Origin of the sequence: Streptomyces sp. LX-29 (genome assembly GCF_029541745.1) — a bacterium.
In the GTDB taxonomy this organism is placed as follows: domain Bacteria; phylum Actinomycetota; class Actinomycetes; order Streptomycetales; family Streptomycetaceae; genus Streptomyces.
Map to the genome: position 1 here is coordinate 6,658,689 of NZ_CP089746.1, position 461,373 is coordinate 7,120,061.

Consider the following 461,373-nt stretch of genomic DNA (forward strand, 5'->3'; position numbering starts at 1 on the left):
GCTCGGCCGCAACGACAGCCAGCTGAAGCTCCGCGGCCACCGCATCGAACTGGGCGACATCGAGGCGACGCTGACCGCCCACGACGACATCGCCCGCGCGGTCGTCGTCGGCCGCGACGAGCAACTGGTCGCCTACTGCGTCCGCGAGGCTCCCGCGCCCACCGCGTCCGCCCACGACGAGGAGGTACAGCGTGCCGCGCTGGCCGAGTGGGCCGGCGCCTGGGACCGCGCCTACGAGTCCGACGCCGATGACGCCACCTTCAACCTGGCCGGCTGGCGCAACAGCTATGACGGTCTGCCGTTCTCCGTGGCCGAGATGCGTGACTGGCAGCGCGGTTCGGTCGACCGCATCCTGTCCTACGCGCCCCAGCGCGTGTTCGAGGTCGGCTTCGGCACCGGCCTGATGATGTTCGCCGTCGCGCCGCACTGCACCGCGTACCACGCGGTGGACGCCTCGGCCCAGGCCGTCGAGGTCACCCGGAACCACCTGCGGTCGCTGCCGAACGTCACCTGCGAGCACCGCCCGGCACACGACCTGCCGGCCGTGGCCGCCGGCTCCTTCGACACCGTGATCGTCAACTCGGTGGCCCAGTACTTCCCGGGCGTCGACTACCTGACCTCGGTGCTGGAGTGGGCGACCACCGCGGTGACGGAGGGGCGGGTGTTCCTCGGGGACATACGCGACCTGTCGCTGCTGAGCATGTTCCACGCCGACGTGATCCGGTTCCGCCACGACGACCTCACGCCCGAGGAGGTGGCCCGCCGCGTCGAACGCGAGGTGCGGGCCGAGCGCGAACTGGTCGTCGCGCCGGACTACTTCGCCGACCTCCCCGCCCTCTTCCCGCAGATCACCCGCGTCGACGTCATGCTGCGCGACGGCCGGTACGTCAACGAGATGACCCGCTACCGCTACGACGTGACGCTCCACATCGGCGGCGGCCCCGAGGCGCACACCGCCACCACCGAACACGACTGGCGGACCGAGTCGCTGGAGACCGCCGCCGTGCCCGCGCTGCTCGCCGGCCTCGACGGCGGACCGCTGCGCCTGACCGACGTACCCAACGGCCGGCTCGCCGGGGTGCCCGATCACACCGGGGCGCTCGACGAGGTGACGGAACGATACGCCCTCCCGGTGGACCCCCGTGACCTCACCGAGATCGCCCAGGAGGCCGGGCTCGAATGCGCGCTGCTGCCCAGCCGCTCCGGTGACAAGCGGACGTTCGACGCGGTGTTCTGGCGCCCGGGCCTGACCCCGGACCTCAGCCTGCGCCCGGCCGCCGCCACCGACCGCGCCACGCTCGCCCGGTATGCGAACGTGCCCGCGGCGGGCGAGCCGGCCAAGGCGCCGATCGGCCGCCTCCTTCGCCCCTGGCTGGCCGAGCGGCTGCCCGCGTACATGGTGCCGGCGTTCTTCGTCGAGCTGGACGAGTTCCCGCTCACCCCCAACGGCAAGATCGACCGCAACGCCCTGCCGAGCCCGGTCGCCGACGCCGGAGCCATCGCCAAGCCCGCCAACGAGCTGGAGCGGGACATCCTCGCGATCTGGTCGGACGTCCTGGGCCACGACCGCATCGGCGTCAACCAGAACTTCTTCGAGATCGGCGGGGACTCCCTGCGCGTGGTCCGCGTCCAGATCCGGCTGGAGAAGGTGCTGGGCCGGCCCATCTCCTCGGCCAGGCTCTTCGAGCACTTCACCGTCAAGACCCTGGCGGCGCACCTCGCCGGCGCCCGGACCGGCCCGACGCGGATCCCGTCGAGCCGCCGGGCCGAGGACGAGCCCATCGCCATCATCGGCATGGCCTGCCGGCTTCCCGGCGACGTGAGCAGCCCGGACGAGCTGTGGGACCTGCTGGAGCGCGGGGCCGACGGCATCAGCGAGGTGCCCGCCGACCGCTGGGACGCCGACGCGATCTACGACCCCGACCCGGATGCGCGCGGCAAGTCGGTGACCCGCCGCGGAGGCTTCCTCGCGACGCCGATCGACATGTTCGACACGTCGTTCTTCGGTATCGCGCCACGGGAGGCGCACGCGATGGATCCGCTCCAGCGGCTGATGCTGGAGACGACATGGGAGGCGTTCGAACGCGCGGGCTACACGCTCGACCAGCTGCGCGGCAGCCAGACCGCCACGTACATAGGCGTCGGCAAGAACTCCTCGTACCACGAGTACGGCATCACCACCGGCGGTTCCATAGCCGACCTGGACGGCTACGTGGGCACGGGTTCCGCGCTCGCGACCGCGTCCGGCCGGATCTCCCATGTGTTCGGCCTCGAAGGCCCGACGATCACGATCGACACAGCCTGTTCCTCGTCCCTGGTGACCACTCACCTCGCCGCCAACGCACTGCGTGACGGCGAGTGCGACCTGGCCGTTTCCGGCGGCGCGACCATCCTCCTCACCTCCAACATGAACGTCGAGTTCAGCCGGCTGCGCGGGATGTCGCCCGACGGGCTGTGCCGGTCGTTCTCCGCCGACAACGACGGGACCGGATGGAGCGAGGGCGTCGCCGTCGTCATCCTGAAGCGGCTCTCCGACGCGCAGCGCGACGGCGACACCATCCACGCCGTCCTGCGCGGCACCGCCGTCAACCACGACGGCCACGCGGCGAGCCTGACCACGCCCAGCGGACCCGCCCAGCAGAAGGTCATCCGCGCGGCCCTCGGCGCGTCCGGGCTGCAGCCGAAGGACATCGACTACCTGGAGGCCCACGGCACCGGCACCCGCCTCGGCGACCCCATCGAGGGCACCGCCCTCGGCGAGGTCTTCGGCGGCAGCCACCCCGACGAACCGCTGTGGGTCGGCTCGGTCAAGTCGAACCTCAGCCACACCCAGGCCGCCGCAGGCCTCGCGGGTGTGATGAAGGTCGTCCAGTCCATGCGGCACAACGTGATCCCGCGCACCCTGCACGTCTCCGAAGCCACCCCGGACGTGGACTGGGCCGGTGCGAACATGGCCCTGGCCGTGGAGCCGCAGCCCTGGCTGCCGAAGGACCGGCCGCGCCGCGCCGGCGTCAGCTCGTTCGGCATCGGCGGCACCAACGCCCACGTCATCGTGGAGGAACCGCCGGCGCCCCTCCCGTCGGACCGGACCGCGGCGCAGCCGCCGTCGACGCTGCCGTTCGTGGTGTCCGGGTGCACCGACGCCGCCCTGCGCGCACAGGCCGAGGCGCTGCACCAGTACGTGGGCATGAACATCCAGGACCGCCTTCTCGACCTGGCGCACTCGCTGGCCACCACCCGCAGCCACTTCCGCAAGCGGCTCGTGGTCATGGCGAAGGACAGGTCCGAACTGCTGGACAAGCTCGGTTCCTTCGCCCGCAGCGGGGAGACCCCGCCCGGCGCCGCCCGGACCGGAGACAGCGCCGAGGAGCAGCGCCTGGCCCTGCTGTTCACCGGGCAGGGCAGCCAACGGTTCGGCATGGGCAGGGATCTGTACGAGACCCATCCGGCGTTCCGCGACGCGCTCGACGAGATCGCCGCCCACTTCACCGAACTGGACCGGCCGCTGCTCGACGTCATGTGGGCCGAGGAGGGGACCGCCGACGCCGCGCTGCTCGACCGGACCGACTTCACCCAGCCGGCCCTCTTCGCGCTGGAGGTGGCGCTGTGGCGGCTGTGGGAGAGCTGGGGCGTACGGCCACAGCTGCTCCTGGGCCACAGCATCGGTGAACTCGCCGCCGCGCATGTCGCCGGCGTCTTCGACCTGGCCGACGCGGCCCGTCTGGTGGCGGCCCGGGGCCGTCTGATGCAGGCGCTGCCCAGCCGCGGCGCGATGGCTTCGGTCGAGGCCGGCGCCGCCGAGGCCGAGGCCGCGGTACGGGAGCTGGACCTGACCGGCAAGGTCGATCTGGCCGGCCTCAACACCCCGACCCAGACCGTCGTCTCCGGCGACGCCGACGCCGTGCGGGCCCTGGTGGCGCACTTCGCCGGCCAGGACCGCCGGGTCAAGGAACTGACGGTGTCGCACGCGTTCCACTCCCACCACATGGACGCCATGCTGGCCGGCTTCCAGGCGGTCGCCGAGACCGTCACGTACCGTACCCCGACGATCCCGCTGGTCAGCAGTCTCACCGGGAATCCGGCCGGCCCGGGCGAGCTGGAGCAGGCCGCCTACTGGGTGCGCCAGGTGCGCCACGCGGTGCGCTTCAGCGACGGCATCGCGAGCCTGCACCGCGAGGGCGTCACCACCTTCCTGGAGCTGGGTCCGCAGCCGGTGCTCTCCGGCATGGGCGTGGACTGCCTGGCCGACGAGACCGACCTCGCGTGGCTGCCGTCGCTGGCGGCGGGCAAGGACGGCTCCGACGTCGTCCTGCGCAGCCTCGCCGACCTGCACGTGAGGGGCGTACCGGTCGACTGGCAGGGCTGGTTCGAACCCTTCGGCGGTGAACGGGTCGCCCTGCCCACCTACGCCTTCCAGCGTGAGCGCTTCTGGTTCGAGCCGTCGACGCCACGCTCGGTCGGCGCCGGTCTGGACGACACCGACCATCCGCTGCTGGGCGGCGCCGTGCGGATCGCCGGCACCGAGACCGCGGTGTTCACCACCGTGGTGGCGCCCGAGGAACCGGCGTGGGTGCAGGACCACCAGATCATGGGCACCGTGCTGATGCCGGGCACCGCCTACATCGAGGCGATGCGCTCGGCCGCCGACGCCACCGCACCCGGCGAATGGGACGTCGCCGACGTCGACTTCCTGTACCCGATGGTGTTCGCCGGCGGAGCGCCCGCCCGCCTCCAGGTCGTCGTGGGGGAGGAGTCCGAGGGCGCCCGGCCGGTCCAGGTGTACAGCGCACCCGACCGCAGGGACGGCGAGTGGCTGCTGCACGCCGAGGGCCGGATCGTGCCCGCGAAGCCCGTCACGGCGGGCGCCGTGGTGCTGCCGCCGCCCGGTGCCGAGCGTCTTGACATCTCCGCGCTCTACGCCGAACTGGACACCGTCGGCTACGAGTTCGGCCCGGTGTTCCGGGGCATCCAGGAGGCGTGGCAGGCCGACGGGGTGGTGTGGGCCCGTGCGGCCCTGCCCGAGGACGCCGCGCACACCGCCCGCGGCTATGTCCTGCACCCGGCTCTGCTGGACTCGGCGATGCAGTCGCAGCTCTTCAGCATGCGGATGCACAACACGAACCCCGAGGACGTGCTCGTGCCGTTCGAGGCGGAACGCCTGTCGATACGGGAGAAGGGCCTGGCCGAAGTGTGGGTCCGGGTCGCCGAGTTCGAGATGGGCGACGGGGAGTTCCACGCGTCCCTGGACCTCTTCGACTCCGCCGGCAAGAACATCGGCCGGCTGGAGCGTATGCACGCCCGGCGGGTCGACCGCGCGGTGCTGCGCAGGCTGGCCGCGGAGGGCGTGGACCGGCTCCGGTTCGAGGTGAACTGGCGGCCGGCCGACACCGAGAAGGTGGAGATCGGCGGTTCCTGGGGCCTGCTGTCGCCGGGTGGTGAGGTGCCGTGGGCGGCAGAGGTGAAGCGGGCGCTGAGCCGGGCCGGTGTCCAGGCGTTCAAGGTGCGCGACCTGGAGGAAGCCGAGGAGCTCGACGGCGTCATCTGCCTGTGGGACGCCGGCGAGGACACCCTGGCCGGGGCCCACAAGCTGTCCGCCGCGGCACTCGGCCAGCTCCACACCGCGGCCGAGACCGGGTTCGCGCCGCCGTTGGTGTGGCTGACCCGCCGCGCGGTGGGCGTCAACGCCGACGACATGGCCTCCGGGCTCGGTGCGGGACCGCTGTGGGGCCTGATGCGCACCGCCCGCAGCGAGCACCCCGACCTCGCGCTGCGCCTGCTCGACCTCGGCGACGAGGACGCCGATCTGGCCGCTCTCGCCCCGGCGCTGATGATCTCCGACGAACCGGAGTGCGTGCTGCGGCACGGCGAGGTACTCGTCCCGCATCTCGAGCGGGTCGGCGCCTCGGGCGAGCTGACCCTGCCCCCGGAGGGTCGCTGGCAGCTGGAGATCGCCGCGAAGGGCCGTCTGGACCAGCCGCTGTCGGTGCGCCGGGTGACCCCGAAGCCGCTGGCGGCGGGCATGATCAGGGCCGATGTGAAGGCCGCCGGGGTGAACTTCCTGGACGTGCTCAACGCGCTCGGCATGGTCGAACTCCCGGTGTTCGGCATGGAGTTCTCCGGCGTGGTCACCGAGGTCGGGGCCGGGGTCAAGGACGTCCAGGTGGGCGACCGGGTACTGGGCCTCGGCCAGGGCTCGTTCGCCGCGGAGGTCGTCACCGACGCGCGCTGGGTGGTCCGCGTCCCGGAGAACCTCACGTTCGAGGAGGCCGCGACCATCCCGATGACGTTCCTGTCGGCGTGGTTCGGCCTGCACGACCTGGGCGCGCTGAAGCCGGGCGAGCGGGTGCTGGTCCACTCCGCGGCGGGTGGCGTCGGCATGGCAGCCGTCCAGCTGGCACGACTGCACGGCGCCGAGGTGTACGGCACCGCCAGCGAGCCGAAGTGGGCGGCGCTGCGCGAGATGGGGCTGGACGACGACCACATCGCGTCCTCCCGCGATCTGGGCTTCGTCGAGTCGTTCGGCCGCACCGCGCCCGGACGCGGCTTCGACGTCGTACTGAACTCGCTCGCCGACGAGTTCATCGACGCGAGCCTCGGCATGCTGCGCGAGGGCGGACGCTTCCTGGAACTCGGCAAGATCGACCTGCGGGAGCAGTCGTGGGTGGACGAGAACCACCCCGGCGTGCAGTACCGGGTCTACCACCTGCTCGAGGCCAGTCCGGACCAGATGCACGCGATGCTGGTGTCGCTGGCCGAACTGCTCGCGGCGGGCAAGCTCACGCCACTGCCGGTGCGCACCTTCCCGATGACGGCCACGTCCGACGCGCTGCGCTTCATGGCCCAGGCACGGCACGTGGGCAAGGTGGTGCTGACACCCACCGAGCAGAAGGAATTCATCCAGCCGGGCGGATCGGTGCTGATCACCGGTGGCGTCGGGGGCCTGGGCCGGCAGGTCGCCACCTGGCTGGCGGACGCCCATGGGGTGCGCGACTTCGTGCTCACCTCGCGGCGCGGCCCGGACACCCCTGGCGCGGACGCGCTGGTGGCCGGCCTGGAAGAGCTCGGCGCCACCACCACGGTGGTGGCCGCCGACTCCGCCGACGCGGACAGCATGGCCTCGGTGCTGGCTCTGTTCAACGCCGACCGTCCGCTGCGCGGTGTGGTCCACGCGGCCGGTGTGCTCGACGACGGTGCTCTGTCGGCGCTGACGCCCGAACGGCTGGACACCGTCTTCTCGCCGAAGGTGGACGGGGCCTGGCACCTGCACCGGCTGACGCGCGATCTCGACCTGGACTTCTTCCTGCTCTTCTCCTCGATCTCCGACATCCTGGGGGCGCCGGGCCAGGGCAACTACGCGGCGGCCAACGCCTTCCTGGACTCGCTCGCGTACCTGCGCCGGGCCCAGGGCCTGCCGGCCACCTCGGTGGCCTGGGGACCGTGGGACGGCGAGGGCATGGCCGCGACGCTCAGCGAACGGGACCGGGCCCGGATCAGCCGCACCGGTATGGACGCGCTCTCTCCACAGGACGGCCTGGAACTGCTGGAGGAGACGGTGCGCAGCGGCCGCCCGCTGACTGTGGCGGCCGCACTGGACCTCACCGGGATCCAGAGCTACTACGAGGACCAGGGCGGAGTACCCCCGCTGCTGCGCTCGCTCCTGAGCACCCACGGTGGCGGCGGCACCCGCGCCAAGGGCGACGGCGGTGCGGGTCTGCGCAAGCTGCTCGGCCAGACCGCTCCGGCGGAGCAGGAGTCGGTCGTGCTGGACATGGTCCGCGAGGGCGTGGCCAGGACGCTGGGCTTCGCCTCGATGAACGACGTGGACCCCGGCCTGCCGCTGCAGGACCTCGGCATCGACTCGCTGACCGCCGTCCTGATGCGCAACCAGCTCGCGGACATGACCGGCCTCGCGTTGCCGGCGAAGATCGCGCTCGATCGTCCGAACCTGAAGTCGCTGGCTCAGTTCCTGCTGGAGAAACTCCTGGAGCGTGGCCTGGACGAGCCGTCGGAGGCGGCCGTCTCCACCGGTGAGGACACTGCCGGGCCGGCCGGTGCGGCGGACACGGACAACGCGGCCGGTCTCGACATGGCGCCGGTACGCAAGGGTTACCTGGACCCGACGCTGCGGTTCGACAACTGCCGAGGCGACCTGGGGCGTCCGGAATCCGTGTTCCTCACCGGCGCCACGGGCTTCGTCGGCGCCTTCCTCCTGCGCGAACTGCTGGCCGCCGGCGTCGCCACGCACTGCCTGGTGCGGGCCGACGACCAGGAGACCGCCACGCGGCGGCTGACCGGTGTGCTGTCGAGCTACGGCATGTGGCAGGACGACTTCGCGTCGCTGCTGCATCCGGTGGTGGGCGACCTGTCCCAGCCTCTGTTCGGGCTGACGGGCGAGGCGTTCGGCCGGCTTGCCGACGAGGTCGACGCGGTGTGCCACTCCGGCGCCCTCGTGGACTGGGTGCGGCCCCTGAGCGAGTACATCGGCCCGAACGTGGTCGGTGTGCACGAGACCCTGCGGCTGGCGTCGACGGGCCGCGGCAAGTCGGTGCACGTCATGTCGACCTTCGGGACCCTGCCGCGCTACCTCGGGTACGAGGTCACGCCGGACGAGTTGGAGTACGGCTACGTCACCTCCAAGTGGATGGCGGAGCAGATGGTGACCGCGGCACGCTGGCGCGGTGCCAAGGCCTCGGTGTACCGGCTGCCGTTCGTGGGGCCGTCCGCCACGACGGGCCACTTCCGGCTCGACCGCGGCGACTTCCTGCACAACCTGGTCGCCGGCAGCATGGCCCTGGGGTGCTTCCCGAGCACGGGCGCCAGTCTCGCGGCTGTCCTGCCGGTGGACCACCTGTCCCGGACCATCACCGCGATCATGCTCGACGAGCGGGACCGCATCGGCCGGGACTACGACTTCGTCAACGCCGGGGCGCCGAGCTTCGACCGCTTCTTCGAGATGGTCGGCGCGGCGGCGGGCTCCGGTGAGCTGGTGCCGTTCGACGAGTGGAAGCAGCGGGCCCTGGCCTTCGCGGCCGCGGACACCACGAGTGCGCTGGCCCGGATCGCCGCACTCGTGGACGGACTGACGCCGGACAACCTGACGCTCACGTTCGGGGCCGGCCTCGCCGGCGAGTATGTGCTGGGCGGCGACGACCATCCCGCCGCGCCGCTCGACGAACAGTTCGTCGAGAGGTATGTCCACCGCATCATCGCCTCCGACGAGGCGGCCGCCAGGACGCACGGCCCCGTCGGGGCGTGACGACACCAGGCACGGGTGGAGCCGCCCCGGCGCGGGCGGCTCCACCGGCCCCGGACCGACACCCGGATCGACAGGAGAGTGGAACGGCATGAGTGCAGAATCAGAGCGGGAACCCGTCGTGACGGGCACCTACCAGCCCAGCGGGACGTTCCTGCACACGTCCGCCGGCGCGCACGCCCAGAAGTTGATGCCGGTTCTGGACAAGTACCCGGTCGACGCCGGGGAGGTGGAGTCGCGGCTGCCGCCGAAGCGCGTCCTCAACCCCAGCTGCTTCTATCCGGACACGACCCCCACCGTCGTCGAGCAGATGAACCTCGACGACGGCCTCGCCGACAACCTGGCCCGGCAGCTGCGGTGCCAGGCCGTCATCCAGGAGAGCTTCGCCGAGGCGTCGATCGGCAACTACTTCCCGCTGTCGACGATGTTCGAGAACTGCGTGCTGTTCATACCGTCGGCCAAACGCTTCTACGACCTGAACCAGGAGATCGTCCACAAGCACTTCCCCGAGGTCGAGACCGCGGTGGTCAATGCCTTCGTGGTCACCGCGAACAAGCGCTCCTACGGTACCCACTCGGCCAGCGGCATCGCGCTGCAGATCCCGTCGCTGGTGAAGAAGCGGCTCGGTTTCCCGACCGAGTACCGCAGTTTCCACACCGCGGTGACGCCGACCCCGCTCGACCGGCAGCCCTTCGTGATCTTCGAAGAGGCCGAGGTCGAGGCGCCGAACCTGCAGTTCGCGTACGAGAAGATCATGGAATACGGCGTGGACAAGGAGGAGAAGGCCGCCGTCGACAAGGCCCTCTACCTGTTCCTGGAGGGCAAGCTCTCCGAGATCGACCTGCCGACCGTGCGCGACTTCCTGATGGCCAAGTACTGGGAGAAGCGGTACGCCGACACGCCGTCTCCCGGCTACTACTGCGACTCGCGGGTCGGTGACGCGCTGGTCTTCGACAACTACCGGGCCCACGGCGACGGCACGCTGCCCGGTTCGCCGAAGGACCGGCTGACGATCGACTTCCGCTGCTTCAACAAGGTGCACTACCCGCCGGGCATGTCCAGCGGCCTCGACTTCATCGTCGACCCGGACGAACGCGACTACCAGATCACCCGCAAACGGGACTCCATCGACTTCCTGCTGACCACACTGGGTTACGAGGACATCGACGAGTTCCTGTACCTCGTGTTCGGCACCCGGCACACCGAACACATCAACCCTTTCGGGCTGATGACCGACCTTCAGTTCGGTGTGTACAACAAGTCCGAGTACCACCTGCTGGACCAGAACCTCGACGCCCACTACGAGCGCGTCGAGCAGCTGTACGACAAGATCGAACGAGACGGCGAGTACGTCCTTCCCGAACGCGCGAAGCAGCGCCTCCAGGCGCTCGCGCAGTAGGGGGACGCAGCATGTCTGACAACACGGTGGTCGCGCGCGCCGAGACGTCGTCGCGCGGCCTCCTCGCAGTTCTGCTGACCGGGGTGTTCATCGCGATCCTCGACGTCGCCATCGCCAACGTGGCGGCGCCGAACATCGGCACCGACCTGCACGCCAGCGGCGCCGAGCTGCAGCTCGTCGTCGCCGGCTACATCGTCAGCTACGCCGTCCTGCTGATCACCGGAGCGCGGCTCGGCGACCTCGCCGGCCGCAGGAGGATGTTCCTCGCCGGGGCCGCCGTCTTCACGGCGGCGTCGCTCGCCTGCGGCGTGGCATGGACGGCTGTGGCACTGATCGTCTTCCGGTTCGTGCAGGGAGCCGGGGCCGCGTTGATGGTGCCGCAGGTGCTCAGCCTCATCCAGCTGAACTTCGCGGGCGCAGCTCGGGCCAAGGCGCTCAGCGCCTACGCCACGGTGATCGCCGGCGGCGCGATCGTCGGCCAGATCGCCGGTGGCGTGCTGGTCAGTGCCGACATCTTCGGCAGCGATTGGCGGCCGGTGTTCCTGGTCAACGTGCCCGTCGGTCTGGTGCTGCTGATCGCCGGAGCGCGCACGCTGCCGAAGGACGCCGGCAATCCGTCCCGCAAGCTCGACCTGCCGGGCCTGGCCACGCTGTCCCTCGCCGTGGTCGCGCTGGTGCTGCCGCTGGTCCTCGGGCACGAGCTGGGCTGGCCCGCGTGGACGTGGGTGAGCCTGGTGCTGAGCGTGGTCTTCACGCTGACCTTCGCAGTGGTCGAAAGCCGGTCGAGCCGGACCGGCGGTTCACCGCTGGTCCATGGTGAGCTGCTGCGCGCGCCCGGCATGGCGGCGGGCGCGCTGGCCCTGCTCGCCGCGACCGCGAACTACGGCGCCATCCTCTTCCTGATCGCGTTCTTCGTGCAGACCGGCCTGGGCCACGGCGCGCTGGCCGCAGGGCTGGTGTTCCTGCCCAGTGCGTGCGCCTTCGGCTTCGCCAGCCTGAACTGGCGCAAGCTGCCCGCCAGATGGCATCGTCTGCTGCCCTCGGCAGGTCTGTTGCTCACCATGGCGGCGCTGATCGGTCTCGCTCTCGCCATGGACTCCGGTCACATCTCCGTCTGGATGGAGATCTGCATCCTGCTCTTCGGGCTCGGCATGGGCTCGGCGTTCAGCCCGCTGTTCACCATCGCCCTCTGGAAGGTGCCACCGGCCAACGCGGCGGACGCCAGCGGCGTGCTGACCACGGTGATGCAGCTCGGCCAGGTCATCGGCGTCGCGGTCTTCGGCTCGGTGCTCCTGAACCTCATGCACGCTCCGTCCGACGCGCCGCACGCCGGCTTCGTCACCGCGATCCTGATGGCCGCCACAGGGGTGCTCGGAGCCCTGATCGCGCTGCGCCTGCCTCACGCGAACAGCACCCATGCGGGGTCGACCAGCTGACCGCCGGGTCCGATAATTCAGAAGACATCAGTCGTCGTTGCATGGGAGAAACATGTCAGGCTCTGTCATCGTCGGTGGAGTGCGCACGCCGATGGGCCGGCTGCTGGGCTCGCTGAAGGACTTATCCGGGGTCGACCTCGGCGGCCTGGCGATCAGGGCGGTGCTCGAGCGCGCGGGCCTCGCGCCGGAGGCCGTGCAGTACGTGATCATGGGTCAGGCGCTGCAGGCCGGTCAGGGGCAGATCCCGTCGCGCCAGGCCGCGGTCCGGGCCGGCATCCCGATGAGCGTGCCGTCCCTGACCGTCAACAAGGTGTGCCTGTCGGGTATGGACGCGATCGCCCTGGCCGACCAGCAGATCCGCCTGGGCGAGTTCGACATCGTGGTCGCGGGCGGCATGGAGTCGATGACCAATGCCCCGCACGTACTGCCCGGCTCCCGCTCCGGCACCAAGTACGGGCCGGTCGAGATGCTGGACGTCACGGCGCACGACGGCCTCACCGATCCCTTCGACCAGATCCTCATGGGTGAGCTGACCGACCGGGACAGCGCGAAGGCCGGCATCTCCCGCGAGGACCAGGACGCGTTCTCCGCGCGCTCGCACCGGCGCGCCGCCGCCGCGATCAGCAGCGGCCGCTTCGCCGAGGAGATCGTGCCGGTCGAGGTCCCGCAGCGCAAGGGCGATCCGGTCGTGGTCGACACCGACGAGGGCGTGCGGCCGGACACCACGGTCGAGGGACTGGCGAAGCTCCGCCCCGCGTTCGGCGCGGACGGCACCATCACCGCCGGTTCGGCCTCGCAGATCTCCGACGGCGCATGCGCCGTCGTCGTGATGAGCAAGGCCAAGGCCGAGGAGCTCGGCCTCGAGTGGCTGGCCGAGATCGGCGCCCACGGCAACGTGGCCGGTCCGGGCAACTCCCTGCTGTCGCAGCCGTCCAACGCGATCAGGCATGCGCTGGGCAAGGAGAACCTGTCGGTCGACGATCTGGACCTCATCGAGATCAACGAGGCGTTCGCGGCGGTCGGCCTGCACTCCGCGCGCGAACTCGGGCTCGGTGACGAGGACATCGAGGCGAAGGTCAACGTCAACGGCGGCGCGCTCGCCCTGGGGCACCCGCTCGGTATGTCCGGTACCCGCCTCGTGCTCACGCTCGCGCTCGAGCTCAGGCGCCGCGGTGGCGGCGTCGGTGCCGCGGCGCTGTGCGGTGGCGGCGGCCAGGGTTCCGCGCTGATCCTCCGCGTCCCGGAAGCGGTGACCGCGTGAGCACGCACCCGGCACGGCGGCTCTGGCACAGCCTGGAGGCGCTCTACCAGCCGGCGCTGTCGGTGGAGCACACCCGGGCCGTCGGGAAGGAACTCGGCCTCCGGGGATTCTGGATGACCTTGATCGCCTTCCGCTCGGCTCCGCTCGGCGCGGTGGACGCCGCGACGGTGGTCGCCACGTTCGGCGGCTTCGCGCCAGAGATGGTGGGCAAGGCCGTCCCCGCCGCGTGGACGCTGGTGCCTCCGGCGACGTGCGTCGAGCGCCGGAACGTTCTTGCGGGCGAGCTGCTCCGGGAGGCCGGCATCACCGACGTGATCGCCGGGCCACTGGTCGCGCGGCTGGCCGCACTGCCGTCCGCGCTCGAGACGACCGGACGCCCGCTCGGTGCCGCCAATGCCGCTCTCCCGCTCCCGGACGACCCGGTCGCGGCACTGTGGCAGCTCGCCAGCACGGTACGGGAACATCGCGGCGACGGGCATCTGGCCGCCTGGGTCGCCGCCGGCGTCACCGGGCTCCAGTCCCATCACATGCTCGTCGCCGACCTCGGTCAGCACGAGATGATGCGCGAGCTGCGGGGCTGGACACCGGAGGAGTGGTCCGAGGCGGCCGAGGCGCTGGTCGCCCGCGGCCTGCTGGACGCCGATTCCGGTGCCCTCACCGCCGCGGGCCGGGAACTGCGCGACAAGGTGGAGCAACAGACGGACGAGCTGTCCTGGTCAGGGGGCCTGTCCGTACTGGGAGAGGAGGGCGTGGACAGGATCTGCGCGGAACTCGCCCCTCTGGCGAGTTCGGTCCGCGGCTCCGGCCTGGCGCCACTGTTCACCTTGCTCGCGGGCAGCGAGGTCTGACGGGCTGTTGCTCTTTCGGCTGTGGCGCGTGCGCTTCGAACGTCCTTCCCGAGATCGGGTGATCGTCGGGCTGAAACGGCATGCAGGCAGGGCCTCTTGGTAGCTCAAAGGTTGCGAAACCGGACGAGTACCAGGAGGCCCTGTTGTCGCGGTTCTACGCCCCCGAGACCGGCCAGTCCACTTCCGCCATCAGATCGTGTGACTGCCTGGCTCACCGGTTTGGTAACGCTGCCGACCACGGGGAGCGGGCCCGCCGGCATCCGAGCGATATGACCGATGAGCGGTGGGCGGTGGGCGGTGGTGCGTGAGGCGATGCCGGTGCCGGCCTGGCTGGAGAGCGGCCGGGGCCGACCGGAGTCGCCGACCTTTAGCTGCGGCGGCACAAGGCACTACGTTGCGGCTGTGATCAACGACGTGGTTCCGCAGAAGGAAGCTCGGTGGGTCGTCCTCGTGGAGGCCGAGACCTGCCCCGGGTACGAGGAGGACCACCGCTGGCAGCTCGTCGCAACGCATGCTGTCCCGGACGGAGGTCGTGCGGCGGCTGACGGACTGGCACGCAAGCTCGCCATGGAGTACGTCCCCAGAGAGGTCAGCGTTGGGCTCGGGAGACACGCCCGCACGCAAGGTGTTCCGAGTCGCCGACGGCTCGTGGCTCGTCGAGGTCCGGGGAATAGACCACAAGGGAATTCTGTGCCGGATAACCACCGCCGAGCTGGTGCGTGAGTGGAAGTACGTGCGTGCCGGGGAGACCTCGGCGGAGCGCAGACGCCGACTGCTGGGCCAGACCTGACAGGCGGACGCAACCGACCGGCCGGGAACGTTTGCCGGGTTGGGTGGTCAGGCCGCTGCCGGTAGCGGTCTGCCGCCCCAGCGGACGCCTTTCCCGCTGCGGATGCGAGCGCGTTCGCGCCGCTGTGCGGCCGGGACCTCTGGGTGTCGGGTGTGCTTGTTGCGCCAGCGCAGGTGGGCGTGCACCATGCTCGGTCTGACGAGCTGCCTCACCGGATCAGCCTTTCAGGCTGTAGAAGTGGATTCGTGTGTTCGGCCTGAATCCGATGCGCGGGTACACGGGGGCTCCGGCGGCGGTGGCGTGCAGCGTGGCGCGGGTCAGCCCGGTGGCCCACGCACCTTCGTAGAGCGCCTTGCGCGTGACCGCTTCGCCGTAGCCCTTGCGCTGCCACCGCGGGTCCGTGGCGACGAAGCAGACGAACAGGCGGCCTTGTGCTTCGACCGTGGCGGCGCACGCCACCGGTTCGTCGCCTCGCATGGCCAGGTAGGCGTGGACCTCGTTCTTCCAGAGCGCGGATCCGACCAGGACGTCGCGGGCTTCCTCCAAGGGGAGTCCGTACGCGCGTGATTGGAGGTCGGCGTAGGCCCGCAACTGCTCGTCGGTGCCGACGCGGGCGAACGTCAGGTCGGGGTGGACCGGCTCGGGGATGGGGAGCAGGTCGCCGGCCATGCCCGTACCGGGGAAGGCGTATTGGAGGCCGGCGTGCTCGGCTGTCGTCTCCAGCGCGGAGCGGGCCTCGTCGTCGAGAAGGTCTTCGAAGAGCCACACGAGGCCCTGGTGCTTCTTCGTCCGCATGATGTCCGCGGCTTGACTCAGACGGTGCTGGAGGAGCTCTGCTCCCGCTTCCGTCTCGGTCAAGGTGATGCAGTTCAAGAACCCGAACCGGCTGTCGGCCCAGCGGACCGCGATGCCCGGAAGGTCACGCACGTCCGCGTCCGTGTCGCGGTCGAGCACCAGGGTCCTCCAGACCGTGGTGAGTTGCTGTACCGATTCGATGGACTCCGCGGATACGGTCACGGTGCCTCCATGACGTGGTGTGCTGGGCAAGGATCCTGAGCGGGTGGTGGATGGCTTGGGTGCCTCTGCGGCAGCGGGGGCTCTGCTTGCGGTATGCGGTTCTGATGTCATCGGATGATGTTCTCGGCCTCTTCGATCTGGTCGTGGGCGTTCGCCGTGCCGGAGCGGGGCACACCGTAGGAACGGCGTCCGAACCGCCACCACGCAGCGGCCATGACGAGGGCCACCAGCAAGGCGACGGGCGTGTAGTTGAAGCTCGTGGCGGTGACCGGGCTGGACTGCGGCAGCAGGAACAGCACTGTTACCCCGGCCGCCCAGAGCACTGCCACCCAGCCGATCGGCCGGCTCCAGCGGCCCAGGTGCCAGGGCCCGGGGGTGAACCGGTCCCGGTGGCGCAGTCGCAGCAGCACCGGGATGGCGTAGGCCGGGGTGAAACCCACGACGGAGATCGCGGTCACCGCCGAGAACGCCGTGGCGGAACACAGGGACGGCAGGGCCAGCACGAAGGCGACACCGACCGCGAGCCAGACAGCGTTGGCCGGGACGGCCGTACGTCGGCTGACCTTCTGCCAACGCGCCGCGCCGGGCAGGGCGCCGTCCCGGGCGAAGGCGTAGATCATGCGACTGGCGGAGGCGGTGACGGTGTAGCCGCACAGGAACTGCGCCACGATGATCACCAGCAGCAACGCCTTCGCCGTCGCCACGCCCAGAGCGTCCAGGAGGATCTGCGCCACCGGCACCCCGGTCTGGCTGCCCAGCGTCCCGGCGTAGTCCTGGATGGCGAACAGCAAGGCGATCAGCAGGATGCCGCCGGCGATCCAGGACACCGCCACCGAGCGGATGATCCCGCGCGCCGCGGCCACGGAAGCCCCACTGGTCTCCTCGCTCAGATGGGCCGAGGTGTCGTAGCCGGCCAGGGCGAAGCACGGCAGCAGCATGCCCAGCAGGATCACGTACACGGGGCTCGACCAGCCGGTGTTGTTGGTGAACTCGGAGAACACGAAGCCGGTCGACTGGTGGTGAGAGGGGATGAGAGTCAGGGCGCCGATGATGACGACGGCCCCGGCCAGGTGCCACCACGCGCTCAGGGACGTCAGGACGTTCATCAGCCGGCTGCCGAAGAGATTCAGGACCGCGTGCAGCGCGAGGATGACCGCGTACATGACCAGCAGGGACCCCGGCGTCGGCACATAGCCGAACTGCAGGTTCGCCCAGGCGGCGGTGAAGGTCGCGATGCCGTAGTCCTGGGCCGCGATCCCGCCGAGCAGCCCCAGAAGGTTGAGCCAGCCGGTGTACCAGCTCCACCGCTCACCGCCGAGCTGGCGGGCCATGTAGTACAGGCCGCCGCTGGTGGGGTAGCGGGAGGTGATCTCGGCCAGTGCCGCGGCCAGGCACAGCACCAGCGGCCCCACGGCGAGCCACCCCCACACCACCACCGCGGGCCCACCGCTGTTCAGGCCGTAGCCGAAAAGCAGCAGCGCCCCGGACATGATGGAGATGACCGACAAGGAAGCGGAGAAGTTACCGAAGGCGCCCATGCGCCGGTGCAGCTGCTGGGTATAGCCGAGCTCCTTGAGTATGCGCTCGTCGTCCTCCAGCGGCTCAGACCGCTGCCGTCGTGCGTGTGCTGATGTACGCATCGAGAATCTCCGCGCAGGGAAGAGCAGAAAGGAAAGGAAAGGGGTGCAGGGTGGCTGCTGGGGCGTCAGTGCGGCACGGCGGCGCCCGCCCGCGGAGCCAACAGGTATTCACGGCCGTCTTCCCGCGTTGGGCGGCGGCTTGATCCGCCGCAGGCAGGCGCTGCGGGGCGCCTCGAACTCCTCCCACCAACGGTCCGGGTCGTGCGTGATGTACTGCCACGGGGCCGGGGTGGTGAAGTCGCCGATGACTTGGGATACGGCAGCCACCTCCTTCGGGAAACCGCCCGCCGCCAGCGCATGGGCCAGATGATTCAGGTCGGTTGCGGAACCGGCCGCCGGATCGCATTGCCGTGCTGCGGCGCCACAACGTGCACGCTGACCGACGCCCTGGAATGGGTTCAGCCACCGGATCATGCCCCCTTGCTCCACTCCTTCAATCCTGCTGGCCGAAGGCAACCCGCCCCCGCTGGGTGCCTTCCGCACCTTCCAGGCGCCCGTCCGGGACATTGCCACGCCCGCTGACACCACACCGCGCACCCCTCGGCGACGGGCATCCCGACCGGGAGGATGTAGCCATGCTGACGTGGGCCCGCATCTACTACCCGGACGAGGACGTCTGGATGTATTTCGAGATCGACACCACCGACGACTGGGCGCCACGCCAGATCGAGATCCGCAGATCCGACGGTCAACCGACCACAGCGGCCTGTCTGGCCGAGGTCATGCACGCACGCGACCACGGCGGCTTCTCGGCGGTGGACCGGTACGAGGGGCGCTATGGAGTCGTCGCCGAAGGCCCGGTGGGCGGATGGGAAGACCAGCCGGAAGCCACCGAGATCACCCAGGCCGAGTTCGAGCAGCTGTGGGAGCGGGCGCGACGAGCCATGGACGACGCCCACGCGGCCGCCCGCCCGCCCGCACCTGCGTAGGCGGAGGAGGAGTCCGAAGATCCCGAGCGCTGGGAGGACAACGGCATGATCGGCGTGCTGTAGCGGCGGGCCGGCGAGCGCCAGCGCACAAGCTCCAGACCCTGCGGAAACGGGCGCGGGCCCAGGAACCGGTAACGTTCCTGGGCCCGCGCTGTTGAGGGGAGATCGCCGTGCTACTGGCCGAGCCATATGGATCCGCCGAGCGTGCCCACCACCTCGACGACGAGTGCGACCAATCCGTAGGAGATCCGCTGAATCGTCAGGCGCAAGCCCCCGCCGCGTACGTCGACAACGGGCGGACCGCGGCTCAGACGACCAGGACCCGGCGCCCCCGGGTGTGGCCGGCGCGGCTGTCAGTGTGCGCCGCCGCTGCCTCGGTACGACTTCTCGACCGGGATGTGGAGCCTGCCCCGGGAGATGAGGTCGACGGCCTCGGCGAGCGCGTCCGGCATGCTCCCGGCCACGTCGGAGAACCGGACGCCGAGCTGCGGTGCACTGAGGTCGGCGATGGAGACGACCTTGCGCGGGTCCCCGGTGAGCTCGACGAGTTCGCGGATCACACCCGAGCCGGCCAGGTCGAGGGCCGCGTCGACCCGGCCCAGGTGCCGCACCCGTTCGACCCAGCCCTCGTTGTAGGTCGTGGCGATGGCGCCCAGGCCGCGCAGGTAGTCCTGGTTCGCAGCCCCGGCCGTGCCGATCACCGTGATGCCGCGCTCGCGGGCGATCTGCAGGACTGCCGACCCGACGCCGCCGGAGGCGCCGCTGACCAGCAGCGTCTGCCCGGGCCGCACGCCGACCTCGCGGATGATGCGCAGCGCGGTCTCCACCACCGACGGGTACCCGGCCGCCTCCTCGAAGGGCGGGGTGCCGCAAGACCCCGCGGGAAGCCAGGTCCCCGCCGCGCTTATCAGTGGTGGGTGGCCTGGCAAGCGGCAACGCTGGGCGGGTCAGTCGTTGAACGCCGTGGCCACGGCATCTCCGAGCTGATTCAAGACGTCCCGTGAGAGCTGCACCGACCCGGTGAACGAGAAGAAAGCGTGGGTGGCACCCTTGATCGGGAGGTGCTTGACCGGCACGTCGGCGTCGGCGAGCTTCTGCGCGTACCGGTCACCCTGGTCCCGCAGCGGATCGTGTTCGGCGGTGACGATGACGGCGGGAGGAAGCCCGGCCAGCTCGTCGGAACGCGCCGGCGAGACGCGCAGGTCGGCGCCTTCGTCGGGCGTGTTGAGGTAAAGGCCCCAGAACCACTCGAGCCAGCTGCGGCTCAGCAGCGGGCCGGCCATGTTCTCGTACATGGAGGGGCTGTCGTCGAACCGGTCGACCGCCGGGTACGCCAGTACCTGCAGTGCGATCCGAGGTCCCCCGCGCCGCTGCGCTTCCTGCACGAGGGCCGCGGCGAGGTTGCCGCCGGCGCTCTCGCCGAACACCGCGATGTTCTGCCCGTCGCCGCCGAAACTTCCGGCGTTGGCCGCGACCCATGTCAGGGCGGCGTAGGCGTCTTCGATCCCCGCCGGGAAGCGGTGTTCGGGCGCGAGCCGGTAGTCGACGGAGACCACGATCGTGCCGGAGCGGTTGGCCATGATGCGGGCGATGTGGTCCTGGCTGTCCAGGTCTCCGAGGACCCATCCGCCGCCGTGGAAGAAGACCGTCACGGGCAGCGGCCCGGAGCGCGGGACGATGGCGGGGGCGTAGACGCGGATGGGGACCTCGAGGCCCTCGGCGGCGGCCACTGCGTCGTGCACGCTGCCGACCGGCTCGGCGTCGCCCGCGAGGAAGGAGAGGCTGCTCACGAGGTCGCGGTTCTCCTTGACCGTTCGACTCTCCGGTGCCGGTTCGCCTCCTTCGGCCAACTTCTCGAGAAGGGCATCGATCTGGGGGTCGAGGGACATGATGAAGACCTTCCTGGAGCTTCCGGAACGACACGGATTGGAATGACTGCTCCAAGTTCTACAAGTCACAGGATTGGAATGGCAATTCCAATCCCGGTACGGTGCGCGTATGAACTCGCCAGTAGACGCCAAAGGGCCGGAGGGGCGCCGACTCACCAAGCCCGGCCGGAAAACCCGTGAACGCATCATCGAGGCCGCCGCGGAACTGATGTTCCACCGCGGTGTCGGGGGTACGAGCATCCCGGACGTCCAGTCGGCCGCCGGGGTCAGCGCGTCGCAGATCTACCACTACTTCGGCGACAAACAGGGCTTGGTCCTGGCCGTCGTTGATTTTCAGACGGACACCAAGCTCGACCAGCAGCGTCCCCTGCTGGACAACCTGGACAGCATCGACGCGCTGCGGGCCTGGTGCGACAGGGCAGCGGACCGACAGGACGCCATGGGGTGGGTAGGCGGCTGCGAGATCGGCTCGCTCGCCAGCGAACTCGCCGAGACCGACCCCTTGGCCCGCACCGACCTTGCCGCGTCCTTCGAGCGGTGGGAAGCACCCATCAGGTCGGGGCTCGCCCGCATGCAGGCTCGCGGCGAGCTGAGCGAGTGCGCCGACGTCACCGCACTGGCCACCGCCCTGCTGGCCGCCATCCAAGGGGGCATGCTGCTGTCCCAGGTCCGCCGGTCGAGCACCGCATACCGACATGCCGTATCGGCGGCGATCGACCACATCGAGAGCTACGTCCCTCAGTAACCGCTCAGGCGCCGCCGCTGGCCCGCCGGGGCGCGGTGCACTGTGTGCGGATCAGCGGGCGATCGAGATCGCGAAGGGCGCGAATCCGCTGGACCGAATCACGTGCGGTACGAAAAGTATCGCGGCCTCCGTGGCGCGGGCGGTCTGGATCCCGCCGAGATCGGTGATCCACTCCTTGCGCCAGCCGAGGTTGATGAGCAGTTCACGGACGGTCTGCTTGGCCTGCGGGTCCTCGCCGGAGAGGAACGCGGTCGGCGCCTGGGTGAGCGTGGCCGGTGCGGTCATCACCGGGAAGAGCATGGTGTTGAGTGTCTTGACGACGTGCGTTTCGGGGAGCGCTTCCTGGAGTTGCTCGGCGAGGCTTGAGCCGGGGTAGATCAGGTCGGCGGGCAGTCCGTCCGGTCCGTCGACGGTGGCGTTGGAGACGTCGACGAGGATCTTGTCGCGCAGTTCGTCGCGCAGGGCGACGAGCCGGTCCAGCGAGCCGGCCCCCGGGGTGGCGTTGATGACGATCTGGGCTGTCCGGGCAGCGTCGGCGGCGGCGCCCGGCGCGCGGTCCGCCACGGTCACCTCATGCCCTGCCCGGGTGAGGGCTGTGGCCAGGTTGCCGCCGACGCGGCCGTTTCCGAGAACTGCGATCGTGGTCATGATGATCTGGTCCTTCCCTGCGGGCAGGTTGTGGTGCGCGGTCAGCGTGAGAGCGTGGCGACGGCCTCGGCGTGGACGCCGGGCGCGGCAGCCAGGAAGCTCTCGCTCTGTGGGGTCCAGGGGCGGCCCCCGGCGTCGGAGATCTGTCCGCCGGCCTCGGTGACGAGCAGCGCCCCGGGCAGCAGGTCCGCGCGGGCGCCGGCGAACTGCCAGAAGGCGTCGATCCGGCCGGCGGCCACGTTCAGCAGGTGCAGGGTCGCGGGCACGGCGGTGCGGACGACGAGCGCGTCGAACAGCATCGCGGTGATCGAGGAGCCGAAGCGCCGCACGACCTTCTCGTCCTCGTCCGGCCGGGCCTGGCTGGTGGCCACGATGCTCAGGCCGAGGTCCGTGGTCTGGGAGACGTGCAGCGGCCGGCCGTCGAGGTAGGCGCCCGCGCCGGTGAGCGCGGTATAGGTCTCGCCGGTCAACGGCAGGTGGACCGCGGTGAGCACCGGCTGGTTCTCACGCACGAGGGTGGCGGTCACCGCCCACTCCGGCAGGGCATGCAGGTGGTTGACGTTGCCTTCGGCCGGATCCACGACCCACCATTCGCCGGGCGGCAACGCACCGCCGTCCAGCTCGTCCTCCACCCAGCCGGCGTCCGGGCGCAGGCGCGTGAGGCGGGGGCGCAGGATGTCGAGGGCCGTGTCGTCGTTGGCGCCGAGCGCGCGCATCAGCTCTTCGCGGGTCTGGTAGCGGACCACCTCGCCGACGCGATGAGCCGGAGTCTGGGCCGAATCCGGCGCACGACCGGAGATCAGATCCTGGTGCGCACCGGCCGCACGATGACCCCGACGCCGTATGCGATCGCCGTCCGGGAACAGGTGCATGAGCTGCTGCACCAGGTCCAGGGGGTGCTGGCACCGAGCCGTGAACTCGATCTGGCAACGTTGGAGCGCACTTTCACACTCCGCTGGCACGATTCCCTCATCGCCTTGAGCGGCCCCGCACTGCTCGCGGCCGTGCGCGGACAGGCGCCGGGCGTGCGATTGCGCTTCGTCGCGGAATCGAGCATCGACACCCCCGAGTTGCGGCGCGGCGAGGTCGACCTGGAGGCGAACGCCAACCGTCCGAGCGCACCGGACATCCGTGCCGAGAACGTGGGCGAGACCCGCCTCGTCATCGTCGTGAGGCAGGAGCACCCCCTCACCCGCGTCAGGACCGTCACCGCAGAGCAGTACGCCGCCGCTGAGCACGTCACCGTCTCGCGACGTGGAAACCTCGGCAATGCCCTCGACGACGCCCTCGCGCGGCTCGGCCTCACCCGCCGCGTGGTGGCGACCGCGCCCACGGAAGCGGCCGCGCTGGAGTTCGCGCGCGGCTCCGATCTCCTGATCAGCGTCCCCGAAGCCACCACGCGCTCAGCGGTCGCCGACCTCGGCCTGGTCGTGCTCCCCCTCCCGCTCGAACTGCCGTCGGCACCGATATACCTGTCGTGGCATCAGCGCTACGACACCGACCACGCCCACGCCTGGCTGCGCGGACTGGCGCGAACCGCGCTAGCCATGTGAGGAGCGTCGCGCTGCCACAGCACGAATACGACGATCAGGATGACGCCGGCGGCGAGGAAGCCCCATGCCATGGGCGAGCCCCAAGAACGGGACTCGGCATGGGAGAACCCGTAGACCAGGGCAAGCAGCCCGGCCGAGATCGTCGCGGCTCCCGGCAGGCCCAGCCTCGTACCGGCCTTGTCCCGGGTGTGAGTCACCAGGGCGCGAGCGGTGACCAGGACCGTGAAGGACGGGGCGAGACCCCCCAGGGCGGAGGCGGCGGCGAAGCCGGCCGCGCGCCCGCGACGCGGTGGCGCGACTCCGTCCTCAGTGACCGCAACGGGTGCGGTGCTCATGACATGGGCCGGGGATCGGGAGCGTGCATCAGAAGAGCACGGAGATCTTTCCAGCCAGGCCGCCTTGGAGAAAGCGAGCGTGTGCAGCTTGGATCTCTTGGAGGCTGAAGGTGGAGTGAACGCGCAGCTGCAGGGAGCCGTCGTCGACGAGCTTGGTCAGGTCGTTCAGCCCCGCACCGTCCTCGCGCACCTGGTTGACGGTAGTACGCACACCACGGGACGACAGATCGGGCACCGGACCGGCTTGGGTGGCAATCGACGCGTACCGGCCGCCGTTGGCCACTGCGTTGGTCACGAATGCTCCGAAGGTGTCGAAGACTGCGTCATAGTGACGATCTTGCAGAGCATGGCGGTCGGTGGTGACGAGGTCGGCACCGTGGTCGCGGGCGAAGGCGGCCTGCGCATCCCGGGAGATCAGAGCGTCGACTTTGGCGCCGCGTGCACGGGCGATTTGCAACGCCAATCCGCCAACTGCCCCCGCGGCACCAGCGATCAGCAGCCGCTCACCGGCCTTGACCTCCAGCCAGTCCAGCGTCTGCAAGGCTGTCAGTCCGGGAAGCGGCAACGTGGCTGCCTCGGCCAGACTGACTGACTGCGGCGCGGCCGCGACTGCCTGGGCGGGAAGCGCGACCAGGTCGGCCCAGGTCCCTTGGCCAGCGCTGAGTTGGTGGGACATGGCGATGACACGTTCGCCGGCGCGCAGTCCGGTGTTGCCGCCGGCGACCACGATGCCAGCCAGATCCCAGCCGAGCGTCATCGGCAGTGGCGGTGTTCCGTCTCCGATGGCTCCCTCTCGCGTCTTGTCGTCGACGGGATTGATGCTGGTCGCTACGGTCCGGATCAGTACCTCTCCGGGGCCGGGCTCGGGCTCGGGGGCATCGATTATGTCGAGGACGTCAGGGGTGCCGAAGCGATCAATCTGTATGGCGCGCACGAAAAGCCCTTCACATGACGGGTCTGACAGCAGGGCCTAACACCAGTGATGATCAAGGGATTCCCCATTCAGCGCCGACTCGCTCGCCGGACAGCAAGCGACTACCTTCGGTTGCCCGCAGCAGCCACATGGGGCCCAAGAGCACCTTGGCCGTTTTCAAGGATGTTCATCAGGGTGGCGGTGTCGTTCCTGGGTGCCAGACGTAAGGCGTCCAGCGGGGCGGTCCACGAGCTACGGCCGGGCTTCAGCGCGCAGACGATCGAGTACGGCCACCCGGAACGGCGATGTGCTGGTCCTTGCCCCGACCGTAGGTGTGACACAGGATCAGGTGTGGGTGTCGGCCGCAGCCGGCACGTGACAGGCGCACGCCGCCGGCTCGGACCGCCCGATGTGCATGGTGACCAGCTTCGTGAGCCAAGGTGGCGTGTCGATGCCGCGGTAGGAATCGTCCTTCGGAGGGCAGCGATGCAGCTCGCCCGAGTCCAACTCGTACAGCTGGTGCTCGATCCGTATGGAGGCGGGCCGCACGTACTTCGGCTCCAGGTCGACGATTTCAGCCCAGCGCATCCCCGTGTACGACTTCAGCGTGCACGCCACGAACTCGTCATCCGCGTTCCCCGCGCACAAGGCGGTCGCCCTCGCACCCGGCCCGACCACCTCGGCGGTGACACAGCCATGTCGTGGGCACAGGTGTCTGCGAGGTCGGTCAGGGACCCGCTTGTCGTGGTGCCCGCGTGTTGAGCGAATCCGACCACGGCCACGTCATGCGCCCCGCCCATCCGAGTGAGCGGGGGAAACCACGCCGAACCGGATAGCCGACAAGCTCAGGCCACTTGGGCGGTGGCCGCGAGGACCAACTCGCGCAGGGTGACTCGCTGCGGCTGCTGGTACGCAAAGCCGATCGCCGTAGCCACGTCTTCCGGGGCGAGCACCTCGATGGAGTCTTTGAAAGCTTGGTAGTCGGCTTTCACCACCTCGTCGGTGGTGTGCGAGAGCAGCTCCGTCTCCACGGCTCCCGGGGCGATGGTGACGACGCGGACCCCGTGGCCCGCGACCTCCTCGCGCAGGCTCTCGGACATGCCGTGCACGGCGAACTTGCTGCCGCTGTAGACCGTGTGGTGGGCGTAGGTCCTGCGGCCCGCGACCGAGCTGACGTTGATCACCGTGCCGCGGCCGCGCTCGATCATGCCGGGCAGGACCGCACGTACCCCATGGAGCAGACCCCGCACATTGACGTCGAACATCCGATCCCACTCGTCGGCCGGCTGCCTGGCCACCTCGCCCAGCAGCATCACGCCCGCGTTGTTGACGATCAGGTCGGTGGGGCCGTAGAGCCCCTCGGCCTCCCGGACGGCCCCGGCCACCGCCTCCGCGTCGGTGACATCGACGGACCTGGCCACAGTGTCGGGGAGGCCGAGCGCCTCGATCCGCTCCACCCTACGGGCCAGCAGCAGGAGGGGGTGGCCCAGTGCGGAGAGAGTACGGGCGGTGGCGGCGCCGATGCCCGAGCTGGCTCCGGTGATGACGGCGAGGGGCTTGCCGGCGGTGTTCATGTCGGTGTTCATGTCGGTGTTCATGTCCTCAACCTTGATCGCCCGGCGGACGCCGAACAACGGCCGGTCGCGCAATGATCGATAACCTGACGGTTATGGAACGTCGAGACGTCGAGATTTTCCTGGCCCTCACCGAGGAGCTGCACTTCGGCCGCACCGCGCGGCGCCTGCACGTGTCGCAGGCCCGGGTCAGCCAGAGCATCAGGCAACTGGAGCGGCGCATAGGCGCGGCGCTCTTCGAACGGACCAGCAGACGCGTGGAGTTGACGTCGATCGGGCGCCGCCTCGCGGACGACATACGTCCCGGTTACGAGCTGATCAGGGACGGCTTCGAGCGGGCGGTCGCCGCGGGACGTGGTCTGGCAGAGCCGCTGCGCGTCGGGTTCAGCAGTCCGCTCGCCGGTGAGCTCGTGCTGTTCACCGCCTCCGCGTACCGCGAGCGGCACCCGGCAGCCGGTGAGGTCCTCCTGCACGAGACCCCGCTCTCCGACCCCTTCGGCCTGCTGCGCTCGGGCGAGCTCGACCTGCTGCTCGCCCAGTTCCCCGTCGTCGAACCCGATCTGACCACCGGCCCCGTACTGATCTCCGACACCCGCGTGCTGGCCGTCTCCACTCGGCACCCCTTCGCGAAGCGGCCCTCCGTCCGGGTCGACGACCTCGCCGCGGACAAGGTGCTCAGCCTCTCGGGGCCCGTACCGGACTACTGGCTCGACCATCTCCTGCCGCCCACGACTCCGGCGGGCCGCCCCGTCGAGCGCGGTGAGCGGGCGGCGACCCGGCAGGAGCTCCTCGCCTTGGTCGGGGCGGGGCGCGGGGTGCATCCGGCCGCCGCACACGAGGTCAGGTACTACGCCCGGCCGAATATCGCGTACGTCCCATTCGATGACGCTCCCCCGCTGGAGTACGGCCTGGTCTGGCAGGCTGCGGCGGACACGGGCCGCATCCGCGCCTTCGCCGAGGCGGCCGTGGAGACGGTACAGCGGCAGGGCGGCCCGGGGGATGTCTGCGCAGAGTGCCGCTGATCCGGCCCAGGTGAGCGACCCAGTTCGAGGCACGTTTCGACCCCGTCAGATAGACGACGAGCTTAAGCGATGCGGCGCTCCAGCCGTCGGGGCTCAAGGAAGTACGCGAGTGCGTTGAGCAGCAGCATGGTCGCGTCGAGGCCGGCTGGATGGGCGGGCGTGCCGGGGCCGGAAGCCCTGCTGACGATGCTGCGGCGCTTGAGGTCTTCGAGAACCTGTACGACAGATTCATGGGAGGCGAGGGCCAGTCGCCGACCTCACGTATCAGGCAGTACGGCGTTCCCCACCACACGACTATGATCGGCGATCAGGAACTCGACGCCTCACCGCCAACCGTGCACGAGCTCGTAAGGCGAAACGGGCACCGGCCGGAACCGGCCGGTGCCCGTCATCCGTCAGTGTGTTTCGCCGGGCTTGTCGACGGCCGCCTCGGCCAACGCCGCCACCTCCCAGTCGAACTGCGGATCGGGCCCGAGCCGCGTGGCATCCCAGCCGATCCCTCGGAAGGCATAGGTCTTGGGGTCCAGGAAGAGGTAATCGGCTGTTTCCTTACCCTGGACCCGGTGGACGTACCTGACGGCCAGGCTGCTCCGGCCGGCGCCGTCGTCGACCCGCTGTTCCAGCACCTCGACTCCGGGGACGAGGGCGAGTGCCCGGTACAGGGCCGCGTTCAGCTCGGGCGGCAGGGCGACCCCATAGGAGAGGATGTTGGAGATCCTTCGGAAATCGAGGGCCTTCGGTGGCCCGTTCTTTCCGTCGACGAAGGTGTCGAGGAGGGTGTCGAAGGACGCGTCAGAGTGGACCCGCGCCAGCAACTTCCGCGGGTCGGTGGGCAGTTTGACGATGTTGTCATACCACTGTTCGTAGGATTTGGGTCCCTCGACCCCGTCGCCGGCGGGCAGGGTCTCGTCCACGACAACGATCTTGCCGTGGCGGCGGAAGGCGTACTGCTTCCCGTCGAACCGGCTCCAACCCTCGTCCTCGAAGTAGTGCGGTGCCCGGACCGCCGACTTGCTGTAGATCCACTGGTCGGAACGCGGCCGGGTGACCTTGTGGTCCTGCACCGAGTCGGCGGCCCGCTCCATCACCTGGGCCACATTCACGGTCCCCGCCTGGGGTTCCCGGGTCGCTCCCTGGTCCCCTGACGTGACGACGAGCAGGCCGGCGACCACGCTCGCCGCCACCGCCGCCGGGATCGCCAGCCGCCAGGGCCGCCCTGACCCGGTCAGCCATCGCGGGGACCGGCCGTGGTCCGGCCCGTCCGCGGCGGCCGCCGCGGCGAGGAGGTCGCGGCGGCCCTGGGCCAACCGTGCGACGCCGGGCTCCGGCGCCGATGGGCGCATGTCACGTACTGCCTGCAGTTCATCCATGGGTTGCTACCTCCTGGACAAGAGTGGGGTCGATTCCGCCGAGCGCCTGACGCATCTTTCTGCGGGCCCGGTTCAGCCGGGACCGCACGGTGCCTACCGGGATCCCGAGCGCCTGGCCGACCTCGTCATAGGTCAGCTCGGCCCAGGCGATGAGCAGCAGCACATGGCGGTCTCCCGCCGACAGCGCGGCGAGTGCCGCGGCGAGCTGCTTGCCGGACGCCTGCGCGCTGACCCGTCCGTCGATCCGGTCGGTGTACGACTCGGCCACCGGGTCCACACCCGTACGGGAGAGAGCCCGGTAGGCGCGCACCTCGGCCCTGCGGTGCTTGCCGATCAGGTTGGCGGTGATGCCGTACAGCCACGGCAGGGCGTCGGGGCGGCTCAGGTCGTAACCGCCGCGCCGGCGGAAGGCGATGAGAAAGGTGTCGGCGACGATGTCGTCGGCGAGGTTCTGGCCGAGACGCCGCGTCACATAGCGGTGGATGGTGGCCGCGTGGCGGTCGTAGAGGGTCGCGAAGACCTCCGGGTCCGCCGCGGACTCTTCGATCAGTGCGGCGTCGTCGGTACGTGCCCGGTCTGGCGCGAGCCGGGAATGGGCGGTCACTGATGCTCCGTTCGTTCCGTCGTCCCGGGACTGAACCCCGCCGAGACGTTCACCCCCTTTTCCCCGAACCCCGGATCCGGGTTCACGGGGGGCGTCGGGCCGCTGGAGCGGGCGGCCGCCCGGGTCACGGCGCCAGGTTGAACCCGCCGTGGCTGCGGGCGAAGCGGAGCGAGTCGTAGAAGCGGTGGGCCTCGGTGCGGCGCTTGTTGCTGGTGAGCTGGACCAGGGTGCAGCCGCGGGCGCGGGCCCGCTCGATGGCCCAGCGCAGCAGCTCGCAGCCCAGCCCGCCGCCGCGGCGGTCGGCGCGGATGCGGACCGCCTCGATCAGGGCGCGCTCCTCGCCGCGGCGGCCCAGGCCCGGGATGTAGGTGAGCTGGAGGCAGCCGATGACCGTGCCGTCGCCCTCTCCAGCACGACCATCTCGTTCCGTGGGTCGCTGTCCACCGCCTCGAAGGAGCGCGCGTACGCCTCGTCCACCTCGATGGTGGCGGGGTCGATCACCTTCTCCTCGTCCTTGAGCCGGGCGGGGATCGCGGGCAGGTCGGTGCGGGTGGCGGGGCGGAAATCCATGGCCGGAGCATGGCATGCGCGCGACGAGAGAGGCGTGCGGGGAGGCGCCCCACGACACAGACTTTGAAGCCGACGCGATGCAGGTCGCGGCGCGTTGCGGTCGTCGCGGCCGAGTTCTGCGGGCCCTGCCCGTTCCGGCGGCTGCCGCACGTGCTGTCACCGTACGCGGTGTTCCTCGAAGGGGGCGGCACGCAGTTCTCCGCGCACTGGAGGCAGGTGTGGTGTGTGGTTGACGAGGCGGGCGGAGTTCCCGACCACGGCGATGCTGCTGGTGTTGTGGAGCAGGGCGGCGAGGACGGGGTTGATGGTGCCGCCCGCGCCGGCGAGGAGGCCGGTGAGGTTGACGCCGATGGCCAGGCCGTAGTTCTGCCGTACGACGCGCAGGGTGTGGCGGCTGAGTTCGACGACGGCGGCGACCTGGCGCAGGTCGTTGCCGGCCAGGGCGATGTCGGCGGTTTCCAGGGCGACGTGGGAGGAGTGCTCGCCCATGGCGATGCCGACGTCGGCGAGGGCGAGGGCGGGGGCGTCGTTGGTGCCGTCGCCCACCATCGCCACCGTGTGGCCCTCGGCCTGTAGGTCCCGGATGAGCTGGAGCTTTCCCTCCGGCAGGGCGTGGGCGTGCACTTCGGTGATGCCGAGGGCGTCGGCGACGACCTGCGCGGTCTCCGGGGCGTCACCGGTGAGCAGGATCAGCCTGCGGACCCCGAGGTCACGCAGCTGGCCGATGACGGTTTCGGCGCCGTCGCGCACGGCGTCGGAGACACCGAGCAGGCCGATGAGGTCGTCGTCGTGGGCCAGGCAGATCACGGTCTCACCGCCGTGGCGTAGCCGGTCGGTCCAGCCCTGCGCGTTCTCCGTCAGCTCCACACCGTGTCGGCGCAGCAGGGCGGGGCTGCCCACCAGGAGACGTGTTCCGTCGAGTTCGGCGCGCATGCCCATCCCGAGGACGACTTCGCATGCCTGGTGGATGGGGATGTGGAGGCGTTCCTCTTCGGTGCGCGCCACGATGGCCTGGGCGAGGGGGTGCAGGGCGTGCAGTTCTCCGGAGGCGGCCAGGCTCAGGACTTCGTCGGCGGTGAACCTCTCACTGAGCGTCACCACGCTGGTGACCAGGGGCCGTCCGAAGGTGAGGGTGCCGGTCTTGTCGAAGACGACGACGGTGACCCGTCCGATGCCCTCCAGGTGGGTGCCGCCCTTGATGAGGGTGCCGCGACGGGCGCCGTTGCCGATGGCGGCGCTGATGGCGGTCGGGGTGGCCAGGCCCGCGGCGCAGGGGCAGGCGATGAGGAGCATCGTCATCGCGCGCCGGGCGTCGCGGGTGACACCGTAGGTGAGGGCGGCCAGGGCGAAGGAGACGGGGACGAAGCGCCGGGTGAAGCGGGTGGCGACCGTCTGGATGGGGGCTCGGTCGGTCTGCGCCTCCTCGACGCGGCTGATGATCCGGCCCACGGTGGTGTCGCGCCCCACGGAGTCGGCACGGACGACGAGTGAGCCGGACGTGAGGATGGTGCCGGCGTAGACGTGGGAGCCGGTGCGGGCGTAGACGGGCAGCGCCTCGCCCGTGACGGCCGCCTGGTCCACCAGGGCCTCCCCGGAGAGGACGTGCCCGTCCACGGGGATGCGGTGGTGCTCGTACACGGCGACGTCGTCCCCCGGTTCGACGTCCGCGAGCGCCACCTCGACCTCGACGCCGCCCCGCATGAGCCAGACGCGTTCCTCGCCTATGGTCAGCAGTTCCTCGATGGCGCGGCGGGTGCGGCGCAGGGTGAGGGTCTGGAGGAACTCCCCGATGTTGAGGAGCCACAGCACGGTCAGGGCGACCACGTTCTCCCGCAGCACCAGAGAGATGACCGTCGCCGCCGAGACCAGCATGTCCGTGCCGGGCGAGCTACGGCCACGGATCGAGCGCAGGGCGCCCCGGAAGAACGGCAGGCCGGTGAAGACGGTGACCGCGGCGGCGAACCCGGACGAGCCGACGGACAGCCGGGGCCTGCGCAGCAGGCGGCGCAGCGCGAGGAGCGCGAGAACCGCGCCGCCGACGACCAGTCGGGCGACCTCGCCGGTGGAGGAGTCCGGCAGGGAGCGAGAGGTCCTGACCGGCGCCGAAGCCGGCGGGGCCTCCTCAAGGGCGGTCACCAGACGGTCGACGTCGAGCTGGTCCGGAGCAACCCAGATGATGACGCTCCCGGTTCGGGGGAAGACCCGCAGCGCGCGGAATCCCCCGAGGCCGGTCAGTCGTTCGTCGACCTGGCCGGCGCTGCCGGGGCGGGTCCGCAGCCAGGGCACGGTCAGCCTGGCCCGTCCTCCGGCCACGGAGCGTACGACCACGCCGGGCATGATCAGTGCTCGTGTCCGTGATCGTGGTCCTCGCCGCCGACCGCGGAGGGCGGCGGTACCTCCTCACCCAGGTTCGTGCGGGCCTCGGCGAGCATGTCCCCGGCCTTGAGCCGTGCCTCCTCGGCGGCGGAGGCGAGCCACCGGCTGGCGACGATCCCGCCGGCGAGGCCCCCCACCAGCGCCTTTCTAGCGGCCGGCTTGGCCTCCGGGAGTCGTTGGATGATCAGGCCGCCGACCACACCGGAGACGGCGTAATGGGCGAGGCGGCCGGCTACGGTGCCGGCGAGTGCGACAGGGTGCATGAGAGCTCTCCTTCCGTACGTGCCGGATGGGCCCGACGGATCCCCCTCTCAAGTGTGCGTCCGACCGGCGTGAGGCTGCGAGCCGGCACCGCGGCGGCCCTGGCGCGAGCCCACAAGACGGCAGGCAAGGTAGATCACGAAGGAGATCGTGGTGACGTAGGGGCTGACGGGTACGGTGGCGCCGAGAGCCAGCAGCAGCCCGCCCTCCATCGACACCAGCGCGAAGACGACGCTGAGCAGCGGGAGCAGCACCGGCGACGCCGTGACTCGCGCCGCCGCGGCCGCAGGGGTGACCAGGAGCGAGAGCACCAGCAGTGCGCCGACGGTCTGCACACACAGTGCCACCGCCAGGCCGAGGGCCAGCATGAACGCGGTCGACAGGGCGCGCACGGGCACGCCCCGGGCCGCGGCCACCTCCGGATCGGCGCTGGCGAAGGCAAGCGGCCGCCACATGACCGCCAGCGCGGCGAGCACCACCGCGGACGTGCCGGCGAGCCATGCGGTCTGCGGGGTGGAGACTGCGACGATCTGGCCGGTGAGGAGGCCGAACTTGTTCGCCGTGCGGCCCTTGTAGAGGGACAGGAAGAGCACGCCCAGGCCCAGGCCGAAGGGCATGATGATGCCGATCACCGAGTTGCGGTCGCGGGCCCGGACGCCCAGCACGCCGATGGCCACCGCTGCCAGCAGGGAGCCCGCGATCGACCCGGCGACGATGTTCAGTCCCAGGAACAGCGCCACCGACGCCCCGGCGAAGGACAGCTCGCTGATGCCGTGCACGGCGAACGGCAGATCCCGCATGATCACGAAAACCCCGGCCAGGCCGCCGACCAGGCCGACCAGCACCCCGGCCAGCAAGGAGCCCTGCGCGAGCGCGAGCAGCTCGCCGTAGTGGTCGAAGCCGAAGAGCTGCCGCAGCACATCGCCGTCCTGGTCCCCCTCGGCGACCACCGGGCCGAGCGCGAGAGTTCCGGCGGTGCACCCGGTCATGACACCGTGTTGCCGTTCGAACATTCCCCGTGCCCGGCGGCGCGGTCGTGCACGGTGCTCTCGTCCGGGGCCCCGACGACGATGATCCGGTCCCTCACCCGCACCACGTCGACCCGGGTGCCGTACAGCCGCGAGAGGGCGGCCGAGGTCATCACCTCGTCCGGCGGGCCGACCCGGAATCCGCCGTGCGCCAGGTACAGGACCCGGTCCGCCATGCCCAGCACGGGGTTGATCTCGTGGGTGACGAAGACGACCGCTGTGCCGGCGCAGCGGCGCCACCGGTCCACCAGCGCGGTGACCGACCGCTGGTGGTTCAGATCCAGGGAGAGCAGCGGCTCGTCGCAGAGCAGGATCCGCGGGTCGGCGGCCAGGGCCTGGGCGATGCGGACGCACTGCAGCTCTCCGCCGGAGAGACGGGCGACGGGCGCGTCCGCGTACGGCGTGGCCCCGACCAGCGCCAGCAGCTCCTCGACCCGGCGCCGCGCCGCGGCGGGGGCGCGCGGCGGGCCCCAGCGGTGTCCGTCCAGCCCGAGCCGCACCAAGTCGCGCGCCCGCAGCGCGGTGTGAGCGGGCAGCGACGTGTGCTGCGGTACGTACCCGATGCGTCTGCCGCTCCGGCACGGGCTTCCTCCGAGCACCGACGCGGAGCCCTCGGTGAGCTGCTGTCGGCCCAGGAGGACCCGTAGGAGGCTGGTCTTGCCCGAGCCGTTCGGGCCGAGCACCGCGAGGAATTCCCCGGCCCGGACGTCGAGGTCCAGGCCGCGCCACACCACGCGGTCGCCGTAGGCGAGTGCCGCGCCCCGGAGACTGAACACGGGCGCCGCGGGGGCGGCCGCCTCCACTACGCCCGGCCGACGGGGGAGCGGCTCGGCGGGTCCGGCACGGCTTCTCATGGGCCCAGTGCCTTCCTGAGCGCGTCGACGTTCGCCTTCATCCAGCTGACGTAGTCCTGGCCCTCGGGCAGCGTCTCGGTCACGGACACCACCGGTATCCCGTTGTCTGCTGCGGCCTTCTTGACCCTCTCCGTCTGGGGCCCGGACGTCTGTCGGTTGTAGATCAGCGCCTTCACCCGCTTGTCGTCGAGCAGGTCGAGCATCTGCCGCATGCTGTTCGCGGGGACCTCGGTGCCGTCTTCGACGGCCGCGCCGAATTCCGCGGGTGTGTCGTCGCGCAGCCCGCTCGCCTCGATCAGGTACAGCGGCACCGGCTCGGTGACGGCCACGGCGGTATCCGAGTGGTCCGCCTTGATCCGCGCTTCCTCGGCCAGGAGGGGCGCCAGCCGGTCGTCGAACTCCTCGGCGTTGCGGTGGAAGAAGGCGCCGTGAGCCGGATCTGCCCTGGCCAGCGCGTCGGCGATACGGTCCGCCAGCCGGCTGGCCGTGGGGAGGTCGTACCAGACGTGCTCGTTGAGCTCCCCGCCCTCCGGAGCGGTCTTCCCGGAGACCTGTACGGCGTCGATGACCTCGGTCGACGACGCGTTGTTCGCGGTGCGCAGCATCTTTCCGATGAAGTCGTCGTAGCCGCCGCCGTTCTCGATGACGACCCGCGCCTTGGACAGCGCGAGCTGGTTGCGCGTGCTGGCCTCGTAGGAATGCGGATCCTGGGCGGGATCACTGATGATCGAGTCCACGCTGACCCTGTCGCCCCCGACCTGCCGGACGATGTCTCCGTACACGTTCGTCGACGCCACCACACGGACGGCCGACGCGGTGGGGGTGCTCTGGCGCTCTCCACCCGTGCCCGAGTCCGACGTACCGCCGCAGCCCTGGAGCAATGCCGCGCAGAGCGCCGCGAAGAGAACGGGGGCACGGGTCGAGGACACCCGCATACGCGTCCTCCCGGAGAGAGGAAACCGAAACGGTTTTCACCTCATTGTCGCTCCGGGTGTCCGTCCCTTCCACCGCAGCGGCTCTGCCGCCGGCTGCCCGCTCGGAGCTGCGGCAGGGGAAGGTCCCGCCGGAAATCCGAGCGGGGCCCGTGGCGGTCGGGCGTTCAGCCGCCGCAGTTGCAGGGACCACCGGACTGGCATCCACAGCTACAGCCCGGGCCGCAGCTGCAGTCCGTGCCGCAGTGAGGAGCGGGACGGCAGTCGGCAGTCGGCGTGACGGGCAGACACTTGCGCGCCGGTCGGGTAGCCGGGCCCGACCCGGTCCTTCACCACCGGCTGGGGCCTCCCCGACCTGTCATTCAGTCGTCGCCGGGGCCGTCCGCGCGAAGTGGCGGGTGGTGGGCACCAGCGCCGCGCCCGCTGGTACGAGGAAGCAGGCGGCGGAGCAGGCGGCGAGTACGGCCGTGACCCCGAACAGGTCGATGGCCGGGGCTATCAGGGCGAGGCCGACCGGCGCCAGGCCGTAGGACACCAGGAAGTCCAGTGAGGAGACGCGGGCCAGCTTGTCCGGGGCGACCTCGCGCTGAGTGGCCGTGAACCAGGGCACGTTGAACAGCTCGATGCCGATCCCCGCGACGGCGTACGCGGCGACGACCACGACCGGGGGCACGGGCAGCATCAGGCTCAGCGGCGCGACGCCGTACGCGGCCAGCCCGGCGAAGGCGGCCCAGCCCGGGGAGCGCGGCCGCCGGCGGGCGATGACCAGGGCACCGCCGAGCGCGCCCATGGTGTACGCGGTCATGGCCGCGGCCAGCACCCACCCGGTGTCGTAGCGGTCCCGGCTGATCAGGGGCAGCGCGACGCTGGTGGCGGAGTACCCGAGGGTGATGACGGCGACGAGGGCGGCGAGTCCGGCAAGGAACCAGGGGTGGCGGCGTGCCTCGCGTATCCCCTCCAGGAACTCGTCACGGAAGCCGGCGCGCGGCGCGGGCTCCGCGGGCGGGTTCGGGGCGGCACCCTTCCCCGGGACGAGCGCGGCGACCAGCCAGAGCAGGCCGATGCCGAGCAGGAGCGTCCAGACGTCGAGCAAGGCCGCGAGCAGCGCGGTCAGGGCGGGGCCGGCGAGTGTGGAGCCGCGTACCGCCATGGTCATGGCGGCGTTGGCCTGCTGGCGGCGCTCGGGGTCGACGATCTCGGCGGTGAGCGCCTGGAACGCCGGGCGGCAGGCGCCCTGTCCGGCGCCCGCGAGGGTGGCGGCGGCCGTCATCAGCACGAGTGAGCGGCCGAGTCCGGCGGCGAGGAGGGGCGCGGCGATCGCCGCCGCGAGGGCGGACCAGAGGACGACCACGCGGCGGGAATGTCGGTCGGCCAGGACTCCGCCGACGGCGACGGCGGCGAGGAAGCCGGCGGTGCGGGCGGCGAGGACCAATCCGAGACCGGCTGCGCTGAGGTCGCGGTGCAGGACGGCGAGGCCGAGGACGAAGGGCAGCGCCCAGGTGGCGAGCCCGGAGGCGGTGGTGCCCGCCCACAGACGCAGAAACGCGGTGTCGCGGAGGACCGAACGCCGGGGCGGGGGGTCGGCCTTGGCCGCTGCCGGCGCGGGTGTGGTCGTCACGGTGTGGTTGCTCCTTGGCAGCGGGGGAGCGGCTCGGCGAACCACACCCCGACGCGTCTAATGAAAATGATTACCATTACACTACCTCCTCGAACGCCACACCCGCCCTGAGCACGACAAACACCCACGCCTCCCCCCAGACCGGAGAACCCATGCGCCACCCCGCCCGCCTCGGCATCGCCCTGGCCATCGCCCTCGCCACCGCGGGCTGCTCCACGGCAGCCGGCGACGGCTCCAGGTCCGACACCAAGCCCGCCGCCAAGGCGGCCTCCATCACCAGCTGCGGCCGCCAGTTGTCCTTCGCCGAACCTCCGAAGCGGGCCGTCGCCCTGGACCAGACCTCGACCGAGACCCTGCTCGAACTCGGGCTCCAGGACCGGATGGCGGGAACGGCCAACCTCAAGACGAAGATCCCCGCCAAGTACCAGGCCGCGTACGCAGAGATCCCGGTCATCGCTCCGAAGATCGCCACCGGTGAGCAGCTGCGCGCCGCGACCCCCGACTTCGTCGTCGGCGGTTCCGCGGACCTGTTCACCAAGGACCGGGCCGGCACCCGCGAGGAGCTGGACGACCTCAAGGTCCCCACCTTCGTCAGCGCGGTGGACTGCCCGCAGGAGAACCCGGCCGGCAAGTCCCCCTTCGAGCTCCTCTTCTCCGACTACGAGAACCTGGGCAAGATCTTCGGCGCCGAGGACCGGGCCGCCAAGCTCGCAGCCGGCCAGCGCGCCACGGTCGCCAAGGCCCAGAAGACCGCCGCCGAGGTTCCCCAGGGCAAAGACCAGCCGACGGTCGTCTATCTCTACTCCGTCTTCAACGGCATGCCGTACGTGGCGGGCAAGACCGGCCTACCCAGCGAGATGAGCAGGATCATCGGCGCGAAGAACGCCTTCGACGACGTGAACGAGGACTGGCCGGAGGTCTCCTGGGAGGAAGTCGCCAAGCGCGACCCCGACTTCATCGTGATCGGCGACCTGTCCGAGCGCGGCCGACCCGGCGACAGCGCCGCCGAGAAGCGCGAGACGATGACCGAGCACCCGGTGATCTCCAAGCTGGCCGCGGTCCGCGACAACAAGATCCTTGAGGTGCCCGGCATCGAACTCGACCCCTCGGTGCGCTCCGTCCACGCCCTGGAGCTGCTGGCCAAGGGCATGAAGGACCTCGGGTATGTCCGCTGACCCGGACACCCGAAGTGGGCCGGTGGATCTCCTGCTCCCGGCGGCCCGCGGACAGGTGGTGACGGAGGGCTCCGTCACCACCCGGCCCGCGCCGGCCGGACCGCACCGCACGCGCGGTCCGGCCGCGCGGTCCGGCCGTTCCCCGGCGGCCCAGGCGGCACTCCTCCTCCTCGCGGCGGGCGCCCTGGCCGGCTCGGTGGCCGCGGCCGTACGCATCGGGGTCGCCGATGTGGGCTGGACCGACCTCGCCCGCGTCCTCGGCACCCATCTCGGCCTGGACGTCGAGCCGTTGCCACCACTGGTGGACTCCCTCGTGTGGGACCTGCGGCTGCCGCGGGTGCTGATGGCCGCCCTCGTCGGGGCCTCGCTCGCCGTGTGCGGTGCGGTTCTCCAGGCGGTCACCCGCAACGCGCTCGCCGACCCCTACCTGCTCGGCGTCTCCTCGGGCGCGTCGACCGGTGCCGTCACCGTGGTCGTTCTCGGGGTGGGCGCGGGCACGCTCGGAGTCACCGGCGGCGCGCTCACCGGCGCCCTGCTCTCCTTCGCCCTGCTCCTGCTCCTGCTGCGGCGCACCGGGCTGGACTCGGTCCGCATCGTCCTCACCGGCGTCGTCGTCGGTCAGCTCTTCACCGCGCTGACCTCGCTCGTCCTGATGGCCTCGGCGGACGCGGACACCACCCGGGCGGTCACCCACTGGCTGCTGGGCTCGATGGCGCCGGCCCGCTGGAACACCGTCGTGGTCTGCGCGATCGTCACCCCGCTGGGCCTGGCGGCCGCGTGGCTCTGCTCGAACGCGCTCGACGGGCTCGCGTTCGGCACCGACACCGCCGCGTCCCTCGGGGTCGGCGTACGGCGCACGCGGATGGCGCTACTCGTGGTCACGGCCGTGCTGACCGCGGTAGCGGTGGCCACCGTCGGCGCCATCGGCTTCGTCGGGCTGATCGTCCCCCACGGGGTGCGATTCCTCGTCGGGCCGCTGCACCGCGTGCTGTTGCCCTACGCGGCGCTCGCGGGCGCGATGTTCCTGGTGTGGGCGGACGCGCTGGCGCGGATCGCCTTCGCCCCCCGCGAGGTTCCCGTGGGCGTGATCACCGCCCTGCTCGGCGTGCCGCTGTTCCTTCTCGTCCTGCGCAAGCGAGGTGAGCTGTGAGGATCACCGCGGAAGAGCTGAGCTGGTCGGTCGCGGGCACCCCGGTCGTACGCGGCGTCAGCGTGGACATCGCCCACGGCGAGACGGTCGGCCTGCTCGGACCCAACGGCTCGGGCAAATCCTCCCTGCTGCGCTGCCTGGCCGGCCTGCGCACCCCCGACGCGGGCGCGGTCCGCTACGACGGCGAATCCGTGGCGGGCTGGAGCGCGCGCCGGATCGCCCGCCATGTCGCCTTCGTCGAACAGGACTCCGGCGCGGACAGCGACCTGCGGGTCGCCGACGTCGTGGGCCTGGGGCGAACCCCCTTCCGGGACCGCTGGCGCGGACCGGACGCCACCGACCGGGCCGTGGTCGCCGCCGCGCTGGAACGCGTCGGACTCACCGCGCTGGCAGGCCGCTCCTGGAAGGCGCTCTCGGGCGGCGAGCGGCAGCGCGCCCACATCGCCCGTGCCCTGGCCCAACAGCCGTACGGGCTCCTGCTCGACGAGCCCACCAACCACCTCGACGTCAAACACCAGCTGGAACTGATGGAGCTGCTGACCGACACCGACCAGACGGTCCTGGTCGCGCTGCACGACCTGTCACTCGCCGCCCGGTACTGCGACCGGCTGCTGCTCCTGCACCACGGCCGGCTGATCGCCTCCGGCGCCCCGGCCTCCGTCCTGACCGTCGAGCGGCTCGCCGAGGTCTTCGAGGTGGACGCCGAACTCACCACCGGCACGCTGGGACACCCCCAGGTCACCTACCGCAGGCCGCTCCGTGCCCCGGCCCCGGCTCCCCGACCCGCCCTGAGAAAACGAACCTCATGACTCGGACGACCCCCGCACCCTCCACCGCGCCGCCCGTCGACGGACTCATCACGTCCTCCCTGGCCGGCGGACACGGCCCGCGAGGGTGATCGCGGGTGCCGAACAGACGACGTAGCCGAAGACGAACAGCATGGCGATGCCCAACCATCGGACGGCGTGCTGCAGGTGCGGGTCCTATGTCGCCTGGGCGCTCGCCGACTGATCGTTTCAGAAGGTGTCGTCGTCGCAGGCCGCGGTCCGCGAACAGCCGCCGCGGCGTGCGACGGGGCAGCCCGCGTGGTTGTCGGGAGCCCGGCGCGGCTGCTCGCCACCACCGCCGTCGAGCGGCTCATCGGCCGATCCGCACGACCTGCTGCTCCCTGGGCCGGGGCGCACGGTTGCCCTGGCGGCCCGGTCCCTTCCACACTGCTCTGGTGTTCCTCCCGGTGAAGATCGGCCCGTCCATCCCGAGACAGGAGTCACCCTCGTGGTCCAGTGCCCCGAAGACCCGGCGTTAGCCGTCCCCCCGTCCGACCACGCCGTCGGCCCGGCCCCCATCCCGTTGGACCCGACCGGACGGGACCTCATCGGCGAAGTGGCCCGGTTGCGCGCCCGTGGCCCCGCGGTCCTGGTCGAACTGCCCGGCGGCATACACGCCTGGTCGATCACCGGCCACGCCCTGCTGAAGGAACTGCTCGCCGATCCCCGGGTCTCCAGGGACCCGCGCCGGCACTGGCCCGCATGGATCGGCGGCGAGCACCACGAGACCTGGCTGCTCAATGTGATCGGTCGCACCAGCATGCTCACCTCCTACGGGCCCGACCACCGGCGCCTGCGCAAGCTCGTGGCCCCCGCCTTCACCGCCCGGCGTACGAACGCCATGATTCCCAAGGTGGAGCGCATCACCACCCAACTGCTCGACGCGATGGCCGCGATGCCGCCCGGTCAACCCGTCGACCTGCGCGCCGCCTTCACACACCCGCTGCCCATGGGCGTCATCTGCGAGCTCTTCGGCGTCCCGGAGAGCATGCGCGCGGATTGGGCGCGGCTCACGGACAACGCTGTGGAGACCACGATCAGCCCTGAGAAGGCCGTCGCCACCGCACAGCAGATCGAGGCCATCGTCACCGAACTGGTGGCCCTCAAACGGGAGCGGCCCGACGAGGACCTGACCAGTGTGCTGGTCGCCGCACTGGACGACGACGGCAGCGGGCTGACCGAGACCGAACTCGTCGACACCTTGCGGCTGATGATCGGCGCCGGGCACGAGACCACCGTCGACCTCATCGGCAACGCCGTCCACGCCTTGCTCACCCACCCCGACCAGCACCGACTGGTGCGCGACGGGAAGGTCGGCTGGAGCGATGTGGTCGAGGAGACGCTACGGTGGGCACCCAGCGTGGCCAGCCTCCCACTCCGCTTCGCGGTGGAGGACATCGACCTTCCCGGCGGGCCGCGCATCGCCCGCGGCGACCCCATCCTCGCGGTGTTCGCCGGGGCGAACCACGATCAGGCCCAGCACGGCGGGGACGCCAACGTCTTCGACCTGACCCGACCGGCCCGCGATCACCTGTCCTTCGGCCACGGCGTCCACCACTGCCTGGGCGCGCCGCTCGCCCGTATCGAGGCGGGCGTCGCACTGCCGGCGCTCTTCGCCCGCTTCCCCGACCTGCGGTTGGCCGTCCCCGCCGATGAGGTGCTGCACGTCGAATCGTTCATGGCCCACGGCTACCGGTCACTGCCCGTACACCTCGGCATGCCCGCGACGCCGTAACGCCTCGCGCCGTCCGTGCCGCGCGGGACGGGCTCAGGAGACCTCACGGGGTGTCGCGCACTTCGTCCCGCGCCACCGGGTCCAGGGCATCCGAGGTGCTGACGGGGCGCCTCACACCAGGGGGGCTTGGCGTCATGACGTCCCCCACCCGGAAAACCTGCCGGCTTCGTGCTGCTGTATACCGACAGGTCCACCGAAGGCCCGTCGGGCGAGGAATCTCATCCCGACGGGCCCTGAGCCGCGAGCCGTCGATCGCGGCGTCGCCCATGTGCGGCAGGCCCGCCGTGCGCGGCTCGGTCAGCGGGCCACGGCCGGCAGTAGTCCTCGTCGGTCGCGATGGGGTTCCGACGGGTGTCCTCGGCAACGGCTCCAGGCGATCCCACAGCTCATCCGACACGATCCACGGCGACATCCCCATATCGAACCGAACGCTCAACTACCGCACCGAACACGGCAACCAGGACCGATCCGCCCCATTGCGTTAGGTGTTGTAAGGGCACAGAAGGCGCTGGAGCACGAGACGCTTCGCCGTGCCTGTTCACGGGTGGGTGGCTCTGGCTGAAAGTGTCGGGGACCTGCCTCGATGATCCGCTACTGGATGACCTCGTAGATCTCCTTGTAGCCGTATGTCGCGTAGCTGTTCAACGTGTTGATCAGCGACTGTGCGTTCTCATCCGGATTCACGAAGAACCCTCGCTCCATGGTGAAGTACTGGTCGAGGCTGTCGAATTCCCATTGGCAGACGACCGTGTCCATGGGGCCAGCGTAGTCGACGTAGATGCGCCGGTTCGTATATCCGGCTTCTTCAAACACCGCGGTGAGGGTCTTGAACGCCGACACGATCTCCGGCGCTTTCCCTCGTTCGGCTCTGTACACCTCGCGCATCATGTACACGACGCGATCGCCTTTCCGTTCCGGGAGACGAATGAATTCCATGGAAGGTGGCTGCCACCGTACCGGAGGAGGGCCGATACGGCTGCCGTCGCCATGGTGGCAGTCACACTGCTGAGTGGCGTGACAGAGGGCGGGGGACACCTGAGTAGGGGTGTACGCGTCTTCATCCTCTGGCGCCTTGGCCAGTGACCTCTGACGTGCACGGAACATGATGGTGCTCGCGCGGCAGCGCTGCGATGGCCTGGGCAGTCCTCAGCTCCATTGGGCCCCGAGCGGTTGAAGCACCCGTAGCGGGTCGTCCCCGCCCGCGCGGGGTAGCCCGTCACCGGCCACACTCCCGACGGCCTTCCGTCTCTCTGCGCGTCCGATTTCCTGTGCTGCGTACTGATTACGCCGGACGGCCCAGGCTCGACTGGGCGTCGGAGCACGCATCTACTGAAGGATCGCAAGCCTGATCGGCGCTTGTGCCAGAGCCTGGGCATCGCTCTTTCCGCCGTGCAGCTCGACACGCTGGCCGCCGCCTAGTGAGAGCTGTTTGCCGACCAGGTCGAACAGGCCGAAGTTCACGGGGGTGACGCCGTGAGTGTCGGTGGCGTGCTAGGCAGTTTCGTTTGGATCAGCCGGTCGTTGGTCTGGGTGTGCCGTTGACTGACGCGCAGTGGGCGCGGATCGAGCCGTTGCTCCCGGACCGGACGCCGAGGCGCGGTGGTCGGTGGCGGGACCATCGGGAGGTGATCGACGCGATCGCCTTCAAGTTCCAGACCGGAACCCAGTGGGTGCACCTTCCGGAGAAGTACGGCAACTGGCGAGGCGTCTACAACCGGCTGCGTATGTGGGCCGTCGACGGCACCTGGGAGCGAGTGTTCACCGCTCTCATAGCCCAGGCCGACGCGGACGAGGACCTGAACTGGGCCGTCTCTGTGGACTCCACGATCGTGCGAGCACACCAGCACGCTGCCGGGGCCCGCAAAAGGGGGCCCCGGCTGGAGAACCGGCCGACCACGCCATCGGCCGGTCCCGCGGCGGGCTGACCACGAAGATCCACCTCGCGGCCGACGGCGACTGCCGGCCCCTGGCCTTCGTCCTCACGGCCGGCCAGGCCGGCGATGCACCCGCCTTCGGCGAGGTCATGGCCCGTCTGCGCGTTCCCCGCCGACGTGGACGACCTCGCACCAGGCCGGACGTCGTCCTGGCCGACAAGGCGTACTCCTCACGTGCGATCCGCGAGCATCTACGCCAGCGCGGCATCCGGGCAGTGATCCCCACCCGGGCGGATCAGCGCGGCCACCGGCTGCGTCGCGGCAGACACGGTGGGAGGCCACCCGCTTTCGACCGTGACGCGTACAAGCAGCGCAATACCGTCGAGCGGTGCATCAACCGCCTGAAGCAGTGGCGAGGGATCGCCACCCGCTACGAGAAGACAGCGGTCATCTACCTGGCCGGACTCCACATCGCGGGCATCTTCCTCTGGTCCGCTCGGTGATCCAAACGAAACCGCCTAGGGCCTGTCCGATGAGTCAGGCCCTAGCATGATCACCATGGCATCCGAGACGGGCACGGCAGTGGTGACAAAGCGTGGGCTGATATTCGGCCCGAGCGGCAAGCGGCTCGATCTCTACCGCCCGGAGGGGGTGGCGCGTCCGGTGCCGACGGTGCTGCTCTGGCACGGCATCGGACCCGACGAGCGGGACGTGCTCGAACCGCTGGCGCGCACCGTGGCGGCGCAGGGGCTGCTGGTCCTCGTACCGGACTGGCGTTCGGACCCCGCGGACGGCGGCCGGTCGCAGCTGCTGGACTCGCTGACCTTTGTCCGCAAGGAGGTGGGCGGGCTGGGCGGCAACGGAGAGTCGTTCGTGCTGGCCGGCTGGTCGGCCGGCGCCGGGGCCGCGCTGGGCACCGCACTACGACCCGAGGTGGCCGGTGGATGGCGGCCGAGCGCGGTGGTGGGTATGGCGGGCCGCTACGACCTGCCGGCGCGCACCACCGGCACCGCCCCACTGGACGATCTCGCCGCGGGCCTGGACCCGGTGGTGCCGGTCCACCTCGTCCACGGCGGCCGGGACACCGTCGTGCCCGCCTCGTTCTCCCGCGACCTGGCGGGGGCCCTGCGCACCGCGGGCCGGACGGTGACGCTCCGGGAGCCGGATACCGACCACGCGGGCGTGGTCATGACCGAGTACGACCCGGCGGCGGACCGCTGCGTCCCGACCACCGCCGAACACGCCGTATCAGCGGGCCGGTTGGTGGCCGGGGTGGTGGCCGCCGCCGGGGACAGGCATTAAGGATTGTCCGGGTGGATCGCTAACGGATCCATAGCCGGATCGCGGCGACGGTGACCGTTCCGTGAAAGACGAACGCTCTCTTGGCATGCCGGGTCGCCACGGCCCGGAAGCCCTTGAGTGCGTTGATGGTCCGCTCGACCTCGTTTCTGCGGGCATACCGCGCCTGGTTGAAACCAGTGGGGCGGCCGCCTTGGCTGCCGCGCCGCTTGCGGTTGGCCCGCTGGTCCCGGCGCTCGGGGATCGTGTGTCGGATCTGCCGACGCCGCAGGTAATTCCGGTTCCGGCGTGAGCTGTACCCCTTGTCGCCACACAGGTAGTCCGGGCGCGCCCGCGGATGCCCGCCGGCGGAACGCGGAACACGGATACGGTCCAGGACCGGGATCAGCTGCGGGGCGTCACCCCACTGACCGGGCGTGACCAGAACGGCAAGTGGGCGGCAACTACCGTCACTCGCCAGATGAATCTTCGCCGTGAGCCCGCCTCGCGAGCGGCCGATCGCCTCGTCGAGACGATGCCAGGCAGGACGAGTACGTCGTCCCGGTACCCGGGCCGGCCGGTGGCGGGCACCGGCACGGTTGGCTCGGGCGTCCCCGGCCGGCGGCATCGGGTGGAGGTCGTCAGCTCCGCCGCGGCGGCGCTGGTTCGCCAGCCACTCCGGCAGCGGCGTCAGTGCATCACTGAAGTGGAGCAGCCGCGCGCGGGCCGGTCCGGGGCTGTTCGTGCTTTCCTCGCCACGGATGCGGGAGAAGTGGCCACCGAACTCGCCGCACTGGGGCGCGATCCACGTTCCCCCTCCTCGTCGCGGCGGCGGCGGTCGGCGCAATGTCCCGCTCGGTGCCGCGGACCTGTCGTCGCGCTGCTGCGGTGCGTCCTGGGCGATCGGACGCCTTGTCCACCGCCTGGCGGAGCAGCTCCATGGCGGAGGCGATCGCTGCCTTCTTCGCCTCGTCGTCGGCCGCGCGGGAGGCGTCTTCCGGGAACACGACGGCGGGCTTGTCACGAGACGGTTGCGCAGGTCACCGGTTCCCCTGCCAGGTCGTTCGGGCAGTGGGTCGCGGAGAACGCCGCCGCGTTCCGCTGAGAAAGGACAAAGGCAAGGAGGTTGCCCGCTCCTTGCCACTCTCAACTTATAGCGCACCAGGGGGCTTGCGGCAAGGCCCCGGTCATGCCGCAGAATCACCGCCTCAGCAAGATCCTTTGGAAATGGTGGTTTGATGATCGACGTGATCGTTGCCGGCGGTGGACCGACCGGGTTGATGCTCGCCTGCGAGCTGCGGCTGGCCGGGGCGCGAACGGTCGTGCTGGAGAAGCTGGCGGAGCCGACCGAGCAGTCCCGCGGGCAGGGCCTGCACGTGCGCAGCGCCGAGATCATGGACCAGCGCGGCCTGCTCGACCGGTTCCTCGCGGTCAGCGAGAAGTTCCAGGTCGGCGGCCTCTTCGGCGGCATCATGAAGCCGTGGCCGGACCGGCTGGACACGGCTCACCCCTACGGCGTCGCCACCCCGCAGCCGGTCACCGAGCGGCTGCTCAACGAGCGTGCGCTCGAACTCGGTACGGAGATCCGGCGCGGCTGCGAAGTGGTCGGGCTGAGCCAGGACGAGGCCGGCGTGACCGTCGAGCTGGCGGACGGCACGCACCTGCGCTCGCGCTACCTCGTCGGATGCGACGGCGGCCGCAGTACGGTGCGCAAGCTGCTCGGTGTCGGCTTCCCCGGCGAGCCCGCCAAGGTCGAGACGATGCTGGGTGACATGGAGGTGACCGAGGATCCGGCGACGATCGCCGCCGTCGTCGAAGAGGTCCGCAAGACCCAACTGCGGTTCGGTGCCACGCCCCTTGAGGGCGGACGGTACCGGCTGGTCGTGCCCGCCGACGGCGTGGCCGAGGACCGTGCGACCGCGCCGACCCTTGAGGAGTTCAAGCAGCAGTTGCGGGCGTTCGCGGGCACCGACTTCGGTGTGCACTCGCCGCGCTGGCTGTCCCGGTTCGGCGACGCCACCCGGCAGGCCGAGCGCTACCGGGTCGGCCGGGTGCTGCTGGCCGGCGACGCGGCGCACATCCACCCGCCGACCGGCGGGCAGGGGCTCAACCTCGGCGTGCAGGACGCGTTCAACCTCGGCTGGAAGCTGGCCGCCGCGGTCAACGGCTGGGCACCGGAGGGTCTCCTCGACAGCTACCACGCCGAACGGCACCCGGTGGCCGCCCGCGTGCTGGACAACACCCGCGCGCAGATCACCCTGCTGGGAACCGATCCGGGTGCGACCGCCCTGCGGGAGCTGTTCTCGAAGCTGATGGACTTCGAGGAGGTGAACCGGTACGTGACCGGGATGATCACCGCGGTCGACATCCGCTACGACTTCGGTGAGGGCCACGAACTGCTCGGCCGGCGGATGCGGGACGTGGAGCTGAAGCAAGGTCGCCTCTACGAGCTGATGCACGGCGGCCGCGGTCTGCTGCTCGACCAGACCGGCCGCCTCTCGGTGGCGGGCTGGGCGGATCGGGTCGACCACGTCGTCGACGTCAGCGAGGGCCTGGAAGCGCCCGCGGTCCTGCTGCGCCCGGACGGCCACGTGGCGTGGGTCGGTGAAGACCAGCAGGATCTGCTCGGCACGCTGCCGCAGTGGTTCGGCGCCGCCGCCGGCTGAGCGCGCAGTCGCGGCCCGGCCGATCCGGTACGTGACCTCGGCGTTCCTCCCCACGTGCCGAAAGGGCCGCCGGATGGACTGACGGGCCGTCGCCGGGCTGGTGCCGATCATGATTGACCGTCCTCGCCCGCGACGTGTGCGCCCGGCTCCCCGGTCCGGTTCGCCCAGGCGTTGCGCAGCGTCTGGGCGACAGCGGCGACCGCCGGGGTCCGCTGCGCCTCACGGTGGTGAGCCAGGTACAGGTGCCGCTGGATCGGCCGGGGGAGGTCGACCGTGACGACTCGGTGGTCGTGGAAGGCGTCGAGCGCGAGCTGCGGCAAGAGCGCGATGCCCAGGCCGCCGGCGACCAGTGCCTGGGTGACGACGTAGTCGTCGGTCTCGTGTCGGATGTCCGGGGTGAAGCCGCTGACCTGGCAGATGCGTGTGAGGTACTCGGTGCACCGGGGGCAGCCGGCGATCCACCGTTCCATGGCCAGCTGCTCCAACGCCACGCTCTGGGCACCGGCGAGGTGATGGGCGGCAGGCAGCACGATCCGGAGCGGGTCGGTCCGCAGGCGGGACAGCACGATGTCGCCCTCGGCATCGGCCACCTCCTCGTACGCGAAGATCACGGCCAGGTCGACCTCGCCGCACGACACCATGGTCAGCGCCTCGGGTGGTTCGGCCTCGCGCAGGCGCACATCCAGGTGGGGATGGCGGCGAGCCAGCACGGTCAGGGACCGCGGGACCACCGTGGCGCTGGCCGACGGGAAGGCCGCCACGCGTACGACGCCGGCGCGCAGGTCGGCGAGGGCGTTGATGTCCTCGTCGGCCGCGCGCAGCCGAGCGGCCAGGGCCTCGGCGTGCCGCATCAGCACCCGCCCGGCCTCGGTCAGCCGCACCCCGCGCGCCTGGCGCACCACCAGAGCCACTCCGGCCTGCCGTTCCAGCATGCGCAGGTGCTGGCTGACCGCGGGCTGAGTCCAGCCGAGCTCGCGGGCGGCGCCCGCGATCGACCCGGTGCGCGCGATCTCGCGGAAGATCAGTATTCGTCGGGCGTCCATGGATCAAAGTTTTGCTTGGGTCTGTGCCAACAAGTCAAGGGCTGGTTAAGAGGACGTCGCGCTGTGAGGCTGGATGGCATGCGAACCATCGGCCTGATCGGCGGCATGAGCTGGGAATCGTCCGCCGAGTACTACCGCATCCTCAACGAGGTGACCCGCTCCCGGCTCGGCGGGCACCACTGCGCCCCAAGCCTGCTCCTCACCGTGGACTTCGCCGAGATCGAGGCGATGCAGCGGGCAGGTGCCTGGGACCGGGCCGGCACCCATCTGGCCGCCAAAGCCGCCACGTTGGAAAGGGCAGGGGCTGAACTGGTCCTGCTGTGCACCAACACGATGCACCGGGTCGCCGATGCGATCACCGGCGTCCTCGACGTCCCGTTCGTCCACATCGTCGACGCCACTGCCGAGCGCGTCCTGCGTCACGGACACCGCCGCGTCGGATTGCTCGCCACCCGTTACACCATGGAGGAGGACTTCTACCGGGACCGGATGCTCAGCCACGGCATCGACGTCATCGTCCCCGACGAGCCGGACCGCACCCTCGTCCACGACGTCATCTACCGGGAACTGACCCGCGGCCGCGTGGAGGAGACATCCAGGCAGGCATACCGACGCGTCATCGACCGGCTGGCCGCACGCGGCGCCGAGGCGGTCATCCTGGGCTGCACCGAGATCACCTTGCTGATCGGCCGGCGTGACAGTCCGCTGCCCGTCTTCGACTCGACCCGCATACACGTCGAACGCGCCGTCGACCTCGCCCTGGCATGAAGCACGCATCCCGGCCCGCCCACAGGCCAGGCGCCGAGCAGGGACGCGGAGCAGCGGTCCTCCAGCCACTGGGTGGCCCGGATGCCGAAGGCCACATCGGCGGCCAGCCGCGGCTCCCGGCGCCGCAGAGCCCAGACATGCGGGTCGGCTTCCTTGAACTCGTCGAGCGACCGGGGCATGGCGTACTCGCGCAGGTGCCACGCTCGCCCTCGTCGCGGAGGAAGGAGGACACACCCGCACCGCCGGCTGGCTCGTGCAGCACTTCCCGGAGGGCGGCCGTCACGTCGTCATCGCCGGCTCACCTGCTGGGCTCGACGTCCGAACTCAATCGGTCGAGGCACCACCGAGAATGACGAGGGCGCAGGCGAGCGGCACGCTGCGCGAAGCCGAGCCGGTCTGGCCATGACGTGACCTCCGGTCGGTTCAGCGTATGAAGTCGACCTCCGGGTAATGGCGCGAGGGCCCGTCGAGTAGGTGGCCGCTCCGGTGGCGCAGGTGCTTGTCGAAGAAGGCCGCGAGGTAGGTGCGTTGGATCGCGATGGAGCGGTTGGGGTCGATCGTGCCGAGTATCTGGTCCAGTTGGGGCAGGGTCAGCCCGAATGCGCCCGGCGCCTGGCGAAACAGAACTTGGTGGTCGACAAAGGAATTATGCCCGGAGCCGCGCAGCTTCAGGTCGAGTCGCTCTCCGTGCAGGTGTCTCCAGAACCGTGCCCAGCTCCGATCGGTGTCGCGGTTGTGACGCTCGGAACTGAACAGCAGGAAGGGGCGGTCGAGCGATTTGTTGATCGACGTTCCGAAGAACTGGCCGTCCAGGTTCGCTCCGGCGTCGATCCGGGAGTCGGCTTGCATGGCCGCGGGTACCGCGCCTCCGCCGAGGGACGAGCCGAACATCCCGATACGTTTCGTGTTCACGGCTTCGGACAGCCCTTGAGGAAGCTGTTTGTTCTCCGCATCCGGGTTGTCGCCGCGGGCGAGCGCGACCAACTGGTCGATGACGAAGCGGGTGTCCGCCGCCCGGACGTCGATCGTGTGGCGCGATTTGGAACCGGGCGGCATGAGGTTGACCTCATGCCGCCCGTCGGGGAACAGCACGTCGCTGGAATCGTGGGTGTGGTCCATGGTGACGACCAAGTAGCCGCGGCTGGCCAGGTCCTGAACCAGCGTCGTCGCCTGGCCCCGGTGGCCGTGCAGCCCGGGCGAGTACAGCAGCACCGGCAGCTTGCCGGCCCTGGCGTCGACCGGGGCGCCGATGTGGCCGGCGGTGGTGGGCAGGGTCACCCCGCCCGGCAGTACCTGCTGGCTGACCGGGAGCTTCGCAGCGGGAAAGTTGCCGGTGTGCGTGGCCGGATACCACAGCGAGACCATCAGCTCCCGCTGCTGTCCGGGCACCCACGGATCCATGCGTGACGAGTCGCGCAGGTGGAGGTCGACCGTTCCGACACCATAGCGCCCGGTCGGGGCCGGGAGGGTCAACTGGCCCGGGGCTTCCGCTGCGTCCAGGGGAGCCGTCGTGGCCATGGGCACCACCCCGCTGGCGTTCTCCTCAGCGGCAGCGGACCCGACCCCGGCGCCCAGGATGACGGCCAGTGCCCCCGTGGTGCTGGCGACCCGGGCGCCCAACCGGCTCCTGTGCCTTCGTGCGTGCTTCGCGTGCTTCATGGGCAGCCCCGCCTCCATGATGGTGATCGCCACGTGCCCGGCGATCGGCTGGCGGCCCATCGTATAGGCAGTTTGCCATAGCCAATTCAATTGCCTGCTTTTACTGGGGAGTTATCACCTCTGCACGATTGATGATGGGTTGCCATCGGACCGTCCTGAAGTGCACACAATGTCGGCTTCGCGCCCGATGGCGTCGCGGTCGCACGGCCGGCGTTGCCGCGACCGTATGCGAGTGGAAACACCTCTGAGCGCAGGATGCGGCACCAACAGGCTTGTGATTATCGTGTGAACGCAGTATCGATACTGCATCGAGTTGCCGCACGGCCTTCCCCCCACGAAAAGCCGAGAGGACGCTGCCCTGCACCCGATTTCCCATGCGCCCCGTCGACATCGCGCTCGACGCCGCGCAGACATGCCTCTGCTCGGAGGTGTTCGCCCGCCGATCGCCGCATTGCTGTGCGTCCTGTTGGCAGTTGCCGTGTTCCCCACACTCGGCTTGGGCGCCATTCACGAACAAGCTGTACCCCAGGCGGTACGCGACGCCGAACGCCGGATCGCCGAGGACGCCGCCGACTCGTTCGGAACCTCCATCGGCGTCAGGGCGAGGGCGGTTCGTCGTTCCGCCGAGTCCGTCGGCGCCCCCGCCAAGGGTGCTCCGAAGGCGATACTGAGGTCCCTCCTCGCAGCCGGTCCCCCTGTGCGGGGAGGTGTGCTGCTCGACCCGCGCACCGGCAGGCCGCTGGCGGCCAGCGGTGAAGCGGTGCCGCTGACCGGGGTGGACGTACCGACCCTGGCGCGCTCCGGTACGGCCGACATAGCGCCCCGGCTGGCCACTCCGGTTGGCGCGGGCGCGCGACTGTTGTTCTTCGCCCGGGTGGCTGTCCCTGCTGTCTCTGCCGCGGACCGTAACCAGGACCACGCGCGTGGCCCGGTGAGGGAACAGGGCGAAGGTGCGGGCGAATTCCTGCTCGTCGTCTCGGAAGAGGTCGCGGCCCTCACGGTGCACGGAGGTGGGCGCACCGGTCAGATAGTGGACCGGGACGGAAAGGTGCTCGCCTCCTCCGCCGCCACCGGTGCGGCCCTGCCGCCCGACACCAAGGACCGTGCCCTGTCCTCCGCTGCCGCGGACGCCGGTCACACCGGCGACGCCTCCGGCAGCATGCTCGGCGACGGTGATGACGGACACGACGGGCTGCGCAGGGTCGCCGGTTGGGCATCGGTCGCCGGGGTGGACGGCGAGGACGACACCTCCGACCTGGGGCTGACGGTTCTCACGTTCAGGGATGTGCCCCCGACGAAGGGCGGAGCCGACCACACGAGGTTCGCCATGACGGCCGCGGGCGCGTTGGCGGTGATCGCCATGCTGGTCACCCTGGTGCTGTGGAGCACCGTGCAGCGTCCGCTGCTGCGGCTGTACCTCTCCGCCGCCCGGCTGGCCAGAGGCGCCGACGGCAGGCCCGAGGCGCGGGAGGAGTTGGCGCGGCCGGTGCCTGCCGGAGCGTTCGGCGAGCCCGGCAGGGCCGGCCGGGCGCTGGAGTCGATACGCCGCCAACTGCTCGGCGAGGCGGGACCGGAGCCTGTGCGGCCGACGCGCCGTCGCCCGGGTCTCCGCTCTCTGGTCCTCGTCTGCGCACTGGTGATCGCCGCGTGGGGGGTGCCGCTGCTCTTCCTCCTCAACCGCGTACCGGCCGCGCAGGCCGCACCGCAAGCCGTCGTCGCCGACCAGCAGGCACGCACCGAATCCGCCGCCGACCGGGTGCGGCAGTCCCTCGGCCAGAGCTACACCGACCTCACGGCGATGGCATCGGCCATCGCCGGTGTGCCACGGGAGCGGGCGACGGAGCTTCTGCGTCGTGAGCGCGCCGACCATCCCACGTACCGATCGCTGTACGTGCTGGACCACACCGGCGCCATCGTGCTGCGGGTGGGCAAGGAGCCGCTGCGCGCCTCCGGCCCTGCGCCGTCCGACAACGGAATCACCCAGGTCAACACCTCGGGCAAGACCCCCGCGGTCGCCGCCTACGCTCAGATCAAGACCGCCAAGAACGACAAGGCCAAGAACGACAAGGCCAAGAACGGCAAGGCCGAGAACGGTAAGGCCGAGAACGACGCGAACGTCGAAGACACCGCCCCGGCCGTAGTCGTCGCGGAGATCGGCGTGGACACGCTGAACGACCTGGTCGCCCGGTCCGGGCTCGGCAGGGTGTGGCTGACCGACGAGCGCCACAGGGTGCTCGCGGCGAGCGTCCGCTTCCAGGCCTTCCAGGCTCTTCCCAGCCGGGGCCTCACCCGTCTGGCGGCCAGGACCGACACGGCACCCGGCGGCGCGGGCAGCCCGGCATCGGCCGTACTCCACGGGGGAAGGGCGCCGGGCCAGGGCCCGTCGGTCGCGGCCGCCGCGCCAATGGCGCAGACGGGGCCCGCCGCCGCACTCGGCTGGCGAGTGGTCTCCGCGAAGCCTGCCGCCGCGCTCAAACTGGCGGCATACGAGCTCCAGGCACACACCATGCTGGCCGGGCTGCTCGCCCTGGCCATGGGGGCCGCCTGCCTGAGCTGGCTGCACATCGTGGTGGTCAGACCGCTGCGCACCCTCACCGGATGCGCGGAACGGCTGGCCGAAGGCGATCGCCGCACTGTGCTGTACCCGGTCCACCACGACGAGTGCGGCTCGGTCACTCGCAGTCTGGAACTGCTCCGGCAGGCGCTGGTGGAGCGGGACCGCGGCGCGGAAGCCGGCGCGGCCGCTGCCCCTGTCCCACCGCTCCATTCCGGCAGCGCGCCGTCACGGTAAAGGACCAACTCACGTGCTGTTCCTCTATGTTGTACTCCTGCTGAGCTGCGCCGTGCTGCTGGTCGCCGGCGTGCTGGAGCAGCGGCGCCACTACGCCGCGCTGGCACAGATACCCACTCGGGTGCTCGTCAACGGCATCCGGGGCAAAAGCTCGATCACCCGGCTGTGCGCGGGGGCGCTCCGCGGCGGTGGCCTGGTCACCGTGGCCAAGACCACCGGTTCCGCCGCGCGTTTCATCCACCCGGATGCCACAGAGGAGCCGGTGTACCGGAAGTTCGGCATCGCGAACGTCGTCGAGCAGATCGGTATCGTTCGGCGCGCGGCGGCATACCGGCCTGACGCCCTGGTGATCGAGTGCATGGCAGTGATGCCCGCGCTTCAGGAGGTCAACCAGGAGAAGCTGATCCGTTCCACCATCGGCGTGCTGTGCAACGTCCGCGAGGACCACCTCGCCGAGATGGGGCCGACGCTGGACGATGTGGCCCGCTCGCTGTCCCGGTCGATGCCGGTCGGCGGGGTCTGCGTCACCGCTGAGCAGGAGCGGCTGCACATCCTCAAGGAGGAGGCCGACAAGCGGAGGTGCCGCCTGATCGCGGTCGATCCGGAGTCGGTGACCGACGAGGAGCTGCGCGGGTTCAGTTGGTTCACGTTCAAGGAGAACGTCGCCATCGCGCTGGCAGTGGCGGGGCTGCTCGGTGTGGACCGGGCCACCGCACTGCGCGGCATGTGGGCCGCACCGCCGGATCCCGGAGTGCTCACCGTCGAGCGCTACCGCACGCCGCAAGGCAAGCGGCTGCGCTTCGCCAATGTCTTCGCCGCCAACGACCCCGAGTCGACGTTGATGAACGTCCGTCAGCTGGAGCAGCTCGGTGCCATCCGTCGCCCGCTGAACGTCGTCATCAACTGTCGCCCGGACCGGGTGGAACGCAATGGGCAGATGGGAGCGATCGTCCCCGACCTGGCCCCGGAGACGGTCTTCCTCATCGGGCATCCGACCAAGAGCGCCCGCGACGGCATCCCACCGGGCTGGTCGTCGGGCCGGGTGGTGGAGCTGGGCGGCGACCGGCGCGACGCGCAGGAGCTGACCCGGGCCATTCTCACCGAACTGGCCCCGAATTCGTCACTGGTGGCCATCGGCAACATCCACGGCCAGGGCGAGCTGCTCCTGGAACATCTCGGCATGCTGCCCCCGGACGACGCCGACGAGCCGCTTCCGATCGCGCACCCGCCCGAGCCGGAGCCGTACAGCTGGGTGGCGCCACTGAACGACCCGACGCCCGGCCCGTACGTCCCAGGCTTCTCCGCCGCCCATGCCGACGCCCGGTACGAGACCGCAAGGAACCCGCTGTGATCCCCGTCGTCATCACTCCGCAGATCGCCGCGCTGGGGATCGCCCTCGGACTGGTCTTCTCCCTGGTCTGCTATCTGACCACCAACCTCTCTCCCGGCGGCATGGTCACCCCCGGCTGGCTGGCGCTGACCCTCGTCACCGATGTGGTCCAGGCCGCGTTGATGATCGGCGTCATGGCGCTCACCTTCCTCACGACCAAGGTCCTCCAGCGCCATGTGATCCTTTACGGGAAGCGGCTGTTCGCCGCCGTGGTGCTGTCCGCGGTACTGCTCCAGACCACGGTGATACTCGCCCTCCAGCGCGAGTTCCCGCTGCTTCACACCGCCCAGACGCTGGGCTTCATCGTGCCCGGCCTGATCGCCTATCAGTTGGTGCGCCAGCCGGTGGCGCCCACCGTGATCTCCACGACCGCGGTGACCCTCGGCACGTATGTGGTGCTGGTCGCCGGGCTGCTGATGGGGGCACTGCCCGTCGGCTGACCGAGCCCGTACGCGCCCGTCGAGCCCACACGCGCCCGTCGAGCCGACACCCGCCCATCAGCCCACACGCGCCCGTCGAACCACACGCACCGAGATCCGTACGTAGAGGAGGTCACCATGGGCACCAGCCCCACCCCGACGGGCAGGCCCAGCCGCCGTCAGATCCTGGCGTCCGCCACCGCTCTGGCCGTCGCCGGAGCGGCCGGCGGATGCGCGGGGGACCACTCCCGAAGTGGCGCGGCGGACGGTGACGACTCGGTGCCGACCGGCGATTACCGCTTCGAGCGCCGCGCCGCGCCCGCCCGTACGGTGGTTCGCGCCGCCGACGGCCGCGTGCTGGCCACCTTCACCGACGGAGCCCGCACCGTGCTGCTGGCCGGCCCGACCCGTACCTGGAGCGAGCCACGCACCACCGACGCGGTGGTGCGCAGCGACGCCTGGGTACGGCTGATGGACGGCGTATGGAATCAGGGCAAGGAGCGGACCCGCTGGTTCCGGGGGTGGTTCCCCAAGGCCCTGGCCGACCGCGGTCCGGACGTCTTCGCCGTGGCGTTCCAGTACGGCGACGGGGCGCGCGATCGGCACACCGCATCGGGCCTGCGCTACGCCGGCGAGGCCCACTTCGGGCCACTCCTCCCCGGGCAGTCGCCGACGTCGTCCTTTTCCCGCGATGAGAAGTCCGACTTCTACGACTACCTCGGCGTTCCCTGGAGCTTCCCGGACGGCATCCGCAAGCACCCGGAGAAGAAGCGCTACGGGGACGTGGACTGCTCCGGCTTCATGCGCCTGGTCTGGGGCTACCGCATGGGCTACCCCATGCACGCCACCAACAGGCCGGGGGTCGGTCTGCCCCGCCGGGCCCACGCCATCGCCTCCCGGGCCCCCGGCGTGCTGCTGATCCCGAACACCGGCCGACGACCTGACGACATCAGCCCGCTTCTCCCCGGCGACCTCGTCTTCTTCGCCATCGAGAGTGGCCGGCCTCGCAGCATCGACCACGTCGGCATGTACATGGGGCCGGACACCGACGGGCACCCGCGCTTCTACTCCAGCCGCTCGCGGGCCAACGGGCCCACCATGGGCGACCTGGCCGGCCGCGCGACGCTCGACGGCCATGGCTTCTACGCCCAGGGGTTCCGCACGGCCCGCCGCCTGTGAAGCCGACGCCCCCAACCCGCAGCCCTAGGAGAGACCCCCCATGGACACCCCCCTCCTCACCCGGGACCCCACCGACCGCCGCCGCCCCTCGCACATCAGCAGACGCCGCGGCCGCGCCAAGCGCCGTCGACGGACCACCATCAGCCGGGAGTCATACGCCCTGCTGCTGATCCTGGCGGCTGCCGCGGTGCTCTACGCCTGGGCCATCGGCCGTTCCCCTGTGCACCCCTACTACAGCGCGGCCGTGCGGTCGATGGCGGCGGACTGGCACGCCTTCGTCTTCGGCGGGCTCGACCCGAGCGGCTCGATCACCCTGGACAAGATCCCCGGTGCGCTGTGGCCGCAGGCCCTCTCCGTCAGGCTCTTCGGACCGCACACCTGGGCGGTGGTCCTGCCGCAGGTGCTGGAGGGCGTACTCGCCGTCTGGGCGCTGCACCGGATCGTCCGTGCCTGGGCCGGCCCCCTCGCAGGGCTGCTCGCCGCGCTGGCCCTCACCCTCACCCCGGTCACCGTCGCGCTCAACCGGCACAACATCCCCGACACTCTGCTCGTCCTGCTGCTGGTGCTCGCGGCGGGATCGCTGCAGAAGGCCATCGGCACCGGGAGGCTGCTGCCGCTGCTCGTCTGCGGGGCATGGGTGGGGCTGGCTTTCCAGGCCAAGATGCTCCAAGCCTGGCTCGTCCTGCCGGTCTTCGCCGCGGTGTACCAACTGGCGGCTCCCGGCTCCCGGCTGGACCGGGTCCGGCGGCTGCTGCTCGGCGGGATCTCCGCTCTCGTCGTCTCCTGCTCGTGGCCTCTGCTGGTATGGGTCGTCCCCGCCGCCCACCGCCCCTACATCGACGCAACCACCGACAACAACCCCTTCACCCTGGTCTTCGGCTACAACGGGCTGAGCCGCTTCGGCGACGACCCGGAGGCACTGGGCGCCGTCGCCGGAACAGCCGCCAGCCGCACCACCGGGAACACAGGTTGGAGCATGGTGGTCAACCAGACCGTCGGCCCGCAGATCGCGTGGCTCCTGCCGCTCGCCGTGCTGGCCCTGGCGCTGGGCGTGTGGTGGCGCACCGGACAACCGCGCACCGACGGGCCGCGGGCGGGGTTCCTGCTCTGGGGCGGCTGGCTGGCGGTGCACATCGTGGTCTTCAGCAACTCCAACGGCAACCACGGCTACTACACGACCGTACTGGCCCCGGCCCTCGCCGCGCTGACCGGCGGCGGAGTCGCCCTCTTCTGGGCCGAGCACCGCGCCGGTGGCCGACGTCGAGCGGCGCTTCCGGTCGCCGTCGGGCTCACCGCCCTATGGGCCGCGGCAGTTCACGGCCCGCACAGCGAGTTCGCACCCTGGCTACTGCCGGTGGTGCTGATGCTCGGCCTGTGCGGGACCGTCGGCCTGTGGACCAGCGGGCCGCACACCACGCGACGGGCGGTGCACAGCGCCCTCGCGGCGTCCCTGACGGCCGTACTGCTCGCCCCGGCCGTCTGGGCGGCATCCTGCCTGCACCCGCGGTACCCCGGCTCATCGATGGAGCCACTGGCCGGACCGGTCGGACCCGGCTACGACGACAGGCGCCACCGCCCGGCCAAGATCCCACGATTCCCCCTGAACCAACCGTCCGCGCGGGACACCGCACTGCTGAACTACCTCTCCGCGCACCGTTCCGGGGAGAAGTACCTGCTGGCCACCCAAGCCGCCTACGGCGCCGAGCCCCTGCTGCGCGCCACCCCCCAACCCATACTGGTCATGGGCGGCTTCACCGGCCTGACCCCCTATCCGACCGCACCACAGCTCGGAGACCTGGTCTCCACCCACCAACTGCGCTACGCCCTTCTCACCACACGTCGCCCGTCCACACCGGCATCGGCCTGGGTGAAGAAGAGCTGCACCCCCGTCCCTCCGAGCGCCTACGGTCGGGGCACGGGCGGAAGCCTCACCCTGTACGACTGCGCCGGGAGCAAATGACCTCGTGAATTCGGAGCGTGAAAGGTTCCTCTGTGGGGTCGCGGGGGCCTCCCTTATCCGTCCCTTAAGCCGCGGATAAGGCGCCCTTGAGGTTCTGCCTCTGCGTGTTCACATGTGCGAGCTCATCTGTTTCCGGTGGCACAAATGAGTGGAGGGTCACGCGGCATGCACGCTCGGTGATTCGGCTCTTTGGTGAGGCGTCCAACGACGGTCGAGGAATGTCAAATTAAAGTAAAGCCTACGCTTCGCCGAGCGGTCGAGACGGGCCGGACCGGCCACCCGGCTTTCGTCCAAGTCGCGTGGGGATCGGGCTAGTTGACGCCCCATCAGAGCAACTTCTCCTGGTGGTTGAATGAGTGTCAACTTTGCGCGTAAGGCAACCTTGTTCAAATCGCACTTTCCGTCTGGCAGGATTCCCGGCACCCCATCCAACTGGGGAAAGCAGTCCGATATGCCCGGTCGCGGAAGTAAAGGCCGGGCAGCTGCATGACAGCCGTGAAGCGCCGAATGCAGCAGCCTGCACAGCCGGACGGACCACAGGTCCGTCCCGCGGGTTACCCCCCACTCGGATTCAAGGAGCACGATGCACAGACGTCGCATGTCCCGCCGTAGAAAGGCCCTGATAGCCGCCATCGGCACGGCTCTCTCCGGAGGTCTGCTGTTCGGCCTGGGTGCCCTCGCCCAGGCCGATGTGGACCGCGGCACCGTCTACGGCGGGCAGGGAAACTTCCGGACGGTCAACCAACGGGCCCAGCCGTCCCTCTCGGCTCAGATCAAGGGCTCTTCGAGAGTCGGCGACCGGATCCAGATGTCCTGCCGCACCACCGGGGACACCGTGGAGAACAACGCGCGGTGGATCTACACCGGTTCCTACTACATCGCTGACGCGTTCATCCGCGAGAGCACCACCGGCCTGCCCGTCTGCGGCTCGACCCCCAACCCGAAGCCCACCCAGCCCGACTCCGGCCCCACGACCTCGAAGTCCCTGAACATCGCCATGCAGAAGCAGGTCAGGACCCAGTGGTGCTGGGACGCCTCGGGCGTGACGATCGCCAACTACTGGGGCCGCAGCGTCACCCAGGAGCGGTTCTGCCAACTCGCCGCCCAGGGAACGTGGGTGGACTGCAACAACCAGCCGGCGACACTGGAGGACATGGCCAACGGCCTGGCCAAGCTGGGACTGAGCAACAGCGGCCGCAGCCTGTACCGCAACGCGTCGTTCCGCGAGTCGAGTGCCGAGATCGCCGCAGGCCGGCCATTCGCCGTCCGGTTCGGCTGGCTCAGCGGGGGCGGCCACATGAATGTCATCTACGGCTACGACAGCGCCACCAACATGATCGCGGTCGGCGACCCCTGGCAGACCACCCAGACGTACACCTGGTGGAACTACTCCACCTACGTGAACAACAACTCGTTCCAGTGGACCCACTCCCGGGTCGGCATCCAGGGCTGAGGAGAGGACCCCGACCATGCACACCATGCACACCATGCACACCATGCACACCATGTGGCGCATCAAGCGCACAGCGGTCCGGGCTGCCGTCCTGGCCACCACCGCGGTCGCCGCCACCCTGTGCGCGAGCGTTTCCGCGCAGGGCGCGGAAGGCGACGGGATCGCGGGCTACCAGTCCGCGCAGCAGACCCTACGCAGCGACCAGGTTCGGGACACCGTCTCCCGCTTCCTTGTGCAGACCGGCCAGGCTGGTGGCCCCGCCGCCGCGGACGGCGGCGCCCAGGGTGGCCCCGACAGCGCAGCAGTCGCTCCCGCCGCGCGGCCCCGGTTCAAGCTCAAGGATCCGGTGCCGATGTTCGAGATCAGCCCCGAGTTCGTGGCCGGCAAGGCCCGGACCACCCCGCAGACCGCGCTGCGCCTCTCCTATCTGGCCTCCCGGGTGAACGCCTCCGACGGCCGTTCGGCCTCCGTACTGCTCGCGCCCCGGGGGAACCCCTCCTCGACGGGCAGCGCCCTGCGGAAACCCGGCGCCGAGGGCTGGCAGCTGGCCGGCATCCGGGACGGGGACAAGGACCTCACCCTGGCCGAACGCGGCACCGCGCGGGCCCGTGTCTTCACCGAGCCGCAGATCCACGCCTGGTACCGGCTCACCGCCGAAGGCATGGTCGAGCCGCTCAACGAAGAGGCGAAGACCGGTCTCCGCGGCAAGCGCGCCATCACCCTCGCCGCCTACCGGAAGCTGGTGTCCGCCCGGTACGGCGACAAGCTGCCCGGCTCCGCGTACGACCGCAAGGGCAAGGCCGGTGGGTACACCGACCTCACGCAGGACCAGCCGACCCAGGCGGCCGCCACCTCCGGGCGACCGGCGGCGGACGAGGCGTCCTGGCAGCCGGTCGCCGTCACCGGGGCTGCCGCCCTGGCGGCGGTCGGCGGTTCGGCGGTGTACGTACACCGCCGGCGGACGGCCTCCGCGCGCTGATCCTTCCGCGTCGGACCGGCGCCCGCCCACCGGGAGTGGGCGGGCGCCCGAGTTCGTCGAGGGAGGAGCGCGACGCGCGCACGGCTCCCCGCGACGCCGTGGTCCAGGCAAGCTGCTGCCCCGCGTTCGCGGACATCAAGTGGGAGACGCGTCAGCCTGGTCAGCTGAAACCTGCCTGTGCGAGTTCGCTGCTGGAGGCTTCCACCATTTTCCGTACCATCTCGTCAGGGGGATCTCCGGCAGCCGCCTGCAGTGAGTTAAGGCTGTATCCGTCCGGCGTCAGCCGCAACAGTGTGTCTGCGATGCGGAACCGAGCGTCAGGGAACGCCGTTCCTTTGCTCTGCTCGGGGCCCGGCTTCAGGCTGGACACCAATTCCTGGATTTCCGTTGGTGCATCAATCGATGCCAGTACAGCCTGAACCGTGCTCACTTCGGACACCAGAAGGTCTCCCAGGCGATCTGCCATGCCTGCGCCCGACCTCTTCTGAACTTTGCGCGCCTCCCTGGTGTATCGGTCGAGAAGTAGATGAAGCGAGGCTCCTGGAGGGGGTGGGAAAGGGTTCATGGCGTCGAGGATGGACGTCAGCCACTCGGTCATCCACTGGCCCGCTAGCCCCAGTTCTTCCCAACAGAGTCCATGAAGGTTCTCTGCCAGGTAATGAGCCCTTTCAAATGCCTTGCGGGAGGGGGTCATAGGGGATGGGACGTCTGGCGTGCCGTAAATGTCCTGCAGTTCCGCTGATCGCCGTTCGGCCAGTGTGCAGAAGAGCGACAGATGGACATAGACGTGAAACGCCGCTAGGGCGCGGTGCGTGTCCCAGCGGTTCAACTCCTCAACCCCTGGTGAATTCCACAGCGACACCATTTTGCGACCTTCGACCGAATGGTGCTCGGTGTGTTTCTCAGGGGTCTCTTGGAGATCCTGAGCCAGCAGGGAATGGCCGTGACGGAAGTCGTAGAGTTTCTGGTGCAGCGACTCGTGGAGCAGGTGTTCGGCGACCCACCAAGGGTTCTTGAGGAGCTTCCTGTTCAGGAAGATCGCGCCTGTCACCCTGAATTGGGAACTTGACGACCTCCTCTCCCACCCTCCGACTCCCGGAGTGATTCCGATGAGATGAGTGTGCTCCAGGGCACTCCGTGACGTCTGGGGCAGGATTTCCGAAAGGAGTTCCGCGGATGTTTGCAGCGTGGCGATCTCGCCGGGAGTAGGGTCGCAAAGCGGCCCGCCGAACTCATGCTCAATGATTTTACGGAATGCGTAACCAGTGAGATCGTCGAGTTTTTCAGAGCTCCAGATCCACGCTGAGCGGGACTCTTGACCAAGCCAGCATGCATCAGTGGTGGCTCCGTGAAGAGGGATGCTCACGACATCATTCACAAGGCATCGAGCCGCCGTATCGAGCACCTCCACGCAAAGGTCGAAGGGCAGGACCACCGGCCTTCCAGTCCTTTGCTGCGCCAAAATCTCCTGGATTACCCGACGCACGAGTGGGTCGCCCAATGCCCTGTACTGTTGCTCCGCTCCGGCCTCTTCCAGGCGAGTAAGGAGCCGACGGGCAGCGGAGACGGATCCGCCGATCTTCGCGAGTCGGCGCTTGAAGGCGGCATGCATCTGCTCATGAATGTAGGCACTGTCGCCAAATGGCCTACCCCGTGCCAGTACTCCATCAAAACTTGCCATTTCCAGGATGGAGGATGCGCTCCCAGTTGTCTGCTCGACCATCGTCCTGCCTGTCCTCGGAGTTCATGTTCGGCGGGGTCCAGGATCCTGTCACGCTCTGTTTGAGCGCGGCAGGATCCCGGACGCACTGGGGAATTACTCCGGCAAGAGGTCGTCGTGATCGTGGTGGTGGCCGACCGCCTGAGGTTCCAGTAGAGCGCTGGTCGCATCGTGCTGGGCCTGGATTGCTTCCAGCTCTTCTTCGGTCACCTCGCGGTTGAACACGAGAACGACACGGGTGCGCCCCTTGGGTGATTTGGTCATGACCGTGCTCGATTCTTTGGAGTCGCTGGATTGTGTGCAACGTATCCCTGCGTGCGTTCGCCCGTCAATGTTCACCGAAAAAATATGACTGATGGGTTTCGGTCGTGAAACCAAAGGGGTCGAGGTGGTCGAGAGATTCGCCTGTAGTGCTGTGTTTTCACGCTTATTGAGGAGGGGTTTGGGGAGGATCGAAACTGGAGGGGATAATTGTTTGATGACGTCGGGGCCTCCTTGCTTGAACGGCTGATTCTGGAATAGGGTGCGAATGGGTGCTGCATGGAGGTGGAAATGTCTCAGCGGGATCATTCCTGCGGTTCTCCTGGGCTGGAGTCGTATGTAAGCCTGGCCTTTGATCGTGAACTAGGGATCAACGAAGTGGAGCAGGTGCGGCGGAGCCTCGGCGCACAGGCGGCCGTCTCGATTCCCTCTGCCGTGGCGGACGCATATGGTCGTGCGCGAGAGCTGGGGTTTTCCAAATCGTCACGCCCTGAGGTCGGTGCGCTTATTTCAGTGCTGGCGTCTGCGGTTCCTGGATATGGTCGTGTGCTGGAACTGGGCACGGGGGCTGGTCTCGGGCTCGCCTGGGTCGTGTATGGCCTAGGGGAGCGTAACGATGTCGAAGTGGTAAGCATCGAGATCGACCCTGTTCAAGCCGCGTTCGTGGCGAATTCCGGATGGCCGGAATGGGTGTCCATCGTTGCTGGTGACGCGCTAGAGATCGTCCCAACCATGGGGGCCTTCGATTTAATCTTCCTTGATGTCCCAGACGCCAAGAACAGAAGGCTCTGCGATGCTGTGGCCGCACTGAGGCCAGGTGGAAAACTGCTCATCGATGATATGGGGTTACCTGGCGCCTCGAATTCCCCAAGCGGTGCTGGTCTCGCGACTATCCGTGATCAACTATTCAGTGATCGCCGGCTCGTCTGCGCTGAGCTCGCATATTCAAGCGGGATGATTCTCGCGGTCCGTAGAAGGGACTAACCTCGCCGTGCGCGCACCGCGCATTGGCCGTCGGCCGCTTCCTGGTCGCCGCGGTGCGGGGAAGGCCACCCGTCCACCTGACGTGCGCCATGTCCTGGGTGAGTGGGGGATCCTATACTGCCCAGCGTGTCATCGAGCGGGAAGTTATCAGCGGGTGGCAGCCGGCTCCGGTTCGCAGTGCTCGGTCCGCTCCGGGCCTGGCGCGGCGGCGTGCAGCTGGAGCTCGGCCCGGTTCGCCAGCAGGCTCTGCTGACGGCGCTGCTGCTGCGGCCGGGCACGACCGTCAGCCGACAGCAGCTGCTTGACGGGGTATGGGGTTCGGAGCCGCCGGGCACGGGTGCCAAGGTGATCCCGGTCTACGTGCACCAGCTGCGCAAACGTCTGGGCCGTGAGGGAGACGGCCCCTCCGACTCCGTGATCGTCACCGACCGCGGTGGCTACCGCTTCGTCCCACAGAACGTCTGGATGGACGTGGCTCGGCTGAAGGAGATCGTCGCCGAGGCGCACGCCGCGCGGGACTCCGGTGACCTGGACGCCGCGGCGGGGGCGTGGTCCACCGCCCTGGAGCTGTTCCGGGGCGATCCCCTGGCCGGGATTCCTGGGCCCTTCGCCCAGGGAGAGCGCCTGCGGCTGACGGAGCACAGGCTCGCGTTGGTGCAGGACAAGGTGGCGTGCCAGCTGCGGCTGGGCCGCCAAGCCGAGGTCGTGGGAGAGCTGTACGCCCTGGCCGAGACGCATCCGCACAACGAGTCGCTGGCCGCCCTGTTGATGCGTGCTCTCTACGCCGGCAACCGGCAGGCTGATGCGCTGGCTGTCTTCGCCAAGGTGCGCCGCCGTCTGGTGAGGGACCAGGGCGCGGAGCCAGGCGGTGAGCTGCGGCGGGTGCACGAGGCGGTGCTGCGCGCTGATGAAGCCTTCCTTCTCGGCGCGTCGCCACGGCCGCACCGGACGACGGACGGCGCGTCGCCACGACCGCGCCAGTCGACGGACCGGCGGCCCGCACCTGCTCACCCGCTCCGACGCGTGCGCAATGAACTACCAGTCGGCGTAGGCGGGTTCACCGGCCGAGGCCGCGAGCTCGACATGCTCCTTGCGCCGGCCGATGAGCAGACGGTGACGGTCCGCGCGGTGGACGGCATGGCCGGGGTCGGCAAGACCGCGCTGGTGGTGTGCGCCGCGCGTGCGATGCGGGAGTGCTATCCGGACGGCTGCCTGTTCGTGGACCTCCACGGTCATCGCGAGGGGCGGCAGCCAACGGTCCCGCACCGCGCGCTGGGCCGGTTGCTGCGGGCAGTCGGCGATACCGGCGAAGGCGACGACGAGACATCGGAGGACCTCGACGGGCTGGCCGCGTCATGGAGGGCCGCGACCGCCGACCTCCGGCTGATCCTGGTGGTCGATGACGCATCCGCTGCCGAGCAGGTGCGCCCGCTGCTGCCCGCCGGGCCCGGCAGCCTCGTGCTGGTGACCAGCCGTCAGCGACTGACCGGACTGGACGCCGACCGCAGGATCTCGCTGGCGCCGCTGGACACCGACGAGGCGGTGGCCCTGCTGACCCGCATCGTCGGCGATCCGGGCTCCGATCCCGAGCGTGCGGCGGTGCGCGAGCTGGCCCGCCTCTGCGGCCGGCTGCCGCTGGCCCTGCGTGTCGTCGGGGCGCGGATACAGAGCCGCCCCTCATGGGCGCTGGAGCGCATGGCGGCCCGGCTGGCTGACGACGAGCACCGGCTCGGCGAGCTCGCCGTGGAGGACCGCAGCGTCGAGGCGGCCTTCCGGGTCTCCTACGACCACCTCCCGGACATCGAACGGCGCGCGTTCCGCGCGCTGGGCCTGTCGCCGACCGTGGAGCTCGACCGGCTGACGCTGGCCGCCATGCTCGACCTCATGCCACCCGACGCCGAGCGCGCCCTGGAGAGCCTGGTCGAGGCAAGCCTTGTCCAGCAGGTGTCCGCGGACCGCTACCGCCTGCACGACCTGGTCGCGGTCTACGCCCGGCGCCTCGCCGCCGCATACCCCGCGGACGTCGCTGCGACCCGGGCCGGGGTGTTACGGCTCTACGTGGCCGCCGCCCGCCGCGCGAGCGACTGGGGCCCCTCTGCCTTCCCTGCCGGCCCGCGGCCGGACACCGCGCCCTTCGCGGACTGGGAGGAGGCCTCGGCCTGGCTGGACGCGGTGGGCTACGAGCTGGTCGACGTGGTCGGCCATGCGGCGGCCGTGGGGCACGTGGACGACGCCTGCTGGCTCGCCGAGGGGCTGTGCGACTACCTCACCCGACAGGGCCGGTACCACGAGTGCCGGGCCGCCATCGAGATCGCGCTGCCGCTGGCGGAGCAGGCCACCGACCAGCGGATGGTCTCCGAACTGCGCACCTGTATGGGCATAGCGCTCGGCCTGCAGGGCCAGTACGAGCAGGCGCGCCGCTGGCTGAGGGATGCCCTGGAGATCAGCCGCCGTACCGGAGACCTGATGGAGCAGGCCCGGGCCCTGGGTTCCCTCGGGATCTTCGCCAATGCGGCAGGGGAACCGGCCGAGGCCGCCGCGCTCCTGGCTGAATCCGCGGGCCTTGCCCAGGTGGACGACGACTGGCCCACTGTCATGTACTTGGCCAACATCGGCGCCATCCACCATCAGGTGGGGCAGCACGAAGAGGCCCACGACTGCTACGCCGCATCGGTCGTCCTCGCCGAGAAGATCGGCAGCCCCAGGATCCTGAGCAAGACGCTGTTCCGCATGGGGACCCTCCAGCTCGACCGCGGGAGGCACGCGGAGGCTGCCGACTCGCTCCGCAGGGCCGCCGGACTCGCCGAACGCGTCAGGGACATCCCGCTGTACGCCGCGGTCCTCGGCAGACTGGCCACCGCCGAGGAGTGCCTGGGCAACCCGGCCGGGGCGAAGGAACTCCACCGCCGGGCACTCGCGGCGGTCGGCGAACGGTCCGGCACCAGGCTGGAGGCCGAGATCCGCAACCGGCTCGGCTGGCGCCACGCCGCGACGGAAGACCTCACCCAGGCGCGCGACCGGTATGAGCGGGCCATCGCCCGCTCCTGCACCGACCCCGGGGAACTCGCCCGCACCATCGACGGCCTGCACCGCAGCGGACAACCAGGCCCCGGCGGCTCCAGCCCCCCGAGGACGCCGGCATGACGCCGCCGCGATGGAGCCCCGGCTCGGCGCACGCGCACCGCTGCGGCGGGGCGGCGGGGCGGCGCGCTGAGGGCTGAGGGGGCGATCTGAAGGGCTGACGGAAGCGGTGATCGACGGCGTAGAAGAGCGGACCACCGAAACCCTCGCGTCAGCGGAGAGCTCCGGTGGGCCACTTGGAGTGACGTCAGTTACCGGCCCGCGATGGAGTATGCGGGTCCGCCGACCTTGTGCCACACCGTCCCGCTACCGGTCCACCGGAACACCGCGTCGCTGTTGGGCGACAGGCCGTACAGCGCGTCTCCGGCGACGGCGAACTGGTGGCCTGCGCCACCGACTTTGCTCCAGTTGTTGGGCCCGTTCATCTTGTAGAGGTCGCCGTTGCTGGGGTTGGTGGCGAACAGGCCGGCTCCACCGCCGTAGAGGGTTCCGGCAGCGCCGCCGACTTTGTTCCACGCGGTACCGTTACCGGTCCACTGGAAGACGGCGCTCTTGTCGGGGCTGAGTCCGAACAGGCTGTTACCGGTGACGGCGAACTGTGCCCCAGCGCCACCGACTTTGCTCCAGTTGTTGGGCCCGTTCATCTTGTAGAGGTCGCCGTTGCTGGGGTTGGTGGCGAACAGGCCGGCTCCACCGCCGTAGAGGGTTCCGGCGGCCCCGCCGACCTTGTTCCAGGTGGTGCCGTTGCCGGTCCACTGGAAGACGGCGCTGCCGTCGGGTGAGAGTCCGAACAGGCTGTTGCCGGTGACGGCGAAGGTCTTGCCGGGTCCGCCGACCTTGCTCCAGTTGTTGGGCCCGTTCATCTTGTACAGGTCCCCGTTGTCGGGGTTGGTGGCAAATACACCGGCGCCGCCCGCGTACAGCCTGCCCGCCGGTCCACCGACCTTGATCCAGCTGCTGCCGTTGCCGGTCCATTGGAAGACGCCGGAACGGTCCGGGGACTGGGCGAACAGGCTACTGCCGGTTGACACGCCACAGTTGCCGCTGGTCTCGTAGTGCTGGTTGTACTCCCATGTGACGGGAACGAGGCGCCCGCCAATGGTGGCCTGTACGACGGAGCCGTTCAGTTTCTGCTCGTAGTGCAAGTGCGCCCCGGTGGTCCAGCTGCCGGTGTTGCCGACGGTTCCGATCTGTCGGCCCTGCTCCACGTCGTTGCCGACGGCGACGTCGCGCCGGTCCAGGTGCAGGTACCGGGTCTGCCAGCCGCCGCCGTGGTCGATCACGATGAAGTTTCCGGCTTGACTGTCGAACTGTGAGGTGACGACGCGTCCGCCTGCCGAGGCCAGGGCGGGTGTGCCCTGAGTGGCTCCACCGGCGGAGACCATGTCGACCATGTACTGGCTGGCGTGTCCATCGTGCGTGGACGTCGTCCACCGTTGCCCGCAGGGAATGGGCAGCTGGAAGGGGGGAGCGGTGGCGACCTTGGTGTTCGCCGCCGGGGGTGTTGCGGTGGTCGCGGCCGCCGCCGGGGCGGCGGGCAGGAGGGCTGTGATCGGTGCGAGCAGCAGTGCTGCCGCCGCCAGGAAGCCGGCCCATGTGATCCTCATGCGTCTCCTTGGGACGGGGGTGCGATAGGGGAGAGGGAAGTGGGGCGATCGCTATTCGGTGGCGATGCTCGCGGCGGGTCCGCCGATCTTGGTCCATGGGAAGGTCGCTGACCCGGACCATTGGAAGATGCCGCTCTTGTCGGGGCTCAACCCGTAGAGCCGGTCACCGGTGACCGCGAAGGTCTTCCCGGGACCACCGGCCTTGGACCAGTTGTCCGGTACGCCGCTGAACTTGTAGATGTCGCCGTTGCCGGGGTTGGTGGCGAACAACCCGGCGCCACCGCCGTAGAGGGTTCCGGCCGGTCCACCGACCCTGCTCCAGGTCGTGCCCGACCCGGCCCATTTGAAGATCGCACCACCGTTGGGCGACAGGCCGTACAGTGCCTCGTTGGTGACCGCGAAGGTCTTTCCTGGTCCGCCGACCTTGGTCCAGTTGTCCGGGGTGCCGTTGTACTTGTAGATGTCGCCGTTGCTGGGGTTGGTGGCGAACAGGCCGGCGCCGCCTGCGTACAGCGTGGCGGCCGGTCCGCCGATCCTCGTCCAGGTGGTCCCTGATCCGGTCCACCGGAAGACGGCTTTCTTGTCCGGGCTGAGCCCGTACAGTGTGCCGCCGGTGACGACGAACTGGGCTCCGGGTCCGCCGACCTTGGTCCAGTTGTCCGGGGTGCCGTTGTACTTGTAGATGTCGCCAGTGGTCGGGTTGGTGGCGAACAGGCCACCGTCGCCGCCGATCAGTGTGCCTGCCGGTCCGCCGATCCTCGTCCAGGAGTTTCCGGCCGTCCGCTGGTGGACGGCGCTCTTGTCGGGGCTCAGTGCGTACAGATGATGCGGGGTGTAGGGCCGCGCCCGCCAGGTGAGCGGTGCCAGGTCCACTCCGCCTGTGCCCCAGCCCGCGCTGCTGAGCCATTGGCTCCCGTCGCGGTCGGTGACGACTTCGGCGGCGTGGGACGGCAAGCGGCCCACCTGGCCGGTGGCCGTGAAGTGCAGCGGATCGGAGCTGGCGTACACCTCGGCCCCGACATAGTCGGCCGGTGCGGAACCGCCGATGAACAGGTACCAGAGGCCGTTGCGCTGTGTCACGTACGGGGATTCGGTCCAGCCGTCGCCGGGGGCGGTGAACGCGGTCTTGCGGGGGCTCCAGGTGATCAGGTCCGGACTCGTCCGGTACGCGACGATGTTGCGTCCCCCGGTGGCCGTCTCGGTGGCGGTGTAGTACATGACCCACTGGGAGCCGACCCGGACGACCATCGGGTCGCGTGCTTCGTGTCCGTCACGGAACAGTGGCCCTCCGGGCCTCCGTTCCCAGTGGATCAAGTCGGTGGAGGTGGCCAGGTTGATCTGACTCCTGGACGGGTCGCCGATGGTCTGCCCGCCCGCGTAGAACATGTAGTACGTGGAGCCGGAGCGGACGACGTGCGGTGCCCACAGGTGCGACTCTCCGTAGGAGGGGTCGACCGTCAGGGCCATGGGTTGCTTGGTCCATGGCCCGCGCAGGCTGGGTGCCGTGGCGTGCGCGAACGAGTCCTCGTTCTCCGGGTCGGCCGGTTCGGCGTGGGTGATGCCGAACAGGTGCCAGGTCCCGGTGGCCTCGTCACGGATGAAGGCGTGGTCGTTGATGTACCAGGGCTGTGATTCCCCGGTGCCGGGGTTGTAGACCCGGACGAAGTCTCCGGTGGTCACCGAGTCGGTGTTCGCGGAGGCGGTGGCGAGGTGTCGGGCAGGTGCCGGGGCGGCGTCGGCGGGGAACATCCCGAGTGAGACCGCGACGAAGGCAGCAGCCAGGGTGATGCGTGAGAACACGTGGCTCCAGAGGAAAGAGCGGACGGGCCCAGCCCAGGCGGCCTGGGCCCGTCAGCTGGTGACATCGCCGGCTACCGGCCCGCGATGAAGGAGGCGGGACCACCGACCTTGTGCCAGGTCGTGCCGTTGCCGCTCCACTTGAAGACCGCGTCGCTGTTGGGCGACAAGCCGTACAGCGCGTCTCCGGCGACGGCGAACTGGTGGCCTGCGCCACCGACTTTGCTCCAGTTGTTGGGCCCGTTCATCTTGTACAGGTCCCCGTTGCTGGGGTTGGTGGCGAACAGGCCGGCTCCACCGCCGTAGAGGGTTCCGGCAGCGCCGCCGACCTTGTTCCACGCGGTACCGTTACCGGTCCACTGGAAGACGGCGCTCTTGTCGGGGCTGAGTCCGAACAGGCTGTTACCGGTGACGGCGAACTGTGCCCCAGCGCCACCAACTTTGCTCCAGTTGTTGGGCCCGTTGAACTTGTACAGGTCCCCGTTGCTGGGGTTGGTGGCGAACAGGCCGGCTCCACCGCCGTAGAGGGCTCCGGCGGCCCCGCCGACCTTGTTCCAGGTGGTGCCGTTGCCGGTCCACTGGAAGACGGCGCTGCCGTCGGGTGAGAGTCCGAACAGGCTGTTGCCGGTGACGGCGAAGGTCTTGCCGGGTCCGCCGACCTTGCTCCAGTTGTTGGGCCCGTTCATCTTGTACAGGTCCCCGCTGCTGGGGTTGGTGGCGAACAGGCCCGCTCCGCCCGCGTACAGTGTCCCCGCCGCCCCGCCGACCTTGTTCCACGCGGTGCCGTTGCCGGACCACTGGAACACACCGGAACGGTCTGGAGACTGGGCGAACAGGCTGCTGCCAGTGGACACACCACAGTTCGTGCTGGTCATGGTGATCGGGTTGTCGGGGTCCATAACCAACGGCCCCCGCCCCTGAAGGACGGGGTTGACGATGTGCTGGTTGTCGGCGTCCTGGTCGCTGGCGGGGTTGTAGAGCTGCTCGTAGTGCAGGTGCGGCCTGCCTTCCGATCCGACATCCCCCATGTAGCCGACCACGTCGCCGCGCTTGACCCACGTGCCGGCCTTCGCGACGCCGGTCATGTGCATGTACGTGGTGAACCATCCGCCGCCGTGCCTGATCTCCAGCCCGCCCGGCGAGAAGTTCTCGTGCACGTAGCCGTCGGCTGAGGCCAGGACGGGGCTTCCCTCCCGCATGCCCTGCCGGTACATGTCGATCTTTTTGTCGTCTGGGTTATGACCCCGGTAGGTCTTCAGCTCGATCACGCTGTTACAGGGGAAGGGAAGCAGGAAGTCCGGCCGGTCGGCCGCCGCCTTCGCTGGTGGAGCCGGGGCGGAGGCCGAGGCGGGCGTGGGCGTGATCGGTGCGAGCAGCAGCGCCGCCGCCGCTGCCAGGAGGCCGACCCGTGTGATTCTCATGCATCTCCTTGGAATGAGATGGATCCTAAAAGGCCGTGACGAACCGACATGAAAAGGGTGAAGGTGTGGCTTGGTTCGCAGAACGGCGCCAGTCGTGTGGTGATTTCTGGCGTCTGCGTTCCGGGTGAACTCGTCGGCTGATGTGGGTTGTCTCTGGCGCGTGCAGTTCGGAGCGGTTCACGATGGTGGTCATGAGCGTCGTTCCCGATGCCACCGGCGACCCCGTATCGCCGCCCTGGTGCCGACCTTCACTCTGGCAGCGCGGACTGAAATTCCAGTGAAGTCGTGGTCCAGCCAGCCGGCCCCGGCGTTGATGGGGCGGGGACGGGCGGGCCAGTGCTGCGCGGATGTGCTGTACGGGCACGGTGGCGGTCCTCCACGTCCACACCGTGTGCGGCGCGCCCGAGCTTTCGGACGGGCGGTGTGGTTCGGTGATCGGAGGAGGCGGTCGGCCCGAAAGCGCACCACAGCCGCGCGAAGCGTGATTGCGCCGTCTTCGGCCTCCCGAGCACAGAGCGGGCTTCGGATGTTCGGGGGCCTAGAATCTCGACGCCGTCCGGGAGGACGGTACGGGGAGGTGCGGCGCTCAGGCCGTTCTGCCCCGAGTCACCTACATCGGTCAGAGGGAAGAACCTGTGCATCGCCGCTTTAGCATCCGCTTCGGCCTCATGGCCGCCGTGCTGGGAATCTCGCTCACCGCCTGCGGCGGCGACGGCGACGGCGGGACGCGAGAGCCCTTGGGGGCCGAGGACGGTCGAGCGACGACCGCGGCCGGTGGGGAGAGCCCAGCTGTGAAGTACACGCCGCAGTGGGAACCGGCCTTGGCGATGGGCGAGTCGGCGCCGGGGCTGTACGAGTCCGACAGCGGGAAGTTCCAGATAGCCGCCCAGAAGGTCGTCAAGGCACGTCCCGATGTGCTGGAGAACTATGTGGCCCACGACCGGACCTTGGAGGGCGGGACCGGCTACTTCGTCTACGTGACGTACACCCTCAAGGAAGGGAGTTCGACGGGCAACCCCGACCTCAACCTGGGCATCGGGATCTACGACGAGACCGGCCACACGGTGGCGGAGCGACCCACTGTCCACTCCGGCTACGAGGAGGGCGGATGCCCCGTCGCATCGATCTACCTCGGCTGGGACATCGGCGAGACGCGCACACTGTGCTCGATGTACATCGCGAAGGCCGGGAAGCCGACGCCCACACGACTGGCCTGGGCCTCGGAGACCTACGGCATCGGTATCTACAAGTCGGGGCCGTCGTGGAAGTGGGCCACTCGCTGACCGTCGGCGAGTTCGTCCGCGAACTCCGCGGCCCGTTCCGCGTACCGGGCGGCGACCGGATCGTCGGCGCGCCACACCAGGCCGCGCCGGATCGGGCGCGGGTGCGCCGCGTACCGCCTCGCGGGCGGTACGCGGCCTCGATCGGTGTTTGTACCGCGCCGGGTGCGCCCGCGGCGACGACGCGGGCGCCGAGTCGTCAGGCGGGCTGGACGGTGATGGTGCAGAGGCGCTTGGTGGCCCGGGTCAGGGCTACGTACAGGTCTCTTTCCCCACCGGGGCGGGCCGTGATGATCTCCTCGGGGTTCACGACGACGACCCCGTCGAATTCCAGGCCGCGTCCTTCGGACGCCGGCACGATGCGTGCGTGGTGAGCGATGCCCTGGGCCGTCAGCTCGCTCACCCTGGTGTCCGCGCAGATCACTCCCAGAAGCTCGCCCGGGTGCGCGGTGCTCTGGGCGCGGAGTTCCTGAACGACGGCGGTGACCAATCCGTCCGGAGGTGTGGTCACGGTGCGAGGGCTCTCACCGCTTCGCAGTGACCGTGTGGGCTTCTGGTCCGGAGCGATCCGCGTGAGCAGGTCCCGGACGCTCTCCAGGATCTCCTGCGTGGTGCGGTAGCTGACGGTCAGGTCGTGCAGTGTGAACCGCGGTCCGACGTGGGGGCTCAGTGCTTCCTTCCAGTCGCGTGCTGTCGCGACCGGGCCTGCCTGGGCGAAGTCACCCACCAGCGTCATCGCCCTCGCCGGGCAGCGGCGGACGATCATCCGCCACTGCATGGCGGTCAGTTCCTGCGCCTCGTCGACGACGACGTGCCCGTACGTCCGCTCAGGGGGGCCGTCGACCAGGCTCGCCGCCTCGTCCAGCAACGGCACATCGGCATCGGTCCACGGGTCGTCCGGACCGCGCAGCAGAAGGGACCGCTCCTGCGCGGTCAGGCGAGGCAGGTGCTCGGCGAGAGCGCCGGCGTCCGTCAGGAGCGCCTTCACGAGGTCACCGGGTACCAGCCGCGGCCACAACACCTCGACCGCTCGGTCGACGCCGGCGTCGTCGAGGAGATCGGCTCGGATGGCGTCCAGGTCCAGCTCGTGGACCGGACCCGAGTCGGCCGCACCTTCGACACGACGCTGGGCGGCTCCCGTGAACCGGTCGAGGTCCATGCCCGTCATCCTTTCGGCATCGGCGTCGATCTGCTCCAGGAGGTCGCCCATGTCTCGTCGCGTCGCGTCGGTGACGGCGTCGACCAAGAGCTCTTTGAACACCTGACGGGCGGGGTTGTGCCCCGGTACGGCCGCCACGGCGGCGTCGCGTGCCGTGGCGACCTCCTCGCCGGACAGGTGAACCAGTGTCTGTCCGACCCGCACGGTGAATCCACCGGCGGGGGCCTGGTGGACGCGCAGCAGTCCGGCCAAGGCGTCGGCGAGGTCGGAGCCGCCCTTGAGACGCGCCGTATCGAACGAGTCCACCGTGTCCGTGGACACTCCGGCCAGTTCCCGGCAGGTCGCCAGAACGACGTCGTTCTCTCCGAGCGAGGGAAGGACCTGGGAGATGTAGTCGAGGAACCGGGCGTTCGGGCCCACCACCAGGACACCCTCCTCCGCGGCGCGCGGGAACGCGTACAGGACATAGGCCGCCCGGTGCAGGGCGACCACCGTCTTGCCGGTGCCGGGCCCGCCCTGCACCACGGTCACCCCGCGGTGGGCGGAGCGGACGATCTCGTCCTGCTCGGCCTGCAGCGTCGCGACGGCCGCGTGCATCCTGCCCGTACGCCGTGCCGACAGAGCCTCGGTCAACGGGCCGTCCCCCACGACGTCCTCGTCGGTCGGGGCGGTCCCGTCCAGCAGTTCGTCGCTCACCGAGATGACCGTGCGCTCCTCGAGGCGCAGGTGCCGGCGCCGCCGCAGGTCCATCGGGTGGACCGGTGTCGCCTCGTAGAAGGGCCGCGCCGCGTTCGCGCGCCAGTCCACGAGCAGAGGCAGGTCATCCTCCTCCGTATGCAGTCCGATCCGCCCGATGCGCAGGGCCGTGCCATCCGTCCAGTCGATGCGCCCGAAGACCAGCCCCTTTTCGGCGCCCTCCAGCCGGCCGATTTCCTTGGCCAGACGCTCGGCGGCGATTTCTCTCTCGTATGCCTCACCGGCGCTGTCCGCCGGGGCCTTCAGCACACTCGCTCGGTGTACTCGCGCCTCGGAAAGCCGCTCGTTGAGCAACTCATACAAGGAGGACACATAATCCTGCTCCGAGTCAACCGCACGCGCAGCGGGATCATTCGTTTTCGACAACAGGGGGCTCCTTCGATTCGAGCCACACCATACGGTCAAAGTTCCCTGAAGGTAAGTCTTGACTTACTTGTTGAAGCTATGTCCTTGCGACTGAATCCATGACGGCTGACCGTATGGCGTCTCATGCATTCCGCCGTTCCGTATATCGCTGATTGCGCTCCCGATGCCCGCCTGCCTTATGGGCGATCCCACCCTTGGATGCCGGCGATGTTTTGCCGCGCTCGGGAAATGGGGGGAAGATCCGGCGAGGCGACCGGCGCCGTTCGCCGCCGCGACGCCCGGCGGCGGGCCCGTCCGTGCCCGGACCCTCCGACCCGGCCCCACCCAACCTGGATCCGCCGATATTCGGCCTCCGCGTCGTTGATTTCGTCAAAGGAACGAATGACGACAGGCACGGCGGCGTCCAATGAGCCCGGGCTTTCCGGGGCCGGCGGCGGCGCCGATCCCATCAGATCCGATGACGGCTGATAACAGGGTTTGCTGACAGCTGGGGTCGAATGCGACCACCACAACGGGGAGCGGCATGGCCAACCTGCTCTACCAGCGGGTGACGACCGACGAGCGGTCGACCGACCGCCAGAATCTGGTGCTGGACGAGGCCGGGATGGTCCGTATATCCGTCGTCACCGGCCCGCCAGGTGCCGCTTGAGCTCGTCGGTCACCGCCCGTACTCCGGGTGAGGCCCAGCGTCGGCGGTGCCGTGCCAGCTGGACGGGGACCTCGGGGATGGGCGGGCCCGGCACGACGTCCAGTCGGCCGGCGCGCAGCGCGTCCTCGACGGTGGCGCGGGGCAGCAGCGTGAGGCCGAGTCCGGCCGCCACGCATGAACGAGCGGCCTCGATGCTGCCGAAGCGCGTGAGCCGCGTCCGGGCGCCCGGGACCGTCAGTAGGCGGTCGGCGAGCCGGTCGCTGTAGGAGCAGCCCTGTTCGTGGAGGAAGAAGGCCTCGCCCGCGAGTTCCTCCCAGGTGACCGGCTGTGTCCGCCGCACGAAAGGGTGCTGGGGAGCGCAGACGAGGACCAACGGTTCGTCCGTGAGGTGTTCGACGTCGATGTCGGGAGCGTCGACGTCGTCTTCCAGCAGCAGCGCGACGTCCAGTCGGCCGGCGCGGAGGCCGTCGAGAGCCTCGGCGGTTCCCGAGGGCGACAAGTCGACTTCGAGACCGGGGTGGAGACGCCGCAGGGCGGCGATGACACCGGGCAGCCGGGCCGAGCAGAGTGTCTCGCCCGCTCCGACGACGACCCGGCCGGCGGGCGGCCCGTCGGCGGCGGCTGCCGCGCGCAGCCGTGACTCCGCGTCCAGCACGCCCTCCGCCTCGCCCAGCAGACGACTGCCGGCCTCGGTGACCGCAACGCCCCGGGGCAGCCGGTCGAAGAGCCGGGTGCCCAGCTCCTTCTCCAGGGCCTGGACCTGGGCGGTGACCGTCGACTGGGCGAGGTGCAGCTCGGCGGCCGTCGCGGTGAAGCTCCGGGTTCTGGCGACAGTGGTGAAGGTGCGCAGGAGTCGGGTGTCCACGGGGTGCAGCATAGAAGATGCCATCGGATATACAGATGCCTCACATCGGAATCCATCGCTTGTGCCGATTCCTTTCGGTGAGGGAGAGTCAGGGCATGACCACTGATGCCCTCACCCGTGATTCCGCCCCCGAGGTTCTGCGCTACGCCGCCTTCACCGCCGACCCCGCGGGTGGGAACCCCGCGGGCGTCGTCCTCGACGCCACCCGACTCGACGAAGCCGCGATGCTCAAGGTCGCCGCCCGCGTGGGTTACTCCGAAACCGCCTTCGTCACCGAGGCCGACGCGGCGGCGCGGCGCTTTCGGCTACGGTTCTTCAGCCCCCTGGCCGAGGTCGCCTTCTGCGGTCACGCCACCGTCGCCACCGCGGTGGCCCTCGCCGAACGACTCGGTCCCGGCGAGCTGACGTTCGACACGGAGGTGGGCGAGATCCCGGTGACGACGTCCATCGACGGGCAGGGCGCGGTCCGGGCCACGCTCACCAGCGCGCCCACGCGCTCCCTCCCGGCCGGGGACGCCGAACTGGACGCGGCACTCGCCGCCCTGGGCTGGACCCGTGCGGACCTCGACCCGGCACTGCCACCGCACGTCGCCTACGGCGGCAACGAGCACCTCGTCGTGGCCGTGGCCTCCCGCGCGCGACTGGCCGATCTCTCCTACGACTTCGACGCCCTGGCCGACATCATGCGATCCCGGGGGTGGACCACCGTGCAACTGGTCCACCGGGAGAACGAGCAGCTCTTCCATGCCCGCGACCCCTTCCCCGTGGGGGGCGTCGTGGAGGATCCGGCCACCGGAGCGGCCGCCGCCGCGCTGGGCGGCTACCTGCGGGCGATCGGCCAGATCCACCGACCCACGACGATCCGGGTCCGCCAGGGCGAGGACATGGGTCGCCCCAGTGACCTCGTCGTCGACGTCGACCCCGCCGACGCCCGTGTACGGGTCACCGGCCAGGCGGTCCCCATACCCCGGTAGCGGGCGACGGCCGCCGACCCGCCCTCCGATGCCGACCCGAAGCCGGTCCGGCCGTGGTGCTCCACGCTCGGCATGTCCTGGAGCGCCCCCACCCTGTTCGCCGCCGCCTCGCCGCCTCGCCGCCTCGCCGCCTCGCCGCCTCGCCGCCTCGCCGCCTCGCCGGCTTGCCGGCTTGCGACACGTCGGTGCAGATCGAGTCGCATGCCTGTCCCACGCGTGCCGTCGTGGGACGTACGGCTGCGGTCAGGTGTAGGTGTACGGGATGGGGGAGGTGGCCGTGGCGCCGCTGGCTGTCCTGACGACGACGGCCGCGGGTCCGGGCGTGCCCGGCGGTGTGATGGCCTGGATTTTGATGTCGGACACGACCTTGAAGGTGATGGCGGGGTTGCCCCCGAAGGTCACGCTGGTGACCTGGGCCAGCGAGGTGCCGTGGATGTTGATGGAACGAGAGCCGGTCCGTGAACCCGACGTCGGGCTGATGCTGGTGACGACCGGGCCGCCGAGGTAGGTGTAGGAGGTGCTGTTGGAGATGCCGCCCCGGTTGGCCGTGTGGATGGGGACTGCGCGCGCCAGGGCCGAGGGCGGGACGACGACGGTCATCTGGGTGTCCGACAGGACGGTGGGGACGACTGCGACGTTCTTGAACCACACCTGCTTGACGCCGATGAACCTGCGGCCGGTGATGGTGAGGATGCCGCCTCCGCCCATCGGCCCGGAGGGCACCGAGATGGTGTCGATAGCCGGCAGAAGCCGGTAGTAGAAGCGGCCGATGACCGCTGTTCCTCCGGCGGCGGTCACTCTGACCGTGGCGCTTCCCGTGCCCGCTGGGGTGACGGCGGTGATGGTGGTGTCGTTGACGACCACGACGTCGGTTGCCTTGTGGTTGCCGAAGAGCACGGAGCTGGTGTTGGTGAAGCCCCGGCCGATGATGGTCACCGCCGTCCCGCCACCAAGGGAGCCCTGGTTGGGGGAGATGGCCGCCGGCCTCCTCAGGACGCGAAGGGCGCTGGTGGCGTTGTTGACGACGTACAGGTGACGGCCGTCCGGGGTGGGGGAGATCCCTTGTGGCCCACTGAATCCGAGGATGGTGGCGGTGATGGTGTCGGTGCTCGGGTTGATCACCGTGACCGTGCCCGCGGCGGTCATCGTGGCATAGACGAGGCTCCCGTCGGGGGAGGCGGTCAGGAACGCCGGGCTGGTCGCGGTGGTGATGCGGGTGGCGGTGTTGGTGGCGGTGTCGATGACGCTGATGGTGGTGGTGCCGGAGTTGGCCACGTAGGCCCGGGTTCCGTCGGGGGTGACGGCTACTCCGCGTGGGCTGGTGCCGACGGGGATGGTGGCGATGACGGTGTTGGTGGCGGTGTTGATGACGCTGACGGTCCCGGCGGTGGAGTTGGTGACGTAGGCGCGGGTCCCGTCGGGGCGGACCGCCACGCCCCAGGGTTCGGCGCCCACGGTGACGGTGCCGGTGGCGGTGTTGGTGGCGGTGTCGATGACGCTGACGGTGGTGGTGCCGGAGTTGGCCACGTAGGCCCGGGTTCCGTCGGGGGTGACGGCTACTCCGCGTGGGCTGGTGCCGACGGGGATGGTGGCGATGACGGTGTTGGTGGCGGTGTTGATGACGCTGACGGTCCCGGCGGTGGAGTTGGTGACGTAGGCGCGGGTCCCGTCGGGGCGGACCGCCACGCCCCAGGGTTCGGCGCCCACGGTGACGGTGCCGGTGGCGGTGTTGGTGGCGGTGTCGATGACGCTGACGGTGGTGGTGCCGGAGTTGGCCACGTAGGCCCGGGTTCCGTCGGGGGTGAAGGCGATGGAGACGGGGCTGGGGCCGACGGGAATGGGGCCGGGATCCGCCAGGAGTGCCGGACCGTACGCCGCAGCGGTCGTAGCCCGCATCGGAAGTGGGCGGGCCGAGGCGGTTTCGGTTGTGGACATGGGACTCCTCTCACCCCGGCTCCGAAAAGTCTCCTTCCAGAACGACATGAGAAGTACCGCTGAATTTCTCGACCGGCCTGGCGGTTTCGGATCGGGTGGTGTTCTGCCCGTGTTCCTCGAATGATCCCAAGTTGGTGGGAGTGAGACGAGACGGCATGTGAAGCGTTCCAGTGGGATAGGCCGCTACGGACAACGCATTCCATATCGTCGGACTTGCGCCCGGGCGATGGTGGCTACCCCCTGTCTTCGTTTCTCATCGCCGGACTGCGCACCGTCCAGCCACATCGGCGTCCAGGCCGCCGTCGTCCGCCAGCCGCCGCCGGGGATGTTGCCGAGTTTCCTGATGTCGACGTGGCCGAGTCCGCCCGGCAGCCACTCGGCGGCGTCTTCCGTGGTGGTGCGGGCGGCGACGTGTTCCGGCCGCCCCGGACAGCTCACACCACGGGTTCGGAACCGCCCGGGGAGGGGCCGTGGCGGCGCAGGTCGGCCCAGGCGCGGCCGAGCCGGGCCACGGCTTCGGTCAGGACGTCGACCGGATAGGTGAAGGGCAGGCGGATGTAGGTGTCGTGGCGGCCGCTGGGGTCGGTGGCGCGCCCCGGCACCACCTCCACCCCGTGACGCAGGGCGACCTGTGCGAACACGCGGGCGTCGACGCCCGGCAGCTCGATCCACAGCGCCGACCCGCCGTCGGGCGGATCCCATCTCCAGTCCGGGAGCGACCTCGCGAGCAGCCCGGTCAGATGACGCAGCCGGCGGGCGGCGGACTGCGCGCGGGTGTGTTCCAGTTCCGCCAGCCGAGGCAGCAGCCGGGCCGCGATCGCCTGGTCCAGGGCGGGGGTGCCGAGGTCGGCCAGCGCCTTGTGACGAGCCAGCCGGGCGGCGATGGGCGCGTCCGCGCGGACCCAGCCCACCCGAAGTCCTCCCCAGACCGATTTGGACAACGAGCCGATCGTCAACACCTCGTCGTCCGGGGCGGCGAACGCGGACATCGGGGGCGGGAGTTCGACGGCTGGCCCGAGCCGCCCCGAATAGGCCAGATCCTCGATGACGACCACACCGTGCCGCCCGGCCAGTTCGACGATCCGGCGGCGGCGTGCCGCGCTCATCAGACGGCCGGTGGGGTTGTGGTAGCAGGGCATGACGAACAGCAGATCCGGCCGGCACTCGTCGAGCGTGGCGGTGAGCAGGTCCGGCCGCATCCCCTCCTCGTCGAGCGGTACGCCGACGACGCGGGCGCCGAGCCCGGAGAACAGGTCGAAGCAGCCGGGCCAGCTGGGGGACTCGACCACGACCGTGCTGCCTGCCCGCAGGTACATCCGGGCGGCCAGCGCGATCGCCTGGTGCGCGCCGGTGGTCACCACCACCGCCTCCGGCGCGGTGGGCAGGCCCAGGCCCGTGAGGTGGGTGGCGATCCGCTCACGCAACGCGGGGAGTCCGCGTGGGTGGTAGCCGGCGCCCTCCAGCAGGTGGTGGAGATCCTGTGCCATCACCTCCTGGAGTGCGTCGACGAGTTCGGGTGCCCCCGCGTCCGCGGCGTACGCCAGGGAGATGACGCTTCCGGGACCCTGGGACAGCCGCGCGAAGACGGAGTCCGCTTCTCCCCGAAGGAGTCGGTGATCGGGTCGGGAACGGCCTCTGCCCGCCTGCCGCACGACCCGGGTCCCACTGCCCCGGCGGCTGACGAGGACCCCGGCTGCGCGCAGCTCGTCGTAGGCGGCGACGACGGTCGAGCGGCTCACCGACAGCGCCGCCGCGAGCCCGCGCTCCGACGGCAACCGGGCGTCGGGCACCAGGTCGCCCTCGTCGATCAGACGGGCCAGCGCGTCCGCGAGACCCCGGTACAGGGCTGCGCGGTGCGCCCACTCGTCGGGCAGCAGCTCGACCAGCCGTGCCGGCTCCCGCGAAAGGTCCACTTCGGCTCCTATTGGCCCGGGTGGTCCGCGCCCACCTCGGATTGGCTTGGTCACAGACCTACCACATGGCCATCCAACAGCAGGGAGAACTCCCCATGCCTCTCGCCGCCCCGGCCCGTCTGCGTGCCGTCCTGGACGCGTCCGTACCGGCCGCCCGGCACGAAGCCGGACGACATGAGTACGACGGCTCTCCACAGGACCTCTCCGAGGCGGGCGTCGGACGCGCGCTGCGGAACATCGACGCCGGCCGCCTGGCGTCGACGGAGCCCGACCCGCTCGACGAGGGGACGCTCGCGGCGTTCGAACGGGCGGTGCGCGTCCGTTTCGGCGAGCTGGCGATGCACCGCCGCGACGCGTCTCTGCACATCGACAACCTGGACCTGAGCGGCTACGACCATCCGTACGCCCCCGCCGACGTGCGGGCCCGGGCCCGGCGGGCCCATCTGGACGCCTGGCCCGACCTGGTGGCCAACGCCGTGGCCACGCTCGACCGGGTGCCCGCGGAGCAGGCTCGCGCGGCCCTGCCCGCGGTCGAGGGCCTGCGCCACCTTCTGCATCCCGCCGGAGAGGACCCCGCACCGGAGCGGCCGGCCGCCCGGGCGCTCGAGCGGCTGCGGCACCATCTGCGGCGGGCGGCAGAGGCGGAGAGCGAGTCACCGGTCCTGGGAGAGGAGGGGCTGACCCGGATGCTGATGGCCACCGAAGGCACCGAGGTGGACCTCCAGCGGCTGGCCGAGCGCGCCGACACCGAACGTCTCCGCCTCCGGGAGCTGTTGGAGGAGAGCTGCCGCCGCATCCGCGCCGACGCCACCGTGGCCGACACGCTGAACACATTGGACGAGGACCACCCCACCGCCGACGGCCTGCTCGCCGCCACCCGCGAGGCGGTGCGAACGGTGCGGGCCTGGGCGGCCGGTGCCGGCCTGGTGCCGGGCGGGGTGGGCGAGTGCACGGTCGGCCTGCTCCCGGAGTCGCAGGGGCACCAGGTCGCCACCATGACGGCTGCGGCGCCCGAGGAGCCGGACCGGCCCGGCCGGTTCCTGGTCCGGCGCCCGCCCGCCACGTGGCCGGCCGCCGACCGCGACCGCTGGCTGCGCACCTACAGCCGCTTCCAGCTGCTGAACATCGCCGTTCACGAGGTCGCCCCCGGTCACCTGACGCACGGCCGTATCCTGCGGCGCAATCCCAGCGTGGTGCGCCGCAGCCTGCAGTCGTACGCGACGAGCGAGGGATGGGCGCACTATTGCGAGGAGATGGCGCTGGAAGCCGGATTCGGTGACGGCGATCCCCGGTACGCGGCGGCCGTCGCCCGCGACGCACTGCTCCGGCTCACACGTCTGAGATGCGTCATCGGGCTGCACACCGGGGAGCTCACCCGGACGGAGGCGGCCGCGCGCTTCCGGACCGACGCGTTCTCCCCACCCGGGCTCGCCGCCCAGCAGGCCCTTCGCTGCCTGCTCGATCCGCAGGCGGGCGACTACGCACGCGGGAAGTTCGCGATCCTCGACCTACGGGACGAGGCCCGCCGGCGCTGGGGATCCGGCTTCTCCCCGAAGCGCTTCCACACCGCTCTGCTCGGCCTCGGAGCACCGCCGCTCGGCCTGCTCCCGGCGCTGCTCGGGGAGGCGGGGCGTTGAAGGTGCTCACCGACCCCGGGCACCTGCTGCTCTTCGTCGCCGCATCCGTCGCGATCGTCGGACTGCCCGGACCGAACATCCTCTACATCTGCACCCGCAGCATGACCCAGGGAACCGCCGCCGGGCTGGTCTCCGCGCTCGGCGTGGAGACCGGCACGCTGGTGCACGCCCTGGCCACCGCCTTCGGGGTCGCGGCGCTGGTCTCCGCCCAACCATGGGCGCTGGAGGCCCTCACCCTCCTCGGTGCCGGCTACCTCGCCCACCTGGGCGCCCGGTCACTGGCCGAGGCACGCTCCACCGACCGCGCGGACGGCACAGCCGCCTCGACCCACCGGCTGCCGCGCGTCTACGGCCAGGGAGTCCTCGTCAACCTGCTCAACCCGAAGGTCATGCTGTTCTTCCTCGCCTTCCTCCCCCAGTGGGTGAGCGACGGGGCCACCGGCGCCCAAGCCCGAACGGAGATGCTCGTCCTGGGCACCATCACCTTCCTCCTCGGTCTGGTCATGGACCTGGCGTACGCGTCAGCCGCCGGTGCGCTGGGACATCGGCTGCCCACCCGGGCCCTCACCGGTCGCTCCGCCAAGTACACCGTGGCCGCCGTGTACTTCGGCCTCGCGATCGCCACCGTACTCACCTGACATCGCCCACGCGCGTGCCGCGGCGCGGCCGGCCGCTCTCCGCGGGCGAAGTACGCTGCGGCCACACCAACGCAGCCTCACACGCCGGGTGCGGGCCGCACGGTGACCCCGTTCCGCTCAAGCAGCGCCGCCGTCACCCCGTCACCCGGCACCAGCTCCCCGGCGAACGACCCGTCGTACACCACACCCCGTCCGCACGACGGACTGCGCGGCATCAGCAGGGCCTCCGTGCAGCCCGCGTGCCGCGCCGCCGCGAGTGCGCGCCGCGCTCCGTCCACGAACTCCGCTGTCACGTCACGCCCCGTGTCCTCGACGACCCGCGCCGTCCCGTCGAGCACGTCGTGCCCGTCGCCGCCCACCAACTCCGCCGGCCGCCGCGGTGTCGCGAGCCCGCCCGCGACCTCAGGGCAGAAGGAGACGACTTCGCGACCGGCCACCGCCTCCTCGATCTCCGACGACGCCTTGTGACGCCCGTCGAACCGGCACGGCACCCCGCGCAGACACGCGCTGACCAGGATTGCTTCCATACCGCCAGGCTAGCCATAGGGGGATCGGCTGGTGCGGTCGTCGGTCTACGGGGCGGACACCCCTCGCAACTCCAGGCAGGCCATCTCTGGGTCAGCCTGCACCTCGCCGTCATCAACCCCGGAGGTGTGACTGAGCGCTTCGGTCGGACAGTTGAGAAGTGGCGCGCCCACACCGTCCGCCCAGCCGGCCTCACCGTCAGCACTCTGTGTCATTATGCGGACGCGCCCCAGAGGAGTGGGCCGCGGACTACTGATTGCCAGGGGTTGAGGATGGGCGCGGGTACGGAGCCGGACGGCTCGTCGAGGTCCGACGAGGAGTGGGAGCGGTTTCTGCGCGAGTCGGTGGCGGGTGCCGCCGACGCGCCGAAGGAGCCGTCGGCGCGGGCCCGCGAAGTGGCAAGGCGGCTGCGCGCGGAGCCCGGTCACGGCCCGGAGGGCTGGCGCAGCTACACGCCCGCGCGGCCCAAGCGGCGCACGGGCTGGTACGTGGTCGGGCTGCTGGCCTCGCTGGTGCTGCTGGTAGTGGCGCTCGTGCCGGAGCGGATAGTGAACCTGTTCGCCGGCGCCGACTCCCCGACGCTGGCGGACCGCCCGACCCAGGCAGCCCCGGCGGAGGCGGCCCAACGCCCCACCATGGACGAGCCGTTCCGCGGATCGCCGGCGGCGAGCTGGGCGAGCGGAGCGGCGGGGATCACCGTGCCGAAGGCCGGGGCCGTCGGCTGGATGAGCGCGGCCGAGGTCGAGCGGGCCCTCGCCAGCAGCCGGGACTTCCTCGTCGCGTCCGGTCTGGACCGCGGGGTGCTGCGGGGTGAGCGCCCCGAAAAGGCGATGGCACTGATCAACCCGCACCAGAAGGACGTCCAGGACCTTCTGAAAACCGCTTTCCGAACCCCGAGCGAGAAGAACGACCCCCTCCTCCTCTTCAGCCGCTTCGAGCCCTCCCGCACCCACCTGGTCGGCGACGTCGTGAAGACCCGGGGCGAGCTCACCTACCAGAAGGGCGAGCGCGGCGCGCTCCAGGTGACCGCCGACGTCACCTTCGTCTACCCGGTCACCCGCGCGGAGGCGAGCGGCGACGAGATCGTGCGCACGATCGTCCGGCGCGAGCTGGTCCTGAGCTGGGACGACCCTGACAAGGTGATCACCGAACCGGGCACGTTCTCGATCGTCTCGTACAAGTACCACATGACCAACGGCGGCTGCGGAGCCCCCACGGGCTACTTCACCCCGCCCTTCGGCACGGACCGCCGGGCGGACGGAGCCGGCACGGAGATCGACCCGTACGACCGCAGCGCGCCGGTCGGGCGGGGCGAGTCCTCCGGGGACGAGTGCGAGAGGGCGACGCGGTCCTAGGCAGTTTCGTTTGGATCAGCCGGTCGTTGGTCTGGGTGTGCCGTTGACTGACGCGCAGTGGGCGCGGATCGAGCCGTTGCTCCCGGACCGGACGCCGAGGCGCGGTGGTCGGTGGCGGGACCATCGGGAGGTGATCGACGCGATCGCCTTCAAGTTCCAGACCGGAACCCAGTGGGTGCACCTTCCGGAGAAGTACGGCAACTGGCGAGGCGTCTACAACCGGCTGCGTATGTGGGCCGTCGACGGCACCTGGGAGCGAGTGTTCACCGCTCTCATAGCCCAGGCCGACGCGGACGAGGACCTGAACTGGGCCGTCTCTGTGGACTCCACGATCGTGCGAGCACACCAGCACGCTGCCGGGGCCCGCAAAAGGGGGCCCCGGCTGGAGAACCGGCCGACCACGCCATCGGCCGGTCCCGCGGCGGGCTGACCACGAAGATCCACCTCGCGGCCGACGGCGACTGCCGGCCCCTGGCCTTCGTCCTCACGGCCGGCCAGGCCGGCGATGCACCCGCCTTCGGCGAGGTCATGGCCCGTCTGCGCGTTCCCCGCCGACGTGGACGACCTCGCACCAGGCCGGACGTCGTCCTGGCCGACAAGGCGTACTCCTCACGTGCGATCCGCGAGCATCTACGCCAGCGCGGCATCCGGGCAGTGATCCCCACCCGGGCGGATCAGCGCGGCCACCGGCTGCGTCGCGGCAGACACGGTGGGAGGCCACCCGCTTTCGACCGTGACGCGTACAAGCAGCGCAATACCGTCGAGCGGTGCATCAACCGCCTGAAGCAGTGGCGAGGGATCGCCACCCGCTACGAGAAGACAGCGGTCATCTACCTGGCCGGACTCCACATCGCGGGCATCTTCCTCTGGTCCGCTCGGTGATCCAAACGAAACCGCCTAGCGGGCGTTACCCGGTGGCGGCCACCCCGACAAGTAGGCGGGGCAGGCGGAGTCGGACGGAGCAACGGACGGCGCGCGTGTCCGGCTTGGCACCGGGACCGTCGGTGTCGGCGCGGGGTCGTACACGGCCCCCGAGGAGCACCTCTTCTGCTACGCCCGGTGCCCCGGGGACGGACCGGTCGATGGGGACGGCGGCAACCGGCGGGGCACTGGGGTCTGATGTAATCGTCCCCGGACGATCCCCGGAGTTGGGATCACCGGAGGCGGGATCACGGCTGGGGGGACGTTGGAAGAGCTGGGTGCCGCAGACCCGCGGCAGGTGGGGCGCTACCGGATCCTCGCGCGCCTCGGCGCGGGCGGCATGGGCCGGGTGTATCTGGGTCGTTCCACCAGCGGCCGCATGGTCGCCGTGAAGGTGGTGCGCGCCGAACTCGCGGAGGACCCCGACTTCCGGCGCCGGTTCGCCCGGGAGGTCGAGGCGGCCCGACGGGTGACCGGGTTCTTCACCGCGGCGGTCGTCGACGCCGACCCCGAGGGCTCCCCCGCCTGGCTCGCCACCGCTTACGTCCCCGGCCTGCCGCTCGACGCGGCGATCCGTGCTCACGGGGCGTGGCCCCGACGGTCGTTACTCGTCCTGGGGGCCGGCCTGGTCGAGGCGCTGGAAGCCATTCACGCCACGGGGCTGATCCACCGGGACCTGAAGCCGTCGAACGTGCTGATCGCCGTCGACGGTCCGCGTGTCATCGACTTCGGCATCTCCATCGCCACGGAGGCGAGCGTCCTCACCCGGTCGGGCGTGGTGATCGGCACGCCCGGCTTCATGTCGCCCGAGCAGGTGACGGGACGTCAGATAGGCCCCGCCAGCGATGTGTTCTCGCTCGGCGCGGTCCTCGCCTTCGCTGGAACGGGTACGCCGCCGTTCGGCATCGGATCGCCGCACTCGGTGAACTTCCGTGCCGTGTACGAGGCCCCCGACCTCCAAGGGCTGCCCGCCGACACCGACTTGGTCGCCCGGTGTCTGGAGAAGGACCCCCGTGGTCGGCCCACGGTGCCGGAACTTCTGGCGGAGTACGCCCGGTTGCTCGGCGAGACGGATGGACCGACCGACGGGGGCGGGCTGCCCAAGGAGACCGCCTGGCTACCGGAGGCGGTGGCCTTGGCGGTCACCCGCCCGGCCGGTTCCGGTCCCGCGCCTGCGGACGCGTCGGCGGACACCCCGGGCGGTGCGGACGGTGCCGAGGATGCCGGCGCGGAGGGCGGTGCCGGGTCGGCCCCCACGCCGCCCGACCCCCGGGACGCCCTGGCCAAGAAGCGCACGCCGGCCCCGGCCACGCCCGCCACGCCGGCCCCGGCCACGCCCGCCACGCCGCCCACGCCGGTCCTGGCCACGCCCGCCGTGACGCCGGCCGCGCCGCTGCCGCCTCCGCCGCTGCCATCGAACTCACCGCCCGTACCGACGCGGGCACCGGACCGGACGCCGGGCCAGGAGCCGGAGGGGAGTCCGGCCCCGGTCTTCGGCCCGGCGGCCGCCGCGATGACCCCGCAGCACCTCGGTGGTGAGCCGGCCCTCGCCTCCAGGTGGACGCCCGCCTCTCCCGCCACCACCCCCGGCCGTCCCGCCGCCCGCCCGGGCGGCCGGGCCCGGGCTCGCCGCATCGTCGCGATCGCCATCGCGGCGGCGCTGGTCGGTGGCGGCATCACCGCCCTCGTCGAAAACCTGGGCAAGGACAAGAACAAGAGCAACAACACCGGTACCGGGAAAAGCAGAGGTTCGAGCTCGCCCTCCGGCGACACCACTTCCGCCGCCGGCTTCGACGCCGCCGTCGACAAGGTGGTCAACCCCTCCTCGAAGAAGGGCGGCACGCTCCGCCTTGCCACCGCCATGGACGCCGACTCCTGGGACCCGGCCCGCGCCTACTACGGCTGGGTCTGGAACGTGCAGCGGCTCTACAGCCGCACGCTGCTCACCTACGACGCCAAGCCCGGCGCAAAGGGCCTCGAACTCGTCCCGGACCTGGCCGAGGCGCAGCCCGAAGTGTCGCCCGACGGAAAGACGTACACCGTCAGGATCAAGTCCGGGCTGAAGTTCGAGGACGGCACGCCCATCACCTCCCAGGACGTCAAGTACGCGATCGAACGGACCTTCGCGGCGGACGTCATCGACGGCGGACCTACCTATCTCACGGAGCTTCTGGACCAGGGCCAGAACTACCGGGGCCCGTACAAGGACAGCGGCGGCACCGGTCTGAAGTCGGTCGAGGCGCCGGACGAGCGGACACTCGTCTTCCGTCTCGACGAGCCCGACTCGCGGTTCCCGCACCTGCTGGCCATGGGGGCGACCGCCCCCGTGCCCAAGTCGAAGGACACCGGCGCCCGTTACGGCTCGAAGCCGGTCGCGTCGGGGCCGTACCGGTTCGACTCGTACAGCCCGGGCAAGTCGCTCGTCCTGGTGCGCAACAGTCACTGGAACCCAGCGACCGACCCGATGCGCAAGGCGCTGCCCGACCGCATCGAGCTGACCGTCTCCGCCGCACCGGAGCAGGTGGCCGCGCACCTCATGGCAGGCACCGCCGACTTGGACGCGTCTCAGGTCGGCCTGCCCCCGGCCGCCTCCGCCAAGCTCATGGCCGACCCGAAACTGAAGGCCAACGCGGACGCCCCCTTCTCGGGCGTTATCCGAACCGTCGCGATGGTGTCCAACACGGCGCCCTTCGACAACAAGCACTGCCGTAAGGCCGTCCTGTACGCGGCCGACACCACCGCCCTCCAGACCGCGCAGGGCGGTCCGACCACGGGCTCCCGCTACGGCAACATGCTGCCCCCGACCGTTCCGGGCAGCGATGCCTACGACCCCTTCGACCTCACCACGGGCAAGCCCCGGCTCGCGAAGGCCAAGGAGGAACTCGTCGCCTGCGGACGCCCGAACGGCTTCGCCACCAAGCTCGTCGTACGCAACAACAGGCCCAAGGACGTGGCCTCCGCCGAGGTGCTCAAGCAGGCTCTGAAGGCCGCGGGCATCCAGGTCGAGATCGAACAGCTGGAGTTCACGCGGTACCTCGACACGGTCGGCAACCCCAGCGAGGTCGAGAACAAGGGCTACGGCCTCATCATGACCAACTGGGGCTCCGACTACCCCCACGGATCCGGCTTCCTGCCGCCGCTGGCCGACGGCCGCCTGATCCTCCCGAACAGCAACACCAACTACGCCCAGGTCGACGATCCGGCGATCAACACCCTGTTCGACCAGGCGACGGCGGAGACCGACCCCGACAAGGTGACCGAGCTCTACCGCGCCCTCAACCACAGACTCACCGACGGCGCCCATTACCTCCCGGTCGTCGCCGTGAGATCCCTCAACTACCGCAACCCCCGCCTCACCAATGTGTACGTCAGCCGGGCCTACGGCATGGTCGACCTCCAGGCGGTCGGCGTCGACGGGGACGACGCGGGCTGAGCCCTGTGGGGCGGAAGGTCAGCACACCCGAAGGCGTACAGCGTCGTACGGGCGTCCGCGGGGACGCTCTTGTACGGCGTGCCGAGTGCGCCGTCCTCGTACCAGGTCAGGGTGACGGCGTCGGCCACCTGCGGCGGTCCGGGACGGCGCCTGGGTGACCTGCGGGGGAGCCGACCGGACACCGTGGGCGGCGTCACGCACGAGGCGCACTGCACACACGTATGCCGAACGGCCAACAAGGTGAACCTGGCCAACCCGCAGGCAGGGAAAGCACCGGACGACGCAGAGGGGAGGTCTGATGGTGTGCGATCCACCCTGACGGCCGGTTCGGCACGGATCTGCACTGGTGCCGCCGAAAGGCCACCCCGCCTCCGCACCGGCAAGACATCCGAGGAGCAGGAACGACGATGGCACCCGATCCGACTACCGCCCAGGTGACCGTGACCCTGGCTGCCCTCGCAGCCACCGGGGCCACCCCACGTCCGTCCGGGGAAACCCTGCAACAACAGACCGAACGAATCATCACCGGCATCAACGCGCAACTGAGCGATCCCAGCCTTGCGACGCAGGGTGCGTGGAAGCTGGTGTGGCTCGCCCTGAGCGAGGCCAACGCGAACATGGCCTACATCGCACGGAGCACCAACGGCTCGAACGAGTTCGCCGTAATCGCTCGCGGAACGGACGCCGATCTGATCGACATCCTCGAGGACCTCGATGTCGGCACAGTCGTCCCGTTCCCCGAAAGCGGATCGCCGAAGCCCATCGCCGTTTCCAAGGGGGCGATGGACGCGTTCACACGGGTTGTCAACGCCCGCTCGATCGCCTCACCCTCCCCGAACGCCACGCTCGCTCAGGCGCTCACCGCCGCGCTCAACTCGGCGCCCGCCTCGCCGCAGCCGACCGTCTACCTGACCGGTCACAGCCTGGGCGGTTGCATCGCCACCATGCTCGCGCTGTACCTGCAGGCACAGACCTGGCCGAAACAGCCGAAGTTCGCGGTGATCACCTATGCCGCTCCCACCGCCGGCGTACAGAGCTTCGCCGACTACTTCGACTCCGTGCCGTGGGTCATCGACGAGCGCCACAACAACGCCTACGACCTGGTACCGCACGCGTGGGCCGATCTCGACACCACCGCCGGCTGGTACCCGAGCCCGGGACCGCAGGCGACCGACGAAGTGAAGCTGCTCATCGGGGCGATCTCCCAGCGCACCAAGGGCAACGTCTACGTCCAGCCGGGCACGCTCTGTCCGATGAACACCAGCTACACGAGCCTTGCCAAGAACCTGGTCAACAAGACCACCCAGGACTTCCTCGGCCAGGTCGCCTTCCAGCACGCCAACTCCACCTACCTGGACCTGGTGGGGGCGCCTGCCGTCCCTTCCGCGCCGGTGGTGACCAGCGTGACCCCCACCTTCGGCGAACCAGGCGCCACGGTGACCATCAACGGCACCGGTTTCAGCAAGGACAGCATGGTCGACTTCGGCCACTTCGCCTGCCCCACGCGCAACGTCGACTCCGACAGCAGGATCACCGCCAAGGTCCCCAACGGAACCGGCGTCGTCCACGTCCGCGTCACCAACACCCTCGGCACCTCCCCGGCCGTCGCGATGGGGCAGTTCGCCTATGGCGGACCCGCACCTGTGGTGGTCAGTGCGGTCAGCCCGACCAGCGGAAAGGTCGACACCCTGGTCACCATCAGCGGCTCGGGCTTCGCCCATGGCGCCACCGTGCACTTCAAGGACAAGCCATCCGATGCGGTCACGTTCCTCTCCACCGGCCAGATCACCGCAACCGCGCCCGGTCAGCTCGACGACCACCAGACGGTGAACGTCACCGTGACGGTCGGCAAGGCCACCTCTCCCACCAGCCCGGCCGACGAGTTCACCTACACCGGACGGTAGCGTCCGCAGGCCCCGTTCCCGGGGTGGCCCTTCGAGCGGCCCCGGGCCCTTGCCGCCGACCGGTCGAATGTATACGTGCCGGACAGCCGGGCCAGGGCCCGGCTGTCACATCGGCGCGTGTTCGCCGGTCAATCGGTATGGCAGGGACGGGAGTCAGGACGGCGTGGGGGCGAGCGACGCGGCAGCCTGCCAGGCGAACCCGTCCGGGTCGGTGAAGGCGTCGGCGGTGCCGCCGAGGACGATGCGGTGCGAGCCGGTGCCGTCGGCGGGGACGCCGAGGTCCTTGGCAAGGGCACGACGCTTGTACAGCGCCAGCTTGACGGGGCTGGACTGACCGGGGGCGAACTCGGCGTACTTGCCACCGAAGCTCTTGGCCACGGTCAGGCCCCGGCCGACGTAGAACTGTTTGGTGGCCTTCACGCCCTCGACGCCGAGCAGCAGGACGACCTCGTCGATCTCGCGGGTGGCGGGGCCGGTGTCCTTCTTCGCCGAGGTCGCGATCTTCCAGATCGTCCCGTCCGGGGCCTGGACGACGCCGCTGTAGCCCCACAGCGACTTCGCGGCGGGCTTCAGCACCGTGGCGCCGGCGTCCACGGCGGCGCCGACGAAGCCGTCGACGGTGGCCGGCCCGGACACCGTGAGGGCCAGGGTGAAGCCGCGGAATCCGGTGGAGTGCGCCTCGGACGCCCGCAGGCGTATGTACGTGTCCACGCCGAAGGCGCTGTAGAAGCGGCGAGCGGCCTCAAGGTCGGCTACCTCAAGGGTGACGGACGCGAGGGACGTGTTGGCGGCGGTGGAAGTGGTGGTTGCCATGACCATCACGCTAGGGGCTGCGCGGCGGCCGGGGCTTCTCGATTCCTGACCGGTCTTGAGACTTGCTTCGCCACGCACGCCGGCATCCCCTCCACCGTGAGCGCCGACCCCGCGTCGCGGGCCGTACCCGCAGCATCGACATGGTCGGCCGCCGCATCCGCCGCATCCGCCGCCTGGCGCCGGAAGGCTCCGGGCGGCATGCCGACCAGTTCGGTGAAGCGGGTGGTGAACGTTCCCAGCGACGCGCAGCCGACCGTGAAGCAGACCTCGGTGACGCTGAGGTCGCCCCGCCGCAGCAGCGCCGTCGCCCGCTCGATGCGACGCGTCATCAGGTACGCGTACGGCGACTCACCGTAGGCGGCCCGGAACTGCCGACTCAGGTGCCCGGCGGACATGTTCACATCACGGGCGAGCGCCTCCACGTTCAGCGGCTGCGCGTACTCCCTGTCGATCCGGTCGCGGACGCGGCGCAGCCGCGCGAGATCAGCCAGACGCTGCGCCTGCACGCGCGCACGCTGCCATTCAGGCTTACACATGAGAACCCTCCCCTTCGTCTTTCGTCTTCTCTTTACATCGGCGTCTTCGAGCGTCCGGGGTGCCCGCCTCGGCCGGCACCCTGGACGCTCGGTGGTGTGGACCGGCCCGCCGGACTCGACCAGCCGCCGTCGAGCAACTTACGGACAGCAGCGGGATGGAGTCCGGCCTCATGACCGGTTCAACGAGGACCCGGACGCGGCCCGTGCGGGCGACCGGGACGGCAGGCACTTCCGCTCTGGTGCGCCGCCGAGTCCCTTACCGGGGGTCGCGACGTAGGCCCGCACGGCCGCACCGATACCCGCACAGCTCAGCGCAGCTCCTGGATGCGGACCAGGTTGCCCGCGGGATCGCGGAACGCGCAGTCGCGAACGCCGTACGGCTGCTCGGTCGGCTCCTGGACGACCTCGGTATCACCGGCCTGCACCTTCTCGAACGTGGCGTCGAGGTCCGGGGTGGCCAGCAGGATCCAGCCGTAGGTCCCCTTGGCCATCATCTCGGCGATCATGCGGCGCTCGTCCTCGGTGACGCCGGGATCGGCGGCAGGCGGCGCCAGAAGGATCGACGTGCCCGGCTGACCGGCCGGGCCGACCGTGATCCAGCGCATCCTGCCCTGCCCGACATCGCTGCGGACCTCGAAGCCGAGGACGTCGCGGTAGAAGGCGAGCGACGCGTCCGGGTCGTCGTGCGGAAGAGAAGTCGTGTGAATGGTGATGTCCATGGCGAGCAGGCTAGAGGCGGCTCCGTGAACGGCGCTTCTCGATTCCTGATCGATCCGGACACGCCCGGACATTCGGATACGTCGGGCCGCAACGAATTTCGCTGCGGTCCCGGATCGTGCGGATGCTCGAGAGAGCTCAGCGACCTGGTGCCAGCCATGGATCGAGTTCGAAGAGCTGTCGCTCCGTGCGGTACGGGGCAGCTCCTCCGAAGTCCTCGATCGCCCGTCTCAGGAGTTCCGGATCCGCGCGCACTGTGCCGAGATCCGTCAGGAGAACGTAGGACGAGTGCTGGAACAAGCGGCCACGAAAGTAGTACGTACGGCCCTTGAGCAGGTCGGTAGGCTCCGGTACGGCGACCTCGGCTCGAGGCCGTACCACGAGGACATTCGTGCGCACTGCCCACCACGGTTCCCATGGGGGTTGTCGCAGTACGCCCAGGTAGGAGATGTCACTCCAGGGTATGCATATGGATGTGAGCGGCTCCTGATTGACCATGAGATCGAGCGCCAGGCCCTCGGCGCTGATCACGAGTCGTTCGGACTCGCTGTCGTCTGCCGCGCGGTACCACGACAAGAGCGCCGGGAGCAGCAGAACAATGGCGACGATGAACCAGCCGTGCCCCAGCACGACCCTCGGGTACAGGACGGCCATGAGCAACGTGAGGAAAGCCGGCACTACGCACCCGATGCCCCTGGCGCGCCGCCGGGCACTCGTCAGAGCCGGGGGACTGGCGAAGCAGACGGGTGTCTTGTGCGGAGGGCGGTGGGGTGCGACGCCGATCGGCACGGGTCCGCGCACCAGGGCGAGGCCACCTGCGGTGTTGACCGCCTGGCGCCGGGGACGGGGGAGACCCCGGCTGGCCAGCGCAGTGTCCACGTGTGCGTAGATCCCGTCGAGCGTCAGTGGCTCGGCGGAGCCCAGGGCGTCCAGCAGAGCGCCGGTGAACGCGGTGTACCGCTCGCCGGGTGGCGCGTGCGAGGGGGAGGTTGCCGTGGTCGACGTGAGGATGTACGTGCCGGACAGCTCCGACTGGCCGAACACCAGATTGCGCGGATTCGCCATGGCCGTGACAGCCCGCCCCGAGAAGCAGCAGTCGAGTAGCAGGACCCGGGCCTTTGCCCTCGCCCGGCTCAGGTCCCTCTTGAGCAGGTCGAGCGGGATGCCCGTCCACCCTGGGCGGGCCGACTGCGTGTCGGGCAGTGCCAGATGCAGCATGCCGTCGTCGTCCAGCAACCCATGGCCGCCGTAGTAGACCAGCAGCAGGTCACTCGCCTGTTCGGCAGCCCGGGAGAGGGCGGTGCCGACCTCGACGGTCGAGGCGGGATTGCGGAGGACGTGGCAGTTCGCTCCCGCGATCACACCGTGCTCGCTCCTGCGGAACCTGGATCGTGAGCTTGGGCTCACCTGCCTCAGACATGTCCCCATGGTGCCAGGATCGTCCGGAGGTCGCCGTGGTATCGCCGATCAACTTACCGAGCACAAAGGGGCGTTGCGTGGGTGCTGTCAGCGCCGGCACCGATCAGGTTAAGGCGGGGTGGCGTCGGCAGACAGCGAAACGAGCGATGCTCTCCGGTGGGTTGAGTGAGATGTCCAACGTCTCGACTCGATGGTCGGAGTCGACACCGAGCCGACGGCACAGCCCCAGGCCGCGGCGGTCACGTGCTCTGGTCGAAGTTCCGTGCAGCTGATCCGCCCCGCCCTGGCCTGGCGTATGCCCTGTTTGGATCTCCGATGCGCCTATTCGAGTACCTTCCGGACGTCCCTGAGTGAGGGACGCGCGGTGGGGGGTATGTCGTTTCGGGTGAGGTGACCTTGGGATCCATGAGGAGATGAGCCATGTACGCCGTGGTCCGCCGGTATGAAGGGGTGACTGATCCTGCCGAGGCGGGACGGCGGGTGGACGAGGGATTCGTGCCTCTCCTCCGCCAGGTCCCGGGCTTCGTGGCCTACTACTGGATCGACGCGGGGGGTGGGGTGATGGTCTCGATGAGCGTCTTCGAAGACCAAGCCGGAGCCGAAGAGTCGATCAAGAGGGCGGCGGACTTCGTACGGGACAACCTCGCGTCACTGCTCCCCAACCCTCCCCAGGTCACGGCCGGCCAGGTTGCGGCTGCTGGGTGACGGCCTCCGGAGGGGTACCGGATCCCGTGGATGTGGACCAGTCCGAGGAGCCGACGAATCCTGCGGCTCAGAGCGCGGGGCCCTCGGCGACGGCCAGCATGTTCTCGATGAGGTCAGCAGCGCGCGGGGTGCCACCCTCGGCCCAGGCGGCGGCCTGCAACCGCTGGGACCGTTCGACGCGTTCCGGATCCGTGACCAGGTCGTTCAGCGCCGCGCGAAGGGTCTCGGCATTGGCGTCAGCGGTGTCCACACGGCGGGCGACGCCGAGTTCCACGAGCCGGTCGGCGTTCATGAACTGCTCGGCTCCCTGCGGCACGGCGATCATGGGAACCCCGGCGAGGAGCCCTTCGCCGCAGCCGCCCATGCCGGCGTGGGTCACGAAGGCGTCGGCCTGTTCCAGGATCGCCCGCTGCGGGACCCAGGAGTGCACTTCGACGTTGGGCGGGATGGTGCCGAGTTCCTCGGGGTCGGTGTACTTGCCGATCTGGAGGACGACGTGCCAGCCAGGCAGGTCACCGAAGGCCGCGACGCACTGGCGGTAGAACGCGGGCTGGCGCGTGTACGCCGAGCCGAGCGAGATCAGCAGCACCTTGTCCGCGGCCGCCGGGCGGGTCCAGCCATCCGTGTCCGCTCGGGTGTCGAAGCAGGGGCCGACGAAGGTCACCGTGTCGGTGTCGACTCGATCGGCGTGCGGCTGCATCGCTCGCGGGATCAGGGCGAGGGCCCTGGCGGGCGGGCCGGAGAACGTGTCCACGTCCGTGGTGGTCGCACCGCAGTCGGCGAGCCACCGCGCGAACCTGTCCCGGTACGCGTCGGCGCCCGGCAGCTTCCGCAGATGCGCCGCGACGTCCTCCTGGTAGCCGTCCCAGCCGACGAACGTCGGAGACAGCTGCACGAGGGGACGGCCCTGCGCTTCGGCGAGGGCACGCGCGGCATAGGCGCCGATGTCGTAGAGGTACAGGTCGGCCGGATCGTCGTCGTAGGCGGCGCGCAGTCGCGGGAGCGCCTGGACGGCGTCGTCGAGGAAGAGGCTCGCCGCGGCGATGGGGTCGGCAGGCCAGTCGTTGTCCGCGACGGGCAACGTGGAGGTGCAGGGCACCAGCTCCGCGCCGGCGGACTCGATCCAGTCGGCCACGAACGGGTCGTTGGCGTAGGTGACCCGGTGCCCGCGGGCCACCAACTCACGGATGAGCGCGAGGCTGGGCAGGACATGGCTGACGACGGGGACGCCGACCATCGCGATGTGGGCGCGGCGACGGGGCATGGGCGATCACTCGTTTCTGGCGCGGGACGGGTGCGGGCGGTGTGGCGAGGACGCGATGTCAGGGCCGCTCGATCTGCGCGGCGGCCTCCTCCAGGTCGGCGACGGTCCCCGACATGATCGTCCGTACATGCCTGGTGATGTGCTGCACGGGCCAGTCCCACCACGCCACGGCCAGGAGCCGAGCGATGTCCGCAGCGTCGTAGCGGGTGCGGATGAGCTGGGCGGGGTTGCCGCCGACGATGCCGTAGTCGGGGACGTCGCCGGTGACCACGGCGCCGGCGGCGATGATCGCGCCGTGACCGATGCGTACACCGGGCATGACCATCGCGCCGTGGCCGAACCACACGTCGTTGCCGACGACCGTGTCGCCCCGGCCGGGCAGGTCGGTGATCAGGTCGAAGTGCTCCGCCCAGGAGCCCCCCATGGTGGGGAACGGGAAGGTGGAAGGACCGTCCATGCGGTGGTTGGCGCCGTTCATGATGAACCGGGTGCCCGTCCCCAACGCGCAGTACTTGCCGATGACAAGCCGCTCGGGACCGTAGTGGTACAGGACGTTGCGCGTCTCGAACGCGGTCGGGGCGTCCGGATCGTCGTAGTAGGAGAAGTCACCGACCTCGATCAGCGGCGACTTCACCAACGGCTTGAGCAGAACCACGCGCGGGTGCTCGGGCATCGGGTGGAGCACGGTGGGGTCGGCGGGAAAGGGCGGCATCGCGGAGGCGGTTCCTCTCTGGTGGACCTAGGGCGACAACTGTCGCGTTAAGATGCTGGCACAGCCCTGCCGTCTTGATCAACCGGATACTGATTGCCGATGACAGACCCACTGGACACGACGTCGGACCGCCGTCCGGGCGGTCGCACCGCCCGCATCCGCGCCCAGGTTCTCGATGCGGTGCGCGCCGAACTCGCCGAACGCGGTCACGAAGGACTCACGATGGAGGGTGTCGCGACGCGGGCCGGAGTGCACCGCGCCACGGTCTACCGGCGTTGGCGCGATGTCGGCGGTCTCCTCGTCGACGTCATCGCCGCCGCCGGCGAGATCGACTGGCTGCCGCCGGACACCGGCTCGCTGCGCGGCGATCTGACGGCCCTCAACCAGGAGATCCAGGAGTCTCTGGTCGTACAGCCGTCGTTCGCCGTCGCCTTGATGGCCGCCTCGTTCCACTTCGAACAGGCCGCGCGGGCCCAGACGCAGCTGTGGACAGACCGGTACGCCCAGTGCGAGATCCTCGTCGAGCGCGCCATCGAGCGCGGTGAACTCCCCGCACAGCACACGGACGCGCGGAGCCTGCTGATCGCCGCCACGGCACCGCTCTACCACCAGCTGGTACTCCTGCGTGCCGATCCGGACCCGCGACTCCCGGAACGGGCCGCGGAGACGGCAGTCCTGGCGGCTTCCGCGGGTGCCTTCTCCGTCCGTCGGGAAGGGAGCGTGTGACCGGCCGGCGGCGACCTTCGCATGCCGGACGCGCCCCGCAGCGTATGACCATGCTGGTCGAGCAGGGCCCTGCCGTCGGGCGAGAGGTGAGCCTGCCACTGATCATCGGTCGGCGCCCCTGCCCGAGGTCCCACACCTGCTACTCGGACCGGCCCAGCGCCCCGAAGGCGAGCCGCCCCGAGCAACTACTCGCCGTCTCAGGCCGCAGGGGCAGCACGTACGACGTGGCCCGCGCTACGAAAGGCTGGGTTATGTCGCGTACGACCGTCAGCCGGATTCCTGGGACGAGCAAGCCCCTGATGGATCGTTGCGCCGCTACGAAACGATGTGCACGTTGATGCGGAAGGAACTCGCGTAGGCTCAGTCACCTTCGCTGGATCTGTCAGCGGACGCGTCGTCCCAGGTCATGTCGTCATCAGATCCGGGCGCCGTCCTCCAGGGCTGTCGGCCACGGCGGAGGCTTCCACCTCAGAGCCAGCCGAGCTGTGGTCGCGGAGCGGTCTCACCGCACCCAGTTCGCTCCGCGGCTCGGACGCCGTGATCACACCAGCCACAGCGAGATCGTCTCAGCGACAGCATGGAACGATGACCACCGTGTCAGGTCAGGTCTGGGTGACACTCATATCGCTGGGCGGCGTTGTCCTCGGAGGCGTGTTGTCCTACCTCGTTCAGCACAGTCCGGGTCTCCCGGGACGGCCGGATGTGGGACGAGCGGCCAAGGGACGAGTACCGGCCCGGCCCCGACCTGCTGCCGCTGATGTCGCACGCGTACCCGCCTTGCGCCTGCCCACGGTGCCACCGTGAGGGCTGAACCGATGTGCTCGGCCGGTCAGGCGCCGGCGACGGCGCGGGTGTGGGACGCGGTTCCGGGACCACGCGGGGCCGCTCACTGGTCGATCGCGGCAAACAGGACCGGTACAACCAGGCGGCACGACCTGGCTGGTAACTTGCCCCCATGACGGTGGCATTGATCGACTCAGGGTTTGGACTCCTTTCCACTACGGGCTGGCTTCGGCACCTCGCCCCGGAACTCGATCTGCTTCTGCTGCTGGACCCCGACGGCGCTCCCTGGGGATCGAGAACAGCCTCCTTCGTTACGGACCGCATGTTCACCGCCGCTCAATTGGCCGTCCAGCGGGGCGCGGAGGCCATCGTGGTCCCGTGCAACACCGCCACCGTCACCGCGATCGACGCTCTGCGCGAGAGGTTCGAACCGCGCGTGCCCGTGATCGGAACCGTGCCCGCCGTGAAATCGGCCGCAGCAACCGGCCAAGCCATCGCCGTGTGGGCAACCGTCCGGACCACGTCGAGTGACTACCAGGATCGCCTGATCGCGGACTACGCGAACGGCATGCCTGTCGCGCGTGTCGCATGCCCCGGTCTGGCCGAGGCGATCGACCAGGGCGACATGGCCGCGGTAGCGGAAGCGATTGCCGACGCAGCCGAGCGAACCCCCGAGAATTGCGACTCCGTGGTGCTGGGATGCACGCACTACCCCCTGGTGGCGCCGGAGATTCTGCAGAGCCTGCCCGCCGGGACCACCCTGTACGACAGCGCGGAGGCAGTCGCTCGCCAAACACTGCGGCGATTGGACCGAACCGGGGCCCCGCACAGCACCATGGGCTCCATCGACGTGGTACTCAGCGGTCGCCGCGGAAGCCTCCCGGTAGGCGCCCACGCCTACCCGGTGGGCCGTGCCCTTGCCGCAGCAGGGCCAGTCCCCCGCGACGTTCTCATCTCCGCCGTAACTCGTTCCCCGATGGCTGCACCGGCGATCTGAGCAAGCCCCAGATCCTCTGTAGCTGTGCAACTCGGGCCAACAAGCTGAAGAGCCCCGACGGCTCGGTGGAGCTCACCGCCGACAACCTCACCGGCAAGGGCAAGGGGGACGACGAGTCGGTCCTCATCGACCGCTCCGAAGTGCTCGTCACCTGCGACGAGATCGTCTTCCCGGTCTCGATCCACGACGCCGACAACCAGGTGCAGACTTTCGACCAGGTCAGCAACGCGTTCATGCGCGTGGGGAACCAGCCGACGGCCAGGAGCTCGCCCGCTATGACGTCAGCGAAGACGCGTCCACGGAGACGGCGATGCTCTTCGGCGAGGTCCACCGGCACGGCGGCGGGCGGAAGTTCCGCGCCGTTGGCTCCGGGGTATGTGTCAGGGCTGCGAGGCATCGCTCTAGACTTCAGGGTCAATATTTCGTAAAGCCAGGTACGGCGCGGGGGAGCCCCGTACAAAACGATTGGGTAGCCAGTGCTTTTGAAAACGTTCGGCTGGTCGTTCGCGGTCACCGCGCTCGGCCTGATCGCGGCGGTGTTCTACGGGGGGTGGACCGGCTTCGGGATCGTGGCGATCCTGTCCATCCTCGAGATCTCGGTGTCCTTCGACAACGCCGTGGTCAACGCCGGGATCCTGAAGAAGATGAATGCCTTCTGGCAGAAGATCTTCCTCACCATCGGTGTCCTGATCGCGGTCTTCGGCATGCGTCTGGTCTTCCCGGTCGTGATCGTCGCCATCAGTGCCAAGATCGGTCCGATCGAAGCGGTACGGCTCGCGGTCGACGACAAGGACACGTACGAGCAGCTGGTGACCGACGCCCACCCGTCGATCGCAGCCTTCGGTGGCATGTTCCTGTTGATGATCTTCCTCGACTTCATCTTCGAGGACCGGGAGATCAAGTGGCTCGGCTGGCTGGAGCGTCCGCTCGCCAAGCTCGGCAAGGTCGACATGCTCTCCGTCTGCATCGCGCTCATCGTGCTGCTCGTCTCCGCGATGACCTTCGCCACCAACGCCCACCAGCACGGCGGCATTCATGCGGACAAGACGGAGACGGTCCTGATCGCCGGCATCGCGGGCTTGATCACCTATCTGATCGTCGGCGGCCTCTCCAGCTACTTCGAGAACAAGCTCGAGGAAGAGGAGGAGCGCGAGCACGAGGCCGAGGAAGAGGCCAAGACGAGCGGCAAGAAGGTCCCGGCCGTCGTGATGGCCGGCAAAGCCGCGTTCTTCATGTTCCTCTACCTGGAGGTCCTGGACGCGTCCTTCTCCTTCGATGGCGTCATCGCCGCCTTCGCGATCACCAACGACATCGTCCTGATGTCGCTCGGCCTCGGCATCGGCGCGATGTACGTCCGCTCGCTCACGGTCTACCTGGTCCGCCAGGGCACCCTCGACGACTACGTCTACCTGGAGCACGGCGCGCACTACGCGATCGGCGCCCTCGCCGTGATCCTGCTCGTCACCATCCAGTACGAGATCCACGAGGTCATCACGGGGCTCGTCGGCGTCGTCCTGATCGCCTGGTCCTTCTTCTCCTCGATCCAGCGCAACCGCAGGCTGGCGGCGGCCCAGGAAATGGATACGGGGTCCAACGCGAAGGCTGAGGTCTCCTCCGGCGTCTGAGCCGGGCCGCCAGCACGGGCCGCGGGGCCGCCGCCAGGCGGACGGTGTCCTCTCCGAAATCCCACCGGTGGCCGACCACCGTCCTGGAAGGGGCGTTCAGGAATGGGAGAGATACGTCCTGCGGCCCTCCGCGGCCCGTGCAAAGCATCACCGACCCGGAGTTTCGTCGGGGCGGTGGGCCTCGAACCGGCCGAACGTGGTCGGCACCTTGGCCAGTAGGTGTCGGCCGGCGGTGCTGTCCTGGACGTGAGGATCCTCGCCCGCGCCGCCGCCGGGGGGCCGATGTCATGCGAGGGGCCTGTAGGGCCGCGCCTCCTGCGGCGGCCCTACATGACGCGGTTCGCGGCGCGATCACCGGCCATGTCCACCCGGCTGCGGCCCGTGAGCTGCCCAAGTCGAGGCTTCGCCCCACCCAGGGTCAGCTTCAGCATGCAGAACTCGTGCCCCTGGTCGAAGCGCGAGCGGGATAGCGCTGTGTGGCCTCGACCGTCAGGTCACCACCCTCGGTGTCGACCTTGATCCTGTTGGGTGAGCCGTCGGTGCCCCGGCCGATGGCCGCCGTTGCCGCCCGGCAGCCGGGGGAGATGCCGGGCGGCGGGAGGTCACAGCAGGTGGACGACGGAGTCGCCGCCGCACAGATCGGCGCCGAGGATCTGTTGGCCGAGTGCGGGCAGGATCATCCCGTGGCGGGTTCCGACCTCGCAGTCCCGCCAGAGCCGCTGGACGGGGTTGGTCTCGGCGAAGGCGGCGGCGCCCTGGGCGTCCAGGAGCAGCTCGATGGCCTCGCGGCTGTGGCGCAGGGCCCAGCCGCAGTCCATCCGGATCCGCGCCCGCTCGTGCGTGGGCAGCAGCCGGTGGTGTCGGGCGTGGTCGTCGGCGACGCCGGCTGATCGCATCAGGTGGAGCTCGGCTGTGTCGACCTTGGCCTGTGCCTCGGCGACCTGGAGCTGGACGACGGGGGAGTCACGTAAGTGTTCCACCGTGGTGAAGGTCATGCGCTTCCCGGACCTGATCTGGTCAAGCGTCAGTTCGAGGGCCCCTTTGGCCATGCCGATGAAGGCGCCGGCGACGTAGAGGATCAACGCCGCGGCGAAGCCTGTGCGGTAGAGGGCGCCGTCGACGTCCGGGAGAGCACGGCCCGCGTCGACCTCGGCCACGTTGAGGATCCTGTGCCGGGGGATGAAGAGGTCCCGCCCGACGAGCGTGTTGCTGCCGCTGGCGCGCATCCCCGCCATATGCCAGGTGTCCTTGATCTCCAGTTCGTCGATCGGGACCAGCCCCAGACCCGGAGTCGTCGGCGCTCCGTCCTCGAAGACGGGAACGCCCACCAGGGCCCAGTCGGCATGCAGGGAGCCGGTGGCGTAGGGCCATTCTCCGGAGACCCGGAGACCGCCGTGGTCGGGCCGCGCCTGGGAGGGCAGGGAGACCACGCAGCAGAAGCGCGGCTCCCGGCCGGCGGCCCAGATCTCGTCCATCGCCTGCTTCGGCAGGAGACCGGCCATCCACTGGCAGGCGGCCATGATGCCGACCGTCCAGCCCGTGCTCCCGCAGCCGCGGCCGATCTCGGCGGCCGCCCTGGCGAACACCGACAGACTGCGCTGCTCACCGCCGTAGACGCTGGGGCGGCTGGCGGAGAAGAGGCCCTTGTCCGCCAGTGCGGCGAGGACCGCGTCCGGAATCCTGCGCTCGCGTTCGGCTTCCGCGGCGTTGGCGCGCAGCAGGGGGACCAGGGACGCGGCCCCTTGGACGAACGCCTGGTCGCTCGGGGTCAGGTGGACGGTCATGCGGGTCGGCCTCCTTGATCGGCGCCCGGTCCGGTGGCCGGCTGGCCGGCTTGTCCTCCCGGGCACGTGGGCGGTCGGTCTCCGGTGGCCTGTCGTTCCGCGTGGACGGCCAGTTCCCGGACGAACTCGTTGAGGAACTCCTGCATGTAGCGGTGCCAGTAGCGGCCGCGCCCGGGCACTTTGACGTGGAAGGAGAGGTCCCAGCGAATCCGGCCCGGGTGCACGGTCGCCAGGCCCTCGTAGCCGAAGAAGGGCAGGCCGGACAGGAGTCGGTAGCGCAGCAGCCGGTGGGCCCGCACCTCGAGGATCTCGGCGCGGGTGGTACGGCCTCTGAAGGCGAAGCGACGGACGGCTCCCGGGCCCTCCCGGCCGTCGACGCCTTCCCGTTCCAGGCTGGAGGCGTCGACGGAGGAGCACCAGTCGGGCCAGGTGGCGCCGTGACGATGACGTGAGCGTTGGTCCCGCTGAAACCGAAGCTCGACACCCCCGCGAGCCGGGTGCCCGAGTCGACCGGCCAGGGCATGCACTCGACCGGTACGAACAGCCGGGAGCCGGTCGCGTCGATCCGCGGGTTCCATCCTGTGAAGTGCAGCGTCGGGACCACGGTCGCGCGCTGTACGCGCAGCACCGCCTTGATGAGCCCGGCGATCCCCGCCGCGGCTTCGAGGTGGCCCCTCGGCCAACAGATTCCACAACTCAGCGCCCTCGGTCACCCCACCCGGCGTACGGAGGCCCATGCCGATGAAGGCGATCGGCTCAACGGGAGCGCATGAGTCTCGGGTACGGCGATCTCGGGGCAACGGCAACGTCACTCCTCATCAATGATCACGCTCACGCAGATGCGTCGAAGCCCCGGCGGTCGGTGGTCGGGTCCACGACGGGTGGCATTCCGGACCGGACGTTCACAGCGCGCTGGACGGCGAGGTGAATCCGCGACAACCCGACGGGGAAGGAATCTCCCCTGTGGTCTGTGAGTCCGTGCCTCCGTCCGTAGCGGATGTATCCGTCTGCCTTTCCCTCGCAACAGGGGCGAGTCCCTGTTCGAGGTGCGCGCCGCCGCTGATCACCTTAGGGAGGCGTCCAACGTGGGGAACAGAACGCGAACCGGCCATTCCCGCATTCCCTCGCCGAGAGGATGAGCGTCCCCCGTTCAATCGTTGAGTTCCGCACGGCCGGATCTACTGTCGGCGACGGCTGAAAAGTGGACCAGTAGCGACGCTTGAAAGTTGACCCCCTCCAGGGGTCTGGCTCGTTGAGCCAGGCCGGGAGGAGTGGTGATCAGCGTGGAGGACTGGGCGGAGATCCGTCGGCTTCACCGGGCCGAGCAGATGCCGGTGCGGGCGATCGCAAGGAAGCTGGGGATCTCGAGGAACACCGTCCGCAGGGCGATCGCGGACGACGCGCCGCCGAAGTACCAGCGGGCGCCGAAGGGCTCCATCGTGGACGCGGTCGAGCCGCAGATCCGCGAACTGCTCGAGCAGTGGCCGGAGATGCCCGCGACGGTGATCGCCGAGCGGATCGGCTGGGACCGCGGGCTGACGGTGCTCAAGGACCGGGTCCGAGACCTGCGGCCGGCCTATCGGCCCGCGGATCCAGCCTCGCGGACGGTCTATGAGCCGGGCGAGATCGGCCAGTGCGACCTGTGGTTCCCGCCCGCCGACATCCCGCTCGGCTTCGGGCAGGTCGGGCGGCCGCCGGTGCTGGTCATGGTCGCGGGCTACTCGCGGTGGATCACCGCCCGGATGCTGCCCTCCAGGTCGGCGGCCGACTTGATCGCCGGGCACTGGCGGCTGCTGACCGAGCTGGGCGCCGTCCCACGGGTGCTGGTCTGGGACAACGAGGGTGCTGTGGGCTCCTGGCGGTCCGGGGGACCTCAACTGACCGACGAGTTTGCCGCGTTCGCCGGGCTGCTGGGCATCAAGTTCCTGCTCTGCAAGCCCCGGGATCCGGAGGCCAAGGGGCTGGTCGAACGGGCCAACGGCTATCTGGAGACGTCGTTCCTGCCCGGGCGGGTGTTCACCTCGCCGGCCGATTTCAACATTCAGCTCGCCGACTGGCTGACCAAGGCCAACCGGCGCATTCACCGCAGCCTGCAGGCTCGTCCGGCGGACCGGCTGGAAGCGGACCGCTCCCGGATGCTGGCCCTGCCGCCGGTCGCCCCGCCGGGCTGGTGGAAGGCATCGCTGCGGCTGCCCCGGGACCACTACGTCCGCCTGGACACCTGCGACTACTCGGTGCATCCACTGGCCGTCGGCCGCCGCATCGAAGTCACCGCGGACCTGGACCAGGTCCTGGTGACCTGCGACGGCGTCGAGGTCGCCCGGCATGCCCGCAGCTGGGCTCGCCACCAGACCATCACCGACCCGGACCACGCGGCCGCTGCCGCAGCCGCACGGAAGAAGGCTGCCAGCACGAAGGCGGCGCCAGTGGACGTGACGGAGGTCGAGGAACGGTCGCTGGAGACCTACGACCGGATCTTCGGTGTCATCGACGGCGGGCTGAGCACGGGCGAAGGGGCAGCGTGATGAGCACGAAGAACGGCACGAACCAGGCCCGGACCAGCCGCGACGTCGGCTCCGAACTGATTTATCTGACCAAGGCGTTGAAAGCCCCGGCCCTGCGGGATGCGGCAGCACGGCTCGCCGAACGGGCCCGCGACGAGAGCTGGAGCCACGAGGAGTATCTGGCCGCATGCCTGCAGCGGGAGGTCGCCGCCCGCGACTCCCACGGCGCCGAGGGACGCATCCGCGCGGCCCGTTTCCCCTCTCGCAAGTCGCTGGAGGACTTCGACTTCGACCATCAGCGGTCGGTGAAACGCGAGGTCATCGCCCATCTGGGGACGCTGGACTTTGTCGTCGGGAAGGAGAACGTGATCTTCCTGGGGCCGCCTGGCACCGGCAAGACCCACCTCGCCACCGGCCTCGGCATCCGGGCCTGCCAGGCCGGCCACCGGGTCGCCTTCGCCACCGCCGCCCAGTGGGTCACCCGCCTCGCCGAAGCCCACCAAGCAGGCCGGCTCAGCGACGAGCTGACCCGCCTGGGCCGGATCCCGCTGATCGTGGTCGACGAAGTGGGCTACATCCCCTTCGAACCCGAGGCAGCGAACTTGTTCTTCCAGTTCATCTCGGGCCGCTACGAACGCGCCTCGGTGATCGTGACCAGCAACAAGCCCTTCGGACGCTGGGGCGAGGTCTTCGGTGACGACACCGTCGCCGCCGCGATGATCGACCGCCTCGTCCACCACGCTGAAGTGATCTCGCTGAAGGGCGACAGCTACCGCATGCGCGGCCGAGACCTCGGACGGGTTCCCGCGGCCAACAGCGGGGAATGACCAACATCAACTGAGCAGTGGGGGGTCACTTTTCACCCGTCGGATGTGGGTCACGATTCACGCGTCGCCGACAATCTACCGCATCGCCGCGTTCAGGAGGTGGAAACCTGTTTCGGCGACTGCTTGGTTCGACCTCCTCCGACCTCGAAGCCGTCCTCAAGGAACGTTGACGAAATGATTCTCGTGAGGTGACTCGGCCCAGGGGATCCCGCGAGCCGTGATGAGTCTGCGGCGTCCGGCGGTCGTACTGTCGAAACCCGTTACCGAGGAGGACTTTGATGCGCAGCGTGACCTATTCGATGGGCGTCTCACTTGACGGCTACATCGTCGGGCCGGATGGCGATTTCAACTGGACGGAGCCCGACGAGGAGGTCTTTCGCTTCTGGATCGACGAGATTCGAGAGGTCGGCGTCCATCTGCTGGGACGACGGCTGTACGAGACGATGTTGTACTGGGAGACCGCCGACCAGGATCCCTCGCTCGACGACTCGATGCTCGAGTGGGCCGCGATCTGGAATCCGCTCCCCAAGGTGGTGTTCTCCACCACGCTGTCGGCGGTGCAGGGCAATGCCCGCCTGGCCTCCGGCGGCCTGGCGGAGGAGATCGAGCGGTTGCGAGCCGAGCCGGGGGAGGGCGACATCGCGATCGGCGGCGCGACTCTCGCCGCCGACGCGGCCGCGTTGGGTCTGATCGACGAGTACCGGGTCGTGGTCCACCCGGTGCTGGTTGGTGGTGGCATTCCGTTCTTTCCCCAACGCGAGCGCCGGGTGGATCTCGAACTCGTCGAGACCCGCACCTTCAGCTCAAGAGTCGTCTATCTCCGCTACCGCGTGGCGCGTTAAGGCCTGTCTGACAAACGATCACCTGGCTGGTTCGCGGAGCCAGAGGATGAGGGAGGCCAGGACGACTCCGGCGCGGTGGCGGTCGGAGAGTTTGTCGAAGCGGGTGGCGATCGCGCGGAACTGCTTGAGGCGGGCGAAGCATCGTTCGACCACGTTGCGGTCGCGGTAGATGACCTTGTCGAAGGTGGGTGGTCTACCGCCGAGGGCTCCGCGCCGGCGGCGGTTGGCCGTCTGGTCGTGGCGTTCGGGGATCGTGGTGGCGATGCCCCGACGCCGCAGCAGGTGACGGATCGCCCGGCTCGAGTAGGCCTTGTCGCCCAGGACCCGGTCCGGTGTCGTGCGCGGGCGGCCCGTGGCAGCACGTGGGACGCGGATCTCCCCCCGCGTCAAGGTCCGTCCCGAACTGGAGAAGGCGTTCAAGCTCGCGTACGACATCCGCGAGGCCGCCCCGGACCAGCCGGTCATCCTCACCGTCCGGGTCACACCCCAACGTCTGGGGTCCCATGGTGCAGCCGGTGGGCCCAGGCGAGCCGGCCGGCGGTCCTGGCGTCGATGGCGGCATCTTGACCATCTACTAGTTAGCTGCCATATTACTTTTCATGAAGGACGAGGACGCCATGCTCGGTGCCGCACCCACGCTCGATCAGGCACGGAAGCAGATCGAGCGGTACGGGCTTGACGCCGACCCGCAGGCGGTGCTCGTCGCGGTGCGGCTGATGGCGGCCGGGGCGCGCCTGGACCGGGCTTCGGAAGTGCACTTCTCGCGTTCCGGGCTGTCGACCGGGCGCTACCGCCTGCTGGTGGACCTCGAGGACGGCGGCGGAGAGAAGTCGCCGTCGGGGCTCGCGAGGAGCCTTGGCGTCTCGCGTGCAACCGTGACCGGCCTGGTCGGCGGGCTTGAGCGGGAGGGCCTGGTGGCTCGCCGTGCCTCCGCGGAGGATGGTCGGGGTGCGGTGGTGGTGCTCACCGCACGCGGCGCCCAGCGGCTGCGCGACATGGCGGCGGACCACTTCTCGCGACTCGAGGCGCTGGTCGACGGACTGAGTGTCGACGAGCGAGGGCTGTTCCTGGACCTCCTGGGGCGGATCACTCGGCGGATCGGCGCGCTGACCGCCGAGTAGTTCCATCGCGTCGCGCGAACGGTCGCCCGGCCTTGGCCAGGCGGCGGTCCCTTCATGCCCCAATAGTTAGCTCCCTAATTAATATTCAAGTAGTTAGCTACCTAATCATCAGAGGAGTCTCGTGAGCCCTCCCCATGGAACCTCCGCACCCGGACCCGCCACGCGCTCGTTCACCCTGTGGAAGGAAGTCGCGGTCGCCTACGTGTCCCCGGCGATCACCGCAGGGCTCGGTGGCGCCCTCAGCGGGCAGCCCGAACTGACCAGGGCCGCTCCCACCTCCATCGGGGCCACGTCCGCCCTGGTTGCCTGCGTCGTCGGCGCGTGGCTGCACCGCCATGGCCGGCCGCCCCGCCAGTGGACGACCTCGGCGCCGCGACTGGCACTCACCCTCGGGCTCGCCGGTGCGGCGGCCGCAGTCGCGGCCGTGGGCGGGTGGTGCGCATCCGACTGGCTGCCGTCCCACACACCGGTGCCCGACGCCGGATGGCTGGAGCGCTTGCGGATCGATCTGCCGTTGTCAGCCGCTCTGGCCGCAGCCATCGTCACCTGGCGGTGGCGCGGCGCGGCATCACGGCAGCGGACGTGACCTCGACCCTCCTCAGCCCTGTTTCCAGCCCCACAACCGTGAAAGGAACACCGTGATCACCATCATGGGCGCAACCGGTGCCACCGGCGGCGCGCTGCTCCGGCGGCTCACCGGGCTCGGCATCCCCTGCCGCGCCGTCACCCGCACCCCCGAGGCCCTGCGCGCCACCACCGGCGCGGGAACGCCGGTCGAGATCGCCGGCGCGGACGCCGCGGACCCCCGCACACTCCGCGACGTCCTGGAAGGATCCACACAGTTGTTCCTCGCCATGGCCAACAGCCCTCGTCAAGTCGAGCTCGAGACCAACGTCATGGACGCCGCGGTCGCGTGCGGGGTACGGCACGTGGTCAAACTCTCCGCCCCGGCAGCCGAGCCGGCCTCACCGGTAGCCGTCTCGCGTGGGCACTGGCGGGTCGAGGAACACCTGGCGGCAACCGGCATGACGGCTACGCTGCTCCGACCGTACGCCTTCATGCAGAAGCTGCTCCTGAACGCGCCGGCGGTCGCCGACGGCGTGCTCATGGGGGCGATGCGCGACGCCCCCTGCAACTACGTCGACGTCCGGGACATCGCCGACGTCGCCGCCGAAACCCTCCTCCGCCCCGGCCTTGCCGGCGCCACATACACCCTGACGGGCCCGCAGGCATTCAGCCACCCCGAACTCGCCCGTCTGCTCGGGGAGCTGGTGGGCCGTCCGGTCCGCTACATCGACCTGCCGCCGAACGAGTTCCACCGCCATCTGGTGTCGACCGCAGGCATGCCACCCTGGCTCGCCGACCACGTGGTGGAGATCCAGCAACTGGCCCTGGCCCGCCCGGAAGCACCCAACGACACCCTCGAGACCGTCCTCGGGCGCCCCGCCAGGACGCTCCACGACTTCATTCGCGAGCATCTGCACGCGTTCACCACGACCACTTGACCGGCGGCTCGACCACCTTGGCGCCAACCGGGGGCGGGCCCGTTCCCGGTCCGGGCCGAACGCCTCCGCCGGCCGCGCGCCGCCGTGCAGCGGGCCCGGATCCCGGTGCACTTCCCGCCAGCCCGTGCCGGCTCGGCCGGTTCCCGGTGGACGCGCAGCCGCCCTAATTCAGCCGGCTCGTCCGCCGAGCCCTGAGCGCATGTCTGACAATTGATCTTGTGCTGCTGACCGGCGCCGGCCAGACGGTCCTGGTCGCGCCGCACGACCTGTCGCTCGCCGCCTGGTACTGGCGACCCGCTGCCCGGTCGCCCGTGCGCCGCGGCAGCCGGCCACATCAAGGCCATCTCATCCACGACCAGCTGTCACAGGGCGCTATTAGGCTGAGCGCATGTTCGAACGCAAGACGAGGAGGACGCGGACGGTGCTGCCTGCTTACGCGGTCGAGGTGGGAACCGAACCGCTGGTCCGTCCGGCGCGGAACTCGGTGGGGGGCTGGCCCTTCCTCGACCAGGCTCAGGACTGGCCCGAGTGCTTCTGTGGTGAGCGGATGGCTCTGTTCTTCCAGCTCGACATCCCCTGGGACGTGGAGCCTTTCGGCGGAGACCACCTCCTTGTCTTTCACTGCCGTGCGCACAACGACGCGTCCGACCCCCAGCTTGCTGATGGCCGGCTCGTACCGAAGTACTGGGACGCTCCGCAGCCGCCCTACCCGGCTCCGTTCTGGCGTGTACTGATCCAGAGCCGCGCGGCGCTGCCGACCCCGGAAGCCGAACCGTCCGTGTGCGCGCTGCCGCTGACTCTGCGGCCTTTCGTGGATTCCCCCAGGATCCCGAGTTTCAAGGTGGGCGGTACCCCGTCCTGGGCGCAGGATGCCGAGTACTACAGGTGCGCGTGCGGCGCGGACCTGGTGTATGTCTGCCAGGTTCCCGAGGGGGTAGACTTCGCTGTCCACCCCGGCCAGCCAGAACAGCCCTACAGCGTCCAGGCCGACACGTACTGGCTGTTCCTGGGCAACGAGGTCTACCTGCTGGCGTGCCCGGCCCGCTGCGATCCGGCGGCCGTCTGGCCGGTCAACCAGCACTGACGCCTCAGCATCACCGCCCCTGCCTCCCCCAGCGGTGCCCGTGCTCGTTCGGCCGTCGTGGAGGGCTCCCGGACGGCCCGATCACGCCGGATGTCCGGGGTACGTCCGGATGCGCGGGGATCACTCGGCTGTGGAGCCCAACGCGATGTCCGTGCCGTCACCATCCCAACCGGCCGGGCCGCGCCAGATGACGTTGACACGAAAGATGTCGCGGATCATGTCCGCAGACCAGTCCTCGGAGGGCGGCTCGGAGAGAACGAGATAGAGGCCGTCGGCAGGCGTGGGCAGCGTGTGGTTGATCTCGAGCAGCCGGGTCGCACCCGAGCGGAGGTCCGCGTAGGTCGAGCGGCCGGCGCCCAGGGCCTCGTAGAGGAAGAGACCGCGCTCGGTGACGCAGCTGACGTCGACGACCGGTGAGTCGGCCGGCTCGAGGTCCGCCCAGAGGAGCGACGCCTTCAGCGCGTGGCGGACCGCCTCGTGCTTCTTGCACATGCGGTCGGCCCCGGCAGCCGCCTCCAGTGCGCGAAGGAAGCCTTCCCTCGTGGTCGGGGCCGGTGTGGCGGAGATGGTGTCCGCAGTGGTCATCTGCGCTTCTTCCTTCTGGTCGGGTTGCTGCGGGGCGGGGGGCGCCGCGTCGACAGGGGCCGCGTCGTCGGGGGTGGCTTCGTCAGGCGCCGCGTCAGCGGAGTTCGGCTCCGTCGCGGTGGCGAAGCGTGCCCGAAGCTCTCGTCGCGCCTCGGCGAGGGGCCCTGCCCAGCCGGAAGCCGCCAGCTCCTCCGCGAGCCGGCCCCTGTCCAGGGTTCCGTCCTTGAGCGCGCGGTTGGTCGTCGCGGCGAGGTCGCGCAGAACCCCCAGCCTCTCTCTGCCGGGGTCGCCGAACAGGTGGAGTACGTCGACCCAGTCGGCCTGGTCCCGCCGGAGGATGCGATTGGCCATGCCCTGGAGCTCGGAGAGACGGCTGCGGGCGTCGGGAACGTCGCCGTCGCTCTCGGCCAGTTCTCCGAGCACGTCCAGCGCCGCGAGGTAGCGTCCCGCCATCCGCTCCGAGACGGGCGATCGGCCGCGCTGGTCGGCGGTGAGCACGATCTGGCTCGTCTCGTTGGAGAACACCCAGCAGTTCAGCTTCTCACCCCGCCGTGGGGGAACCGATCCGTGGCGAACGGTGAGGACGAGCGGTCGGTCCATCCCGGGGGACAGCGGCCTGACCTTGTAGCGACCGCCCGGGGCCCGGTCCACGACCTCGACCCTGACATCGGTGCCGACCCGGGGAAGCCGTCCCGCCGTGCCCTCCGCCCGGGCGTCGGAGACCGCCGGTGCCTCGTCGCCCCGGGAACCGGTGAGCGCCTCCGGCAGCGGGGCGGTGTGCAGGACGGTCAGGCTCTGGGTGCTGCGGGTGAGGGCCACGTACAGCTGGCGCAGTCCGGCGGGGCCACGGTCGGCGATCGTGGTGGGTTCGACGACCAGGACGTGGTCGTACTCCATGCCCTTGGCCTGTTCGGCGGCCAGCACGGACACGGCTTCGCGGTTCGACTCGTCGATGTCGCCGCCCTCGTCGATCCTGCGGCTGATCGCGTCCAACCAGTCCGAGTCGTCGGGGACGACGACGGCCACGGATCGGGGGGTCCTCCCGTCGCTGGTGTGCACGAGCCGGGCCACATGGGCGACGGTGTCGTCGAGGAGTTTCCACGGCTCGGTCGCCACGGTCCGCACGGCGTCCGCTCCCGCCTCGCGGACGGCCTGCGGGTACGGCAGGGACGGCGCGACCGCCCGTGCGAGAGGCGCGACGAACTCCATGATCTCGGCGGGGACGCGATAGCTGGTGTTGAGCTGGGCCACGCTCCAGTCGCCCTGGTCGGAGAGGAGCGCGCCGAGCAGGTCCCAGCTCGTCGGGATGTGGGCCCCCGTCGCCTGCGCGAGGTCGCCCAGGACGGTCATGGAACCGCCCACGGCACAGCGCCGTCGCAGGGCGCGCGCCTGCATGGGCGTGAGGTCCTGGGCCTCGTCGACGACGATGTGCCCGTACCGCCTCGGGGTGTCACCGCTGATCAGCACCCGGAGCTCTTCGAGACAGACGTGGTCGTCGAGAGTCCACGGATCGGCGTCGGCGCTGGCGGCGCGGGCCCGCGACAGGGCCGCCCGCTCGTCCTCGTCGAGGATGCCGTCGGCGCAGACGCGCAGCAGCTCGGCCGAGTCGTAGAGGCTGCGCAGGGCCTCCCGCGGGCCCGGTGACGGCCAGACGCGTTCGACGAGCCGCTCGACCCGGCGGTTGCGTTCCAGGTCGCGGCGGATCGTGCCGGCCTGCCCCCGGCGCGACGCGATGTCGGACAGCTCCTGGAGGAGCCGGTCGACGAACAGGCCGCGGAAGCGGTCGCGCCGCTCCCGGAAGGACCCGCCGCCACCGTGGGCCCGGGCGAGGAGGGCGAGAACCTCGGACTTCGGCACGCGCAGGGTCGTACTGCCCGCGGTGATGACGACCGCGGGCTCGTCGCCTTCGAAGGACGGCTCGACGGTGAGTCCGTCGAGGGCCTCGGGGCGGTAGTCGCTCTCGACGCGCCGTCTCAGCACGGCCGCCATGCGTTCGTCCGACTTCACGAGGCGCGCCCGCGGGGAGTCGGTGCCGAGGACTTCGCCCTCCCACAGGCGGTCCAGCTGGACGGCGTTGACGTCCCGGGTGCCGAGGGTGGGGAGGACCTGGCCGACGTAGTCGAGGAACCGCTGGTGGGGGCCGATGACGAGGATGTCCTGGGCCTTGAAGTGCTCGTTGTTGACGAGCCAGGTCACGCGGTGGAGACCGACCGCCGACTTGCCGGTACCGGGGCCGCCCTGCACGACGAGGATGTCCGACGGCGAGCCGGTGACCAGCTCCATCTGGTCACGGCGGATGGTCTCGACGATGTCCCGCATCCGGCCGCCGCGCGACCGCTGGAGCTCCCGCAGGAGGAAGTCGTCCGGCTGGAGCGCCTTCCGGCGCTGGCGTCGTACGACGTCGCCGGGGGACGGCGAGCGTTCCGCCCCCGGCGTGGCGGGGGAGGTGTCCGGCTTCTCCGCCCTGCTGTCGTCCTTGCTGTCGTCGGCGGCCTGCCGGGGCTCAGGTACGGCGGCGGGCTCGGGTTCGAGGCCGGCCGGAGGCACGGAGGTGGGTGTCACCGAAGAGATCTCGTCGAAGTAGCCCTCGACGACCTGCCGCGCGCAACGCAACCGCCGACGCAGGACCACCTCGCCCGGGTTCTCGGGCCTGGCCTCGATCCACTCCTTCGCCAGCGGGCTGGTCCAGAGCAGGACCACCGGCTCGTGCGAGGCGTCCTGCACGCCGCGGCGCCCGATGTACCAGGGACGAGGGTCTCCTCCCGGGTCCTCCGGCGCGTCGACGCGGGCGAAGACCAGGGCTTCGTCGCCGAGCCCTCCGTAAGCCTCCGCACGGGCCTCCGCCTCGACCCGGTTGGCGATCCCGTCCTTGCCGCTCGCCGACGCGGTGGCCGCCGAACCGCCGCTCAGCTCGGCCAGTTTCGTGGTGTAGCAGTCGTACGCGTGGTCCACCGCCCGCTGCTCGCCGGCGAGGATCTCGTCCCGAGTGGTGGTGCTCATGTGCGTCCTCCCTGCGGTGCCGGGGGACACCGCCACGGGCGTGTACCCGTACCCCGCTCAAACAACTATCAGAAACCAGACGGTGACGAACAGTCAGTGGATCACTGCCCGGACGAGCCGTCGATCTCGATCCGCCAGACGCGCACCTGGTCGGGGGTGGGCCCGAGCTCGTACAGGTGGAGGTGCTCGTGCCCGAGCTGGTTTCCCGGCGTATTTCCCTCCGTTCGGGGCGTGTTGGTCGTCGGTGCGCGTTACGGTCGCCCCGTCGGTACCGGGCGAAGGGGGATGCTGATGGGGCCGGATGAGGTGGTGGCGCTCACCGCGGTGGCGGGGGCGGCGCTGGTGCAGGCGGCGGGGACCGATGCCTGGGCCGGGATGCGGACGTGGGCGAGTCGGTGGTGGGGGCGCCTGGACGAACAGCGGCAACGCGCGGAGCTGGAGCGCCTCGACGCGGCCCGGACGGCCTTGTCCGCCGCCGACGAACCCGAAGCGGCGCACCAGGCGGGGTACTGGAGCGGCCGCTTCGAGATGCTTCTGGAGCTGCTGCCCCCGGAGGCGCGCGCAGAGGCGGTGGCCGAGCTGCGGGCGCTGGTCGGTCAGCGTCCGCCGGCCCACGGTGCCACGATCGTGAACGTGTCGGGCGACGGCCCGGTCTCGGTCCAGAGCGGTGACCACAACCACATGGTGAACCACTTCGGGTCGGGCGCATGACCGAGGGCGTCCCCCTCTCCGTGCAGATCGGGAACGACAACACCATCGTCAACCACCTGCCGCCGGAACACCGCGCGGCGGTGTTACGGCGAAAGCTGCTGGAGTGGGACGACCTCGTCACCAAGACCCGGTCGGCGCCGACAAGCCCGGCGGCCCTGCTGGACGCGCACCGCGCGGTGGTGCCCTTCCGGGGGCGTGCCGAGGAACTGGCGGAGCTGCGGGCGTGGTGCGAGGCTCCGGGGCTGGGGATCCAGCTGGTGTACGGGCCGGGCGGGCAGGGCAAGACCCGCCTCGCGCGCCGCCTCGTCGACCGGCTCGGTGAGACGCCGGGCGACGAGCCCTGGAGCGTCCTGTGGCTGAGCCGCGACGCCCCGGCCGGTGAGCTGCCGGTCCTCCAGTACACGCAGTCGCCGCTGCTGGTGGTGGTCGACAACGCCGAGACCCGCACGGACCAACTGCCCACGCTGCTCAGGGCGGCAGCCGCCGCGCCCAGGACCGTGCGCGTCAAGGTCCTGCTGCTGGCCCGCACCGACGGCGACTGGTGGTACGACCTGCCCGCGGCCACCGAACGGGAAGAGCTGTACGACGCTCCTGTCACGCCCCTGCGCCCGCTGGAGCCCGACCCGGACCGTCACGCCGAGGCGTACCGTGACGCCGTGGAGAGCCTGGCCCGCGCCCTGCCCCGGGTGCCCGGGCAGCGGCTCGTCAAGTGGGGGCACCACGTCGGGCGCCTCACGCGCCCCGCCGCGTACCGCATCCCGGCGCCGGACATGGATGTGGCGCTCACGCTGCACATGACCGCGCTCGTCGACCTGCTGGACGCGGCCCACAAGCGCGGGGAAGGCGCGAGCCGCTCCCGGCCCATGGAGGAACGGCTGCTGGACTACGAGCGTCGCTACTGGATCGCCGTCGAGGCCGACCTGGGCCTGAGGAGACGCAGGGGCATCGACGCCGTCCTCGCCGCCGCGCTCCTGTGCGGTGCCGCCGACCGCGAGGAGGCCGACGCGCTCCTGGGCCGGGTGCCGGTGCTCCACGGCCAGACCACTGACGTCCGCTGGGCCGTGTGCGACTGGATCAGCGCCCTCTACCCCCCGCCCGCCCCGTCGCAGTTCTGGGGGACCCTGCGCCCGGACCGCCTCGCCGAATACTTCCTGGGCAGCCACCTCCGTGCCGATCCGGGTCTGGCCGATCGCCTCCTCGCCGGGGCGTCCGAGGCCCAGGCCGCCCGGCTGCTGGTCCTCCACACCAGGGCGGCAGCGCATCCGGCGCACCGCGAGCACCTCGACGCGCAGCTCACCGATCTGTGCTGCCGGCACCCCGAGGTGCTCGGCGCCCTCGCCGTCGACGTCGCCACGCAGGTGGAGCGACCGGAGCCGCTGGTGTCGGCCCTGTACCGGCTCACCGACGACCCCGGAACGGATCTCGCGGATCTCATGCGACTGCTGGACCGCCTGCCCTCCTCCTCCCACAACCTGGCCCCCTGGGCGTTGCACCTCACCGAGCGGCTGACCGACATCCACCGCGAGCGCGCCGAGACGGACTCCGCGTACCTGCCGGCCCTGGCCAGGCTCCTGCGCACGCTCTGCCGGCGGCACCTCGACATGGGGCACCGGCAGCGCGCGTACGAGGTGACGGAGGAAGCCGTCGGCCGGCTGAGACCGCTGGTGGAGACGGACGCCCCGACGTTCCGGCCGCACCTCGCCGCGTCCCTGCACAACCTGTCGATCGGCCTCGGCGTCGTGGGACGACGAGCCGACGCCGTGGCACCCGCCTACGAGGCCGTCGGTCTCTACCGCGAACTCATCGCCGAGTCCGCCTCACCCTCCGACACCCGGGTGTACCGCTCGGAACTGGCACACGCCCTCAACGCCGTCGCCAACTGCGAGGGTGAGCTCGGCCGCCCCGACAAAGCGCTCACGGCGATCGAGGAGACCGTCGGGATCCGGCGCGCGCTGGTCGGGGAGCGGCGCGAGCGGGCGGAGATGGCCGACGGTCTGAACAACCTGTCCATCTGGCAGAAGGAGTGCGGCCGGCACAAGGAGGCGCTGGTTTCGAGCCGCGAATCCGTGGAGCACTACCGGTCCCTGGCCGAGGAGCACCCCGACGCCTTCCGGAAGGGCTTCGCCATGAGCCTCGGCACGTACTCCAACTGCCTGCGGGACGCGGGCCGGTACGCGGAAGCCGTACGCGTGGCCGAGGAGGCGCTCGACATCCGTCGCCACCTGGCCCGGGCGCGGCCCGACGCATACCTTCCCGACCTGGCGCGCGCCCTGAACTCCTTCGCCATCGACGCGGGCGAGACGGGACGGCGGCGGGAATCCGTCGCGGCGAGCGCCGAGTCCGTGAACCTCTACCGGCGGCTGTACGAACGGGAACCGGCCGCGTTCGCGGAACGGCTGGCCATGAGCCTCAACACGCACGCCAACCAACTGAACGACGTCGGCGCCCAGGAGGAGGCGCTGAACGCCGCCCGCGAGTCCGTCGCCCTCTACCGCTCCCTGGAGCAGGCGAGCCCCGGGGTGTTCCCAGGGGATCTCGCGATGGGCCTGACCACGTACGCCGGCCAACTGGAGGCCGCCGGACAGGTTCAGGAAGCGCTGGGCGCCGCCCGTGAGGCCGTCGCCCTCCACCGGCTCGCGGCCGAGGAGCGGCCCGAGGTCTTCCTCCAGGCACTCGTCACGGGGCTCAACAACCTCGCCCATCAGCTGAGCAGTGCGGGCGCGTACGAGGAAGCCCTCGCGACGGCTGAGGAGGGTGTCGTCGTCGCCCGCCGTCTCAGCGCGGCGGACGGGACGCCACCGGCGCTGTCCGCCGTCGCGACGATGCTCGCTACCCGAGCGTCCCGGCGGTACACGGCCGGCCGGCCGACCGAGGCCGTAGCGGACGCGCGGGAGGCAAGGGCCCTGTTCTACGAGCTCGTACGGGGGGACCGGGCGGAGGACGCGGCGCCGCACGTGCCGCAGCTGGGACAGACGCTGTTGCTGCTGGGCGTCGTCCTTCCCGAGGTGGGCCTTCAGGACGAGGCCCTTGAGGCGCTGGCCGAGTCCGCCGGCCTCTTCCGCCGTTTGGTCGAGGACAGTCAGGAGGTCACGGCGCTCCACACCCCGCAGCTGTCCGCCGCCCTCACGCAGCTCGGGAAGCGGCTGTCCGCGGCGCGCCGCTACGAAGAGGCGGCCGACGCGTTGCTGGAAGCCGTGCCGCTCCGTCGGAAGACGGCGGGGAAGGACCCCGCGAGCCACCCCGCCGAGTTCGTCGTCCTGCTGGCCACCACTGTTCAGCTCCTGGTGACGGTCGGCCGCCGCAGTCAGGCCCTGCCGCTCGCGGTCGAGGCTGTCGGCCTGCTGGACGGTCCCCTGCGGGACGCTCCCACCCGACAGGGGATGCTCGGGCCGCTGCTGCCCCTTCTCGGCCTTCTCCAGCACGGCGCCGGGTCGGAGGAGGCGGATCGCACGCTACGGCGGGGTGTGGAGGTGGCCGAGGATCTGGCCCGTACCGAGCCGGCGTACGAACCGGTGCTCCAGATGGCGGTCCACGGCCTGGGCACGTACCTCGTCGACCGCCGGCGATACGAGGAGGGGCGAGCCCTCCTCGTGCGCGCCACGGACATGGCCCGCCGACTGGCCGCGGCGGACGCCGCGTACGACTCCGCCCTCGCCTGGACGCTGGCGTCTCTCGGCCACTATCCGGCCGAGGACGAGGCGCCGCTTCCGGACGCTCTGGACACCACCGAGGAGGCGGTCACCCTCGCCCGCCGCCTCGCCCGGGCCGATCCGGCCGTCCATGAACCCCTGCTGGCGTGGGCGCTGGCCGTTCACGGCCTGCGCCTCGCCGAGGCCACGCGGTACGACGAGGCGGTACGAACCGCCGTGGAGGCCGTCACCGTCGCCCGCCGCGCGGCGCACCAGGCGCACCTGCTGGGCTTCGCCCTTTACGCGTCCGCCACCATACGGCTCCTGGAGAACGCCGAGCCGGAACGGGCGGCCCAGGAGGACATCACCGAAGCCCTCGCCATCTACCGCGGCCTGGCCCGAGAGGAACCCGGTCTCGTCGCCGTCCACCTCAAGGCCGCGGAGAAGACGCGTCGGGGCCTCTTCCGTGCGCCGAGGCCGTGAAGGGCCGATCCGGGTGGCATGGCAGACCACCGTCGTCGTGGGTGCGCGACGCGGTGCGCCTCCTGCTCTCATTTCAGGTAGTCGTGCACGGCATCGAGGAACGCCCGTCGGTTGGGACGGATGTACTCCCAGACCTTCTCGTCCTGCGGTTCCCCGGGGTCACCCGGACCGTCTCGAATCACGTCCTGAACGTCGAACGCGAGACGACGTGCCGCCTCGTTGACCTCGGACGAGCACAACATGTGAATCGTCTTCTGGGTCACCCACACCTTGTCGACGACCTGTTTGGCCCGCGCTTGCCACTGTTCATCGGCCACGTTGTGGTGGTAGCGGTCCACCGCGACCCGTTCAGCCTCCTGCACCGCGGACAGGAAATCGATGAGGTGGGTGAGGCGCTCGGTACGGCGTGCCCCCCGCTCCGACACGCGTCCTTGCCAGAACTGGGCCACGACCGAGATGAGCCCGCCGAGTACGACGCCGATGATTGTCCACACACACCCACTCTGGCAACGACGAGACCCATCGCACCGTGGTTTCGATACTTGCCACGGCGTTCTCGTCTCGTGGTGTATAGGGGAAACACGATCCGTCCTCCGGTGCGGCCTGCCGGACAGCCCCGGTCGCCCGGGAGCGACGGAAGGGGGATGGGCCTCCACCGGCCCATCCCCCTCTCGCGCGCGGCTACCGGCGCGCGGTCAGCACCGTGCCGGGACCCACCCACTGCGAGCCCTTGGCCGGGTGATTGCCGGGGATGTCGATGGTCCGGCCCGAGGCCGTGATGTCGTCCCCGCCGAACCGCTCGGCACCGCCCGGCAGGTTCATGGGCACCCACTTTCCGCCGGTGCGGCGGAGCACGGTGCTGCCGGCGTGCTTCGTCTTTGCCACCAGGACGACGGGGTCACCCTGACTGATCGTGACCGATGCAAGTCCCCTGGTCCCCTTCGGTAGCGGGACGTTGGTCCACTTCTTGCCGTCGTAGCGCAGCGCCAGCGCCCGCGAGGAGCCGTCAGGAGCCTGGGACTTACCCACGGCCCACACCTGCCCGTCCGGTCCGGCGGCGACCGTTTTCAGCCCTGCGCGCGCGGCACCGATGTTGGGAACGGCGACCTTGCTCCAGCTCTTGCCGTCGTAGTGCAGCAGCACCGGCTTCTCGGGCTCAAGGAAGCCCGTGCTGCCCACGGCCCACACATCGTCGTCGTCAAGCACGGCGACGCCGTCCAGACCCCAGACACCCTTGTCCCCCTCACCGATGTTCGGCAGCTTCTGTGCCTTCCAGCGGGTGCCGTCCCAGTGCCAGATCATCCCGTTTTGACGGGGGCCGACCTGCGCCCAGCCCACTCCCCAGGTGTCGCCGGGAGCGCGGGTGCCGACGGAGAGGATCCCGCCGTTGATGGTCCCCCGGGGCACCGGAGCGACAGCGGACTTCCACGCCTTGCCGTTCCAGAGCTGGGTCACCACACCGCCGGCTTGGTCGGTGTAGTCGCCGCCCAGCACGGCGTTGCGCGGCGAGGAGGCGTCGACGTCGTTGAACCGGATGTCATAGGACAGGGGCACCGGCGCAATCCGCACCTGCTTCCAGCCGGGGCCCTTCCGTTCGTCACGCTCCCACAAAGTGGGCGCGAACATGAAGTTGTTCTCCCCCTTGGGGACGAACCGCATGCCCGCCACCCACGTCGTGTGCGCGTCAGGCCGAGTGGTGGCGCTGAGCGTGGCGTTGCCCGGCGTCACCTTCGACTCGCTCCACCCGGAGGCGTGTGGCGAGGCCCCGGACGAAGTGGACGGAGCCGACGGGGCGGTGGTCGCGAACGCCGGCATGGTGCTCGCGGCCAGCGTGAGTGCGGCACACGCCACCATCGCCCCGCGGAGACCGCGGGTACTGATCAACTTCTGCACGTTGGTGCCTTTCGCATAGACGTCAGCGGACGCGGACCGTACGCCTCTTCTCCCACGAGGGCGCGGCGCGACCGCTCCGCCATTCCAGCGGCTGTACGGTTGTTCGGCAGCCCCCGTCCGAAGGACTGAACAATGACAAACGCGCTGGTGGTGGGGGGTGCGACGGGGAGCGGAACAACACAATGGGGACCAGGGGAGGGAGAACGGGTGGGCCGCCGTGAGAGGCCGGTGGACCCGAGCGCGGGTCCGGTTCAGCGCTTCGCCTACGAGCTGCGCAAGCTGCGTCAGGAGGCCGGAGGGCCGACCTACCGGGTGATGGCGCAGCGGGCGCGGTACTCGGTCACGGCCCTGTCCCAGGCGGCGGCGGGTGAGCAACTGCCCTCGCTGTCGGTGGCGCTGGCGTACGTCGAGGTCTGCGGAGGGGACCGGGCGGAGTGGGAGGAACGCTGGCGGGAGGCGGCCGCGGAGGCGGCGGAGGCGGCGGTCGTGGAGCGGGCCGAGGACGATGCCGCCGCCGAGCCGCCCTATCGCGGCCTGGCCCGCTTCGAACCGGGCGACCACGAGCGGTTCTTCGGCCGGGACCGGCTCGTCGCCGATGTCGTGGAGCTGGCGCGGAGCAACCGCTTCACCGCCGTCTTCGGCCCCTCCGGAAGCGGCAAGTCCTCGCTGCTGCGAGCGGGCCTGATCCCCGCGCTCAGGAACCCCGGGAACGGCGGTGGCGCCCCGTCGGTTCCACCGCCGCCCGCCGTCATCCGGGTCCTGACGCCGGGTGAGCACCCGGCCCGCACCCACCGCGCGGCGCTGACCCCGAAGGCGGGGGAGGGCGACACCTGGCTGATCGTCGATCAGTTCGAGGAGGTGTTCACGCTCTGCCGGGATGCGGCGGAGCGGAGGGAGTTCCTCGACGCGCTGCTCGCCGCGCGCGAACCGGAGAGCCGGCTGCGCGTCGTCGTCGCCGTTCGGGCCGACTTCTTCGGCCGGTGCGCCGAACACCGTGGGCTGACGGCCGCGCTGCGCGGCGCCACGCTGCTCGTCGGCCCGATGGGACCGGCCGAGCTGCGCGAGGCGATCGTGAAGCCGGCCGCCGCGGCGGGCCTGATCGTGGAGCGGTCGCTGACCGCCCGGATCGTGGCCGAGGTCGCCGACGAACCGGGCGGTCTGCCCCTGATGTCCCACGCCCTGCTGGAGACCTGGCGCCGGCGCCGCGGACGCACGCTGACGGAAGAGGCGTACGAGTCCGTGGGCGGGGTCCACGGCGCGATCGCCGCGACGGCGGAGCGGGTCCACGGCGAACTGTCCCCGCACCAGGCGGAGCTGGCCCGCCGGATCCTGCTGCGGCTGATCACCCCGGGCGAGGGCGCACAGGACACCAGGCGTCCGACGGACCGGGCGGAGCTGGCGGCGGACGGAACACCGGGGGCCGCGTCGGACGACACGTCGGTGGTGCTGGAGCGGCTGGTCCGGGCCCGCCTGGTGACGGTGGACGACGGGGTGGTCGACCTCGCCCACGAGGCGCTGATCACCGCGTGGCCGCGGCTGAGGGGCTGGATCGAGGAGGACCGCGGACGGCTGCGCGTCCACCGGAAACTGACGGAGGCCGCGCGGGCGTGGCAGGAGCTGCACCGGGATCCGGGCGCGCTGTACCGCGGGGCGCGCCTGGCAGCAGCGGAGGAGGCGTTCGGCGCGGACCGGGAGCGGGCCGCCCTCACCTCCCTGGAGCGGGCGTTCCTCACCGCGAGCAGCGGCGGGCGGCGGCGCGAGCGCCGCCGGGTCCGGGCCGCGGTCGGCACGCTGTCCCTGCTGCTCGTCCTGGCGATGGTGGCGGGCACGGTGGCCTGGCAGCAGAACCGCGAGGGCGACCAGCGCCGCGCGGAGGCCACCTCCCGCCGCGTCGCGTCGATCGCGGAGAACATGCGCTCCGCCGATCCGGTGACGGCGCTGCGGCTGAGTGCCGCCGCGTGGCGGATCAGCCACACGGACGAGGCGCGAGCGGCGCTGCTGGGGGCGGTGACGCAGCAGGAGCAGGACTCCTTCACCGCGCCCGGCGCGGGCGCCGGCGGGGACGACTACTTCAGCGTGGACGGGCGGACGATGGCGCGGGTCGCGGCCGGCCGGGTGCAGCGCTGGGATGTGGCCGGCCACCGCCGGACGGGCGGCTTCCGCCTGGCCGGCGAGGAGCGCGCGGTGGACCTCTCCCCGGACGGCCGGCTGCTGCTGGTCGCGACGGGCGCCCAGTTGACGACCCGTGACCTCGACACCGGGAAGCCGGTCGGCCGACGCCTGGTCCCCGCCCCCATGGGCCCCCGGGACGCCGAGTACGCCCCGAGCGGGCGCACGGTGGTCCTTTCCGACAACCACTCGGTCAGGCTGTGGGATGTGCGGCGCGGGCGCCTGGTGTTCCAGCGCGAGGGCGAGGACATCTACCAACCGGTCGTCAGTCCGGACGACCGGCTCGTGACGCTGTGCAGGGGAGACTCCCTGGAGCTCTGGGACATCGCCGCGCGGCGTCAGATGCGCCCGCCCCGCGCGGCGGCGCTGTCGCGCGCCGCCTGCAGCGCCGCTCCGACCCCCGACGGCGGCAGGTCGTGGGAGTTCGATCCGCGGGGCCGCAGGCTGGTGGTCGGCAGAGAGGAGCCGGCCATCTGGGACCTGGGGTCCGGGAAGACGGTGCGGATCCCCCACGGCGCCGACCCGCTGGACGACGTCCGTTTCAGCCGTGACGGGCGGTTCGTCTCCACGATGGGCAACCAGAGGATCACGCTGTGGCGGATCTCCGCGGACTCCGCCGAGGCGGTCTACTCGCACCGGCTGACCAGCGAGTACGCCCTGGGCCACTGGCTCGATCTGGACCGGGGCGTGATCCGGTACCACGAGGGGATCGGCGACGGCACCGGCGCCGTGCGGACGCTGTTCCTGGGCGATGCCACCGCCTTCCCCCGGCGCCGGGAGCCGGCCCGGAAGGCCGCGTTCAGTCCCGACGGGCGGCTGGTCGTCACGGCCCGCCTCCACGGGCAGCGGATGCGATTCGAGGCGCGGCCCACCGGCGGCGGCCGGGCGACCCCGCTGCCGCCGGTCGACTGCGGAACGGCCGACCGGCCGCTGCGGAAGAGCGAGGAGTGCTGGGCGCACCTGGCGTTCAGCGGCGACGGGCGGACTCTGGCCTACGGGGTCGGCGCGCAGCAGGTGCGCGACGCCCCGGAGGACCGGGTAGCGGCCGGGGCGCACCCCGAGCGGATCACGGTGTGGGATCTGCGCGAGAACCGCAAGCGGGCGGATCTCGTGCTCGCGACGGGCGTCGACGACGCGGAGAGCGCCGATGCCATCGCGCTGAGCCCGGACGGCTCCTCCCTCTTCGCCCTCCGCCAGGGTTCCGGAGTCGCGCTGGAGCAGTGGGACGCACGCCACCGCACACAAGCGCCGCGCCATACCGAGCCGGTCCAAGGAAGAACCGGCACCTGGTCGGTCCCTCCGGCCGGCGCCATGGCGGTGCGCCCCGACGGGCGACGACTGGCCACCACACACGGGATCGGCTTCACCCTGCCCTCGGCCCGCCAGTCCTCGGACGCCACCGGGCAGCTGGACGCCCAGGCGCTCGCCTTCAGCCCCGACGGCGAACGGCTCGCCCTGGGCGGCCACTCCGGCCGGGTGACCGTGTACGACGGCGACGGGAGGCGACCCCTGGGCCTGCTCTCCGGAACGGACTCGGGCCAGGTCCTGAAGGGGGAGTCGGTGGCCGCCCTCGCCTACGCGCACGACGGCACGACGTTGGCCGTGGCGGGCGCGAAGGGCACGGTCCAGCTGTGGGACGCCGCCTCGGGGCGCCCGCTGGGGACCACGCTGACCACCGCGGCCGATCCCGTCCGGGCGATCGCGTTCAGCCCCGACGACCGGATCCTGCTCGTGGCCGGGGCCCGCACCCCCCTCAGGGCGTACCCGGTCGACCCCGCCCGCGCCACCGCCGCCGTCTGCGAACGCGCGGGCGGCGGCCTGTCGCGCGCCGACTGGTCCACGTACATCCCGGAGGTCCCGTACCGCGACATCTGCTGACCCGGCCGCGGGGCGGTTTCGGAGAAGCCTTCGCGCCCCTCTCCCTCGTGTGGACGAGAAGACCCGGATCCGTCCGTTCGCCTGGACGAAGGACGCCGACGAAATCCTCGACGAAACCGCCGGCTACTGCCGAAGGATCTCCGACTCAGGGCACTAGCGTGTGGCGAGCCGCTCCAGCAGGGCTGCGCTCCGTGCCAACAACGCCCTCTCCTCATCCGTGAGTTCGGCCTCGATGGCCTGCGCGAGCCAACCGACCCTGCGGCCGCGCTCCGCTTCGAGCGCGGCCCGGCCCGCGTCCGACAGCTCGACCAGCGACTTGCGGCCGTCCGTGGGGTGCGCCCGGCGCGTGATCAGGTTCTGTTCCATGAGCAGCCCCACCGCCCGGGCCATCGACTGGGGGCGTACGCGCTGATCGGCGGCGAGGTCGCTGGTGGTCATGGCGCCGTTGCGGTCGAGTGCGCCGAGCACGGCGACCTGGCCCAGCGGGATGCGGTCCTCATGGGTGACGCGTCGGGTGAGCTTGCCCATCGCGGTGCGCAGTTCGGCGGCGATGGCGGCGGCTTCCGGGGTGGGCATAAGGCACTTTACCCCGTTGGCCGGCAAAGTCGTGCCCCTGACCTGTACAGCAATGCTGTACAGCAAAACTGAGCAGCATTGCTGTAGAGTTTGGGTTGTCGGGCTCAGCGCCAGCGCTGTCGCAGCCGGGGCCACGGCACACGACAACGGGAAGGACCTCCCATGTCCACAAAGGCAGTCGAACCCGCCGAGAACACCGACGCCGCCATCGAAACCGTCACCGCCCGCCGGATCATCGACAGCCGGGGCAACCCCACGGTGGAGGTCGACGTCGTCCTGGAGGACGGGTCCCTGGGGCGCGCGGCTGTCCCCTCCGGCGCCTCCACCGGTGAGCGGGAGGCCGTGGAACTGCGCGACGGAGACTCCGCGCGCTGGCACGGCAAGGGCGTCGACCGCGCGGTGGCCCACGTCAACGGGGAGATCGCGGCGGCCGTGCGCGGCCGGGACGCGTCGGACCAGGCGGCTCTCGACGCGGCGCTGGTCGCCCTCGACGGCACCGCCACGAAGTCCCGGCTCGGCGCCAACGCGATCCTGGGCGTCTCCCTCGCCGCCGCCAAGGCCGCCGCGGCGGCCCACCGTCAACCCCTCTACCGGTACCTCGGCGGCGCCGACGCCCACCTCCTGCCGCTGCCGATGATGAACATCGTCAACGGCGGCGCCCACGCCGACAACCCGCTGGACTTCCAGGAGTTCATGATCGCGCCCGTGGGCGCGGACACCTTCGCCGAGGCCGTCCGCATGGGCAGCGAGGTCTTCCACACCCTGCGCCGCGATCTGCTGGCCGCCGGGCACTCCACGGGCGTCGGCGACGAGGGTGGCTTCGCGCCCGCGCTGCGTACCGCTGAAGAGGCGCTCGACTTCGTGATGGCCGCCATCGAGCGCACCGGCTACCGCCCTGGCAGGGACATCGGCCTGGTCATGGACCCGGCGTCGTCGGAGTTCTTCCGCGACGGGGTGTACGACTACGTGGGCGAGGGAGTGCGCCGCACCCCCTCCGAGAACGCCGACTACCTGGCCAAGCTCATCGACGCCTACCCGGTCGTCTCCATCGAGGACCCGATGGCGGAGAACGACCTGGACGGCTGGCGCGAGCTGACCGCCCGCGTCGGCGACCGCTGTCAGCTCACCGGCGACGACGTGTTCTGCACCAACGAGACGCTGCTGCGCGAGGGCATCCGCACCGGCGTCGGCAACTCGGTCCTGGTCAAGGTCAACCAGATCGGGACCTTGACCGAGGCGCTGGCCGCGGTGGCCACGGCCCACCAGGCGGGCTGGACGGCCGTCATGTCCCACCGCTCGGGCGAGACGGAGGACACCACCATCGCGGATCTGGCGGTGGCGACCGGCTGCGGTCAGATCAAGACCGGCTCGCTCTCCCGCTCCGACCGCACGGCGAAGTACAACCAACTGATCCGGATCGAAGAGGAGCTGGGCGACTCGGCGCGCTTCGCGGGCCGCTCCGCACTCCGTCGGGCGTGAACAGCAGGCTGAGGTAGAGACCACGCGGGCCCCCGGATCGCTCGGGGGCCCGCTCGCGTGCCGGGACGACACGGTGATCCCCTGGTCCACCGGTACCACGGGCCCCACTCATCTACTGCCGTCGTTTAGGGTCCAGGCTGTTGTATCCGGCGGTAACAGGGCCTCATTCTGCTGTCAGGCGGCCTCGTGATGCGGGCGTGTGATGCGGGCGTGTGCTGCGGAGGCTGGTGAGTGGGGTGCCATGACGCCGTCATCGGCCGGCCACTCGCCGGCATGAGGTTCCTGGACCTCCGCACACCCGGTCGCGCCTGGTCGAATCCCTGGCCGCGCACAACTGAATCCGTATCGGGGAGGCATGTATGAGGCGGCTTCTGCCCCGCCGCGCGCTCACCCTGGCCGCGCTCTCGGCTGTGCTCACCGGCTTCCCGCCGGCAGTGCCGGGCGGCGTGCCCGCTTCGGCCACGGCGGCGACAGCCTCGGTCACGGCCGAGGTCAGCGGGCGCGGGCCGTCCGCGGCCCCTCCGTCCGCGACGTCCGGGTCCGTGCCGTCCGCGACCACGCCGTCGGCGACCGTGCCGTCCGGGCCGTCCGCGACCGCGCCGTCCGCGTCGTGGACGGGGCCGCTGTCGGCCCGTGGCCGTTACATCGTCGACGCGGCCGGCAACCGCTTCAAGCTCAAGTCGGCCAACTGGGGCGGAGCCCAGGGCAGCTGGACCGGGTCGGGCGACAGCGCCGACGCCGCGAACCACCACGCGGGCGAGAACTCGCACCAGCTGCCTCTCGGCCTGGACCGGACCCCGCTGTCCACACTGCTGGCCGACTTCCACCGCCTCGGCCTCAACAGCGTACGGCTGCCGTTCTCCAACGAGATGATCCACACCACGGCACCGGTCCCGGACTCGGCGGTCGCCGCCAATCCGCAGCTGCGTGGCAAGACCCCCCTCGAGGTGTACGACGCGGTCGTCGCGGCCCTCACCGGCGACGGCTTCGCGGTGATCCTCAACAACCACACCATCACCGCACGCTGGTGCTGCGGCCTGGACGGCAACGAACGCTGGAACACCTCCCAGACGACCGCGCGGTGGGTGGACGACTGGGCCTTCATGGCGGCCCGCTACCGGAACGACAAACGGGTGGTCGCCGCCGACCTGTACAACGAGGTGCGTCGCACCATCCTGGACGACCCCAACTGGGGAGGCGGTGACAACCACGACTGGTTCGCCGCCGCGCAGCAGGCCGCGGACCGCATCCTCACCCGGGCCAACCCGGACCTGCTGATCGTCGTCGAAGGCATCAACTGGACCGGCGTACCGGCCGACGGGCTGCCCCACGACCGGCCGACCCTGACCCCGGCGCGGACCCTCTCGCACACCCTGCTGCGGTCCGGAAAGCTGGTGTACTCCGCGCACTTCTACGGCTTCACCGGGCCGAGGCACTCCGGCGCGACCGGCACCGGGGAGACCCATGACCCGCGCTACCAGGACCTGTCTCGGGACGAGCTGTACCGGGTACTGCGTGAGCAGGCGTTCTTCGTCACGGACGGCGGGACGCATCACACCGCGCCGCTGTGGGTGAGCGAGTTCGGCACCGGAGCCGGAGAGACCGGCACCAAGGCGCGGGCCTGGTTCACCCACTTCACCGACCATCTCGCCGCCGAGGACGCGGACTTCGCCTACTGGCCGCTGGTCGGCTGGAGCGGCGACAGGAAGGGCGACGACTTCGCGCTGCTGCGCTACGACACCACCGGGCGCCGGTCCGGGATCCTCGATGCGGGTGACTGGCGGACGAAGGACTGGCGGAAGCTGGTCGACGCCCCCGCCCGCAGCGGACCGGTCGCCGCCGGGGCCCGCTGGAACATGCTGACCCTGGACCACGCGGACGCCGTGCGCTCGCTGCGCACCCTGGCCCAGGGCGACTGGGACCCGGGTGCCCGCAAGGGCGTCTGCCCCGACGGCCAGCGGCTCATCGGCCTGGCCCACACCGGGGGCCGCGGGCTGTGCACCGACACCGCTACCGGTGATCTGCGGGCGGCGGGAGACACGCACACCGTGGTACGCGACGAGCGGTATGTCACGGGCGGGGACTGGGCGACCGGCTACACCAAGCTGGAATGCCCGGGCGGGCGGTTCCTCATCGGCTACAGCCTGCGCGGCGCCGCGGTCTCCGCCGCCCTGTGCGTCCCGGCCCGCGAACGGCTCACCAACGCCGGCCACACCGTCTGGTTCGACCGCGGCGACGACCGGCCGCACGGCAACCCCGGCGGCGAATTCGCCCACGGCCGCTACAAGGGGCAGTGTGGGAGCGGTGAGTACGCGGCCGGAATCGCCTACACCCGCCGGATCGGCTCCATCGCCTCACCGGATGCGCTGCTCTGCCGCCCGCTGTAGCGGCCCGGCCAGACGTGTGAGCCTGGCTCGGGTCCCTTCGGTGTTCTTCGGCGGCAGGTCGCGGTCGACGGCTTCGCGGCAACGCGCTTCGGCCGCCCGGCCTACACCTGGATCGCTGCCTTCCCGAGGTCGTCATAGGTTCGGTGAGGATGTCGTCATTTGATCGCTTTTCGCCGAAAGGTCGCCACATGACTCGTCGATGGTTCACATCCGCTCTGTGTGCGCTCGCACTCCTGGTACCGGGGTCACTCGGCGCGGCCTCCGCCGCCGAGGATGGTCGAACTTCTTTGCGAGTCATGACCCGCAACCTTTACCTGGGCGCCGACCTGGCGCCGGTCCTCGCGGCCAACAGCCCACAGGCGCTCGTCGCCGCGGTGACCGCGGCGTACGCGAACGTCCAGGCGACGAACTTCCCCGAGCGCGCCGAGGCGCTGGCCGACGAGATCGCCGACAGCGACCCCCACCTCGTGGGCGTCCAGGAAGCCGTACTCTGGCGCAGCCAGACCCCCGCCGGACCGGGCAGCGCCACCCACGTCGAATACGACTTCCTACAGATCCTTCTCGACAAGCTCTCCGCCCGCGGCAAGCACTACGCGGCCGTGGCCACCGTCACCGTGGGCAGCGACTTCGAGGCCCCGCGCTCCACGCCCGCCGGCCTGCAGGACATCCGCCTCACCGACCGTGACGTACTCCTGGCGCGCACCGACCTGCCCGCACGTAAGTTCTCCGTGGTCAACGCGCAGGCCGCCCAATTCCAGAACTTCGTGCCCATCTGCCGCCCAGCGCTCGGCTGCCCGCCCAACCCTCCGCTCCAGCTCCGACGCGGCTGGGTCGCCGCCGACGCCATCCTGCGCGGCCGCACCGTCCGGGTGGTCACCACCCATCTCGAACCCCTCGTCCCCGCCGTCCAGGAAGCACAGGCCGGCGAACTGCTCGCGGGCCCGCTGAACACCACGCTCCCGACCGTGCTTCTGGGCGACCTCAACTCGGCCGCCGGCGGGGTCGGCGCGACACCGGGAACCAACACCCAGAGCTACAACCACCTCCTGGCCGCCGGCTTCAGCGACGCCTGGACCGCCACCCACCCCCGCAACCCCGGCTTCACCTGCTGCCAGGCCGCCGACCTGCGCAACCCCGTCTCCAACCTCACTCAACGCATCGACTACGTGCTCTTCCGCGGCAAGATCAAGGCCCTGGCCGGCTACCGGGTGGGCGAGGAACAGGCCGACCGCACTCCCTCAGGGCTGTGGCCCTCCGACCATGCCGGTGTCGGCAGCGTGCTCCAGCTGCGTTGGAGTGACACCCACACAGGAGGGGGACACCTGTGAGAGGGCGGTTCACGGGCCCTTGAGTGAGGTGTCCATCGGCTGGGCCTCGTGGGGATGGCGGATGCGCCAGCGGGCGTACGCGGGTCGCTCGGCGCAGAGCTCCAGATAGCCGGTGCCGACCTCGCGCAGAATCGCCGCCCCGTGCGCGGTGAGTGGGCCGTCGCGGTGCCAGGCCAGGACATGGCGGTACCACAGAGGGTTTCCGGCCAGCGGGCGGACGGTGGTGCCGGGGACCTCGATGAAGGTGGCCTGGCAGAGGCTGACGGCCAGTCCCGCCCGGACGAGTTCGATCAGCTGCCGCCCTTCGGCCTCATACGGGGTGCGGGGGCGGCGGTCTGCCAGCGCGGCGGCCGAGGCCCAGTATTCGCCGGTCCGATCGGGGTCGGGGCGAGGCACGGCCCAGTCCTCGTCCGCGAGTTGCGCCAGGGTCACCTCCTCCTGCGCCGCGAGCGGGTGCCGCGCCGGGAGCAGTGCGAAGACCGGCTCGGTGACCAGCGGAGCGAGGATCACCCCGGCGCGCGGCGGCAGCCGCTGATCGGGGTGGTCGCCGAGGATCGCCGCCTCCAGACGCCCCGCGGCCACGTCGTCCAGGAGCGGCGCGGGCGAGTACTGGCAGCGTGCGGTCACCTCGGCGCCGGGCAGGGCCTGGCGGACGGCCAACACGAGTCGGCCCAGCAGCGGGGCGCCCACCGAGCCGAGCCGGATCCGCTCCACGGTCGCGGCGCGGCGGGTGGCGCGCGCGGCGTCGTCCAGGAGCGCGTCGATCCCGGGGAGGATGGCTCGGGCCCGCTGGATCACCAGGTCGCCGAAGGGCGTGGGCGCCGCCCCCGCCTTCCCGCGGTCGAAGAGCGCCCCGCCCAGCATCGCCTCGATGCGCCGCAGTTGGGCGCTGAGCCCGGGCTGGGTCATCCCCAGGCAGGCGGCGGCGCGGGTGAGACTCCCGGCATCGGCGACCGCGCACACCACGCGCAGATGCCGTACCTCCAGATCCATGGTCACCTCCCGATCCGCCATGGCGTCGTCCGGCCATGGCGCGGATGTTATGGACCGGTGACAGCTTTCGGACAGGGCCAGGACACCCGAAGAATTATGTGAAATGTCACACACCACAAGGCATGGAGGTCCCTGAGGCCATGAGGCAGTCCCCTTCCCCGGCGACGGCGCACCGGGTTGCCCTCGCCGCCCTGCTCGCCGCCCTGCTCCTGCCGCTCCACGGCACCTCGCCCGCCCACGCGGCGACGGCGCCGGAAGCCTCGCCCGAACCCGCGTCGAAGTCCGCGTCCGCCCCCGCTTCGGCCTGCGCCCTCCCCGGCACCACCGGCTGGACCGACGAGGGCCACGGCACCGACTACTCCGTATTCCAGCGCCCCAAGGGGACGAAGAAGGTCGGCATGATCTTCGTGGACTTCCCCGACGCGCCCGCCACCGAGCTCCCCGCTTCCGGCGCGGCGCAGATCACGCCCGGCGCCGACTGGCTGCGGCACGCCTCGTACGGAAAGACCGGGCTGGACATCACCCCACACCGGCGCTGGGTGCGGATGCCGCACAAGTCGACGGACTACGGCTTCGAGCGCGGCCTCACCCACGAGACGCACGAGGCGTATATCAAGGACGCCGTGGCCGCGGCCGACCGTGGTGTGGACTTCTCCGGCTACGACATGGTGTACGTCGTGGCGACGAAGAACGCGCCGGCCATCTCCTTCACGCCCACCTACCTCTACGAGCCCGGCACGGCGGGCGTGGTCGCCGACGGCAAGCGGATCACGTGGGCGGTGACCTTCGGTCAGGACATGTGGCACTGGGGACCGAAGCTGGTGGCTCACGAGACCGCCCACACCTTCGGCCTGCCGGACCTGTACGCGTTCGACGGCACCGACGCCCACCGTCACGTCGGCGGCTGGGACGTGATGGGCCTGATAGGGGGCGCGGGACCGCAGTACTTCGGCTGGCACTCGTGGAAGCTCGGCTGGACCGCCGACAGGCAGGTGCGCTGCCGGGCCTCGGCGGGCAGCGACACGGTGCGCCTGACCTCGGTCGCGTACCGCGGCGGCACCAAGATGGCGGTGGTCCGCACCGGTCCCACCACGGCGTACGTCGTCGAGTCGAGGCGAGCGGTCCGGGCGGACTCGGAGGTCTGCGCGACCGGCGCGCTGGTCTACCGGGTCGACTCCTCCGTCCAGACCGGCGACGGCCCGATCCGGGTGATGGACGCCCAGCCCACCGCCACCCCCGCCGAGGGCTGCCGCCCGCTGGACGACGCGCCGTACCAGGCCGGTCAGTCCTTCAGCGACCCCGCCGCGGGGGTGAGGATCGAGGTCCTGAGCGCGGACGGCTTCGGCGACACGGTCCGTATCACCAAGTCGTAAAGCGGTTCCGCGCACAGGGGTGCCCTGGATCCCGTGGGATCCAGGGCACCGCGTCGTTCAGGCCCCCTCGGGGAAGTGGCAGGCGACCTCCCTGGCCTCTCCCGGGCGCGCGATCCGCAGCAACGGGGCCTCGGACCGGCAGATGTCCTGGGCCTTGGGACACCGCGGGTGGAAGGTGCAGCCCGGTGGGGGAGCGGCCGGGCTGGGAGGGTCGCCGAGCAGGGTGATCCGCTCGCGTTTCCGCTCGACCTCCGGGTCCGGCAGCGGCACGGCGGACAGCAGGGCACGGGTGTAGGGGTGGGCCGGGGCCGCGTACACCCGCGCCTTGTCGCCGATCTCCACGATGCGGCCCAGATACATCACGGCCACCCGGTCGCAGACCCGCTTGACCACCGACAGGTCGTGAGCGATGAAGAGGTAGGCGAGGCCGAGCTCGCGCTGGAGCCGCTCCATGAGGTTGACGATCTGGGCCTGTACGGAGACGTCGAGGGCGGAGACCGGCTCGTCGGCCACCACCAGGCGGGGGCTGGTGGCCAGTGAGCGGGCGATGCCGATGCGCTGGGCCTGCCCGCCGGAGAACTCGTGCGGATAGCGGTCGATGTGCTCGGGGATGAGCCCGACCAGCTCCATCAGCTCCACCGAGCGCTTGCGGGCCTGCGCCGCCGAACTGCCCTGCACCATGAGGGGGTCGGAGATGATCCGGGCCACCGTCTGGCGCGGGTTGAGGGACGAGTGCGGGTCCTGGAAGACCATCTGCAGGTCCCTGCGCAGCGGTTTGAGCGTGCGCTGCGTCAGATGGCTGATGTCGCGTCCGTCGTACGTGATGGAGCCGGAGGTGGGTTCCAGGAGCCGGACGATGAGGCGGCCCGTGGTGGACTTACCGCAACCGGACTCGCCGACCAGGCCCAGTGTCTCACCGGCCGCGACGTCGAAGCTGACGCCGTCGACGGCCCGGACCGGGGCCGTGCGGGCCCGTCTTCCGGGGAACTCCATCGTCACGTCGCGTACGGAGAGCAGGGGTTGGATGGCGGTAGCCGTGGCGGTGGCGGTGGCGGTGGCGGCGGTGGTCATGAGGCGACGCCTTCGTGAGCGGGGAGATGGCAGGCGACGGGGTGACCGGCGGGCTCGCCGAACAGCGGTCGCTCGCTCTCGCAGCGGGACCGCTCCTCACCGGAGGCCGTCGCGAGGCGGGGGCACCGAGGTGCGAACGCGCAGCCGGGGGCCGGGATGAGCAGGGAGGGCGGGCTGCCGGGGATGGCCCGCAGCGGCTCGTCGTCCTGGTCGTCCAGGCGGGGCAGCGAGTCGAGGAGACCCCGGGTGTAGGGATGGGAGGGGGCGGCGAACAGCATGTTCACCGGCGCCCGTTCGGCGGCCCGGCCGCCGTACATCACCAGCACGTCGTGGGCGATGCGGGCGACCACCCCCAGATCGTGCGTGATCATGATGACGGCCAGGCCGCGGTCCTGTTGGAGCTTGGCGATCAGCTCCAGGATCTGCGCCTGGACGGTGACGTCGAGCGCCGTGGTCGGCTCGTCGGCGATGAGCAGCTCCGGCTCGCAGGCGAGTGCCATGGCGATCATCACGCGCTGGCGCATGCCGCCGGAGAACTGGTGCGGGTACTCGCCCGCCCGGCGGCGCGGCTCGGGGATGCCGACCTCGGCCAGGGCCTCGACCGCCCGCGCGCGGGCGGCCTTGCGGCCGGAGCGGAAGTGCACCCGGTGGTGCTCGGCGATCTGCTCGCCCACCGTGTAGTACGGATGCAGGCTGGAGAGCGGGTCCTGGAAGATCATGGCCATCTTCCGGCCGCGCAGCCGGTTCAGCTCGCGCTCCGGCAGGTCGACCAGCTCCTGCCCGCCGAGCCGTACGGAGCCGGTGACCTCGGCCCCGGTGTGCAGGCCCATCACCGCCATCGAGGTGACGGACTTGCCGGAGCCGGACTCGCCGACGATGCCGAGGGTCCGCCCCCGGCGCACCTCGAAGCCGAGAGAGTCCACGGCCCGGACGGGACCGTGCCGGGTCGGGAAGGTCACGCTCAGGTCCGTCACGGACAGCAGCGGCGCGGAGTCGTCCCCGGGAAGGCCAGTCGTCACGGGAACCGCCTTCAGTCGAGCGGCCATCAGTACCTCACTCGCGGATCGATGACGGCGTACAGCAGGTCGACCGCCAGGTTGGCGACGACGATGAAGGTGGCGGCGAGGAGCGTCACGCCGAGGATCACCGGCTGGTCGCCGCTGGACAGCGCGCCGTAGAAGAGCCGTCCGATGCCGGGGAGTCCGAAGATGGACTCGGTGATCACCGCGCCGGCGAGAAGGCCGCCCAGGTCCATGCCGAAGATGGTCAGGATGGGGGTCATCCCGGCGCGCAGCCCGTGCTTGACGACGACGGTGTGGCGCGGCAGGCCCTTGGCGCGGGCGGTGCGAATGTACGGCTCCGCCATCGTCTCGATCATCGAACTGCGGCTCTGCCGCGCGTACATGGCCGCGTACAGGACGGCCAGCGCCAGCCAGGGCAGCAGCAGGTTCGACGCCCAGTCCACGGGATCCTCGCCGAAGGGCACATAGCTCGGGTAGGGCAGCAGACCGGCCGTCCGGATCACCCCGTAGATCAGCATCATCGAGGTGAAGTAGACGGGTAGGGAGGCGGCGGCGACAGCGCCGACCATCAGCGCCCTGTCGATGAGGGTGTCCTTGCGCAGGGCTGCGACGACGCCCGCGGACAGACCGAGGGTCAGCCACAGCACGGCGGCGCCCAGGGCCAGCGAGGCGGAGACCGGGAGACGGTCCATCAGCAGGTCCCAGACGGACTCGCTGTTCTCGTAGGAGTAGCCCAGGCACGGGAAGTCGCAGTGCAGCTCGTACTGGCCCGTTCCCATGGTGCGGCCGGTGAAGATCCCGGTGACGAAGTCCATGAACTGCCGCCACAACGGCTGGTCGAGCCCCATGTGCTCGCGGATCGCCGCCAGCCGCTCCGAGCTGCACGACTTGCCGCAGGCCGCGGCGGCCGGGTCGGACGGCAGGACGTAGAAGATGGTGAAGGTGACGGCGGCGATGGCGAGGAGCACGCCGGTCACCCCGAGCAGTCGGCGCCCGATGTAGACGGTCATGTACGGCTTCCTCTCGGGTCCAGGACGTCCCGCAGCGCGTCGCCGAGCAGCGTGAACGCGAGCACGGTGAGGAAGAGGCAGGTGCTCGGGATGACGAAGTACATGGGGTCGGTGTCGTAGAAGTTGACGCTCTCGGCGATCATCTGGCCCCAGGAGGGAGTGGGCGGGCGGACGCCGACGCCCAGGTAGCTCAGCGCCGCCTCGGTGGAGATCATCCCCGGGATGATCAGGGTGGTGTACGCGATGACGGGCCCGGCGACGCCCGGGAGGATGTCGCGGGTCAGGATCCGCCAGGGGCCGGAGCCGCCGACGCGGGCGGCGTCGACGTACTCGCGGTGTTTGAGCGAGAGGGTCTGGCCGCGCACCACGCGGGCGATGCCGGGCCAGCCGAACAGGCCGATGACCGCGATCATCAACACGATCCGGTTGACGTCCCGCGCCACCGACATCATCGCGATCATGAAGATGAGCGACGGGAAGGACATGGTGAGGTCCATCAGCCGGGACAGGACCGTGTCGGTGCGACCGCCGAAGTAGCCCGCGGCGATCCCGGCGGCGGTGCCGGTGACGACGACGATCGCGGTGGCGGCGACGGCGATGAGCAGCGAGACCTGGGCGCCGTGCACGACCCGGGCGAACAGGTCGCGGCCGGTGACGGGTTCGACGCCGAGCCAGTGGTCGGCGGAGACCCCGCCGAGCGGGCCGATCGGCTGCCCGCCCAGGTAGGGGTCGACCGCGGTCTTGTCGAACTCCTCGGGTGACCAGCCGCCCAGCTTGCTGAGCAGCGGGGCGGCCACCGCCATGACCGCGAAGAGCGCGATCACGACGAGGGAGATCTTCACGGAGGTGCGCCGGCGCAGCTCCCGGCGGGCGAGCTGCCAGGGGCCGCTGCCCGCCGCGGCGGCCGCGGCGGTCGGGGCGTCGGGTGTCGTGGTGGCCATGGCGGGGGTCAGCCCTCGCTCTTGGAGGGGTCCTTGAGGCCGACCGAGGCGTAGTCGAGCTGGCCGCCGAAGGAGGTCTGCCCGTACGCGCCCGCGATGTTGGTGCCCACCACCAGCGGCCAGCGCCGCACCAGGACCGGGACGGCGGGGGCCTTGGCGAGGATCTCGCCGTCCAGCTCCCGCCAGGCTTCAGCGGCCTTCCTGGCATCGGTCATCGCGGCGATCTCGTCCATCCGCCGCATGGTCGCCTTGTCACGGAAGAGCGAGTGGTTGCCGGTGTTGCCCTTCTCCTTGATGTGGCGGCCGTCGAAGACGAACGGCAGGAAGGTGGAGCCGGACGGGTAGTCGGGGCACCAGCCGGTGTACACCATGTCGGTGCGGTTGGTCGTGTCGCCGATGGTGGTGTAGAACGCGGCCGGGTCGACCGTCTCGATGGTCACCTCGATACCGGCCTTGCCCAGGGCCTGCTGGATGGCCTCGGCGCGCCCCTTGTCGCTGTTGGACACGGTCATCTTCGTGGTGAAGCCGCCCGGCTTTCCGGCCTGCTTCAACAGCTCCTTGGCCTTGTCGACGTCGCCGGTGACGGGGATCCTGAGCGTGTCGGGCTGCTTGCCGTCGAAGAGGGTGGCGGGCATGTAGGCGGTGGAGGCGTTGTTGAAGGCGGGGCCGCCGGAGGAGTTGACCACGACCTCCTTGTCGAGAGCGTACTGCACGGCCTGACGGACCTTCATGTCGTCGAAGGGGGCGCGGCCGGTGTGCATCTGCACCATGTCGGTGCAGTTGGTCGACTCGGCGAGCAGCCGCTTGCGCGCCGCGGCGTTGGGCAGCACCTTGACCCCGCTCTCCGGCCGCAGCGCGTACCACGGGACGGCGGAGGCGTCCGCGCCCTGGCTGGCGATCATCCGGTCGTCGATCTGGTTGTGCTTGAGCCCCATGACCATGACCAGCTTGTCCGGGTACGCCTTGCGTATACCGTCCGTCTTGGGGTCCCAGTGGGGGTTGCGGACCAGGACGAGCTTCTTGTTGCGCTGGTACGTCTGGATCTTGTACGGGCCCGAGGAGAACGGGCGGCTGTCGTACCTGGGCCCGGTGTCCCTCTTCTTGGGCACCGGCGCGAAGGTGGGCATCACCGTGGCGCTGGCGAACTCGGCGAAGGGCTTGCGCAGTTCGAAGACGATCGTGCGGTCGTCCGGCGTCCTGATGGAGTCGAGGTGTTCGCCGTCGGCCGGTCCCTTGTAGCCCTTGGCGCCCTCGAGGTAGCGGGCCGCGTAGTCGGCGCCGCCGTACAGGTCAGGGGAGAACGACCGCTCCACGTTGTACTTGACGTCCTGGGCGGTGACCGGGGTGCCGTCCTCGTACCTGATCCCCTTCTTGAGGCGGAAGGTCCAGGTCTTGGCGCCGTTGGACGGGGTGCCGAGGTCGGTCGCGAGGTCGGGGACCAGCTCGCCGCCCTCGGTCCCCGGAGCCGCCTTGTAGGTCACCAGGGTGCGGTAGAGCAGCCGGGTGCCGAACTCCATGTCGCTCATGGCCCAGTTGCGGGCCGGGTCGAGGTGGGTGAAGTCCTGGTGGGACAGGACCGTGAGGGTGCCGCCCTTCTTCGGAGTGCCTCCGATCACCGCGCCGAGGTTGGCGGTGGCCGGGTTCTTTCCCTTCCGGCCGTCGCTGGAGCGCTTGCCGCTGGAGCAGCCGGTCGTGCCGAGGGTGAGGGCCACCGCCACGGCGGTGGCGAGGACGGTACAGGTGCGCGTGTTCATCAGGGGTCACTCCGTGAACAGTCGGACAGCACAGTGGCTGGAATGTGACCGGTAACATAGTAATGTGAAATTGCACTGGCAAGGTCTTCCCCGGCTTGGTTTGTGTCGGCCGTGCCTGGCGCGCCGGGTCGCGGGGCGGCGCCGGCCCCCTGTTCGCCGTAACTCCGGGCGTCCGCCCGGGGTGTGAATCCCGGTCAACCTCTTGGTATCGCTGGTGCAATGTGAAATATTACTGCCGTGCTCACGAGAGATTCCGCGGATGTCATCGTCGTCGGGGCCGGCATGGTCGGCGCTGCCTGCGCCTACTACGCCGCCCGGTCCGGCCTGCGCGTCACCGTGGTCGACCGCGGCCCCGTGGCGGGTGGCAGCACGGGCGCCGGGGAGGGGAACCTGCTGGTCTCCGACAAGGAACCGGGGCCCGAACTCGATCTCGCGCTGCTCTCCACCCGGCTGTGGCGGGACCTTGCCCGGGAACTTCCGCTCGGGATCGAGTACGAGGCGAAGGGCGGCCTGGTCATCGCCTCCCGTGAGAACGGGATGGCCACGCTGCGGGACTTCGCCGCCGCCCAACGCAAGGCGGGCGTCACGGCGGAGGAGGTCGCGGCGGACCGCCTGCACGACCTGGAGCCGCACCTGGCGCCCGGGCTGGCAGGCGGCTTCCACTACCCCCAGGACGCCCAGGTCATGCCGGCGCTGGCCGCCGCGCACCTGCTGCGTGCGGCCGGCGCCCGGGTGCGGCTGCGGCTCGGCGAGGAGGTCACCGGCCTGCTCATCGGCGGGTCGGGCGAGATCCAGGGGGTGCGGACGGCCGCCGGGCCGGTCCACGCGCCCTATGTGGTGAACGCCGCGGGCACCTGGGGTGGTGAGTTCGCCCGCCTCGCCGGCGTGGAGCTGCCGGTGCTGCCCCGCCGGGGCTTCGTCCTGGTCACCGAGCCGCTGCCGCGCGTGGTGCGCCACAAGGTGTACGCGGCGGACTACGTCGCCGACGTGGCCAGCGGCTCCGCCGCGCTGCAGACCTCGGCGGTGGTCGAGGGCACCGCCGCAGGCCCGGTCCTCATCGGCGCCAGCCGGGAGCGGGTCGGTTTCGACCGCACGCTGTCGGTGGAGGTCCTGCGTCGCCTCGCGGCCCAGGCCACGGCCCTCTTCCCGGTCCTGGCCGGGGTGCGGGTCATGCGGACCTACCCCGGGTTCCGCCCGTACCTGCCCGACCACCTGCCCGCCATCGGGCCCGACCCGCGCGTGCCCGGGCTGCTGCACGCCTGCGGCCACGAGGGCGCCGGCATCGGCCTCGCCCCCGCCACCGGCCTGGCCGTCGCCCGCGCCCTGATCGGCGGCGAACCCCCGCTCGACCTCGCCCCGTTCCGGCCGGAGCGTTTTCCCTCAGCTGCCTGAGTCCGTCCGCCACCTCCGTCCCGAGAGGAGGGCCACCGTGGCCCGTACCCCCGCCGAACTCGTCGGCGCACAGCCCGATCCGCCGTTCGAGATCACCATGGACGGCCGCACCGTGACCGCCCTGCCCGGGCAGTCCGTCGCCGCCGCCCTGTGGGGTGCCGGCATCGTCGCCTGGCGCACCACCCGGAACGGCGGGCGCCCGCGGGGCGCGTTCTGCGGCATCGGCCAGTGCTACGACTGCCTCGCCACGGTCAACGGCGAGCCCAACCGCCGGGCCTGCCTGGTTCCCGCCCGGCCCGGCGACGCCATCACCACCCAGGAAGGACACGGCCGTGCCGCTCTCGGCGTCTGAAGCGCATGGAGCGTCCGATGCGCGTGAACCGTACGACCTCGCGGTGATCGGCGCGGGCGCCGCCGGCCTCGCGGGCGCCGTCACCGCCGCCGAACTCGGCCTGTCCGTCGCCCTGCTGGACGCCTCGGGCCAGGTCGGCGGCCAGTTCTACCGCACCCCGGAACCGGGCCTCGGGGCCGCCCGGCCCGAAGCCCTGCACCACGACTGGGCCGCCTTCGCCGACCTGCGCGAGCGCCAGCGCGCCACAGACGGCATCGACCACCTCGCCGGCCACCACGTGTGGACGGTGGCCCGGCAGAGCGACGAGCTGTGGGCGGTGCACGCCGTGACCGGTCCCGACGGGGCGGGGGAACGGCCGGTGCGCGTACGGGCCCGGGCGATCCTCATCGCGACCGGGGCCTACGAGCGCCAACTGCCCTTCCCCGGCTGGACCCTGCCCGGCGTCGTGAGCGCCGGAGGAGCCCAGGCGATGCTCAAGTCGGCTCTCACCCTGCCCGGCAGACGCATCGTCGTCGCAGGCAGCGGACCGCTGCTGCTCGCCGTCGCCTCCTCGCTCGCCGCCGCCGGGGCGCGGGTCCCTGCCGTGGTGGAGGCGGCCGGCTACCTGCGCTACGCCCGCCATGTCCGCGCCCTCGCCACCAACCCGCAGAAGCTGACCGAGGCGGTGGTCCACGGCTCGGCGCTGCTGCGGCACCGGGTGCGGCTGCGCACCCGCAGCGCGATCACCGAGGTGCACGGGGATCAGCGGGTCGAGGCGGTGACGATCTGCCGGCTCGACGGCGACTGGCGGCCCGTGCGGGGGACGGGCCGCCAGGTCGAGTGCGACACGCTGGCGGTGGGGCACGGCCTGGCGCCCCAGATCGACCTCGCCGTGGGACTCGGGTGCGCCACCCGCACCACCGCCGACGGCGCCCGCGCCCTGGTCCTCGACGGACTCCAGGAGACCACGGTGCCCGGCGTCTGGGCGGCGGGCGAGACCGGCGGGGTCGGCGGCGCCCAACTGGCCCGGGCCGAGGGTGAACTGGCGGCCCTCGCGGTCGCCACCCGGCTGGGCGGGCCATCGGCGAGGGCGCAGTCCGCGCGCGTGGCGCGGCTGCGCCGCACCCGGGACCGCATGCGCTGCTTCGCGGACGCCATGGCCAAAGCGCACGCCCCCGGCCCCGGCTGGCCCGAGTGGCTGGCCGAGGACACCGACGTATGCCGCTGCGAGGAGGTGACCGCCGGGCACATCCGCGAGGCGGTCACCGACCTCGGGGCCCGCGACGCGCGGACCGTCAAGCTCCTCACCCGTGCGGGGATGGGGTGGTGTCAGGGCCGGATGTGCGGGACGGCCGTGGCCTGCCTCGCTGCCGGGGCGGACGGCCCCCCGGCGCCCCCGGCCGAGCGCCGCCCCCTCGCCGCTCCGGTTCCGCTCGGCGCGCTCGCCTCGCTCGAGTCGGCCGAATCGCCCGAGAAGTCCGTCAGGACCGACCGCTGACGACTCGTCTCTTCGCCTTACTCTCCCAGGTGCCCCACGGGGCACCCACGCTCCACTGTAAAATGTCACATGCCATAGAAGGGTTCATTCAATGACCGCCACCTGGAACTCCTCCCGTCCCTGGCGCGGCATCATGGTCGCCACCGCGCTCCCCCTCCGCGACGACCTCTCCGTCGACTACGACGCCTACGCCGAGCACGTCCGCTGGCTCGTCGACAACGGCTGCGACGGCGTCGTCCCCAACGGTTCGCTCGGCGAGTACCAGACCCTCACCGACGAGGAGCGCGCCCGCGTGGTCCGTACCGCGGTCGAGGCGGCGGGCGACCCGGCGCGGGTGATGCCCGGTGTCGCCGCGTACGGCAGTGGCGAGGCACGTCGCTGGGCCGAGCAGGCGGCCGAGGTCGGCTGCGGCTCGGTCCTCCTGCTGCCCCCGAACGCCTACCGCGCCGACGAGGCGTCCGTGCGGGCCCACTACGCCGAGGTGGCCGGGGCCGGCGTGCCCGTCGTCGCGTACAACAACCCCATCGACACCAAGGTCGACCTGACCCCGGCCCTGCTCGCCGGGCTCCACGCCGACGGGCACATCGTGGCCGTCAAGGAGTTCACCGGCGACGTCCGGCGCGCCTACGAGCTCGCCGAGCTCGCCCCGGAGCTCGACCTGCTGATCGGCGCCGACGACGTGCTCCTCGAACTCGCCGTGGCCGGGGCCGTCGGCTGGATCGCCGGCTACCCGAACGCCTTCCCCGCCACCTGCGCGCGGCTGTACCGCGCCGCCGTCTCCGGCGACCTCCGGACGGCGCTGCCCCTGTACCGGTCGCTGCACTCGCTCCTGCGCTGGGACTCCAAGACCGAGTTCGTCCAGTCGATCAAGCTCTCCATGGACATCGTCGGGCGTCACGGCGGTCCGGTCCGCCCGCCCCGCACTCCGCTCACCGGTGCGGTCGAGGTCGCGGTGCGCACCGCGACCGAGAAGGCCGTCGCCGAGGGCCACCGCTGACCGCCGGACCGCCCTGCGGCCGGATCTCCGGCCCACCCGACCCCTGACCTTCCGACAGTCGAAAGGAGCCCTGTGCGCACACGCCATGTCTTCCACGCGGTGGACTCGCACACCGAGGGCATGCCCACCCGCGTGGTCACCGGCGGCGTCGGGGTGATCCCCGGCGCCACCATGGCCGAACGACGCCTGCACTTCGCCGAGCACCTGGACCACATCCGTACGCTCCTCATGTACGAGCCGCGCGGCCACTCCGCCATGAGCGGCGCGATCCTCCAGCCGCCCACCCGGCCCGACGCGGACTACGGCGTCCTCTACATCGAGGTCTCCGGGCTGCTGCCGATGTGCGGCCACGGCACCATCGGGGTGGCCACCGTCCTGGTCGAGACCGGGATGGTGCCGGTCGTCGAACCCGTCACCACGGTCCGCCTCGACACCCCGGCGGGCCTGGTCAGCGTCGACGTACACGTCGAGGACGGCGCGGCGAAGGCGGTCACGCTCACCAACGTCCCCGCGTTCTGCGTCGGCCTGCACCGCAGAGTCGACGTACCCGGCTTCGGCACGGTGACCTATGACCTCGCCTTCGGCGGCAACTTCTACGCCTTCGTCGAACTCGACGCCCTGGGCCTGCCGTTCGACCGCGCCCGCAAGGACGACCTGCTGGCCGCCGGGCTCGCCGTCATGGACGCCATCAACGCCACCGACCGGCCCGTGCACCCCGAGAGTCCGGAGATCGGCGGCGTGAAGCACGTCTATCTGGCGGCCCCCGGCTCCGACGCCGCGCACTCCCGCCATGCCATGGCCATCCACCCCGGCTGGTTCGACCGCTCGCCGTGCGGCACCGGCACATCCGCCCGGATGGCCCAACTGCACGCCCGCGGCCACCTGCCGCTGCACCGGGACTTCGTCAACGAGTCCCTCATCGGCACCCGCTTCACCGGCCGCCTCGTCGGCGAGACGGAGGTCGGCGGCGTGCCGGCCGTCGTCCCCACCATCACCGGACGCGCCTGGATCACCGGGACCGCCCAGTACTTCCTCGACCCGGACGATCCCTTCCCCGGAGGTTTCCTCCTGTGACCACCACCCTGTCCCCGGTTGTCTCCCGCAACCCGGCCGACCCCGCCGACGTCGTCGCGCATGTGCCCGCCGCCGGAGCGTTCGGTGCCGCCGAGGCCGTGGAGGGGGCCCGTGCCGCGCAGCCCGGCTGGCTGCGCGGCGGCGCGGCCGCCCGCTCGGCCGCCCTCGCCTCGATCGCCACCGCCCTCGAGACCGCCATGGACGAGCTCGCCGCGCTCGCCGTGCGGGAGGTCGGCAAGCCGCTCGCCGAGGCCCGTGCCGAGGTGGCTCGGGCCGTCGCGATCTGGCGGTACCACGCCCAGGCCCCGTACGAGCCGTCCGGCGCCGTCCACGAGACGGCCGCCGGGGCCGGGCTGCTGCTGACCCGCCGCCGCCCGCACGGGGTCGCGGGGCTGATCACGCCCTGGAACTTCCCCTTCGCCATCCCGAGCTGGAAGGCCGCCCCGGCGCTCGCGGCGGGCAACACGGTCGTCCTCAAGCCCGCGCCCGAGGCCACTGCCTGCGCCCAGCGGCTCGCCGAGATCGTCCAGGGGGTACTGCCGGAGCGGGTGTTCACGGCGGTGCCCGGTGGCGCCGCCGAGGGTGCCGCCGTCGTCTCCGCCGCCGACGTCGTCTCTTTCACCGGCTCGACCGAGGCGGGCCGGGCGGTCGCCCGTGCGGCCACCGACCGCGGCGTTCCGTTCCAGGCGGAGATGGGCGGCCTCAACGCGGCGATCGTCCTCCCGGACGCCGACATCGCGCGGGCCGCCGCGCACCTGGCCGCCGCCATCGCCGGATACGCGGGGCAGAAGTGCACCGCCACCAGCCGGGTGATCGCCGTCGGCGCCGCCGCCGACCCCCTGCGGGAAGCCCTCACGGAAGCGTTGCGGAGCATCCCGGCGGGGGATCCGGCCGACCCCGCCACGGTGTGTGGACCGCTCATCTCCGAGCAGGCCCGCGAGCAGGTCAGCGGCGCCTGGGCCGGTCTGTCGGCGCTCACCGGCGGCACCGTCCCGGACGGCCCCGGGTGGTACGCGGCCCCGACCCTGGTCGAGAAGGTGCCCGCGGGCCACCGCCTGCTCCGCGAGGAGGTCTTCGGGCCCGTCGCGGCCCTGCTGACGGCCGACGATCTGGCCGACGCGGTCCGCATCACCAACTCCGTGCCGTACGGCCTGGTCACCTCGGTGCACACGACCGACCTCGACGCGGCGCTGTACGGCCTCGACGAGCTGGACACCGGCATGATCCGCGTCAACGCCCCGTCCACCGGCGTCGACTTCCACCTGCCGTTCGGCGGCACGAAGTCCTCCAGCCACGGCCCGCGCGAACAGGGCCGCGCCGCGCTGGAGTTCTACACCGCCAGCCGCACGTACACCCTCTCACCGGGCAAAACAATGTGACATTGTACGCTGGCCCGGTCCAGCTGAGGCGCGAAGGGAAGACCGTGGGCCACCTGAAGCAGCACCCCCTCATCACCACCAGGGAGCGCCTGCGCGACCAGGTCGCCCACGCCCTGCGTGCCGCCATGATCTCGGGCGAGCTGCGGCCGGGCCAGGTCTACTCCGCCCCGGGCCTCGCCGAGGACTTCGGCGTCTCCGCCACCCCGGTGCGCGAGGCGATGCTCGACCTGGCCCGCGAGGGCCTGGTCGAGCCCGTCCGCAACAAGGGCTTCCGGGTCACCGAGGTCACCGAGAGCGACCTCGACCAGTACACCGAGATCCGCGCCCTGATCGAGATCCCCACGGTGGGGCGCGTCACCCGGACCGCGACCCGCGACGAGCTGGAGGCGCTGCGGCCGGTGGCCGAGGAGATCGTGCGCGCCGCACGCGCACACGACCTGATCGGCTATCTCGAAGCCGACCGGCGGTTCCACCTCGCGCTCCTCACGCTCTGCGGGAACGACCGGCTGGTCGAGACCGTCGGTGGCCTGCGCAAGCGCACCCGCCTGTACGGTCTGAGCGCACTGGACGAGCGGGACCGGCTGATCCCGTCCGCCGAGGAGCACCTGGAGCTCCTCTCCCTGATGCTGGCGGGCGACGCCGAGGGCGCCGAGCGGTGCATGCGCCGACACCTGGGGCACGTGCGCTCGCTGTGGGCGAAGTCCGACTGAGCGCCCGCGCGGGCCATGCATAGCGGCACGTTATGCGGACCCGAGGGCTCCTGTGGACCGGCTCACCGCGCCAGGCTCTCTTCGTACGACGCCATTCCCGTACCAGCTCACCGCCTGCGCCCGCCGCCCGCCACATCCTTGAGGAGCCGAACCCTTGAACCCCGCGTACGCCACCGCCGACCACGTCTTCACCGTCCCCCTGGACCACGCGCGCCCCGACGGCCCGGCCATCGAGGTGTTCGCCAGGGAGGTCGTCGACCGGTCCCGGGCCGCCGACAAGCTGCCCTGGCTGCTCTATCTGCAAGGCGGGCCAGGCGGCAAGTCCCCCCGGCCGTACGGCGGATCGCCCGGCTGGCTGCCCCACGCGCTGAAGACCCACCGGGTGCTCCTGCTCGACCAGCGCGGCACCGGCCGCTCCACCCCTGTCACGGCCCGCGCAGCCGCACGGATCGCCGACCCGGCTCGGCTCGCCGCCTACCTCACCCACTTCCGCGCCGACGCCATCGTCGACGACGCCGAGCTGATACGACGTCAACTCTGCGGCGACGCGCCCTGGGAGAGCCTCGGCCAGAGCTACGGCGGCTTCGTCACCCTCACGTACCTCTCCCGCGCGCCCCAGGGCCTCAAGGCGGCCTACGTCGCGGGCGGCCTGCCGGGCCTCGACGCGACCGCCGACGACGTGTACGCCCGCACCTACCCCCGCGTCCGCGACCGCGGGCGGGAGTTCCGCGCCCGCTACCCCGCCGACGCGGACCGGCTGCGCCGCATCGCCGACCTGCTCACCGCCACCGAGGTCCGCCTGCCCGACGGCGACCGCCTCACCGCCCGCCGCCTGCGCACCCTCGGCCTCGCCTTCGGCATGGGCGACGGCTTCGAGCGTGTGCACTGGCTCCTCGACGAGGCCCTCGACGCCCACGGCGAGCTGAGCGACACCTTCCTCCAACAGGTCATGAGTCTCACCGGCTTCACGGACAACCCGCTCTTCGCCGTCCTCCAGGAGTCGATCTTCGCCCAGGGGGCCGCCACCTGCTGGGCGGCGGACCGAGCCCTGTCCGCCTTCCCGGAGTTCACCGCCGAAGCGGACCCCCTGCTGCTCACCGGCGAGATGATCTACCCCTGGATGTTCCGGGAGATCACGGGCCTGCGCCCCTTCGCCGACGCCGCCGACATCCTGGCCGACAAGGCCGACTGGCAGCCCCTGTACGACCGCGCCGCCCTCGCCGCCAACCAGGTCCCCCTCACGGCCGTGGTCTATCACGACGACATGTACGTCGACGCCGGCCTCTCCCTCGCCACCGCCCGCGAGGTGGGCACCACCCGCGTCTGGGTCACCAACGAGTGGGAACACGACGGCATCACGGCCTCGGGCGGCCGAGTCCTCTCCCGCCTGATGGACATGGCACGCGAGATCGACTGAGCGTCACGCGTGCGGGACAGTTCGAGGGCAGGGGGAAGCAACACGGGCACGAGGCACTCCTGGCGAGGGTGAAGGGAAGAGACCGTGCCTGCACGAGCCCACAGGAGATCACTGCCTCAGGAAGGAACGGGCAGTGTCGGGAACGTGGTTCGCGCGGCAGGCACACCAAGGAGGGCGACGCCGTCCGACGCCCTCAACGCCTTCCGATCACAGGAAGCAGTAGTGCGGGGTGCTCATGAATGCCACACCATGAGTCTACGATCCTCGACGAGCCCTTCCTGCCGCCGAAGTTCGGCAGTCGCACTGCACCACTCCCACGAACGGCACCACACCCCGAAGGGAGCGATCAGCACATGCCCAGGCCTGAGAGCGTGAGACACGACTACGACGTCGTCATCAGCGGCGCCAGCCTCGCCGGCAGCGCCGCGGCGATCTTGCTCGCTCGACGCGGTGTTCGCGTCGCACTGCTGGAACGCCGCTCGGACCCCGGAGCGTACAAGGCGCTCTGCACCCACTCCCTCCAGGCCAGTGCCTACCCGGTGCTGGACGAACTCGGCCTCGTCCCCGCCCTGGAGAAGGCGGGAGCCGTCCGCAACGAGGCCCGCTGGTACACCCGCTGGGGATGGATCGAGCCGAGGGCCGCGCCGGCGGGCCCCGAGCTGCCGTACGCGTACAACGTTCGGCGCAGCACCCTTGATCCGTTGATCAGGTCTCATGCGGCGGAGACCCCCGGCGTCGATCTGCTCCTCGGTCACCAGGTGACCGGGCTGGTCCGGGAAGCCGGGCGAACCTCGGGGGTGCGCGCGTCGACACCACAGGGCGAGTGTGAGATCCGGGCCCGGCTGGTGGTCGGCGCCGATGGCAAGGACTCGGCCGTGGCGAAGTTCGCCGGGGTGCCTGCTCGGCAGTACGAGAACGCGCGGTTCGGCTATCTCGCGCACTTCCGCGAACTTCCGCTGCACGGCGGGCTCAGTCACACCTGGTTTCTCGAGCCCGACATGGCGTACGCGTTTCCCAACGACGACGGGGTGACGGTCGTCGCGGTGCTCCCGGACAGAAAACGGCTGCCGGCCTTCCGGGAAGACCTGGAGGGCAGCTTCCTCGCATTCGTCCGCGCCCTACCCGAGGGACCGCTCATCGACTCCGCCGAGCGCATCACGAAGATCACCGGTACGGTCAGGTACCCGCTGCACAGCCGCAAGCCGACCGCGCCGGGCGTCGCGCTCATCGGCGACGCCGCCCTGACCGGCGACCCCCTGTGGGGAGTGGGATGCGGGTGGGCCCTGCAGTCCGCGCAATGGCTGGCAGAGTCGGTCGCCCCGGCCGCGACCGGTCAAGGTGACCTCGACAGCTCGCTCCGGGTGTACGCACGCAGACACCGGCGCCGGCTGCGCGGTCATCAGTACCTGGCCGCCGACTTCGCCAAGTCCCGTCCGTTCAATCCCATGGAGCGGCTGATGTTCTCGGCGGCCGCGCGTGATGAGTCGGTGGCGCGCCACATGCATCTGTTCGCGTCCCGCCTGATCGGTCCGCTGCGTTTCTTGAACCCCGTGGCAGTGGCCAAGGCCTCGGCCGTCAACATCAGGCATCGCGGGGCGGCTGTGTCACCCGCGCACCTGCCACCCACAGGGTCATGACCGGCCGCTCCGCTCCCCCTCGGCAGCTTCCACGGAAGGGAATGACGCACCGCTCCGGGGAGTCTGTGGAGGCCTGACTCCATCAGTTCATGGCCGGTCGTCGATTCCGCACTCGGGACGGGCGCACCTTCGACCCCGGAGTTCGGCCGGACGTCTCCTCCCGGTCTTCACCGAGGAGGAGTCCGCCCATGACCGCGACTCGGCCTTCGTCAAGGCCGTGTCGCACGTTGCTTAGCCGCCGGGTCCAGGCGGCGCGGATCAGGCCCTGTAGCCCGTGTTGCAGAAGACCCAGTCGCCCTTCTGGGATTCGGGCACCCAACAGGTGGCCGTCCGGGTCTCGTCGTAGCGGTTCGTGTGCTCGACGCTGTAGACGTAGACCTCGCCCTTCCACCAGTAGCCCCGGAAGTCGGTCCAGCCGTCGCGCCGTGTGTTCACGGCCGGCGTGCAGGCCCAGTCCCCATTCTGGTTGTCGCCGCACAGCCGGACGTTGTCGGCGTAGTGCGTCTTCACCGAAAGCTGCTGCCCGTTCGTCCCGGCCGCGGCCGGCCCCGCGCTGACGAAGACGCCCGCGCCGGCCAGCGCCACCGCCACGACGGCGGCACCACCGAACCTGCGCGTGAAACCGCCGGTCGAGCCACTCTTCTGGAACATGTCCTTCTCCCCGTTGTGGTCTGTCGGGTGGACCCGGCCCTGGCGGCCGAGTTCATGATCCAAAACGTATAACCCCAGGCCACGGGGCAAGTTGAGGAAGCGTCACTACCACGTCATAGGACGGTGACCGCGCCGCGGGCCCCGTGTTCTGCCGGGGGACTTCCGGGATCGAGGCCAAGAGACGGGCCTTGGTACCCAACCGCTCTCGTGGCCGGTGGAGTCGAGTGGTAGGGCCCTGTCATGCGCCCGCGTCCGTGCGGTGCGGACACGCTCCGGCGTCGATGGTGAACATCAATGGCCGATTTTGATAAAGGATTTCGGCATCTGATTCAGGTGTGGGATCTTCGATGAGCGCTTCTGGTTGGAGTGCGACAGTTTGAAGGAGGGTCATGACCGAGATGGCTACGCCTGCCGCGGAGTGGACGCTCAAGCCTGGCGACAAGATCGAGCGCAAGGAACTGCACAGCGCCTTCGGGGGAAGGACCCAGGGCGGCATTGGGCCCTCGGCGAAGACCCCGAACGTGTTCGTCTTCACGGACCCCGTGGCCGGCGAGAAGCACGGCTACTACGACGACTGGATGCCGGACGGCTGCTTCCACTACAGCGGAGAAGGCCAGTACGGAGATCAGCGCATGATCTCCGGCAACGCCAGCATCCTCAACCACCAGGCCGAAGGCCGCGCACTGCGCGTGTTCCAGGGCGCTCGCGGCACGGTCACCTACCGCGGCGAGTTCGTCATTGACCAGGCCAACCCCTGGTACGAAGCCGACGCCCCAGAGACCAACGACGGACCGCTACGCAAGGTGATCGTCTTCCGCCTCAAGCCGGTCGACACAGCGCCGAAGAAGCCGGCGACCAAGCTCGGGCGTCTCCTCGACAGCGCCCCGAGCCCGCTAGAAGAGCTGCCTCTTGAACGCAACGAGACCGAGAAGTCGTTCGTGAACCCCAACCGCGAACCCTACGAGGCCGAGCGTAAGGAAGGACGCCTCGTCCTTGCCTTCGCCGAGTACCTCACGAGCAAGGGGAACGAGTCCTGCCGCCATCGGATACTGCCGGACGACGAGTCCCGCCCCCTGTTTACGGACCTGTACTGCGAGCAGCTCGGGCTGCTTGTAGAGGCCAAAGGTAGCGTCACTCGGGAAAACGTCCGCATGGCCATCGGGCAGCTCGCCGACTACAGCCGGTTCATAGACCACGCTACCCGTGCCATCCTGCTGCCCTCCCAACCCCGTAAGGACCTGCTCAAGCTCGCGGAGAGTCAGGGGTGTGTGGTCATCTGGCCGGAGGGCAAGAGCTACGCCAGCACCAACCCGACCACCCTCCCGTAGCCGAGGGCGCTGTCGGCACTCGCTCAGCGCGGCGTTGTCGTGTCCTCCTCCAGGTGTCCACGGCCTCGTCCGCCCCCAAGGCCGTCGAGGGCTTCCAGGTCCAGCTCGCGGGCGCCGACTTCGGCTCCGCCGGTGTCGTCCAGCCGGACCCTGTAGGGGAAGGGTGTGGCGTACGGCCGCACCCAGGTGACGGTGCCGGTGGCTCCGGGATACACACGATGGCGGACGGTGCCCCTCTCGCCCGGGTCCTGAAGCAGGCCGTCTTCGAGGTGTGGGTACGCGCCGACCAGGGCGGCCGTGAAGCGGACACGGTCGCCCCTGGCGAAACGCCGGGATGCGGGGTGCCGGTCCCCTTGTCGGACCAGGCCCACCAGGCGTTCTTCGATAGGGGCGGACACATCCCGCGGCGCATCTGTCATGGACACACGGTATGAAAGGCGCGACCAGGTAGGGAACGCGAAACTATGTGATCTTGGCCGCTGCATTCCGGCCATGAGGCCGAATCCCGCTCACGCCGGCAACCGGCCCTGGTCACGCGAGGTTGTTGTCCGGCTCGTCCGGCCCACGCGGCTGTTCCTCTGTCAGCCGTCCACGGAGCTCGGCGCGCACGGCCTAGGAGCGCCAGGTAGCCGTGCAGGCCGCGGTGGCGAATCCCGGGCCGAAGGCGAAGAGCACGCCGCGGGCGCCGTCTGCGGGCGGGTCGTCGTAGGTCCGGGCGAGGACGTCGAGGATGGCGACTCCGCCGAGATTCCCGCGCTGGCGGAGGCTGGCCCAGGAGTGTCGGGTCAACTTGGCGTCGTCGTCCACGCCGGGTTCCTGGTCGATGCCGAGGCCGCGTTCGGCGTCGGCGATGATGCGCGGGCCGCCGGGGTGGACGGCGACGAACTCGGGGGTGTCGATGCCGGCCCGGTCGAGGAACGCGTGGAGGGCGGGCATCACGTCGGTGGTGGACTCCGTTGCCGCCTTCGTACTGAGGAAGTGCAGGCCCGTCGCGTCGAGGCGCCCGCGGTACCGGTCGTGGCTGACGGGGAGCACGTACTCCCACACGCTGTCGACCTCCAGGCCGGGCCCGAGCGGGGTGTCGGTCACGACGAAGGCGCCGGCCGAGTCGCCGAACAGGGCCTTGTAGATCATCGACTCGGTGGTGGTGTCGGCGTGGTTGTAGACGGTGCTCAGCGCTTCGGCGACGACCACCAGAACCCGGCTTCCGGGGTACGCGGCGACGTGGTCGACGGCCTTGACGAGGGCTTGTGCTCCTCCGACGCAGCCGAGGGTGCTCATGGGGATGCGGCGGACGTCGCGCCGTATCCCGAGTTCGTCGAGCAGGTGGACGTCGAGGCCGGGGACGGTCCAGCTTGTGGTGTGGCTGGTGATGACGCAGTCGATGTCCGTCGGGTCGAGGCCCGTCTGGGCGAGCGCCTGGGCGGCCGCGGTGGTGCCGAGCCGCGCGGCGTCGTGGTAGGCCGCGGTGTTCCGCTCGGTGATGGGCGCCTCACCGGATATGGTCCGGTCGCCCAGGGGTCTGGTGAAGCTGCGGGTGACGACCTTGGTGGCGCGGGCGATACGCAGGAGCGCGGCCAGGCGAGGGTGGTCGTGGTGGGCGCGCGCGATGTCGGCGCAGATCTCGTCAGTGGTGATCTCATGCTGGGGGTGCGCCAGGCTGGGGCGAGAGACGTAGGCGGGGGGCACGACGGGCTCCATGAACAGGCAGTGAGGTGGGGAACAGGCTCGCGAATCGGCATAACGTCTCATATCGCTGATGCCGGGTCACAGGCCGGCCTCAGTTCTTGATGTCGGCGCGGAGTACGGCGGGCGGCGAGGGGCGTTGCTCTCCCCTCCGGAAGGGCAGGACCATGAGCCGTGCGTCGGGGCTGTTGAACGGGCTGGCGGCGCACACGGTGACCCAGCCGCGGCCGTGAGTGGGGTGGTCCAGCGGTCGCTCGTCGCCGTCCGGGTGGACGCGGACATCGGGGCCGTCACGGTAGATCGGGCCGGCGATCTCGTCGGCCAGGACGTCCCGCTCGATGGCCGCCAGGGTGGCGTTGGCTGGTCGTGCCGCGCGCATGGCGCGAAGCTGCGGAGCGATGAACGGGGCCCAGCTGGTGGCCCAGTCCACCATGATGCCGCGGGCCTCCTGGGCCAGGAGCATCCACCTCATGGTGTTCTTCGGGACCCTGCGGTCGGGGAAGAGCTCGGCGAAGGCCGCGTTGTAGTGGAGGACGTTCCACGCGGCGTCGTTGAGATAGGACATCTCGGTTTGGGCGTCGACGACTCGCGCCCATGAGCCGTGGACCTCAAGGCCGGCGTCCCGGGCGAGGGGCCGGGGCGGGTTCTCTCCGCGGGCGTAGCGCCACAGGATGCTCCACTCCTGCTCGGTGAGGCGGAAGAGTCGGCCGACGGCCAGGAGCAGTTCGAGCGGCGGCGCGGTCAGCGCGGCGCGTTCCAGCCGTGCGTACTTGCCGTGGGTGCCGAGGAGTTCCTCGACCTGGGTCTGGCTCAGACCGGGGGCCCGCCGGCCTGACCCCTCGGTGCGAGTGGTGAGCCCGACGTCCTCGGGGTGGATGGCGGCGCGACGCTCTATCAGAAATTTCTGCAGTAGGCCGGGGTTGCCAAGCACGCTTCTTCTGCCCTCCTTTAAATTGACAGCACGCTGTCACTTTTTGCTTAAAAATATGCCCCTGGAAAATGCCAAGCGACTCCGCAAGGCTATCTGCTGGGGACCGAGAGTGATCTCCGTCCTTGTTCCAGGAACATGTCTAGGGGGAGTGAGCTGTGCGAACTCGTACGCGAAGAGGCGCCGGGCGCTCCGTGCTCGTCACAGGTGGTAACCACGGCCTCGGGCTCGTCATCGCGCGGACCCTGGCAGCGGATGGCGACACCGTGGCGGTGACGTATCTGTCCGGGCGACTGCCGAGGGGGGTCCTCGGTGTGCCCGCGTACCTGGGGGACCCCGGGTGCGTGGACAAGGTCTTCGAGACGGTCGAGGAGGAGCAGGGGCCGGTGGAGGTCCTGGTCGCCAACGCCTGCACGATCCACGACACCGTCATGCGCACCATGCCGACGTGGTTCTTCGAGCGCACGTTGACGGAGAATCTGAACAGGACCCGTTGGATGATGGGGCGGGTCATCCCCGGCATGGTTCACAGAGGTGGCGGCCGCATCATCATGGTCGCCTCCGCGGCGACCCTGGATGGCGAAGCCGAGTGGGAGGCGGGCACCGGGCACCTCGAGTTGATGCGCACCGTCGCCGCGGAGGTCGCGCCCTACGGCATCACCTGCAACCTCGTCCGTCCCGATCTGCCGCCTTCCGGCCGGGGCAGGGTGGAGCGGACGGGGGAGCGGTTCGGGTGGATGGCGGACGAAGTGCCGGCCAGCGCCGGCGAGGCGGCGGTGGCAGCGACCGTCGCGTTGCTGGCCTCGCCCTCCAGTGGCGGCATCACGGGAACCGCTGTGCCCGTCGTCGGGGTGTCGGGCATCGAGGCGACCGGGGTCGTCGCGTCTTCCGCCGGGCGTGCGGGGACACGAGCGTGAGCACCGAGCGGGAGTAGCCAGCCGCGCACGTGTGGCTGTCCGACGCCCCCGTCCCGTGCGCCACCGGCCCGGGGGGCCGCGCCGACAGCGCGTCGACGTCATGGACGAGGTGGCGGTCGGGGCGGCGGTCCTACCGTCAGGATTCCCTGGGGAGTTGCTGGGTGGCGCAGTGGATGCCGCCTCCGCCCTCCCCGAGGGTGTCGACGGGCACCTGTACGACCTCGCGGCCCGGGTAGAGGTCGCGCACGATGGCCGCGGCGTCCTTGTCGGATCGCCTGTCGCCGAAGCGGGGCATGACGACCCCGCCGTTGACGACGTAGTAGTTCACATAGCTGGCCAGGAACCCGGAACCGCGCCGGCCGATGTCGGTCGGCTCGGGCAGCTCGACGATCTCAAGGCGCTTGCCACGGGCGTCGACGGCCTGGTCCAGGACCTCGCGGGCCTGGTCGTAGGCGGTGGTCCACACATCCTGGGGGGCCTGCTCGTCCGGGGTGCTCATGACCACGACCCCGGGTTCGGAGAACCGCGCCAGCGCGTCGATGTGGTAGTCGGTGATGTCGTGGCCCCTGACGCCGTCCACCCAGATCACCGTGGTGACGCCGAAGAGGTCCTTCAGCGCCCGCTCGATCTCGTCACGGGACATGCCGGGATTGCGGTTGGGGTTGACCAGCGAACTCTCGGTCGCCATGAGAGTCCCGCCGCCGTCGACCTCGATCGAGCCGCCCTCACCGGTGATCCGAGCCCGCATCCTCCTGATGCGCTCGTCGTCGAGGATCTCGCGCGCGACCCGACGGTCACGGCTGTGGGCCTGCTTGTCGCCCCAGCCGTTGAAGTTGAGGTCGACGCCGGCGATGCCCTGAGGGCCGAGGACGAAGGTCGGGCCGATGTCGCGCATCCACAGGTCGTCCACGGGGATCGGCACGACCTCCACCCCGGAGCCGCATGCCTGCCGGGCGGCCTTCACGTCCTGCTCGTTGGCCAGCAGGGCCACCGGCTCGAACTCGGCGATCGCCCGCGCGATCCCCGCGATGTCCTGCCGCACGCCGGAGACGTCCGACTCCCAGATCTGCCGGGTGGGCCAGGACATGTAGGTCAGCTCGTGCGGGTGTGACTCGTCCGGCATCCGCCATCCGTCGGCCGGAGCCGAGCCCGCCGAGGCGTGTCGGCTCTCGGCTGGACGGTCACTCTTCGGGGTGTCGCAGGCGCCGAGCGCTGCTCCGAGGGCGGCGGCGAGGGCCGCTTGCAGGGTCTGGCGCCTGGGCATGGGCGGCATCATCGACCTCCTGACTGAAAATTTAGTCAGGACGAGCATAGGGCATCATCGTCACCCAGTGACTGTTGGTCTTTGAGGAGTCGTCGATGCCGGACAGGGGTACCCAGATCCTCCAGGCCGCCGCCCGGCTGATCGCCCGCCGCGGCGTGCGCGGGCTGCGTGTCGAGGAGGTCGCCGCCGAGGCGGGCGTCTCCACGGCGCTGATCTACTACCACTTCAAGGACCGGTCCGGGCTGCTGCGGCGCACGTTGGAGTTCATCAACAAGCGCGCCGTCCGCTACACCGATGCCGCGCTGGACCCCTCCGCCGACCCCCGCACCCAGCTCACCGACATGCTGCTGCTGGAACTGCAGGACACCCCCGAGGTGCGGGAGAACAGCGCGGCCTGGGGCGAGCTGCGGGCCACCGCCGTCTTCGACCCGGACCTGAGGGAAGACCTGGCCGCCGCGACCGGAGCATGGGTGGACGACCTCTCGCACCTGATCCGCCAGGCCCAGAAGGTCGGGCTCGCCACCCCGGAGGCCGGTCCGGAGGCCGCTGCCGAACGCCTCACCGCTCTGGTCGAGGGGCTGAGCGAGCGATGGCTGACCGGCCTCGTCCCACTCGAGCGCGCCCGCGAACTGCTCCGCGACGCCATCGCCCTGGAGCTCGGACAGCCGCCCCACTCCCACGCCTGACCACTCTCACGCACTATGTCGCCGGTCTGGTCAAGGTGCCGCCGGCCGAAGCCGCGAAGTACGACCTGGCGGGCGCCAAGCGGCACCGGCAGCAGAGCCGCGAAGCGTTGGGGTCCCGGCCGTCGACACTTGCGGACGAGGAACGGCTGACGGAGTGGTTGGCGACCGAGGTCTGCCCGGTCGAGCTGGTTGAGGACCGGCAGCGGGAGGCCCTGCTGGTGAAGTGGTGCTCACCGTGCCTCACCCCCGGCCTGCGTCGGCCGGAGCAGGCGCCATGAGCTTCCCAAGCTAGCGGGTTCGACTTCCGTCATCCGCTCCATGGCAAAGCCCCAGGTCGGCGACCCGGGGCTTCTGTGTTGCCTAGGCCTCTCAGTGCCGGTTTCGGCATCCAGCGCTCGCCCGTGGAAGCGCGCACAACACGCTCACCTCTGGACTTCGCCGACCCAGGCCGTGAGCCCTGTCAGGAATCCCGCCTTCTCGTCGGGCGACAGTCCCTCCAGCGCGCGTAGCAGCGGCTCGGTCCGCCGAACGATGAAGGCTTCGAGCGGCAGGCGGTGTTCCTCGGCCAGGGACACCAGGACGCGGCGGCGGTTCGTCGGATCCTCCGCCCGATCCACGATGCCGGCCCGGCTCAGGGCTCCGACCAGTTCGCTGGCGGTGGGCAGTGACACCTGAAGCCGTCGGGCGATCTCGCTGACGGTCAGCGGCTGTCCGGCGAGCAGCTGGGGCAGTACGGCGCCGTGGCGTGGCGTCAGGCCATGCGCTTCCATGACGCCTCGCAAGGGCTCCGGCATCAGCTCCCGTACGGCCGAACCTCGGAAGAACGGCTCCAGCAGGGGTACGAGACCGGCGACTTCAAGCTCATCCGGGGTCGGCTTCCGTGACGCCTTCCCGGCGTTCTCGCTCTGCGGCATGCTACAAGTGTATATGGTTCTGATGTCCAAACTGTTTGGCTCTCCGAAGGATCTCTTATGCCGTCGATCAGCTACAGCGATGCGCTCAATGACGCCCTGGAACGCATGGACGACCTGGGATACGAACGAGGACAGGGGGTGGATCTCGCCAACCACGGCCCGATGGGCGCCGAGGCGCTCGCCCTGCTCGGGCAAGTGGACGAAGTCGCCCGGTGGGTAGGGCGCTACCGGAAGGCGATGGAACACCACGAGCCTCCCGCCGCCCGCTTCGCCCTGGACCCTGCGGACGAGTCCTCGTGGCGTTCCGCCCTCGGCACCTTCCAGCGGGCCGGGGACTGGGAGCGGCTCTTCGTCCGCGAACTGGCCGAGGCGCACTGGCGCGAGGTGCTCGTGCGCTGGTGGCCCCGCCTGCTTCCAGGGCTGTTCGCAGGCCTGACGCACGGGGTCATCCGCACCGCGCACGCCGTACGCGGCCTGTACGCGACCGGCGACGGAACCACAGCGCTCCAGCTGAAGGAACTGGCCCGCGGCCTGGCCTACTGGGCGGCCCGCTACAGCGAACTCCCCGGCCGCCCTCGACTGCACGGCCCCCACGAGCTGCCCGACGCGGTCGCCACGCTGCCCCGCGTACCGCTCGACGGCCCGATGGGGCCGGGTACCGCCCGCCACCGCCTGGACACGCTCGCCGAACTCCCCGGCTACGGCGAGTCCTTGGAAACACTGGCACCGCAGCAGGCACCTCGGCTGCTGAGCGAGATGACGGCCCAGTTCGCCGATGTCTATCTCGGCCACCCCGAGGTGTACCCCGTTCCGCTGATCCACGGCGTCACGGCTCCCGCCGCCGTCCGCCTCGTACTCCCGCATCTACCGCCCGAGCTGTACGAGCCGACGCTGGCCCGGCTCTGGCAGGTGCAGTCGGCGTTCCTGTTCGCCTTCACCTCGGACCGGCGCGGCGAGGGCACGGTGGCCTGGCAGTCGGAGATACCGGATCTGCCCCCACTGGACGAGCTGGGCGCCCGCGCCGCCGAGCACGGCGACGAGCACGTCATCAAGTTCACCGAAGCGTGCCTGCGCGAATACGCCCTGCGGCCCGACCCGCGCTATCCGGCCGCTGCCTTCGCCGCGCAGCGGCGCATCACCCGCCTCGACGCCGGCGGCGGAGTCCGGGGAGCCGCGTCATGATGCACGGACTGCCCTGCCTGTCGACCGGCGAAGGACCACCGTTGATCGTCCTGCTCTTCACGCCGGAGGCGGCTGTCCCCACGGGAGCGAGCCGCCGGCTCACCCTGCGGATGCTGCGACATTCTGCGAGCGGTTCACCACGCACCTCCTCATACGCCCGCCCGGCCTGCCACCGGTCGCGCAAACGCAGCTGTTGCCCTGCGGGCACGCAGGCTGTCCGTGTGGGTCCGCGTCCGATCGGCCGAGCCTGCTTGGTGGGGCGCCACGATCCCCGAGACCTGGTGCACGAGCTAGGACTACAGGGCCGAGACCGAGCCGCGTCAACTCCCTTCGAATGGGCGTGTGTTGATGGAACGTCAGTGTTGACCTTGCGTGGCCATGCCACCTAGCATCACGTGAACGCTGTTGTCTGAGAGGAGTCATGATGGCACTGAGTCACACACCAGCAATCGACACCACTACCGCATCAGCCACCTATGAATCGCTGGTCGAGGACGCGCTGCGCGAACTCTCCGCCGCCGAGTCGGACGCGGTTCTCGAGCCGGTGGGGAGTGGCGACGAGGGTCCCCTGATGGCCTGGTTCGTAGCCACCTGATCATTCCTGCAGGGCTATGGGGAGTTCCAGCCGCAGGGGATTCCCGCGGCTGGAACTCCCATCGCAACGACCACAGGCCATGGGGAGCAAGTCTTGAGCGTTGTGCAGCCCAGCCGCGAACTGCGGGCTGGAGTCGATTCACTCCTCGACCGGTACGTCGGCATCTCCCATCGCGATCACTGCGTCGTCGCCTTCTCTCCGGACAGCCGGGAGGCGGCCGCCTGGCTGGTGGCCGGCCTGAAGCAACGCAACCTCAGCACACAGCTGATCGGCATGCGGCCGCTCGTGGACTACGAGTTCGCCCAGCGTCTGAACTCCGCCGTAGCGGCGGCCGACCCCCTGACTGGTCGGCTCGTCATCTTCACGCTCGAGCGAGACACGATGTCTCACTTCTCACCCCTCCTTGACGTGCTGCAACGGTTCGGCGGTGACCGATGCATGGTGGTGCGCGTCATCAGCGCCTCGCGGGAGTTCTTCGAGAAGGCCGTCAACCTCGGACCAGACGAACTCAGCGCCCGGAACGCCGCACTGCTGACGCGACTGACCAAGGCGCGCAGTGTCAGGGTCCGCACTCGAGGCGGCACCGACCTGCGCATCCGACTCGACTCCGATCGATTCGACTGGATCAGCAACCGCGGCGTATGGCGGCCCGGCGGGTTCACCATTCTCCCGGCGGGGGAGATCGCCACCTATCCCGCCGGAATCGACGGCCGCCTGGTGGCGGACGGCGCGCTCAACTGCAACGTCATCACTCGGATCGACACCAGGCTGGCGGCTCACCCGTTGACGGTCGACATCGCCGACGGGCGCGCCACGGGCTTCGCGTGTGCCGACGACGACATCCGCGAGCTGGTGGAGCTCTGCTTCAGACAGCCACACGGCACCCGCGTGGGCGAGCTCGGTTTCGGAACCAATTCGGGGATCGACCAGTTCATCTCCGCCAACTCTCACATCAACGAACGACGAGTGGGAGTGCACATCGGCTTCGGCCAGCACAACCAGGACCGTTCGGTGGTCGGTTACGAGGAGAAGGTGCATCTCGACCTCATCACGGATGGTGCGGAGATCTATGTCGACGATGAGCCATCGCCTGTCGATCTGGCCGACATTCCGTTGACCGGGGACGCGCACCCTGAGTTGGTGAGGGACGAGGACATCACGGGCGACTGCTGCGGGTTCGGTTACGGCCAGTTGACCGACCCTGCCTCGGCGGCTTCGATCGGCTGAGCATGCCCAAGCTGAGCAAGATGCTTACCGGACGCATGGCCGGCAGCGCCATGGAACTGCGCGACTTCCGCTTTCTCTGGGCCGGTCAAGCCGTCAGCGCCGTGGGAGACCAGCTCTTCACCGTGGCCGTGTCTCTCCGGGTGATCGAGGTCGGCGGTGACGCCAGCGACGTCGGGCTGGTGATCGGCGGTCGAATCCTGGCCATGGTCCTGTTCGCGCTCCTCGGCGGAGTCTGGGCGGATCGTGTGCCCCGGCGAAGGGCGATGATCTTCGCTGATGGATTCCGGCTGGCGGCCATCACGGTGGTCGTGCTGGGAGCGTTCGACACGGCCACACTTCCGCTCGCCGTCATGACCTTCCTGGTGGGCAGCGGTGAGGCGTTCTTCCGACCCGCGTACGGCGGGCTGGTGCCTTCGCTCGTCCCCGAGGAGCGGTTGCTCAGCGCGAACGCCTGGCGAGGCGCCATGGAGAGCGCCGCAGCCGTGATGGGGCCGGCGCTCGGCGGGCTGTTGGTGGCCACCGCCGGGACCCGGTGGGCGTTCACCGTCAACGCCGTCACGTTCGTCGTCAGTCTGGTGTGCGTCCTCGCGGTCAACGAACCGCCGATGCAACGGCCGGCGACCCGCTCCTCCATCATCCACGAGACGCGAGAAGGTCTGTCGGCGGTGCGCCGCGTTCGCTGGACGTCGGTCGTTCTCGCCATGACCGCGGTGCAGACCATGTTCGTCGTCGCGCCTCACATGGTGCTGCTGCCGGTCATCACCCAGGAGGAGTTCGCGGGGCCTTCGGCCTACGGTCTGGTGATCGCCATGTTCAGCCTCAGCGGCCTCATCGGCACGATCGCCGTCGGGCGCGTACCACTGAGGCGCCCTGGAACGAGTGCGATCATCTTCAACGCGCTCTTCGCCGCCGTTCCCCTGGTACTGCTCACCCCATTCTCCATCTGGTGGGTGATGGGCGGATACGTCATCGCGGGACTCGCGATGATGCCTTTCAACGTCCTCTTGCAAACCGCACTGCAGCGCCAGTTCCCCCCGTCGCTTCTCGGCCGGGTGACCTCGGTCGACTGGCTGTGCAGCCTCGCCTTGCTGCCGATCGGCCTCGCGTGCGCCGGGCCTCTGGCGGACGCCGTGGGGCGTACGACCGTGCTGGTCGTCGCCGCGGTGGTGCAGCTCGGTGCCTCGGCGGCGGTACTGGCCGTGCCCGGGGTGCGCGATTTCCATCAGGACGAACCGTCAGCTGTCGAGAATTCGGAGGTAGCCGGAGATGGCAGTCGAACAAGTTCTTGATGATCCGTCCATGCTGGCATCTGTTCGGGACAAGCAGCCGCATGTCAGCCGAAACCTGGGTGATCTCGGCCATGTGTTCTCCACGGAGATCGCGCAGCAGCTCCTTTTCGAACGAGGGCTGCGCACCCCCTATGTCAGGCTGTGGCGCCACGGCGAGGACATAGGAGTCCGGGACGACGCCAAGACCAAAGGCGGAGCCGATGAGCGCCGAGTGCTGGCAGGGCTCGCGGACCCGCGGTACGTCGTGTCGGAGATGCGAGCGGGGGCGACGCTCGTCTTTCAGGCGATGTCCACGTACTGCCCCGAGGTGGCGGCCTTCTGCGCGGATCTGTCGGAAGACGTCGGATGCCCCGTCGCGGCCAACGCCTTCCTGACGCCGCCCCATGCGCAGGGTGCCCCGGTGCACTACGACATGGCCAGCGTCTTCATACGACAGCTGGCCGGCTCCAAGACATGGCGGCTCCATGAACCGCCCAAGCAATGGCCGATCAGGCGCTCCAAGCCGGGCGACAAGCCGGAGACTCCGCTGTCTCAGGAAGTCACCCTCCACCCCGGTGACTGCCTCTACCTGCCGCGTGGTTACTACCATGAGGGGATCACGGGAGACCACGGGTCCGTCCACATCACGTTCTCCGACGGAGTGGAGGACCATTGGCTTGAGGTCCTGCACGACGTGCTGGATCTGGTGGCCGAGCGGACCGAATCGTTGCGGGGCCGTCTGCCCGGCAGGTCCGAGGCGTTGAGCGGCCAGTCGAAGGTGATCTGGCAGACCGTCCGGGAGGATGTGTCGCGTGCGCTGGAGGACCTGGGCGACGAGATGATATCCGCCCTGATCCTGCGACGACTCCAGGCGCGCGAGCAGGAACTCGCGAGAACCGAAGCGACCTCGCTCGCTGACATCCTGGTGGTGGAGTCGAAACCCGGTGACGAGTGATGGGGGTCGGCCGCGACGAGCTGATCCGGGTCGGAATGACGTCGACCGGGACCGCGAGCTTGGTCCGAAGCTACCAACGGGCGGTCCTCCGGCGCCTCGAACCCCGTCTCCCGGAAGGCCATGAACCCTCCGGCCTGCACCCCGCCCTGGTGTGGGAGGCGACCCGGACATCCGCCGGGAGCAGCGCGGCCCACGCTTCCGGGACCACGGCGGATCGCGAGCGCATCGCCGACCTGATCCGCGGTCTGGCCACCGCGGGCCCCATGCCGGCGCTTGAGCATGTCGCGCTCGGCGCGTCGTCATGCCCCGACTGGTGCCTCCAGGGCGCCGAGGAACTTCTGTCCGACATTCAGCGGACAACCGGCGCGAGTGATGCCGCTTTCAGCGCGCCGAACATGACAGAGGCGACCGCGCACGTGGAAGCTGCCCGGGAGACCCTGCGACGGGTATGGCCGGAGGCCGCCCTGGAAACGGATCTCCTGATCCGTGTCATCGTGTACGTGCAGGCCGGCGCCTTCCGTTCGGCCACGCTTCGACAGACCTTCGGAGCCGTCTACCTCGGGACCGCCAGCGTCGAAAGCACTCCCGCCGCTTTCGAGGCGCTCCTGCACGAAACGGGCCACCATGCCCTCTACCTGCGAAACCACTTCGAGACGTTCGTGACGAACGGCGACGACATGGTGACCCACTCACTGCGCGCCGATCCGCGGCCGGTCGCCGGTGCCGTACACGCCGCGCATGTCCTCGCGCGCATGACGTACGGACTCGCCCGCTGGGCACGGGAGCGGTCGGCGCCGCCGGAGGTCTCCGAGAGGCGTGACAGCGCCTTGCGACGTCTCCAGGGAACCATCGCGGCACTGAAGCCGGTCGCCGAGTGGACGGACAGGGGTCGGTCGTACTTCGACGACCTCCTCAGATGGGAGCAGGAACTGACGGACGCGCACCCCGGCTGAACGACGGGTTCGGGAAGCTCTTGCGAAGGCCGACGCGGCGCGAGCCCGCCCTCCTGCGACAGTCCGCGGACCGTCCCGCCGCGTGAGCCGGTTCGCGCCGCCCCCGGTCACCGCCCGCCTGCGACGACCGCGCCGGACTCGTACGCGAACGCGACGACCTGGGCGCGGTCGCGGAGGTCGGGTTTTCCCATGGGAACGAACGACGTGGAACGCCGGGGGAGCGCCCGCAGTCCTCGCGCCCGCAGTCCTCGCGTCCACGACCCTCACGCCTGCGGCCCTCGCGCCCACAGTCCTCGTGCCCGCGGCCCTCGCGCCCGCTGGCCTCGTCTCCCCTCGCCAGACCGTCGGCCGCCACGGTCAACCCTCATGACCGGCGGGGGATTTCGCGCCCGCGCGACCCTCTGGGAGAGCGACGCACGCCTGTGTGATGGGGTGTTCCCCTCGGGCAACCGTGCGAAGACGACCGGCCACAGACGCAAGGGACGCGATCGGTGAGAACAGGCTCAGTGACCCGCTACGACCGGAGCGGTGCGCAACTGCTCGCCCTGCTGCTGGCCGGGGCCGCCCCCGGCGATGCCGGGCGGATACGTCGCCGACTGGACGAAGCGGAGCCCCGCTACCTCGCCTGGGTGCCCCTCACCGCGGAGGCCCGGGCGAAGGCGGCCGGCGACCCCGACGCGCAGGTACGGCGAACCCTGGCCCGAGCCGAGGGGCTCACGGTCGATGACCTGGCCGCGCTGCTCGAACGCCCCGACCCCGTTGTCGATCAGCGCGTGTACGAGCACGCCGAAGCCCGCCCCTGGATGCGTCGTCTCATCCTCTCTCCCGGACGGCACCCCGAGCCCACCGCCCTCGCCCCTCTGCTGGCCCGGATCCGCGCGACCAACCGGGAAGCGCCGGCGCTTCCCCGTTTCGTCGGTGCGGCGGTGGTGAGCGACGCGCCCGAGTTGGCCGAGCACGCCCTGCGCACCTGCGGCCGCGCGCTGACCACCGCCGAGCAGCTGCGCGCCGTACTCGGGCTGTTCGCGCACCCCGACCGGTTGCGCGCGCTGCTCGACCCGGCAACCGGCCCGGTCCCCCTGCACCCCGACGTCGCCGACCTCGCGCGCAGCGCGCTCGACGGCGACAGCGACAGTGACAGTGACGACGACGACGGCGACGGTGACAGCGACTTCGGCGGTGACCGGCTGCGCGCCGCGGTGGCGGCCGCCGAGGAGCCGGAAGGCATGGTGGCCGGACTCCGCGCGGGCGAAGCCGAACCGGCCTGGCGCCGTACCGTCGACTGGGACGTCATCCTGACGGCTCATCGGTCCGCGCCGCTGCCGGAGTCGGCCGTACGCGTTCTCGCCGCCCACCCCGACTGTCCCGAGCGGCTGCTCGCCGACCTGTACCGCACCCATTCCGCGGTGGTCGCCGAGGTCGCACCCCCCTGCCCGGCCCTGCTGCGCGCCGCCGCCCGCACACCCGGCCACCCCGAGCTCCTCCGGATCGCCACCGGCCTGGGCCCGTCCGACGACCACGCGGACCTCAGCGCGCTCGTCCTCGACACCGTCACCCCCGCCCGCACAGCGGCCCTGGCTCTGCTCGAACTCGGCCCCGGCACACCCCTGCGCGCGCTCCTCCACCGACGGCTCGGCGACGATCCGCGGCACTGGGCCACCCTGCGCACCTCCCTCTCCCGGTACAAGGGCACCCTCGCCGACCTCTTGGCGGGCATCGCCGACGGCGCGGTCCCCGAGCCCGCACCCTCGGTCACACCCCCCGCCCTGACCAAGCCGTACCGGTTCCTGCTGTACGCCGCCGACCCCGACGACCTGCGCGAGCTGCTCCCGCACCTGCCCGACGAACTGCTGCACGCCCTGCTCGGCAAGGGCTCGCTGCCTGCGCACGCCCTGGAGACCGCGCTCGGGGCCTCCGACCCTCGCGTGTGGGCCGCCCTCGGCGGCAACATCACTCTCGGCATCCGCGATCTGCGTCGGCTGACCGAGCGCGACGAGCCGGCGGTCAACGCCGCCGTGTACCGCAACCAGAAGGCCACGCTGTCCCTGCGCCGCGCGATCGCCTCCGGCGTCCCCCGCACTCCCGGCCGCACCGAGCCCGTCCCCTTCGACGCCGGGCTGCGCACCGAACTCCTCGCCATCGCAGACCGGTTCCGTCGCAGCCCGCTGATCACGAGCGGCGACCCGGAACTCGTCCTGCACTCCTGGGGCCCCAAGGGATGGTGGGCGAGCGACGGCGCGCGCCGCTTCTCCGTGGTCCGGGTGTGGGAACGCGGCGGCCCGGACGCCGTACGCCGGCTCCTCGACCTGGTCCCCACCGACCCGCCCGCGATCCTGACCGAGGCGGCCGCCGCACTGGAGCACCCCGACGGCCTGGACCGGTTGCGGGAGGGTCTGGAGCCCTATGAGGACCCCGAGGTGCTGCCTCGGATCTTCGCCGCCCCGCGCGGACGCAATGCCACCCGCCGGCTGATGCGGGAGATCGTGCACGAGCCCTATGTGTACGACTTCCCGCGCCTGATCGCCGCCCACCATGAGCACACCTTCCAGCCCGAGCCCCTCGAAGAGCTCCTCCGCCACGAGGACGTCGACGAGGCGGTCCGCCAGGCACTCACCACCCACGCCGGCAAGCTCGACGCCGAGCCGATCGATCACCTGCGCTCCAGGGCATACGACGCCAGACTGCACGGCTGGTTCGTCGACGCCGTCGAGCGGGACCTGCTCGAACCCGAGCGGCTCGTCGACACCGCCCGGCCGGCCGCGGCGGCCCTCGCCCACCTCCGCCCCGGCGCCTTCGGCACCCGAGCCCACCGGCACGCCGTCGACCTCGTGCACCGGCATCTGGCCGGCCACCCGGAAGCGTGGGTCATCGCGCTCGACCTGGTCGGGACCTTCGCCGGCTCGCTCGCCGAACTGATCACCACGGCCGCGCAGGCGGCCGGCCCCCGACCCGACGCGGAAGAGCTGGCCCGCCTCGACGTGAAGGCCGGGAACACCGAGCCTCCCACGGCGGCCGAGGCACCCGCACCCGCCGCTCCCACACTCACCTACGCCGAACAGCGGGAGCGGAAGAAGGTCCTGGACCCGGAGGCGGCCCTCGCCTCCGCACATCTGCTCCGCGCGCTCGTCGAGGGTGCCCCGCTGCCCACCGACCCCGGTGTGCTCGACGTCCTCACCCGTACGCACCCGGTCGACTTCCCCGGGCCCGTCCATCCCGACTGGCTCGTGGAGGCGTGTGCCCGGCATGCCTCGCCCGACACGCGCCGGCGCCTCGCCGAGTGGATGAGCGACCAAGCCGAGAAGGACGAGCTTTTGGCCTGTCGGCAGGGGATCGTCGCGCCCGGCGACATGGTCGCCCGGACGCCGGCACGCGAGATGTCCCCGCTGCCGAGACGCTGGTTCACCCGCAACGTGCCGGCCGCCGCCGCCGTGCGTGCCGCGCGCCGGCTGGTCGCCGACCGGCTCGGCACCGACCCCGAGCGGTGGCTGCGCGCGCTCGCGGCGATGGACGGCGACGGCGCCGAGCGGCCGTTCGTCGAGCTGCTCGAGCACGGCAGCGCGAGCACCGTCCCCACGGTGCTCACCCCCGCAGGCGCCGGACTCCTGCTCCACGCGGGCACCGAGGCTCTCGCGGCCGTACTGCCGCGGCTGGACGCGGGGGCCACGGTCACCCTCACCGAGCGCGCCTGCGAGACCGACCACATGCCCGACGCCCTCCTCGACCATCTGTTCGCCCACGACGACCGCGCCGCGCTGCTCGTCCTCGCGCGAAGCTCACGCCGCCGGGACCTGCATCTCAGGCTGCTGGCGGTCGACGACCCCACGATCAACGCGACGCTGTACGGGGTCGTCCACAGCGGCAGCTCGACCGTCGAGATCCGCCGCATCATCCTGTCCCGCCAGCCCCAGGGCCGCGCCGCCGAAGGGCCGGACGACCTCCTCCCGCTCGCCCCGGAGCTCCGCGAACGGCTGCTCGCACGGCATTACTTCGACAAGCGGTCGGCGAAGTACCACCGCGTTCTGGTCGAAGCGGCCGACCCCGAACTCGTGGAGCACGCGCTCGCCTCGTGGGGCAGGCGCGTTCCGTTGCCTGACCACCTCCTGGCCGCGCGCAACGCCCTTCGTCACGGTGGCTCCGACCGTCTGCGCTCGCTGATCGACCGCGGACTGCTCAGCGCGGGTGCCGCCAAGGTCGCCACGAAGGCGCTGGCCGCGCCCGACCCGGATGCCGTCCTCACCGCCCGGCTCGACAAGGAACTGAGCACGGAACGCCTTGTCGCCAAGCTCCGCACCTGTGGGGAGTACGAACACGAGGAGATCCTGGACCTCCCCTACACCCGCGACTGGGACGTCCTGATCAAGGCTCACGAAGAGGAGCCGTTCCGCTCGCGGGTATGGGGTGCCATCGCCCGGCTGCCGGACGCTCCGGACGAGCTCGCGCCGGCGGCCTTCACGCACTGGTCCTGCTTCATCGCCCGCACCCTGACCGACCGCGGTCCCCGCTGGGCCCGTGCGGCCATCGGGAACATCCCGAACCTGTCGATCCCGCGCAAGGAGTGGGCCGCCGTACTCGACCGCCTTCTGGAACGGGGCCTGCTCTCCGGCAAGGAGATCATCCACGGTGGCGTCATGGCCAACCGCATGCTCCACTACCTCGCCGAGGCCGCCGTCCGCCAGGAACTCCCCACCGCCCTCCGGGCCGCCGTTCAGGACGCCACCGACGAACTCGCCGCCCTGGCCGGCAGGCTCCTGGGCACGGACGACGAAGCCTGGCAGCGCCTCTTCGCCGCCCTGACCGGCGAGGACCCCCACTGGCCCCTGACCGGCTCCCACACCACCACCGCCGCCCTCCTCCACCACGCATCCCGCACGCCCTTCGTCCCTCCCCGCCCCTGACGTCCCCCTACGAGGAAGAAGCGCGGGCCGCGGGCGGCCAGGTCGACGTACCGGAGGTACCCGACCTGGCCGCCCGCGGCCCCATGGCGCGGTGGCGGTCGGCGTGGCGCAGCGCCGTCGTGTCCCGGGGGATGGTGAGGATACGAAGGCGCTGCGCCGGCGGGGGCCGGGACTCCAGGACGGCCCGCTCACCGGACAGCACACACCATGCGCTCCGCGCCACCGCCCGATTGCCCCGATCATCGGCGTGGCGCCACCACCGGCGACGCCCCGGGTCGCCGCCCCCGGCGCCGTCGCCGCCGGTGTCACCCCTCGGGCCCTTCGACGCCCGCCGGTCCACCTCGGGTTAACGGGCGGGCGGGATTCCGGATGGCTGCCTCCTCTTGCTGCGGGGGCACGACGGGCACACGCTGAGTACAAACCCGTAGAAAACCAGAGAAAGTCGAAGTGTCATGCCCAGAGGTTCCAGCCCCAAGCGTGAGCGGCAGTACGAGCACATCAAGGAGAGCGCCAAGGATCGGGGCGAGAGCGAGAAGCGGGCCGAGGAGATCGCCGCCCGCACGGTCAACAAGGAACGGGCCCGCTCCGGCGAGTCCAAGACCGCCAGCCGCAGCTCCACCCAGGACATGTCCTCCGGGAAGCGCGGTGGGCAGCGCTCCGGCAAGGGCTCACAGGGCCAGACCTACGACCAGCTCTACGCCGAAGCCCAGCGCCGCAACATCGAAGGTCGATCCACCATGAACAAGGACCAACTCAAGCGGGCCCTCGGCGGCGGCTGACACCACAGCCCGAACGAGGCGACGGCGCCGACGAGCCGAGCGGGCGAGAACGCGTACGGCGAGAGTCTGGGGCATCGACGCCATCAGCGGCCCCGCCGGGCACACGGTCGTCCTCGCTGCCCGCGACCTTCGACCCGTTCGCCCTTCGCTTCTCGGTACGGCGCTCACCGTCGCCGGACAGCCGCTGACCCACTACGCGGGAGCCGGCGCGGTCCCGAATCGAACATGCCTCTATGTCGCCCCGACCACGCGTGTCGCCCACCGGGCGGAGACGGTCGGGAGGCGACAATGGGGGCCGTCTTGACACCAGTAGGGAACAGGAGCAGCCGTGGCGCAGGGCACCGTCAAGTGGTTCGACGCTGAGAAGGGCTTCGGCTTCATCCAGCAGGACTCCGGCCCGGACCTCTTCGTCCATTACTCCGAGATCCAGAGCGCCGGCTACCGCGCGCTGGAGGAGAACCAGCGCGTCGAATTCGAGGTCACCCAAGGCCCGAAGGGGCCCCAGGCGACAGCCGTGATCATCATCTGACGCGTCGAGCCCTTCCCCGGAAGCACCGCGGGAACGCCGGCTGGGCAGGCGGGCAGGCTGGCGGGGGGCCGGCACCCGCCGCCGTCACGGCCTGTCCGACGGGGGCCGTAGCTCCCCACGTCGGACAGGCCGTATGCGCCCTTGAGGCCAGCCGGCTGGACCCGGTGCCTGATACCGCGCGAAGCGCCCACCGCCAGATGCGACATGGCTCAGACCAGTTCGGGTCGCGGTTCCGGTTGCGGTGCCGGCGCGGCCTTCGGTTCCCACCGCTGGGTGGTCCGTATGTAGCCGTAGATCACCGAGGCCATCGCCAGAATGAGGAGCGGCCCGAACAGCCACGGATTCTCGGCCATTTCCATCGGCAGATAGCGATAGGACACCAGGAGCGCGGCGAAGACCGTGGTGCCGTAGGCGACCAGCTGCATTCCCGACCGGTCCCAGCCACGGTCGTAGGAGCGCAGAGCCGCCTCGACCGTGAGCGCGAACACCACGCCGGCAATGAGATCCACGCCGTAGTGGTAGCCGAAGCCCAGCGTGGCGCCGAGCGTGGCGACCAGCCAGAACGTGCCTGCGAACCGCAGGATCCGGGAGCTTCCGCGGGAATGGATGAAGATCGCGAGAGCCCACGCCGTGTGCAGGCTGGGCATGCAGTTGCGCGGGGTGAGCCCGTCGTACGGCACCGGGTGCGGGGTGGTGATCGACGGCGGCGTGTCCGGCCACAGGTTGGCCACCGCCCACTCCACGCCGCCGGTACCGGAGGTGCCCGGGCCGTAGGCGAAGATCGGTCCGACCACCGGGAAGATCATGTAGACGGCCGGCCCGAGCAGGCCGATCACCAGGAAGGTGCGCACCAGATGATGGCGTGGGAAGCGGCGCTCGACCGCCACGTGACGCAGCTGGTACACCGCGACGACGATCGCGGCCACCGCGAGCTCGGCGTAGACCCAGTCGAGAAGATGGGTGCCGATCGGGGCGGTTGCCTCGAGGATCCGGCCTGCCAGCCACGACGGGTTGCCCAGCGCGTGATCGGCGGTCGCCACGTACGGGTCGAGCACCTCCGTGCGGGTCTTCGAGGTGATGAGCAGCCAGGTATCGCCGGTCTTGCGGCCGGCCACCAGTAGCAGGCCCAGCCCGACGCCCTTCAGCAGCAGGGCACGTTCCCGGCCGGTGCGGCGTGTGACGGCGATGACCGCACAGCCCAACATCACCCACAACGCGCCGTTGCCGAAGAAATGGCCTTCGGGTACCTCGGCGTCGACCGCCCACCGCACCAGCACGAAGACGATGTCGATGCCGATCGCCGCACCAGCCGCGATGAACCGTTGCCGCCAGGTGAGCACCACCATCATCAACGCCATACCGCCGTACAGCGGCCCCGGTTTGGGGGCGAATATCACCTCTCGCGCCTGGTTGGTGATCGGCCCCGGTTGGCCGGTGTAATGGCGCGCGGCCATCTCCAGCGCGATGAGGAATCCGAGGGCGATCACACCCGTCGCGGCCCACAGTATCGCCCGTGGTTGACGCCACGCGGAGAACTTTATTCTGTTTATTCGCGAAAACACCCGCGATGCTATAGGTATCAATTCTTTGACCGATTTATTAGATGTTTAGTTAAAGGGGTGGCTTCGTGCCGGACAGCGTGGTTTTCCGGTGAAGGACGGGCGAGGGCGCTCGTCGAGGGTCCGATCATGCCATCGGTGCGGTGCGGGTGGCTTCGCCGGTGGTCGGGAGAGAAAAACGCCTGCGCGAGCGTGACGAGGGCCGCACCCACCGGGTGCGGCCCTTTCGCGTTCCAGGAAGCGTTCAAACGGGCATTCCCCGATCACTGGTCGGCCGGGCTGAGGGTCGCCGTCACGAGCCGACGCGCGTACGCGAGGTCGAGCCCTTGAGGGCGGAAGAGGATGCGGTACATCAGGGGGGCCACGACGTGGTCGATGACCGTTTCGACGTCGGGTGCCCTCTCCCCGCGTTCGGTCGCGCGGCTGAGGATGACGTCGATCTGTTCGGCGGCATAGGCGGAGCACTGGCCGGCGTTGCTGCCGTCCGGGTCGCCGAGCAGGGCGTCGCGGATGTAGGCGCGGCCGGTGGGGGAGGACATCTCGTCGAGGAACTGCTCGGTCCAGGCCGTCAGGTCGACCGAGAGGGCACCGTGGTCCTGGGGCGCGGTGTCGGGCCTCAGCCGCTCGACCGCCACGTCCGACAGCAGCTCCCGCAGATCCCCCCAACGACGGTAGATCGTCGACGGGGTCACGCCAGCGCGCTCGGCGATCAGCGGGATCGTCAGGGCGTCCCGGCCCATCTCCGCGTCGAGTTCGCGTACCGCGGTGTGCACCGATGCCTGGACCCGGGCGCTGCGCCCACCGGGACGCACCATCTGCCTGCTCACGCGACCCACCTTAACGCGAAATCGTTGCTTCTACTGATCTTTTCGTAAGTTCAGTGGGTGTGGTGGCGGTGTGGGTGGGAGGCTGTCGGGGTGGCTTATCAACCTTCACCTTCGGCTGCCGGTGCCTCCCTTCCTCCTTTGTCGCGGCCTCAGTTGGCGGAGGCACGTCGTGTTCGGGCGGTCGAGTTGTTCGAGGACGGTGTCTCGAATGCGGAGATCGCGCGGGCGGTGGGGGTGTGTGCGGAGAGCGTGCGGCGATGGCGGCGGGCGTGGGAGGAAGGTGGTGCTTCGGCCTTGCGTCGGCGTGCGGCCACCGGTCGTCCGCCCAAGCTGGACGACGCCCAGGTCGAGACCGTCCGGGCCGCGTTGGAGCGGGGTGCCCAGGCTCATGGTTTCGAGGCCGACCTGTGGACCCTGGAGCGAGTCGGTGACGTCGTGGAGCGGGTGACGGGGGTGGTGCTGTCGAGGGCGTCGGTGTGGCGGTTGCTGACCGGCCGGCTCGGATGGAGTCTGCAGCGGCCCGAGCGGCGGGCGGTGGAGAGGGACGAGTCGGAGATCGCCCGTTGGATCGCGCACGAGTGGCCGCGGATCAAAAAGGGGCCGTGAACACACGTGCCTGGATCGTGTTCCTCGACGAATCGGGCGTCTCCCTGCTGCCTCAGATCCGCCGCACCTACGCACCCCGAGGTCGCACCCCGCTGCTGCGGCACCGGTTGAACTGGAAGCGGGCGTCGATGGCCGGGGCCCTGGGATACCACTCCACCGACCCCGATCGAGGGGCCCGCCTGTGCTTCCATCTCAAGCCCGGCAGCTACGACACCACCGCCCTCATCGAGGTCCTGGAGCAGATGAAGGTGTTCTACCGCGGCGAGCGGGTGGTCCTGGTCTGGGACGGCCTGTCCGCCCACTGGAGCCGGGCGATGCGCGCCTGGGTCGCCGACCAGGACTGGCTCACGCTGGAGCGATTACCCGCCTACGCTCCCGAGCTGAACCCGGTGGAGCTGCTGTGGTCCTCACTCAAGAAACGTGAACTCGCCAACCTCGCCGGCGACCACCTCGCCGATGTCGCCGACGCCACCGAACAAGGCATCCACCGCATCAACCACAACCCACAACTGCCATGGTCCTTCCTCGCCCACACCGGCCTGACCATCCACCCACCACACCCACCGAACTTACGAGAAGATCAGTACTGATCTTTTCGTAAGTTCAGTGGGTGTGGTGGCGGTGTGGGTGGGAGGCTGTCGGGGTGGCTTATCAACCTTCACCTTCGGCTGCCGGTGCCTCCCTTCCTCCTTTGTCGCGGCCTCAGTTGGCGGAGGCACGTCGTGTTCGGGCGGTCGAGTTGTTCGAGGACGGTGTCTCGAATGCGGAGATCGCGCGGGCGGTGGGGGTGTGTGCGGAGAGCGTGCGGCGATGGCGGCGGGCGTGGGAGGAAGGTGGTGCTTCGGCCTTGCGTCGGCGTGCGGCCACCGGTCGTCCGCCCAAGCTGGACGACGCCCAGGTCGAGACCGTCCGGGCCGCGTTGGAGCGGGGTGCCCAGGCTCATGGTTTCGAGGCCGACCTGTGGACCCTGGAGCGAGTCGGTGACGTCGTGGAGCGGGTGACGGGGGTGGTGCTGTCGAGGGCGTCGGTGTGGCGGTTGCTGACCGGCCGGCTCGGATGGAGTCTGCAGCGGCCCGAGCGGCGGGCGGTGGAGAGGGACGAGTCGGAGATCGCCCGTTGGATCGCGCACGAGTGGCCGCGGATCAAAAAGGGGCCGTGAACACACGTGCCTGGATCGTGTTCCTCGACGAATCGGGCGTCTCCCTGCTGCCTCAGATCCGCCGCACCTACGCACCCCGAGGTCGCACCCCGCTGCTGCGGCACCGGTTGAACTGGAAGCGGGCGTCGATGGCCGGGGCCCTGGGATACCACTCCACCGACCCCGATCGAGGGGCCCGCCTGTGCTTCCATCTCAAGCCCGGCAGCTACGACACCACCGCCCTCATCGAGGTCCTGGAGCAGATGAAGGTGTTCTACCGCGGCGAGCGGGTGGTCCTGGTCTGGGACGGCCTGTCCGCCCACTGGAGCCGGGCGATGCGCGCCTGGGTCGCCGACCAGGACTGGCTCACGCTGGAGCGATTACCCGCCTACGCTCCCGAGCTGAACCCGGTGGAGCTGCTGTGGTCCTCACTCAAGAAACGTGAACTCGCCAACCTCGCCGGCGACCACCTCGCCGATGTCGCCGACGCCACCGAACAAGGCATCCACCGCATCAACCACAACCCACAACTGCCATGGTCCTTCCTCGCCCACACCGGCCTGACCATCCACCCACCACACCCACCGAACTTACGAGAAGATCAGTAGTGGGCTTCCGCCCGGGTGCGTCTACGGCCCACCCGCTCCGTGCGTAGGGGAGATCGGTAGACGCGCTCGGTCCCGCTGGACGACGATCCAGTCGAGATCGAGCACGCGCTCACGCGGCATGGGCGAGCTCGCGGGCGGGCTGGGTCTGCTCATAGGCGTGGCCGACGCGGAGCAGGACGCTCTCGCCGAGAGGTCGCCCCAGGAGTTGCATGCCGATCGGCAGACCCGCCGCGTCGTGGCCGACTGGCACGGACAGGGACGGAACTCCGGTGATGTTGGCGGGGGACGAGAGGCGCACATAGGCGTCGGAGACACCCTCGACGGTGCCGTCGGACCAGGTGATCACCTCCTGGCCGGCCTTCACGGCGGTCGCCGGGACGGTGGGTGCGGCGATCAGGTCGACCTCCCGCAGCATGCGCGCCCATTCCTGCCGCATGAGGGTGCGGGAGCGCTGGGCGCGCAGGTAGTCCCCGGTGGGCATCAGCGCGCCCGCCTCCAGGAGGACGCGGACGTCGTCCCCGTAGAGCTCGGGGACCGTGCGCAGCGTGGCTTCGTGGGAGGCGGTGGCCTCGGGCACCATCAGCCCCCACTGGGTGGCCTGGACGTAACGGGCCATGGGGATCTCGACGTCGACGAGGCGCGCGCCGAGGGCCTGGAGATGGTCGATGGCGCGCCGGACGGCGGCTTCGACCTCGGGGTCGACGCGGTCGAAGTAATAGGTGCGCGGCACGCCGATCCGCAGCCCCGAAAGGCTCGCGCCCGTGGTCGGCCGATAGTCGACGGCGGGCGTGGCGAGTGAGGCGGGATCGCGCGGGTCGTGCCCGACCAGCGCGTTCAGGACCAGGGCCGCGTCCTGGACGGTACGGGTGATCGGGCCGACGTGGTCCAGCGACCAGGACAGGGGCGTGACGCCGTGGCGGGGAACGAGCCCATAGGTCGGCTTGAGGCCGACCACCCCGTTGAGCGCGGCGGGCACCCGGATCGACCCGCCGGTGTCGGTGCCCAGGGCGAAGGCCGCGGCGCCCGACGCCACGGCGACGGCGGATCCGCCGCTCGACCCGCCGGCGACCCGGTCGCGGTCCCAGGCGTTGCGCGTCTGCGGGGTGGTCAGGCCGTACGCGAACTCGTGGGTGTGCGTCTTGCCGAGCAGGACCGCGCCGGCCGCCGTCAGGCGCGCGGCGACCGTGCTGTCGGTCTCCGCGCGGTGGCCGGCGCGGACCCGGGAGCTGGCCGACGTCGCCATGCCGGCCACGTCGATCAGGTCCTTCAGGCCCATCGGAACGCCGTGCAGCGGACCGCGGTAGCGGCCCATCGCGATGTCGCGCTCGGCTTCACGCGCGGCCTTCCGGGCGTGCTCGGCGGTGACGGTGACGTATGCCTGAAGGCGTGGTTCCACCTTTTCGACGCGCTCCAGGACGGAGTCCGCCAGCTCGACGGGGGACAGCCGTCGAGCGCGGATCGCGTCGGCGGCCGCGGCCAGGGGCAGTTCATACGGCTGCATCGTGCTTCTCCTGTTCCACGCGGTAGGCGGGGGCGGGCGGGGTGTCCCCGAAGTCCAGCTCGCGCAGGACCGCGACGACGGAGTGGATGTGATGGGCGACGGCGGCGACCGCGGCGTGGCGGTCGGCGGGCAGCGGGAGGCCGGCGCGGGCGGCCCACCGGGCCGCGTCCGGCGGGGCGAGGTCAGAGCTGGACATGGACTTCTCCCCTCGGGGCTGGAGTGGAGGGGCACTCCAGGGATCTAAAGCTAAACGTTTGCGTTAGTTGACTGTAGGGCTCTACGGTGGCCTAAAGCAAACTAATTGCGTTTAGCGGTGTCGGTGCCTCGTCCACGCCCACCGTCAGGCCCCGAGCACCCACGCCCCGCCCCTGCGGCCCGGCAGGGCGGTGGGCGGGAGCGGCGGTGTAGAAGCCATCCCCGCCCGCACCAGCCGTCGCGCACGAGACCAGGGAGACGAACCGTCATGAGCACTCCGCCGGCCACCCACCCGACCGCCATCCCCACCTGGACCGTGGGCGACGTCACCGTCCATCGCATCGACGAGACACTCCTGCCGCCCGCCACCGGATCATGGCTGCTGCCGGACGCCACCCCCGCCGTCGTCGCCGGGCAGGACTGGCTGCGCCCCCACTTCGCCGACGACAAGGGCATCCTGTACCTCGACAGCCACAGCTTCGCGGTCACCGTCGGGGGACTGCGCGTCCTGGTGGACACCGGCATCGGCAACGGCAAGGAGCGGGCCAACCCCGCCTGGCACCACCTGAACACCGACTACCTTCAGCGCCTCGCCGCCGCCGGATTCCCCCCGGAATCGGTCGACCTGGTGATCCTCACCCACCTGCACGCCGACCACGTCGGCTGGAACACGCGCGAGGCGAACGGGGAGTGGGTCCCGACCTTCCCTCACGCCCGCTATGTCACCTCCCGCGCGGAGAGGGAGTTCTGGGCCGGGTACGACATGGAGGGGGCGCGCAAGCAGATGTTCCAGGACTCCGTGGTTCCGGTGGAGGAAGCGGGTCTGCTCGACCTCGTCGACGTCCCCACCGAGGGCGCCGACATCGCCCCGCACCTCCGCCTGCTCCCCACGCCCGGCCACACCCCCGGCCACGTCGCCGTCGAGCTGACCAGCCGCGGCCAGACCGCTCTGATCACCGGCGACTGCGTCCACCACCCCGTCCAGCTGGCCCATCCCGCCATCGGCGCCTGTGTCGACATCGACCCCGAACAGGCCGAGACCTCGCGCCGCACGCTGCTCGGCTCACTCGCCGACACGGACGCCCTCGTTCTGGGCACTCACTTCGCCCCGCCCACCGCCGGCCGCGTCGTCTCCCACGAGGGTGCCTACCGACTCTCGCCCGTCCCCGCCGACGTCATGCCCAGGGCAACCCTGGCCTAGAGGTCGGGCCTGAGACCGCTGCGGCGCCGCACGGGGTCGGTGATCTCCCGGCGCGCTGTCAGTGCCAGCGGTTACGGTACTGACCATGCGCCGGCTTGGGGAGGGAGCGCAGGTTGAACTTGTCTTTCGACCAGATCGATGAACCCACGGCGCGAGCCGCGGCAGTCGGTGCCGAGTTGCCGATGTTCGACCCGACGTTCCCGGCGCGCGTCGCCGTTCTCATGAGGTCCCGCCCGATCGCCGACGCCGCCGCCGGCGGCGCGCGGCAGGACTGGCCGGACGCCACCTACGACGTCGCGACGTTGGCGCTCGCCGCCATCGACATGATCATCGCCCGGCAGGGCTTCGAGGACGAGGCCACCTACCGGGACGTGACCGCCGGGCTTGCCGACCTCGCCCGCCGCGCGGCTCCAGGCCGGTCGGTCGACGAGCACGAGAAGGTCGCCGCCTACACCCTGGACGCGCTGCTCAACCGTGCTCAACGCGAAGCGCCGTTCACCTACCGGATCAGCGACTACAGCCGCGAGGGCAGCGCCCATCAGCAGCGGCAGGTGCAGTTCCGGTTATTGATCGAACGAGAGGACCCTGTTCGGGGCGAGGTCGTTCTCAACGCGACCAGGGACGCGGTCAACGCGCTGGTCGGCGGACTGGAATTCGATGTCGAGGACGAGCAGGTCGCCAACGAGCTCATGCTGGAGCGCCAGCTGGCCAAGGGCGCGTTCGCCGCGGCGGAGAAGGCCGCCGTCCGTGCCCGGCTGCTGTCCGTCTCCCTCGCCGACGACCTCAACAGGTTGATCAAGGACACTCGCCGAGACCTCCGGTCGGTACTCGAGCAGTGGGCCCACGACGTTCCCGAGCGCCTCGACGCGGCACGCGACCACATCTCCGCCCGCCTGGAGTCCGAGCACCGCCTCCTGGTGAAGGTCCGCGAATCACTCGACGCCGAGGACGAGCAGGTGACCGCCGCTGCGGCCCGTATCGCCGGCATCCTCACGGAGTGCGCACGTCGGCACGAGGCACTGCACCGCCAGGTGATCACCGCGCGCGGCGTCTTCCTCGAGGAACAGAACCGCCAGGCGTTCCGGCCCCCGGCAGTGGGCTACCTGCCCGACCTCGGCCAGGAGGTGCTCCAGCCGCTGCTCGGCCTGGACACGGATACGGCCCGCACGGTGGTCGACCGATGGCTGTCCGACATCACCGGCCCTCGGCCGGCCAGGCTCCCGAGGCTGTACCGGCTGCTCGATGATCTATGGGCCGTACGCGGTCCCCTGGACGAGACGCGCGATCTCGTCGAAGCCGAAGAGGAAATCGGCGACCCCGACCCGCCGACCATCCCGCCCGAGGTCATCACCGCGGCCCAGCACGTCATCGCCCGCATCGGCTTGCCCGCTCGCCTGTCGACGCTCATAGCAGGTGCTCTCACCGGCGAGGACCTGGCGCACTCCGGTCAACGGCAGCACACCGCGGAGATCCTCGCCCTCACCGCGCTCTGGAGCTATGCCCCCGAGGAGCTGGAGCCCGGCCAGCCGGTCTCCGCCGACCTCGCCGCCCAGATCCTCGGCCCGCGCGCGGCAGCCGACACCGACGGGCTGCCGCTGCGCCTTCCCGGATGGGACGGCGACGATCTCATCATCGCCGCGCACCCGGACGCCCTGGAGACCGCCGACCCCGTACCGGTCACCACCCTCCCTCTCTCTGCCGAGGAGAGCGCATGACGCTGACACAGACGGACCACACCGACCTGGGCACGCTCATCGGGTACGCGCTCCAGCCGACGCAACGGCCCGGACGCAGCCCCGAATACCGGCGCCTGCTCGGCCGCTACCGCAGCGAACCGGACTTCCGCACCGCCACGGACTCCGTCCTGCACGGTCTCGGCACGCGGGTCCTGTCCGACGGAGACTTCGGTCTCGTCCTCGGCGTCGAACCGGAGTCTCCGTTCGCCTTCCGCGTCACCGACATGCCGAACGCCGGAACCCGCACCGGTCGGCTCCTCGCCGGCCTCCTCCTCGTCGGGGTCGCCGCCTACGCCTACCCGAGCCCGGCCGAGCTCGACGACGACCGCGTCCGCAGAGTCCCTGACGCGGAGTTCGAGCAATGGATGCGATCGTTGTGCGAGCGCCTCCAGGCGACCGACCCGGCCGGCGAGACCATCCCGGAGGAGGGGCTCGACGAAGCCTGGCGCGTCTACCACGAAATGCCGTCCACCCTCGTCGGTGACCGCGGACGCGGATCGGGACGCCTGTCGCCCAAGTGCACCCTGTACTGGGTCCGCAACATCCTCGGCTGGCTTGTCGAACAGGGCATGGCCCGCACCGACAGCACCGACGGCACATGGATTCTCACCGAACGCTTCCGGATCCAGGTCAAGGACATGGCGAGCGAACCCGCGTACACCTACCTCGCCGCGCTTGCGCGGGGTGAACACACCCCGCAGCCCCTGACAGACGTCTCCCGAAGCGACGAGCACACAACGGGGGAGCAGTGACCTACCACCTCGCCGCGCTGCGACTGCACTCCATCGGCGAACGTTCCGCCCGCTTCACCGACGTCACTCTCGACCTCACCGCCCCGCACGGCGTCCTCGCCGTTCCGTCGGACTCGATCGTGTGGTTGCGCAACGGAGGCGGCAAGTCCTCGCTGCTCTCCCTCTTCTACACACTCATGCTGCCCAGAGCGACCGACTTCATGGGCCGCGTCGTCAAACGCAGCCTGACGGACTACGTCGACTCCGGCGACACCTCCCATACCGTCGCCGTCTGGTACCCCGCGACCTCACAGACGCTCGACGGTCAGCCCGACCACGTCCTTGTCACCGGCGCCGTCTACGAGTGGGTCGACCTCCGTCGCCCCGCCGACGCCGACCGGGCGCGGGACAAACTCGAGACCACGTTCTACGCCTTCTACGCCGTCCCCGGTGTCATCGACCTGGAACGGCTGCCGATCAGTGACGAGACCGGTGCACCCCGCCGACGTGCGACCTTCATCGCCAAACTCAAAGAGGTCGCCGCTCTTCACCCCCAGGCGATGGACCTGGTCACCACGGAGCGGCAGCACGAGTGGACGACGCAGTTGGCCAACCGGGGCCTGGACCCCTCGCTGTTCCGAACCCAGAAGCAGATGAACCACGTCGAGGGTGGGGTGGATGAGCTTTTCAAGTTCGCCTCCGCGCGCGAGTTCATCGACCTCCTCATCGACCTCACCGTTTCCCCGGACGACGCGGCCAACGTCGCCGAACGGCTCTCCTCCATCGCATCCCTGCTGGCCACCAAGCCGGCCAAGGAAGCCGAGCGAGAGTTCTGCCTGGATGTCGCCACCGGGCTGGAACGCGTGACCATCGCCCAACGGGAGATGGACGACTCCCAGCAGAGCCTCGAGTACCTCGTTCGCGAAGGGGAGGCCCTCGCCGCCGCGTTCCGCGCCACCATCGCCGAGTCCCAGCGCCATCAGGAAACGCTCGTCGAGCACAAGGCGCGAGCGGAAGCCCGCAAGTCGGCCGCGGATACCGAGCGTGGCGTCGCCTACGACCTCGTCTACCTCTACGAGAAACGCGCGGCGGAGCTACGGATCACCCACGCGGAGGAACGACGCCGTCAGGCCGACCAAGCGGCCGCCGATGCGGCCGACCATGTGGCCGCTTGGGAAGCCGGCGAACATCTGGCAGCGAAGATCGAAGCCGCATACGCCCTCGACCTCACCCAGAAGGAGGCCGCGGCGGAACGGGCGCACAGCGCACCGCAGCGCCGCGAGCACGACGAGCACACCGCGCGCCTGCGCCGCCGGCTCAGCCATCTCGCCGAGGAGCACCACACGCGAGCCACGACGGCCACCGAGGCCCGCACGGCGGCGGTCACAGAACGCGAGGGTCTCGTCGAACAAGCCACGACCGTACGAAGCGCCGCCGCGGCCGCCGACAGCGACATCGCCAAGGCACGCGCCCATCTGGAAGGACTCGCCGCGGACCTGCGGTCGGCGGCCCGCGACGGGGCACTTCCCACCGAGACAACCGATCCAGCCGCACACGATGCCGAGCTCGAGCAGCGGCTGGACGCCCTCGGCCGCGATGCGAAGGACATCCGAGAACGGCGCGCCCGGCGACCCGAGGCGCGCACCGAGCTGACCAAGAAACTGGCGGCGCTCACCGCGGAGCGCACCCGTCTCGACAGCGACCGGACCGCACTGACCGCCGAGCACGCGGCCCTCTCCCAGCGCGCCACCGAGCTCGCAGCCATCCGTCGCATCCGAGACCTCATCGAGGCCACCGACGACTCTCCAGCGGACCTGTGGGCGGAGACGGAAACGCTGACGAGGCGGCTCACGAACGCCATCCTCGAGACGGACCTCGAACTGGTACGGCTGGAAGCGGAACACCTCGACGACAAGCGCGTCCTCGACGTCCACACCCGGACCGGTCTGCTGCCCACCACCCGTGACGCGGAACGAGTCCAGACGACTCTCGCCGAACACGGCATCACCGCCGAAACCGGCTGGCAGCACCTGAGGACCCTGCTCCCGGACTTCCGGCTTGCCGACGCTCTCACCGACCGGCATCTGTCCCGGATCGGCGTCGGCCTCGTCATAGCGAGCGACCAGGAAGAGGCAGCCACCAGCGTGCTCGCCTCCGTCGACGCCGCCACCACCGCGCTCGTCGGCGTCTACACCTCACACGCCGCGTCCGCCGTCGCTGCCCGAGGACCCCACCCCTCGGCCTGTGGAGTTCCCGGCCCGGCCTGGTCCGGACTCCACCCTGGACTGATCGATCCCACATCCACCGACACCACGATCCGCCAGGTCACCTCCCGGACCGAGACCCACGCCGCCAGGCAGGCCGCGCTGACCGAGGCCCGTACCGGTGACCGCGGCCTCCTCGATGCCGTCACCTCGTTGGTCGCCGACTGTCCGGCCGGCCATCTGACGGCCCTCCAGAGCCGCATCGACGAACTCGACCAGGCGATCAGCGCACACGACACCGCACTCGGCAACGCTCAGAGGTCGCTGGAAGCACTCGATCGGGCCGAGGCCGAAGACGCGGCCCGGCAGGAAACCACCCAGGACGAAATAACCCGTGTGGTAAAAATACGGGCGAAACTCGGCGGCCTGATCAAACGAGCCGAAGCCGCGTCCACCTGGCGACAAGACCTCTCGGACGCCGAGGCCCGGTCCATCGCGGCACACGACCACGAGCGGAAACTCGTCGAGCAGGCCAACGCCGCCTTCGAGGCCGGAATCCAGTCCAAGGCGCTCGCCGAGAAGGAACAGGCCATCGGCGACAGCCTGCGCAGGGAGGCCGGCGCGCTGACCTACCTCGACACCGAGCCGGCGGTCGACGACGACCCGCGGATCTCCCTCGAAGCGCTGCGCAAGCGACACCAGGACGCCCAACGCGCTTGGCACGTACGCGCAGCCCAGTCGGTTCTGGCGGAACGCGAGAGAACGCTCACCGACGTGCTGGCCAAGGAGAACGCCACCCTTGCCACCATCCCCCAGAACATCCAACAGCAGGCGGCGGAACTGCTTCGCACCGCGAACGGTCAGACCGCTCAGCAGCGCGCAGCCGCCCTCACTGACGCCCGTACCGCCGAGCGGGAGGCGCTCGACCGCCGAGGACGAGCTGCCGCCGCGGTCGAACGCCACACCGGCGCGCTCAAGACCATCGAAGAACGGCGTGCCGAGGCACCACGCCGAACGCTGCCCACTGAGCCGACCAGCGCCGAGCACGCGGACTCTCTCGCCGCCGAACAGGAGCAGGCCGGCCAAAGCGCCATCGAGCGCAGGGCCACGGCAGAGCGCGAGATCTCCGACCTCGACAAGAAGAACACCGAGCTCGAAGGCGTCATCAGCCTCTTCGGTCTCCTCACCGACGGCCTTCCGGAACCACACCAGACCCCGGCCGCACCCTTCACAGGCAACGGCACCCAGGCGCAGCAGCGTAAGCGGGACATCACCGAACGGATCCGCGCCGCCGAACACGGCAGCGCGGAGGCTGCGGCCCATCGAACCAAGGCGGTAGCCGCCCTGCGAACCCTCGGAGCCAGGTACCCGACCGTCGCGACTCCTGCCAAGGACCGCATTCTGCACGACGGCGAGGAGATCCTGGCCCGCAACGCGAGCCATCTGGCCAACCAGCTCACCCTGCGCGGAGACATGATCGACGGGGAACTGGCCGGCATCGCCAAGGACCAGGAGATCGTCACGGACTCACTTGCGCGCCTGGTCTCCCACACTCTCGACACCCTGCGTAAAGCGGAGCGCTACTCGCGCGTCAACACCCAGAACGGCGGCTGGGCCGGCAAGCGGATGCTTCGCATCTCCTTCGACGCACCCGCCAGCGACGCGGATCTGCGTACCTATGTGAACCGCGTCATCGAAAGGCGGGTCGCGCAAGGCGTCAAACCCGAAGGACTCCCCCTCCTGAAGGAGGCCGTCCACGAAGCAGTCGGTCCCCGCGGTTTCACCGTCAAGGTGCTCAAACCCAGCCGCGACACGGTTGCCACCACCGAGGACATCACACGCCTCGGCAAGTGGTCTGGCGGGGAAAAGCTCACGGTCTGTGTGGCTCTCTACTGCACCATCGCCGCCCTGCGCGCCGCCAACGCCGGCCGCAAGGACCGCTCCGGCGGCATTCTCCTCCTGGACAATCCGATCGGCCGTGCATCCCACGGCGACCTGGTGCGCCTCCAGCGCGCCGTGGCCGCCGCCCACAAGGTCCAGCTCGTCTACACCACGGGGGTCAAGGACCCCAACGCCATCTCCCTCTTCCCCAACGTCGTCCGTCTCGACAACCGGCCCGGCCGCACACACAACCGTCGCTACGTCGTCCCCGACTCCTCCGCAGTCTCCGAAGAGGCCGTACGGGGCTTCATCACCGGCGCCCGAGTCGCCCACGACGAAGCGGTCGGCACCGATGGTGAGACACGATGACGCGCCCACTCCTCGACATCCTGTCGGCCCACATCGCCGACCAGCCGGCCCAGCGCATCCAGGTCGACGCGCTCCTTCGTCAGGCAGCAGTGACCGACCCCACCCTGTTGGGGGATCCCAGCGCCCGGAACAGGGTCGCCGAGGCGATCACCAAGCTCGCCGCCGACGGTGTCATCCAGCTTCCCAAGGCCCGGACAGGCTGGGACGACCGTACCCAGCCACCCCTGCCCCGCTGGCTTGGCAAAACCACGCCCCGCCCCCGAAGGCACAGGCCCCCCGTCAGGGTCTGGCCCCAGGTGCTCGAGCGAGCGGCGGGCATCGCCACGCGGTCCGACGAGCACGACCTCCTCGACCGCGTGGCCATCTGGCTGCGCGACAACCCCGACCCCGAACCCGTCCCCATGGAAGAACGCTCGCTGGACCTCCTCGACGACGAAAAGGCCCTCGCCGCCCACACCACGAAGCGGCTCTTCACCAGCGGCGCTCTCACCCTCGACCTCCTGGCCTGCTACCCGACCCCCGTGCCGTTCCCCTCTCAGTACGTCCCCGGCATGGGCGAGCCGTGTCTTCTCGTCGTCGAGAACAACGCCACCTTCCACTCCCTCCTGACCCTCGCCCGCAGCCTCGAACCCGCCGCGCGCCCGGATCTTCACATCGCCTGGGGCAGCGGAAACCAGTTGCCGGTCTCCATCACCTCGCTCACACTCCTCGCCCCCCTGCCCACAGCCACCTTCTACTTCGGCGACCTGGACGCGGCGGGCCTGCGCATCGCGGCGAACACGGCGATGACCTCAGAGCGGAACCATCTGCCACCGTTCCGACCGGCCGCAGCCCTCTACCGCTGGCTGCTCACACACGGCAGCCCAGGCCCGGACAAGTCGAACCCGGGGCTCAGCGACCCCGCATCGCTCCTCACATGGCTCTCCGCGGACCTGCGCGCGGCGACCATGGACCTGCTCGTCGCACGCCAACGGATCCCGCAGGAACGGCTCGGCCTCCGAGCCCTGCGTGCGGACCCGTCCCTGCTCACGGAGGCAGTGAGGGGACGCACTGCCTGAGAGCCCGCCCTCGGCTAGCACTCACGCCGGGCGTCTAGTAGTGTTCTCCGAGTTGTCCGGACGTGAGCGCCGCCCTTTGAGGCGGACCCCGGTCAGCCATCCCGCACGAACCATTCGAACGAACGACGTGTTTTGTCGTCTCGTTTTCATGCGTATGCGCGGGTGAGGGATCCAGGTCCGAAAGCGTGGCGCCGATTAGCCACGAGGGCACGGGTTCCGCTAATGTCTCACTCCCCGGAGGGGCCCGAAAGCCCTGAAGGAAAACCCGCTGACTGGGAGTCAGGAGCCGAAAGGACCTGATAGAGTCGGAAGCGCCGAAGGGGAAACGCGAAAGCGAAGAACCAGAAAGCGAATCCCGCTTCGACCGGGAATCGGACACGAAAGAGTCTGATAGAGTCGGAAACGCAAGACCGAAGGGAAGCGCCCGGAGGGCCCGGTGAAACGGGACCGAAGGAAGCGTCCGTTCCTTGAGAACTCAACAGCGTGCCAAAAGTCAACGCCAGATATGTTGATACCCCGTCGAAGGGCCATCACGGCCCGATGACGAGGTTCCTTTGAAGAAAAAACACAGCGAGGACGCTGTGAACGGGTGGGACTATTCCTCCTACCTGTTCCGCTCAACGCGAGTGTGCACCCGATTAACGGGAAAACATTCACGGAGAGTTTGATCCTGGCTCAGGACGAACGCTGGCGGCGTGCTTAACACATGCAAGTCGAACGATGAACCCGCTTCGGTGGGGGATTAGTGGCGAACGGGTGAGTAACACGTGGGCAATCTGCCCTGCACTCTGGGACAAGCCCTGGAAACGGGGTCTAATACCGGATACGACCACTGACCGCATGGTTGGTGGTGGAAAGCTCCGGCGGTGCAGGATGAGCCCGCGGCCTATCAGCTTGTTGGTGGGGTGATGGCCTACCAAGGCGACGACGGGTAGCCGGCCTGAGAGGGCGACCGGCCACACTGGGACTGAGACACGGCCCAGACTCCTACGGGAGGCAGCAGTGGGGAATATTGCACAATGGGCGAAAGCCTGATGCAGCGACGCCGCGTGAGGGATGACGGCCTTCGGGTTGTAAACCTCTTTCAGCAGGGAAGAAGCGAAAGTGACGGTACCTGCAGAAGAAGCGCCGGCTAACTACGTGCCAGCAGCCGCGGTAATACGTAGGGCGCGAGCGTTGTCCGGAATTATTGGGCGTAAAGAGCTCGTAGGCGGCTTGTCACGTCGGATGTGAAAGCCCGGGGCTTAACCCCGGGTCTGCATTCGATACGGGCAGGCTAGAGTTCGGTAGGGGAGATCGGAATTCCTGGTGTAGCGGTGAAATGCGCAGATATCAGGAGGAACACCGGTGGCGAAGGCGGATCTCTGGGCCGATACTGACGCTGAGGAGCGAAAGCGTGGGGAGCGAACAGGATTAGATACCCTGGTAGTCCACGCCGTAAACGTTGGGAACTAGGTGTGGGCGACATTCCACGTTGTCCGTGCCGCAGCTAACGCATTAAGTTCCCCGCCTGGGGAGTACGGCCGCAAGGCTAAAACTCAAAGGAATTGACGGGGGCCCGCACAAGCGGCGGAGCATGTGGCTTAATTCGACGCAACGCGAAGAACCTTACCAAGGCTTGACATACACCGGAAAGCTGCAGAGATGTAGCCCCCCTTGTGGTCGGTGTACAGGTGGTGCATGGCTGTCGTCAGCTCGTGTCGTGAGATGTTGGGTTAAGTCCCGCAACGAGCGCAACCCTTGTTCTGTGTTGCCAGCATGCCCTTCGGGGTGATGGGGACTCACAGGAGACTGCCGGGGTCAACTCGGAGGAAGGTGGGGACGACGTCAAGTCATCATGCCCCTTATGTCTTGGGCTGCACACGTGCTACAATGGCCGGTACAATGAGCTGCGATACCGCGAGGTGGAGCGAATCTCAAAAAGCCGGTCTCAGTTCGGATTGGGGTCTGCAACTCGACCCCATGAAGTCGGAGTCGCTAGTAATCGCAGATCAGCATTGCTGCGGTGAATACGTTCCCGGGCCTTGTACACACCGCCCGTCACGTCACGAAAGTCGGTAACACCCGAAGCCGGTGGCCCAACCCCTTGTGGGAGGGAATCGTCGAAGGTGGGACTGGCGATTGGGACGAAGTCGTAACAAGGTAGCCGTACCGGAAGGTGCGGCTGGATCACCTCCTTTCTAAGGAGCACATGGCCGACTGCGAGCGAATGTCTCGCACGGTTAGCTCATGGGTGGAACGTTGACTACTCGGCACACTTGGTCTGCTGTGACTGTTAGTACTGCTTCGGCGTGGAACACGGTGCATGGTGGCTGGGAGTGTCGGGCACGCTGTTGGGTGTCTGAGGGTGCGAGCGTAGAGCTTGTTCCTTCGGGTGCCGGCCCCGGTGAAGCATCATCTTTGAGTGGTGTGTGACGGGTGGCTGGTTGTTGCTTGAGAACTGCACAGTGGACGCGAGCATCTGTGGCCAAGTTTTTAAGGGCGCACGGTGGATGCCTTGGCACCAGGAACCGATGAAGGACGTGGGAGGCCACGATAGGCCCCGGGGAGCTGTCAACCGAGCTTTGATCCGGGGGTGTCCGAATGGGGAAACCCGGCAGTCGTCATGGGCTGTCACCCATACCTGAACACATAGGGTATGTGGAGGGAACGCGGGGAAGTGAAACATCTCAGTACCCGCAGGAAGAGAAAACAACCGTGATTCCGGGAGTAGTGGCGAGCGAAACCGGATGAGGCTAAACCGTATGTGTGTGATACCCGGCAGGGGTTGCGCATGCGGGGTTGTGGGAGTGAGCTTCAGCAGTCTGCCGGCTGTTGGGCGAGTCAGAAACCGCATGGATAGGCGAAGGGCATGCGAAAGGCCCGGCGTAGAGGGTAAGACCCCCGTAGCTGAAATCTTTGCGGCTTGCTTGCTCATTTCCCAAGTAGCACGGGGCCCGAGAAATCCCGTGTGAATCTGGCGGGACCACCCGCTAAGCCTAAATATTCCCTGGTGACCGATAGCGGATAGTACCGTGAGGGAATGGTGAAAAGTACCGCGGGAGCGGAGTGAAATAGTACCTGAAACCGTGTGCCTACAAGCCGTGGGAGCGTCGCCGTGTTCTTCGGAGCACGGTCGTGACTGCGTGCCTTTTGAAGAATGAGCCTGCGAGTTTGCGGTGTGTTGCGAGGTTAACCCGTGTGGGGAAGCCGTAGCGAAAGCGAGTCCGAATAGGGCGATTGAGTAGCGCGCCCAAGACCCGAAGCGGAGTGATCTAGCCATGGGCAGGTTGAAGCGGAGGTAAGACTTCGTGGAGGACCGAACCCACCAGGGTTGAAAACCTGGGGGATGACCTGTGGTTAGGGGTGAAAGGCCAATCAAACTCCGTGATAGCTGGTTCTCCCCGAAATGCATTTAGGTGCAGCGTCGTGTGTTTCTTGCCGGAGGTAGAGCACTGGATAGGCGATGGGCCCTACCGGGTTACTGACCTTAGCCAAACTCCGAATGCCGGTAAGTGAGAGCGCGGCAGTGAGACTGTGGGGGATAAGCTCCATGGTCGAGAGGGAAACAGCCCAGAACATCGACTAAGGCCCCTAAGCGTGCGCTAAGTGGGAAAGGATGTGGAGTCGCAGAGACAACCAGGAGGTTGGCTTAGAAGCAGCCACCCTTGAAAGAGTGCGTAATAGCTCACTGGTCAAGTGATTCCGCGCCGACAATGTAGCGGGGCTCAAGCGTACCGCCGAAGTCATGTCATTCCAGCGTGAGGACCAACGTCTGCTGGGATGGGTAGGGGAGCGTCGTGTGCCGGGTGAAGCAGCCGTGGAAACGAGTTGTGGACGGTTCACGAGTGAGAATGCAGGCATGAGTAGCGATTCACACGTGGGAAACGTGTGCGCCGATTGACTAAGGGTTCCTGGGTCAAGCTGATCTGCCCAGGGTAAGTCGGGACCTAAGGCGAGGCCGACAGGCGTAGTCGATGGACAACCGGTTGATATTCCGGTACCCGCTTTGAAGCGCCAAACATCGAATCAGGCGATGCTAAGTCCGTGAAGCCGTCCTGGATCCTTCGGGTGAAGGGGAGTGGTGGAGCCGACGAACCAGACTTGTAGTAGGTGAGTGATGGGGTGACGCAGGAAGGTAGTCCAGCCCGGGCGGTGGTTGTCCCGGGGTAAGGGTGTAGGCCGTGCGGTAGGTAAATCCGTCGCACATGTAAGGCTGAGACCTGATGCCGAGCCGATTGTGGTGAAGTGGATGATCCTATGCTGTCGAGAAAAGCCTCTAGCGAGTTTCATGGCGGCCCGTACCCTAAACCGACTCAGGTGGTCAGGTAGAGAATACCGAGGCGTTCGGGTGAACTATGGTTAAGGAACTCGGCAAAATGCCCCCGTAACTTCGGGAGAAGGGGGGCCATTGCTGGTGAGGGAACTTGCTTCCTGAGCTGGTGGTGGCCGCAGAGACCAGCGAGAAGCGACTGTTTACTAAAAACACAGGTCCGTGCGAAGCCGTAAGGCGATGTATACGGACTGACGCCTGCCCGGTGCTGGAACGTTAAGGGGACCGGTTAGCTCTGTTTCGACGGGGCGAAGCTGAGAACTTAAGCGCCAGTAAACGGCGGTGGTAACTATAACCATCCTAAGGTAGCGAAATTCCTTGTCGGGTAAGTTCCGACCTGCACGAATGGCGTAACGACTTCTCGACTGTCTCAACCATAGGCCCGGTGAAATTGCATTACGAGTAAAGATGCTCGTTTCGCGCAGCAGGACGGAAAGACCCCGGGACCTTTACTATAGCTTGATATTGGTGTTCGGTTCGGCTTGTGTAGGATAGGTGGGAGACTGTGAAGCGGGCACGCCAGTGTTCGTGGAGTCATCGTTGAAATACCACTCTGGTCGTGCTGGATGTCTAACCTCGGTCCGTGATCCGGATCAGGGACAGTGTCTGGTGGGTAGTTTAACTGGGGCGGTTGCCTCCTAAAGAGTAACGGAGGCGCCCAAAGGTTCCCTCAGCCTGGTTGGCAATCAGGTGTTGAGTGTAAGTGCACAAGGGAGCTTGACTGTGAGACCGACGGGTCGAGCAGGGACGAAAGTCGGGACTAGTGATCCGGCGGTGGCTTGTGGAAGCGCCGTCGCTCAACGGATAAAAGGTACCCCGGGGATAACAGGCTGATCTTCCCCAAGAGTCCATATCGACGGGATGGTTTGGCACCTCGATGTCGGCTCGTCGCATCCTGGGGCTGGAGTCGGTCCCAAGGGTTGGGCTGTTCGCCCATTAAAGCGGTACGCGAGCTGGGTTTAGAACGTCGTGAGACAGTTCGGTCCCTATCCGCTGTGCGCGTAGGAGTCTTGAGAAGGGCTGTCCCTAGTACGAGAGGACCGGGACGGACGAACCTCTGGTGTGCCAGTTGTTCTGCCAAGGGCATGGCTGGTTGGCTACGTTCGGGAGGGATAACCGCTGAAAGCATCTAAGCGGGAAGCCTGCTTCGAGATGAGGACTCCCACCCACTTGATGGGGTAAGGCTCCCAGTAGACGACTGGGTTGATAGGCCGGATATGGAAGCCAGGTAACTGGTGGAGTTGACCGGTACTAATAGGCCGAGGGCTTGTCCTCAGTTGCTCGCGTCCACTGTGTTGGTTCTGAAGCCATAACCAGGTATATCCGGTTGATGTGTTTCATAGTGTTTCGGTGGTTATAGCGTTAGGGAAACGCCCGGTTACATACCGAACCCGGAAGCTAAGCCTTTCAGCGCCGATGGTACTGCAGGGGGGACCCTGTGGGAGAGTAGGACGCCGCCGAACAATCATTGGGAAAAGCCCCGCACCGTAAGGTGCGGGGCTTTTTCGCGTTCAGAGCGATCAGCGGTACGAACCCCTCACCGAAGCCCCCCTTGCGGCTGGCGTCCTCAACCGCGATCCCAGACGGTCGCCTCCACGTTCAGCTGCGAAGGGCCTGGCATGCTCGTCACCGTGACGTAGCCCAGACGGCCGTTCTGGGTTCTGAGGCAGGCCATCGAACCCACCTGGACGGTCAGCGCGCGGCGCGCCAACTGGCCGCTCATCTCGGAACACTGCTGGTATCTCGGCTGCTGTGGACCCTCCCATGCCGCGATGGCGGTGGCGACGATTTCACCGGGATGGCAGTCGCACTCGAGGCCGAGATCGCCGATCAGTGCCCGGGTGGGCGGCGTCTCGTCCAACCACCAGCCCATGGGCGCGCCGTTGCTGGAGAGGGACAGCGTGCCCTGCCAGCGCACCTGCACGGTCGGTGCGGTGGGCCTGGGCCGGGGCCGGGGCGGATCTGCGGGCGGGGGCGGGGACGGACTTGGCGTGGATGACGAGAGGGAGGGAGAGGGCGTCGGCGCGTCCTGAGAGGTCGACGTGTCCGGGGCCGGGCTGGGTGGGGGCGACGTGGTGGGGGATGGTCGTCGTGGTTCATCGGTGTCACCGGACTGAGACGGGGCCGTCGAGTAGTCTCCGGGTGTGTCGGTGGCTTGGCCCTGGTCACCGCCCGAGGCTCCGGCGTTCGGGAGATATCCCGCGTAGTGCGCCGACCCCAGCAGCAGGGCGAAGACGCCGACACCGGCCGCGGCGCCCCGGACCTTCGGCGAGGCGAGGAACCTGGTCAGCCACGACGCCCGTCCCCGTGGCGGTCGGCGCGTCGACGGCCCTGGTGTGCCGGATGGCGGCGGTGCCGGGGGGCGGTGGTGGTGGCGGAGGATGGCGACGGCGGCAGCGGCGGCGTGCGCCGCGGCACGCGGCTGACGCTCGGCGTCGTCATCGGCGCACTTGGTGCCATCGGCCCGGTCGCTGATCCCGCGGATGGTCAGGGCTTCCATCCCACCGATCTGCGCGGCGTGGGCCATGCCGGCGCTTTCCATCTCGATCGCCACGACGTCGTTGAAGTGCTTGTGTAACTGCTCGCGCAGGAGGGAACGGGGCGAGTTGAGCACCACGTCTCCGGCGGCGATCGGCTTGAAGAACACCCGCAGCCGAGCATCCGGCCGCTCGTGCCAGACCTCGTCACGCAGGGCATGCCGGGCTGTCTGCAGCAGAGCGTGGGGGCCGGACCACACCTCAGGCCGTGGCAGAAAATCGCCCGCGGCTATCTTGCCGCCGTGGAACGCGACGACCCGGGTGGCCACGACGACATCGCCCAGCGCCACGTCGTCCTTCAACGCGCCGGCGACTCCGACGAACAGGAGGGCGTCGGGAGAGAAGAGTTGGCGCGCCTGCTCGGTGACGACGGCGGCAGAGCGGTTGCCCTCACCCGCCTCCACCAAGGCGACCCGCCACGATGTCCCGGCGAGTGTTCCCACTTCGAAGACCGTCCCCGTCTCATGACGAGCTTCTTCCACCTCGACCAGGTACTCCCGCACCGCCCGGTACTCCAGGCCCAGCGCGGTCAAGATCACAGCTGTACGGTTCGAGCCCACCGAGCCCGGCGCCCCCTCCATGCACACCCCGGAGGGCGCCACCTCACCATGCCTCGCCTACCTGAGCACATGGCCTGCACCCGGAGCAAGAGGCCGTACAGGCGAGCGCGGCATGGCCCTCGCAGGGCTGCGTGACTGCTGAGCGGCGCTCTTCCTTTAGAGTGCCTCCGTCCGCTACCCGCGCCCGCGGCCCCGGCCCGGCGGCGCGTGTGCCGCCCCTGCCCAGAGGCCCGACCGAGGAGCAACCGTGACCGACCTGGCGTCCATACCCCTCCAGCAGGAGATCGCCCGTGATCTCCAGGTGAGCGCGTCCTTCGACGCACAGCAGGAGATCGAGCGCCGGGTGGGCTTCCTCGCCGACCAGCTGATCTCCACGGGGCTGCGCTCGCTGGTGCTGGGCATCAGCGGCGGGGTGGACTCCACGACCGCGGGCCGGCTGTGCCAGCTCGCGGTCGAGCGGGTCCGCGCCACCGGGCGGGAGGCGACGTTCTTCGCGATGCGGCTGCCGTACGGCACCCAGGCCGACGAGAAGGACGCGCAGCTGGCGCTGGAGTTCATCCGGGCCGACCGGGTGCTGACCGTCGACGTGAAGCCCGCCAGCGACGCCGCGCTGGAGGCGGCCCTGGCCGGCGGCACGGCCTTCCGCGACGCGCACCACCAGGACTTCGTGCACGGCAACATCAAGGCCCGGCAGCGCATGATCGCGCAGTACGCGGTCGCGGGCGCGCACGAGGGCCTCGTGGTGGGCACCGACCACGCCGCCGAGGCGGTCTCCGGCTTCTTCACCAAGTTCGGCGACGGCGCGGCCGACGTGGTTCCGCTCACCGGCCTCACCAAGCGGCGGGTACGCGCCGTGTCGCGGGTCCTGGGGGCGCCGGTCACGCTGATCGAGAAGACCCCGACCGCGGACCTGGAGACGCTGGACCCGGGCAAGCCCGACGAGGACGCGCTCGGCGTCAGCTACGACGACATCGACGACTTCCTGGAGGGCAAGCCGGTCGACGAGGCCGCCTTCGCCGCCATCGTCCGCCGATACCGGCTCACCGAGCACAAGCGACAGCTGCCGATCGCCCCCTGAGCCGCCCCGTCGAAAGGCGGCCGCCGGCCCCGCCGGGCCGGCGGCCGCCTCAGCTCTGCCGGGCCGGCGGCCGCCCTTTCCTACGGCAGGTGCGCGAGGAGGGCGATCAGCCGGGGCGGCAGGTAGGCCGGGCGGTGAGCATGCGCCACCTGGTAGGCGACGTAGCCGAGGGAGCCGGCCGTGCGCACCTCCTCGGCGTTCTCCCCCTGGAACACCACGCGGCAGTCGCCCGCCGCCTCCCTGGCCCGCTCCCACAGGACGGGCGCGGGCTTGCGCTCCGCCTCGGTCCGCGGGGTGAGGATCCGGCCGTCGAAGTCCGACCAGGCGAACGGGGTGGAGTCGGTCCACTCCTCGTCGACGACCTTCCGCAGCGCGGCGGCGCGCTCCGCGTCGGTGGCGCCCCAGGAGGACGGGACGTTGGTGATGAGGCCGACGGGGATGTGCCGGGCGCGCAGCGCGCGCAGGTGCTCGGCGGCCCCCGGCGCGTACCGCATGCTCCCGTCCGCGGCCGAGTGCACCAGCGTCTCGCCGAGGTCGAAGTAGGCCACCACACACCCGCCGCCGCGGGCCTGCCGCGCCCCCTCGTCCGGCCCGCTCTCGACGGCCCCCGCGGCCGCGGCCGGCACGGTCATGGCCGTCAGCGCGCCGAGGGTGAGCAGCAGCCGGATGAGCCTCCGGGCGGATGTCTTCTTCGTGAGCACGTTCATGAGTACGCCCTTCCCTGGGAGAGAAACAAGTCGCATACGCCTGCGGCGAGTTGACAGGGCAGCATCATGGGCAACACATAGGGACGAGGCAAAGGGGGACGCATGAGCACGGGGGCGGGCACCGCGGACGGGTTCACGTCGGCGGCGGACGAGGCGGCGCGCAAGGCGACCGTGGGCACGGGGTCGGGGTTCTGCCACGCGCTGGGCATGGCGATCCTGATGGTCGCCGAGTGGGTGCGGGCCGATCTCGACGGGGCGAGCGCGGCGTCGCTGGCGTCGAGGAGCTATCTGAAGGACATGGCGGACCGGGCCCGGTCGCTGGCGGAGACGGGCTGGCACCGGGACGTCTCCGAGCTGTTCGAGGCCATCTCCTTCGACCAGCCGCGGGCCGCCCTGTGGGCGGCCGTCTTCATGGCCCTGGTCGTGCGGCTCAACCGGAACGGTCCGCATCAGGCGCAGAGGGTGATCTCCCTCGCCGCCGCCGTGTACTGCGTGGTGGGTGCCGTGGCCCTGCTCCCGTACACCGCCGCGCCCGGCGAGTTCGCGTTCCTGCTGCTGGTCGCGTTCTGCGGGGGGATCGTCCGCGCGGCGACGCGCTGAGCGGGCGGGCGGTCCATCGGCCGCGCTTCCGCCCTCGGCCGCCCGGCCGAGGGTGGCAGCCGCGGTCAGCCGCGGTCAGCCGCAGACAGCCGCGGTCAGCCCCGGTAGACCATCGTGCACAGCAGGGTTCTGCCGCCGTTCACCATCCAGTACCAGTAGTACGTCTGATCGCCCTGGGCGCGGGCGCAACTGGTGGAGGACGGCTGGGACGGGGCCCGGTAGACGCCGGTGATGTGCAGGATCTGGTTGTACTTCGACGGGACCTTGTCGGCGTCGCAGTCCACCGCGGTCATCAGCCCCGCGTTCATCCGCGCGGCGGATCCGCTGCCCGACTGCTCCGCCAGCAGGCAGTAGCCCACCTGGAACTGACGGTTGAGGCAGAGCGCGGTGGTGCTCCCGCCGGACGTGTACGACCAGTAGCTCTGCCCCGCTCCGCCGGGGCAGGACGCGGCGCTGGAGCGTACGGCGGTGACGAAGACCGTGGCGTTGCCCGAGCCGCACCCCACCCGGTAGGGGCTGCGGGTACTCCACTCGCCGTGCCCGGTGTCGTACACGGCGAGGCAGTCGCCGGGCCGCACCGCCCGGAACGCCTCGGCGGTCGGGTCCGGGGCGCGGGTGGGCGCGGACGGCTCCCGGGTACGGACCGCACCGCCGCCGGTCGCTCCGCCCGAGCCGCCCCCCGTGGGGTCCGTCCACCCGCCGGAGGAGGAGCCGGAGCCGCCGGTGGTGGCCCCCGGAGTCGGAAGACCGGGCAGGCTCGGCGGCTGGGGCAGGTTCGGCAGGTTCGGCAGACCGGGCATGGCGGTGGGCGTCCTGCCCGACCCCGTGAGGCCCGTCCTGCCGTCCTCGTCCTCCACCACCTGCGGCAGGATCAGAACGGCGAAGACCGCTATCGCGGCCACCAGGGCCAGGATGCCGCGCTGTCGCGCCTGCGATGTGCTGTTGTCCACGATTCCCCCGTGTGAACTTCCGTACGCCTGTACGTACTTGGCCTGTCCACGATCCCATGGACCTGCCGCGGTGTGACGCTCGTGGCGTTCACTTTCTCCCCGGCGCGGGGACCCGGGCGGCAGGCCCCCGGGCGCGAGGATCCGGGGCACGCGGCTCCCCGGCCCGAAAGCCCCGGACACGACGAACCCGGACACGACGAACCCGGACACGACGAACCCGGACACGACGAACCCGGACTCGCGGACCCCGGGATCGCAGCTCCCCGGCCCCTCGACTCCCCGGCCCCTCGACTCCCCGGCCCCCCGGCTCCCCAGCTCGTGGCTCCCGCGTGCGCGGCCGGAAAGCGTCCACCGCGCCGCCCCCGGTGGTCGGACGCTCTCCGTCACCGACCGCGTGCGGAGGGGTGAGGACGGGTGACGGCGACGAGCCCCGTAGCGAACGCGACCGCGATAATGGTTAACGACCCGCGAGGGGGGACCGGAAGCCGTGGGGGAGCGGGGGGGTGAAAGGGGGCGCGTCTCGTGCCGTCGGATCGGCCGGGGGGCGAGAGGCTGCACGGCCCCTTCTGGTCTGAGCCGGGCACGCTGCTCCAGCACGTACCGGTGGCCGTCTTCGGCTTCGACGACGCGGATCGGGTCTGCTTCTGGGGCCCGGGCGCGCGGGAGCTCTTCGGTTACGACCCCGCCGAGGTCCTGTCCCAGCCGGGGGCCGTGCTCTTCGCCGACGCGTCCGGGGGCGTCTCCCCGTCGTGCGCCTGGATGCTGGAGCAGGGCCGCGCCGACGGGTACTGGCGGGGTCGGCTGAGGGCGCGGGACCGGGCGGGCGCCACCTTCGACTGCGGCTTCCGGGTCTTCCCCGTGACCGGCGTCGAGGGGCACTCGGCGGTGATGGGTCTGGCGAGCCGCAGCGACGAGCTCGATCGGGTCAAGACCAATCTGGCCTTCCTCGACGCCCTCTTCGAGACCTGTCCCATCGGGCTGGTCATGCTCGACCCGGAACTCCGGTACATCCACCTCAACCAGGCCCTGGCGGACATGGACGGGCTGCCCGTGGAGGCGCATCTCGGGCGGCGCATGGACGAGATCATGGTGATGTCCGACGGCGGCGAGTACCAGCGCATGCTCCGCGCCGTCGCCGCCGGCGGTGAGCCCGTCGTGGGGGCGCTGGTGGGGCTGCGCACCCGGGGGTATCCGGACCGTGACCAGGTGCGGTCGGTCAGCTTCTTCCCACTCAGCCAGGCGCTCGACTCGCGGCCCGGAGTGGGTGGGCTGATGGTGGACGTCACCGACCGGGAGCGGGCCATTCTGGAGGCCACCGCCAGCCGCGAGCGGCTGGCTCTGCTGGACCGTGCCGCCGCCCGGATCGGCACCACGTTGAATGTGAACCTCACGGCCAGGGAGCTGGTCGAGACGGCGATGCCGGACTTCTGCGACGGCTCGGTGGTGGAGCTCGTGGAGTGGGCGGACGAGTCCGAGCTGTTCGACCCGACCCTGCCGCTGGTCACCCGCCGGATCGCCTCCGGGACCATCCTCCCGCCTCCCGCCATCGAACTCGTCAGCGGAAGGGAGACGGTGACCTACCCGCCGGGCTCGGTCGTCCACGACGTGCTCAGAACCGGCCGCCCGATCGCCGCCGAGGTGGACGCGGAGCTGGTGCGCCGGACCGTCCTGATCGAGTCGCGCGCACGACTGCTGGCCGAGAGCCAAGTGGCCTGGATCCTCTTCGCGCCGCTCATCGCCAGGGGCACGGTGCAGGGGCTCGCCATGTTCGGACGGTCCGCGGCCCGCCAGCCGTTCACCCGGGACGATCTCAGCCTCGCCGGCGAGCTCGCCTCCCGCGCCGCGATCTGCCTGGACAACGCACGCCTGTACAGCCGCGTGCAGAACATCGCGCTGACCCTTCAACGCGCCCTGCTGCCCAGCGCGCTGGACACCGGTCCGTATGTGGACATGGCCCACCGGTACATCCCCGGCGGCCGGATCACCGAGGTCGGCGGCGACTGGTACGACGCGATCGTCCTGCCCGGCGAACGGGTCGCCCTGGTGGTGGGCGACGTCATGGGACACGGGGTGCCGGCCGCCGCCGCCATGGGGCGGCTCAGGATCACCGCCAAGACCCTGGCCAGGCGCGACCTCGCCCCCACGGAGCTGCTGACGGAGCTCGACGCGTGCGCCCTGGAGGCCGGCATCGAGCTCGCCACCTGCCTCTACATCGTGTACGACCCGACGACCGGCCACGCCCGCATCGCCAGTGCCGGACATCCGCCACCCCTGGTGCTGCGTCCGGACGGCGGAATCGAGACCGTCGACGACGTCCTGGGCGTCCCCCTCGGCGTCGGCGGCTGCCCCTTCGGGACCACGGAGATCGAACTGCCCGAGAACGCGACCCTGGCCCTCTACACCGACGGCCTCATCGAGGCGCGGGGCCGGGACGTCGAGGCCGGCCTGAGCGCGTTGCGCGCCGAACTGGGGCGGGCGTCGGGCACGTTGGAGGCGATGGCGGACCACATCATCACGCGTCTGCTGCCCGACAAGCCCGCCGACGACACCGTTCTGGTCCTCGCGCGGGTCGGGCGGCGACAGCGGAGGTCGTCCGTGCCCCGCTGAGCGTGCCGCGTGCCTACGGGGCCTCGACGGCCTTGAAGTAGGCGAACTCCCTGCCGGCGGGAAGGTCGACGCCGTGTCCCTCCAACCACGCCCTTCCCTTCGCGGGGTAGGTCGGGTACTTCCCGTCCGCTTCGAGCAGGAAGCCGGGGTACCAGTTGGACAGACGCCAGACGGTGGCGCACTCGCTCTTCCTGGCCAGCCTGATCCCGTTGTCGACGGCGCACCATGTGTCGTATCCGCTCCGGCGGGAGCGTGTCGACGTGACGGTGTAGCCGTCGCCCTTCTTGGTGAAGACCACGGCGGTTCCCCGCCTGTCGCCCGAGTCGGCGAGCAGGGTGTAGTCCTCGTCAGCCCGGGCCGCGAAGTCGACTCCCCGGCCGGTTCGGGTCTCGACCAGGTGGTACGGGACGCCGGGGACGATGGCGTCCGTGTGGGTCCGGCCGGTCGGGGGGACGGCCGGCGTGGCCTGTTCGACGGCCCGCGTGTGCTGGCTCGCGGACGTGGGTTGGGCGATCGCTGCCGGTGCGGAAAGGGCGGCCAACGCGGCGCAGCCGGCGGCGGTGAGCAACCCATGGCGGATCGAGCGCATCCCTTGGCCTCTCTCGTCGGATTCCGAAGGTCGTCGCGGCCGCGAGGTGGTTCGGTGCCGTGTCATGGGCGGAGCCGCCCCACCCCGGTCGGTGCCCGTGCACCGACCGGTCGACCGCTAGCGCGAGACTAGGAACCGTCAGCGCGCGCTACAAGCACCGCCTTTCGGACACCTGCGTTCGCTGTGCGGTGCGAGCCGAAGAGAGGGGAAGCCATGGGTCTGTCGTTCGAGCCGCCACCGGCGTACGACCTGGGGCCGGGTGCGGACCTCGGCATGTGGCTGACGGAGTGGGGCGCGTACGCGGACCGGATCGTCCACCTCGGACCGGCCGACGGCCGCGGCCACGGGCAGCTGTGCTGGGACGTCCTGGCACCCACCGGGTTGCTCGCGCCGCACTGCGGCCACTGCCGCCATGGACACCGTGCCCCGCGCGGCCCCGAGCAGATGGAGTCCGCCCTGGACAGCCGGATCCCCCCACACGAGGTGGCACCCTGGACGGCCGCCACGCTCATCCGGAACCTCGTCCATACGAACGGAGGCGACGGACCGATGCGCCCCGTGGCCGACGCCATCGGCGACGGGCTGGCGGCCATGCTCGGGACGCACGCCGACTGGCGCGCCAACGGCTACGCCGCATACCGCGAGGGCCGACACGGCAACGTCTCCTGGAAGCCGGTCACCGAGGCGACGTTCGACGCGGCCGTGGTCGGCATCGGCAACGGCCATGCCGTCGTCATCGTCGCCACCGGAGAGGACTGAGCGCGACCTCCGCCGTCCCGACCGACGGGGGCGCGGCACGAGGCGTCCGTACACTGGCCGGTAACGGAATCGAACGTGTGGGGGGGGCTGCTCGATGGTCAGGTACGAGGGTGCGGGCGGCTGGATCGAGCTCGGTCCGGCGTCGCTCACGGTCTGTCGGACGGACCGCAGGCCGGCCCCCCTCCCGTCGCGCGTGCTGCCGCTCCAGGCGTTATCCGACGTCGAGTTCAAGGACGCGACCCGGCTGCGGCGTGGACACCTTCAGCTGTGCTTCGGCGGACGCGCCCTGGTCCCGGCGGGCTCCGACGAGGACCCCAACACGATCGGCTTCGGCCACGGGCAGCGGGAGGCGTTCCGCGGCCTCGCCGAGCACCTCCGTCATGTCGTGGCCACGAACGAGGCCCAGGGCGTCGACGTGGCGGCCGCCTACGCGGCCGCGGCCGATCCCCTGCTGGCCTGGCTGACCCAGCAGGGTGTCGCCCGGGCACGGGCCGAGGAGGATCGAGCCGCACGCGCGCACGCCGCGGAACAGCAGCACATCGCCCGACTCGCGCAGAAGCTCGGCCCGGAGGCGGCCGCCCGTGAGGACATCATGGCCTCCGCCCTCGCCTCGGCCACGGGCGACCGCTGCTGGTACGTCCTCAAGCGGCTGCCCGGCCTCCTCCTCGGCGGCGAGCAGGTCTTCGTCGTGGCGGAGTGCTTCGTCGGCAGCGACCTGGGCACGGTCGTCCTCACCAACCAGCGGCTCCTGTTCGTCAGGACCAGGTTCTCCGGAGAGGAGCTGTTCGTCCTCCACCTGGCGGAGATCAGGATGGCGGCGGGCAGCCAGAAGGTCACCCACGGCGTGCTGCGGGTGGAGACCATGAGGGGTCTCGTCCTGGAATTCGAGCGCCTCAAGGGGGAGGACCTGGCGCGGCTCGACGAGGCGCTGCGGCCGGCCGTGGGCTCACTCGGACGGACCGCGACGGCCCCGCCGACCGCGCCCCCGTCTCCGGCCCCCGCCCCGCCCCCCGCCCCGGTCGAGGGCGTCCTCGACCAGATAGCCAGGCTCGGCGAGCTGCACGCGGCCGGGGTCCTCACCACCGCCGAGTTCGAGCAGAAGAAACGACAGTTGCTCGACCGACTGTGACAGGCACCCGGCGCCCGAGCCGGGGCCCGGGGCCGGCCCGAGGCCCGGGGCCAGGCCCGGGAATCCGGTGTCCGGAGCCCGGTGTCCGGAGCCCGGTGTCCGGAGCCCGGTGTCCGGTGCCCGGTGTCCGGAGCCTTGAGCATTCCGGGGGTGTCGCCGCGGCCGTGGCCGACCCTGCCGGGGACGACGGCCGCGGTCCGCGAGGCCGTGGCGCGGCCGGGGCGCCCCGTGGGCCGGACGGCTCCCCGCCGGTCGGGGCAGACGCCACGCTCCGGGCGTATCGTCCTGGTATGAGGGCCTGCGCCGCCCGGCCAGGGTCACGGTCCCGCGCTCCTCGGCCGCGGTCGGTCGCCATGCCGCGGTCGGTGTCCCGCGATGCCCGGCCGCGGCTGCGGCACGGGCCCGGCGGGGCGCGTCCGCGGTCGGAGAGCCGCGATGTCCGACCGTGGTGAGAGCCCCGAAGGCGTCGGGTCGCTGGACGAGGTCCTGGCCGACACCGTGCGGCGCACCGGTGCCTCCGCGGGGCGCGTCTACCTCCTGGACGAGGCGAGGCGGACGCTGGGCCTCGCGGTGATCTGCGGGGTGCCGCTGGAGTTGGGGTGGCCGTGGCGCCGGATGCCGCTGACCGCGCCGACCCCGGTCACCGACGCGGTCCGCGAGGGCCGCCTGGTGTGGGTGGCCTCCCAGGAGGAGCTGGCCCGGACCTACCCACGCGCCGCCGCGAGCCTGCCGTACCGCTTCGCGCTCGCCGCCGCGCCCCTGCTCGGCCGGTCCCGTAGCTGGGGCACCATGCTCCTGCTGTGGCCCGCCAGCCACCCGGAAAGCGCCACGCGTCGCGAGCTGGGCCACATCACCGCCGCCGCCCGACGCATCGCCCGCGCCCTGGACGAGGCCGCCGCTCCGCCCGTCGTGCCCGACGAGCCCCGCTTCATCCCGGTCGCCGGGTCCGACGCGCGGGGCGGCCAGCCCCCGCAGGCCGCCGCGGACTACGCCGAGCGCCTGCCGGAAGGGGGACTGGCCCTGGACCTGGAGGGCCGGATCACCTTCCTGACCGCCACGGCCGCGGCGCTGCTCGACCGCGATGCGGGCCAGCTGTTGGGCACCCGGCCCTGGCAGTCCCTGCCCTGGCTGGACGACCCGGTCGTGGAGGACCACTACCGCACCGCCGTGATCAGCCGCGATCCGGTGGCCTTCGTCGTCCTGCGCCCACCGGACAACTGGTTGCACTTCGAGCTCTACCCGGACGCCAGCGGCATCAGCGCCCGTATCAGCCGCGCCCCGGCGCCCGGCCGCGAACGGTCCCGGCCGGCCGAGGGGCGGGAACTCGGCGACCCCACCCCCACCCCCGCCCGCGCCGCCCAGGCCGGACGGCTCTTCCAACTGGTGCACCTGGCGGCCGCGCTGACCGAGACCGTCGCCGTCCGCGACGTCGTGGACCTGGTCGCCGACCAGGTCCTGCCCGCGTTCGGCGCCGACGGCCTGGTGCTGTCCGCCGCCGACGCCGGCCGGCTGAAGATCACCGGTCACCACGGCTACGACCAGCAGGTCATCGACCGCCTCGACGGCCTCCCCCTGGACACCGCTCTCACCCCCGCCGGGCAGGTGCTGGCCAGCGGTATCCCGTCCTTCTTCGCCAGCCCCGAGGAGATGGCCCGCCGCTATCCGCTGGCCCCGCAGGTCAGCGGCAAGCAGGCGTGGGCCTTCCTGCCGCTGCTCATCCACGGCCGCCCCGTCGGCTGCTGCATCCTCTCCTACGACCGTCCGCGCACCTTCACCGCCGACGAACGCGCCGTCCTCACCTCCCTGGCCGGCCTGGTCGCCCAGGCCCTGGACCGCGCCCGCCTCTACGACGCCGCTCACGACCTCGCCCACGGCCTCCAGCAGGCTCTCCTCCCGCACAGCCTGCCGACCGTGCCGGGCCTGCGGATCGCCGCCCGGTACCTGCCGGCCAGTCACGGCATGGACATCGGTGGCGACTTCTACGACGTCATCCACCTCGACGCCACCACCGTCGAGGCCGTCATCGGCGACGTCCAGGGGCACAACGTCGCCGCCGCCGCGCTCATGGGACAGGTCCGCACCGCCATCCACGCCACCGCCGGCGCCTCGCCCGACCAGGTCCTCGCCCGCACCAACCGCGTCCTGGCCGACCTGGAGACCGACCTGCTCGTCTCCTGCCTCTACGTACACCTCGACCTCACCCGCCAGCAGGCCACCCTGGCCAGCGCGGGCCACCCCCCACCGCTCCTGCACCGCCCCGGCCGGCCGGCCGAGCTGCTGGCGCTCGACCCCGGGCCCCTGCTCGGCGTCGACGTCGACATCTCCTATCCCGTCACCGGTCTGACCCTCACGGGCGGAACGACCCTCGCTCTCTACACCGACGGGCTGATCGAGGTACCCGGGGCCGACTCCGGCCAGATCGCCACCGGCCTCGCCCACCAACTCGGCGACAACAGCGATCAGGACCTCGACGGTCTCATCGACCGCCTCATCCACCGCACCTGGCCCGGCGGTCGGTACACCGACGACATCGCCATGCTGCTGCTGCGGACCGCGCCAGCCTCGACCGTCGCCGCCTCGCGGTGCCCTGAGCCTGACAACCCGTCAATCGTCTGAGGAAAACCGCAGGTCACATCGGTTGGCGCTGCTCTCCCGGCAGGCTGGATGACGCCATGTCAGACACGTCGGACGGGGTTCGTGGACCCTCGTAGCCTCGCCGGCGACCGGTGGACTCCGTTGGTGCGCAAGGGCGTTGCGAATGTCACACCCAGCCCTGGTTTCGCTCTGGGAACTTGAATTACGTGGGCTGATCGGTCAAGGTTTCGATCAACTCGGGCACCCGGAACCTCATGTTCCGAATGACGGGCGACATCTCGACGCCGTCGCGCCCGAGCTCCCCCCACAACCTCTACGAGGAGGAACCTCGTCATGGCCACACACAAGCGTGTCGGCAAACGGAAGATCGTTCTGGGCATAGCCGCGGCCGCCGCGGTGACCGCGGGCGCCTTCGTCGCCCTTCCGGCCGGCGCGTCGACGCCCGCCGAGGGCACGGTGTACGGCACCGAGTCCAAGGACGCCGTCGACGGCAGCTACATCGTGCTGCTGAAGGGCGGCAAGAGCATCAAGGCCGCCGCCGAGGGCGAGGACCTGGCCGAGGAGTACGGCGGCACACTGCGCCGCAGCTACGACTCCGCGGTCAACGGCTTCTCCGCCAGCGGGCTGAGCGAGACCGAGGCCAAGCAGTTGGCCGCCGACCCGGCGGTCGCCAAGGTGGTCCAGAACCAGCGGTTCAGCATCGAGGCCACGCAGGTCAACCCGCCGTCGTGGGGCCTGGATCGGATCGACCAGACGCGTGGCGCGCGCGACGGAAGGTACACCTTCCCCGACAACGCCGGCGCGGGCGTCACGGCGTACGTCATCGACACCGGTGTGCGCGTGAGCCACCAGGACTTCCAGGGGCGCGCGGTCTCCGGCTTCGACGCCGTCGACAGGGACAACGACGCCAGCGACGGCCAGGGCCACGGCACCCATGTCGCGGGCACCATCGCCGGCGCTCGGTACGGCGTCGCCAAGAAGGCGAAGATCGTCGCGGTCCGGGTCCTGGACAACCGGGGGCGCGGCACCACCGAGCAGATCGTCGCGGGCATCGACTGGATGATCGCGCACCACCGGGGCCCGTCGGTCGCCAACCTGAGCCTCGGCGGCGGCGTCGACTGGGCGCTGGACGCCGCGGTGAAGCGGGCGGTCGCCTCCGGCATCACCGTGGCCGTCGCGGCGGGCAACGAGTCCACCGACGCCCGCCGGGTCTCGCCGGCCCGCGTTCCGGAGGCGATCACCGTCGCCTCCAGCACCGCCTACGACCAGCAGTCGGGCTTCTCCAACTACGGCCCGGCGGTGGACCTCTACGCACCGGGCTCGGACATCGTCTCGGCCGCGAACCGCGGTGACCGGGCGACCCAGACCATGTCCGGCACCTCGATGGCCACCCCGCACGTCGCGGGCGCCGCCGCCGTCTACCTCGCCGGCCACCCGCGGGCCACGCCCAGCCAGGTCGCCTCGGCGCTGATCGGGAACGCCACCCCGAACAGGATCTCCAACCCGGCCTGGGGTACGCCGAACAGGCTGCTCAGGGTCGTGTCGTAGGCACCGCGAGCCCCGCGCTCCGCGCTCCCCGCGCAACCGGCCGGCCGCCTTTCCCCCGGCTCCGCGACCGTCTCGACCCGCGACGCACGGCGCCACGGCCCCGCACCCCGCCGGCTCCGATCGTGTGCCGGAACCGACCAGCGCGGTGCGCGGAGTGAGGGGTCGTCGACCGCCGTCTCAGCGGACTCCGCCGTAGACCGCTGAGCGCACGGACCGCCGCCGGTCGCTGAGTGCACGGAGCGCCTTCGCCTCCTCCCCGAGGCGGTTCCCGTTCGTCGCAACAGCGTTTGCGCCCGGTCGGACCCCTCCATAGATTCGATGAGGAAGGGGCCGTACGCAGCGGATACGCCATCGGCGGGGCGGTCGCGTCCGCCCGTGACGCGAGCGGCGTGTGGCGTCCGCCCGGCGTTCATGGGAGTCGCCATGCCGATGTTGCTGATCAAGGGGTCGTTCCATCTGTCGGGCCGGAGCAAGCCCGACGGGGACACCATCCCGTTCGTCCCCGACTACGTGGGTGAATGGAAGCTCGTCCGGGGGTGCCGCCAGCCGGTGCCCGGGGTGAACGGCACCGTGGGTGTGCGACTCGAAGGCGTCGACGCGCTGGAGACCCACTACGAGGGTCCCTACGGCGGGGATGAGGTGCGCCAGCCGGGCCGCTTCCCCCATGCCGCCGCGAACGAGCTGCTCGCCTGGCTCGGCTTCCCCGATGTCCAACGCGGGCCGGACGAGGCCACCACCGCCGTCCCCGCCAGTGTGCCGGGCTACATCCTCACCCGCGGCACCGACGCCTACGGCCGCTGCGTCGCGCTGGTCGGCCGTGGCGCCCCGCCGATGGCCAGTGGCTACGAAGTGAACGTCAAGGTGGAGCATCTGAGGCGGACCGCCAACCACCATCTGCTCTCCCAGGGCCTGGCCTATCCCACCTTCTACGAGGGCCTGCCCAAGGACCTGCGTCTCGAACTGGTCGCCGCCGCCCAGCAGGCGAGGGCCGCACGCAAGGGCCTGTGGCCGAGCGACGCGACCATGCGAGGGGGGAAGATCATCGGGATGGCCTCGATCATCGAAGAGGGCGACGTGGTGCTCCTCCCGAAGCTCTTCCGCCGTCTGAAGGACCACTTCTCGTCCGGCGCCCCGTCGTTGGCCGGTTTCCCCACCTTCCTGGCCGGGGCCGCGGACCGGTTCCGCATCCTGTCGACCGACACCGAGCTCGTCGGCCTGCACAACGTCGTCGAGATCACCAATGAACACACCCTGCGCATGACGCACCCCATCGAGGACCTCCTCTTCGAGGAGAAGTGAGCGGGCGGCCGCCCTCGTCGCCGTGAACCCGCTCGGCTCCACCCGAGGGCACCCCACCCAAGGGGCGTGAGCCGTGGGCGTCCGAGGGCACACGTCCGCGCACCGGGCCGACGTCACGCGTAACGCGGGCCCGGTAGCGGGGCGGGTGGGTGTGGGTCAGGCGGCGGTCGCGGAGCGGGACGTGACCTTGCCGGCGAGGGCGGTCAGCAGGTCCTGGAGGAGGCCCTGGGTGATCTCGTCGGTGAGGTTGCCGCCCTCGTCGAAGCGCTCGTGGGCCTGGAAGACGATCACCTCGGGCTTGACGACCACGTCGGCATCGATGCAGACGAAGACCTGGCGGAGCGCGAGTTGGGCGCGGACCGAACCGAAGTTGGTCGGCGCGGCGCCGGTGATGGCGACCGGCTTGTGGAGCAGTGGGACGCCCTCGGTCCGGGTCCAGTCGGTGCTGGCCCAGTCGATGGCGTTCTTGAGGACGCCGGGGATGGAGTAGTTGAACTCCGGCGTGGCGAGCAGCACCCCGTCGGCCGCCTTGACGCGGTCGCGCAGCTCCTGGGCGGCCGCGGGGCGGCGCTCCGGGGTGTCGAGGTCCTGGTCGTACAGGGGGACGTCGCGCAGCCCCTCGTAGATCTCCACGGCGACGCCGGCCGGCGCGAACTTCTGGGCGGCGCGCAGCAGGGCCGAGTTGTACGAGTCGGCACGCAGGCTTCCGGAGATGCCGAGGATCTTGAGCTCACTCATCGGGGATCACTCTCTTCGCGGAGGGAGGCCCATGGGGCATGAAGGTGCCCATTGGGTCGGGGCCGTTCTCGCCCCGGGGAATGGCCTGAACTGTACGGCACAGTACATATGAACTCAACTGTTCAGTTCAGGTGCCGGCTATCATGGGCAGGGTGAAGACGACCAGCAAGCGCACCCCTCCGTCGGGCGAGCGCGCCGCGCGGAAGCGGGCCGCCATCGTGCGGGCGGCGCGCAAGGAGTTCCTGCGTCAGGGGTTCGGCGTGGGAATGGATCAGATCGCCGCCGAGGCGAACGTGTCCAAGGTGACCGTCTACAACCACTTCAGCGGCAAGGAGGAGCTGTTCATCGAGGTGGTGGGCGACGCCCTGGAGGAGGCGCTCGGCGAGAGCATGCGCACCATGGTCGAGCGCCTGGGTGGGGTCGACGACATCCGCGACGTCCTGACCGCGACCGCCCGGGACTGGGTGAAGGGCATCGGCCGCCCCGAGGTCCTGGCGCTGCGCGCGCTGATCGCCGCGGAGGCCCGTCGCTTCCCCGAGCTGGGGCGGGCCTGGCGCGAGCAGGGGCCGGACCGGTTCGCCGAACCCCTCTCCGCCGCGCTGGCCGCCCGGGACGACCTCGACATCCCGGACATGGGCCTGGCGGTCGTGCAGTTCTACGCGCTGGTGCTCTACCCGCACATCGTCCACAGCGCCTATGGCGATCGCCTCGACGAAGACCTCGCCGAGCGGCTCATCACCACGGGTGTGGACATGTTCCTGACGTACTACCGCGCCTGAGGTCGGTCGGGTCCGTCGCCTCCACCGACGCCGTACCGGCGGGCCGCCGACGGGCGCCCGGTGGCCCTGTGGACGCGCGGGTTCCGGCCACGGCGGGGGGAGGGGTTTGGCGGGCGGGGAACGGTCGCCAGTAGGGTGCCTCAGGTGAATAGTGCTTCTCGTCTCCCGCATCCCTTCCGGCTGATCGTCACGGGCGGAGGGACCGGCGGCCATACCTACCCCGCCCTGACGGCGATCCGCACGCTGCAGGCCAGGTTGGCGGCGTCCGGTGGAACGCTGGATGTGCTGTGGATCGGTACGCCGGAGGGCCTGGAGGCCCGCGTGGCCCCGGCCGAGGGCATCGCGTTCGCCACGGTCGCCACGGGCAAGATCCGCCGCTCCAGCAATCCGCTCAAGATGGTGTCCCCGGCCAACGTGCGGGACATGGCGCGGGTGCCGCTGGGCGTCGCCCAGGCCCGGAAGATCGTGTCCGACTTCCAGCCGGACGTCGTCCTCGCCACCGGCGGGTACGTCGCCGTCCCGGCCGGCCTGGCCGCCCGCATGTGCCGCCGCCCGCTGGTGCTGCACGAGCAGACGGTGCGCCTCGGCCTGGCCAACCGCAAGCTCGCCAGCTCGGCGACGCGCATCGCGGTGTCCTCGGAGTCGACGCTGTCGCTGCTGCCGGAGGCCGTGCGCGGCGCCGCGGTCGTCACCGGCAACCCGGTCCGCCCCGAGGTGCTCTCGGGACACCCGGACAAGGCCATCGCGGCGCTGTCGCTGTACGGCTTCGACCGGCGCCTGCCCACCCTCTACGTGACCGGTGGCGCCCAGGGCGCCCAGCAGATCAACGACGTCGTCCGGGACGCCCTGCCGTGGCTGCTGAGCCGCGCGAACATCATCCACCAGTGCGGGCCGAACCACGTGGACACCCTGCGGCAGCACGCCGCGGCCCTGCCGCCGGAGCTGGCCGCCCGCTACTACGTGGCCGGGTTCGTCGGCCCCGAGCTCCCCGACGTGCTGGCCCTCGCCGATGTCGTGATCTCCCGCAGCGGAGCCGGCACGCTCGCCGAGCTGACCGCGCTGGGCAAGCCCGCGGTCTTCGTCCCGCTCGCCACCTCGGCGGGCAACGAGCAGGCCCACAACGCCCGCCACCTGGAGGAGGCCGGCGCCGCCGTGGCACTGCTGGGCGACGTCAGCGCGCAGAGCCTCTACGCCGCGGTGGACCCGCTGCTGACCGACCCGGTCCGACGCAGCATGATGGCCGAGCGGGCCCGGGCGCACGGTCGTCCGGACGCGGCCGAGCGACTGGTCGACGTGATCCTCTCCGCCGCCTCCGGCTGACGGCGGCCGACCACGTAGGTGCCCCGGCCGTCCAGGACGGCCGGGGGCACGCCCTCGACCCTCCTCGACCACCTGGCCGCACCCGCGGACCGCGGCGCCGCTCCGCGGGTGCCTCCAGGCCGCTCGCCGGGATACGCCCCATCCGTGGGCGCCGCGTCGCGCGGCCGCTCACCCCCGCGGGCGCAGGTGAAGATCCAGTCCACTCGTCCCCGGCTCCTCCACACCCGGCAGCAGCCGCATGTCGTGGTCGTAGTCGCCGCCGACCAGCGTCCGGTACGGGACCGGCTCGTCCGTGAAGAGGCCGTCGAGCCGTCGGCCGTACTCCCGGCGCGCCGCCGCGAACCGCTCCTCGGGCAGGTCGTTCGAGCCGTACACCGCGAACGGCTCCAGCGGAGCCATGCCGGTGAACCAGAACAGCCCGTGCTGGAGCGGATGGAGGACATCGGCCAGCCGCCCGTGGATGCCCCGCTCGGCGAACGAGGTCTCGCGGGCCCCCGCCGTCACCGACACCAGCGCCCGCCGCCCCGTCAGGGCGCCCCCGCTGTACGGCGGCGGGACCTTCGGCCCGTAGCCGAACCCGGCGGTGAACACCCGGTCTATCCAGCCCTTCAGGATCGCGGGCGGCCCGAACCACCAGAGCGGAAACTGCAGGATCACCGCGTCCGACCAGCGCACCTTCTCCTGCTCCGCCGCGACGTCCGGCGCCAGCCGCCCCGCCAGCGTGGCCCGCTCCGAGACGTCCATCACGTTCAACCGCCGGTCCACGGCGTCCTCGGGGAAGTCGTCGGCGTCCACCGTCGCCTTCCACTTCATCGCGTACAGGTCGGACACCCGCACCTCGTGCCCCGCCGCGCGCAGGTGCTCGACCGCGAAGGCGGTCAGAGCGGCGTTGAGCGAACGGGGTTCGGGGTGGGCGGAGACGACGAGGATCCTCTTCCGCGGCTGCGGCGTTGTTTCGGTCATGCTCCTACGTTCGCCCAGCTCGGAGCTGGTAACCAGTACCCTGCGCGACCGTAGGAACGATGATCCTGGTACTGCGGGTGCCACCCATACTGGAGCGTATGGACGGCGTGGACCAGATCGGGCGGACAGCGGGCGTGGACGACGACACCGGGGCGGAGGGGGCCGGGAGAAGGGGCGGTACGGGCACCGGCGAACCCGTCGACGGGGTGGGCGATTCCGGCCGGGCGCTCGGCGCCTTCCTGCGCGCACGCCGGGGACGCGTGGCGCCGGAACAGGTCGGGCTCCCGGAAGGCCGCCGCCGGCGGGTACAGGGTCTGCGCCGTGAGGAGCTGGCCCGACTCGCGGGCATCAGCGTGGACTACTACGTCCGCCTGGAACAGGGCCGGGCCACCCAGCCGTCCCCCGAGGTGCTCGACGCCCTCGCCAGGGCGCTCGGACTCGACACGGCGGAGCGCGGACACCTCGCCACCCTGGCCGGCACCCGACGCGGGCCCGCGCCCCGGGCACGGGTCAGCCCCCAACTGCGGCGGATGCTGGACGCCATGGCCCACTTCCCCGCCTTCGCGACCGACCACCGCCTCGACGTGGTGGCGTGGAACGCCCTGGGCGCCGAACTGATCGGCGGTCTGGCCGACCCGGCCCACCGCGACCGGAACAACGCCAGGTACCTCTTCCTCGACCCCGCCTCCCGGGTCGTCCACCCCGAGTGGGAGGACCGGGCGGCGGAGGCCGTTGGCCAGCTGCGGGTCGCCGCGGGCCGCCACCCCGACGACGCGGAGCTGGCCGGTCTCATCACGGAACTGTCCACGCACAGCGCCGACTTCCGCCGGATCTGGTCCACCGGCGAGGTCGTGATGTGCGCGGCGGGCCGCAAACGACTGCGCCACCCCGTGGCCGGCCTGCTCACCCTGGACTTCGAGACGCTGCACGTGCCGGCCGCGCCCGGCGAGACGGGACTGGTGGTGCACGTCTTCAGCGCCGAGGAGGACAGTGAGGAGTCCACCGCCCTGAGGCGGCTGGCCACGGCGGTGGCGACGGCGTCCGCCGGGGGGTGACTCCAGTGGCGTGCACGCGTGCCGCCCCGGCTGACACGGCTGGGGGCGCTCTCACCGCCCGCGCGGATGATCAGCCCTTCCCGCCGTCCCCGTGTTCGGCCGCGTACGGGTCGGCCGGGGCGCCCCTGGGGGCCTCTCGTTCCAACTCCCGCTTGGCGCTCTGCAGCTTCTTGCGGGCCTCCACGCTGACCACGGGGTAGTGGGGGTCGAGGTCGATCAGCGTGTCGGCCAGGATCGCCGCCGTGCAGATGCGAGCGAACCACTTGCGGTCCGCCGGCACCACGTACCAGGGCGCCCACTTCGTGCTGGTCTCCGAGAGCATCTCGGAGAACGCGACCTGGTAGTCGTCCCACCGCCGGCGTTCCCGCACGTCGGCGGCGGAGAACTTCCAGTTCTTCTCCGGCAGGTCGATCCGCTTCATGAAACGGGTGCGCTGCTCCTCGCGGGAGAGGTTCAGGAAGATCTTCACCACCCTGAAGCCGTTGTCGGTGAGATAGCGCTCCCAGTTGTTGATGTCCCGGTAGCGGCGCTGCCAGATCCCCCGCCCCCGGGCCGCTTCCGGTAGCCGCTGCCGGTCGAGGTGTTCCGGGTGCACCCGTACGACCAGGACCTCCTCGTAGTGGGAACGGTTGAAGATCGCGATCTCCCCGCGGGCGGGCAGTCTGAGGGAGTAGCGCCACAGGTAGTCGTGGTCGAGCTCCTCCGCGGAGGGCACCTTGAAGCTGCTCACCTTCACGCCCTGCGGGTTGACTCCGCTCATGACGTGGCGGATGGTGCTGTCCTTGCCCCCGGCGTCGAGTGCCTGGAGGCAGAGCAGCACTCCGTACGTGTTCTGGGCGGCCAGCCGTTCCTGGTACTCGGCGAGCAGCGAGACCCCCGCCTTGAGGAGCTCGGCGCCGTGTTCCTTTCTCAGTCGGCCCTTGTAGCGGGGGTCGAAGTCCCGGGCCAGGTCCACCCGCGAACCCGGCTTCACACGCAGCGGCGCGGTCAGTCTCGCGATGCGCTCGGCCCTGGCGTCCGCCATCGGCGACCAGCCCTTCTCCTCGGCGCGACGGGGCGATCGGTGACGGCGGTGCCGTCGCCCGCGCCTCCGCGGTACGGCCGTCTCCCATTCTCCGGCCGCCCCGTCAAGATCGCCTGCCGTGCCTCCGCCGTCCGGTCAGGGCCAGCCGGCGGATCCGGCCCCAGTCCATCCGTGGCTTGCCGCCCCTCGTACCGGGGCGATGGCGAGGCAGGCGTACGCGCAGGGCGCCGGGGGCGACGCGGCAGCGGACGGGGGACGGCAGGGTCAGCGCCTCCCCGTCCACACCGACGTGGAGGGTGGGCGTGTCGGCGTCGACGACGACCTCCGCGGCCGTCAGCGAGGTCAGCCCGGGCCCGTGCCTGCCGCGGAGCATCCCGGCGGCCTGGGCCGCGTTGTCGACCGTCACCCCCAGCACGCCGAGGGCCCCGGAGTCCAGCCGCTCCCGGCGTCCGAGCCCCGCCGCGTCACCGATCCGGTAGGGGTTGTTGCTCACCAGCACGGCCTGCGGGCGCTCGATGACGGCGTCTTGCGTGCGCACGGTCAGCCGTGGGCCGGTGTGGTGCGTGAGCAGGTCCGGCAGCACCTTGAGCGTGGTACGGGCCTTGTCGCCGCGGTAGGCGGGGTGTTGGACGACGGCCGCGTAGGCGCCGAAGGAGGCGTTGTTGACGAAGGGCTGGTCGTTGACGAAGCCCAGGTCGATCCGGAGCTCGACGCCGTCGGTCAGCGCCTCCAGGCATCGGGCGGGGTCGTCCCGGTCCAGGCCGAGATCCATGGCGAAGTGGTTGCGGGTGCCGGCCGAGATGACCAGGAAGGGCAGGCCGCGCTCGGCCGCCACGCCCGCGACCAGGGCCTGGGTGCCGTCACCGCCCGCCACGCCGAGCAGGTCCGCTCCCTCGTCGGCGGCCCGCCGCGCCAGATCGGCCACGTCCACCGGGTGTGCCGCGTCCAGCAGGACGATGTCGGCCCCCAGCGCCTGCGCCTTCTCCACGAGGTGGAACCGGCCCACCTTCCCGCCCCCGGACCGCGGGTTCATGATGAGGAAGGGGCGCTTCGGCGCGGCGGCCGGCCGTGCGGTGGCGCCCGTCCGTCCGGTGTCCGCGGCCAGCGCGGCCCACCCGGAGGAGACGGCCAGCGCGCCCAGGGCGAGCGACGCGACCACCACCCACAACATCCCGGAGAGCACGTAGAGGGCGACGACGACGAGGGGCGCGGCGACGGCCAGGGCGAGCCCCAGCGCCCGGGGCAGGGCTCGGTGCGCGAGCGCCCACCACGCGCCCGCCGCCGTCGCCGCCAGGCCGGCCAGGCCCACCGCCACCAGCGCGATGCTGGTGAGACCGGCGGACAACAGCAGCACGAGGACCGCCGCCGCCCCCGCCGCCAGGGCGAGACGCGCGTACCACCGCGGAGCCAGGGGACTACCCGGGCGCAGGGACCTGCCCATCGAACCTCCGAACCTTCCGCCTCGTCCCGCCCCGTACCCCCGTCGTTCCGGCTCGTTCCGGCTTGGCCCTCCCCCATGCCGTCTCGTTCCGCATCGCACACCCGACGGGCCCGGTCGCGCATCGCCCGCCACGGGTGAGGGCGCCGCCGCGGACGCGGGCGCGCGCGAGGTCAGCGCACCCGCGTCGGAAGGAAGCCGGTGATGCGCTCCCGCAGGGTGGCCGGGTCCAGGCCCTGACCCGCGAGGTGCTCTTCCACCGTGCCGTAGCGGCGCAGCTCACGGCGGTCGATGCCGAGGCCGAGCACGCGGTGCGGCACATCGGCGAGGGCGTCGTTCGCGGCGGCGGTGGAGGTGCCGGCCAGGTAGGGCTCGACGAGCACGACGTCCGCCGACCCGGTGCCGCCGCCGTCGGGGAGCTGCGCCCGCACGGCGGCGTGCAGCGTACGGGCGTCGAAGGGCCGGACGGTGGTGGCGTACAGCACGGTGACGTCCAGACCGGAGACGGCCCCGAGGACGTTGTCGAGCAGGGGGCCCACCGCGACGACGACGCCGTCGCGCCCCTCGCGCACCGTGTGGAACCGCCCCGGAGTGATCGGCAGGGCCGCCTCGTTGACGTGGGCCGACAGCCGTACGTAGGCCAGTCCGTCGCCGGCGGCGGTGTGCCGCAGCAGCGCCTCGGCCTCGTCGGGATGGCCGGGCACATGGACCTCCCAGCCGTCGAGGGTATCCAGCAGCGCGATGTCGCCGGGGGACATGTGGGTGAGCCCGCCGGCCGGCCAGTCGTACGAGCCGCCCGCGCTGACCAGCACTCCGGTGGCGCCCTGGTGGCCGAAGTCCAGCTTGATCTGCTCGAAGGGCCGCTCGACCAGGAAGCTGGCGAAGGTGTGGACGATCGGTCGCAGCCCGGTCAGGGCGAGCCCGCCGCCGACCCCGACGAGGAGCTGCTCCCGGATGCCCACGTTGATCACCCGGTCGGGGTGGGTGCGGGCCGCCTCCGCGAAGCCGTCGACGCCGATGTCGGCGAGGACCACGGCGAGCCGGGGGTCGTCGTCGAGGAGGCGGGAGGTGACGGCGGCGAAGCGTTCGCGCATGGTGTCCACGGGTGGGTCCTCTCGGATGCGGTGCGATGCGATGCGGTGCGATGGGGCGCGGTGCGGTGCGATGTGGCGCGGGGAGGTGCGGTGTGATGCGAAGGGCTTACGCCACCTTGGGCTCGCGGTGGCCGACCTTGGGCTCGACGCGCGCGACGACAACGTGCGGGCGTCCGGGGTGCGGGGCGGTGTAGGCGGCGTGCAGGGCGTCGTGGTCGCGACCGTCGACGGTCGCGGTGGACCAGCCCTGCGCGGCGAAGCGGGAGGCGATGCCGCCGGGCCAGCCGTGGGTGGCCGAGGCGTTGTCGATGACGAGGGCGTGGAGCTGCTCGATCCCGGTGGCGCCGGCGAAGGCCATCGCCTCGTGGTTGCTGCCCTCGTCCAGTTCGGCGTCCCCGACCAGCACCCAGACGTGGGGGTCGCGGCGCCCCTGCGCGCGCAGCCCGAGCGCGGTGCCGACCGCGAGCGGGAGCCCGTGCCCGAGTGAGCCGCTGCCGATCTCGGCGCCGGGCACCAGGGTCCGGTCCGGGTGGTGTCCGAGCGGCGAGTCATACGTGCCGAAGCCGGAGAGCAGCGAGACGGGGAAGAACCCCTTGGCCGCGAGGACCGCGTAGTACGCCATCGGGCCGTGCCCCTTGGAGAGCAGGAAGCGGTCCCGATCGGGGGCCTCCGCGGTCTCCGGGGTAACCCGCAGCACCCGGTCGTACAGCACCCAGAGCGCGTCCAGGGTGGAGGTCGCGGCGGGCCCGTGCTTCTCGTCGCCGGTCATCAGGCTCATCAGGCCGGGGAGTTCGGCGAAGCCGTAGGAGGTGGCCGTACCAGTCGTCGTGGTGGTCATGGGACAAGCCTGCAACTTCAAGTCGGCTTGAAGTCAAGCGCTACGATCACGGGCATGACCTCGCAGATTCCGAAGTCCTCGCAGTCCTCGCGGTCCTCGCGGTCGTCACAGCCGTCGACCCCGGGAGCTCCGCGGTCCTCGAAGTCCCCGGCAGCTCCGCGGTCCTCGACGCCGCCGCGGTCGTCGACGTCCGCCAGGGCCTCGAAGCACGACATGCTCACCATCGGGGAACTCGCCGCCCGCAGCGGTCTGGCCACCTCCGCACTGCGCTACTACGAGGAGCTCGGGCTGATCGGCGCCGAACGCACGGCGGGCGGGCAGCGCCGCTTCCCCCGCGCGACGCTGCGCCGGGTCGCCTTCATCCGCGCGGCCCAGACGGTCGGCCTCTCCCTGGACGAGGTGCGGGCGGCGCTCGCCCGGCTGCCGGAGGACCGCGCGCCCACCGCGACCCAGTGGGGCAGGGCCGCCCGTGCCTGGACCGGTCGCATCGACGAGCAGATCGCCGCGTTGGAACTCCTCAAGCGCAGGCTGAACAGTTGCGTCGGCTGCGGCTGTCTGTCGCTGCGGGCGTGCGGCCTGTACAACCCGGAGGACGCCGCGTCGGTCCGCGGCGCCGGCGCCCGCTACCTCCTGGGCGACCAGCCGGCCACCCGACCCGCCCCACCCGCTCCGGACGCCCGCTGAGACGGCACCGGGTGGAGCCGCGGTCAGTGCAGGTCGTGAGCGACGGCGTGGCCCCTGCCGCGGCCGATCATCCACTTGTTCACGGGTGTGGTGACGACGAAGGCGACGGCGAAGCCACCCAGGAGGGCGGCCCAGAACAGGCCGTCGGTCAGGTGGGCGTCCATCGCGCCGGGGGTCAGGGCGATGATGAGGTTGTCCACGGCCTCCATCACGACGATGGAGACGGTGTCGGCGGCCAGCGCCACCTTCACGGCCGGCCCGGGTCCCAGGCCCGCTCGGAGGGCCGCCACGAGGGTGAGGGAGTAGCCGAGGACGAAGGCCAGGAAGATGGCGAGGGCCATGGTGGGAACGTTGCCCCAGCGCAGCGCCGTGCCGATCACCATGCCGAGGATCTCGCCGGTCGCGCAGCCGGTCAGGCAGTGCAGCGTCGCGCGGGCGGCGAGGCCCCAGGAGGCGCCGCCCGGGTGGTGTCCGCCGTCGCCGCCCCGGCCGCCCTGACCGCCGCGCGGGTCGTGGCCGGGGCCGGTCGCTCCGCCGGTGTGGTGGCTGGTGTGGTGGCCGGTGTGGTCCATGGCGCCGCTCCCTCCCTCCCAGTGTGGCTCGCATGGCCCCCGAGGACCGACCGGGCGGACCGTGCGCATCGGGCATACCGCATGAAAGCGGTATAGATTTATGGAAAGTCCCGGTGGAGAGGAGGCGGCATGTCCTCGAAACGGCGTCGCAAGAAGAGGGAACGGCGCAAGCGCGGGGCCAATCACGGCCGGCGCCCGCAGTGCTGACGCGCTGAGCCCGGCCTGGGCCGCGATCCGCCGCCCATGGTGATGATGTGGTGCGTCCGAGGTGTGGAACGACGGCCGGGGGGGGGGGGTGCCCCCCGCCCCCGGCCGTCGGGGTTGACGCACCGTCAGGGGAGCGGGCGGGTCGGTCAGCCCTGGCAGATCCCGCGGGCGTAGTCGAAGGTGGCCGTCGCCTGCGAGTACTTCCACTGCGGGGCCAGCAGCCGTGCGTCCAACTGCTTGGCCGCCTCGGGGCTCTCCACGATGTACCCGAAGTCCTGCAGCCAGGACGGGTAGAGGTTCTTGGAGCCGATGTAGAAGGCCGAGCCGTCCACGGAGACCAGCTTGTGGTGCTGGGCGTACGGCTTGCCGTCGGCCCAGGTGGCGCTGTCCGCGCTGCGGGCCGTCGCGAGCTGGAGGTTGCCGCACATGGCGGCCTTCGCCTGCTGCTGTCCGCCGGTGATCCGCGTGAGGCGGTTGCGCAGCACGTCGCTGATCTCGTTCAGCGACTTGATCTGCGAGTAGCCGCCGCTGCCGACCGCGCCGCGGTTGGCCGGGTCGCTCACCACGATCCGGACCTTCACCCCGGAGGCCAGCTTCGCCGCGAGGGCGTCGTACAGCCGGACGTCGTACCGCGGCAGGGGCGGGCAGGTGGCGTTGAGGTCCTGCTGGGAGATCTCGATGTGGCTGTCCGCGCTGTCGACCAGCGCGCGCAGCGCGCTCTCCTCGGGGTTGACCGTGTCGTAGTCGCGGTCGGCGTTGGTCCTGTCGGGCAGCCCCACGACGCACTTGGTGTCCGACGCGGTCGGCAACTGCGGTCGGAACGTCGAGGACGGGTCGGAGTCCTGGATGCCCACCCCGAGGCCGCCGACGGCGATCACCGGCACGTCACCGGTCGCGGCCGCCGGGGTGGTCTCCTTCGTCAGCGACGGGACGCAGCCGGCGCCGGGGGAGGCGGCGAACCAGACCTTGGCGATGTTGCCCTTGTTCTGGCAGGTCCAGCCCCACAGCCGGTCGAGGTACCGGCTCGCGGAGCCCGCGGCCGGGCCGGTCAGCGCGAGGTCGACGTCGGCCACCGGGTGGGTGGTGTCGAGGTAGTCGTCCTTCCAGTCGTTGATGCCGCCCGTGATGGCCGAACGGCCGTCGACCACCAGGATCTTGGCGTGGTTCCAGGAGAACGCGGTCTTGGAGGTCGTCATCGAGGCGACGTTCAGGGTGATGTCGTCGGCCGCGGGGCCGAGCTTGGCGAGCAGCTCGTCGCGGTACTTCGACGGGAACACGGTCGAGTGGTAGACCGGCGCGGCGCCCACCAGGACGCGCACCGTGAGCTTGTTGCCGGACGCCGTCGCCTTCTTGAGGCCCGCCACGATCGCGTCCTGGAACCCTCCGTTGGGGAAGGGCGCCAGGGTGGATATGTCGACGGTGTGGGTGGCCGCGGCGATGTTCTCGGTCATCTTCGTCAGCAGCCGCTCGGCGCCGGGGCGTTCGGCGCAGCGCGCGTCGCCCCAGCAGTCGGGGGTCTGGAGCAGCCAGTCGGCGGGGTTGTCGGCGGTGGCGTCGAGCGTGTTGCCGCCGGTCCGCTCCCAGACCTGGCCTTCGAGCCCCGGGGAGACCTCGCGCAGGATCCGCTCGACCGCGTCGAGGTGCGGGGTGGTGGGCGAGTCGGCGGTCGCCGGGGTGGCGGGCGAGTCGGCGGTCGCCGGGGTGGAGGGCAGCAGGGCGACGGCGAGGGCGGAGACCGCCGCGGTTCCCAGGAGTCGGTGCATGCGGCTGAGCCGGGTACGGGCCAAGGGGGGTGTCCTTATCGAGTTGTCGTCATCGAGGCGGCGTCACGCCCTTGAGGCGGCGACACGCCATCGAGGCGAAATGATCAACTTCGATGAAGTTACCAGCAGGTAATCCCCTTTGGTGCCCACCCTGCCGCCCGCCGTGCGCCTCGGGGCGCCCGGCGCCCATCTGTCGTACCCGTCAGGTGCCTTGGGCGCCCACCGTGCCGCACTCGCCGGGCGCCTTGGCGGATGCCGGCGGGCGCCTCGACGGGTGCCGTCGCGGCGTCGGCGGTCAGTACCCCCAGACGCTCAGCTCGGTGATGGACGCGAAGACGTGCTCCCAGACGCGCGCCGCCGGCGTCCCGTCCGTCAGGGCCGCGGAGTCCCGCCGCTCCATGGCGCCGAGGAAGGCCCCCGTTCCGGACTCGTTGGGGTACGAGTCCCAGCAGGCGCCCATGCGGCGGCGTACGCCCTCCAGGAACCCGACGAACGCCTCCACGTCGCGGGAGAGCGGAAAGAGCGGGTACGGCCCCGGCTCGGGCGCGTCGTCCTCGCGCCGCACGTACACCACGCCCGTGACACGGTGGACGAAGACCGGACCGTCGTCGCCGTAGCCGAACTCGAACTCGCCCAGGTGCAGCAGGTCATCCGCGTTCGGCGCGTCGGCGTCCGCGTCCGTCTCGTCGGCCGCCTCGGGTATGGCGGCGGACAGCGGCAGCAGCGGCTTCTCGGCGACCGCGAAGGAGGTGACCCCGGCGGCCCAGTGCCGCGGCAGGCCGACCTCGCTCAGGAAGGCGCGGGTGGCCGGGTGCTCCAGGGCCTCCGGAAGCTCCTCCCGGGGGATCCGGGTCACCCAGTCGGGGCCCTGGAGCGCGTCCAGTCGGGCCGCGGTCGGCGGCCCGTCGCCGCGCGTGCCGGGCGCGAACCACGGCTCGTCCACGGCCGACTCCCACGAGGAGGAGTCCGCGCCGCCCGTGGGCCACGAGGCGAGCGCCGCCTCGTTCCGCTCGACCACCACCACCCCGCGCGGCTCGTGGATCAGGTAGCGGCCCGCACCGAGCGGCGTGGGCTCCTCCCAGGTGCCCGGGCAGTGCAGCGCCCACCCCTCCGGGTCCTCGTTGAACAGCCAGTCCTCCTCGGGGTCCGCGTACGGCCGTGGCTCCGCCTCCTCCTCGGGCGGGGCGGCGTGACGCTGCCCGGTGGCCAGGTCGAACCACGCGTCCTCGCACCACATCGCCCACACCTTCACCAGCCCCCGACCCTGCCGGTCGAAGACCTCGACCGAGCGGTCGCCGCTGAGGTTGGGCGTCGCCTCGTAGGCGCCGACCGGGCGCCACCACGCCCACACCGTGCGCCACGGCAGGCCCGGCTCGGCCGCGGCGACACCCTCGGCGTACGCGTGGTGGCCCAGCACCGTGGCGGCGAAGTGCAGCCAGGAGGCGAACTCGGCGCGCCCCACCTCGGCACGGCCGAACACCGCCTCGGCCTGCGTGAACACCTCGCGCCCGGGGCCGCCTTCGCCGCCTTCGCCGTCGGCCAGCCGCTTCCGCAGCGCGGCCCGGTCGGCCCGCAGGACGGCCGCCGGATCCTCCAGGAGGGCGTGCAGATCATGATCGTTCATGTGGGCATCCTGCCAGTCGGCCGGGAAACGTCCCGCGTTCCCGCGATGCGGTCACGGGGCCCGGGTTCCGCGCCGCGACACCGATCGGCATCCGATTCCGCGACTCCCCGGACACCGGCGACGTGTCACCCGGTCGGCGCGCCGCTCTTGCCGGGGGTGCGGGGAGCCGAAACAGTGGGCCGGGGGCCGTAACGGCGAGAGAGCCAGACCTGGAGGTCCCGATGGCCGAGATCACCGAACCGTACCCGCCGGGGACGCCCTGCTGGGTCGATCTCGCCGCCCCCGACCAGCAGGCGGCGCTCGACTTCTACGCCGCCGTGTTCGGCTGGACCGCGGAGATCGGACCCGAGGAGTTCGGCGGCTACTCGGTCTGCGCGTACCGGGGAAAGCCGGTGGCCGGGATCATGGCCGCGGTCGCCATGGGCGACCAGCCCCCGCCGCCGACGGTGTGGACCACCTATCTCGCCTCCGCCGACGCGGTCGCCACCCAGCAGGCGATCGAGGCCGCGGGCGGCAGCGTGCTCATGCCCGTCATGGACGTCCAGACCCTCGGCCGGATGCTCATCGCGGCCGATCCTGCGCAGGCCGTCTTCGGCGTGTGGCAGGCGAACGAGTTCGGCGGCGCCGGCATCGTCAACGAGCCGGGAGCGGTGGTGTGGAACGAGCTCAACACCACCGACCGGGAGGCGGCCTCCTCCTTCTACGACACCGTCTTCGGCATCGAGTCCGCCGCCATGGAGGGCGCGGAGGGTTACTTCTCGCTCAACGTGGGCGGGCGCGCCGTCGGCGGGATGCAGGGGCTCGACCCGGGCCTCCCGGCCGGAACCCCCGCGCACTGGCTCACCTACTTCGCCACCGACGACGTCGACGCGACGGCGGCCAAGGTGACCGAGCACGGCGGGGAGGTGCTCCGCGCCCCGTTCGACATGATCGCCGGACGCATGGCCGTGGTGAAGGACTCCCAGGGGGCGCCCTTCGCGGTCATCGCACCCGTTCCCCCGGGCGAGGGCTGACACCGACGTCCGTCGGGGCGCTCAGGGTCTGACGCCTTCGTCCCGGCGGCGTCCCTGGCCTCTGCGCCGTCGACGTACGCAGTCTCCCTGCCGTCGATGTCCGTCGCCTCCGTGCCGTCGGCGACCTCGGACTCCGCGCGGTTGAGCCGGTCGACGAGGATCATCGCCACGTCGTCCGACAACTGGCCGTGGGTGTGACGGATCAGCTCCTGGTGCAGCTCGTCCAGGAACTCCGGCGGGGTGCGGCCGTGCGCCGCCTCCATGGCCTGGGGGAGGGCGAAGAAGTCGTTGTCGTGGTTGCGGGCCTCGATCACGCCGTCGGTGTGCAGCAGCAGCCGGTCGCCGGGGGCGAAGGGGAAGCTCTCCCGCACGCCGGGAGCGCCGACGACGAGGTCCTCCATGCCGAGCGGCGGCATCGGCGTGGTGGGCGCCAGGGCCCGCACCCTGCCCTGGCGCAGCAGCAGCGGGGCCGGGTGGCCGCGGTTGACCAGGTGGACCGTGGGGCCGTCGGGCAGCTCCGCCACCACCGCGGTCACGAAGTCCTCCATCGGCACCTCCGTGTCGTCCTGGCCGGTCCTCGGCGCGGCGCACTCGCGGCGGAGCGCCTCCGCGCAGTGGTTCATGACCTCCACCAGGTCGTCCTCGTAGTGCACGGCCTCCCGGAACGCGCCCAGGACCGCCGCGGCCAGACGTACGGCGGGCAATCCTTTGCCGCGTACGTCGCCCACGATCATCCGGACCCCGTACCGGGTCTGCACCGCCTCGTACAGATCGCCGCCGATCTGGGCGCCGGTCTCGGCGGCGAGATACATGCTCGCCACCCGCACCGGGCCCAGCCGGGACGGCACGGGGCGCAGCAGGACCCGTTGCGCCGCCACGGCGATCCGGCGCACCTGGTTGAGCTCGCTCTCCCTACGGGCGCGGGTGGCGCTGCTGGTCATGACGCTGGCCACGGAGACCAGCATGATGGCGAGGAAGTTGGTGTAGACCTGCTGGCTGCCCCAGGCCTGGTTGTAGGTGGCCGTGGTGATGCTCACCCCCACCGCCACGCAGGCCGCCGCGAGAGTGCCCTTCGGACCCATCGTCACGGCGGCCAGCGCCGGCGTCGCCGTCAGCAGGGGGCCGGTGTAGATGAAGTGCGCGGGGGTGAGCTCGATCACGATGACGACCAGTGCGAGCGCGAACGGCAGGCAGTGCGCGAGCGCGTACAGGAACGGACTGTGACCGCCTGCTACCGCTTGCGGGGAAGCGCGGGAGAGCCACCGCATGCGTACAGCCTGCCTCTTCGGAGTACAGGGTTCCACTCATCGCCCAGGGGACGGATCCTCCTGGACGGTCCCGTCACGCGTGGACCGCGGCGCGCAGCCGGCGCAGGATCTCCTCGAGGACCGGACCGGAGGTGGCGAAGTTCAGCCGGGCGAACCCCTCGCCGCCGGGCCCGAAGTCGAGGCCGCTGTTGAGCATGACCCCGGCGCGGTCGAGGAAGAAGGCGGCCGGGTCCTGGCCCAGGCCCAGGCCACGGCAGTCCAGCCAGGCGAGGTAGGTCGCCTCGGGGGTGTGGTGACGGACCCCCTGCGGCAGCGACTCGGCGAGCAGCAGGCGGTTGCGGTCGAGCGTCGCGAGCACCTCGGCCAGCCAGTCGTCGCCGTGTCGCCAGGCCGCCGCGGTGGCGAGCACGCTGAGCGAGCTCACCTCGCCGAACAGCAGCGGAGGCAGGGCGTCCAGCGCCCGGCGGACTCCGGCATGGCCGATGTGGGCCACCGAGCAGCGCAGCCCGGCGAGGTTGAACGCCTTGCTGGCGGAGGTCAGCGTGACGGTGCGGGCGGCGACGTCCTCGCCCAGCGAGGTGAACGGGATGTGCCGCGCCGGGGCGTGGACGAGCTCCCCGTGGATCTCGTCGGAGATCACCAGCAGGTCGTGCCGTTCGGCGATCTCGGCGATCGCGGAAAGCTCCTCGCGCGTCAGCGCGCGGCCGGTGGGGTTGTGCGGGTTGACCAGCACGATCGCCCGGCAGCCGTGCTCGGCCACGTCCGCGGCGAGGCGGTCGACGTCGAAGGACCAGCCGTCCGCCCCGTCGAGCATGGGGAGGGGGACCAGCCGCCGGTCCATGTCCGCGAGCGTCTTCAGGAACGGGGGGTACGCGGGCGTGTGCATCGCCACGGCGTCGCCCGGTCGGGTGGCGACGTGCAGAACGGCCTGGAGCGTCTGGATCAGCTCGGTGAACACCCGGACGTGCGCGGGGTCGAGGGCGACGTCGTACCGCTGCCGCATCCGCTCGGTGAACAGCTCCCGCAGCGGGTTCGCCCCCGGCCGGTCGTCCCACTCCGGATAGCCGAGGTCGCCCTCCGCGCCGCGACGCAGCACCTCTCGCACCGGATCCGCGACGGGGAAGTCCATGTCCGCTATCCAGGCCGGGAGCACCCCGGGGGCGGCCGCGGCCCACTTCAGACCGGTGCGTCGGCGGAGCGTCTCCGGATCGAGGTCGTCGAACATGGCGCTGGCCACCCCTTCACTCGTACAGGCAACCCGTACAGGCCACCCGCGTACAGGCCACCCGTACAGGTGCTTCCCCCGCGCGGTGCCGTGGTTCCCCCGGCCGCCCGGCCATCCGCCAGCGTGCTGGAGATCACGCGCCCCGGCAAGCGATTTCCCGACCGGGCGCCGAGGCGTCCCGCGCCCACGGTGACGGGCGCCGAGAGGCCCCGCGCCCACGGTGTCAGGCCCCCAGCACCAGCATCGCGCCCATCGTGATCATGGTGGCGGCGACCACGCCGTCCAGCACCCGCCAGGCGGCGGGGCGCGCCAGCACGCCGCTGAGCAGCCGGGCCCCGTAGCCGAGCGAGCTGAACCAGGCCAGGCTCGCGACGGCGGCGCCGACTCCGAAGGCCCACCGCAGGGATCCGTGGTGGGAGGCGACGGAGCCGAGCAGGAGCACGGTGTCCAGGTAGACATGCGGGTTGAGCCAGGTCATGACCAGACAGGTCAGCACGGCCTTCCCGACGGAACCGGCCGCGTCGCCCCCCGCCGAGAGACTCGCGTCGGGCGTGGGCCGCAGCACGCGGCGTGCGGCGAGCGCCCCGTAGCAGAGGAGGAAGGCTCCGCCGGCCAGGCCGACCGCCGTGATGGCCGCCGGCCACGCGGTGACGACGCTCCCCACGCCGGCGACGCCGAGCGCGATGAGTACCGCGTCGGAGACGGCACAGATGCCGACCACCGCGAGGACGGCCTGGCGACGCGCCCCCTGGCGCAGCACGAAGGCGTTCTGCGCGCCGATGGCCACGATCAGGGAGAGTCCGGTGCCGAATCCGGCGGCCGCCGCCGGGAAGATGCCTTGGGTCATGCCACCGACGTTATGGATCAGCAAGTATTCAGTACAGCTAAAGTTTCTAACGTATCCTTAGCGTTCGTGATGGAAGAGCTTCCCCTTGAGCAGGTCCGGACGCTGCTCGCGGCGGTGGACGAAGGCACTTTCGACGCGGCGGCGGCCGCCTTGCATGTGACGCCCTCGGCGGTCAGCCAGCGCGTCAAGGCGCTGGAGCAGCGCACCGGACGAGTGCTGCTGATGCGCACCAAGCCGGTGCGCCCCACCGAGTCGGGCGAGGTCGTCGTGCGCTTCGCACGCCAGCTGGCCCGCCTGGAGCGCGACGCGCGCGCCGAACTGGGCATCGCCGACGACCGTGGCCCGGCACGGCTGCCCATCGCGGTGAACGCGGACTCCCTCGCCACCTGGTTCCTGCCGGCGCTGGCCCGGGTGCCCCAGGACCCCCCGATCTGCTTCGAGCTGCACCGCGAGGACGAGACCCACACCACCGCGCTGCTGCGCGAGGGGAAGGTGATGGCCGCGGTCACCTCGTCGCCCGACCCGGTGGCCGGCTGCACGGTGCGCCGTCTCGGCCTCGCCCGCTACCTCCCGGTGGCCGACCCCGGCTTCGCGGCCCGTCATCTGACCGGGCCGCTGGAGCGCGACCTGCGGGAGGCGCCGGTCATCGTCTTCGACCGCCGCGACGACCTCCAGGACGCGTTCGTCCGCTCCCTCACCGGCGACGGCACCGGCGCCAGCCGCGCCCGCCATCACATCCCCACCTCGGAGGGGTACTGCGACGCCGTCGTCGCCGGCCTCGGGTGGGGCCTGGTCCCCGAACCGCAGGCCGTCCCACTGCTCCGCTCCGGGGCCCTCACCCTCCTCGCCCCGGACCGCCCGCTCGACGTCCCCCTCTTCTGGCAGCAGTGGAAGCTCGACTCTCCCGCCCTGGCCGTCGCGGCGGCCGCGATCGCCGAGGCCGCGGCGGAGGCGCTGCTGACGCCGGGCTGAGCGTGCGGGCCCGCCCGGCGCGGCGGGCCGCTTTCACGGGAAGGTGACGCCGGGGTCCACCGCGGAGATCATGACCCAGCGCAGGGACCGGTCGTCGTACGGGGCGAGGGCCGTGACGCGGACGTCGATGGGGTCGGGGGCGACGAGGGGGAAGTACACGGGCCGCGGCGCGTCGTCGGAGAGGTCGTCGTCGGAGAGGCGGGCGGGGGCGTGGGTGTCCCAGAGCTCACGTACGCCGGGAGCGCCGCGCACCGCCCGGACCACCTCGTCCAGCCGGTCGTTGTCCGGCCAGCGCTGCCAGGCGAGGCGGAGCCGGTCGAGCAGCGGGGCGGCCCAGCTGCGCTCCCAGTCGCGCAGCTGGTAGCGGGCCTCGGGGGAGAAGGCCCAGGTCATCACGTTGGCCCCGGGGCGGACCAGCCAGGGGCAGTGGCGGGCGGCGATGGCGTTGGCGCCGACGACGTCCCACGCCTGGTCGGCCAGGTAGCTCACGCAGCGCTGCTGGTGCATCAGCTCCAGCAGGGCGGGGGAGGGGCGCGCGGCGGTCTGGGGGTGCTGCGGCGGCCGATGTCCGGTGCCTCGGAAGAGCACCGCGGCCTGCCGCGCGTCGAGGTCCAGGATCCGTACGATGCCGGCGATCATCTCCGCCCCGTACCGGCGGTCCTCCCCCTTCTCCAGGGCGCGGTACCAGCGCTCGGAGACGCCCAGCAGCAGCGCCATGTCCAGCTGGGTGAGGTAGGTCCGGTGGCCCCGCGAGGGGACCGGGGCGGGGATCAGCCGCGGGTCGCGGGCCCTGCGCCAGCCGCGCAGCATCCGGCCGAGGTCCTCGCGTCGCACGTCCGCCAACGTAAAGACCTCGCAAAGATGGAGCTGTCGAGCGGTGAACCCTGGGGTGCGCCGCGCGGGTGCACCCCCGATCCGGCGCAGGTGGCAGCATCGCACACGCGCCCCGCGACCGGAACTCCGGAGTACCGGAACCGAAGCGTGCCGATCTTGGGAAGTGCGGGGCGTTCATGGTGGGACACCCCGCGACGTGGACACACCGCGGCGTGGGACACCCCACGGCGTCGGACACGCCGTTCCGGGGGACCCCACGCCGCACCCGCGCCGTCGTGGGACACCCCCACGCCCGTCCCTTCCGCACGCACCACCACGGAGTCCCTCGATGAGCTACTTCCTGCCGGAGACCGACCCCGTCCTGACCGCCGCCCGCGGTCTGGCCCTCGCGCACCCCGGCATGGTCGAGGTGCACACCGGACCGCTCTACCTGCGGGCCCGGGCGCCGCACCCGGACCGCAGGGTCGGCCTGGTCTCCGGCGGCGGCTCCGGCCACGAGCCCCTGCACACCGGGCTCCTCGGGCGCGGCGGCCTGGACGCCGTCTGTCCCGGCGAGATCTTCGCCTCCCCGCACAACCGCCAGATCTACGAGGCGAGCGTGGCGGCCGCCGGCCCCGACGGCGTCCTGCTCATCGTCAAGAACTACACCGGCGACGTGATCAACTTTCAGATCGCCGCCGAGCGGCTCCGGCACGACGGGATCCCCGTCGCCACGGTCCTCGTCGACGACGACCTGTCCACCGACGCCGCCGACAGCGCGACCGGCCGTCGCGGCACCGCTGCCACCGTGGTGGTGGAGAAGCTGCTCGGCGCCGCCGCCGACCAGGGCGCCTCGCTGGAGGAGCTCGCCGCCCTCGGCGCCGAGATCGTGGCCCGGTCCCGCAGCATCGCCGTCGCCGCCCGCGCCCAGACCTCGCCGACGACCGGGAACCCGGCGTTCACCCTGAACCCCGGCACCCTCGACTACGGGGTGGGCATCCACGGCGAGCGCGGCACCCGCACCATCGCCCACCCGCCGATCGACGAGCTGGTCCGGCGGATGACCGACGACCTCCTCGACGCGCTGCCCGCCGGGCCCGCCGAGGTGCTCGCGGTGGTCAACGGGCTCGGCGCCACGACCAGCCTGGAGCTCCACGCCATCGGCACCCTGCTCAACGAGCAACTGCTGGCCCGGGACCTGCGGCCGGTGGCCATCGTGCCCGGCACGTACACCGCCGCGCTGGACATGTCGGGGTTCTCGCTCACCCTCACCCGGCTGGAGGAGGGCTGGGCCGAGCTGTGGACCGCCCCCACCGAGACCCCGCTGGTCCTGCCGAACCTCACCCTCGCCGCGGACCAGGCCACCCCGCCGGCCGCGCCCCGGCAGACCGTCACCCGCGCGGCCGCTCCGCGCGCCGAAGGCGGCCGGGCGGTCCTCGACCGCTTCGCGCTCATCGTCACCCAGGTGCGCGACAACCTCACCCGGCTCGACCAGCTCGTGGGCGACGGCGACTTCGGGGACAACCTCGCCGGCGGCGTACGACGCGCCGTGAAGCTGGCCGACGAGGACGGAGGCGACGGCCTGGACGCCCTCGCCGAGGCGTTCCTCAACGACGTCGGCGGCACCAGCGGCCCCCTGTTCGGGCTGCTCTTCCAGCACCTCGCCTCGGTGTCGCCGGCGGGCGACGAGGCGCCCTCCCGCGAGGCGCTGGCCGGGGCCGTCGCGGCCGGGCTCGCCGCCGTACACCGGGTCGGCGGCGCCAACCCCGGCGACTGCACCCTGGTCGACGCCCTCGCGCCCACCGCCGAGGCGCTGGCCGACACCACCCGGGAGGAGTCCGTCGAGGCGCCCTTCACCGAGGCGGCGCAGGCCGCCATCCGCGGCGCCCTGGCCACCGCCTCCCTGCGCCCCCGGCGCGGCCGCGCCAGCTACGTCGGCGACCACGCCATCGGCGTCCCGGACCCCGGCGCCCTCGCCGTCGCCCTCCTCTTCGTCGCGATCGCCGACGTCCACGAGCCGACCATGGCCACGCGGCTGCCGGCGCCGGGGTACATCACCCTGCACTGAGCCGGGAACGCCCGGCGGCCCGTGACCGTAGCCCCACGGGCCGTCAGGCTCCGGCCCGGCGGCCGCACACCGCTCCATACTGGGGCGGGCCCGTCACCGCGGAAGCGGTGCGACGGCCCGCCCCGGTACCGCCACCGACGAAAGGGACCGACGTCCCATGCCCACACTCGGCCTCGGCCTCGCAGCCGTCGGCAGGCCCGCCTACATCACCGGCGGCCGCGCCGCGGATCTCCCCGACCGCTCCCCGGACGCCCTGCGCCGGCGCTGTCACGATCTGCTGGACCTCGCCTGCCGCCTCGGCGTGCGCCACATCGACGTGGCCCGTTCCTACGGCCGGTCAGAGGAGTTCGTGGCGGACTGGCTTCGGGAGCGCCCAGAGGTGCCGAGGGACCTGTTCGTCGCCAGCAAGTGGGGATACACGTACACCGGCGGCTGGTCGTTGACCGCGGACAAGCACGAGGTCAAGGATCACAGTCTCGCCGCCTTCCTGCGACAGCGCGAGGAGACCAGGGCCCTCCTCGGCGACCGCCTGGACATCTACCGGATCCACTCGCTCACCCCGGACAGCCCCGCGCTCACCGACACCGCCCTGCACCGCGCCCTGGCCGAGCTCGCCGCGGAGGGCGTGCGCATCGGCATCTCCACCAGCGGCCCCCGGCAGGCCGACGCCCTCCGCGCCGCGCTGGAGGTGACCGTGGACGGGGCGCCGCTGTTCAGCTCCGTGCAGTCCACCTGGAACCCCCTCGAACCGTCCGTCGCGCCGGCGCTCGCCGAAGCCCATGCCGCCGGCTGGCTGGTCGTCGTCAAGGAGGGGGTGGCCAACGGGCGCCTGGTCGGCGCGGAGGCCCCCGAGACGCTGCGCCGGATCGCCGCCGAGCTGGACGCCGGCACCGACGCGGTCGCGCTGGCCGCGGCGTTCCACCAGCCCTGGACGGACGTGGTCCTCTCCGGGGCCGCCACCGAGACCCAGCTGACCTCCAACGCCACCGCCGCCTCCCTGACCCTGACCGAACGACACCTCGCCGCCCTCGCGGAGCTGGCCGAGCCGGCCGAGACGTACTGGCGTACCCGGTCCTCCCGCGCCTGGTCCTGACCGTCGCCGGACGCCCCGTCAGGCGTGGCGCGGACAAGGCGGGGGAGGGTGACCGGACACCGAAGGCGGCTACGTAGAGTGTCGGCCATGTCCGAGGAACCGCCCCTGATCCAGAGCCTTCGCACGGCCGTCGCCGCCGCGCCCGGTGATGTGCCGCTGCGGCTGCACCTCGCGGAACTCCTGCTGGACGCCGGGCGGCACGACGCGGCCGTGGTGGAGGTGGCCGTCGCGCTCCAGCACGCGCCCGGGGACCCGCACGGCCGGGAGCTGATGGCCCGTGCCATGGGAGCGCCCGCCGCGGCGCCCGCGCAGCCCACGCCACCCGCCCAGCGCACGGAGCCGGCGCAGCCCGTGCTGCCCGCCGAGTCCTCGCGGCAGGCGCCGCCCGCGCCACCCGTGCCGCCTTCGCGGTCCGCGGCGCCCGGTGGGTCGGAGTCCGCCGCGCCCGACCGGCCCCGCGGTGGCTTCGACTGGCGGGCCGCCGAGGACGAGGTCGGCGACGTGGTGCCGCCTCGATACGTCGAGGCCCCGCTCGCCGTCGACTGCGGCGGAGACCCGGGGGCCGCCCCGGCCCGGGACGTGGCCGCGCCCGGCGTCATACGCCTGGCGGACGTCGGCGGCATGCAGCAGGTCAAGGACCGGCTGGAGGCCGCCTTCCTCGCCCCCATGCGCAACCCCGAACTGCGCCGGCTGTACGGCAAGAGCCTGCGCGGCGGGCTGCTGATGTACGGCCCGCCCGGGTGCGGCAAGACGTTCATCGCCCGCGCGGTGGCCGGCGAACTGGGCGCCGCGTTCCTGTCGGTGTCCATCAACGACGTCCTCGACATGTGGATCGGCAACTCCGAGCGCAACATGCACGAGGTCTTCGCCACCGCCCGCCGGCAAGCCCCCTGTGTCGTCTTCCTCGACGAGCTGGACGCCCTCGGCGCCAAGCGTGGCCGCGTCCAGCACAGCGGCCTGCGCACCACCGTCAACCAGCTGCTCACGGAGCTGGACGGCGTCCACGCCGCGACCAACGAGGGGGTCTTCGTCCTGGCGGCCACCAACGTCCCCTGGGACGTGGACATCGCCCTGCGCCGCCCCGGCCGCCTCGACCGCACCCTCCTCGTGCTGCCGCCCGACGCGCCCGCGCGCGAGGCGATCCTCCGCTACCACCTGCGCGACCGGCCCATCGAGAACGTCGACCTGGGCCGGCTCGCCAAGGCCACCGAGGGCCTCTCGGGCGCCGACCTGGCCCATGTGTGCGAGGCCGCGGCCGAGACCGCGCTGCTCGACTCGGCGCGCACCGGCACCGTCCGGCTGATCGGCATGAAGGACCTGCTCGGCGCGGCAAAGGCCGTCGTCCCCTCCACCGAGCCGTGGTTCGCGGCCGCGCGCAACGTGGCGATGTTCGCGAACGAGGGCGGCATGTACGACGACCTGCTCGCCTACCTGAAGAAGAGGCGCAAACTGTGACCCTCCACCCCGCCGTCGACCAGGCCGACGCGCTCATCGACCTGAAGCGGTACGAGCAGGCCCGCCGCATGCTGGCCGGCCACCTCGCCGAGGACACCGAGGACGTCCGCGCCTGGGTGAAGCTCGGCCGCTGCCACCTGGCCGAGGGGAACGCCGAACAGTCGCTCGCCGCGCTCGACCAGGCGCTCCGGATAGCCCCCGAGGACGTCGGCGCGCTGCACATGCGCGCCCACGCGCTGCGGCGCGCGGACCACCTGGACAAGGGGACGCGCTGGCAGCAGGCGGAGGCGTCGCTGCGGGTGGCACTCCGCGTCGAGCCGCAGAGCGGCGCCGTGCACGCGCTGCTCGGCGAGCTCCTGGCGTACTACCCGCACCGCCACGCGGAGGCCCTGCACCTGGCCAGGGAGGCGGTGCGGCTCGACCCCGAGGACGTACGGGGGTACGAGGCGCTGTGGACGGCGGCCGCCGCGGCAAACGACGTCGAGACGTTCCGGTGGGCGTTGCGCGAGGTGCTCCGGATCGACCCCGCCAACCCCAGGGCCCTCCTCCTGGTGACCGAGCAGGAGGCCCACCAGCCGGGCACCACGGCCACGCAGGCCGCGGAGAAGTACGCCGACGCGCTCGCCGTCGTCCCCGACAGCCCCGGCCTCCGGCAGGACCTCGACCAGGCCACCTACCGCCTGCTGCGCGGGGTCCGCTGGCTGGCCCTGGTCTGCGTGGCGGCCGCGGGCGTCATGGTCGACCTGTTTCCCCAGGACGGCGAGGCGCCGAGGGAGCTGCCGGTGCCGCTCGGCAACCGGCTCTGGGCGCTCGTCCCCATGGCCGCTCTCTGGGGCTTCGTCGCCTGGCGCCGCTACCGCGGGCTGCGCACCGGGGTCCGGCTGACCGTGTGGTCCCTGGCCCGCCGCGGCCGGTGGGCCCGCGTCGTCATCGCCCAGGCGGGCTGGGCCATGCTCTGCTCGCTGCTGATCTCGCAGGTGCCGTGGACGGAGCGCACCGTGCCGCAGATCCTCTTCTGGGCCGGCCTCCTGCCCACGCTGGCCACGATCTGGTTCGACCACAAGAAGAGGGCCTGACCGCGGCCGACCCGGGACCGAGGCCCGCGCGGCGCCGCGGCGCCGCTCGTTCCGCGAGCGGGACGCCGGGGCGGGAGCCACCGTGGAGGGTGTACGCGGAGACGGCGGACGACGCGAAGCGGAGGCGGCCATGGCGGCCATGAGCGATCCGGGAGACGGCGATCCGGGAGACGGCGATCCGGGAGACGGCCGGGACGAGCCCGGTCCGGACGGCGCCGAGCGTGACCGGCATGGCGCCGACCCCGGCCCCGACGGCGCCGAGCCCGACCGGGACGGCTCGGCGCGAGCCCCGGATGGGGCCGCGTCCGGGCCGCGTTGCCTGGTGACGGGCGCCACGGGCTACATCGGGGGTCGGTTGGTGCCGGAGCTGCTGGCCGCCGGGTACCGGGTGCGCTGCCTGGCCCGGTCCCCGGAGCGGCTGCGCGACCACCCCTGGGCGGGGGACGTGGAGGTGGTCCGTGGCGACGTGACGGACCCCGAGTCGGTGGGGCGGGCGCTGCACGGCATCGACGTGGCGTACTACCTCGTCCACGCGCTCCGCTCGGGGCGCGACTTCGAGGAGACCGACCGCAGGGCCGCGCGGATCTTCACCGAGCAGGCCCGCGCCGCCGGCGTACGACGCATCGTCTACCTGGGCGGACTGACCCCGGTCGACGTACCGGAAAGGGAGCTGTCGCCCCACCTGCGCTCGCGTGCCGAGGTGGGGGAGATCTTCCTCAGCGCGGGCGTGCCGGCGACGGTACTGCGCGCCGCGGTGATCATCGGCTCCGGCTCCGCCTCCTTCGAGATGCTGCGCTACCTCACCGAGCGGCTCCCGGTGATGGTCACGCCCAGCTGGGTCAGGACCCGGATCCAGCCGATCGCGGTCCGGGACGTGCTGCGCTACCTGGTCGGCAGCGCGAGGATGCCCGACGACGTCAACCGCGCCTTCGACATCGGCGGGCCCGACGTCATGACGTACGAGCAGATGATGCGGCGGTACGCCGCGGTGGCCCGGCTGGCCCACCGCTTCATCCTGCGCGTGCCGATGCTGACGCCCCGTCTCTCCAGCCTCTGGATCGGACTGGTCACCCCCGTTCCGCCGGCCCTCGCCCGGCCGCTGGCCGAGTCGTTGCGCCATGAGGTGGTCTGCCGGGAGCACGACATCGCGCGGTATGTGCCGGGTCCGCCCGGCACCCCGATCCCCTTCGACGACGCGCTCCGCCTGGCCCTCCAGCGGGTGCGTGACGCCCAGGTCGCCACCCGCTGGTCCTCCGCCTCCCTGCCCGGCGCGCCGAGCGACCCGCTGCCCACCGACCCGGACTGGGCCGGCGGCAGCCTGTACACCGACCGGCGCACCCGGGCCGTCGACGCCTCGCCGGAGGCGCTGTGGCGGGTGATCGAGGGCATCGGCGGCGACAACGGCTGGTACTCCTTTCCGCTCGCCTGGGCCGTACGGGGCTGGCTCGACCGGTTCGTCGGCGGGGTCGGACTCCGTCGCGGCCGCCGGGACGCCGCACGGCTGCGGGTCGGGGACTCGCTGGACTTCTGGCGCGTGGAGGAGATCGAGCCCGGCCGGCTGCTGCGGCTGCGCGCCGAGATGCGCCTCCCCGGCCTCGCCTGGCTGGAGATGCGCGCCGACCGCGACGACGCCGGCCGGGCCCGCTACCGCCAGCGGGCGCTGTTCCACCCGCACGGCCTGCTGGGCCACCTCTACTGGTGGAGCGTGTCCCCCTTCCACGCGGTGGTCTTCGGCGGCATGGCGCGCAACATCGCCCAGGCCGCGGCCCGCGCGGACGCCGCCCGTACGGACGCCGCCCGTAGGGGCGGTGCCGCGAGCGGGGGCTGACCGCTGGCGGTCGGCGCGGAGCCGGGGTGGCACCAGGGCCCTAGGGCGCCGGTCTCGGACGGTGGCGTGTCGGACGGTGGGGGAGCTGAACGCCGCGGGACCGGACGGCCGGCCCCGGAGCACGGCGAACCGGGCGGCTCCGGGAGACCGACACGGCCGGGCCCACGGGGCCACGGCCCGCATGGCGACCACGGGCGGTGGCAGAGTGACCCCATGAGCGTCGCCGTCGTGCTGTTCACCTCCGACCTGCGGCTGCACGACCATCCGCCGCTGCGCGCGGCGCTGTCCGCGTGCGAGCGGGTGGTGCCCCTGTTCGTACGGGACGAGCGCATCGCGGCCGCGGGGTTCGACGCCCCCAACCGGCGGGCCTTCCTCGCCGACTGTCTGAGAGACCTCGACGCCGGACTGCGGGCCCGCGGCGGCCGGCTGGTCGTCCGTTCCGGCGACGTCACGGCCCGACTCCGCCAGGTGGCACAGGAGACGGACGCCGCCGAGGTGCACCTGGCCGCCGGCGTCAGCGGCTACGCGCAGGCGCGGGAGCGGCGGCTGCGCGCGGCCCTGGAGCGGGACGGCCGCGCGCTGCGGGTCCACGACGCCGTGGTGACCGCGCTGGCCCCCGGCGCCGTCGTCCCCGCGGGGTCCGACCACTTCGCTGTGTTCACCCCGTACCTCCGCCGCTGGTCGCACGAGCGGATCCGGGACCCGCTCGGCGCGCCGCGCGTGGTCCGCGTGCCGGACGGCCTCCCCTCCGAGGAGATCCCCTCCCGCGACCAGGTCGACGGGGTCTCGGAGGGCCTCGCACTCGGTGGCGAGAAGGAGGGACGACGGCTGCTCGGCGCCTGGCTGCGCGGCGGGATCTCACGGTACGAGGACCTGCACGACGATCTCGCCGGCGACGCGACCTCGCGCCTCTCGCCACACCTGCACTTCGGCACGGTCTCGGCCGCGGAGCTCGTCCACCGCGCCCGCTCGGCGAGCGGCCCGGGGCCCGAGGCGTTCGTACGCCAGGTGTGCTGGCGCGACTTCCACCACCAGGTGCTGGCCGCACGGCCCGCGGCGGCCGCCGACGACTACCGCGCCCGGGGCGACCACTGGCGCGCCGAGGACGAGGCCGGGGACGAGATCGAGGCGTGGCGGAGCGGCCGCACGGGCTACCCGGTCGTGGACGCCGCCATGCGCCAGCTGCGCCACGAGGGTTGGATGCACAACCGGGCCCGGCTGCTCGCCGCGAGCTTCCTCACCAAGACGCTCTACGTCGACTGGCGCATCGGCGCCCGACACTTCCTGGACCTGCTGGTCGACGGGGACATCGCGAACAACCAGCTCAACTGGCAGTGGGTGGCGGGCACCGGCACCGACACCCGCCCCAACCGCGTGCTCAACCCGGTGCGCCAGGCCCTGCGCCACGACCCGGACGGCGCGTACGTGCGGCGCTGGGTGCCCGAGCTCGCGGGCCTCGAAGGGCCCGCCGTCCACCAGCCGTGGAAGCTGCCGGCCGCGGAGCGCGCGCGATACGACTACCCGGAGCCGGTGGTCGACCTGGCCGAAGGGCTGGCGCGCTTCACCCAAGCCCGCGGGGCCGGCGCGCGGAGCGCGGACTAGGCGGTTTCGTTTGGATCACCGAGCGGACCAGAGGAAGATGCCCGCGATGTGGAGTCCGGCCAGGTAGATGACCGCTGTCTTCTCGTAGCGGGTGGCGATCCCTCGCCACTGCTTCAGGCGGTTGATGCACCGCTCGACGGTATTGCGCTGCTTGTACGCGTCACGGTCGAAAGCGGGTGGCCTCCCACCGTGTCTGCCGCGACGCAGCCGGTGGCCGCGCTGATCCGCCCGGGTGGGGATCACTGCCCGGATGCCGCGCTGGCGTAGATGCTCGCGGATCGCACGTGAGGAGTACGCCTTGTCGGCCAGGACGACGTCCGGCCTGGTGCGAGGTCGTCCACGTCGGCGGGGAACGCGCAGACGGGCCATGACCTCGCCGAAGGCGGGTGCATCGCCGGCCTGGCCGGCCGTGAGGACGAAGGCCAGGGGCCGGCAGTCGCCGTCGGCCGCGAGGTGGATCTTCGTGGTCAGCCCGCCGCGGGACCGGCCGATGGCGTGGTCGGCCGGTTCTCCAGCCGGGGCCCCCTTTTGCGGGCCCCGGCAGCGTGCTGGTGTGCTCGCACGATCGTGGAGTCCACAGAGACGGCCCAGTTCAGGTCCTCGTCCGCGTCGGCCTGGGCTATGAGAGCGGTGAACACTCGCTCCCAGGTGCCGTCGACGGCCCACATACGCAGCCGGTTGTAGACGCCTCGCCAGTTGCCGTACTTCTCCGGAAGGTGCACCCACTGGGTTCCGGTCTGGAACTTGAAGGCGATCGCGTCGATCACCTCCCGATGGTCCCGCCACCGACCACCGCGCCTCGGCGTCCGGTCCGGGAGCAACGGCTCGATCCGCGCCCACTGCGCGTCAGTCAACGGCACACCCAGACCAACGACCGGCTGATCCAAACGAAACTGCCTAGGCCGGTCCGAGGAGCCGAAGCGTCAGCTCCATCAACCGCTTGCGGGCCTCGACGTCGTACGCCTGGTCGTGCGCCCGGGCGTCGGTGAACCGGTCGAAGTAGCGACCGGTGGTGGAGGCGAGCTCCGGGTCGAGGAGCAGCCGTACGGTGGGCCGCACCCCCTCCTCGACGCCGACGACCGGCGTCAGCCCGTAGGCGCGCACTCCCTCGGTGTCCATGAGGTGGGCCGGGTGCAGGGTGTTGACCGTGACGCCGGTGCCGTCGAGTTCGGCGGCCAGCTCGAAGGTCGCCATGATCATCGCCAGCTTGCTGCGGCAGTAGGCACGCAGCCCCTCGTAGCCCCGCTCCAGCATGACGTCGTCGAAGTCGATCGCCTCCTGCCCGATGGAGGCGACGTTGACGACGCGGGCGGGCGCGGAGGCGGTGAGCAGCGGCAGCAGATCGCGGACGAGGACGTACGGGGCGAGGTGGTTCACGGCGAACCGCAGCTCGTGCCCCTGGCGGCTGAACTCCCGCCGCAGCGGCTCAGCGCCGCCGCCCGCCACGGCGTTGTTGACCAGCCCGTCGAGCCGCGGCTCCGCCTCCCGGATCCGGGCGGCCATCGCGCGCACCTGGTCCAGGTCGGACAGGTCGGCCAGGTAGGTGCGGACGGACGCCTCCGGGGCGACCTCCGCCAACTCGGCCGTGACGGCCTCCAGACGAGCGCGGTCGCGCCCGTGCAGCAGCAGGGTGTGCCCCTTCGCGGCCAGGTCGCGTGCGATGCCGCGCCCCAGTCCCTGGGTCGCTCCGGTGATCAGAATGGTGCGTGTGCTCATGCGGGACAGCCTGGCGGCGCGCGGGCATGGGTGGGGAGAGGGCGCTGAGCCTGGTGTCGGCACCACCACGACCCCGGCGCTGCTCCCGTCCACCATACGGACGGATGGGTGCTGGGTGTGCCCACCCTCGGGCACCGCCCCGCCGCGAGGCCGGCCCTGGCCCTCCGTGACCACCGCGCCACCGTACGCCGGCCCAGGCCGACCGATACCGCGGCGAATCCGGCACCACGACGGTCGCGCCGGGCGAGGGCGGCGGCGCTTCCGCAGGGTGCCGACGGGGTCAACGACATCGCTCCGAAAGCCGTTCGTCCCGCGTGGGGATGGTCCACGGTGGCGAGCGCGAGGTAGCGTCCCCGCCGTGGATGATCGAAACGGGCTCGCGGTACCGCGGTCGTTGCAGGAAGCGTGTGACCCCAAGCGCCTGGCGCTGTTGGTCTACGACATGCAGGTCGGCATTCTGGGCCAGATCGGCGATCGGGACCGCGTCGTCGACCGGACCGTCGAGGTGGTCGAGGCCGCCCGCGCCGCCGGTGTGCGGACCTTCTTCCTGCGCCATGTGACCCTGCCCACCGCACTCATGGGCGTCTCCCAGCTCCGTATGTGGCGCAGCTGGCAGCGCGCCGAACGCGCGGCCGACGTCCTCTCCCCCTTCCCACCGGACGCCCCGCAGACCCAGCTCATCCCCGAGCTGCGCCCCACCGAGCACGAGGCGGTCCTCGACAAGATCACCATGTCCGCCTTCGAGGGCACCTGGCTCGACATCGCCCTGCGCGACTGTGGCATCACCACCGTCGCCGTCGTCGGCGTGGCCACCGAGATCGGCATCGAACCCACCGTCCGCCACGCCGCCGACCTCGGCTACCTCCCCGTCGTCATCACCGACGCCTGCGGCGCCGGCGACCCCGAAGCCGGCGAACGCTCCCTCGCCACCCTCCGCTTCGCCGGCGACGCGTTCCTGACGACAACGGAGGAGTTCCGCGAGGCGCTCGGGACGGGCTGATCTTTCGGCGGGCCCATGTCCCCGCATGCGCGGGGACCACCCCCGGCGCCGGCCGAGGACGGGAACACCCCCGCATGCGCGGGGACCACTTGATCACGGCGCCGGTGGTCAAGGGGGGCGGAACACCCCCGCATGCGCGGGGACCACCGGATCGGGGAGCTGATCTCCGTCAGCCACAGGGGACCACCCCCGCATGCGCGGGGACCACGTTTCGCCCTCCCACCACAGTGCCAGCACCGCGGGACCACCCCCGCATGCGCGGGGACCACGGGTTGCCGATCGCGAGGATGCGGCAGTCGGCGGGACCACCCCCGCATGCGCGGGGACCACGAACGCGCGCGGCGCCTTCCGGCGGTGGCGGGCGGGACCACCCCCGCATGCGCGGGGACCACCCACCAGTTCTGGAGGTACCGGACGACCTCCCGGGACCACCCCCGCATGCGCGGGGACCACCCCGCAGGTCAGCGTGAACCTGGCGCACCCCTCGGGACCACCCCCGCATGCGCGGGGACCACCGACGGCGCACGTTGACGCCGGAGATGCGGGAGGGAACACCCCCGCATGCGCGGGGACCACGTAGCTAGAAGGCAAGGGGGTTGAGTGGGAGAGGGACCACCCCCGCATGCGCGGGGACCACGGATCGGAACGGCCGCTGAACAGGATGCCGAGAGGACCACCCCCGCATGCGCGGGGACCACTGCTTCGGTGTCGACGACCCGGGCGACGCGTCGGGACCACCCCCGCATGCGCGGGGACCACATGTACCCCGTGGTGACGAGGTGGCTGATCGCGGGACCACCCCCGCATGCGCGGGGACCACTACCGCTCGTAAGCCTCCGCCGCCGCAGCACGGGGACCACCCCCGCATGCGCGGGGACCACGCCCTACTGGCCGCAGCCAACAAGTCCAGCGAGGGACCACCCCCGCATGCGCGGGGACCACCTGGTAGTCCATCACGCGGCTCCAGTCTGGGTGGGACCACCCCCGCATGCGCGGGGACCACAGCCGTCGTTCGGCCAGGGAGTCACCGAGGGCGGGACCACCCCCGCATGCGCGGGGACCACATGTTGCAGATCGCTACGCCCAGCACGCGGCAGGGACCACCCCCGCATGCGCGGGGACCACTGAGATCGCGCGATCAGTTAAAACGATGCATAGGGACCACCCCCGCATGCGCGGGGACCACGACCCGTGGCGACACCGTGGCGCAGACGGCGAGGGACCACCCCCGCATGCGCGGGGACCACCTGTGCCTGACTGCCGGGGTGGCCGGTGCACTGGGACCACCCCCGCATGCGCGGGGACCACTCGGCGCCGCCAGGCGGAAGGAACGGGGGCAAGGGACCACCCCCGCATGCGCGGGGACCACCCCAACACCGAGGCGATCGGGTCCTGGTTGGTGGGACCACCCCCGCATGCGCGGGGACCACATGCCGCCTCCGGGCGCGTCTCCGCCGTCCTCGGGACCACCCCCGCATGCGCGGGGACCACCTGCCAACCCCCCGACCGATCTGCACGAGAAGGGGACCACCCCCGCATGCGCGGGGACCACACCCCGCGGTCGGCCGGCCGGAGCTCCTTCGGGGGACCACCCCCGCATGCGCGGGGACCACACACCTACGCCTCCGCCTCCGGCGGGGGATCCGGGACCACCCCCGCATGCGCGGGGACCACAGAAGCTGACCTGCGGCTTTATGCGGCGAAGGTGCCGTTTTTACTTAGGATTGGAGATTCCGGCATAGCGGTCATTGGGTCCTCTCGGGTGGGTCCCCGGGTGGAGTCCGCCTGCACGCTACCGCTGCCCGAACCGGCGGCGTTTGGCGGCCTTGCTCCAGCCCTGTGGGGGTGGGGTGGGTTGGCGTGGGGTGTGGCTGTGCGGGGTGTTGGGCGCGGGGCGGTGGAGGAGGGTGAGGCCCTCGTGGTCGGTGGGGTGCCAGGCGTGGTTGTGGGTCTGGAAGGTGAATCCTTGCTCGTTGTCGGCCTGGTGGACGAGAAGGGCGCGGCCCTGGGCCGCGTATTGGCGGACTTCGGCCCAGAGGATGTCGCGGATGCGAGCTGAGGGTGAGCCGAGGAATACGCCGGGGGAGATCTCCAGAAGCCAGCGGGTGAGGAAGCCCCGAAGCCCGGCCGGACAGTTGGCGAGGATGATGACGGTCACCAGATGGGCTCGTCCCCGTAGTTGCGGCCGCCGGCCACCTGGGTGCCGCCGTCGGATTGCAGCATCATGCGGTCCTGTCCCTCCGCCGGCGCCTGAGTGGCGTCATAGCGCAGCAGATGTTTGATGTCCCGCACGCAGCGATCGAGTAGGCCGGTCTCGTTGACACGGTCGCGAAGGGCTCTGCGGGTGCGGGAGGCTACGTCTTCGTCGCCCGCAGCCGCCGCGTCGAACGCCGCCGGGATGGCCACCTCGGTCTTGTAAAGGTCGGCGATGTCCAGCACGAAGGACCGCTCGTTTCCGGAGTGGACGAATCCGAGCGCCGGTGAGCAGCCGAGTGCGGTGACGACGGCGTGGGCGATGCCGTACATGCACTGTGCGGCCGCGGTGATGGCCTGGTTGGGGGCATCGCCGGCCGAGAAGTCCTCGCGGTGGTACTCGCGGCGTCGCCAGGGCACGCCGGTGCGGGCCGACTCAAGCCGGTAGCAGTCTCTGAGGCGGCGGCCCTCCAAGCTCAGCAGCTGCTGGCGGGTGCGGCCGGCCGGGTCCTCGTCCGGGAAGCGCAGTCTGTACATGGCTCGGGCCACCTCCAACCGGGTGCGCGGGTTCGCCCAGGCCGTGGCCTGGGCTTCGACAAGGCCCGAGGAGCGGGTGAGGGCACGGCCGCCCGCATAGAAGCGCACCCCGTGCTCGCCGACCCACGCCACGCCTGCCCCGCACTCGCCGAGGAGAGACATGGCCTGGTGGGACATCTGTGTACCGGGTCCCAGGAGGAGCGTTCCGATGGTGGCGGACGGAATGTGGGTCACACCGTCGGCATCTGTGGCGGTGATGGCGTTGTCGTCGCGCTGTACCTTGCAGCGTTCCAGGTAGAGGAAGGAGGTCCGGTCCCCGACTCGGGTGAGTTCGCGGGGCGTCGACACGCTCCGGCGGCTGACGGTGCTCATCGCCTCACCGCACCGGGGCCAGGGTCATCAGGCCGCAGCCATACGCCCTCGCCTTGCCCAGGCCCTGGGTGAGGGTGCGGCGGAAGAGAGCGAGGTCGGCGATGCGTAGGCGGCCGTCGAAGGTGACCCTAGTGAGGCGGACGTCGTTTCGGGAGTGGGCGGCCGGGGGGCGGCGGAACTGGAGCGGGAGCTGGTCGCGCACGATCAGCTCGTGTTCGTCGCCGTACTCGGTCGACCGACGTTCCGGGGGTTTGCGTACCACCTCGAAGCCCGCCTTCTCCTGCTGCTGCAGCAACCACCGCAACTGGTGCCGGGGCGTCCGGTGCGCCACCCGCTTCGTGGGGGCGTCAGGCGCGGCATCCGGCCTACGGATGTGGTGCACCGGGTTGGCCGTGAGCCGGAAGCCCCAGGTGTCCCCTTCAGCGAGGGCGTTCAGGAAATCGCCGTAGGCGAAGGACGTCCAGCCCGGCGTGTCCAGAGTGGGCCAGCCCGCCTGCTCGACCAGATGGGTGAGATCGGGGCGGGTGGGGCTGACGATGAACAGGTCAGTCTCCGCCTGTCGGCCACGGTCGACGCGCCACAGTACCCGGGGTCCCTGGCTGTCCCTGGGCGGCAGGTCCGGGAATCCCATGTTCACGGCGCCGTGCATCAGATGGGGAGAACCGAGCAGTCGGCGGGCACCCGAACGGCCGGTGTTGATGCGGAATCGGGTCAGGAACATCAGGTCGACCTCGGGGGAGAATCTGCTGCCGGGGAAGTGGGCTTCGCGGACGTCCCGGATTCGGGAGGCGGGCCGGCGGTCTGTGCCGCGACCGCGAGTACCTCGGTCGGGTCGTGGGGTGGCATGGACGCAGACTCCGGAGTGGGTACGGCGGTCTGCCCCCCGCGGACCCCGCGCAGCCCGTACCGGCGGTGACGTGGATCGAAGCTCAACGGGGTGTCGCGCAACGAGAAGTCGGGAGTGCTGGACGGGGGGCAGTCGATCAGGAGGTCCAGCGTCTCCGTTCCGCCTGTCCCGCCCTCCCGTTCCGCCTCCCGCTTCAGCCGCCGCACGTACCAGCCGGACGCCTGCCACGGGGCCCCGCGCAGGGCCTCCTCCAACGAGGTGTCCTGCGGCGGCCCCATGGCGATCTGCCGCGACGGTGGGCAGGAGCGCCGGCCCAGATAGGGGAGGAAGTGGGGTTCGAGCAGGGCGTCGTGCAGCAACTGGAGCAGCGGTCGATCACCTTCCACCCCCGCGACGAACACCGCGTCCGCGAGGTAGAAGCGCTCCGACAGCGGCATGGCCTTGCCCGAATCGGCGTGGTGTGCCGTCTGGAAGTCCCGCAGCCGCGAACCAGGCTGGTCGATGCGCACGCCGAACCGCAGTGCCACCAGGTCCGAGAGGTCCGCCTCCCGCGTACGGCCCAGCGCGGCGGCGAGCAGGCCGATCACGCCACTCTTCGTCGGAGCGTTCTCGGTGCTCCGGCGGGTGAAGCGGGCGGCGGATCCCCAGGACTGGAGCGGCCCGGCGAGCCGCAGCAACAGGGCGCTCATGCGCCGGGCTCCAGCCGTGCCGCTACGGCGGCCTCCACGTCCTTCACCAGACCCGCCAGTGTCACCTCGACACCGAGCTCGGCCAGCGCCCTGGTCTCCTCGCCGACACGGAAGACCCAGGTCTGTTCACCGTCGGACACCCCGTACTGCTGCTCCAGGCTTGTGGCGTGCTCTGCGAGCTTCTTGCAGGCGCCTCTCAGGAATCCGCCCTCGTCCTCCTTGCGTACCGGCTCCTCGAAGGCGCCGACGAAGCTGACCGGTCGTCGGGTGCGGAGCTTGACGACCACCGCGGCCGGTAGCGTGTGGTTTCCGAAAGTGTTGATCTTGCCCGTCGGGAGTGAGGTGATGAAGCCCTCCAGAAACGCGCCTACCGCCTTCTGAGTCGGTGTCGACGGCGACTCGTCATTCCTCAACCCCACCCCGAGATTGCCGTGGAGTTCGTTCACGTCCACGGCCGCATAGCGGTAGAGCGTCGCGGAGTTGAAATCGATGGAACCGATCATCCCCGCGCCGGTCTCGTCGTCGGAATTCCGGTCGTCAACGGCCGTGAAGTAGTCGGACTCGATCTCGGAGACATGCACACCGATCGCGTGCGCGACCTGCGTGGCCGCCTCGACATTCAGGTCCGCGGAGTCGGCGACCATTCGACCGAAGAGCGCGATGTCCACCGAGTGCCGGGTGTCGACGGCCTGCCGGGCCTTCGCCTTGTTCTCCTTGTCCTTCCAGTACTTCTGGAGAGACGCTACGGAACCGCCGGCGCTGCCCTCCACGGTAAGAGCGGCCAGTGCATCTAGCTGACGCCTGCTCAGGAACATCAGATATGCGGACTCTGGCGTGACTTTGTCCTCGTTGCCACCGTCGTCCTGAGCGGTCTTCGTCTTCCGTTTGGGCGCCTCGATCTTGCTGCCGGTCGCCGTCTTCATGGTCTCGACCGCCAGCTCGATCGCGCTGGCAGGTGCCAGCGACGGATCCAGGGCGACGATGCGCTCGGCCAGCGCCTCGGCGACCCTCTTCGTCCGCACCCCCAATTCGGACGAGGGCAGTAGTTCCTCGAACGCCTTCCGGGTGGCGCGCTTCCACGCCTGACTGGAGACCCGCGCCCGCCGCACGCCGCCGTACAGCGCCGATTTGGGAGTGCCCGTGTCGTCCCGGTTCAGATTGCTCGGCGGGACGGTCTGCAAGATGTGGATGTCGAGGATGGTTCGCGTCACCGGGTTTCCGTTTCCTTTTCCTTGTCGTGCCGAAGCGGGGAGAGGAGTGAAGGCGGCGTCAGGATGGGGTGGGGCGCTTCTCGGCATAGGCCAGATGGAACTCTCGGCCCCATTCGCGGCGGACCGCGGACCGTTCGTTCTCGTTCTGCCATCTGACGAGCTGGTCGGCGAGACGTCCGTAATCCAGTGGAATCCGCGCCGTGCGCAGCAGAAGCACCATTTCCCGCAGCCGGGTGCCCAGCGACTCGAGCGACGTCGCCGTGCCGATCCGCACGAAGCGCTTGCGGAGCGTCTCGCTCAGCTCGTCCTCCAGGCGGGCTTCGGAGTTTCCCGAGTCGGCGGCTGGAGCGGTGAGACGTCGGACGGCGCGGCCCAGGGGCCACCCGGATTCGTACATATCGGCGTCCCGGGTGGACTGCTGGTGCAGGGCCCAGAGGGTTACCGCGAGATGGACGGCCTGCTCCTCGGCCCGCAGCTGTCGCTCGGCCGGGGGGAAGGGTGCCGCCTTCCCTTCCTGCTCCGCCTCGGCGGCCTGCTGGTCCCTGAGGTGGATGAGGTCGTCCAGGCCGTCGTCGATGCCCCAGGTGGTGGGGGAGTCGTGAGCGAGCCGTCCCACGCTACGGCGCAGTTGGGCCACGGTCGCGACAGCGGCCGCAGTGTCCCTGCGGTATCCGCCTTGAAGTCGCTTGAGGCAACGGGCGGTGGCGCGTCCGGCAAGGGGCTGGGGATGGTGACCGCCGGTCGTTCGGTCGGCTCCCTTGGAGGATGGTGTGCTGGTGGTCATCAGGCGACCTCCGGTCCGTTGTCGTCGTCGGTGGCCGAGCCCTCCGGCCGTGGGGCGGCTGCCGAGGGAAGTACCTGGTTCAGGCGCCGACGGAACCAGAGCTCGGCGCGGGCGTCGTCGACCCAGCGTTTGCCGATGCCGGGGACGTCGGCGATGCGCCCTTCGGACGCGGTCGGCCCGGCCGAGTCGAGCAGGCTCCGGCTGAGCCAGAGCACCCGGCGGCGGACGACGGCCTGCCAGGCCCGGCGCGCCGCCTGAGGGTCGGAATGTGTGGCCAGTTCGGCCAACCACCTCCGGTACGGACCGTCGAGCTCCCCGTATCCGAGATCGCGGGCGGCGCCCGTGGCGGGGGCCGGGTCGGAACCTGCGGCCCGGGCCAGGTTCCCGGCGAGGTGGCCGAGGGCGGCCACGGCCTGCTCGGCGTCGTTCACGGCGTCGACGGCTGTGTCGCCGTAGAGGACGTGCTCCTGGTGCAGCAGCACCATGGGAAAGACCACGGCGTCGTCCACGATCTCGTCCACGACGGACTGCTGGGTGCCGTACGCGGCGCCGACGATCCGCACGCGGATCAGCGAACGCGGGTCGAGCTCCCCCTCCGTGGTGAGCATCGAGAACCACCTGACGATCCCGGACGGAAGGGTGTGGGGTGCCTCCCGGCCGGCTGGGTCGTCGGTCGCGGCACGGCGCGCGGGCAGGAGGGAGGCCAGCCCGCGCCAGGCGGCCCGGCTCGGGTCGTGCTGCCGCGGCAGATAGACCAACCGGCGGCCCTGTTTCTTCTCCTGGGCGGGGCTGCGCCGCCACCCCGACATGGGCTCCAGCTTCCACGGGGCGTGCGCGGTGAGCGGGTCCCCGTAGCCGAGGACGACACCGGTCACCGCTCCGCCCTGGGCGTGCAGGCGGACGCGCCGGGACTGCCAGGTGTAGAGGTCGCGCAGCCCGGTCGGCCGGCGGGCGCCCGGCGCGTCCTCGGACGGCCCCGGCCCGAAGGGAGGACGTCGCCAGGCAGGCAGGTCCGCACCATCGACCGACGCCCTGCCGGCGGCCGCGTCCACGATGCCCTCGTCGAGAGCGACAAGGTTCAGCAGCAGCGTCTCGCGCAGGTTGGCTCCCTCGGCGAAGACCCCGCCCAGATTGCCGGCGGACCCCACACCGAGCGGGTAGACCTTCCCTGCCTTCGCGCGGTCGTCACCCGCCATCCCCGACTTGATGCCGGAGGGGTCGTAGGCGTGCGTGTGCACCAGCCAACGGGCCGCCTCCGCATACGACAGCCGGTCCACACCCGGGCGGCGCATGGCGAAGAACGGGTCGCCGTTCGGGACGTCGGCGACGATGCGGTTGAGCGAGGCTACCTCGTCCTTCTCCGTACGCAGGTCCGCCACCTGGAAGAACGGCTGTTTCGCGTGCAGCAGGTCGAAGTGGTCGCGGTGGGTGTCGAGATAGTCGGCTACGGGGGCGAACGGATCGACCGACAGCCACAGTTCGCTCCACTCCTCCACGTCCGTGGGACCGTCGAGCGCGTCGTACAGGATCGCCAGCAGCAGCCGCAGTAGAGCGAATTCCTGGGTGGGGAGATCCCCCACCAGCCGCCGTAGATCACGGGCCTGGGCGAAGACCTCGCGCAGTGAGAGCTCCTCCGTGCGGCCGTCGAGCCGCTGAACCGGCAGCCAGGGCGAGGAGACGAGATCGAAGGAAGGCGGTGGAGGAGGGGGCGGAGGCGGCAACGGACTCACTTCCTCCGTAGGGGGTGACTCGACAACATGAGGAGTTCCGGAGGGGGTGGGGCTAATCGCCGTCCGCTCACGTTCCTCGTCTCCCTCTCTTGTCGACGCCGACGATGCCGGCGGGGTCGCGGGCGCGCCGGCGGACGACACACGCAGTCCGTCGGCGCTGCTGTACCTGAGAACGAAGCCTGACAGACGGGTCTGACAATCCTCGTCAAGGACGAGCAGTAACTCGCCTGCCAGCCAAGGGCATTCCTTGACCTGCCAGGCCGGCACCATGAAGCGCTCCAGCTCGGCGATGGTCCGGTCGATCACCCAGGGCTTGGCGAACTGCCACGGAAGGGTGATCGCACTCGCGGCGACGGCTTCGGCGGCGCGTCGCTCCGGTGGAAAGTCCCTGGAGAGCTCCAGCCCGCCCCGTCCGCCGTCGAGCCACGGCACGGTGGTCAACCGACCGTCCCGCAGCCGCCGCACGACCAGGACCTCCAAGCCCTCGTCGCCGTCCCGCACCTGGGCGCGCCCGGCCCGACTGTCGTCCACGTCCCCGGCCCCGGCCCCCAGCCACCCGTACACTGGCCGTCCCGCGCGGCGTACTGGTCCCAGGAGGAACGCCTCGGCTCTCTCCTGCTTCTCGGCGAGGAACCTCATATGGTCGTCGTGGGCGGTGCGCATCGCGCCGGCCCAGTTCTCCGGTCCGACGTCGCCGTCCCCGTAGGCCGCCTGCACCAGCGGGCTGATGTGGTCGGGGAGCACCAGCGAGAGCCCGTCCAGATGCGGGCCCAGCACGGCGAGCGCCCGCAGGAGCGGAAAAGATCGATAGACGGCGAGGGATCCACGCACGGGATGCGGCGGCTCCCCCTCCGCCTGCCAGTCCTCCACGCCGGTCACCAGGCAGCGGGCGCGCGACAGCCGTTCGGGCCGTTGACGCGGATGCCGATGGAGCCGACCCATCCGCTGGAGGAGCAGATCGACGGGCGCCAGGTCGGTGACGAGGAGGTCGAAATCGATATCGAGCGACTGTTCGACCACCTGGCTGGCCACCACCACGTGCGGCCCGGCCGGTCGGACTCCGTGCCGGCCGAAGCTCTCCCGTAGCCGGGCGTCGTTGGCCGCGCGATCGGCGGCCAGGAACCGGGAGTGGGCGACGGTCACGGCGCCGTCCCCGAACCGCTCCCGCAGCACGTCGGCCGCTTCCAGCACCCGGTCGACGGTGTTGCGTACGACCAACGCACAGCCGCCGTCGGCCAGCTCCGACTCCAACCGGTCCGCGAGCAGGGCGAGGTCATCGCCCAGACGCTCCAGGGCGATCTCCGTGCGTCGACCGGAGGCGGCCGCCGGGCGTGCGGTACGCGCAGGTGCACTGGGCGCCACGGCCGTGATCAGTGGATAGGTGTCATCCGGTATGTCGTCCGTCAGGGCTTCCGGCTCCGAGCGGCCCGAGTAGGCGGCGGCCAGCGCGCGCCTCCGGTCCGCCGGAAGGGTCGCGGAGAGCAGCACCACCGGTACGCGGTATGCGGCGAGCCACTCCAGTACCCGGTCCAGGTATCGGTTCATATAGGCGTCGTATGCGTGGACCTCGTCGATGATGACCACCTTGCCCGCCACGGCCAGGTGCCGCAGTGCCAGATGGCGGCTCTTGAGCCCGGCGAACAGCACCTGGTCGATCGTCCCCACCGCGAACGAGGCGAGCAGCGTCTTCTTTCGGCCGCGCAGCCACTGGTGGGCGTGCAGCCCGGAGGGCTGCGGCCGCAGAGTCTGCGCCCCACTCACCCTTTCCGGGAACTCCGGCTCCACGGCGGCGATGGTGCGGCGACTCGATTGCAGCATGCCCGCCCATAGGTCGTTGAGCGCGGACTTGGCGTGCGCCAGCGCGACGGACCGCGGGCCGTCGTGGGGCAGATGCTCCAGCCAGCCGAGGAGGCGAGGGAACATCGCATCGCTCGTCGCCCGGGTGGGCAGCGCGACCAGGCAGCCGCCGGCCCCCGTTCTGGCGGCCAGGACCTCCGCCGCGGCGAACGCGGCCTCGGTCTTGCCTTCCCCCATGGGCGCCTCGATCATCAGCAGCCCGGCGGTCGGCATGGACCGAGCCATACGTACGGCCTCGGCCTGAACCGGTCTGATCTCCGCGCCCTCGGGCAGGTCGAAACGCTCCGCGAACAGTGCCTCGGCCGACTGCTCGGGCTGCTGGGGCGCCCAGGGTCCCGGCAGGTCCAGCCCCTGCCACGCCGCCCGTAACCGCCGTGCCTCGCCGACCGGCCCGGCGGGCTGCCAGGAGTCCGGGTCGTACGGGAACAGCTCGGGAGCGCTGGCGACCCAGTCCGACAGGATGACGATCGCCGTGAGCAGCACCTGCACCGTCTGCGGCAGCCGCACCGCCCCCCAGGCCGACAACCGCTCACTCACGCCCGCGAGTTCGGCGCAGCCATCCATCAACTCGTACTGGACGTTGCGCCAGAGCTCCTCGCTCGGTCCCGGGTGTCGCAACAGCCTCGGTCGAAGCTGGAGGTCATGGATCTGCTGATGCTCCGGCGGTGTGCCGTGGTGCCCACCCGCCACCACCGCGAACTGCCCGGACGCCCGGGCGCTCATCCCGTGCCGCTCCGCGAGCCACTCCTGAAGGAGGAGTTGACCCGCGAGTCCGTGCGGCGCCAGCCGTCGATCCTGGCCGTACTCTGTGGCGGAGAGCATGTCGAGGCCGGCGGCGCGCATGTGGTCGGCCAGCGCGGGCACCTGGCAGGAGAATGCCGGGCTGGCCTTGCCGGCGTCATGAATGCCGGCGAGGAAGACCACGAGCCGTCGTGCGTCGTCGTCGCCCTCCGGAAGCGCCCCGGCTATGTGTGCCTTGACGCTCCCGGGTACCCAGTCGTCCCACAGCTTCCCGGCCACGGCCGCGCTGTCGGCCATGTGCCGCCACAGAGGCAGCCAGTCGCCGCTTGCGCGATCGCTCTTCGCCCAGGCCGTCCGGGCGGCCTGGGGCAAGTGAGCAAAGGAGGGCTCGCCTGTGGGAGGTCCTGCATGCATGGAGTTATCAGACATGCCTGCGCCCTCCCTGGGCGCTGTATGCCGAAAGAGGAGAGGAAGGGGAGGGTGAGGTGATAAGTGGGGCGTACGCCCGGTGTCGGGGCATGAACCGGCACCGGCTGTGCCCGTCAGGCGCTGAGACCCCGTGTTGTTCGTACCAGCATCAGGATCATGATCACCACGCTGCCGCACGCGCATGGTGCCCAGGTGGCCGATCCGAGCCGTTCGGGTGCCCCTCACACCCCCCAGATCCCCCGGTACGCCTCCCGGTAGCCCGGGGGGTCCCAGGTCGAGAGGCCGCGGCTGTTGGCGGCGGTGGAGACGTGGACCGGGGCTACGTAGTCGCTGGCGGGGCGGTCGGAGAAGGCGCGGTTGAACTCGTCGACGATCTGCCAGCCCTGGGCGGAGAGGGGCTCGGGGACGGTGGCGGTCTGGAACTGGCCGCTGTTGATGCGCTGGAAGGCGGAGGGGTCGCCGTCGCCGGCGCCGATGTTGTAGGGGGGATCGGCGCCCTTCTTGCGGGCGGCGCGGAAGGCCGGGGCGGCGTCGGCGAAGTAGACGTCGTTGATGGCGACGGAGTGGCTCCAGGTGTCGGGGAAGCGGGACAGCAGCGACGAGACCTCCTGCGGGGTGCGGGTGCTGGAGTCGGAGAGCGGGATGTTCTCCTCCGTGAGGAGCCGCACGCTGGAGCAGGTGGCGAGCTCGTCCTTGATCAGGTCGGACTTGTAGCGGGCGAACGGGATCGAGGCGTCCGTGAACACCACCACGCCGGCGTGGCCGTGGGAGTTCGCGATGATCCAGTCGGCGCTGATCCTGGCGACGTCCTCGACCCGGGTGGTGATGTTGCTGAACAGCTCGGGGTCCTCGCTCGGGCCGGGGGAGTCGACCGCGTGCCAGCCGACGAGCGGGATGTCGGCCTCGTTGGCCCGGGCGACCTGCTGAGCAGTCAGCTTGGGGTCGAAGCCGCCGATGACGATGCCGTCGGGGCGGAGGGCGATGGCCTGGCCGAAGGCGGCCTGGATGCCGGCGGGGGTGCCCTGGCCGTCGATCACCCTGACGTTCCAGCCGATGGCCTTGGCGGCCTCCCGGACGCCCTGGGCGGCGCCCGCGACGCCGGGGTTGGTCATGGACTGGGCGACGAAGACGAGGTCCTTGTCGGGGACCGCGCGGGGGCCGGTGCGCGGTCCGCTCCACTCGGGGTCGGACTTCTCGGCCTGCCGCACGGCGGCCCCGGCCCTGGCGAGGGTCTCGGGGCAGCCGGGCGTGTCCGGAGCGGTGGGGGAGGAGGCGGCCCCCGTCGACGAGCCGCGTTCGCAGCCGACGAGGATGGCGCCGGGCACGAGGGTCAGGGCCGCCGCCATCGCCAGCGCGGCGGTGCGTCTCGCGGGCGCCGGGCGTTTCACGGGGTGGCTCCCGGGGTGGCCCCGGGTACGTCGCGCAAGGCCGGGCGCGGCTCCGCTCTCCGGAGCCGCAGCTGGCGGCGCGCGGCGTAGCCCGCCAGGCCCACGGCGATGAGCAGGGTGGTGCCGTTGAACAGCGGGGTGACCCAGAACTGGGCGCCGAGCTGGCCGATGCCGGCGAGGCCGATGGCCAGGATGGTGACGGCGACGAGCGTGCCCAGGGCGTTGGCGCGGCCCGGCCGGATGGCGGTGGAGCCGAGGAGGGCTCCGACGAAGGCGGGCAGCAGGTAGTCGATGCCGACGCTGGGGTTGCCGATCCGCTGCTGCGCGGCGAGCAGCACCCCCGCGATGCCGACCACCAGGCCGGAGCCGACGAAGGCGTAGACGATGTAGCGGCGGGACGGGATGCCGACCAGGTCGGCGGTGCGGGAGCTGGAGCCGATGACGTACAGGTAGCGGCCCAGTGGGAGGCGCTCCAGGACCAGCCACAGCACCGCGGTGAGGGCGAGTACGTAGAAGGCGGAGACCGGAAGGCCGAGGAAGCGGGAGTCGTACAGGTCGGTGAAGCCGGTCGGCAGGCCGTCCGGGCCCGGCACGATCCGGGCCCCGCCGGTGATCCAGCCGGTGAAGGCGTACATGATGCTGCCGGTGCCCAGGGTGGCGATGAAGGAGTCGATCCGCGCGAACTCCACCACGACGCCGTTGAAGGCGCCGACGACCCCCCCGCCGATGATCACCACCAGGCAGGCCAGCGGCCAGGGCCACTCCCCGTCGACGATCAGCCACATCGTCAGGACGTGCGCCAGGCCCAGGCCGTAGCCGATGGACAGGTCGAACTTGCCGGTGACGATGGGGATCATCGCGCCGAGCGCCAGCATGGCGGTGATCGACTGGTTGGACAGGATGGCGGAGATGTTGTCCAGCGTCGGGAAGGTGTCCGGCAGCGCGAGGGAGAAGGCCGCGAAGGCCAGGACGGTCAGGACCAGCAGGCCGTAGGCGCCGACGAGATGGCCGAAGCGTCGGCTCGGCGGGGTGCGGGGCGGGCTGGTCGTCATGCCTGCGTCCAGGTGAGGGGCGGCATGGCCGAGGCGGTGCGGGCGAGCTCGGTGACCGTGAGGGCCTCGTCGCTCAGCTCCGCGGTCACCGTTCCGCGGACGAAGACCAGGGCCCGGTGACATACCTGAGCGACCTCCTCGAAGTCGGTGGAGATGAGCAGCACGGCGAGCCCCTCGGTCAGCGCGTTGTGGAGCAGCCGGTAGATCGCGGCCTTGGCACCGACGTCGACGCCGGCGGTCGGCTCCTCGAGGATCAGCAGCCGTCGGCTCATCCGCAGCCACCGGCCGATCATGATCTTCTGCTGGTTTCCCCCGGAGAGCGTGGCGATCGGCACCTCGCTGTCGCGTGGTCGCACCGAGAACCGGTCGATCAGGGCGGTGGCCTCGGCGCGCTCGCGCCGGGGGCTGATCCAGCGGGCCGCGGGCCGCCCGCCCGCCCGCAGGTTGGCCAGCAGGTTCTCTCGCACCGTCAGCTCGGGGGCACAGCCCTCCTCCTGACGGTTGCTGGTCACGAAGCCGACGCCGGCGTCGACGGCGTCGACCACGCGGCCCGGCCGGTACGGGCGGCCGTCGAGCAGGGCGTGTCCGTCGAGGAGGGGCTGGGAGCCGGCCAGCGCGCGGCCCAGCTCCATGTGCCCGGCGCCGGTGAGGCCGACCATGCCGAGGATCTCCCCGGCGCGCAGCTCCAGGTCGACCGGCCCGGCGCTCTCGGTCCGCGCGCCCTCCACGCTCAGTACGACGGGGCGGGACGAGGGCTCCGGCATGGTGCTGGCGTAGGCGCTCATGGCGTGCGCGGGCAGCAACCCGTGCGGTTCGTGGCCCACGATGTCGTACACCAGTTGGGTGAATCCGTAGCCGGCGAGCGGGCCCTGGCTGATCAGGCGGCCGTCGCGCAGCACCGCGAAGGAGTCGGCCACCTTGTACACCTCGTCCAGCCGGTGGGTGACGAAGACGACGGCGTGCCCCTCGTCGCGCAGGGTGTGCAGCACCTCGAAGAGCCGGGCGCAGTCCGCGGCCGGCAGGCTGGCGGTGGGCTCGTCCAGGACGATGACGTCGGCCTGGGCGGACAGCGCGCGGGCGATGGCCACCAGGGAGCGTTCGGCGCGGGTGAGGGTGGCGACGGGGGTGTCCGGGTCCAGGTGCGCGGCGACGGTGGCCAGGGCCGCGGTGCCCTGGGCGCGGATGTCGCGCCAGGACAGCAGCCCCGCGCGGCGCGGGTAGCCGGCCCCCAGGGCGATGTTCTCGCCGACGCTCATCCAGTCCACCAGCCCCAGGTCCTGATGGATGAAGGACATCCGGCGGGAGGCCGCCTCGCTGCCGAGCGGGTGGCCGGCGACGGTCACCTCGCCCTCGTCCGCGTGGTGCACGCCCGCCAGCACCTTGATGAGGGTCGACTTTCCGGCGCCGTTGGGGCCGAGCAGGGCGAGCACGCTGCCGGGGCGGATGTCGAGGTCCACCGTGTCCAGCGCGAGTGTGCCGCCGAACCGCTTGCTGAGACCGTGTATGCGGACGAGGGGCGCGGGGCCGTGGCCGGGGGGAGCGGGGGCGTCGGGAGCGTCATGCACGGACTTCACGGACTTCTCCGGGGGTCGGCCTCTTGGTCCTCCCCCGCACCTCCGCCATGCTAAGGCCCCTTTCCGCTTCGACGCCGGATGGGCGATCTCAGATCGCGGGTATGTCGTCGAACCGTGGTCCGGCGAACGCGGGGATTCCGCCGGGCACGTCCAGGGAGCACTCGGCCCAGATCACCTTGCCGGCGGCGGTGTAGCGGGTGCCCCACGCCTGGGCGAGCTGGGCGACGAGGAACAGCCCACGGCCGCCCTCGTCGGTCGTCGCGGCGTGGCGCAGATGCGGGGCGGTGCTGCTGCCGTCGGAGACCTCGCAGGTCAGCGTGCGGTCGTAGAGCAGGCGCACGCCGATGGGGCCGCTGCCGTAGCGGATGGCGTTGGTGACGAGCTCGCTGAGCAGCAGTTCGGTGGCGAAGGTGAGCTCATCCAGCCCCCATTCGGTCAGTCGGCGGGTGACGGCGGCGCGGATCTCGGAGACGAGCGCCGGGTCGGCGGGCAGCTCCCAGGTGGCGATCCGGAGCGGGTCGAGGACGTGGGTACGGGCGACGAGGAGGGCGATGTCGTCGGTGGGGTGTTCGGGCACCACCGACTGGAGGACGGCCTGGCAGGTGTCCTCGGGCGGGCGGCTGGGGTGGGCCAGCACCTGCCGCAGCTGGTCGAAGGCGGTGTCGAAGTCGCGTCGGCGGTCCTCGATGAGCCCGTCCGTGTAGAGGACCAGCTGGCTGCCCTCGGGGAGGTGGAACTCGGCGGTCTCGAACGGCAGACCGCCCAGGCCCAGCGGCGGACCGGCGGGCAGGTCGGGGAAGGTGACGGTGCCGTCGGGGCCGACCAGGGCCGGCGGCGGGTGGCCGGCCCGCGCCATGGTGCACTGCTGCGAGGTGGGGTCGTAGATGGCGTACAGACAGGTCGCGCCGATGATGCCGGTGCTGGTCGGGTCCTCCTCCACACCGCTCTCGTCCCGGTCCAGACGGCCCACCAGGTTGTCGAGGTGGGTCAGGACCTCGTCCGGGGGCAGATCCAGCTCGGCGAAGTTGTGCGCGGCGGTGCGCAGCCGGCCCATGGTGGCGGCGGCGTGCAACCCGTGGCCGACGACGTCGCCGACGACGAGGGCGACGCGGGTGCTGGAGAGGGGGATGACGTCGAACCAGTCGCCGCCGACCCCGGACTCGGCCGGCATGTAGCGGTGGGCTATCTCGACGGCGTTCTGTTCGGGGAAGCCGTGCGGCAGCAGGCTGCGCTGCAGGGCGAGCACCATGCTGTGCTCGCGGGTGTAACGGCGGGCGTTGTCCACGCAGATGGCGGCGCGGGTCGCCAGCTCCTGCGCCAGGGCGCGGTCGTCGTCCCCGTACGGGGAGGGATCCCGGGACCGGTAGAAGCCGGCCACGCCGAGGACGATGCCGCGAGCGAGGAGGGGGACGGTGATGAGGGAGTGGACGTTGTGCGCCAGCAGGCGCTGGGCGTGCGCGGGGTCCTGGAGCAGCCAGCCCGTCGCGGCCCGCAGATCGGGTTCGAGTACGGGCTGTCCGCTGGTCAGACAGCGGATGTGGGGCGTGCTGGGGCGCAGGTCCACCCGCCCGCCGGCCGGGTAGAAGGGGCAGTCGTCACGGATGCCGTGGACGACGGTGCGGTAGAGGTCGACGCGCGGGTCGGTCGGCTCCTCGCCGCGCAGCACCGCCTCGGGGAGATCGATGGTGACGAAGTCGGCCAGGCGGGGGACGGCCATCTCGGCGAGCTCCCGGGTCGTGCGGGTCACGTCCAGGGTGGTGCCGATCCGGGTGCTGGCCTCGGACAGCAGCTCCAGGCGGCGCCGGGCCGCCACGGCGTACTGCCCCACCCCCGGCTCGCCCACCAGCACCAGTCCGCTGGTCGCGCCGTCGCCGGCGCCCTCGCGGTCGGCCGCCCCCTCGCGGTGGGTGAGGTCCGGACCGTAGGCGACGCCTTCGCCGTCCCGCGGGGCCGGGGGCGCCGCCCCACCGACGGCCCGGCCCGGCTCCGGACCGCCCGGAGTCGGCCCTCGGGGCGGCGGGGCGGCGGTGACGGTCTCGGCGGAAGGAGGCACGGGCGTGGCGGCGACGACGGCGGCACCGATGGCGGTGGCCCGGCTCGCCGGCCTGTCCGGAAGCCCGCCGGGCAGGGTGGGCCAGGGGGAGGGGGCGAGCTGTGCCGGGGCGTGCGGCGGGCCGGGAGCGGCCTTGGGCTGGACGACGGTCAGGCATTGCTGCCGGGACGGCAGAAGTGCCTCGATGACGAGGCCCTCGACTCCGGAGGCGCTGCGCACCGGCCGGCTCAGCAGGGTGATCCGGCGGCCGCCGGGCAGTGGCACCTCGACGGCGGCGCGCTGCGCCGAGGCGATCAGATCTGCCGCCTTCTCCTTGAGGATCATCTGATCGCGCCAGTCCAGTCCGCTGTCGGCGAGATCGGCCGGCAGACCGTTGCTCGCGGCCTCGCCGAGGAACACCTGGCTCCGGGCGTCGAGGTACGCCTGCAACAGGGCCCGCTCGCGCGCCGAACTCTGCTCCAGCAGCCGCCGTTCGATGGCGCCGGCGGCTCTGCGGATCACGGTGTCCAGCCCCGGGTCGATGTCGGCGTACGGATAGCCGAAGCACAGCACGCCCTCGATCCGCCCGCTGAGCAGGTCCCGCACCGGAATCGCCGAGCAGGCGTTCGACTGGGAGCGCTCGGCGAAGTGCTCGGCGCCGTAGACGTTGACCAACTGCCGCTCCGCGAGAGCCAGGCCGATGCCGTTGGTGCCGCCGAACTCCTCGGCGAACACGAACCCGGGGACGCTCTGGATCGGGGCCAGATGTCTGACCAGGGACGGTTCGCCGAACCGGCGTTGCAGCACGGCCCCACGCCCGTCGGCGAGGGACACGTTCATGCTCCTGCCGTTGAACAGGGACTGCAGCCGTGCCATGACGGGCCCGGCCGCGCGCACCAGCCTTCCGTCGAGGTCCAGGTCGGCGCGGAAGGGCAGCTCGCATCCCTCCGGGGTGAGCCCCAGGGACACGGAGCGCTGCCACGAGCTGATGATGGGGTTGCGCACGGCCCCCTCGACCTGGTCGAGCGCCTCACCCCGAAGGAACAGGTCGCGGGCGCGCACGGGACCGAGCTCAGCTGCCACGAGCCCCATCCCCTTCACATCCCGCCACCGGCGTACGACACCATGGCCCCTCGTCCAGCGGAGAAGCCGCACCGTTCGTCCAAGTTTATAACTTTGATGACATGGCGGCATGAGTCGGTCAGAGCCGCGCGTGACCATCGGGTCGGTGACGTACGGTGACGAATGGGGCCCGAACGGGGTGCGAACGGGGACGCGCGGTGACGGGCCGGTGTGGGCCCGCGGGGGTACCGGACCGGTCCGTGGCCACGTCGTCACAGCATCGCGACCGGATTGACGGGTGAGCCGGTGCCGCCGGGGATGTTCAGCGGGGCCACACAGAGCAGGAACTCATAGCGCTCCGCGGCCGCGCAGGCGGCCGACACCCCCTCCAGGTCGAGGTTGTCCAGCAGGGGTACGCCCATCGCGACGACCGCGAGCGCGTGCACCGGCGAGTGCACCCCGTCGACGGGCGAGGGGCGCACGTCGCTGTCGCCGTCGCCGCCGAGCAGGGCGATGCCTCGCTCGGCCAGCAGCGGTACGGCGTCCACGTGGAAGCCCGCGCTCGCCGTGTCGGGGTCCCAGGGGCCCAGCTCCGTCCGGCGGCGTAGCTGGCCGGAGCGCAGCAGCACCGCGTCGCCCCCGCCGATCCGCACCCCGAGGGCGTTCTCCGCCGCGACGATGTCCGCCGCGCGCACGGCCCGGCCCGGCTCCAGCCAGGCGCAGCCGAGAACGGCGGGCAGGTCGAGCAGCACGCCCCGGGTGACCAGCGGCCCGAGGGCCGCGACGGAGCCGAAGCGGGCGCCGCCGGCACCGACCAGTTCGCCCGCCGCGCCGCCCTCGTAGAGCCGCCCCCGGTACGCGACGTGCGCCAGGGCGTCCAGATGGGTGACCCCCTTGCCGTGGTAGTCGGCGCCGATGAAGTCCTTGTGGGTGGCGGGCTCGGGCGGCTCCACGTCGCCGAGGTCGGCCATGTAGTGCAGGGCGGGCCTGCGGTTGTCCGGCCCGGCCACGGTGTCCCACGGGCGGGCCATCGGGACCACGGTCCCCGACCGGACCAGGTCGGCGGCGCGTCGTACGTGCTCCGGGGTCACCCGGTTCCAGGCGCCCCGGTCGGCGGGGTCCCAGCGCCCCCAGGTGCGGACGGACGCGAAGAGCTCGTCGAACTCCTCGCGGGAGACGGCCGGGCCGTTCGGGAGGTCGGCGGGCGGGGGAGCCGGGCTCCCGACGGGGTCGTTGCTGCTCATGGGCTGCTCAGCGCTCCAGGGGTGGGGGCCGGTGGGCCGCCGCGGTCCGGGCGGCGCCTCATCTCCAGACGTACCCGCTCGGCGGCCCACGGGCAGACCCCTACTTGAGGCTTCTGCGCTGCTCTTCGGCCCCGACCTGCGGTGATGTCCGCGAAAGCCTCCCAGCGAAGGTGAATGAAACAATTCATGGGGGGCCGCGAGAGGCGGCCTGGACGCATGGCGTGCCGGGGAGGCGAGGACATGAAGTTCCTGCTCGAAGTCGAGATCGACGATGCGGCGGCGGAGGGGGAGGCGGCCAGCGAGCTGGGCCGGATCCTGCGGTACTGGGGCGGGAACCTGCACCACTACGCGTTGCGGCCCGGCGACGGTTCCGCCGTCTACGACTCGGCCTACCGCGAGGTGGGCCGGTGGAGCGTGGTCGCGGCCGCCGGTTCCTGACCGTCCGTTGGCGCCGCCCCCGCCGGCTTCGTACCGTCGAGGCACGGCGGGAGGTGCCGTGGGCGGCGCCGGTGAGGAGGAGCGCGTGCGGTCCGATACGGGATTCCGGGTGCGGCGCGTCTACGATCCGCCGGAGCCGGACGACGGGACGCGGGTGCTGGTCGACCGGCTCTGGCCGCGTGGGCTGTCCAAGGAGCGGGCCGCGGTGGACGAGTGGCCGAAGGAGCTCACCCCGTCCGGGGAGTTGCGCGGCTGGTACCACCGCAACCGCGAGGCGCACGCGGAGTTCGCCGACCGGTACCGGGCCGAACTGGCCGAACCGGAGCCCGAGGCGGCGGCGCGGCACCTGCGCGAGCTGGCCCGCACCGCCACGGTCACCCTCCTCACGGCGGTGAAGGACGTGGACTCCGGCCACGTGCCGGTGCTCCTCGACCACCTGCGCGCCGGGTGACGGTCGAAGACGGCGGGGAGCGCGCGGGGAGCGCGGGCGGCGCTCGGAGGCGGCGGGGTGACGGTCGGACGCGGCGGGGTGCGGCGGGTGACGGTCGTTGGTGGCGGGCAGCGGCGGGCGGCGCTCGGAGGTGGCGGCGAGCGCTCGGACGCGGCGGGGTGCGGCGGGTGACGGTCGTAGGTGGCGGGGCCCGCGCCCGCGCCGTGGAGAACCAGGCGTACGTCCTCGCCTGCGGCACCGCCGGCCCCCACGGCGGCGTTCCGCAGGCCGGGCACAGCATCGTCGTCGACCCCGGTCGGAGGTGGTGGCGAGACGCGGGTGACGCTCGGACGCGGCGGGGTGCGGCGGTGACGGTCGGAGGCGGCGGCGAGCGCGGGGAGCGCGGGCAGCGCTCGAAGGCGGCGGCGAGCGGCGGGTGACGGTCGTAGGTGGCGGGCAGCGGCGGGCGGCGTTCGGACGCGGCGGGGAGCGCGGGCGGCGCTCGGACGCGGCGAGGTGCGGCGGGTGACGGTTGGAGGCGGCCGGGTGCGGCGGGGCCCGGGACTGGCTCGCCGCCGGCGTCCCGCTGTCAGCGGGCCCGGCGCCCCCGGCCGAAAGGACGGTGGTTTAGCGTCCGTTGGGCCGGGAACCGATCCGGTCGCCTTCCCTTCGGCACGGCCCACCCCACGACACGTTGGAGGACGCGTGACCGCCGCGATCAAGCACGGCTTCGTCGAGGTCAACGGAAACACCCTGCACGTGGCCGAGCAGGGCGAGGGGCCGCTGGTCCTGCTGCTGCACGGCTTCCCCGAGAGCTGGTACTCCTGGCGCCACCAGTTCGGCCCCCTGGCGGCGGCCGGTTATCGGGTGGTGGCGCCCGATCAGCGTGGGTACGCGCGCAGCGAGCAGCCCGAGGACGTGGGCGCCTACACCCTCCCGCACCTGGTCGGTGACGTGATCGGGCTGATCCACGCGCTCGGCGAGGAGCGGGCGGTCGTCGTCGGGCACGACTGGGGCGCGCCGGTCGCCTGGACGACGGCGCTGTTCCGTCCGGACGTCGTGCGCGCCGTCGTCGGGCTCAGCGTCCCGCCGACACCGCCCGCCGCGATGAGCCCGCCGTCGGTCACCCGGGAGGTCTACGGCGAGGGCTTCTACCAGGTCTACTTCCAGCGGCCGGGGGTGGCGGACGCGGAGTTGGCACGGGATCTGCCGGCCACGTTCCGCCGCGTCCTGGCCAGCGGATCGGGCGACCGGCCGGGCGCCGCCGCGCCGCGGCCGTGGGTCATCCCCGACGGCGCCACCCTCATGGACACGATCCCGGAGCCGGAGCGGCTGCCCGGCTGGCTCACCGCGGCGGACATCGACGCCTTCGTGAGCGACTACGCCCGGCACGGCGACCGGGCCTTCACCGGCCCCCTCAACTGGTATCGGAACCTCCAGCGCAACAGCGAGCTGCTGACCGCCTTCCAGGGTCGGAGCATCGACGTGCCCGCGCTCTACGTGGTCGGGGACCGCGACATGGTGACCTCGCTGCGCGGCATGGACAGGCTGCTGCCCTCGCTGGGCGACCTCATGCCGCGGCTGCACCGCACCCTGACGCTCCCCGGCTGCGGCCACTGGACCCAGCAGGAGCGGCCGGACGAGGTCAACACGGCGCTGTTGCGGTTCCTCGATCGGCTGCCGGACCTGGACTGACGGACGCAGCGGCGCCACCGGTGGGAAGCGGCCCGGCGGCCGGAGGCGGCCCGGCCGGGCGGAGATCGTCGGCCGGAAGCGGCGCGTCGGCCGCGAGCCCTGCGCCGGCCGGCGGCGCGGGATCGGCCGCGGGGATCGGTGTGTCGACCGGGGGCGCGGGGTCGGCGGCCAGGAGCGGCACCTCGGCCGGCGGCGCGGGGTCGGCCGCCGGAGGCGGGCGGAAGGGGAGGCCGGGGGAGCCGGGGGCGGGCGCCGCGGGCGGCCGGGCGGAGGCCACCAGTTCGGCGGCCCGCTCGGCCGGGACGCCCGCGGACAGCAGCACCGTCTCCACCGAGGCGGGTCCGGCCTGTGCCGCGCTCAACACACCGCCGTTGACCGCCTCCATCAGGCCGAAGAGCACCTGTTCGTGGACGTAGGCGAGGGCCGCGGCCGGGAGCGGCGAGGTGAACGCGCCCTCCCGCATGCCGCGTCGCAGCAGGTCCGTGCACTCCTTGCGGGCCGGGGCGAGGCTGGCGCGGATGCCCTCGACCGTGACGCTGCGCTGGGCGAGGGAGACCAGCAGGCGGTAGGGCTCGACGATCTCCCATACGGCGAGGGTGGCCCGAGCGAGCGCCGCGGCCGGGTCGGACACCCCCGCGCGGCCCGCCGCGTGCGCGGCGGCGACGGCCTCGCCGACCCCGTCCACGATCTCCGCGATCAGCGCGTCGCGATTGGGGAAGTGCCCGTACACCGTGCGGCGCACCACGCCGGCGGCGCGGGCGATCTGGTCCATCGAGGCGTCCGGGTCGCGCACCAGCTCGGTGAGCGCGACCTCCAGGATGCGGCGGCGGTTGGCGTCGGCTCTTCCGGAACTCACGAAGCCATTTTGCACAGCGCTGCGCAATCCCGTAAATTGCACACTGCCGTGCAATTACACAGTCGTGTGCAATCTCCTGAGAGGGTGCGACGCAATGCCGCTGTGGGTGAACAAGCCGGTCGACGAGGCGACGGGGCCGTACCCCCGGCGCTGGTGGGCGCTGGCCGTCCTGTGTCTCAGCCTTCTGGTCGCGGTCATGGCGAACACCGCCCTGACCGTCGCCGCCCCCGACATGACCACCGACCTGGGCCTGTCCAGCTCCGACCTCCAGTGGGTGATCGACGGCTACACCGTCCCGTACGCCGCGCTGATGCTGCTGTTCGGGGCGATCGGCGACAAGTACAGCCGCCGCGGCGCGCTCGTCCTCGGGCTGCTCGTCTTCGGCGGCGGCTCGATAGCCGGCTCGCTGGTCGACAGCGCCGAGGGCGTCATCGCGGCCCGCGCGGTCATGGGGGTCGGCGCCGCGATGATCATGCCCGCGACCCTCTCCCTGCTCACCGCGACCTTCCCGCGCGAGGAGCGGGCCAAGGCGATCATCATGTGGAACGGAACGGCGGGCATCGCCATCGCCGCCGGGCCACTGATCGCGGGGGTGCTGCTTCAGGACAACGGCTGGGCCTCGACCTTCCTGATCAACATCCCGGTCGTGCTGCTCACCATCGTCGGCGCCTTCCTGCTCATCCCGCCGTCCAAGGCCGTGGACCGCGACCGCGTCGACTACGTCGGCGGACTGCTCTCGGTGCTGTGGATCGGCGCCCTCGTCTACATGATCATTCAGGGCCCGCACTTCGGCTGGGACGCGAAGGCGATCACCGCCGCCGTCGTCGCGGGCGTCGGCTGCGCGCTGTTCGTCCTGTGGGAGCTGCGCCACCCGCGCCCCGTGCTGGACGTGCGGAAGTTCGGCCGGCGGCGGTTCGCCGGGGCCAATCTGGCGGTCGCCCTCTTCTTCGTCGCGGTCTTCGGCGCCTTCTACTTCCTCACCCAGCACCTCCAGTTCGTGCTGGGCTACACCCCCCTGGAGACCGGCGTCCGGATGCTGCCGCTGGCCGGCGCGGTCTTCGTCGGCTCCGCGCTCACCGGCGTGCTCACCCCGCGCCTGGGCATGAAGGTCACCGTCATGGCGGGCATGCTGGGCGGCACCGTGGCGATGCTCCTGCTGGCGCGGGTGGACGCGGGGTCGACCTACGGGGATCTGGCCCTCCCGCTGGCGATCCTCGGCCTGGCCATCGGACTGTCCGTGTCACCCTGCACCGACGTGATCATGGGTTCCTTCCCCGAGTCCGAACTGGGCGTCGGCGGCGCGGTCAACGACACCTCGCTGGAGCTGGGCGGCTCGCTCGGCATCGCCATCCTCGGCTCGGTGCTGGCCGACTCCTACTCCTCCCACCTGGAGGACGCGGTCGCCCCGGGCCTTCCGCCCGCGGCGCTGAGCGCCGCTCAGGACTCGGTCGGCGCGGGCCTGGTGGTCGCCCAGAAGGTCGGCGAGCAGGCCGGCCCGGAGCAGGGCCGGGCCATGCTCGACGCCGTGCACGGCGCCTTCTCCGACGCCGTCGCGCACACCAGCCTGGTCGGGGCGGTGATCCTGGCCGTCGGCACCGTGGTGGTGGCGATCCTCCTGCCGCGCCGCACGCCGGTCTCCCCGACGGAGCGGCCCGCCCCGGAGCGGGATCTGGCGCATACGGACCGATGACCTTGGTCGGCGGTGGCGGGGAGGCGCGATAGCGGCGGCCGCCGTCGCGGCTTAGGGTCGTGGCAGGGGCGGGAGACAGGCCGTCGTCTGGCTGGGGTGAGTGGCATGCGGGTGCTGCCGGTGGAACGGGCGGAAGCGTCCCAGACGGCGTTGCGCCTGGTCGACGCCGGCTCGGGTCATCCCGTCGCGATCGATCCGGGGTATCGGGAACCGCTGCGCGTCGCGGTCGAGCCCCGGTGCGACGAGGCGTACGAGCCCGCGTACGAGACCGCTGCGGGGGCCGCCCCCGGCACCGCCGGGGCCGCAGACTCCGCGGTCGACGCCGCCGCGGCCTCGGGACTCGTCGACGCCGAGCTGACCGGACTCCGGGTCCGGCTGGTCGGCGACGTCCTGGCGCGCACCGCGGAGCTGTTCGGCGGGCAGGCGCTGGTGGGCGTGGTGCGCTCCGGGGGCCGCGGGGACGCGCTGGAGGCCCGGGCGGCCGCGCTCGGCGTCCGCCCGGCCGCGGTCGTCGGGGACGGGGCGGAGGTGACGGAGGCCCTGGGCGGAAAGCCGGAGGTCCATGTGACCGGTGCCCGGGGTGGCGACGCGGAGGCGGAGTACGGGATCGTCCTGCGTGTCGGCGTGGTGCACGCGCCCGGCGGAGCGCGGTCGACCGGCGCGGGCGCCACGGGGCGCGGACCGTCGTCCGACGTCGCCGCGGTCGTGGCGGGCGACGAGCCCGGCGCCGACGACCCGCTGGCGCTGCGGCTGGCCCTGCTGTCCCGCCCGTACTACCAGCTGATCGAGCTCACCCCGGACGTCCTCGCCGAGGCGCGGCACACCCTGGAGCGGTGGCGACGGGAGGTGGCCGGGTGGGCGCGGGCGCCCTCGAAGCCGATGTGCGCCGAGGTGCTGGCGGAGGCGCTGGGCGGGTTGGAGGCCGATCTGTTCGTCCCGGCCGTGCTGGACGGGCTGCGGCGGCTGGCGGAGGATCCGGGCCTGCCGGACGGCTCCCGGTTCGAGACCGCCGCCCATCTGGACCGCGTGCTCGCGCTCGACCTCGTGCGCGAGGTCGGCCGTGACGCCTCCGCCGCGCCGCGCGAGCCGGCGCCATGACGGCCGGTCAGTCCCGGCGGCTGGTCCTGCTGCGACACGCCAAGTCCGCGTGGCCCGAGGTGCCCGACCACGAACGGCCGCTCGCCGGTCGCGGTCGGCGTGACGCCCCCGCGGCGGGCCGCTGGATCCGGGAGGCCGGCCGCGTCCCCGACCTGGTCGTCTGCTCCACCGCCCGGCGCACCCGGGAGACCTGGGAGCTGGCCACCGCCGAACTCGGCGGCGCGGCGCCGGCGGTGACATACGAACCGCGCGCCTACGCGGCCACCGCCGCCGAACTGCTGGACGTCGTACGGGGCACCCCCGACGGCGTGCGCACGCTGCTGCTCATCGGCCACAACCCCGGGGTCGAGGAGCTCGTGTCGCTGCTCGCCGGCACGGCGGCCGGCGACGCGCTGGAGCGGGCCCGGGAGAAGTTCCCGACCTCCGCCATCGCCGTCCTGGCCTGGTCCGGCCCCTGGAGTGCGCTCGCCCCCGGGATCGCCCGGCTGACCGACTTCACCGTCCCCCGCGGGCCGAAATCCGAGGAGTGACGCCCCTTCCGGCGGCCTTCCGGCGGCCTTGCGGCGGCACTTCCGTGTCGGTCGGCTACCGCTGCGCGTGGTCCGCGGCGGACAGCAGGACCTTGAGGAGTTCGTCGGGGGCGCCCTGCATGACGTTGTGCCCGGAGTCGATCGCGTGCGTGCGCCAGGCGGAGTCCTCGCGGAGGCGCTCGTAGAGGGGCGTGAAGGGGGAGGCGCCGGGCCACCCGGTGGCGTAGACGTAGTCCTTGCCGGGGAAGCGGTCCAGGGTGCCGTCGAGGCGGATGGCCTGCATCAGCGAGGGCAGCGGGTGCGGGGTGGCGCGGGGGTCGAAGAAGGGGAGCGGCGCGCTGGTGTAGCCGTTGTCACCCACGCCGTCGAGGTACCACGCGCGCTCCTGGTCGGTGACGAGGGAGAAGATGGAGTCGCCGTCCTCGGGCACGGCGGCGTCGACGTAGACCAGGCCGGCCACCCGCTCGGGGACGCGGTCGGCGGCGCCGGTGATCACCATGCCGCCGTAGCTGTGGCCGACGAGCACGGCGTCGGTGATCTGCTCGTCCTCCAGGTGGTTCACCACGTCCAGGATGTGGGTGTCCAGGTTGACCGACGAGGTGAGCAGGTGTCTGCGGCTGCCTACGCCGGTCAGGGTGAGCGGATAGGCCTCGTGGCCCTCGCGGCGCAGTCGGCGGGCGAGCGGCTCGAAGGTCCACGCGCCGTGCCAGGCACCGGGGATGAGGACGAAGGTCGACATCGGGTACTCCTCGGGTCGTTGTTGATGATCATCTTTCCGTGCCCGAGGGGGATCCACGAGTGGCCTGATTGCCATGATCTGAAAGGATCTTGCCATCCGCCCGGGTCAGGCCGTCGCCGCCACCACGATGACGATGAAGAGCACGAACACCATCACGCAGAGCACCACCTTCGCCTCGTCGGAGAGCGGCGGCCGCACGGCCGGAACCGGCGGAGGCGGTGGTGGCGGGGGCGGGACGGGGGGACGGATCGGGGACGGGTTGAAGACGTCGTGCCCCGTGGCCCGCGCCCGACCGCACCACGGGCAGGCGACGAGGTGCGAACCGTAGCTGTGCCGCGGGCGATCGGCGCACATCCGCACCCCCTGGCGCTCCTGGTCCAGCGCGCGCAGCCAGTCCTGCGCGGTCGGACGGGCCGCGGGGTCGGTGACGCCCGGGCCGAAGGCGGTGCGCGCCAGGTCGAGGAGGGCGGGCGGCAGCACCGAGGGGTCGATGATGCCGCGGGGCACGGTGACCCGCTCCGGCTTGACGACATACGAGATGCTCGCGGCGATGTTGTCCTTGACCGTGGAGTCGGCGTCGCTGTCGTGCGGCACGCCCCCGAAGGGATGGTTGCCCGCCGTCAGCAGCTGGTAGACGAGCACGGCGAGGGCGAAGGCGTCGCTCTCGCGGCTCGCGGGGCCGCCCGCCTGCCGCTCCGGGGCCGAGTAGTCGGTGGTGTGCATCAGACAGGGGAACGGCTCGCCCGAGACCGGGTCGGTGAAGGCGATGGAGTCGCAGTCCAGGAAGGTGATGAAGCCGTTGCGGTCGACCACCACGTTGCTGCTGGAGAAGTCGCCGATGACCAGGCCCTCGTGGTGCACGCGCGCCGTCATGAACGACAGGTTCCAGGCCACGCCGAGCAGGAACCGCCAGTCGGCCCGCTCGGGGAACAGCCGCAGCCGCTGCGCCTTCGAGAACAGGCCCACGAGCTGCACGTGGTCGGGCTCCCCGAACCGGCGCATGGCGTACCCGAGGAACTCCCCGTCGGCGCCGCGCGCCACCGCGGTGGGCCAGGCCAGCTCCGGCTGCTGGGAGCGGTCGGTGGGCCGGCCGCCCAGCGGCGACATCGCCAGCATGCGGGTCAGCCGGCGCTCCTGCGCGTCGTCCTGCCGCTCCCGGTAGATCTTGACCACGACCCCGTCGTCGCCGACCACGGGGTACACCGCCGCCTGGCCGCCGCCCTTCAGCGGGAGTTCGGCGAGGGTGACCCGCACCCCGTCGCCCAGCACCACCTCGCGCCCCGTCATGGCCGCACCGCTCGGACGAGCGTCTTGTCGTCGGCGTTGAGTGCGCTGAGCCGGTCGGAGCGCAGCAGCGCCGCCAGCTCCTCCTCGTCCCTGACCGGGTCGGGGCCGGGGCGGTCCAGGGAGCCGAGCACCGCGGCAGCGAACGAGGCGTTGGGGGTCTGGCAGCCCCCGTCGGGGCGGGAGAGGGCCGCCTGCGCCAGGCCGTCGGTGGACAACAGGGCCCCGTCGACGCCCGCGTCGCGCACACACACGGTGCGCACCCAGCGCTCCGCCCCGGGCGAGGTCAGGAACACCGTCTCGTTGCTGTACTCGCTGGCCGCCGCGGCCTGGGGGAGGAGATGGAACTGCGCCCGTCCGTCCACTGCGCCCGCCCGTACGATCGCGAAGCCGTCACCCACGCTGAGGTGGCCGATCCACTCCGGGGCGAGCACCAGCACGGCGAGGGTGGTGGCGAAGTCGTCGGCCTGGTCGCCCGTCTGGTAAAGGAAGGCGTCCGCCACCTCGTCGTACGCGTGCCGGAGCAGGGCGTGCACGGCCTCGCCCGGTGGGCACGGCCGGGACGCCCATCGGGCGAAGGCGTCCATGGCGAGGGCGACCGCCAGCTTCGAGCCCTCGTCGGAGCGGAGCCGGCTGCCCGCGCCGTCCGCCACCGCGAGCACCGTCACCGGCGCCTCGGCGGGGCCCGCCACCACCTGCTGCCAGGCGTCCTGGCAGGGGATGCCGTCGCGCCGGTGACGGTAGCCCGCCACGCTCAGCCCGTGGGTGCGCCACCGCGTGCCGCGCCGGTCCATCGTCCGCGCCCCCGTTCAGGCTTCCCACGCGGGGCGCTGGGTCTTGAACTGGCTGAAGATCTTCTCGAAGACCTCGTCACCCGCCCCCCGCTGCTCGGCGTTGGCGCTGGCCGACATCATCTGGAGCAACTCGCGGAACGGGAAGCCCTGGAGCCGTGCGTTGAAGGTCGGCGCGAACGCCTTCAGCACCTGCTCGCCGAGGTCGGTGATGCCGCCGACCCCGATGGCGTACAGCCGGAAGCGTCTGGCCTGCTGCTCCGCCGCCACCACCGGGACCAACTGCCGCCACGCCTCGGTGTAGCGGCCCATGCCGTCCGTCGGCAGCCCGTCGGTCACCAGGCAGATCTGCGGGCGGTGGTACTGGAGCCCGGACCGGCGGAGTTCGGCCTTGCGGGTGGCCACGACGCGCATGGCGAGCTCCAACGCCTCGGTCAGCAGGGTCACTCCGGAGGCGACGAGCCGGGGCGCCTGGAACAGGTGCGCGGGGGCGAAGGGGTTGGTCGGGGAGTGCGCGGGGAGCGGCTGCGACCCCTGCCAGGCGTACACGCCCTGGCCGCCGAAGGTGATGACGGCGACCTCGACGCTGTAGCTGAGGCTGACGTCGTCGTGCAGCTCCCGGGTCCACTCGGCCAGCGCGCCGTTGAGCGACTCGATGGGTATCCCGGCCATGGAGCTGGAGGTGTCCAGGCAGAGCACCAGCGGCAACCGCTGGGCGTTGTTCTCGATCTCGATGTCGGCGTACTGCGCCGGCAGCGTGGGCTGCTGGTCACTGCGCATGGGTGTCTCCCGTGGTCCGCCGCCCGTCGCCGGGCGTGAAGGCGAGCAGTACGTCCGGCTCCGGACCGCCGGGCGTCGCGATCTCGACGGGGCTGCCGGGCGCGGGTGGATCGACGTCCGGGTCGGCCCACACCACGCGGTGCAGACAGTGGTCGACCTCGACGTACCCCTGGGGGTGCAGCACGGTCCGCACGACGGCGCGGCGGCGCGGGCCGGTGGCGCGGGCCTGCTCCTCGGGTCTCGGGCGGTCCGCGTACGTCGGGTGATCGACGTATCCCCGGTGGCCCTCGTAGGAGGCGTCCTCGTACCCCGGCGGGTCCTCGTACCCAGGCGGGTCCTCGTACCCCGGGGGATCCGCGTACGCCGGACGGAGGTCGGGGCGGGTCGGGGCGTCCGGATCCGCCCGGGCCGGCATCGGTTCCCGCCCCCGGGAGCGGCTGACGGCCAGCAGCAAGGGGAGGACCAGCAGCAGGAGCAGGCCGGTGAGCAGCAGGGGCCACGGGATGGAGGACGACTCCTCGGCGGCCCGTGGGGACGTGCCGGCGGACCGCTCGGTGAGTGGGCCCGCGACCTTCTCGTCGACCAGCTCCCGGCCGGTCAGGTCCGGGGCGTCGTCCCCTCCTCGCACCAGCTCGCACAGGTCGGTGCCGTCCGGGCCCCCGGGGGCGCCGTCGTCGGCTCCCTCTCCGCCTCCGTTCGGGCAGGCGCCCGCGCGCCGGAGCCGCGCCACGGTTTCCTTGTCGAGGCGGGTGACGACGCTGTCGGAGGCGAGGTGTCGCTGCGCGGCGAGGACCAGCAGGACGGTGCCCCCCTCGCCGGTCGTCCGTCCGCCGGGGACCTCCACGACCAGCGTGGCCTTGTTCAGGTCGGAGGTGTGTCGGTTCAGCCCGAGGCCGTCGGCGGGGCCCTGCCCGTCGTCGCCCGCGCCTTCCTTCGGCAGGTCGAGTGTGTGGTCGAGGCGGGTGACGACCTTCGTCCCCGGGTGCTCGGCGCTCTCGTCGGCCAGGCAGCTCAGCCGGCGGGCGAAGCCCTTCTCGTCGTCGCACGGCCGCTCGGTGGGGCGCGCCGCGGGCGTGGTGGTGAACGTGGTGGCGGTGGTGCCGGTGGCGGTGGTCGCGGTGACGACCGGTGTCGTCGTGAGGAGCACACCGAGAAGGAGCACACCGAGAAGGAGCGCACGGCGTGTGGAGTGGCCCACGGCACCTCCCTCGAACCGGAGAATCACAGGGACAAATATGGAGTAACCGCCCTTTTTTGAAAAGGGTTTCGGCTGGGCGAAGCCGCACCCGACCGCGGAGCCCCGCGCGGTGCGCCTAGAGTCTGAACACCTGGTGGCACCGGGTGAACATCTGTCGCGCCCGCCCGGTCCAGTCCCGCGCCAGCGCGTCGAAGTCCCGCTGGGTCATCCGGCAGGTGAGCGGCAGCGCGCAGACCCCCGCGATGCACGGGGTCGGACCCCGGACATCCCAGACGGAGAGCATGGGGATCAACTGCTCGGTGTTCCAGGCATTGGCCGCGGCCGCCGCCACGGCGAGCTGGTTCGGGCGCAGTCGGCGGCCGTCCGTCATGAAGGCCACCAGCAGCTCACGGGTGGTCATGAACCGGACGGTGATCTCCCGACCGGTCTCCGGCAGCCCGAACTCCACGGAGATGGAGTCGGCGGCCACGACCGTGCGGAGACGGTCGCGCGCGGTCCAGCTCTCCACCGCCGTTCTCCAGTGGCCGCCGATGCCGAGACCGGGGACGGACGACGACGCCTCAGTCCGCTCCACGCGTCACCGCCTCCACCACCATGGCGTCGCTGAGCCCGGCGTCCAACAGCGCCCGCGCGTGCAGCAGCAGACACGACGGCACGGACACCCCCACCGGCCCCGAACCGGACGGGTGCCGCACCCCGGGCGCCTCCCCGCGCCCGGGCGCCTCCCCGCGCCCGGTCGGCGCCCTGGGCCCGGTCGGCGCCCCGGACCCGGCGCCCTCGCCACGCCCGGTCGGCGCCGCACGCCCGGCGCTCGCGCCCTGCCCCGCGGTTCGCGGGCACGGCGCCGGCGCCTCGCCCTCCGGTGGGGCCAGCTCCCGCAACAGCGTGTCGAGCGGTGGCCGTTCGGCGGGGTGCTTGGCGAGACAGCGGGCGACGAGGCCGCGCAGCGCCCGGGGGACGCCGTCAAGCGACGGCTCCCCGTGAACGACGCGGTAGGCGACCGTGTCGTCGCCGCCGAAGGGCAGACCGCCGGTCGCGGCGTGGACGAGCACCCCGCCCAGCGAGAACACATCGGTCCTGAAGTCCACGGTCCGGCCCGTGATCTGCTCCGGGGACATGAAGGGGGGTGTGCCCAGCACCATCCCGGCCCGGGTGAGCCCGGCGGAGCCGCTGACCCGGGAGATGCCGAAGTCGATGACGCGCGGACCGTCCGCGGCCAGCAGCACGTTGGACGGCTTGAGGTCGCGGTGCACCACCCCGGCCCCGTGGATGGCCTGGAGCGCCTCCACCAGCCCGGCACCCAGCGCCCGCAACCGCGCCTCGTCCAGCGGGCCGTCCTGGACGACCGCCTCGGCGAGCGAGGGGCCCGGCACGTACATCGTGGCCAGCCAGGGCAGTTCGGCCCGCGGATCGGCGTCGACGACGGGCGCGGTGAAGGCTCCGCTCACCACCTTGGCCGCCGCGACCTCGCCGGCGAAACGGTGCCGGAACTCGGGGTCGGCAGCCAACTCCGGGCGCACCACCTTCACCGCCACCGCCCGGCCGGACGGCGAACGGGCCAGGTAGACCCAGCCCATGCCGCCGGAGCCGAGACGGCCCACGATGCGGTACGGCCCCACCCGCAGCGGGTCGCTGACCGGTGTTCTCATAGCAGGATTCTCCCGCTGGACCCGCGCGTCGGGAGGGTCCGTGCGGATTCCCCGGCGATGATTCCGCCTACGTCCACCGAAGGAATCCGGCCACCCGCCCGAGGACCGGGCGGCCCGCTCCACCTCGCGCGATCCCGATGCCGGAGCCGGCGTACCGCGCTATCGCGCCGGCTGCCCGGATCAGCTCCGCTCGGGAGGCGGGAGGCGCAGCGCCTGGAGCGCCACCGCCAGGTCGGCGACCGCGCGCGGGTCCTGGAGGGAACGGCCCGTCAGCTCCTCCAGCCGGCGCAGTCGGTAGCGGACGGTGTTGCGGTGGCAGTACAGCAGCACCGCCGCCTCGGCCGTCGAGCCCCCCGCCGCGTACCAGCGGTCCAGCGTCTCCAGCAGCCGGGACCGCTCGGCGGGCGGCAGCTCCAGTACGGGGCCGAGCACCGCCCGCGCGGCCCGCGCGGCCTCGTCGGGGGAGGCGGCCACCAGCAGGGCGACCGGACTGTCGGCGAACCGGGCGACCCCCGCCGTCCGTTCGCGCAGCCCGGCCAGCGCCAGGCGTGCCAACCGCAGCGCCCTGGGGGTGTCCCGCAGCGTGCGGTACGGCGGGCTGACGCCGACCCGGGCGCCGGGGCAGCGTTCGAGGACCCGCAGCACGGTGTCCGCTCCGTCGGGTTCGCGGGCGGCGACCACGCCGACCTGGAGGTCGGGCTGGAGCCGCCAGGCGGAGCGCAGCCGCTCGGCCAGCAGCCGGGGCTCGATGCCGGGCAGCGGCTCCCGCCCCGGGCCGGGCGCCTCGGCGACCACCACCAGATACGGCCCCTCGGTCGGCAGACCGAGCGCGTCGGCGGTCTCCCAGAGAGTGGTGCGACTGCCGAGCGCCCCCGTGAACAGCGCCTCCACCAGCGCCGAACGCTCCCTCTCGCGCTGGAGCAACAGCGCGGCGGCGGCCTCCCGATAGGCGTCGCTGGCCGCCGCCGCGAGACCCTCCCGCACCCACCACGCGGCGAGCGACGCGATCGTGTCCGCGGTGACCGCGTCGCTGCCGCGGACCGCCGTGGTCAGCTCGGACCACAGGAACCCGGATCCGACGCGGTAGGCGTGCAGCAGCTCGCCCAGCGGCGCCCCCTGGCGCGCCCGCGTCCGGCCGGTGTCCTCAGCCCCCGCCATGTCGGTCCGTCCGGCGGCGAGCTGGCCGAAGACCAGCTCGGCGTTGCGCCGGCAGGAGGTGCTCAGCTCGGCGAAGGGCACCCGGTCCTCGCTTCCGTAGTAGCCCACCTCGGCCCGGATGCGGCGGGCCATCCGCAGGCCCAACTCCTGGGCGTGCCCCAGCAGGAGGGAGGCCACGGGGGTGATCTCGTTCGGCGGCTCCGGTATGCGGCTCATGTCCCGCAGGTTACAAAGACCGGCTGGCAGCGGGGCGGGGTTGTGCCGGGGCACAAACGGCGCCTGCCGCGCCGCTGGCACCGGCACATGGTTCGCGGGGCGGGCGGCCGCCACCATGTCGGGAACGTTACCGGCCGGTGTCGAAGCCCGGTCTCCCCTGTCCTCATCTCCCAGGAGCAACCATGCCCGGAGCCGTACCCCCGCGCACACCGAAATCGCCGCGCCCCGCGCTGCCGGCGAGCAACGTCCCGTCGACAAGCGTGGTCCCGTCGACGGATGCCGTCCCGTCGACAAGCGCGGTCCCGTCGACGGATGCCGTCCCGTCAACAAGCGCGACCCCGTCGACGAGCGTGGCCCCCGCAGCGGATGCCGTCCCGTCAACAAGTGCGGCCCCCGCCACGGGTGCCGTCCCGTCGACGAGTGAGGCGCACCTCGCCCCTCGGGCCCGATCCGGAGGCCGGCGTGCCTTCCCTGCGCGCAACGGCTCCCGGAGCGCCGGGAAGTGGCGCCCCGCCGCGGTCGGCTGTGCGCTCGTGGCCGCCGCGCTCGGCGCCGTCACCGCCCCGGTGCCCGCGCACGCACGCCCGACCGGCACCGGCGAGGGGGTCGCGGCCGGCCGCTATGTGGCGCTCGGGGACTCCTATGCCGCCGGTGCCGGCATCCCCGCGCAGTCCGCGGGCCTGTGCCTGCGCTCCGACCGCAACTACGGCCGGGTCGTCGCGGCCGCCCTGGCACCCGCCGGCTACACGGACCGGAGTTGCGCGGGGGCCAAGGTCGGCGCGCTGACCCTCCCGCAGACCGACGCCGGAGCGGTCGTCAACGGCCCGCAGCTCGACGCTGTGGCACCGGACGTCAGCCTGGTCACGGTCACCATCGGCGGCAACGACCTCGGCACCTCGGACCTCGGGTTCGTCGATGTCGTGGCCACCTGCGCGTCCCTGGCCGTGACGGATCCCCTGGGGGCCCCGTGCCGTGCCCACTACGGGGACTCCCTCAGCGGGCGTCTGGAGTCCGCCGCGTCACGACTCGCGGGGGCGCTCCGTCTCGTTCACGCGAAGGCGCCACGGGCCCGGGTGCTGGTCGTCGGCTATCCGTCGGTGGTGCCGGACGACCCGAAGAAGTGCCTGGGCAGACTGCCCATCACCACCGGCGACGTGGCCTTTCTCCGCTCGGTCCTCGGGGAGCTGAACGACCGGGTCGCCGCGGCCGCGGAGACGGGCGGCGCCACGTACGTCGACACGCTCAATCCGACCAGGGGACATGACGGTTGCTCCGCCGAACCGTGGGTCGAGGGGCTCCTCCCCACCGCGCCCGCGCTTCCACTGCACCCCAACGCGACGGGGGAGCGGGCGATGGCGACCGCGGTGCTGAACGCCCTGGGGCGCTGAGTTTGGCGCGTTCTGGTTCCCCTTGCTGCGCCGCGTTGCGTGGGACGTGTGAGACATCTGAGAGAAAATATCTGCCGGCTGTACATCCATTGGCCCGTCTCATGCGTCTCATGGGTGAGCGGCACCCTCATGTTGCCGCACTGCAAGGTGCAGTTTGGAGTATTCACGTTGAAAACCGGCATTAAGGGCATGCGTCACGTGTCCGCGATTGTCGTCACCGCGGGGGCCGTCATGGTCGCCGGAGCGTTCGTCGCCCCGGCCCAGGCAGCTCCGGCGCGGGACGCCGCCGCGCAGGCCGCCCCGGCGGCCGTCACGCTGAAGACGCCCACGATCGCCGCCAAGGGCGGCTTCGTGATGAACAACGCCACGGGCAAGGCGCTCTACACCAAGGCCGCCGACACCCGCCGATCCACTGGCTCCACCACCAAGATAATGACGGCGAAGGTGGTGCTCGACCAGAAGAACCTCAATCTGGACGCCAAGGTCACCGTCCAGAAGGCGTACAGCGACTACATCGTCGACAACAACTGGGCCTCCTCGGCCAGGCTGATCGTCGGCGACAAGGTCACCGTCCGCCAGCTGCTGTACGGGCTGATGCTCCCGTCCGGCTGCGACGCGGCGTACGCCCTCGCCGACAAGTTCGGCACCGGCAAGACCCGTGCCGAGCGGGTGAAGTCGTTCATCGGCAAGATGAACGCCACGGCCAAGAGGCTCGGCATGACCAACACCCACTTCGACTCGTTCGACGGCATCGGGCACGGAGCCAACTACTCCACCCCGCGCGACCTGACGAAGCTCGCCAGCAGCGCGATGAAGAGCTCCACGTTCCGCACCGTCGTGAAGACGAAGAAGACCCGCCAGACGGTCACCACCAAGTCCGGTGGCTACCGTTACATGGACTGGGAGAACACCAACAAGCTGCTCGGCGGCTACTCCGGTGCCATCGGCGTCAAGACCGGCTCGGGTCCGGAGGCCAAGTACTGCCTGGTCTTCGCAGCCACCCGGAACGGCAAGACGGTCATCGGCACGGTGCTGACCTCCACCTCCCCGGAGGCCCGCCTGGCGGACGCCAAGAAGCTCATGGACTACGGCTTCAAGAAGTAGTCCCCATCGGGTCGGACGGCCCAGGGGCCTGTCCGGCGGCCATCCAGGTCGCCGGGCAGGCCCCTTCGTCGTGGGCCGGTGGTGGGCCCTCCGCGGGCTATCGGCCGAGCGTCCCGCCGTACTCGACCGCTCCCGTCAGACCCAGCCGCGCCGGGGTCACCGAGGTGGTCGGCGGCTGGGTGCCCTCCTCGCGGGTGGGGTCGAACCACACGCCGCCCGAGGAGGCGTCCTCGCCCGGCGCGCCGATCGCCATGTCCGGGTAGCCGTCGCCGTTGTAGTCGCCGGTGGCGACCGCCGCGCCGAAGCGGTCGCCCGCCTCCGCCGTACCGGCCACACCGGGGGAGTTCTGGCTGAAGGAGGCGCCGCCCAGCACGCCGTCGTGGTGCGCCGCGAGCCACAGGTACGAGCCCGCGTCAGCCTGAGTGCCGACGGCCTCGTGGCCGACGCCGACGATCAGTTCGTCGATGCCGTCCCGGTCGAGGTTGGCGACGGCGAGCGCCCCGCCGAAGTCGTCCTCCGCCTCGGCGGCCCCGGGGACGTACGGTGAGGACTGCGTGGTGCAGGTGGCCCGGCCGCCCAGGGTGGTGCCCTGCTCGCCGTAGGCCACCAGGATCGCGCCGCCGAGCCGGTCCTCGCAGTGCGTGCTGTCGGCCTCCGGGTTGGCCCGCACCTCGCCGAGGGCCAGATCCGCCGTGCCGTCGCCGTCGAAGTCGCCGGTGGCGAGCGCGCTGCTGTGGTCGGCGGTGCTCCATGTCGGAACCCACTCGCCCGAGCCCCTGCTGAGGACGCGCGTGCCGCGGATCTCCATGCCGTCGTACGTCACCGCGAGTTCGTCGCCGCCGTCGCCGTCGAAGTCGGCGGAGGCGAGGGCGCGGGCACCGCCGAAGGGGTGGGACATGATGAGGGAGGTCGCGGTGGACGAACCCGCGGTGAACGGGCCGCGGCGGAGCACCGTGGCGCTGCTCTCGCCGTTGCCGGTGGTGCTCAGGGCGAGGTCCTGGTGGCCGTCCTCGTCGTAGTCGCCGATCGAGAGCAGCTTGCCGAGCCGGATGTCGGCCTCGCCCTTGGCCGCGGTGATCCCGCTGCGGAGACCTGTGGCCGAGCCCCACAGCACGGTGGCGGTGCCCTCGTGGTCGGTGCCGGTGTCCTTGAGCCGCTCGCCCGGCGCGGTGACGGCCAGATCGGCGTAACCGTCCCCGTTGAGGTCGCCGGGGGAGACCGCCGTGCCGAACAGGTCACCCGCCTCGGTGGTGCCCGGCACCCCGGTGCTGTTCTGGCTGATGCCGGTGGAGCCGTGCCCACCGAGTCCCTGCGGGCCGCCCCACACCACGTTGACGTAGCCCGCCTTCGCCTTGCCGCCGACGGTCGCCTTCGGCATGCCGACCGCCAGGTCGGCGTAGCCGTCGCCGTTGAAGTCGCTCTTCTTGCCCGAGGGGGCGGCGGTGGCGGTCCCCGCCGTCGCGCCGGTGGCCGCGAGGACGACTGCCGAGCAGAGGAGGGCGGCCGAGAGGGTCTTTCCGTGCAACGTGTCTCTCCGGGGGTGCGTGCGAGGGGGTGCGGGGGGCGGTCTTCGGGATCTCTGACGCACGGTCCACGGGGAGGGTTGCACCCGGTGGATCACAGATGGACAACTGTGGGCGCGCCTTCGTCCCCACCCCGGCCGGTGACCCCCACCCGGTCAGGCGCCGGCCGACCCCTCCAGCTCGCGTGCCTGCCGCAGCCAGTCGGCGAACAGGCCGGCGTCGACGTCGGCGAGGGTGCGGAGCTTCACCGCGGCCATGGCCCGCGCGCCCGCCCCCAGCCGACCGGACGCGTCCTCGACCTCCTGCCCACGCCAGAACCCGAAGGTGAGGTAGGCGGAGTAGCCCTTGAGGTAGCAGACCGGGGACTTGCCGGGGGCGCCGCCCAGGCTCCACACCGGGTGACCGTGCCAGACCGCGCCGGTGCCGGGCAGCGCCTCCTCGATGAGCGGCAGCAGAGCGTCGGCGATCTCGCGCTGCGCGGTGGGAAGGGAGGCGAGGTAGGCGTCCACGGTGGCGAACTTGGCCATGTCGATGGTCCTTTGCTTGCGGTGCGGCCGGGGGCCGCGGGCCGGTGTCTTCGGTTCTCGCTCCAGCGTCGATCCGTCGATGTGACAGGGAACGCGACGATTCCCTGTCACATACGCTGGGACGACGCGTAGCCGAAGCAACCGCGAGCAGCGGCCAGCGAGAACGACCGAGAACGACAGCGCGCATCGCGTGACCTCTGCGAAGAGCGCGCACCACACGCCGGGCACGAGCCGCACGGAGAGCACGGCGAGCATCGAGAGAACGAGGAGAGCCCCATGCGCTACCTGATGATGTCCAAGGCTTCGGAGACCGTCCCCGACGAGAACCTGTATGTGGAGATGGGCAGGTTCATCGAGGAGCTGACCGCGGCGGGCGTTCTGCTGGCCACCGGAGGGCTGGCGCCGGAGGGGGTCCGGCTGACCTCCTCGGGCGGCGAGATCACCGTGACCGACGGACCGTTCGCCGAGGCCAAGGAGGCCGTGGCCGGCTTCGCGCTGGTCGAGGTCCGTTCCAAGGAGGAGGCGATAGAGCTGGGCCGCCGCTTCCGCAGGATCGTCGGCGACGGCGAGAGCGTGATCCAGCAGGTCTTCGGTCCCTGATCGGCCGGCGGAGGCGGAAGGCTCGCCGTGAGTGACGCGCACCGCGCGGTCGACGCGATCTGGAAACTCGAATCGGCCCGGATCATCGCCGGGCTGACGAGGATGGTGCACGACGTGGGCCTGGCCGAGGAGCTCGCCCAGGACGCCCTCGTCGCGGCCCTCGAACAGTGGCCGGACGCGGGCGTCCCGGACAACCCGGGCGCCTGGCTGATGGCCGTGGGCAAGCGTCGCGCCATCGATCACATCCGGCGGACCGAGCGGCTGGACCGTAGGCACGAGCAGCTCGCCCGCGAGCTGGAGCAGCCGCAGGACTCCCGGACGGAACCGGAACAGGGACCGGAGCAGGGGGCGGAGCAGGACGACGTCCTGCGGCTGATGTTCATCTCCTGCCACCCGGTGCTGCCCGGCGAGGCCCGGGCCGCGCTGACGCTCCGGCTGCTCGGCGGCCTCACGACCGCCGAGATCGCGCGGGCCTTCCTCACCCATGAGCCGGGCATCGCCCGACTGATCGCCGGCGCCAAGCGGGTGTTGGCCGAGGAGCGGGTGCCGTTCGAGCTGCCGCCCGAGGCGGAGCTCGACCAGCGCCTCTCCTCGGTGCTCGGCGTCATCTACCTCATCTTCAACGAGGGGTACGCGGCGACCTCCGGCGACGGGCTGATGCGTCCGGCGCTCTGCCATGAGGCGCTGCGGCTCGGCCGGCTGCTGGCCGAGTCGGTGCCCCACCAGGCCGAGGCGCACGGGCTGGTCGCGCTGATGGAGCTCCAGGCGTCCCGCGCGGCCGCCCGGACCGGCCCGGCCGGCGAGCCGGTGCGACTGCACGAGCAGAACCGGGGCCGCTGGGACCCCCTGCTCATCCGCCGCGGCTTCGCCGCGATGCTGCGGGCCCGCGAACTCGGCGGCGCCCCCGGCCCGTACGTCCTCCAGGCGGCGATCGCCGTCTGCCATGCCCAGGCGCGCACCGCCGAGGACACCGACTGGACGCGGATCGCCGCACTGTACGACGCCCTGGTCCGGCTGCTGCCGACGCCGGTGGTCCAGCTCAACCGGGCCGTCGCGGTCGGCATGGCCCGCGGGCCGCGCGAGGGTCTCGCGTTGGCCGACGCCCTCCTCACCGATCCCACCCTGCAGGACTACCACCTGCTGCCGGGCGTCCGCGGTGACCTCCTGCTGCGGCTCGGCCGGTACGAGGAGGCCCGAAGGGAGTTCCGCCGGGCCGCGTCTCTCACCGGGAACGCCGCCGAGCGCGCCTTCCTCCTCCGTCGAGCGGAGACGGCGGACGGCACCGCCTTCGCCGCTGGGGCCACCCCGGGTGATCCGGGCGGTGAGGGCGAAGGGGGCTCCCTCGGCGACCGGGGTTTCCGCGGCGACCGGGGTTCCCGCGACGAGGGGGCGGGGACGAGCGGCGCGCCCACGGCGGCCGTCTCGGCGTTCGGAACGGCGACCGAGGGCGAGGCCGCCCGCGGCGGTGTGTTCGGCGCGACGCTCGGCGAGGCGGCGCGCACCTTCCTGCACCGCGAGGACCTGGACCCGGGAACGGTCCGTTCCTATGGACAGACACTGCGGCGGCTGTGCCTCAGTCTGGGCGAGGACCTGCCGTTGGCCGCCCTCACCTCCGACGACGTGTCCCGTGTGTTCGCGACGGCCTGGGGACGGGCGGCGGCCAGGACCTGGAACCGGCATCGCTCGGCCGTACGCTCCTTCGGCGCCTGGGCCGCGCTGGACCACCTCGCGGCCGGCCTCGACCGGCGCGCGGAGCCCGCCCCGACCACGGAGCCCCTCGCCCCGGACCTACTGGCGGCGCTCTGGGCCCGCCCGGACCTCCCGCTGCGCGAACGAACTCTCTGGCGGCTGCTGTACGAGTCGGCGGCCGGGGTGAAGGCCGTCCTCTCCCTCGACGTCGAGGACCTCGACCTCCCCGACCGTCGCGCCCGGGCCGGCGCCACCTGGGTGACCTGGGGCCATGAGACGGCCGAGCTGCTGCCCCGACTGCTGGCCGGCCGCGCCCGGGGGCCGGTCTTCCTCGCCGACCGCCGCCCCGCGCCCGCCCGGATGCCCGCCCGAGCCGACCTGTGCCCGGACACCGGCCGTGGCCGGCTCTCCTACGAACGGGCCGAGTACCTCTTCAAACAGGCCACCAGGTCCCTGGACCCCGCCGGCGAGGGCTACACCCTCCGCCGGCTCAAGCCCCGCGACTGACGGGCGACGCGACGGATCAGTTTTTCGGCGTGCCCACGCGCAGCCGGTTGCCGTCCGGGTCGCGCAGCTCGACCTCGCGCGCCCACGGGGCCTCCGTGGCCGTCACGCCGAACTCGGCGGCGACCGCGTCGACGTCACGCACGCGCAGGTACACCAGGGTGTCGGGACGGGCGTCCCCCTGGTGCTCGGACAGGAAGAGCCGCACGTTCCCGCGGGCCACCTCCACGAAGGCCGGGAACCCGGGCTCGAAGCGGTGCTCCCACTCCTTGGCGAAGCCCAGCCGGGCGTACCAGTCGACCGCCGTCGCGGCATCCGTCACATGAAGAATCGGAATGACTTCCTCGTCCATGGGGCCATCCTCGCAGACCGTGCAGACCGTGCAGACCGTGCGGACGGCAGCAGTCGGGCCCCGCCGATGGGTTCCGGCGGGGCCCGTGGCCACGGTGGGCGCGTCCTAAGGACGCGTCAGCCGGCGTCAGCCGGGAGTGTGGCGCGGTGTGGCGAGCGATCAGGTGCGGTAGGCGTAGTAGAGCGCGCGCGGGTTGGTGGCGATGATGCTGGCGACCGACTTCCGGTAGGTGTTGGTCTGGTGGTACGTCAGGTACGGGACGCCACTCCAGCTCCGGTAAGTGGTGATCATCGAGTGGTCCTTCGAGCCGTTCCGGTCGAAGTCCAGCTGCAGGATGTCGCCGAGGCCCATCTGGTACACGTTGGCCAGGTTGGTGGCCCGCTTCGAGTGCAGAGCAAACCATGACCAGTCGTCGGCACCCACCCAGGAGTTCGTCTGGTACCGGGCGTCGTACCACCAGTTCCGGTAGTCGTCGTACATCCCGGAGTCGTGCTTCCAGCCACCGGCCTTCAGGGCCTGGCTGATGAAGTTGGTGCAGTCGCCACCCGCGTCGTTGAACTTGCGGTACGCGGGGTTGTAGTTCCGCCAGTACTTCTCCGCGTAGGCGGCCATGGCCTTGTAGTTGTAGCCGTCGGGCAGCTGACGCTTCGGCTTCGCCGGCGCGGGCCACGAGGTGGACGCCGGCGTCGCCTTGGGCAGCACGCCCGCGGTCGTGGCGACCGTCGTGGTGGGCGCGTTGACCGCGGTGAGGCCGTCCTCCTTGGCCTTCATGCCGGTCAGCTCCCACGTGCCACCCGGCCGGGCGGCGAAGCTCAGCTCGTGGTGGGCCTGGAAGCCGGTCGTCGCGGGCTCGTCGCCGCGGACCTTCTTGTACCGGAGCGTGGTGGTCTCGGTCACCTGGACCGTGGCACGCCCGTCCTTGACGCGGACCTTGTCCACCGTGGTCCGGGTGTCGGCGGAGGTGTACGCCTCACCCAGCGCGGCGAGCCGCGCCTTGCGGGACCGCAGGGAGGACAGCGCGGACTTCTCCGACCGCGCCAGGCCCGCCGTCAGACGGGTCTGCTTGTTGCCGAGCGGCGCTATTCGCCGGGTCGGCTTGGCGTCCAGAAGCGCCGCGGTGCGGTCGGTCAGGACGGCGTCGGCGATCCGGCCGAAGGCGTCGACCGTCACGCTGTTCACCGTCCGGGCCTCGGTCGCGCCGCCCGTCGGGGCCGCGGCCTCGTGTCCGGCCGCGCTCGCTGCCGAAGCCGGCAGCAGAACGGCCGACACGGCCAGGGTCAGCGCCGCACCGACTGCGGTTCTGAACCTCGTTGGTTCCATCATCTTTCCCCTTGTCACCCGGTCCCCCACGGACCGGGGACGGAATCTTCGCACGAACTCCGGATCAACGGTGAGGGTGTGAAGAAAATGCGCTTCGAACTTGCGCAACGGGCTGTCAGGCAGGCCTCCGGAATGGGGTGAACGTGGCCGCAATCGGCCCGATATCCCCCTCTTGGTGAGACGCGGCGTTGCGTCTCGCCGGGGTGTCCCTCGTCGTTCCGGTTCCTGTCGTTCCGCTTCCCGTCGTTCGGCGCCACGGGCGGTCGCTCGCCGGTGCGGGTGCCGCCGGTCACCGCTCTGACGACCACGGCCCGTCGGAAGTCGTCGAAAAGTCGTCCGTACTTTTTTGTTATCAGCCGATCGACCCCAGGTCTCCCAGGTGTCGGACGGGCGGCGAGCCCGGCACAGGAGAGGGGTACGGATGGTGCACAGCGAGGTTGGAGCGGAGGTCGTCGCAGCCGCGCGATCCGGTGACGCGGAGGCGCGCGACCAGCTCGTCGCCCTGTACCTGCCGCTGGTCTACAACATCGTGGGCCGCGCCCTGAACGGGCACGCGGACGTGGACGACGTCGTGCAGGAGACGATGCTCCGGGCCCTCGGCGGGCTCGGCGGGCTGCGCGACCCCGCCAGCTTCCGCTCCTGGCTGGTGGCGATCGCCGTGAACCAGGTGCGGCGGCACTGGCAGCAGGAGCGCCGGACCGCGCCCGTCGGCGGGCTGCGGGAGGTCCACGAGGTGGCCCACCCCGAGCCCGACTTCGCCGACGCGACGATCGTGCGGCTCGGCCTGGAGGGGCAGCGCAAGGAGGTCGCCGAGGCGACGCGCTGGCTCGACGGCGATGAGCAGGAAGTCCTCTCCCTGTGGTGGCTGGAGGCCGTGGGCGAGCTCACGCGCGCCGAGGTCGCGGCCGCCCTGGAGCTGACGCCGCAGCACACCGCCGTCCGTGTGCAGCGCACCAAGGGGCAGTTGGAGACCGCGCGGGTCGTGGTCCGGGCGTTGAACGCCACGCCGCGCTGCGCCGGGCTGGACCACCTGGTCGGCAACTGGCACGGAGGCCCCTCCGTGCTGTGGCGCAAGCGGATAGCCCGACACGCGCGCGGCTGCGCGGGTTGCTCCGGCCACCGTTCGGCGCTGGTGCCGGCCGAGGGGCTGCTGGTCGGTCTCGGGCTCGTCCCGGTCGCCGGCGCCCTCGTGGGCTGGCGGGCGAGCGACGCCGCCGCACCCCTCGCGTTCGCGCCGACGGGGTCCGCCACCCCCATGGACAGCGCCGACACCGTGACGTTCGAGGCCCCCGGATACGGGCCCACGGGACCCGCACACGACCCCGCGGCCCCCGCGTACGACCCCGTGGCCTCCGCGTACGGTCATCCGTCTCCCGCGTACGGTCACGCGGACGCCGCGTACGACCCCGCGTCTTTCGCCGCCCCCGCGTACGACCTCGCGGCCTCCGCGCACGGCCCCGCCACTCCCGCGCACGGCCTCGCCGTGCCCGCGCACGGTTCCGCCGGGCACGCCGGCGGCGGGGTGCCGCCCCGGGTGGGCCGGCACCGGGCGCGCCGGCGCCCGCGCGCGGCGCAGGCGGCCGGAGCGGCGGCGCTGATCATGGCCGTGGGGGGAGCCGCGCTGCTGGTCGACGGGTTCCAGGACCGGGACGAGCAGACGGACAGCGCGTCGGCGCGCACCGTGTCGCTGACGGAGGACACACCCGCCCCGGTGCGCTCCACCCCGGAGCGTCCGACCACCGCCCCCGCCAGCCGAGCGGACGAGCCCACCCGGCGCCCGGTGAAGAAGTCGACGAAGCCGACCCGCAAGCCCTCGTCGCGTCCCACGAAGGCCGCGCCGAGCACTCCGGCCGCGCCGAGTACTCCGACCACGCCGAGCACCCCGACCGCCTCCGACGCGCCCAAGCCCCGGCCCACCCCGAGCCGCACGCCCGAGACGACTCCGGACCCGACGCCCGCCTCGGGGCGCGGTGAGCAACTCGCGGCGCAGGTCCTGGAGTTGGTCAACGTCGAGCGGGCGACCGCGGGGTGCTCGCCGGTGCGCCGCAACGACCTGCTGGTCACCGCGGCCCAGCGGCACTCCGACGACATGGCGGCGCGCGACTACTTCGACCACACCTCCCCGGACGGCTCCGGGCCGGGGGACCGGATCACCGCCGCCGGCTACCGGTGGCGGACGTACGGCGAGAACATCGCCGCCGGCCAGCAGACCGCCCAGTCGGTCATGGACTCCTGGATGAACAGCCCGGGGCACCGCCAGAACATCCTCAACTGCGACGTCACCGAGATGGGAGTGGGCGTCAACCTCGACTCCGGCGGGCCGATCTGGACCCAGGTGTTCGGCGCGCGCTGACGTACCGGCCCCGCCCGGAACCCCCCCATCCCAGTCCCCATACCCCGTTCCCCACCCCCGTCATCGGCCCCCACGGCCATCCCCACACACCCCAACGCCCCACACCCCACACCCCACATACCGACCTTTCCCCGGTCATCCGTACCCCACGACCATCCCCACACCCCCACAGTCCCCACCCCCCACATACCCCCCCACGGGTAGTACACGAGTACAGACAGGAACACTCATGGAGCAGAATCGCCCCAGCCATCGGCGGAGCAAGGCGAGACGCAGACTGGCGCTGGTGGCCGCCGCGGCCGCGGCCGCGGCCGGGCTCGCCGTCGGCGTGGTCACCATCGGATCGGCGAGCACCGAGGACCGCCCGGCCGCCACGGACCGGCGGACTCCCGGTGCGGAGTTGTTGCAGGAGAACCCGCCCGAGCCGCTGAGCGAGGTGCCGGATTCCAACAAGCGGCGCGGCATGGTGTACCAGGGTCTCAAGCCCGCGCCCGAGGGCGACCCCTGCGTGGGCGTCTACGTCGTCTCCAAGGCGAAGCTGTGCACCCACGGACCGGACGCCCCGCCGAAGGGCGTCGACATCGCCAAGGACACCCCGCCCGCCGTGCGTCGGACCGTCCAGGCCCCGTCGCTGAAGGGCGGCGGCTCCGCCACGCCGGACGCCGCCGACGTCCTGCGCGGCGGCGTGCCCGCGCTTGACGCGCGGACGGGCGAGGCGGACCGTCCCGCCTCGGCGGCCTCCGGGCCGACCGCGGGCGACCCGAAGGCCGGCGCCGACACCAAGGTGGTCTGCGAGGGCGACGGCTCCTCCGGCAACCGGGTGCAGGTGCTCTACGTGCACGCCCCCGGCAACGACCGCTACGCGCAGTACGTGGCGTCCTTCAAGAAGTGGGCGGCCGAGGCGGACGTCATCTACGACGCCAGCGCCAAGGAGACCGGCGGCGCCCGGCACATCCGCTACGTCACCGAGTCCGACTGCACCGCCTCGGTGCTGAACGTCGAGGTGTCGGCCGACGCCCTGCGGGAGTTCGGCTCCACCAACAACGTGCTGGCGTCGAAGGGCTTCAACCGACGCGACCGCAAGTACATGATGTTCGTCGACGCCAAGGTGTACTGCGGCATCGGCACCTTCAACGGCGACGAGCGTCCCGGCGCGGAGAACCTGAGCAACTTCGGTCCCTCCTACGGGCGCACGGACGCCGGCTGCTGGGGCGGCTCGACGCCGGCCCACGAACTGGGCCACAACCTCGGTGCGGTCAACAACAGCGCCCCCAACACCAGCCAGGGCGGGCACTGCGTCGACGAGTGGGACATCATGTGCTACTCGGACTCGCCGAACTACCCGCAGATGCGCACCGTGTGCCCGGAGCGCACCTCCGACGAGCGCCTGGACTGCAACCACGACGACTACTACAACACCGCGCCCAAGCGGGGTAGTTACCTCGACACCCACTGGAACATCGCCAACAACCGCTTCCTGATAGCCGGCGGTGGCGATACCGGGCCGAACCCGTCCCCGTCGCCCACCCCGACCCGCACCCCGAACCCGACGCCCACGCCGACCCCGACCTCCACCCCCGGCCCGGCCACGGGCCCGGCCGCCAAGGTCAGCCAGATCACCTCCAACTCCGCGGTGGTGAGCTGGGCCAAGGTTCCGTCCGTCGCCGGCTACACGCTCTACCTCGACGGAAAGAAGCTCGCCGACGTCACCGGCACCAGCGTCCGGGTCGTCCGGCTGCAGCCCGGCACGTCCTACCGGGTCGCGGTCGCCGTGCGCGAGGCGGGCGGCAAGACCTCGCAGCCCGGCGCCGCGCACGCGTTCCGCACCCTGACCGCCGGTTCCGACTCCACGCCCACCGAGCCGGGGGCGAAGTACCTCATGCTCAACGCCCTCACCGGCCAGGCGGCCGACATGTGGGGCGGCTCCACCAACAACGGCACGGTCGCCATCGCCTACCAGCGCCACGGCTACGCCAACCAGCAGTGGGTCTTCGAACCCGCCGGCGGCGACGCGGTGCGCGTGAAGTCGGCGGCGTCCGGAAAGTGCCTCCAGTTCTCCTCCGCGGTGGCGGGCCAGTACGTCGCCCAGCAGCCGTGCGGCGGTGCCGAGGGGCAGAAGTGGCGGCTGCGCGCGTCCGCGGACGGCACGTACGTCCTCCAGCCCCGGGACTCCTCGCTCGTGCTGGGTGTCAGCAAGCGCTGGTACTACGGCGGCTGGCTGCTGGAGCTCCAGCGCAAGAACGACGAGGGCTACCAGCGCTGGAGCCTGCAGCGCGCCTCGTGACCCGCGTGAGCTGATCACGTAGGTCCGGACCGGGCCGGCGGCCGCGTTCTTTCCCCCGCGGCCGCCGGCCCGCCCCCCGTTCCCCCGGTTTCCCCCGTTCCCCGTTTCCCCCTGTTCCCCCGGCTCTTCTCCCCCCCCAGCCGCTCCTCCGGCTCTCCTCGTCCCCCACCGCTCTCCCGTGTTCAGGAGTCCCCGTGCCCCACGCCCGTCGCCCACGACTCGCCCCGACCGCAGCCCGCGGCGCCGGTGCGGTCCTCCTCACCGCGTTCGCCGCGCTGCTCGCCCTCGGCCCGGCCGGGCCGGCCGCCGCGCACGGCGACACCATCCACTTCGAGGTGGAGACCGCGGCCTCAGACGGACATGTGGAGGCCGTGGCGACCTGGGAGAACGACAACGACCCGGTGACGGACGCCATCGCGGGGACGCTGTCCGCCGTCGACGTCAACGGGCGCTCCCTCGGCCCCTGGAAGCTGGTCCCCGTCCCCGGCGAGGAGGCACGGTACACCACCCGTCAGGAACTGCCCCCGGGCCGTTGGACGGTGACCGTCAACTGCGGCTTCCCCGACCTCGGCCGCGGCGAGGCCACGGTGGACGTGCCCGCCCGGGAGCGGCGCGCCGAGCGCCCGGAGCCCGCCGGGCGCCCGGAGTCCGCGAAGCCGGCGGGACCCGCCCGCGACGCGGACCGCGCGGAGCGGCAGGGGACGGCGGAGCGCGAGAGCGCCGGCGGCGACGAGGGCTCGTCGTCGGCGCTGCCCCTTTGGGCGGGCGCGGGCGCCGTGGGCGGCGGGGCGGCGGTGCTGCTGGTCCGCCGGCGCCGCGCTGCCGCGCGCTAGCCCGGCGTCGCCACGAGGGCCCTCAGGCGCCGAACAACCGCCGGGCCCTCCCCGTTCCCTCCGCCGTCGTACCCCGCCGTCGACCCCGCCGTTCTCGGCGCCAGGAGCTCCACCGTCGGCGGCCCCGGCGACCGAACGTCGCCCGTCCCGTGGCGACGTGTGGACACAGGGCTTTGCCCGGCGAGCGAGCGATGGACGGCCCCGGAGCCCGTCTTCGGCCCCGTACGGGCGGCGCCACCGCCGGCGGCACCGTGGTGTGGGCGCGGCCGCTGGACGACAATGCGGCGGATGAGTCCGATGCCGAAGGCGCGAGCCGTACGGAACCGAACCGCCGGTCCCCGAACGGCGCGACGGGGCGGGTGCCGCGGTCCGCAGCGGAGCCGCGCGCGGCACCGCGGCCGGTACGGAACCGGAGCCGGTGGACCCGAGTCCGGCCGTCGGCCGTCGGCCGCGGGCCCGGAGGCGGCCGGCGGCGGTGAGCGGCCCGGTCCGGCTCGGCAGTGGCCCGGCCCGGCCCCGGCTCGGACGGGGCGGCCGGCCCACCGGTACCGCGGTGCCGCATGTCGCCAACGCGCCTTTCGGGCGGCGTCGGACAGCACGTTCGGCCCCCCGACGAGCGGGGCCTCAACGGCAACGGCGAGGAGACGCGATGCGCGATGACTTCGACCATGGCCCCGACCAAGACCCCGACCCCGATGCCGCCCTTGACCGCCGGGGCCGCCACGCAGCCGACGGCGACGCCGCCCGCCCCGACGGCCACGGTGCGGCGACGGCCGCCGAAGACGGCGCGGGAACGCCCGCCGGCCACGGCGGTCAGGAGACCCCCACGGCCGCCGAGGGACCGCTGTTCAAGCCGGAGACCCCCGAGCGCACGGACCTCATCGCCCCGGGGGTCCGCGGCGTCGAGCTCGAACTCGCCGGACACGTCTACGACCTGCGTCGCACCCCCGTGCCCGGTGCGCTCATCGAGTTCTGGCAGTGCGACCAGAACGGCGACTACGACACCTCCGGCTTCTCCCTGCGCGGGCACCAGTACACGACCCACCGGGGCGCCTTCCGGCTGCGCACCGTCATCCCGCGGGATTACTGGGGGCGTTGGGGCCGTCGGGCGCCGCACCTTCACACACGGATCCACGTCCCCGGCGGTCCACTGCTGGTGACACAGCTGTACTTCCCGGACGACACCCAGGCGTACGGCAGGGACTTCGCCGCGCTCAACGCCATGGACCCCCTCATCGACCGGGCCTGCACCCTCACCCTCACCGGCCCGCTGGAAGGCCGCTACCGCGGGACCTTCGACTTCGTCGTCAGGACCGGCGGCCACTGACCCCTCGTCCCCCGACCGCCCGACGATCCCTCGACCGCCCGACCCTCCGACCCTCCGACCCGTAAGGATTCCGGTGACTGACGTGATGCCCACGACCACCTCGTCCCGGCCCCGGAGCACCCGGCGGGCTCCTTCGCCCGCGGCGCCGGACGCCTGGGCCGTCGCGGTCGGGAGCCCGGCCGCCGGCGAGGCGGGCCGCTCCCGACCCGATCCGACCGCCGCCCCCGTGGCCCAGGCCGAACAGGCCGAACAGGCCGAACAGGCCGACCAGACCGACGAGGACGACCGGGCCGACGGGGCGGCCGCCCCCGCCGCCGCCCCCGCGTCCCACGGGGGGTGGCGGGAGACACCGGTCCCGGTGGCCAAGGGCGACCTCACCGCCGTCGCCGCGCTCAGCGCCACCCGGGCGTGGGCCGTCGGCTACCGGCTGACGTCCGACGAGCAGGCGGAGGCGCTGGCCCTGCGCTGGGACGGCGCCTCCTGGCGCCAGGAGTCCACGCTGCCGCGTGACAGCTTCCCCCAGGCCCTCGCCGTGCGGAGTGCCGACGACCTCTGGGCGGTCGGCGCCACGGCGGCGCACTGGAACGGCCGGGCGTGGACCGCCCACGCCCTGGCGCCCGACCCCGGCGGCCGGGTGCTGCCCGACGCGGTCGCCACCACGCCCGACGGGCGGGCGTGGACGGTGGGCAGGGCCGTGCCGCGGTCCATCGCGTCCGCCGTGCCCGCCGTCCAGTCCTGGGACGGCGCGGCCTGGCACCGGCAGCCCCTCCCCGACGTCGGGCGCGGCGAGCTGAGCGGTGTGGCCGTCCTCGCCCCCGACGACGTCTGGGCCGCGGGCGCCGTGTTCGCCCCCGCGGGCGGGCAGCAGACGGCGCTGCTGCTGCACTTCGACGGCGGGCGCTGGCGGCGGGTGCCCGCTCCCGAGGCGGCCGGGGGCGAGCACCGCTGGTTCGGCGGGATCGCCGCGACGGCGCCGGACGACGTCTGGGCCGTGGGCGGCTCCGTCACCCGGGGCCGGGAACGACCCTTCGCGGCGCACTGGGACGGCCGTGCGTGGACCGCCGTCGCCACGCCGGCCGTGCCCGACGGCCGGCTGCGGGCGGTCGGACAGGGCGGCGACGGCACCCTGTGGGCGGTGGGTGGCAAGGGCGCGGTCTCCGTCGCGCTGTGCTGGGACGCCACCCGACGGCGCTGGTCGCGGGCGGCCGACCCCGCCGTGGTGGTGCGCGGCGCGTCGACGGTGCCCCGTGGGGGCGGGCTGTGGGCCGTGGGGGTCGCCGAGCGGGGCGACCTGGTGCCGGTGGCGACCCGTTTGGCCGGCTGAGGTCCGTGGGGGCGGCGCCTCGGGTACGGTCTGCGGCCCCCTCGACGGGAGGGCGGCCAGGGCCCGGCCCCGCTCGCTGCCCGTGAGGGCGACCACGGTGCGTGAGCTATGTTGAGCGGGAGCGGGACGATAAGGAGGCACACCGGTGCCATCAGGGCAGCAGGCACGCGCGCAGGCGTCCGCGATCACGCCGGGCAGGCGGGCTCCGGGGGGCGAACCGGCCCCCGCGGACAAGGTGCGTGCTTTGTTCGGCGGCCACCGGCTGTCCCCCGCACAACGGCGCATCGCCCAGTACATCACCGACCACCTCACCGAGGCCGCGTTCCTGTCGATCACGGATCTCGCGGATCGGGTGGGGGTGAGCCAGCCGTCGGTGACCCGCTTCGCCTCCTCGCTGGGCTTCAGCGGCTACCCCGCGCTCCGGGAGGCCCTGCAGCCCATCGCCCTGAGCGCGGTCGCCGGCTCCCCGGACACCCGGGAGGAGGACCGCCGCAACGAGCTGCAGGCGGCCGTCGACGCCGAGATCGCCAACCTGGAGAGCCTGCGCCGGGTCTTCGCCGACGCCGACCAGGTGCTCGACATCGGCCGGGAACTCGCCCGGTCGGTGCCGCTGACCATCCTGGGCCTGCGGATCTCCGTCTCGCTGGCCGAGTACTTCGCCTACGCGGCCAAGCGGATCCATCCCGACGTGCGTCTGGTCTCCCGGGGCGGCAGTGTGGCCTACGACGCCCTGCTCCAGTCGCGGGAGGCGGGCGGGACCTGGGTCCTGGCCTTCGCCATGCCCCGGCACTCCAACGAGCTGCTGTCGGCGATGCGGGCCGCCCGTCGCACGGGCCTGCGCGTCGCGCTGATCACGGACCTGACGCTGGGGCCGCTGGTGGAGGAGGCCGATGTGGCGCTCACCGCGGGCACCGGTTCGCGCCTCGTCTTCGACTCCTACGCGGCCCCCGGGGTGCTCTCCGCGGCCATCCTGCAGGCGATGGCGGACGCCGAGCCTGAGCGCACCCAGCTCCGGTTGGAGAAGTACGAGCAGGCCGCGGAGCAGCACGACTTCTTCCTGGAGTACTGAGGCGTCCGCCGTCGCCGGTCAGGACCGCCCGCCTTCCCCGGCGGTGCTCCGGGGTGCCTCCCGGCGTTTCCCCCCGAGTGGTTTCCTCCCCGGCGTTCTCCCAGGGGTGCCACACTCGAGTGAGCAAGGGTTTTCACGCACTCCGACATGTATGAAATTTTTCATGCCCTTGCTTACTTGGCAGTATGTATATTTACTGCCTGTGGCACCCCAGGGACGGCACCCTCCTCAGTCGGCCCGATGGTGTTTCATTCGGGCAGTCCGCCCCCTTCGGATGCCCCCGGCGGCCCCGGTCAACCCCTGGGCCGGGGTCGCCGGCACGTGTCACCCGGTTCGCCGGGTCACCGGATCGGGCACGGAGAGCAGCGGCAGTCCCGAGAGATGCTCCTCCGGCACATCGCACGCTTCGGCGAGCACCGTCAGGTGAGGGGCCAGCGCGGCGGTCAGCCGCTCGACGGTGTCGGGCAGCGCGCGAACCTGCTCGGCGCTCATCAGGCCGTCGGCCAGCAGCTCGCCGGTGCGCGGGGCGACCGCCTCCAGGAGGAACAGCGCGCACAGCTCCCCGAGGACGGCCCGGGTGGGGGAGTGCGTCACCGAGTCGAGCGTCGCGATGAACGCGTCCGCCGCCTGCAGGGTGGCGTGGGCCGTGACCAGCTCCAGTGCCGGGCCCGAGGCGCCGTTCCAGCGGCCCAGGGGCTCGCCGGGTGGCCCGGAGCGCAGCTCCCGGCGGGCCCGCTCGTGCCAGCCCCGCTCGGCGGCCGCGATGAGGTCGCGCAGAAACCCGGGCTCGGTCAGGGACGCGACGCCGCCGGCGGGCACGCCCGCGTCGGCGGGCGGGCGCGGCGTCGGCACGGCCGGCGTGTAGCCGAAGATCATCTCTGCCCCGGCCTTGCACCAGATGGCGAGGTTGTCCCCCTCCGCGGTGATCGCGCCGTCCGCGTTGGCGGGGTACTCCGCCAGGCCGTTGACGGGGAACATGGCGCGGGCGCCGCAGCGCTCCCGGCTCTCCAGGGTGATCTCCCGGGCCCGCCAGGTGATCCAGCCCTTGGCGATGGCGACGAGCCGCTCGACCTCCGCGCGCTCGTCGGGCGCATGGGTGATCCAGCGCTCGGTCACCGCCCGGTGCAGGAAGGTCATGGCGTAGGCGGTGGCGAGCGCCTTCAGCAGCCGGGCGTGGTGGCTGCGGTGGGCGGCCAGCGGGACCCGGTGGCCCGCGGTGGGGCCGGAGATGTGCCGGGTGTGGGCGTAGCGGACGGCGATGGCCAGCGCGGCGCGGCTGCCGCCGAGCGTGCTCGCGCTCATGCACAGCTTGCCCACGGTGACCCGGCCGATGGCGGCGAGGAAACGTTTTCTCGGGCTGCCCACCGAGCTCTCCAAGGAACCGTCGGCCCGCAGCCTGCCGTGCGGGCCCTGCACCAGCGCGCCGCGGTCCAGACGGACCCGGTCGAACGTCGTGACGCAGTGGTCGACCGGGCTGCCGATCCGCTCGGGCAGCTCCCGCACGCGGATCCCGGGCAGCGGAACCCCGTCCCGGTCGGTGAGCGGGGTGAGGAAGAGGAAGACGCCCAGGTCCCGCCCGTCGACGAGCAGCCGGGCGGCCACCACCGCGCTCTTCGGGCCGCCCGCCGGGCCGGTGTTGGGCATGAACTTCTCCGCCCCCTCGTTCGGGGTGTGCAGCACGAAGCCGCCGGTGGCGCGGTCGTAGTCGGCCGTGGTCTGCAGCGCGGCGGCGTCGTTGCCGTGCGCGCGCTCGGTGCACAGGAAGGTGCCGGTGCGCTCCAGCCGCGTATAGGGCGTCAGATCGCGGGACGGTGACTGGTCGTCATCGACCAGACTGCCCAGGAACAGGTTGTAGTGGATCCCGGCGACGGTGGCCAGCGCCCCGTCGACCACCGCGGCCCACTCGTGCATCGCCGCCAACCGCCGTGGGTCGCGCGCCAGCCCCTCGGCGTCGGGCGTCTCCTCGTGGAGCGCGCGGAGCCGGGCGTAGGAGAGCGCGTGGCGCTCCTCGACGGTGAGCCCGGGACGGTACCGGAAGAGCCCCCCCCGGAGACGACCTTGCGCCAGTGCGCGTGCCGGGCCGCGGGGGCGTCCGCGAACAGGGCGGCGGTCAGCGCGCTGTGGTCAACAGGCGCCGGAGCGTACGCAGTAGTATCGACACTCGAAAACATGACCTGCTTAACGATCACGCATCGCTCTGGTCACCCTCCTTCCAGTCAACTAGGCGCGGATGTCCGAAACACCTGACCAGAAGCGGTCGGCGGCGCGTTGGCCGCAGCTGCGGGAACCCGACCGGATGCGCAGTCTGCTCGACGCGGTGATGAGCCTGGGGCGCGGACTCGAACTGCCGCAGGTGCTCCGGGGGATCGTCGAGGCGGCGGTCACCCTCACCAACGCGGAGTACGGCGCGCTCGGCGTCGTCGGCGACGGACAGCGCCTGTCGCAGTTCCTGCCGGTGGGCATGGCCGACGAACTGGTGGCGCGCATCGGGCCCTCCCCGTGCGGGCGGGGCATCCTGGGCGAGCTCATCCACAATCCGGTCCCGCTGCGCCTCACCGACCTCGGCCGGCACCCCCGCAGTTACGGCTTCCCCGAGCACCACCCGCCGATGCGGAGCTTCCTCGGGGTGCCGGTCCGGGTCCGCGACGAGGTCTTCGGCAACCTCTACCTCACCGAGAAGCGCGGCGGCGTCTTCGACGCCGACGACGAGGCGGTGTTGACCACCCTGTCCATCGCCGCGGGCGTGGCCATCGACCACGCCCGCATGTACGAGGAGAGCCGTCGCCGCGAGCGCTGGCTGGAGGCGCTGGGGGAGATCACCCGGACCCTGCTCTCCGGCACCGACGCGGCCCAGGTGCTGCACATGATCGCCGAGTACGCGGCCGAGGTCGCCGGCGCGGACCGCGCCGTCGTGCTGCTCCCGGCGGACCGGGACGCCGGGGCGCGCGGCGCGTTCGGCATGTACGGCGCGTCGACGCCCGGCACGGCACCGGACGCCCCGTCAGAGTCCACCGCCGGCGGGGTGCCCGACCCCGACCTGCTGACGGTGGCGGTGGCGTACGGACAGGGGGCGGAACGCGTCGGGGGGCTGACCCTGCCGGTCGACGGATCGCTGGCCGGCCTGGCGGTGCGCACCGGCGCCCCCGTCTCCAGCCCCCACCTCCGCTCCGACGAGCGGGCCTGTCCGCTGGGCGACGAGGACGCCGAGGAGTCGTGCGGTCCCGTCGTGGCGGTGCCGCTGCGCATCGACACCGGCGGCTGCGGCGCGCTGCGGCTCAACCGGCGCGCCGGGCGGCCCCCGTTCGACGACACCGAGGTGAAGCTGATCTCGGGCTTCGCCGACCAGGCCGCGATCGCCCTGGAGCTGGCCCAGCGGCGCGCCGAGTCGGAGGAACTGGCCGTGCTCCACGACCGCGACCGGATCGCCCGGGACCTCCACGACCTGGCCATCCAACGGCTCTTCGCCACCGGAATGACACTGCAGAGCGCCACCCGGCTCATCGACCGCCCCGAGGCCGCCGAACGCGTCGGCCGCGCCGTCGACGACCTGGACACCACCATCCAGATCATCCGCTCGACCATCTTCGGGCTGCGCACGGCCGGTGTCGGCCCGGGCGGCCCGAGCCTGCGCCACGGCATGGCCGAGGCCGTGCGGAGCGCCGCCCGGACCCTCGGCTTCACCCCGTCCCTGCGCATCGAGGGGCCGGTGGACACCAACGTCCCGCCCGAACTCGCCGAACACGTCCTCGCGGTGGCCGCGGAGGCGCTCAGCAACGCCGCCCGACACGCGCGCGCCCGGCGCGTGGACATCACCCTCACCGTGGGCCGCGACCACGACCGCGACGACGACGGCCGCGGGCCCGGCCACCCGGACGCGGTCACCCTGACCGTCGTCGACGACGGCGTCGGCCTCGGTACCGCCCGGCACACCGGCGGCCTGGCCAACATGCGCGCCCGCGCGGAGCTCCACCACGGCTCCCTGACCGTCGAAACACCCTCGTCCGGCGGCACCCGCATCACCTGGCGGGCACCACTGCCCGGCTGAGCTAGTGCCCGCGCGGGTCGCGGCGGTTCAGGACGCGGCCGGCGATGACGGCGGCCTGGACGCGGCGGCCGACGCCCAGCTTGGCCAGGATGGAGGAGATGCGGTTCTTGACGGTCTTCTCCGCCAGGAACAGCCGGTCGGCTATCTGACGGTTGGTCAGGCCCTCCCCGATGAGCTCCAGGATCTGCCGTTCGCGCGGGGAGAGCCGATCGAGTTCGGAGGGCTCGGGGGTCGCCTCGGGCTGGTGCGGGCCGCGCAGCCGGGCCATCACGCGGGTGGCCGTCCGCGGGTCGAGCATCGACTGTCCGGTGGCCACCGTGCGGACGGCGGTCACCAGGTCGGAGCCGTTGATCTGCTTGAGCACATAGCCGGCGGCCCCCGCCATGATGGCGTCGAACAGGGCCTCGTCGTCATCGAACGACGTCAGCATGAGACAGGCCAGCTCCGGCATCCGCGCCCGCAGCTCCCGGCACACCTCGATGCCCGCGTGGTCGCCGCCCGCGCCGCCCACGCCGCCCACGCCCCCCGCGCCGCCCACGCCGCCCGGCGCCGAGCCCCCCGCGTCCCCGAGTCGTACGTCCAGCACGGCCACGTGGGGGCGGGCCGCCGGCACCCGGGCGAGCGCCTCGTGGGCGCCGGCCGCCTCGCCCACCACTTCGATGTCCTCCTCGGCCTCGAGCAGGTCGCGCACCCCCCGCCGGACCACCTCGTGGTCGTCGAGGATGAAGACCCGGATGGGGGAGGGGGCCGGCACGCCGGCGGGCGGGGTGGGCTGGTCCTGGTGGTGATCCATGAAGATCCATTCTCTCGCGCCCGTCCGCGCCGGCGTCGAGGGGGCCGAACGGCCCTATGGATAGGGCCGGACGGGCCGCTACGGGCGGTGCCATATTGAACGCGGTTCGACCCCCCATCTCCCGATAAGGAGAGCCGCTGACCCATGGACACCGTCAACGACGAGTACCACGCGCTGCTCGCCCGGCATGACGCGATGCGGCTGCGCCGACGGATCCTGTCGTCGCCGTCCGAGACCCGGAAGGCCGTGGAGCCGTATGACGGCGCGGCCGATCAGCGGCTGATCACGCAGTACCTGGGCCTGGTGACCCCGTTCAGCGAGCTGATCACCCACCTCTACGACGCGATGTTCGAACGCCGGCCCTATCTGCGGTCGCTCTTCCCGGAGTCGATGGAGTTCCAGCGGGCCCATCTGGCGCGGATCTTCTGGTACCTGATCGAGAATCTGCACGAGCCGGACGAGGTGGCCGCCACCTTCACCCGGCTCGGCCGCGACCACCGCAAGCTCGGGGTGCGGCCCGTGCACTACGAGACGTTCGAGGCCGCGCTGTGCGAGGCGCTGGCCCGTACGGCGGGCCCGCGGTGGTCCGAGGCGGTGGAGCAGGCGTGGGTGCGGATGCTGCGGTTCGCCGTCGCGGCCATGGTCGAGGGCGCGGACGCCGCGCTCGACGAACCCACCTCCTGGCACGCCACGGTGACCGGGCACGAGCTGCGCCACCCGGACATCGCCGTGCTGCGGGTGCGGACGGGGGAGCCGTACCCGTACCACGCCGGGCAGCACGCGGCCCTGGAGTCGCCGCTGATGCCCCAGGCGTGGCGGCGGTACTCCATCGCCCGCGCCCCGCGGCCGGACGGCGAGCTGGAGTTCCACGTCCGACGGACCGGCCCCGGCGGGGTGAGCGACGCCCTCGTCGGGCACACCCGGGTCGGCGACACCCTGCGCCTCGGGCCCGCCCAGGGCACCATGACGGTGGCGGACGACCTCGCACGGGACCTGCTGCTGGTCGCGGACGGCACCGGTTGGGCCGCCGTCAAGGCGCTCGTGGAGGAGCTGGCCGCACGCCGGACCTTCCACCGCCGCGTGCACCTGTTCGTCGGCGCCCGCGGCCTCGCCGAGCTGTACGAGGCCGAGACGCTCTCCAGCTGGGAGCGCCACCGCCCGTGGCTGCGCGTGGTCACGGTGGTCGGCGAGGGGCCGGGGGCGAGCGCGTACGGCTCGGTGGCCGAGGCCGTGGTGCGCCACGGCGACTGGTCCGAACACCTCGCCTACGTCAGCGGTCCGCCCTCGGCGGTGGGTGCCACCGTGGCGCGCCTGGCGGCGTCCGGCCTGCCCGTCGAACGCATCCGGTACGACCCCCTGCCCGACAGCCTGACCCCGGCCGCCTCCCGTTCGGCGGCGTACGAAGGAGTGGACGCGTGAGCCTCACCCCCGGCGTACCCGCACCCCATGTCATCGTCGTCGGCGGCGGCATCTCGGGGCTCGCCGCGGCGCACCGGCTCACCGGCGCCGGGCTCCGCGTCACACTGCTGGAATCCGCCGGGCGGCTCGGCGGCAAGCTGCACCGGGGCTCCATCGCGGGCGCGCCGGTCGACCTCGGCGCCGAGGCGCTGCTCGCCCGCCGCCCGGAGGCGCTCCAACTGGCGCGGGCGGTCGGGCTCGGCGACCGGCTGCGCACCCCCGCCAGCGCCTCCGCCGCGCTGTGGAGCCGGGGCGCGCTGCGCCCGGTTCCCACCCGTCGGGTGCTGAGCCTGCCGGGGGATCGGGGCCCGGGGGCCTCGGGCGCCGGACCCCGGATCGAGATCAGCGAGGACGTCTCGCTGGGGCACTACGACGCCTACGGCTACTTCGACGGCTACGGCTACGGCTCCGAGGACACGTACGGGGCCGGTGACCCGCACGGATCGGACGGCCCGCACGGGGCGGAGGGCTCGGACGGCGCCTCCGGGACCGAGCCCCCGGACGGGACCGGCGACCCGGACGGCCCCCACGGCTCGGCGGGCGCCGCCGGCCGCCACGCCCCGCGCGCCCGCACCCGCGACGAGGCCCCCGGCGCGGGTGCGGGGCCCCACCTCGCCGGGTCGCCGATCGTCGGCGTCGACGGCGGTGTGGGCAGCCTGCCGGGCGCGGTCGCCGCGGCCGTGCGGGCGGCGGGCGGCGAGATCGTGCTGGACTGCCCCGCCCTCGCGCTGAACCGCACCGCCACCGGCTGGGAGGTGCGCGTCCCGGCGCGGACCCTCGACTGCGACGGGGTGGTCATCGCCGCGCCCGCCTGGGTGGCGGCCACGCTGCTCGCCGCGGAGGCGCCCACCACGGCGGCCGAGCTGTCCAGGGTCGACTACGCCTCGACGGCCGTGGTGACCATGGCCTTCCGCCGCTCCGACCTGGCGGGTCTGAGCGCCTTCGACGGCCGGTCCGGGTTTCTCATCCCGCCCGTGGACCGGGACCTGTGCCGCAGCACCATCAAGGCGGCCACCTTCCTCAGCCACAAGTGGGACTGGGTCTCCCGGCGCGCCCGGGAGCTCTTCGTGCTGCGCACCTCCATCGGCCGGCACGGCGAGGAGGAGCTGCTCTACCTGGACGACGCCGACCTCGTGGGCGCCTCCCTGCGCGACCTGGAGGAGGTGACCGGGCTCGGCGCCCGGCCGGTGGCCACCGAGGTGACCCGCTGGATCGACGGGCTGCCGCAGTACGGCGCCGGGCATCCGGCCCGGGTGACGCGGGTGCGGGACGCGCTCGGCCGGCTCCCGGGGCTGGCGCTGTGCGGAGCGGCGTACGACGGGGTGGACATCACCGACTGCGTCGCCAGCGGGCAGCGCGCCGCGGACGAGCTCATCGGCGCCGCCTGAGGCCGGGCTCGCCCGCCTGAGACCGGGTCCGCCGCCGCCAACCCCCGCATCGGGCGGCGGCGGGCCCTTCCCCCGGCCCGCGATCCCGGCCGGACCCCACGATCCCCGTCCCCGACGGTCCGGCCCTCCCCCTCGGACCGTCAGACCCCGGCTCCCGTATCCCCGGGCCGGCCATCCGGCCCGGGAGCCGGGGTCACTTCTTCTTCGGAGTCCTCGAACTCCTGGGACTCTTCGGCGCGCCCATGCCCTGGCGCGCCGCGCCGGCCGGCCAGACGACCTCGACCGGAATGCCCCGGGCCCGGGCGTAGGCCACCAGGTGCGCGGTCGCGTCCCGGCCGTCGGACGGGGAGCCGTCCCAGACGGCGAGCACCGTGCGGCAGGAACCGACCAGCCGTTCGTCCGCGCCGATGCAGGCGTACCGGTCGGCCGGGTCGAAGGGGAGCAGCCGCACATGCTCGGCCAGCACCAGCAGCTCCCCGGCCGCCGGCCGGTCACGCGCCGGCAGCACGGCCGGCACCGCGCCCTGGGCGGGCAGCCACACGGTGAGCTTCCGGCCGGCCGCGCGCACCGCCCGGCCGAAGGCCAGCGGCAGCCCGGCACCCGCCCGCACCAGCCCCACCGCTCCCTCGGCCAGCCGCTCCAGTCGCTCCAACCGGGCCCGCAGCTCGGCCTCCACCAGCTCCAGCGTCCCCGCTGTCAGATCCGCATGCCCCACGGCCGCGATCACCGCACCGCTCCCCTCATCACCACGTTCCACCCGTTCACCAGGTCCGCGTCGCAGTGAACACAGCGATGATCCCCCGTCGGTAGGGGCCGAACGGCCCTGACGGTGCCCGGTCGGCCGGCTACCCCGGCCGACCGGCTCCTTCGCGCCTGCTCAGCTCAGACCTCGAAGTCCCGATCGAAGGTCTCCCGGGCCTTCTGCTCCTCCGCCTGGGCCCGCAGCCGGGCCTTCCGCTCCTCCTCGACCGCGCGCTCCCGCGCTTGCCCGGCTCGCTGCGCCTTCTCCTGCACATCCCGCGGCGTGGCCTTCACCCGCCCGGACGTGCCCTTGGGCTGGTCTCCGATTCCCATAGCTGCTCACTCCTCGGGGCGATCGGAATACAGGAGTCGATACCAGGGTGACACGCTTCGGTGACCGGCGCATTCAACTCCCTACTCGCGAGTTTTCTCGGGGGTTTCTCGGTACACGTCAACGGCACGCGACAGCGAAACGACGGAGTCGACGGGGTGGCCGGCGGGCGCGTGGCCCCCTGTCCGCCCCCCGCGGACCCGGGGCGCCGGCGTTCGACGCGCGGCACCCCGCCGCCCAGCCGGTGCGCTCAGCCACAGTCCGCGAACTCGCCCACCCGGACCGGCGTCCCGTCCGCGGTCCTGCCGATGACGGTGATGTCGCAGCGGCCGCCCGAGCCGGCGCCCGCAGGCCGCCGGCGCAGCACCCGCACGGTCTTCCCGGCGGGCAGCCTGGGGACCGAGAACTCGTCGGGGTCCCGGACGACGCCCCCGTCCCGCTCGGCGGCGGTCACCTCCAGGTCGTACATGTCCCCGGGGCCGTGGTTGGTGATCTGCACGACGCCGCTTCTCCCCGGGCCGTGGTCGACATAGCGCGCCTCCAGCCGCGGGGAGTCCGCGACCTCCTCCCCGGCGCCGGGAACGGGATCGGCCAACGACGGTACGGGGGGAGTCAGATCGCCGGCGTCGTGCCAGTCGGTACCGCTCAGCCGGACCGCACAGCCGGCCGTCTGGAGTCGGATCGCCAGCTCCTGCCGCCGCTTGACGGAGTCGTCGAGCCGGACCACGTGTCGGCCCTGGATGTCGCTGAAGCCCCTGACCTCGCCCAGCTCCACGATCACCGTGCGCTCCTCGTCCCGGCCCATGGCCATGCCCGCCTCGAACAGGACGTTCGGCCGCGGCTGCAACCGCGGGACACACTCGGGGTCGCCCGGAAGGGTGAGACTCTCGTGCAGACGGGCGACGTCGTCCGGGGTCTGGAGGATGACCACGGCCTGCGCGTGGGCGAACACCGCGTCCAGCACCTCACCCAGGTACGGGGAGCCCTTCCCGGTGAGCCGGATCGCCTCCGACCACTCGATCGGGTCCAGCCCGAGCGTCCGCAGAAACTCGAACAGCCCCTTGCGCGCGGGCTCGTTGCGCCCGTGGATCACGAACACCTTGCGGGGGTCGACGCCACCCGCGACGGTCTGCCCGGCCATGCCTTCCTCCCTACCCGCGGAGTCGGTCCCCTCGATCGACGTTAGCGGCAGCCGCCGGGCCGGGTACGTGGGCGTACTGGTCGGCCTGGAGCTTGTACGCGGCGGCGTAGCGGGAGCCCGGGCGGGTGAGCAGCTCGGCGTGGGTGCCGTGCTCGACCAGGCGGCCGTGGTCGAGGACGTAGATGGTGTCGGCGTGGCGACAGGAGGCCATGCGGTGGCTGATCAGAATGATGGTGGCGCCCTGGTCGGCGAGCCGGCGGATGCGTTCGAAGGCGGCGATCTCGGAGCGGGCGTCCAGCGCCGCGGTGGGCTCGTCGGCGATGACGATCGGGGCGGCGCGGAACGTGGCGCGGGCGAGCGCCATGCGCTGCCACTGCCCGCCGGAGAGCCCCACCCCCTGGTGGTAGTTGCGGTCCAGCAGGGTGTTGAGCCCCTGCGGGAGCTCGGCGATGACCGCGTCGGCCTCGGCGTAGGCGGCGGCCCGATGGATGTCGGACGGCGAGTAGGGGTCGGAGGGGCGGCCCAGGTGGATGTTCTTGCCGGCGGTGAAGGGCCACTCCATGAACGACTGGTCGATGAGGGCGACGTGTTGGAAGAGGCTGGCCCGGTCCAGCTCCCGGATGTCCGTCCCGTCCACCAGGATGTGTCCGCGGTCGGGCAGGTACAGCCCGGCGAGCAGTCGGGCGGTGGTGGACTTGCCGCAGCCGTTGTCGCCCACCAGCGCGACGATCTGGCCCTGACGGACCGTGAAGGACACGTCGTCGACGGCCGGGGTGGGGCGGTCGGGGTAGGTGAAGGTCACATGGTCGAAGCGGATCTCCTGCGGAGCCCGCTTGAGGACGTGGCCGTCGGTCGACATGGCCCGGTCGGCGGCGTTGCTGACGGCCTTCTCCAGGTCCAGATAGAACAGCGACTGCTCGTAGAGGTGGTTGACCTGGCGGACCAGCTGGCCGAGCTGGGAGGTGCTGTTGCGGATCGCGATCACGGCCGTCCCCGCCACCGCCAGCGGGATCACGCCCCCTTGGAGCAGCAGCCCCAGCAGCCCGTAGGTGGCGGCCGTGGCGAGCCCCGAGACCGCGCTGGACGCCAGGTCGGTGGCGGCCTCCGCACGCGCCAGCCGGGCCTGCTCCGTCTCGTGCTCCTGCGACATCCGCTCGAAGTGACCCAGCAGGTGCGGACCGGCGCCGTGCACCCGGACCTCGGCCGCGGCCTCCTGACCGGTGAGCAGCTGGGACAGCTGGTGCCGCTTGCGCAGATGCTCCAGCCAGACCTGGATGGACTGGTACATGCGTCGGGCGCTGCGGATGGTGCCGTAGCCCTTGGGCAACGCGATCAGCAGCAGCATGGGTAACAGCGCCGGGTGCAGCACCGCGAGCACCCCGGCGGCCGCGGCCAGGGAGACCAGGGCGTTGAGCACGCCCACGCTGTGGCTGATCATGCGGCGGGCCGAGTCCGTGCCGTAGCGGGCGGAGTCCAGCAGCCGCCGGAACTCGGCGCGCTCCAGGTCGGCCAGCTCCACATGGATCACCGGCCGCAGCAGCCGCACATTGGCCGCCCGCTCCACCTTGGGCTCCAGCCGCCCGGTGGCGGCGGTGGACACCCCGCGCAACACGGCGATCAGCGCGCTGGCACACGCCACCCACAGCAGGGACGGCAGCGCGGCCCGCACCCGCTCGGGGGTGGGCCCGGCGGCGAACAGCTCGACGAGCACCCGGTTGGTGGCCAGCAGCCCGAAGGCCGTCCCCAGCCCCTGCCCCAGCTCCGCCCCGGCGACCAGCAGCAGCGCGGTGCGGTCCGTCGCCCAGGCCAGCCGCACCGACTGCGCCACCAGGTGCGGGATACGCCGGGCCATGCCCCGGAAGGAGATGTTCAACCGCGCCATCTCATGCCGTGCGTATCCGGTGTCCAGCTCCCGGTGGCCCCCGAAGAGCTCGCGCTCCACGGCCGAGTCGGGCCCCTTCGGCTTTCTGCCGGAAGCGCGCCGGACCGGTCCGGCGTGCCGGCCGGCCGACGGGAAACGGTGCCACATGTTGCGCCTCCGATGCCTGGGTCTGTCCTGCGACACGGCGATGTGCTCCGCTTAAGGGAGTTAGCCCAGTGCTGATCCCCCCGACAGGGCGCGGAGAGGAGCGAAAGGGGCATCGAGGGTGGAGAGCGGTCGATTCCTCCCCATTCGGCGGTCCGGCTCATCCGGACGCCGGGCGTGCGGCGTGCCATCCGGGTGATGGTCGCGGACGCTTGCTCCGTACGGACGATGACGGTCCGTGCGGTGCCGTGACGCGGGCGGCCCGGTCGGAATACTGGCTCGCGTTCACGCACGGTCCGCGGTCGTCACCCGCCCTCCAGTAAAGGACCTCGTATGCCCACCACCTTCGACTCCGTCGTCGCCGTGCTCCAGGACACCTTCTACGTCGACACCGGCCAGGCCGGGCCCGACACCACCTTCGAGGACCTGGACCTGGACTCGCTCGCCCTGGTCGAACTGGCCCTGGTGGTCGAGGAGCGGCTGGGCGTCCAACTGGACGGCTTCACCACGCAGTCCACCCTGGGCGAGGCGACCACCGCCATCGACGCCGCCCTCGAGGCGGCCGAGGGCGCGCGACCCGAGCGCCTCGCGACACCGACGGCCGGCTCTTGAGCGGCCCTGCAGGCATCGCCGTCACCGGGCTCGGCCTGGTCACCCCCGGCGGCATCGGCACCGCGGCCACCTGGGACACCCTGCTGACCGGCCGGTCCACCGCCCGCCGCGATCCACTGCTCTCCGGGCTGCCCGTCGACATCTCCTGCCGCGTCGCCGACTTCGACCCGCTGCGACAGCTCGACCCCCGACTGGGCCGACGGCTGGACCGGTTCACCGCCATGGCGCTGGTCGCCGCCCGCGAGGCCGTCGCCGACGCGGACCTGGACCCCGCCTCCTGGCCCGCGAGCCGGGTGGCCGTGGTCATCGGCGTGGGGACGGCCAGCATGGAGCAGTACGAGGCGGAGTTCCACAAGCTCGCCGCCGGACTCCCCACCAAGATCTCCCCGATCGCCATCTCCCGCAGCGTCCCCAACATGGCCGCCGGCGAGGTGGGCATGGACCTCGACGCCCGCGGCCCCAACCTCGCCGTCTCCACCGCCTGCGCCTCCGGCGCCACCGCGCTGGGCGTCGCCCGCGACCTGCTGCGCACCGGCTCCTGCGACATCGTCGTCGCCGGCGGCAGCGAGTCGGGGTGCACCCGGGTCCCGGCGGCCTGCTTCCACCAGATGCAGGCGCTGTCCCGGCGCGTGGACGACCCCCAAGGCGCCTCCCGCCCCTTCGACGCCGACCGCGACGGCTTCGTCCTCGCCGAGGGCGCCGGGATGCTGGTCCTGGAGCGGCTCGCGGACGCGGCCGCCCGACGGGCCCCCGTCCGCGCCCGGCTGACCGGCTACGGCGCCTCCTGCGACGCCTTCCACTTCGCCGCCCCGCACCCCGACGGCGACGGCGCGGTCGCCGCCCTGCGCACCGCCCTCGCCGACGCCGGCTGGCACCCCTCCGACGTCGACCACGTCAACGCGCACGGCACCGGGACCCGGCTCAACGACTCGGCGGAGGCCCGCGCCCTGCACCGCGTCTTCGACCGCCCGCCGCCCGTCACCGCGCTGAAGGGCGCCCTCGGCCACTCCCTCGGCGCCACCGGGGCCATCGAGGCGGCCTGCACTGTCCTCACCCTCCAGCACCAGCTCATCCCGCCCACGGCCAACCTCGACCGGGTGGATCCCGACCTCGATCTCGACGTCGTCGCCAAGGCACCCCGCCCCGCCCGGCTGAAGACCGCGATCAGCGAGTCCTTCGGCTTCGGCGGCCAGAACGCGGTGCTGGCCTTCGCCGTTCCATAGCCCCGGCCGGGAGCGGCCCCGGCGCGGTGCGCCACCGTCGGTCGACGCCGAGGACGACGCGGGTGGTTCACTGGGGCGAGGTACCGAACGTCGGGGAGCGAGGACATGGGGCGTGTGACACGGGTGTTCACCCGGCCGGTGGTGGTGGGCGTGACGCTCGTCGGGCTGCTGCTCGTGGGCCTGGGACTCTACTGGTTCCAGCCCTGGAAGCTGTGGGTCGACGACACGGTCAACGAGGATCTCCCCACCGCGACCGCCTCCGGGGCCGGCAAGCCGGAGCAACCGGAGACGCTGGCCACCGGCGAGTTCATCAGCCATGAACACTCCACGAGCGGCGGCGTCCGCATCCTGCGGCTGGCCGACGGCACCCTGGTGCTCCGCCTGGACGACCTGGACACCAGCAACGGCCCCGCCCTGCGGGTCTGGCTCACCGACGCCCCCGTCAAGCCGGGCGAGGACGGCTGGCACGTCTTCGACGACGGCCGCCACATCAACGCGGGCGAACTCAAGGGGAACAAGGGCAGCCAGAACTACACCCTGCCGGCGGGCACCGACCTGAACCGCTACACCAGCGTGTCCATCTGGTGCGACCGCTTCGACGTCTCCTTCGGCGCGGCCGAGCTCAAGCGGGCCTGAGCCGGGCGGTCGCGGTCAGGGGCGGGGTGGCTCGGGCGGGCGGTCGTCCTCCTGGTCGGTCGAGGCGCCGTCCTCCGCGGCGGGGGCCGCTTCGAGCCGGCCCGTGATCCGTTGGATCAGCTCTGCCCGCTGAGCCTCGTCGAGGGTGCTCGCCAGCTCCCCTGACACGGTGACCGCGGTGCCGTCGGGCCGGGTGATGGTGACGGACGGCTGCCTGGTCCGCCTGGTCTGCAACCAGGTGAGCACCGCGCCGGCGAGCACCGGCAGGGCGGCCGGCGGCGCCAGGGCGGCCAACAGCCCGCCGGCCGCGAGGCCCATCTCCGCCATCGGAGCCGCCTCCACGGCCCGGCGCAGCCGACCGCGGAGCGTGGGCTCCGCGTCCAGCCAGCGGTGCAGGTCGTCGGCCGAGCGCTCGGCGTCGGCGGGGCGGTCATCGCTCACGGAGACGAGGGTGGGCGCGGCCGGTTCGGTGGGGAGCTCGCAGCCCGCGTGGAAGGTGCTGTGGCTGAGATCGGCGATGCCCTCGAACACGGCGTGGCGGAAGCTCACCGGGCCGTGAAAGGTGGTGTGGGTCAGCGTGGTGTCGTCCTGGAACACCGCACGCCGAAAGCGTGTCCTTCCGTGCACGGTCATGAAGCCGAAGGCCGCGACCTTCAGGAAGGCGGCGTCGTCGAAGTACGTGTCGCCGTGGAACGTGGTGTGACGCAGGCTCACGGGCCCGGCGAAGACGGTGTCCTGGAACCCGGTCGCCCCGTGGAAGGTGGCGCGGTCGAACTCGGCCGTGGCACCGAATGTCGCGCGGGAGAACATGGTGGGGCCGTGGAATGTCGCATCGCGGAATCGGGCCCCGCCACTGAAGTCCGCCAGCGTGAAGTCGATCCCCTCGTGGAAGGTCGCACGGTCGAAGAGCACGACGTCCGTGAAACGGACACCACGGAACGGAGCCCCTTCCATGAACAGGGCCTCGGTGAACTCCGCCCTGCCGAAGCGGGCCCGGCGCAGGCGCCCGTCCCACAGCGCGGCGAGGAGCTCGTTCAGCACCTCGGCCGTGAACGGCGTGCCCGAGGCGTCGACGTCGTCGCCCGGATGGAGTCCGGACAGATACGCCGAGCGCTCGGCCCCGGTCAGGTGCACCAGGCAGCGCTGATGGCCGGGCACCCGGATGCCGCGGCAGCCCGCCGGATCCTCGGGGGAGGCGTCGAAGCCGCAGTGGGGCCAGCCGGGGGCGTCGGCGGGCGAGGTCAGGGCGCGCCCGAGCGCAGCGATGTCGCCCAGGAACGAGTAGGCGCCGGCGGCCCCTCGCGACCGGTCGTCGTCTCCTTCGACGACCGGATGGAAGTCCCCGGACGGGTCCGGGCCGAGCGCCGCCTGGATCGCCTCGCGTACCGCCGGGGAGACCACGAGGACGGAGGTGGCGGAGAGAGAAGAGGGGAGGGGGAGTTTCGCTCGCACTTCGCTGAGTACGGAGGCATGGCCGACCATCCTGACCGCGGCGGCGACCGCGGGCCCGGTCAGACCGTCCGGCGCCTCGGCGACCGGCCCGGAGGAGATCGCGAGAGCCAGCGTCAGCCGCCGCTCGCCGCCCGTCCACACGGTCCGCCTGGCCAGTCCCTCACCCAGCGCGGTCAGGATCACGCCGGTGTGCCTCAGGGAGTCGGTTCCACTGAGGCCCACCACGAGGTCGGCAGTGTCGTCCGCAGTGCGGCGCGGTGTGGTGACCACCCCGTCGACGCCCGCCTCCTCCATGGTGTCCAGGAGGAGCCTTCGCAACCATCGCTCGCCGTTGGACCCGTCAAGTACCGAGAGATGGACTCCGGAGCCCGGGCCGCCGAGGAGACTGAGCTGCAGGGCGATGCAGAGCGAGTCGCCCTCCGTCGGCACCGGCACCCTTTCCCGTTCCGGCCGCGCACCCGACGTGTCGTCCAGGCACACGAGAAAGCTCTCCTCGCTCAGGAGCGGGCCGATGGGCTGGACCCTCCAGCGCTGCGGCCAGGTCGCCTCACCGACGAGGCAGCCCATCAGGACGTCGCCGTGGAACACCGGGGCCCCGCGCAGCTCCGACCAGTCGACGGTGGGTCCCGGTGGGCCGGACGGCTCGAAGTACAGCCGCCCGCCAGTGGAGATCAGGGTGCCTTCCGCCGTGGCCGGGTCGCCGACCTCGGTGGTGCAGGGCACCTGACAGTCCCTCACTCGTGAGCCTTCGGCGACATCCCCCCAACGCAGTGGCGGCGCCGACCGAGCCCATGCCACCGGATCGACCAGGTCGGTCTCGGCGCGCACCAGGGCCGCCCCGAAGCCGCCGCCGAACCGCCCCCACACCGTATGGCAGGCGACCCAGCGGCTGCCGTCCCAGACGACGGAGGGCCCGTCGCCTTCCCGGCGGTTGGGGATCGAGGGCGTCAGGAACGTCCGCGGGGTCAGCAGGACGCCGGTCGTCGGCAGGCGGTCGACGCCGCGCGTCAGCCAGCTGACGATCCGCCAACCACGGTGCTCCCACGCGGTCCCCGCTCTCGACTCATCGAGGTCCACTGTCCCCGGCTTGGCCGCGAACGGCAGCCGCCCCGCCGCGACCGTCCTGGCCCCGTCCCCCGACGGCTGTGCCGGGTCGACGCGGGTGGCCCCGAACTCCGCCGTCGTACGCGGTTGACGGCTGAGGTAGCGCCAGACCGATTCCGGCACCAGCTCCCGTACGGTGCTGATCTGGTGGCGTAGCTGGGAGCCGAGCAGCGCCTCGCGCACGCCCGGCAGGAACGCGAACTCCATGCGCTCCGGATCGGTTCCGCCGGTGTGGTCGTCCCAGGGCCGGAGCAGGCCGCTCAGGGCGACCTCGGCGAGGTGGCCGTGGTCGGAGTCGGGCAGCATGGCGCGCCGGACGAGGGTCATGACGGGGAGGGTCAGGGGCACGGCGGAGAGGTAGCCGGCGAGGTGCTGGGCGGTGACGGACGAGGTCTCCCGGAAGCGTTCGAGGGCCGGGCCGGCGGGCAGGGCCTCGGGGTCGGCGGCGGGTGACGACGACTGTTCCACCGCGGTGTCGAGGAGCAGGCAGGCCATCCGCTGCCAGCGGCTGTCGCCCGCGACCAGGTCGGCCAGGCGGGTGAGCGCCGCCGGGGACGGGTCCACCACCGGGACGGGCAGCCAGGCGGCCGCGGGGTCCGGGCGGCGGCGGGCGCGCGCCCTGGGGCTGGTCGGCGCCTGCTGCCAGGAGGCGTTGGCGGCGGCGGGCCGGGAGGCGCGGAGCAGCCGGGGGGAGGGGCGGGCGGCGCCGCGGGACCAGAGCCGTTCGGGCAGGACGTTCAGCACGGCCACCGGGTTGTGGCAGGACCAGTGGCGCAGCGCCTCATGGAGTGGGCCGCCGGCCCAGCCGCCGCCGACCGTGTCGGTGACGACCAGGATCAGTCGGTGCCCGGACGGGTCGGCGATCTCCTGGGGGCGCCGCGGGGCGGCGCCCCGGCGGTGGGTCACCGCGGGGAGGCCGTCGGCCCCGGTGCCGTCGAGGTACCAGAGCCGCACATCGCGGAAGACCCCGGTCTGGGTGATGACCCGGCGCAGCTCGGCCACCAGGTCCTGCCAGAGCAGCATCGAGTGGTGGGTGTCGACCACCAGCGCCAGGTCGAGCCAGCGGCTCCGCGCGGGCCGCAGCACGGGCGTCGGCAGCAGTAGTTCGACGCTGCGGGCGACGGTGAGCTCCTCGTCGAGCTCGCGCTCGGCGTCGGGGCCGCCGCGCGCACGGCGGCCCACCGGCCGCAGCGAGCGCATGACGGCCAGCGGGTCCCGCAGGGTCGGCGGGCGGGGAACCCGCACCGGGTCACCACGGCCGGCACCGGCTTCGTCCTCGGCCGGGCCCGGGTCCGGGTCCGAGGCCGGGAACAGCCTGGCCCGGGTCCCCGCGGCGGCCGCCGTCGCGGTCGACGGTCGTCGTGGCGGCGGGGGTGCGGCGGGGCCCGCGGCCGGGGGCGGGGCCTCCGGCTCCGGGGAGCCGGCCGCGGGGCCGACCCTGCCGGCCAGCCAGAGGATGTCGGCCAGCTCCTCAGGACCGGCGTCCGCCCCGGCCTCGTTGACGGCTCTGAGCAGCGCCTCGATCACGCGCGCCGCCACGCCTTCACGCCGCCCACGGGATCGTCAGCGACCCGCGGCCTCGCGACGACCCACGGCCCCATGTCGGCCCACGCCCTCACGTCGACGGGCCGGTGAGCCGTTGCATGACCGTGCTCAGGAACCGCTCGCGCTCCTCGGGGCCGGACCAGGCGTTGTTCAGCCGCAGGTGGATGGCGTTGAGCAACTGGTCGGTGGCGAGGTCGCCGTCGGCGCCGCGGGTGATGAAGCTCTGGATCAGGTCCTCGTAGCGCCCGTCCTCCGGGGCGATGCGGAGCCGGGCGCGCACGATCCGCTCCAGCTTCTCCCGCCCGGGCGGCTCCATGTGCAGCCGAATGCAGCGGCGCAGGAAGGGGGGTGGGAAGTCGCGCTCCCCGTTGCTGGTCAGCACCACGACGGGGAAGGCACGGCAGCGGACCCGGCCCCGTTCGACCCGGACCAGGTCGTCCGGGGAGTCGTCGGTGGCGATGCGCGCGGACGGCTGTCGCACGGCCAGCCGCGCTAGTTCGGGAATCTCGAACTCGCCCTCCTCGAAGACGGTGAGCAGATCGCCGGGCAGGTCGATGTCGCTCTTGTCGATCTCGTCCACCAGCAGCACCCGCGGCTGGTCCTGGGCCAGCAGCGCGGTGCCCAGCGGGCCCAGCCGGAGGTACGGGGTGATGGAGGAGGCGTCCGCGGCCCCGGCCCCGCCGTCGGCGGAGCCCGCGGACGTCTCCGGAGCGGGGTCGGGTGTCGCCCGCCCCGGCCCCCCGGTCCGCATCTGGTGCAGATTGGCGTCCTGGAGCCGGCCGATGGCGTCGTAGTGGTACAGCCCGTCGCGCAGGGTGGTCCGGCTGGTGATGGGCCAGTGGAGCACCGGGCCCAGCCCGAGGTCGGCGGCGACGCTGTACGCCAACGTGGACTTGCCCACCCCCGGCTTGCCGGTGACCAGCAGCGGTCGGCGCAGGTACAGCGCGGTGTTGACGGCGTCCTTCTCCGACTCGTCCGGCACATAGCCACGGCCGCGGGCCTCGGTGCGCTCCCAGGCCGTGCCCTCGTTCCGCGGCGCGGTGTACTCCGGGTCGGGGGTGCCGGCGAACTGCCGCCAGGGCGGCGCCTCCAGACCGGTCAGCACGGTCCGCCGTGCCTCCTGGGCGCCCTCGCCGCCGTAGATCCACCAGTCCTTCACCGTGCCCCCACCGTGCCCTTCTCCGCTCTTCGCTTTCGGCTCTCACGTCACGACAAGGACCGGCTGAGCGGCCGGCAGTCGGGATCGTCCCACAGAAGGGCCAACGGATGGTGCCAGCCCTGGTCGTCCTCCGCGCCGTCGGCGTGCTCCAGGCGCAGCTCCCGCAGCAGCTTGGGGAGGCGCCGCACATCGATCCCCGACTCGTCCCCGGTCGCGTCGGGACCGGGTGTCGTCAACGCCGCGCTGAGGCCCTCACCCGGTCGGGCCGCCCGGGGCGGGCCGCCGCGCCGCCACACCGCGATCGGCACCCCCGCGTCCAACACCGCGTTCAGGGCGTCCTGGAGCCGGGTCGCCGACACCTCGGCCAGCACGCAGACCGGCGGTTGGTCGGCCTGCAGCCGGTCCCCGAGCACATGGCTGACCTCGTGGTCCGGCAGCACATGGACGGCCCGTGGATGGCGGCTGCTCTGTGCCTGGTACCAGCGCCACTTCTGCCGCCACAGCGCCTCGGTCACGCCGTCGCGCTCGTCGGGGCAGCGGACGGCCACCTGGTAGATCAAGCCGAGGCCGCGGGGCGCGCCGCGGCGTCCGATGGGCATCGGCCAGTTCTCGAAGTCGACGTCGAGCAGCTCGAACGGGACGTGGAACTCCACCCGGTCCACCCGGCGGCAGGCCACGGGGTCGGTCTCGCTGAACCGCCGCTCCACCCGGAGCAGTTGGCGGCCGAGCTCGCGGCGGACCTCGTCCAGTGTCAACGGGGTGGCCTCGGACTCCCACAGCGTCTCGAAGCCGCCCCGATGCAGCCACATCCGCACCCAGTGGCGGTCCTCGGTCTGGGCGGGTTCCAGCCGTAGATGGAGGACCACCTGACGTTCGGCGGGCGGTGGCGTGGGGAGGGGGCCGACCCTCGTCCGCTCGCAGGTCGCCGCGAGCCAGCCCGCCAGCTCCGTCGCCCACCCCGGGTCCCGTGTCGCGGCCCGCTCCATCAGATACCGCACGAACGGCACCGCGAGCGGCATGTCGGGGCGCACGCCCTGACGCGCGTCCAGGTCCTTGACCACCTCGGTCAGGCCGCCCGATGGCAGGCTGTCGCCTACGGGTGGGACGGCCCCGGATATCTCGAAGGCCCAGCGGTACGCCTCGTAGGTCCCCTCGGGCAGCGGCCGGTCGCCGAAGAGCGCGCCCAACCGGTCCCAGGCGACCTGGTCCAGGCGGGGTGCGGCCGGCGGCGGGCTCGCGGGGCCGGCGCCCGACTCCGGCAGGTGCTGGTGGAACTCCTTGATGACGAGGACCCCGGAGTTGGCCACGCCGCCGTTGTCCGCGTGCGCCTCGCCGGTCTCGGTGGCCTCCGTGGTCTCGGTGATCCCGGTACGCGGTGGCTGTTTCCACCCCACTGTCGTTCCGACCTCTGCTCTCTCTCGCCCGCGATGCCTGTCGTGTCCGTTCAGCCGAGCCGGACGCCCGTGTTGGCATCGCCGCCGTCGCCCTCGGCGTCCCCGGTGTCCTCGGCCGCGGCGTCCGCGGAGGTCGAGGCCGGCGCGCTGACCCCTGTGTTCGCCGTGCCGCCGTTTCGGGCCGTGGCCCTGCCGGTCCGGGTCGCGCGCACCGTCGGCGGAGCCGGTGGCGGCGGGGGCGGAGGCGGGGGCTGTCCGGGACCGAGCAGCGCGCAGCCGAGCCCCGCGATGCCCACCACGGCCCCGACCACGCTCGCCACGCCGCTCGCGGTGTCGAGATCCACCCACACCCACGCCGCGACCATCCCCAGCACCAGGAGGGCGGAGACGATGACTAACGCGGTCTTCTTCCAGCCGTGCAGCATCCCGACATCATCCACCCCTCGGGCGACGGCTGTCAGCCGGATGGCGCCGGTGGCGGCGCCGCCCCGCGAAGGGGGCCGCGCACGAGGGCCGCCGCTGGTGCGAACGCCCTTCCGGGTTTAGGTTGTTCTAGTGTTATGCGAACAACTGGAGGGGGCTGATCCCATGTTCCGTAGGCACGAGGGTCCGTCCGGCCATCGCCGGACCGCCGTGGTGACGCTGGCGTTCGGGCTCGCCGCGGCCGCCGTGTCGCTGGGCTGCGCCGGGCTGTGGGACCGGCTGCCCGATCGCCTCGCCACCCACTTCGGCGCCGGCGGCGCCGCGGACGGCTTCACCGCGCGCGGCGACTTCCTCGGCGTCGCGCTGGGCGTGCTGCTGGGCCTCGGGGCGCTCTTCGGCACCCTCACCCACCTCGGCCGCGAGGCGCCCGGCGCGCAGCGCGCGCTGACCGCCGCCGGGTGCGCGGTCGCGGCGCTGCTGGGCGCCGCCTTCGGTGTCACTCTGTGGGCCAACGCGGGGGCCGACGAGGCGGGGGCCGTCACCCTGGCCGGTGGTCAGCTGGCCCTGGTGTGCGCCGCGACCGCCGCCCTGGGCGGGCTGGGCTGGCTGCTGGCGGGGCCCGGAGCGCCGCCGCCCGTCACCCGGCGGACGCCGGTTCCGACGGCGCCCCGACTGGAGTTGGCCGACGGCGAGCGGGCCAGCTGGACCCACACCGCGGGCTCCCGCCCGATCGCGTACGTCGGACTGGCCCTCGCGGTGGCCGGGGTGGTCGCGGGCGTCACCGTCGGCTGGGGGTCGGGCATCGGCCTGCTGGCGGGCGGCGTTCCGCTGGCGCTGCTGACCGGCGCGCGGGTCACCGTGGACCGGCGGGGCCTCACCGTCGCCCCGCTGCTGCTGCCGCGCCCCCGGCTGATCGTGCCCCTGGACCGCATCGAGGAGGCGACCGAGCGCGAGGTGAACGCGCTGCGGGACTTCGCCGGCTGGGGCTACCGGGCGCACTCCGGCGCGAGCGGGGTGATCCTGCGGTCCGGCGGCGCTCTCTCGGCGCGGCTGAGCCACGGCAGCGAGTTCGTCGTCACCGTGGACGACGCCCGCACCGCCGCCGCCCTCCTCAACGCGTTGGTCGTCCGCGAGCGCACCGCTCCGGGGGCCTGACGTGCTCTTCCGCCTCGACCCCGGATCGCCGCTCCCGCTCGGTGACCAGATCGCCGGCTGTGTGCGTCAGGCCATCGCCGACGGCGAGGTCCGCGGCGGCGAACGGCTGCCGCCCGCCCGGCAGCTCGCCGAGTCGCTCGACGTCAACGTCCACACCGTGCTGCGCGGCTACCAACGGCTGCGCGAGGAGGGCCTGATCGATCTGCGTCGGGGGCGCGGGGCCGTCGTCACCGACGCCCGGCCCGCCGGTCGTGCCCGACTGCTCCAGCAGATCCGCGAACTCGTCACCCTCTCCCAGAGCCTCGGCCTGAGCGGGGAGGAGGTACTCACCCTGGTGCGGGCGTCCCTGGGGCCGGAGGGCGGTGATCGCGCAGGAGCCGGGTGAAGGCGCGGGTGGCGGCGGAGGTGTACGCGGACTCCCGGCGCAGCAGGGTGACGGTGCGCGGCGGCAGCGGCGGATCCGGGGCGAGGGGGTGGAGCCGGGGGTCGTCGTGGGCGATGGCGTCGGGGAGGACGGTGGCCAGGTCGGTGCGCCGCACGAGCTCGATGAGGGCGCTGACGGAGTTGGCCTCCACGGCGATGCGCGGCCGGACCCGGTGCGCGGCGAGATAGGCGTCCACATGGCCGCGCGTGGCGAAGTCCCCGCTGAGCAGAGCCAGATCGACGGTGGCGAGCTCGTCGACCGGCAGCGGCCCGGCGCGGCCGACGCGGGGATGCCCGGCGCCGACGACGAGGCTGAGGGTCTCGGTGAACAGCGCGGTGGCGGCCACGCCCGACAGATGGGGCCCGCCGAAGGCGATGCCCAGGTCCAACTCGTCCGCCAGCAGGCCGGACTCGATGTGATCCTGCGTCATCTCCCGTATCTCCAGCGAGATTCCCGGATGGCGGGAGTGGAAGTCGGCGGCGAGCGGGCCGAGCAGGTAGGGCGTGAAGGTGGGCGTCATGGCGAGCCGCAGGGTGCCGCGTGACAGGTCGGTGACGTCGAGGACCGCGCGCTCCGCGGCCGCCAGGTCCTGGAGCGCACGGCGGGCGTAGCGGACGTACGCCTCCCCGGCGTCGGTCAGTCGCACGGTGCGGCCGGTGCGATCGAGCAGCTGCGTCCGCACGGCCCGCTCCAACTGCTTCACCTGCTGCGACAGCGTGGGCTGGGAGATGTGCAGGGCCTCGGCGGCACGGGTGAAGCTCGCGTGCTCGGCCACGGCGAGCAGATAGCGGAGATGACGCAGTTCCACGGCCACGGGGCCAAGTATAGATCGGGTCTATAGCAGTCATGACTACTGCGACTTGGACGCTATAGGTGCAGGTGGCGCAGGGTGGAGGGGCCGGCTTCCCGCCGGTCCGACCACCCAGGGAAGTGACCATGAGCATCCAGGACCTGACCGAGGGGGCCCAGCGCTTCCGCCGGCATGTCGTCTCCGCCCGGGCGGGGCGCTACGAGCGGCTCGCCACCACCCATCGGCCCACGGCGCTGTTCATCGGCTGCTCGGACGCCCGTGTCGTCCCGGAGCTGATCACACAGCGCGAACCGGGCGAGCTGTTCGTCATCCGTACGGCCGGGAACCTCGTCCCCCGGTACGCGGGCGCCGACGGGGCGGTGACGGGAGACGGCGGGGTGGCGGCGAGCGTCGAGTACGCCGTCGCCGTCCTCGGCGTCACCGACATCGTGGTCTGCGGGCACTCCGGGTGCGGCGCCATGACCGCCCTGGCCGAGGCGCACGACCTCACCGCGCTGCCCGCCGTCGCCGGCTGGCTGCGCCACGCGGCCGCCGCCCGGCGCGAGGCGGTCACGGTCGCCGCGCTCGTCCGCGAGAACGTCCGCGCCCAGCTCGCCCACCTCGCCACCCACCCGGCCGTGACCGACGCCCTGGCGCGAGGCGCGCTCGCGCTGCACGGCTGGGTCTATGACATCGCCACCGGCGACATCGACCGACTCGACCCGTCCAGCGGCGAGTTCATCCCCCTCGCGGCGGACTGAACCGCGGGCGCGCCGCGCGTCGACACCTCCGATCCCCTTCCGTTCCCACACTCCGAGGAGAGACCACCCATGCCGCACGCAGAGATCGACCCGCAGGCCCGTCGCGACCTGGCCGTCGCCGCCGTCGAGGCCAAGCGACGCAGGGACCTCAGCTGGCAGCAGCTGGCCGACGCCGCCGGCCTGTCGCCCGCCTTCGTCACCGCCGCCGTGCTGGGGCAGCACGCCCTGCCCGCCGACGCCGCCACGGCCGTGGCGGAACTCCTGGGCCTGGACGAGGACGCGGCCCTGCTGTTGCAGACCATCCCCACGCGCGGCACCCTGCCGGGCACGGCACCCACGGACCCGACCGTCTACCGCTTCCACGAGATGCTCCAGGTCTACGGAACGACCCTGAAGGCCCTGATCCACGAGCAGTTCGGGGACGGCATCATCAGCGCCATCAACTTCCGGCTCGACGTACGGAAGGTCGACGACCCGGAGGGCGGCTCACGCGCGATCATCACCCTCGACGGCAAGTACCTGCCGACCAGGCCCTTCTGACCGTCGGGCCGAGCCGTCGCGACGCCCTCTGCTCCCACCCGATCGCGATCGGCCGGGCGTGGGCGCCGTGCCCGCGCCCGGCCGACCACCGGCCCCGGCGGCCGCCGGTGTCACATCGACGCCCTCCGATCCGTCATCCCGATGAAGGCACGACGAGTGACGGCAAGGGGAACGACAGATGGCACCGGTGGACGACGGCGGGTACGGGGACGACACCGCGTTCCTGGCGGAGCGCTTCGAGGCGCACCGCGACCATCTGCGGGCGGTGGCCTACCGCATGCTGGGTTCGCTCAGCGAGGCGGAGGACGCCGTGCAGGAGGCGTGGTTGAAGGTCGGCCGCTCCGACACCGACGCGGTGCGGAACCTGGGGGGCTGGCTGACCACGATCGTGGGCCGGGTGTGCCTGGACATGCTGCGCTCGCGCACCGCGCGGCGCGAGGAGCCGCTGGGGGTCCACCTGCCCGACCCGGTGGTCGGAAGCGTCGACGGCACCGGCCCCGAGCAGGAGGCGCTGCTGGCCGACTCGGTGGGGCTGGCCCTGCTGGTGGTCCTGGAGACGCTGGCCCCCGCCGAGCGGCTCGCGTTCGTGCTGCACGACCTGTTCGGTGTTCCCTTCGACGAGATCGCCGCCATCGTCGGCCGCAACCCCGCCGCCGCCCGCCAGCTCGCCAGTCGGGCCCGCCGCCGGGTCCGCGGCGCCACCCCGGTCCCGGACGCCGACCTCGCGCTCCAGCGCGAGGTCGTGGAGGCGTTCCTCAGGGCCGCGCGGAGCGGCGACTTCGACGCGTTGGTGGAGGTCCTCGACCCGGACGTGGTGGCGCGTTCCGACGGTGGGGCCCAGCGCCCCGGCGTGGTGCTGCACGGCGCGGCCGCCGTGGCCGGCCAGGCGATCACCTTCGCCCGCTTCGCGTCGTCGGCACGGCTCGTCCTCGTCAACGGCGCGGTCGGCGTCGTGGCGACCGCCGAAGGCCGGCCGATGTCCGTCATGGCGTTCACCGTCTCGGGCGGCAGGGTCGCGTCCCTCGACATCCTCACCGACCCCGAGCGCCTCGACCGGCTCGACCTGGCGGTCCTGGACGGCTGACCGCGGCGGGGCACGGCCGGCCGCGGTGGGCCGTCACCGGTCGCCGGGACGCCCGAGGGGTGCGTGGCGGACGGCGACCGGTCGGCACGGCGGTCCGGCGACGCTACGCCTGGCGAGCCTGGGTGAACCGCAGCATGTTCCCGGCGGGGTCGCGGAAGGCGCAGTCGCGGACCCCGTACGGCTGGTCGATCGGCTCCTGGAGCACCTCGCCGCCGGCGGCCCGGATGCGTTCGAAGGTGGCGTCGCAGTCGTCGGTCGCGAAGATCACCCCGCGCAGCATGCCCTTGGCCAGGAGTTCGGTCATGGCCTGGCGGTCGGCGGGGGAGGCATTCGGGTCGGCGGCCGGCGGTTCCAGCACGATGTTCACGTCCGGCTGGGACGGGGCGCCGACGGTCACCCAGCGCATCCCCTCGAAGCCGACGTCGTTGCGGACCTCCAGGCCCAACACATCGCGGTAGAAGGCGAGCGCCTTGTCGTGGTCGTCGACGGCGACGAAGCACTGGGAGAGAGTGATGTTCATGGGATTCACGCTAGGCGTGGGGCGTGGATCCCGCTTCTCCATTCCTGACCGGTCGCGTGATGAGCTTCGCGTAGCAGGCCGGGACGGCGGCCCCCGCGGCGTGGTCCCGGGCCCGGTAGGCGCTCGGAGACTCCCCGACCAGCTCGGTGAAGCGGGAGCTGAACGAGCCCAGCGAGGTACAGCCGACGGCGAAGCAGACCTCCGTCACCGACAGGTCCCCGCGGCGGAGCAGCGCCTTGGCCCGCTCGATCCTGCGGGTCATGAGGTAGCCGTACGGCGTCTCCCCGAAGGCGGCGCGGAAGCTGCGGGAGAAGTGGCCGGGCGACATCAGCGCGGTCCGCGCGAGCGCCGGCACGTCGAGCGGCTGGGCGTAGTCGCGGTCCATCCGGTCGCGCGCCCGCCGCAGCCGCACGAGGTCGTCCACGTTCACCCCCTCAGCATCGCACGCACCCGGCCATTCACCCGGTCGGGGCCCGGTCCGGATCCGTCCCCGTGAGGCGAGCGGCGATGAGCCCGCCGGGGCCGTCGAGACCGCGGCTGTGCAGGAGTTCGGTGCGGTGGACGAGGCGCGGAGCGGCGAGGGGGACGGCGGCGAGACCCGGGGCGCGGTCGACCGCGTCGGCGGGGAGGAGGGCGAGGCCGTGCCCGGCCGCGACCAGGGCGAGCAGACCGTGCGGGTCGGCACCCTCGTACCGCACGCGCGCCCGGAAGCCGTCGGCACCGGTGATGGCGCACAGCTGGTCCGGGGTGGGCATGAGGTCGGGCGCGTCCAGCCACACCGCGTCGGCGAGGTCGGTCAGCCGCAGCCGGGCGCGGCCGGCCAGCGGGTGATCGCGGGGCAGGACGACGGCCAGCGGGCGTTCGCCCACGCCGGCCGCCGCGAGCGGGCTGGTGTCGGGCAGGTGCAGCGGGTCGTTGGGCGCGGCGACGCCGTCGACCAGGGCGAGGTCCACCTCGCCGGTGGCGACCGCGGCCGGAAGCGCCGCGCCGCTCAGCACGCGCACCTGGACGAGCAGCCCGGGAACGGCCCGGCGGGCCCCGGCCAACGCGGTGGCCAGCTCCTCGGCCGCGGCCAGCGGCGTCCGGCCGATGGCGACCCGCGCCGTCGGACGCGTCGTCATCCGCGCGATGTCGGCGCGGGCGGCCTCCGCCCGCAGCAGTAGTGGACCGGCGTGCTCCAGCAGGCGCGCCCCCACGGCGGTGGGCACCACCGGGCGGCGTTCCAGCACCGGCGCCCCGAGGTCGGCTTCGAGGGCGGCGATGTGCTGGGAGACCGCGGACTGGGTGTAGCCGAGGTCGCGGGCGGCCGCGGAGAACGAGCCGAGCCGGGCCACGGTGAGAAAGGTACGGAGGAGGTGCAGATCCACTCGGCAAGTATGGCGGGGCGGCCGCGCCCGGCCATCAGTATCTCTGATCGAAGGGTCAGGAATCATCGTTGGACGTGAACCTGGCGCCCGGCCCACGATGGGCCTCATGTCCGCGACTTCCTCCACCCCCTCCACCCGACCCCCTCCACCCCCTCCACCCCCGCCTCCCACTCCTTCGCCCCTTCCTCCGTCACCTCCGTCCCGTCCGCCGCCGTCGGCGCCCCCGCGCCGCGGCTCGCCCTGGTCGGCGAGCGCTCGCCCGGCGTGCGCGCCCACGTCCGGGCCTCGGCGCTGCTCTCCGCCCTCGCCGAACGGGACCGGCTCGTGGTGGACGCCTACTGGATCCCCACCCCCGACGCCGAGGCGCCGGGCGCGCTGGACGGCTTCGACGCCGTCTGGCTGGTCCCCGGCAGCCCGTACGCCAGCGAGTCGGGGGCGCTGAACGCCGTGCGCACCGCCCGGGAACGGAACATCCCGTTCCTGGGCACCTGCGGCGGGTTCCAGCACGCCCTGCTGGAGTACGCCCGGAACGTCTGCGGGCTGACCGATGTCGCCCACGCCGAGAACCAGCCCTCCGCCGAGGACACCCTGATCGTCCCGCTGGCCTGCTCCCTGATCGGCCATGAGGGGCCGGTGGACATCGCGCCGGGCTCGCTCGCCGAACGCCTCCTGGGCGCCGAGCGCACCCTGGAGCGCTACCACTGCTCCTACGGGGCCGACCCGGCCCGCCTGGACGCGCTGCGGGCGCACGGGCTGCGCGTCACCGGTACGGACGAGGCCGGTGACGCCCGCATCGTCGAACTGCCCGAGCACCCCTTCTTTCTGGCCACTCTCTTCCAGCCCGAGCTCGCCGGCGACGGCACCCGCCCCCACCCCCTGATCCGCGCCTTCGCCGCCGCGGCGGCCGACCACGCCGCGGCGGTGACGGAGTGAAGGGGGCGCGGCGGCGGCTGCGGTCGGCGCTGGTGGGAGTGGTGGAGCGCTATGTACGCGCCTGCACCGTCCCGGACGCGGAGTGGACGAGCCCGCTGGCCCCGCCCGGCGGTCCGGCCGGCGGTCCGGCCGCCCGACGGGCCGTCACCCCGGCCGGCGGCGCGGTGGGCGACCTGGGGAGCGACGACCCGTATGCGGCGCGACGAGAGGCCCGCGTGGCGGTCGGCACGTAGGATTCCGAAGACATGGGGCCCTTGAGCGACCTGGACCGGCACCTCTTCGCGCGCGTCGCCGCCGGACGGTTCCGCGGCGCGCATCCGCTGCTGCCCCGGCTCAGTCGGGCGGCCGACCACGGCCGGCTCTGGATGGGCACGGCCGCGGTGCTCGCCGCCGTCGGGGGGCGCACCGCGCGGCGCGCCGCGCTGCGCGGCGTCGGCTCTCTGGCGGCCGCCTCACTGGCCAGCAACGCGATCGTCAAGTGGACGGTGGAGCGGCGCCGTCCGGTCATCGACGCGGTGCCGGTGGTGCGCCGGCTCGCCAGGCAGCCGTGGACGAGCTCGTTCCCGTCCGGGCACTCGGCCTCCGCCGCGGCCTTCGCCACCGGCGTGGCCCTCGAATCGCTCCGGTACGGCGCGCTCGTCGCCCCGGTCGCCGCCGCGGTGGCCGTCTCCCGGGTGTACGTCGGGGTGCACTACCCCAGCGATGTGCTGGCCGGCGTCGCCGTGGGCGCGACGGCGGCCGCCCTCACCTGCCGCTGGTGGCCGCCGCGCCCGGAGACGCCGGCCCAGGCCCGACCGCGGGTCTCCGCCCCCGCGCTGCCCGGCGGCGCCGGGCTGTGCGTCGTCGTCAACCGGGGGGCGGGGCCCGGCGCCGGCTTCGGACCGGTGCGGTCGTACGCCGAGCAGCTGCGCGATCTGCTCCCCGCCGCGGAGATCATGGAGTGCGGCCCCGACGACGACTTCGGCGCGCTGCTGGACCGCGCCGCCCGCCGGGCCGCGGAGCGCGGTGGCGCGCTCGGGATCTGCGGCGGCGACGGCAGCGTCAACGCCGCCGCGGCCCTGGCCGTGGAACGCCGGCTGCCGCTGGCCGTCTTCCCCGGCGGCACCCTCAACCACTTCGCGCTCGACGTCGGCGTCCCGGCCTTCGACGACACCGCCTACGCGGTGGAGGAGGGGGACGCGGTCGCGGTCGACCTCGCGTACGCGGCGCCGGCCGAGGGCGACGCGGCGAACGCCGCACGGGGCGGGGGCGCGGGTCCTGACGCGGCGTCGGTCGCGGGCGCGTCCTTCGGCCCCGCCGCCGGCTCCGGGACGGGCGGCGGATCGGCCGTGGGGGAGGGACCGGCCACGACGGGCGACGGGGCGGCTCGGACCATCCCGTTCGTCAACACCTTCAGCGTCGGCCTCTACCCCGAGCTGGTGCACCTGCGCGAGCGGCTCCAGGGCCGGCTGGGAAAGTGGCCCGCGACCGCCGTCGCGCTGGCCCGGGTGCTGCGCACCGGATCCCCGACCGAGATGGAGATCAACGGGCGCCCCCACCGGGTGTGGCTGCTGTTCGTCGGCAACGGCCACTACGCGCCCGAGGGCTTCGCCCCCGCCTACCGCGAGCGGCTGGACGACGGCCTGCTCGACGTCCGGCTGATCGACGGCAACCCGCGGCTGGCCCGTACGCGCGTCATCCTGGCGGCCGTGTTCGGCGCGCTGGAGCACTCGCACATCTATATGAAGGCCAGTGTCCGCCGGCTGCGGCTCACCGGACTGGGCGACACGGCCAGGCTCGCCCACGACGGCGAGGTCGCCCCGGCCCCCGATGCCCTGCTCATCGCCAAGCGCCCCGGTGCGCTCACCGTCTACCGTCCCGCCGTGCTCCAGAGCGAGTTCCTCCAGACGGCCCGCGCGGCCGCCGCGGCGGCGCGCCGGCTGGGCGAGGCCGGGGGCACCGCGCTGCGGGAGGGCTGAGCCGGTCGGCCCGGGGGCGCCGAACTCCATCTCTTCGACACCGGCCACTTCGCGCCGGAGGAGTGCCTCGCCGACATCGCCCCGCTCATCGCCGACTTCCCGGACCGCGTCTGGCGGTGACGGGGCGTAGCCCGCGACCGAGCGCGCGGGCTACGAGGTCACCGAATCCGTCAGCCGGCTGTAGAAGCAGCGCGCCGCCTCCACCTGGTGGAAGGCGCGCAGCCGGCGCCGGAACTCGCTGAGCCGCTGGGTGGCGAGGTGCGACCGCAGGCCCCGCATCAGGTCCAGCGCCTTCTCGGCCGAGCGGCACCCCTCCTCCACCTCCCCGTCCAGCACCCGCGCGGTGGCGAGCAGCAGCAGCGCGATGGCGCGCCGTCGCACCCTGGCCTCGGGCAGCTCGGTCAGCGCCTTCTCCGCCCAGCGCGCGGCGAGCGCCGGATTCTCCAGGTCCTGGTAACCGTGCGCCAGCTCCACCGCCAGATACGCCTGGTTGAAGCGCGAGACCCACTCCGCCTCGGTGGCGGGGTCGGCGCGCGTCAGCACCTCCAGCGCCTGCCCCATCGTCGCGGTGAACAGCCGCTTCTCGCCGAGCAGGGCGTAGCCGCGCGCCTCCGCGGCGTGGCACAGCGACTGGACCGTGAACGGCGCGCGGCCCACCGAGCCCTCCCGGGCTGCCCGCGCCAGCTGGGTGACCTCCCTGGGGTACCCCAACTGCGGCGCCAGCCTGCTCATGCCCGCGGCGAGCACATAGCCGCCGAAGCCGCGGTCGCCGGCCGCCTGGGAGAGCCGGAGCGCCTGGATGTAGTAGCGCTGGGCGAGGCTCGGCTGGCCGACGTCCTCCGCCAGATAGCCGGCCAGCTCGGTGAGCCGGGCGGCGGCCGCGAACAGCCGCCGGCCGAGGGAGTCGCCGTAGGAGCCGGTCAGCAGCCCGGACACCACGCTGTCGAGATAGTGCACCAGCGTGGGCCGCACATGGCCGCCGCCGAACCGGTGGTCGAGCGTGGCCAGCGACAGCAGGGTCGCCTCGACCGCGTCCGGATCGGCATCGGCCACCCGATGCCCTCCGGAGCGCGAGACCGACGCGTCCAGGCCGGTGATCAGCCAGTCGCGGCTGGGGCTGACCAGCGCCGAGGCCGACACCGTGGCGCCGAAAGGTCTCCTTCCCTGGCCGGCGTCGCTGCGCCACAGCGCGCAGGCGTGCTCCACCGCACCCGCCACGTCCCGGGCGAAGTTGAGCCCGGCTCCCGCCGCCAGGTCCGCGCGGTCGGTCATGCCGATCTCTTCGAGGGACACCGTGCGGCCCAGCTTCTCGCCCAGGACCTCGGCGATGATGGCCGTGGTCCGGCCGCGTGGTCGCTGTCCTCGGACCCATCGGCTCACGGAGGTCTTGTCGTACCGCAGATCGAGTCCGTATCTGCTTCCGCGCATGTTGACCCGACGAGCCAGGCCCGCATGGGAAACCGCCGCCTCGTGGATCAACGCTTCGAGCCGGTCGTTGGGCTCGCGTGCCGCAAGTGATCGGGCAGCCATCCGCTTCCCTCCCAGTGACTATCTGCTCATCACGTGTCGAAAACCATGGCGTTTCGTAACGGAGGTGCATCTTCCCTTGGCATAAGCATTCTTCCGCAACTGATGGTGTCTTTGTGGCTAAAAAACATGAATCGGGATCACTGGGTGCATGCCGGGTGCAACTGGTGCATCCCGAGGGGCGCTTGCGTCGGCGCCAGTGCCCCCCGTACGTCATGCGTGCGCCGGGGTGCGATGCCCGGCGCACGGTTTTCCGGATCCGCTGCTCTCCTACGGCACCGGTGTGAGCGGGACCGCCGCCCACACGGCGCAGCCGCCGTCGCCGCTCCGGCGCCGTCCCCAGGCGTAGGCGGTCGCGGCGATCAACGCCAGCCCCCGCCCGTGGGCGTCGCTCCGGCGGGCAGCGACCACCCGTGGCCTGGAGGGCGTTCCGCCCTGGTCCCGGACCTCCACGAAGAGCAGGCCGCTCGCCCTCCAGAACCGGCCGGTGATGAGGGCGGACCGGGAGTGGCGCACCGCGTTGGTGACCAGCTCCGACAGCACCAGGAGGAACGCGTACCGCACGCCCTCCCCGTTGACCTGTTCGGAGTCCAGCCACGACCGTGCCAGGCGGCGGCAGGCCGGAACTCCTCGCTCCGTCGACGGGAGGGAGAACGCGACGGGGTGGCCCGAGCGCCAGGGAGTGTCCAGCGGCGGCGTTGCGCCGCCCGACCACTCCTCGATCTGCTGCAGTGTCAGGGTGACGTCCACCGCGGTCGCGGTGGCTGACGATGATTTCCCGCGCATGGCAAGCCTTTCCGTCGGGGCGCCGCTGCCCCGGCGGTCGCCGGACACCCTGCCCGGGCGGTGGGATCGCCCGGGCAGGGGCCCGCCCCGGGGAGCGGTGCCCGTCACATCAACCCAGGCATCCCGGGACGGGATCGGGGCTGCCGGAGCAGTTGGTCGGGTTGTTGTTGAAGACCGGCACCAGGGTCAGGGTGACCGTGGAGTTGTCGTTGTAGATCCCGCCGGGAGCGGTGTCGGAGCGGTTGCTCTCCACAGTGCCGAGGGTCAGCGTCACCGAGCCGCCCAGGGTGGCGATCCCGCCGCCCGTCGCGCCCTCGGCGAGGGCGGAGTTGCTGCCGAAGGCGCTTGAGGCGCCCTGGAGGGTGCCACCCGCGTTCAGCACGCCGCCGCCCTGGGCCCCCTCCCCGGTCACGGTGTTGTGGTCCACGCTGGAGGCGCTCACCCGCGTGAGGGCGTCGGCGGCGTTGTGCAGACCGCCCCCGCCGGCCACGGCGGTGTTCGAGGCGAGACGGGTGCCGGCGTTGACGTTCGCGGTTCCGGTGTTGGCGAGGCCCCCGCCCACGTCGGACGCGGCGTTACGGCCGATGAACGACGCGTTCAGGGTGAGCTGCCCCTCGTTGAGGATGCCGCCCCCGGACCCGGTGACCGAACCTCCCGAAACGGTGAGGGCGGTGAGGTTGAGGTTGCCCGATCCCGTGACGTGGAAGATCCGGAAGTCGGGTGCGGAGGCGGCACGCGTGATGGTGGCGCCGGCGCCCAGGATGTTGATCGGGGTGGTGATCTCCGGCAGACCGTCGTCCGCGTTCTCCGCGGCGGTCAGCTGGTAGGTGCAGCCGGGTGTCAGCAGAAGGCTGCCGCCTCCGCCCGCGTTGGCCTGGTCGATGGCGTCGATCAGGTCCGAGACCGCACACGAGACGTATGCCTTCGGCTGGGCGGCGGCCGGCATCGTCGTCGCCAGCGTCACGGCGAGGGCGCCGGCGACGCCGAGGCCGATCGACGGAAGGTTCTTCCGCAGATTCATTTCTTCCTCCTAGCGCATGGGACGTGCGCGAATTCGAGCGAGACTCTCGCCCCGAATTCAGGGTCACCGGGCGATGTCCCGTCATATCGCGGCGCGAGGCTCCTATGAGCCTTCGTTCTCGCGTTATCTCATTGAATCCACGAGGATGTGTGAATCGGTAGGCGCGTGCGGCCGTGAAGGAAGCGGGAAGAGTCCGGTGGAGGCATGTGTGATGACCGCAAAAGCGCGGAGGGGCTGCCCGGCCGCCGATAGCCGACGGCCGCCGCGACGATAACGGGCGGACGGCCGAAGGCGGGTGCGCGGGGTGCCGCGCGCGCGACGGCACGGCCCGTCCCACAAGGGGAAGCGGGCCGTGCCGCCGTGGTCGAGGCGCGGACCAGCGGGGCCGTGCCGGACCGGGAGCCGGTCAGGGCGGGGTGAGTTCCAGCCCCATGCGCTCGGCGAGCCCCTCGGCGAGCGCCGCCACCGTGGAATGCCGCCACACGAAATTCCCCGGCAATTGGATTTCCAGGTTCCTTTCCAGGATCGACCTCAGCTCCATCGCCAGCAGCGAATCGAATCCGAGCGCCTTCAACGGAATCTGTGGATCGAGGGAGGTGGCCCGCAACCGCAACACGGCACGGATATGGTCCGCCAGATAGATTTCCAGGGCGGCCCGGCGGCCCAGACCGACGGGGAGATCCTGCAGCCGGGCGCGAATCCCGTCGTCACGCGGCGGCCCGCCGTCACCCGTCCGTTCGGCGTCGGCCGGCCGCCCGTCGCCGTCCGGTCGATCGTCCCGGGTGAACAGACCGAAGAAGTCCGAACGCCGCCCCGCGGCGGGCACCCAGGTGTCCGGCTCGCCGGGGATGACGCCGGTCTGCGTCCGCCGATGGCGCAGCAGCAACTCCAGCGCCGTCAGGCCCTCCTCGGTGGAGAGGGTCCGATAGCCGCGGGCGGCGAAGTCGGTGGCGACACCGGTCTCGCCCCACGGACCCCAGTTCACCGCCAGCGTCGGCAGTCCGCGCGCGGAACGCCACGCGGCGAAGCCGTCCAGCCAGGAGTTGGCGGCGGCGTAGGCGCCCTGCCCCGGGTTGCCCAGCAGCGAGGCCATCGAGGAGAACACCACGAACCAGTCCAGTTGGCGGTCGGCCGTCACCTGGTGCAGCCGCCACGCGCCGACCGCCTTGGGCGCCCAGACCCGACGCAGCTGGTCGTCCCGGATGTTGACCACCGCGGCGTCCTCCAGCGCCATGGCGCAGTGCACGACCCCGTACAGCGGGGCTCCCTCGGCCTCGACCGCGGCCATGAGCCGTTCGCCGGTGCGCGCGTCGGCGATGTCGCCGAGGACGACGGTGATCCGGGTTCCGCCCGCGGTGAGTTCGTCCAGGAGTTCCGCGACGACCGGGGAGGGGCGACTGCGCCCGTTGAGCACGAGGTGCCCGGCCCCCCGGTCGGCGAGCCAGCGCGCGGTGGCCAGCCCCAGGCCGCGCAGCCCGCCGGTGACCAGATAGGCGCCGCCCGGCCGGACCGTCGGCGCCCCCTCCGGCAGCACCGCGGTCGCCTCGCCGCGCTCCGGGACGGTCAGCACCACCTTGCCGATATGACGGGCCTGCGCCATGTGCCGGAAGGCGTCGGTGGCCGCGGAGAGCGGGAACGCGATGCCCGGCAGCGACTTCAGCCGACCCGCCGCCACCTCGCCCAGCACCTCCCGCAGCAGGGCGGCGAAGGCGTCCGGGCGGGCCCGCTGCAGCTCGATCAGGTCCACGGTGCTGAGGGTGATGTTGTGGCGCAGCGGCGCGAGCCCCAGCGGGCTGTCCGCGAGGATGTCGCGCACGCCCAGCTCGACGAAGCGGCCGAACGGGCGGAGCGTCTCCAGACCGGCTCGGATCGCCGCCCCCGACAGGGAGTTGAGGACCACGTCGACGCCCTCGCCGCCGGTCGCCTCCCACACCTGGTCGCGGAAGTCCAGCGATCGGGAGTCCATCACCTCCGCGACGCCCATGGCGCGCAGACAGCGCCGCTTCTCCTCGCTGCCCGCGGTGGCCAGCACCTCGGCGCCCAGCGTACGGGCCACCTCGATCGCGGCCAGCCCGGTGCCGCCGGTCGCCGAGTGGATCAGCACCCGCTCGCCCGCCGTGAGCCGAGCGACCTCGCGCAGCGCGTACCAGGCGGTGAGGTACGCCACCGGCAGCCGCGCCGCCACGACGGGGTCGAGACCGGCCGGCAGCGGCGCGACGGCCGCGCTGGACACCGTGAGGAAGGAGCCGAAGGCCCCGCCCCGCAGGTCGACCGCCAACACCTGGTCACCGGGGCGGACCTCGGTCACCCCGGGACCGGTCGCGGTGACGACGCCCGCGCACTCGAAGCCGATCCGGTACTGGACGTCCCGGTCGCCGGGGAGCAGCCCCATGGCGGTGAGCACGTCGCGGAAGTTGAGCCCGGCGGCCTGGACGCGCAGCTCCACCTCGCCCTGGCCCGGCACCCGGCGCCCGACGGCGGCCAGCTCCAGACTCCCCAGGTCGCCGAGGTGGGCCGCCCGCAGCCGGAACCCGTCCAACCCGTACCGCACGGTCCGGGCGGCCGCCCCGGTCCGCTCCCACTCCGCCGGGGAGACGCGGCCGAGCCGGGAGACGTAGCGCTCCGTGCCGCGCAGCCCGACCTCGTCCGCCACCCCGTCACCGGCGAGTTCCGCGGCCACGCCGCGCAGCTCGGCGTCGGCCGGGTCGGCGTCCACCAGCGTCGCCCGGAGCTCGGGGTGCTCGAGCGCGAGTACGCGCACCAGTCCGCGCAGGGCGCTCGGCCCCAGGTCGGTCTCCTCGCCCGGGAGCACCGCGCGCGCCCCGCGGGTGACCGCGTAGAGCCGTGGCGGGGTGCCGGGCACGTCGGCGGCCACCTGGGCGAGGGCGACCAGGAACCGCGCGTGCCGCAGCCCGGCCACGGTCGGATCCTCGCCGGGGCGCGCCTCGCACAGCAGGGCCACGGAGCGCGGCGGCACCGAGCGGGTGGACAGCCGCCAGGCGAGGGTCTCCCGGAGGGACTCCACCGGCTCGTCCCCGTCCGGGCCGGTCCATACCTCCACCTGTGCCCCGGTCGCCTGCAGGGACTGTTCCAGCGTGCGCACCGAACTGCCGTTGCCGCCGGTGATCACCACGTCCTTGGGCGCGGTGCCCGGCGTCGACTCCCCGAGAGCGGCGGGCTGCCAGCCGGCCTGGAGGAACCAGTCCTCGGTCCGGTCGGGAGCCGGCTCGGTACGCCGGGCGAAGCGCAGGCCGTCGACGGCCAGCACCGGCCGGCCCGCCTCGTCCAGCAGGCGCACATGCCCCGTCACGGAGTCGGCCGCGGGGTCGACGAGACGCACCTGCCCGTAGACCGCGGTCGACGGATCGCCGAGGACCCGCACCGCCCGCATCCCCACCGGCAGGATCAGGGACGGCTCGGTCTCCGGGATCAGACAGGCCATGGGGAGTTGGGCGCAGAGGTCGACGAGCACGGGGTGCACGGCCAGCCCGTGCTCGGGCGCCCAGGCGGCCGCGGGCAGTTCGAGCCGCGCCCAGAAGCCGTCACCGCGGCGCGAGGCGTACAGCTCGGTGACGCCCTGGAACGCCGGACCGTGCACCAGGCCGCAGGCCCGCATGCTCGCGTACAGGGCGGCCGGGTCGAGCGACAGGGGGTGACGCTGCGCCAGGCTGTCCACCGACTCCGGCCGGGGCTGCCGCGGCACGGTGCGACGGTGTAGCTCGGCGGTGGCCTGCCGGACCCATCCGCCCTCCGGGTCGCGGCCGAAGATCTCACACCGGGCGCGGTCCGGCCCGGTGGGCGTCACCGTCGTGGCGACGGGGGTGAGCTCCGCCAGCCGCAGCAACTCCAGGAACCGGAGGTCGATCACGTCGATCTCCTCCGGTGGCGCGTCGAAGACCGCGCAGCCGCAGGTCAGCGCGAGGGCGTGGTGGGCCGCCCCGGGCAGGACGGTGGAGCCGTGCACCGTGTGGTCCGCCAACCACGGCAGTGCTCCGGTCCCGGCCTCGCCGCGCCAGTAGTGCACCGCCGGGTCGCCGGGAGCCTCCCGGCGGACGCCCGGCAGCGGCGCTCCCGTCCCGCCCTCCGCCGCCGGACTCGCGGCTGGTGCCGCCGTCGGCGTCGCCGCAGGTCCCGCCGCCGGTTCCGTCGCCGGGCCCGCCGCCAGCGGGGCGGGCGGCACCCAGTGGCGCTGCCGGTCGAAGACGATGGGCGGCACCTCGGCCAGTCGGCCGTCGCCGTAGAGGACGGTCCAGTCCACCGGCACACCGGCGCAGTGCAGCGCGGCCAACTGGGTGCGGAAGGTGGCACGTTCGGGCTCGCCGCGACGCAGCGTGGGCACCACCACGGCCGCGTCCGGCGGCCCGGGCAGGCTCCGCGCGAGGGAGTGGGCCACCACCGGGTGCGGGGAGACCTCCACGTACACCCGATGGCGATCGGCCGCGGCGGCGGCCAGCGCGGCGGTGAACCGGACCGGCCGGCGCAGGTTCGCGCACCAGTAGGCGGCGTCGAAGCCGGCCGGTTCCGTCGGCTCGTCCAACACGGTCGAGTAGAAGGGCAGCCCGGGCCGGCGGGGCTCCACTTCCGCGAGGGCCGCGGCCAGTTCCGGGAGCAGCGGGTCCACCTGGGGGGAGTGGGAGGCGACGTCGACGGCGATCATCGCGGCCGGAAGCGAGCGGGCCTCCCAGACGGCGACCAGCCGCTCGACCTGAGTGGTGTCCCCCGCGATCACCGTGGATCCGGGGGCGGCCAGCACCGCGACCGAGACCCCGTCGGCGCCCGCGGCCGTGAGTTCCTCCGCCACCTCCCGCGCCCCCAGCCCCACGGTCGCCATGGCCCCACTGCCGGCGATCCGCTCCAGCAGCGCGGAGCGGCGGCAGACCACCCGCACCCCGTCCGCCAGGGAGAGCCCGCCGGCCACCACGGCGGCGGCGACCTCGCCGAGGGAGTGGCCGATGACCGCGGCCGGTTCGACCCCATGGGCCCGCCACAGCGCGGCGAGCGCCACCTGGAGGGCGAACAGCGCGGGCTGCACCCGCCCGCACCCGTCGAGCGGGGCGCCGCGGCGGATCGCGTCGAGGACGCGCAGACCGCTCTCGGCGCGGATCAGCGCGTCGACCTCCGTCAGCGCCTCGGCGAAGGCCGGCTCCTCTGCCAGCAGCGCGCGCCCCATGCCCGGCCACTGCGATCCGTGCCCGGAGAACACCCACACCGGGCGCCGGACGACATCCGGTCCCACCCCGCCGGACACGGTACGGGGACCCGCTTGTCCCGCGGCGAACCCTCGCAGCTCGGCGACCAGTTCGCCGCGCGTGGCGGCCACCACGCCGAGTCTCCCCCGGCCGGGGCAGCGCCGCAGCGCGAGGGTGTGGGCGACGTCCCGCAGCGGCGCCTCGGCCCCGTCGTCCTCCAGCCAGTCCGCCAGTCGCCGGGCCGCGGTCGGCAGCGCGTCCGGCGAACCTGCGGGAACCAGGAAGACCTCGGGCCGCGGCGCGGCCTCGCGGTGGTCGGGGCGGTCGTGATGGTCGGGGCGGTCGGGGCCGTCCGAGCTGTCGTTGCGGTCGGCGCGGTCGTGGCGGTCGGCGCTGTCGGGGCGGTCGGGGCGCACCGCGCGGGGGAGCGGCCGGCGGGCCGGCGGCGCCTGCGCCAGCACGGCGTGCGCGTTGGTCCCGGAGAACCCGAAGGAGGAGACGGCCGCCAGGCGCGGCTCCGCGGGCGTCGGCCAGGGGGTGAGCGCCGTGGGCACGAAGAACCGGGTGCGCTCCGGCGAGAGGGCCGGATTCCACCGGGTGAAGTGCAGATTGGGCGGGATGAGGCCGTTTCCCAGACAGAGGATCGCCTTGATCAGTCCGGTCACCCCGGCGGCCGGTTCGAGGTGGCCGAGGTTGGTCTTGACCGAGGTGAGCGCGCAGCGATCACGCCCCTGCCCGTACACCGCGGTCAGTCCGGCGAACTCCGTCGGGTCGCCCAACGGGGTGCCGGTGCCGTGGGCCTCCACCATCCCGACCTCGCCGGGATCGACCCCGGCGCGGGCCAGCGCCTCCTCGTACAGGGCCTGTTGGGCGGCGGCCGAGGGGGCGGCGAGGCCGTCCGAGGCGCCGTCCTGGTTCACCGCCGTGCCGCGCACCACGGCCAGCACCCGGTCGTCGTCCCGCAGCGCCTCGCCGAGGCGCTTCAGTACGACGATCCCGCACCCCTCGCCGCGCACGAAGCCGTCGGCCGCCGCGTCGAAGCTGTGGCAGCGCCCGGTCGGCGAGAGCATGCCCATCCTGGCGAAGGAGCCGGTGACCCGCGTCCCCAGGGCGAGCGAGACGCCCCCGACCAGGGCGAGGTCGCACTCGCCGGAGCGCAGCGCCTGGCCGGCGAGGTGGAGCGCCACCAGCGACGACGAGCAGGCCGTGTCGAGCGCCAGGCACGGGCCGTGCAGCCCCAGCAGGTAGGAGATCCGGCCCGGGGCCACACAGTGGCCGTTGGTCAGCACGGAGCCCTCGAGGGACTGGGGGAGCTCGGCGAGCCGCTCCATGTAGTCGCCGTAGCTGAGCCCGACGAAGACCCCCGTCCGGGTGCCCTTCAGCCGGTCCGGGGCGAATCCTCCGTGCTCCAGGGCTTCCCACGCCACCTCCAGCAGCAGCCGGTGCTGTGGGTCGAGCACATCCGCCTCGCGACCGGACACGCCGAAGAAGCCGGCGTCGAAGCCGGACACGTCGCTCAGATAGCCGCCCTGGGCGACCGCGTCGGCGCCCCGGCGGTCGGGTTCCGGGGCCGGGTCCGGCAGCAGCTCGGGCCGGCCGGGTGGCGGCTCCCCCACGGCGTCCCGTCCGTCCCGCAGCAACTGCCAGAAGGCGGCGGGGGTGTCCGCTCCGCCGGGGAGCCGGCACCCCATGCCGACCACGGCGACATCCGTCATCGCATCGCCGGACCCTCGCGTGTGGTGGTCCATCGCGTCCTCTTTCCTCGTTCTCGGTTCCTCGCGGGGCGGCCGGCCACTGAGGGAGGGGCCGCCCCGCCGCCGCGGTCAGGCAGCATCCGGGCGACCCAGCAGGACGACGTGCTTCGCCCCGCCGACCTGGTAGTTGAAGTTGAGCGCGTAATCGAAGTCGAGCCGCCGCGGGTGGACGCCCGGCACCGGGTCGAAGGGCAGCCCCTCGACGGGTTGTTCGCAGTTGGCGGTCGGGCAGACCTCGCCGCGTTCCAGCATCAGCGTCGTCAGGGCGACGCCCAGGCAGCCGGCCGGTGCCCCGTTGTGACCGAAGCAGCCCTCCTGCGAGGACATCAGCGGCTCGACGCCCTCGCCGTACAGCTCGCGCACCGCGTTCGACTCGAAGGCGGTCACCACGACATTGCCGTCACTGCCGCCGTGGATGTACGGGATCTGCTCGATGCGCCACCGGTCGCCCAGGCACCTGCGCACGGCCGTCACCAGTTCGGCGCCGGACTCGTCGGCGGCGAGCGGGTTCCCCAGCCCGTCCCGGGTCAGGGCGGTGGCCAGGACCTGGCCGTAGGTGTAGGCACCGCGGCGCTCCGCGTGCTCGCGGCTCTCCAGGATCACGGTCGCCGCCCCCTCGCCGTGGTTGATGCTGCTCGCGCGGCGGTCGTACGGACGCATCAGCGACTCGAACGAGGGCACCAGGTCGGGCATGCCCTCGGCGTCGGGCACCACGTCGGCCCGTGCCACGTCGGCTCGCACCGTGTCGTACGCCGCCTGGGTGTCGCGCAGCAGACGCTGGATGTTCTGCAGCAGCCGCAGGTTGAAGACGTCCACCCCGGTGACGATCGCGAGGTCGACCTCGCCGTGGGCGATCATCCGACGGGCGTTGCCGATCTGGACGGCGGAGGAGGCGCAGCCGCAGGAGACCGTGAAGCACGGCCCCGTGGACCGGGCCAGGGCGGACTGGACGAGGGCGACGTCGGACGGGGTCATGGCCTGTTCGGCGGAGACGAACAGATCCATGGCCGCCAGCCCGCCCACCGCGTCGGGATCGGCGCCGAGCACCGACAGGTAGCTGTCGATGTTGGTGTCCACACTGCCGCGCCCGACCAGGATGGCGGCTTCCTGGAGATCGCCGGCGCGGTAGTTGAGTTGCCCGTCCGCGCAGGCTTCCGCCATGGCCATCAGGCCGAATCGATGGGCGGCGGTGTAATGCCGGGAGAAGAATTCCGGAATATCGGGGAGTCGTTCCTCGAACATCGCGGGAGTGAGGTTCACGGAGCCGAAGTAGACTTCGTCCCGGGCGAGACACGTGGCGCCCCGGGAGGCGATGTCCCACAACTCGGCCGCGGTACGGACCGGTTCGTGGATGCCAGGCAGGCAGAAGCCCATTCCGGTGACCATGACATCTCTGGCGTTTCCGGCGTGTCGGCCGGCCTCTTGTGTATTCATGGAGTGCCTCCGGGCGTGGGGGAATTACGCATGGATTCCCTCCTGCGGGGATGCGACTTCACCGAAGTACGGCTTGTCGCTGGGCGTTTGACTTTAACTTCGGTGGATGAGGTGAGGAAGGGAGTGAATGATGCGTAGGGGTGGTACGAGAAGGTATTCACGGGTGCGGCGAAAGAGGTTCTGGCAAAGGCCGGAGAGGACGGTGAAGAGAAGGTGGAGAAAGCAGGGAAAGGTGCCCTTCCCGTGGGGAAGGGCACCAGGGCGATGTCGGAGCCGGCCGGCCCTCAGATGGCGGGCGCCGGAAGATACGTATAGGAAATCCCGGAACCGACGCCTCCAGGGGTGGTGACGGTGATCGGCGCGGTGCCGCTCCCGGGCGGGACCACCGCGGTGAGCCGGGTGTCGGAGAGCACGGTGAAGGACGCCGAGGCGGAGCCGAACCGCACCGCGGAGGCCCAGGTGAGGCCGGTGCCGACGAGGGTGACGCTGTCGCCGCCGGACTGCGGGCCGCCGCCCGGGCTGACGGAGACGAGCACCGGGGCCGCGAGATAGCCGTAGCGGACCCCGTTGCTGACGCCGGCGGTCGTCTCGACGGTGATCTGCGCGGTGCCGATCCCCGGCGGGGCGACCGCGGTGATCGAGGTGTCGGACACGACGGTGAAGGACGGGGCCGGCACGCTCCCGAAGCGCACCGCGGTGGCCGTGGAGAGGTGGTGGCCGGTGAGCGTCACGGTGTTCCCGCCGCCGACGGGGCCCATGTCGGGACTGACACCGGTGAGCGTCGGCGCGCCCAGGTAGTAGTAGGGCAGGCCGTCGCTGACACCGCCCGGGGTGGTGACGGTGACCGCGACCGGGCCGACCACGCCGGGCGGCACGACGGCGCTGATGCGGGTCGCGGAGACCACGGTGAAGGAGGTCGCCGGGGCGGCTCCGAAGTGGACGGCCGTGGCCCCGGTCAGACCCGTCCCCGTCAGCGCGACGACGTTCCCCCCGGATACCGGGCCCGAGTCGGGGGTGATCGCGGTCAGCCGGGGGGCGGCCACGGTGAGGTAGGTGTAGGTGACGTTCTGGGTGCTCGTGCCGCCGAACAGCGTGCTCACGCTGACCCGGACGGTGCCGGTGCCGGGCGGCGTCACCGCGGTGATCCGTGAGGTGGACTCGACGGTGAAGCGGATGGCGGGCATCTGGCCGAACCACACCGCGGTGACCGCGCTGAAGCCCGAGCCGGTCAGCGTGACGAGCGCGCCGCCCGCGGCGGGGCCCGACGACGGGGAGACGGAACCGACGACGGGCCCTGCCTGCTGGGCGCTCTGACGGCCTGATGGATCGTGGAGCTCACGCATGGAATCCCTTTCCGGGGAGAGCCCCGGCCGGAGGGGGGTTGACCGGCCGGGGCTCGCTTTGCGGGGCCGTGGGCGGGCCTTGGGTCAGATGCCCGGTCCGGCGACGTAGGTGAAGGCGCCGACGCCGGTGGCGGTGCCGCCGGTGGTGGTCACCACCACGTCCACGGCACCCGCCGTCCCCGGCGGGGTGACGGCGGTCACGCTGGTGTCGGAGACCACCGCGAACGGCGCCGCGGTCCCGCCGAAGGTGACCGACTGGGCGGTGCCGAGCCCCGTGCCGGGGATGGTCACCGCGGTACCGCCGGACGTCGGCCCGGTACCCGGAAGCGGGGTGCCGATCGTGGGGATGTCCACATAGGTGTAGGACAGCCCGTTGTTGGTGCCGCCGAGCGTGGTGACGCTGACCGCCACCGGTCCGGCCGCGGCGCCCGCCGGCACCGTGACGCTGAGCTGGCTGTCGCTGAGCACCACCGGGGTCACCGCGTTGGCGCCGAAGTTCACCGCGGAGGCGGTGGACAGGCCCACACCGGTGAGGGTGACGGTGTTACCGCCTGCCGTGGGCCCGGACAGGTCGCTCAGCCCCGACTTGAACGGGGCGCCCACATAGTAGAAGGGCAGCGGATTGCTGACGCCGCCGAGCGTGACGACGGTGACGTCGACGACTCCGGTGCCGGAGGGCGAGATGACGGTGACCGAGGTGGCGGTGTTCGCGGTGATGGTCGCCAGCTTGGTGCCGAACTTCACCGACAGCGCGCCGCCGAGGTTGGTGCCGGTGATGGTGACCGTCGTTCCGCCGCCGGTCGATCCCTGATTGGGAGAAATGGGCATGGCCACTCCTTCTTTGGTTTCGGTGCGATGGGGGAATCCCGCGCGATGGAGGCGCGTTGGAACGGGGCGAAATCCGCCCGGCTGGCATCGTGCGCGCACGTCGAGGTGAAAGGACTCTCCGCCGCCGACGGTGTGCCGACGCCGCCACGGCCATGGGCCCGAAGCTCCCCGGACGCGGCGTGTGGTGCGCGCCAGCCGGCGACCCGCTAAGGTGCCGGCTGGCGCCTCCCAATCCTTTTCCGGGGACGCCCAGGTGACTTTCGGCGAGGCCGCCGCCCGATGCGAAGCAAAGGCGAGGGCAAGCCGAACGCCACTCCCCGGAAAGGATGGGCGACCCACCGGATTGGATGTGACAAGTAATCCATTCGGCTGTTACGCGGGGCAATAGTCGTGCGGCCCTGTCACCCGGATGGCGGGTCGTGACGCCTGGTGCGCCGTACTACCCCCGTGCCGTACGGCCGCGCAGCCCGCCGCCCCGGGCCGCCGCCCGCGCCCGGGCTCCGCGCCGGCATCGCCCGGCCTCCCACACCGGTCACGGCCTGCGGAGCGACGTCGCGGAGCCTGTGGCGCGCACCCCGGCGGCGGTCGGCGGGGGCGCACGCGTGGGCCCGAGGGCGCGTGGCCCCGAGGGGCGTGGAAGGGGGACGGTGTGGGTCGGAGTGGGTCAGCGGCCCATGGTGAGGCCGTCCCGGTCGGCGCCGCGGTCGAGGACGGCGTCGCGGACGGTCTTCAGAGCGGTGGAGTAGCGCACGTCGTCCGGGTGCTCGGCCAGGGCCTGGGGAAGGTTGACCACCCTGATGGGGTCGTTGTCGACCACGTACGGGATGAACTCCGCCTTCCGCACCGTCCATCCGGCGCCCCGCGCCGTGGCCGGGGCGAAGGTGAAGCGGGCGGCGGAGCCCATCTGGCCGCGGGGGTCGCCCATCACACCGGCGATCTGGTCGCCCATCCCGTAGACCACCCAGACGCCGTTGACCTTCTCGTACGCCTGGGGCACATGGGCGTGGGTGCCGATGATGAGGTCGATGTCGCGGTGGCCCCGGTCGGTCGAGGCGGTGAGCTCCCGGGCCACCGAGAGTTGGAGCTCGTCGGGGGCGCGCTGCCACTCGGTGCCCCAGTGCAGGCTCACCACCACCACGTCGGCTCCGGCCCGGCGGGCCGCCCGGGCGTCCCGGACGATCCGCTCCGGATCGATGAGGTTGACCAGCCAGGGTCGGCCCTCGGGAACGGGTATGCCGTTGGTGCCGTAGGTGTACGCCAGATGGGCGATCTCGGCGTCTCCCGCCTTCAGCAGCGTCCAGTCGCGCTCGCCGGCGGAGCGGGCGGTGCCGGCGTGCCGGAGGCCGGCCCGGTCCATGGCGTCGAGGGTGCGCCGCACCCCCTCGGCGCCGGCGTCCAACGTGTGGTTGGAGGCGGTGGAACAGGAGTCGTAGCCGGTGTCCCGCACCGACTGGGCGAGCTGCGGCGGGGTCTTGAAGGCGGGATAGCCGGTGAACGGGCCGCCGTCGGCGCCGTAGACCGTCTCCATATGGCATATCGCCAGGTCAGCCTCGCTGACCAGGGGCTGGGCCCCGGCGAGCATGCGCCGGAAGTCATACCCCTCGCCGCCCGCGTCGGCCCGCGCCTGACGGATCACCGAGGCGTGGACCAGGAGGTCGCCGGTGGCGAGCAGGGTGAAGTCCCGGCCGGCCGGCGCGGCCCGCTCCTGCGCGCGCTGGTGTACGGATCCGGCTTCGCAGGCCAGGGCTATGCCGAGCAGGAGCGCGGCGGCCGCCGGCGCGGTTCGGTGGCGGAGGGAGTGGGGCACGGGGCACGCCGCCTTTGGATGCGGACAGGAATGTCGATAATGAGATTTACGCACATAACGGCCTCCTTCGCTCCCTCGATGGCGCTCCGCATCCGCACGGGGCCGGGGCGGCGGTACGGAGCGCGGGGGCCGCCCCCGCGTACGCGCGGGAGCGGCCCCCTGGCCCCTGAACGGTTCGCGATCAGCCCACGGCCGTCACCCGGTGATGATCGCCGGGTCGCTCACGCCCGGCTCACCCGTCTCCACGTGTCCGGCGAAGCGCCGCAGGAACTTCTCGTCCGTGTCGGAGGCGATGGACAGGTCGTACCAGCGCCTGCCGCGGCGCGGCTCCACCGTGTGGGTCACGGTGCGGCCCGCGCGCACCCGGAAGGTCTCGCTCCGGCCGGTGTAGGCGTCGGTGAGGGTGAGATGGGCGTCGACCGTGCCCGGGTTGGTCATGGTGAGCCTGAGCCGGCCGCCGCGGGCGTCGTGACGGGCGGTGACCTCGGGGTCGGTCGCCGAGCCGTCGCCCCTGAAGGTGCGCAGGAAGCCGTTCGGGCCGTGCACCGTCAGGTCGTAGACGCCCCGGGAGTAGGCGGTGTTCCAGGTGTCGGAGATCTTCTTGCCGGCCTCGGTGGTGTAGGTCCACGGGCCGTCGGTGCGGTTGCCGGAGGTGACGGTGAAGCAGGCGCCCGCCTTCTCGCCTCCGCTGAAGGTCAGCGTGAAGCGGCCGGTCGACGGGGTCGCGGAGCCGTCGGTCAGCGGGGCGTACGTCAGCGGGCGGGTGCGCCGGGAGCCCTTCTCCTGCTTGGGCATCGAGGGGTTGGCCGGCGGCGTGGGCGAGTAGTCGGGGTGCCGCTTGTCGTCGATCGGCTCGTACGCGTCGGTGTCGGGGAGCTCGGCCGGCCGGGTCCGCGGGTGCTCGAAGTCGAAGGCCGAGGTCAGGTCCCCGCAGATGGCGCGGCGCCAGGGCGAGATGTGCGGCTCGACCACGCCGAAGCGGCGCTCCATGAACCGGATGACGGAGGTGTGGTCGAAGGTCTCCGAGCAGACGTAGCCGCCCTTGCTCCACGGCGAGACGACCAGCATCGGCACCCGCGGGCCGAGGCCGTACGGACCGGCCGGTCGCTTGCTGTCGCCCGGGTAGAGGTCGAGGGAGACGTCGACCGTGGACTTGCCCCGGGACGCGTCCTTCGGCGGGAGCGGCGGCACCACGTGGTCGAAGAAGCCGTCGTTCTCGTCGTACGTGATGAACAGGGCCGTCTTCGCCCACACCGCCGGGTTGGAGGTGAGCGCGTCCAGGACCTGGGCGATGTACCAGGCGCCGTAGTTCGAGGGCCAGTTGGAGTGCTCGCTGAACGCCTCGGGGGCCGCGATCCAGGAGACCCGCGGCAGCTTGCCGGCCTTGACGTCCGCCTTCAGTCGGTCGAAGTAGCCGTCGCCGTTCTTGACGTCGGTGCCGGTGCGGGCCTTCTCGTACAGCGGGTCGCCCGGCTTGGCGTCGCGGAAGGTGGTGAAGTAGAGCAGCGAGTTGTCGCCGTAGTTGCCGCGGTAGGCGTCCTCGATCCACCCCCAGGAGCCCTTGGCGTCCAGGCCGTCGCCGATGTCCTGGTAGACCTTCCAGGAGATGCCGGCCTTCTCCAGACGCTCGGCGTAGGTCGTCCAGCCGTACCCCAGCTCGTCGTTGCCGAGGACCGGGCCGCCGCCCTTGCCGTCGTTGCCGGTGTGGCCCGTCAGCATGTAGTAGCGGTTCGGGTCGGTGGAGCCGATGAACGAGCAGTGGTAGGCGTCGCAGACGGTGAAGGCGTCGGCGAGCGCGTAGTGGAAGGGGATGTCCTCACGGGTCAGATACGCCATGGTCGTGGTGCCCTTGGCGGGCACCCACCTGTCGTACGCGCCCCCGTTGTAGGCGGCCTGGCCGTCGGTCCAGCCGTGCGGCAGACCCTCCAGGAACCGCATGCCCAGGTCGTCGGCGTCCGGGTGGAACGGCAGCAGGTCCTTGGTGCCGTCCGACTGGTGCCAGATGGACTTGCCGTTCGGCGTCGTCACCGGGCGCGGGTCGCCGAAGCCCCGCACGCCCTTGAGCGCGCCGAAGTAGTGATCGAAGGAACGGTTCTCCTGCATCAGGACGACGATGTGCTCGACGTCCTCGATGGTGCCGGAGCGGCGCGTGGCGGGAATGGCGGCGGCGCGGTCGATGCTGCTCGACAGGGCCGAGAAGCCCGCGGTCGCGCCGGCGATCTGGAGGAAGCGCCGCCGATTGTGATCGGACATGAGACGGGGACCTCGTGGTGTGCGGGGACGGGGGTCAGCTGGAGCGTTCCCAGCGCAGCGAGTTCCAAGGAAGCGGTGGTGTCGCGGACATGGCGAGCGGCCGTACGCCAGGCGAACAGCGTCGCCGTGCACGGTGGTTCTCCCCGCGCGGTCCGCGGGGAGCACGGTGTGGGGATCAGCCGACCGGCCCCGGGGAGACCGGGCTGGCCGCCGAGGCGCCGCGGAGGATGGTGCCGAACAGCTCCTGGAGCTCGGGTCCCGGGTCGACGCCGTACTCGTCCGCGAGCAGGGTCCTGGTCTGGTGGTACACCTTGAGCGCCTCGGCCTGCCGGCCGGCGCGGTAGAGGGCCTGCATGTGGAGCCAGCTCAGCCGCTCCCGGGTGGGGAACTTCTGGCTGACCGTGGCCAGATCGGCGGCGATCACCGAGGGGTCCCGGCCGTGCAGCAGCTCAGCCTCCCAGCGGCTCTCCAGGGCCAGCAGTCGCAGCTCCTCCAGCCGGGCGGCGGCGTGCGCGGCCGGTTCGTAGTCGCGCATCTCCGCGTAGGGGGAGCCGCGCCACAGCGCCAGGCATGTTTCGAGCGTGGCGCCGGCCCGCTGGAGCTGCCCCGTCAGCAGCAGCCGTCGCCCGTCCCGCAGCAACTGTTCGAAGCGGCAGGCGTCGATGAGATCGGTGTCCACGTCCAGCACATAGCCGGAGGGCTCGCGCCGCAGGATCTGGTTCCGGCTCCTGGGCGGGCTGTTCGGCTCCAGCTTGCGCCGGAGGTTGGAGACGTAACTGTGCAGGTTCGCCATCGCCGCGCGGGGCGGATTCTGCGGCCAGACGGCCTCCTTGAGCCGCTCCGGCGCGACCACCTGCCCCGGAGCCAGCAGCAAAGCCGACAGCACCGCACGCTGCCGGGCCGGTCCGAGCTCCACCGGACGCTCCCGAGACCACACCTGTAGTGGGCCGAGAACGCGGACATCCAACGTTAAGGCTGAAGCCACCAAGTACCCCCGCTCCAGTCGCGACTGAACAACGGTCGTAGTGCGCGACGACATGACGTACCGCTCCGAGCTGGCGCTGGACCATCGCTTGCACGGCTGCCTCGCACGACGATCAAAGCGCACGTTTGTGGCATATCCAAGACCGCCAGTGTGCCTTGGATATGCCGGATGGGTCGGCTTTCGCCGGGAATCGATCGCGGCCGACGGTCGTTCCGTCGGGCTGTAACGGCGTGGGCGGGCTAAACGTGAGTAACGACACTCCAGTTCGATGCCACATCGTGGAGGCGATCACCGCCGGGTGGCGTCCGGCCGACGTCGCGGCCGCTCGTCCAGCCGACCTCGGCGTCGATCGTCCGGCCGCCGCCGAGGGCCGGGGCGCTTCCCGGGGGAGGCACCTCAATTCCCTTCCGCTTCTCATGACCACCGTTTTCCCCGGTTTTTGTTTCTCGTTGGTGGTCGACGTCGTCGCGGGGCGCGTTCAAGACGGCTCCAAGACGGCTCCAAGTCGGCGCCAAGAACCCGGAGGTAAGGTTCCGGATGCCGGGTGGGGGATCTCGTCTGAAATCACTTCCATGACATCGGGAAACATGCGGAAGAGCGTGCCCAGAATCCGACGCTGAGCACTTCCCTCGCAGGGGCGGTCGAGTGACGGCGAGGAACCGATTCGATGCGTACATCGAAAGGCGTGGCGTCTGAGATGAGCGAATTAGCGGGGGACCCGATAGTGGTCGTCGGGGCGTACGGCGAACTGCCCGGAACGGCGCGGCCCGAGCCCTTCGACGCCGCCTTCTTCGGGCTGTCGGCCGAGGCAGGCGCGGCCGCGGGGCCGGAGGAGCGGCTCATGACGCGGCTCGGCTGGGCCGCTCTGGAAAACGCGGGAATCGTGCCCGAAACGCTCGGGGGCGCGGCTGTGGGCGTGTTTATCGGCGGCCCCGGCGGGGATTCGGTGGCGAGTCTGCTCTCTGCCGTGTGGGGCGCCCGGGGCGCGTGTTCGTCCGTTGCCCCCACCACCCACTCCACGCACTCCGCGATCGCTTCCGCGGTGACCCGCGCGGTGGCGAGCCTGCGCCACGGGGATTCGGATATCGCGCTCGCCGGGGCACTCCGTCCCGGCGTCATTCCGGGCGGCGGATTCGTCATTCTGAAGCGATTGTCACGGGCCGTGGCGGACGCGGACCGGATCCACTGTCTGATCGATGCCGCACCGCCCGCCGATACCGACACGGAGCTCGCCGCCGACGCCGACAGCGGCACGGAGCTCGCAGCCGACACCGTTACCGGTACGGAGCTCGACGCCGACACCGACAGCGGCACGGGTCTCGGCGAGAGCGCCACCGGCGGAGCCACCGAGGGCGGTGCCGACACCGCCGTCGCCGCGCTGCTCGACGCCGTCGCGCTGCTGGCGCGGGGCGGCACCCCGGAGCGGGCCGTGGCGGGCCTCACCCTCATCGGGTACGAGGCGGGCCTCCCGACGGGAGCGCTCCTTCCGGCCGGGACGGACCGGCCCACCGAGGCGGACCGGCCCACCGAGGCGGACCGGCCCACCGAGGGGGACCGGCCGACCGAGCCGGATCGCGCGGACGAGGCGGCGTCCGGCCGGCCGGCGACCGCCGCGTTCCCGTGGATCCTCTCCGCCCGGAGCGAGGCGGCGCTGCGCGCCCAGGCCGAGCGGCTGCGGGAGCACATCGGCACCCGTCCCGACCCGCGGCCGGCGGACATCGCCCTCTCCCTGGCCACCACCCGCACCCTCTTCGACCATCGCGCGGTGCTGCTCGCCGAGGGCCGCGCGGACGCGCTCGACGGGCTCGGCGCCCTGGCCCGCGGCGAGGCGGCCCGGAACCTCGTGCGCGGCGCGGCCGCCGAGGGCCACCGGGTGGCGTTCGTCTTCCCGGGCCAGGGGTCGCAGTGGCAGGGCATGGCCCTGGAACTCCTCGACGCCTCCCCGGTCTTCCGGGACCACCTGCTGGCCTGCGCCGACGCCCTCGCACCCCACACCGACCACGCGCTGCTGGACGTGCTGCGCGGCACCGGGGGAGCGCCGCCGCTGGAGGCCGTCGAGGTCGTCCAGCCCGCGCTCTTCGCGGTGATGGTGTCGCTTGCGGCCCTGTGGCGGTCCTACGGGGTGGAGCCGGCCGCCGTGGTGGGCACCAGCCTGGGCGAGATCGCCGCCGCCCATGTGGCCGGCGCGCTCTCGCTGGACGAGGCCGCCAGGACGGCCGCGCGCTGGAGCCTGGCCCAGTCGCGGCTGACCGGCCGTGGTGACCTCGCCTCCGTGCTGCTCCCGCGGGACGAGTTGGCCCCGCTGCTGGCGCGCTGGCCGGGCCGGCTGCACCTCGCCGGGGTCAACGGCCCTCGCTGGACGCTGGCCTCCGGCGAGCGCGAGGCCGTGGGCGAACTCCTCGGCGAGCTGGCCGCGCGCGGCGTGCGCGCCCGGAGGATGAGCAACGGGCTGGCCGCGCACTCCCCCCAGCTGGAGCTGGTCCGCGACGAGCTCCTCGGCGGCCTCGCCGACCTCGCCCCCCGCTCCTCGGACGTGCCCTTCTACTCCTCGGTGACCGGGGAGCGGCTGGACACCGCGGAGCTGGACGCCGGCTACTGGTACCGCAACATCGCCCAGGAGATCCGGTTCGAGCCCGCCACGCGCGCCCTGCTGGCGGCCGGTCACACGGCCTTCGTCGAGGTGAGCCCGCACCCGGTGCTGACCGTCGGCGTGCAGGAGACCGTCGAGGCCGCCGACCCCGCGCGGAGCACCGTCGTCGTGGGCTCCCTCCGCCGCGATCAGGGCGGCCTGGACCGCTTCCACGCCTCCCTCGCGGAGGTCCACGTCCACGGCGTCGACGTCGACTGGGCCCCGGCCCTCGAGGGCACCGGCGCCCGGCGGGTGGAGCTGCCGACGTACCCGTTCCACGCGGACGTCGACACGATCGCCGACAGTGGCGCGGCCGTCGTCCCGACGGCGGCGGGGGAGCCCGGCGCCGCGCGGTCGCGGCTGGCGCGCCGGCTGGTCGGTCTGGCCGAGGGGGAGCAGCGCCGCGTGCTGCGGGAGCTGGTCCGCACGCACGCCCTGTTCTTCCTGGGGCGCGCCGCGGGGGACGCGGGGGACGCCGACCGGTCCTTCCGGGAGCTGGGCTTCGACTCCGTGACGGGGGTGGAGCTGCGCAACCGGCTCAACGAGGCCACCGGGACGACCCTGCCCGCCACCGCGATCTACGACCACCCCACCCTCGACTCCCTGGTCGACCGGGTCCGCGCGGAGCTGCTGGGGCTCGACCACGCGGCGGCCGACCAGGCGCCGACGGTGCGCGGCCGGGCTGCCGAGGACGAGCCGATCGCCATCGTCGGCATCGGCTGCCGACTGCCCGGTGACGTCCGCACCCCCGAGGACCTGTGGCGGCTGGTGGCCGACGGCCGTGACGCGGTCTCCGCGTTCCCCGCCGACCGCGGCTGGGACGAGGAGCTGTACGACCCGGACCCCGAGCGGTCCGGCAAGTCCTACGCCCGGGAGGGCGGGTTCCTGCACGACGCGAGCCTGTTCGACGCCGCCTTCTTCGGGATCAGCCCGCGCGAGGCGCTGGCCATGGAGCCGCAGCAACGGCTGCTGCTGGAGACCGCGTGGGAGGCGTTCGAGCGCGCGGGTGTCGACCCGGGCACCCTGCGCGGCAGCCAGACCGGCGTGTTCGTCGGGGCGATGAGCCAGGACTACGGCCCGCGGCTGCACGAGCCCGCCACGGGCGTCGAGGGGCATCTGCTGACCGGAGGCACCGCCAGTGTGCTGTCGGGCCGGCTCAGTTATGTCTTCGGGCTGGAGGGGCCGGCGGTCACGGTCGACACGGCGTGCTCCTCCTCGTTGGTGGCGTTGCATCTGGCGTGCCAGGCGCTGCGGCGCGGGGAGTGCGAGCTGGCGTTGACCGGCGGGGCGGCCGTGATGGCCTCGCCGGGGATGTTCGTGGAGTTCAGCCGGCAGCGCGGGCTGGCGCCGGACGGCAGGTGCAAGGCGTTCTCCGCGACCGCCGACGGCACCGGCTGGAGCGAGGGCGTGGGGGTGCTCCTGGTGGAGCGGCTCTCGGACGCCCGGCGGAACGGGCATCCGGTGCTCGCGGTCGTCCGCGGTTCGGCCATCAACCAGGACGGCGCCAGCAGCGGACTCACCGCCCCCAACGGCCCCTCCCAGCAGCGGCTGATCCGACGCGCCCTGGCGGACGCCGGGCTGACCCCGGCCGACGTCGACGCGGTGGAGGCCCACGGCACCGGAACGAAGCTGGGCGATCCGATCGAGGCCCAGGCCGTGCTGGCCGCCTACGGGCAGGACCGCCCGGCCGGCCGCCCGCTGTGGCTCGGTTCGCTGAAGTCGAACATCGGGCACGCCCAGGCCGCCGCCGGGGTGGCGGGCGTGATCAAGACGGTGATGGCGATGCGGCACGGCGTACTGCCGCGCACCCTGCACGTGACCGAGCCCTCGCCGCACGTGGACTGGTCCAGCGGCGCCGTCGAGCTGCTGACGGAGGAGCGGCCCTGGCCCGAGACCGGCCGGCCGCGTCGGGCGGGCGTCTCCGGATTCGGGATCAGCGGCACCAACGCCCATGTGATCCTGGAGCAGGCGCCGCCCGAGGAGCCGCCCGCGCCCGGACCGGCGGATTCGGCGGTGGTGCCCTGGCCCGTCTCCGCCCGGACTCCCGAGGCGCTGCGGGCGCAGGCCGAGCGGCTGCGGGACGCGGTGCTCGCCCACCCCGAATGGGACCCGGCCGAGGTCGGCTGGTCGCTGGCCACCACGCGGGCGGCGTTCGAACAGCGCGGCGTGGTCATCGGCCGGCACCGGTCGGAGTTCCTGAGTGGCCTCGGCGCCCTGGCCGGCGGCGCGGTCGCCCCCCACGTGGTGACGGGACAGGTGGCGGGTCGTGGTGGGGCGGTGTTCGTCTTCCCCGGTCAGGGGTCGCAGTGGGTGGGTATGGCGGTGGAGTTGTGGGATTCCTCCGTGGTGTTCCGGGAGCGGATGGCGGCGTGTGGTGAGGCGTTGGCGCCGTATGTGGACTGGTCGTTGGAGGGGGTGCTGCGCGGCGGGGACGGCGCGCCCTCGTACGACCGGGTGGATGTGGTACAGCCGGTGCTGTGGGCGGTGATGGTGTCCCTGGCGGAGTTGTGGCGTGCGTACGGCGTTGAACCGGCCGCGGTCATCGGGCATTCGCAGGGGGAGATCGCCGCGGCCTGTGTGGCGGGCGCGCTGTCGTTGGAGGACGGCGCGAAGGTGGTCGCCCTGCGCTCGCGGGTGATCCGGGACCGGCTCTCCGGCCTCGGCGGGATGCTGGCGGTGTCCCTGGGCGCCGAGGCGGCGACGGGGCTCGCGGCCCGGTACGGCGAACGGGTCTCGGTCGCGGCCGTCAACGGCCCCCTGTCGACCGTGCTCTCCGGCGTCCCCGAGGCGCTGGACGAACTGATCGCCCACTGCGAGGCCCAGGGGGTGCGGGCCCGGCGGCTGCCCGTGGACTACGCCTCCCACTCCGCGCAGGTGGAGACGGTCCGTACGGAGATCCTCCAGGCGTTGGCGGGCATCGCCCCGCGCAGCGCGCCGGTGCCCTTCTACTCGACCCTCACCGGAAAGCCCGCCGACGGCACCGAGCTGGACCCGGAGTACTGGGTCCGCAATCTGCGCCACACGGTGCGCTTCGCCCCGGTGGTGCGCGACCTGCTGGCCGAGGGGCGCCACGCCTTCATCGAGTGCAGCCCGCACCCGGTGCTGACGGTGGGCGTCGAGGAGACCGCGGAGGAGGCGGGCCGGACCGCGGTGGCCGTGGGTTCGCTGCGCCGTGACGAGGGCGGTGGGCCGCGGTTCCTGACCTCGGTGGCGGAGGCGCACGCCCGGGGGGTGGACGTCGACTGGGCGCCGGCCTTCGGCGGCGGCGCCGATGGCACGGATCGCGGCGCGGACCGCGGCGCGGGCCCCGGCACGGATCGGCGCACGGACGCCGGCGCGGATCGGGGCACGGACGCCGGCGCGGATCGCGGCGCGGACGGCGGTGCCGGCGCCGCCGGTGGCCGCGGGCCGGCGCGGCGGCGGGTGGCGCTGCCGACGTACGCCTTCCAACGGGAGCGGTTCTGGGTGGACACCACCGCGGCCGCGGGCGATGTGCGCGCGGCGGGCCTGCGCGCGGCCGACCACCCGCTGCTGACCGGGGAGTTGGGGCTGGCCGACGGTGACGGGGTGGTGTTCACCGGCCGGCTGTCGCTGGAGGCGTATCCGTGGCTGGCGGATCACGCGGTGTGGGGTCTGGTGCTGGTGCCGGGGACGGCCTTCGTGGAGCTGGCGCTGTCGGCCGGTGGCCGGGTGGGCTGTGACCGGTTGGAGGAGCTGACGCTCCAGGCGCCGTTGGTGCTTCCGGAGCGCGGCGCGGTGCAGGTGCAGGTGCGGGCGGGCGGCGCGGACGAGGCCGGCCGACGGCCCGTCACCGTCTCCTCCCGCCCGGACGGCGGCCCGGCGACCGGCGGTCCGGAGGCCGAGGCGTCGGCGGAGGGCGCGGAGCGGCCGTGGGTGCGGCACGCCGTCGGCGTGCTGACCGCGAACGACGACGCACCGGCGCCCCCGGCCGACGCCCCCTGGCCGCCGCCGGGCGCCGAACCCCTCGCCCTCGACGGCGCCTACGAGCGGCTCGCCGGGCTGGGCTTCGAGTACGGGCCGGTGTTCCAGGGGCTGCGGGCCGTGTGGCGCCGCGGCGGCGAGGTCTTCGCCGAGGTCCGGCTCGACCCCGAGCAGCACAAGGACGCCGCCCACTTCGGCCTGCATCCGGCCCTGTTGGACGCGGCGCTGCACGCCGCGCTGCTGGACGGGGTGGAGGCGGTGCGGCTGCCGTTCTCCTGGACCGGAGTGACCCCGCACGCCACCGCCGCCACCGCGCTGCGGGTCCGGCTGGCGCCGAGCGGACCGGACACGATGGCTGTCACGGCGACCGACGACACCGGCCGGCCGGTGCTGTCCGTGGCCTCCCTGACGCTGCGGTCGGCCACCCCCGAGCAGGTCAGCGCCGCCGTGAGCCTGCCCCACGACACCTTGTACACCGTCGAGTGGACCGCGCCCGCGACCGGGGCGGGCGGTGGCTCACCCGCGTCGGCCACCCGGCTCGCGGCGCTCGGCCGGCACGGCGAGCAACTCGGCGAACGGCTGCGCGCCACCGGTGTCGACATGCCCGCGTACGCCGACCTGGCGGCGCTGGCCGAGGCCGTCGCCGCCGGGGCGCCGGCCCCCGACCTCGTCCTCGCCCCCCTGCCGCCCGCGGACGAGACGGGGCCCGGCGTCGTCCACGCCGCGACCCGCCGCGCCCTCGACCTGGTGCGGTCGTGGCTCGCCGACGAGCGCTTCGCCGCCGCCCGGCTGGTGCTGCTCACCCGGGGCGCGGTGGCCGCCGGGCCGGAGGAGGACGTGCCGGATCTCGCCCACGCCGCGCTGTGGGGCCTGGTGCGCTCCGCGCAGTCCGAGACCCCGGACCGGCTGGTGCTGGTGGACACCGACGACCGCGACGAGTCCTACGCGGCCCTGCCGGTGGCGCTGGCCTCCGGGGAACCGCAGCTCGCGGTGCGTGCCGGCCGGGTGAGCGCCGCGCGGCTCGCCAGGGCCGAGCGCGCCCCCGCCCCCGCCGGCGCCCCGGCCTTCGGCGGCGACGGCACCGTCCTCATCACCGGCGGCACCGGGCTGCTGGGCGGTCTCCTCGCCCGTCACCTGGTCGCGGCGCACGGCGTACGCCGGCTGCTGCTGATCAGCCGTCAGGGGCCCGCGGCCGAGGGCGCCGACCGGCTCCGGGCGGAGCTGGGCCACCTGGGCGCGGAAGCCACGGTGGTGGCGTGCGACGCGGCCGACCGCACCGCGCTCGCGGAGCTGCTCGAGACGGTGCCCGCGGAGCATCCGCTCACCGCGGTGGTGCACACGGCCGGTGTGCTGGACGACGGCGTCATCGGCTCGCTGACGCCCGAGCGGCTGGCCGGGGTGCTGCGCCCGAAGGTGGACGCGGCCTGGAACCTGCACGAGCTGACGCGTGACGCGGAGTTGTCCGCCTTCGTGCTCTTCTCCTCGGCCGCCGGGGTGCTGGGCAACGCCGGCCAGGGCAGCTACGCGGCCGCCAACACCTACCTGGACGCGCTGGCGCACCACCGCCGCGCGGCCGGAGCCCCCGCGGTCTCCCTCGCCTGGGGCCTGTGGGAGCAGTCCAGCGGCATGACCCGGCACCTGGACGAGAGCGATGTGCGCCGGCTGGGGCGCAGCGGCCTGCTGCCGCACTCCAGCGCCCACGGTCTGGAGCTGTTCGACGCCGCGGTGGCCGCCGGCCGGGCGCTGCTGGTCCCGGCCCGGCTGGACATCGCGGGGTCGCGCGGGCAGGCCGGGGTGGCGCCGCTGCTGCGCGGCCTGGTGCGCGCCCCGGCGCGGCGCGGCACCGGCTCGGAGTCGGCCGAGGCGCTGAAGCGCCGGCTCGTGGGCCTGCCCGGGGCCGAACAGGACCGGGTGCTCCTCGCACTCGTACGGCAGCACGTCGGCGCCGTGCTGGGCCACGCCACCCCGGAGACCCTCGACGCGGAGCGCGGATTCCTCGATCTGGGCCTGGACTCGCTCACCGCGCTGGAGTTCCGCAACCGGCTCAGCGCCGCCACCGGACATCGACTGCCCCCCACCCTGATCTTCGATCACCCGACCCCGGCCGCGGTGGGGCGGCACCTGCGGGAGCACCTCTCCTCGGCGGAGAGCGGCGGATCCGGCGGCGCGGCGGACGCCGCGGCCCGCTCCGGGTCCCACCCCGACGCGGCGGACGGGACCACCGAGGCGGAGTTCCGCAGGGCCCTGGCCGCCATTCCGCTGGCCCGCTTCCAGGAGGCGGGGCTGGTGGGGACGCTGCTGCGGCTCGCCGGCCCGGACGAGGCCGCGTCCCCCGAGGCGGACGAGGACGCCGGCGCCAGCTCCCTGGACACGATGGACGTGGCAAGTCTGGTCCGGGTGGCGCTCGGTGACGAGTGACCCCCCACGCTCGACGACGAGCGGTCCGCCATCCCGTAATCAGCCTGCCGATCCGATGCTGCGGAGTTATCGATGACGACATCCCAGGACGAAGTTGTCAGGGCGCTGCGCGCCTCCCTCAAGGAAGCGGAGCAACTGCGGCAGCAGAACCGGAAGCTGACGGCCGCCAACACCGAGCCGGTGGCCATCGTGGGCATGGCCTGCCGGTTCCCCGGCGGGGTGACCACGCCCGAGGAGCTGTGGCGGCTGGTCCAGTCGGGCGGCGACGCGGTGTCGCGCTTCCCGGACGACCGCGGCTGGGACGTCGAGGCGCTCTACGACCCCGACCCGGACGCCCCGGGCAAGGTCTACGCCCGGGAGGGCGGATTCCTCTACGACGCCGACCTCTTCGACGCGGAGTTCTTCGGGGTCAACCCGCGTGAGGCGCTGGCGATGCACCCGCAGCAGCGCCTGCTGCTGGAGACCAGTTGGGAGGCGCTGGAGCGGGCCGGCATCGACCCGTCCTCGGTGCGCGGCACCCGCACCGGGGTGTTCGCCGGGGTGATGCACCAGGACTACAGCAGCCGGCTGCGCAAGCTGCCCGAGGAGATCGAGGGCTTCTCGGTGACCGGCAGCTCCGGCAGCGTGGTCTCCGGGCGCATCGCCTACACCCTGGGACTTGAGGGCCCCGCCGTCACGGTGGACACGGCGTGCTCCTCCTCGCTGGTGGCGCTGCACCTGGCCTGCCAGGCGCTGCGGCGGGACGAGTGCACACTGGCGCTGGCCGGCGGCGTCACCGTGATGACCAGCCCGGCGGGCTTCGTCGAGTTCAGCCGGCTGCGCGGGCTGTCCCCGGACGGCCGCTGCAAGTCCTTCGCGGCGGCGGCCGACGGCACCGGCTGGTCCGAGGGCGTCGGCACACTCGTCCTGGAGACGCTCTCGGAGGCCCGCCGCAACGGCCACCGGGTGCTCGCGGTGATCCGCGGCTCCGCGGTCAACCAGGACGGCGGCAGCAGCGGGTTCTCCGCCCCGAACGGCCCCTCTCAGCAGCGCGTCATCCGTCAGGCGCTCGACGGCGCCCGCCTCACCCCCGCGGACGTCGACGCCGTGGAGGCGCACGGGACGGGGACGAAGCTCGGCGATCCGATCGAGGCCCAGGCGCTGTTGGCGACCTATGGCCGGGAGCGCCCGGCGGACCGCCCGCTCTGGTTGGGGTCGGTGAAGTCGAACCTGGGTCATACGCAGGCGGCCGCGGGTGTGGCGGGTGTGATCAAGATGGTGTTGGCGATGCGGCATGGGGTTCTGCCGCGGACGTTGCATGTGGATGAGCCGACGCCGCATGTGGACTGGTCGGTCGGTGGGGTGGAGTTGCTGACGGAGGAGCGGGTGTGGCCGGAGACGGGCCGTCCGCGGCGGTCGGCGGTGTCGTCGTTCGGGGTGAGTGGGACCAACGCGCATGTGGTGTTGGAGGAGGCGCCGGAGGAGGCGGCGACCGAGTCGGCCGGGGCGCCCGGGTCGGTCGGGGCGCCGGGTGTGGTGCCGTGGGTGGTGTCGGCGCGGTCGGCGGAGGCGTTGCGGGCGCAGGCCGAGCGGTTGCGGGAGGCGGTGGTCGCGCATCCGGAGTGGCAGCCGGCCGATGTGGGCTGGTCCCTCGCCACCGGCCGGGCCTCCTTCGACCACCGCGCGGTCGTCATCGGCGGCGGCCGGGAGGAGCTCCTTCGCGGGCTGGAGGAGCTGACCTCGGACGCCGCGGACACCGGAGCCTCGTCCGGTGTGGTGACGGGGCGGGTGGCGGGTCGTGGTGGCGCGGTGTTCGTCTTCCCCGGTCAGGGCTCGCAGTGGGCGGGCATGGCGGTGGAGTTGCTGGACTCCTCGACGGTGTTCCGGGAGCGGATCACGGCGTGCGGTGAGGCGCTGGCGCCGTATGTGGACTGGTCGTTGGAGGAGGTGCTGCGCGGCGCGGACGGCGCGCCCTCGTACGACCGGGTGGATGTGGTGCAGCCCGCGCTGTGGGCCGTGATGGTCTCCCTCGCCGAGCTGTGGCGCTCTCACGGCGTCGAACCGGCCGCCGTCATCGGGCATTCGCAGGGGGAGATCGCCGCGGCCTGTGTGGCGGGCGCGCTGTCGCTGGAGGACGGCGCGAAGGTGGTCGCCCTGCGCAGCCGGGCGCTGCGGGAGATCGCGGGTCTGGGTGGGATGGCGTCGGTGCCGCTGCCCGTGGCCGAGGTCGAGCCGCACCTGGCGCGCTGGGACGGCCGGCTGTCGGTGGCCGCGCTCAACGGGCCCCGGTCCACGGTGGTCGCCGGCGAGCGGGAGGCGGTCGAAGGACTCGCCGCCGACCTCGTCGGGCAGGGCGTCCGGGCCCGCGTGATCCCGGTCGACTACGGCTCCCACTCGGTGCAGGTCGAGCGCCTCCGGGAGCGGATCCTCTCCGCCCTGTCCGAGATCGCCCCGCGCACCGGCACCGTGCCCTTCTACTCCACCGTGACCGGCGGGCTGCTGGACACCTCCGAGTTGGACGCCGCGTACTGGTACCGCAATCTGCGCCAGCCGGTGCGGTTCGAGACCGTCGTCCGGGACCTGGTCGAGCGCGGCCACCGGGCGTTCGTCGAGTGCAGCCCGCACCCGGTGCTGACGGTCGGCATCGAGGAGACCGCGGACGCCGCGGAGCGCCCGGTCGTCGCCCTCGGCTCGCTGCGCCGCGACGAGGGCGGCGCGCGGCGCTTCCTCACCTCCCTCGCCGAGGCGTACACCCAAGGACTGGCCGTCGACTGGACCCCGGCGTACGGGGCGGGCCACCCCGGCCGGGTGGAACCGGCGGCACTGCCGACCTACCCCTTCCAGCGCCAGAGCTTCTGGCTGTTGGAGGAGCCGGACACCGCCGCGGAGGCGACCGGGCCGGGCGACAGGGAGGCCGGGTTCTGGCGGGCGGTCGAGGGTGCCGACGTGGCCGCGCTGGCGGCCACGCTCCAGATCGAGGACGCGGCGCAGCGGTCGTCGCTGGACGCGCTGCTCCCGGTGCTCTCCTCCTGGCGGCGGGCCGCCGGTGAGCGGTCCACGGTGGACGGCTGGCGGTACCGGATCACCTGGAAGCCGTTGCCCGAGCCCGCGACCGCCGCGCCGCACGGGACCTGGCTGCTGGCCGTGCCCGCGGGCGCCGCGGACGACCCGCGGGTGGCCGCCGTCGCCCGGGCGCTCACCGAACGCGGCGCGCGGGCCGTCACCCTGGAGCTGTCCCCGCACGACGCGGACCGGGAGGCGCTCGCCGGCCGGCTGCGCACGGCGCTCGGCGAGGACGCCGGTGGGGTGCTGTCGCTGCTCGCCCTGGCGGAGGGGGCCCATCCGGACCACCCCACGCTGCCCGCCGCGACGGCCCTGACCCTGACCCTGGTGCAGGCGCTGGCCGCCGCGGACCTCCCGGCGCCGCTGTGGTGCGCGACCTGGGGAGCGGTCTCCGTGAGCCCCTCCGATCCGCCGCGCGACCCGGCGCACGCCCAGCTGTGGGGGCTCGGTCGGGTCGTGGCGCTGGAGCACCCCCGGCTGTGGGGCGGGCTGCTCGATCTGCCCGAGCGGCTCGACGAGCGGACGCTGGAGCGGCTGAGCGGGGTGCTGGCCGGGGTGGCCGGCCCACGGGCCGGGACCGACGCCGCGACGCCCGGCGCGGGCGGCGAGGACCAGGTGGCGCTCCGCCCGGCCGGGCTGTTCGGGCGGCGTATGGTGAGCGCCGCGCTCGGCGGCGCCGCCCCGCCGCGTCACTGGCGCCCGCGCGGGACGGTGCTCCTCACCGGGGCCACCGGGAGCCTGGGACCGCGGGTGGCCCGCTGGCTGGCGGCGGGCGGTGCCGAGCATCTGGTGCTGGTCAGCCGCAGCGGCCCGGCGGCCGAGGGCGCCGCGGAGCTGGAGGCCGAACTCACCGCCCTGGGCACCGCCGTCACCCTGGCCGCCTGCGACGTGGGCGACCGGGCCGCGGTGGCGGAGCTGCTCGCCGGACTGCGGGAGGCGGGGCACACCGTGCGGGCCGTGCTGCACACCGCCGCCTTCATCGAGCTGGCCCCAGTCGCCGAACTGGCACTGGGGGAGTTCGCCGACGTGCTCTCCGCCAAGGTCGCCGGCGCCGGGCACCTGGCCGACCTCCTCGACCCCGCCGAGCTCGACGCCTTCGTCCTCTTCTCCTCCATCGCCGGTGTCTGGGGCAGCGGGGAGCACGCCGCCTACGCGGCCGCGAACGCGGCGCTGGACGCCCTGGCCGAGCAGGGCCGGGCCCGAGGGCTGCCCATGACCTCGATCGCCTGGGGCGTCTGGGAGGACGCCCTCAACACCTGGAAGGGCGTCGGCAGCGTCGAGGCCACCGAACGCCGGCAGCTGGTGCGACGTCAGGGGCTGCCGCTGATGTCGGCCGAGCTGGCCGTCGCCGCCCTCCAGCAGTCACTCGACCACGACGACACCTTCGTGGCCGTCGCCGAGATCGACTGGGAGCGGTTCGTCCCGCTGTTCACCTCGATGCGGCCCAGCCCGCTGCTCGCCGAGGTGCCCGAGGCCCGCCGGCTGCTGGCGGACGCCGCGCGGCCGGCCGCCGCCGACGACTCGGCCACCGGCACGGAGCTGCGGCAGCGGCTGTCCGGGCTGCCCGCCCCGGACCAGGACCGGATCCTGCTGGAGCTGATACAGACCAGGGCCGCCGCCGTCCTGGGGCACACCACCGCCGACGCCATCGGCAGCGAACGGGCCTTCAAGGACCTCGGCTTCGAGTCCCTGACCGCGGTCGAGCTGCGCAACCGACTGATGGCCGCGACCGGGCTGCGGCTCCCGGCCACCCTGGTCTTCGACTACCCGACCCCGGCCGTGCTCGCCGCCCGGCTGCGGACGGAGCTCTCCGGCGACGCCGCGGACTTCGCCGCCACCGAGCCGGCGGCCCCCGCCGCGGAGCCGGCCACCCGCCACGACGACGAGCCGATCGCGATCGTCTCCATGGCCTGCCGCTACCCCGGCGGCATCGCCGGCCCCGAGGACCTGTGGCGGCTGCTGGCCGCCGGGGGCGACGCGATCTCGGGCTTCCCCGAGGACCGCGGCTGGCACGTGGCGGAGCTCTTCGACCCCGAACCCGGCCGGCGGGGCAGGAGCTATGTGCGGGAAGGCGGCTTCCTCACCGAGGTCGACCGGTTCGACGCCGCCTTCTTCGGCATCAGCCCGCGCGAGGCACTCGCCATGGACCCGCAGCAGCGACTCGTCCTGGAGACGGCCTGGGAGGCGTTCGAACGGGCCGGCCTGGACCAGACCGCGCTGCGCGGCAGCGACACCGGGGCGTTCGTGGGCGCCATGGCCAACGCGTACGGCGTCCAGCCCCACGAGGCCCCCGCCGCCATCGAGGACTACGTGGTGACCGGCAGCGTCACCAGCGTCATCTCGGGACGGCTCGCCTACGCCTTCGGCCTCGAAGGGCCGGCCGTCACGGTGGACACGGCCTGCTCCTCCTCGCTGGTGGCGCTGCACCTGGCCTGCCAGGCGCTGCGCCGCGGCGAGTGCTCGCTCGCCCTGGCGGGCGGGGCCGCGGTGATGCCCACACCCGGGCCGTTCATCGGCTTCAGCAGCGTGCGGTCGCTGTCCCGGGACGGCCGGTGCAAGGCGTTCGCCGACGGTGCCGACGGCTTCGGTCTCGCCGAGGGCGCCGGCATGGTGCTGCTGGAGCGGCTCTCCGACGCCCGGCGCAACGGCCACCGGGTGCTCGCCGTCATCCGCGGCTCCGCCCTCAACCAGGACGGCACCTCCAACGGACTCACCGCGCCCAACGGCCCCTCCCAACAGCGGGTGATCCGCGAGGCGCTGGCCGCCGCCCGACTGTCGGCCGGGGACATCGACGCGGTGGAGGCGCACGGCACCGGCACGTCGCTGGGCGACCCGATCGAGGCCCAGGCGCTGCTGACCACGTACGGCCGGGGGCGGGACGCGGACCGGCCGCTGTGGCTGGGCTCGGTGAAGTCCAACATCGGCCACACCCAGGCCGCGGCCGGGGTGGCCGGCGTGATCAAGATGGTGATGGCGCTGCGCCACGGGGTGCTCCCGCGCACCCTCCACGTCGACCGGCCCTCGACCCACGTCGACTGGTCCGCCGGGGCCGTCGAGCTGCTGGCCGACGAGCGGCCGTGGCCGGAGACCGGCCGACCCCGCCGGGCGGCCGTCTCCGCCTTCGGCATCAGCGGGACCAACGCCCACATGATCCTGGAGCAGGCGCCGCCGGACGAGGCACCCGCGGCGGAGGCTCCGGCGGCCGAGGCGGGAAGGGCTCCGGCGGCCGAGCCGGGGGAGTCGGTCCGGCCGACCACCCCCCAGGCGCTGCCCTGGATCGTCTCCGGGCGCACCGCGGAGGCCCTCCAGGCGCAGGCCGAGCGGCTCCGCGACGCGGTGGTGGCCCACCCCGCGTGGGACATCGCCGACGTCGGCCGGTCGCTGGCCACCACCCGCACCGCCTTCGAACACCGCGGCGTGGTCGTGGCCGCCGACCGCGAGGAGTTCCTGCGCGGTCTGGGCGCCCTGGCGGCCGGCGCCGCCGCCCCCGGCGTGGTGATGGGGGAGGGCGGCGAGAGCCGCGGCGCCCCCGTGCTGGTCTTCCCCGGACAGGGCTCCCAGTGGGCCGGCATGGCCGTGGAGTCGCTGGACTCCTCCGCGGTGTTCCGGGAGCGGCTCACCGCCTGCGCGGAGGCGCTGGCGCCGCACGTCGACTGGTCGCTGGACGCGGTGCTCCGCGGCGAGCGGGGCGCCCCGAGCCTGGCACGGGTGGACGTGGTGCAGCCGGCGCTGTGGGCGGTGATGGTGTCCCTCGCCGCATGGTGGCGTGCGTACGGGGTGGAGCCCGCCGGAGTCATCGGGCATTCGCAGGGGGAGATCGCGGCGGCCTGTGTGGCGGGCGCGCTGTCGTTGGAGGACGGCGCGAAGGTGGTCGCTCTGCGCAGCCGGGCGCTGCGGGAGATCGCGGGTCTGGGTGGGATGGCGTCGGTGCCGCTGCCCGTGGCCGAGGTGGAGCCGCACCTGGCACGCTGGGACGGCCGGCTGTCGGTGGCCGCGCTCAACGGGCCCCGGTCCACGGTGGTCGCCGGCGACCGGGAGGCGATCGCGGGCCTCGTCGACGAGCTGGTCCGACGCGACATCCGGGCCCGAGCGGTCCCGGTGGACTACGCCTCCCACTCCCGCCACGTGGAGCGGATCAGGGAAGGCATCGAGGCGGCCCTCTCCGACATCGCCCCGCGCACCGGCACCGTGCCCTTCTACTCGACCGTGACCGGCGGGCTGCTGGACACCTCCGAGTTGGACGCCGCGTACTGGTACCGGAACCTGCGCCAGCCGGTGCGGTTCGAGACCGTCGTCCGGGACCTGGTCGAGCGCGGCCACCGGGCGTTCGTCGAGTGCAGCCCGCACCCGGTGCTGACGGTCGGCATCGAGGAGACCGCGGACGCCGCGGACCGGCCGGCGGTGGCCCTCGGCTCGCTGCGCCGCCATGAGGGCGGCGGACGACGCTTCCTGACCTCGGTGGCGGAGGCCCACAGCCACGGCCTGGCGGTGGACTGGCGGCCCGCCTTCGCCACCGCCGGCGGGTCGGCGCGGCGGGAGGTGGAGCTGCCCACCTACGCCTTCCAGCGCGAACGGTTCTGGGTGGACGCCCCCGCGGTGACGGCCGGCGGGCACGCCCCGGGGCTGCGCGCGGCCGACCACCCGCTGCTGGCCGGTGAGTTGGGGCTGGCCGACGGCGACGGGGTCGTCCTGACCGGCCGGCTCTCCCGGGACTCGCACCCGTGGCTGGCGGATCACGCGGTGTGGGGTCTGGTGTTGGTGCCGGGGACGGCCTTCGTGGAGCTGGCGCTGTCGGCCGGTGGCCGGGTGGGCTGTGACCGGTTGGAGGAGCTGACGCTCCAGGCGCCGTTGGTGCTTCCGGAGCGCGGCGCGGTGCAGGTGCAGGTGCGGGCGGGCGGCGCGGACGAGGCCGGCCGACGGCCCGTCACCGTCTACTCGCGGCCCGACCGCGACGCCGCCGAGGACGCGCCCTGGACCTGCCACGGCACCGGGGTCGTCGCACCGGCCGAACCCGCCCCGCGGGGTGGACTCGACGGCGCCTGGCCCCCCGCGGGCGCGGAGCCCGTGGCGCTGGACGGGTTGTACGGACGGCTCGCCGCGGACGGGCTGGAGTACGGGCCCGTCTTCCAGGGGCTGCGGGCGGCCTGGCGGCGCGGGGACGAGCTCTTCGCCGAGATCCGGCTTCCGCGGGACCGCCACGCCGACGCCGAACGCTGCGGCCTGCACCCCGCACTGCTGGACGCGGCGCTCCACACCAGCCTGCTCGACGGGCTCGACGAGGTCCAACTGCCCTTCGCCTGGACCGGGGTGACGCTGCGCGCCCGCGCCGCCACCGCGCTGCGGGTCCGGCTGGCCCCGGCCGACGCCGGCGGAATCTCGCTGGAGGTGGCCGACGCCGCCGGCGCCCCGGTCGCCACGGTCGAGGCGCTGGCGGTACGCCCGGTCACCCGGGAGCGGCTGCGCGCCGCCGGTGGCGGACACCAGGAGTCGCTGTACCAGGTCGAGTGGGTCCAGGACACCGCCCCGACCGCCACCGCGCGGTCCCTGCCGGCCGCGGCGACCACGGCCCGGTGGGCGCTGCTGGGCGAGGGTCGCCCGGAGCTGGTCGCGGCGCTGCCCGGGATCGCGACCCACGCGGACCTGGCCGCCCTCGGCGCGGCCCTCGCCGCCGGGGCGCCGACTCCCGAGCTCGTCTTGGTGCCGTGGACCCCGGAGCCGGGCCCGGCCGCGGACTCCGTGCACGCCTCCGTCGTCCGGGCGCTGGGCCTGCTCCAGACGTGGCTGGCGGACGAACGGTTCGCCGGCTCCCGGCTGGTGTGGCTGACCCGGGGCGCCGTCGCCGCCGGCCCCGACGAGGTGTCCGACCTGGCCGGCGCCGCACTGTGGGGCGCGGTGCGCTCCGCAGAGGCGGAACAGCCGGGCCGGTTCGCGCTCGTCGACCTCGACGACGCCGACGCCTCGACGCACGCCCTGCCCGCGGCGCTGGCCGGCGACGCCTTCCCACTCGCCCTGCGGGAGGGCACGGTCCTCGTGCCGCGGCTGGCCCGGCTGACGGCGCCGGCCGCCGAGGACGACCGGCGGGCGGGAGGGACGGCCTCGGCCGGTGGCGACGCCGGCCCGACCGCCGACGACACCGGTCGCGCGCTCGCCGACACCGGCCAGGCCGCCGACGGCGACCACACGCCCGCCCACACCGGTCGCGCGCCGGCCGACGGCACCGTGCTGATCACCGGCGGCACCGGCACCCTGGGCGGCCTGCTGGCGCGGCACCTCGTCGCCGCCCACGGCGTGCGCCACCTGCTGCTGGTCAGCCGTCGTGGCCGGGAGGCCGAGGGAGCCGCGGAGCTGGCCGCCGAACTGACCGGCCGCGGCGCGGACGTGACCATCGCGGCCTGCGACGTCGCCGACCGGGAGGCGCTGGCGGCGCTGCTCGACACGGTGCCGGCCGAGCGGCCGCTCACCGGCGTGGTGCACGCCGCAGGCGCCCTGGACGACGGCGTCATCGCCGCGCTCACCCCCGAGCGCGTGCACGCGGTGCTGCGCCCCAAGGTCGACGCCGCCTGGCATCTGCACGAGCTCACCCGAGACGCCGAGCCGGCGATGTTCGTGCTCTTCTCCGCCGCCGGCCAGGTGCTGGGCAACGCCGGCCAGGCCAACTACGCCGCGGCCAACGCCTTCCTGGACGCGCTGGCCCGGCACCGCCGCGCCCAGGGGCTGCCCGGGACCTCCCTGGCCTGGGGCCTGTGGTCCGCCACCAGCGAGCTGACCGGCCGGCTCGACGAGGCCGACCGCGGCCGGCTGCGCCGCTCCGGCGTGCTGCCGCTGTCCACGGCCGAGGCGCTGGAACTGTTCGACGCCGCGCTCGCCCAGGAGCGGCCGGCGGTGGTGCCGGTACGGCTGGACCTCGCCGCGCTGCGCGCCGCGGCCACCCCGCCGCCCCCGCTGCTGCGCGGCCTCGTCGGCGCGCGGACCGCACCCGAGGCGGCGGCACGACTCACCGAGACGCCGGCCGACAGCGGGGCCGCCCTCCGCCGGCGGCTGGCGGGGCTGACCGGGCCGGAGCGGGAGGACGCGCTGCTTGACCTGGTGCGCGGCCATGTCGCCACGGTCCTCGGATACGCCGACCCCGGAGCGGTCGACACCGCGCGCGGCTTCCTCGACTCCGGGTTCGACTCGCTGCGGGCCGTGGAGCTCCGCAACCGCCTGGGGGCCGCCGCCGGGGTACGGCTGCCGGCCACGCTGATCTTCGACCACCCCAGCCCCGCCGCCGTGGCGACCCTCCTCGGGACGCTCCTGGTAGTGCCGGGGGACGGGGCGCCGGAACCGGCCGGGTTCGCCGAACTCGACGGCCTGGAGGCCGCCGTACGGGGCCTGTCCGCGGACGACCCGGCGCGCGAGCGGCTCGCCGAACGGCTGCGGGGGCTGCTGACCCGCCTCGACGGGGAGTCCGAGGGGACGACCGGCGCCGGGACCGAGGTCGAGTCGGCCACGCTCGACGAGATCTTCGACATCGTCGAGAACGAGTTGAGGAAGTCGTGAGCCGCCGCCGCATCCGGAAGACCGCAGCACAGAAGGGACTTGGGTGATGACGACGACGGCGAGTGACGAGAAGGTCCTCGACTACCTCAAGCGGCTGACCGTCGACCTGCGCCGGACCCGGCAGCGGCTGCACGAGGTCGAGGCGGGGACCCGGGAGCCGATCGCGGTGGTGGGCATGGCGTGCCGGTTCCCCGGCGGCGTCACCTCCCCCGAAGAGCTGTGGCAGCTGGTGGCGTCCGGGACCGACGCCATATCGGAGTTCCCCGCCGACCGCGGCTGGGACCCGGACCTCTACCACCCCGACCCGGCACGGCCCGGCACCAGCACCGTGCGCGAGGGCGGATTCCTGCACGACGCCGCGCGGTTCGACGCGTCGTTCTTCGGGATCAGCGCACGCGAGGCGCTGGCCATGGACCCGCAGCAGCGGCTGCTGCTGGAGACCTCATGGGAGGCCGTCGAGCGCGCGGGCATCGACCCGGCGACGCTGGCCGGCACCCGGACCGGCGTCTTCGCGGGCGTCATCTACCAGGACTACGCCTCCCGGCTGCGCCGGGTGCCGCCGGAGTTCGAGGGCTACATCGGCAACGGCAGCACCGGCAGCGTCGCCTCCGGCCGGGTGGCCTACACCTTCGGCCTCGAAGGGCCGGCGGTCAGCGTGGACACCGCGTGCTCCTCGTCGCTGGTGGCGCTGCACCTGGCCTGTCAGTCGCTGCGCCACGGGGACTGCACCATGGCACTGGCGGGCGGGGTGACCGTCATGGCGTCCCCCATGGCGCTCGTCGAGTTCAGCCGGCAGCGCGGCCTGGCCGGGAACGCGCGCTGCAAGGCGTTCTCCGCCGCCGCCGACGGCACCGGCCTGGGCGAGGGCGTCGGCATGCTGCTGCTGGAGCGCCTTTCGGACGCCCGCCGGGCCGGCCACCGGGTGCTCGCGGTGATCCGGGGCAGCGCGGTCAACCAGGACGGCGCCAGCAGTGGGCTCACCGCCCCGAGCGGCCCGGCCCAGCAGCGGGTCATCCGCCAGGCGCTGGCCCATGCCGGTCTGACCCCGGCAGAGGTCGACGCCGTGGAGGCGCACGGCACCGGCACCACCCTCGGCGACCCCATCGAGGCCCAGGCCCTGCTGGCCACCTACGGCCAGGGCCGGCCGGCCGACCGGCCGCTCTGGCTGGGCTCGGTGAAGTCCAACATCGGCCACGCGCAGGCCGCGGCCGGGGTGGCGGGCGTGATCAAGATGGTGATGGCGCTGCGCCACGGGGTGCTCCCGCGCACCCTGCACATCGACGAACCCACCCCGCACGTGGACTGGACGGCCGGCGCGGCGGCCCTGCTGACCGAGGCCAGGCCCTGGCCGCGGCCCCAGCCCGCCGCCCGGAACGGGACCGCGGCGGGCAACGGTGCCGCGGTGGGGAACGGGACCGGAGCGGGCAACGGTGCCGCGGCGGGCAACGGGGCCGGAGCGGGTGCCGCCGTCGGTGCGCGGGAGGCTCGGCGCCGGGCCGGGGTCTCCTCCTTCGGCGTCAGCGGCACCAACGCCCACCTCATCCTGGAAGAGGCCCCCGAGCCGCCCGCGGCGGAGGCCGTCCCCGGCGCTCCCGGAGGGGCCGGCACCCTCGTGCCGTGGGTGCTGTCCGCCAAGTCCGAGGTGGCGTTGCGCGCCCAGGCCGAGCGGCTGCGGAACCATCTGGAGGCGCGTCCGCAGCTCACCGCCGCCGAGGTCGGCGCGGCGCTCGCCACCACCCGTACCGCCTTCGAGCACCGCGCGGTGCTGGTGGCCGCCGACCGTGCCGAGCTGCGGGCGGGCGTCGCCGCGCTGGCCGCCGGGCACCCCGGTGCCGAGGTGGTGCGCGGCACCGCGGCGGCCCACGGCCGGGTGGTGCACGTCTTCCCCGGCCAGGCGCCCTGGTGGGACGGCGCCGCGGCCGAACTGCTCGATACCACCCCCGAGTTCGCCCGCCGCATGGCCGAGTGCGAGGCCGCGTTGGCCTCCTTCGTCGACTGGTCCCTGCGGGACGTGGTGCGCGGCGCCGAGGGCGCTCCGCCCGCCGACCGGCCGGACGTCGCCGGGGCCGTGCGGTGGGCGGTGCTGGTCTCGCTCGCCGAGCTGTGGAGCCACCACGGCCTGGCGCCCGCCGCCGTGGTGAGCCACGGGCCCGGCCCCGGCGAGATCGCCGCGGCCTGCGCCGCCGGAGCGCTGACGCTGAAGGACGGGGCGCGGCTGGTCGCCTTCGACGGCGCCGCCGCGGAGGACGACGAACCCGTGGAAGCGGTCGAGTCGCTCGCGGCCGAGGTGCCGTTCTACGCGACGACGGCCCGCCCCGAGCCGTCCCCCGCCGCGGGCGAACGGGCCGGGGCAGGGGCGGACGCGGTGCCCGCGGACACCGCCGAGCCCGGGACGGACGACACGGTCGTGCGCCCCCTCGACACCGCGGGACTGGACGCACGGTACTGGTGCCGCGAGGACGTCCCCGCCGGGCCCCCGGCCGCCCTGTCTCAGACGGCTCGATCCAGGGACGGTCGGTCCAGGGACGGGCGTTCCAGGGACGGGCGTTCCAGGGACGGGCGGCCCCAGGTCGGCCGGTCCCAGGACAGCCATTCCCAGGACAGTCAGGCCCAGGACAGTCAGGCCCAGGACAGTCAGGCCCAGGACAGTCAGGCCCAGGACAGTCAGGCCAAGGTTGCTCGGTCCCAGGACAGCCAGTCCGAGGTTGCTCGGTCCCAGGACGGCCGGCCTCAGGTCGACCTGCAACGCACCGTACGGGCGCTGCTCGGCCGCGGGCACACGGTGTTCATCGAGATCAGCCCCGAGCCGACGGTCGTCGAGACGATCGCGGGGGTCGTTCGCGACGCCGATCGCAGGGCGCTGGCCGTCGGCACGCTGCGCCGCGCGGACGGCGGTCCGGACCGGTTCCTGCGCTCGCTGGCCGAGCTGTACGCCGCCGGGGTGCCGGTGGACTGGTCCGCGGTCTTCGGCCCGGCCGCGGGCGCGGCCGACGTCGAGCTGCCGACCTACCCCTTCCAGCGGCGGCGCTACTGGCTCGACGACACGCTCCCCTCCGGCGACCTGGCTGCCTCCGGACTCCGCGCGGCGGACCACCCGCTGCTGAGCGCCGCCGTCGAACTCCCCGACTCCGAGGGGCTGCTGTTCACCGGCCGGCTGTCGACCCGCACCCATCCGTGGCTCGCCGACCACGTGGTCATGGACCGGGTGCTGCTGCCCGGCACGGCCGGCGTCGAGCTCGCCCTGTGGGCGGCCGCTCGCGTGGGCTGCGACCGCGTCGAGGAGCTCACGCTGCACGCCCCGCTGGAGATCCCCGCGGCGGACGACGGGCGGACGGACGGAGTCTCGATCCGGCTGGCCGTCGGCGGCGCCGACGACACCGGCCGCCGTACGGTGCACCTCTACTCGCGCCCCGCGTCCGCCGACGCCGCCGACCCGACCACCGGCCCCGAACTCGCCGCCGTCCTCGACCCGGCGGCCGGCCCCGACCGATCCTGGACCCGACACGCCAGCGGGACGCTGACCGCCGGCGCCCCGGCGCCCGCCTTCGACCTGATGGTGTGGCCGCCGAAGGGGGCGGAGGAGGTCCCGATCGGCGACCTCTACGAGCGGGCCGCACGGCGCGGATACCGCTACGGGCCGGCCTTCCAGGGCCTCACGTCGGTCTGGCGCCGCGGTGCCGAGGTGTTCGCCGAGGTCCGCCTGGACCGGGAACGGGAGCTCGACGCAGGCCGGTTCACGGTCCATCCGGCGCTGCTCGACGCGGCCGTGCAGGCGTACGCCGTCGCCGTGCCCGAGGCCGCCTCCGGCACGCGCATGCCGTTCTCCTGGCGCGGAGTGTCCCTGCGGGCCGCCGGCGCCACCACCGCCGTACGGGTGCGGCTGAACCCCACCGGCCCCGACGCCATGGCGATCGACGTCGCGGACGCCACCGGCGCCCCGCTCGGCTCGGTGCGCGGCCTCGTGCTGCGGCCCGTGCGCGCGCTCGGCGCGGTCCCCGAGGAAGGCGGCGCGTCGCTCTTCCGCCTGGACTGGGTGCCGGTGCCGGTGCCGCCGTCGACACCGACCGAGTCGCCTTCCACCGAGCGGTGGGTGTGGCTGGGCGCGGGGGACGGAGTCGGCGACGCGATGGGCTCCGCCGTGCCCACCCACCCGGATCTGGCCGCGCTGGCGGCGGCCGTCGACGCGGGCGCGGCGGTGCCGGAGGTGGTGGTCGCCCCCCTCGCGTGCGCGGAGCGGCTCGCCGTGCCGGACGCCGTACGCGCCGCCACCGCGGATGCCCTGCGCCTGCTGCGGGACTGGCTGGCGGACCGCCGGTTCGCCGGCTCGCGGCTCGTGGTCGTGACGCGCGGTGCGGTCGCCGCCGGCGACGCGGACACGGACGGACCTGATCTGGCGGGCGCCGCGGTCTGGGGCCTGCTCCGGACCGCCCAGGCGGAGCACCCGAACCGGTTCACGCTCCTGGACCTGGACCTGGACCTGGACCTGAGTGCGGATCCGACCTCGGATACGGCAACCCCGGATACGGCAACCCCGGATACAACAAGCTCAGCCGCGGCATGTGAAGCCGCGTCCGCGGATCGGCGGTCCCCGGACCCCGCGATCCCCACGGGCGAGCAGCTCGGGACCGTGCTGGCGGTGGACGAACCCCAGTTGGCGCTGCGTCAGGGGAGGCTGCTCGCGCCCCGTCTGGTGCGGCACCCGGATGCCCCGGCATCCGTGACGAAGCACGACCCGGTCCCCGCCTCACCGCCCGTCCCGGCGGCCACCCCGCCCGTGGAGCTCGGCTGCGATCCGCGGGGCACCGTCCTGATCACCGGTGGCACCGGCACGCTCGGCGCCCTCGTCGCCCGGCACCTGGCCGCGCGCGGCGCCCGGCACCTGCTGCTCACCAGCCGCCGGGGCGAGCGGGCGCCGGGGGCCGCGGAACTGGTGGCGGAGCTGGCGGAGCTCGGCGCCCGAGCCACGGTGGCCGCCTGCGACGTCGCCGACCCGGCCGCGCTCGAAGCGCTGTTGGGCGGGGTGCCCGCGGAGCATCCGCTGACGGCCGTGGTCCACGCGGCCGGAGCGGTCGACGACGGTGTGCTGGAGGCGCTCACCCCGGAGCGGTTCGACCCCGTGCTGCGGCCCAAGGCCGACGCCGCCTGGCGGCTGCACGAGCTCACCCGGCACCTCGACCTGTCGGCGTTCGTGCTCTTCTCCTCCGCCGCCGGCGTCATCGGCGCGCCCGGCCAGGCCAACTACGCGGCCGCCAACGCCTTCCTCGACGCCCTGGCACGGCGCCGCCGCGCCCAGGGCCTGCCGGGGCAGTCGCTGGCCTGGGGGCTGTGGGAGGAGCGCAGCGCCCTGACGGCGAAACTGGGCGAGGCCGACCTCGCCAGGATGGCCCGGAGCGGGGTGCTGCCGCTGGCCACGGAGGAGGCGCTGGCGCTGTTCGACGCCGGCCGCGCGCTCGACGAACCGGCGCTCGTCCCGCTCCACCTGGACCCCGTGCGGCCGCGTTCCGGGGCGGGTCGCGGAGCCGGCGCCACCCCGGCCGTGCTGCGGGACCTGCTCGGCGCGCGGGAGGGCCGCCCGGCGCGGTCCCGGACGCCCGGGAGCCGGGCCGCGACCCCGAACGGCGCCGCGACCGGCTCCGACAGCGGCCCCGCGGCCGTGCTGCGCCGCCGGCTGTCGACCCTGAACGAGACCGAGAGCGAGCGCGTCCTGCTCGACCTCGTACGCACCCGCGCGGCGGCCGTGCTGCGGCAGCTCAGGCCCGCCGACATCGAACCGGACCGGGGATTCGTGGACCTCGGCTTCGACTCGCTCACCGACCTGGAGCTCCGCGACGCGCTGGAGACCGCGACCGGGCTGTCACTGCCCGCCACGCTGATCTTCGACCACCCCACCGCCGCCGCCCTCGCCGGCCATCTGCGCCGGGAGTTCGCCGCCGACGACACCGTCGAGGTGGGCCCCGCGCTGGAGGAGCTCGACCGGCTGGAGGAGTTCCTCGCGCCCTTCGCCGCCGACGGCGACGCCAGGACGGCGATCGGCCTGCGCCTGCGCGACCTGCTGTCCCGATGGGGCGACGAGGGCCCCGGCGGCGGGAGCGAGACCGCACCACACGACCTGGCGTCGGCGACCGACGACGAGCTCTTCGCGGTGCTCGAAGGGCTGCGCGGCACCGACCCCGGTACACCGGCGAATCCGCACGGGCTTTAGGAGCTGGCTCAAGTGGCAAACGAAGACAGGCTGCGCGACCACCTCCGGTGGGCGACCGCCGAACTCACCGAGGCGCGCCGCCGCGTGCGGGAGCTGGAGGAGGCCGAGCGCGAACCCATCGCGATCATCGGCATGAGCTGCCGGCTGCCGGGCGGCGTGGACACGCCGGAGGCGCTGTGGCGGCTGGCGATCGCGGGCGAGGACGCCATCGGCGAGCCGCCCGCGGACCGCGGCTGGCGCGTCGAGGACTTCTACGACCCCGACGCCACCCGACCCGGCACCTCCTATGTGCGCACCGGCGGCTTCATCGACGGCGCGGACCGGTTCGACCCGGCGCTCTTCGACATCAGCCCCCGCGAGGCGCTGGCCATGGACCCCCAGCAGCGGCTGCTGATGGAGGCCGCCTGGGAGGCTCTGGAGCGGGCCGGGGTCGCCCCGGCGAGCGTGCGCGGCGCCCCGGTCGGCGTCTACGCCGGCCTCATGTACCACGAGTACGCCGCCCGGCTGACGGAGGTGGACGAGGCCGTCGCCGCCTTCCTGGGCAGCGGGAACTCCGGCAGCGTCGCCTCCGGGCGCATCGCCTACACCCTGGGACTGGAGGGCCCCGCCGTCACGGTGGACACGGCCTGCTCCTCCTCGCTGGTCGCCCTGCACCTGGCGGCGCAGGCGCTGCGCCGCGGCGACTGCACGCTGGCCCTGGCCGGCGGCGTCACCGTGATGGTCACCCCTGGGAGCCTCATCGAGTTCAGCCGGCAGCGCGGCCTCGCCCCGGACGGTCGCTGCAAGTCCTTCGCCGCGGCGGCCGACGGCACGGCCTGGGGCGAGGGCGTCGGCATGCTGCTGCTGGAGCGGCTCTCCGACGCCCGCCGCAACGGCCACCGGGTGCTCGCGGTGATCCGCGGCTCCGCGGTCAACCAGGACGGCGCGAGCAGCGCCCTCTCCGCTCCCAACGGCCCCTCCCAGCAGCGTGTCATCCGCCGGGCCCTCGCCGACGCCGGCCTGTCGGCCGACCTCGTCGACGCCGTGGAGGCGCACGGGACCGGGACGAAGCTCGGCGATCCGATCGAGGCCCAGGCGTTGCTGGCCACGTACGGTCGGGGACGGCCGGCCGACCGGCCGCTGTGGCTGGGCTCGCTGAAGTCGAACCTGGGGCATACGCAGGCGGCCGCGGGTGTGGCGGGTGTGATCAAGATGGTGTTGGCGATGCGGCATGGGGTGTTGCCGCGGACGTTGCATGTGGATGAGCCGACGCCGCATGTGGACTGGTCGGTCGGTGGGGTGGAGTTGCTGACGGAGGAGCGGGTGTGGCCGGAGACGGGCCGTCCGCGGCGGTCGGCGGTGTCGTCGTTCGGGGTGAGCGGTACCAACGCGCATGTGGTGTTGGAGGAGGCGCCGGAGGAGGAGGTGGCGACCGGGTCGGCCGGGGTGCCGGGTGTGGTGCCGTGGGTGGTGTCGGCGCGGTCGGCGGAGGCGTTGCGGGCGCAGGCCGAGCGGTTGCGGGAGGCGGTGTTCGCGCATCCGGAGTGGCAGCCGGCCGACGTGGGCTGGTCCCTCGCCACCGGCCGCTCACCGCTGGAGCACCGCGCCGTCGTCGTCGGCGCGGACCGCGAAACGCTCCTCCGTGGCCTGGAGAGCCTCGCCGGAGGCCCCGGGACGGGCGGAGCGCCCGGCGTGGTGACGGGACACGCCGCCGGTCGCGGTGGGGCGGTGTTCGTCTTCCCCGGTCAGGGCTCGCAGTGGGCGGGCATGGCGGTGGAGTTGCTGGACTCCTCGACGGTGTTCCGGGAGCGGATCACGGCGTGTGGTGAGGCGTTGGCGCCGTATGTGGACTGGTCGTTGGAGGAGGTGCTGCGCGGCGCGGACGGCGCGCCCTCGTACGACCGGGTGGATGTGGTGCAGCCCGCGCTGTGGGCCGTGATGGTCTCCCTGGCGGAGTTGTGGCGTGCGTACGGGGTGGAGCCGGCCGCCGTCATCGGGCACTCACAGGGGGAGATCGCCGCGGCCTGTGTCGCCGGGGCGCTGTCGCTGGAGGACGGCGCGAAGGTGGTCGCCCTCCGCAGCAAGGCGCTGCTGGCGCTCTCCGGCGCGGGCGGCATGGTGTCCGTGGCCCTGCCCTCCGAGACCGTGCGCGAGCGGCTCGCGCGCTGGGGCGACCGGCTCTCCGTCGCCGCCGTCAACGGCCCGTCCGCCACAGTGGTCTCCGGGGACCCGGCGGCACTGGACGAGCTGCTCGCCGAGTGCGAGGAGCGGGACGAGCGCGCCCGGCGCATCCCGGTGGACTACGCCTCGCACTCCGCCCATGTGGACCGCCTCCAGGAGGTGTTGAGAGCCGACCTGGCGTCCATCGCCCCGCGCGCCGCGGGGGTGCCGTTCTACTCGACGGTGACCGGCGGCCTGTTGGACACCGTCGAGCTCGACGCCGCCTACTGGTACCGGAACCTCCGCCACACCGTCCGCTTCGACACCGCCGTGCGGGCGGCGGTCGCCGACGGCCTCGGCGTGTTCGTCGAGGCCAGCCCGCACCCGGTGCTGACCATGGCCATCGAGGACGCCGCCGCCGTCGGCTCGCTGCGCCGCGACGAGGGCGGCCCGGAGCGCTTCCTCACCTCCCTGGCCGAGGCGTACGCGCTGGGCGTGCCGATCGCCTGGGAGCGGGCCTTCGCGGGGGCGCGACGGGTGGAGCTGCCCACGTACGCCTTCCAGCGCCGTCGCTTCTGGCTGGACGCGCCGGCGACCACCGGCGACGTGGGCGCGGTCGGGCAGCGCGCCACCGGCCATCCGCTGCTCGGCGCCGCGGTGCCGCTCGCAAGCGACGACGGGCTGCTGCTCACCGGCCGGCTGTCGGTGGAGTCGCAGCCGTGGCTGGCCGACCACGCGGTGTGGGGCACGGTGGTGGTGCCGGGGGCCGCGCTGGTGGAGCTCGCCGTGCGGGCCGGTGACGAGGTCGGCTGCACGGTGCTGGACGAGCTGACGCTCCAGGCGCCGCTGGTCCTGCCGGAGCGGGGCGGTGTCCACCTCCAACTGGCGGTCGACGCCCCGGACGAGGGCGGACGGCGGGCGCTGAGCCTGCACTCCCGGGCCGCGGACGCCGACGCGACCCCGTGGACCTGCCACGCGACCGGTTTCCTGACCACCGGCGACCTCGCGGCCGGCGGGGAGTTGACGGCCTGGCCGCCCCCCGGGGCGGAGCCGGTGCCGCTCGACGGCGTCTACGAGCGACTCGCCGCCGACGGGCTCGGGTACGGCCCGGCCTTCCAGGGACTGCGGGCGGCCTGGCGGCGCGGGGACGAGCTCTTCGCGGAGGTGCGGCTGGCGCCCGCACAGCACGCGGCCGCCGCGGAGTTCGCCCTCCACCCGGCGCTGCTGGACGCGGCCCTGCACCTCGCCGCGGCGACCCGGACGACGGGCTCGGGCCCCGGGACGGCGCCGACCCCCGAGCCGTCCCCGGACGCCACCGGAACGGTGCGGCTGCCCTTCTCCTGGACCGGGGTGGCGGTGCACGCCACCGGCGCCACCGCGCTCCGGGTCCGGTCGACACCCGCCGGTCCCGACGGGGTGTCCCTGGTGGTGGCGGACGCGACCGGGGCACCGGTGGCCACGGTGGAGTCGCTGGTGAGCCGCCCGATCTCGGCGGAGCGACTGCGGGACGCCGACGGCGGCCCCCGCGATCCGCTGCTCCGGGTGGACTGGACTCCGCTGCCGCTCCCGGCCACGGCGCCCGCCCCCGCCCGTTGGGCCCTGCTCGGCCCCGACCGGACGGCCGCCCCGCGGACCACCGCGGGGACCATCCTGGACCACCACGCCGACCCGGCCGCGCTGACCGCGGCGCTCGCCGCCGGTGAGGCCGCGCCGGACGCGGTGTTCGTGACCTTCGACGGCGGACCACGGACCCCGGATCCGAGGACCGGAGAACCTGGGATCGGCCTTCCGCCGGCCGACCCCGCCGAGGCCGCCCGCGCGGTCACCCACCGCGCGCTGGCACTGCTGCGGGAGTGGCTGGCCGACGAACGGCTCGCGGCCACCCGGCTGGTGGTCCTCACCCGCGGCGCCGTGGCCGCCGCCCCCGGCGAGTCCGTACGGGACCTGGCGCACGCCCCGGTGTGGGGGCTGGTCCGCTCCGCGCAGACCGAGAATCCCGGTCGGCTGGTGCTGCTGGACGTCGACGGCACGGCCCCCGCGCCCGAGCCGCTGTCGTACGCCCTGGCGAGCGGCGAGCCGCAACTCGCGCTGCGCGCGGGGCAGGTGCTGGTGCCGCGGCTCGCGCGGGCCGACGCCGGCCACGCCCTGCGACCGCCGCGCGAGCCCGGCGCCTGGCGGCTGGACGTCACCGCCAAGGGCACCCTGGAGAACCTGGCCCTGCTGCCGAGCCCCGAGGCGACGGCGCCACTGAAGCCGGGGCACGTGCGGGTCGCCGTGCACGCCGCCGGGATGAACTTCCGCGATGTGCTCCTCGGCCTCGGCATGGTCGACCAGGACGTCATGGGCGGAGAGGCGGCCGGCGTGGTGCTGGAGACCGCCCCGGACGTCACCGACCTGGCGCCCGGCGACCGGGTCATGGGCATGGTGCCCGGCTGCTTCGGACCGGTCGCGGTCGTCGACCGGCGACTCGTCGCCAGGATGCCCGAGGGCTGGACCTACAGCGAGGCCGCCACCGTCCCGATCGCCTTCCTCACCGCCTACTACGGCCTGGTGGACCTCGCGGACGTCCGCCCCGGAGAGTCGGTGCTGATCCACGCGGCCACCGGCGGCGTCGGCATCGCCGCGGTGCAGCTCGCCCGGCACCTGGGGGCGGAGGTGTTCACCACGGCGAGCCCCGCCAAGTGGGACGCGCTGCGCGCCCAGGGGATCGAGGACGCCCGCATCGCCTCCTCCCGCTCCCTGGAGTTCGAGGACGCCTTCCGCGCCGCCACCGCCGGCCGGGGCCTGGACGTCGTGCTGAACTCCCTGGCCCACGAGTACGTCGACGCGTCCCTGCGGTTGCTGCGCGACGGCGGCCGGTTCGTGGAGATGGGCAAGACCGACATCCGGGACGCCGACGCGGTCGCCGCCGCCCATCCGGGGATCGGCTACCAGTGGTTCGACCTGATCGAGGCCGGACCCGAGCGGATCGGCGAGATGCTGGCCGAGCTGATGGCGCTCTTCGAGCGCGGGGTGCTGCGGCCGCTGCCGGCGACCACCTGGGACGTACGCCGGGGTCTGGACGCCTTCCGGTTCATGAGCCAGGCCCGGCACATCGGCAAGGTGGTGCTCACCATGCCGCGCGCCCTGGACCCCGAGGGCACCGTGCTGATCACCGGCGGCACCGGGGTGCTGGGCGGCCTGGTCGCCCGCCACCTGGTCGCGGAGCACGGCGTACGACGGCTGCTGCTGCTCTCCCGGCAGGGCCCGGCGGCCGAGGGCGCCGCCGAGCTCGACGCCGAACTGACCGCGCTCGGCGCCCGGGTGACCGTGGCCGCCTGTGACGCCGCCGACCGGGACGCCCTGGCCGGGGTGCTCGCCGCCATCGAGCCGGAGCACCCGCTCACCGGCGTCGTGCACGCCGCGGGCGTGCTGCGCGACAGCGTGATCGGCTCGCTCACCGCCGAACAGGTGGACGCCGTGGCGCGCCCCAAGATCCAGGCGGCCTGGAACCTCCACGAGCTGACCCGCGACGCCGACCTGGCCGCCTTCGTCCTCTTCTCCTCCTCCGCCGCCACCCTCGGCGGCGCCGGACAGGGCAACTACGCGGCCGCCAACGCCTTCCTGGACGCGCTCGCGCACGCCCGGCGGGCCGCGGGGCTGCCCGGGCTGTCCCTGGCCTGGGGGCTGTGGGCGCGGGCCAGCGGCATGACCGGACACCTGGACGAGACCGCCAGGGACCGGATGCGCAGGTCCGGGGTGACCCCACTGTCCGACGCGGACGGACTGGAGCTGTTCGGCGCCGCCCTGCGCACCGCGGACCAGCCGCTGCTGGTGGCGATGGGCCTGGACGTCGCGGCGCTCCGCGCCTCCGCCGCGCACACCGGCGTCCCCCCGCTGCTCCGCGGACTCGCCGGCGCGCCCGCGCGACGCACCGTGGAGCACTCGGCCGACCCCCGGGGCGCCGAGGCCCTCGCCCGTCGACTGGCCGCGCTGCCGGCCGTCGAGCGCGGCCGGGCGCTGCTGGACCTCGTCCGGGAGCACACCGCGACGGTGCTGGGGCACGCCTCCCCGGAGGCGGTCCAGCCGGGCCAGCCGTTCAAGCAGCTCGGCTTCGACTCGCTGACCTCGGTGGAGCTGCGCAACCGGCTGGGCGCCGCCACCGGGCTGCGCCTCCCGGCCACCCTGGTCTTCGACCATCCCACCCCCGCCGCCCTGGCCGAGGAGCTACGGGCCCAACTGAGCCCCGACACCGGGCAGGAGGCCGCGCAGGCCGCGCGGGAGGCGTCCGTGGAGGCGGAGATCCGCGCCGCGCTCGCCACCATCCCGCTGTCCCGGCTGCGCGAGGCGGGACTCGCCGACGCGCTGCTCGAACTCGCCGGGTACGGCGGCGGGACCGGTCCGGCGGACGACGGCGCCACGGCGGCGGACCCGGCGGACTCCATCGACGCCATGGACGCCGACGACCTCGTCAGCATGGCGCTCGACGGCACAGACCTCTGATCGCGTTCGGAGTGCGGAGACGACGATGACGGCATCACAGGAGAAGGTCCTTGAAGCGCTGCGGACGTCACTGAAGGAGAACCAGCGGCTGAAGCAGCAGAACCGCAAGCTCACCGAGGCGCAGCGGGAACCGATCGCGATCGTGGCCATGGCCTGCCGCTTCCCCGGCGACGCGCGCTCGCCGGAGGAGTTCTGGCGGCTGCTGTCGACCGGCACCGACACGGTCTCGGAGTTCCCCGAAGACCGCGGCTGGGACCTGGACGGCCTCTTCGACCCCGACCCGGACCGGCCGGGCAAGAGCTACGCCCGACACGGCTACTTCGTCCACGACGCCGACCGGTTCGACGCCGGCTTCTTCGGCATCAGTCCGCGCGAGGCCCTCGCCATGGACCCGCAGCAGAGGCTGCTGCTGGAGACCGGTTGGGAGACGTTCGAGCGCGCCGGGATCGACCCGGAGACGCTGCGCGGCAGCCGTACCGGTGTCTTCGTCGCCGCCTCGCCGCTCGGTTACGGGAGCGGCCACCACCAGGCGGCCGCGGGCGCCGAGGGCTATCTGCTGACCGGGACCACCGTCAGCGTCGCCTCCGGCCGGCTGGCCTACACCTTCGGGCTCGAGGGCCCCGCCATCACCATCGACACGGCGTGCTCCTCGTCCCTGGTGGCGCTGCACCTCGCCTGTCAGTCGCTGCGCCGCGGCGAGTGCTCGCTGGCGCTGGCCGGCGGGGCCGCGGTGATGGGCGCCCCCACCATGTTCGTGGAGTTCAGCCGGCAGCGCGGGCTGGCCGCCGACGGCCGCGTCAAGGCGTTCTCCGCCGGCGCCGACGGCACCGGCTGGGGCGAGGGGGCCGGCATGCTGCTGGTCGAGCGGCTCTCGGACGCCCGCAGGAACGGGCATCCGGTGCTCGCCGTCGTCCGCGGCTCCGCGGTCAACCAGGACGGCGCCTCGAACGGGCTGACCGCGCCCAGCGGCTCCGCCCAACGGCGGGTGATCCGCGAGGCGCTGGCCGACGCGCGGCTGGCGGCGGACCAGGTCGACGCCGTGGAGGCGCACGGCACCGGCACCACCCTCGGCGACCCCATCGAGGCGCGGGCCCTGTTGGCCACCTACGGCCGGGATCGGCCGGCCGACCGGCCGCTGTGGCTGGGCTCGGTGAAGTCCAACATCGGCCACACCCAGCTCGCCGCCGGCGCCGCCGGCGTGATCAAGATGGTGCTGGCGCTGCGCCACGGAGAGCTGCCCGCCACCCTGCACGCCGAGGAGCCCACGCCGCACGCCGACTGGGCCGGTGGCGGGGTGGCGCTGCTCACCGCGCGCCGGCCGTGGCCGGAGACGGGACGCGTGCGCCGGGCAGCGGTCTCCTCCTTCGGCATCAGCGGCACCAACGCCCATGTGATCCTGGAACAGGCCGTCGAGCAACCGGAGTCGGAGCCGGAGTCGGAATCCGAGCCGGAGCCGCGGACGGCGCCGGCCGCGGGAACCGGATCCGGTACCGGCCGGGAGGCCGGGGCGCGCCCCGACACCGGCCTGCCGCACGACCCCGACACCTCCGATGACCCCGACACCCCCGGTGGCGTCACGCCGTCGCAGCCCCCGGCGGTCCTCCCGTGGCTGGTCTCCGCGCGGGGTGCCGAGGCGCTGCGCGCCCAGGCCGCCCGGCTGGGCGACGCTGCCGGGGCGCACCCCGAGTGGCGCCCGGCGGACGTCGGCTGGTCCCTGGCCACCTCGCGGGCGGCGCTGGAGCACCGCGCCGTCGTCCTCGGCGCCGGTCGCGACGAACTCCTCGCCGGACTGGAGGCGTTACGGAGCGGCGCGGCCGCGCCCCACGTCCTGGTCGACGACGCGCCCGCGCGCGGCGGCACGGCGTTCCTCTTCACCGGCCAGGGAGCGCAGCGCGCCGGTGCCGGCCGAGAGCTCTACGCCCGCTTCCCGGTCTTCGCGCGGGCGTTGGACGAGGTGTCCGAGCGGCTCTCCGCGCGGCTGGGCCGCTCGGTGCGGGAGATCCTGTTCGCGGACGCGGGCGAGCCGCCGGCCCGGCTGCTCCACGACACCGCCTTCACCCAGGCCGGGCTGTTCGCCCTGGAGGTGGCGCTGTTCCGGCTCGTCGCCTCGTGGGGACTGCGCCCGGACTTCGTCCTGGGCCACTCGGTCGGCGAGTTGGCCGCCGCGCACATCGCCGGGGTGTTCTCCCTGGAGGACGCCGTGACGGTGGTCGCGGCGCGGGGCCGGCTGATGCAGGCGCTGCCGCCCGGCGGGCTGATGGTGTCCGTGCAGGCCGGCGAGGAGGAGATCCTCTCGCTGCTCGAGGGGCAGGAGCACCTCGCCAGCATCGCCGCCGTCAACGGCCCGGAGTCCGTGGTGGTCTCCGGGGCCGAGGACGCCGTGCTCGGCATCACCGCGCGCCTGCACGCCGAGGGCCGGCGCACCAAGCGGCTCCAGGTCAGCCACGCCTTCCACTCCCCGCGCATGGACGACATGCTGGAGGAGTTCCGCGCCGTCCTGGACGGTGTGCCGCTCCACGAGCCCACCCTTCCGCTCATCTCGGACCTCACCGGCCTGCCCGTCACCGTCGACCAGGTGTGCTCGCCGGAGTACTGGGTCCGGCACGTGCGGGAGACGGTGCGCTTCCACGACGGCGTCGCGCACCTGGCCCGCCAGGGCGTGACCACCTTCCTGGAACTGGGCCCCGACGGCGTGCTGTCGACCATGGCGCAGGACGGGCTGGACCGCCTGGCGACCGCGCCCGACACCTCGACCGAGGGCGCGTTCGCCGCGACCGGCCCCGCGCCCGCCGTGGCCGTGCCGCTGCTCCACCGCGACCGGCCCGAGTCGGAGTCCACGCTCGCGGCGGTGGCCCGGGCCCACGTCCGGGGCGTCGCGGTGGACTGGCGGGCGCTGCTGACCGACTGGGGCGCGGCCGGGGAGCGGCTGGACCTGCCCACGTACGCCTTCCAGCGCCGGCGACACTGGCTGGCCTCGACGGACGGCGGCCCGGCCGACGCCGCCGGGCTGGGCCTGGACACCGCCGACCATCCGCTGCTGGGTGCCGCCGTCTCCCTGGCGGACGGGGACGGTCTGGTCCTCACCGGCCGGCTGTCGGCGGCCTCCCACCCCTGGCTCGCCGACCACGTGGTGCTGGGCACCGTGGTGGTCCCCGGCACCGCCTACCTGGAGCTCGCCCTGCGCGCCGGCCAGCGGCTGGGCTGCGGCAGCGTGGAGGAGCTCACCCAGGAGGCGCCGCTCATCCTCCCGGAGCGCGGCGGCGTCCAGGTGCAGTTGACCGTCGGCGCGCCCGACCCGTCCGGTCGACGGCCCGTCAGCCTCCACTCCCGCGCCGACGCCGCCGACACCGCGGCCGCCGAGCGGGCCTGGACCCGGCACGCCAGCGGGGTGCTGGCCCCCGGTGGACAGCCGGCCTCGGCCGACCTGGGCGGCCCCTGGCCGCCACCGGAGGCGCAGCCGGTGGACATCGACGACTTCTACGCCACCGTCGCCGACCACGGCTTCGACTACGGCCCGTCCTTCCGCGGCCTGAGGGCCCTGTGGCGCTCCGGCGACGACGTCTACGCCGAGGTCGCCCTGCCCGAAGCGGAGCGGCGGCAGGCCGGGGCGTACGGGGTGCACCCCGCGCTGCTGGACGCGGCGCTGCACGCCGGCCTCGTCGGCAACACCGGCGACACGGTCCGCCTGCCGTTCTCCTGGAGCGGCGTCTCGCTCCACGGGGGCGGTGCCGCCGCCCTGCGGGTGCGCGTCTCACCGGCCGGGCCCGAGGGCACGTCGCTGCTGGTCGCCGACGCCACCGGGGCACCGGTCGCGGCCGTGGAGCGGCTGCGTGCCCGGCCCGTCTCCCTGGAGCAGCTGCGCGCCGCCGGCCGCGCCCGGCAGGACGCACTCTTCCACCTGGAATGGACGCCCGCGCCGACGCCGGCCCCGCCGGCCTCGGCCGCCGCGGGCGCCACCTGGGCCGTCGTCGGCGGGGCGGCTACGATGCCGGCGCCCGGCGCGGCAGCCGCCGACGCCGGCGGCCCCCGGGCGGGCGGCTACCCGGACCTGACGGCGCTCGTCGAGGCGGTCTCCGCCGGCGCCCCCGTACCCGAGGTGGTCTTCCTGACCCGGCCCGGCACTCCGGACGGCCCCGCTGAAGGCGCCGACGGCACCCACGGCACCCACGGCGCAGACAGCACCCCCGGCGGAGACGGCACCGACGTACGCGACGGGGCGCGGCCGATGCCGGAGTCCGTGCGCCGCGCGGTGGACGACACGCTGTCCGTCCTGCGGTCGTGGCTGGCCGACGCGCGCTTCGCCGCCTCCCGGCTGGTGGTGGTGACCCGGGGCGCGGTGGCCACCGGTCCGGACGACGGGCTGCCGGAGCTCGCCCAGGCGCCGCTGTGGGGGCTGCTGCGGGCCGCACAGGCGGAGCACCCGGGCCGGTTCGCGCTGCTGGACCTCGACACGGACCTCGCCCGGGGCCTCGCCACGGACCGCGGCGCCGGCGACCCCGTACTCCCCGCCCTGCTCGCGGCGGCGGCCGGGGACGAGCCGCAACTGGCCCTGCGCGGCCACCGGCTGCTGGTGCCCCGGCTGAAGCAGACCCGCCCGGCCACGCGCTCCACGCCCCCCGCGCTCGACCCCGAGGGCACCGTCCTGATCACCGGCGGCACCGGCGCGCTCGGCTCCGCCCTCGCCCGCCACCTGGTCGTGGAGCACGGCGTGCGACGGCTGCTGCTGGTCGGCCGGCGCGGACCGGACGCCGCCGGAGCCGAGGCGCTGGCGGCCGGGCTGACCGGACTGGGCGCCCAGGTCACGGTGGCCGCCTGCGATGTGGGCGATCGGACGGCGCTGGCCCGGCTGCTGGCGTCGGTGCCGGCCGAACACCCGCTGACCGCGGTCGTGCACGCCGCCGCGGTGGTGGACGACGCGGTGATCGAGGGCCTCACCCCGGAGCGCGTCGAGGCCGTGCTGCGGGCGAAGGCGGACGCGGCCTGGCATCTGCACGAACTCGCCGGCGACACCGCGGTCTTCGTGCTGTTCTCCTCGGCGGCCGCGACCCTGGGCGGCGCCGGGCAGGGCAACTACGCGGCGGCCAACGTCTTCCTGGACGCCCTGGCGCAGCACCGCGCGGCGCTCGGGCTGCCCGCGCTGTCCCTGGCCTGGGGCCTGTGGGAGGCGGACGGCGGCCTCGCCGGCGACCTGGACGAGGCCGCGCTGCGGCGGATGCGCCGCTCCGGTGTGCTGCCGCTGTCCAGCGAGGACGCCCTGGCCCTGTTCGACACCGCGCTCGCCCAGGACCGCCCGCTGCTGCTGCCCGTACGGCTCAGCCTGGCGGCGCTGCGCACCGCGCCCGACGACGTGCCGCCGGTGCTGCGGGGGCTCGTCGGAGCGCCCGGCGCCCCGCGCGGGGCCGCCCCGGCGGACTCCGCGGCCGCGCTGGCGGCGCGGCTGGCCGGGCTGTCCCCGGCCGAGCGCGACCAGGCGCTGCTGGAGCTCGTGCGCACCCAGGTGGCCCAGGTGCTGGGCCACGGCACGGCGGCGGAGATCCCCGCCGACCGGGCCTTCGAGGAGCTCGGCTTCGACTCCCTGACCGCCGTCGAGCTGCGCAACCGACTGACCGCGGCCACCGGTCTGCGGCTCCCCGCCACGCTGATCTTCGACTACCCGAACTCCACCGCCCTGGCCACGCGGTTGGGGGCGAGCCTGCCACGGGACGGGCAGCCGGCCGCGAGCCCCGTGCTGGAACAGCTGGACCTCCTGGAGACCGTGCTCTCCGGCGTCGCCGCCGACCACCCCGACCACGCCCGGATCAGCACCCGGCTGCGGGCCGTCGCCGCGCAGTGGGCGGAGCGGCAGGGCACCGCGGGCGACGACGCCCCGTCGCTCACCGGCGGTGATCTGGACGCGGCGGCGGACGACGAGGTCTTCGACTTCATCGAGAAGGAGCTCGGCATCTCGTGACCGCGAGCGGGACCGGCAGCGCGTCCGGCACAGCACCCCAGACAGTCAGCCCACCCCAGTCCGGCAGCCCACCCCAGGCACTCAGCGCATCCCAGTCAGGCAGCGCATCCCAGGCACTCAGCGCACCCCAGGCACTCAGCGGAATCAGGGCACTCACCGCACGTGCCGCATCCAGCGAGGGACGGCGTCAGCGTGGAGAATGACGACAAGCTCCGTTACTTCCTCCGGCGGGTCACCGCCGATCTCACCGAGACCCGCCGACGGCTCCAGGAGCGCGAGGCCGTCGACGGCGAGCCCATCGCCGTCGTCGGCATGTCCTGCCGGTTCCCCGGCGGCGTCGACAGCCCCGAGAGGCTGTGGCGGCTGGTGGCCGAGGGGCGCGACGCGGTCTCGGCCTTCCCCGCCGACCGCGGCTGGGACACCGAGGACCTGTACGACCCCGACCCCGACGCGCTCGGCAAGACCTACGCGCGAGAGGGCGGATTCCTCCACGACGCCGACCGCTTCGACGCCGCCTTCTTCGGCATCGGACCGCGCGAGGCGCTGGCGATGGACCCCCAGCAGCGGCTGCTGTTGGAGACGGCCTGGGAGGCGTGGGAGCGCGCCGGGATCGACCCGGCCGCGGTACGGGGCAGCAGAACCGGGGTGTTCGTCGGCACCGGCCACCAGGAGTACGCGGCCCTGGTGCAGCGGGCCACCGAGAACTTCGAGGGCTATCTGCTCTCCGGGGGCGCGGCCAGCGTCATCTCCGGCCGGCTGAGTTACGTCTTCGGGCTGGAGGGGCCGGCGGTCACCGTCGACACGGCCTGTTCGTCGTCGCTGGTGGCGTTGCATCTGGCGTGCCAGGCGCTGCGGCGCGGGGAGTGCGAGCTGGCGTTGACCGGCGGGGCGGCCGTGATGGCCTCGCCGGGGATGTTCGTGGAGTTCGCCCGGCAACGGGGGTTGGCGCCGGACGGCCGGTGCAAGGCGTTCGCCGCCGCCGCCGACGGCACCGGCTGGGGCGAGGGGGTGGGCCTGCTCCTGGTGGAGCGGCTCTCGGACGCCCGCAGGAACGGGCATCCGGTGCTCGCCGTCGTCCGCGGCTCCGCCGTCAACCAGGACGGCGCCTCGAACGGGCTGACCGCGCCCAACGGCCCCTCCCAGCAGCGGGTGATCTGGCAGGCGCTGGCCGACGCCCGGCTGTCGGCCGGCGACATCGACGCGGTGGAGGCGCACGGCACCGGCACCGCGCTCGGCGACCCCATCGAGGCCCAGGCCCTGCTGGCCACCTACGGCCAGGACCGGCCCGCCGACCGGCCGCTGTGGCTGGGCTCGGTGAAGTCCAACATCGGCCACACCCAGGCCGCCGCCGGTGTGGCGGGCGTGATCAAGATGGTCATGGCGCTGCGCCACGCCGAGCTCCCGCGCACCCTCCACGTCGACGCGCCGTCGCCCCATGTGGACTGGTCCGCCGGCGCGGTGGAGCTGCTGACCGAGCACACCGGCTGGCCCGCGGCGGAGCGCCCGCGGCGGGCCGGGGTGTCCTCCTTCGGCGTCAGCGGCACCAACGCGCATGTGATCCTGGAGCAGGCGCCGGACCCAGAGCCGGAGTCGGAGTCCGAGCCGGGTCCGGAGCCGGCGACCGAGGCCCCGAAGTCCGCGGGCGAGGACCCGACGGAAACGGAAGCCGGGACTTCGGAGGGACGCGCGAAGGCGGGACCCGCGAGGACGGCACGCGCGAAGACGGAACTCGGGAAGACGGAACTCGGGAAGACGGAAGGCGCGAGCCAGGCTCCGGTCGACGGCGACACCCCGACCGCGAGGGGCGCTGTCGCCGGCGCCTCGGTGCCCTGGCTGCCCTGGCTGGTCTCCGCCAAGGACGAGCGGGCACTGCGCGCCCAGGCGGGGCGGCTGGCCGAGTTCGTCACCGCCCACCCCGAGCTGGACCCGGCCGACGTGGGCTGGTCGCTCGCCACGACGCGCGGCGCGCTGGAGCACCGGGCGGTGCTGGTCGTGGCGGACCGGGACGACGTCGCCGCGGCCCTGCGCGGCCTGGCCGAGGGCGACGCCGCCCCGCCCGGCGCGGTGACCGGCCGGGCGGCCGACGGCGGCCGCCCGGTGTTCGTCTTCCCCGGCCAGGGCGCCCAGTGGGTCGGCATGGCGGTGGAACTGCTGGACACCTCACCGGTGTTCGCCGCCCGCGTCGCCGCGTGCGAGGCCGCACTGTCCGGGTTCGTGGACTGGTCCCTGACGGCGGTGCTGCGCGGCGTCGAGGGAGCGCCGGGCCTCGACCGGGTCGACGTGGTGCAGCCCGTGCTCTGGGCCGTCATGGTGTCGCTGGCCGCGCTCTGGCGCTCCTTCGGCGTCGAGCCCGCCGCGGTCGTGGGCCACTCCCAGGGCGAGATCGCCGCCGCCGTGGTGGCCGGGGGCCTCTCCCTCGAGGACGGCGCCCGCGTCGTCGCGCTGCGCAGCCGCGCCCTCTCCGTGCTGGCGGGCCGCGGCGGCATGGTCTCCCTGGCCCTGCCGCGCGAGGCCGCCGAGGAGCTGCTGACCGCCTGGGGCGGCCGGATCACCGTCGCCGCGCTCAACGGCCCCGCCTCCGTCGTCGTCTCCGGCGACGCGGACGCCCTGGACGAGCTGACCGCCGCCTGCGAGCGCCGCGAGATACGGGCCCGCCGCGTGGAGGTGGACTACGCCTCCCACTCGCCCCACGTCGAAGCCATCGAGGCGGAGCTCGCCGAGGCGTTGGCGCCGGTCGCGCCCCGCACGGGCCAGATCCCCTTCCGTTCCACGGTGACGGGCGACTGGCTGGACACCGCCGCGCTCGACGCCGGCTACTGGTACACCAACCTGCGCGAGACCGTGCGCCTGGAGCCCGCCGTGCGGGCCCTCGCCGGACTGGGCCACACCGCGTTCGTCGAGATCAGCCCGCACCCCGTGCTCACGGCCGCCCTGGAGGAGACCGTGGACGCCGCCGACGCCCGCGCGGTGGTGGTGGGTTCGCTCCGCCGCGACGAGGGCGGCTGGCGGCGCTTCCTGACCTCGCTGGCCGAGGCGCACGCCCGGGGCGTGACCGTGGACTGGGCCCCGGCCTTCGCGGGCCGGCCCCGACGACGGGTGGAGCTGCCCACCTACGCCTTCCAGCGCCGTCGCTTCTGGGTCGACACCCTGCCCGCCACGTCCAGCCACGCGCTGGCGAAGGACTCCGCCGAGGACCCCGACACCGCGGCGGACGCGCTGCGTCGCCGGCTGGCCACGCTGTCGCCGGCGGAGCGGGACCGCGCCGTCGCCGAGCTGCTGGAGACGCATATCGCCGCGGTGCTCGGCATCGACGAGCCGATCGAGCGAGGGCGTCCGTTCACCCAGCTCGGCTTCGTCTCCCTCACCGCCGTGGAACTGCGGAACCGCCTCAACGCCGCCACCGGACTGCGGCTTCCGGCCACGGTCGTGTTCGACCACCCGACGCCCGAGGAGTTGGGCGGGCGGCTGCTCACCGACCTGCTCGGCACGCACCCCGAGACCGCGGCGCCCGCTCCGGCGGCCGTCACGGTCGCCGCCGACGACGACCCCGTCGCGATCGTCGGCATGGCCTGCCGCTTCCCGGGCGGCGTCGCCTCGCCCGAGGACCTGTGGCGGCTGGTCGACGCCGGCGAAGACGCGATCTCCGCCTTCCCCGCCAACCGCGGCTGGGACATCGAGACGCTCTACGACCCCGACCCGGAACGGGCGGGCCGCACCTACACCCGCGAGGGCGGCTTCATCGCCGACGCCGACGAGTTCGACGCCGCGCTGTTCGGGATCAGCCCACGTGAGGCGCTGGCCATGGATCCGCAGCAGCGGCTGCTGCTGGAGACGGCCTGGGAGGCGTTCGAACGGGCCGGCATCGCGCCCGAGTCGCTGCGCGGCAGCCGTACCGGCGTCTTCGCCGGCTCCAGCGGCCAGGACTACACCCAGCTCATGATCGGCGCGGCGGCCGCCGGCGTCGAGGGCTACGCGCTGACCGGCAACGCGGCCAGCGTGATCTCCGGCCGACTGGCGTACACCTTCGGCCTGGAGGGACCCGCCGTCACCGTGGACACGGCCTGCTCCTCCTCGCTGGTGGCGCTGCACCTGGCCTGCCAGTCGGTGCGGAGCGGGGAGAGCTCGCTGGCACTGGCGGCCGGCGTGACGGTGCTGAGCACCCCCCTCGCCTTCATCGGCTTCAGCCGGCAGCGCGGGCTGGCCCCCGACGGCAGGTGCAAGGCGTTCTCCGCCGCCGCCGACGGCACCGCGTGGGGCGAGGGCGCCGGCGTGGTGCTGGTCGAGCGGCTCTCCGACGCCCGCCGCAACGGCCATCCCGTGCTGGCCGTCGTGCGCTCCACCGCGACCAACCAGGACGGCGCGAGCAACGGCCTGGCCGCGCCCAACGGGCCCTCCCAACAGCGGGTGATCCGGCAGGCGTTGGCCAACGCGCGGCTGACGGCCGCCGAGGTGGACGCGGTGGAGGCGCACGGCACCGGCACCGCGCTCGGCGACCCCATCGAGGCCCAGGCGCTCCTCGCCACCTACGGTGAGGGCCGGCCCGCCGACCGACCGCTCTGGCTGGGCACGGTGAAGTCCAACATCGGCCACACCGCGGCCGCCGCCGGGCTCGCCGGGGTGATCAAAATGGTGCTGGCGATGGACCACGGCGTGCTGCCGCGCACCCTGCACGCCGAGGAGCCCACGCCGCACGTCGACTGGTCCACCGGCGCGGTCTCGCTGCTCGACCGCGCCGTCCCCTGGCCCGACACCGGGCGCCCGCGCCGGGCGGGCGTCTCCTCCTTCGGCGTCAGCGGCACCAACGCCCACGCCATCATCGAACAGGCCCCGCCCGCCGAGCCCGCCGATTCCGCCGCTTCCGATCCCGCCGCTTCCGAGGCCCCGGGCGACGGGGACGACGCCCCCTCCGGCGGGGTGGTCGCCGCGTCGGCGGCCCCCGGCCGCGGCGTCGAGACACCGTCCGACCCCGACCCCGATGCCGTGCCCGCCCCCGTGCCCGGGCGCTCCGTCTCCGTCGACCCGTCCGACGCGGTGCCCGACGCCGCCGGGACGGCGCGGCCCGCGCCGGTGGTGCCCTGGCTGCTGTCGGCGAAAAGTCGGGCGGCGCTGCGCGCCCAGGCCGCGCGGCTGCGGGAGCACCTCGCCGAACGGCCCGGCTCGCGCCCGGTGGACGTCGGCTGGTCCCTGGCGACCACCCGGTCCGCCCTGGAGCACCGCGCCGCCGTGGTGGCCGGCGACCGGGACGCCCTGCTGGCCGGGCTGGACGCGCTCGCCGCCGGACGGGCCGCGTCCGGCCTGGTGCACGGCGTCGCGGCGGGCGGTCGGACCGCGTTCCTCTTCCCCGGCCAGGGCAGCCAGCGGCCCGGCATGGGCCGCGAACTCCACGCCGCCCACCCGGTGTTCGCGGTGGCGCTGGACGAGGTCTGCGCGGAGCTGGACCGGCGCCTCGGCGCCCAGCCGGACCGACCGCTGCGCGAGGTGATGTTCGCGCCCGAGGGCTCCGCCGACGCCGCGCTGCTGGACGAGACGGTGTACACCCAGCCCGCGCTGTTCGCGCTCGGTGTGGCGCTGGCCCGGCTGTTGGAGTCCTGGGGCGTGGTGCCCGACTACGTCAGCGGGCACTCCCTGGGCGAGCTGACCGCGGCCCATGTCGCCGGTGTGCTGTCGCTGCCGGACGCCTGCGAACTGGTCGCGGTCCGGGCCCGGTTGATGCACAGCGCCCCGGACGGCGGCGCCATGGTGGCGCTGGAGGCGAGCGAGGACGAGGTGGTGCCGCTGCTGGCCGGGCGGGAGGACCAGGTCTCCGTCTCCGCCGTCAACGCCCCCCGGGCCACGGTGGTCTCCGGAGCCGAGGCGGCGGTGGCCGAGCTGGCGGCCGCCTTCGCGGCCCGCGGACGGAGAACCCGGCGGGTACGGATCGCGCGCGCCGCCCACTCGCCGCTGATGGACGGCGTGCTGGCCGAGTTCGGCCGGGCGGTCGCGGGGCTGTCGTACGCCGCCCCGCGGATCCCCCTGGTGTCCAACCTGACCGGCGACCGGGTGGGGCGGGAGGTCCGCTCCCCGGAGCACTGGGTGCGCCATCTTCGGGAGGCGGTGCGGTTCGGCGACGGCGTGCGGCGGATGGCGTCGGACGGCGTGACCCGCTGTCTGGAGCTGGGCCCCGGTGGGGTGCTCTCGGCGCTGGTCCAGGATCGCGACACCGATCCGGACGCGTCGGTCGCCGCGGTGCCGCTGCTGCGGCGCGACCGTCCCGAGTCGGAGAGTCTGCTCACGGGCCTGGCCCAGGCCCACACCCTGGGCGTCCGGGTGGACTGGCGGTCCGTGCTCGGCGGCTTCGGAGCGCGCCGTGTCGCGCTGCCCACCTACGCCTTCCAACGACGGCGGTACTGGCCCGACTGGTCCCCCGCGCTCGGCACCGAGACGGCGACGGGCGCACCGGCGGCCGATGCGCCGTCCCGCGCCGCCACGCCGTCCGCGGCCGCGGCGCAGGGCGCGGGCACGGGGGCCGGGCTGGACGAGGTCGAGGGTCCTGCCGCGCTGCGGGCGCGGCTGGCCGGGCTCTCGGCCGCCGAACGCGACGCGACCGTACGTGAACTGGTGGCGGCCGAGGTGGCCGCCGTGCTCGGCCACCCCACGACCGAGGAGGTGGAGCACAGCGTCGGCCTGCCGGAGCTCGGCTTCGACTCGCTGGCGGCGACCGAGCTGCGCAACGGCCTGGGGGCCGCCACCGGACTGCCGCTCGCCGCGTCCGTCGTCTTCGACCACCCCACCCTCAAGGCGCTCACCGCCCATCTGCTGGACGGGCTGGAGGCCGCCTGGGCCCCGACGGCGGGGGAGGGCCCCTCCGCGCCGAGCGGGGCGGCGCCGGCCGTGGGGCCGTCGACCGCCTGGCCGTCGACCGCGGGAGCGCGCGGCGGGGCACCCGGCGGGGAGTCCACCCTCACCTCGCTCGCGCTCCGGGCCGCACGGCTCGACCGCTTCGGGGAGATCCGCGAACTGCTCATGACAGCCTCCCGGTTCCGCCCCGCCTTCGACGCCTCCGCGCCGCCGCCGGCGGCCCCCGCCCCCGTACGGCTGTCCCACGGTCCGCACGGCCCCCGCATCCTCTGCTTCCCGTCCTTCGCGGGTCGCTCCGCGGCCCAGCAGTACGCCCGGCTCGGCACCGTGCTGCGCGGCCAGCAGGATCTGTGGGCCCTGCCCGCGCCGGGGTTCACCGCCGGCGAGCCGATCCCGGCCGACCTCGACGCGCTCGCGCTGCTCCACGCCGAGGAGGCCCGGCGGTGCGCCGGGGGCGAGCCGTTCGTGATCCTCGGGCACTCCTCCGGCGGCTGGGTCGCCCACGAGGTGGCCGCACGGCTGGAGGAGCAGGGCACCCCGCCCACGGCGGTGGTCCTGCTGGACAGCTACCGGCCCGACGGCGCGCACCTGCCCCAGGTGTACACCGCCGTCGCCGGCCGGCTCATGGGCGGGCAGGGGGCGGCGTCCCCCTCGACGGGGGAGCAGTGGGACGACGACTGCCTCACCGCGATGGGCGGTTACGACCGGCTCTTCGCGGACTGGCGGCCGAAGGCCGTCGCCGCGCCGACCCTGCTGCTCCGGGCCGTCGAGCCGCTCCCCGGCTACCCCGCCGAGGACTGGCGCGCCTCCTGGCAGCTCGCCCACACCGCCGTGGACGTGCCGGGGGACCACTTCACGGTCATCGGGGAACACGCCCCCGACACCCTACGGGCCATGGCCGACTGGCTCAGCACCCTGCCGTGACGGTCCGCACCCCGAACCCCCGAACCCCCGGCCCCCCGCCCGCACCTTGAACCCCCGAAGCCCCGCCCGCCCCCGAATCCCCGCATCCGCACGCCCCCGCCCCGACGCAGAAAGGCGACACATGAGCATCGACCACGGCCACCCCCTGGGAACGGTCGACCAGGACGTCCTCGACGGCCAGTCCGCCTACGACAAGCGCGCGCTGACCTTCTACGACCTGCTGGTCTACCGCGGCAGCTCACCCCTGTTCTGGCGCTGCTCGCCGCGGAACTTCCTGCGGATGTACGACACCTGCGTCGGCGCCGAGCACGTGGAGATAGGCGTCGGGACCGGCTATCTGCTCGACCACTGCCGGTTCCCGGTCTCCGACCCGCGCATCACCCTGGTCGACCTCAACCCCGCCACCCTGGACTTCACCGCCAAGCGGCTGGCGAAGTTCCGCACCACCCAGGTCAGGGCCAACGCGCTGGAGCCGCTGCCGCTGCCCAAGGCGTCCCACGACTCGGTCGCCCTGAGCTTCCTGCTGCACTGCATACCCGGCAGCATCAGGGAGAAGGGCGTCGCGCTCGCCCACGCCGCCGAGGTGGTGCGCCCGGGCGGGGTGGTCTTCGGCAGCACCATCCTGTCCTCCGGCGTACCGGTGACCCGCGCCGGCCGGTCCCTGATGGCCAAGCTCAACGCCAAGGGCGTCTTCCACAACCAGCAGGACAGCCTCGACGACCTGCGTGACCAGCTCACCAAGCACTTCGTCAGCCACGACCTGGTGGTCCGCGGCTGCGTCGGTCTGTTCCGGGCCCGCACCGCCCGCTGAGCGCCACCGCCGAGCACCGGTGCCCGGCGCCGTGACCGCGCCGCCGAGCACCGCCGGTGAGAGCCCGGCACCACCGCATGACCGCCCCGCAAGAGAGGACTTCGCCCGTGGGCACACGCTGGTACGCGATCGACGAGGTCGACGACGCGTTCTTCGACACGGCGCCGCTGCGCCACGCCCGATCCGTGGACATCCCCTTCCCGGCCGAGCAGACCTGGGCCGCGCTCACCGGGGACGAGGTGTCGAGCTGGACGAAGGGCATGAACGAACTCCGCTGGACCTCCCCGCGGCCGTTCGGGGTCGGCACCACCAGGGAGATCGACATGAGCGGGAACTTCGTGCTGCGGGAGCGCTTCTACCGCTGGGAGGAGGGGCGGCGGAAGACCTTCACCGGCGTGGAGGCGACCCGCTCGATCTTCCGGCATCTGATCGAGGACTACGTCGTCGAGCCCACACCCGAAGGGTCGCGCTTCAGCTGGCGCTTCGCGGCCGAGCTGCGCCGCCCGTGGAGCTTCTTCCAGGGACCGCTGGACCGGTTCTCCATCGCGCCCACGGGACGGTCGCACATCGACGGGCTGCGCGACCACATGCTCAGCCGGGCCGCCGGGAGCGGCGTCGCATACACGGTGAAGGGGCACTGACATGTGTGGCATCTCCGGATGGATCTCCTTCCAGCGGGACCTGGAGCGCGAACGGCCCTCGCTCCAGGCGATGAACGAGACCATGGTCTGCCGCGGCCCGGACGCCGAGGGCAGCTGGGTGTCCCGGCACGCCGCACTCGGCCACCGCCGGCTGGCCGTCATCGACATCGAGGGCGGCGTCCAGCCCATGGTGGCGGAGACCCCCGACGGTCCGGTCGCCCTGACCTACAGCGGCGAGGCGTACAACTTCACCGAGCTGCGCGACGAACTCCGCCGCCGCGGCCACGCCTTCCGCACCGCCAGCGACACCGAGGTGGTGCTGCGCGGCTATCTGGAGTGGGGCGAGGCGGTCGCCGACCGGCTCAACGGCATGTACGCGCTGGGCATCTGGGACGGCCGCACCGAGCGGCTGGTGCTGCTGCGGGACCGGCTCGGCATCAAGCCGCTCTACTACTACCCGACCAAGGACGGCGTGCTGTTCGGCTCGGAGGCCAAGGCCATCCTGGCCCACCCGCTGGCCGAGTCGGTGGTCGACACCGACGGCCTCCGCGAGCTCTTCGGCTTCGTCAAGGCGCCCGGCCGGGCCGTCTGGGCGGGCATGCGCGAGGTCAAGCCGGGCGCGCTGGTCACCGTCGACCGCTCCGGGCTGCGCGAGCGGGTCTACTGGAAGCTGGAGGTGGCCGAACACCGCGACGACACCGAGACCACCGTCCGGCGCGTCGGCGAGCTGCTCGACGACATCGTCGCCCGGCAGCTGGTGGCCGACGTGCCGCTGTGCGTGCTGCTCTCCGGCGGCCTGGACTCCAGCGCGCTGACCGCGCTGTCCGCCCGGAAGCTGCGCGAACAGGGCCGCCAGGTGCGCTCCTTCACCGTCGACTTCGTCCAGAGCGGCGCCTTCCGCACCGACGACGAACTGCGGGCCACCCAGGACGCCCCCTTCGCACGCCAGGTCGTGGACCACGTCGGCGCGCTCCACCAGGACATCCGCATCGACCACCAGGAGCTGGCCAACCCCGAGGTGCGGCAGGCCACCGTCGCCGCCCGCGACCTGCCCTTCGGCTTCGGCGAGGCCGACAACTCGCTGTACCTGCTGTTCAAGGCGATCCGCGAGCACTCCACCGTGGCGCTCTCCGGCGAGTCGGCCGACGAGATCTTCGGCGGCTATCCCTGGTTCCACATCCCGGCGGTGCAGCAGGTCGACATGTTCCCCTGGGTCACCGCGTCCGGGCTCGACCCGTCCGGCCACCCGACCAAGCTCATCGACTCGGAGCTGCTGCTGAAGACCCTCGACGTGCCCGGCTACTGGGCGCAGCGGTACGCCGAGACCGTGGCCGAGGTGCCGGGGCCCGAGGGCGAGGACCCGCACGAGCGCCGCATGCGGCACCACTGCTACGTCCACCTGACGAGCCTGCTGGGCATGCTGCTGGACCGCAAGGACCGGATGAGCATGGCCGTCGGCCTGGAGGTCCGGGTCCCGTTCTGCGACCACCGGCTGGTCAGTTACGTCTTCAACACCCCCTGGGCGATGAAGACCTTCGACGGCAGGGAGAAGAGCCTGCTGCGCGCGGCCGTACGCGACCTCCTGCCGGCCTCGGTGGCCGACCGCACCAAGGCGCTCTACCCGCACACCCAGGAGTTGGCCTACGTCGGCGCGCTGCAGCGCCAGGTGTCCGAGCGGCTGTCCGCCGGCCACCAGGCGGTGGACTTCTTCGACGGGAACGCGCTCCGCAAGGCCGCCGCCGCCCCGCCGGAGGCCGTACGGCGCGACGAGCGCGAGGCGTTCGAGCGGGTGCTGGACCTGGCCACCTGGCTGGACCTCCGACGACCGGCCCTCAAGATCTCCTGACGACCGTCCGTCGACATCTCCGACTCCCCTAAGGAGCACCGCTCATGGCGGTCGACAACGACCTGTACAACGCCCCGGACGCCTGGTGGCGCGACGACCAGCCGTTCGCCACCCTCAAGGAGTTCACCCCGGCCCGGTTCGACTACTTCCACACCGTCCTCACCCGGCGCCTGCACCTGGACCTCGACGGTCTCCGGGTCCTCGACGTGGGCTGCGGCGGCGGCCTCCTCGCCGAGCGGTTCGCCGCCGCGGGCTGCCGGGTCACCGGCCTCGACCCCTCCAAGGAGTCGCTGGCCGCCGCCACCGCGCACGCCGCCGAGTCGGGGCTGGAGATCGAGTACCGGCACGGAGTCGCCGAACGGCTGCCCTTCCCCGACGGGTCGTTCGACCTCGTCTACTGCTGCGACACCCTGGAGCACGTCACCGACCCGGACCAGGCGGTGGGCGAGGCGGTCCGGGTGCTCCGGCCGGGTGGCTACTACCTCTACGACACCATCAACCGGACCTTCCGCTCCTGGCTGGTGATGATCAAGATGGCCCAGGACTGGCGGTCCGTCAGCTTCGCGCCGCGCAACCTGCACGACTGGAAGCAGTTCATCAAACCCACCGAACTGCACGCCCTGTTCGCCAAGCACGGCCTCGGCAACCAGGACCTGGTCGGCTTCGGCTCCAGCCGCAGCCAGCGCGAGGTGCTGCGGCTGCTGCGCCGCCGGGCCCGCGGCGAGATCAGCTACGGCGAGCTGGGCCGCCAGTTCGCGCTCGCCCACAACACCGACACCTCCATCATCTACGCCGGGTACGCCCGCAAGGCCGAGGGGAACACGCATGCCGGACACTGACCGCACCGCCGAGGTGGCACCGGAGATCCGGGTGCCGGTGCTGATCGTGGGCGCCGGGCCGGCCGGCCTGACCGCCTCCCTCGCCCTCTCCCGCTACGGCGTCCGCCACCTCCTGGTGCACAAGTACCCGGGGACCGCGCACACCCCGCGCGCCCATCTCATCAACCAGCGCACCGGGGAGATCCTCCGCGACCTGGGGGTGGGGGACCAGCTGCGGGAGCACGCCGCCCCCACCGAGTTCCTGGCCAACCACGTCTTCATGACCACCTTCGCCGGCTTCGAGATCGCCAGACTCGACGCCTACGGCAACGGCCCGGCCCGCGTCGGCGACTACCGCGCGGCCAGCCCCGAGCCCATGTGCAACCTCCCGCAGCACCTGCTGGAGCCGCTGCTCGCCCGGGAGGTCGAGGAGGCCGGCGTGGGTGAGCTGCGGTTCGGCCAGGAATTCCGCTCCCTGGAGCAGGACGAGCACGGCGTCACCTCGGTGATCGTGGACCGGGCGTCGGGCCGCGAGTACACCGTGCGCAGCGACTACGTCATCGGCGCCGACGGGGCGCGCAGCCGGGTGCTGCGCCAGCTGGGGATCGACGTCGAGGGCCCCACCGGGTTCGCCAAGGCCGTCTCCACCTGGTTCGAGGCCGACCTCTCCCGCTACGCCGCGCACCGCCCCGGCATCCTCTACATGGGCACCCTGCCCGGGGACCGCGTCGGGGACCTCCGGGTCTTCATCTCCATCCGGCCCTGGAACGAGTGGGTCTTCCTCTCCACCGACGACCCGGCGGCCGGCTTCGACCCGAACGACCCCGAGGCGATGCGGGACCGCATCCACGAGAGCCTCGGCGACTCCAGCGTGCCGATCACCATCAAGAACATCTCGCCCTGGGAGCTCAGCAGCGCCGTCGCCCCGCGCTACTCCAGCGGCCGGGTCTTCTGCGTGGGCGACGCCGTGCACCAGAACCCGCCGACCAACGGCCTGGGGCTGAACACCGCGGTCGCCGACTCCTTCAACCTCTGCTGGAAGCTCCGCCTGGTCCTGGCCGGCCAGGCCGGTCCCGAACTGCTGGAGACCTACCACGGCGAGCGTCAGCCGATCGGCCGACAGGCCGTCGACCGGGCCTTCCGGTCCATGCTGGACCTGCACGGCATCCCGGAGGCGCTGGGCTTCGCCGAGGGGCAGAGCGCGGCCGAACAGTGGCGGCTGCTCGGGGAGTTGACGGAGGAGTCGAAGGAGGGCGAGGCCCGGCGCGCCGCCCTCGCCGCCGCCACCGAGCGGATCGAATACCAGGTCAACGCCCATGGCGTGGAGCTCGGTTACCGCTACGGCAGCGGCGCGATGGTGCCCGACGAGACCCCCGAACCGGACCGGGACACCGACCCCGAGCTCTTCTACCACCCCACCACCCGGCCGGGGGCCCGACTCCCGCACGCCTGGCTGGAGAACGGCCGCCGCCGCTGCTCCACCCTGGACGTCACCGGCCGCGGCCGGTTCGTGCTGCTGACCGGCACCGAGGACGGGCCCTGGCACGAGGCGGCCCGGGAGGCCGCCCGGCGCACCGGGGTGGAGATCACGGTGACCCGCGTCGGCCCCGGCCCGGGGCTCCGCGACCCGTACGGCACCTGGGAGCGGGTCCGGGAGGTGGCCGCCGACGGCGCGGTGCTGGTCCGCCCCGACGGCCACGTCGCCTGGCGCGCCGCGACCGGCGAGAGCGCCGCCGCGCTGCCCGCCGTCATGGCCCGCGTCCTGTGTCACCCCGAGGCGTCCGTGCCGCCCGGCGACACGGCACCCGCTACGGCGGCACACCCCCGCTAGCGGCCCGGTACACCGCCGTACGGCGTCCCCGCGCCCCACCCGCGGGTGGCCCTGCCCCGGGCCACCCGCGGCCGCCCCCGGCGCCCGGCAGACCGGGCCCCGGCTCGCTCCGGTGGGGGAAGCGAGCCGGCCGCGCTACGCTGAAACCGTCCCGCGCTCCGACGCTGCCACCACGGCGAGGAGGACCTCATGGGCGGGCCCCCACCCCACGCTTCGGACATCGAGGGCACGGTCGTCCGCAGGGGAGAACCCGACTACCACGACGTCCGGGCGGGCGAGTTGTGGAACCGGTTCACCCCGGACCGCCACCCCGACGCCATCGTCCGCGCGGCCTCCGAGCGGGACGTGCCGCCCGCCCTCGCGTTGGCCCGCTCCCAGGGGTGGCGGGTGGCCGTCCGCGCGGGCGGGCACAGCTGGTGCGGCTCGCCGCTGCGGGACTCCGGGCTGCTGCTCGATCTGTCCGCGCTGCGCCGCCACCACATCGACACCGCCGCCGCCTCGGCGGTGGTGCAGCCCGGGGTCGTCGGCGCGGAACTCGCCGGTGAACTCGCCACCCTGGGCCTGGCCTTCCCCACCGGCCACTGCGGCAGCGTCGCCGTCGGCGGATACCTCCTCAGCGGCGGTCTCGGTTGGAACTCCGGCCAGTGGGGCCCGGCCTGCGCCGGGGTACGGGGCATCGACGCGGTGACCGCGGACGGCACGGTGGTGCACTGCGACGAGAACGAGCACTCCGAGCTGTTCTGGGCGGCTCGTGGCGCCGGCCCCGGCTTCTTCGCCGTCGTCACCGCCTTCCACCTCGCCCTGCGTCCGCGGCCGGCGGCCCTCGCGACGACCTCGTACGTCTGTGGGCTGGAGGACCTCGAGACGGCGGTGCGCTGGGCCACCGACGCCGCCCGCGAGCTGCCGGCGCACGTGGAGCTCTCCTTCACACTCGCCGCCATGGATCCCACCCGCCCGCCGACGGCCGGTGGCGAGGTGGTCCTCGCCATCGTGGCCATCGCCTTCGCGGAGTCCCGGGACGGCGCCGGCCGGGCCCTCGCGCCGCTGAGCGACCACCCCGACACCGTGACGCCCGTGTCCCGGCGGATCGCCGAACCCACCACGCTCGACGCCCTCTACGCCGCCTCGGCGCGTCTGTGGCCCGAGCACCATCGCTGCGTGGCCGACACGCTGTGGTCCGACGCGGACTACGTCACGCTCCTCTCCCGGCTCGCCGCGGCCCTCGGTCGGGCGCCCTCCGGCAGATCGCTCGTCCTGGCCCCCCTCAAGCCCGCCTCCACCGACCCGGAGCTGCTGCGGAACATGGCCTTCTCGGTCCTGGGCACCAGCTACGCGGTGCCCTACGCGATCTGGGACGACCCCGCGCGGGACGAGGCCAACGTCGACTGGCTGCGCGAGACCATGGCCGCCGTGGAGCCCCTGGGCACCGGCCACTACATCGCCGAGGCCGACCTCACCGCCGACCCCTCCCGCGCCCGGCGGTCCTTCACCCCGGAGGACTGGGACCGGCTGGGCGCGGTGCGGACGGCGTACGATCCGCACGGCGTGTTCCACCCCTACCTGTCGCCGTAGGGCGGCCGTACGCCGAGGTGCCGGTGGAGTGGTGCCGGTGCGTGGTGCCGGTGCGTGGCGCGGGTCCGCGCGGGCGGGGCTCTGCCAGGCCCGCCCGCGCGGAGTTTCGGGGATCACCCGGCGGGTCAGACCTCCAGATCCGCCTCGATGCGCTTCAACTGGTGCCGCGCCATGGCCAGGTTGGCCCGCGCCTTGTCCAGCGCGAGGTAGAGGAACAGGCCGCCGCTGGGGCCCTTGAGCAGCCGGATGAGGTGGTACTGGTGCCCCAGGGTGATGAGGATGTCCTCGATCTCGTCCTTCATCCCGAGGAGCTCCATGGTGCGCACCTTGGCACGGACGACGTCCGTGTTGCCGGCGGCGGCCACCGTCAGGTCGAGGTCCTTGCTGCCGCCCAGGGTGCCGAGCGCCATACCGCTGGCGTAGTCGACGAGGGCGACGCCCAGGGACCCCTCGATGGAGGCCATCGCTTCTTTGAGGGCGGCTTCGGTGTTGGCCATGATGTTCGTGTGTCCTTTCGATGAGGGTCGTGACGGGTGTGACGACAGGGTCAGGCGTTTTCCATGCGGGTCAGGGCGCCCTCCACGAGGGCTCCGATGCGGGCGCTGGAGCGACGTGCCTCCAGGTGCAGTCGCCCGACGTTGGTGCGCGGGCCCGCGAGGGTGGTGAGGGCGGCGGAGGATCCGGCGGCGTAGCTGGCGACGTAGCCGCTGTCGCCGCGGATCAGCAGCTCGCGGAAGTCGCCGCGGGCGGTGGCCTCGGTGAGCCGCAGCGCGACCCCGAGGGCGGCGGCCGTGAGCGCGGCCACCCCCTCGGGCTCCACGGCGGCGGTGTCCTGGGCCAGGACGAGTCCGTCGACGCTGGCCGCGAGGGCCCCGGTGAGGTGGGGCACGCGGGCCCGTAGGCCGCGCAGCTCCTCCAGGATGTCCGGCTCGGCGGTCAACAGCTGCCTCCTTTCGGCGCGTTGTCTCAGTGCCCGCTTCATGACGGCGCGCGACGGGCCTCGTGGGCGGACCGGGAACTCACAGCTGTGCCTCCAAAGCGTCACGGAGCCGGCGAAGCAGGGCGATGTCCGGGTCGGCGGAGGGGGACGCCACCCAGGGGGGTACGGGGGGCGCGGCGCGGGCGGGCGCCACGGGGGGCGTGCGGACCAGGCCGGCGGCGGCCAACCGGCGCACGTCGACGAGGGTGTGGAAGGCCGGGCGGCCGAGCAGCCAGGCGATGGCCGTGGCGGTGCGGACGCCGTCGGCGAGCGAGAGCACGGCGCGCTGGCGGCAGGTGACGGCGGCCGCCCGGACGTCGGTGTCGCAGGGCACCACGGGCGCGGTGTCGGCCTCCGGGCGCGGCCACAGCCGGTCCAGCAGCGCTCTGCGACGCCGGATCTCCCGCTCCACGGCGGCCACGCGTACGGGGCGCACCGGGCCGAGCCAGTGGACGGCCCCGGAGCGGAAGCGGACCGGGCCGCCGTCGGGGGAGAGGGCGAAGTAGGCGGCGTCGAACAGCGCGCTGAGGTGGCAGATCTCCAACTCGCCGCCGGCCACCTGGCCGCTGGACACCAGGAAGCTGCCGACCCGCCGCTGCGGCCCCGCGCGGTCGACCGCCTCCTGCCAGCTCTCGGCGGGGAGTCGGCCGCCGTGGGTGAGCAACACGTCGATGCCGGGGGCGGCGGGGCTCTCGGCGTGCACCACCTCGCCGTCGACGAGGTAGACGACGCCCGAGTCGGCCAGCAGGGCGCCGGTGGCCCGTTCGGCCGCCAGATCCGTGAGCGTGGTCAGCGCCGAGGCGGTCATGACAGCACCAGCCGTTCGGCCAGTTGGCGCAGCCGGATGCGGGCGAGAGCGAGGTTGCCCTCGGCGCGGTCCAGCCAGAGGGCCAGGAAGACACTGCTGTCGAACGTGGTCTGTACGAAGCACGATAAGTGGTAGCCGTCGCGGGTGGTGACGATGATGTCCTCGACGGGAAGGCCCTTGGCCGCGCCGCCGGTCCCGGCGCCCGACCCGGCACCGCTCGCGGCACCCGTCCCGGTACCGGCCGCGGCCGGATCCCCGGAGCGGGAACCGGAGCCGGCCCCGGCCGCGTCCTCGAGCGCGTAGATGGTGGACTCGGCCGCCATACGGGCCAGTTCGGCGCTCTCCGCAGCGCTGGCCTCGTGGTCGCCGTTGGGGCAGTGGCCGATCACGCCGAGGGAGAGGCCGCTGACCCAGTCGATCACCGCGGCGCCGCGCGCTCCCGGCAGAGCCATGGCTTCCAGCAGGCACTCGTCGATCCCGGGCACGCGGCTTCCTTCCCTCACTGGGTCACACGCTCATACGGGGGTTCATCGCACGCTCGCGCGGGCGGCCGAGCGGGTGACGAAGAGGTTACGCAACGTGCCGTGAACTGTGAGAGCTTTTGGCAATTTCCTGTGGAACATGCGATGAGCTGTCCTGAAATCGGCTATACAGGTCGGTTGCAACCTCGCCGCACCGGGACATACCTCTCGTTGTTTCGGCCATCGGCGGACCCGCGTCGAGATCATCCGCTTGACTTGAACCTTGGTTCATGTTGGAGCCTCTTGGCACACGGCGGACGCACCGGACCGCCGCTCCGCCACCCACTACGAAGCCGAGGTCCCGTCATGTCCCCGATACGGAAACGCTCCAGCGACACACCGACGTCCTCGCCGAAGCTCGCCGCGCTCGCCACCGTGGTCATCCTCGGCTCGATCATGTCGGTGCTCGACGTGACCGTGGTGAACGTCGCCATGCACCCGCTGGCCGAGCACTTCGACGCCTCGCTCGCCACCATCCAGTGGGTGGCCTCCGGATACTCGCTGGCCCTCGCCTCGGTGATCCCCGTGACGGCCTGGGCGATCCGGCGCTTCGGCACCAAGCGCGTCTACATGACGGCGCTGCTGCTCTTCGTCAGCGGTTCGTTGGCCGCCGGACTGGCCTGGTCGACCGAGTCCCTGGTGGCCTTCCGGGTGCTCCAGGGGCTGGGCGGCGGCATGATCATGCCGACCGGCATGACGATCATGATGCGGGCCGGCACCCCGGAGACCATGGGCCGCATCATGAGCATCCTGGGCATCCCGATCCTCATCGGGCCGCTCGCCGGGCCGGTGTTGGGCGGCTGGCTGGTGGACTCCTTCTCCTGGCGCTGGATGTTCACCATCAACGTGCCCATCGGCCTCCTCGCGTTCGTCCTGGCCGCCCGCGTCTTCCCGCGCTCGGCCGGCGCCTCCGGCCAGCGACTCGACGTGCCCGGTCTGCTGATGCTCTCCCCGGGCCTGGCCGGATCCATCTACGGTCTCTCCACCGGCGCCGAGCGCCGTGACTTCTCCTCGCTCGACGTGCTGCTTCCGGCGGTCCTGGGCGTCGCGCTGATGGTGGGCTTCGTGCTCCGCGCCCGCACCTCCGCCCATCCGCTGATCGACCTGCGGCTCTACCGCCGCCGGGCCTTCGCCGCCGGCGCCGCCACCATGGCCCTGTTCGTCGTCGGCTACTTCGGCAGCATGCTGCTGCTCCCGATGTACTTCCAGGTCGTCCGGGGCGAGAGCGTCACCGCCTCCGGTCTGCTGGGCGCCCCGCTGGCGCTCGCCGCCGGCATCACCATGCAGTTCTCCGGCCGGCTCTCGGACCGGGTCTCCCCGCGCAAGCTCATCACCTCGGGCATCGTCCTGGCGGCGTTCGGCATGGCGCTCTTCGCCGGGCAGTTGACCGACACCACCCCGTACTGGCGGATCGGGCTGGCGCTCTTCGTCATGGGCGTCGGCGTCGGGATGACCATCATGCCCACCATGGCCGCCGCCACCCGCGGCCTCACCGGCGAGGAGGCCCCCTCGGCCTCCACCACGCTCCAGATCACCTCCCAGATGGGGGCCTCGATCGGGATGGCGTTCTTCTCGGTGCTCCTCTCGGTCAACGGCGATGGCGGCAGCACCGCCCCCACCCACGCCGAGCCCTTCGCCGACACCTACTTCTGGGCGGTGGCCCTCATGCTCGCCGCGGTCGTCCCCGCCCTCCGGCTCCCGCTGCGCCGCCCCGCCGCGGTCCGGCCCCAGGACCAGGGCAACGAGGCCGACCAGGTCGACCAGGGCGCTCAGGCCCAGGGCGCTCAGGCCCAGGACCCGAACGCCGCGGAGCCCGGGACCGGAGCGCGGGCCGGCGGCGAGGAGCGGGTGCCGGCGCACCACGCCTGACCTCGCGGAGCCACGTCCTCCGCGAGCGGGCCCCGGGCCTTCTGGCCCGGGGCCCGCGCCGTCGTCAGCGCCCCTCGTAGGCGTCCTCCGCCGCCTTGATATCGATCTTCCCCATGCCCAACATGGCCCTGGTCACCCGAGCCACCTTCGCCGGGTCCGGGTCGCTCATCAGCTCCGTCAGCCTGCTCGGGACGATCTGCCAGGACACCCCGAACCTGTCCTTCAGCCAACCACAGGGGCCCGGCTCACCACCCTCGGTGAGCCGGGCCCACAACTCGTCCACCTCCTCCTGGGACGCGCAGTCCACGGAGAGCGAGAGGGCCTCGTTGAACGTGAACTCCGGGCCCCCGTTCAGCGCCTGGAACTCCTGCCCGGCCAGTTCGAAGACGATCAGCATGACCATCCCCGACTCCCGCGGCCCGGCCTCGCCGAACCGCTGCACGTCCACCACCCGGGAGTCGGGGAAGATGGACGTGTAGTGGGCCACCGCCTCCTCGGCCTGGGTGTCGAACCACAGACATGGCGTGATCTTCTGCATGACGGTCCTCCGTGCTCGTGCGGATCGCGGCTCGTCGGGATCGGACCGCTGTCTGTTCAGACCGGTCCGGCCGCCGGAACTCATCGCGATGTGATGTGCTGGTGCCGCCACGTCCGCCGGACGGAGCCCCCGGAAGGAGCCCCTCATCACCCCCGACGCCACTCCCGCCACGCCCAGCGCGGGTCCGCAGTCGGTCGACCGCGCCCTGGAGCTGCTGGACGTGATCGCCGAGGCGCCGGACCCGGTCAGCGCCAAGGCGCTCGCCCGGCGCGCCGGCTGCGCGCTGTCGACCGTGTACCACCTCCTCGGCCCGCTCACCGCCCGTGGCCTGGTGGTGCGCACCTCGGCCGGCTACGCGCTCGGTCACCGCATCCCCACCCTTCACCAGGACTTCCAGCGCCAGCTGCACCTGGGCCGGGACACGCGTGAGGTGTTGCTCCGACTGCGGGACGCGACCGGGGCGCAGGCGTACTTCAGCACCTTCCGGGACGGCGGGATCGCCATCGTGGACAGCACCGCCGCGCACGCCGACCGCCCCACGCCCTTCGTCGTCGGCCCGGAGTCCCGCGCCCACGCCACCGCCCACGGCAAGGCGCTCCTCGCGGCGCTGCCGCGCGCCGTGCGTCAGCGCTATCTCACCGAGCACGGGCTGCCGCCGCTCACCGAGCACACCATCACCAGCCGCGACCGCTTCGAGGCCGAGCTCCGCCGGGTCCGGCGCGGCGGTGTCGCCGTGTCGGTGGCCGAGTCCGACACCGGCTACGCCTGTCTCGCCGTGCCGCTCCCCACCCCGGGACTCCCCGGCCAGGCGCGGGCCCTCTCGGTATCCCTTCCCGCCAGCGCGTACCAGCGTCACCACGCGCGCCTGGTCCAGGTGCTGACCCGCGCGGCCCGGGACGTCCACTGAGGCTCCGGGCGCACCCGGTGGGCGAAGGCCCGCGCCGGAGCGCGGGCCGACCGCACGTCAGCCGTCGAGAACGGCGATCTCGATCTCGCGGAGGCGCTCCCGGTCCGCGATGACGTCGATCTCGGTGATCCGACCGTCCGTGATCGTGAAGTCGAGCACGAGGGCGAGTCGGCCGAGCGGCGCCATGGCGAGTCCGACGGCGCCGTCGAGCAGCGCGAGTCCGGTGAACCGGGCCCGCCCCGTGGCGGCCATCGCCCCCTTGGCCACGGTGTGCGCGCCGAGGATGACGAGGGGCTCCGGGGTGGGCACGACCGACGGGTCGGCCCGGAGCACCACATCGGGGTGGAGCAGCGAGACCAGCGCCTCGAAGTCCCCGCCGCGGGTCGCGGCCAGAAAGGCGTCGACCACCCGCCGTCGCAGCGTCAGGTCGGCGTCGGGCGCCGGGGCGGCCCCCTTGACCCGGCGTCGGGCGCGGCTGGCCAACTGCCGGGCGGCCGCCGGCGAGCGCTCCAGCATCGGGCCGATCTCGTCGAACGGCACGGCGAACATGTCGTGCAGCACGAAGGCGAGCCGCTCGGCCGGCGAGAGCATGTCGAGGACCACCAGCAGTGCCACGCCGACCGAGTCGGCCAGCAACGCCTCCTGCTCGGGGTCGACGCCCTCCTCGCGGCCGCCGTCCGCGCCGGGCTCGTGGGTCGGCTCCAGGGGATCCTCACGCCGGGACTGACGGCTGCGCAGCAGGTTGAGACAGACCCGTGCCACCACCGTCGTCAGCCACCCGGCGAGGTTCTCCACCTCGTCGGTGTCGGCGCGACTGGCGCGCAACCAGGCGTCCTGGACGGCGTCTTCGGCCTCGCTGAGGGAGCCGAGCATGCGGTAGGCCACCGCCCGCAGCCGGGGCCGGTGCTCCTCGAACCGCTCCGCGAGCCATTCGCGCTCGTCCACCGTGTCACGTTCCTTCCACCCGCGGGGTCACAGCCGTAGCGGCACGAACCTAGCTGATCCGAACGGGAGTCCGACTCCTGGCCCGGCTGAACCTGGAGCCGGACATGACGTCAGCCGTCGGACCGGCCGGGCCGAGGGCGCCCGAGCCCGGCGTCCGGACGGCGGGTCTTTCCGGCAGGGTCGGAAGCGCCCGCGTTGCGACTCCGCGGCCCGCGGGCGGAGCGGGCACGGTGGACACCGGCCGGGGCACACCACCGGCCGGTGTCCACCGCGGTTCCAGCACAGGAGCAGTGCCATGATCTTCATCGTCGTGAAGTTCACCGTCCGTCCCGAGTACAGCGAGGAGTGGCTGTCGCTGGTCGACGACTTCACCCAGGCGACCCGCGCCGAGCCGGGCAACCTGTTCTACGAGTGGTCCCGGAGCGTCGACGACCCGCACGAGTACGTGCTGGTCGAGGGTTTCGCGGACGGCGAGGCCGGCCGGGCACACGTGGAGTCGGACCACTTCAAGGCGGCGATGGAGACCCTGGCGGGCGCCATCGCCGTCAAGCCGCGGATCGTGAGCACCGAGGTGCCGGGCCAGGGCTGGTCGGAGATGGCCGAGCTCACTCCGCGCGCCTGACCGCGGCCGCGGTCAGGTGTTCCGGCGCCGGCGCGGCGGTCGCGGTGGGCGGCCTGGCCGTGTACCGGCGCCGCGCGGCCGCCGGCAGGGCGCTTCAACCGCTGCCGGGGGCCGCCGCCGGAAGGCGCTGGACGGCGACCATCGCGGCGTCGTCGCCCAGCACCCCGCCGGCGTGGTCCAGGAGATCCGCGCACAGCCGGCGCAGCAGCGTCTGCGGATCGCCGCCCGGCCAGCAGGTCACGCGCCGGTCCAACGGGTAGAAGACGCCGTCGGCGTTCCGGGACTCGATGACACCGTCCGTGTAGAGCAGCACCACGTCGCCCACCCGGAAGGGGAACGTCTCCACCGTGAAGTCCGCCGCGGCGAACTCGGTGAGGCCCAGCGGTGGCGCGGGCCGGTGGTTCTGCAGCGGGGTGACCGTGCCGTCGCGCAGCAGCAGGGGAGGGGGGTGACCACAGTTGATCACGTGCAGTACCGCCTCCTCGTCGGGGACGTCCAGCAGGGCCGCGGTGATGAACGCCTCCCCGTCGTCCTCGCTCTCGTCGCGCGGTGCGCTGGGGTCGTCCAGGTCCGAGGAGACGGTTCCCTCCAGATAGGCCACCAACACCGGCAGTTCCGCCTGCCGGTGGGCGGCGGCCCGGAAGGCGCCCAGCACGAGCGCGGCGTCCCCGATGGCCTTGAGCCCCTTGCCCCGCACGTCGCCGATCATCAGTCGGGTGCCGCGGGCGGTGCGCGCCGCCGCGTACAGATCGCCACCGATCTGCGCCTCGGCCTCGGCGGCCAGATAGACGGAGGCGATCCGCAGCGGACCGATCTGTTCCGGCAACGGACGCAGCAGCACCGCCTGCGTCGCCTCCGCCACCGAGCGCAGCCGTGTCAGCTCCTGCTCGTGGCGCACCCGCCGCTTCGCCATGTAGGTGACGAAGATCGAGATCAGGATCAGCGCGGTGATCTGAAAGGAGTGGTTCAGGTCGGTCAGGCTGGTCCGCGCCACGGCCACCACCGCCTGGGCCAGGACGGCGACCGCGCCGACGAGGCCGGTCGTCCACGGCCCGGCGAAGGACGCGGTGACGGCGGGCGCGGCGACCAGGAACGGCCCGAGGTGCACCTCGGGCGGAGCCAGGATGTCGACCACCGTGACCACCACGATCAGCCCGAGCGGGACCGCCAGCAGCGCAAGGCTCCGCTGCTCTGGCCATCGGTGCTCACGCTGGCGTGGCCGAAGATGCATGTCTCCTGAATACACCACCCCGGCCGGGGGCGCCCGCGCCCGGCCGGGGTCACCCGGAGGACGGGCCGGGGTGGGCGCCGGGTCCCCGAGGCCGGCGGCTCGGGGTCAGCCCGCGACCAGCCGGCGCGCCTCCGCCGGGCTGACGGGCTCCGCCGGAGCCACGCCGTGCAGGATGTGCGCGAGCACCTCCGCGCCGCGCACCACGCGCGGCCCCGGCCGGTTGAAGTGGGCCGGCCCGTCCACCACCCACACCTCGCCCGCGCGCACCGCGGGCAGCTCCGCCCAGCCGGGCAGCCGGGTCAGCAGCCCCCACTCCTCCTCGGTGCGGCGCGGACTGAAGCCGCAGGGCATCAGCACGATCACCTCGGGCCGGGCCGCACGGACCGCCTCCCACTCCACCGCCCTGGTGTGGTCGCCCGCCTGTGCGAGCAGCGGCTCCCCGCCGGCGCATCGGACCTGCTCCGGCACCCAGTGCCCGGCGGGCCACAGCGGGTCCAGCCACTCGATGGCGGCGACCCGGGGCCGGGGTCGTCCGGCGGTGGCCCGCTCCACGGCGGTCAGCCGCTCCCGCAGCGCCTCGCGCCGCCGCTCCGCCCGCTCCGCCACGCCCAGCTCGCCGCCGACCCGCACCAGGCAGTCGAGCACCTCGTCCAGGGTGTGCGGCTCCAGGCTCAGCACGCGGGTGGGGCCGTGCAGCACCCGTACCGCCCGGGACACCGCGTCGTACGACACCGCGCAGACGTCGCACAGGTCCTGGGTGAGGACCACGTCCGGGGCGAGGGTCGCGAGCGCCTCGGTGTCGAGGGTGTAGAGCGAGGAACCGCGATGGGTGGCGCCGCCCACGGCCTCCGAGATCTCGCGGCTGCTCGTGGTGTCGGAGGCGAGCCCGGAGGCCGTGACCACCGGCACCCCGGCGACGCCGTCGGGCGGCCAGTCGCACTCGTGGGTACGCCCCACCAGGTCTCGGATCAGCCCGAGCTCGGCCACGATGTCGGTGGCCGCGGGGAGCAGCGAGACGATGCGCATACCCCGAGCCTAGACGTGGGCGCCCCGCCGCCGGCCCGCGGCGGGACGGCTCCGCGCGCGCGGCGGCGGATCACTGGTTAGCGTGGCAGAGGGGGAACAGGGTTCCAGAGCCGGAGGGAGTGGGGCCATGGCCGCGCCGGCGGAGGGCATGCCGTGCTGGGTGGACGCGATGTTCACCGATGTGGAGGCGGCGAAGAGCTTCTACGCGGACGTGTTGGGCTGGACGTTCGGCGAGAGCGCGACGGAGTTCGGGAACTACACCCAGGCGTACGCGGACGGTCGGGCGGTGGCGGCCGTCGTCCCACCGATGCCCGGCCAGGAGACGCCGTCCGCCTGGTGTCTCTACTTCGCGTCGTCGGACGTCGCCGACACCGCGCGGAAGATCCAGGACAACGGCGGCCAGGTGCTGATGGAGCCGATGCGGGTCGGCGACCTCGGATCGATGCTGCTGGCGCGGGAGCCCAGCGGCACCACCTTCGGGGTCTGGCAGGCGGGCCGCCACGAGGGGTTCGAGAAGCGCGGCGAGCCGGGCGCCTACTGCTGGGCCGAGGTCTTCACCCGCGAGCCCGCGAAGGCCGACGCGTTCTTCCCCGCGGTCTTCCCCTACGGCGCGAAGCGGATGGAGGACGACGCCATGGACTTCCGGGTCTTCACCCTCGGCGGCGACCCGGTGTTGGGGCGGATGGCGATGGGCGAGGACTTCCCGCCCGAGGTCCCGGCGTACATCCAGGTCTACTTCGCCGTTCCGGACTGCGACGCGGCGGTGGCGAAGGCCACCGAGCGCGGCGGACAGCTCCACTTCGGGCCCATGGACACGCCCTTCGGCCGCTTCGCGGCACTGGCCGACGCACAGGGCGCGGCCTTCGCCGTGATCGACGTCGGGACGACGCAGGGCGAGATGCCCGCGATGAGCGAGGTCTCCTGACCCCCACCCACGAACGGCGCCCGCGGGACGAGGTCTTCGGAGGGACGGCGGTCGACCGCCTCCACCATGCGGTGGAGGCGGTCGCCTCGCACGGCTGATGTGCCCGCGGCGGGCGAGCCGCAGGCTGGGGACGTCGCCCCAACGGACCCGGAGGCATCGTGGCCGTCCCGCCGCCCGCTCACCCGCATTCCCCCACCCAGGACCGGGCCGGCCCCCCTCCGTCCGCCCCGTGGTGGGGCCGCTGGCCGCGGTGGGCGCCGTACGCCACCGCCGCATGGGGTGTGCTCTACGCGGTCGTCGAGACGGCCTGGGCGGCGACGGGCACCACGGTGCCCTGGACGGGGCGCGTCTCCTACGCGCCGGAGGCGCAGCTGCTGTCCGCCGGGGCGGCTCTGCTGGCCGCCGCGGTCTCCCTGGCCGGGGTGCGCCCGGCGGGCGGGCCCGCGCGGGGCCGGGCGGTGACGGTGGCGTGGGTCGTGCTGCTCCCGGTGTTCGGGTGGGGGGCCCTGGGGCTGCCGATGTACACGGTGTCCCTGCTGTCGGGCTCGGGCGTGGAGAGCGCCACCGGGCTGGCGCAGCTGCTGCTGAACACGGCGGGCAGCTGGCTGCTGGCGCTGGTGGGCCTGGCGCACCTGCGGCGCCGCCGCGGACGCTGTCCGCGCTGCGGAGCGGCCCACCCGGGCGGTGCGGACGGTCCGCTCGTCCACCCGCCTGCCTCGACAGCCTCGCGGCGCACCCGCGTGGCCGTCTTGACGGCGATGTGCGGGCTGCTGCCCTGGGCGCTCGTGAAGACCGTCTGGACGCTGGGGGGCGACGCCCTCGGCGTCACCTCCGAGGGGTGGCGGCGCGAGGTGGAGCGGGAGGCTTCCGGGCCGTCGCGGGCGCTGGCCTCGGTGGGCCTGGACGTGACCGTGCTGGCCGGGCTGCTCGCGGTCTTCCTGATGTTGGGGCTGGTGTACCGGTGGGGGCAGGTGTTCCCGCGCTGGACGCTGTTCCTCTCCGGCCGGCGGGTGCCGCGGCTGCTGCCCCTGGTCCCGGCCCGGCTGGTCGGCGCCGGCCTGTCGGTGTACGGGGTCTTCCTCATCGGCTACGCCCCGCTGTGCGCGGTCGGCCTGCTGTCCGGGCCGGACCCCAAGCCGCCGTTCACCTCGGCCTCGGGCGTGCTGTGGATGGTCGAGTTCGGCGGCCTGGCCTTCGGCGGGCTGGGCATCGGCCTGCTGCTGGGCGCCCGTTCCTACGCCGCCCGCACCCGCCCGGTCTGTGGGTCGGAGGTCAGCGGGCGATCATGACGGTGGCCGCGGTGACGCCGACGGCGATGATGACGCCGCGCAGGGCGCTCGGGGGGAGTCGGCGGCCGACGCGGGCGCCGAGCAGCCCACCGACCGTGGAGCCGGCGGCGATCAGTCCGGCGGCGGCCCAGTCGACCTCGGCGACGGCGATGAAGACCACCGCGGCGACGCCGTTGACGATGGAGGCCAGGACGTTCTTGGCCGCGTTCAGCCGCTGGAGGTCGTCCTGGAGGAAGCTGCCGAAGAGCCCCATGAGCAGGACCCCTTGGGCGGCGCCGAAGTAACCGCCGTAGATTCCGGTGCCGAACACGCCCAGCCACATGGGCACGCCGCCGTCCTCGCGCCGTCGCCCCTGACGCTCCTTCAGCCAGCGGTTGAGTCGCGGCTGGAGCAGCACCAGGGCACAGGCGGCCAGGATCAGCACGGGCACCACCGCGTCGAAGGTCTCGGCGGGCAGCTTCAACAGGAGGAGCGCGCCGATGAGGCCGCCGAGGAGCGATCCGGTGCCGAAGCGGACCAGTCGCCGGATCTGGCCCCTGAGCTCCCTGCGGTAGCCGTACGCGGCGCTGAGCGTGCCGGGGACCAGACCGATGTTGTTGGAGACGTTGGCCAACACCGGCGGGTAGCCGAAGGCGAGCAGGGTGGGAAAGGTGATCAGGGTGCCCGAGCCGACGATCGCGTTGATCCCGCCGGCGGCGATGCCGGCGGCGCCGATGGCCGCCATCTCTAGTGGTTCCACGGGTCACCTTCCGAAGACGCTGGCGGGTTGCCGCCCTGGACTCGTTGAAGATCGTCGTCCAGGGCGAAAACCCAAGTCAATCCTCGGATTTCCTTGAAGATATCCAAGCGATGACTAAGAGCCGTCGGGAGGGTCAGCCGGAAGTCGGCGTGCCGGGGGGCGCGGTGAAGGAGACCTGGGCGGCGCGCGGGACGATCTCCACCTCGTCGCCGAGGGCCCATTCGGCCACCCGCGAGGCCATGGCGGCGGGCACCTCCTCGCTGATGTCCGGCGCCGCCGGGATGTCGTACGTGGCGTGGGCGTCGTGCGGCAGGACGACCCGGTACTCCAGGTCCAGCGCCGTGCGCGCGGTGGCGCTGACACACATCTCCGACAACAGGCCACAGAGGGCCAGCGACTCCACGCCGACCTTGTCGAGGAGGTCCTCCAGCGGCGTCTCCTCGAAGGCGTCGTCCGCGGTCTTGTGCAGCACGATCTCGGTCGGCCCGAGCTCCACCGGGAGGTGCAGCTCCCAGCCGGGGCTGCCGAGCTCGTCGTCCTCGCCCTCCGCGCCGTCGTTCTGGAGGTGCACGACGAGCGCGCCGCTCGCCCGCGCGCGGGCGAGCAGGTCGGTGACGCGCTCGAGGAGTTCGGTGGCGGCGGGCACCGCGCCGTCACCGGAGACGAATGCCGACTGGACGTCGACGATGATCAGGGCTTCAACGGGACTCGGGTTCTTCGACACATGATCGGATTATGCCAACCGGGCCCGAGGTGTTGTGGGTTGGGGCCCGGGGTGCGCTCCGCGCCGAGGGGTGCGGCCTCCCCGGGCCCCGGCCGGCGCGGTCAGCCGTGCTGCATGATCATGATGCAGGTGGTGCCGGGCTCCAGTGCCCGACAGGTGTGCGGCACATCGCCGGGATACGACAGGTAGTCCCCGGCGGCGAGCTCGACCGGCTCGTCCTGGGGGCCGGCCAGCACCCGCCCGGTCGCCACGATCACGTGCTCCACGGTGCCCGGCATATGGGGATCGGAGTCCCGCGCGGAGCCGGGTTCCACGCGCAGCAGGTAGATGTCCCGGCGGGCGGCCGGCGGACTGGAGGAGAGCAGGGTGGCGGTGTAGTCCGCGCGCTCGGAGGGCACGGTCGGCCCTTCTCCGGCCCGGATGATCTGCACCGCCGGGCGCGGCGGGTCGACCAGTGTGCTGAAGGGGACGTCCAGCGCCACGCTGAGCGCCCAGAGGGTCTCCACGCTCGGATTGCCGCTCGCCGACTCCAGCTGGGACAGCGTGGACTTGGCGATCCCGGCCCGCTTGGCCAGCTCGGAGAGGGAGAGCCCGGCACGGGTGCGCTCCCGGCGCAGGGAGGAGGCGATCCGGTCGAGCGGTAGGCGGGTGCCCTCAGTCATGTTCGCTCCAGAAGTACGATCGTTCGCCTTGACGAACACATTCCATCCTGTTCATTCTATGAAACATGCGTTCGCTGCTCCGAACAAAAGATTCCCGACTACTGCGCGATGTCACGCTCGTATGTCTGGCCGACGGCGTGGTGGGGGCCTCCTTCGGCGCCCTCGCGGTCGCCGGCGGCCTGCCGGTCTGGGTGCCGGTGGTCATGTCGCTCCTGGTCTTCGCCGGCGCCGCCCAGTTCAGCGCCGTCGGCATCGTGCTGGCCGGCGGCGGGCCGGTCGCCGCCGTCGCCACCGGGCTGCTGCTCAACGTGCGCAATGTGCCCTTCGGTCTCGCCGTCGCCGATGTGCTCGGCGCCAACCGGCTGACCAGGGCGTTCGGCGCGCATCTGATATCCGACGAGACGGTCGCCTTCGCTCTCGCCCGGTCCGACCGCGCCGGCCGTCGGGCCGCCTTCTGGCTCTCCGGGCTGAGCCTGTACGTCGTCTGGAACGTCTGCGTGCTGGCCGGCGCGCTGGCCGGGAAGGCGGTCGGCGACACCGACGCGCTCGGCCTCGACGCCGCCTACCCGGCGGTGCTGATCGCCCTGGTGCTGCCCGCCCTGCGGGACACCGGGACGCGCCGCGCGGCGCTGCTCGGCGCCGCGGTCGCCCTGGCCGCCACCCCGCTGCTGCCGCCCGGCCTGCCCGTGCTGCTCGCCCTCGCCGGGCTGCTGGCCGTGCGGAGGGGGTCATGACCTTCGCCGCGATCCTCGCCCTGGCCGCCGGCACCTACGCCTTCCGACTGGTCGGTCCGCTGCTCCACGGGCGCGTGGAGCTGTCCGCGCGGGTGCGCGACACCCTGGCCACCGGCGCCGTCGTGCTGCTCGTCGCCCTCGTTGCCACCGCCGCCCTCACCCAGTCCCAGGGGTTCGCCGGCTGGGCCCGACCGGCCGGCGTCCTCGTCGGCGGCGTCCTGGCCTGGCGGCGGGCCTCCTTCGTCCTCGTCGTCGTCGGCGCGGCCGCGACCACGGGTCTGCTGCGGCTCGCCGGCGTGGCCTGAGCCGGATCCGCGGGCGCCGGCCACCCACTCGGCGCCGGCGGCACCCGGCTGACGACCACCCTCGCCCACGCCCCGCGGCGGCGCCGCGCCCGCTACCGGCCGCGGACCGTGTGCGAGGCCGGCGGGCTCGCCCACGCCACGATCCTGGAGGCGCTGTGAGCCGGACCGGCGCGAGGCCGACGCCCGTGGGGCGCGAGATCGGGCCCGCACGGCGCGGACCGGGGGCCGAGGGGTGAAAGGTCAGCTCGCGCGGCGCAGGGTCGGGCCCGTGGGGTCTGGTGCCGGGCCCGCGCGGCGCGGGGTCGGGCCGCGTGGCGCGGACCGGGGCCCCGTATGGCGCGGGCCGGGGGCGAGGGCGGAAGGTCGGCCCGCGCGTCCGGTGCCGGGCCCGCCCGGTCCGGTGCCGGGCCCGCGCGGCGCAGGGCCGGGGCCCGCGCGGTGTGCGGGGCGGGACCCGCATGGTGTGCGTCGACCCGCATGGTGTGCGTCGGCCCGCATGGTGTGCGTCGGGCCGCGTGGTGTGCGTCGGGCCGCGCCACCCCAACGCAGTAGACGGCTGCGCTGTCCGGGTCGCGGCGCGCGCGGCCCGGCCGGGGCGATGGCAGCGTGAGCGGTGGTGCGACCGGCGGTGGGCACCCCTCGCCCCGGCCTCCGCGTCCTGGACGAAACCGCCTCGTGGAGGTCCCCATGGCCCCTGCCGCCGCCCGCCCCCACCGCGCCGCCCGCCTCACGCCCCCGCGACCGGCCCGTCTGACGGCCTGTCGACCGTGTCGACCCCGCCGACCGGGGTCCCGCGGGCCCACGCGCCCGGCCCGCCGGCGCCACCGCGCGCTGCGGACCGCCGTGGCCGCCGCGCTGCTGTGCTGCTGCGCCGCGCTGCCCGGCTGCGCGCGGAGCGAGGAGCGGAGTTCGGACGAGCGGCGCGCCGAACAGCGGCAGCCGCGCACGGCGCCGAAGGCCGAGCCCGAGGCGGCCCGCGACCCCCGGCTGCTGCCGGGCATGCCGCCCCCGCTGGACCCCAAGGACCTCTACGCGGCGGACCGGCCGGGCCGGCTGTCCCCGGTGGTCAGGGACTTCCCCGAGCGGGTGTACGTGCCCAACACGCTCTCCGACACGGTGTCCGTCATCGACCCCAGGACCTTCAAGGTCATCGAGACGATCCCGGTGGGGCACCAGCCGCAGCACGTGGTCCCCTCCTGGGACCTGAAGACACTGTGGGTCAACAACGACCTCGGCAACACCCTCACCCCCATCGACCCGGCGACCGGCCGGGCGGGGGAGCCGGTGGACGTCCACGACCCGTACAACCTCTACTTCACCCCGGACGGCAAGCACGCGGTCGTCATGGCCTCCATGGACCGGGAGCTGGTCTTCCGGGACGCGCACACCATGCGCGTGGTGAAGGCGGTGCCGGTGTCGTGTTACGGGGTCAACCACGCCGACTTCTCAGCCGACGGCCGCTACTTCATCGTCAGCTGCGAGTTCTCCGGCGAGCTGCTGAAGGTGGACACCGCCCGGATGGAGGTGGTGGAACAGCGGCGGCTGCCGCTGTCGGGCGCGATGCCGCAGGACGTCAAGATCTCCCCGGACGGCAGGACCTGGTACATCGCCGACATGGTGGCGGACGGCGTCTGGGTGCTGGACGGCGACCGCTTCACCGAGCCCCGGCTGCTGCCCACCGGCGACGGCGCCCACGGCCTCTACGTCAGCAGGGACTCCCGCTCGATGTACATCTCCAACCGGGGCGAGGGCAGCATCTCGGTGCTGGACTTCGCCAGCGGCGAGCTCGTCGACCGCTGGCGGATCCCCGGCGGCGGCAGCCCGGACATGGGCGGGGTGTCCGCCGACGGCAGAGTGCTCTGGCTCTCCGGTCGCTACAACTCCGAGGTGTACGCCATCGACACGCGCGACGGTCGGCTGCTGGCCCGCATCCCGGTCGGCGGCGGGCCGCACGGCCTCGCCGTCTACCCCCAGCCGGGCCGCTACTCGCTCGGCCACACCGGCATCTTCCGCTGACCGCTGACCGCTGACCGCTGACCGCTGACCGCTGACCGCTGACCGCTGACCGCTGACCGCTGACCGCTGACCGCTGACCGCTGACCGCTGACCGCTGACCGCTGACCGCTGACCGCTGACCGCTGACCGCTGACCGCTGACCGCTGACCGCTGACCGCGGCCCCGGCGGAGCGAGCGGGCCGCCGGCCCGCGGCGGTCAGCGGGGCGGGTTCACGGCGGTGCCCTTGAAGAAGGTGTAGTGGAAGGTCCCGCCGGCCTCCGCCGTTCGCCGCAGATCGGCCATGCCCCGGTCCCAGGCGGCCGGGTCGGTGAGCCCGGTGGCCAGGGCGTCCTCCCGCACCGCCTCGATCATGGCGATGAAGGTGGCGCGGGTGAACCCCTCGACCAGGTCGGGCCGGCTCTCGTCGGCGTAGACCGTGCGCGGCTCCACCACCACCTCCGCGAAGCCGGCCGCGGTGAGCAGCGGCTGGAGCCGCCGGCCGATCAGCGCGTCCCCGCCGGCGGCGGCCTGGAGCGCGATCTGCCGGTCGATCGTGGCGCGAGCGAAGGCGCTGTCCGGGTGGAAGAAGGCCGACCCGTGGTCGCCCTCGACCACGGTGAGGGTGCCGCCCGGTCGCAGCACCCGCCGCAGCCCCGCCAGCGCCCGTCGCGGGTCCCGCAGGTGTTCCAGGACGAAGCAGACGAAGAGGTGGTCGAAGGAGTCGTCGGCGAACGGCAGGGCGAAGAGATCGGCGCACCGCCACTCCACCTCGGCCCCAGGGACCTGGGCCGCCACTCTGGCGCGGGCCCGCGCCAGGGAGTCGGCGGAGACGTCGACCGCGGTCAGCAGCGCTCCGGGGCTGCCCGTCAGCAGGTGCACCGTCTGCGCGCCGACCCCGCAGCCCACCTCCAGCACCCGACTGCCGGCGGCGTAGGACGTGCCGGCGTGCAGCAGCGTCGCCAGGGTGTCCGCCTGGTCGCCCAACCGACGGGACTCGTCAGCCGAGTAGCCGTGGACGTAGCCGGTCGAGGACGGGGGAGACGAAGGAGAGCCGGGGGAGGAGCGGGAGGCGGGAGAGGCGGGAGGTGTGGGGGAGGCGGGAGACGTCGTCGCTGTGTTCATGGACCCACCCTTTCGCCACAATGGCCTGATGAACAGGTCCAATGGGCGGCCTACCGACCGGTCCATAACCTCGGGTCCCGGCTCCGACTTCCTCCAACTCGACGTCGCCCGGGCCCCGGTGGGCGGCCTCTCCGACTGGCTCGCCCGGCAGCTGCGGCTCGCCGTCTCGGACGGACGACTGCCGGTGGGCAGCCGGCTCCCGGCCAGCCGCGTCCTCGCCGCGGAGCTCCGGGTCTCGCGCGGAGTGGTCACCGAGGCGTACCGGCGGCTGGTCGAGGACGGGCACGCCGTGGGGCGCGGGCGCAACGGAACAGTCGTGGTCGCGGCCCCGCTCGCCGCCCCGCCACCCCCGAGGTCCGCCACCCGCCGCGCCGCCGAACCGAGCGTTCCGGAGGGCTTGTTCGTCGCCACGCCCGGCGTCGACGTCTTCGACGCGCTGCGCGCCGTCCCGGCCCGGATCGACCTCTCGCCCGGTCTGCCCGACCTCACCGCCTTCCCGCGTACGGCGTGGCTGCGGGCGGAACGCGCGGTCCTCGACGGGCTCTCCGCCTCCGGGCTGGGCTACGGGGACCCGCGCGGGACCCCGGAGCTGCGGCGCGCGGTCGCCGACTGGCTGGCCCGCAACCGCGGGATCCGCGCCCACCCGGACGAGGTGCTGATCGTCGCCGGCACCGCCCAGGCGCTCGGGCTGCTCGGCCAGGTGCTCCGGTCCGACGGCATCGACGAGGTGGCGGTGGAGGACCCCGGCTCGCTGGGGCTGCGCCAGCACGTACGCGACTGCGGCCTGCGGACGCCGCCCGTCCCCGTCGACGCGGAGGGTGTGCGCGTCGACGCGCTGCGCGCCTCCGGGGCGCCGGCGGTGCTGCTCACCCCGGCGCACCAGTTCCCCACCGGGGTGGTGCTCGGCGGCGGACGACGGCGCCAGCTGATGCGCTGGGCCGGCGACGGCGGGCTGCTCATCGAGGACGACTACGACGCGGAACACCGCTACGACCGCCCGCCGGCCCCCGCGCTGCGGTCGATGCTCGCCGAGCGGGTCTGCTACGCCGGCAGCGCCTCCAAGCTGCTCGCGCCCGCGCTACGGGTGGGCTGGCTGCTCGCCCCGCCCCGCTACCGGGACGACCTGGTGGCGGCCAAGCGCCTCGCGGACCTCGGCAACGCCGCGCTGCCCCAGTTGGTGCTGGCCCGGCTGATGGACTCGGGCGAACTGGAGCGCCAGCTCCGCCTGTTGCGCCGGAGGCATCGGCGCCGCCGGGACGCGATGATCGAGGCCGTCCGGACCCGGCTGCCGGGGGCGGTCGTCCACGGCGCCGCCGCCGGCCTCCACCTCATGGTCACCTTCCCGGCCGGCACCGGCTTCGCGGACACCGACCTCGCGGCCGCGGCGCTCGCCCGCGGGGTCAAGGTCCATCCGCTGTCCTGGCACTGGCAACACCCGGACCGACCGGGGCTGGTGCTCGGCTACGCGGCGACCGCGCCGACCGCCATCGCCGAGGGCCTGGCCACCCTCGGCGCGCTGGTGCGCGAGCTGGGCCGGTGAGCCCGGCACCGCGGGCGTACGGGAAATGAACGGCGGCAAGGGGAGTGCCGGGCGGCGCGTGCCGGCGGGCTGAATGCCTCCCTTGCCCCCGTATGCGCCTTCGCAAAACCCACCTCTTGCCCCAAAGTGGGGGCATTATGACCCCTCGCCACCAGCCGAGGCACGGTGCGCCCTCGCAGGACCCGCCACTTCGGCCCGCTCCGCCCCACCAGGGCCGGCATGTGCCGTCGCCCGCGCTCGCCCCGCTCCGCCGGCCCCTGCTGCCGTTCGCGGCCACGGTCAACCCGGCCGCCCGGGAGGCCGGCCGCCACACCCGGCACTGGGCGACGCGGATGGGCCTGCTCGGTGACGAGTCGGGGCTGGGCTGGCCGGCCGGCTGCGCCCCGCACGCCGCCGCCCGGATGTACCCCCGGGCGCCGACCGGGAAGCTCAACCTGATCAGTGACCATCTGTGGTGGCTGCTCGCTCTCGACGAGCGGTTCGAGCGGCTCGGCCGCGACGGGACGGCGGCGCGGGCGCTCGATCCGGTGCACCGCGCGGTGCTGACCGCGCGCGCCGGCGCGGCACCCCCCGACCGGCCGACATCGGACGCCCGGCGGTCGGACCGGGCGGCGCCGGGTGACGCGCCGTCGGAGCAGATGCCACCGGAGCAGGCGCCGGCGGAGCAGGCGGTGTCGGGCGGCGGTGTCGCGGGGCCGCTGGTGCAGGCCTTCGCCGATCTGCACCGGCGGAGCGGAGCGGCCCTGCCCCGCGGCTGTCTGACCCGCCTGCTGGACGGCCTCGACGGCGTTCTACGAGGCTTCGCCGCCGAGGCCGCCTCCCGGCGCCGTCGACTGCCGCCGAACGAGGCCGAGTACACGGCGCTGCGTCGCGACACCAGCCGCGCCGGGATCTTCGCCGTCTTCACCGAACTCGCGGTCGGCGTCGAGCTGTCGCCCCGGGTGGCCGCCCGCGCCGAGTACCGGGAGCTGATCGACTGCGCGGCGGACATCGTGGGCTGGGACCAGGACCTGGCCGCGGTCCGCCGGGAGTCCGCCCGCGGCGGGCCGCACAACCTGGTCCGGGTGTTGGCCCGGGCGCACGCGCTGAGCCTGCCCCAGGCGGCCCAGCGGACGGCGGAGCGGATCACCCGGCGCGGCGAGGACTATCTGGCCGCCGAGTACCGGCTGTTGTGCGCGCTGGAGCACGCCGAGCTGCCGGCGGTCGAGCGGCTGCGCCACCAGCGACTCGTACCCGCGCTGCGGGACACGCTCAGCGGCGTCATCGCCTGGAACCACGCCTGGTCCCAGCTCGGCCGGCCCGAGTCCGGGTCGGCCGCCGTCAGCCGTCCGTGGCGATGAGGCGGGCCGTGTGACGGCTCGGCGCGCGGCTGGCGCGCCGGGCGACGAGACGGCCGGCCGCCGGGGCGCGGCCGGGCCTCGGGGAGGTGCGGCGGGACGGGCCGTCCGGCCCGCCGCGGGGGCGGTCAGTCCGCGACGCGGTGGGCCGGGGGCCTGTTCGCCACCGCGCTGTCGTACAGGGCCTTGACGTCCTTGTCGAAGGAGGAGCTGTAGGAGATGTCGGCCTTGTCGCCACCGGTCTTCCAGCCGCCGATGACGCCGATGATCCGCCAGCCGGAGCCCTTCTTCACCAGGAAGGGGCCGCCGGAGACGCCGTTGGTGTAGCCGTCGCAGTGGATGCGCAGGAAGCTGCCCGGGATCTTCGGGTCCCTGCTGTCGTAGCGCACGGTCTTGTCCGTGCAGTCCAGCGGGCGCTTCTTGGCGGCGGGGTAGCCGATCAGCCGCACCGTGGGGTGCCGGTAGCCCGGGTTGACGGCCAACTCCGAGCCGCCGACGACGTCCTGCACGTTCCGGCCCGCGCGCTTCTCCAACTGGAGGAAGCTGAAGTCCAGATCGGCGGCCGCGTTCGGGCCCTTGGTGAGGTAGCGCTTGTCGACGTAGACCCGGCCCGGCTTGACCGCGAAGGCGCCGTAGGGCTTCCTGCCGTCGTCGTACTTCGGGACGAAGGTGAGCCGCTTGCGCGCCCGCTGGTCGTCGAAGCAGTGCCCGGCGCTCATGACCAGGTTCCGACCGGGGGAGGAGACCACGGAACCGCTGCAGAAGCGGCCGGTGCCGGTGGCGTCCTGCCAGAAGAAGGTGCCGACCATGGGCAGGCCGCCGAAGGGTCTGCTGTTCGCCGTCGGGCCGGGGGCCCCGTGGCGCGCCGCGGTGGGCGCCGCCGGCTTGCCGTCGCCCGCCACCGGACGGGCGGCGCGCATCCGCGCCGGGGTCCAGTAGGCGTCGACGACGGCGCTGAGCGAGGGCGCCGGCAACGGCGGCGCGGGTCGCCGGGGAGCGGCCGCCGCCGGCTCGGCCGGCGAGATCAGCAGACAGGACAGGGCGGCACCCAGGGCGGGCGCCAGGTGCGCGCGGCGCATCGGCATCGTGTGGATCCCCCGTGAAGACGTCGGTTCGTGCGTACCGGACGGGACGTCAGAGTCCCGCGGCCGGGCCGCGGTCGGGAGTGTACTCGGTCACCAGCAGCGCGATGTCGTCCGCGCGGTCGGGGGAGCGACGGGCTTCCTGCAACAGCCGGTCGGCCAGCTCCTCCAGGGAGTCGGCGCGCGCGTGGGCCAGCGAGCTGCGCAGCCGGTCCACGCCCAGGTCGATGTCGGCGTCCCGGACCTCCACCAGCCCGTCCGTGTACAGCGCCAGCACCGAGCCGGGGGCCAGCTCCCACTCCGTCTCCGGGTAGCCGGCCGTCGGGTCCACGCCGAGCACCGCCCCGCCCGGCAGATCCAGGACCTCCGCCGTACCGTCGGGGTGGCGCAGCAGCGGGGGGCAGTGGCCGGCGCGGACGGCGCGGATCCGGCCGCTCGCGGCGTCGAGCCAGAGGTAGCAGCAGCTGGCGAGCAGCGTGGCATCGAGGTCGATCATGAGTCGATTGGTGCCCGCCACCACCTCGCTGGGCCGGTGTCCGGCGGTGGCGAACGCCCTGACCGCGCTGCGCAGTTGGCCCATGAGGGCGGCGGCCGCGACGCTGTGCCCCTCCACGTCCCCGATGACCAGGGCCAGCCCGCCGCCGGTGGGGATCGCGTCGTACCAGTCGCCGCCGATGTCCATCCCGGTGGTGCCCGGCAGATAGCGGCCCGTGATGCGCACCCCGGCCAGCGCCGGCAGCCGGTGCGGCAGCAGGGCGTGCTGGAGCCCGCGGGCGATGGCGTGCGCCTCGTCGAACAGCCGCGCCCGCTCCAGGGCCTGGGCGATCAGCCCGCCGAGCGCGCCCAGCACGCTGCGCTGCTCGGCGCGGAGCCGGTGGACCGCGTCGAAGCCCAGGACACAGGTGCCGACCGGCCGGCTGGAGGCGATCAGCGGGAGGTAGACCCAGGAGCGCACCCCGTCCGCCGGGAGGTCCGGATACTCCCGCGCCAGCTGCCGCTCGGACTCGATGAACAGCGGGGCGCCGGTGGTCAGCGTCTCCGTGCCGGGCAGTCGGGCGTCCAGCGTCGCCCCCTCCAGCCGGCCCAGGAAGTCATCGCGGGATCCGGCGCGGAAGAGCAGCCGCATGCGGCCGTCGTGGACCGCGAAGATCGCCAGGTGTTGGCCCCCGAAGGCCGCCAGCACCTGCTCGGCGACGACGGCGCACACCTCGCGGGCGGTGACGGCCTCGGTGAGCGCACTGCCCAGCTGCAACAGGTGGTACATGGCGCCCAGCCGGGGCCGCGCGGCGTCGTCCGGCACGGCGACCGCCGTCGGGGCACCCGGCTCCGGATCCGTTCCGGACTCGGGACCCCGTCCCGCTTCCGGCTCCGCCTCCGGTCCCGAGGCGCGCCCCGGTCCCGGCCCGCGCTCCCGGTCCGGATCCGGCTCCGACCGCACGGCGTCGGCCGGCGCGGGCCGGTCCGCCGGGGCGACCCGGGCCGTCACCCCGTCGGCCGCCGGGTGCAGGACGAAGGTCAGCCACTGGTCCGGTGGCCGACGGGCGAGGAAGGACGTGGGCTGCTGGGACACCATCGCGGCCCGGTGCCGGTTCTCGTAGCCGGGGTCGGCCAGCCACGGCAGCACATCCCACAGCCGCAGGCCCAGCACGTCCGCGGCGTCGATCCCCAACAGCCGCTCCAGGCCGTGGTTGACATAGGTGATCCGCCCGTCCGGGTCGAGCGCGACGACTCCGTCGTGCAGCCGCTCGACCGCCGCGACGGCCCGACTTCCCGCGCCGGGATCCAGGACCGCACCCACCAGGTGTGAGCGCGCCGCCTCCCCGGCGTCCTCCGGCACCCGTCCCCACAACTCGACCGTGCGCAACCGGTCGTCGCCCCCGCGCACCCGCAGCCGGCGCGCCAGCACCCGGCCGTGCTGGACCGCGGCGCGGGCCGCGGCCCGGAACGCGGCGAGGTCGCCGGGGTGGATCCGGGAGGCGAGGGTGGCGGCCCGGCCGTCGTATCGGGCCGGGTCCAGCCCGAAGATCGCGCACAGCTCGTCGTCGGCCGCCAGGGCGCCGGTGTCCAGCCGCCAGTCGAACAGGCCCACCCGCACCGAGGGGGTGGCCGTGGCCGGGACCTCCAGCACGACCGTGTGCGCGTCGTACTCCACCCGGTGGCCCCGGGCGCGCAGCGCGTCCAGCCCGGCGCCGAGCCGGCCCGCGGTGGCCCGAAGATGTCTCAGCTGGGTCTTGGTCAGCCCTTCGGTGCCGGGCGGCGCGGCCCAGACGACGGCCAGCGCCCCGAAGATCTCCCGCCCCGCCCGGACCGGCACGGTCGCCGAACCGAAGGCGTACGGCAGCGCCACCGCGAGCTGCGGGAAGCGACGCATGGAGGCGTCGCCGTCGGCCAGGTGGACGGTCCGCCCGGAGCGGTAGGCGGCGGCGATGGGGATCGGGCTGTTGACCGGGATGAGCCGCCAGCCGCCCAGCAGCGACGGCGGCGACCCGCAGGCGGCCACCAGCACCAGCGAGCGGCGGTCGTGCGAGCGGAGGAAGACGCTGCCGGCGTAGCCGCCGGTCTCCTCGACCGCCTTGGCCACGGCGGAGGTCAGCAGCTCGTCGCTCTCGGCCGTGTGATCACCGGGCGGGCCCGCGGCCACGCCGCTGTGGCCCCCGGTGTCGCCGCCGACCGGCGCTCCCACCCGCTCGGTCGGCCCGTCTCGGCCCATGCCTCTCGATTTACGCTCGGTGCCCGGCGGTGTCAAGGAGGGGCGGGGGCGGCCCCGAGCGGCGCTGCCAGAACGGGCCGTCCCAGCGGCGTTCCGCCTGGTAGTACGCGGCACGCGCGTGCAGGAACTCGGTGTGGACGGCGTCGACGACGCGGGCGTAGCGGGGGAGGGCGGCCCGGTCGCCGGCCGCGTCCGCGGCGATCGCCGCGGCGGCCGCCAGCCCCGTCGCCAGCGCGGCGGTGATCCCGCGGACCGCGAGCGGGTCGGTGGCGCTCGCCGCGTCGCCGACGGCCACCCAGCCGGGCCCGGCGGCCGGCACCGTGCGGCTGGTCCCGGCGCTCAGCACCGTGCGCTCCACCCGCCCACCGTGCCCGACCAGCAGTTCCGCGACGTGTCGGGTGGCGCGCAGGGCGCCCCACCACCCCGGCGCGGTCCGCAGCCCGGCGGGGCGCGCCAGGTCCGCGTCGGTGACCGCCATGACCACGCGACGGCCATGCGGCAGCGGAGCCGTGTACCACCAGCCGTACGGCACGGACTCCACCAGGGAGGTCCGCTCCTCGCCGCAGCGCCCGGTCGTGCCGCCCCCGCCGTCCCCGTGGGACCCGCCGCCCCCGGCGCCGCCGTCAGCCCCGTCGGCCGCCGGCAGCAGCGCGCCCACCGCCACCAGATGGTCGGTCGCCAGCAGCCGCGCGCCGAGCCGCCGCGCGACGCGGGCGCGGGCACCGGTGGCGTCCACGACGTAGGAGGCGTGGAGGACGCACGTCTCGGCACCCGGCCGTGGGCGGCCGGCGCGGCCCGGACCGCGCCCCGGGTACGCGGCCGCCCCGCCCGTGCCCGTGCCCGTGCCCGTGGAGACCGTCACCCGCCAGCGGTCGCCGACGCGCGCCAGCCCGCTGACGCCGCCCCGCCGGAGCCGGGCACCGGCCGACCGGGCGGCCCGGCGCAGCGAGGCGTCGAAGCGGTCGCGGTCCAGGTGCCAGCCGGGGCCGTAGGGGCCCTGGAGGAAGGCGGAGTCGGCGAGGTCGGAGTGGCCCCAGGCGGAGCGGTGGCCGTGACAGGGGGCGTGACCGTCCCGCAGCACCGTCTCCAGGACCCCGAGCCGCGCCAGCGGGACGCGGGCCGCGGGCGGCAGGCTCTCCCCGATCCGCGGGGAAGCGGGTCGCGCGGACCGCGGGGGCCGTCGCCCGCCCACGAGGGAGACGCCCAGGAGGGGGTCGCCCGGGAAGGGGGCGCCCGGGAGGGGGTCGCCCGGGAAGGAGTCGCCGAGGGGGAGGGTGGCGTCCAGGAGGGTGTCGCCCACGGGCACGTCGTCCTGGGGACCGGGGTCGACCAGCAGCACCGCGGCCCCGGCCCGGGCCAGCGCGAGCGCGGTCGCCGCGCCCGCCGGCCCGGCTCCCGCGACCACGACGTCCACGGTGTCCACGGCGTCGTCACGCTCGGCGACGGGCTCCGGCCCGCGCCCGTCGGCGTCCGTCAATGGACCCCGCCCATGCCGTGGACGCGAAGCCGCAGCGGGCTGTCGGACTCGCTGACCGGCTGGGGGGTCGACAGGCTCACCCGGACCTCCGGAGGCTGGGCGTCGGGCAGCGGGCAGCCGGCCTCGACCCAGGCGTCGACGATCTCCGCGGGGGACGAGTCGACCGGCAGCTCCGCCGCGAGCCCCGCCTGGTCGACCGGGCCGAAGAGCTCCTGGAGGAACTCCGTCCGGCGTGCGGTACGGGCCGTGGCGCCGCCGGCCGCCTCCGGCACACCCCGGTTGGCCGGGTGCGCGACGGCGGCCAGCAGCACCTCCGTGGGCTGGAGCGACCACCACGCGGCCGGGCGTTCCACCAGATGACCGGGGTTGCCCGGCTGCGGGCCGACCATCGTGTTCCCGTTGGCGGAGAGGCCGTCCGGCCGGGTGCGCAGCACGTCGGTCAGCGCGACCATCGACTCCAGCGGGGAGAGCGTGCGCGGCACCGGCCGCTCCCGGGCGAGCGAGTCGATCCACTCCCGCCACAGCGCGGTCTCCGCCTCGGTGAACACCCGGTACATCGGCCCGTTCCAGGCGAACAGCTCGAAGAGCCGGCTGCGCGCGGCGTCCCCCGGGGTGACCCACTCCGAGCCGCCCAGCGCCCTCAGCAGGCCCTCCGGGTCGGCGAACCAGTCGTTGAGATAGCTGCCGCCGAGCCGCTTGCGCTCGTGGTTGCGCGCGGCCCAGGGCGCCTTGGCCTTGATCATCTCGATCAGCCGCCGCTCCACCTCGGGCGGTCGGTGCAACAGGGTGAACAGGTCCTCGCCCAGGTTCCCGGTCGTCTGGAAGGCGACGTACCCGTTCCAGATGCGCTGCCACTGCCGCTGCACGGCCTCGTCGCCCCCGCTGGCGTGCTGCTCGTCGAGGTGGAGGACGATGGCGTCGCGGGCGAGCGCGCCGTGCCCGTGCGCCGCGTTGTCGATGCCGATGTGCATGCGGAAGAAGCGCGAGTCGATCCCGTGATGGTCCAGCAGCTCCGCCGTGGGGACCACGTCGAGCACCTCCCACTCCAGCCACAGCGTCATGCCCAGCAGCTCGGGGAAGAACTCCTCGGGGTGCAGGGAGATCGCCAGCGCGAAGGCGGGCACCGTGAACGCCGAGTCGAGCAGCTCCGGCCGCCGCGCGAAGGCGTGGCTGTCGACCGGTGGCAGGAAGACCCCCAACTGGTGGAGCAGCCCCTGGTACAGCGCCGAGTGGTTCAGCGCGGGGTTGCCGTCGCCGACCTCCTCCTTCCAGATGGTGAAGAGCAGGGCGTGGATGTCGTCGATCGGCCTGGCCTCGGTGATGTGGCGCAGCCAGACGCCGTCGAGCAGGTTGAACGGCGCCATCTGGCGCAGCCGTTCGACGATCGACGCCCGGGTGGGCGAGAACCTCTCCCGCCGCGGATCGTAGGCGTCCGCCTTCTGGGCCAGCCTGGTGTAGATGAGGTCCAGGCGCTCCTCCAGGTTCTCGCGCGTGTAGCGGAAGGGCCGCTGGGTCAGCGGGGTCCGCGGGCTGTGCTGGACGGCGACCGCGTCGGCGAGGACCTTGCGCACATACTCCCGCGAGGCCGCGACCTGCTCGGGGAAGCGGTCGGGGTGCTGCAGGGTGTAGAACCACTCGCGGTCGCTGAGCCCGACGTGCGCGGCGCGCTCGGTCTCGACCAGCACCCGACCGCCGTCCGGCGCCCGGCGGGGAACGACGAAGCCCAACCGGCTCCACTGCCGGACCATGTCGTTGTCGCCGGCGTGCTCGCGGACCCGCCGCCACTCCTCCGCCATCCGCTGCTCGTACGCCGTGTCGCTCTCGCCGGCGCCCCGGGGAAGCCTCGGCTTGTGGACCACCTGCTCGCCGACCCCGCGCGCCCACGGCTGCCGGTAGGAGAGCGGCGCGGTCGCGCCCGGCAGGGAGTCGCCGGCGCCCTGGAGCAGCGCCAGGAAGTGGGACTCGGGATAGACGTCGTCGGGCCGCTGCGCCGGCCACCAGTGGGTGTGACACTCGTAGAAGTCGGCCTGCCAGGGGACCGCCATGTACTTGGTCAGGTCGCCCGCCGCGAAGCCCGGACCCAGGTGGAACGGGCCGTCGAAGCTCTCCGGGCGCTGGACGACGTACGTGGTCTCGATGCCGGGGTAGAAGGGCCCGCCGGAACAGGCCTCCAGGGCGGCCCGCAGCAAGGCCCGCGGCTCCTCGGCCGGCGCCGGCTCCGGCGGTGTGGGGGCCGTGCCCGGCCAGTCCGCGGCGAACTCGCCCTCGGCCCAGCGGCGCATCCGCTCGTACGGGCCGGGCGGCAGCGCCATCCAGCGTCGCGGCCTGCCGTCCACCGGGTCCCCGTCGTCGCCGGCGAGCTGCGGCATGAACTCGGAGGTGGCCTCGGCCACGCTCTGGCCCGGACCGCGCAGCCGCCGGAACACGGCCCGGCGCAGCTCCCGGTGCGCCGGGTCGGCCGAGGCGAGGCGGGCCAGCAGCCGCGGCGCGGTGAAGTCGCCGGCCTCACCGGTGCCGTGGCCGCGCAGGGCCGCGGCGTTGACCCACTGGTGGTCGGAGAGGCGGCTCAGGATCGGGTGGATGTGGCGGGTGAAGGAGACCTCGTCCCCCGGGCCGTACGGCTCCAGCCCCTGGGCCTCGGCGATCACGTCGTAGAGGGTGACGAGGTTGGTGGTGTGCGGCGAGAAGTCCGGCGGGCCGACGACCACCCAGGCGGACCGCGCGTCGAGCCGCCGCGGCCCGTCCGCGCCGCGCAGCGTGACCGTCGCGGTGACCGGGCCGTCCGAGACGTCGTCGTACCAGTAGTCGTTGTTGGCGTAGTGCGTGATCGCCCGTTCCGGCTCGCTCGCGCCCGAGCGGCCGAAGCCGCCCAGCACCAGCAGTCGCCCGCGGTCGTCGGTGCGCAGCTCGCCCAGCGGCACCGGGATGCCCAGGAAGGTGCCGGTGTCGAACCGGGCCCCGGAGCCGTCCTGGCCGGGACCGGTGACGGTGCGCGGGCCCGGCTTGATCACCAGCTCGGCGCGCGCCCGCGGGTCGTCGACCGCGATGTGCTGGTTGCGCCGCAGGCGTGGCTCGTCCGACGGCGGCTCCTGGTAGCGACCCAGGAACCGGAACCACTCGGCCTTGGCGTTGACGAGCTCGACCGTCCAGGAGATCTCGGCGGTCTCGGCCGTCAGCTCACCGAGGACGTTTCCGTCCGCGTCGTAGCCGTAGACCCGGAACCGGGCCGCCTGGCGCTTCACCCGCCCGACGGCGTCCTTGAAGCCGCCGTCCGGCTGTGCCGGCACCCCCGGCCGTTCGGGGCCGACGAAGAAGGCGGTGGGGCTGTCGCCCACGCGCGCGATGCCGATGGTCGGGTGGATCTCGCAGCGCACCACGTCGTCAGGGTTCACGACGACCAGGCTGCGGCACGGAACGGCCGGATACACGGACCGTCACCTGCGCGGAGCAGCGGCGCGCGGCAGCCGGCCCGCCCCCGCCCCCTCGGCGTCCGCCGACGGACCCCGTCCCCGCCCCTCGGCGTCCGACGAGGGACCTCCGTCCCCAACGCCGGCGGCCGGCTGAACCGAGGGTTCAGCCGGCCGAACGGCGGCGGAGGTTGCGTCCGGGGGACCTCCGCCGCCGGGACACCCCGTCCACGGAGCGTTGTCGAGGGGGTGCCGTCCTGGGAGGGGTGGGTCAGCGCTTGACCTTGCGGGTCGCGCGCAGCCACTCCTTGTTCATCGCGGTGATGGAGACCAGCGGGATGCCCTTGGGGCACGCCGTGGCGCACTCGCCGGTCAGGGTGCAGCCGCCGAAGCCCTCGGCGTCCATCTGGGCGACCATGTCCAGCACCCGGGTCTCCCGCTCGGGAGCGCCCTGGGGCAGCACATTGAGGTGGTTGACCTTCGCCGAGGTGAAGAGCATCGCCGCGCCGTTGGGGCAGGCCGCCACGCAGGCGCCGCAGCCGATGCACTCGGCGTGCTCGAAGGCGAAGTCCGCGTCCGGCTTGGGCACCGGGGTGGCGTGTGCCTCCGGGGCGGAGCCGGTCGGGGCGCTGATGTAGCCGCCGGACTGGATGATGCGGTCGAACGCGGTGCGGTCCACCACCAGGTCCTTGATCACCGGGAACGCGGCGGCGCGCCACGGCTCGATGTCGATGGTGTCGCCGTCCTGGAAGGACCGCATGTGGAGCTGGCAGGTGGTGGTGCGCTCGGGGCCGTGGGCGTCACCGTTGATGACCAGGCTGCACGCGCCGCAGATGCCCTCGCGGCAGTCGTGGTCGAAGGCCACCGGCTCCTCGCCCTTGAGGGTGAGCTCCTCGTTGAGGATGTCGAGCATCTCCAGGAACGACATGTCCGGGGAGACGTCGTCGAGCTCGTAGGTGGCCATGGCGCCGGGGGTGTCGGCGTTCTTCTGGCGCCAGACGCGCAGGGTGAGCTTCATGCGTAGCTCCGCTGAGTGGGGTGGACGTACTCGAAGATCAGCTGCTCCTTGTGGAGCACGGGGGCCGCACCGGTCTCGGTGAACTCCCAGGCAGCGGCGTAGGAGAACTCCTCGTCCTTACGGGCCGCCTCGCCGTCGGGGGTCTGCGACTCCTCGCGGAAGTGGCCGCCGCAGGACTCCTCGCGGTGCAGGGCGTCCAGGCACATGAGCTCGGCCAGCTCCAGATAGTCGACGATCCGGTTGGCCTTCTCCAGCGACTGGTTGAACTCCTCGCCGGTGCCCGGGACCTTGATCCGACGCCAGAACTCCTCACGGATCTGCGGGATGCGGTCCAGGGCCTTGCGGAGCCCCTCGTCGGTGCGGGCCATGCCGCAGAACTCCCACACCAGCTCGCCGATCTCCCGGTGGAAGGAGTCGGGGGTGCGGTCGCCGTCGACGGCCAGCAGCCGGGTCAGCCGGTCCTCGGTCTCGCGCAGTGCCTCCACGGCCGCCGGGTGCGAGGCGTCGACCGCGTCCTTGTGCGGGTTGCGGGCCAGGTAGTCGTTGATGGTCGACGGCAGTACGAAGTAGCCGTCGGCCAGGCCCTGCATCAGCGCGGAGGCACCGAGTCGGTTGGCGCCGTGGTCGGAGAAGTTGGCCTCGCCGATCGCGAACAGCCCCGGCACGGTGGTCTGGAGGTCGTAGTCGACCCACAGCCCGCCCATCGTGTAGTGGATGGCGGGGTAGATGCGCATCGGGACCTCGTACGGGTTCTCCGCCGTGATCCGCGCGTACATGTCGAAGAGGTTGCCGTACTTCTCCTCGACCTTCTTGCGGCCCATGCGCTTGATGGCGTCGGCGAAGTCGAGGTAGACGCCCTGCCCGCCGGGGCCGACGCCGCGACCCTCGTCGCAGACGTTCTTCGCGGCCCGCGAGGCGATGTCGCGCGGCACCAGGTTGCCGAAGGAGGGGTAGATCCGCTCCAGGTAGTAGTCGCGCTCGTCCTCGGGGATCTCGGCCGGCGGGCGGTTGTCGCCCTTGGCCTTGGGCACCCAGATGCGGCCGTCGTTGCGGAGCGACTCGCTCATCAGGGTGAGCTTCGACTGGTGGTCGCCGGAGCGCGGGATGCAGGTCGGGTGGATCTGGGTGAAGCACGGGTTGGCGAAGTAGGCGCCGCGCCGGTGCGCCCGCCAGATGGCGGTCGCGTTGGAGTTCATGGCGTTCGTCGACAGGTAGAAGACGTTGCCGTAGCCGCCGCTGGCCAGCACCACCGCGTCCGCGAAGTGCGTGGAGATCTCGCCGGTCACCAGGTCGCGGGCGACGATGCCGCGGGCGCGGCCGTCGACGACGATCAGGTCCAGCATCTCGGTGCGGGCGTGCAGCTCCACGTTGCCCGCCGCGATCTGGCGGGAGAGCGCCTGGTAGGCGCCGAGCAGCAGCTGCTGGCCCGTCTGGCCGCGGGCGTAGAAGGTGCGGGAGACCTGCACACCACCGAAGGAGCGGGTGTCCAGCAGACCGCCGTACTCGCGGGCGAACGGCACACCCTGGGCCACGCACTGGTCGATGATCTCCACCGAGATCTGCGCCAGGCGGTGCACGTTGGACTCGCGGGCGCGGAAGTCGCCGCCCTTGACCGTGTCGTAGAACAGCCGGTGGATCGAGTCGCCGTCGTTGCGGTAGTTCTTGGCGGCGTTGATGCCGCCCTGGGCGGCGATCGAGTGGGCGCGGCGCGGCGAGTCCTGGTAGCAGAACTGGACCACGTGGTAGCCCTGTTCGGCCAGGGTGGCGCCGGCGGCGCCACCGGCCAGGCCGGTGCCCACGACGATGATGGTGTGCTTACGGCGGTTGGCGGGGTTGACCAGCTTGGCGTTGAAGCGGTGGGTGTCCCAGCGCTCGCTGACCGGGCCGGAGGGGGCCCGCTCGTCCTTGATCGGCTCGCCGACGGGGTAGTCGGTGTACTCACGGGATGTGCTCATGGTCACTCCACCACTCCGGTCATGACACCCACGGGCACGGAGATGAACCCGACGGTGAGAACGAGCGCCAGGCCGTTGGCGATGGCCTTCAGCGCGCGGTCACGGGTCTTGCTGCCCGCGCCGAGGGTCTGGGCGGCGCTCCAGAAGCCGTGCCGGACGTGCATGCCCATGGCCAGCATGGCCGTGATGTAGATGACGTTGCCGTACCAGGTGGAGAAGGTGTCCACCACGTTCTGGTAGGGCTTGCCCTCCTCGAACCCGTCGGGGTGCACGGTGCCGGTGGTGAGGTCCAGGACGTGCCAGACGATGAACAGACCCAGGATCACGCCGCCCCAGCGCATGGTCCGGGTGGCGTAGCTCATCCGCGCCTTCTTGTGGACGTACTTCTCCGGGCGCGCCTTGATGTCGCGCCTGCTGAGCTGGTACGCGGACACAGCGTGCAGGATCACCGAGGTCAGCAGGATGACCCGGGCTCCCCAGAGGCCCCACTTGTGGTGCAGGACCGGCGCTCCCATGACGCGCAGCCAGTGCCCGTAGGCGTTGAACTCCTCCGCGCCGAAGAAGATCTTCGCGTTCGCGACCATATGGACGACCAGGTACCCGATCATGATCAGGCCGGTCACACCCATCACGATCTTCTTGCCGACGGTCGAGTCCCAGAAGGTACGCGCCATGGACGGCCGTCGGTCCGTCCGCGTTGCCAATGCCATGAACACGACGGTAGGCCCAGGCGGGTCGAAAGATCCAAGATATTAAACCGATGCTCTCGATAGCCTGGCCCTATCGACGTCGGTGGGGCGTCGCGTGCCCTCCGCCCCGGCGCCCCACGCCCCTCCGGGCGCCGGCCGGCGCGGGCCGCGGCTCGTACGGCGCGCGGCCCGCCCGCGGCTCAGATCCAGCCGCGCTCGACCGCCCGCACCCCCGCCTCGAAGCGGCTCTGGGCGCCCAGCCGCTCCATCAGCTGGGCCACCACCCGGCGGACCGTACGGTCCGACATGCCCAGCTGGCGGGCGACCGCGCTGTCCGTCAGCCCCTGCATGAGCATCCGGAGCATCTGCCGCTCGGCCTCGCTGGGCGCGTCCTTCCGCTGGTCCGGTGGGATCTCCGCGCGCTGCCAGAGCAACTGTGCCAGGGCGCCGAACGCGGGTCGCACATGGGGGTCGGTTACGAGCACATAGGTGGAGTCGGGCTGCAGTCCGGTGGTGAGGATCGCCCCGCCCTCGGTGAGCACCATCGCGCCCGGCGGCAGCCGGGAGCTGTAGCGCACCTGGACGCCGTGGTCCTGCTGCCAGGCCACGTGCTCGGCGATGTCCGGAACGCCGCGGGTGCCGTGCGGCAGCACCGTGCGCACCCCGCCCTCGCGGTCCCACAGCCGGCTGCCGGCCCCGCGCAACACATCCAGCAGCGGATCCTCGGACGAGGTGTAGTTCCAGTAGCAGAACACCTCGCCGGTCCCCTCCGCCAGGAACCGCCGGGTCGCCTCGGCGAGTTCGACGGCGCCCGGCAGCGGTCTGGAGTCGACGGTGATCGAAACCATGTCAGTCCCCCTCTGAGTGGAAACGAACCCGGCGTCACCGCCTCCGAGGAGGTCCGCCGACGGCCGGTACGGCATGAAAACCGGTCACCCGCCCCGCGGAACGGCGCGTTGACCGGTTCACGCCATGGTGGGGCCAGAAGCGGACACCGCGGCCGACCGGGCCGGTTCCTCGTCTCCCTCGTCCCCCGGCAGCGCGCCCACCAGATGCAGCAGCGCGCTCAGCCCCCGCCCCTCCCCGGAGCGCAACTCCAGCCGACCGCCGGCCGACTCGATGAGCTTGACCGCGATCGACAGCCCGATGCCGGTGCTGGGGAACGGGCCGCGGCTCCAGCCGCGTTCCAGCGCCGCCTCCCGCTCGGAGTCGGGCAGCCCCGGACCCTCGTCCCGGACCCGGATCCGCAGCCGGGGGCCGGCCACCGTGATGGCGATCTCCACCACGCCGCCCTCGGGCGAGTACTTCAGGGCGTTGTCCAGCAGGACGTTCAGCGCCTGCTCCACCGCGCCGGGCCGGGTCAGCCCCCAGGCGTGCCGCGGCATCTCCAGCGTCATCCGGATGGCGCGCTGTTCGGCGACCGAGGCCCAGCCGCGGACGCACTCCTCCACCAGCCCGCACACCTCCACCACCTGGGTGGAGCGGTCGGCCGGGTGGGAGCGGGCGTGTTCCAGCATCTCGGTGAGCGTGCGGTCCAGCCGGTCCACGTCGGCGAGCAGCCGCTCGTGCCGCTCGGCCGCCGCGTCGGGCAGATGGGGGCGCAGGTTCTCGAGCCGCAGCCGCAGCGCCACCATCGGGTTGCGCAGCTGATGGGCGACGTCGGCCAGGAAGCTGCGCCGGTCCTCCATCATCGACTGGATGACCGCGGCCAGTCGGTTGACCTCGGCGGCCAACCCCTTGAGGGCGTCCCCCTCGCAGTGCTCCGCGGTCCGGGCGTGGAACTCGCCGTCGGCCAGGGCCCGTACGGTGTCGCCGATCCGATCCAGGTCGCGCAGCGTACGCCGGCGCAGGACCAGCGTCGGCAGGGCGCAGAGGGCGACGCCGAAGGGGAGCAGCAGCCCCAGGGTGATCCACACCGTCAGGATGCGGCTGCGCAGCTCCGTCGCCGACTGCCGGAGCAGCAGCACTCCCGAGCCGGCGCCGTCCACGCTCAGGGGAGCCTCGACGGAGAGGCGGCCGCCGACCGGCGGTAGCGGCCGCTCGGCCAACTGGCCCTCCGGCACGCCGCCCTGCCAGGTGGAGGGGGTGAAGGCGCGGGCGTGGCCGTCGGCGTCGACCGCCGAGCCGCGCACCGTGCCGTCGGGCCAGCGCACCGAGACCTCCAGCCGCTGCGCCGCCGCGAACTCGACGAGCAGCCGGTCCACGCCGGCCGCGTCGCCGTTGGTCATGGCGTGCGAGAGCGGCGTGGCCATGGCGTCGGCGCTGCCGCGGAGCCGGTCGGTGGCGGCCCGGTTGGCGTGCTCGGCGTAGAGATAGCCGAGGGGGACCAGCAGGGCCGTCAGCACCGTGCCGATCAGGAGGCACTGGACGATGGAGTGGATCTGCCGCATCGACCCGGGCCTCAGGGCGCGGGCTGCGGCTGGAAGCTGAAACCCACCCCGCGCGTCGTCTTGATCCACTTCGTGGAGCCGAGCTTGCGGCGCAGCGCGGCCACATGGGTGTCCAGGGTGCGGGAGCTCCCCGCCCACTGCTGATCCCACACGGCGTCCAGCAACTGCTCGCGCAGGAAGACCCGGCCCGGCGTGCCGGCCAACAGCACCAGCAGCTCGAACTCCTTGCGGGTGAGGATGATGGGCCGGCCGTCCAGCGACACGGTGCGCTGAGCCGGGTCGATGGTGAGCCGGCCCCGGGTGAGGACCGGGTTCACCGGCTCGGCCGGGGCCGGCGGCGTCCCGGTACGGCGCATCACCGCGGCCATCCGTGCGAGTAACTCCTGGAGTCGGTACGGCTTGACGATGTAGTCGTCGGCCCCCAGCCGCAGCCCCAGGACCTTGTCCATCTCGTCGGAGCGCGCGGTGACGGCGATGATCGGCACCGCGCACATGGCGCGCAGCCCGCGGCACACCTCGAGTCCGTCCATGTCGGGCAGGTTGAGGTCGAGCAGCACGATGTCGCCGCACTCGTGTCTGCGGAGGGCCGCGGCGCCGGTGGAGACATGGTCCACGGTCCATCCGTACTGCTGGAGTCCCTCGGTCAGTGCGTCGGCGACTTCGACGTCGTCCTCCACAAGCAGGACCCTCATATGGCTGTCATCCCCCGGCGATCAGCGCATGCGTGTGTCGTCGCGGACGTCCCCGTACGTCCGGTTTTCGAAGAAACGTTGCTCCCACTGTCGTGTCGGTGATCTTACATACGCTTAACGCAACTCTGTAGGTACGGGAGCCGTGATTTTGCAGAGCCTGCCTAGGCTCAGTCGTGATCCGGGGCGGATGAACGACGGAGTGGCCCGCCCCGGCTTCGTCGCGATACGGGGGTATGCGAAACATGGCGAAGGGACCGCCTGGTCGTCCCATACACCGCACTTTGACCTTCTGGACGATGTGCGGGTTAGGACTCGGTGTCGTATTCGGGGTCGTCGCCCCGGAGGCGGGGGAGCGGATGCGCTTCCTGGCCGACGCCTTCATCTCACTGATGACCATGCTCATCGGTCCGGTCATCTTCACCACGGTGGCCGGCGGGCTGGCCTCCCTGGGCGGCCGGCGCCTGCTGAGCAGCCTGTCACTGAAGGCCGTCCTCTACTTCGAGGCGGCCACCACGCTGGCGCTCGTCATCGGACTGCTGGTCGGCAATCTGCTGGGCCGGCTGCCGATCCCCGCCACCGATCCGGGGCCGGACGTCGACAAGCTGGCCTCGCTGCAACGACAGGCGGAGAGCTTCGGCAACGGCTCACTCAGCCTGGACGCGGTGGTGCCGCACAGCTTCTCCTCCGCCGTGATCGGCGGAAACATGCTGCACACCCTGGTGGTGGCCGCGCTCACCGGGGTGGCCCTGGTGATGGCGGGGCGGCGCGGCGCGCCCGTGCTGGACCTGATCAACCGGGGCAGCCACATCCTGTTCTGCATGGTGCGGATCGTGGTCGCCGGGGCACCGGCGGCGGCCTTCGGTGGCGCCGCGTACACGGCCAGCCAGATCGGCGTCGTACCGCTGGGTGGACTGGCCTGCCTGATCAGCGCCTTCTACCTCACCTGCGCGGCGGTGATCTTCCTCGGGCTCGGGCTGCTGGCCAGAGCCAACGGCTTCTCGCTGCTGCGGCTGGTGCGCTATCTGCGACATGAGCTCCTGGTCGTCATCGGCACCTCCTCCTCGGGCCCGGTCTTCCCGCGCGTGCTGCGCAAGCTGGAGCTGGCCGGGGCGCCGCGCGGCACCAGCGCCCCGGTGCTGGCCGGCGGCTACTCGCTGCACCTGATCGGCACCTGCCTCTACCTCACCATGGCGGCCATGTTCGTCGCGGTGACCAGCGGAAGCGGGCTCTCCCTCGGAGACCAACTGCTCTTCCTGGCCATCGCGATGATCGTCTCCAAGAGTGCGGTGGGAGTGACCGGCTCCGGGCTGCTCACCCTCCTCGCGACCATCTCGGTGACGCAGTCGGTGCCCATGGCCGGCGTGGCCCTGCTGATCGGCATCGACCGGATCATGTCCGAGGCCCGGGCCGTCACCAACCTCATCGGCAACAGTGTGGCGACCCTCGTCATCACCAGGTGGGCCGGCCAACTCGACCTGGACCGGCTCAACCACACCCTCTCGGCGCAGCGCCCCGCGGAGCTGGACCGACCCGAGGACGATCCCTCGGTCGTGGAAATCCGCATCTCCGACGGCAAATAGGCTCCGCCGCCCGCCGGTTTCCCTCTCGGGACCTCTCTCAGAATTGCGCGTCTCGCTCCTTACCCCCACCTGCACGTCGCTCCACGTGAATTAGTGGAAAAGGAATCAAGGCATGACCGTGACCACGCTCGCAGTCCAGTCCATCGACCACCGGGAAAACGCGGAGGTGCGGCCGCCGCGACCCCACAACCCTTCTTTGCATTCCACGTTGTCCATCGCGCGGCGTGAAATCGTGATGGTGCGCTCGGAGTCCATGCCGCGCCAGGACGAACTCCGGCGCGAGGCAAGCACGTTGATGAGCCTGCTGCGGCGCTGGGTGCGGATCTCCGTCATCTGGGACGAGCGCCTGCTGTCCCACCCCGCGATCGTGGAGTACGTGCTGTGGCAGGCCCGCTCGGGAATCCAGGTGCGCACCGCCGCGGAGGTTCCGGTCACCATGGCACTGGTCGACGACGCCACCTCCGCGGTGGTCGCGGAACCCGGCCAGGGCGCGCCCCGGGGAGAGGGCTCGGTGAGCGTATCCCGCTGCCCGGACACCGTCAGCATGCTGCACTATCTCTTCCTCGGCCTGTGGGAGGGCTCGACGCCGCTGGCCGTGGAGAGCTGGTCCCCGGACGACGACCAGTCGCTGGACGTGCTGCGCATGCTCGCCCGCGGCCTCACCGACGAGCAGATCGCCCATCGACTCGACGTCTCCAAGCGCACCGTGAGCAGGACCGTCGCCAAGCTGATGCGGGAGCTCAACGCGCGCAGCAGGTTCGAGGCCGGGGCGCTGGCGACCCGCCTGGGCTGGTTCGGCACCGGTGACTGGCGCGGCTGACCCGGGCCGGGAGGTGCCATGACCCCGAGGCGCGTACGGCGCGGACCCACGGTCCGCGCCGTACGCGCCTCTGCGGATCCCGCCGCCGGATTGGGACAGGCGGCGTCGTCCAGCGGACAAGCTCCTTCAGCTGGCGGCGTCGCCCGGCAATCGTGTGCCTGTGCTCCGTTACCCCGCAGTACGGGCGAAAGGTGAGGCGTTGATGCAGGCCAAGCGATGGCACCGACTGACGGCTGGTCAGGTTCCGCGGTGGATCCGTGGTGCCCTCCCCGGGGGGTCGGCATGACCGGCCGTCCCGTAGTGCTGCTGCTCGGCGGCAGCCCGAGCCCACGCTCGCACACGGCGGCCGTCATCGGCGCCGCCGCCGGAGTGCTGACCGAGTTGGGCGCCGAGCCGCTGGTGTGGGATCTGGCCGCGCGCCCGCTGCCGATCGTCGACGCCTCCTGCCACGGCCGTCCGGAGCTGTACGCCGACCCCCTGGCGCGCCAGCTCTCGCCGATGGCCGCCCGGGCGGACGCCTTCGTGCTGGCGTCGCCGACGTACCACGGCTCCTACTCCGGAGCCCTGAAGAACGCCCTGGACCACCTGGACGGCCATGAGATGGCCGGCAAGCCCGTCGGGCTGCTCGCGCACGGGGAGAACCTGACCGCGGTCCAGGTCTGCGACGCGCTGCGGACGGTGGTGCGGGCCCTCAAGGGAGTGGCCGTACCGGAGCAACTCGTCACCGTGCCGGGTGACTTCGAGCGGATGGGGGACGGGCGACGGCTGCTCGCCGCCCCGGCGGCGCGGGGCCGACTCGACGTCCTGTGCCGCTCCCTGGTCGCGGTCACCCGGCAGCTCGCCGCCGGTGACGCCATCGGCATCGGAACCGCGTAGGAGTGACGGGATGAGCGCAACGGAGGCGCCGGGCGACCGCGCCAGACGGGACAGAACGCACTACCTCTACATCGCCGTCATCGTGGCGGTGGTACTGGGCATCGCGCTCGGCTTCGCCGCGCCCGACGCGGCGGTGGAGCTGAAGCCGGTCGGCACCGGCTTTGTGAACCTCATCAAGATGATGATCTCCCCGGTCATCTTTTGCACGATCGTGATCGGCGTCGGCTCGGTCCGCAAGGCGGCCAAGGTCGGCGCGGTCGGCGGCCTGGCGCTGCTGTACTTCCTGACGATGTCGACCGTCGCGCTCGCCATCGGACTGCTGGTCGGCAACGTGCTGGAGCCCGGCAGCGGACTGGAGCTGACCGAGTCGGCGCGGCACGCGGGAGAGGCCCAGGCGGAGAAGGGCGGCGAGTCCACCACGGACTTCCTGCTCGGCATCATCCCCACCACCCTGGTCTCCGCCTTCACCGCGGGCGAGGTGCTGCAGACCCTGCTGGTCGCGCTGCTCGTCGGCTTCGCGGTGCAGGCCATGGGGAAGGCGGGCCGGCCGGTGCTGACCGGCATCGGCCACATCCAGCGGCTGGTCTTCCGTGTGCTGTCCATGATCATGTGGGTGGCGCCGGTCGGCGCGTTCGGCGCGATCGCGGCGGTGGTCGGCGAGACCGGGGCGGACGCCCTGAAGTCGCTGGCCGTCATCATGGTCGGCTTCTACGTCACCTGCCTGCTGTTCGTCTTCGTGGTGCTCGGCACGGTGCTCCGCCTGGTCGCCGGGATCAACATCCTCGCGCTGCTGAAGTACCTGGCGCGGGAGTTCCTGCTGATCCTGTCCACCTCCTCCTCGGAGCCGGCGCTGCCGCGGCTGATCGCCAAGATGGAGCACCTGGGGGTGAGTCGGCCGGTGGCCGGCATCACCGTTCCGACGGGCTACTCGTTCAACCTCGACGGCACCGCGATCTACCTGACCATGGCCTCGCTCTTCATCGCCGAGGCGCTGGGCGACCCGCTCTCGCTGGGGCAGCAGGTCTCGCTGCTCGCCTTCATGATCATCGCCTCGAAGGGGGCCGCGGGCGTCACCGGCTCGGGCCTGGCCACCCTGGCCGGCGGTCTGCAGTCGCACCGCCCCGAGCTGGTCGACGGCGTGGGCCTGATCGTCGGTGTCGACCGCTTCATGAGCGAGGCGCGCGCCCTGACCAACTTCGCGGGCAACGCGGTCGCCACGGTGCTGATCGGCACCTGGACCAAGGAGATCGACCGGGAGCGGGCCGCCGAGGTGCTGGCCGGCCGGCTGCCGTTCGACGAGACCACGCTGGTGGACGACGGCCACGGGGCGCCGGCCGATGACGGCGACGACCGCGGGGCGCCGGCCCCGACGGCGGCTGTTCGATGACTGTTGGGAGTACCATGACCGGCCAAGACATTCCGAAGATAGCGGCGTTCCGGCAGAACCTCCGGGACTACCGGGTGCCCTACCTCCCCTTCGGCAGCACGCTGGGGCCCGCCGAGATCGAGGCGGTGACCCAGGTCATCAGCTCGGGCGAGACCCTCTCCGGCGGCGCGTGGCGCACCCGCTTCGAGGACGACTTCCGCGCCTCTGTGGGCGCCCGACACGCGATGAGCGTCACCAGCGGGACGGTGGCCCTGGAGTTCGCCATCCACCTCCTGGACCTGCGGCCCGGGGACGAGGTCGTCGTCACGCCGCAGACCTACCAGGCGACCATCCAGCCGCTGCTCCAGTACCCCGACGTCCGGGTCAGGTTCTGCGACGTCAAGGAAGACACCCTCAACCTCGACCCGGAGAGCCTGCGCAAGCTGCTCAACGACAAGACGCGCGCCATCATCCTGGTGCACTACGGCGGGCTCCCGGCGGAGATGGACGCCGTCATGGAGCTGGCCCGGGAGCGCGGCATCCTGGTGATCGAGGACTCCGCCCACGCCCTGGGCAGCAGCTACCACGGCCGCCGCCCCGGCTCCCTCGCCGACATCGGCTGCTTCAGCTTCCACTCGAGCAAGAACATCACCACGCTCGGCGAGGGCGGCATGCTCACCTTCGCCAACGACGACTGGGTCGACCGGATCGAGCGGCTGCGCGGCAACGAGGCGGACGCCGTCTTCGTGGCGCGCGACCACCGCTTCGGCACCTCGCGGGAGCCACTGCCCGGCGCGCTCTACCCGGGACACTCGTACACCCACGACTGCGTCGCCCTGCTCCGCCACGGCACCAACGCCACGCTCAGCGAGGCGGCCGCGGCGGTGGGAGTGGCCCAACTGCGCTCCCTGCCCGACTTCGTGGCCCGCCGGCGGATGATCGCCCAGCGGCTCAGGGAGGTGCTCGCCGACTACCCGGGCCTGGTCGCCGCGGTCACCGAGCCGGACGGGGTCGAGCAGTCCCAGCACCTCTTCACCTTCTTCGTGCGCGCCCCCGAACGGCTCAGCCGGGAGCGGCTGATCCACGAGCTGGCCGAGCGCGGGGTGCAGGTCCCGATCCGCTACTTCCCGCTCCACCTGACGCCCGAGTGGCGTTCGCGCGGACATCGCTACGGGGAGTGCCCCACCGCCGAACGGCTCTGGTTCGATGAGCAGATGAACCTGCCCTGCCACCCCGGTCTCAGCGACAAGCAGGTCGATCTGCTCTGCGAGCTGCTCGGTGACGCGCTGCGGGCGGCGCTGTGCTGAGGATCCTCGACGCACGAGCCGTCCGGGAGCTGCTGTCGGTCTCCGAACTCGCCGCGGAGATCGGCGCGGCCTTCACCGCGGGCGGCGACGGGGCCACCGAGTTCGCCCGCAGCTCGGTGCGGACCGACGCGGGCGAGCTGCTGCTGATGCCGGCGGTGCACTCCGACACCCTCTCGGTGAAGCTGATCAGCCTCTTCGACAACCCGCCGGAGCTGCGACTCCCCAGCGTCCAGGGGCTGGTGACGCTCTTCGACGCGGCGACCGGCCGCCCGGTGGCGGTGCTGGACGCCACCGCGGTCACCGAACTGCGCACCGCCGCGGTGACCGTCTGCGCCACCGACTTACTGGCCAGACCCGACGCCCGGGTGCTGACCGTCATCGGCGCCGGGGTGCAGGGCCGGGGGCATCTGGAGGGGCTGGCGGGGATCCGGCCCTGGGACTCCGTACGGCTGCACAGCCGCGATCCGCGCAGGGCCCGGAAGCTGGCCGGGTGGGCCCGGGAGCGGGGCCTCGCGGTCGAGGTGCTGGAGAGCGTCGACGCCGCCGTGCGGGACGCGGACGTGATCTGCACGGTGACCACCTCGCCGGAGCCGCTGTTCGAGGACTCCGCGGTGGCGCGGGAGGGCGTGCACCTCAGCGCCGTGGGCGCCTACGGCGCCACGCGCCGGGAACTGCCCTCGCGCCTGGTGGCGAGATCCAGCCTGTTCGTGGAGTCCGCCGCCGCGGTGCTGCGCGAGGCCGGGGACATCCTCATCCCCATCGCGGAGGGCGCCCTCCCGGCGGATCCCCCCATGTCCGCATTGGGGGAGGTGCTCGCGGGACGTCGTCCGGGGCGCAGGTCGCCCGGCGAGACAACCCTCTTCAAGTCCGTGGGCGTGCCAATCGAGGACGCGTTCACCTGTGATCTCCTCTATCGGCTCGCCCTGGCCCGGAACGCCGGGCAGTCGATTCCGTTCGAATAGCAGAATGCTGGAATCTCCGGGGTTCGTCCGGCCGCAAATCTAGAATGACCGGACGGCCGCCGGACCACCGACTGGCCGCAGGAGGACACCCCGCTGTCGTCTTGCTGACAAGAGATTGTCCCGCCTCACCGGCGCCCGGAAGTATGCGTCACCTCGCTACCGCCTCATCGACGCAAGCGCACTTCCGAGGTTGAGGGACACATACGCCATGCATTCGCCACGCTCCGCCGATCTGTTGTTCGCGCAACTCGATGCCGCCGGCCGTGCCGCCAAGCGCCCCTGGGCCGTGGACCACGAATCGGCCGCCGTCACCGTCAAGGACGGACAGGTGCATCCCTCGGATGTCGCCGCGGCCGCCCGACGATTCGCGCGGACGGCGGCGGAGCGTGGCGTTCGCGCGGGCGACCGGTGCGTCGTACGGCTGGAGAAGCCGCTGGACGTCCTGGTGGCCTTCGCCGGTCTCACCGCGCTCGGCGCGGTGCCCGTGCTGCTGAGCGCCCGGCTGGACGCGCCGACCGCCCACGCCGCGCTGGAGCCGGTCACCGGCCCGCTGCACCTGCTGATCGCCGAGGCTCGCGCGGCCGACTTCCCGGATTCCCTGACACCGGGAGCGACCCGGCTGATCTGGGAGGACGCCGTCTCGGCGGTGGCCGAAGGGTCGGTCGAGCCGCCCCCGCACGGCGTGGAACTCGCCCCGGACCAGCCCTACCTGGTCACCCACACCTCCGGCACCACCGGCGTGCCCAAACTGGTCGTGCACACCCGGAACAGCTTCTACCAGCAGTCCGCCATCCAGACCCGGATGCTGCGGCCGATGTTCCTCTCCGGGTATCTCGCCGCGGCCATCTCCCCGGTGCACGTCCGCACCCTCTCCGGAATTCTCAGCGCCCTGCGACTGCGCCACTCGCTGCTGCTGCTCGCCTCAGAGGAAAGCGACAGCGTCGGCGCCCAACTCGAGCGCTGGCGGCCGGAATACCTGGAGACGCACCCGAACAGCTACATCACCTGGGAGGGCCTGGCGGCCGAGGGGGCGATGTCCTCGGTGCGCATGTTCCTGGGCACGTTCGACGCGATGCACCCGCGCACGGTCGACGCCATGCTGAATGGTTCCCGACGTCGTCTCGCGATGTTCACCGAGGTATACGCGCAATCGGAACTCGGGCCCATAGCCTTTCGTATCCGCACCCGGAGGACCGGCCGTTCCCGAAACACCGTCGGCGCCGAACTGGCCGGCCACCGCGTCGGCCGGGCCATTCCCGGATACAGCCGCATCCGAGTCGTCGACGAGCAGGGGAACCGGCTTCCACGCGGCGCGAGCGGTCGAATCCAGGTCCGTTCCAAGGGCCGCTTCGCCGGATATCTGAATTTCCCCGAGCGCTTCACGGAGAACCTCTTCGACGGCGGTTGGTGGGACTCCGGCGACTGGGGCGCGCGGACCGCGACGGGGACCCTGCGGCTGCACGACCGGCAGGTCGAGCGGCTGTCCGGGGCGACCAGCGGCATCGCGCTGGAGGACGTACTGCTTGACCGCGTACCGGAGTTGGCGGAGGCGGTCATCATGGAGACGGACGGACGACTCGTGCCCGTCCTCGTCAGCCGGTCCACCGCTCCCGTCACCGAAGAGCTGTGGCTCGCGGCCACGCGCGATCTGCCGTCCCTCGCGCCACCCCGCTTCGTCGCCTGGCACGACATTCCGCGGACGGCCACCGGAAAGGTGCGGCGAGAAGTCCTCCGGCACCGGCTGAACGGCTGATCCGCGCTCCCTCGACCGTCCGCGCGGTCACCGAATCCGGTTCCCCCGGCCGCACCTCGCGGCCCCGTCACTTCTTGCCGACATCCGTTCACATCAACTGGGGTGGTCTGCCGAGCATGGCTGAAAACAGGGTAGTGCTGCGTGCCGAGAAGGTGCGGCGCGAGTTCGTCAGCGGGGATTCCGCCGTGGAGGTCCTCAAGGGCTGCAGCCTGGAGGTGTCCGCGGGGGAGTTCGTCGCCATCGTGGGCAGGAGCGGCAGCGGCAAGTCCACGCTGGCCAACGTGCTGTCGGGGTTGGACCGCCCCACCTCCGGCACGGTGACGCTGCTGGGCCGGGACCTGTCCCGGCTCGGTGAGGCCGAGGCCGCCGCGATGCGGGCCCGGGAGATCGGCTTCGTGCTCCAGAAGGACAACCTCATCCCGTCCTTCACCATCGAGGAGAACGTGGCGGCCCCCCTGGTCATGGGCGGCACCAAGCTCAGCGACGCGCTCAAGCAGGCCCGCGAGATGCTCTCCGAGGTGGGCCTGTCGCACCGCGCCAAGCAGTGGCCCGGTCAGGTCTCCGGCGGTGAGGCGCAGCGCGCCGCCGTCGCCCGGGCCTGTGTCGTGCAACCCGCCATCGTCTTCGCCGACGAGCCGACCGGCGCCCTCGACGAGGAGAACGGCCGCCAGGTGCAGGAGATCTTCCACAAGCTCGTCAGCACCACCGGCGCCGCCGGACTGATCATCACCCATGACCGGGACCTCGCCGCCGGCGCGGACACCGTCATCACCCTCGCCGACGGCCAGGTGGTCGCCACCGAGAGGACGGCGTGATGGCGCTCGATCCACACCGCCTCGTCGCCCGCTCCCTCAGCCGGAGCTGGCGGCAGCGCCCCGCCCGGATGGCCGCCGCCATCGCGGCCGGCATCGGCGGCGTCCTGCTGACCACCGCCATGCTGCTGATCTCGGCATCGGTGCTGGACGCCATCAAGGGCGCCTCCATCAGCGGCGTCCGCGACGAGGTCGTCGCCGTCGAGGCGCGCGCCCCCGGCGGCATGACGCGGGACGTGGTCGACCGCACCGAGCGGGAGACCGGGGTCAAGGGCTCCCGCGCCCTGGTGATCAGCACCCGCGCGGCCACCGGCGAGAGCGACTCGACCGACCCGGTCATCGTCTTCGGCGTCGACGACGCCCTCGGCGGCCTCACCGACGAGCGGCTCGCCGAGCAGATCGGCCGCACCGAGCTCGCCGCCGACCAGGTCTTCCTCTCCGCGGACTGGGCCGAGGACCACGACCTGGGCGAGGGCGACACCGTCCGTGTCACCTCCCCCCAGGGCGTCCAGCGATGGAAGGTGGCCGGGCTGCTCGACGGGCAGGTCGCCAACCGCGGGGCGATGGTCATCGCACCGCTGCCCACCGTCGCCACCGCCTTCGACCGCGGCACCCACAGCGATGTGCTGCTGCTCGACCCGGGACAGCGGGACCGCGCGGAGGTGGTGGCCGCCGCCGAGCGGGCCGTCGACGGCGCGGCCGACGTCAAGCGCCCCGACGAGCTGCTCTCCGGCTACAGCAAGACGTTCCGCACCTCGCTCACCATCCTGGGCATGTTCGCGGCCATCGCCGTGCTCACCGCCGCCGTGGTGCTCTTCCTCACCTGGCGCCTCGCGCTGGACGACGCCCGCAACACCCTCGCCCGGCTGCGACTGCTGGGCGTGCGCACCCGACACCTCATGGCCGGCTCGGCCATGGTGATGGTGCCGCTGCTGCTCGGCACCTATGTCATCGGCGCGGCGCTCGGCGTCTGGGTGGGCTCCCTGCTCGGCTCGTTCACCCGCCAGATCACCGATCTGACCCAGCAGGCCGTCACCCCGGGGCTGCCCTGGCAGTGGCCGGCGGCCGGGGCGTTCGTCGCCGCGGTGGTGATGTTCGCCGCCGCCTGGCTCTCCGGCGTCCGCCGGTTCACCAGGATCACCCCGATCGAGGCGGTCACCGGTCGCGACCAGGTGTCCATGACGCCGGGCGGAGTGCGGCGACCGCTGATCGCGGGCCTGGTCTCGCTCGCCGTCGGCGTGGCCCTGGTGGCGCTGGGCCGCGAGATGGTCACCTCGACCAGCCTGGTCTTCCTCTTCCTCGGCGCGGCCCTGCTCAGCGTGGTGCTGCCGGTGCTGGCCGGCGCTCTGCTGCGCGGCGGCGAGCCGGGCCCGGTGCGCCTGGCCGTCGGCCGCCAACTCCAGCTCGGCTGGAAGCGCAACGCCGCGCTCTCCATCACCTTCACCGTCGCCGTGGTGACCTCGGTGGCCATGGCCGGCACCGCCAGCAGCATCAAGGACGAGGTCGCCGGCTCGGTGCAGCGCTGGACCCAGGGCGAGCTGTACGTCCAGGCGGCCGAGGTCGGACAGAACCTCCAGAACGAGAAGTTCCCGCTCGCCCTGGAGCAGGAGCTGCGGAAGGTCGACGGCGTCGAGGCGGTGACCTCCTTCACCTACGCCAGCATCGGCCTCGACGGCCGCAAGGTGCAGGTCTGGAACTGGGGCGAGTCCGACATCGACCGGACCACCGACCTCGAGGTGGTCGAGGGCGAGAAGGACTTCGTCACGAAGCTCGACACCGACGAGATCGTCATCTCCACCAACTACGCCCGCACCCAGGACCTCGGCGTCGGCGACACCATGGAGCTGCCGCTGCCCACCGGACACCGCGAGGTGAAGGTGGCCGCGGTGCTGGAGGACTCCGCCTCCGACGGCGGCATGATCGTCGCCGGTACCCGGCTCTACCGCGAACTCACCGCCGCCCAGGGCGTCTACGAGTACTACGTCGGAGTCAAGGACGGGGCGGACCAGGCGCAGGTCAAGGCCGCCCTGGAGAAGAAGCTCGCCGACCGCTACCCGCGGGCGGAGGTGCTCACCCGCACCGAGATGCGCGACGCCTTCGCGGGCATCACCGCCCGACTGGTCAGCTCCTTCGAGGCGTTCGCCTGGGTGATGTTCATCCTCGCCGTCCTCGTCGGCGGCGCCACCCTCGCCTCCGGCCTGGCGGAGCGGCAGCGGGCGCTGGCCCTGCTGCGACTCGCCGGCGCCACCCGCAAGACCGTCACCCGGCAACTGGTCGGCGAATCGCTGATCGTCGCGGGCTGCGCCTGGATCGTGGCGCTGCCCGTCGGCTGCCTCGCCATCCCGGGCATGCTCGACGCCCAGGCGGGCCAGAGCGGCCTGCTGCCGGGGATCACCGTGCCGCTGCTGCTCAGCGTGGCCAGCCTGCCCCTCGTGGTGGTCTGCATGCTGCTCGCCCTGGCGGTGGCGGGCCCCCGCCGGGCCAACCCGCCGCTGCGCGCGCTGCTGGCCCAGGAGTAGCCCGGACGCCGCGGTGGCGACGACACACACCCCACACCATCGGCCGTATCCCGGCCCCTTCACCGAAACGGGGAGAACAACTGTGATCAGTGGGAAGGAGCGCCGGCTGCGGCGCGTCATGGGGGCGGACGCCCGCACCCTTCTGGTGGCCGTCGACCACGCCCTGACGACGGGCGGCGCGGGCGGGCTGTCCCGGATGAGCACCGTGCTCGGCGCGGTGGTCGCCGGCGGCGCCGACGGCATCGTCGTCCACCGCGGCTCCGCCGCCACCTCCATGCCGGTCCAGCGGGACACCGCGATGATCGTGCACCTGTCCGGCAACACCCGGCTCAGCCCGGGCGGCGAGCTGAAGACCCGGGTCTGCGACCCGGAGACCGCGCTGACGCTCGGCGCCGACCTGGTCTCCGTGCACGTCACCTTCGGCGGCGGCCACCAGGAGGACCGGGCGGCCCTCGCCGACCTCGGCAAGGTCGCCGCCTCCTGCGACCGGCTCGGGCTGCCGCTGCTGGTCATGACCTATGTGGCGGGCGCCGGCGAGAGCCCGGCCGAGCGCGGCGCGGCGGTCATCCACGCCGGGCGGGCCGTCGCCGAACTCGGCGCCGACATCGTCAAGGTGGCCCACCCCGGTGCCGAGCACCTCGACGAGCTGGTCGCCTCCATCGAGGTGCCGGTGGTGCTCGCCGGTGGCGAGGCCGCGGGCGGCTGGGAGGAGTACGTGACCGCCGCCAAGGACGCCATCGGCCACGGCGTGGCCGGGCTGTGCGTCGGCCGCCGGGTCTTCGGCAGCCCCGACCCGGCCGCCGCCGTCGCCGAGCTGCGCGCGGTGGTCCACGGCGCGGCCGGTGTGGGCACGCGTTCCGCTGGGGCCGGGGGCCACCCCCAGCGGTAGCTGGGGGCGGGTGGGCACACCGGCCGCCCACGGCGGGTGACCGCACCACCGTCCCCGGCCACCGACGTCACCGCACCACTTCGAGAAACGCCGCTTCGCGGCACACCCGCTTCGCGGCAACCGCTTCGAGACAGAGGAACACCCGTGGCACAGACCGAACTCTGGGTGGACGTCAGCACCCTGACCCCCGCCGAGACCCCCGACGCGCTGGCCTACCTGCGCTCCTCCGCCGCCACCGTGCTGGTGCTGCGCTACGACCAGTACGAGGAGTGGCAGCCGCTGGACCGGCTGCGCACCGCCTGCCTGGTGGGCGCCGAGGAGGCGGAGCTCGCCGAGCTGATCTCCGCCGACGAGCGCGTCGACGCCGTCATCGCCCGCTCGCCCGCGGACGTCGAGACCGCCCGCCGGACCGCCGGCTCCCGCCCCGTCGGCGTGCGCTGCGAGATCGTCGACGGCGACACCATGAACGAGGCCGCCGACCTGTCCGGCACCGTCGACACGGTCGTCGCCGCCTTCAGCGACGAGACCAACATCCCGCTCGAACTGCTGCTGGCCCGCGCCCAGGGCACCCGCACCGGCGTCGTCAAGCAGCTGCTGAACACCGCCGAGGCCGCCACGGTGGCCGGCGTCCTGGAGAGCGGCCCGGCCGGCCTGATGGTCTCCGCCGAGCGCCTCGCCGACGTGGACCTGGTCACCTCGGTGGTCGCCGCCCGGAGCCGGATCCGCAAGGACCTGGTGGAGCTGGAGGTCACCCGGGCCGAGTCGGTCGGCATGGGCTACCGCGGCTGCGTCGACACCACCACCCTCTTCGGCGAGGACGAGGGCATGATCGTCGGCTCCACCTCCTCCGGCGGCATCCTGGTCTGCGCCGAGGTGCACTACCTGCCCTACATGAACCTGCGTCCGTTCCGCGTCAACGCCGGCGCGGTGCACTCCTACGTCTTCGGCGCCGAGGAGACCGCGTACATCACCGACCTGAGCGCGGGGGAGCACTCTCACGCGGTCGCCGCCGACGGCACCTTCCGCGAGGTGGGGATCGGCCGGGTCAAGACCGAGCTGCGCCCGCTGCGGCTGATCGAGGCCCGCCACGGCGACGTCACGGTCAACGTGATCCTCCAGGACGACTGGCACGTGCGGGTCATGGGCGGCGACGGCAAGCCGAAGAACCTCACCGACGTCACCCCCGGCAGCACCCTGCTGGGCCTGGTCACCGAGCCGGGCCGGCACGTCGGCATCAAGGTGTCCGAGCACATCGATGAATCCTGACGCCACCCTCGCCGACACGGGCCGCGGCACCGGCCGCGGCGGCCGGGTGGACCGCTCCGCCCCGGGCGTCGCCCGCGCCTTCGTACGGCTGTCGAAGGTCACCGTCTACCAGCACTTCTTCCCCTGGGCGCTGGCCGTGGCGCTGTTGGACGGCGCGGCCCTGGACCGCTCCGGCGCGGTGCTCGCCCTGGCCCTGTTCCTGGTCGCCTCGGCCGCCATCGTGGCCTGCACCTCGGCGGTGGACGACATCGTCGGCTACCGCAACGGCAGCGACGCGGCCAACTACCGGGAGGGCGACCTGGGTCGGGACATCCGGCGCAAGCCGCTGCTCAGCGGGGCGATCACCGAACGCGAGGCGCGGCTCTTCGCCGCCGCCACCGGGGCGCTGACGCTCCTCGCCGGGCTCGGCGGCTTCGCCGCCCTGGGCTGGGACGTGCCGGCCGAGTCGATCCTCGTCTTCCTGGCCGTCGCCGCCTGCGCGGTGCAGTACTCCGGCGGCTTCCGGTTCAGCTTCCGCACCGGCGGCTCGGAGACCATGCTGGGCCTCTCCACCGCCGGCGGGCTGATCTTCCCGTATGTGGCGCTGGCCCGCGGCTGGTCGCCGGCGGCCGTGCTGGAAGCGCTGATCATGGGCCTGTGGCTGGTCATGGTCATCTCGTACTCCAACGTCAACGACAAGGAAGGCGACGCCGCCGTCGGCCGAAAGACGCTGGCGGTGGTCAGCGGGCCGAAGGTCTTCAAGACCGCGATGGTGCTGTTCTTCGTCGCCGACGTCGGACTGCTGGCCGGCTGGGCGCTGCTGCCCTCGGTCCCGTGGTGGGGCGTGCTGACCCTGCTGCCCGCGGTCGCCCTGCACGCCGCCCAACTGCGGTACGGGGTGGCCCAGGAGAACTGGCTCAAGGCCCGGCTGTGCGGGTTCGTCGCCTACGACCTCGGGTTCCTCGGGCTGCTCGTCCCGACGCTGTTCATCGCCTGACCCGCCGCGACCGACCGTCCGCCGCCCTTTCTCCGGCCGCCCACCGTCCCACCGTCCGCCCCGTCCCACCGTCCGCCACACCTCGCCCACACGCGAAACCTTGAACAACATCCCTTCACAGGGGGTAGGGGGAGCCATGGCCGTCGTCCACGACGCCACGTCAGAACCATCCACCGACTCGTTGACCGACGCCGTCCGGGAGGCCCTCTCCGGCCTCGACGACGCCCCGGGACTGCGCCGCTTCCCGCGCGCCGTCCTGGAGCGGCTGGGCGCGCTCGGCGTACTGCGCCGCCGCTGGGCGGGCCCGCACCCCGGCGACGTCGTCTTCGGCGTCGAGCTCGCCGAGCAGGTCGCCCTGAGCGCGCCGACCGGCATCGCGGTGGGGGTGAGTCTGCACACCGAGTCGGTGCTGTCCATCCTGCACCGCTTCGGCGGCGACTCCGACTACGTCGCCGACCTGCGCGAGCGCGCCCTCGACGGCACCGCCATCGGGGCGCTGGCCGCCAGCGAGCCCACCGGCGGCAGCGACCTGTCGGCGGTGCGCACCCTGGCCACCCCGGTGGCCGGCGGCTGGCGCATCAACGGCAGCAAGAAGTACGTCTCGCTGGGCGCCGTCGGCGACTTCGTCATCGTGCTGTGCCGGTTGGCCGACCAGAACGGCCGCCCCACCCAGCGGCTGGCCACCGTGGTGGTGCCGCTGGACCAGGCCCATGTGGTGCGCGAGCACGACAAGCTCGGCACCCACGCCCTGGACACGGTGGCCGTGGAGTTCCACGACGTGCTGGTCCCGGCCGAGGCGCTGCTGGGTCGGCCCGGGCTCGGGCTGGTCAACGTCAGCTACGGGCTGTCCTTCGAGCGGCTGGCGGTGGGCGCCCAGGTGCTCGGCGCGGTCGGTCACGCGCTGGGGCTGGCGGTGGAGCACAGCGAGCGCCGCGAGCAGTTCGGCGCCCCGCTCCGCTCCCACCAGCACCTCGAGTTCCGGCTCGCCGACGTCCTGGTGGAGCTGGAGGTGCTGCGCGGGGCGGTGCACCACACCGCCGGGCAGCTGATGACGAAGCCGCTGGACCGCGCCCTGGTGGCGCGCGTCGCCGCCGTCAAGGTGCACGCCGCCCGGCTGGCGGAGCGGCTGGTCAGCGAGTGCCTCCAGGTGTTCGGCGGGGCCGGCTACCTGACCCGCGAGACGCCGCTCGGCCAGATGTGGCAGGACGTGCGGCTGGCCCGGATCGGCGGCGGCACCGACGAGATGATGCTCGCCCTGGTCGCCGGCGAACTCCGCGGCGCGGCAGAGGCGTACGGCTCCGCCGTGCGGATCACGACATGAGCGGGGCGAGCGAGATGACGCACGCGTGGCCGGCCGACTCCTGGCTGCCGCGACCGACCCCGCCGCCCGCCACCCGCGGCCTGCGTCTCCTGGTCGCCGGGCTCACCGGACAGGTCGGCCAGGGGCTGCTGGAGGCGTGTGCCGCCCTCGGCGAGGACGCGCCCGAGATCGTCGCGCTGGTGCGACGCCGCCCACGGGCCGCGCACCTCATGGGCCCGGCCGTGGTCCGACAGCTCGTCGGGGAGGTCACCGCGCCCGGCTGGGGACTGACCGAGACCGACCTGGAGCGGCTCGGCGAGATCGACGCCGTGCTCAACCTGGCCGGCGCCACCGACTGGACCGCCAGCCACGCCCTGCTGGACAAGGTGAACGTCCTCGGCGCGGTCAACGGGCTGGAGGTGGCCCAGGGGCTGAGCGCGCGGCTCGGCCGCACGGTCCCCTATCTGTCGGCGAGTTCGGTCTTCGTCGCCGGGCTCAGCGACGGCAGCGTGGTGGAGGACCTGCTCTCCCCGGACACCGACCGCACCCCGTACGAGCTCAGCAAGTGGACCTCCGAGCGAGCGCTGATCGCCCGCGCCCGACGCACCGGACACCCCGTGCTGGTGGCCCGCGTCGGCGGGGTGGTCGGCAACTCGGCGACCGGGCGCACCACCCGGCGCAGCTCGCTGTACCAGCTGGTGTCCCGGCGCGAGGAGGACTCCGCGCTGCGGGTGCTGCCCGCGCAGCGCGGCGCCCGTGTGGACACCCTGCCGCGCGACGTGATCGGCGAGTCGCTGCTGCGGCTGGTCGGGCACGGCCGCGGCGACGGCTTCGCCGGCTGGCGTTCCGGCGTGATCGCGCAGGTCGCGGCCGGTGAACGCGCCCCCACCCTGGCCGCGCTGCTGGCCCAGCTGGAGGGCATGGACGCCGGCTCCCGCTACCACGTGCCGCGGCTGGTGCCCGCCTCGCGCGGCGTCCTCCAGACCGTGACCCGGGTCGGCACCCGCTATGTGCGCTGGAGCCGACAGGCCGGCAACCGGCTGCACGGGCTCCGCTACGTCACCGTCAACCGAGTCTTCGAACGCGGTCGGTTCGCCGCCCTGACCGGCGGCTGGCTGCCGGCGGTGCCGCTGGAGACCACCCTGCGCATCACCTTCGACCTGGCCGAACAGCGCCCCGCGGCGCCGGTGGCCGACCTGCCGCTCGGGAGGTTCCAGTGAGGGTTCTCGTCATCGGATCCACCGGATACCTCGGCTACTGGGTGACCCGCTCGCTCAGCGAGGCCGGGCACCAGGTGGTGGAGCTCAGCCGGCGCGGCCACGCCCGGCACGGCACCGGAATCGTCGGCGACGTCACCGCCACCCACCTCGGGCTGGGCCCCGAGGCGCTGGAGGAACTCTCCGACGTGACCGCCGTGGTGTCCTGCTTCGGCTCGGTCGACTGGGACCTGGACCCCTCCGCCCTGGTCAACCTCCATGTGACCGGCACCCGGAACGTGCTGAACACGGCGGCGGAGCTGCCGAACGTCCAGCGCGTGGTGCACACCTCGTCCCTGCTGGCGCTCGGCCGCGCCGAGGGCCTGGTCGGCAACCGCGAACTCGCCGTCGGCCAGACCTTCCGCAACTGGTACGAGTACGCCAAGTACCGCGGCGAGGCGGTGGCCCGGCGCGAGCGGCGGGTCCCGGTGAGCGTCGTCCGCTTCGGGCCGCTGCTCGGCCCGGCCCCCGCCGAGCTGGTGCCGCGCACCGGAGGACCGCTCCAGGCGCTGCCCAACCTGCTCCAGGGCATGCCGCTGTTCCTGGAACACGGCGGCCGCTACCCGGTCCACGTCGGCGACGTGGCCGCCGCCGGACAGGTGGTGGCCGAGCTGGCGCTGGCCGCCGAAGCCCCCGACGTCTGCACCTACTTCGACCCGGCCCGCCCCACCCTGGCGCGCGTGCTGCACGAGCTGTGCCAGCCGTGGAACGTCGTGCCGCGGCTGGTGGAGGGCGGCACCCGGGGCCGCTGGCTGCAACGCCAGGCGGTGCGCCGGCTGGGGCTCGCGGCCAGCACCCTGGAGTACGCCTCGCCGCTGCCCACCCTCGACCCCCAGGTGCTCGACGCCCTGCCCCGGCCGGTGCCGGCCGAACGACCCGGATACATCTCGGCGACAGCGGACATCCTGCGCGACGCGCGGCGGGTGCTGCTGCCCGTGGACGCGGAAGTGAGCCTTCGATGACGACACCCGCCCTCGCGCCCGACGGCACCGAGCGGGACACCGGTTGGCAGCCGCCCTTCAGCCGGGTGGACACCCATGTCCACCCCCGGCTGCGGGTCTACTCCGCGGGCAACTTCGGCGAGGTCGCCCCCGAGCGGCTCTCCCCGATGTCCTGGTCGCTGGTCGGCCGTCCCATGGAGCTGGGCACCCGGCGGTTCATCGGCCGGGTCCTCGGCCACCCCCGCTGGACCACCGGCTCGACCTACGTCTTCACCGGATACCTGGGCCTGCGCCCGTACCACAACCTCACGGCGTACTGCCATGTCGCCGAGGAGGTCGTGCTCACCGAGCCGCAGGACGTCACCGAGGCGTACTTCGAAGGCGTCCAGCCGCCGCCCCCCTCCGACGTGGAGCGGGTCATGGGCTGGCGCAAGGTCATGGTGGGCCCGCGGATGCTCACCGAGCTGCTGCGGCTGCGCACCCGCAACGCCAGGCTGGAGCAGCAGGTCTTCGCCTTCGAGCAGGACGTGCGGGACGCGGCCGCCGCCGGCGGACTCGACTGGCGGCTGGGGGAGTTCACGGCCCGCGGCAAGCGGTTGCTGGAGATCGCCTGGGAGGTGCACATCACCTGCACCTCCGGCGCCGTCGCCGCCGAGGTCGTGCGCCGCAAGGTCACCGACAGACTGGTGCCCCACGCCGACTCGGTGGCCGGCTGGCTGCGCGAGCCCGCCGAGCTGCCCTGGACCCGGCTCTTCGGCCTCGGCCCCATGGCGGACGGCCCCGCCGGCTTCCTGGACAAGGTCTTCTACGAGGTCGCCGACCAGCACCTGCCCTGGGCCGAGTACGCGGTGCGCCCGCTCGCCAAGCCCATGGAGGGCAACGGCGGCCCGGCCGAGGTCAGTCCGCGCGAGGCGCTCATCGGCATGCGGGGGGCGCTGCGCGGCCGGGCCGTCGACGCCTCCGTGCTCTTCCTCGGCGACATGATGTCGGTGCGCGAGCAGAGCAAGTCCCTGGCGATGCGGCTGCTGCACGTGCACCGCACCCTCGCCCGGGAGCTGGCCCGCGCCCGCGGCGTGGCCGACGCCGACTGGCCGTACCTGTCCATGGACGAGCTCAGCGGCCCGGCCGTGCCCGACCCCGTCGAGATCGACCGGCGCCGGGAGTCCTGCGCCGAGGCGCTCGGCCTGGTCATGCCGGACTATCTGGACCTGCGCCCGGGGGCCTCCCCGGACGCGGTGCCCCGGCGCCGCCCCACCGGCGTCTCGCCCGGGGTGTTCGAGGGCACGGCCATCGGCGTGGAGGACATGCCGACCGAGGACGGTGTGGTCCTGGTCTGCGAGAGCGCCGACGCCAACATCATGCCCATCCTGCCCTTCGTCGGCGCGGTGGTGACCGCGCGCGGCAGTCAGTACTCGCACGTCGCGATCCTGTGCCGGGAGATGGGGGTGCCGGCCGTGGTGTCGCACCCGCTGGCCTCCGACATCGCACCGGGCCGCCGCGTGCACGTGAACGGTGATACGGGAGAAGTGAGGATCCTTGACTGAGAACACCGCCATCGACACGGCCGCCGGCACCGCGGCCCCGCACTCCATCGAGGCCATCGTGGCCACGCTCGAGGAGGCCATCGCCGTCGACCGCCCCCGCCGCGACCTGCGGCTGACCGACTCCATCAGCCAGGACATCCGGCTGGACTCGCTCGCCCTGCTGGAGGTCCTCACCCGCGTCGAGGAGGAGTTCGGCATCGAGCTGATCGACACCCCGGAGACCTACACCGCGGGCACCGTCGGCGACCTCGCCGCCGTCATCCAGAGCAAGGTCGCCGCCACCGGCGCCGATACCGGGCAGGCGGTGTAGGAGACCGGATGCGCGACCTGACGAGCTGGCTCGACAATCCGGCCACCGACGCCGGGATCACCACTTACGACGGCAAGCAGTGGACCCGCCACACCTACGCGGACTTCGCGGACCAGGTCTTCGGCGCCGCCGCCGCCCTGCGGCGGCAGGGGGTCGGCCGGGGGGACCGGGTCGCGCTGGTCCTGCCCTCCGGGCCGGAGTTCACCCGGTACTTCTTCGCCGCCATGGCGGTCGGCGCCACCCCGACGCCGATCGCCCCCCGCGGCTACCAGGGCCCCGTCGACTACGGCACCTTCGTCGCCGGGCTGCTGGACACCCTGCGCCCCGGCTGCGTCGTCGCCGAGGGGCCCGTGCTGGACCTGCTGGCCGGGCTGCCGGAAGCGGCGCCGCGCGTCATCGACGCGCGGCGGCCGCTGCCACCCGCCGATGACCGCACCCGCGTCGTGCTGGACAAGGACGACCTGGCACTCATCCAGTTCACCTCCGGCTCCTCCAGCGCCCCGCGCGGCGTGACGCTCACCAGTGAGGCAGCGCTCGCGCAGGTGGCGCTGCTGGAGGACAAGTACCGCATCGAACCGGAGTCCTCCTTCGGCTCCTGGCTGCCGCTCCACCACGACATGGGGCTCATCGGGCTGTTCCTGACCCCCGTGGTGCTCGGCTGCGAGGTGTCGCTGATGCGGCCCGAGCACTTCGTCCGCCGCCCCCTGGAGTGGCTGAAGATCTTCGGTGAGCGCGGCGGCACCATCTCCGCGATCCCCAACTTCGCCCTGGAGCGGGTGGTGCGCCGGGTGCGCCCGGAGGACCTGGAGGGCATGGACTTCGGCCGCTGGCGGGCGCTGATCATCGGCTCCGACCGGGTCAGCATGTCCGTGCTCGACGCCTTCCACGGGCTGCTCGCCCCGCACGGGCTGACCCGGGAGGCCCTCTCGCCCTCGTACGGCATGGCCGAGGCGACCCTCGCGGTCTCCGGCGTCGGCCACGGCCGGGAGCCGGAGGCGCTGCTGCTGGGGTCCACCGAGTTCAGCCAGGGCGCCCCGGTGCGGATCGCCGGACGGCGCCGGCTCGCCGGGGCCGAACCCGGCGACCGGACGCTGCACAGCGTGGTGTCCTGCGGCACCGAGCTGGTCGGCGTCGACATCACGGTGACCGGCGAGGACGGCCACGCGCTGCCCGACGGGCACGTCGGCGAACTGCTGGTCCGCTCGCCCGCGCTCTCCCGCGGCTACTTCGGCGCGCCGCCGGAGGACGACCGGTTCACCACCGGCGGCTACCGCACCGGTGACCTCGGCTTCCGCCACGAGGAGCAGATCTACGTCCTGGGCCGGGTCGGCGACTCCGTCAAGGTCAACGGGCGGTACGTCACCGCCGAGGACGTGGAGCTGGCGCTGGTGCGGGTGCTGGAGCTCCAGCACGACAAGCTCGCCGTCGTCCTCCACTCCGTCTCCGGCACCCCCGCGGCGCTCGTCACCGTCCAGCGCGGGGCGGAGACCCTCGACGTGACCCGGCTCGGGGACGTCCTGGAGTCCTTCGGGCTCTCCGCCGACCGCACCGCCGTGCTGCACGTGGGCGCGCTCGCCGTGCCCCGCACCACCAGCGGCAAGCCGCAGCGCGGCAAACTCTGGCGGTCGCTGGTCGGCGGCGAGCTCACCGGCACCCCGGTGCACCTGGGCGAGGACTTCCCCTACGCCTTCACCACCGACCCCGACAGCGGCCGCTCACGGGTCGTGCCGCAGCACAGGGACGAGGGCGAGGGCACGGACGGGGCCGCCCGCCCGGACGGAGCCGCCCAACCGGACGGGGCCGCCCGCCTGGACGGGGCCGTGCCTCGCTCGGCGGAGGAGTCGCGCGCCCTTCTCGGTGGCAAGGGTCACCACCTGACCCTGATGCGCCGACTCGGCCTCCCCGTACCGCCGTTCGCGGTGCTGGACTCGGCCGAACTCGCCGCGCGCCCGGTGGACGCGGAGCGGATCCGCGAGCTGCTCGGCCCGCTGGCCGAGGCGGCGGCGGACACCATGGCCCCGCGCGAGTCCGCGGTGGGGCTCGCGGTGCGCTCCAGCCCCCCGCGGAGCATGCCCGGGATGATGGACACCCTGCTCGGCATCGGGCTGTCCCCCTCGGACGTCGAGCCGCTGGCCCGCCGGCTGGGCGACCGCGCCGCCGCCTGGGAGGTGCTGCTGACCCAGGCCCGCCATCTGTGCCGCCACGTCGGCGGCGCCGACCCGGCGCGGCTGGCCGCCGCCGAGGGCGACCCGACCGGCGGCCTGACCGGCGACCCGACCGGCGGCCCGGCGGAGCGGTACGACCGGCTGCGCCGGCTCTACGCCGAACTCACCGGCGCCGACTACCCCGTGGACCCGGTCGACCAGGTGCGGGTCGCCGTCGAGGCGGTGCGCGCCTCCTGGAACTCGGAGCGCGCCCGACAGTACCGGCAGGCGCACGGCATCCCGGAGCGGCCCGGCCCCGCGGTGGTGGTGCAGGCGCTGGCGTACGGCATGGCCGGCGGCGCCTCCGGCAGCGGGGTGGTGTTCAGCCACAACCCGATCAACGGGGACGAGGGGCTGTTCGGCGAGTACCTCACCGGCTCCACCGGGGAGGACCTGGTCTCCGGCACCCGCACCCCGCAGGCGGTCGCCGCGCTGGAGGCGCAGGACCCCCGGGCGCACCGGCTGCTGACCGAGCTGGTCGCCCGGCTCCACCACGAGCTGGGCGCCATGGCCGATGTCGAGTTCGTGGTCGAACGCGGCAGGCTGTGGCTGGTCCAGGTGCGCCCCGCGGCCGCCGCGCCCCACGTCCTCAACCGGGTCGCGCAGCGCATGTGGCGGGACGGCCGGCTCACCGCGCGGCAGGCCCTGGCCCGGCTGGACGCGGACGCGCTGTTCGCCTCGCCGCCCGCGCGGGTCGCCGGCGAGCCGCCGGGGCTGCTGGCGGTCGGCCTGCCCGCCTGCGCCGGCGTCGCCCACGGCCCGCTGGTCACCGGCGTCGAGGAGGTCTTCCGGCACCCGCCGGGCACGGCGGTGCTGCTCCGCCCGACCACCGAGCCCGCGGACTTCCCCGCCATGACCCAGGCCGCCGCGGTCCTCACCCTGGAGGGCGGAGGCACCTCGCACGCGGCCGTCGTCGCCCGCGAGTTGGACCTCCCCACCGTCGTCGGCGCCCAGCTCCTGGATCCCGACCTCGCGGCCCGGCTGCGCGCCGCGGAGACCGAGGGGGAGCCGCTTCCCGAAGTCACGGTCTGCGGCACCACCGGCCGCGTCTGGCTGGGCCGGGTGCCACCCGCTCCCGGCGACCCCGACCTGGGCCGGGCGGCGGAGCTCCCGGGCGCCGTGGAGACGGGGACGGTGGTCTGCCGTACGGCGGGGCCGGAGGCCGCGGCCGAGGCCGGCCGCGCCGTGGTTCTGGTGGACCGGGCCACCGGCCGGCCGCTGGCCGTCGCGGCGGACCCGGACCCGACGGCCGCCGCATCGGCCCCGGAACGGGCGCTGGTGTGCGCCGCGGAGGACGAGCTGCCCGCGGACGGCGGCGATCGGCTCGTCGCGACGGGCGACCCGGCCGTGGCCGAGACCTGGGCGGCGCGGGGCGGTCGGGTCGCGTATCTGCACCCCGCCCCCGACCCCGCCCGTCCCTGGCGGACCCGACTGCCGGACTGCCGTCTCGCGTTCGTGGCGCTGCCCGCCGCCGACCAACGGGAGCACGCCCGCTGGTCCCTGGCGATCGCCGCGGCCCGGCGAGACGCCCGGTGACCGCACCACCGGCCGGGCGCGCGACCGACCGGCCCCGCGCGCCCGGCCACCCGACCGCGCGGGCCTGGGAACGGCCCGAAGGGGAGGGGGCGGCACCCGCCCAGACGCCACCGGGTGCCGCCGCGGGGAGTACCGGGACGGGAACCCCCGAGGAGTCGGCGCCCGCCGGGCCCGGGGCGCCGCCGCCGGGCATCGGCTTCACGTCGACTGCCAGGGCTCCCGGGGGTGCTGCCGCGCTCCGCTCGGGGGAGCGGTCGGCGGCCGAGTCGGGGGTGTCGGACCCGTCGGATGTCGATCCGGACCTCGATACGGGCGCGGATGCGCGGCGGGGCGCCGGTCTGATGTCGGAGCCTTGGGACGTCGATCGGGGCGGCGGTGTCTCGTCGGGTGCCGGAGCGGTCCTCCGCGTCACCGGGTCGGAGCCCGGCACGCGCCCCGGCGCCGCGCCGGACGCAGGGGCGGGGGCCCGCCCCGGGAACGGGGGAGTGGCGACGGGCGACCGGGCTCGGGATCCGGTCGGGGGAACGGAGGTCGCCCCGGCCCTCGGCCTGGGAGCGGCTCCGGGAGTCCCCGTGGTCGACCTGGGAGTCGCCCCGGCTCTCGACCCGGGCGTCGACCCGGGTCCCGGCACCGCGCTGCGGGACCTGCGGCGGCAGTTCGAGGCGGTGCGCGCGCTGCTGGCCGAGGTCGGCGAGCGGGAGTTGGAGCTGCCCACCCCGGCCGCGGGGTGGACGGTGCGGGACCAGATCGGACACCTGGCGGACACCGAGGAGGTCGCGGCCGACACCGTCACCGGGGGGCCGCGGAGCTTCGCCGAGGCGCTGCGCCCGTATCCGGACGCGGCGGCGTTCACAGCGGCCGGGGCCGCGCGGGCGGCCGGCCGCGGGCGGGACGAGCTGGTGGCCTGGCTGTGCCGGGCGCAGGAGGCGACGTTGGCCGCGCTGGCGGGGGCCGGGCCGCGGGCACGGGTGCCCTGGGGGCTCGGCCTCTCGGTCGGCGCCTTCACCCAGGCGCGGCTGATGGAGAGTTGGGCGCACGGCTGGGACCTGGGCCGGGCGCTCGGCACACCGGACCGGCTCACGGCGGAGGCGTGGCATGTGGCCTCCCTCGGCCATGACACGCTCCGGTTCGCCCTGCTGCGGGCGCGGGTGCGGACCCCGCCGGGACACACGCTCCGGCTCGACCTGGACGCGGGCCCGCTCGGGCGATGGACGTTCGGGCCGGCGGAGGCCACGGACGTGGTCTCCGGACCCGCCGAGGCGTGGGTGAAGACGGTGACGCGCCGCGCGGCCGCGGAGGCCCGGGAGCGGCTGCGGGCGGACGGCCCGCTGGCCCGGCTCGCCGTCGCCCACGCCCAGGCGTACCTGTGACGCGTGCGCCCGCACGCATCCGCTATCCGCTGGCCCCGGGCGTATCCGGGGCACGGAGACGACACGAAAGGCAGAACGGACGGATGAGCATCCACGAGGTCGACGGGGGCATCCTGCACGCGCTGCGGGTGGCCGGCTGGCTGGGCGCCGAGCGCTTCCCCGCCTGGGGAGTGGCGGAGCCCGAGGACGCGCTGACCCGGCTGGTCGAGGCGGGCCGGGTGCGGCTGGTGCGCAGCCCGCGCGGCGAGATGTACGGGCTGACACCCGAGGGCACGGAGGCGGCGACGTCCGCGGTGGCCGCATGGCTGGCCGGCCTCGACCCGGCCGGGAGTGCCGCGCTCGGGGCGGCGCTCGCCGGGTTCGAGGCCCACGACGGGGCGTTGAAGCACCTGGTGACGAGGTACCAGGCCGGTGCTCGGGACACCGTCGGGCAGGATCTGCGCGACTTCCACGAGCAGGCGCGCGGCGCGCTGGACGCGGTCGTGTCGGCCGCTCCGCTGTGGGCGAGCTACCCGGAGCGGTTGGAGAACGCGCTGCTCCAGGTGGAGAAGGGCGAACTGGACCACGTGGCCTCGCCGTTGCTGGAGAGCTACCACACGGTCTGGCACCTGGCCCACCGGGACATGCGGCTCGTGTGCGAAGCCCGCCGGCCCTGACCGGAGCGGCGGAGACCTCGACATGAGCAGAAGACCCAGGGTGATATGCCTGGTGGGGGCCGGGCCGCGGGGGCTGTCGGTCCTGGAGCGGCTGTGTGCCCAGGAACGGACCGCGGGCGCGGCGGCGGTCCCGTTGACCGTCCACGTCGTGGACCCGTACCCGCCGGGCGCCGGCGCCGTCTGGCGCACCGACCAGTCCCGCCGGCTGCTGATGAACACCGTTTCCTCGCAGATCACGGTCTTCACCGACCACACCTCGCGGATCGACGGGCCGATCGAACCCGGCCCCAGTCTCCACGCGTGGGCCTCCGCCGGGCCCGAGGAGGAGGGGCCGGCCCGCGCCGAGGCGCGCGGGCTGGGCCCCGACGACTACCCCACCCGCGCGCTCTACGGCGCCTATCTGCGGGCCGTGTTCCGGCGCGTGGTGCGGGGCGCCCCCGCCCATGTCACCGTCGAGACGCACCGCTCGCGCGCCGTCGAGCTGACGGAGGACCGGCCCGGCGGCGCGCAGTCCGTGCGGCTCGCCGACGGGCGCCGGCTCACCGGTCTGGACGCCGTCGTGCTGGCGCAGGGCCATGTGCCGGTCCACCCGCGGCCCGAGGAGCGGCGCACCGCGGGCCTCGCCCGCGACCTGGGCCTCACCTACCTCGCCCCCGGCAACCCGGCCGACGCCGACCTGAAGGCCATCGGTCCCGGCGAGCCGGTGCTCCTCCGCGGCCTGGGGCTGAACTTCTTCGACTACCAGGCGCTGCTGACCGAGGGCCGGGGCGGTGCCTTCGCCCGCGTGGGGGAGCGGCTGGTCTACCACCCGTCGGGCCGCGAGCCGCGGCTGTACGCGAGCTCCCGGCGGGGCATCCCGTACCACGCCCGCGGCCGCAACGAGAAGGGCGTCGCCGAGCGGCACCTGCCGCGGCTGCTGACGCCCGAGCTGATCGCCCGGCTGCGCGAGCGGACCGAGAAGGGCGAGCCGGTGCGCTTCGGCGCCGAGCTGTGGCCGCTGATCGCCGTCGAGGTGGAGGCCGTCTACTACGGCACCCTCCTCCAGGCCCGCGGTCGGGGCGCCGAACGGGCGGAGTTCACCCGACGGTTCCTGGACGCGGCCGACGCCGCCGAGCGGGCCGCGGTGCTGGACGCGTACGGCATCGCGGCCGCCGACCGCTGGGACTGGGGTCGGCTCTCCCGCCCCACGGACGGCCGCCGGTTCGCCGACCGCGACGACTTCCGGCGCTGGCTGCTGGAGCACCTGGCGCGGGACGTGGCCGCGGCCCGGGCGGGCAACGTCGGCGGCCCACTGAAGGCCGCCCTGGACGTGCTGCGCGACCTCCGCAACGAGGTGCGGCAGCTGGTGGACCACGGCGGGCTGGAGGGCGGTTCGTACCGCGACGAGTTGGCCGGCTGGTACACCCCGCTCAACGCCTATCTCTCCATCGGCCCGCCGGCGTCGCGCATCGAGGAGATGATCGCGCTGATCGAGGCGGGGGTACTGGAGCTGACCGGCCCCGGAACCGAGATCCGGGTCGACACCGCGCGGCCGGCGTTCGTGGCCACGTCCGAGAGGGTGCCCGGCCCACCGGTGCGCTGCTCCGCGTTGATCGAGGCCCGGCTGCACGAACCGGACCTGCGCCGCACCGCGGATCCGCTGCTGCTGCGGCTGGTGCGCGCCGGAGCCGCGGTGCCGTACCGCATCGGGTCGACGGACGGGGGGAGTTGGGAGACCGGTGGGCTCGCGGTCACCGAGCGGCCCTACCGGCTGGTGGAGGCGGACGGCCGCGCCCATCCGCGCCGGTTCGCCTACGGCGTCCCCACCGAGTATGTCCACTGGGTGACCGCCGCCGGTATCCGTCCCGGCGTGGACTCCGTCACCCTGGGCGATTCGGACGCGATCGCGCGGGCGATCCGACAACTTCCCTCTCCTGAGGGGGAGTCGGAGACGCCCGTCACCGATTCCCTGGGAGTGAACGCATGAACAGCAGAGCCGACAGGACCGACGCCCCGGTGGACGCCGGGCTGCTCTCCCCGGTACGCGCGGGGACCCCGGTCGAGCGGGTGGTGGACGAC

The 461,373-nt window shown here is 72.4% G+C and carries 328 protein-coding genes, 3 rRNA genes, 15 pseudogenes and 1 CRISPR repeat array (2 of these 347 running past the window's edge); of the genes and pseudogenes, 188 read left to right on the forward strand and 158 right to left on the reverse strand.

What is annotated here, in order from left to right; translation table 11 throughout:
• From LRS74_RS28060 to LRS74_RS28085, 6 genes are all read left to right on the forward strand, one after another.
• Positions 1–9,256 carry the 3' portion of a polyketide synthase gene (locus LRS74_RS28060; protein ID WP_277743598.1) on the forward strand. Its footprint begins 2,861 nt before the window's first position, so the window shows 9,256 of its 12,117 coding nt (coding positions 2,862–12,117); its start codon lies beyond the left edge, outside the window; its stop codon occupies positions 9,254–9,256.
• A gap of 88 nt (positions 9,257–9,344) precedes the next feature.
• A complete protein-coding gene (locus LRS74_RS28065) occupies positions 9,345–10,652 on the forward strand; it encodes a hypothetical protein (RefSeq protein WP_277743599.1) in 1,308 nt (435 codons plus the stop codon).
• An 11-nt stretch (positions 10,653–10,663) separates the two neighbouring features.
• Positions 10,664–12,088: an MFS transporter gene (locus LRS74_RS28070; protein ID WP_277743600.1), complete on the forward strand. Its 1,425-nt coding sequence runs from the start codon at positions 10,664–10,666 to the stop codon at positions 12,086–12,088.
• A gap of 52 nt (positions 12,089–12,140) precedes the next feature.
• Positions 12,141–13,349 (forward strand): acetyl-CoA C-acetyltransferase, encoded by a 1,209-nt coding sequence (locus tag LRS74_RS28075; RefSeq protein WP_277743601.1) that lies wholly within the window; start codon positions 12,141–12,143, stop codon positions 13,347–13,349.
• A complete protein-coding gene (locus LRS74_RS28080) occupies positions 13,346–14,197 on the forward strand; it encodes a hypothetical protein (protein ID WP_277743602.1) in 852 nt (283 codons plus the stop codon). The genes LRS74_RS28075 and LRS74_RS28080 overlap by 4 nt, the downstream gene beginning before the upstream one ends.
• Before the next feature lie 595 nt (positions 14,198–14,792).
• Positions 14,793–14,987 carry a hypothetical protein gene (locus LRS74_RS28085; protein ID WP_277743603.1) on the forward strand — a complete coding sequence of 65 codons (195 nt, stop codon included), beginning with the start codon at positions 14,793–14,795 and terminating at the stop codon, positions 14,985–14,987.
• Between the two features lie 47 nt (positions 14,988–15,034).
• Here LRS74_RS28085 and LRS74_RS28090 read toward each other — a convergent pair.
• The 4 genes and pseudogenes from LRS74_RS28090 to LRS74_RS28105 form a co-directional block, all read right to left on the reverse strand.
• Positions 15,035–15,172 (reverse strand): annotated as a pseudogene (locus tag LRS74_RS28090) (IS630 family transposase); the annotation flags it as partial.
• Positions 15,173–15,203: 31 nt separating this feature from the next.
• Complete coding sequence (locus tag LRS74_RS28095; RefSeq protein ID WP_277743604.1) at positions 15,204–16,004, reverse strand: GNAT family N-acetyltransferase; 801 nt, start codon at positions 16,002–16,004, stop codon at positions 15,204–15,206.
• A 107-nt stretch (positions 16,005–16,111) separates the two neighbouring features.
• On the reverse strand, positions 16,112–17,644 hold the full coding sequence (locus LRS74_RS28100; protein WP_277743605.1) for an amino acid permease: 1,533 nt from the start codon (positions 17,642–17,644) through the stop codon (positions 16,112–16,114).
• Positions 17,645–17,752: 108 nt separating this feature from the next.
• Complete coding sequence (locus tag LRS74_RS28105; protein WP_277743606.1) at positions 17,753–18,058, reverse strand: hypothetical protein; 306 nt, start codon at positions 18,056–18,058, stop codon at positions 17,753–17,755.
• Between the two features lie 161 nt (positions 18,059–18,219).
• Between LRS74_RS28105 and LRS74_RS28110 the strand changes: the two genes are divergently transcribed.
• The gene (locus LRS74_RS28110) at positions 18,220–18,573 is read left to right on the forward strand and encodes a hypothetical protein (protein ID WP_277743607.1); all 354 of its coding nucleotides are present in this window, start codon (positions 18,220–18,222) and stop codon (positions 18,571–18,573) included.
• Between the two features lie 307 nt (positions 18,574–18,880).
• Here LRS74_RS28110 and LRS74_RS28115 read toward each other — a convergent pair.
• Positions 18,881–19,430 (reverse strand): annotated as a pseudogene (locus tag LRS74_RS28115) (zinc-binding dehydrogenase); the annotation flags it as partial.
• A 90-nt stretch (positions 19,431–19,520) separates the two neighbouring features.
• On the reverse strand, positions 19,521–20,462 hold the full coding sequence (locus LRS74_RS28120; protein ID WP_277743608.1) for an alpha/beta hydrolase: 942 nt from the start codon (positions 20,460–20,462) through the stop codon (positions 19,521–19,523).
• 109 nt (positions 20,463–20,571) lie between these two features.
• On the opposite strand from LRS74_RS28120, the gene LRS74_RS28125 reads away from it, so the two are divergent.
• The gene (locus LRS74_RS28125; RefSeq protein WP_277743609.1) at positions 20,572–21,207 is read left to right on the forward strand and encodes a TetR/AcrR family transcriptional regulator; all 636 of its coding nucleotides are present in this window, start codon (positions 20,572–20,574) and stop codon (positions 21,205–21,207) included.
• Positions 21,208–21,258: 51 nt separating this feature from the next.
• Here LRS74_RS28125 and LRS74_RS28130 read toward each other — a convergent pair whose 3' ends face one another.
• Positions 21,259–21,855, reverse strand: coding sequence for an NAD(P)-binding domain-containing protein (locus tag LRS74_RS28130; RefSeq protein ID WP_277743610.1), 597 nt, complete (start codon positions 21,853–21,855; stop codon positions 21,259–21,261).
• Positions 21,856–21,896: 41 nt separating this feature from the next.
• Positions 21,897–22,607, reverse strand: a pseudogene (locus LRS74_RS28135) (3'(2'),5'-bisphosphate nucleotidase CysQ); the annotation flags it as partial.
• 3 nt (positions 22,608–22,610) lie between these two features.
• Between LRS74_RS28135 and LRS74_RS28140 the strand changes: the two are divergent.
• Positions 22,611–23,408, forward strand: a pseudogene (locus tag LRS74_RS28140) (LysR substrate-binding domain-containing protein); the annotation flags it as partial.
• Here the strand turns inward: LRS74_RS28140 and LRS74_RS28145 are convergent.
• The 5 genes and pseudogenes from LRS74_RS28145 to LRS74_RS28160 all read right to left on the reverse strand — a co-directional run bounded on the left by LRS74_RS28145 (position 23,345) and on the right by LRS74_RS28160 (position 26,254).
• Complete coding sequence (locus LRS74_RS28145) at positions 23,345–23,743, reverse strand: hypothetical protein (RefSeq protein WP_277743611.1); 399 nt, start codon at positions 23,741–23,743, stop codon at positions 23,345–23,347. The pseudogene LRS74_RS28140 and the gene LRS74_RS28145 overlap by 64 nt on opposite strands.
• A gap of 28 nt (positions 23,744–23,771) precedes the next feature.
• Positions 23,772–24,677: an NADP-dependent oxidoreductase gene (locus tag LRS74_RS28150; RefSeq protein WP_277743612.1), complete on the reverse strand. Its 906-nt coding sequence runs from the start codon at positions 24,675–24,677 to the stop codon at positions 23,772–23,774.
• 173 nt (positions 24,678–24,850) lie between these two features.
• Positions 24,851–25,002: pseudogene (locus LRS74_RS33680) on the reverse strand (transposase); the annotation flags it as partial.
• 29 nt (positions 25,003–25,031) lie between these two features.
• A pseudogene (locus tag LRS74_RS28155) lies at positions 25,032–25,307 on the reverse strand (LacI family transcriptional regulator); the annotation flags it as partial.
• Positions 25,308–25,501: 194 nt separating this feature from the next.
• A complete protein-coding gene (locus LRS74_RS28160) occupies positions 25,502–26,254 on the reverse strand; it encodes an SDR family oxidoreductase (RefSeq protein ID WP_277743613.1) in 753 nt (250 codons plus the stop codon).
• A gap of 71 nt (positions 26,255–26,325) precedes the next feature.
• Here LRS74_RS28160 and LRS74_RS28165 point away from each other — a divergent pair, with 71 nt between their 5' ends.
• Positions 26,326–27,252: a LysR family transcriptional regulator gene (locus LRS74_RS28165; protein ID WP_277743614.1), complete on the forward strand. Its 927-nt coding sequence runs from the start codon at positions 26,326–26,328 to the stop codon at positions 27,250–27,252.
• Positions 27,253–27,647: 395 nt separating this feature from the next.
• Here LRS74_RS28165 and LRS74_RS28170 read toward each other — a convergent pair whose 3' ends face one another.
• The 9 genes from LRS74_RS28170 to LRS74_RS28210 all read right to left on the reverse strand — a co-directional run bounded on the left by LRS74_RS28170 (position 27,648) and on the right by LRS74_RS28210 (position 36,865).
• Positions 27,648–28,622 (reverse strand): CU044_5270 family protein, encoded by a 975-nt coding sequence (locus tag LRS74_RS28170; RefSeq protein ID WP_277743615.1) that lies wholly within the window; start codon positions 28,620–28,622, stop codon positions 27,648–27,650.
• The gene (locus LRS74_RS28175) at positions 28,615–29,226 is read right to left on the reverse strand and encodes an RNA polymerase sigma factor (protein ID WP_277743616.1); all 612 of its coding nucleotides are present in this window, start codon (positions 29,224–29,226) and stop codon (positions 28,615–28,617) included. Before LRS74_RS28175 ends, LRS74_RS28170 begins: the two co-directional genes overlap by 8 nt.
• A gap of 124 nt (positions 29,227–29,350) precedes the next feature.
• On the reverse strand, positions 29,351–29,812 hold the full coding sequence (locus LRS74_RS28180; protein WP_347178166.1) for a GNAT family N-acetyltransferase: 462 nt from the start codon (positions 29,810–29,812) through the stop codon (positions 29,351–29,353).
• A gap of 140 nt (positions 29,813–29,952) precedes the next feature.
• Positions 29,953–32,133, reverse strand: a complete 2,181-nt coding sequence (locus tag LRS74_RS28185; RefSeq protein ID WP_277743617.1) for a cation-translocating P-type ATPase — start codon at positions 32,131–32,133, stop codon at positions 29,953–29,955.
• A gap of 2 nt (positions 32,134–32,135) precedes the next feature.
• A complete protein-coding gene (locus LRS74_RS28190) occupies positions 32,136–32,435 on the reverse strand; it encodes a DUF1490 family protein (RefSeq protein WP_277743618.1) in 300 nt (99 codons plus the stop codon).
• A 48-nt stretch (positions 32,436–32,483) separates the two neighbouring features.
• Positions 32,484–33,422, reverse strand: a complete 939-nt coding sequence (locus LRS74_RS28195) for a metal ABC transporter permease (RefSeq protein ID WP_277743619.1) — start codon at positions 33,420–33,422, stop codon at positions 32,484–32,486.
• Positions 33,419–34,315: an ATP-binding cassette domain-containing protein gene (locus LRS74_RS28200; RefSeq protein ID WP_347178167.1), complete on the reverse strand. Its 897-nt coding sequence runs from the start codon at positions 34,313–34,315 to the stop codon at positions 33,419–33,421. Before LRS74_RS28200 ends, LRS74_RS28195 begins: the two co-directional genes overlap by 4 nt.
• Positions 34,312–35,250, reverse strand: coding sequence for a zinc ABC transporter substrate-binding protein (locus LRS74_RS28205; RefSeq protein ID WP_277743620.1), 939 nt, complete (start codon positions 35,248–35,250; stop codon positions 34,312–34,314). Before LRS74_RS28205 ends, LRS74_RS28200 begins: the two co-directional genes overlap by 4 nt.
• Before the next feature lie 355 nt (positions 35,251–35,605).
• Positions 35,606–36,865: an MFS transporter gene (locus tag LRS74_RS28210; RefSeq protein WP_277743621.1), complete on the reverse strand. Its 1,260-nt coding sequence runs from the start codon at positions 36,863–36,865 to the stop codon at positions 35,606–35,608.
• A gap of 152 nt (positions 36,866–37,017) precedes the next feature.
• Here LRS74_RS28210 and LRS74_RS28215 point away from each other — a divergent pair, with 152 nt between their 5' ends.
• The 4 genes from LRS74_RS28215 (at position 37,018) to LRS74_RS28230 (ending at position 41,752) form a co-directional block, all read left to right on the forward strand.
• Positions 37,018–38,040 carry an ABC transporter substrate-binding protein gene (locus LRS74_RS28215; protein WP_277743622.1) on the forward strand — a complete coding sequence of 341 codons (1,023 nt, stop codon included), beginning with the start codon at positions 37,018–37,020 and terminating at the stop codon, positions 38,038–38,040.
• Entirely contained in the window at positions 38,030–39,190 is a 1,161-nt protein-coding gene (locus LRS74_RS28220) for an iron ABC transporter permease (protein WP_277743623.1), read from the forward strand. The genes LRS74_RS28215 and LRS74_RS28220 overlap by 11 nt, the downstream gene beginning before the upstream one ends.
• Positions 39,187–39,999 carry an ABC transporter ATP-binding protein gene (locus LRS74_RS28225; RefSeq protein WP_277743624.1) on the forward strand — a complete coding sequence of 271 codons (813 nt, stop codon included), beginning with the start codon at positions 39,187–39,189 and terminating at the stop codon, positions 39,997–39,999. The genes LRS74_RS28220 and LRS74_RS28225 overlap by 4 nt, the downstream gene beginning before the upstream one ends.
• Before the next feature lie 466 nt (positions 40,000–40,465).
• A complete protein-coding gene (locus LRS74_RS28230; protein ID WP_277743625.1) occupies positions 40,466–41,752 on the forward strand; it encodes a cytochrome P450 in 1,287 nt (428 codons plus the stop codon).
• A 591-nt stretch (positions 41,753–42,343) separates the two neighbouring features.
• On the opposite strand, the gene LRS74_RS28235 is transcribed toward LRS74_RS28230, so the two are convergent.
• The gene (locus LRS74_RS28235) at positions 42,344–42,688 is read right to left on the reverse strand and encodes a hypothetical protein (RefSeq protein WP_277743626.1); all 345 of its coding nucleotides are present in this window, start codon (positions 42,686–42,688) and stop codon (positions 42,344–42,346) included.
• Positions 42,689–43,078: 390 nt separating this feature from the next.
• Complete coding sequence (locus LRS74_RS28240; protein WP_277743627.1) at positions 43,079–43,213, reverse strand: hypothetical protein; 135 nt, start codon at positions 43,211–43,213, stop codon at positions 43,079–43,081.
• A 44-nt stretch (positions 43,214–43,257) separates the two neighbouring features.
• Between LRS74_RS28240 and LRS74_RS28245 the strand changes: the two genes are divergently transcribed.
• A protein-coding gene (locus LRS74_RS28245) for an IS5 family transposase (protein ID WP_277738995.1) occupies positions 43,258–44,129 on the forward strand; the annotation gives its coding sequence in 2 pieces (ribosomal slippage) (positions 43,258–43,618 and positions 43,618–44,129; 873 coding nt in all).
• A 55-nt stretch (positions 44,130–44,184) separates the two neighbouring features.
• Positions 44,185–44,928, forward strand: a complete 744-nt coding sequence (locus tag LRS74_RS28250; RefSeq protein WP_277743628.1) for an alpha/beta hydrolase — start codon at positions 44,185–44,187, stop codon at positions 44,926–44,928.
• Positions 44,929–44,947: 19 nt separating this feature from the next.
• Here LRS74_RS28250 and LRS74_RS28255 read toward each other — a convergent pair.
• Positions 44,948–45,505: pseudogene (locus tag LRS74_RS28255) on the reverse strand (IS5 family transposase); the annotation flags it as partial.
• Between the two features lie 637 nt (positions 45,506–46,142).
• On the opposite strand from LRS74_RS28255, the gene rox reads away from it, so the two are divergent.
• Positions 46,143–47,570 carry a rifampin monooxygenase gene (gene rox / locus LRS74_RS28260; RefSeq protein ID WP_277743629.1) on the forward strand — a complete coding sequence of 476 codons (1,428 nt, stop codon included), beginning with the start codon at positions 46,143–46,145 and terminating at the stop codon, positions 47,568–47,570.
• A gap of 107 nt (positions 47,571–47,677) precedes the next feature.
• Here rox and LRS74_RS28265 read toward each other — a convergent pair whose 3' ends face one another.
• The gene (locus LRS74_RS28265) at positions 47,678–48,613 is read right to left on the reverse strand and encodes a LysR family transcriptional regulator (protein ID WP_277743630.1); all 936 of its coding nucleotides are present in this window, start codon (positions 48,611–48,613) and stop codon (positions 47,678–47,680) included.
• Positions 48,614–48,691: 78 nt separating this feature from the next.
• On the opposite strand from LRS74_RS28265, the gene LRS74_RS28270 reads away from it, so the two are divergent.
• Positions 48,692–49,381 carry an aspartate/glutamate racemase family protein gene (locus tag LRS74_RS28270; protein ID WP_277743631.1) on the forward strand — a complete coding sequence of 230 codons (690 nt, stop codon included), beginning with the start codon at positions 48,692–48,694 and terminating at the stop codon, positions 49,379–49,381.
• A gap of 423 nt (positions 49,382–49,804) precedes the next feature.
• On the opposite strand, the gene LRS74_RS28280 is transcribed toward LRS74_RS28270, so the two are convergent.
• Complete coding sequence (locus LRS74_RS28280; RefSeq protein WP_277743632.1) at positions 49,805–51,073, reverse strand: hydrolase; 1,269 nt, start codon at positions 51,071–51,073, stop codon at positions 49,805–49,807.
• Positions 51,074–51,749: 676 nt separating this feature from the next.
• On the opposite strand from LRS74_RS28280, the gene LRS74_RS28285 reads away from it, so the two are divergent.
• From LRS74_RS28285 to LRS74_RS28315, 7 genes are all read left to right on the forward strand, one after another.
• Positions 51,750–53,831: a HAMP domain-containing protein gene (locus LRS74_RS28285; protein ID WP_277743633.1), complete on the forward strand. Its 2,082-nt coding sequence runs from the start codon at positions 51,750–51,752 to the stop codon at positions 53,829–53,831.
• Between the two features lie 13 nt (positions 53,832–53,844).
• Complete coding sequence (gene pgsB, locus LRS74_RS28290; protein WP_277743634.1) at positions 53,845–55,182, forward strand: poly-gamma-glutamate synthase PgsB; 1,338 nt, start codon at positions 53,845–53,847, stop codon at positions 55,180–55,182.
• Positions 55,179–55,661, forward strand: coding sequence for a poly-gamma-glutamate biosynthesis protein PgsC/CapC (locus LRS74_RS28295; protein ID WP_144384841.1), 483 nt, complete (start codon positions 55,179–55,181; stop codon positions 55,659–55,661). Before pgsB ends, LRS74_RS28295 begins: the two co-directional genes overlap by 4 nt.
• Before the next feature lie 117 nt (positions 55,662–55,778).
• Positions 55,779–56,819, forward strand: a complete 1,041-nt coding sequence (locus LRS74_RS28300) for an NlpC/P60 family protein (RefSeq protein WP_277743635.1) — start codon at positions 55,779–55,781, stop codon at positions 56,817–56,819.
• Positions 56,820–56,859: 40 nt separating this feature from the next.
• Positions 56,860–58,779: a glycosyltransferase family 39 protein gene (locus LRS74_RS28305; RefSeq protein WP_277743636.1), complete on the forward strand. Its 1,920-nt coding sequence runs from the start codon at positions 56,860–56,862 to the stop codon at positions 58,777–58,779.
• Positions 58,780–59,377: 598 nt separating this feature from the next.
• Positions 59,378–60,232 (forward strand): papain-like cysteine protease family protein, encoded by an 855-nt coding sequence (locus tag LRS74_RS28310; RefSeq protein WP_277743637.1) that lies wholly within the window; start codon positions 59,378–59,380, stop codon positions 60,230–60,232.
• A gap of 16 nt (positions 60,233–60,248) precedes the next feature.
• Entirely contained in the window at positions 60,249–61,211 is a 963-nt protein-coding gene (locus LRS74_RS28315) for a hypothetical protein (protein WP_277743638.1), read from the forward strand.
• A gap of 160 nt (positions 61,212–61,371) precedes the next feature.
• Here the strand turns inward: LRS74_RS28315 and LRS74_RS28320 are convergent, their stop codons facing one another.
• Positions 61,372–62,934, reverse strand: coding sequence for a hypothetical protein (locus LRS74_RS28320; protein ID WP_277743639.1), 1,563 nt, complete (start codon positions 62,932–62,934; stop codon positions 61,372–61,374).
• Positions 62,935–63,027: 93 nt separating this feature from the next.
• Positions 63,028–63,501, reverse strand: coding sequence for a hypothetical protein (locus LRS74_RS28325; protein WP_277743640.1), 474 nt, complete (start codon positions 63,499–63,501; stop codon positions 63,028–63,030).
• On the opposite strand from LRS74_RS28325, the gene LRS74_RS28330 reads away from it, so the two are divergent.
• Both LRS74_RS28330 and LRS74_RS28335 read left to right on the forward strand, forming a co-directional pair.
• Positions 63,484–64,176 carry a class I SAM-dependent methyltransferase gene (locus LRS74_RS28330; RefSeq protein ID WP_277743641.1) on the forward strand — a complete coding sequence of 231 codons (693 nt, stop codon included), beginning with the start codon at positions 63,484–63,486 and terminating at the stop codon, positions 64,174–64,176. The genes LRS74_RS28325 and LRS74_RS28330 overlap by 18 nt on opposite strands.
• Positions 64,177–64,353: 177 nt before the next feature.
• Complete coding sequence (locus LRS74_RS28335; RefSeq protein WP_277743642.1) at positions 64,354–67,320, forward strand: AfsR/SARP family transcriptional regulator; 2,967 nt, start codon at positions 64,354–64,356, stop codon at positions 67,318–67,320.
• Between the two features lie 188 nt (positions 67,321–67,508).
• Here LRS74_RS28335 and LRS74_RS28340 read toward each other — a convergent pair whose 3' ends face one another.
• The 3 genes from LRS74_RS28340 to LRS74_RS28350 form a co-directional block, all read right to left on the reverse strand.
• A complete protein-coding gene (locus LRS74_RS28340) occupies positions 67,509–68,864 on the reverse strand; it encodes a peptidoglycan DD-metalloendopeptidase family protein (protein ID WP_277743643.1) in 1,356 nt (451 codons plus the stop codon).
• Positions 68,865–68,915: 51 nt separating this feature from the next.
• The gene (locus tag LRS74_RS28345; RefSeq protein WP_277743644.1) at positions 68,916–70,664 is read right to left on the reverse strand and encodes a hypothetical protein; all 1,749 of its coding nucleotides are present in this window, start codon (positions 70,662–70,664) and stop codon (positions 68,916–68,918) included.
• A 71-nt stretch (positions 70,665–70,735) separates the two neighbouring features.
• Positions 70,736–72,082, reverse strand: coding sequence for a M23 family metallopeptidase (locus LRS74_RS28350; RefSeq protein ID WP_277743645.1), 1,347 nt, complete (start codon positions 72,080–72,082; stop codon positions 70,736–70,738).
• Positions 72,083–72,717: 635 nt separating this feature from the next.
• Between LRS74_RS28350 and LRS74_RS28355 the strand changes: the two genes are divergently transcribed.
• A complete protein-coding gene (locus tag LRS74_RS28355) occupies positions 72,718–73,365 on the forward strand; it encodes a hypothetical protein (RefSeq protein ID WP_277743646.1) in 648 nt (215 codons plus the stop codon).
• A 196-nt stretch (positions 73,366–73,561) separates the two neighbouring features.
• On the opposite strand, the gene LRS74_RS28360 is transcribed toward LRS74_RS28355, so the two are convergent.
• Positions 73,562–75,589: an AAA family ATPase gene (locus LRS74_RS28360; RefSeq protein ID WP_277744978.1), complete on the reverse strand. Its 2,028-nt coding sequence runs from the start codon at positions 75,587–75,589 to the stop codon at positions 73,562–73,564.
• A 577-nt stretch (positions 75,590–76,166) separates the two neighbouring features.
• Here LRS74_RS28360 and LRS74_RS28365 point away from each other — a divergent pair.
• The gene (locus LRS74_RS28365; protein WP_277743647.1) at positions 76,167–76,292 is read left to right on the forward strand and encodes a hypothetical protein; all 126 of its coding nucleotides are present in this window, start codon (positions 76,167–76,169) and stop codon (positions 76,290–76,292) included.
• On the opposite strand, the gene LRS74_RS28370 is transcribed toward LRS74_RS28365, so the two are convergent.
• Positions 76,267–77,157 (reverse strand): LysR family transcriptional regulator, encoded by an 891-nt coding sequence (locus LRS74_RS28370; protein WP_277743648.1) that lies wholly within the window; start codon positions 77,155–77,157, stop codon positions 76,267–76,269. The two genes, LRS74_RS28365 and LRS74_RS28370, sit on opposite strands and share 26 nt — an antisense overlap.
• 95 nt (positions 77,158–77,252) lie before the next feature.
• Between LRS74_RS28370 and LRS74_RS28375 the strand changes: the two genes are divergently transcribed.
• Complete coding sequence (locus tag LRS74_RS28375; protein WP_277743649.1) at positions 77,253–78,131, forward strand: PhzF family phenazine biosynthesis isomerase; 879 nt, start codon at positions 77,253–77,255, stop codon at positions 78,129–78,131.
• Between the two features lie 243 nt (positions 78,132–78,374).
• Here LRS74_RS28375 and LRS74_RS28380 read toward each other — a convergent pair whose 3' ends face one another.
• Both LRS74_RS28380 and LRS74_RS28385 read right to left on the reverse strand, forming a co-directional pair.
• Positions 78,375–80,066 (reverse strand): IPT/TIG domain-containing protein, encoded by a 1,692-nt coding sequence (locus LRS74_RS28380; RefSeq protein WP_277743650.1) that lies wholly within the window; start codon positions 80,064–80,066, stop codon positions 78,375–78,377.
• Positions 80,067–80,500: 434 nt separating this feature from the next.
• The gene (locus LRS74_RS28385) at positions 80,501–81,979 is read right to left on the reverse strand and encodes a PLP-dependent aminotransferase family protein (RefSeq protein ID WP_277743651.1); all 1,479 of its coding nucleotides are present in this window, start codon (positions 81,977–81,979) and stop codon (positions 80,501–80,503) included.
• 95 nt (positions 81,980–82,074) lie between these two features.
• Between LRS74_RS28385 and LRS74_RS28390 the strand changes: the two genes are divergently transcribed.
• Together LRS74_RS28390 and LRS74_RS28395 are read left to right on the forward strand one after the other, a co-directional pair.
• A complete protein-coding gene (locus LRS74_RS28390; RefSeq protein WP_277743652.1) occupies positions 82,075–83,616 on the forward strand; it encodes a DUF885 family protein in 1,542 nt (513 codons plus the stop codon).
• Positions 83,617–83,618: 2 nt separating this feature from the next.
• Positions 83,619–84,254, forward strand: a complete 636-nt coding sequence (locus LRS74_RS28395; protein ID WP_277744979.1) for a LysE family translocator — start codon at positions 83,619–83,621, stop codon at positions 84,252–84,254.
• Between the two features lie 77 nt (positions 84,255–84,331).
• Here LRS74_RS28395 and LRS74_RS28400 read toward each other — a convergent pair whose 3' ends face one another.
• Entirely contained in the window at positions 84,332–84,781 is a 450-nt protein-coding gene (locus LRS74_RS28400) for a DUF523 domain-containing protein (RefSeq protein WP_277743653.1), read from the reverse strand.
• A gap of 270 nt (positions 84,782–85,051) precedes the next feature.
• On the opposite strand from LRS74_RS28400, the gene LRS74_RS28405 reads away from it, so the two are divergent.
• The 4 genes from LRS74_RS28405 to LRS74_RS28420 all read left to right on the forward strand — a co-directional run bounded on the left by LRS74_RS28405 (position 85,052) and on the right by LRS74_RS28420 (position 92,392).
• The gene (locus LRS74_RS28405) at positions 85,052–86,134 is read left to right on the forward strand and encodes a hypothetical protein (RefSeq protein ID WP_277743654.1); all 1,083 of its coding nucleotides are present in this window, start codon (positions 85,052–85,054) and stop codon (positions 86,132–86,134) included.
• A 10-nt stretch (positions 86,135–86,144) separates the two neighbouring features.
• A protein-coding gene (locus LRS74_RS28410; RefSeq protein ID WP_277738995.1) for an IS5 family transposase occupies positions 86,145–87,016 on the forward strand; the annotation gives its coding sequence in 2 pieces (ribosomal slippage) (positions 86,145–86,505 and positions 86,505–87,016; 873 coding nt in all).
• Positions 87,017–87,320: 304 nt separating this feature from the next.
• Entirely contained in the window at positions 87,321–90,488 is a 3,168-nt protein-coding gene (locus tag LRS74_RS28415; RefSeq protein WP_277743655.1) for an ABC transporter substrate-binding protein, read from the forward strand.
• Between the two features lie 407 nt (positions 90,489–90,895).
• Positions 90,896–92,392 (forward strand): IPT/TIG domain-containing protein, encoded by a 1,497-nt coding sequence (locus tag LRS74_RS28420; RefSeq protein WP_277743656.1) that lies wholly within the window; start codon positions 90,896–90,898, stop codon positions 92,390–92,392.
• Between the two features lie 153 nt (positions 92,393–92,545).
• Here LRS74_RS28420 and LRS74_RS28425 read toward each other — a convergent pair whose 3' ends face one another.
• The 4 genes from LRS74_RS28425 to LRS74_RS28440 all read right to left on the reverse strand — a co-directional run bounded on the left by LRS74_RS28425 (position 92,546) and on the right by LRS74_RS28440 (position 95,820).
• Positions 92,546–93,211: a glyoxalase gene (locus tag LRS74_RS28425; protein ID WP_277743657.1), complete on the reverse strand. Its 666-nt coding sequence runs from the start codon at positions 93,209–93,211 to the stop codon at positions 92,546–92,548.
• Positions 93,211–93,741, reverse strand: a complete 531-nt coding sequence (locus LRS74_RS28430; RefSeq protein WP_277743658.1) for an AraC family transcriptional regulator — start codon at positions 93,739–93,741, stop codon at positions 93,211–93,213. Before LRS74_RS28430 ends, LRS74_RS28425 begins: the two co-directional genes overlap by 1 nt.
• A 308-nt stretch (positions 93,742–94,049) precedes the next feature.
• Positions 94,050–94,460, reverse strand: a complete 411-nt coding sequence (locus tag LRS74_RS28435) for a VOC family protein (protein WP_277743659.1) — start codon at positions 94,458–94,460, stop codon at positions 94,050–94,052.
• Between the two features lie 136 nt (positions 94,461–94,596).
• A complete protein-coding gene (locus tag LRS74_RS28440) occupies positions 94,597–95,820 on the reverse strand; it encodes a caspase family protein (protein ID WP_277743660.1) in 1,224 nt (407 codons plus the stop codon).
• 477 nt (positions 95,821–96,297) lie between these two features.
• On the opposite strand from LRS74_RS28440, the gene LRS74_RS28445 reads away from it, so the two are divergent.
• Positions 96,298–96,582, forward strand: a complete 285-nt coding sequence (locus tag LRS74_RS28445) for a hypothetical protein (protein WP_277743661.1) — start codon at positions 96,298–96,300, stop codon at positions 96,580–96,582.
• 67 nt (positions 96,583–96,649) lie between these two features.
• On the opposite strand, the gene LRS74_RS28450 is transcribed toward LRS74_RS28445, so the two are convergent.
• Entirely contained in the window at positions 96,650–97,846 is a 1,197-nt protein-coding gene (locus tag LRS74_RS28450; protein ID WP_277743662.1) for a macrolide family glycosyltransferase, read from the reverse strand.
• A gap of 58 nt (positions 97,847–97,904) precedes the next feature.
• Positions 97,905–98,558: a CatB-related O-acetyltransferase gene (locus LRS74_RS28455; protein ID WP_277743663.1), complete on the reverse strand. Its 654-nt coding sequence runs from the start codon at positions 98,556–98,558 to the stop codon at positions 97,905–97,907.
• Between the two features lie 99 nt (positions 98,559–98,657).
• Between LRS74_RS28455 and LRS74_RS28460 the strand changes: the two genes are divergently transcribed.
• The 5 genes and pseudogenes from LRS74_RS28460 to LRS74_RS28480 all read left to right on the forward strand — a co-directional run bounded on the left by LRS74_RS28460 (position 98,658) and on the right by LRS74_RS28480 (position 102,689).
• The gene (locus LRS74_RS28460) at positions 98,658–99,284 is read left to right on the forward strand and encodes a TetR/AcrR family transcriptional regulator (RefSeq protein WP_277743664.1); all 627 of its coding nucleotides are present in this window, start codon (positions 98,658–98,660) and stop codon (positions 99,282–99,284) included.
• A gap of 235 nt (positions 99,285–99,519) precedes the next feature.
• Positions 99,520–99,642: pseudogene (locus tag LRS74_RS28465) on the forward strand (GNAT family N-acetyltransferase); the annotation flags it as partial.
• Between the two features lie 597 nt (positions 99,643–100,239).
• The gene (locus LRS74_RS28470; RefSeq protein WP_277743665.1) at positions 100,240–101,064 is read left to right on the forward strand and encodes an aspartate/glutamate racemase family protein; all 825 of its coding nucleotides are present in this window, start codon (positions 100,240–100,242) and stop codon (positions 101,062–101,064) included.
• Positions 101,065–101,102: 38 nt separating this feature from the next.
• Positions 101,103–101,492: pseudogene (locus LRS74_RS28475) on the forward strand (TerD family protein); the annotation flags it as partial.
• A gap of 48 nt (positions 101,493–101,540) precedes the next feature.
• On the forward strand, positions 101,541–102,689 hold the full coding sequence (locus LRS74_RS28480) for a DUF475 domain-containing protein (protein ID WP_277743666.1): 1,149 nt from the start codon (positions 101,541–101,543) through the stop codon (positions 102,687–102,689).
• Positions 102,690–103,291: 602 nt separating this feature from the next.
• Here LRS74_RS28480 and LRS74_RS28485 read toward each other — a convergent pair.
• The 3 genes and pseudogenes from LRS74_RS28485 to LRS74_RS28495 all read right to left on the reverse strand — a co-directional run.
• Positions 103,292–104,473, reverse strand: coding sequence for an acyl-CoA dehydrogenase family protein (locus LRS74_RS28485; protein WP_277743667.1), 1,182 nt, complete (start codon positions 104,471–104,473; stop codon positions 103,292–103,294).
• Entirely contained in the window at positions 104,470–105,051 is a 582-nt protein-coding gene (locus tag LRS74_RS28490; protein ID WP_347178168.1) for an SRPBCC family protein, read from the reverse strand. Before LRS74_RS28490 ends, LRS74_RS28485 begins: the two co-directional genes overlap by 4 nt.
• Positions 104,940–105,173 (reverse strand): annotated as a pseudogene (locus tag LRS74_RS28495) (hypothetical protein); the annotation flags it as partial. The gene LRS74_RS28490 and the pseudogene LRS74_RS28495, both read right to left, overlap by 112 nt.
• Positions 105,174–105,747: 574 nt before the next feature.
• Here LRS74_RS28495 and istA point away from each other — a divergent pair.
• The 3 genes from istA to LRS74_RS28510 all read left to right on the forward strand — a co-directional run bounded on the left by istA (position 105,748) and on the right by LRS74_RS28510 (position 108,646).
• Positions 105,748–106,998: an IS21 family transposase gene (istA, locus tag LRS74_RS28500; RefSeq protein WP_277738977.1), complete on the forward strand. Its 1,251-nt coding sequence runs from the start codon at positions 105,748–105,750 to the stop codon at positions 106,996–106,998.
• A complete protein-coding gene (gene istB / locus LRS74_RS28505) occupies positions 106,998–107,804 on the forward strand; it encodes an IS21-like element helper ATPase IstB (protein WP_277738976.1) in 807 nt (268 codons plus the stop codon). The genes istA and istB overlap by 1 nt, the downstream gene beginning before the upstream one ends.
• 278 nt (positions 107,805–108,082) lie before the next feature.
• Positions 108,083–108,646: a dihydrofolate reductase family protein gene (locus LRS74_RS28510; RefSeq protein WP_277743668.1), complete on the forward strand. Its 564-nt coding sequence runs from the start codon at positions 108,083–108,085 to the stop codon at positions 108,644–108,646.
• On the opposite strand, the pseudogene LRS74_RS28515 reads toward LRS74_RS28510, so the two are convergent.
• A pseudogene (locus tag LRS74_RS28515) lies at positions 108,643–109,024 on the reverse strand (transposase); the annotation flags it as partial. The gene LRS74_RS28510 and the pseudogene LRS74_RS28515 sit on opposite strands and share 4 nt — an antisense overlap.
• 221 nt (positions 109,025–109,245) lie before the next feature.
• On the opposite strand from LRS74_RS28515, the gene LRS74_RS28520 reads away from it, so the two are divergent.
• The 4 genes from LRS74_RS28520 to LRS74_RS28535 all read left to right on the forward strand — a co-directional run bounded on the left by LRS74_RS28520 (position 109,246) and on the right by LRS74_RS28535 (position 112,356).
• Positions 109,246–109,767 (forward strand): MarR family transcriptional regulator, encoded by a 522-nt coding sequence (locus LRS74_RS28520; protein WP_277743669.1) that lies wholly within the window; start codon positions 109,246–109,248, stop codon positions 109,765–109,767.
• A 121-nt stretch (positions 109,768–109,888) separates the two neighbouring features.
• Entirely contained in the window at positions 109,889–110,353 is a 465-nt protein-coding gene (locus LRS74_RS28525; RefSeq protein WP_277743670.1) for a hypothetical protein, read from the forward strand.
• Between the two features lie 52 nt (positions 110,354–110,405).
• Positions 110,406–111,272, forward strand: a complete 867-nt coding sequence (locus LRS74_RS28530; protein ID WP_277743671.1) for an NmrA family NAD(P)-binding protein — start codon at positions 110,406–110,408, stop codon at positions 111,270–111,272.
• A 388-nt stretch (positions 111,273–111,660) separates the two neighbouring features.
• Positions 111,661–112,356 (forward strand): hypothetical protein, encoded by a 696-nt coding sequence (locus LRS74_RS28535; protein WP_277743672.1) that lies wholly within the window; start codon positions 111,661–111,663, stop codon positions 112,354–112,356.
• A gap of 120 nt (positions 112,357–112,476) precedes the next feature.
• On the opposite strand, the gene LRS74_RS28540 is transcribed toward LRS74_RS28535, so the two are convergent.
• Positions 112,477–115,941: an ATP-binding domain-containing protein gene (locus tag LRS74_RS28540; protein WP_277743673.1), complete on the reverse strand. Its 3,465-nt coding sequence runs from the start codon at positions 115,939–115,941 to the stop codon at positions 112,477–112,479.
• Between the two features lie 291 nt (positions 115,942–116,232).
• Here LRS74_RS28540 and LRS74_RS28545 point away from each other — a divergent pair, with 291 nt between their 5' ends.
• Together LRS74_RS28545 and LRS74_RS28550 are read left to right on the forward strand one after the other, a co-directional pair.
• Complete coding sequence (locus tag LRS74_RS28545) at positions 116,233–116,652, forward strand: hypothetical protein (protein ID WP_277743674.1); 420 nt, start codon at positions 116,233–116,235, stop codon at positions 116,650–116,652.
• Positions 116,649–120,764 carry a tetratricopeptide repeat protein gene (locus LRS74_RS28550; protein ID WP_277743675.1) on the forward strand — a complete coding sequence of 1,372 codons (4,116 nt, stop codon included), beginning with the start codon at positions 116,649–116,651 and terminating at the stop codon, positions 120,762–120,764. Before LRS74_RS28545 ends, LRS74_RS28550 begins: the two co-directional genes overlap by 4 nt.
• A 68-nt stretch (positions 120,765–120,832) precedes the next feature.
• On the opposite strand, the gene LRS74_RS28555 is transcribed toward LRS74_RS28550, so the two are convergent.
• Both LRS74_RS28555 and LRS74_RS28560 read right to left on the reverse strand, forming a co-directional pair.
• On the reverse strand, positions 120,833–121,258 hold the full coding sequence (locus tag LRS74_RS28555) for a hypothetical protein (protein WP_277743676.1): 426 nt from the start codon (positions 121,256–121,258) through the stop codon (positions 120,833–120,835).
• A 187-nt stretch (positions 121,259–121,445) separates the two neighbouring features.
• Positions 121,446–122,423 carry a hypothetical protein gene (locus LRS74_RS28560; protein WP_277743677.1) on the reverse strand — a complete coding sequence of 326 codons (978 nt, stop codon included), beginning with the start codon at positions 122,421–122,423 and terminating at the stop codon, positions 121,446–121,448.
• Between LRS74_RS28560 and LRS74_RS28565 the strand changes: the two genes are divergently transcribed.
• On the forward strand, positions 122,422–122,676 hold the full coding sequence (locus LRS74_RS28565) for a hypothetical protein (protein WP_277743678.1): 255 nt from the start codon (positions 122,422–122,424) through the stop codon (positions 122,674–122,676). The genes LRS74_RS28560 and LRS74_RS28565 overlap by 2 nt on opposite strands.
• Before the next feature lie 188 nt (positions 122,677–122,864).
• Complete coding sequence (locus LRS74_RS28570) at positions 122,865–126,704, forward strand: hypothetical protein (RefSeq protein ID WP_277743679.1); 3,840 nt, start codon at positions 122,865–122,867, stop codon at positions 126,702–126,704.
• A gap of 153 nt (positions 126,705–126,857) precedes the next feature.
• On the opposite strand, the gene LRS74_RS28575 is transcribed toward LRS74_RS28570, so the two are convergent.
• Positions 126,858–127,280: a MarR family transcriptional regulator gene (locus tag LRS74_RS28575; RefSeq protein ID WP_277743680.1), complete on the reverse strand. Its 423-nt coding sequence runs from the start codon at positions 127,278–127,280 to the stop codon at positions 126,858–126,860.
• Positions 127,281–127,442: 162 nt separating this feature from the next.
• Here LRS74_RS28575 and eno point away from each other — a divergent pair, with 162 nt between their 5' ends.
• The 3 genes from eno to LRS74_RS28590 all read left to right on the forward strand — a co-directional run bounded on the left by eno (position 127,443) and on the right by LRS74_RS28590 (position 132,474).
• A complete protein-coding gene (gene eno / locus LRS74_RS28580) occupies positions 127,443–128,759 on the forward strand; it encodes a phosphopyruvate hydratase (RefSeq protein WP_277743681.1) in 1,317 nt (438 codons plus the stop codon).
• A 359-nt stretch (positions 128,760–129,118) separates the two neighbouring features.
• Positions 129,119–131,146 carry a cellulase family glycosylhydrolase gene (locus tag LRS74_RS28585; protein WP_277743682.1) on the forward strand — a complete coding sequence of 676 codons (2,028 nt, stop codon included), beginning with the start codon at positions 129,119–129,121 and terminating at the stop codon, positions 131,144–131,146.
• Between the two features lie 296 nt (positions 131,147–131,442).
• Positions 131,443–132,474: an endonuclease/exonuclease/phosphatase family protein gene (locus LRS74_RS28590; protein WP_277743683.1), complete on the forward strand. Its 1,032-nt coding sequence runs from the start codon at positions 131,443–131,445 to the stop codon at positions 132,472–132,474.
• Positions 132,475–132,483: 9 nt separating this feature from the next.
• On the opposite strand, the gene LRS74_RS28595 is transcribed toward LRS74_RS28590, so the two are convergent.
• Positions 132,484–133,467 carry a LysR family transcriptional regulator gene (locus LRS74_RS28595; RefSeq protein WP_277743684.1) on the reverse strand — a complete coding sequence of 328 codons (984 nt, stop codon included), beginning with the start codon at positions 133,465–133,467 and terminating at the stop codon, positions 132,484–132,486.
• Positions 133,468–133,607: 140 nt separating this feature from the next.
• Here LRS74_RS28595 and LRS74_RS28600 point away from each other — a divergent pair, with 140 nt between their 5' ends.
• Positions 133,608–134,840: a M6 family metalloprotease domain-containing protein gene (locus LRS74_RS28600; protein ID WP_277743685.1), complete on the forward strand. Its 1,233-nt coding sequence runs from the start codon at positions 133,608–133,610 to the stop codon at positions 134,838–134,840.
• Between the two features lie 57 nt (positions 134,841–134,897).
• Here LRS74_RS28600 and LRS74_RS28605 read toward each other — a convergent pair whose 3' ends face one another.
• From LRS74_RS28605 to LRS74_RS28625, 5 genes are read right to left on the reverse strand one after another with little or no spacing between them, the layout of a single operon-like run.
• Positions 134,898–135,911: an oligopeptide/dipeptide ABC transporter ATP-binding protein gene (locus LRS74_RS28605; RefSeq protein ID WP_277743686.1), complete on the reverse strand. Its 1,014-nt coding sequence runs from the start codon at positions 135,909–135,911 to the stop codon at positions 134,898–134,900.
• Positions 135,908–136,930 (reverse strand): ABC transporter ATP-binding protein, encoded by a 1,023-nt coding sequence (locus tag LRS74_RS28610; RefSeq protein ID WP_277743687.1) that lies wholly within the window; start codon positions 136,928–136,930, stop codon positions 135,908–135,910. The genes LRS74_RS28605 and LRS74_RS28610 overlap by 4 nt, the downstream gene beginning before the upstream one ends.
• A 26-nt stretch (positions 136,931–136,956) precedes the next feature.
• Positions 136,957–137,943, reverse strand: coding sequence for an ABC transporter permease (locus tag LRS74_RS28615; protein ID WP_277743688.1), 987 nt, complete (start codon positions 137,941–137,943; stop codon positions 136,957–136,959).
• Positions 137,940–138,884, reverse strand: a complete 945-nt coding sequence (locus LRS74_RS28620) for an ABC transporter permease (RefSeq protein ID WP_277743689.1) — start codon at positions 138,882–138,884, stop codon at positions 137,940–137,942. The genes LRS74_RS28615 and LRS74_RS28620 overlap by 4 nt, the downstream gene beginning before the upstream one ends.
• Positions 138,885–138,892: 8 nt before the next feature.
• Positions 138,893–140,638, reverse strand: a complete 1,746-nt coding sequence (locus LRS74_RS28625) for an ABC transporter substrate-binding protein (protein WP_277743690.1) — start codon at positions 140,636–140,638, stop codon at positions 138,893–138,895.
• A gap of 237 nt (positions 140,639–140,875) precedes the next feature.
• On the opposite strand from LRS74_RS28625, the gene LRS74_RS28630 reads away from it, so the two are divergent.
• From LRS74_RS28630 to LRS74_RS28670, 9 genes are all read left to right on the forward strand, one after another.
• On the forward strand, positions 140,876–142,030 hold the full coding sequence (locus LRS74_RS28630; protein ID WP_277743691.1) for an FAD-binding oxidoreductase: 1,155 nt from the start codon (positions 140,876–140,878) through the stop codon (positions 142,028–142,030).
• A gap of 37 nt (positions 142,031–142,067) precedes the next feature.
• Positions 142,068–142,382: a (2Fe-2S)-binding protein gene (locus LRS74_RS28635; protein ID WP_277743692.1), complete on the forward strand. Its 315-nt coding sequence runs from the start codon at positions 142,068–142,070 to the stop codon at positions 142,380–142,382.
• A gap of 43 nt (positions 142,383–142,425) precedes the next feature.
• A complete protein-coding gene (locus LRS74_RS28640; protein ID WP_277743693.1) occupies positions 142,426–143,859 on the forward strand; it encodes an NAD(P)/FAD-dependent oxidoreductase in 1,434 nt (477 codons plus the stop codon).
• Positions 143,860–143,950: 91 nt separating this feature from the next.
• Positions 143,951–144,856, forward strand: coding sequence for a dihydrodipicolinate synthase family protein (locus LRS74_RS28645; RefSeq protein WP_277743694.1), 906 nt, complete (start codon positions 143,951–143,953; stop codon positions 144,854–144,856).
• Positions 144,857–144,928: 72 nt separating this feature from the next.
• A complete protein-coding gene (locus LRS74_RS28650) occupies positions 144,929–145,930 on the forward strand; it encodes a proline racemase family protein (RefSeq protein ID WP_277743695.1) in 1,002 nt (333 codons plus the stop codon).
• A complete protein-coding gene (locus LRS74_RS28655; protein WP_277743696.1) occupies positions 145,927–147,309 on the forward strand; it encodes an aldehyde dehydrogenase family protein in 1,383 nt (460 codons plus the stop codon). The genes LRS74_RS28650 and LRS74_RS28655 overlap by 4 nt, the downstream gene beginning before the upstream one ends.
• Before the next feature lie 44 nt (positions 147,310–147,353).
• Positions 147,354–148,019, forward strand: coding sequence for a GntR family transcriptional regulator (locus LRS74_RS28660; protein WP_277743697.1), 666 nt, complete (start codon positions 147,354–147,356; stop codon positions 148,017–148,019).
• Between the two features lie 154 nt (positions 148,020–148,173).
• Positions 148,174–149,436 carry an alpha/beta fold hydrolase gene (locus LRS74_RS28665; protein ID WP_277743698.1) on the forward strand — a complete coding sequence of 421 codons (1,263 nt, stop codon included), beginning with the start codon at positions 148,174–148,176 and terminating at the stop codon, positions 149,434–149,436.
• A gap of 353 nt (positions 149,437–149,789) precedes the next feature.
• Positions 149,790–151,073, forward strand: a complete 1,284-nt coding sequence (locus tag LRS74_RS28670) for an NAD(P)/FAD-dependent oxidoreductase (protein WP_277743699.1) — start codon at positions 149,790–149,792, stop codon at positions 151,071–151,073.
• 258 nt (positions 151,074–151,331) lie between these two features.
• On the opposite strand, the gene LRS74_RS28675 is transcribed toward LRS74_RS28670, so the two are convergent.
• On the reverse strand, positions 151,332–151,724 hold the full coding sequence (locus LRS74_RS28675; protein WP_277743700.1) for a hypothetical protein: 393 nt from the start codon (positions 151,722–151,724) through the stop codon (positions 151,332–151,334).
• A gap of 389 nt (positions 151,725–152,113) precedes the next feature.
• On the opposite strand from LRS74_RS28675, the gene LRS74_RS28680 reads away from it, so the two are divergent.
• Positions 152,114–153,052: a restriction endonuclease gene (locus LRS74_RS28680; protein ID WP_277743701.1), complete on the forward strand. Its 939-nt coding sequence runs from the start codon at positions 152,114–152,116 to the stop codon at positions 153,050–153,052.
• A gap of 23 nt (positions 153,053–153,075) precedes the next feature.
• On the opposite strand, the gene LRS74_RS28685 is transcribed toward LRS74_RS28680, so the two are convergent.
• The 3 genes from LRS74_RS28685 to LRS74_RS28695 form a co-directional block, all read right to left on the reverse strand.
• Positions 153,076–153,471 carry a hypothetical protein gene (locus LRS74_RS28685; RefSeq protein ID WP_277743702.1) on the reverse strand — a complete coding sequence of 132 codons (396 nt, stop codon included), beginning with the start codon at positions 153,469–153,471 and terminating at the stop codon, positions 153,076–153,078.
• 193 nt (positions 153,472–153,664) lie between these two features.
• A complete protein-coding gene (locus tag LRS74_RS28690; protein ID WP_277743703.1) occupies positions 153,665–154,741 on the reverse strand; it encodes a PhlD in 1,077 nt (358 codons plus the stop codon).
• Between the two features lie 91 nt (positions 154,742–154,832).
• Positions 154,833–155,669 (reverse strand): XRE family transcriptional regulator, encoded by an 837-nt coding sequence (locus LRS74_RS28695; protein WP_277743704.1) that lies wholly within the window; start codon positions 155,667–155,669, stop codon positions 154,833–154,835.
• A gap of 191 nt (positions 155,670–155,860) precedes the next feature.
• Here LRS74_RS28695 and LRS74_RS28700 point away from each other — a divergent pair, with 191 nt between their 5' ends.
• The gene (locus tag LRS74_RS28700; protein WP_277743705.1) at positions 155,861–156,583 is read left to right on the forward strand and encodes an SDR family NAD(P)-dependent oxidoreductase; all 723 of its coding nucleotides are present in this window, start codon (positions 155,861–155,863) and stop codon (positions 156,581–156,583) included.
• A 136-nt stretch (positions 156,584–156,719) separates the two neighbouring features.
• Here the strand turns inward: LRS74_RS28700 and LRS74_RS28705 are convergent, their stop codons facing one another.
• The gene (locus tag LRS74_RS28705) at positions 156,720–157,847 is read right to left on the reverse strand and encodes an agmatine deiminase family protein (protein WP_277743706.1); all 1,128 of its coding nucleotides are present in this window, start codon (positions 157,845–157,847) and stop codon (positions 156,720–156,722) included.
• A 95-nt stretch (positions 157,848–157,942) separates the two neighbouring features.
• Between LRS74_RS28705 and LRS74_RS28710 the strand changes: the two genes are divergently transcribed.
• Positions 157,943–158,533 (forward strand): TetR/AcrR family transcriptional regulator, encoded by a 591-nt coding sequence (locus LRS74_RS28710; RefSeq protein ID WP_277743707.1) that lies wholly within the window; start codon positions 157,943–157,945, stop codon positions 158,531–158,533.
• A gap of 35 nt (positions 158,534–158,568) precedes the next feature.
• Positions 158,569–158,811, forward strand: a complete 243-nt coding sequence (locus LRS74_RS28715; protein WP_277743708.1) for a hypothetical protein — start codon at positions 158,569–158,571, stop codon at positions 158,809–158,811.
• 144 nt (positions 158,812–158,955) lie between these two features.
• On the opposite strand, the gene LRS74_RS28720 is transcribed toward LRS74_RS28715, so the two are convergent.
• A complete protein-coding gene (locus tag LRS74_RS28720) occupies positions 158,956–159,447 on the reverse strand; it encodes a MarR family transcriptional regulator (protein ID WP_277743709.1) in 492 nt (163 codons plus the stop codon).
• Between the two features lie 57 nt (positions 159,448–159,504).
• Here LRS74_RS28720 and LRS74_RS28725 point away from each other — a divergent pair, with 57 nt between their 5' ends.
• From LRS74_RS28725 to LRS74_RS28765, 9 genes are all read left to right on the forward strand, one after another.
• Positions 159,505–160,629, forward strand: coding sequence for a questin oxidase family protein (locus tag LRS74_RS28725; RefSeq protein ID WP_277743710.1), 1,125 nt, complete (start codon positions 159,505–159,507; stop codon positions 160,627–160,629).
• Between the two features lie 421 nt (positions 160,630–161,050).
• Positions 161,051–161,224 (forward strand): hypothetical protein, encoded by a 174-nt coding sequence (locus LRS74_RS28730; protein WP_277743711.1) that lies wholly within the window; start codon positions 161,051–161,053, stop codon positions 161,222–161,224.
• Between the two features lie 93 nt (positions 161,225–161,317).
• Positions 161,318–162,451 (forward strand): hypothetical protein, encoded by a 1,134-nt coding sequence (locus LRS74_RS28735; protein ID WP_277743712.1) that lies wholly within the window; start codon positions 161,318–161,320, stop codon positions 162,449–162,451.
• A gap of 2 nt (positions 162,452–162,453) precedes the next feature.
• Positions 162,454–163,740 (forward strand): MFS transporter, encoded by a 1,287-nt coding sequence (locus tag LRS74_RS28740; protein WP_277743714.1) that lies wholly within the window; start codon positions 162,454–162,456, stop codon positions 163,738–163,740.
• Positions 163,718–164,674, forward strand: a complete 957-nt coding sequence (locus LRS74_RS28745; protein ID WP_277743715.1) for a cupin domain-containing protein — start codon at positions 163,718–163,720, stop codon at positions 164,672–164,674. The genes LRS74_RS28740 and LRS74_RS28745 overlap by 23 nt, the downstream gene beginning before the upstream one ends.
• Complete coding sequence (locus LRS74_RS28750) at positions 164,674–165,627, forward strand: HEXXH motif-containing putative peptide modification protein (protein ID WP_277743716.1); 954 nt, start codon at positions 164,674–164,676, stop codon at positions 165,625–165,627. The genes LRS74_RS28745 and LRS74_RS28750 overlap by 1 nt, the downstream gene beginning before the upstream one ends.
• 491 nt (positions 165,628–166,118) lie before the next feature.
• Positions 166,119–170,522, forward strand: coding sequence for a hypothetical protein (locus LRS74_RS28755; protein WP_277743717.1), 4,404 nt, complete (start codon positions 166,119–166,121; stop codon positions 170,520–170,522).
• A gap of 452 nt (positions 170,523–170,974) precedes the next feature.
• Positions 170,975–171,301: a plasmid stabilization protein gene (locus LRS74_RS28760; protein WP_277743718.1), complete on the forward strand. Its 327-nt coding sequence runs from the start codon at positions 170,975–170,977 to the stop codon at positions 171,299–171,301.
• Between the two features lie 328 nt (positions 171,302–171,629).
• Entirely contained in the window at positions 171,630–171,830 is a 201-nt protein-coding gene (locus LRS74_RS28765; RefSeq protein ID WP_277743719.1) for a cold-shock protein, read from the forward strand.
• A gap of 209 nt (positions 171,831–172,039) precedes the next feature.
• Here the strand turns inward: LRS74_RS28765 and LRS74_RS28770 are convergent, their stop codons facing one another.
• A complete protein-coding gene (locus LRS74_RS28770; protein ID WP_277743720.1) occupies positions 172,040–173,392 on the reverse strand; it encodes a phosphatase PAP2 family protein in 1,353 nt (450 codons plus the stop codon).
• Between the two features lie 260 nt (positions 173,393–173,652).
• The gene (locus tag LRS74_RS28775) at positions 173,653–174,204 is read right to left on the reverse strand and encodes a TetR/AcrR family transcriptional regulator (protein ID WP_277744981.1); all 552 of its coding nucleotides are present in this window, start codon (positions 174,202–174,204) and stop codon (positions 173,653–173,655) included.
• Between the two features lie 306 nt (positions 174,205–174,510).
• Here LRS74_RS28775 and LRS74_RS28780 point away from each other — a divergent pair, with 306 nt between their 5' ends.
• The 4 genes from LRS74_RS28780 to LRS74_RS28795 all read left to right on the forward strand — a co-directional run bounded on the left by LRS74_RS28780 (position 174,511) and on the right by LRS74_RS28795 (position 176,568).
• Complete coding sequence (locus LRS74_RS28780) at positions 174,511–174,822, forward strand: winged helix-turn-helix domain-containing protein (RefSeq protein ID WP_277739088.1); 312 nt, start codon at positions 174,511–174,513, stop codon at positions 174,820–174,822.
• Positions 174,819–175,412: an IS630 family transposase gene (locus LRS74_RS28785; RefSeq protein ID WP_277739089.1), complete on the forward strand. Its 594-nt coding sequence runs from the start codon at positions 174,819–174,821 to the stop codon at positions 175,410–175,412. Before LRS74_RS28780 ends, LRS74_RS28785 begins: the two co-directional genes overlap by 4 nt.
• A 257-nt stretch (positions 175,413–175,669) precedes the next feature.
• Entirely contained in the window at positions 175,670–175,981 is a 312-nt protein-coding gene (locus LRS74_RS28790; RefSeq protein WP_277739088.1) for a winged helix-turn-helix domain-containing protein, read from the forward strand.
• Entirely contained in the window at positions 175,978–176,568 is a 591-nt protein-coding gene (locus LRS74_RS28795) for an IS630 family transposase (protein ID WP_277739087.1), read from the forward strand. The genes LRS74_RS28790 and LRS74_RS28795 overlap by 4 nt, the downstream gene beginning before the upstream one ends.
• 109 nt (positions 176,569–176,677) lie before the next feature.
• Here LRS74_RS28795 and LRS74_RS28800 read toward each other — a convergent pair whose 3' ends face one another.
• Positions 176,678–178,069, reverse strand: coding sequence for an amidase (locus tag LRS74_RS28800; RefSeq protein WP_277743721.1), 1,392 nt, complete (start codon positions 178,067–178,069; stop codon positions 176,678–176,680).
• The gene (locus tag LRS74_RS28805) at positions 178,056–178,265 is read right to left on the reverse strand and encodes a hypothetical protein (RefSeq protein ID WP_277743722.1); all 210 of its coding nucleotides are present in this window, start codon (positions 178,263–178,265) and stop codon (positions 178,056–178,058) included. The genes LRS74_RS28800 and LRS74_RS28805 overlap by 14 nt, the downstream gene beginning before the upstream one ends.
• A 267-nt stretch (positions 178,266–178,532) precedes the next feature.
• On the opposite strand from LRS74_RS28805, the gene LRS74_RS28810 reads away from it, so the two are divergent.
• The 8 genes from LRS74_RS28810 to rrf all read left to right on the forward strand — a co-directional run bounded on the left by LRS74_RS28810 (position 178,533) and on the right by rrf (position 193,219).
• On the forward strand, positions 178,533–179,465 hold the full coding sequence (locus LRS74_RS28810) for an MBL fold metallo-hydrolase (protein WP_277743723.1): 933 nt from the start codon (positions 178,533–178,535) through the stop codon (positions 179,463–179,465).
• A gap of 113 nt (positions 179,466–179,578) precedes the next feature.
• Positions 179,579–181,180 (forward strand): hypothetical protein, encoded by a 1,602-nt coding sequence (locus LRS74_RS28815; protein WP_277743724.1) that lies wholly within the window; start codon positions 179,579–179,581, stop codon positions 181,178–181,180.
• Positions 181,177–181,953 (forward strand): hypothetical protein, encoded by a 777-nt coding sequence (locus LRS74_RS28820; protein ID WP_277743725.1) that lies wholly within the window; start codon positions 181,177–181,179, stop codon positions 181,951–181,953. The genes LRS74_RS28815 and LRS74_RS28820 overlap by 4 nt, the downstream gene beginning before the upstream one ends.
• Positions 181,950–186,386 carry a hypothetical protein gene (locus LRS74_RS28825; RefSeq protein WP_277743726.1) on the forward strand — a complete coding sequence of 1,479 codons (4,437 nt, stop codon included), beginning with the start codon at positions 181,950–181,952 and terminating at the stop codon, positions 186,384–186,386. The genes LRS74_RS28820 and LRS74_RS28825 overlap by 4 nt, the downstream gene beginning before the upstream one ends.
• Positions 186,383–187,444, forward strand: a complete 1,062-nt coding sequence (locus tag LRS74_RS28830) for a Wadjet anti-phage system protein JetD domain-containing protein (RefSeq protein WP_277743727.1) — start codon at positions 186,383–186,385, stop codon at positions 187,442–187,444. Before LRS74_RS28825 ends, LRS74_RS28830 begins: the two co-directional genes overlap by 4 nt.
• Positions 187,445–188,096: 652 nt before the next feature.
• A 16S ribosomal RNA gene (locus LRS74_RS28835) occupies positions 188,097–189,624 on the forward strand.
• 285 nt (positions 189,625–189,909) lie between these two features.
• Positions 189,910–193,031, forward strand: a 23S ribosomal RNA gene (locus tag LRS74_RS28840).
• Between the two features lie 71 nt (positions 193,032–193,102).
• A 5S ribosomal RNA gene (rrf, locus tag LRS74_RS28845) occupies positions 193,103–193,219 on the forward strand.
• The 16S, 23S and 5S rRNA genes sit together here, the layout of an rRNA operon.
• Positions 193,220–193,323: 104 nt before the next feature.
• Here rrf and LRS74_RS28850 read toward each other — a convergent pair.
• Positions 193,324–194,832, reverse strand: coding sequence for a 5'-methylthioadenosine/S-adenosylhomocysteine nucleosidase (locus tag LRS74_RS28850; protein ID WP_277743728.1), 1,509 nt, complete (start codon positions 194,830–194,832; stop codon positions 193,324–193,326).
• Positions 194,833–195,100: 268 nt separating this feature from the next.
• On the opposite strand from LRS74_RS28850, the gene nadE reads away from it, so the two are divergent.
• A complete protein-coding gene (gene nadE, locus LRS74_RS28855; protein WP_277743729.1) occupies positions 195,101–195,931 on the forward strand; it encodes an ammonia-dependent NAD(+) synthetase in 831 nt (276 codons plus the stop codon).
• A gap of 80 nt (positions 195,932–196,011) precedes the next feature.
• Here nadE and LRS74_RS28860 read toward each other — a convergent pair whose 3' ends face one another.
• Positions 196,012–196,638, reverse strand: a complete 627-nt coding sequence (locus tag LRS74_RS28860) for a hypothetical protein (protein WP_277743730.1) — start codon at positions 196,636–196,638, stop codon at positions 196,012–196,014.
• Positions 196,639–196,740: 102 nt separating this feature from the next.
• Between LRS74_RS28860 and LRS74_RS28865 the strand changes: the two genes are divergently transcribed.
• Positions 196,741–197,238 carry a hypothetical protein gene (locus LRS74_RS28865; RefSeq protein ID WP_277743731.1) on the forward strand — a complete coding sequence of 166 codons (498 nt, stop codon included), beginning with the start codon at positions 196,741–196,743 and terminating at the stop codon, positions 197,236–197,238.
• A gap of 95 nt (positions 197,239–197,333) precedes the next feature.
• On the opposite strand, the gene LRS74_RS28870 is transcribed toward LRS74_RS28865, so the two are convergent.
• On the reverse strand, positions 197,334–198,188 hold the full coding sequence (locus LRS74_RS28870; protein WP_277743732.1) for a hypothetical protein: 855 nt from the start codon (positions 198,186–198,188) through the stop codon (positions 197,334–197,336).
• A 522-nt stretch (positions 198,189–198,710) separates the two neighbouring features.
• On the opposite strand from LRS74_RS28870, the gene LRS74_RS28875 reads away from it, so the two are divergent.
• Positions 198,711–200,795 carry a SpoIIE family protein phosphatase gene (locus LRS74_RS28875; protein WP_277743733.1) on the forward strand — a complete coding sequence of 695 codons (2,085 nt, stop codon included), beginning with the start codon at positions 198,711–198,713 and terminating at the stop codon, positions 200,793–200,795.
• A 13-nt stretch (positions 200,796–200,808) separates the two neighbouring features.
• On the opposite strand, the gene LRS74_RS28880 is transcribed toward LRS74_RS28875, so the two are convergent.
• Entirely contained in the window at positions 200,809–201,384 is a 576-nt protein-coding gene (locus LRS74_RS28880) for a hypothetical protein (RefSeq protein WP_277743734.1), read from the reverse strand.
• A gap of 213 nt (positions 201,385–201,597) precedes the next feature.
• Here LRS74_RS28880 and LRS74_RS28885 point away from each other — a divergent pair, with 213 nt between their 5' ends.
• The 5 genes from LRS74_RS28885 (at position 201,598) to LRS74_RS28905 (ending at position 208,714) form a co-directional block, all read left to right on the forward strand.
• The gene (locus tag LRS74_RS28885; protein WP_277743735.1) at positions 201,598–202,143 is read left to right on the forward strand and encodes a hypothetical protein; all 546 of its coding nucleotides are present in this window, start codon (positions 201,598–201,600) and stop codon (positions 202,141–202,143) included.
• A gap of 94 nt (positions 202,144–202,237) precedes the next feature.
• Positions 202,238–203,272 (forward strand): SHOCT domain-containing protein, encoded by a 1,035-nt coding sequence (locus tag LRS74_RS28890; RefSeq protein WP_277743736.1) that lies wholly within the window; start codon positions 202,238–202,240, stop codon positions 203,270–203,272.
• A 435-nt stretch (positions 203,273–203,707) separates the two neighbouring features.
• Positions 203,708–205,888, forward strand: a complete 2,181-nt coding sequence (locus LRS74_RS28895; protein WP_277743737.1) for a SpoIIE family protein phosphatase — start codon at positions 203,708–203,710, stop codon at positions 205,886–205,888.
• Positions 205,889–206,200: 312 nt separating this feature from the next.
• Positions 206,201–207,415: a S8 family peptidase gene (locus tag LRS74_RS28900; RefSeq protein ID WP_277743738.1), complete on the forward strand. Its 1,215-nt coding sequence runs from the start codon at positions 206,201–206,203 to the stop codon at positions 207,413–207,415.
• Positions 207,416–207,838: 423 nt separating this feature from the next.
• Entirely contained in the window at positions 207,839–208,714 is an 876-nt protein-coding gene (locus tag LRS74_RS28905) for a thermonuclease family protein (RefSeq protein ID WP_277743739.1), read from the forward strand.
• A gap of 156 nt (positions 208,715–208,870) precedes the next feature.
• Here LRS74_RS28905 and LRS74_RS28910 read toward each other — a convergent pair whose 3' ends face one another.
• Positions 208,871–209,452 carry an NADPH-dependent FMN reductase gene (locus LRS74_RS28910; RefSeq protein ID WP_277743740.1) on the reverse strand — a complete coding sequence of 194 codons (582 nt, stop codon included), beginning with the start codon at positions 209,450–209,452 and terminating at the stop codon, positions 208,871–208,873.
• Between the two features lie 152 nt (positions 209,453–209,604).
• Here LRS74_RS28910 and LRS74_RS28915 point away from each other — a divergent pair, with 152 nt between their 5' ends.
• Both LRS74_RS28915 and LRS74_RS28920 read left to right on the forward strand, forming a co-directional pair.
• A complete protein-coding gene (locus tag LRS74_RS28915; protein WP_277743741.1) occupies positions 209,605–210,231 on the forward strand; it encodes a TetR/AcrR family transcriptional regulator in 627 nt (208 codons plus the stop codon).
• Positions 210,232–210,375: 144 nt separating this feature from the next.
• Positions 210,376–211,551, forward strand: coding sequence for a UDP-N-acetylglucosamine--N-acetylmuramyl-(pentapeptide) pyrophosphoryl-undecaprenol N-acetylglucosamine transferase (locus tag LRS74_RS28920; RefSeq protein ID WP_277743742.1), 1,176 nt, complete (start codon positions 210,376–210,378; stop codon positions 211,549–211,551).
• A gap of 168 nt (positions 211,552–211,719) precedes the next feature.
• Here the strand turns inward: LRS74_RS28920 and LRS74_RS28925 are convergent, their stop codons facing one another.
• Positions 211,720–212,514 carry an NAD(P)H-dependent oxidoreductase gene (locus tag LRS74_RS28925; protein WP_277743743.1) on the reverse strand — a complete coding sequence of 265 codons (795 nt, stop codon included), beginning with the start codon at positions 212,512–212,514 and terminating at the stop codon, positions 211,720–211,722.
• A gap of 59 nt (positions 212,515–212,573) precedes the next feature.
• Between LRS74_RS28925 and LRS74_RS28930 the strand changes: the two genes are divergently transcribed.
• Complete coding sequence (locus LRS74_RS28930; RefSeq protein ID WP_277743744.1) at positions 212,574–213,569, forward strand: helix-turn-helix transcriptional regulator; 996 nt, start codon at positions 212,574–212,576, stop codon at positions 213,567–213,569.
• Between the two features lie 70 nt (positions 213,570–213,639).
• Here the strand turns inward: LRS74_RS28930 and LRS74_RS28935 are convergent, their stop codons facing one another.
• From LRS74_RS28935 to LRS74_RS28955, 5 genes are all read right to left on the reverse strand, one after another.
• The gene (locus tag LRS74_RS28935; RefSeq protein WP_277743745.1) at positions 213,640–214,593 is read right to left on the reverse strand and encodes a polyphosphate kinase 2 family protein; all 954 of its coding nucleotides are present in this window, start codon (positions 214,591–214,593) and stop codon (positions 213,640–213,642) included.
• A gap of 103 nt (positions 214,594–214,696) precedes the next feature.
• Positions 214,697–216,034, reverse strand: coding sequence for a diacylglycerol kinase family protein (locus LRS74_RS28940; RefSeq protein WP_277743746.1), 1,338 nt, complete (start codon positions 216,032–216,034; stop codon positions 214,697–214,699).
• Between the two features lie 170 nt (positions 216,035–216,204).
• On the reverse strand, positions 216,205–217,134 hold the full coding sequence (locus LRS74_RS28945; protein ID WP_277743747.1) for a transketolase: 930 nt from the start codon (positions 217,132–217,134) through the stop codon (positions 216,205–216,207).
• A 97-nt stretch (positions 217,135–217,231) separates the two neighbouring features.
• Entirely contained in the window at positions 217,232–217,963 is a 732-nt protein-coding gene (locus LRS74_RS28950) for a transketolase (RefSeq protein WP_277743748.1), read from the reverse strand.
• Between the two features lie 17 nt (positions 217,964–217,980).
• Positions 217,981–218,178: a hypothetical protein gene (locus LRS74_RS28955; protein WP_277743749.1), complete on the reverse strand. Its 198-nt coding sequence runs from the start codon at positions 218,176–218,178 to the stop codon at positions 217,981–217,983.
• Here LRS74_RS28955 and soxR point away from each other — a divergent pair.
• Positions 218,177–218,647 carry a redox-sensitive transcriptional activator SoxR gene (soxR, locus tag LRS74_RS28960; protein ID WP_277743750.1) on the forward strand — a complete coding sequence of 157 codons (471 nt, stop codon included), beginning with the start codon at positions 218,177–218,179 and terminating at the stop codon, positions 218,645–218,647. The two genes, LRS74_RS28955 and soxR, sit on opposite strands and share 2 nt — an antisense overlap.
• Positions 218,648–218,670: 23 nt before the next feature.
• On the opposite strand, the gene LRS74_RS28965 is transcribed toward soxR, so the two are convergent.
• The 3 genes from LRS74_RS28965 to LRS74_RS28975 all read right to left on the reverse strand — a co-directional run bounded on the left by LRS74_RS28965 (position 218,671) and on the right by LRS74_RS28975 (position 222,813).
• Positions 218,671–219,219: a DUF4396 domain-containing protein gene (locus tag LRS74_RS28965; protein ID WP_277743751.1), complete on the reverse strand. Its 549-nt coding sequence runs from the start codon at positions 219,217–219,219 to the stop codon at positions 218,671–218,673.
• A 353-nt stretch (positions 219,220–219,572) separates the two neighbouring features.
• Positions 219,573–221,213 (reverse strand): phospholipase D-like domain-containing protein, encoded by a 1,641-nt coding sequence (locus tag LRS74_RS28970; protein ID WP_277743752.1) that lies wholly within the window; start codon positions 221,211–221,213, stop codon positions 219,573–219,575.
• 271 nt (positions 221,214–221,484) lie between these two features.
• A complete protein-coding gene (locus LRS74_RS28975) occupies positions 221,485–222,813 on the reverse strand; it encodes an SUKH-4 family immunity protein (protein WP_277743753.1) in 1,329 nt (442 codons plus the stop codon).
• A gap of 221 nt (positions 222,814–223,034) precedes the next feature.
• Here LRS74_RS28975 and LRS74_RS28980 point away from each other — a divergent pair, with 221 nt between their 5' ends.
• Positions 223,035–223,826, forward strand: coding sequence for a VOC family protein (locus LRS74_RS28980; protein ID WP_277743754.1), 792 nt, complete (start codon positions 223,035–223,037; stop codon positions 223,824–223,826).
• A 158-nt stretch (positions 223,827–223,984) separates the two neighbouring features.
• On the opposite strand, the pseudogene LRS74_RS33685 reads toward LRS74_RS28980, so the two are convergent.
• From LRS74_RS33685 to LRS74_RS28995, 3 genes and pseudogenes are all read right to left on the reverse strand, one after another.
• Positions 223,985–225,094, reverse strand: a pseudogene (locus LRS74_RS33685) (PP2C family protein-serine/threonine phosphatase); the annotation flags it as partial.
• 73 nt (positions 225,095–225,167) lie between these two features.
• The gene (locus tag LRS74_RS28990; protein ID WP_277743755.1) at positions 225,168–226,319 is read right to left on the reverse strand and encodes an aminotransferase class I/II-fold pyridoxal phosphate-dependent enzyme; all 1,152 of its coding nucleotides are present in this window, start codon (positions 226,317–226,319) and stop codon (positions 225,168–225,170) included.
• 223 nt (positions 226,320–226,542) lie between these two features.
• Positions 226,543–227,166, reverse strand: a complete 624-nt coding sequence (locus LRS74_RS28995; RefSeq protein ID WP_277743756.1) for a LysE/ArgO family amino acid transporter — start codon at positions 227,164–227,166, stop codon at positions 226,543–226,545.
• 69 nt (positions 227,167–227,235) lie between these two features.
• Here LRS74_RS28995 and LRS74_RS29000 point away from each other — a divergent pair, with 69 nt between their 5' ends.
• Positions 227,236–228,138, forward strand: a complete 903-nt coding sequence (locus LRS74_RS29000) for a LysR family transcriptional regulator ArgP (RefSeq protein WP_277744982.1) — start codon at positions 227,236–227,238, stop codon at positions 228,136–228,138.
• Positions 228,139–228,171: 33 nt separating this feature from the next.
• Here LRS74_RS29000 and LRS74_RS29005 read toward each other — a convergent pair whose 3' ends face one another.
• A complete protein-coding gene (locus LRS74_RS29005; protein WP_277743757.1) occupies positions 228,172–228,972 on the reverse strand; it encodes a hypothetical protein in 801 nt (266 codons plus the stop codon).
• A gap of 328 nt (positions 228,973–229,300) precedes the next feature.
• Here LRS74_RS29005 and LRS74_RS29010 point away from each other — a divergent pair, with 328 nt between their 5' ends.
• The 6 genes from LRS74_RS29010 (at position 229,301) to LRS74_RS29035 (ending at position 238,073) form a co-directional block, all read left to right on the forward strand.
• Positions 229,301–231,019: a dihydroxyacetone kinase family protein gene (locus LRS74_RS29010; protein WP_277743758.1), complete on the forward strand. Its 1,719-nt coding sequence runs from the start codon at positions 229,301–229,303 to the stop codon at positions 231,017–231,019.
• Between the two features lie 157 nt (positions 231,020–231,176).
• Positions 231,177–232,112 (forward strand): aldo/keto reductase, encoded by a 936-nt coding sequence (locus tag LRS74_RS29015; RefSeq protein ID WP_277743759.1) that lies wholly within the window; start codon positions 231,177–231,179, stop codon positions 232,110–232,112.
• Positions 232,113–232,199: 87 nt separating this feature from the next.
• The gene (locus LRS74_RS29020; RefSeq protein WP_277743760.1) at positions 232,200–233,567 is read left to right on the forward strand and encodes an ATP-binding protein; all 1,368 of its coding nucleotides are present in this window, start codon (positions 232,200–232,202) and stop codon (positions 233,565–233,567) included.
• Positions 233,564–234,643, forward strand: a complete 1,080-nt coding sequence (locus LRS74_RS29025; RefSeq protein ID WP_277743761.1) for a tetratricopeptide repeat protein — start codon at positions 233,564–233,566, stop codon at positions 234,641–234,643. The genes LRS74_RS29020 and LRS74_RS29025 overlap by 4 nt, the downstream gene beginning before the upstream one ends.
• 139 nt (positions 234,644–234,782) lie before the next feature.
• Complete coding sequence (locus LRS74_RS29030) at positions 234,783–236,471, forward strand: SDR family oxidoreductase (protein ID WP_277743762.1); 1,689 nt, start codon at positions 234,783–234,785, stop codon at positions 236,469–236,471.
• Positions 236,472–236,684: 213 nt separating this feature from the next.
• Positions 236,685–238,073, forward strand: a complete 1,389-nt coding sequence (locus LRS74_RS29035) for a deoxyribodipyrimidine photo-lyase (RefSeq protein WP_277743763.1) — start codon at positions 236,685–236,687, stop codon at positions 238,071–238,073.
• Positions 238,074–238,088: 15 nt separating this feature from the next.
• Here the strand turns inward: LRS74_RS29035 and LRS74_RS29040 are convergent.
• Both LRS74_RS29040 and LRS74_RS29045 read right to left on the reverse strand, forming a co-directional pair.
• Positions 238,089–238,960 (reverse strand): IS5 family transposase gene (locus LRS74_RS29040; protein ID WP_277738995.1). Its coding sequence is split into 2 segments (ribosomal slippage): positions 238,089–238,600 and positions 238,600–238,960, totalling 873 coding nucleotides; the frame shifts between segments, so codons are not numbered across the junction.
• Positions 238,961–238,970: 10 nt separating this feature from the next.
• Entirely contained in the window at positions 238,971–239,789 is an 819-nt protein-coding gene (locus LRS74_RS29045; protein WP_277743764.1) for an SDR family NAD(P)-dependent oxidoreductase, read from the reverse strand.
• 358 nt (positions 239,790–240,147) lie between these two features.
• Here LRS74_RS29045 and LRS74_RS29050 point away from each other — a divergent pair, with 358 nt between their 5' ends.
• Complete coding sequence (locus tag LRS74_RS29050; RefSeq protein WP_277743765.1) at positions 240,148–240,789, forward strand: cysteine hydrolase; 642 nt, start codon at positions 240,148–240,150, stop codon at positions 240,787–240,789.
• A gap of 11 nt (positions 240,790–240,800) precedes the next feature.
• Positions 240,801–242,463: a CRISPR direct-repeat array (repeat unit 29 nt; unit sequence GGGACCACCCCCGCATGCGCGGGGACCAC).
• Between the two features lie 118 nt (positions 242,464–242,581).
• Here the strand turns inward: LRS74_RS29050 and cas2e are convergent.
• From cas2e to LRS74_RS29110, 12 genes are all read right to left on the reverse strand, one after another.
• On the reverse strand, positions 242,582–242,947 hold the full coding sequence (cas2e, locus tag LRS74_RS29055) for a type I-E CRISPR-associated endoribonuclease Cas2e (protein ID WP_277743766.1): 366 nt from the start codon (positions 242,945–242,947) through the stop codon (positions 242,582–242,584).
• Complete coding sequence (gene cas1e / locus LRS74_RS29060; RefSeq protein ID WP_277743767.1) at positions 242,944–243,891, reverse strand: type I-E CRISPR-associated endonuclease Cas1e; 948 nt, start codon at positions 243,889–243,891, stop codon at positions 242,944–242,946. Before cas1e ends, cas2e begins: the two co-directional genes overlap by 4 nt.
• Positions 243,892–243,895: 4 nt before the next feature.
• Positions 243,896–244,612: a type I-E CRISPR-associated protein Cas6/Cse3/CasE gene (cas6e, locus tag LRS74_RS29065; protein WP_277743768.1), complete on the reverse strand. Its 717-nt coding sequence runs from the start codon at positions 244,610–244,612 to the stop codon at positions 243,896–243,898.
• A complete protein-coding gene (cas5e, locus tag LRS74_RS29070) occupies positions 244,612–245,427 on the reverse strand; it encodes a type I-E CRISPR-associated protein Cas5/CasD (protein WP_277743769.1) in 816 nt (271 codons plus the stop codon). The genes cas6e and cas5e overlap by 1 nt, the downstream gene beginning before the upstream one ends.
• The gene (cas7e, locus tag LRS74_RS29075; RefSeq protein WP_277743770.1) at positions 245,424–246,638 is read right to left on the reverse strand and encodes a type I-E CRISPR-associated protein Cas7/Cse4/CasC; all 1,215 of its coding nucleotides are present in this window, start codon (positions 246,636–246,638) and stop codon (positions 245,424–245,426) included. Before cas7e ends, cas5e begins: the two co-directional genes overlap by 4 nt.
• Before the next feature lie 58 nt (positions 246,639–246,696).
• On the reverse strand, positions 246,697–247,422 hold the full coding sequence (gene casB, locus LRS74_RS29080; RefSeq protein WP_347178169.1) for a type I-E CRISPR-associated protein Cse2/CasB: 726 nt from the start codon (positions 247,420–247,422) through the stop codon (positions 246,697–246,699).
• Positions 247,422–252,164 carry a type I-E CRISPR-associated protein Cse1/CasA gene (gene casA, locus LRS74_RS29085; protein WP_277743772.1) on the reverse strand — a complete coding sequence of 1,581 codons (4,743 nt, stop codon included), beginning with the start codon at positions 252,162–252,164 and terminating at the stop codon, positions 247,422–247,424. The genes casB and casA overlap by 1 nt, the downstream gene beginning before the upstream one ends.
• A 236-nt stretch (positions 252,165–252,400) precedes the next feature.
• On the reverse strand, positions 252,401–253,525 hold the full coding sequence (locus LRS74_RS29090; RefSeq protein ID WP_277744983.1) for a substrate-binding domain-containing protein: 1,125 nt from the start codon (positions 253,523–253,525) through the stop codon (positions 252,401–252,403).
• Between the two features lie 38 nt (positions 253,526–253,563).
• Positions 253,564–254,619 carry an ABC transporter permease gene (locus tag LRS74_RS29095; RefSeq protein ID WP_277743773.1) on the reverse strand — a complete coding sequence of 352 codons (1,056 nt, stop codon included), beginning with the start codon at positions 254,617–254,619 and terminating at the stop codon, positions 253,564–253,566.
• Complete coding sequence (locus LRS74_RS29100) at positions 254,616–256,184, reverse strand: sugar ABC transporter ATP-binding protein (protein ID WP_277744984.1); 1,569 nt, start codon at positions 256,182–256,184, stop codon at positions 254,616–254,618. Before LRS74_RS29100 ends, LRS74_RS29095 begins: the two co-directional genes overlap by 4 nt.
• Positions 256,185–256,281: 97 nt before the next feature.
• Positions 256,282–259,317: a SpoIIE family protein phosphatase gene (locus LRS74_RS29105; RefSeq protein ID WP_277743774.1), complete on the reverse strand. Its 3,036-nt coding sequence runs from the start codon at positions 259,315–259,317 to the stop codon at positions 256,282–256,284.
• 242 nt (positions 259,318–259,559) lie between these two features.
• Complete coding sequence (locus LRS74_RS29110) at positions 259,560–260,531, reverse strand: cyclase family protein (RefSeq protein WP_277743775.1); 972 nt, start codon at positions 260,529–260,531, stop codon at positions 259,560–259,562.
• Positions 260,532–260,771: 240 nt separating this feature from the next.
• Between LRS74_RS29110 and LRS74_RS29115 the strand changes: the two genes are divergently transcribed.
• The 4 genes and pseudogenes from LRS74_RS29115 (at position 260,772) to LRS74_RS29130 (ending at position 263,094) form a co-directional block, all read left to right on the forward strand.
• Entirely contained in the window at positions 260,772–260,969 is a 198-nt protein-coding gene (locus LRS74_RS29115) for a hypothetical protein (RefSeq protein ID WP_277743776.1), read from the forward strand.
• Between the two features lie 85 nt (positions 260,970–261,054).
• A complete protein-coding gene (locus LRS74_RS29120) occupies positions 261,055–261,420 on the forward strand; it encodes a DUF488 family protein (protein WP_277743777.1) in 366 nt (121 codons plus the stop codon).
• A 170-nt stretch (positions 261,421–261,590) separates the two neighbouring features.
• Positions 261,591–261,713 (forward strand): annotated as a pseudogene (locus LRS74_RS29125) (nitrilase-related carbon-nitrogen hydrolase); the annotation flags it as partial.
• A 391-nt stretch (positions 261,714–262,104) separates the two neighbouring features.
• Entirely contained in the window at positions 262,105–263,094 is a 990-nt protein-coding gene (locus LRS74_RS29130) for an alpha/beta hydrolase (RefSeq protein ID WP_277743778.1), read from the forward strand.
• Here the strand turns inward: LRS74_RS29130 and LRS74_RS33690 are convergent.
• A complete protein-coding gene (locus LRS74_RS33690) occupies positions 263,045–263,950 on the reverse strand; it encodes a TetR/AcrR family transcriptional regulator (protein ID WP_347178170.1) in 906 nt (301 codons plus the stop codon). The two genes, LRS74_RS29130 and LRS74_RS33690, sit on opposite strands and share 50 nt — an antisense overlap.
• Positions 263,951–264,044: 94 nt before the next feature.
• On the opposite strand from LRS74_RS33690, the gene LRS74_RS29140 reads away from it, so the two are divergent.
• The 3 genes from LRS74_RS29140 (at position 264,045) to LRS74_RS29150 (ending at position 267,268) form a co-directional block, all read left to right on the forward strand.
• Positions 264,045–265,640 carry an MFS transporter gene (locus LRS74_RS29140; protein WP_277743779.1) on the forward strand — a complete coding sequence of 532 codons (1,596 nt, stop codon included), beginning with the start codon at positions 264,045–264,047 and terminating at the stop codon, positions 265,638–265,640.
• Positions 265,641–265,745: 105 nt separating this feature from the next.
• Positions 265,746–266,738 (forward strand): hypothetical protein, encoded by a 993-nt coding sequence (locus LRS74_RS29145; RefSeq protein WP_277743780.1) that lies wholly within the window; start codon positions 265,746–265,748, stop codon positions 266,736–266,738.
• On the forward strand, positions 266,735–267,268 hold the full coding sequence (locus tag LRS74_RS29150) for a histidine phosphatase family protein (RefSeq protein WP_277743781.1): 534 nt from the start codon (positions 266,735–266,737) through the stop codon (positions 267,266–267,268). The genes LRS74_RS29145 and LRS74_RS29150 overlap by 4 nt, the downstream gene beginning before the upstream one ends.
• 55 nt (positions 267,269–267,323) lie before the next feature.
• Here LRS74_RS29150 and LRS74_RS29155 read toward each other — a convergent pair whose 3' ends face one another.
• The 8 genes from LRS74_RS29155 to LRS74_RS29190 all read right to left on the reverse strand — a co-directional run bounded on the left by LRS74_RS29155 (position 267,324) and on the right by LRS74_RS29190 (position 275,083).
• Positions 267,324–268,007, reverse strand: a complete 684-nt coding sequence (locus LRS74_RS29155; protein WP_277743782.1) for an alpha/beta hydrolase — start codon at positions 268,005–268,007, stop codon at positions 267,324–267,326.
• A 105-nt stretch (positions 268,008–268,112) separates the two neighbouring features.
• Positions 268,113–269,294 carry a hypothetical protein gene (locus LRS74_RS29160; protein WP_277743783.1) on the reverse strand — a complete coding sequence of 394 codons (1,182 nt, stop codon included), beginning with the start codon at positions 269,292–269,294 and terminating at the stop codon, positions 268,113–268,115.
• Positions 269,291–270,085 carry a PP2C family serine/threonine-protein phosphatase gene (locus tag LRS74_RS29165; RefSeq protein WP_277743784.1) on the reverse strand — a complete coding sequence of 265 codons (795 nt, stop codon included), beginning with the start codon at positions 270,083–270,085 and terminating at the stop codon, positions 269,291–269,293. The genes LRS74_RS29160 and LRS74_RS29165 overlap by 4 nt, the downstream gene beginning before the upstream one ends.
• A gap of 15 nt (positions 270,086–270,100) precedes the next feature.
• The gene (locus LRS74_RS29170) at positions 270,101–270,862 is read right to left on the reverse strand and encodes a VWA domain-containing protein (RefSeq protein WP_277743785.1); all 762 of its coding nucleotides are present in this window, start codon (positions 270,860–270,862) and stop codon (positions 270,101–270,103) included.
• A complete protein-coding gene (locus tag LRS74_RS29175; RefSeq protein ID WP_277743786.1) occupies positions 270,852–272,060 on the reverse strand; it encodes a hypothetical protein in 1,209 nt (402 codons plus the stop codon). The genes LRS74_RS29170 and LRS74_RS29175 overlap by 11 nt, the downstream gene beginning before the upstream one ends.
• Positions 272,061–272,175: 115 nt before the next feature.
• Positions 272,176–272,634 (reverse strand): hypothetical protein, encoded by a 459-nt coding sequence (locus tag LRS74_RS29180; protein ID WP_277743787.1) that lies wholly within the window; start codon positions 272,632–272,634, stop codon positions 272,176–272,178.
• On the reverse strand, positions 272,621–273,709 hold the full coding sequence (locus tag LRS74_RS29185) for a serine/threonine-protein kinase (RefSeq protein ID WP_347178171.1): 1,089 nt from the start codon (positions 273,707–273,709) through the stop codon (positions 272,621–272,623). The genes LRS74_RS29180 and LRS74_RS29185 overlap by 14 nt, the downstream gene beginning before the upstream one ends.
• A gap of 180 nt (positions 273,710–273,889) precedes the next feature.
• Complete coding sequence (locus LRS74_RS29190) at positions 273,890–275,083, reverse strand: helix-turn-helix domain-containing protein (RefSeq protein ID WP_277743788.1); 1,194 nt, start codon at positions 275,081–275,083, stop codon at positions 273,890–273,892.
• Positions 275,084–275,616: 533 nt separating this feature from the next.
• Between LRS74_RS29190 and LRS74_RS29195 the strand changes: the two genes are divergently transcribed.
• On the forward strand, positions 275,617–276,471 hold the full coding sequence (locus LRS74_RS29195) for an SGNH/GDSL hydrolase family protein (protein ID WP_277743789.1): 855 nt from the start codon (positions 275,617–275,619) through the stop codon (positions 276,469–276,471).
• 189 nt (positions 276,472–276,660) lie between these two features.
• The gene (locus LRS74_RS29200) at positions 276,661–277,575 is read left to right on the forward strand and encodes a serine hydrolase (RefSeq protein WP_277743790.1); all 915 of its coding nucleotides are present in this window, start codon (positions 276,661–276,663) and stop codon (positions 277,573–277,575) included.
• Between the two features lie 97 nt (positions 277,576–277,672).
• On the opposite strand, the gene LRS74_RS29205 is transcribed toward LRS74_RS29200, so the two are convergent.
• A complete protein-coding gene (locus LRS74_RS29205; RefSeq protein WP_277743791.1) occupies positions 277,673–279,100 on the reverse strand; it encodes an FG-GAP-like repeat-containing protein in 1,428 nt (475 codons plus the stop codon).
• A gap of 153 nt (positions 279,101–279,253) precedes the next feature.
• Complete coding sequence (locus LRS74_RS29210) at positions 279,254–279,625, reverse strand: DUF1801 domain-containing protein (protein ID WP_277743792.1); 372 nt, start codon at positions 279,623–279,625, stop codon at positions 279,254–279,256.
• A gap of 276 nt (positions 279,626–279,901) precedes the next feature.
• Here LRS74_RS29210 and LRS74_RS29215 point away from each other — a divergent pair, with 276 nt between their 5' ends.
• Together LRS74_RS29215 and LRS74_RS29220 are read left to right on the forward strand one after the other, a co-directional pair.
• Positions 279,902–280,225 (forward strand): YciI family protein, encoded by a 324-nt coding sequence (locus tag LRS74_RS29215; protein WP_277743793.1) that lies wholly within the window; start codon positions 279,902–279,904, stop codon positions 280,223–280,225.
• A gap of 27 nt (positions 280,226–280,252) precedes the next feature.
• The gene (locus LRS74_RS29220) at positions 280,253–282,421 is read left to right on the forward strand and encodes a DUF6596 domain-containing protein (protein ID WP_277743794.1); all 2,169 of its coding nucleotides are present in this window, start codon (positions 280,253–280,255) and stop codon (positions 282,419–282,421) included.
• Between the two features lie 16 nt (positions 282,422–282,437).
• On the opposite strand, the gene LRS74_RS29225 is transcribed toward LRS74_RS29220, so the two are convergent.
• Together LRS74_RS29225 and LRS74_RS29230 are read right to left on the reverse strand one after the other, a co-directional pair.
• The gene (locus tag LRS74_RS29225; RefSeq protein WP_277743795.1) at positions 282,438–282,770 is read right to left on the reverse strand and encodes a glyoxalase superfamily protein; all 333 of its coding nucleotides are present in this window, start codon (positions 282,768–282,770) and stop codon (positions 282,438–282,440) included.
• 159 nt (positions 282,771–282,929) lie between these two features.
• A complete protein-coding gene (locus LRS74_RS29230) occupies positions 282,930–284,090 on the reverse strand; it encodes an amidase domain-containing protein (RefSeq protein WP_277743796.1) in 1,161 nt (386 codons plus the stop codon).
• 421 nt (positions 284,091–284,511) lie between these two features.
• Between LRS74_RS29230 and LRS74_RS29235 the strand changes: the two genes are divergently transcribed.
• The 6 genes from LRS74_RS29235 (at position 284,512) to LRS74_RS29260 (ending at position 293,280) form a co-directional block, all read left to right on the forward strand.
• A complete protein-coding gene (locus LRS74_RS29235; RefSeq protein ID WP_277743797.1) occupies positions 284,512–286,443 on the forward strand; it encodes a sigma-70 family RNA polymerase sigma factor in 1,932 nt (643 codons plus the stop codon).
• 229 nt (positions 286,444–286,672) lie between these two features.
• Positions 286,673–288,727, forward strand: a complete 2,055-nt coding sequence (locus LRS74_RS29240) for an RICIN domain-containing protein (RefSeq protein WP_277743798.1) — start codon at positions 286,673–286,675, stop codon at positions 288,725–288,727.
• Positions 288,728–288,921: 194 nt separating this feature from the next.
• The gene (locus tag LRS74_RS29245; RefSeq protein ID WP_277743799.1) at positions 288,922–289,560 is read left to right on the forward strand and encodes a hypothetical protein; all 639 of its coding nucleotides are present in this window, start codon (positions 288,922–288,924) and stop codon (positions 289,558–289,560) included.
• Between the two features lie 649 nt (positions 289,561–290,209).
• Positions 290,210–290,887 carry a dioxygenase gene (locus LRS74_RS29250; protein ID WP_277743800.1) on the forward strand — a complete coding sequence of 226 codons (678 nt, stop codon included), beginning with the start codon at positions 290,210–290,212 and terminating at the stop codon, positions 290,885–290,887.
• A 73-nt stretch (positions 290,888–290,960) separates the two neighbouring features.
• On the forward strand, positions 290,961–292,211 hold the full coding sequence (locus LRS74_RS29255) for a hypothetical protein (protein WP_277743801.1): 1,251 nt from the start codon (positions 290,961–290,963) through the stop codon (positions 292,209–292,211).
• Between the two features lie 145 nt (positions 292,212–292,356).
• Positions 292,357–293,280 carry a MurR/RpiR family transcriptional regulator gene (locus LRS74_RS29260; protein WP_277743802.1) on the forward strand — a complete coding sequence of 308 codons (924 nt, stop codon included), beginning with the start codon at positions 292,357–292,359 and terminating at the stop codon, positions 293,278–293,280.
• Positions 293,281–293,604: 324 nt separating this feature from the next.
• Here the strand turns inward: LRS74_RS29260 and LRS74_RS29265 are convergent, their stop codons facing one another.
• Positions 293,605–295,191, reverse strand: a complete 1,587-nt coding sequence (locus LRS74_RS29265) for an acyl-CoA dehydrogenase (RefSeq protein ID WP_277743803.1) — start codon at positions 295,189–295,191, stop codon at positions 293,605–293,607.
• A gap of 385 nt (positions 295,192–295,576) precedes the next feature.
• Here LRS74_RS29265 and LRS74_RS29270 point away from each other — a divergent pair, with 385 nt between their 5' ends.
• Entirely contained in the window at positions 295,577–297,325 is a 1,749-nt protein-coding gene (locus tag LRS74_RS29270) for a GAF domain-containing sensor histidine kinase (RefSeq protein WP_277744985.1), read from the forward strand.
• A gap of 1 nt (position 297,326) precedes the next feature.
• On the opposite strand, the gene LRS74_RS29275 is transcribed toward LRS74_RS29270, so the two are convergent.
• Positions 297,327–298,118: a response regulator transcription factor gene (locus LRS74_RS29275; RefSeq protein ID WP_277743804.1), complete on the reverse strand. Its 792-nt coding sequence runs from the start codon at positions 298,116–298,118 to the stop codon at positions 297,327–297,329.
• 144 nt (positions 298,119–298,262) lie between these two features.
• Here LRS74_RS29275 and LRS74_RS29280 point away from each other — a divergent pair, with 144 nt between their 5' ends.
• Both LRS74_RS29280 and LRS74_RS29285 read left to right on the forward strand, forming a co-directional pair.
• On the forward strand, positions 298,263–299,537 hold the full coding sequence (locus LRS74_RS29280; protein WP_277743805.1) for a globin domain-containing protein: 1,275 nt from the start codon (positions 298,263–298,265) through the stop codon (positions 299,535–299,537).
• A complete protein-coding gene (locus LRS74_RS29285; protein ID WP_277743806.1) occupies positions 299,534–300,964 on the forward strand; it encodes an FAD-dependent oxidoreductase in 1,431 nt (476 codons plus the stop codon). Before LRS74_RS29280 ends, LRS74_RS29285 begins: the two co-directional genes overlap by 4 nt.
• Before the next feature lie 193 nt (positions 300,965–301,157).
• Here LRS74_RS29285 and LRS74_RS29290 read toward each other — a convergent pair whose 3' ends face one another.
• The 4 genes from LRS74_RS29290 to LRS74_RS29305 all read right to left on the reverse strand — a co-directional run bounded on the left by LRS74_RS29290 (position 301,158) and on the right by LRS74_RS29305 (position 305,119).
• Positions 301,158–301,691, reverse strand: a complete 534-nt coding sequence (locus LRS74_RS29290; protein ID WP_277743807.1) for a hypothetical protein — start codon at positions 301,689–301,691, stop codon at positions 301,158–301,160.
• 155 nt (positions 301,692–301,846) lie between these two features.
• On the reverse strand, positions 301,847–302,038 hold the full coding sequence (locus tag LRS74_RS29295; RefSeq protein ID WP_277743808.1) for a hypothetical protein: 192 nt from the start codon (positions 302,036–302,038) through the stop codon (positions 301,847–301,849).
• Between the two features lie 248 nt (positions 302,039–302,286).
• Complete coding sequence (locus LRS74_RS29300; protein WP_277743809.1) at positions 302,287–303,177, reverse strand: nucleotide-binding protein; 891 nt, start codon at positions 303,175–303,177, stop codon at positions 302,287–302,289.
• A gap of 10 nt (positions 303,178–303,187) precedes the next feature.
• Positions 303,188–305,119, reverse strand: coding sequence for an ABC transporter ATP-binding protein (locus LRS74_RS29305; RefSeq protein ID WP_277743810.1), 1,932 nt, complete (start codon positions 305,117–305,119; stop codon positions 303,188–303,190).
• Between the two features lie 417 nt (positions 305,120–305,536).
• Between LRS74_RS29305 and LRS74_RS29310 the strand changes: the two genes are divergently transcribed.
• The 3 genes from LRS74_RS29310 to LRS74_RS29320 all read left to right on the forward strand — a co-directional run bounded on the left by LRS74_RS29310 (position 305,537) and on the right by LRS74_RS29320 (position 307,674).
• Entirely contained in the window at positions 305,537–305,815 is a 279-nt protein-coding gene (locus tag LRS74_RS29310; protein WP_277743811.1) for an acyl carrier protein, read from the forward strand.
• Positions 305,812–307,038: a beta-ketoacyl-[acyl-carrier-protein] synthase family protein gene (locus LRS74_RS29315; protein WP_277743812.1), complete on the forward strand. Its 1,227-nt coding sequence runs from the start codon at positions 305,812–305,814 to the stop codon at positions 307,036–307,038. Before LRS74_RS29310 ends, LRS74_RS29315 begins: the two co-directional genes overlap by 4 nt.
• Positions 307,039–307,143: 105 nt before the next feature.
• Entirely contained in the window at positions 307,144–307,674 is a 531-nt protein-coding gene (locus LRS74_RS29320) for a DM13 domain-containing protein (RefSeq protein ID WP_277743813.1), read from the forward strand.
• A gap of 15 nt (positions 307,675–307,689) precedes the next feature.
• Here LRS74_RS29320 and LRS74_RS29325 read toward each other — a convergent pair whose 3' ends face one another.
• The 4 genes from LRS74_RS29325 to LRS74_RS29340 form a co-directional block, all read right to left on the reverse strand.
• Positions 307,690–311,769: an SAV_2336 N-terminal domain-related protein gene (locus LRS74_RS29325; protein WP_277743814.1), complete on the reverse strand. Its 4,080-nt coding sequence runs from the start codon at positions 311,767–311,769 to the stop codon at positions 307,690–307,692.
• A 76-nt stretch (positions 311,770–311,845) separates the two neighbouring features.
• Positions 311,846–312,934, reverse strand: coding sequence for a MoxR family ATPase (locus LRS74_RS29330; protein ID WP_277743815.1), 1,089 nt, complete (start codon positions 312,932–312,934; stop codon positions 311,846–311,848).
• 47 nt (positions 312,935–312,981) lie between these two features.
• A complete protein-coding gene (locus LRS74_RS29335) occupies positions 312,982–314,328 on the reverse strand; it encodes a hypothetical protein (RefSeq protein WP_277743816.1) in 1,347 nt (448 codons plus the stop codon).
• Between the two features lie 50 nt (positions 314,329–314,378).
• A complete protein-coding gene (locus tag LRS74_RS29340; RefSeq protein WP_277743817.1) occupies positions 314,379–314,753 on the reverse strand; it encodes a hypothetical protein in 375 nt (124 codons plus the stop codon).
• A 163-nt stretch (positions 314,754–314,916) separates the two neighbouring features.
• Between LRS74_RS29340 and LRS74_RS29345 the strand changes: the two genes are divergently transcribed.
• Both LRS74_RS29345 and LRS74_RS29350 read left to right on the forward strand, forming a co-directional pair.
• A complete protein-coding gene (locus LRS74_RS29345; RefSeq protein WP_277743818.1) occupies positions 314,917–315,906 on the forward strand; it encodes a DUF1648 domain-containing protein in 990 nt (329 codons plus the stop codon).
• Position 315,907: 1 nt separating this feature from the next.
• Complete coding sequence (locus tag LRS74_RS29350; protein ID WP_277743819.1) at positions 315,908–316,291, forward strand: GntR family transcriptional regulator; 384 nt, start codon at positions 315,908–315,910, stop codon at positions 316,289–316,291.
• Here LRS74_RS29350 and cynR read toward each other — a convergent pair.
• Positions 316,233–317,144 carry a transcriptional regulator CynR gene (gene cynR / locus LRS74_RS29355; protein ID WP_277743820.1) on the reverse strand — a complete coding sequence of 304 codons (912 nt, stop codon included), beginning with the start codon at positions 317,142–317,144 and terminating at the stop codon, positions 316,233–316,235. The two genes, LRS74_RS29350 and cynR, sit on opposite strands and share 59 nt — an antisense overlap.
• Positions 317,145–317,272: 128 nt before the next feature.
• On the opposite strand from cynR, the gene LRS74_RS29360 reads away from it, so the two are divergent.
• The 3 genes from LRS74_RS29360 (at position 317,273) to sigJ (ending at position 319,505) form a co-directional block, all read left to right on the forward strand.
• A complete protein-coding gene (locus LRS74_RS29360) occupies positions 317,273–317,881 on the forward strand; it encodes a carbonic anhydrase (protein ID WP_277744986.1) in 609 nt (202 codons plus the stop codon).
• Between the two features lie 69 nt (positions 317,882–317,950).
• A complete protein-coding gene (cynS, locus tag LRS74_RS29365; RefSeq protein WP_277743821.1) occupies positions 317,951–318,421 on the forward strand; it encodes a cyanase in 471 nt (156 codons plus the stop codon).
• A 178-nt stretch (positions 318,422–318,599) separates the two neighbouring features.
• On the forward strand, positions 318,600–319,505 hold the full coding sequence (gene sigJ, locus LRS74_RS29370) for an RNA polymerase sigma factor SigJ (protein ID WP_277743822.1): 906 nt from the start codon (positions 318,600–318,602) through the stop codon (positions 319,503–319,505).
• A 103-nt stretch (positions 319,506–319,608) separates the two neighbouring features.
• On the opposite strand, the gene LRS74_RS29375 is transcribed toward sigJ, so the two are convergent.
• The 3 genes from LRS74_RS29375 to LRS74_RS29385 are packed head-to-tail and all read right to left on the reverse strand — an operon-like array spanning position 319,609 to position 321,392.
• Positions 319,609–320,025, reverse strand: a complete 417-nt coding sequence (locus LRS74_RS29375; protein WP_277743823.1) for a VOC family protein — start codon at positions 320,023–320,025, stop codon at positions 319,609–319,611.
• A 10-nt stretch (positions 320,026–320,035) separates the two neighbouring features.
• Positions 320,036–320,455, reverse strand: a complete 420-nt coding sequence (locus LRS74_RS29380; RefSeq protein WP_277743824.1) for a helix-turn-helix transcriptional regulator — start codon at positions 320,453–320,455, stop codon at positions 320,036–320,038.
• 28 nt (positions 320,456–320,483) lie between these two features.
• The gene (locus tag LRS74_RS29385) at positions 320,484–321,392 is read right to left on the reverse strand and encodes a LysR family transcriptional regulator (protein WP_277743825.1); all 909 of its coding nucleotides are present in this window, start codon (positions 321,390–321,392) and stop codon (positions 320,484–320,486) included.
• 231 nt (positions 321,393–321,623) lie between these two features.
• Here LRS74_RS29385 and LRS74_RS29390 point away from each other — a divergent pair.
• The 3 genes and pseudogenes from LRS74_RS29390 to LRS74_RS29400 form a co-directional block, all read left to right on the forward strand.
• A pseudogene (locus tag LRS74_RS29390) lies at positions 321,624–322,325 on the forward strand (hypothetical protein); the annotation flags it as partial.
• Entirely contained in the window at positions 322,322–322,558 is a 237-nt protein-coding gene (locus tag LRS74_RS29395; protein WP_277743826.1) for a hypothetical protein, read from the forward strand. The pseudogene LRS74_RS29390 and the gene LRS74_RS29395, both read left to right, overlap by 4 nt.
• A 12-nt stretch (positions 322,559–322,570) precedes the next feature.
• A complete protein-coding gene (locus tag LRS74_RS29400; RefSeq protein ID WP_277743827.1) occupies positions 322,571–324,283 on the forward strand; it encodes a bifunctional phosphatase PAP2/diacylglycerol kinase family protein in 1,713 nt (570 codons plus the stop codon).
• Positions 324,284–324,433: 150 nt separating this feature from the next.
• Here LRS74_RS29400 and LRS74_RS29405 read toward each other — a convergent pair whose 3' ends face one another.
• The 10 genes from LRS74_RS29405 to LRS74_RS29450 all read right to left on the reverse strand — a co-directional run bounded on the left by LRS74_RS29405 (position 324,434) and on the right by LRS74_RS29450 (position 343,141).
• A complete protein-coding gene (locus LRS74_RS29405) occupies positions 324,434–325,813 on the reverse strand; it encodes a transcriptional regulator (RefSeq protein WP_277743828.1) in 1,380 nt (459 codons plus the stop codon).
• Positions 325,814–326,080: 267 nt separating this feature from the next.
• The gene (locus LRS74_RS29410) at positions 326,081–326,596 is read right to left on the reverse strand and encodes an ATP-binding protein (protein ID WP_277743829.1); all 516 of its coding nucleotides are present in this window, start codon (positions 326,594–326,596) and stop codon (positions 326,081–326,083) included.
• Positions 326,597–326,705: 109 nt separating this feature from the next.
• Entirely contained in the window at positions 326,706–327,617 is a 912-nt protein-coding gene (locus tag LRS74_RS29415) for a right-handed parallel beta-helix repeat-containing protein (protein WP_277743830.1), read from the reverse strand.
• A gap of 406 nt (positions 327,618–328,023) precedes the next feature.
• Positions 328,024–334,554 (reverse strand): type I polyketide synthase, encoded by a 6,531-nt coding sequence (locus LRS74_RS29420; protein ID WP_277743831.1) that lies wholly within the window; start codon positions 334,552–334,554, stop codon positions 328,024–328,026.
• A gap of 75 nt (positions 334,555–334,629) precedes the next feature.
• Positions 334,630–335,994, reverse strand: coding sequence for a beta-ketoacyl synthase N-terminal-like domain-containing protein (locus LRS74_RS29425; RefSeq protein ID WP_277743832.1), 1,365 nt, complete (start codon positions 335,992–335,994; stop codon positions 334,630–334,632).
• A gap of 284 nt (positions 335,995–336,278) precedes the next feature.
• Positions 336,279–337,337 carry an IPT/TIG domain-containing protein gene (locus LRS74_RS29430; RefSeq protein WP_277743833.1) on the reverse strand — a complete coding sequence of 353 codons (1,059 nt, stop codon included), beginning with the start codon at positions 337,335–337,337 and terminating at the stop codon, positions 336,279–336,281.
• Positions 337,338–337,421: 84 nt separating this feature from the next.
• Complete coding sequence (locus LRS74_RS29435; RefSeq protein WP_277743834.1) at positions 337,422–338,165, reverse strand: IPT/TIG domain-containing protein; 744 nt, start codon at positions 338,163–338,165, stop codon at positions 337,422–337,424.
• A 664-nt stretch (positions 338,166–338,829) separates the two neighbouring features.
• A complete protein-coding gene (locus tag LRS74_RS29440) occupies positions 338,830–339,909 on the reverse strand; it encodes a CapA family protein (protein WP_277744987.1) in 1,080 nt (359 codons plus the stop codon).
• A 258-nt stretch (positions 339,910–340,167) separates the two neighbouring features.
• Positions 340,168–342,225 carry a phospholipase C, phosphocholine-specific gene (locus LRS74_RS29445; protein ID WP_277743835.1) on the reverse strand — a complete coding sequence of 686 codons (2,058 nt, stop codon included), beginning with the start codon at positions 342,223–342,225 and terminating at the stop codon, positions 340,168–340,170.
• Between the two features lie 175 nt (positions 342,226–342,400).
• Positions 342,401–343,141 carry an AfsR/SARP family transcriptional regulator gene (locus tag LRS74_RS29450; protein WP_277743836.1) on the reverse strand — a complete coding sequence of 247 codons (741 nt, stop codon included), beginning with the start codon at positions 343,139–343,141 and terminating at the stop codon, positions 342,401–342,403.
• 766 nt (positions 343,142–343,907) lie between these two features.
• Here LRS74_RS29450 and LRS74_RS29455 point away from each other — a divergent pair.
• From LRS74_RS29455 to LRS74_RS29510, 12 genes are all read left to right on the forward strand, one after another.
• Positions 343,908–352,199: a type I polyketide synthase gene (locus LRS74_RS29455; RefSeq protein WP_277743837.1), complete on the forward strand. Its 8,292-nt coding sequence runs from the start codon at positions 343,908–343,910 to the stop codon at positions 352,197–352,199.
• A gap of 72 nt (positions 352,200–352,271) precedes the next feature.
• On the forward strand, positions 352,272–362,780 hold the full coding sequence (locus LRS74_RS29460; protein ID WP_277743838.1) for a type I polyketide synthase: 10,509 nt from the start codon (positions 352,272–352,274) through the stop codon (positions 362,778–362,780).
• Positions 362,781–362,826: 46 nt separating this feature from the next.
• Positions 362,827–368,982 (forward strand): type I polyketide synthase, encoded by a 6,156-nt coding sequence (locus LRS74_RS29465; protein ID WP_277743839.1) that lies wholly within the window; start codon positions 362,827–362,829, stop codon positions 368,980–368,982.
• Between the two features lie 12 nt (positions 368,983–368,994).
• Positions 368,995–375,603 carry a type I polyketide synthase gene (locus LRS74_RS29470; protein ID WP_277743840.1) on the forward strand — a complete coding sequence of 2,203 codons (6,609 nt, stop codon included), beginning with the start codon at positions 368,995–368,997 and terminating at the stop codon, positions 375,601–375,603.
• Positions 375,604–375,628: 25 nt separating this feature from the next.
• Positions 375,629–381,553 (forward strand): type I polyketide synthase, encoded by a 5,925-nt coding sequence (locus tag LRS74_RS29475; RefSeq protein WP_277743841.1) that lies wholly within the window; start codon positions 375,629–375,631, stop codon positions 381,551–381,553.
• Between the two features lie 192 nt (positions 381,554–381,745).
• Entirely contained in the window at positions 381,746–389,314 is a 7,569-nt protein-coding gene (locus tag LRS74_RS29480) for a type I polyketide synthase (RefSeq protein ID WP_277743842.1), read from the forward strand.
• Between the two features lie 121 nt (positions 389,315–389,435).
• Positions 389,436–390,125 carry a class I SAM-dependent methyltransferase gene (locus tag LRS74_RS29485; protein ID WP_277743843.1) on the forward strand — a complete coding sequence of 230 codons (690 nt, stop codon included), beginning with the start codon at positions 389,436–389,438 and terminating at the stop codon, positions 390,123–390,125.
• Between the two features lie 107 nt (positions 390,126–390,232).
• Positions 390,233–390,766 (forward strand): SRPBCC family protein, encoded by a 534-nt coding sequence (locus LRS74_RS29490; RefSeq protein ID WP_277743844.1) that lies wholly within the window; start codon positions 390,233–390,235, stop codon positions 390,764–390,766.
• A gap of 1 nt (position 390,767) precedes the next feature.
• Positions 390,768–392,612, forward strand: coding sequence for an asparagine synthase (glutamine-hydrolyzing) (gene asnB, locus LRS74_RS29495; RefSeq protein ID WP_277743845.1), 1,845 nt, complete (start codon positions 390,768–390,770; stop codon positions 392,610–392,612).
• A gap of 44 nt (positions 392,613–392,656) precedes the next feature.
• A complete protein-coding gene (gene ubiG / locus LRS74_RS29500; protein WP_277743846.1) occupies positions 392,657–393,451 on the forward strand; it encodes a bifunctional 2-polyprenyl-6-hydroxyphenol methylase/3-demethylubiquinol 3-O-methyltransferase UbiG in 795 nt (264 codons plus the stop codon).
• The gene (locus LRS74_RS29505) at positions 393,438–395,261 is read left to right on the forward strand and encodes an FAD-dependent monooxygenase (protein WP_277743847.1); all 1,824 of its coding nucleotides are present in this window, start codon (positions 393,438–393,440) and stop codon (positions 395,259–395,261) included. The genes ubiG and LRS74_RS29505 overlap by 14 nt, the downstream gene beginning before the upstream one ends.
• A gap of 189 nt (positions 395,262–395,450) precedes the next feature.
• The gene (locus LRS74_RS29510; RefSeq protein ID WP_277743848.1) at positions 395,451–396,833 is read left to right on the forward strand and encodes an FAD-binding oxidoreductase; all 1,383 of its coding nucleotides are present in this window, start codon (positions 395,451–395,453) and stop codon (positions 396,831–396,833) included.
• A gap of 125 nt (positions 396,834–396,958) precedes the next feature.
• Here LRS74_RS29510 and LRS74_RS29515 read toward each other — a convergent pair whose 3' ends face one another.
• The 4 genes from LRS74_RS29515 to LRS74_RS29530 are packed head-to-tail and all read right to left on the reverse strand — an operon-like array spanning position 396,959 to position 399,105.
• Entirely contained in the window at positions 396,959–397,330 is a 372-nt protein-coding gene (locus LRS74_RS29515) for a hypothetical protein (protein ID WP_277743849.1), read from the reverse strand.
• A 50-nt stretch (positions 397,331–397,380) separates the two neighbouring features.
• Entirely contained in the window at positions 397,381–397,815 is a 435-nt protein-coding gene (locus LRS74_RS29520) for a roadblock/LC7 domain-containing protein (protein ID WP_277743850.1), read from the reverse strand.
• 37 nt (positions 397,816–397,852) lie between these two features.
• A complete protein-coding gene (locus LRS74_RS29525; protein WP_277743851.1) occupies positions 397,853–398,620 on the reverse strand; it encodes a transcriptional regulator in 768 nt (255 codons plus the stop codon).
• The gene (locus tag LRS74_RS29530; protein WP_277743852.1) at positions 398,617–399,105 is read right to left on the reverse strand and encodes a hypothetical protein; all 489 of its coding nucleotides are present in this window, start codon (positions 399,103–399,105) and stop codon (positions 398,617–398,619) included. The genes LRS74_RS29525 and LRS74_RS29530 overlap by 4 nt, the downstream gene beginning before the upstream one ends.
• Before the next feature lie 342 nt (positions 399,106–399,447).
• On the opposite strand from LRS74_RS29530, the gene LRS74_RS29535 reads away from it, so the two are divergent.
• Complete coding sequence (locus LRS74_RS29535) at positions 399,448–401,010, forward strand: DHA2 family efflux MFS transporter permease subunit (protein WP_277743853.1); 1,563 nt, start codon at positions 399,448–399,450, stop codon at positions 401,008–401,010.
• Positions 401,011–401,074: 64 nt separating this feature from the next.
• On the opposite strand, the gene LRS74_RS29540 is transcribed toward LRS74_RS29535, so the two are convergent.
• Positions 401,075–401,548, reverse strand: coding sequence for a VOC family protein (locus LRS74_RS29540; protein ID WP_277743854.1), 474 nt, complete (start codon positions 401,546–401,548; stop codon positions 401,075–401,077).
• A gap of 145 nt (positions 401,549–401,693) precedes the next feature.
• Between LRS74_RS29540 and LRS74_RS29545 the strand changes: the two genes are divergently transcribed.
• On the forward strand, positions 401,694–402,455 hold the full coding sequence (locus LRS74_RS29545) for an IclR family transcriptional regulator (protein ID WP_277744988.1): 762 nt from the start codon (positions 401,694–401,696) through the stop codon (positions 402,453–402,455).
• Between the two features lie 57 nt (positions 402,456–402,512).
• Here LRS74_RS29545 and LRS74_RS29550 read toward each other — a convergent pair whose 3' ends face one another.
• Complete coding sequence (locus LRS74_RS29550) at positions 402,513–403,400, reverse strand: sigma-70 family RNA polymerase sigma factor (RefSeq protein WP_277743855.1); 888 nt, start codon at positions 403,398–403,400, stop codon at positions 402,513–402,515.
• A 295-nt stretch (positions 403,401–403,695) separates the two neighbouring features.
• Between LRS74_RS29550 and LRS74_RS29555 the strand changes: the two genes are divergently transcribed.
• Positions 403,696–404,022 carry a putative quinol monooxygenase gene (locus LRS74_RS29555; RefSeq protein ID WP_277743856.1) on the forward strand — a complete coding sequence of 109 codons (327 nt, stop codon included), beginning with the start codon at positions 403,696–403,698 and terminating at the stop codon, positions 404,020–404,022.
• 94 nt (positions 404,023–404,116) lie between these two features.
• Here the strand turns inward: LRS74_RS29555 and LRS74_RS29560 are convergent, their stop codons facing one another.
• Together LRS74_RS29560 and LRS74_RS29565 are read right to left on the reverse strand one after the other, a co-directional pair.
• Entirely contained in the window at positions 404,117–405,253 is a 1,137-nt protein-coding gene (locus tag LRS74_RS29560; RefSeq protein ID WP_277743857.1) for a PP2C family protein-serine/threonine phosphatase, read from the reverse strand.
• Between the two features lie 105 nt (positions 405,254–405,358).
• The gene (locus LRS74_RS29565) at positions 405,359–406,279 is read right to left on the reverse strand and encodes a cobalamin-binding protein (protein ID WP_277743858.1); all 921 of its coding nucleotides are present in this window, start codon (positions 406,277–406,279) and stop codon (positions 405,359–405,361) included.
• A gap of 127 nt (positions 406,280–406,406) precedes the next feature.
• On the opposite strand from LRS74_RS29565, the gene LRS74_RS29570 reads away from it, so the two are divergent.
• Together LRS74_RS29570 and LRS74_RS29575 are read left to right on the forward strand one after the other, a co-directional pair.
• A complete protein-coding gene (locus LRS74_RS29570) occupies positions 406,407–407,204 on the forward strand; it encodes a VOC family protein (protein WP_277743859.1) in 798 nt (265 codons plus the stop codon).
• Positions 407,205–407,362: 158 nt separating this feature from the next.
• Entirely contained in the window at positions 407,363–408,493 is a 1,131-nt protein-coding gene (locus LRS74_RS29575) for a hypothetical protein (protein ID WP_277743860.1), read from the forward strand.
• Here the strand turns inward: LRS74_RS29575 and LRS74_RS29580 are convergent.
• From LRS74_RS29580 to LRS74_RS29590, 3 genes are all read right to left on the reverse strand, one after another.
• On the reverse strand, positions 408,477–409,232 hold the full coding sequence (locus LRS74_RS29580) for a sulfite exporter TauE/SafE family protein (protein ID WP_277743861.1): 756 nt from the start codon (positions 409,230–409,232) through the stop codon (positions 408,477–408,479). The genes LRS74_RS29575 and LRS74_RS29580 overlap by 17 nt on opposite strands.
• Before the next feature lie 133 nt (positions 409,233–409,365).
• Positions 409,366–409,956, reverse strand: coding sequence for an isochorismatase family protein (locus LRS74_RS29585; protein WP_277743862.1), 591 nt, complete (start codon positions 409,954–409,956; stop codon positions 409,366–409,368).
• 101 nt (positions 409,957–410,057) lie between these two features.
• On the reverse strand, positions 410,058–410,618 hold the full coding sequence (locus LRS74_RS29590) for an XRE family transcriptional regulator (protein WP_277743863.1): 561 nt from the start codon (positions 410,616–410,618) through the stop codon (positions 410,058–410,060).
• Between the two features lie 65 nt (positions 410,619–410,683).
• Here LRS74_RS29590 and LRS74_RS29595 point away from each other — a divergent pair, with 65 nt between their 5' ends.
• From LRS74_RS29595 to LRS74_RS29610, 4 genes and pseudogenes are all read left to right on the forward strand, one after another.
• On the forward strand, positions 410,684–411,352 hold the full coding sequence (locus LRS74_RS29595) for an AzlC family ABC transporter permease (RefSeq protein WP_277743864.1): 669 nt from the start codon (positions 410,684–410,686) through the stop codon (positions 411,350–411,352).
• A complete protein-coding gene (locus tag LRS74_RS29600; RefSeq protein WP_277743865.1) occupies positions 411,349–411,657 on the forward strand; it encodes an AzlD domain-containing protein in 309 nt (102 codons plus the stop codon). Before LRS74_RS29595 ends, LRS74_RS29600 begins: the two co-directional genes overlap by 4 nt.
• A 15-nt stretch (positions 411,658–411,672) precedes the next feature.
• Positions 411,673–411,816, forward strand: a pseudogene (locus LRS74_RS29605) (steroid 3-ketoacyl-CoA thiolase); the annotation flags it as partial.
• Between the two features lie 684 nt (positions 411,817–412,500).
• Positions 412,501–413,673, forward strand: a complete 1,173-nt coding sequence (locus LRS74_RS29610) for a YncE family protein (protein WP_347178172.1) — start codon at positions 412,501–412,503, stop codon at positions 413,671–413,673.
• Positions 413,674–413,869: 196 nt separating this feature from the next.
• On the opposite strand, the gene LRS74_RS29615 is transcribed toward LRS74_RS29610, so the two are convergent.
• Positions 413,870–414,775: a methyltransferase domain-containing protein gene (locus tag LRS74_RS29615; RefSeq protein ID WP_277743866.1), complete on the reverse strand. Its 906-nt coding sequence runs from the start codon at positions 414,773–414,775 to the stop codon at positions 413,870–413,872.
• A gap of 28 nt (positions 414,776–414,803) precedes the next feature.
• Here LRS74_RS29615 and LRS74_RS29620 point away from each other — a divergent pair, with 28 nt between their 5' ends.
• Positions 414,804–416,315, forward strand: coding sequence for a PLP-dependent aminotransferase family protein (locus tag LRS74_RS29620; protein WP_277743867.1), 1,512 nt, complete (start codon positions 414,804–414,806; stop codon positions 416,313–416,315).
• A 221-nt stretch (positions 416,316–416,536) separates the two neighbouring features.
• Positions 416,537–417,655, forward strand: a complete 1,119-nt coding sequence (locus tag LRS74_RS29625; protein ID WP_277743868.1) for a terpene synthase family protein — start codon at positions 416,537–416,539, stop codon at positions 417,653–417,655.
• Positions 417,656–417,780: 125 nt separating this feature from the next.
• On the opposite strand, the gene LRS74_RS29630 is transcribed toward LRS74_RS29625, so the two are convergent.
• From LRS74_RS29630 to LRS74_RS29675, 10 genes are all read right to left on the reverse strand, one after another.
• A complete protein-coding gene (locus tag LRS74_RS29630; protein WP_277743869.1) occupies positions 417,781–418,737 on the reverse strand; it encodes a trypsin-like peptidase domain-containing protein in 957 nt (318 codons plus the stop codon).
• Between the two features lie 49 nt (positions 418,738–418,786).
• Positions 418,787–421,444, reverse strand: a complete 2,658-nt coding sequence (locus LRS74_RS29635; protein ID WP_277743870.1) for a SpoIIE family protein phosphatase — start codon at positions 421,442–421,444, stop codon at positions 418,787–418,789.
• A 10-nt stretch (positions 421,445–421,454) separates the two neighbouring features.
• Positions 421,455–422,921, reverse strand: a complete 1,467-nt coding sequence (locus LRS74_RS29640) for a tryptophan 7-halogenase (RefSeq protein WP_277743871.1) — start codon at positions 422,919–422,921, stop codon at positions 421,455–421,457.
• Complete coding sequence (locus tag LRS74_RS29645) at positions 422,918–426,313, reverse strand: LodA/GoxA family CTQ-dependent oxidase (RefSeq protein WP_277743872.1); 3,396 nt, start codon at positions 426,311–426,313, stop codon at positions 422,918–422,920. Before LRS74_RS29645 ends, LRS74_RS29640 begins: the two co-directional genes overlap by 4 nt.
• A gap of 286 nt (positions 426,314–426,599) precedes the next feature.
• Complete coding sequence (locus tag LRS74_RS29650; protein ID WP_144383961.1) at positions 426,600–427,346, reverse strand: succinate dehydrogenase/fumarate reductase iron-sulfur subunit; 747 nt, start codon at positions 427,344–427,346, stop codon at positions 426,600–426,602.
• The gene (locus tag LRS74_RS29655; protein ID WP_277743873.1) at positions 427,343–429,301 is read right to left on the reverse strand and encodes a fumarate reductase/succinate dehydrogenase flavoprotein subunit; all 1,959 of its coding nucleotides are present in this window, start codon (positions 429,299–429,301) and stop codon (positions 427,343–427,345) included. Before LRS74_RS29655 ends, LRS74_RS29650 begins: the two co-directional genes overlap by 4 nt.
• 2 nt (positions 429,302–429,303) lie before the next feature.
• Entirely contained in the window at positions 429,304–430,011 is a 708-nt protein-coding gene (locus LRS74_RS29660; RefSeq protein ID WP_277743874.1) for a succinate dehydrogenase, read from the reverse strand.
• A 179-nt stretch (positions 430,012–430,190) separates the two neighbouring features.
• Positions 430,191–430,838 (reverse strand): helix-turn-helix transcriptional regulator, encoded by a 648-nt coding sequence (locus LRS74_RS29665; protein WP_277743875.1) that lies wholly within the window; start codon positions 430,836–430,838, stop codon positions 430,191–430,193.
• 117 nt (positions 430,839–430,955) lie between these two features.
• Positions 430,956–432,380, reverse strand: coding sequence for a HAMP domain-containing sensor histidine kinase (locus LRS74_RS29670; protein WP_277743876.1), 1,425 nt, complete (start codon positions 432,378–432,380; stop codon positions 430,956–430,958).
• A gap of 11 nt (positions 432,381–432,391) precedes the next feature.
• Positions 432,392–433,072: a response regulator transcription factor gene (locus LRS74_RS29675; protein ID WP_277743877.1), complete on the reverse strand. Its 681-nt coding sequence runs from the start codon at positions 433,070–433,072 to the stop codon at positions 432,392–432,394.
• Between the two features lie 242 nt (positions 433,073–433,314).
• On the opposite strand from LRS74_RS29675, the gene LRS74_RS29680 reads away from it, so the two are divergent.
• The 22 genes from LRS74_RS29680 to pcaB form a co-directional block, all read left to right on the forward strand.
• Entirely contained in the window at positions 433,315–434,652 is a 1,338-nt protein-coding gene (locus LRS74_RS29680; protein WP_277743878.1) for a cation:dicarboxylase symporter family transporter, read from the forward strand.
• 112 nt (positions 434,653–434,764) lie between these two features.
• Positions 434,765–435,472, forward strand: a complete 708-nt coding sequence (locus LRS74_RS29685; RefSeq protein WP_277743879.1) for a helix-turn-helix transcriptional regulator — start codon at positions 434,765–434,767, stop codon at positions 435,470–435,472.
• 282 nt (positions 435,473–435,754) lie between these two features.
• Positions 435,755–436,348: an NAD(P)H-dependent oxidoreductase gene (locus tag LRS74_RS29690; RefSeq protein ID WP_277743880.1), complete on the forward strand. Its 594-nt coding sequence runs from the start codon at positions 435,755–435,757 to the stop codon at positions 436,346–436,348.
• Between the two features lie 10 nt (positions 436,349–436,358).
• Complete coding sequence (locus LRS74_RS29695) at positions 436,359–437,735, forward strand: cation:dicarboxylase symporter family transporter (RefSeq protein WP_277743881.1); 1,377 nt, start codon at positions 436,359–436,361, stop codon at positions 437,733–437,735.
• Positions 437,736–437,749: 14 nt separating this feature from the next.
• Positions 437,750–439,021 carry a DegT/DnrJ/EryC1/StrS family aminotransferase gene (locus LRS74_RS29700; RefSeq protein ID WP_277743882.1) on the forward strand — a complete coding sequence of 424 codons (1,272 nt, stop codon included), beginning with the start codon at positions 437,750–437,752 and terminating at the stop codon, positions 439,019–439,021.
• Complete coding sequence (locus tag LRS74_RS29705) at positions 439,015–439,983, forward strand: ornithine cyclodeaminase family protein (protein ID WP_277743883.1); 969 nt, start codon at positions 439,015–439,017, stop codon at positions 439,981–439,983. The genes LRS74_RS29700 and LRS74_RS29705 overlap by 7 nt, the downstream gene beginning before the upstream one ends.
• A gap of 208 nt (positions 439,984–440,191) precedes the next feature.
• Entirely contained in the window at positions 440,192–441,736 is a 1,545-nt protein-coding gene (locus LRS74_RS29710; RefSeq protein ID WP_277743884.1) for a class I adenylate-forming enzyme family protein, read from the forward strand.
• A 116-nt stretch (positions 441,737–441,852) separates the two neighbouring features.
• Positions 441,853–442,551, forward strand: a complete 699-nt coding sequence (locus tag LRS74_RS29715) for an ABC transporter ATP-binding protein (RefSeq protein ID WP_277743885.1) — start codon at positions 441,853–441,855, stop codon at positions 442,549–442,551.
• Positions 442,551–445,067: an FtsX-like permease family protein gene (locus tag LRS74_RS29720; protein ID WP_277743886.1), complete on the forward strand. Its 2,517-nt coding sequence runs from the start codon at positions 442,551–442,553 to the stop codon at positions 445,065–445,067. The genes LRS74_RS29715 and LRS74_RS29720 overlap by 1 nt, the downstream gene beginning before the upstream one ends.
• An 82-nt stretch (positions 445,068–445,149) precedes the next feature.
• The gene (locus tag LRS74_RS29725; protein WP_277743888.1) at positions 445,150–445,956 is read left to right on the forward strand and encodes a fructose-bisphosphate aldolase; all 807 of its coding nucleotides are present in this window, start codon (positions 445,150–445,152) and stop codon (positions 445,954–445,956) included.
• Positions 445,957–446,100: 144 nt separating this feature from the next.
• Positions 446,101–447,222, forward strand: a complete 1,122-nt coding sequence (locus tag LRS74_RS29730) for a 3-dehydroquinate synthase II (protein WP_277743889.1) — start codon at positions 446,101–446,103, stop codon at positions 447,220–447,222.
• Positions 447,212–448,198: a prenyltransferase gene (locus tag LRS74_RS29735; protein ID WP_277743890.1), complete on the forward strand. Its 987-nt coding sequence runs from the start codon at positions 447,212–447,214 to the stop codon at positions 448,196–448,198. Before LRS74_RS29730 ends, LRS74_RS29735 begins: the two co-directional genes overlap by 11 nt.
• Positions 448,199–448,334: 136 nt before the next feature.
• Positions 448,335–449,519 (forward strand): acyl-CoA dehydrogenase, encoded by a 1,185-nt coding sequence (locus LRS74_RS29740; RefSeq protein WP_277743891.1) that lies wholly within the window; start codon positions 448,335–448,337, stop codon positions 449,517–449,519.
• Positions 449,516–450,718, forward strand: coding sequence for an SDR family oxidoreductase (locus tag LRS74_RS29745; protein WP_277743892.1), 1,203 nt, complete (start codon positions 449,516–449,518; stop codon positions 450,716–450,718). The genes LRS74_RS29740 and LRS74_RS29745 overlap by 4 nt, the downstream gene beginning before the upstream one ends.
• Entirely contained in the window at positions 450,715–451,716 is a 1,002-nt protein-coding gene (locus LRS74_RS29750; protein ID WP_277743893.1) for an SDR family oxidoreductase, read from the forward strand. The genes LRS74_RS29745 and LRS74_RS29750 overlap by 4 nt, the downstream gene beginning before the upstream one ends.
• On the forward strand, positions 451,713–453,239 hold the full coding sequence (locus LRS74_RS29755) for a PEP-utilizing enzyme (protein ID WP_277743894.1): 1,527 nt from the start codon (positions 451,713–451,715) through the stop codon (positions 453,237–453,239). The genes LRS74_RS29750 and LRS74_RS29755 overlap by 4 nt, the downstream gene beginning before the upstream one ends.
• Positions 453,232–453,549, forward strand: a complete 318-nt coding sequence (locus LRS74_RS29760; RefSeq protein WP_277743895.1) for a phosphopantetheine-binding protein — start codon at positions 453,232–453,234, stop codon at positions 453,547–453,549. The genes LRS74_RS29755 and LRS74_RS29760 overlap by 8 nt, the downstream gene beginning before the upstream one ends.
• An 8-nt stretch (positions 453,550–453,557) precedes the next feature.
• Entirely contained in the window at positions 453,558–457,289 is a 3,732-nt protein-coding gene (locus LRS74_RS29765) for an AMP-binding protein (RefSeq protein WP_277743896.1), read from the forward strand.
• A gap of 572 nt (positions 457,290–457,861) precedes the next feature.
• Positions 457,862–458,659, forward strand: a complete 798-nt coding sequence (locus LRS74_RS29770; protein WP_277743897.1) for a maleylpyruvate isomerase family mycothiol-dependent enzyme — start codon at positions 457,862–457,864, stop codon at positions 458,657–458,659.
• 83 nt (positions 458,660–458,742) lie between these two features.
• On the forward strand, positions 458,743–459,315 hold the full coding sequence (locus LRS74_RS29775) for a hypothetical protein (RefSeq protein WP_277743898.1): 573 nt from the start codon (positions 458,743–458,745) through the stop codon (positions 459,313–459,315).
• Positions 459,316–459,337: 22 nt separating this feature from the next.
• Positions 459,338–461,281: an FAD/NAD(P)-binding protein gene (locus tag LRS74_RS29780; RefSeq protein WP_277743899.1), complete on the forward strand. Its 1,944-nt coding sequence runs from the start codon at positions 459,338–459,340 to the stop codon at positions 461,279–461,281.
• Positions 461,278–461,373, forward strand: partial view of a 3-carboxy-cis,cis-muconate cycloisomerase gene (gene pcaB / locus LRS74_RS29785; RefSeq protein ID WP_277743900.1) — the start only. It continues 1,398 nt past the right edge of the window; the window shows 96 of its 1,494 coding nt (coding positions 1–96); its start codon is at positions 461,278–461,280; its stop codon lies beyond the right edge, outside the window. The genes LRS74_RS29780 and pcaB overlap by 4 nt, the downstream gene beginning before the upstream one ends.

Bases quoted from the DNA above. Each gene is read 5' to 3' on its own strand.
- LRS74_RS28125 (WP_277743609.1), top strand. From the start codon at position 20,572: ATGAACTCGCCAGTAGACGCCAAAGGGCCGGAGGGGCGCCGACTCACC.
- LRS74_RS29165 (WP_277743784.1), bottom strand. From the start codon at position 270,085: ATGGACCGGCGCGGCACGCGGTGGCGCACCCACGGGCTGAGCGTGGCG.
- LRS74_RS28545 (WP_277743674.1), top strand. From the start codon at position 116,233: ATGGGGCCGGATGAGGTGGTGGCGCTCACCGCGGTGGCGGGGGCGGCG.
- LRS74_RS28575 (WP_277743680.1), bottom strand. From the start codon at position 127,280: ATGCCCACCCCGGAAGCCGCCGCCATCGCCGCCGAACTGCGCACCGCG.
- LRS74_RS28235 (WP_277743626.1), bottom strand. From the start codon at position 42,688: ATGGAATTCATTCGTCTCCCGGAACGGAAAGGCGATCGCGTCGTGTAC.
- LRS74_RS28420 (WP_277743656.1), top strand. From the start codon at position 90,896: ATGGCACCCGATCCGACTACCGCCCAGGTGACCGTGACCCTGGCTGCC.
- LRS74_RS29765 (WP_277743896.1), top strand. From the start codon at position 453,558: ATGCGCGACCTGACGAGCTGGCTCGACAATCCGGCCACCGACGCCGGG.
- LRS74_RS28470 (WP_277743665.1), top strand. From the start codon at position 100,240: ATGACGGTGGCATTGATCGACTCAGGGTTTGGACTCCTTTCCACTACG.
- LRS74_RS28215 (WP_277743622.1), top strand. From the start codon at position 37,018: ATGCGCCACCCCGCCCGCCTCGGCATCGCCCTGGCCATCGCCCTCGCC.
- LRS74_RS28205 (WP_277743620.1), bottom strand. From the start codon at position 35,250: ATGCGGGTGTCCTCGACCCGTGCCCCCGTTCTCTTCGCGGCGCTCTGC.
- LRS74_RS28995 (WP_277743756.1), bottom strand. From the start codon at position 227,166: ATGACCCAAGGCATCTTCCCGGCGGCGGCCGCCGGATTCGGCACCGGA.
- LRS74_RS28100 (WP_277743605.1), bottom strand. From the start codon at position 17,644: ATGCGTACATCAGCACACGCACGACGGCAGCGGTCTGAGCCGCTGGAG.
- LRS74_RS29635 (WP_277743870.1), bottom strand. From the start codon at position 421,444: ATGGGCCGAGACGGGCCGACCGAGCGGGTGGGAGCGCCGGTCGGCGGC.
- LRS74_RS28490 (WP_347178168.1), bottom strand. From the start codon at position 105,051: ATGGAACCCGCGGATCGACGCGACCGGCTCCCGGCTGTTCGTACCGGT.
- LRS74_RS29295 (WP_277743808.1), bottom strand. From the start codon at position 302,038: ATGGGAATCGGAGACCAGCCCAAGGGCACGTCCGGGCGGGTGAAGGCC.
- LRS74_RS29675 (WP_277743877.1), bottom strand. From the start codon at position 433,072: ATGAGGGTCCTGCTTGTGGAGGACGACGTCGAAGTCGCCGACGCACTG.
- LRS74_RS28300 (WP_277743635.1), top strand. From the start codon at position 55,779: ATGGGCACCAGCCCCACCCCGACGGGCAGGCCCAGCCGCCGTCAGATC.
- LRS74_RS29375 (WP_277743823.1), bottom strand. From the start codon at position 320,025: ATGAACATCACTCTCTCCCAGTGCTTCGTCGCCGTCGACGACCACGAC.
- LRS74_RS28190 (WP_277743618.1), bottom strand. From the start codon at position 32,435: ATGCACCCTGTCGCACTCGCCGGCACCGTAGCCGGCCGCCTCGCCCAT.
- LRS74_RS28270 (WP_277743631.1), top strand. From the start codon at position 48,692: ATGCGAACCATCGGCCTGATCGGCGGCATGAGCTGGGAATCGTCCGCC.
- LRS74_RS29320 (WP_277743813.1), top strand. From the start codon at position 307,144: ATGGGGCGTGTGACACGGGTGTTCACCCGGCCGGTGGTGGTGGGCGTG.
- LRS74_RS29740 (WP_277743891.1), top strand. From the start codon at position 448,335: ATGGCCGTCGTCCACGACGCCACGTCAGAACCATCCACCGACTCGTTG.
- LRS74_RS28830 (WP_277743727.1), top strand. From the start codon at position 186,383: ATGACGCGCCCACTCCTCGACATCCTGTCGGCCCACATCGCCGACCAG.
- LRS74_RS28860 (WP_277743730.1), bottom strand. From the start codon at position 196,638: ATGAACGTGCTCACGAAGAAGACATCCGCCCGGAGGCTCATCCGGCTG.
- LRS74_RS29240 (WP_277743798.1), top strand. From the start codon at position 286,673: ATGGAGCAGAATCGCCCCAGCCATCGGCGGAGCAAGGCGAGACGCAGA.
- LRS74_RS28195 (WP_277743619.1), bottom strand. From the start codon at position 33,422: ATGACCGGGTGCACCGCCGGAACTCTCGCGCTCGGCCCGGTGGTCGCC.
- LRS74_RS28975 (WP_277743753.1), bottom strand. From the start codon at position 222,813: ATGAACGATCATGATCTGCACGCCCTCCTGGAGGATCCGGCGGCCGTC.
- LRS74_RS28925 (WP_277743743.1), bottom strand. From the start codon at position 212,514: ATGACCGAAACAACGCCGCAGCCGCGGAAGAGGATCCTCGTCGTCTCC.
- LRS74_RS28400 (WP_277743653.1), bottom strand. From the start codon at position 84,781: ATGGAAGCAATCCTGGTCAGCGCGTGTCTGCGCGGGGTGCCGTGCCGG.
- LRS74_RS29650 (WP_144383961.1), bottom strand. From the start codon at position 427,346: ATGAAGCTCACCCTGCGCGTCTGGCGCCAGAAGAACGCCGACACCCCC.
- LRS74_RS29140 (WP_277743779.1), top strand. From the start codon at position 264,045: ATGCCGCTGTGGGTGAACAAGCCGGTCGACGAGGCGACGGGGCCGTAC.
- LRS74_RS28625 (WP_277743690.1), bottom strand. From the start codon at position 140,638: ATGAACACGCGCACCTGTACCGTCCTCGCCACCGCCGTGGCGGTGGCC.
- LRS74_RS29620 (WP_277743867.1), top strand. From the start codon at position 414,804: ATGAACAGGTCCAATGGGCGGCCTACCGACCGGTCCATAACCTCGGGT.
- LRS74_RS28200 (WP_347178167.1), bottom strand. From the start codon at position 34,315: ATGAGAAGCCGTGCCGGACCCGCCGAGCCGCTCCCCCGTCGGCCGGGC.
- LRS74_RS28725 (WP_277743710.1), top strand. From the start codon at position 159,505: ATGCCGTCGATCAGCTACAGCGATGCGCTCAATGACGCCCTGGAACGC.
- LRS74_RS29425 (WP_277743832.1), bottom strand. From the start codon at position 335,994: ATGAATACACAAGAGGCCGGCCGACACGCCGGAAACGCCAGAGATGTC.
- LRS74_RS28675 (WP_277743700.1), bottom strand. From the start codon at position 151,724: ATGTTCCAGAAGAGTGGCTCGACCGGCGGTTTCACGCGCAGGTTCGGT.
- LRS74_RS28865 (WP_277743731.1), top strand. From the start codon at position 196,741: ATGAGCACGGGGGCGGGCACCGCGGACGGGTTCACGTCGGCGGCGGAC.
- LRS74_RS29510 (WP_277743848.1), top strand. From the start codon at position 395,451: ATGGGCGGGCCCCCACCCCACGCTTCGGACATCGAGGGCACGGTCGTC.
- LRS74_RS29505 (WP_277743847.1), top strand. From the start codon at position 393,438: ATGCCGGACACTGACCGCACCGCCGAGGTGGCACCGGAGATCCGGGTG.
- LRS74_RS29270 (WP_277744985.1), top strand. From the start codon at position 295,577: ATGCGCAGTCTGCTCGACGCGGTGATGAGCCTGGGGCGCGGACTCGAA.
- cynS (WP_277743821.1), top strand. From the start codon at position 317,951: ATGCCGCACGCAGAGATCGACCCGCAGGCCCGTCGCGACCTGGCCGTC.
- LRS74_RS29095 (WP_277743773.1), bottom strand. From the start codon at position 254,619: ATGACGACCAGCCCGCCCCGCACCCCGCCGAGCCGACGCTTCGGCCAT.
- LRS74_RS28180 (WP_347178166.1), bottom strand. From the start codon at position 29,812: ATGCCATGCTCCGGCCATGGATTTCCGCCCCGCCACCCGCACCGACCT.
- LRS74_RS29700 (WP_277743882.1), top strand. From the start codon at position 437,750: ATGACCGGCCAAGACATTCCGAAGATAGCGGCGTTCCGGCAGAACCTC.
- LRS74_RS28670 (WP_277743699.1), top strand. From the start codon at position 149,790: ATGCCCAGGCCTGAGAGCGTGAGACACGACTACGACGTCGTCATCAGC.
- LRS74_RS28965 (WP_277743751.1), bottom strand. From the start codon at position 219,219: ATGGACCACACCGGCCACCACACCAGCCACCACACCGGCGGAGCGACC.
- LRS74_RS29210 (WP_277743792.1), bottom strand. From the start codon at position 279,625: ATGGCCAAGTTCGCCACCGTGGACGCCTACCTCGCCTCCCTTCCCACC.
- LRS74_RS28760 (WP_277743718.1), top strand. From the start codon at position 170,975: ATGCCCAGAGGTTCCAGCCCCAAGCGTGAGCGGCAGTACGAGCACATC.
- LRS74_RS29230 (WP_277743796.1), bottom strand. From the start codon at position 284,090: ATGGAACCAACGAGGTTCAGAACCGCAGTCGGTGCGGCGCTGACCCTG.
- LRS74_RS29735 (WP_277743890.1), top strand. From the start codon at position 447,212: ATGAATCCTGACGCCACCCTCGCCGACACGGGCCGCGGCACCGGCCGC.
- LRS74_RS29775 (WP_277743898.1), top strand. From the start codon at position 458,743: ATGAGCATCCACGAGGTCGACGGGGGCATCCTGCACGCGCTGCGGGTG.
- LRS74_RS28185 (WP_277743617.1), bottom strand. From the start codon at position 32,133: ATGCCCGGCGTGGTCGTACGCTCCGTGGCCGGAGGACGGGCCAGGCTG.
- LRS74_RS29300 (WP_277743809.1), bottom strand. From the start codon at position 303,177: ATGGCCGGGCAGACCGTCGCGGGTGGCGTCGACCCCCGCAAGGTGTTC.
- LRS74_RS29310 (WP_277743811.1), top strand. From the start codon at position 305,537: ATGCCCACCACCTTCGACTCCGTCGTCGCCGTGCTCCAGGACACCTTC.
- LRS74_RS28890 (WP_277743736.1), top strand. From the start codon at position 202,238: ATGGTCAGGTACGAGGGTGCGGGCGGCTGGATCGAGCTCGGTCCGGCG.
- LRS74_RS29190 (WP_277743788.1), bottom strand. From the start codon at position 275,083: ATGAGCCGCATACCGGAGCCGCCGAACGAGATCACCCCCGTGGCCTCC.
- LRS74_RS28065 (WP_277743599.1), top strand. From the start codon at position 9,345: ATGAGTGCAGAATCAGAGCGGGAACCCGTCGTGACGGGCACCTACCAG.
- LRS74_RS28810 (WP_277743723.1), top strand. From the start codon at position 178,533: ATGAGCACTCCGCCGGCCACCCACCCGACCGCCATCCCCACCTGGACC.
- LRS74_RS28685 (WP_277743702.1), bottom strand. From the start codon at position 153,471: ATGACAGATGCGCCGCGGGATGTGTCCGCCCCTATCGAAGAACGCCTG.
- LRS74_RS28550 (WP_277743675.1), top strand. From the start codon at position 116,649: ATGACCGAGGGCGTCCCCCTCTCCGTGCAGATCGGGAACGACAACACC.
- LRS74_RS29170 (WP_277743785.1), bottom strand. From the start codon at position 270,862: ATGCGCAGTGACCAGCAGCCCACGCTGCCGGCGCAGTACGCCGACATC.
- LRS74_RS29280 (WP_277743805.1), top strand. From the start codon at position 298,263: ATGGACACCGTCAACGACGAGTACCACGCGCTGCTCGCCCGGCATGAC.
- LRS74_RS29235 (WP_277743797.1), top strand. From the start codon at position 284,512: ATGGTGCACAGCGAGGTTGGAGCGGAGGTCGTCGCAGCCGCGCGATCC.
- LRS74_RS28380 (WP_277743650.1), bottom strand. From the start codon at position 80,066: ATGTCCACAACCGAAACCGCCTCGGCCCGCCCACTTCCGATGCGGGCT.
- LRS74_RS29455 (WP_277743837.1), top strand. From the start codon at position 343,908: ATGAGCGAATTAGCGGGGGACCCGATAGTGGTCGTCGGGGCGTACGGC.
- LRS74_RS29015 (WP_277743759.1), top strand. From the start codon at position 231,177: ATGCCCACACTCGGCCTCGGCCTCGCAGCCGTCGGCAGGCCCGCCTAC.
- LRS74_RS28745 (WP_277743715.1), top strand. From the start codon at position 163,718: ATGGCAGTCGAACAAGTTCTTGATGATCCGTCCATGCTGGCATCTGTT.
- LRS74_RS29555 (WP_277743856.1), top strand. From the start codon at position 403,696: ATGATCTTCATCGTCGTGAAGTTCACCGTCCGTCCCGAGTACAGCGAG.
- LRS74_RS28955 (WP_277743749.1), bottom strand. From the start codon at position 218,178: ATGTCGTGCTTCGAGGCCCTGGCGGACGTCGACGACCGCGGCGGCGTC.
- LRS74_RS29265 (WP_277743803.1), bottom strand. From the start codon at position 295,191: ATGCACGAGTGGGCCGCGGTGGTCGACGGGGCGCTGGCCACCGTCGCC.
- LRS74_RS28935 (WP_277743745.1), bottom strand. From the start codon at position 214,593: ATGGCGGACGCCAGGGCCGAGCGCATCGCGAGACTGACCGCGCCGCTG.
- asnB (WP_277743845.1), top strand. From the start codon at position 390,768: ATGTGTGGCATCTCCGGATGGATCTCCTTCCAGCGGGACCTGGAGCGC.
- LRS74_RS28535 (WP_277743672.1), top strand. From the start codon at position 111,661: ATGTTCGAACGCAAGACGAGGAGGACGCGGACGGTGCTGCCTGCTTAC.
- cas6e (WP_277743768.1), bottom strand. From the start codon at position 244,612: ATGTTCCTGACCCGATTCCGCATCAACACCGGCCGTTCGGGTGCCCGC.
- LRS74_RS29560 (WP_277743857.1), bottom strand. From the start codon at position 405,253: ATGCATCTTCGGCCACGCCAGCGTGAGCACCGATGGCCAGAGCAGCGG.
- LRS74_RS28365 (WP_277743647.1), top strand. From the start codon at position 76,167: ATGGCCAACCTGCTCTACCAGCGGGTGACGACCGACGAGCGGTCGACC.
- LRS74_RS28910 (WP_277743740.1), bottom strand. From the start codon at position 209,452: ATGAGTGAGCTCAAGATCCTCGGCATCTCCGGAAGCCTGCGTGCCGAC.
- LRS74_RS28445 (WP_277743661.1), top strand. From the start codon at position 96,298: ATGTACGCCGTGGTCCGCCGGTATGAAGGGGTGACTGATCCTGCCGAG.
- LRS74_RS28710 (WP_277743707.1), top strand. From the start codon at position 157,943: ATGCCGGACAGGGGTACCCAGATCCTCCAGGCCGCCGCCCGGCTGATC.
- LRS74_RS29420 (WP_277743831.1), bottom strand. From the start codon at position 334,554: ATGGACCACCACACGCGAGGGTCCGGCGATGCGATGACGGATGTCGCC.
- LRS74_RS28375 (WP_277743649.1), top strand. From the start codon at position 77,253: ATGACCACTGATGCCCTCACCCGTGATTCCGCCCCCGAGGTTCTGCGC.
- LRS74_RS29685 (WP_277743879.1), top strand. From the start codon at position 434,765: ATGACCGTGACCACGCTCGCAGTCCAGTCCATCGACCACCGGGAAAAC.
- LRS74_RS28895 (WP_277743737.1), top strand. From the start codon at position 203,708: ATGTCCGACCGTGGTGAGAGCCCCGAAGGCGTCGGGTCGCTGGACGAG.
- LRS74_RS29745 (WP_277743892.1), top strand. From the start codon at position 449,516: ATGAGCGGGGCGAGCGAGATGACGCACGCGTGGCCGGCCGACTCCTGG.
- LRS74_RS28460 (WP_277743664.1), top strand. From the start codon at position 98,658: ATGACAGACCCACTGGACACGACGTCGGACCGCCGTCCGGGCGGTCGC.
- LRS74_RS29145 (WP_277743780.1), top strand. From the start codon at position 265,746: ATGCGGGTGCTGCCGGTGGAACGGGCGGAAGCGTCCCAGACGGCGTTG.
- LRS74_RS29430 (WP_277743833.1), bottom strand. From the start codon at position 337,337: ATGCGTGAGCTCCACGATCCATCAGGCCGTCAGAGCGCCCAGCAGGCA.
- LRS74_RS28880 (WP_277743734.1), bottom strand. From the start codon at position 201,384: ATGCGCTCGATCCGCCATGGGTTGCTCACCGCCGCCGGCTGCGCCGCG.
- LRS74_RS29110 (WP_277743775.1), bottom strand. From the start codon at position 260,531: ATGAGCAGCAACGACCCCGTCGGGAGCCCGGCTCCCCCGCCCGCCGAC.
- LRS74_RS28720 (WP_277743709.1), bottom strand. From the start codon at position 159,447: ATGCCGCAGAGCGAGAACGCCGGGAAGGCGTCACGGAAGCCGACCCCG.
- LRS74_RS28820 (WP_277743725.1), top strand. From the start codon at position 181,177: ATGACGCTGACACAGACGGACCACACCGACCTGGGCACGCTCATCGGG.
- LRS74_RS28950 (WP_277743748.1), bottom strand. From the start codon at position 217,963: ATGACCACCACGACGACTGGTACGGCCACCTCCTACGGCTTCGCCGAA.
- LRS74_RS28110 (WP_277743607.1), top strand. From the start codon at position 18,220: ATGCTGACGTGGGCCCGCATCTACTACCCGGACGAGGACGTCTGGATG.
- LRS74_RS28520 (WP_277743669.1), top strand. From the start codon at position 109,246: ATGAAGGACGAGGACGCCATGCTCGGTGCCGCACCCACGCTCGATCAG.
- LRS74_RS28325 (WP_277743640.1), bottom strand. From the start codon at position 63,501: ATGATCCCGCTGAGACATTTCCACCTCCATGCAGCACCCATTCGCACC.
- LRS74_RS28105 (WP_277743606.1), bottom strand. From the start codon at position 18,058: ATGATCCGGTGGCTGAACCCATTCCAGGGCGTCGGTCAGCGTGCACGT.
- LRS74_RS28435 (WP_277743659.1), bottom strand. From the start codon at position 94,460: ATGGACATCACCATTCACACGACTTCTCTTCCGCACGACGACCCGGAC.
- LRS74_RS29525 (WP_277743851.1), bottom strand. From the start codon at position 398,620: ATGACCGCCTCGGCGCTGACCACGCTCACGGATCTGGCGGCCGAACGG.
- LRS74_RS29595 (WP_277743864.1), top strand. From the start codon at position 410,684: ATGCGTTCGCTGCTCCGAACAAAAGATTCCCGACTACTGCGCGATGTC.
- ubiG (WP_277743846.1), top strand. From the start codon at position 392,657: ATGGCGGTCGACAACGACCTGTACAACGCCCCGGACGCCTGGTGGCGC.
- LRS74_RS28900 (WP_277743738.1), top strand. From the start codon at position 206,201: ATGGCCACACACAAGCGTGTCGGCAAACGGAAGATCGTTCTGGGCATA.
- LRS74_RS29680 (WP_277743878.1), top strand. From the start codon at position 433,315: ATGGCGAAGGGACCGCCTGGTCGTCCCATACACCGCACTTTGACCTTC.
- LRS74_RS28590 (WP_277743683.1), top strand. From the start codon at position 131,443: ATGACCCGCAACCTTTACCTGGGCGCCGACCTGGCGCCGGTCCTCGCG.
- cas1e (WP_277743767.1), bottom strand. From the start codon at position 243,891: ATGAGCACCGTCAGCCGCCGGAGCGTGTCGACGCCCCGCGAACTCACC.
- LRS74_RS28930 (WP_277743744.1), top strand. From the start codon at position 212,574: ATGATCCTGGTACTGCGGGTGCCACCCATACTGGAGCGTATGGACGGC.
- LRS74_RS28160 (WP_277743613.1), bottom strand. From the start codon at position 26,254: ATGAACACCGACATGAACACCGACATGAACACCGCCGGCAAGCCCCTC.
- LRS74_RS29115 (WP_277743776.1), top strand. From the start codon at position 260,772: ATGAAGTTCCTGCTCGAAGTCGAGATCGACGATGCGGCGGCGGAGGGG.
- LRS74_RS29400 (WP_277743827.1), top strand. From the start codon at position 322,571: ATGGGGCCCTTGAGCGACCTGGACCGGCACCTCTTCGCGCGCGTCGCC.
- LRS74_RS28750 (WP_277743716.1), top strand. From the start codon at position 164,674: ATGGGGGTCGGCCGCGACGAGCTGATCCGGGTCGGAATGACGTCGACC.
- LRS74_RS28775 (WP_277744981.1), bottom strand. From the start codon at position 174,204: ATGGTGCGTCCCGGTGGGCGCAGCGCCCGGGTCCAGGCATCGGTGCAC.
- LRS74_RS29010 (WP_277743758.1), top strand. From the start codon at position 229,301: ATGAGCTACTTCCTGCCGGAGACCGACCCCGTCCTGACCGCCGCCCGC.
- LRS74_RS29275 (WP_277743804.1), bottom strand. From the start codon at position 298,118: ATGGATCACCACCAGGACCAGCCCACCCCGCCCGCCGGCGTGCCGGCC.
- LRS74_RS28130 (WP_277743610.1), bottom strand. From the start codon at position 21,855: ATGACCACGATCGCAGTTCTCGGAAACGGCCGCGTCGGCGGCAACCTG.
- LRS74_RS29520 (WP_277743850.1), bottom strand. From the start codon at position 397,815: ATGAAGCGGGCACTGAGACAACGCGCCGAAAGGAGGCAGCTGTTGACC.
- LRS74_RS29105 (WP_277743774.1), bottom strand. From the start codon at position 259,317: ATGGGGCTCGTGGCAGCTGAGCTCGGTCCCGTGCGCGCCCGCGACCTG.
- LRS74_RS29185 (WP_347178171.1), bottom strand. From the start codon at position 273,709: ATGAGAACACCGGTCAGCGACCCGCTGCGGGTGGGGCCGTACCGCATC.
- LRS74_RS29755 (WP_277743894.1), top strand. From the start codon at position 451,713: ATGACGACACCCGCCCTCGCGCCCGACGGCACCGAGCGGGACACCGGT.
- LRS74_RS28565 (WP_277743678.1), top strand. From the start codon at position 122,422: ATGCCCGCCACCCACGTCGTGTGCGCGTCAGGCCGAGTGGTGGCGCTG.
- LRS74_RS28075 (WP_277743601.1), top strand. From the start codon at position 12,141: ATGTCAGGCTCTGTCATCGTCGGTGGAGTGCGCACGCCGATGGGCCGG.
- LRS74_RS29345 (WP_277743818.1), top strand. From the start codon at position 314,917: ATGTTCCGTAGGCACGAGGGTCCGTCCGGCCATCGCCGGACCGCCGTG.
- LRS74_RS28220 (WP_277743623.1), top strand. From the start codon at position 38,030: ATGTCCGCTGACCCGGACACCCGAAGTGGGCCGGTGGATCTCCTGCTC.
- LRS74_RS29030 (WP_277743762.1), top strand. From the start codon at position 234,783: ATGAGCGATCCGGGAGACGGCGATCCGGGAGACGGCGATCCGGGAGAC.
- LRS74_RS29200 (WP_277743790.1), top strand. From the start codon at position 276,661: ATGCGTCACGTGTCCGCGATTGTCGTCACCGCGGGGGCCGTCATGGTC.
- LRS74_RS28940 (WP_277743746.1), bottom strand. From the start codon at position 216,034: ATGGGCAGGTCCCTGCGCCCGGGTAGTCCCCTGGCTCCGCGGTGGTAC.
- LRS74_RS28120 (WP_277743608.1), bottom strand. From the start codon at position 20,462: ATGTCCCTCGACCCCCAGATCGATGCCCTTCTCGAGAAGTTGGCCGAA.
- LRS74_RS29535 (WP_277743853.1), top strand. From the start codon at position 399,448: ATGTCCCCGATACGGAAACGCTCCAGCGACACACCGACGTCCTCGCCG.
- LRS74_RS29035 (WP_277743763.1), top strand. From the start codon at position 236,685: ATGAGCGTCGCCGTCGTGCTGTTCACCTCCGACCTGCGGCTGCACGAC.
- LRS74_RS29215 (WP_277743793.1), top strand. From the start codon at position 279,902: ATGCGCTACCTGATGATGTCCAAGGCTTCGGAGACCGTCCCCGACGAG.
- LRS74_RS28990 (WP_277743755.1), bottom strand. From the start codon at position 226,319: ATGTTCGACGACCTCGATCCGGAGACGCTCCGCCGACGCACCGGTCTG.
- LRS74_RS28265 (WP_277743630.1), bottom strand. From the start codon at position 48,613: ATGGACGCCCGACGAATACTGATCTTCCGCGAGATCGCGCGCACCGGG.
- LRS74_RS28605 (WP_277743686.1), bottom strand. From the start codon at position 135,911: ATGACCACCGCCGCCACCGCCACCGCCACCGCCACGGCTACCGCCATC.
- LRS74_RS29465 (WP_277743839.1), top strand. From the start codon at position 362,827: ATGACGACGACGGCGAGTGACGAGAAGGTCCTCGACTACCTCAAGCGG.
- LRS74_RS28905 (WP_277743739.1), top strand. From the start codon at position 207,839: ATGCCGATGTTGCTGATCAAGGGGTCGTTCCATCTGTCGGGCCGGAGC.
- casB (WP_347178169.1), bottom strand. From the start codon at position 247,422: ATGACCACCAGCACACCATCCTCCAAGGGAGCCGACCGAACGACCGGC.
- LRS74_RS28315 (WP_277743638.1), top strand. From the start codon at position 60,249: ATGCACACCATGCACACCATGCACACCATGCACACCATGTGGCGCATC.
- LRS74_RS29150 (WP_277743781.1), top strand. From the start codon at position 266,735: ATGACGGCCGGTCAGTCCCGGCGGCTGGTCCTGCTGCGACACGCCAAG.
- LRS74_RS29670 (WP_277743876.1), bottom strand. From the start codon at position 432,380: ATGCGGCAGATCCACTCCATCGTCCAGTGCCTCCTGATCGGCACGGTG.
- LRS74_RS29515 (WP_277743849.1), bottom strand. From the start codon at position 397,330: ATGGCCAACACCGAAGCCGCCCTCAAAGAAGCGATGGCCTCCATCGAG.
- LRS74_RS29410 (WP_277743829.1), bottom strand. From the start codon at position 326,596: ATGCGCGGGAAATCATCGTCAGCCACCGCGACCGCGGTGGACGTCACC.
- LRS74_RS29155 (WP_277743782.1), bottom strand. From the start codon at position 268,007: ATGTCGACCTTCGTCCTCATCCCCGGTGCCTGGCACGGCGCGTGGACC.
- LRS74_RS29630 (WP_277743869.1), bottom strand. From the start codon at position 418,737: ATGCCGATGCGCCGCGCGCACCTGGCGCCCGCCCTGGGTGCCGCCCTG.
- LRS74_RS28340 (WP_277743643.1), bottom strand. From the start codon at position 68,864: ATGAGGATCACATGGGCCGGCTTCCTGGCGGCGGCAGCACTGCTGCTC.
- cas5e (WP_277743769.1), bottom strand. From the start codon at position 245,427: ATGAGCGCCCTGTTGCTGCGGCTCGCCGGGCCGCTCCAGTCCTGGGGA.
- LRS74_RS29710 (WP_277743884.1), top strand. From the start codon at position 440,192: ATGCATTCGCCACGCTCCGCCGATCTGTTGTTCGCGCAACTCGATGCC.
- LRS74_RS29225 (WP_277743795.1), bottom strand. From the start codon at position 282,770: ATGGACGAGGAAGTCATTCCGATTCTTCATGTGACGGATGCCGCGACG.
- LRS74_RS28250 (WP_277743628.1), top strand. From the start codon at position 44,185: ATGGCATCCGAGACGGGCACGGCAGTGGTGACAAAGCGTGGGCTGATA.
- LRS74_RS28405 (WP_277743654.1), top strand. From the start codon at position 85,052: ATGGGCGCGGGTACGGAGCCGGACGGCTCGTCGAGGTCCGACGAGGAG.
- LRS74_RS28645 (WP_277743694.1), top strand. From the start codon at position 143,951: ATGACCGCCACCTGGAACTCCTCCCGTCCCTGGCGCGGCATCATGGTC.
- LRS74_RS29570 (WP_277743859.1), top strand. From the start codon at position 406,407: ATGGCCGCGCCGGCGGAGGGCATGCCGTGCTGGGTGGACGCGATGTTC.
- LRS74_RS29435 (WP_277743834.1), bottom strand. From the start codon at position 338,165: ATGCCCATTTCTCCCAATCAGGGATCGACCGGCGGCGGAACGACGGTC.
- LRS74_RS28800 (WP_277743721.1), bottom strand. From the start codon at position 178,069: ATGCAGCCGTATGAACTGCCCCTGGCCGCGGCCGCCGACGCGATCCGC.
- LRS74_RS28730 (WP_277743711.1), top strand. From the start codon at position 161,051: ATGATGGCACTGAGTCACACACCAGCAATCGACACCACTACCGCATCA.
- LRS74_RS28595 (WP_277743684.1), bottom strand. From the start codon at position 133,467: ATGGATCTGGAGGTACGGCATCTGCGCGTGGTGTGCGCGGTCGCCGAT.
- LRS74_RS28740 (WP_277743714.1), top strand. From the start codon at position 162,454: ATGCCCAAGCTGAGCAAGATGCTTACCGGACGCATGGCCGGCAGCGCC.
- LRS74_RS29415 (WP_277743830.1), bottom strand. From the start codon at position 327,617: ATGAATCTGCGGAAGAACCTTCCGTCGATCGGCCTCGGCGTCGCCGGC.
- LRS74_RS28805 (WP_277743722.1), bottom strand. From the start codon at position 178,265: ATGTCCAGCTCTGACCTCGCCCCGCCGGACGCGGCCCGGTGGGCCGCC.
- LRS74_RS28145 (WP_277743611.1), bottom strand. From the start codon at position 23,743: ATGAGCACCGCACCCGTTGCGGTCACTGAGGACGGAGTCGCGCCACCG.
- LRS74_RS29340 (WP_277743817.1), bottom strand. From the start codon at position 314,753: ATGCTGCACGGCTGGAAGAAGACCGCGTTAGTCATCGTCTCCGCCCTC.
- LRS74_RS28980 (WP_277743754.1), top strand. From the start codon at position 223,035: ATGGCCGAGATCACCGAACCGTACCCGCCGGGGACGCCCTGCTGGGTC.
- LRS74_RS28585 (WP_277743682.1), top strand. From the start codon at position 129,119: ATGAGGCGGCTTCTGCCCCGCCGCGCGCTCACCCTGGCCGCGCTCTCG.
- LRS74_RS29460 (WP_277743838.1), top strand. From the start codon at position 352,272: ATGACGACATCCCAGGACGAAGTTGTCAGGGCGCTGCGCGCCTCCCTC.
- LRS74_RS29160 (WP_277743783.1), bottom strand. From the start codon at position 269,294: ATGACGGGGCGCGAGGTGGTGCTGGGCGACGGGGTGCGGGTCACCCTC.
- LRS74_RS28305 (WP_277743636.1), top strand. From the start codon at position 56,860: ATGGACACCCCCCTCCTCACCCGGGACCCCACCGACCGCCGCCGCCCC.
- LRS74_RS28310 (WP_277743637.1), top strand. From the start codon at position 59,378: ATGTCCCGCCGTAGAAAGGCCCTGATAGCCGCCATCGGCACGGCTCTC.
- LRS74_RS29590 (WP_277743863.1), bottom strand. From the start codon at position 410,618: ATGACTGAGGGCACCCGCCTACCGCTCGACCGGATCGCCTCCTCCCTG.
- LRS74_RS29660 (WP_277743874.1), bottom strand. From the start codon at position 430,011: ATGGCATTGGCAACGCGGACGGACCGACGGCCGTCCATGGCGCGTACC.
- LRS74_RS28350 (WP_277743645.1), bottom strand. From the start codon at position 72,082: ATGAGAATCACACGGGTCGGCCTCCTGGCAGCGGCGGCGGCGCTGCTG.
- LRS74_RS29720 (WP_277743886.1), top strand. From the start codon at position 442,551: ATGGCGCTCGATCCACACCGCCTCGTCGCCCGCTCCCTCAGCCGGAGC.
- LRS74_RS29090 (WP_277744983.1), bottom strand. From the start codon at position 253,525: ATGGCGGCGGCCCTGACCCTCGTGCCCGGCGCCATCCTCGTCGGCTGC.
- LRS74_RS29405 (WP_277743828.1), bottom strand. From the start codon at position 325,813: ATGGCTGCCCGATCACTTGCGGCACGCGAGCCCAACGACCGGCTCGAA.
- LRS74_RS28430 (WP_277743658.1), bottom strand. From the start codon at position 93,741: ATGTGTAAGCCTGAATGGCAGCGTGCGCGCGTGCAGGCGCAGCGTCTG.
- LRS74_RS29485 (WP_277743843.1), top strand. From the start codon at position 389,436: ATGAGCATCGACCACGGCCACCCCCTGGGAACGGTCGACCAGGACGTC.
- LRS74_RS28455 (WP_277743663.1), bottom strand. From the start codon at position 98,558: ATGCCGCCCTTTCCCGCCGACCCCACCGTGCTCCACCCGATGCCCGAG.
- eno (WP_277743681.1), top strand. From the start codon at position 127,443: ATGTCCACAAAGGCAGTCGAACCCGCCGAGAACACCGACGCCGCCATC.
- LRS74_RS28620 (WP_277743689.1), bottom strand. From the start codon at position 138,884: ATGGCCACCACGACACCCGACGCCCCGACCGCCGCGGCCGCCGCGGCG.
- LRS74_RS29045 (WP_277743764.1), bottom strand. From the start codon at position 239,789: ATGAGCACACGCACCATTCTGATCACCGGAGCGACCCAGGGACTGGGG.
- LRS74_RS29615 (WP_277743866.1), bottom strand. From the start codon at position 414,775: ATGAACACAGCGACGACGTCTCCCGCCTCCCCCACACCTCCCGCCTCT.
- LRS74_RS28390 (WP_277743652.1), top strand. From the start codon at position 82,075: ATGCCTCTCGCCGCCCCGGCCCGTCTGCGTGCCGTCCTGGACGCGTCC.
- LRS74_RS28070 (WP_277743600.1), top strand. From the start codon at position 10,664: ATGTCTGACAACACGGTGGTCGCGCGCGCCGAGACGTCGTCGCGCGGC.
- LRS74_RS28450 (WP_277743662.1), bottom strand. From the start codon at position 97,846: ATGCCCCGTCGCCGCGCCCACATCGCGATGGTCGGCGTCCCCGTCGTC.
- LRS74_RS28425 (WP_277743657.1), bottom strand. From the start codon at position 93,211: ATGGTCATGGCAACCACCACTTCCACCGCCGCCAACACGTCCCTCGCG.
- LRS74_RS28165 (WP_277743614.1), top strand. From the start codon at position 26,326: ATGGAACGTCGAGACGTCGAGATTTTCCTGGCCCTCACCGAGGAGCTG.
- LRS74_RS28705 (WP_277743706.1), bottom strand. From the start codon at position 157,847: ATGCCCAGGCGCCAGACCCTGCAAGCGGCCCTCGCCGCCGCCCTCGGA.
- LRS74_RS29565 (WP_277743858.1), bottom strand. From the start codon at position 406,279: ATGCGCATCGTCTCGCTGCTCCCCGCGGCCACCGACATCGTGGCCGAG.
- LRS74_RS28600 (WP_277743685.1), top strand. From the start codon at position 133,608: ATGAGGCAGTCCCCTTCCCCGGCGACGGCGCACCGGGTTGCCCTCGCC.
- LRS74_RS28330 (WP_277743641.1), top strand. From the start codon at position 63,484: ATGTCTCAGCGGGATCATTCCTGCGGTTCTCCTGGGCTGGAGTCGTAT.
- LRS74_RS29665 (WP_277743875.1), bottom strand. From the start codon at position 430,838: ATGGTTTCGATCACCGTCGACTCCAGACCGCTGCCGGGCGCCGTCGAA.
- LRS74_RS28540 (WP_277743673.1), bottom strand. From the start codon at position 115,941: ATGAGCACCACCACTCGGGACGAGATCCTCGCCGGCGAGCAGCGGGCG.
- LRS74_RS29695 (WP_277743881.1), top strand. From the start codon at position 436,359: ATGAGCGCAACGGAGGCGCCGGGCGACCGCGCCAGACGGGACAGAACG.
- LRS74_RS29715 (WP_277743885.1), top strand. From the start codon at position 441,853: ATGGCTGAAAACAGGGTAGTGCTGCGTGCCGAGAAGGTGCGGCGCGAG.
- LRS74_RS29690 (WP_277743880.1), top strand. From the start codon at position 435,755: ATGACCGGCCGTCCCGTAGTGCTGCTGCTCGGCGGCAGCCCGAGCCCA.
- LRS74_RS29655 (WP_277743873.1), bottom strand. From the start codon at position 429,301: ATGAGCACATCCCGTGAGTACACCGACTACCCCGTCGGCGAGCCGATC.
- LRS74_RS29250 (WP_277743800.1), top strand. From the start codon at position 290,210: ATGCGCGATGACTTCGACCATGGCCCCGACCAAGACCCCGACCCCGAT.
- casA (WP_277743772.1), bottom strand. From the start codon at position 252,164: ATGCATGCAGGACCTCCCACAGGCGAGCCCTCCTTTGCTCACTTGCCC.
- rox (WP_277743629.1), top strand. From the start codon at position 46,143: ATGATCGACGTGATCGTTGCCGGCGGTGGACCGACCGGGTTGATGCTC.
- LRS74_RS28320 (WP_277743639.1), bottom strand. From the start codon at position 62,934: ATGGTCGAGCAGACAACTGGGAGCGCATCCTCCATCCTGGAAATGGCA.
- LRS74_RS28615 (WP_277743688.1), bottom strand. From the start codon at position 137,943: ATGACCGTCTACATCGGGCGCCGACTGCTCGGGGTGACCGGCGTGCTC.
- LRS74_RS28885 (WP_277743735.1), top strand. From the start codon at position 201,598: ATGGGTCTGTCGTTCGAGCCGCCACCGGCGTACGACCTGGGGCCGGGT.
- istB (WP_277738976.1), top strand. From the start codon at position 106,998: ATGAGCACGAAGAACGGCACGAACCAGGCCCGGACCAGCCGCGACGTC.
- LRS74_RS28560 (WP_277743677.1), bottom strand. From the start codon at position 122,423: ATGCGGTTCGTCCCCAAGGGGGAGAACAACTTCATGTTCGCGCCCACT.
- sigJ (WP_277743822.1), top strand. From the start codon at position 318,600: ATGGCACCGGTGGACGACGGCGGGTACGGGGACGACACCGCGTTCCTG.
- soxR (WP_277743750.1), top strand. From the start codon at position 218,177: ATGCTCACCATCGGGGAACTCGCCGCCCGCAGCGGTCTGGCCACCTCC.
- LRS74_RS28680 (WP_277743701.1), top strand. From the start codon at position 152,114: ATGACCGAGATGGCTACGCCTGCCGCGGAGTGGACGCTCAAGCCTGGC.
- LRS74_RS29475 (WP_277743841.1), top strand. From the start codon at position 375,629: ATGACGGCATCACAGGAGAAGGTCCTTGAAGCGCTGCGGACGTCACTG.
- LRS74_RS29540 (WP_277743854.1), bottom strand. From the start codon at position 401,548: ATGCAGAAGATCACGCCATGTCTGTGGTTCGACACCCAGGCCGAGGAG.
- LRS74_RS29445 (WP_277743835.1), bottom strand. From the start codon at position 342,225: ATGTCCGATCACAATCGGCGGCGCTTCCTCCAGATCGCCGGCGCGACC.
- LRS74_RS28485 (WP_277743667.1), bottom strand. From the start codon at position 104,473: ATGACCGTCCACCTGACCCCGAGCGACCAGGCGTTCGTCCAAGGGGCC.
- LRS74_RS29780 (WP_277743899.1), top strand. From the start codon at position 459,338: ATGAGCAGAAGACCCAGGGTGATATGCCTGGTGGGGGCCGGGCCGCGG.
- LRS74_RS29000 (WP_277744982.1), top strand. From the start codon at position 227,236: ATGGAAGAGCTTCCCCTTGAGCAGGTCCGGACGCTGCTCGCGGCGGTG.
- LRS74_RS29020 (WP_277743760.1), top strand. From the start codon at position 232,200: ATGTCCGAGGAACCGCCCCTGATCCAGAGCCTTCGCACGGCCGTCGCC.
- LRS74_RS29600 (WP_277743865.1), top strand. From the start codon at position 411,349: ATGACCTTCGCCGCGATCCTCGCCCTGGCCGCCGGCACCTACGCCTTC.
- LRS74_RS28510 (WP_277743668.1), top strand. From the start codon at position 108,083: ATGCGCAGCGTGACCTATTCGATGGGCGTCTCACTTGACGGCTACATC.
- LRS74_RS28170 (WP_277743615.1), bottom strand. From the start codon at position 28,622: ATGGATGAACTGCAGGCAGTACGTGACATGCGCCCATCGGCGCCGGAG.